We start from the raw sequence: 461,373 nt of genomic DNA, 5'->3' as shown, positions 1-461,373 counted from the left end.
TTTAGGAAAAACGAGTCCAGCTATTCCAGATAATGGAATTGCAGCACAAACAATTCGTGTAGACTGGCCAGATTTCTTATTCCCAATTTCAGGAGAAGTAACATCATTTAATGTTCGTGTACCAGGTCAAGCTACAGTACGTGTTACAGGAAGTAAAATGTCAGGAGCCGCAGGTGCAATTTCGAAAGCGAAAAAAGGAGATATAATTGGTGTATTCGATATTAAATATCGTACTAATTCTGGTCAAACAGGAGAAGCATCATCAATTGCAATTCAAGTACAATAAACAAAAAAATAAAATTTAGCATATGAAATATCTTTTGTTTGGTTTAATGAGTTTTTTCTCAACCCTTACAATGGCGCAAAATGTTCTTAATGCTGTTTCACCAGAACAGTTGAGAAAAGACCGCGAAAATAGAACAAGAGTTGATGAAGCTGGAGATACTGTAAGTACGGCACAAGATCCAATGAAATATGGCTTTATCGAGGATAAAGATGTCTTATGGTCGAAAGTTGTATGGGAAGTCATTGATTTGAACGAGCGTCTAAATCAACCTTATTATAGATCTGGTGATGAATTAGTACAGAATTCAAAATCATTGTATGATGTTTTAGTTGACGGAGTTCGTACTAAAAAAATTAAAGAAGTATACGATGATGAGTACTTTCAGACTAAAATGAGTTTTGATCAAATCATGGCTCGTAACGAAAAGAAAGATACTCAACAGTATTACTATGATATGATTGCAGCAGGTGAAAATCCTGACGAAGCAGCTATTTTCAATTACAAAGTAAAATCTGATGATATTAAAATGGTGAAAACGAAAGGTCTTTGGTACATTGATCGTCGTTTAGGAGAATTAAAATATCGTTTGTTAGGATTAGCGATCATGGGACCAGATGCACAATCTTTGGGAACTGAATTTGCAGACGGAACGTATGTCGATTTATTTTGGATTTGGTATCCAGATGCACGTAATGTTTTGGTAAATGCAACTGTTTTCAATCCAAGCAACTCTAATTCCGCGATTACTTATGATGAGATGTTAAATGCAAGACGATTTAGTTCTGTTATTTACAAAGCGCAAACCATGTATGGAACGAAGATGATTGAGGATTATATTCCAAATGATTCGAAGGGACAATTAGAAGAACATCATAAAATTAGAAATTCTATTATTCAGGCAGAAGCCGATATGTGGAATTATTAATAAAATGTTATAAAACTAAAGCTCCAATCTCAAGATTGGAGCTTTTTTTATTTAAAATAGTTTAATTCCTCTACAATATTTTTTTCCAGAATTTAGTTATTCCCTAAAACCTAAAACCTAAAACCTAAAACCTAAAACCTAAAACCTAAAACCTAAAACCTAAAACCTAAAACCTAAAACCTAAAACCTAAAATCTAAAATCTAAAATTTAATTCGCATCACCTTTTTCAATTCCATCTCCTATTTTTTCTTCAACTTCTATTTTTTCTTCTTGATCTAACTTCATTTCTCCTGAATCATCATCACTTCTTAAAACGACTTTTAAGCCAATTGGGAAATGATCTGAACCAATATTATCTTCTCTAATCATTTCAATTAATCGAAATTGAGAGCTCAAGAAATAGTGATCTAAAGGCCAACGTAAAAACCAATGATGCGCATGAAAAGTATTGAACATTCCACGACCTCTTCGAGGATCTAAAAGTTGAGATGTCTTCAAAAACAGGCGGGTTGTTCTACTCCACGCAACATCATTTAAATCACCAAATACGATACATGCTTTTCCGTATTCTTTGGCTTGTTTTCCGATCATTAAAATTTCAGCATCTCTTTCAGTACTTTCTTCATTTTCTTGTGGAACAGGTGGTGTAGGATGCAAACCATACAAACGTACAATCTGATTATTATACTCGATGTCAACAATAATTGAAGGGATTTCAGTGCTAATTAAATAATTAATCTCTTGGTTTTTAATGGGTAATTTCGAGTAGAATAATAAACCATAAGTATTGTCTAAAGGAACTTCTATCTTATACTCATAATCATTTGTAGCTTCACGTATTTGATTCATCCATTCATTATTCGTTTCCAGAAGAAACACAATATCGGGATTTCGTTTTTTGATTAATTGAACTAAATTCTGGTATTTTGTATTGTCTTGCAAAACATTGTAGACTAATAAATTTAAAGGTTTTTCATTCGGTTTTAATTCAACTTGATTGATCATTTTTTTTCCAAAAGGCGAATAGGGAAGAATGACCCAAAGCAAATAAATTGCTGAAAAAATAAGACATACGAACAAACTAATCGTAGTCGAATTTTTCTCTACAAAAATGAATAGAAATGAAGTGAGAATAACTAAAATAAGCTTTTGAAAACGTGGGTAATCAAAAACTCTTACCGACCAATGATTATGTTTGAAAAAAGGAATAATTACCGAAATAAGAATAAGGCAAGAAAGAAAAATAAAGAGTATTTGCATAATATGGATGTTTTTTGTATAACAAGATAATAAAAATAGAAACATTATCTACCTTTGTTCTTAAATTTTATCAATTGAACAAAGTAGAGTATATTATCGTAGGACAAGGTGTTGCAGGAAGTTGTATGGCGATGAAATTATTGCAAGAAAATAAATCTTTTGTAGTGATTGACAATCATTTTCATAAAGCATCGGCAATTGCAGCAGGAATATTCAATCCGGTTGTGCTAAAACGTTTTTCAATTGTTTGGAATGCGACAAATCAAATTAATCGTTTGCGCGAAGTTTTTGGTCAGTTTGAAGAATTATTGAACGAAAAATACATCTACAATTTTCCAGTTTATCGTGTTTTTAATGATGAACAAGAGAAAAAAACATGGCTAAAAAAAGCAACGACTCATCCAGATTTAGTTGATTATTTAGCGACAGACACAGAGCAATTGAATGATTTTTCAGCAATCAATAACCCTATAGGTTCGGGAGAAGTTTTGCACACTGGTCGAGTTGATTTGACTAATCTTTTGAATGATTTCAAAAATTATTTGATTGAACAAAATCAATATATTGATGAGGAATTTGACTTTGAATCCTTGATTATGCACGATAATCACACGAACTATAAAAAAATTGAAGCAAATAAGATTATTTTTGCCGAAGGTTACAATGTTTTAAATAATCCATATTTCAAAAATCTACCCGTTATTGGTGTGAAAGGAGAAGTGTTGAAAATAGAAACAAAAGCCACATTGCCTGAAGCTGTAGTAAAAGGAAAAGAATTTTTGATGCCTTTAGAAAATAATCAATATTTTGTTGGTGCAACTTACGATCGTGATCATGTCAATTACGAAAATACAGCAGAAGCCAAACAATATTTGGTGGATGGGGTTCAGAATTTTTTCAAGGAAGATTTTGAAGTTGTGGAACAGCACGCATCCATCCGACCAACAGTAGTCGATCGTCGCCCAATTATTGGTGCGCATCCAATATATCAGCAATTGATTTGTTTAAATGGAATGGGAACGCGTGGAACGATGCTGGCGCCAGTCATGGTCGATGAATTGTATGATTTTTTAGAGAACAATCAAACTATCGATAAAGAAGCCGATATTAAACGTTTTTATGATCGATTTTAAATTTTCTTCTGATGAACAACTTTAACATAAAAATATTCGTACTTCAACTCGTTGCAAGTATTTTGTTATTCTTAGGAATTCAACAATTTTATGTCTTGGCAGAATTAGATTTGATTGAATTAATTCATTCGATGGGAAAAGATAATTTTGCTTTTTTGGTACGTAAAAGTGATGAGTTTGGAATTAGTGAAAAGCTAAAACATTTGGCGATAATGAAATCGATTTTGAGTTTCGTAGGAATAGTTTTAGGTTATATTGTAGCATCTATTATTAACCATAAACGTAATTACGATTGGAAAATTTCAGTTGTAATTGTAGCAGTGTGTTTCTTGGTTTTTCAATTCAAATTAATACATCTTCCAATCAATTTTATTCAAACAAATAATTTGGCAATTGCCTATTTTGTGCCTGCTACAATTTCTGTTGTTATTAGTTTTCTGTTGTATTTTTTTAGTTATCGTATAAAACCTTAAACTTCATTGTATTCAACTAAAAAAAATATTGTATTTTTGCAAAATGTTATTAGTACAAAATTTAGGAGTTTATTTTGCGGGTAGATATTTATTCGAAAACGTTTCGTTCCGCATCAACAAAGGAAATCGTGTTGGTTTAGTAGGTAAAAATGGGGCTGGAAAATCGACGTTACTTAAAATTTTAGCCAAAAGTCAACAGGCTTCAGAAGGAGAAGTTGTCTACGAAGGAGACGTAACAATCGGGTATTTATCGCAAGATATTGATTTTGTACAAGGAAGAACTGTTTGGCAAGAAGCTGATTCTGCTTTCGAACAATTGGTTGAAATACAGAATCGTATTGATTTTGTCAACAAAGAATTAGCCGAAAGAACAGATTACGAATCGGATGAATACGGAAAGTTAATCGAAGATATTTCGCATTTAACAGAACGTTTTGGGCTTTTAGGTGGTTACACAAAAGACGCTGAAATTGAACAAATTTTAATTGGTTTAGGTTTCAAAAGTTCAGATTTTCATCGCTCAACAGAAGAGTTTTCTGGTGGATGGAGAATGCGCATTGAATTAGCAAAGCTATTGTTGCAAAAACATGATGTGATGCTTTTAGATGAGCCTACAAACCACTTGGATATCGATTCGATTATCTGGTTAGAAAACTTTTTAAAATCGTTTGCAGGCGCTGTTGTATTAGTATCTCACGATAAAATGTTTTTAGATAACGTAACCAACCGAACTATTGAAATTTCATTAGGTAAAATTTACGATTTTAATAAACCGTACTCTCAATATTTGGTGTTGCGTGAAGAAATGCGCGAAATGCAATTAGCAGCGCAGAAAAATCAAGCAAAAAAAATAGAAGAAACCGAAAAGTTAATTGAAAAGTTCCGTTATAAAGCTACAAAAGCTTCGATGGCACAATCGTTAATTAAAAAATTAGATAAAATAGATCGCATCGAAATTGAAAATGATGATGTAACCAAAATGAATATCCGATTTGTGGATGCAGTTCAACCAGGTAAAATTATTTTCGAATTAGATGATGTTGGTGTTGCGTTTGGAGATCATCAAGTTTTTGATCATGTATCATTTTATGTTAATCGTGGTGAAAAAGTAGCTTTTGTAGGACAAAACGGTCAAGGGAAAACAACTTTATCTCGTGCAATTATCAATGAACAACCTTATACAGGAAGAATTAAACATGGTCATAATGTTGAGATTGGTTATTTTGCTCAAAATCAAGCACATGTTCTAAATGATAAATTAACCGTTTTAGAAGAGGCAGAAAATTCTGCAACAGAAGAAACACGTAAACATGTTCGCGATTATTTAGGAGCTTTTATGTTTGGAGGCGAAGCGGTAGAGAAAAAAGTTTCGGTACTTTCGGGAGGCGAGCGAAATCGTTTGGCTTTATGTAAATTATTGTTGCGTCCATTTAATGTTTTAATCATGGATGAGCCGACGAATCACTTGGATATAGTATCGAAAGAATTATTGAAAAAAGCTTTACAAAAATATTCTGGAACATTGATTTTGGTTTCTCACGACCGCGAATTTTTAGAAGGGTTAGTAGACAAAGTGTTTGATTTCCGTAATGGTCAAGTCAAAGAATATCTTTCTGGAATTGATGATTATTTAGCGCAAATTAAAGCGGGTAATTTCCGTGAAGTCGAGAAAGGAAATTCTTTAGCTGCACCAAAAGAAGAAAAGCCAATTGAGGTTAAAATAGAGCAAGCTAAACGTGTTTTATCGTTTGAAGAAGAGAAGGAGCAGAAACGCCTAAAAAATAAATTGTCTCGTATAGAAACAGAGATATCAGATTTGGAAACGAAGATTGCGGATTTAGAAAATAAATTACACGCAGGTTCTCAAACCCAACAAGAATTGGATAAATATGCAAATTTGAAAAATGATTTAGATAAGAAAATGTTAGAATGGGAAGAAATATCTGAGCAAATTTTCTAAAATTATATCGTTCAAAAATATTATTTTATTAAAGTGCTGCAGTTTTGCAGCACTTTTTTTGTACATTCTATTTTAGAATAAGACAAAATGCATAAACAATCTTTTGCTGCAATTACATCAGAACAACCAAAAACATTAATTCTTGGCTCTTTACCTGGGGATTTATCGTTAGAAGTCAATCAATATTATGGGCATCCGCGTAATAGATTTTGGAAAATGATGTTTGAGATTTTCAAGACAGAATTTTCAGAAGATTATGAAACAAGAAATCAACTTATTTTACAAAATAAGTTAGCGCTTTGGGATGTTGCGCATTCTGCTGAACGAAAAGGAAGCATGGATGTGGATATGAGAAATGTTTCGCCAAATCAAATTGATGAATTTTTGAATGAACATCCTACAATCGAGAAAATAATTTTCAATGGAAAGAAAGCGTATCAATTATTTTGGAAATATTTTGAAAAAAAAACATTCATAGAGTATATTTCTGTGCCAAGTACAAGTCCTGCAAATGCCCAATTTTCTTACGAACGATTGATTGAAATCTGGAAAAAAGCAATTATTTAGGATAATCTTTTCATGTTCAAAATAATTAATCAAAGAAAAATAAAATTATTTTTTAGCTTAAAAATTTTATGATGAGAAACTTAGCTTTATATGTAAAATAATTATAAAAAAATGCTTCCTAAAAGTTTTGTAATTAAAAAAGCTGTTCTATATTTGCACTCACAATCGCGGGAATAGCTCAATTGGTAGAGCGTCAGCCTTCCAAGCTGAATGTTGCGAGTTCGAGTCTCGTTTCCCGCTCAACTTCTTTCTTAGAAGTGGATGCCTTGGTGGTGGAATTGGTAGACACGCAGGACTTAAAATCCTGTGTCCATTAGGACGTGCGGGTTCAAGTCCCGCCTGAGGTACTAAAAGCTCAAGAATTTATTTTCTTGGGCTTTTTTTGTGCTAATTTTTTTCAAGTATATCTTTAACTTCATCAAAATGATTTTCTCCATAAATAATAACAAGCTGCTTATTCTTGTTATTTTTTATTTGACTTACTAAATGTTCATTTCGTTTTTTTAAAATAAAGTCTTTCATAAAAATTTTTCTTGAAGTTTCATCTACTTTGGTACATGAATACGTTTCGTTTAAATTAGTATTGTAATCACAAGAATCTAATGTGATTTTCGGGTAAGATTTTTCATATGAGTCGACTAATTGTTTAATGGATAAATCAGCGCTTTTTGAATCATTTTCATTCATTCCAAATTCAGCATAACTAGGTTGGTCTATAAGATTATATTTGATGCAATAATCTGAATAAGGAGGGATTTTAGAATAGGGTAATAGGATGTCAATACCAGTTATTTTTCTGAATTTTAGGTAACTTTCTACGTTTTCATCTGAAACTATTTTATCGGATTTATGAAGAGAATTTCCTTCAAAAAGAAAATGATATCCTAAAGATTGTAAACTGTCAATTTTAGTTGTTACTTGTTGATAATAAACTTTAGTTCCGATATGTCGAATAGGTAAAAAATAAAGCGATTTTTCATTATAGTTTATTTTGTTTAATACTACCTTTTTATTTATATATCTATTTTTTAATAATTCTTCTTGATGATTTACAACGCAAGATGAAATTATAAGATAAATAATAATGATAAAATATTTATACATAATAAAAGTATCTTAATGTTGACTTTATGAATATATTACTTTTTAAAACAAAAAAACCACCTAAATAACTTTAGATGGTTTTTGAATTTATGTTAAGAACAATTTTATCCGTTCATCGAAATTAAAAATTCTTCGTTGCTACGAGTTGTTTTAATACGTTGATGCAAGAAATCCATCGCTTCAACAGGATTCATATCCGCCAACATATTTCTTAATACCCACATGCGTTGTTGAGTTTTATCGTCTAATAATAAATCATCTTTACGCGTAGAAGAACTTACTAAATCAATCGCAGGGAAAATACGTTTGTTCGAAATCTTACGATCCAATTGTAATTCCATGTTACCAGTTCCTTTAAATTCTTCGAAAATAACTTCATCCATTTTAGAACCTGTATCAATCAATGCAGTTGCAATAATTGTAAGAGAACCTCCATTCTCGATGTTACGAGCTGCTCCAAAGAAACGTTTTGGTTTGTGTAATGCATTGGCATCAACACCACCCGATAAAACTTTACCAGATGCAGGAGAAACCGTGTTGTAAGCACGAGCAAGACGCGTAATAGAATCTAAAAGTATTACGACATCATGTCCACATTCTACCATACGTTTTGCTTTTTCTAAAACAATGTTCGCAACTTTTACATGACGATTTGCTTCTTCATCAAACGTAGACGCAATAACCTCTCCGTTTACAGAACGTTTCATATCCGTTACCTCTTCTGGACGTTCATCGATTAATAAAACAATCAAATATACCTCTGGATGATTTTGAGCAATTCCGTTCGCAATATCTTTCAATAAGGTTGTTTTACCCGTTTTTGGTGGTGCCACAATCATCCCACGTTGACCTTTACCAATTGGTGTAAATAAATCAATTACGCGATTTGATAAAGATTTTGAATTACTAAGATTGAATTTCTCGTTAGGGAAAAGTGGAGTTAAATGCTCAAAAGCGATACGATCTCGTACATAATCTGGTGTTCGTCCGTTAATTTCTTTGATTTTAATTAAAGGAAAATATTTTTCACCTTCCTTTGGAGGGCGAACTTCTCCTGTAATTGTATCTCCCGTTTTTAATCCAAATAATCTAATTTGAGATTGAGAAACATAAACATCATCAGGAGATGATAAATAATTGAAATCTGACGAACGTAAAAAACCGTAATTGTTATCTGGTAAAATCTCTAAAACACCTTCTGTTTGGATAATTCCATCAAATTCATAATTCGCAGCGCGGTATTTATTTTTTTGATTTTGTTGGTTTGGGTGATTGTTTTGTTGAGATGGTTCGTTTTGATTACGTTGATCAGATGGATTGTTTCTCTTCTGATTGTTATTTTTTTTCAGGTCTTGGCTTTTGTTCGCTCGTTCCTGAAATTTATTAACACGAGGATTTTTCTCCTCATTTTTGTCTATTTCTTCTGAAGTATTATCCATCTTTTCGATTTTGACTTCTTCTTGAATAGTCTCTTTTTGATGAGTTTCTACTTCTGGATTTTGAACTCTTTTACGTTTCGGTTTCTTCTCTTCAACAAGAAGATTTTCGGTTTTCTCTTGTGCTTTTTCTTTTACAGCAGGTTTCGTTTCTGCTTTTGTTTTAACACTTTCCTCAACTTTTGGTTGAGTATTAATAAAAGCTAAGACAGTATCTAACAGCTCGCCTTTTTTTAATTTTTTATACCCATCGATTTTTAATTGCTCTGCAACTTGTTGTAAATCTGGTAATTTGAATGATTTTAATTTTTCGATATCAAACATAATCCTATAATGAAGGTATTAATGTGTTTATATTTTTTTTTATTCAATAAAGTAATTGGGAATCATAACAATAGAATTGTTACAAAGCGAATAAATTTGAGATTTATTAATGCAATAGTACGAATAATTATAAAAACTCAAAAAGTTTTTTTACATTTGTATTCGAAATTTAAGAAATGATTCAAAGAAAGCAAAGTATATATTTATTCTTAAGTGGAATAATTTCGAGTATATTCGCCATGAATTTTGATAAACTATTTGATATTCCATTACAATGGTTGCAAAATCCAGAGAAAGGAGATTACATTTTTTCATTAGCCTTTTTCTCATCAGCTTTAATTTCGTTTTTAACCATTATGTTTTTTAAAAAACGAAGCTTACAGATTAGCTTGGGATGGTTAAATATTATTTTGAATGTTTTATTAATTGGTTCTTTTGTTTACTGTCTATTAACATTACCTGGAGAAGGAAATTCTGAGAAAGGTATTTGGGCATTAGTTCCTTTAGCTTCGATTGTGCTTCTGTCAATTGCCAATCGTTTGATTAAGAAGGATGATGATCTTGTAAAATCAGTAGATAGATTCAGATAGACCAAAAACTTTTTATATTATGAGTGTCTAAAAGCAGTTTCAACGTGTTGAAACTGCTTTTTTCGTTTCTATTAATTACATTTTAATATAAAATAAAGAAGAATTTTACTTTTTTATTTTATTGACTGTTTAAAACAGGGGTGTCGAAGTGTTGTATTATATTAATTTTCGATTAACCCCTAAAAAATAGGGGGTAGTTTTATTTTGTGTTTATTTTTTATTTATTTTTGTACCATAAAACAACATAAATTATTTCTTTATGACATCATTTCGTTTTGAAGCTTTAAAAGCCGCAAGTAATCGTAAGCCGGTTAGCGTTCCTGATTTAGGTAAAAAATCAGATATTTTTGCAAGTAATGTATTTAATGACAAAGTAATGCGTCAGCATTTAACTTCGGAAGCATACAAAGCAGTACGTTCTGCAATGGATTATGGTACTAAAATTGACCGTAAAATGGCAGACTTTGTAGCTTTAGGTATGAAAGAATGGGCGATGAGTAAAGGAGTTACGCATTATACACATTGGTTTCAGCCTCTGACAGGAACTACAGCAGAAAAACATGATGCGTTTTTTGAAACCTCATTTGATGGAGCAGATCCAGTAGAAAAATTTAGTGGATCATTATTGGTTCAACAAGAGCCAGACGCATCTTCTTTTCCGAATGGAGGAATCAGAAATACCTTCGAAGCACGCGGGTATACAGCTTGGGATCCTACTTCTCCTGCATTTATTTTTGGAACAACATTGTGTATTCCTACCGTTTTTGTTTCGTATACAGGTGAAGCTTTAGATAATAAAGCCCCATTGTTAAGAGCACTTTTGTCTATAGATGAAGCGGCTACAGAGGTGGCGAAATTTTTTGATAAAAATGTAAAGAAAGTTACACCAACTTTGGGTTGGGAACAAGAATATTTCTTAATTGACGATGCTTTAGCAGCTTCTCGTCCTGATATTTTACAAACTGGTAGAACATTGTTAGGTCATGTTTCGGCTAAAGGACAGCAATTAGAGGATCATTACTTCGGATCGATTCCTGCTCGCGTGTTGAATTATATGCGCGATTTAGAGAACGAATGTATGTTGTTAGGAATTCCTGTCAAAACACGTCATAATGAAGTTGCTCCAAATCAATTTGAATTAGCGCCAATTTTTGAAGAAACAAATTTAGCGGTTGACCACAATTCATTATTAATGGATGTCATGCAAAAAGTAGCAGAGCGTCATCATTTTAAAGTGTTATTTCACGAAAAACCGTTCAAAGGTGTTAATGGATCTGGAAAACACAATAACTGGTCGTTGGCAACTGATACAGGAGTGAATTTATTAGCGCCAGGCAAAACGCCAAATAGTAATTTACAGTTCTTGACATTTTTTATTAATACAATAAAAGCGGTTTCAATTTATGAAGAATTATTACGTGCATCTATTGCATCAGCTTCTAATGATCATCGTTTAGGTGCAAATGAAGCGCCTCCTGCTATTATTTCAATTTTTATTGGTCAGCAATTGACAAAAGTATTGGAAGAATTAGAAGGTGTTTCGACAGGGAAGTTATCTCCAGAAGAAAAAACGGATCTAAAATTAAATGTCGTTGGGAAAATTCCAGATGTATTATTAGATAATACAGATCGTAATCGAACTTCTCCATTTGCATTTACAGGAAATAAATTTGAGTTTCGTGCGGTTGGTTCTACAGCAAACTGTGCAAACGCAATGACAACTTTGAATGCTATTGTTGCCAAACAATTGATGGATTTTAGAAAAGAAGTTGATACGTTGATTGAAAGCGGTTTGAAAAAAGATGAAGCAATTTTTAACGTTTTACGCGAATACATCAAAGAAACCAAACATATTCTTTTTGAAGGTGATGGATACAGTAAAGAATGGGAAGAAGAAGCGGTTCGTCGTGGATTATCAAATCATAAAACAACTCCAGCAGCTTTAAAAGCAAAAATTTCTCAAAAATCGTTGGATTTATTTGCGGAAGTAAATGTGATGAATCATACAGAAGTTGAGGCTCGTTACGAAATCGAATTAGAGGATTATATCAAGAAAATTCAGATAGAGGGACGTGTTTTAGGTGATATAGTAAGAAATCATATTATCCCAACTGTTTTTAAATATCAAAACTTGTTAATCAAAAATATTAAAGGATTCAAAGATATATTCGGAGACGACTATGAACAATATGCTGGAGAGCAATTAATTATTTTGAAGAAAATTTCGATGCACGTTAACGAATTAAATGCAAAATTACACTTGATGATGGATGCACGTAAGGAGGCAAATGTGGTGGAGTCTTTAGAAGAAAAAGCTCACGCTTATTGTGATAAAGTAAAACCTTATTATGACGAAATTCGTTACCATGCAGATAAGTTAGAGTTGATGGTGGATAACGAATATTGGGTTTTAACAAAATATAGAGAGTTATTGTTTACCCGATAATATTTTTAATGATATAATACAAAGCCGATGATTTTTCATCGGTTTTTTTGTTTAAACAAGTGATATATGTCATTTATTTTGAATTGTTATAAATTAAGCGTTTTGATAAGGCAATATTGTGTTTTATATTTTTTTTTCTATAAGTTTATAGTAACATTAATATTAATTAACACTTAAAATGAATTTTTTATGAAAAAAATTTTATGTTCTTTATTGACTTTATCGTCTCTTGCAACGCTATCAGCACAAATTTTTGAAGAAAATTTTGATGGGAATGGACCAGGTATTAGCGCATGGACAGTTATAGATAATGATAAGAATAAGCCTGCGTCTGCAGTGAATTTCATAACAAATGGATGGAATTCTATTGATCGACAAGGAAATAATGGAAATTATGGTGGACCTATGGGAAACTTTGCAGCAATGAGTACTTCATGGTACAGTCCAACAGGAACATCAGACGATTGGTTGATTTCACCAGTTATTGATCTTAAAGATGCTAAAGATCCTGTTTTAGAATGGAAAGCTAAAGCGCAAGACCCAGATTTTTCTGACGGTTATAAAGTCATGATTTCTACAGGAGGTAATGCAATAGCTGATTTTAAAACTGAAATATTAAGCGTGTCAGCTGAAGATAGTGATTGGAAAAAAAGAACTTTCAATTTAAAAGACTATGCAGGACAGCAAGTAAGAATAGCATTTGTTAATAACTCTACTGATATGTTTATGTTATTAATTGATGATATAAAGGTGACAGAATCTTCAGGAGGAGGTGATCCAGATCCAACAAGTGATGTTATTTGGTCAGATAATTTTGACGATGTAGATATTTCTGATTGGAAGTTATCAGATAAAGATGGAGACAAATTTAATTGGACAGCTGTTCAATCAACAGATGCATCAGGTAACCCTGTTGGCAGTCCATTAATTACTTCGGCATCTTATATTAATGATTATGGTCCTTTAACTCCAGATAACTGGATAACATCTCCAGAAATTGATTTAACAAATGTAGACGGTAAAGCAACTTTGAAATATGGAGTTTTTGCTTCTGATCCATTGTATAACAAAGAGAATTATGCCGTTTATATTTCTACAACTAACGATACTTCTAATGAATCAGATTTCAAACAGGTGTTTACCGAAAAAGACTTGCCTGGTACAGAAACTGAAAGATCAGTAGATTTAACAGAATTTGTAGGACAAAAAATCTATATTACATTCAGACACTTTAATGTATCAGATATGTACAGAATCAATATTGATAATGTATCCGTTGAAGGAAAATTGAAAACATTAGGAACATCAACTGTTAAATCAGATAAAGCTGTTAGTGTGTATCCAAATCCAGTTCAAGATTCATTCAAAGTAAACTTAGACTCAAATGCAGATAAATCTAAAGTAACTTTAGAATTATTTAATCTAAATGGAGCTAAAGTTAAAACATTTAAACACGCAGATTCATACGATATTTCATCTTTACCAAAAGGAGTTTATATTTTAGAAATTAATAATGGCACAAGCAAAGTTGTGAAAAAATTAGTTAAAAAATAATTTTTAACTAAGATTAGAATACAAAACCGATGATTTTTCATCGGTTTTTTTTATTCAAATTTTCTGAATCACTTGAGTTATTGTATCTTTGCAATCCAATAAAAGTATATGGCAGATTTAGGTCTATTAGATAAATTAAGAGCAATTAAACAACGATTTGATGAGGTGGCAGATTTGATCATCCAACCTGATATCGTGACAGATCAAGCTCGTTATGCAAAATTAAACAAAGAATATTCTGATTTAAGAGATTTCGTAGAGATTCAAAAAGTATACGAAGGATACTTAAATGCGATTGAAGAAGCAGACGAAATCATTAATGACGGTTCTGATGCAGAAATGGTTGAATTAGCTAAAATCGAAAAAGATGAAGCAATCAATGCAATTCCTGCAATGGAAGAAGAGATCAAAATGATGTTGATTCCAAAAGATCCAGAAGATGATAAAAACGTTATCGTTGAATTGCGTTCTGGTACAGGAGGAGATGAAGCAGCAATTTTCGTAGAAGACATTTACCGTATGTATTCGATGTATTTTAAAGAAAGAGGATGGAAACATGAAGTTTTGAATACTTCTGATGCATCTGGAAAAGGATACAAAGAGTTGGTGATGCAAGTGGAAGGGAATGCAGTTTATGGAACGATGAAATACGAATCAGGAGTTCATCGTGTACAACGTGTTCCAGAAACAGAATCTCAGGGACGTGTGCATACTTCGGCGATTACTGTTGCGGTTTTACCAGAAGCCGAAGAAGTGGATGTGGTGATTAATCCAGCAGATTTAGAATATCAAACAGCTCGTTCGTCTGGTGCGGGAGGACAAAATGTAAATAAGGTTGAAACGAAAGTTCAATTAACACACAAACCTTCAGGTATCGTAATTGTTTGTCAAGAAGCGCGTTCGCAACATAAAAACCGCGAGAAGGCATTGCAATTGTTACGTACAAAATTGTATGAAATAGAATTCGAGAAAAAACATTCAGAGCGTTCGGCTCAACGTAAATCTTTAGTGTCAACTGGAGACCGTTCGGCTAAAATTCGTACATACAACTATCCGCAGGGACGTGTAACGGATCACCGTATCAATAAGTCGATTTACAATTTGGATAACTTTATGAATGGAGATATTCAAGAAATGATTGATGCGTTGAAAGTGGCAGAAAATGCAGAAAAATTGAAAGGATCAGAAGAAGATTTCTAATATTCATCTGATTAATATAATAAACAAAAATCCATCTCAATGACTGAGATGGATTTTTGTTTATTATAAACCTATAGATACACCCATAAAAGGTTGAAATCCGCTAGAGAATATACTTTCATTTTCTTTGTATAATACGTTATACATAACACCTGCTTGAAATCTTACAGGTCCAGAAGATTGATAACCAGCACCTAACCATAAAGCAGATTCATCTAAATTTGTTTCGTAATTATAGTTATAACGTTCGTTATACTTTTGTTTCCCTGTGTAGTACATATAGTTGGCTCTAAGAAAAAGATTTTCGACTGGAAAAAAGTTAACATAAGGTCCAGCATTAAATAAATTCAATTTAGCATAATCGTCTTTTGCATATTGATAACCGGCTGTAGCACCAAGTTCTAAATTGTTAGCAATCATGTAACCAACACTTGGAGAAACATTGAAACCAAAATAACCATTATTACCAAAAGATAATCCAAGACCACCACCAAATCGCCAATTGTTATTAAATGGTTGGTTTTGATTTATTTGAGCATAAATAGTACTGCTTAGGGTTAAAGAAATGATAAATAAGAGTAACTTTTTCATAGAAATTTAATTAATATTTAACGTTTAAAAATGGCTATAATTGAAAAAACCACTATAAATTTGTCCTATCAAAAATAATAATTCTGTTTTTCAATAAACATCATTATTAATTTTAATTGTAACGAGTCGTTCATAGTTTTTTATTATAAAAGAATAGATATTAGGTTTAATAAATCTATAATTTATTGCTTTTCTGGTTTTATCTTTGCAGTAGTAAAGTTAATCAAAATAGACAATATAAAAATTTAAACAAATGAAATTATTATCGCCAGAAAAAAAACAAAAAATCGCTGATATTTTAATTAAATTATTAGCAGACGAGCATATTTTATATTTAAAAACAAGAAATGCACATTGGAATATTGAAGGTCCAGATTTTCAAACCATACATGTGTATTTTGAAACGTTATATAACGAGTTACAAATTGTCATAGACGATGTTGCGGAAAAAATACGTCAAAAAGATGTATACGCACCAGCAACAATGGCAGAGTATTTGCAGTTAGCTCATTTGTCAGAGGCAAGAAAAACAGAAAACAAAGATAGTTTAAGTTTTATTGCTGATTTGCTACACGACCACGAAGTGATTATAAACTTTTTGGCAGAAGCTGTAGTAGAAATTGATGAGTTCAACGATATTTCAACTTCGGATTTCTTAGTTGGTTTATTAGAACAACATCAAAAAACTGCTTGGATGCTTAGATCGCATCTTAAATAAAGTGAACATTATTTTACTTCATAAGTTTTTAGTGTTAATTCATATTAGTGTTAATTAGGTTGAGCCTTGGATTTTCCAAGGCTTCAGCTTTTTATAAAGGTTTATATTTTAACCCTTTACTTCTTTTACTTCTGCATCTAACGCATTTGTTTTTACAGAAGCTATTCCATTTTTAGCACCAGATTCTGTTTCGTAAGATTGGCTTGTTCCAATAATTTGTCCGTTCACAGCTTTCAAATTGAAATGCCATTTTCCAGAAGTTTCTTCTTTCAATTCAAATTTAGAATCATCTTGCGAATTTTTACGGACTGATTCGATTCCGTTTTCGCAACTTGCTTTTTGTTTGTACCCTTCGCTTGCCAAAATATTTTGTCCGTTTTTAGCTTTTAAACGAAAACGATATTCTCCTGCTTTGTCTTGATAAATTTCAAACATAATAAATAGATATCTAATGGTTTATGATGAATATAAATGTATAAAATTTATTTGATAGTTTGAATGATGAAAAATAGGTTCAATAAAAAAATCCTGAAATTAATTTTCAGGATTTCAAATTTTTATTCGATTCTCTTCAAATTGTCAACATTGTTTTTATGAACATATAGCGGTATGTGTTCGATTACAACGTCATTTTTCTCAAGTCCAAAAGATTTCGGTATGTTAAATTCTATTTTCTTTAAAATGTAATATATTTTTAAAGTAAAGAATTCTTTCATGCTTAGTTTGGTTTCAATTGAAGGGAATTTTTCAATTAATACAAATTTCATGTCAGGATCTTGATTGTATTTTTTTAGACAAGGATTCAAGTATTTTAATTCCAATTCTCCATTTGCATACATATCATTGATTACTTTTTTGATATATTGTTCTGTTTTGGGTTGAACTCTAAATCCAATATTAAACGTAATTCGATATATTTTTTGCTCAACAATTGGCAGAATTTTATAATTTAATGTATAAGGTTCGCTATCACGATTAATGTTGACAAACCAATATACATCTGCACGTTTTGGTCGCTTTGATAGGATAGATTGAATACTGTATTTTTCAATGTTTTTTGGATTGGTAGATTTGGTTAAATAAAACAAGAAAGTCGAATATTTGTTTATGGTTTTGTCTTCGCTTAATTCTGTTAATACATTGGCATATCGCTTTATTTTGACAAATTCGAGGTTGCGTGAATTGAGAATTTTACCATAAAAACTACAATACATAATCACGAAGAACAACCATCCCATTAACAGGGCTAAATAGCCACCATCTACAAATTTTACGACATTCGCGATAAAGAAAGAGCTTTCGATAGCGACAAAAATGGATAAAATAGCAACTATAAATAGTTTGTTGAATTTGGTGTAATAATTTAGATAATACGATAACAAAAAAGTAGTCATTAACATGGTAATGGTAATTGCAAGTCCATAAGCGGCTTCCATGTGAGAAGAGTCTCGGAAATATAAGACAATAAATACACAACCTGCCCACAATAAGAAGTTGATTGTAGGAATGTAAACCTGACTTTTGTGTTCGTTAGGTTGAATAATCAATGTTCTTGGCCAATAACCTAAGTTAATTGCTTCGTTGATCAAGGTAAATGAACCTGTGATTAAAGCTTGAGAAGCAATAATAGCTGCACCAGTAGCAATACAAATTCCAGGAATTAGAAACCATTCTGGCATCATTTCGTAAAAAGGATTTCGTCCGTCTAACATTGGATTATCTTGATGCATCAACCATGCTGCTTGACCTAAGTAATTTGTAACTAAACAGATTTTAACGTAAATCCAACTGATTCTGATGTTTTTTCGACCACAATGACCTAAATCTGAGTATAAGGCTTCTGCTCCAGTTGTACACAAGAAAACGGCTCCAAGTATCCAAAATCCATGAGGATAATTCATTAAAAGATTGTAAGCGTAGTAAGGATTTAAAGCCTTAATAATACTTGGATGATGTACGATGTGTAAAACTCCTAACCCCAAAAGCATCGTAAACCATAAAACCATAAATGGTCCAAATATTTTACCTACTTTATTTGTTCCAAATCGTTGGAAGAAAAATAACATCGAAAGGATAAAGATAACAATAGGAATAGTAGGGAGGTGTTCTAAACCATTTAGCATCCGAAGTCCTTCTACAGCGGAAGAGACGGAAACGGGTGGAGTGATTATACCGTCTGCAAGTAATGCAGAAGCGCCAATAATCGTTGGAATAATTAAGTTTTTACCTTTTTTCTTGATCAGCGAATACAACGAAAAAATTCCTCCTTCACCATCATTATCTGCTTTTAGTGTCAACCATACATATTTGATCGAAGTCTGAAAACATAAAGTCCAAAAAACACACGAAACGCCTCCGTAGACAATTGCTTCATCAATTACACGATTTTCTCCAATTATCGCTTTCATTACATATAAAGGACTTGTTCCAATGTCACCGTAAATGATTCCAAATGCGATTAATAGAGTTGCCGCTGTTACTTTATTCATTGTATGGTTTGATTCCATAAGCAATATTTTAAAATTTCTACGAATGTATGCTGTTGAAAAGAGATTTTACAATCTTATTTATTTATAATACAAAAGCTACTTTATATTTATTTTCGATTTTAATCATAGCGTATTTTTACACCAATTCTTTTCTTTTGGTTAATTATGAATAAATTTAAGTATTATTTATTCATAGTATTTATTTTTAAGGGATTATTTTAAACTAATATCTTGCTGAAAATTAATAAATTGTAATGAATTGTATTTAGATAAATTAATTTTTAAAACTTTGTTATGCTTGCATAATAAAAAAAGATTATATTTGTTAGACATACACTAAAATATGTTAAGAGAAGATTTAACGATAGATTATTTATTGCGTTCAACATGGCTTTCTGTACAAAAAATGTATAACGAGCAAGCAGGAGCTTACGATTCCACTATGGTGTATGCTTTTACATTATTATCAATAGATCCAAAGGGAGGTACGCCAAGTACATCTTTAGGGCCTAAAATGGGAATAGAGCCAACGAGCTTATCACGTACATTGAAAAACTTAGAAGCAAGAAAATTTATCGTCAGAAAACCAAATCCAGAAGATGGTCGAAGTGTTTTAATCACATTGACAGAGGAAGGTTTACGAATGAGAGACATTTCAAAACATTTTGTTTTGCAGTTTAATGAATCAATTAATAATCACATCGATCCAGAAAAAATGCAAATTTTCTTGGAAGTGATTTATAAGATTAACCAATTAATATCGGACAAAAAAATATTTAAAAACAATTATGAGAAGACACGTTAAACATGTAACTGTATTAGGATCAGGAGTAATGGGGTCTGGTATTGCATGTCATTTTGCAAATATCGGAGTCGAAGTCTTGATGTTAGATATGGTTCCTCGCGAGCTTACACCACAAGAGCAAGCGAAAGGACTTACTTTAGAGAGTAAAGTAGTTCGTAACAGAACTGCTCAAACTCATTTAGACGCTGCTTTAAAAAGCAATCCTTCACCAATTTATGACAAAGCATTTGCTTCTCGTATAACCGTAGGAAATTTTGATGATGATTTCGAGAAAATTAAAAACTCGGATTGGGTAATAGAAGTTGTGATCGAAAGATTGGATATTAAACAATCTATTTTCGAACGTGTCGACAACTTCCGAAAACCAGGAACTTTAGTGACGTCGAATACTTCTGGTATTCCAATTCATTTGATGGCGGAAGGTCGTTCGGAAGATTTTCAGAAACATTTCTGTGGAACGCACTTTTTTAATCCACCACGTTACTTAAAATTATTCGAAATTATTCCAACTCCTCAAACAGATCAATCTGTTATTGAGTTTTTCCAAAATTATGCATCTTTATTTTTAGGTAAAACACCTGTTTTATGTAAAGATACACCAGGTTTTATCGGGAATAGAGTGGGAGTTTACTCTATGGCAAAAGTGATGGAATTGGCGCAAGAAATCGGATTAACGATTGAAGAAGTTGATACGTTAACAGGTTCTATTTTGGGTCGTCCAAAAACGGGGACATTCAAATTGGGTGATTTGGTTGGTTTGGATACTGCATATAATGTAACAAAAGGTTTACAGCAAAATGCAGCAAACGATGAAATGATTCAAGGTCTGAAAGATTCAAAATTCTTGAATTTCTTAATCGAAAAAAAATTCTTAGGCGATAAAACCAAAAAAGGATTCTATTACAAAGAGATTGACAAAGACGGAAACACGAATCGTTTTGCGTTAAATCTTGATACGTTAGAATATCGTCCGATGGAACGTGCAAAAGTTACAGCTGTAGAAACTGCTAAAAATGCGGGTTCTATGCGTAATAAATTAGGTATTTTATTGAAAGACTCAGGAAAAGCAGGAGAATTAATCCGTAAACATTTTGCGTCATTATTTGCTTATGTTTCGCAACGTGTTCCAGAAATAACCGATGTTCTTTATCCAATAGATGATGCGTTAAAAACTGGTTACGCTTGGAAATATGGACCATTCGAAACATGGGATTTAGTAGGTTTACAAAGCGGAATTCAATTAGTAGAATCAGAAGGTTTCAAGGTTTCGGATTGGGTAAAAGAATTGGCAGAAACTGGAGCGGATTCTTTCTATAAAATTGAAAATGGAAAGAAATTATTCTATAATCAATCTTCAAAACAATTCGAATTAATTCCTGGTCAAGATGCATTTATCGTATTGGATAACATTAGAAAAACCAACGAAATTTGGTCAAACAAAGAATGTTCAATTCAAGATTTAGGTGATGGTATCATTAATATCGAATTCCGTTCTAAAATGAATTCTCTTGGAGGAGGAGTTTTACAAGGAATTAATAAAGGAATCGAGTTAGCTGAAAAAGATTATCGTGGAGTTGTGATTGGTAACCAAGGCGACAATTTCTCTGTTGGAGCTAATTTAGCAATGATTATGATGATGGCTGCTGAGCAAGATTGGTGGGAGTTGAACATGGCAATCAAAATGTTTCAAGATACCATGATGCGTGTTCGTTATTCATCTATTCCAGTCGTTGTTGCTCCTCATGGAATGACACTTGGTGGAGGTTGTGAAATGTCGATGCATGCCGATAAAATTGTAGCTGCTGCCGAAACTTACATTGGTTTGGTTGAGGTTGGAGTTGGTCTGATCCCAGGTGGTGGAGGTTCAAAAGAATTTGCGCGCCGTGCAACAGAATTTGCATTGAAAGATGATGTAAAAGTAAATCATTTGCGTGATAATTTCATGAATATCGCAACTGCTAAAGTAGCAACTTCAGCTTATGAAGCGAAGAATATGGGAATTATTCGTGAGCAAGATATTGTTGTGGTAAATGCAGAACGCCAAATTGCAGAAGCGAAGAAGCATGCAATTATTATGGCAGAAGCAGGTTACACACAACCAATTCAACGTAAAGTAGAAGTGTTAGGAAAAGAAGCGATGGGAATGTTCTATGTCGGAACAGATTCTATGGTTGCTGGACGTTTTGCTTCAGATCACGATCGTTTGATTGCAAATAAATTAGGATATGTAATGACAGGTGGTAACTTATCTGAATCGACTTATGTTTCAGAACAGTACTTGTTAGACTTAGAACGCGAAACTTTCTTATCACTTTGTGGCGAAAGAAAAACGTTAGAGCGTATCCAACATATGTTGAAAACAGGTAAACCTTTAAGAAACTAGTATTTTGATTTTTGTATTAAGTAAAATGTAAAAAGTATTAAGATGAATAACTATAAAGATTTACTTGTTTGGCAAAAATCAATTGATTATACAATTTATGTTTATTCAATTTTGAAATCTTTTCCTAAGGAAGAAATATATAGTTTGACATCACAAATAAAAAGAAGTTTAATATCAATTCCTTCGAATATAGCAGAAGGAGCTGGTAGAAATAGTAAAAAAGAATTTAATCAATTTTTATCTATTGCTTTAGCTTCGAGTTTTGAATTAGAAACTCAATTAATTATTGCATTAAAACTTAATTATATTGAAAATGATGAATGTTTGAAAGAATTGAATCATATACAAAATATGATAGCTAAGTTAAAAAAGTCACTTAATACATAATACAACAATACATAATACTTTTAATAAAATGAAACAAGCATATATAGTTACAGGATATAGAACAGCTGTAGGAAAAGCACCAAAAGGAACATTACGTTTTACGCGTCCAGATGAAATGGCTGCTACAGTAATTAAGCGTTTAATGCAAGATTATCCAACTTTAGATCCAGCACGTATCGATGATTTGATCGTAGGCTGTGCGATGCCCGAGGCAGAACAAGGATTGAATATGGCACGTCTTATCTCGTTAATGGGATTAGATACAGATAAAGTTCCAGGTGTTACAGTAAATCGTTATTGTGCATCAGGTTCGGAAGCAATTGCATTAGCAGCTGCTAAAATTAGAACAGGAATGGCAGAATGTATCATCGCAGGTGGTGCAGAATCGATGTCGTATATTCCGATGGGAGGTTACAAACCAATTCCAGAAACAGCTTTAGCAAAAGATCATCCAGATTATTATTGGGGAATGGGATTAACGGCTGAAGAAGTTGCGAAGGAATTTAAAGTTTCTCGCGAAGACCAAGATTTGTTTGCATTCAATTCGCATCAAAAAGCGTTAAAAGCAAATGCCGAAGGAAAATTTACTTCTCAAATCGTTCCAATAGGAGTTGAATACAACTTCTTAGATGATAAAGAAAAAGTTCAAACCAAGAAAATAGATTTCAAAGTGGACGAAGGTCCTCGCGCTGATACGTCTATTGAAGGTTTAGCAAAGTTACGCCCTGTATTTGCACAAGGAGGATCGGTTACTGCTGGTAACTCTTCGCAAATGTCAGACGGAGCTGCTTTCGTAATGGTAATGTCAGAAGATATGGTAAAAGAATTAGGTCTTGAGCCAGTTGCTCGTTTAATGGCGTATTCTACGGTTGGCTTAGCACCACGTATTATGGGAATGGGACCAATGTTCGCTATTCCGAAAGCGTTGGAACAAGCAGGTCTTAAACAAGAAGATATCCAATTAATTGAATTGAATGAAGCGTTCGCTTCGCAATCTGTTGCGATAATGCGCGAGTTGAATCTGAATCCTGATATTGTTAATGTAAATGGAGGTGCAATTGCTTTAGGGCATCCATTGGGATGTTCTGGAACAAAATTAACCGTTCAATTGTTACATGAAATGGAAGCGCGTAAAGCCAAATATGGAATGGTTACCATGTGTGTTGGAACAGGTCAAGGGGCAGCTTCAATTTTCGAATACCTAAAATAAAACACAGAATTGAGAGGTTAGATTATAGATTTCTGATTTATCTAACTTCTCATTTCTAAAATCTAATATCTAAAACAACAAAAAAATATGTCTACAAATCCAAATAGATTAATAGGAGGTCAATACTTAATTAAAGATGCCTCTTTTAACGACATCTTCACTTACGAAGATTTATCAGAAGAACAACAAATGATTTTGCAATCAGCAAAAGAATTTATCGATAAAGAAGTAGTTCCGAATAAACACAAAATCGAGAAAAAAGATTATGCGTTAATTGAAGAATTAATGCGTAAAATTGGTGAATTAGGATTATTAGGAATTTCTGTTCCAGAAGAATATGGCGGAATGGGAATGGGATTCGTTACAACAATGTTAGTTTGCGATTACATTTCTGGAGCGACAGGGTCTTTAGCAACAGCTTTCGGTGCACATACCGGAATTGGTACAATGCCAATCACTTTATACGGAACAGAAGAGCAAAAACAAAAATATTTACCAAAATTAGCAACAGGAGAATGGTTTGCTTCATATTGTTTAACTGAGCCAGAAGCAGGTTCTGATGCAAATTCGGGAAAAACAAAAGCTGTTCTTTCTGAAGATGGAAAAGAATACATCATCACAGGTCAAAAAATGTGGATTACAAATGCTGGTTTTGCAGATTTATTCATTGTTTTTGCACGTATCGATGAGGATAAAAACATCACTGCTTTCATCGTAGAAAAAGATAAAGCGGGTGCTGGTTTTTCTTTAGGAGAAGAAGAAGATAAATTAGGAATTGTATCTTCATCAACTCGTCAAGTTTTCTTTAATGAAGTTCGTGTTCCAGTTGAAAATCTTTTAGGAGAAAGAAACGGAGGATTTAAAATCGCAATGAATGCATTGAATGTTGGTCGTATCAAATTAGGAGCGGCATGTTTAGATGCTCAACGTCGTATTTTAGATTATTCTTTACAATATGCAGCAGAACGTAAACAGTTCAATACATCAATCAATACATTTGGAGCAATCAAAGAAAAATTAGCTGATATGGCTGTTTCTGCGTTTACTTCAGAAGCGGGTGCTTATCGCGCGGCAAAAGATGTAGAAGATGCAATCGAAGATAATATTGCGAAAGGAATGCCACATAACGAAGCCGAGCTAAAAGGTATCGAAGAATATGCAATTGAAGCTTCTATTTTGAAAGTTTGGATTTCTGATGCAGCTCAAGTTTCTGCCGATCAAGGAATTCAGATTTACGGAGGAATGGGGTATTCGAAAGAAATGCCAATGGAAGCAGCTTGGAGAGATGCGCGTATCTCAAGAATTTACGAAGGAACAAACGAAATCAATACCTTATTATGTATTTCGATGTTGGTGAAACGTGCATTCAAAGGAAAATTAGATTTAATGTCTCCAGCAATGAATGTGGCGAACGAATTAATGTCTATTCCATCGTTTGATGTTCCAGATTATTCAGAATTATTTGCACAAGAAAAAGAAATTATTTCTAATCTTAAGAAAGCTTTCTTTATGGTTGCAGGTTCTGCTTTACAAAAATTTGGAGCTGAATTAGAACAACACCAACAATTGATTATTGCTGCTTCGCGTATCATGCAAGAAATTTATATGGTAGAATCTGCGATGTTACGTGCAGAAAAAATTGCAAATACAAAAGGTGCTGACGCTGCGAAAAATGCAGAAAAATTAGTTCAATTACAGTTATTCAAATCTGTTGAGATTATCAAATCAGAAGCAACTCGCGGAATTATTTCTTTCACAGAAGGAGATGAGCAACGTATGATGTTATCAGGTTTAAGAAGGTTTACGCGTTACAACGAATATCCAAACATAGTGAACTTAAAAACTGAAATCGCAGATCTTTTAATCAAAGAAAATAAATACACGTTCTAATACTATTTTAAAGTTAAATTATCTAAAGCAGTCAATTTTGACTGCTTTTTTTATATTTAATAGCTTGAATATTAATTTGGTATATCGTTTGATGAATATAAGTCAAGTACTAGTCTTTATATAAGTTAGTTGAGTTTTCATGGTACTTAAGTTTTAGTAGAGAAAGGCCTCAGTTGTGTTCCAATTGAGGTTTTTTTTGGTTAAATAATAATGTTTATTCATTAAAAATAAATAAGTTAAGTGTGTTTTTATATCTAAAAAATTATTTCAGAAGAATGTTTCATAGTAACTTTAATAAAAATATTAATCCATAAAACCAAAGCTTATGTTAACTAACGCTATTATTCTTACGCTAACCATGTTTGTTACATTTTGTGTGATGTGTTTGGTGAAAATAGATGAATTAAGAAAGATGAAATAACCTAAAAAACTCCATTTGTAAAAGTGGAGTTTTCTTGTTTTATAACGTTATATTTACGTTATAAAACAATACAATGAAAAAGAAATTGGTGGTTTTAACGGGAGCAGGAATTAGTGCCGAAAGTGGATTATCTACTTTTAGAGATGCAAACGGATTGTGGGAAAATCACGATATTATGGAGGTTGCTTCTATTGATGGTTACCTTAGAAATCCGAAATTGGTTCAAGATTTTTACAATCAACGTCGCAAACAATTGTTCGAAGTTGAACCAAATGCAGCGCATTTTTTTCTAAAAGAGTTAGAACAGGATTTTGATGTTTCGATTATCACTCAGAATGTAGACGATTTGCATGAGAGAGCTGGTTCTTCTAAAGTGATTCATTTACATGGTGAGTTAAGAAAAGCACGTAGCGAAAAAAACGAAAAGTTGATTGTTGATTGGAATAACGAAATCAAACTTGGCGATTTAGCAGAAGACGGAAATCAGCTTCGTCCGCATATTGTGTGGTTTGGAGAAATGGTTCCTGAAATAGAAAATGCAATTGATGAGGTTTTGACAGCAGATATTTTGATGATTATTGGAACATCGATGCAAGTATATCCCGCTGCTTCGCTCAAAGATTATGCAAAACCAAATGTTCCAATTATTTATCTTGATCCTTCAGATTCTTATACCGATTCTTCAATTATTCATATCAAGAAAAAAGCAACAGAAAGCTTAGATGATTTAAAAACTATTTTGAATAAATTTTAGAATTTTACGTTTTAAATTGTTTAAAATCATAGTTCATGAAGTATATATTTTTACCTTATTTTGTTCTTTTAGCTTCTATAACGTTAAATGCACAAGAAGTTAACACTTATTACCAATCAATCGTAGATCAAGTGAAATATGATTCTGTTCAACAAAAATTACAAAAATTTCAAGATTTTGGGATTAAAACCGTAGGATCTTCGGCGCATGATTACACTTTCAGTTGGTTAAAGTCTTATTATGCAAAATATGGATATACTCAGATTGAGCAGCAATCGGTAAATGTTTTTGGAAATGTTGGGTATAATCTTATTGTAACAAAAATGGGTAAAAAATACCCTGACGAATTCATTATTATTGATGGACATTACGATACTTTAAATGGACCTGGAGCAAATGATAACGGCTCGGGTACTGTAACTTTATTGGAAATTGCTCGATTAATCAAAGATATCGATACTGATTATTCGATCAAGTTTATTCATTTTACAGGAGAAGAACGCGGTTTAATAGGAAGTCAGACATATGTCAATCAAATTGCAGTTCCTCAGAATTTATACATTAAAGCTGTTCTGAATATTGATGAGGTAGGAGGAGTGGCGAATAAAGTAAATTCGACAATTGTTTGTGAGCAAGATGAAAGTAATCCAACATCAAATAATGCAGCTTCTTCTGATTTGACTAATCAAATGGCGAATATTTTTCCCTTGTATACAACTCTAAAAACTGAAATTTCGAATGCTTATAGTTCCGATTATATGCCTTTTCAGGCAGTTGGTTATCCAATAACTGGACTTTTCGAAAAGAATGAAACACCTTATGCACATACTGCTCAAGATATAATAGCTAATTTAGATTTGAATTATTTGACAGAAGTAGCGAAAGGAGCTTTGGCGACTTTATTACATTTTTCTCAAGCACAAGAGAAGTTGACTACAACAGATCATACTATTTCAACTTTGCAAGTGTACCCAAATCCAGTAAAGAGTAACCTTCATTTTTCGCAGATTTTAAAGCAACCTACAATTTCTATATATAACGAAACAGGAATACAGGTCTATGAAAAGAAGTTTCAAACAACAGTTTCACAGATAAATTTAGAACATCTTACTTCTGGCGTTTATTTCGTTAAAATAAATTCGAATCAACATAGTTTTAAGATTTTAAAGAAATAAATTGTTACTCCTTATTTATGTAATAAATTGACTTTTTTAGTTGAATAGTTACTTTTTTTGTCTAAATGGTAATCAACCTTTCGATACACGAGCACCGAACAAACCATACGGAATGGATATACAATGGATACAGAATGCATATAGCGTGGATACACAACCGATACAGAAAAAATGCATTTTAGTGCATACAACCTCCATTTAGGTTAATGGATAACCAATTAGGTTCATTATTCGTCACTTCTAGTTAATTTGCTTGTCTAAGGGTTAATTTTACATCGTTGTTGTGCCCCATCAAGAAGAATACCGAATAAAAAATGAATATTCTAACCACAATAGAAACATAGGTTTTATTAAGTTTTACGTTCTACGCTTAACGTTTTACGGATTTTATCATTCTGAGTTTATTTCAGAATAGCATCAAATGATACTTATTTTAGAGGTTTGAATCGTCTTGGTCATTGTGCTGAATATCAAGTGGAAATACTGTTTTTGGTCATGTGTTCTTACGATTTAAATGATTCTCAAAGGTTATTTTGGTAATCTACTTCATTTTATATTTGTATTCAAAAAGTGATTTTGTGTTATTTCGAAGCCTTGAAAATTCCAGCCTCTCACAAATACATAATGCATTTTACTTAATACATTATAAATATTACATAGTACAACACTAAAATCTACTTTTTTAAATGAAATTTAAAGATTATCATTGCTCAAAAGACGAGTTTCAATCCATTGAAACTTTAAAAATGATATCCTTTTGTATTCCACTAAACATTTTTTTGTATAAAAAACAACTTGGCAATTATTACAACATCTGAACTACAAAAATCTTTTACATACATTCTACTGCCACTATGTTGCCTTTATCCTGCCTTTATGTTGGGAGTATCTAGCAAGTATCTGTAGATGAAAAAAAAATTGGCCCTTGCGTTATATATGTTGTTTATATTTAGTGAGTGTTTATTATCAACCTCACCTTACGGGTGTACAATCACCCTCAAAAATTATATTTTTAAGCTGTTATAAGCTCAATTCCTGCTTTATCTGCCTTATATTTTATTTTGGTCATCAGTTTATAATAACTCCAATTTCTCAGTACAAAATCTTCTTCTTTGGCCAGCTCTATCTTTTCTTCTTGATCCATTAAAATAAGTGTTCCTGCTTTATTATTTACACAAAAATCAATTAACTTTCTGCTGTAAACATGTAGTCGATGATGCACATAATTTTTTTCTACTTGACTCATTTTATCTAGCGCTTTTAGTTTCCTCGTTTTTCCTTTGCCCGATTTTGCATAAGTTGCCCCAATTTGTATTCGTTTACGGGACGCTTGTATCGCTAACCTTCGGTATAGAAACTCTTCTTTGGTTCCTATAGTAAGCCGAGATTTTCCTATTTTTACAACCAACGGATATTCTAAAGAGAGAGAAGCTTCTGCAATAATTTCGGGTTGTAATTGATGATTTTCTTTTTCGATCTCAACAACAGCTAACCAAAATATTTTACTTTTTTCTAACTTTATTTGTGATGTACAAAGTTTAATTTCTCCGCTTACCACTTGTTCCAATAACCTTTTATTACTTGTAAAATCTTTTCCCAAATAGGTTTTGAATGGAAGTTGAAACAACCGAAAACAAAAACATTTTTTCTCAGGATTGTAAGAGAAGCTACGTATACTTTCTGCTCCAAAAGGAAATGCCATATCTCGTTTGAAGTTTTTTAACGAAGCTTCTCCTTTCCAATATCTTTGAGAATCTTTGTTGTATGAACTGTGGAGTCTATTATTTAAACAAGATAATATATTGGTTGGAATTTCACCTTTAAAACGGTCTGATAGCACACGATAAGTGGTACTCATTTGCGAATTTTTTAATATACCCTCTGCATCTTTCTTCTCGTCCATTAATTTATATTTAACACCTTCAGAGAGGTACAAAAAATCTTTCATCATTTCTTGTAAATACAAATGAGAAACAATCAAATTAGCGGCTTTAAAACATCTGTTTTGCCATCTATAAAGCTTGTCTAATGCCTCTTTGCGTTCTTCTTGAGTTGGTAAATCGATAAGTATTTGTATTTTTCGAGTGAGTATTAAAGTAGATTTTTCCATGATCAATAGTTTAGGGATTGAACTTTGTTTTGTTGAGTGAATTTATAAGCGACTATAAATTCATTGTGTACCTCTTTTTGAGACAATTGTAATGCTGAAGCTATTGTTGAAAAAGATTGTTTATGCTTACATCGAAGTTTTAAAATCAACGATTGTGTTTCAGATATTTGATTTTCCTTCTCTGCTGTAGAGACTGTTTTGGTTTTAATAATTAATTTATCTTGGTGACTTAAAATCTTCTTAAGATCATCAATAGCATGTTTAATTTCGTTACTCGTTTCAGTGATTCCTCTTCCCATTGCTTTAGCAATCGCTTTGTATTGAAATCCATGTTTTAAACAGAGTTCAATCAAATGCTTTCTTTCAGCACTTAATAAGGGTAATACTTTTATAATTTGATCAAAATAGTGCTGTTGTGTTTCTTGTTCGTTTAGGTTTTGAATGTTATCTGCGGGATCATATCCAGCCAAATAACTTTGATAATTCTCATAACTTTCTAGTGAACTTACAGTTCTAAAAAACTTATTCTTCGGTTTAGCATAATGCGAATAGCAAGTGTATTTCATTACAAACCTTAAAAAGAAAAAGATATGATAAGGAGATTCCATCTTTTCGCGATATTCCCATAATTTTAGAAATGCATCTTGTACCAAGCATTCTACTACAAATTCATCCTCAATTATTTGTTTACCAAACCAAAAGATTCGTTTATTGTACCTGACATAAATACGTTCGAAGGCAGTAGAATTACCTTTTTTTAATAATTCAAATTCTTTTTCTAGCATAATAAAGGTGGTTTTATTTATGTTTTACGTGATACGTATGACGTTCTACGTTTTTACATAGTTTTTAAATTCAACATTAGTTTTAAAAGTCACTCTTTTTCCTGTACATCGCGCCAACTTTGTTTTTGGGAAAGGGTTTTTTGTTTTTTATTTCAAATTTGTTCTTTACTTTCATTTTTTTATTCATTACTTATCTATTTTTATTGTCGGTATTCATATGCCCTTCGGGGAAGCTCATCCAAAAAACGAAACAAAAAAAGATGCCGACAGTAGTCTCTCAATGATTCAACTAAATAAATTATTTCCATAAAGTTGATAACTCACTTCGTTCAAACACCTCAACTTTTTTATTCCAATAATTTAGAGTTGAATTGCATTTCGATTCTAAATCGTCGGATTTTTAACTCTTTTTTCAATACTCAAATCCTTTTTTAAAACTGGCACTGAGGCATTCGAAGTGCAGAACCGTATCCAATATGTCATTTCGGGGTATTGAGAAATCTTTCTATCACTTTTTTATTCATAGCATATCTATTTTAATTATAGGTATTCACATGCCCTTCGGGGAAGAGAGCAAAAAAGTAATCAAAAAACTCTTGGCCGTAAACCTCTCTACTCAAAATGTTTTCACTCCACTAAAGATTTAAAAAAAACTATGGGCTAAAATCTTTTTAACGTTGTACCCAAACATTTTCTTAACGTGAGAGTTTTAATGCCAGTTTCTTAATCCTTTTTTAATATTCAAATTCGTTATCACTTTTAACAACGGATTTTAGAGTCGACATACGATTTGCAGACGAGCTTCAATCCATTGAAACAAGCGTAAAAAAGATTAGTGAGCGTATGCGAAACATTTAATCTTTTTAGTGCGTGAAATGGTAATTGAACGTCGAAAATCGCGGTCTTGATTTTTTTTGTTCGTTTTTTCATCAAGGAAAAAACGAATGTAAAATACTTTCTATCACTTTTTTATTCATAGCATATCTATTTTAATTATCGGTATTCATATGCCCTACGGGGAAATGAGCAAAAAAGTAATCAAAAAACTCTTGTCTTTGATTTTCGACGCTCAAAATAAGTTTCAGCCATTGAATGTTTTAAATCATTTGCTACGCAAATAGTAAAACATTTTAACCATTTTCTTCAACTTTTTGACACTCGCCTCCAAATCATATGACATTTTTTTAATCCTTTTTCAAATACATCATACATTCTACTTTTTACATAGTACAACTCTAAAATCTCAATTCTCATATCTAACATCTAATCTGTACATCATACATTTAACTCATTACTTATAACTCATTACTTACAACTTAAATCAGGTAGTAGCCCCAATAAATTTGGAAAATGATATTAAAGGATTTACTTTTAATGTGCGAAAAAAAGAGTATAACCTAACTGTCAAAGTCTCATTACCGAGGCTCAGATAGAGAGCGAGTAAAGAAAGGGGAACCTTTTCTTTACGTTCCGTTAAATGTTATAAAACGGAGAATTGTTCTTTAAAAGAATGGAAAAAACGAACAGACTTTGTCTGGAGGTTTTTTACGGATGAATTGAAATTGTTTCGTTCTCATTTTGTGTTGGGTTTTATGGAACGATGTTTCTCGTGTATGAAGAAATACTTGCAAAAAAAGCAAGGAGCAGTCTCACACCTTAGATCCATGGGCGACCAAACCCGTCTTTAAAATCCGAGGATAATAAAGTTTCCACCTAAAGCTAACGTGAGAACCGCTCACATGCCATATACGAAAGTACAAAACTTTTGAGACATGGAGCAATTTCACGGTGTTCTCGATGGAAAATTGGTCGTTTTGGAATCGAGTCACATCGTTTAATTATGACTATCAAAAGTCTAATTATCAAATCGCTAATACAAATATAACAATATTTTTTAACACACCAATATATTGGTGTAAAATATTTTAATAAAATGATAAAATATTTTGAATTTGAAACTACTCAATTTGATTTTGAGTTAATCCAACATATTAAGAAACTAAGAATAAAGGAAAAGTTTTCACAAGAAACCCTTAGTCTTAAAATGGGTTTAGCGAAAAGTTTCATTGGTAATGTTGAAAATTATCGTGAAAAACATAAATATAGCACCCGTCACATCACTCTTTTAGCAAAAGCATTCGGGTACAAAAATATTGGTGAGTTATTAAACTTTCCAATTCCACAATACGACAGAATTAAAGTTACGGTAGAACAGACTTATAATGAGGCAGGCACTAAAGTATTGAAAAGTGAAGTGGTGAAGGTTGTTGAGATAAAATAATATGTTATATTTTACAAATTATCACAAAAAATCTAAAGGACTTGGTGTCGATTTTTTATCAATATCTGTAATATGCGTATAAATCATGGTAGTTCTAATGTCGTTATGACCTAATAATTCTTGAACTACACGTACATCAATTCCACTTTTTATAAGATGAGTAGCATATGAATGTCTTAAAGTATGTACGCTGCCTTTTGATAAAACGCCAGCTTTACTCATAGCGTTTTTTAAAATTAATTGGACACTTCTTTCGCTGTATTGATCGCCTTTTGCGCCTTCAAACAAAAAGTCTTTAGGTTGATAAACCTTATAGTATTCTCTCAATAATAGCAAAAGTTTATCTGGCAAAGCAACTATACGATCTTTGTTACCTTTACTTTGACGAATAAGAAGTAAATTACTTTCTGATTTTATATCTGCAATTTTTAAATTTATCAATTCGCTTAGTCGCAATCCACAGCTATAGATTATTGTAAGAATAGCTTTATGTTTTAAATTTTCTGTTGCATTTAATAAATTTCGTACTTCTTCTTGAGAAAAGAAAGTTGGTAATTTATTAACTTTTCGTTTTGGATAAAGATAATTTAATTCGATTTTCTGATTTTCAACTAATTCAAATACTTTTTTAATTGCCCCAACCAAAGAACGTTGATAGGAAACACTGATATTTTCTTGAGTTACTTTTGTATTGATAAACAATTCGATTTCTGAAATAGGAATTTCATCTAATCTATTGTATTTTTCCATCTGCTCTAAGAAAACTTGAGCGTAACCACAATACGATTTTATGGTATTGTTTGCATATCGTTGTAATTTTAATCGATTTTGCAACGTTTTTAGAATTGTTTCGCTATCCATACATTCATTATTACATTTTACATCAAATTACTTCGTGATACATGAATTTTGTTTTAGTAAGTGTCTAATTTACAAAAAAATAATTATATTTGTTTTTAATTTTACGAAATGCGGATATAGTTGATTTTTTACGAAACAAAAGCTAGATCAGTTTCGTGAAAAAACAATGTTATCGGCAATACGAAATAAAGTAGTTCAGAAAAAATATTATATTTGCAACATAAATAAAAAGTAAGCAGAAAATGTAAAAATTAATTTCTTAGACAATCTAACAATCAGCTCAAAAAATTGGGCTCCCACTTTTGTTAAACTCAAAAAGAAATTAATTATGCTTACGATTCAAAATTTATCCTATTCACATCCCAATAAAAATACGCTGTTTACTAATTTAAGTATGACAGTAAACCATTCCGATAAAATTGCATTAATTGGCAATAATGGTGTTGGAAAATCTACTTTACTCAAACTTATAGCCAAGGAATTAGAACCTGATGACGGACAAATTTCCTCCGAAACCAAACCCTATTATATTCCTCAAATTTTCGGTCAGTTTAATGATTTGACAATTGCCCAAGCCTTACAAGTTGAAACCAAACTCAATGCTTTACACGAAATTTTAAACGGAAGTGTAGATGAAAAGAATTATAGCCTTTTAAATGACGATTGGACGATAGAAGAAAAATGTCAAGAAGCCCTAAGCTATTGGGATATTTCTGATTTATCACTATCTCAAAAATTAAGCGAATTAAGTGGAGGACAAAAAACAAAAGTCTTTCTCGCAGGTATATTTATTCATCAACCATCATTTGTTTTATTAGATGAACCCAGTAATCATCTTGACAAATCCAGTAGAGACTTACTATACGATTTTATTCAAACCTCAAGAGCAACTTTTATAATCGTTAGCCACGACCGAGAGTTACTTCAGTTATTAAATCCTATTTGTGAGCTCAACAGAAATGAAATTAAAGTTTATGGCGGAAACTATGAATTTTATAAAGAGCAAAAAGAAATTGAACAAAACGCCTTAAGTCAAGATATTCAGAGCAAAGAAAAAGCACTTAGAAAGGCGAAAGAAAAGGAGCGAAAAACAATTGAACGACAACAAAAATTAGATGTTCGAGCAAAAAAGAATTTAGGAAAAGCTGGACTTCCCAAGATAGTATCAGATGCTTGGAAGAATAATGCTGAAAGAAGCTCAGCAAAAATTGCCGGAGTTCATTCAGATAAAATTAATGGTATAAAAGAAGAACTTCAAGATTTGAGGCTTTCCGTTTCTGATATAGAACAAATGAAATTTGAATTTGATTCTTCCAATCTTCATAAAGGTAAAAATCTGTTTATAGCAGAAAATATCAATTTCGCATATAGAACAGGAGGTTTATTATGGGAGAAACCTCTAAACATTCAAATTGTCAGCGGTGAACGAATTGCTATCAACGGAAAAAATGGAACAGGAAAAACCACACTTATCCAAATAATACTCGGAAAACTTAAACCAACGGAAGGAAAAATATTTATTGCTGAAAGTCATTCTGTTTATATTGACCAAGATTATTCTTTAATCAATAATCATTTACAGATTTATGAACAAGCTCAAGAATTTAATCAAACCGGCCTTCAGGAACACGAAGTAAAAATCAGATTAGACCGTTTTTTATTTTCAAAAGATGATTGGGATAAGCCTTGTCATACATTGAGTGGCGGAGAAAGAATGCGGTTAATGTTGTGTTGTTTAAACATTGCTAATCAATCTCCCGACATTATTATCTTAGATGAACCTACCAATAATTTAGACCTTCAAAACATCGAAATTTTAACCAATGCAATCAATGAATATGAAGGAACTTTAATTGTAATTTCCCACGATAAAACGTTCTTACAAGAAATAAATATTGAACGAACTATTGAATTAATGAAGTAAAGCCGATAACATCGGTTTTGCAAGAGAGCGGGTTATTGTTTCCGTTCAAAGATTTTCGTTATATTTAAAGTTCCGTCTTCGCTTGGAAGTCTTATGCTAAAATCCGCTCCCTCGCAAAGCCGCGGCCCGTTATCTGCAATGCTATGAAAACCGCACCGATAAATAAAATTTCAATTTTCATTTTATTATTAATTATTACATTTTTACAAATATCTTGTACTAAAAAGAGTGAAGATTTTATTGAATTTACTTACGGTTTAAGTATGGACCCTGAATTTCCTCGTGCTGGAATTAAAATTAAAAGTGATAATTATGTTTATTATTGTGAAGAAATAATAAATAAAGGTGATAAATACTACTTAAACAATCAAACAGGAAAATACAAATTCTACAAATCTGAAGAAAAAATCAAGTTTTCTAAATATAAAGAATTAGTAATTAAAAATTTCTCAGAAAAAATTCATAAAAATTATATTTCGATTGCAGATGCAACTTATGAACAAATAGATTTTAAATTAGATTCGAAAAAAATAAAACAAGGATTTTTTAATGTACAACTAAATCAAAATCAAAGAAATATTCAAAATGAAATCTGGAAATTGAAAAACAAACTAAAATTCAAATCAATTGATTCTATTTACTTTAATCAAGAAAGATTACAAGAAAAGTTACCCGAACCACCGCCATTAAATAAATAAAAAGCACTGCAGATAACATTGTATTTGCAAAAGGCGGGGTTGAATAGTTAATAGAAAAACCCGATGCATCTAGTCGCAACTTGCTTTTCATATTGTATTTTTTTGTAATTTAACAATCTGAAAAAGCAATTTGCTTTGTTCGGTGAAAATTGAACTTTCAGTTAAATTTAGCCCGCCCTTCGCAAATACTTTTTCCGTTATGGGCAACCTTAGACCAAAAAGCGATGAATAGAGCTTTAAAAGTACTTCTAATAATTTCTGGAATAATATTACTAATCTTTGGTGGATTTTTTTTATTCCTACATATTGTTTTTGACGGACTATTTACTGGTCCATCATACGACAAAAAAGACCTTATTGAGAATTATGAACAACGTACTACAGAAATTGCTGAAGCTAAAACTTATTTCAAATCAATTCTTCCTGAAGGAGCAAGTGTGACAATTGAATTTGATAACGATAAAGAGTTGGGGATTTTTCACGTAAAGGTTGACAGTGTTCATCAAAGTAATTGGGATTTAAAAATCGAATCAAAAAAAGTAGATTCCTTACTAACCGAACTAAAATGGACAAATAATGAGTTGAAAACTCTTAAAGAAAAATTAGATAAAGCAAACTGTATTTCAATTTCAGGAACTAATGACCCTATTGTTATAGGTTGGCAAAGAAGTGGAATGGGAATGTTTAGTTACGTCATTTTTGACCAAAATTTGAATGAAAATAAAATCAAAGATTATAATGACGGTTGTACATATATTTTCTACAAAGACAATGTAGTTTTGGAATATGGTGGTGGAGCAATTGGGATGCAATGTTTCCCCGAATTTTACCAAGAAAAAGAAAAGAATAAAAAAGGCAGCCCATAACAAGGGTTTTGCAAAATGGCGGGTTTCAGTCTAAATTGAAAGTTTGTGCATTTTAATCTGCAAAAGCCAATTTTATTGGCTTTTTTTCATAAATTAGCAAATAGAAATTGGCTTTTGTTACGTTCCGTCTAAATCGAAACTTTCGGCTTCGATTTTCCGCCACTTCGCAAAGCCCCGAACCGTTATGTGCCATTTTTGAATGACAATGCGAATAGATACAGACAAACAAATGAATTTACTTAGTGATAAGAACGTTGCAATAATTGGTGGTGGACCCGTTGGACTGACTATGGCAAAATTATTACAGCAAAACGGCATAGACGTTTCAGTTTACGAAAGAGACAACGACCGAGAGGCAAGAATTTTTGGTGGAACCCTTGACCTACACAAAGGTTCAGGTCAGGAAGCAATGAAAAAAGCGGGATTGTTACAAACTTATTATGACTTAGCCTTACCAATGGGTGTAAATATTGCTGATGAAAAAGGCAATATTTTATCCACAAAAAATGTAAAGCCCGAAAATCGATTTGACAATCCTGAAATAAACAGAAATGACTTAAGGGCTATCTTGTTGAATAGTTTAGAAAACGACACGGTTATTTGGGATAGAAAACTTGTTATGCTTGAACCTGGTAAGAAGAAGTGGACACTAACTTTTGAGAATAAACCGAGTGAAACAGCAGATTTGGTTATTCTTGCCAATGGCGGGATGTCCAAGGTAAGAAAATTTGTTACCGACACGGAAGTTGAAGAAACAGGTACTTTCAATATACAAGCCGATATTCATCAACCAGAGATAAACTGTCCTGGATTTTTTCAGCTATGCAATGGAAACCGGCTAATGGCATCTCACCAAGGTAATTTATTATTTGCTAACCCCAATAATAATGGTGCATTGCATTTTGGAATAAGTTTTAAAACACCTGATGAATGGAAAAACCAAACGCAGGTAGATTTTCAAAACAGAAATAGTGTCGTTGATTTTCTTCTGAAAGAATTTTCCGATTGGGACGAACGCTACAAAGAATTGATTCATACGACGTTGTCATTTGTAGGATTGGCTACACGGATATTTCCTTTAGAAAAGCCTTGGAAAAGCAAGCGCCCATTACCCATAACAATGATTGGGGATGCCGCACATTTGATGCCGCCTTTTGCAGGGCAGGGAGTAAATAGTGGGTTGGTGGATGCCTTGATATTGTCTGATAATCTAGCCGATGGAAAATTTAATAGCATTGAAGAGGCTGTTAAAAATTATGAACAGCAAATGTTTATCTATGGCAAAGAAGCACAAGAAGAATCAACTCAAAACGAAATTGAAATGTTTAAACCCGACTTTACGTTTCAGCAATTGTTAAATGTATAAAATGGAATAAAACGGCACATAACAAACAAATTGGCAATAGAGCCGGTGAAGTACTTCTATTGAACTTTTGTGCAATGTTGAAGATTAGTAATTCTATTCAACATTTGTGCTAAAAGTCGGCTCCATCGCCAATTTGCCAAACGTTATGTGCCATTTTTGAATGACAATGCGAATAGATACAGACAAACAAATGAATTTACTTAGTGATAAGAACGTTGCAATAATTGGTGGTGGACCCGTTGGACTGACTATGGCAAAATTATTACAGCAAAACGGCATAGACGTTTCAGTTTACGAAAGAGACAACGACCGAGAGGCAAGAATTTTTGGTGGAACCCTTGACCTACACAAAGGTTCAGGTCAGGAAGCAATGAAAAAAGCGGGATTGTTACAAACTTATTATGACTTAGCCTTACCAATGGGTGTAAATATTGCTGATGAAAAAGGCAATATTTTATCCACAAAAAATGTAAAGCCCGAAAATCGATTTGACAATCCTGAAATAAACAGAAATGACTTAAGGGCTATCTTGTTGAATAGTTTAGAAAACGACACGGTTATTTGGGATAGAAAACTTGTTATGCTTGAACCTGGTAAGAAGAAGTGGACACTAACTTTTGAGAATAAACCGAGTGAAACAGCAGATTTGGTTATTCTTGCCAATGGCGGGATGTCCAAGGTAAGAAAATTTGTTACCGACACGGAAGTTGAAGAAACAGGTACTTTCAATATACAAGCCGATATTCATCAACCAGAGATAAACTGTCCTGGATTTTTTCAGCTATGCAATGGAAACCGGCTAATGGCATCTCACCAAGGTAATTTATTATTTGCTAACCCCAATAATAATGGTGCATTGCATTTTGGAATAAGTTTTAAAACACCTGATGAATGGAAAAACCAAACGCAGGTAGATTTTCAAAACAGAAATAGTGTCGTTGATTTTCTTCTGAAAGAATTTTCCGATTGGGACGAACGCTACAAAGAATTGATTCATACGACGTTGTCATTTGTAGGATTGGCTACACGGATATTTCCTTTAGAAAAGCCTTGGAAAAGCAAGCGCCCATTACCCATAACAATGATTGGGGATGCCGCACATTTGATGCCGCCTTTTGCAGGGCAGGGAGTAAATAGTGGGTTGGTGGATGCCTTGATATTGTCTGATAATCTAGCCGATGGAAAATTTAATAGCATTGAAGAGGCTGTTAAAAATTATGAACAGCAAATGTTTATCTATGGCAAAGAAGCACAAGAAGAATCAACTCAAAACGAAATTGAAATGTTTAAACCCGACTTTACGTTTCAGCAATTGTTAAATGTATAAAATGGAATAAAACGGCACATAACAAACAAATTGGCAATAGAGCCGGTGAAGTACTTCTATTGAACTTTTGTGCAATGTTGAAGATTAGTAATTCTATTCAACATTTGTGCTAAAAGTCGGCTCCATCGCCAATTTGCCAAACGTTACCAGCAATTTTAAGACGACACAATGCAAGAAATGAACGCCTTTACGATTACAGTAAGTGTAATACTTTACGGACTGACATTACTATGCTTTTTTATACCTAAAAAAAAAGGACACCGCCAGACTGCATATATCACTGGCGGAATTTTAGGAGTAATTATAACTCTGACACTATTTGGAAATTTAGATTTCCTAGTAATTTTTATTTGGCCCATAATCATTATGTTCCAAATAATTTTCATTTCCTACTGGGCTTTTACCGCCTTTAACAGAAAGAAAACAGGACTGGTGATTGTGACAATTTTGACTATTGGATTTCTTTTACTAATAATGCAACCTTGGATTTCTGACTGGACATTCAGTAAAAAAGATGTGACCAAAATTCTCCGCTTCCACAATATTGAATTAAAAGACGATTTTAAAATCTTAAAGAACGAAGCAGGTGGTTTTAGAGACTACTACGAAACCTTTACGCTTAAATTATCGGATAATGATTTTAACCGTATTTCCCAGACAGTAAGGAACTCTAAAAACTACAAAGGGCATTTTACAGACTATTCTAACCTTCCGACAGCAGACTACAAAACTACCGACACAATAGACTTTGAAACAGACAATCATTTTGAGAGAGAGTATTGGACAAACACAAAAATGGAAAACGGTACGTATCATTTTCGTTTTCAGTTAGACAAACAAAACAAAGAATTAAGTTACATTGGAAGCGATGAATAAAAAAACTGCTGGTAACACGGGTTTTGCGTCAGGCGGGCTGACGTGCAAACTTGGAGCTTTGTGCTTCTATTCAAGTTCAGTGCTTATTGACAGTTTTGTGCTCCGAAACCCGCCCGAACGCAAAGCCCGAAAACGTTACCTGCCATTTTAAGCGACACACAAAATCAAATGAACGAACTGAAAAATTTAATTACACTCTTAACGCTAATCTTGACAATAACTTCTTGTCAAGAAACCCAAAAGAAGACAAGTTTTGAAAATGACAGTCGAACAAGAAGTGATTCGACTGAATTGCAACAGACGTTATTGGTTGACTATAAAAGCGACACATACAAGATTTATATAGGCGAGAGTTATAAGATAAGTGACAAAATAATCGATTGGCGTTGGGCTGCACTAAATGACCCTGACGATAAAATTGACTCTACAGGAATAGACGCTTTTTTGTTTTTAAGTGAACCACTTATAAAATACAATGATGGCGAATGGCTTCCTGCATTGCATATTGAAACTGACAAAAATTCAATTAAGAAGTTTAGTTGCTCAATACTTTTTGACTTGGCTGAAACGGAAAACGCTGAGATTAATTTTTTAAGACTGCTAAGCCAAGACATAAATCAATTACAAAATGATAGCCTAATAAAAGCACTGATAAACGATGGTATCTATAAAAAAGTAACACAGGACTTTATAGAAACTTTTGAGTTAACCAAAGGCAAAGAATTAGAATATGATAAATTTGAGTATACAGTTAAACAGAAGTAAAAAAACGGCAGGTAACACGGGTTTTGCGTCAGGCGGGTTGACGTGCAAACTTGGAGCTGAGTACCTCTAATAAACTTTAGTAATAAATTGAAACTTTGTGCCTCGTAATCCCGCCCGAACGCAAAGCCCGAAAACGTTAGCTGTTATATTAAAAAACCGAATCGTTAAATGAAACTAATCGAAAGAAAAGAAATATTTCAAAATTATAATAATATCACAAGTCTAATAAAAGGTTTTCAAAAAGCTTTTTTTGACGAAGAATATGATAATTTAGAAGATGAAATGTTTGACGCGCTTAATCTTGAACCTAAAAAAGCATCTAATTCTACTTTTAATTTGAGTATTAATCATAGTGTTTTGGACACTTTCCCCAAAAAACTTTCTGAAAGAATTAATTGTTTATTTGACTTCTTAAATGTTGAACAATTCATTATAATTTCACACCTAAAACTTGATTTATTTGGAAATACAGAGCACGATTATGATAAGGTAAAGAACTCATACGAACAACTAAAGAAAATAACCTTATCCGAAAGTTACAAAGAGGCAATTCTTGCTGATAAAAAAGATTTACCAGAACTAATTGACATATTATTTTGGTTGGAAAGATGTGACGGAAGTTTGCCTGAATATATATTTTGGTTTGACACAAATGAACGTTTTTGTTTCCATTTATGTCAATATGGAAAAGTTCATATCATAGATTTTACTAATGGCAATTTATTAAACAATGAGCAACTTGCCGAATTACAATTTGAAATTGTAGAAGATAGGTGTTATGACCAATTTACAGAAGAAAGCAGAATCGAAAATAGAAAACTTAAATTATAAATACAACAGCTAACACACGCTACAAGCAAGCTGGGCAATTGGTTTAATTTGAAAATAGTTTGTATTTGATACATTTGTTTTTAACCGAAAGATTACGCATCTTTAATCCCAGCCTGCGTGTAGCGCGGGGACGTTGTGTGTAATGCTTCAAAAAAAGCTGTAGATATAAACTGTTGAATAATAAAATTAAAATAGTAGGAAAAAATGTACTCGCCGTTTGGGGAGCAATATCATTAATTGGTATTATTACATTTTTAGGATATTTAACCTATTCACTAACTATCGGAAATAGATCTAAAGTAAATAAAGCTGAGAAATCAGACGTAAAATTTATATTAAATTGGTCTGGACTTGGTGATCAAAGAATTAAAAATGTAACAAATAGTTATCAATCAGGCCGTTCCTTTGGAGGTGATTATCTAGAAGCTTACGCAATTGAAATTACTAACGTTAATCTCGAAGAATTAAAAATTGAGAACGGTTTTTATAGATTAGACAGCTTACCACCTGTTTTGAATGATGCTGTAAAAATGGTAAATAATTTTCAGTATGAGATTCGTTGGTTTCCAGAATTAGATAAAATACAGAAAGATGAAATATACGTATATCCTTGGAGTATATATTGTAATGGAATTAAACCAATTGGTGCGGAATTAATATTTGTTGTACCGAATGATAAAAAAGTTTATTATATCGGAACTAAAAATTAAATGGCACTACACACAACATCGGTAACTGTTGCACAACTCCAATTTTTATAAAAATTTAAAATATTTGACCTCGTTTAAGCCTTTTTAAGCGAGGTTTGTTTTTAAAGAAATATGCTAAATTGTAATATTAGGTTTGCTTAAAACTCAACTTTTTTAAGTCGTGAAGGAGTATTTTTGTAAAAAGCTGTATTTCCCTTGTCTTAGGGAAACAACTTGGGCTAAAATACTCGGGATTTTGAAAATAAAGCGCAGGTATTTCTTCAAGTTGTAAGATAAACTTGACATCAAAACGTGTTTGTTGGCTTGAGCCATTCCTCTGCTGTTGATTCGTTTTAGGTTAAAAAAGTTAATCAACGTTCCTAAAACGGGTTCTACCGTAGCACTTCGTCGCTTTACTAACCTGCGGTGATATGCTTTGTTTTGGGTGAGTTTTTCGTGCATTTTATCGTACAAAGGTTTGTGAATACTTTCTTCCAATTTTTTAAACTTGGTTACTTTACCACAACATTGCGCTCTCAAAGGACAGTTACCACAATCTTTTTCCGAACTTCGGTAGCTCTTCTTTTCGTAGCCTTTGCTGTCTGTTAAAGTCCGTTTAAACGGTAAAAAAGCTTTATTTCCGCCTTCTTGAATACATTCGTAACGGTTTTCTTTTTTATTGAAAATAAAGCCTTCCCGTTCGGGTTTATATTGTCCAAAGTTGGGGATCCAAGCATCTAAGTTATGATCTTCACAATATTGCAAACTTGTACCGCTACTGTAGCCCGCATCAGCCAAAACCTCACCTATTTGAATCTCATTTTGTTTAAAATTTTCAATCGTTTGATCCATGATTTCTGCAAAAATAGCACTGTCTTTACTACCTGCTGTGCTGGCACAAGCGCCTGTAATCACATGGTGTTTATCATCAACTGCTAACTGTCCCGCATAATTTAATTGACGTGGTTTTCCTGGTTTGGTCGAGATTTTCGCATCAGGATCTGTTGGACTATAATGGGTATGATTGCTCAAAAATTTTGGACGAATATCTTCACCATCTTCATTTTTTTGAATCGTTTTGCGAGCAGCAGGCATTCCTTTAAACTCTTCTTTTTTCCAATTATGATGTTGTTCTACCAACTTCTTTCGAGTTGATGTTACAGTTCGATTAGGCTCACTGCATGCTTTGAATTCTGAATTTTCTTCCAACTCATTCACAAAAGCAGAAACATCGTTTAGAACCTCTTTTTCAACAAGAGAATCCATGCTAGCGTTCGCTTTGATAAACGCTGAATCTACCGCCTGACGTTTCCCAGAAACCATGCCTTTATTGACACATAAACTCAATATCAACTGAAACAATTGCAAGAAAACTTCTTCGCCAAATAATGCGCGAGTTCGGCTAATTGTCGAATGCCAAGGTAATTCTTCGTTCAGATCATAGCCTAAAAATAAACGAATACTCAAACTATCCGAACAAAAACGAATCAATGCTCTGTCGCTGTTGATATTATTCAAATAACCCACTAACAATATTTTAAAAAACACCACCGGATCGATGCTTTTTTGACCTTCTTTTCCATAATATTTTGAGGTCGCTGGATAAAGAAAATCAAATGATAATTCTCGCTGTATTATTCGATAGTAATTATCCAAAGGCACCAATCGATCCAAACTTAAATCGTAAAATAATTGTGGGGTAAATTCTTTTCGTCCTTGCATACTACAAGATCCGAATTTTTTTTTATTTTTGAGTTGTGCAACAAGCACATCGGCTTGGCAAAATGCGGGGTTAAGTGCAAAATTGAACTTCTCACCTTTTTACCCGCCAAAAGCTGTTTGCTTTTGTTTTTTTATTAAATTTACCAAAAGGCTCACAGCTTTGGCTACGTCTCGGACTGAATTGAACTTTCGCTCAATTCAAGCCCGTACTTCGCCAAGCCGCGGCCCGCTCGTTAGCAGAAACCTTGAACGAAACACCGTTAAAAAGACAATTGAAAAACAAAATAAAACGTTATTCCAAATATTACTAATTTAAAAAATCACACTTATGAAGAAAATTGTGAAGATTACATTAATTAGTTTCAGCCTAATTATTTTAATAATTGCTATCTTAATTTTTAGACCTGTTCCAATTGTTTCTGAAAACCAAACGATTTCTGAAAGTGGAATTGTAACAGAAATTTATAGTAATAAAGGAAACGATATTATTTTTGTATTGGAAAACACTAAACGTAGATTTTACATAAATAGAGGACTAGAAAGGGGATTAGAATTGAAAAATCTAAAAGAAAAATTAATCGGAAACTCAATCGTTGTGAAATACCCAAAATATTGGACGCCGCTTGACTGGAATAATAGTGTAATACATATTTCTAAAGTTGAATTTGACGAGGAAATAATATTTAACGAACTGAAAAAGTAAAAAAATTGTATACAACATCGGTTAGTAGGAACCTTGAAAATACATAATTAAAAAGACGATTGAAAAATTAAACGAGAAATAACACGTTATCACAAATATTACTAATTTAAAAACTTATTTAATTATGAAAAGAAAAATTTTAAACATTTTGACCGTATCTTCAATAATTACTACAATTTCACTTGTTATGGACGGAGACCCTGTTGAACCAAGTATGCTAATGAGATTCGTAGAATTCTTCTTAATGAGTGGAATTATTTTTCTACTTGTTTCATTTGTTTATTTTACTACTACATTTATCTTTAAAAATATTAAGAGAGTGTAATTCAAGTAATAAAAAGCCTTAAAAACATACAAACTTTTAAGGCTTTTTTATTCAGTTATGATGAATTTTTAATTTAAAAATCATGAAGATGTAATATTCAAATTGATTAAATTAATAATAAATGAAATAATAAAGGCTTCTGCTAACAAGGGTTTGGCGCAATGGCGGGTTAAGGATAAAATTGAAAGTTTCGGCTTTCTATTCCGCAAAAGCCAATTTTATTGGCTTTTATTTTTAAATTAGCAAATAGAAATTGGCTTTTGCTACGTTCCGTCTAAATCGAAACTTTTCGCTTCGATTTTCCGCCACTTCGCAAAGCCCGAAAACGTTGTACAACATTTTACCAAAACACTCTCCTAAATGAAAATCAACAAATTATATTTAATAATCTCAATCATAAATTGCACATTTGGTTTTGCTCAAAATTCGATAGGTTCAAAAATTAACACTAAAATTAATAATGATTTTATATCTAGTATAAAGTCTTTTGTAGGAAAACTAAATCCTGAAGAATATAAAGAAACCCGAAAAGAAATATTAAAAGAACTTAAAGTTGAAATACCTGAAGAAAAAGCGATTTTAATTCATTTTTATCAATATGGTGTAAACTGCTATGAATATGGTTTAAAAGAGAGGAATGCTTTGGGTGTTATCCAAAATACCATCAAGATATCATCAAAAATTTCAAAAGAAAATAACACAATTGATTTTTTTATATATACTTCCAATGCATTGCATAAAGAAAGAATTCAAGATAAAAATATTTTTATTTTAGATTCAGGATTTTTTGAGAAAAACATATTTACACTAAAGGAAAATTGCAGAGCATTTTTCATCTTAAAAACTAATGGAGAATTTATGAAATATTATGGCTCAGATTATTTCACGGAAGTAAGTAATTTTCTGAAAAAACAATAAAAACGTCGTACAACATCGCATTGGCAAAATGGCGGGTTAAGTGCAAAATTGAAATTCTCGCCTTTTTATCCGCCAAAAGCTGTTTGCTTTTGTTTTTTTATTAAATTTACCAAAAGCCACAGCTTTGGCTACGTTTCGGTCTGAATTGAACTTTCGCTCAATTCAAGCCCGCACTTCGCCAAGCCGCGGCCCGTTATGGGCAACCGTAGGACGACACGTAACAGAAAAACAAATGACAAACGAAATCAAACATAATTGCATTGACAAAGACGAATTACTGAATAACACCAAATTGAACATTGACAAATTTGGACTTCAAGTTATTATGGTTAGTTCGACAAGTTATTGCCCTTCGTTTGCTTACAGTATTGGTTTGACAGAGACATATAATCATCCAGAAATTATATGTTTCGGACTTTCTAATGACCTCGGACACGCAATCATAAACGACATTGCTGAATTGATTAAAAACGGAGAGAAATTTGAAGCAGAGAAAATTTCAACTGAAATATTTAAGGACAGTAGAGCAGCATTTTTAAAAGTTGACAAAAAAAACATTGACGATTATTTTGGTGCAGCCTTAAACTACTATAGCGACAAGAGTTTTGACGCTTTGCAAGTTGTTTGGACAGACCGCAATGACAAACTACCTTGGGAAGATAATTTTGAAGAAGAATTTTTATATAAACAACCACTTCTTGACAGAAACGCAGACTTTAAGTTTTACGAACCTAAAAACTTGACAACATTTACAACTCGACAGTGGCTAGACAAGAAGAAACCAATTTTACGTGTAGTTCACGACAATGACGGAGATTGGCAATTTTTGACAGGCGACCAATTACCCGAAGACATAAAGATAGTTGCATTGGAAGAACTTGTTAAACGTGACAACACACTAAACGAAGTGTTCGACCTTGAATATGGAGAAGTAGCTGAAAGAGATTTAATAGGCGGACAATGGACAAGAACTAAACTTGAATCTGATGACGAAGAATAGAACGGCAGCCCATAACAGGCGTTTGGCAAAAAAACGGGTTCAGTGCTTAAATGAAGTTTTGTGCTTCGTATCAAGTTCAGTGCTGGCAGACAGTTTTGTGCATCGAAATCCGCTTCTTCGCCAAGCGCCAAAACGTTATATGCAACCATATGCCAACATCGTCTACAATTGAAATGTTTAAAAATCAAGATTTAAGAACTGGTGGATTTTTTGAACTTTGCATTCAAGTTTCAGAAAGTTCAAAAAATGATATTGTTCAGAAATATTTTGATTTTTTTTGGAATCAACCAAATGTTGAAGGTCCATTTGATAATAACTTAAAGCCAATTAATAAAATAATTGATTACCGATTAGAAGGGATTTTAAATATTGAAAATGTAAAAATACCATTCATAAATTTTAATATAAAAGAAGAAAATCCAATTGAAACAGGATCTTATTGGTTTGACATCTCTTTCTACATTACAACTATTGAAAAACTATTTCAAATCGAACCGCAGAATTGGGACGAAAAAAGTAACTGTCCAAAAGAATTGTTAGAATATCTTTTACAGTTAATGAAAAAATTATACGAAATACATCCTTTTAAATTAGCTTTACTTGACTTTGAGATTTCAGGAGAATATCGTATTGAGGATTTGAAAAATTTAGACTTCGTAAATTGGTCTAATTCAATTTTATATATTGGAAAAGAAAACTTAGACAAAGTCAACGAAAAAAACTTAAAATATGTAAAAATATTGAATGAATAATATGGCTGCATATAACAAAGGTAACTGTTGCACAACTCCAATTATTATAAAAATTTAAAATATTTGACCTCGTTTAAGCCATTTTAAGCGAGGTTTGTTTTTAAAGAAATATGCTAAATTGTAATATTAGGGTAGCTTAAAAACGCACTTTTTTAAGTCGTGAAGGAGTAATTTTGTAAAAAGCTGTATTTCCCTTGTTTTAGGGAAACAACTTGGGCTAAAACACTCGGGGTTTTGAAAATAAAACGTAGATATTTCTTCAAGTTATAAGATAAACTTGACATCAAAACGTGTTTATTGGCTTGTGCCATTCCTCTGCTGTTGATTCGTTTTAGGTTAAAAAAGTTAATCAACGTTCCTAAAACGGGTTCTACCGTAGCACTTCGTCGTTTTACTAACCTGCGGTGATATGCTTTGTTTTGGGTGAGTTTTTCGTGCATTTTATCGTACAAAGGTTTGTGAATGCTTTCTTCCAATTTTTTAAACTTGGTTACTTTTCCACAACAACTCTCTCTCAAAGGGCATTTCCCACAATCTTTTTCCGAACTTCGGTAGCTCTTCTTTTCATAACCTTTGCTGTCTGTTAAAGTCCTTTTAAACGGTAAAAAAGCTTTATTTCCGCCTTCTTGAATACATTGGTAACGGTTTTCTTTTTTATTGAAAATAAAGCCTTCCCGTTCGGGTTTATATTGTCCAAAGTTGGGGATCCAAGCATCTAAGTTATGATCTTCACAATATTGCAAACTTGTACCGCTACTGTAGCCCGCATCAGCCAAAACTTCACCTATTTGAATCTCATTTTGTTTAAAATTTTCAATCGTTTGATCCATGATTTCTGCAAAAATAGCACTGTCTTTACTACCTGCTGTGCTGGCACAAGCGCCTGTAATCACATGGTGTTTATCATCAACTGCTAACTGTCCCGCATAATTTAATTGACGTGGTTTTCCTGGTTTGGTCGAGATTTTCGCTTCAGGATCTGTTGGACTATAATGGGTATGATTACTCAAAAATTTTGCACGAATATCTTCACCATCTTCATTTTTTTGAATCGTTTTGCGAGCAGCAGGCATTCCTTTAAACTCTTCTTTTTTCCAATTATGATGTTGTTCTACCAACTTCTTTCGAGTTGATGTTACAGTTCGATTAGGCTCACTGCATGCTTTGAATTCTGAATTTTCTTCCAATTCATTCACAAAAGCAGAAGCATCGTTTAGAACCTCTTTTTCAACAAGAGAATCCATGCTAGCGTTCGCTTTTATAAACGCTGAATCTACCGCTTGACGTTTCCCAGAAACCATGCCTTTATTGACACATAAACTCAATATCAACTGAAACAATTGCAAGAAAACTTCTTCGCCAAATAATGCGCGAGTTCGGCTAATTGTCGAATGCCAAGGTAATTCTTCGTTCAGATCATAACCTAAAAATAAACGAATACTCAAACTATCCGAACAAAAACGAATCAATGCTCTGTCGCTGTTGATATTATTCAAATAACCCACTAACAATATTTTAAAAAACACCACCGGATCAATACTTTCTTGACCTTCTTTTCCATAATATTTTGAGGTCGCTGGATAAAGAAAATCAAATGATAATTCTCGCTGTATTATTCGATAGTAATTATCCAAAGGCAACAATCGATCCAAACTTAAATCGTAAAATAATTGTGGGGTAAATTCTTTTCGTCCTTGCATACTACAAGATCCGAATTTTTTTTATTTTTGAGTTGTGCAACAAGCACATAGGTTTTGCAAAATGCGGGGTTTAAGTCTAAGTTGAAATATTTTAGATATTTATCCGCAAATTGGCTTTTCATATTGCTATTTTTTATTAATTTAACAATCTGAAAAAGCCATTTGCTTCGCTTCTGAATTCTTGAACTTTTCGTTCTTCGAATTCCCGCACTTCGCAAAGCCTTTTTCCGTTAGCGGCAATTATGAACCAAACCGTCAGAAATATAATTTTAATTAGCGGAATTATTCCAGCAACATTTTTGTTTCTCCTATCTATATTTTGGTTATTTCAATTTATAACAGATATATTTTATGATTGGGAAACATTCCTTTTAATTTTATGCTTTACATTCGGAATTCTTGGATATTTTGGATTATGGAGGAATTTAGTTTTATCCAAAAAACGAGTTAAATTAAATTCATATTTACTTGGATTTGGTATAATTGGATGTTTAACATTTATAATCTTTGAAGGTGGAGAAAGAGCAATAAAGTTGATAATTTCATTTGAAGAACCATTAGAAAATTTAATGTTGATTTGGCCACTTATTGTTTCTGTGATTGTTTTAATTTTAAACCTAAAAAACAAATGAAAAATAAATGGATACTGAGAATTTCTATTATTTTAAATATTTTTTTAATAGCACTTTTTCTATTGAATACGATGAACTCACCATCAAATGAAATTGGTAGACTTAAAAAAGATTTAAAAGTCGGCTTTTTTACAGGAGATAGTGCTTTTATTTTCTTACCAAAAGGACTTACTGTAAGAAACAAATCAGAAAGAGGGCTTTCCGCAATTGGACAATTTGAAAATAATAGATTTGAAATTGTTATAACAAGTGATGAAGATTTAGTTGAGTATAACTTACCGAAAGATAGTTTATTTACTTTTGGGAATTATTATTCTGCTGACATTGAAAAATATAAATCTAACAATAAAGAATAACTGCCGCTAACATCGGTAACTGTTGCACAACTCCAAATTTCGATTTCAGTTAGACAAAAAAAGCAAAGAATTGAGCTACATTGGAAGCGATGAATAAAAAAACTGCTTATAACATCTACTCATTTTCTGTGGTAAAAACGATGTTTTCGGGTCGGAAATCTACTATCTAGTTTCTCAAATCTAAAAATCTCAAAAAATATTTCCCGTCATAACAGTCAGTTAGGGATAGAAAGTAAAATAAATGTAAAATGCGTTTGGAAGTTCGGAAAAATGGGTTGTATATTTGCAATCCCAATACGAAAGACGAGTAGTATTGTAGTTGACATAAAGTAAAACAAACGACAAAACTTTTTTAAAATAAAATTTGGTAGTTAAGAAATAAGTTTTACCTTTGCAACCTCAAATCACGAGAGTGATTTTGCTGTGAAGTAAATTGACTTATTGAAATAAAAACTTTAAAATTTTTAAAATAAAATTTGGTAGTTAAGAAATAAGTTTTACCTTTGCAACCGCTTACAGAAACAGCGATGTTTTGTAAGTTATAAACTGAGAAGTTCATTTGAAATTATAATATATACAGAAGAAAAAATAAGCCGAATAATAACGAAGTCAATCCTTAAATAATGGAGCTTAAGGAAATTCGAAGTTGTAAAAACATAAGTCTTATAGACTAAACGAAATAATTTACAATGGAGAGTTTGATCCTGGCTCAGGATGAACGCTAGCGGGAGGCCTAACACATGCAAGCCGAGGGGTATAATTCTTTCGGGAATTAGAGACCGGCGCACGGGTGAGTAACGCGTATGCAACTTGCCCTACTGAAAAGGATAGCCCTTCGAAAGGAGGATTAATACTTTATAATAGATTTCATAGCATTATGGAGTTTTGAAAGATTTATCGCAGTAGGATAGGCATGCGTAAGATTAGATAGTTGGTGAGGTAACGGCTCACCAAGTCGACGATCTTTAGGGGGCCTGAGAGGGTGAACCCCCACACTGGTACTGAGACACGGACCAGACTCCTACGGGAGGCAGCAGTGAGGAATATTGGACAATGGGTGGAAGCCTGATCCAGCCATCCCGCGTGTAGGAAGACGGCCTTATGGGTTGTAAACTACTTTTATCTGGGGATAAACCTATCTACGAGTAGATAGCTGAAGGTACCAGAAGAATAAGCACCGGCTAACTCCGTGCCAGCAGCCGCGGTAATACGGAGGGTGCAAGCGTTATCCGGATTTATTGGGTTTAAAGGGTCCGTAGGCGGATTAATCAGTCAGTGGTGAAATCTCATAGCTTAACTATGAAACTGCCATTGATACTGTTAGTCTTGAGTAATGTTGAAGTTGCTGGAATGTGTAGTGTAGCGGTGAAATGCTTAGATATTACGCAGAACACCAATTGCGAAGGCAGGTGACTAAACATTAACTGACGCTGATGGACGAAAGCGTGGGGAGCGAACAGGATTAGATACCCTGGTAGTCCACGCCGTAAACGATGGATACTTGCTGTTGGATTTTCGGATTCAGTGGCTAAGCGAAAGTTATAAGTATCCCACCTGGGGAGTACGTTCGCAAGAATGAAACTCAAAGGAATTGACGGGGGCCCGCACAAGCGGTGGAGCATGTGGTTTAATTCGATGATACGCGAGGAACCTTACCAAGGCTTAAATGCATAATGACAGGACTAGAAATAGTTTTTTCTTCGGACAGAATGCAAGGTGCTGCATGGCTGTCGTCAGCTCGTGCCGTGAGGTGTTAGGTTAAGTCCTGCAACGAGCGCAACCCCTATCATTAGTTGCCAGCGTTTAAAGACGGGGACTCTAATGAGACTGCCGGTGCAAACCGCGAGGAAGGTGGGGACGACGTCAAGTCATCACGGCCCTTACGTCTTGGGCTACACACGTGCTACAATGGTAAGTACAGAGGGCAGCTACCTAGCGATAGGATGCGAATCTCGAAAACTTATCTCAGTTCGGATTGGAGTCTGCAACTCGACTCTATGAAGCTGGAATCGCTAGTAATCGCATATCAGCCATGATGCGGTGAATACGTTCCCGGGCCTTGTACACACCGCCCGTCAAGCCATGGAAGCTGGGGGTACCTGAAGTCGGTGACCGTAACAGGAGCTGCCTAGGGTAAAACTGGTAACTAGGGCTAAGTCGTAACAAGGTAGCCGTACCGGAAGGTGCGGCTGGAACATCTCATATTTAGAGAACGACGAATTTTCTTCTATTAATTAGAAGATTGATTTTGATTCGGCTTTTTATTCTGTATAAACTATAAATATAGACCACTCTTTAAGAGTATTAAAGAGTCTCATAGCTCAGCTGGTTAGAGCGCTACACTGATAATGTAGAGGTCGGCAGTTCGAGTCTGCCTGAGACTACTAAATAACATAAAGAGGGGGATTAGCTCAGCTGGCTAGAGCGCTTGCCTTGCACGCAAGAGGTCATCGGTTCGACTCCGATATTCTCCACGATTTTAATTTGAGAATTATTTAATTAGCTAATTAGCAAATTATCACATTTCCGAATTAACAGAAGAGTTCATTGACATTATTAGAAACAGATTATAATTTAATAATTATAATCGCATACAATCAAAAACAAACAGATTTAGAAATAAATACAAAAGTTTTAAAAAGGTATACAATTAATCAATAAAACGAGTAAGATTAACATAACCGCTCATAAATATGACGGTTAAATCGAGAAAAAAGTTACAAAGGGCGTACGGCGGATGCCTAGGCTTTGAGAGGCGATGAAGGACGTGATAAGCTGCGATAAGCTTCGGGGAGTGGCACATACACATTATATCCGAAGATTTCCGAATGGGACAACCCGGCATGTTGAAGACATGTCACTGCGTAAGCAGAGCGAACGTTGGGAACTGAAACATCTAAGTACCAATAGGAAAAGAAATCAATTGAGATTCCGTAAGTAGTGGCGAGCGAACGCGGATTAGCCCTAAAGACTTTATAAAGATAACAGAATAACCTGGAAAGGTTAACCGAAGAGGGTGATAGTCCCGTAAGTGAAATTTTTATAATGTTGATAACGAGTAAGGCGGAACACGAGAAATTCTGTCCGAATATGGGAGGACCATCTTCCAAGGCTAAATACTCCTCAAAGACCGATAGTGAACTAGTACTGTGAAGGAAAGGTGAAAAGCATTTCGAATAGAAAGTTGAAATAGAACCTGAAACCGTACGCCTACAAGCGGTCGGAGCACGCAAGTGTGACGGCGTGCCTTTTGCATAATGAGCCTACGAGTTAATGTTGCTGGCAAGGTTAAGGACTTCAGGTCCGGAGCCGTAGCGAAAGCGAGTCTGAATAGGGCGTTATAGTCAGTAGTATTAGACGCGAAACCTTGTGATCTACCCATGGGCAGGTTGAAGCTTTGGTAACACAAAGTGGAGGACCGAACCGGTTGACGTTGAAAAGTCTTCGGATGACCTGTGGGTAGGGGTGAAAGGCCAATCAAACTGGGAAATAGCTCGTACTCCCCGAAATGCATTTAGGTGCAGCGTATAGTTAAGTATATTAGAGGTAGAGCTACTGATTGGATGCGGGGGCTTCACCGCCTACCAATTCCTGACAAACTCCGAATGCTAATATATGTTTCTATGCAGTGAGGGCATGGGTGCTAAGGTCCATGTCCGAGAGGGAAAGAACCCAGACCATCAGCTAAGGTCCCCAAATATATGCTAAGTTGAGAAAACGCGGTTGGATTGCATTGACAGCTAGGATGTTAGCTTGGAAGCAGCTATTCATTTAACGAGTGCGTAACAGCTCACTAGTCGAGCGATCCGGCATGGATAATAATCGGGCATAAGCATATTACCGAAGCTATGGATTACATCTTTTAGATGTACTGGTAGGGGAGCATTCTAACGGCGCAGAAGTCACCTGGTAATGGGTGGTGGAGCTTTTAGAAAAGAAAATGTAGGCATGAGTAACGATAAAATAAGTGAGAAACTTATTCGCCGTAAGACTAAGGATTCCTCAGCTATGCTAATCAGCTGAGGGTTAGTCGGGACCTAACACGCACCCTTTGGGGGAAGTGGATGGCAAACGGGTTAATATTCCCGTACCTGCACTCAATAAAAGTGACGAATGATTGTAGGAGGTGCGTACTGACGGAATAGTACGTTGAACCTACGTAAAGTAGGGATAGTACACGAAGGTTTCGGCTGGAGTGATAATCCTCTGAAAATTGTTCCAAGAAATAGCGAGATGTGCAGCCCGTACCGTAAACCGACACAGGTGGTCGAGGAGAGTATCCTAAGGCGCTCGAGCGATTCATGGTTAAGGAATTAGGCAAAATAGACCTGTAACTTCGGGAGAAAGGTCGCTGTCAGCAATGACAGCCTCAGTAAAAAGGCCCAGGCGACTGTTTATCAAAAACACAGGACTCTGCAAAATAGAAATATGACGTATAGGGTCTGACACCTGCCCGGTGCTGGAAGGTTAAGGAAGGAGCTTAGAGGTAACTCGAAGGTTTTGACTGAAGCCCCAGTAAACGGCGGCCGTAACTATAACGGTCCTAAGGTAGCGAAATTCCTTGTCGGGTAAGTTCCGACCTGCACGAATGGTGTAACGATCTGGGCACTGTCTCAACCATGATCTCGGTGAAATTGTAGTATCGGTGAAGATGCCGGTTAATCGCAACGGGACGAAAAGACCCTGTGAACCTTTACTATAGCTTTGTATTGACTTCGGGTAAATAATGTGTAGGATAGGTGGGAGACTATGAATCAGTATCGCTAGGTATTGTGGAGTCATTGTTGAAATACCACCCTTTATTTACTTGGAGCCTAACTTCCTTTTAGGAAGGACAGTGCATGGTGGGTAGTTTGACTGGGGTGGTCGCCTCCAAAAGAGTAACGGAGGCTTTCAAAGGTACCCTCAGCACGCTTGGTAACCGTGCGTAGAGTGTAATGGCATAAGGGTGCTTGACTGTGAGACCAACAAGTCGATCAGGTGCGAAAGCAGGACATAGTGATCCGGTGGTTCCGTATGGAAGGGCCATCGCTCAAAGGATAAAAGGTACTCCGGGGATAACAGGCTAGTCTCCCCCAAGAGCTCACATCGACGGGGAGGTTCGGCACCTCGATGTCGGCTCGTCACATCCTGGGGCTGGAGAAGGTCCCAAGGGTTGGGCTGTTCGCCCATTAAAGTGGCACGCGAGCTGGGTTCAGAACGTCGTGAGACAGTTCGGTCTCTATCTGTTGTGATCGTTAGAAGTTTGAGCGGACTTGACTCTAGTACGAGAGGACCGTGTTGAACAAACCTCTGGTGTATCAGTTGTGCCGCCAGGTGCACCGCTGAGTAGCTACGTTTGGAAGAGATAAGCACTGAAAGCATATAAGTGCGAAACTCGCCGCAAGATTAGACTTCTTTAAAGGGTCGTTGTAGACTACAACGTTGATAGGCTATAGATGTAAAGGCAGCGATGTCATAGTCGAGTAGTACTAATTACCCATAGACTTTTTCTTAAAAGTACAACGAATCAAAGATAGTTGGTAGCGATACCAACAACAATAAAAAGATTAAATACTAAGATTGATTTAATCGTCATAGAGAAGGTTAGTTAATCTTATTTGGATTAAACATGTAATACCAGATTGTAAGAGTTTGTAAAATGTATTATGTAAAAAGTATTAAGTAATCACTTAATACAATAAAACATAAGACTTAATACAACATTTAATAATGTCAAGAAATATTAGGAACTAATACCTAATTAAAAATATTAGGGTGACTATAGCTGCAGGGCTCACCTCTTCCCATTCCGAACAGAGAAGTTAAGCCTGCCTGCGCCGATGGTACTGCTATTGCGGGAGAGTAGGTCGTCGCCAGTTTTTATCAAAAGCCTCAAGATTATTTCTTGAGGCTTTTTTGTGTTTAAATGTTTTGTAATTTTGCTAAACGATAAACGCTAAACGCTAAACGCTAAACGCTAAACGCTAAACGCTAAACGCGTTAGGGATAGTAGTGGAAATCCTTTTGTTTGACAAAGGATTTTGTTTTTAGGTACCTATGATACTCCAAACAAAAGATTGCAACGGATAGCCCGACCGAGCGTTAAGGAATTCATATAATTTTATAGGATGTTAGTTGGCGAGGGAACGCCCAGAAAGAAATTTATAGAATATTATCAAATATTATTTACTTTTAGTTTTTAAATAAGTTAGAGAAATGAAACCATTTAATGTACGTATATATGCGTTATTGGAACATAAGGGAAAAGTATTGGTGATTCATGAGCCTTTTCAGGAAAAGTTGATTTATAAGTTTCCTGGAGGTGGTTTGGAATTTGGTGAAGGAACGAAAGATTGTTTGAAACGCGAGTTTAAAGAAGAGCTAAATCTTGATGTAGAAATTGGTTCGCATATTTTTACACAAGATTTTTTTGTACTTAATGCTTTTGATCCTACTGAACAAGTTTTATTAATTTATTACAAAGCTACTGTTAGTGAAAAGTCATTGGCACAATTAAAAATTTTGGATGCTGATATCAACGAATTGTTGTGGATAGAGGTTAATGACTTGGATTCAAATCAATTTACACTTGACGCCGATAAAGTGGTTGTAGACTTGTATAAAAAAGAAAACTTCGAATCCTAAGACTCGAAGTTTATAATTTTTTGATCATCGAAATACTGAATAACAGCGTATTTCATTAACAAAGTTTGTTCGTTGGTTTTGAGTGGTGGTAAATCTTCCAATAACTCAAAATGTGGCCAACCATCTGGATCTTGTCCTTCGAAACGATAAAAACCGAAAGGCTCTAACACTCGACAAACGGCGATATGAAGTAAATTTAGTTTATCATCTTTTTTAAATCGTTTTTTTCCTTGTCCCAATTCTTGGACACCAATTAAAAAAAGTATTGTATCTAAATCTGGTCGTTCACCGTCCGTGAAATTTTGCATGAAGAATTCTTCAATCTGTTTCCACTTGTTATTATTTGATGATGATTCTTCTGTTAATTTTGAAATGTCCATTTAGAATTTACGTCCTTTATGACGCATATGTGGGTTTTGTAATTGCGAATTACTAACGTTGAAACGTTTCATTTGGGCGTTCATCATTTTGATTTGATCAGTAAACATTCCTTTCGAGTCGTTTTTCTTCGCTTCTTTTATATAACCTTCAGCTTCTTTCTTTTTACCTTTTGCCATTGCTGCACCAGCCAATGATAAGTTTGCCATTGCTCTGTCGTGGTCAAAAGATAAACCGTAGTTTAAGGCTTCTTTCATGTATTTTTCTGAAACGGCAACATTATCTTGCGCTTCAGTAATTCCCATCATGTAATGAAAATATCCCATTTGTTTTGGAATTAATTCTGTTGATGGATTCTTGATTCTTTGTAACCATTTTTTCGCTTTTGCCATATCCTCTTTGCGTAAAAACCAGAACGCTAACAAGATGTTTTCGTTTCTGAAATAAAATAAAATAGGAAATACAGAGACTAATAACGAAACAAATCCCCAACCATATTCGCGAGTGCTAAACAAAAAGATTGCTAAAGCGATTAATACAGCGGCGATTACTAATTTAATGTATTTGTTCATCGTTTATAAATATGATTTGATACTATCTGCAATTTCATTCATTTTCTCGGCAGATAATTGAAGTTTTGGATTTGAGAAATTGATATCTTGCATTGAATTTAGAGGAACCAAATGTACATGTACATGTGGTACCTCTAATCCAACAACTGCTACACCAACTCGTAGACAAGGTATAGCTTTTTCTACAGCTTGTGCAATTTCATACGAAAAGTCCATTAAACCTAAATAGGTTTCTTTGTCTAAATCGAAGATTTTATCAACTTCCTTTTTCGGGATTACCAATACATGTCCTTCTACCAAAGGGAAGGCGTCTAAAATAGCGATGTAACGATCGTTTTCAGCAATTTTGTATGATGGTATTTCTCCGTTTATAATTTTAGTGAAAATGCTTGCCATATGTTTTTAATTTTTGAAATCTTAGTCCAAAGATATTTCTAAAATTTCAAAATTTAAAGTCATTCCGTTAGGTAATGTAATTTCTGCAACATCACCAAGAGATTTTCCTAATAATCCTTTTGCAATTGGTGTGTTAACTGAGATGCGCATTTTAGCTAAATCAGCTTCAGATTCTGGTACCAAAGTGTACACTAATTCTTGTCCGTTAGCTGTATTTTTTATTTTAACTTTTGATAAGATAGAGACTTTTGAGTGGTCTAATTTAGATTCATCTATAACACGAGAAAAAGCAACAACTTCTTTTAATTTAGCTATTTGCATTTCTAACATTCCTTGTGCTTCTTTTGCAGCATCGTATTCTGCATTCTCAGATAAATCACCTTTATCACGTGCATCAGCAATTTGTTGCGAAATTTTTGGACGCTCAAAAGTTTCTAACTGATGAAGCTCTTCACGCAACTTTTCTAATCCTTCTTTCGTTACATATTGTATATTTGCCATAACAACAATGTTTAATTAATTTTTTATTAAATAGTGATATAAAATAAATAATCCTACACATATCGTAGATATGCGCAGGACTATTCTATTTTTCTATTACAAAGATAGTAAAAAATATATACCAATTTAAAAATGAAAGAGTTTATTAAAACGATTCTAAATAAAGTTTTATTTTTAGGTGCACTTCTACTAATTTTTCAATCATGTAATACAGATGATGGAACGGTAAGTTGTGTTCCTTTAACGACTGTAAATGTTGCCATCAACACAACATTACCATTGTATGCTAATCTTAATAATCCAGGTGGTTGGGTTTATGTAAATGGAACGATGGCAGGTACAAGAGGAATAATTGTAGTACGAACAGCCTCAGGTTATAAAGCGTATGATCGGAATGCCCCACATATATGCCCAACTGAAAAATCTACATTGTACGTAGAAGAGGATATTAAAATTGTTTGTAAAGAAGATGGTGCAGAATGGATGTTATTAACAGGACAACCTACTAAAGTTGCGAATCGTGCTCCACGTACATATCAAGTATATGCAACACAGAATGGTGTCATAACTATTACGAATTAAAGATTATTAATAATTGAATTATATTTACAAAAAAAATGGAATTATGATCTAATACTATGCGTGCATAAATAAATTAGATTATTTTTGGATTAAATTATTTTTAAAAAAAGATAATTTCGTTGTAAAGCTTATCCAAATCCATTATTTTTGGTAAATTAAATTATTATCAAATAAAACATAAACACAATGAGCATTATTTCGCATATTCATGCAAGACAAATTTTAGATTCTCGTGGTAATCCTACAGTAGAAGTTGACGTCATTACAGAATCAGGTATATTAGGACGTGCAGCAGTTCCGTCTGGAGCATCTACAGGAGAATATGAAGCGGTAGAATTACGTGACGGTGGAGATATTTACTTAGGAAAAGGAGTATTAAAAGCAGTTGAGAATGTAAATGACGTTATTGCTCCAGAATTAATTGGTTTCTCAGTTTTCGAACAAAATTTAATCGACCAAGTGATGATTGATTTAGACGGAACAGAAAACAAAGCGAAATTAGGTGCGAATGCGATTTTGGGTGTTTCATTAGCGGTTGCAAAAGCAGCAGCAGAAGAATTAGGTTTACCATTATTTAGATATATTGGAGGTGTTAATGCGAATACATTACCAGTTCCAATGATGAATATTGTAAATGGAGGTTCTCACTCTGATGCGCCAATCGCTTTTCAAGAGTTTATGATTATGCCAGTTCAGGCAGCATCTTTCTCGGACGCTTTGCGCAAAGGAACAGAAGTTTTTCATTCACTAAAGAAGATTTTACACGATAGAGGTTTATCTACAGCTGTAGGTGACGAAGGAGGTTTTGCTCCGACTTTTGAAGGAACAGAAGATGCTTTAGATACAGTAATTTTAGCGATAGAAAAAGCAGGTTATAAAGCAGGTGAAGAAATTATGATTGCATTAGATTGTGCATCATCAGAATTTTACCATGATGGAAAATACGATTATACAAAATTCGAAGGAGATAAAGGAGCTATTCGTACTTCTGCAGAGCAGGCAGCTTATTTAGCAGAATTAGCAGAAAAATATCCGATTATTTCGATTGAAGATGGTATGGATGAAAATGATTGGGAAGGTTGGAAAATTTTAACGGATAAAATTGGTGATCGTGTACAATTAGTTGGTGACGATTTGTTGGTGACAAATGTTAAGAAATTAGATCAAGCAATTGAAACAGAAACAGCAAATTCAATCTTAATCAAATTTAATCAAATTGGTACATTAACAGAAACAATTAAAGCTGTTCAAATGGCTCAAAATGCACGTTACACAGCAGTAATGTCTCACCGTTCTGGAGAAACTGAAGATGCTACAATTGCTGATTTAGCTGTTGCATTGAACACAGGACAAATTAAAACAGGTTCTGCATGTCGTTCTGATCGTATGGCAAAATATAACCAATTGTTACGTATCGAAGAAATTCTTGGTGAGACTGCTATCTTCCCAGGTCTTAAAGCTTTTAAAGTTAAGCGATAGAATTATTTTAGACTGATAATTATCAGTCCTGAATTAATAAATTATTAGTAAATTACGCAATAAATAATATAAACTATAAAATGTCAGATAAGGTAATATTAAATTACAATGGAAATGAGTTGGAACTTCCAGTTACAACAGGTTCAATGGACGAAAAATCTATTGACATTTCTAAGTTAAGAAGTGCTACTGGGTTAATCACAATGGATCCAGGATATAAAAATACAGGAGCATGTGAGTCTAAAATTACATTTTTAGATGGTGAAGAAGGGAAATTGATGTACCGTGGCTATCCTATTGAGCAATTAGCAGAGAAATCTTCTTTCGTAGAAGTAATGTATTTGTTAATCAAAGGAGAATTACCAACGCAAGCTGAATTAGATAAATTTGTAGCAGATATTAATGAGTATAACCATGTATCGGAAGATTTAATTAAAATCTTAGATGCATTCCCAAGTTCAGCTCATCCAATGGGAGTTTTAACTTCTTTGACAGCTGCATTATCAGCTTTCAATCCAAAAGTTGTTGATGTTACTTCTCCAGAAGATATGTACAAAGCTGCTGTAACTTTATTAGGGAAATTCCCAGTTTTAGCATCTTGGACACAAAGAAAAATCAAAGGTTTACCAGTAAATTACTCTAACGATAAATTATCTTATGTAGAAAACTTTTACCAATTGTTATTTAAAAAACCAGGTCAAGATTTAGAATTAGACCCAGTTATTGTTGATGCAATTGATAAATTATTAATCTTACACGCAGATCACGAGCAAAACTGTTCTACATCAAGTGTACGTTTAGTAGGATCTTCTCACGCAGGTTTATTCGCTTCAATCTCTGGTGGTATCTCAGCTTTATGGGGACCATTACACGGAGGTGCTAACCAAGCAGTATTAGAAATGTTAGAAGCAATCAAAAATGATGGTGGAGACGTAGATAAATACTTAGCGAAAGCAAAAGATAAAAACGATCCATTCCGTTTAATGGGATTCGGACACCGTGTTTATAAAAACTTTGACCCTCGTGCGAAAATCATCAAAGTTGCTGCTGACAACGTTTTAGAGAAATTAGGCATCAATGATCCTATTTTAGATATTGCGAAAAAATTAGAAAAAGCTGCTTTAGAAGACGAATACTTCAAAGCAAGAAACTTATATCCAAACGTAGATTTCTATTCAGGAATTATTTACAAAGCGTTAGATATCCCTACAGAAATGTTTACAGTAATGTTTGCTGTTGGACGCCTACCAGGATGGATTGCTCAATGGATGGAAATGCGCGAAACGAATCAACCAATTGGTCGTCCTCGTCAATTATACACAGGAGCTCCATTACGTGATTACGTTGATATTGAAAACAGATAAGAAATTTCTTATTTACTATATAATCCGAAAATCAAGATTTGATTTTCGGATTTTTTTTTAACAATAAATTCCCAAAGATTTTTTGTTTAAAACGCGTTAAAGCTTTATTTTTAAGTGATTTAAATTTTATTCCTATGAAATTTGAGAAAATACATAATAAAGGTCAAGCGCAAATATTCGAAAACAAATATCTGGAAATGTTGACAAAAGGTCATCCTGCAGTTATTTGGGGAATGTATATCCCATTACTTTCTTATTGTATTTATTATGGAATTTCGCGTTACGAATTATCTACACTAACAATTGTTTCTATTTTTTTTGGTGCGATGTTATTTTGGACATTGTTCGAATATTTTGCACATCGTTATCTTTTCCATTGGACAGCTGAACAAAAAAGTTTGAAACGAATTGTTTATATTTTTCATGGGAATCATCATCATTATCCGCGCGATAAACAACGTTTGTTTATGCCACCAGTTCCAAGTATTCTTTTGGCGTCAATCATTTTCTTGATTCAATATTTAATTTTAGGGAAATATACCTTTGCTTTCTTTCCTGGTTTTATGATTGGCTATTTATTGTATGCGTCTATGCATTATTTGATTCATGCTGTTGCGCCGCCTTTCAAGTTTATGAAACCTCTTTGGCGCAATCATCATTTGCATCATTATAAAAACGAAGAGTTAGGTTTTGGAGTGTCAAATACATTTTGGGATCGTATTTTTGGAACAATGTTCGATCTAAAAAATGAGAAAGAGGATAAAGAAAAAGTAAAAGAATTGATGTTTGAGAAGAAAAGTTAATATGAATAGTATCAAAACTATAATACTTCTATTGTTGTTTTCTAATTTGCTTTTTGCTCAAGAAATAAAAGAAGATTTTTCTGCTGAATTAGTGGTTTTAAATGATGAAAATTTAAAAGAAATAATTACGAATATAAATTTTGATGATTATTGTAAAAGAGAAGGGTATGTTTGGATTATAGATTTTAGAAATAAAAATTATATTGAATTGACAAGTTCAAAGAAAAGTAAATTGCTTCGACCTAATTCATCTATTTATGGAACTATATTGAATGATAATATTGTTTTTATTATTTCGAATGAAAATGATTTGATATCAATTAAAAAATTTGGATTTAAGATTGATTTGAATAAATTCAATTTTTATGATGTATCTACAGGACCAAATGTCTCTTCTTGGTATTTTAAAAAGGTAAATGAAAAAACAGAATTGGTGAAAGAAAGTATCTTTCCATGTGTTTATAATTAGATGTTTGAGAAGAAAAGTTAATTTTAGTATCTTCCGTCAAATTATCACACTCAGAAAAAATGAAAAAATATACTTTACTTGCAATTGGATTACTTGCATTCAATCAAGCAAATGCGCAATATTCAAAAGAAAATCAAAAGAAATATGTCGAAGAATTAGCTTCTGATGCTATGAAAGGTCGAAAATTTGGAACACCAGAAAATCGTTTGGCTGCTGAATTGATTGCAAAAAAGTTCAATGAAAATAATCTAAAACCATGTGTTGGTGATTCATATTTAATCGAATTTGAATATAAAGGGAATACGGGACAAAATGTTTGTGGAATCAAAGAAGGTAAATCGACTGATATTTATGCTGTAGGTGCACATTTTGATCATGTTGGAACAAGTGATAAAAGCGAAGATAAAATTTTTAATGGAGCAGATGATAATGCGAGTGGAACATCGGCTGTAATGGCGTTGTCTGATTATTTTAAGAATAAGAAAGTGAAGCAAACCATGATGTTTATGGCTTTTGATGCTGAAGAAATTGGATTAATTGGTTCTAAAATGTTGGTCGAAAATTCTGATTTCCAAAAATATTTACCGCAAATGAAAGTGATGTTGAATTTAGAAATGATTGGAACTGTTTCTGCTTTTGGCGAAGGTAAAGTGTATATGACAGGAAGTGATCGTTCGGATTTGATGGAGATTATGAATAAAAATTCTTGCAAAACTTTTAACGTAGAGCACGATCCTTATTTACAACAGCAATTGTTTTTCCGTTCAGATAATGTAAACTTTGTCAATCATAAGGTGGTTTCTCACGCACTTTCATCGGTCAATATGGAAAATCAAAATCATTATCATCAAGTTAATGATGAAATTTCGGTGATTAATTTTAAAAATCTTTCAACAATCACAAAAGGAATTGGACGTAGCTTAAATAAAATGATGAAGAATAATGAAGCACCAAAATATTTAAAATAAAATTTAATCCGTTCTACTTGAACGGATTTTTGTTTACCATATTTTGTAACAAGTAATCTAAAAAATCAACTAATATTGAAAATGATCTAAATGAGTAAATTAATCAATCCTTTAAGTTGTTGTATTCTTGCAATTTTGTTATTTTTAATTCTTTCGGTTAATTTCTTTCCAATCGAAGGATTAGAAAAATTATACAAATATAGAATTGTATTGATTGTGCTTTATGTTATGTTGCGATTATTAAAACATTTTGTATACAAAGAAAACATCAAAACAAAGGAATAGAATTGTAACAGGAAGCTTCGAATAATCCTATATTTTAATTAACATATTATTTTACAGATTTTTTACTGAAAGAGGAGAATAATTAAAAAAAAATATTATTTTTACTATACATAAGTAAATTAGGTATATGATAGATGTTCAATTTTATAAAGGAACCTTACAACCAATTATCTTAAAATTATTACAAGATAATGGTAAAATGTATGGTTACGAGATTATAAGTAAAATAAAAATCCTTTCTAATAATCAATTTGAAATCAAAGAAGGTGCTCTGTATCCTATTTTACATAAGCTCGAAACCCAAAATGTAATTGAAGTTGAAGCAGTAAAAATAAATGGAAGAATCCGTAAGTATTACAAATTAACCGAAATTGGACAAAAAGAAACTGTCAATCGATTAGCGTCACTGAATGAAACAATAGATCAAATACAGAATTTAATTAATCCTAAATTGTCTAATCTATGAGAAAATTAAATGAGATTGAAATTGAAAAATTATTTCAATTTACTAAGAATCATTATGTAGAATATTATGATTTACAGATTGAGTTAGTTGATCATTTGGCTTGTGGAATTGAAGAGCAATGGAATTTTGATGAAACAATTTCTTTTGAAGATGCTTTAAAAATTGAGTTTAAAAAATTTGGTGTATTTGGATTTTCAGATATTGTTGACAACAGGAAATTAGAACTTCAGAAGAAATATAAAAAACTGATTAATAGAGCAATTTTAGATCATCTAAAAAAGAAAGAATACATTGGATTGATTTTACTTTTTGCTCTTGTTTATATGCTTTTTACTTTGATTGATGAAAAAATTACTTTTGCTGTTGTAGTAATACTTTTTTATGGTTTTAGTATTTTTCAACTTATTCGATTGAATAGGGAATATAAACGTAAAACAAAAAAGTTGGGTATAAAATTAGTTTTGGTAGAAACGATTTATAAAAATTTTATATCTATTTCAGCTGCTTCGGGAATATTTAATTTAGGTATTCAGTTAATTCTTCATTTAAATGTTAATTTCTTTTATTTGAATTTAGGTGCAGCTATATTGTTACCCCTATTATTTTTAATTTTATATGTTTCGTGCTATTATTTACCTAAGCATTCCGAAGAAATATTAAAGGAATTGTATCCAGAATATCATTTAATAATAAATTAAAAAAAGCTCCTTTTGGAGCTTTTGGTTTATGTATGACTTTCGTCTTTTTGTAATAAAAATTTGTAGATTAATCCTCCAACAATTGCTCCTGCGATTGGAGCAACCCAAAATAGCCATAGTTGAGAAAGAGGTTCTCCTCCAACAAAAATAGCTTGTGATGTAGATCGGGCAGGATTTACAGATGTGTTAGTGATTGGAATAGAAATTAAGTGGATTAATGTTAAAGCTAAACCAATAGCGATTCCAGCAAATTTTCCGTTTGCAAATTTATCTGTTGCACCTAAAATTACAATTAAGAAGAAAGCTGTTAAGACAAATTCTGCTAAAAAAGCAGCTTGCAAGCTATAACCATGCGGAGAAAAAGCACCATATCCATTGGATGCAAAAGCACCTGCTTTTGTGTTGTCAATAGCAAAATCTGAGTTTCCGGATGCGATTAAGTATAAAACTCCTGCAGCGGCAATTGCGCCTAATACTTGCGAAATGATATAAGGAAGAAGTTGTTTTCCATCAAATCGTCCGCCAGCAAATAATCCGAATGATACCGCGGGATTAAAATGTCATCCTGAAATATGACCAACAGCATAAGCCATTGTCAAAACTGTCAAACCGAATGCAAGTGCGACTCCCATGTATCCAATTCCTAATTCTGGGATTCCTGCAGCAAAGATAGCACTACCACAACCTCCAAAGACTAACCAAAAAGTACCGAAAAACTCGGCAGCATAATTTTTCATAATGTTATATTAAAAGTTTAGTTGGAATGAATTTAGGAAAAATTTTAATAACAAACACTTTTTATTGCTTTTATTATGAAAACAAAAAAAAAAATCGCTCTGAGAAATCAGAGCGATTTAATATTTAGAAAAGTCTATTTTAAAATTTCTATTAGTCCATATAAGCCTCAATTGGGGCACATGTACAGATTAAGTTACGATCTCCGTATGCATCATCAATTCTTGATACTGAAGCGAAGAATTTACGCTCGCGAACCCATTCTGCTGGATATGCAGCTTTAGAACGAGAGTAAGGATATTCCCACTCGTCAGCAGTAATCAAATGAATAGGGTGAGGCGCATTGTGTAATACATTGTTGTCAACTGGATAATCTCCGTTTGCAATTTCGTCAATTTCTTGGCGAATAGAAATTAATGCATCACAAAAACGATCTAATTCTGCTTTGTTTTCAGATTCTGTTGGCTCTACCATCAATGTTCCCGCTACTGGGAAAGATACAGTAGGTGCGTGAAATCCGTAATCAATTAAACGTTTTGCAATATCAGTTACTTCGATACCTGCTTTTTTGAATGGACGACAATCTAAGATGAATTCGTGTGCTACGACATTATTTGCATTTGTATATAAAATATCAAAATGTTTTTCTAAACGCGTTTTCATGTAGTTGGCATTCAAGATAGCACCTTGTGTAGCTTTCAATAAACCTTCTGCACCTAACATTAAAATGTATGAATAAGAAATTGGTAAAATGAATGCAGAACCATAAGGAGCCGCAGCGAATGTATTTGTAGCTTCTTTTCCTCCAGTTTCGATTAATGGAGAAGAACCTAAGAAAGGAGCTAAGTGTGCTTTTACACAAATTGGTCCTACACCAGGTCCACCACCACCGTGAGGAATAGCGAATGTTTTGTGTAAGTTTAAGTGACAAACGTCTGCACCAATATTTCCCGGAGAAGTTAAACCAACTTGTGCATTCATGTTTGCACCGTCCATATAAACTTGTCCTCCGTAGGCGTGAATCATTTCAGTAACTTCTTCGATATTGCTATCAAAAGCACCGTAAGTTGATGGATAAGTAATCATCAAGGCAGCTAAGTTATCTTTGTGTTTTTCACATTTTTCTTTTAAATCAACTAAATCTGTTTCACCAGATTCTAAGTTTTTAACCACAACAACTTGCATTCCTGCCATTGCAGCGGATGCAGGGTTCGTTCCGTGAGCAGATTGCGGAATCAATGCCACATTTCTGTGTCCTTCTCCTTTTGCCTCAAAGTAAGAACGAATAACCATTAAACCTGAATATTCTCCTTGTGCACCAGAGTTTGGTTGTAAAGAAGTTGCATCAAAACCTGTGATTACAGCTAAATAATCTTCTAAGTTTTTGATTAATGTTTGGTAACCTTCTACTTGTTCTTTCGGTGTGAAAGGGTGTACATTCCCCATTCTTTCCCAAGACATGTGCAATAATTCTGTTGCAGCATTCAACTTCATTGTACAAGAACCTAATGCAATCATCGATTGATTAAGCGCTAAATCTTTACGCTCTAAACGTTTGATGTAACGCATTAATTCTGTTTCTGTATGATATAAATTGAAGTTTTCGTGTGTTAAGAAATCAGAAGTTCTGATTAAGTCTTGAGGTAAATAAGTGTCTTCAACTTCAAATTCAAAACCTTCTTCCGTATTTTTGATTGTTGCAAAAACACTTAAAATTTCGAAAATATCTTCTTCAGAAGTCATCTCATCAATTGTGATTGAAATTTTTCCGTTTTCGAATCCATTTACATTGATTTCTTCTTCAGCAAAAATTTTCACAATTTCGTCCGAGTTTTCAACCTCGATTTGAACGGTATCAAAAAATGCAGTATTTACTGTTTTAAATCCTAAATGTTGAACACCAGCATTTAAAATTCCAGCTTTTGTGTGAATTTCATTTGCGATATATTGTAACCCATCTTTTCCGTGGTAAACCGCATAAAAAGAAGCCATAACCGCTAACAATACTTGTGCTGTACAAATATTAGAAGTAGCTCTTTCGCGTTTGATATGTTGTTCACGTGTTTGTAAAGCCATACGAAGCGCATAGTTCCCTAAACGATCTTGAGAAACTCCAATAATACGTCCTGGAATTACACGTTTGTATTCTTCTGTACAAGATAAGAAAGCTGCGTGTGGTCCTCCGTATCCCATTGGAACACCAAAACGTTGAGAAGTACCAATTGCAATTTCAGCTCCCCATTCACCTGGAGGTGTTAATAATGTTAAAGCTAATAAATCTGTTGCTACGGCTACTTTTACGTTTACTGCGTTTGCTTTTTCTACAAATGATCTATAGTTATTGATTTGTCCTCCTTTTCCGATGTATTGAACAATCGCTCCGAAGAAATCTTCAGTTAATTCTGTCGTTTCAAAGTTTCCTACAACTAATTCAATTCCTAAACCATGTGCTTTCGTTTCTAAAACCGCTATAGATTGTGGAAATAAATTATCTGCTACAAAAAATTTGACAACGTTATTTTTCTTTTGATCACGAGAACGAGATTCAAATAACATGTGCATTGCTTCACCACATGCAGTTCCTTCGTCTAATAAAGAAGCATTTGCAATAGGTAAACCTGTTAAGTCAGAGATAACAGTTTGAAAGTTTAATAAAGCTTCTAAACGTCCTTGCGCAATTTCAGCTTGGTATGGTGTGTAAGCTGTGTACCATCCAGCATTTTCTAATACATTACGTTGAATAGGAGCTGGTAAAATTGTACCATAGTATCCATATCCAAGATAATTTTTTACTTTTTTATTTTTTGAAGCGATTTCAGCTAAATGATTAATAGCTTCAAATTCTGATAAAGCTTCTGGTAAATCCAAAGCATTTTTCAATCGAATATTCTGAGGAACTGTAGCCTCAATTAAAGAATCAATAGAATCTTTCCCAATTACAGAAAGCATTTCAGCTGCCTGCTGTGCATTGTTTCCAATATGTCTAATGGAAAAATCGTTTGTGTTCATTGTGTTTGCGCTATGTTTATTTTCGCGTAAAAATACATTTTTTTCTCTTAAAATAAAAGCAAAAAAGAATGATAATAATTAATCGAATGAATGAGTTAGAAAAATAGTTTTTATAAAATAATTAAGAATAAAAACGTTCTTTTTTTTAAAAATTAGTAATATTGGCAATAAAATTGAGACAGTTAATTCGATAGAATTGCTTAATTTTATTCTATGTTTAAAAAATCTATGCAAACAGACGATTTTATGGAACTTAATGAAAATATTTCTGAAGTCAAAAAAGAGAAAAAATTTCCTTTTCTAAAAAAATTGGAAATCATGATGGAAGATGCAAAATTGCAAGATGCGAAAAAATCTAAAATGAAACGTGTTCATAAAAAAGGAAATTCGCAAATCGCAAAAAAAATGGGTGAAGAAGCTGTAGAAATGGTGATCGCTTCGGAACAAGATAACGATGAAAACTTTTTAGAAGAATCGGCAGATGTTTTCTTTTATTACCTTATGGCGCTACATGCCCGTGGTTTTGAACTGAAAGATGTCTTGGAAATTCTGAAGAAAAGACACAAAAAATAATAAATACCAAATACTACTATGCAAAAAGGCGGGACGTCGATAAAATTAATTGTTGCAGCTGCAATTGTTATTTTCTCTGTGATTAAATATTTTTCTTCTTCTTCTATTAATGAATTAACAGGTGAAAAGCAGTATATATCATTGACCAAGGATGATGAAATTGCAATAGGAATAAATTCGGCTCCGCAAATGGCACAAGAATTCGGTGGATTATCTCAAAATTCACAATACCAAGAGCTCGTAAAACGAGTAGGAGCAAAAGTTGTCAATAATAGTGATGCTCATAAAACCAATTATCCTTTTCAGTTTTATGTGTTAGCTGATAATCGTACGGTAAATGCTTTTGCATTACCTGGTGGACCAATTTTTATTACCGAAGCGTTGTTGACACGTTTGCAAAGCGAAGATCAATTGGCTGGTGTTTTAGGCCACGAAGTTGGTCATGTTATTGCACGTCATAGTGCAGAACAAATGTCGAAGCAAGAACTTTCGCAAGGAATTGCAGGCGCAGCTGGAGTTGCAGCTGGAGATGTAAATTCGGCTTATTATGCACAAGTTGTAGCGAATATGGTAAATATGAAATATGGTCGTGATGATGAATTAGAGTCAGATGATTTGGGTGTACGATTTATGATTCAGGCAGGTTATAATCCTGAAGCATTAATTGGTGTGATGGATATTTTAGAAGAAGCATCAGGAGGAAGCCAAGTGCCAGAATTTCAAAGTACGCATCCATCGCCATCTAATCGTCGTGAAAAAATAAAAGCAGCTATTAATGAATATAGAAATCAGTGATGAAGTCGAAAATTCATTTTACTTTTATTGAAATTCTTTACTTGCTACAAATAATTTGTTGTTATATTTTTTATTGCTACACGATTGGTTTTGTTCAGAAAATTAATCATGATACTTACATAGAAGTTTCTTCGTACTTAATGAATCCAGGAGAATCTGATGATAATGTTATAGCTATGTTAGGTTGGTTGTCTCTTGTAGCTTTTATGATTAGTATCTGGCTTAAGAAAAAGATAATACTATTATTTTTCTATTTGACGTTTAGTTTGTTATTCTTTTTTTTAATTCAAATGGGAGAAATAGATTCAACAATTCTTTATGGGAATTATATTTTGTTATTAATAATGCTAATTTTAGGAATATTAACACTTTACCTTTTTTATTTGTTAGCTAAAAAGTTTTTAAACAAAAATTCAGATAATCAAAAAATATAATGAAAGTCCATTTTTCTTATCTTGAAGTTTTATATTTGATTCAATTAATCTGTTGTTTTTTATTTATTAAATACACAGATGGATTAGGGTATATGCAAGGAGATGAATTTTATTATACTACTCAATTACATTCTTCAGGAGGAGAAGATGAAGTTTCGATTTATAGTTTAGGATTTGTAACAGTCTTATTTTTTCTAATTAGTATTTTTTCAAAAAGAAAATATAGAGTGTTATCATTTTATTTATTGTTTGCCTATTTTTCACTGTTTTTAATACAAATGGGAGAAATAGATTCAACAATACTAAATAGAAACTTTGTTCTCTTGATAATTGTAATTATAAATCTTTTTTTGACTTTTTATTTTTGGGTAATTCTTTTTAAAAAGATTAAAAAATATTTGAATCAAGAAGTTTAAAAATTAATCAATAAACTTCGTTTTCAATTCTGGTGTAGGTAACCAACAACTTTCTTGTTTTCCAAACCAACGATAACGATTTTTTGCAATAAAACTATACACGATATCACGCAAAGGTTTTGGCACAATCATAAAAATAGTTAACCAAGAAGTTATTCCGTCCAAATGTTTAGCAATTTTTAGCGCAGCAGAAGATTTGGTATAAAATTTATCATCTTCGATAAAAACGACCGAATCAAATTGAGCGGTGTCCAAATCATTTTCTTTCAAGAAATTTTGTCCAAAATCTGATTGTAACGAAGCAAAACGAAATTGATTTCTTTTGTCATGTTCGATCACAAAATGAACCGATTGATTGCATAAATTGCAAATTCCATCAAACAAAATAATTTTCCTCGTTTTCATACAATAAATATACGCCAAAAGTAGCTAAACTCTAAAGGTTATTTTTAAATTAGCCAAAATTAACAATCAATCATGTTTAGCGAATACTTATTCCGAAAAGTTGATAATTCTCCACTTGTAATTTTCCGAATTATATTTGGTTTATTAATTGTTGCCGAATGTTGGGGAGCCATTTTTACAGGTTGGGTACAAAGTAATTTTGTAGAGCCACAATTGACATTTTCGTTCATCGGATTCGAATGGACAAACGTTTTCTTGGGCCATAATATGATTTATTTGTACGTGCTCATGGGAATTTTAGGATGGTGTATTGTATTTGGTTTTGCATACCGTTTTTCAATCATTTTATTTTCTATTTTATGGTCGTTAACGTATTTCATGCAAAAAACAAGTTATAACAATCATTATTATCTGTTTATGCTGGTTTCGTGGATGATGACAATAATCCCTGCGCATCATTTCTTTTCGATTGATAGTTTAATTTTTCCAAAGATAAAGCGATTAACCATGCGCAATTGGGTGTCAACATTGTTTATTATTCAATTATTGATTGTTTATACTTTTGCGGCTTTTGCTAAGATTTATCCCGATTGGTTTAATGGTGTTTTTTTACAAATGAAATTTCAAGAATATGGAGATTTATTGACATATAAATACAATTTAAACGAATTAGGAAATGCTGTAAGCAGTTTAGAATTTGCTCAAGTAATTGCTTGGTTGGGATTCTTTTTTGATTTATTGATAATTCCTGCAATGTTGATAAAAAGAACTCGTGGAATAGCTTTCAAATGTGCTTTATTTTTTCATATTTTTAATTCAGCCGTTTTTGGAATTGGAATATTTCCATTCTTTTCGTTAGCCATGTTGATTTTCTTTTACGATCCCATTAAAATTCAGGAAGTAGTTTTTCCTAAAAAATCGTTTATGATGGATCGTTCAGATGACGATAATTTATTAACAACTCGTCGCGTAATGTTCTCCTATTTGATGTTTTTCTATGTGATTTGGCAAGTTTATTTACCCATTCGTCATTATTTTATTCCAGGCAATGTTTTTTGGACAGAAGAAGGGCACCGTATGGCTTGGCGTATGATGTTACGAAATAAATTTGGAGAAGTAAGTGTCTTTGTTTCTAAACCTGATCCACTTAAAAAAGGTAAATTCCTTGAACGAGAAAAAGTAGATTTGACCAAATATTTGACGTTTAAACAAATTTCTAAAATGGCTGTTAGTCCAGATATGATGTGGCAATTTGCACGATTTGTAAAACAAGATTATGAAGAAAAAGGGATAAAAGATGTCAAAGTTTTTGTTGATGCAAAAGTAGCTGTTAATGGAAGTGAATATTATCAGTTTACAAATCTGAACTATAATTTAGCCTATACAACATGGAGTTATTTCGGGCATCAAAAATGGATACAACCAACACCAAAAGAATTGAATTTATCTTATTTTGAATAAATTTCGTAACTTTATACGACAACAATCAAAGAATACAATTATGAAATATACATTATTTGCAGTGGCTTTTTCAGCTTTATTGTTCTCGTGTGGAAACAAAGAAAACGCAGGAGTGAGTGCTTACAAGGGAATGGATAAGCAGAAACAGGAGCAAAAAGACTTGGATAGTATTGGGAAAGAGGCTCAACAAACTTTTGATGATTTTAAATTAGCTTTGTCAATGAAAGATACGACAACAACAAATTTTATGATTCAGCAAAAATTTCCAATTCCAAAATCTGAATTGAAAGAAGGTATTTGGGTAAGTGATATTGTGAATAATAATGATACGTTGAAAGGTGTTGTAAATAGCCAAGTACAATATATAAAAGAACTTAAAATGGGGGATACAATCATAATCGATCCTACTAAAATTGGTGATTGGATGTATTATAAAGCTGATAAAATGATTGGCGGTTTTACGATAAAATATTTGCGTAATAAAATGACTCCTGAACAGCGTGCTACATATGACGAACAATTTAAAGTGAAATTTGAAGATTAATTTCGTTTCAAAAAATAAGAAAATCAAAAGGCACTCTTTCGTTAGATTGCCTTTTATTTTTGAAATTATTTTTTTGTAGGATCAAATCCGTAAACAAATTCATTTAATAAACCTTCAGAACTTTCTAAATCAACAAAATCCATTAGTTCCTCAATATAAGTAGAAATAATAGTTTTGTCGTTGATACTTAAATCTATTTCATAAGGTTTTAATTCATTAATAGTCTTTTTTATTGCTAAAAGATAATGTTTTGTTTCAGCATTTTTACTGCTATCGATGAATTCAAAAGTAGAAGCCAATCGATTTAAACTTTTTTCAAAAATAGGTTCTAAGTTTTTAATAGACAATTCATTTTCTTGTGAATAGAACTTTTCTTTTTTAATGAAATCTTCAAACATTTTTTTTCTATTATTTTGAGCAATTAAAAGTAGCGAAAGTGAGAAGAAAAATAAGGTTAGTATAGATTTTAATCTCATAGTTAATCAATCAATGATAATTGAATTTTACGTTTTTCGGTGTCAATACCGATTACAGTAACCTCGATTTGTTGACTCAAATGTACTTTCGTGTTAACATCCGAAATAAATTCATTTGAAATTTTCGAAATATGAATCAAACCATTTTCTTTAATTCCTATATCTACAAAACAGCCAAAATTGGTGATATTATTGATAATTCCAGGAACTTTCATTCCCAATTGCAAATCTTCGAACTTCTTCAAACGTGGATCAAAACTAAAAACTTTAGCTGTAGAACGTGGATCTAAACCTGGTTTTTCCAATTCTTTTTTAATATCTTCTAAAGTCGGCAATCCTACTTTATCTGAAATATATTTTTTCAAATCAAGTTGATTGATTAATTCTTTGTTTTGAATTAAATCGTGTAATTCAACCTTCAAATCTTTCGCCATTTTTTCAACAATTGTATACGATTCAGGATGTACAGCGGAATTATCTAACGGATTTTTTGCATTCGGAATTCTTAAAAATGCAGAGGCTTGTAAAAAAGCTTTTTCACCTAAACGTGGAACTTTTAATAATTCTTTTCTCGAATTAAATGCACCATTTTCGCTTCGATATTCTACAATATTTTCGGCCATTTTTTCGCCAATTCCAGCAACATAATTTAGCAAATGTTTACTTGCCGTGTTCAGATTTACACCAACTTTGTTCACACAGAAAGAAACAACATCATCCAACTCATTTTTCAATAAAGTTTGATCGACATCATGTTGATACTGACCAACTCCAATCGATTTTGGCTCTATTTTCACCAATTCAGCCAAAGGATCTTGTAAACGACGACCTATAGAAATAGCACCACGTACAGTAACATCTTTATCAGGAAATTCGTCACGAGCAATTTTAGAAGCTGAATAAACAGAAGCTCCAGCTTCGTTTACGACAAAAACTTTCAAAGGACGATCGAATGCTATGTGTTGAACCAGGTTTTCGGTTTCACGGGAAGCTGTTCCATTTCCGATAGAAATCGCATCTACATTATATGCATTTACCAAAGATTTAAGCTTTTTGATTGCTTGTGCTTTTTCATTTTGAGGGGCATGTGGATAGATATTTTCATTATGTAATAAATCACCTTGCTCATCCAATACGACAACTTTACATCCCGATTTAAAACCAGGATCAATAGCTAAAATTCTTTTTTGACCTAAAGGCGGAGCCAAAAGTAATTGATTCAGATTTTTTGAAAAAACATTGATCGAAGTTTCATCTGCTTTTTGTTTCACCTCTTTCAAAACTTCATTCGAAATCGATGGAGCCAAAAGTCTTTTGTAAGCGTCTTTTATAGCTTCCTCAATTAACCAAGAAACTTCAGGTTGAATAGATTTTATCAAGGTATATTCAAGAAATTTGAACGCTTCTTTTTTATCAATGCTTACATTTACTTTTAAGAACCCTTCGTTCTCACCACGTAAAATTGCCAAAAGTCGATGCGAAGCAATTTTTTTAAGAGGTTCTTCGTATTCAAAATAATTTGAAAATTTTTGTGCTTCTTCCTCCTCAGTTTTAGATTTGACCAGTTTACTTTCGATCAGCGCAGTTTTTCTAAAAATATCTCTCAATCTATGGCGAACATACTCATTTTCGTTGATCCATTCTGCAATAATATCTTGAACGCCAGCAAAAGCATCTTCGATCGTTGTAACATCCTGATTCAAATATTTAGTAGCTAAACCATCTAAATCGGGTATGTTATTTTGCTTCATAATAATTTTCGCCAAAGGTTCTAATCCTTTTTCTTTTGCAATTGTGGCACGCGTTTTCTTTTTCTTTTTGTACGGAAGATATAAATCCTCTAACTGAACCAAATCAAAACTTTTCTGAATACGTAATTGTAATTCATTTGTCAATTGATTTTGATCCTCTAAAGTTTTTAAAATGAATTCTTTTCGAGCAACAATTTCTAGATACTGTGATTGTAATTTTTTGATAGTAGAAATTTGAACTTCATCTAAATTACCTGTCAACTCTTTTCTATATCTCGCAATAAAAGGTATAGTGTTATCATCGTTCAAGCAATTGATCGTATTGTTAATTGATTTTTCTGAAATAGACGTAATATGTTGATGAATGTATTGAATCAAATTCATGTTAAAAGTTTGGACTTGCAAATTAGCATTTTTAATAAACATAAAAAAACAGTAATTTTATTTATATAGGTCGTATTATTTTGGATATGCTATTTTGTAATTTATTGAAAAAGAGCCAAAATCAAAAGGAGTTTGTTTAAAATAAAAAATAAGTAAAAATATTTTTAAAAAAAAAGTTTTGGAAATTGTTAAATTATTTCTAAATTTGTAATCAGGTAGTAGAGAGTAAGATTGATTTTTTTTAATGTTAAATTTATACACACTTGTGTAAGTTTTTTTTAAAAATCAATTGGGTTTAAGCTGAGGAGCTTAAACCCGTTTTTTTTATAGTAAGTTTTATATCTTTGAGTCAAAATATTACTACAAATGGCGCGTTTAAAACTGATCTTACCTGAATCTTTTTTATTTTCAACAACAATAGCAGTACGTATAACAGATTTAAATTACGGAAATCATTTAGCAAATGATAAAGTGTTATCTATTTTACATGAAGCACGAATGCAGTTTTTTCAACATTATGGCTATTCAGAATTGGATTTTGCTGGTGTAAGTGTGATTATGGGAGATGTTGCGATTGAGTATAAAAATCAAGCATTTTATGGAGATCAATTATTGATTGAAATAAGTGTACAAGATTTTTCACGTGTAAGTTTTGATATTGCCTATAAAATATCAACAAAAGATAAACTCATTGCAAAAGCAAAAACAGGTATTGTCACTTTCGATTATAAGAATAATAAAGTGGTTGAAGTACCAGAAAAGATAAAAGATATTTTTCTAAACAGATAAACTTCAAAAAATAATTACGCTAATCGTTTAAGTCTTTGTAAATTTGCACCGAGTTATGAAGATTTTACCATATAAAAATTTATTTGTCGGAATCACCGACACATTGCAGAAAATTTTCTTCGAAGGAAAATATGCAGATAAAGAAGTTGAACGAACATTGAAATCGAATAAGCAATGGGGAGCGCGAGATCGTGCTTTTATTGCCGAAACTGTGTATGATTTGGTTCGTTGGAAACGTTTGGTTGAAGAGGCAATGAGTCGTCCACTTTCTCCTGATACAATTTGGGAGTTTGTTGGAACTTGGTTTGCTTTAGATCCAGAACAAACGTTACCGAAGTGGGAAGAATTTCAGAAAATCTATCCAAAAGAAGTTTTAAAAAGACACCATCAATCTTCTAAAAACATAGCAGTAGCAGAATCTTTTCCAGATTGGATGTTCGAGTTAGGTGAAAAGTCTTTAGGAAGCCGTTGGTTAGATGAAGTACGTGCAATGAACTCGCAAGCGCCGACAGTTTTACGTGTAAATTCATTAAAAACAGATCGTAAAACGTTGCAAAAAGCATTAAAAGAACGACAAATTAAAACGAAAGTTTTGTCGAAATACCAAGATGCTTTAGAATTAGAGGAGAAAACAAATATCTTCAGAACTGATGAATTTCAAAATGGTTGGTTCGAAGTTCAAGATGCTGGTTCTCAATTAATCGCTCCTTATTTGCGTGTGCAACCAGGAATGCGTGTTGTTGATGCGTGTGCTGGAGCTGGAGGAAAAACATTGCATTTAGCTGCTTTGATGGAAAACAAAGGGCAAATAATTGCAATGGATTTGTACGAATGGAAACTAAAAGAGTTGAAACGCCGTGCAAAACGTAACAATGTTCAGAACGTACAAACAAAGGTGATCGAAGCCAAAACAATCAAACGTATGGAAAATTCTGCTGATCGTTTGTTAATTGATGCGCCTTGTTCTGGAATGGGAGTGTTGAAACGTAATCCTGATGCGAAATGGAAATTAAGACCAGAATTTATTGATGAGATTACAGCTATACAAGAAAAAATCTTAGCAGATTATTCTAAAATAATTAAAGTTGGTGGGTTAATGGTTTATGCAACATGTTCTATCTTGCCACAAGAAAATGAACAACAAGTAGAAAAATTCTTAGCAAATCATCCAAATTATAAACTGATTTCGGATAAAATGCATTATCCTTCTGAAACAAATTACGATGGATTTTACATGGCTTTGATTGAAAGAATTTCTTAATTAAAGATTTATAAAATATTAAAAGACCGAGATTTTACACTGCCCCCAAAAAGTTAGACACTTTTGGGGGCATTTTTTATGACAAGAAAAGTAAAATATGGTGTAGCATTTAAGTTACGTTGTGTGAAAGAAGTTTTAGAAAAACATCGAACAATACGTTCAATTAGTAAAAAAGAAAATATACATGCTTCTTTATTAAAGAAATGGGTTTCTGATTATCATAATCAAGGAATTTCAGGTATAGAACCTAAAAAAAACCAAACGTATAGCGTTGAATTTAAGTTGAAAGTTATTAAGTCTATAACCAAACAGTTTCTTAGTTTGCGTGAAGCACGCTTGAAATTTAATATTCCAAGTGAATCGGTTATTATAAAATGGCAAAAAGATTTTGCTACCTTTGGAATAGACGGATTAAAACCCAAACCAAAAGGCCGTCCCAAGACTATGAGCACATCTAAGGGTAGACCTAAAAAATCGAAACAACCGTTAACAAGAGAAGAAGAACTATTGTTAGAGATTGAACGTTTACGTTGTGAAGTTGCACTCTTAAAAAAGTTCAATGCCTTAATTCAAGCCGAGGAAGAAAAACAAAAGAAACTTGGACGCAAGCCATAAATGAATTAAGGCCAGAATTTCATCTAAATTTACTTTTAGATTGTACACATATGGCTAGAAGCAGCTTTTACTATCATATTTCACGTAGTAAAACAGATAAATACGAGGAATTAAAACTTAAGATAAAATCCATTTATCATCAGCATAAAGGGCGATATGGCTATCGACGAATTACCGATGAATTAAGAAAATCAGGAACTATCATCAATCATAAAACTGTTCTTAAACTGATGAATAGCTTAGGATTAAAGAGTTTGATTCGAAGAAAAAAATACAAATCTTACAAAGGAGAACAAGGAAAGATTGCACCAAACATCTTGCAAAGAGCATTTAAGGCTGATAAACCCAACCAAAAATGGGTAACAGATGTTACCGAGTTTAAAGTAAAAGATAAAAAACTATATTTATCACCAATAATGGATCTGTACAATCAAGAAATTATCAGCTATGAGTTAAGCGAACGACCTGTTTTTAATCAAGTAACTCAAATGCTTAAAAAGGCATTTAAAATAACGAAAGACACCAAAGATTTGATATTACATTCCGATCAAGGATGGCAATATCAAATGAAACAATATCAGGCTTTATTAAATGAAAAAGGAATCATACAAAGTATGAGTAGAAAAGGAAATTGCTTAGATAATGCTATTATCGAGAATTTCTTCGGAATACTGAAATCGGAACTATTTTATTTACAAAAATTTAATTCTATTGAAGAGCTAAAAAAAGAAATAAAACAATACATTTACTATTACAATAACGATAGAATAAAATCGAACTTAAATAAAATGAGCCCGATACAATATCGAACTCATTTTTATAATTATTAATTTTTAATCTGTCCAAACTTTTGGGTGCAGTCTATTTTCTCGGTCTTTTTTATTTACTATTTTATCTTAAACCTCACTCGTCGATTTTCAAAATTTTTCCAATCAATACAATTCGTTGCAGGATTGCATTCTTTGTGTTTCAAATCAGAAAAACCTTTACCAAAAATTGTGAATCGATTTTTATTTAATCCTTTTTCAATCAAATAATTCAATACTGCATTCGCTCTTCGTTGAGATAAATCAAAATTGTATGATTCCGTTCCCACAGCATCGGTATGTCCTTCTATTACGAAATATAGCGTAGGATTTCGCTTCATTATTGATACAACTTGATTCAATTTTGGATAATCAATTGTTCTAATTTCAGCTTTATCAAAATCAAATTCGACCGTTTCCATCAAATAATTTGAAAAATCTTGTACATAATTTCCGATTTTTTCTTCGTTCAAATTTTCTTCTGGACAACCATTTCCAAAACGATTTCCTTTTACGAGCGGACATTCGTCTTCCAAATCCATCACGCCATCGCCATCTGTATCATAATCGTTGTTGAAATTTTCAAGATAATCTTTTTGTATCAATAAATTATATGGAGTCGAAATATTGAATTCAGTTCCAATTTTCTCAATTTCTTTTCTATATCGTCCATCTTTCTTACACATTTCGCCACAACGTTCCTCATCTTTAAAGAGATAATCAATTTTTTGCTTCGCCCAATAAAAGGTAATTGCTTCTGTAAATTCGCTTTGATTAGGCTGATTAATTTCAAATGTTTGAGTGAAATTTTGATTGGATTGATTTCCAATTAATTCCATTTTTTTTGGATATCGAAGATTGCAATCACGTGAAACAAAATTGACAGTATTTTGTGCCAAATAGGTATTGAAATTTTTAGGAAATGTTTCGCTGAGGTTGATTTGTGCTGATTGTACTTTTATATGATAAATAGAAGAATTGATAATAGCTTGATAAAATTGAGTAGTTTTTTGGTTAAATTCTTTCGGTTCGTTTACTGTAATTGGAAGAGTACCTGTCGCCAAACTAATAAAATTCATCGCTTTATAATCTAATTCTCGTCCAATTCCAAGTGTAATAAATTGCGTGTCTTTTGCATAATTTCGAAGCGAATTATAAACAGTTTCATTCAAATTCATTTTTCCATCCGAAATTATAGCTATAATTCGTTTATAATTTTTATCAAAAGGATTTTTCTGAATTTGATTGATGGCTTCATCCAATAATTTTTCACCATTCCCACTTAAAGAATTAATTTTTTGTAATGCAAAATTGATATTTTCTTTTGTTGTTAATTGCGATTTTTTGAAGATTAAATCATTTTTTGTCGAATAAATCAGTACATTAAATTTATCTGTTTCATTTAATTTAGGTAAAATTTGATTCATAAATTTTTTGATGGTTTCAATTGGTTGGTTCATCATCGAACCTGAAGCATCTAAGACAAATAAAAATTCGCGTGGTGTAGTAAAGTTTAAATTGTTTTTTCCTGGATCTATCGTTCCTAAAATATAATCACAACCATTTTTGGTAAAGGTTTCAATTCCTGTTTGTAATTCATTTTTTGTATACGAATAAAGAATGTTTGGAAGTTTAGTTCCAGTAAAATCAGTTGAATAATTTCCTTTGTCATCAAGATGGAATTTTAAATCGGAAGTGATTTTTGAAATGGGAAAATTTCCAGAAAGATTAATTTTTGAGTTAATGTGTTGAGGATAACCATTTAATTTATTATTCCAACGATTAATTTGTGTGAAAGATTCAGTTCTTTTGACGATAAATTCTGGAAAAGAAAGTTGATATTTTAAATTATTTTCTTCAACAATTTTCGAAACTTTTAGTTGAATTTTAATTGTTGCATTCGCAGGAATTTTTCCTAAATCTAATTGCAAAAATTGATTGTTTTTCTGTGTTTTAAAAACAGTTGATGCATCAATGTTTTTCAATTCTTTTCGAATATCTACGATCGATTTGGATTGAATTTCAAAAACATTTTCATTGACTATAGCTTTTAACTCATAAATATTTTGTGAAACTTGGTAAGGATAAATAAATTTGGCCGAAATTTCATCTTCAGATTTGTTTTGGAAATGATAAATACTACTTTGATTTCCTAATAAATGATGAAAACTGTAGTTGTTTTCGAGTTTAATTGCTTCAATTTTTTCAAAATCGTCGTCATTTTTTAGTTCTAAATAAGGAAAGATTTGTTGTGCACAACAAAATGTATTCAGAATTATAAAAAAAAGTAAAAAATGTATTTTTTTTGGGTTCAAGTTGATGCTTTTAAATATGTCAATGTAAAGATAATGAAACAATTGATGTGTTGTTTATTTACTTTATTGCTAATATTGATTTTGTATAAAAAATAAATAAAGCAGCTGTTAATTTTAATGGTTATATACAAGGAGTTGTTTCTTGAATTTAAAAAGATTGGTTTGAAAATTGCATTAGTCCGGATTTAACAAATAAGTTAATTAAATTTGCACTTTATTTTACATAAAAGATGAATTTTAATTTCAGAGAAGTTGAAAGAGTAGAAAGTATTTCTGCGAAAGATTTTCAGAAATATTACGTAAAACCTCAAAAACCAGTTGTAGTAGAGCGGATCACAGAGGATTGGCCTGCCTATGAAAAATGGAATTTTGAGTATATAAAACAAGTTGCGGGAGACAAAATTGTCCCTTTATATAATAACGATCCAGTTGATTATACGAAAAAAGTAAATGAACCTGTTGCGAAAATGAAAATGTCTGAATATGTAGATTTATTGCAAAGTAAACCTACCGATTTGCGTATTTTTTTATACAACCTAATGAGTCAAGTTCCACAATTGCAGCAAGATTATAAAATGCCCGATTTGGGATTGAATTTATTCAAATCGATGCCAATGTTATTTTTTGGAGGAGAAGGTTCAAATGTGTTTATGCATTATGATATCGATTTAGCGAATATTTTGCATTTTCATTTTGCAGGAGAAAAACGTTGTATAATTGTACCGCCAGAAGATACAAAATACATGTACAAAATACCTCATTCGGTTATTTGTAGAGAAGATATTGATTTTGATCATCCTGATTTTGAGAAATGGCCAGCGTTGAAAAAAATTAATCCAATGGTAGCCGATCTTAAACATGGAGAAATGCTATATATGCCTGAAGGTTGGTGGCATTACATGAAATATTTGACACCAGGATTTTCGATGAGTTTGCGTTCGTTGGCTCACAAACCAAAAAATTTATCAGAAGCGATTTATAATATTTTTTTGATGCGAACATACGATAATGTAATGCGTAAAATGAAAGGTCAGGCTTGGATTGATGAAAAGAATGAACGCGCAATCACAAAAACGAATAAATTAATTGCACGATAAAATAGTTTTATAGAAAATTTTTCTAAATCAAGGAATGTCTATTGAAAGATGTTCCTTTTTTTATTCTATTCACTTAAAATCGTATAAATCAATAAATAATTTATTTTAATTATACTAAATTTAGAAAGATATTTGCAGAATATTTTTCTGAATTTTAAGTAATATGATCACTAAAAAAGGAAATTTTTGGGCTTTATTCCCTTTAATCATTTTTATACTCGTCTATTTTTCGGCATCTACCTATTTGAACGATTTTTATACTGTTCCAGCTTTGGTCGTATTTATGTTAGCTTTGGTTATTGCGTTTGTTCAATTTCCTAAAGTTCCTTTTAAAAGCAAAGCCAAAGCGTTTTGTAATAATGCAGGTGAAGAAACGATCATGCTAATGATATTAATTTTTCTACTTGCAGGTGCTTTCGGAAGTTTAGGAGCAACAATTGGCGCAGTAGAATCGACAGTTAATTTATTTCTGAATTACCTTCCTTCATCCTTTATTGTAGCTGGATTCTTTATGTTATCATGCTTTATTTCGACTGCTTTAGGAACCTCAGTAGGAACAATTGTAACAGTGGCACCTATAGCGGTTCAAATGGATAAAATGATTCCAGGCTCTATGCCAATTTTGTTAGGAGCTGTCGTTGGAGGTGCAATGTTTGGTGATAATTTATCGTTTATTTCCGACACTACAATTGCTGCAACACGTACGCAAGAAGTAAGTATGAAATCTAAATTTAAAACAAATTTTCGAATAGTAGTTCCTGCAGCTATTGTTTCGATAATGATATATTTTTCAATTTCTCAACATTTTGATATTTCAAATTTCAAAGGAGAACAGTTAGATTTTGACTTGATTTTAGTTTTACCTTATTTGTTAGTTTTCGCTCTGGCAGTTTCTGGAGTTAATGTTATTTGGGCTTTAATCATAGGAATTATCTCGTTCATTGGAATTGGATTATTTTATTCTGGCATTCCAACTGTAACATTAATTTCTGCTATTAATGAGGGTTTCAAAGGTATGTTCGAATTATGTATCATCTGTTTAGTGATTGGCGGAATTGTTGGAATTATTCGTTTGAATGGTGGGTTAGATTTTATCATTTATCATTTAACGAAAAATATCAAAACAAAACGTCAAGCAGAAATGAGTATTGCATCACTTACAGCGTTAGCAAATGCTTGTTTAGCGAATAATACAATCACAATTTTAATTTGTGGTAAAATTGCCAAAGAAATTTCTGATCATCATAAGTTAGAAGGCAAACGCGTAGCGAGTATTTTGGATACAGTTTCGTGTTTTGTACAAGGAGTTTTACCTTATGGTGCACAAGTATTGGCAGCTGTTGCTGCGGCGAACGCTATTTCGAATGTTGCAAAAGTTTCTTCGATAGATGTTTTATCTAATTTATATTATCCATTTTTGACGGGAATTTGTACGCTTATTTTTATCTTATTTTTTCAACCAAAATCAATTAAAAAATAGATTGATGTAGGATATTCATTCGTCGGATATTATTTTATAACTTTGTAGACTGAAATTTTTTAAGATGAAAAGAGTTGTCGTAGGACTTTCTGGAGGAGTAGATTCAAGTGTTACAGCCTATTTGCTAAAAGAGCAAGGCTATGATGTGATCGGATTATTTATGCGTAATTGGAACGATGCATCAGTAACGTTGGAGGATGAATGCCCATGGATAGAAGATAGTGCAGACGCTTTGTTGGTAGCTAAAAAATTAGATATTCCTTTTCAGGTAATTGATATGTCTGATTCGTACAAAGAACGTATTGTAGATTATATGTTCAATGAATACGAGCAAGGAAGAACACCAAATCCAGATGTATTATGTAACAGAGAAATCAAGTTCGATTTGTTTTTGAAAACAGCTTTAGAACTTGGTGCGGATTATGTTGCAACTGGACATTATGCACGAAAAACATCTACAATTGATAAAAATGGGAACGAGATTTTTCAGTTATTAAAAGGAACTGATAACAACAAAGATCAATCTTATTTCTTGTGTCAATTGTCGCAAGAACAATTAAGCAAAGCATTATTTCCAATTGGAGATATAGAAAAACCAGAAGTAAGAAGAATAGCGCAAGAACAAGATTTGGTGACAGCTAATAAAAAAGATTCGCAAGGACTATGTTTTATTGGAAAAGTAAGTTTACCCGAGTTTTTGCAACAACAATTAAAACCAAAAGAAGGTGTAATTATAGAAATTGCGAAAGATTGGAACGGATATAAACGCGAAATCCCAACTTTTACAACGAAATACGAAGCATTAGAGTTCGAAGCTAAAGGATTTTCTTATAAACAAGAAGACGGAGAAATTGTAGGTAAGCATCAAGGTGCACATTATTTTACGCGTGGTCAACGAAAAGGATTAGGTGTAGGAGGAAAAGTAGAACCTTTGTTTATCATCGATACAGATGTTAAGACCAATGTGATTTATACAGGTCAAGGAGCAGATCATCCTGGATTATTGAAAAAAGCTTTATTTATAAAAGAAGAAGAAGTGCATTGGGTTCGCGAAGATTTAGCACTTAAAACGGACGAAACAATGGAAGTTATGGCGCGTATTCGTTACCGTCAACCTTTGCAAAAAGCTATTTTACATAAAGCTGAAAACGGAATGTATGTAGAATTTGAGCATCCTCAATCGGCAATTACAGAAGGTCAGTTTTGTGCTTGGTACAAGGAAGATGAACTTTTAGGTTCTGGTGTGATTAATAATTAGAATTTAAATTATTTTATATTTTCAAACGCTCAAGATTTACTTGAGCGTTTTTTGTATATCATAATTTTTGAAATATGGTTGTAAAGAAGGAATATTCTACTTAAAACCTTGTTAAACTTCAGGTTGATGATAATAAATCTATTGCGAAATAACGAAAAATGTAGTTATTTAGCATACCAATTTTTATCAAATGAAAAACGTATTTTATATCATGATGATTAGTTTTTTAACATCGTGTGCTGCAATTCATAATGTACCAACTTCACAAAATCCGAATAATTTTATTCAACCCAATACAACAAGTTCATTTGTTGATCAAAATGGTAATTTTTATCCAGATAATTGGTTGAAGTCCTATGGAAAACCACCAATGAATGCAAGTAGAAGGGATTATTCGCTAATGAAAATTGCAACAGAAAATAATTTTCAAAATCAATTAACGACTTACGAAGAATTACGTCTTAATAATATTGAAAAAAGAGTTAAGAATAAAAAACGTGTTATCATTTTTGTTCATGGAATTGACAATGATTATTTATTTAGTTTAAAAAATTATAACAAAGCCAAAACCTATATGAATCTTAATTCATCAACCGATGAGATAATCAATTTTTATTGGGATGGGTTGGTGAATGAGAGCCTTTTTGGAGCAGCAAAAGTATGGGTTAGTGCAACAACAAATAGTCAAATGGCAGGTGTTTTTGGGTTGCGTAGAATCTTGAATGTTATTCATAATAAAGACGTTTATTTGATTTCGCACAGTCGTGGAGCTTCAGTCGTGTTAAGTGCTTTGGTGAATCCTTCTTTGCGAGGAAGTGAGATAAAACGTGCTAAAAATGCACATCATGTTGATTTTACAAATGCCGAAATGTTGAAAGAAAATAACAACAAAATTTATAGTATCATGTTAGCCCCAGCAATTGGGAAGATTGATTTTACCACAGATGCAAATCAATACAAAACTTTTTCTACTCAACTGAAACGTATGCATATCACGATTAACAATACAGATTATGTGTTAGGAAAGGGTAAGACAGGTTTCATGTCTCGCAACTTGATTGCGACTGATTTTGGATTTAAGAAAGATTTGTTTGATGAACTCTCAAAAAATTATACGTTTTTAGAAGAAACGGATTTTACAGGTCAAGATTCGCATGAATTTAGAAAATATATCACCAATCCAAAATTTATTTCGATTCTGAAAGCGTTCAAATTAACAAAGTAAAACGAAAAGCGAAAGTCGAATTTCGCTTATTCATTTCGTAAATCAAAAATCTAACGTTGTCATTATTTTTTAAATTCAATCACCTCTAAATTTTCAATTTTACCATCATTCAATTCAAAACGCAACATTGTACGAACTTTCTGAAAACCATGCTTACCAACAGCACCAGGGTTCATATGAATTAACCCCAATTGTCTATCAGGCATAACTTTCAAAATATGAGAATGCCCACAAATAAATAATTTTGGAGGATTTGTATAAATTTCTTGACGAATAGCAGGATTATATTTGCCAGGATAACCACCAATATGGGTGATCCAAACATCGACACCTTCTAAGGTAAATCTATTGTTTAGAGGAAATTCTGCACGCGCTTTATTATCGTCAATGTTTCCATAAACAGCACGCAACGGTTTTATTTTTGCTAATTTGTCGGTAACAGAAATATCTCCGATATCCCCAGCATGCCAAATTTCGTCTGCTTGTTGCGCATATTCCAAAATTCTATCGTCGATATAAGAATGCGTGTCCGAAAGTAAAAGAATTTTCTTCAAAAGGTTGTATTTTTGTTGTTCAAATTTACAACAATTGCGATATTTTTTAGAATTAGCATACAACGGAAAAAATTATTTTGGTTATCAAATCCAACCCAATCAAATTTCGGTTCAAGAAGTAATCGAAGATAGATTGTCTAAAATCTTAAGAAAAGAAATTTCGATAGTTGGTGCAGGCCGTACAGATTCTGGTGTTCATGCCAAAAAGATGTTCATTCATTTTGATTATGACGAATTACTAAATAATGATTTAATCAAAAAATTAAATTCTTTTTTACCAAAAGATATAGCCGCTTATCGCTTATTTTTGATGGATGATGAAGCGCATGCTCGATTTGATGCGACTTCGCGTTCGTATAATTATTTTATTTCACCCTTCAAAGATCCTTTTGCGTTTGAAAGTGCATGGATTTTTAATCGTAAATTGGATGTGGAAAAAATGAACGATGCAGCAAAATTGTTAATTAAGCAAGGAGATTTCGGAAGTTTTGCTAAATTACATACCGATGTAAAAACCAATATTTGCGATGTAAGAGAAGCATTTTGGCGAACAAATGAAAGTAATCAGTTGGTTTTTAAGATTACTGCAGATCGTTTTTTGCGAAACATGGTACGTGCAATTGTTGGAACATTGGTTGAAGTTGGATTAGGAAAAATTTCTATCCAAGATTTTGAAGAAATTATTGAACAAAAACAACGTTCTTCAGCTGGTGCCTCGGCTCCTGCGCAAGGATTGTATTTGGTAGATGTTCAATATCCAAAAGAATTATTTAAAAATGAGTTCAAATAACGAGAATACATCGTTTGATTTTAATGGATTAAAACGTGTTTTACAAATTGGTGCACAAAGCAAATATTTATTTTGGTCCGTGGTTTTTGTAGCAGTTTTTAGTGCATGTTTTTCTGTTTATCGTCCGTATTTAACGGGAAATATTATTGATGATTACATTCAGACAAAAGATTTACCAGGTCTAAAAATGCAAATCGTAAAACTCGCTTTAGTGTTGGTTTTCGAAGGGATATTGTCATTTTTCATGGTTTATTTAGCAAATGTTGTTGCACAGCGTGTTATTCGTTTGTTACGCGTTCGTTTGTACAATCATCTGATCAAGTTTAAGCTTGGTTATTTCGATAAAACACCAAACGGTGTTTTGGTTACACGTTCAGTTTCAGATGTTGAAACAATTGCTGAGGTTTTCAATGATGGTATTTTGGTAATGTTGGGAGATGTGCTAAAGATCGTGTTCATTGTATTTGTAATGTATTGGATGAATTGGGTTTTGGCAACTGTGGTGATTATTATTCTTCCGTTAATGATGATTATTACACGTTTGTTTCAGAAAGCATTGAAAAATGTGTACCAAGAAGAACGTACGATTGTGGCGAAGTTGAATACATTTGTACAAGAGCGTTTGACAGGAATGAATATTATTCAGGTATTTAATCGTCAACAAGCAGAATACAATAAATTTGTTTCAATTAATAATGATTTAAAGAAAAATTATCTAAAAACAGTTTTCTATTTTTCACTTTTATTTCCTGTTGTCGATATTATTTCGGCTTTAGCAACCGGAAGTTTAATTTGGTTTGGAGGATTAAGAACAGCAGTTTATGGAGATGTTTCGGTTGGTGATTTAATTGCCTTTACACAATATGTAACCTTATTAACAGCGCCTATGCGTGCAATTGCAGAGCGTTTTAATACCATTCAACGTGGTTTAGTAGGAGCAGATCGTGTGTTCAAGATTTTGGATGATGATCAGACTTTACCGGATAATGGAAAAATTAAATTGGATCATGTGAAAGGAAAAATCGATTTCGAGAATGTTAAATTTTCTTACGTTCCGAATAATTTGGTGTTGAAAGGAATTTCTTTTTCTACAAATCCAGGAGAAAAAGTTGCAATTGTAGGTGCAACTGGAGCAGGAAAATCAACGATTATTAACTTGTTAAGTCGTTTTTATGATATTGATTCAGGCACAATAAAAATAGATGATGTTGATATTTATGAAATGGATTTACAGAATCTTCGTCATCATGTAGCGGTTGTTTTGCAAGATGTTTTTTTATTTAATACAACCATTTATGATAATATTGTTTTAGGGAACAAAGATATTTCGTTGGAGGAAGTACAGAATGCCGCAAAAATTATCGGGATAGATCATTTCATCATGTCATTGCCAAAAGGTTATTATAGTGAGGTAAGCGAGCGAGGTTCTACGCTTTCTGTTGGTCAACGTCAATTGATTTCGTTTTTGAGAGCGTATATTTATAACCCAGAAATTTTGGTGTTAGATGAAGCAACTTCTTCGATTGATACAGAATCAGAAGAGTTAATTCAGAAAGCGACCGATAAATTAACGCAAGGTAGAACGTCTATCATTATTGCGCACCGTTTAGCGACAATTCAGAATGCAGATAAGATTATTGTAATGGATAATGGAATGATTGTTGAACAAGGCACACACAGCGAATTGTTAGCAAAGCAAGGGTATTATGCTAATCTTTATGAAGTTCAATTTTCAAAAGAAAATTAAAAAATAATAAGAATAATTCGTTAGATTTGTTTAAATTGAACAATCAAACAATATTATAAACTTTTAAACTCTAATTAAAATGAAAAAATTATTTTTAGCCGCTGCAGTATTAGGTGTAGTTTCTTTATCTTCTTGTAAATCTGAAAAAGAAAAAGTAGCAGACAAAGTAGAAAATACGCAAGAAAATGTAGCAAATACAGTACAAGATCAAGTTGAAGCAGGTAAAGAAACGATGGATAAAGTTGCAGATGTAGCAAAAGATTTACCAACTTTCTCTGATCCAAAGGCTACTGAATGGGTTAATCAATTTAATCAATTGGCTGCAGACATGAAATTAGCCGCAACAGCTGGAGACCAAGCGAAATTAGCAGAATTATCAAAAAAGGCAATTGATTTGAAACAAGGTTTGAAAACAATAACACAAACATTGAAGCCAGAAGATGCAAAGAAATTACAAGATTGGACAGCTGAAATTCAAAAACAATTAAATAACTAATAGGTTGTTTTCAACTTTATAAGCTCGGATATATCCGAGCTTTTTTTATGATTTATGATATAGATTCATAATATAATAATCCATATCTTTATCACAAAAATTTATAGATATCAATTTTTAAATATGACATTAGTACAATTACAATATGTGCTGGCTGTTGCTGAGCATAAGAACTTTACAATTGCTGCTGATAAATCCTTTGTTACTCAACCAACGTTGAGCATGCAAATTCAGAAATTGGAAAAAGAGTTAAATATTGATATTTTCGATAGAACTTCGCATCCAATTAAGATTACACAAATTGGAGAAAAAATTGTTGCACAAGCCAAAACAATTTTAATGGAAGCTAATCGAATGAAACATCTTGTTAACGAAGAAAAAGGTTTGTTAGAAGGTGATTTTGTGATTGGAGTTATACCAACCGTTTTACCATCTTTGGTGCCATTGTTTTATAAAACTTTTCAAAAAAATAATCCGAAATCAAATTTGATTATCAAAGAATTGCAAACGGATAAAATTGTAAAAGGAATAAAAGACGGCTCATTAGATTTTGGAATTGTCGTTTCTCCATTATTCGAAGATCAACTGATAGAAAGACCTTTATATTATGAACCGTTGGTAGGTTATGTTCCAAATGGACATCGTTTAGCGGGCAAAGAAAAAATTAATGAAAATGATTTAGATACTTCAGATTTATTGATTTTACAAGAAGGTCATTGTTTTAGAAATAATGTATTGGCATTATGCGATACATCTAATATGAAAAACCGTCCGATAAAATTGGATTCAGGAAGTTTCGAAGCTTTGATAAAATTAGCAAACGATGGATATGGAATGACATTGTTACCAGCGTTGGTTGCGGATGATTTATCAGATGAATATAAAAAGTTTGTAAAGAATTTCGAATCTCCAGTTCCTACGCGAGAAGTTTCATTGATTTTTCATCAATCTCAACTGAGGGATTCTTTTGAAAAAGAATTAATCAATACAATTCAAGGTATATTGAGAGGGAAAATATTTTTAGAAAAAGACCAAAAAATGGATTCGAATATGGTTTCGTTACCTAAAAGATAGAGCAACTATTTATTTTAAGCATAAAAAAAGCGACTGATAATTACACTGCCCCCAAAAAGTTAGACACTTTTGGGGGCATTTTTTATGACAAGAAAAGTAAAATATGGTGTAGCATTTAAGTTACGTTGTGTGAAAGAAGTTTTAGAAAAACATCGAACAATACGTTCAATTAGTAAAAAAGAAAATATACATGCTTCTTTATTAAAGAAATGGGTTTCTGATTATCATAATCAAGGAATTTCAGGTATAGAACCTAAAAAAAACCAAACGTATAGCGTTGAATTTAAGTTGAAAGTTATTAAGTCTATAACCAAACAGTTTCTTAGTTTGCGTGAAGCACGCTTGAAATTTAATATTCCAAGTGAATCGGTTATTATAAAATGGCAAAAAGATTTTGCTACCTTTGGAATAGACGGATTAAACCCCAAACCAAAAGGCCGTCCCAAGACTATGAGCACATCTAAGGGTAGACCTAAAAAATCGAAACAACCGTTAACAAGAGAAGAAGAACTATTGTTAGAGATTGAACGTTTACGTTGTGAAGTTGCACTCTTAAAAAAGTTCAATGCCTTAATTCAAGCCGAGGAAGAAAAACAAAAGAAACTTGGACGCAAGCCATAAATGAATTAAGGCCAGAATTTCATCTAAATTTACTTTTAGATTGTACACATATGGCTAGAAGCAGCTTTTACTATCATATTTCACGTAGTAAAACAGATAAATACGAGGAATTAAAACTTAAGATAAAATCCATTTATCATCAGCATAAAGGGCGATATGGCTATCGACGAATTACCGATGAATTAAGAAAATCAGGAACTATCATCAATCATAAAACTGTTCTTAAACTGATGAATAGCTTAGGATTAAAGAGTTTGATTCGAAGAAAAAAATACAAATCTTACAAAGGAGAACAAGGAAAGATTGCACCAAACATCTTGCAAAGAGCATTTAAGGCTGATAAACCCAACCAAAAATGGGTAACAGATGTTACCGAGTTTAAAGTAAAAGATAAAAAACTATATTTATCACCAATAATGGATCTGTACAATCAAGAAATTATCAGCTATGAGTTAAGCGAACGACCTGTTTTTAATCAAGTAACTCAAATGCTTAAAAAGGCATTTAAAATAACGAAAGACACCAAAGATTTGATATTACATTCCGATCAAGGATGGCAATATCAAATGAAACAATATCAGGCTTTATTAAATGAAAAAGGAATCATACAAAGTATGAGTAGAAAAGGAAATTGCTTAGATAATGCTATTATCGAGAATTTCTTCGGAATACTGAAATCGGAACTATTTTATTTACAAAAATTTAATTCTATTGAAGAGCTAAAAAAAGAAATAAAACAATACATTTACTATTACAATAACGATAGAATAAAATCGAACTTAAATAAAATGAGCCCGATACAATATCGAACTCATTTTTATAATTATTAATTTTTAATCTGTCCAAACTTTTGGGTGCAGTCTAAATTCAAGTCGCTTTTTTAGTTTTTAAAACTTATTTTTAAGGGACAATTGTTGTAAATAAATAGGTTGCAAAAAGGGTTAATAAAACAATTCCTTGTTGAATATTTGTACGGCCCGAACTTAGAGATAAATAAACTGTAAACAGCGAAAGTACCAATAAGACAGAAGATTTAGCATCGATACCCAACGTAACTTCTAATCCTGTAAAATAACATACAATTGCAACAGCTGGTATCGTTAATCCGATTGAAGCTAAAGCAGAACCTAAAGCCAAATTAAGACTTGTTTGTAAGCGGTCTTGTTTCGCAGCTTTATACGCTGCTAAGCCTTCTGGTAATAAAATAACTCCAGCAATAATAATTCCGACCAACGATTTTGGAGCTCCAAATTCCATCACAATTGATTCGATGGTAGGCGATAGTTTCTTAGATAATAATACAACTGCAACAAGTGCAAATATTAATAAAACTAAACTAGAAATGGTTGTTAGTAGATTAGGTTTTTCAACATGTAATTCGGAAACAACGTTATCAGAATTATTTTGTGGAAGGAAATAATCTCTGTGTCGAATAGTTTGTACAGAAATAAATCCGCCATATAAAATAAGAGAAATAATTGCGACAAAAATTAATTGGGAAGACGAAAATTCACCGCCTTTTTCTGATGTCAAAAAGTTGGGTAAAACTAATGTTAAAATAGAAATAGCAACCAAAGTAATAAGGGCTGTCGAAACACCTTGTTTAATGAAGTTTTGCTCCCTAAAACGAACACCTCCTGCCAATAAACATATTCCGATTATTCCGGTTAAAATAATCATCACAGCTGCAAAAACAGTGTCTCGCGCCAGGACAGATGGAAATCCAGTCGGTTCTGACATCATCAATGAGACAATTAATGAAACCTCGATTACAGTGATGGCTAAGGCTAAAATTATGGTTCCGAAAGGTTCGCCTACTTTATGCGCTACAACTTCTGCATGATGTACAGCTGCTAAAACTGCAAAAATTAATATGATTCCTAAAACTGTAGAAAACCACACTTGTTCTTTAAATTGGTCGGCAAATCCTAACGAAAAGATTGCTATAATTGGACAGACAATTGTCCAATAAGGTAATGCTAAATTGAATTTTCTTGAAATAAAATTGTTTACATGCATTCAATAGATGGTTTTGGATTAGTTACAAAAATAATCAATAATATTGATAATTACTATGTGTGATTATCATAAATAGTAATAATTGTACATTATTTTTGTTAAATTAACCGTTTAACTAATGATTGTCATTAGGAGAGTATCAATAAAAAATTAAATTTGCACCATGTTAAATGTATCTGACGAAAAGTTAAAAAAATGGTTCGCTACTGCTTGTGTGTGGGAAACGGTAAGTTGTGCACTTTTGTTTTTAGTCGCAATGCCGATTAAATATCAATTTGATTATGTGCTGCCTATGCCATTTGCAGGAAGTTTCCATGGTTTCTGGTTTACAGTTTATCTGCTGTTACTTTTCAAAGTTAGAAAAATTTACAAATGGGATGATGAAGATTTTATCATTTACATAATGTATGCTTTTGTACCTTTTGCAACTTTAGCAGTACATAAAGTGATTAAAGAAGATAAAAACAATCAATAAAAAAGGCTTCATCGTGAAGCCTTTTCTATTTAATAATCATATATCTTTCGCCATTTAGCAATTGTATTTCTACTTATTTTATATTTTTCAGCAATATAGGTATTGGTGTAATTATTCTTTTTCTGAATATTTAATATTTTCTGAATAGAGTTTAAATCATACGATTTGTGTTTTTGATTATCAGTAGTTTCGTTAGTGTTTAATATCTCTGATAGTTTGATGACATCCAAAACATCCATTTCTTTTTTTAAAAGCTTTTTGGTTTGTTGAATTTTTTCTGGGAACTTTTTCTGAATAATCTCTTTATAAATTTTTTGGTAGTTTGGTTTTTGCATGATGAGTAAAATTTAATTTTGAGGTAGATATTTCTTTATCCAATTATGGATGGTATTTTTAGGTATATTGTATTCATTCGAAATTTCTTGAATCTTTTTGTTTTCAGTTGTGTATAAATCCAAAACAAAGTCAATAATCTCTTTTGTATAGACACTTTTTCGAAAGCTTGGTAATACAGAACTTGTGGAGGAAGTTGTTTTAGAAGAGTTTTTTGGAAGAGGAGAAAACAAAATAATATGTTGCGAATAGATTCTAAAAAAATCATACTCTAATAATTTTGACCATTTGAGCAAATCATCAGTTAAGATACTTTTACTCTTGAATTGTGCTTTTATTTCTTCTTCTGTATAAGTCTTAAAAAAAGCAATAATTCTTGATGTGTCAATGTCTAATTCGTTCACTCTTTTTTTAATCAAAGAGCCAATGTGTATATTTTTCATAAGGTAGTAAAATTCGGTAGGATAAATATTGTTTCTGTATGTTAAAAGAAGGTTTCGTTATATTGAATTTATTTTATAAATTTATGCGACTAAATTAAGTATAATGATTATTCAACCAAGAACAAGAGGTTTTATTTGCATTACAACTCATCCTGAGGGAACTGCAAAAAATGTTCACAATCAAATTGAGTACGTAAAATCAAAAAATATTTCAACTGAAGGACCAAAAAAAGTATTGGTAATTGGAGCTTCGACAGGTTTTGGACTGTCATCTCGTATTACGGCTGCTTTTGGTTATAATGCAGCAACAATAGGTGTTTTCTTCGAAAAACCAGCTGCACCAAGAAAACCTGGAACTGCAGGGTGGTACAATACAGCCGCTTTCGAGAAAGAAGCGCACGAAGCTGGTTTGTATGCAAAAAGTATCAACGGAGATGCTTTCTCAGATGAAATTAAACAACAAACGATTGATTTAATCAAAAAAGATTTAGGTCAAGTAGACTTAGTCGTGTACAGTTTAGCTTCGCCACGTCGTACACATCCTAAAACAGGTGTAGCTTATTCTTCAGTTTTAAAACCAATTGGTGAGCCATTTACAAATAAAACAGTTGATTTCCATACAGCAAGTGTAACGGATATTACAATCAATCCAATCGAATCGCAAGAAGAAATTGATAACACAATTGCAGTAATGGGAGGTGAGGACTGGAAATTTTGGATGGAAGATTTGAAAGCCGCAGGCGTTTTAGCCGAAGGTGTTAAAACAGTTGCTTATTCTTATATCGGACCAGAGTTGACACATAGAATTTACAAAGATGGATCTATTGGTATGGCTAAAAATGATTTAGAGAAAACTGTTCCAGTGATCAATGAATTATTAGCTGACTTGAATGGTATTTCGTACGTTTCTGTAAATAAAGCATTAGTTACTCAGTCCAGTTCCGCTATTCCAGTTGTGCCATTATATGTTTCATTATTGTACAAAGTGATGAAAGATAAAAATATTCACGAAGGAACAATCGAACAAATGCAACGTTTGTTTGCAGAGCGTTTATACACAGCGAACGGAGAAGTTCCTTTAGATGAAAATGGACGTATTCGTATTGACGACTTAGAAATGAGAGAAGATGTACAAAAAGAAGTGGATGATTTATGGAAAATTGTTACTTCTGAAAATATCAACGAAATTTCGGATATCAAAGGTTATCGTGATGAGTTTTTCCAATTATTTGGATTTAATTACGATCAAATCGATTACGAAGCAGATACGAACGAATTGGTAACTGTTCCAAGTATTTCATAAAATAATTTACAAAGATATAAAGCCTCAGAAATTAATTTCTGAGGCTTTTTTTATTGTTTTGTTTCCGAGAGTTAGTGGAAGATGATGGCTACAATAATAGACAGTTAATCTCTTATTTATTATCGAGAAGCGTTAATTCCAATATTATTTGTTGAATAAGAATACTTTTTTGTATTATTATGAATTAGGTTTTATTTTTTAATGAATTTTGTAGAAATCCTTTGTCCATTTTTAGTCGTAATAACTCCTAAATAAACACCTGGAGTAAGAAATTCTACTTGGTTAATTTTACGTGTAGAATTTAAAACATTTTTTCCATTAAAATCATAAACAGACAAAGACAGAAACTCAGGATTTATTACTTCTAATACTTGATTTACAACCGTTGTTGCTAAAGTAGCAGTTGCATTACTAAAAATCTCCGTTGTTCCTAAAATGCTTTCACCTTCAATGCTAAAAGTTATACCTGTAGCTTGATTTGTCCATTTATCGTTGGTAAATACTTTCGCCAAACTCGTTCCCGTTTTGTTGTTTGCTGGATAGAAATGCCAATCGGTCAAATTAGATGGATACGCTGCATCAATATATGCGCTAAAAACGATCCAATACTTACGATCTGCTTCTAATTTAATCGCATGATTACTCAAATCAATTTCAAAATCTTGGCTCATCCCTTGAGATACCAATTTTACTCCATCCATCGATTGTAAGGATTTGTAAATAACGTTTTGCGTTCCAGGTTCGGTTGTCAACTCTTCAGCTTCTATAATATAAAAGTCAGTTGACTTTAAAATTGAAGAAAGATTTTGCATAATTTGTACACCATGTAAAACCACTTTCGATAATGTAGCAGTTGAGGTTAAAATAAAGTCATCCGCTGCATGAATAGTTCGGGAAGATGAAGAAGCACTTATTGCACTTCCTTCAGATGCTTGTTCCTGTGTAAATAAAAGCGTCGTTTGCGCATTAATGAATTGGCAACTAAAAATTAGTCCGAATAAAATAGATAAGTAATTTTTTTTGTTCATATTGTATTAATTTCAGCTAATATAATCTTATTTATATTTGTACAAAATCAAAAATTAAGAATATCTGGCTAACTTTATTTGTACAATAAAGACTGATGTAAAATCATTAGCTTTTAAAGTAGAAATACTTCACAAAACTTTTAGGAATGGAGTCTCTTTGTTACATGTGAAACTTACATTCTCTTATCAATACTTTATGAACGAATTATACTCCCACTTACATCGAATAAACTACGCTATTACTCAGGTATAGATGTATTATAAATGCATTATAAAGGTAGTATAAAAGCGTTATAAAGGTAGTATAAAGGCGTTATAGAAGGAAGAATGTAAGTGTGAAAATTGAAAGAACTTTAGAAAAAATAGGAATATCTCTAATTTATTGATTTTCAGATATAAATATAGTGATATTATAGCCGAATTAAATAAATATTTTATCAAAATTAATTTACTAATTTAGTCTACGATGATGTGACGTATTTACAATTCTATATTTTCTAATGCTTGTAAACGGATAGGTAGAGTGGTTATTTTTAAGTAATCGATTGAAAATAAAATATTAATCCCGATGTCGCAGAGAGTGAGGGATTATTTCATATTCCCAAGAAAAGTGAAAGTGATTCTAAGAAAATATTTGATGCTTTGCATCTACAAATTTTCGTTTTCTTTTTGGTTTTTATGAAAATATAATTTTCAACAACTTCAGAAAAGCAAAAAACCCAACAGATTACTCTATTGGTCTTTATCAGCGGAGAGTGAGGGATTCGAACCTATTAAATATTAACATTACTCGAAATATTAAATACATTATATATCAATGTTTTAAACTTTAATTTATATGTTTGTATAACAAGAAAATGTATTAAATTATATAAATAATAGCAACAAAAATAGCAACATGAAATATTCGTTTAAGCTAAGAAATCCAAAAATTGATGAGCCTACACCGATTTATTTTACTGTTTTTTTAAGGATGAAAACAAATCATTAGTATATAGTACAAATAAAAAGATACATCCTATTGATTGGGATTTTGAAAATAAAACAACTAAAACGACCAAGCTTAAATATCATTCTACAGCATTTTGTCAAAATCTAAGAAAAGACTTGAATAAAATTAGTGACTTGTTTATTGAAATTGAATCAACGTATAATAGAATTGGAGAGAAATTAACGTCAGTTAATTTAAAAACTGAATTGGATAATAGTTTGTCTAGAAAAACTAATTTGAAAAAAGATTTTTTTTCTATTTATGATGAATTTTTGGAGTTTAAAAAGAATGATTTTACAGAAGATGGTGTTTCTAATTCAACTATAAAAAGATATGAATATTTCAAGAATAATCTAATGGAATTTCAAACTCAGAGTAATCGTAAAATTACTTTTGAATCAATTAATCAATCTTTTTATAATGATTTTTTAAAATTTTCTGTTGCTACTAAAAAACAATCAGCAAATACACTTCATCGAAATATAGGGCTATTCAAAACGTTTTTACATTGGTCAGTCAAAAATAAAAAATCAACTAATCTTGATTTTATAGAATTTGTTAAACCTAAAAAACAACCTACTACAGAAATTGCCTTAAACATTAATCAAGTTACTGAGATTTATAATTTTGATTTATCTAAAAACAAACGATTAGAACAAGTAAGAGATTTATTTTTAATAGGTTGTTTAACTGGTCAGAGGTTTTCTAACTATAGTAATTTCAGTAAAAAAGATGTCGTAGGAAATACTATTCTTGTTCCTGATTGTAAGAACAAAGAAAAATTACTATCTATACCATTGCTAAAAGTTACTAAGCAAATCTTAACAAAATATGATTATAATCTTCCTATAATCACAAATCAAAAATTCAATGAGTACATCAAAGAGGTTTTTGAATTGGCTGATTTTAAAATGAATACAAAACAAATTCGTCGTTTTGGAAAAGAAATAAATGAAGAAAATATACCATTTTATAAAAGAATTTCATCACATACAGCTCGTAGAAGCTTTATTACAATTATGCTAAATCAAGGAGTTCCAGCTAAAGTAATTATGTCTATTACAGGTCATACTTCATTATCAGTATTTATAGCATATTATAAACCAGATGATGATTTTAAAATAAAAAGCATGGAGAACGCATTTCAAAATTTAATATAGATGAAAAAATATAAAGTAGAATTGCCTAAAAAAAATATATTAGGAAGGTTAGCTCATCAATTTTTAGAAGTCAGAATTGCAGATGAAATATATTCTGTAATTAAAAATTCACTTAAAAGTGAACATCAAATTGAAAATAGCTTTAATGATATAGATTTGATTTCATATAAAACAAATCTATTAAATAACAATCCTTTTTTAAGGCAAATCGATTCTAATTTAGATGATGAAAATTATTTAGCTCATTATGATTTTTATCGTGATATAGCACTTAAAATGACACACCTTAGGAGTGAAAAAATATGGATCTTTAATATTTATGGAAAATTATTTACAGGATTAGCTTATATAAGACCAAATTTGAATGATTTAAAATCAGATATACAAAACCTTATTTTAATAAATAAAAAAATAAGACAATCTAAATTAGAAGATATTAAAAGAGAAATAAACTCTAACGATAAATTTATAAATATTAAATCAAAATATAAAAGTTTTGAAAGGTATTCAACACTTGAAGGTCTACCTAAATCAATATTATTAATTGAATATCTATTGATAAAAACTAACAAGATTGATGATTATATATTTGGAGATGCTGTTAAAACTGACAGAGGAGAAAAGTTTGAATATTTATATAATAATAAATATGAAAATGTTAGAAAGACAAGAAGTAATAACAATTTTGTAACTAAAAAAGATTTTGAAAATTTAATTAAAAATAAAGGGGTATTAGAAAAAGCTATTTTATTTGTTTATCAAAATCTTGAGAAAGAAAAAGAAAATATCAACAAAGAATTTCTTGAATATTTGTTAGAGCTGTATAATCTTGAATAATCTCACCAATACATTTTTTGCATTATTTACATGTTAGATTGTATCTATATGATAATCAGAATTTTTATGTTTATTTTTTATGCAGTAAAAATGCTTATAATGTACTCAAAATTGTAGTTGTTTTTATAAAATGTGTAAATATTAAGTTTTAATAATTTACGGTTTTACGTAAAATTATTTACCTTTATATCATTATATTTGATAATTCAATATAGTATAATGGCGGTCAATAAAAATGCATTAATTCGGTACAAAACATTAGATAAATGTTTTAGTAATCCATATCGCAAGTATTATATCAATGATTTGATAGAAGCTTGTAATGCCGTTTTAACAGCTCATTATGCCGTAGAAACTACTGTTTCTCGTCGTCAGCTTTTTATGGATATTGATTTTATGAGAAGTGACGCAGGTTATCAAGCTCCTATTGATTCTTTGAAAGATGGACGAAAAGTATATTATCGATATGAAGACCTTAATTTTTCGATTTTAAATAAACCATTAACTCAAGATGAGCAATTAGCTTTGGAAAATACGGTTGAATTATTATCACGTATCAAAGGAATTCCTGGTGTTAATGCATTAGAAAATCTTGAAACAAAATTAATTGATGTTCAAAATAATTCTTCAAAAATGAATATTATTTCTTTTGAAGAAAATGAATTCTTAGTTGGTTTAGAATTTTTAACTCCACTCTATAATTACATTAAAAACTCTCAGGTTTTAAGAATCACTTATCAATCGTATAAATCAGAGCAAGAACAAGAATTTATTATTTCACCTTATTATCTAAAGCAGTACAATAATCGTTGGTTTCTTTTTGGTTGGAATCATTATGCTAATTATATTCAAAACTTAGCATTGGATAGAATTATAGAAATTAAAATCTATGATGAAATCTATAAAAAATCTGAACTAGATTTTGATGAATATTTTGAGGATATAATTGGAGTAAGCAATGATTTATCAAAAGAAGTAGAAAAAGTAAAAATAGTGTTATCCGATAATATTATTCCTTACATCAAGTCAAAACCAATCCATGGTTCTCAGAAAATTATTGATAACAATTTGTATTTACAAGTGAAACTAAATTATGAGTTAGAATCTTTAATCCTTTCCTATGGCGAGAATATGAAAGTTTTAGAACCAATTGAATTGATTGATAAATTAAAAGAAAGAGTACAAAAAATGAAAGAGTTTTATTAGTGCAATTAGAGTGCACAGGTTGATTATAAGTTTGCATAGTCCAATACTAATAATCATCCTATGAGAGAGCTAAAATTATATACAGAAAATACAATTCTTGATTTTGGAAAATACAAAAGAAGTACTATTAAATATGTATTAGATTCTAATCCAGAATATTTGAAATGGTGTATAGAAAATGTAAGTTGGTTTATTATTGGAGAAGATTTGTTTGCACCAATTTTTAAGACTCATTATGAAATGGAATTATTGCATGCGATGTTAAATGAAACAAAGCAGCCTACTTTTGCAGAGGTAATCTCTGGATTTAAAAAGATCAACGATTCTAAATTTAAAGAATTAGAAATATTGAAAAATCAAAATTATGAAGATGATGATTATTTTGATGATGATTACTACGACGATTGGATAAATGACATGCAAGACAATTGGTTATCTTATGCAGCAGGTACTGATGATCCTGAAACAATGAATGATGTTTATTGGAACTTAGATTAACAATTATACATCATTATAAATTTTTAAAATATAAAAGAAAAAATGAAAAATTACATACAAGTAAATAATTTTAGAAAATATATTTCAACTCCTGAGATTGAGTTGAATGATTTAAACTTTTTTGTCGGAACAAATAGTTCTGGTAAATCGACAATCGTAAAATCATATTTATTGATTTATAATTTTCTTAAATCAGGAAAATTATTTGAAATTGATTTTTCTGATGCTCTTTATAAAGATTTAAATATTCAGGATTTCAAAAAGCAAATTTGCCAATTTTCTGACAATAATGATACTATGAAGTTTAATGTATCTTTAAATGATTTTAATTTTGAATTAGAACTTGGAGAGCATCAAAAATCAAATTTCGCAAAAGTTTTATTGTTTAAAATTACAGATTTAAAAAACAATATTGCTTATAAGTATCATTTTAAAAAAGGAAATTTAATGAATTTACCTATCGGATATGATTCTGAAAATAGTGAAATGATGTATGGAGATCAACTAACTGAAAATTTATTTACAGTTTCATTTATAAATAATCAAGATTATGTCGAGGATATATTAGATATGATCAAGAAAGATGAAATGATGAATACTAATGATGAATTTACTTTAGAACTATTAGCAAAAGAGTATGTTATATTATCAAATGGAGAAGAGTTTAGTGATTATTCAATTGATTTTATTCCATTAAATTACAATTTACCTAATAATTTAAATAATGCTATAAAAAGTACTTTAAAAGATTATGATGATTTATTAGGAAAAGAAATTAAATTCTTAATTGATGATTATATAGAAAAATACAATCCAACAAAAGAAGAAATTGTAGCTCATTATAGAATTAAATCTATTTTAAAATCCGAAAATTTTTATGATAAAATCTTTTTTACAGGGAATAGATTATTAGACTTTATAGAAGATAATAATTTGCTTTTTCTTCCTTTAGCGTTCAAAAAATATACTAATTTGAATTCAATAGTAGATAAGAGTAATGATTTAGCTCAATTAGTTCATAATTATTATTCAGCTGAAGATAAAAGTAAAAATTTAGCAACTGAATTTATAAATTATTGGATAGGAAAGGAACATTTTAATATCGGTAAATCTTTTGAAATTAACTTTTATGGTGGAGAAGCTTACGAAATTTTAATCATTGAAAATGAAGGTGTCAAAATACCTTTGACAGATAAAGGGACTGGAAATGTTCAAATTTTTAAAATCTTATTATTAATTGCAACTCAAATAAAGAGTTATGTTTTTAATCCCACAATTATTTTGGAAGAACCTGAATTGAATTTACATCCTTCTCTTCAATCTAAGTTGGCAGATTTGTTAATTTCAACTTATAATGATTCGAATAAATATCATCATTCAAAAGATTCAAAGTTTCAATTTATAGTAGAAACCCATTCTGAATATTTAATTCGTCGATTACAGGTATTATCAATTCAAAATAAATTGGATCGAAATAATTTAAGTATCACATATTTCCCAACAGAATTAAATCAAGATCCATATCAATTGAAGATAAATAAGGACGGTTCTTTAGACAAGAACTTTGGTTCTGGATTCTTTGATGAAGCTGGAAATCATATGCTTGAATTGATGAGATTTAATTTGACAAGTAAGAATTAATATGAACATTATTTTAAATTATCATCAACTTAATGAAATTTTTCTAAATAAAGATAAATATGAAGATTGGTTTTATATCTTAGATAAAGCTGAAGTTAAAATACATTTATATCTAGCAGATTTAGAGTTGGATGATTCAATTAAATCAAGGATATCAGATTTTAGTCTTTCGTTTAATAACGGAAGTAATATTACAATCTTCAATAATATAATAGATATTGATATTGAACCAAACTATGTGATATTAGATAAAAGAATAAGTGTAATAAATAGAGGTAATTTACTTGTAGATGATGCTGTTTTACAAAATCCCTTTAAATTAAATTATTTTAAAAACTTAATTAAAGGGAAAACTTCAAATAATTGGAAGGTATTATTTAATGAAAGAAACCTAGTGAGTAATTCATTGATTATTAACGATCCATATATCTTACATATAAATGATAATAAAAGAAATAGAAATAATGATAAAGCAAATAATCAACGTGATATAAATATTTTATATTTAATAGATTCAATATTACCAAAAGATTTAGATGTGCCTTATCATATACTGATAGTAACAGATAAGAATAAAGATTTGAAGGATTTTCAAATTAATACGTTCTATAAATATATTCCTGATTTAATTACTAAAATAGAAAGTTTAAGGTCTTATGAAATAAAGGTTGAAGTAGTTATAGATAAGGCTTTTCATAAAAGAAAATTATTTACCAATTTTTTAAATGTAACCACAGATAAAGGGTTTAAGATTTTTGATGATCAAGAAGATGAAGTGTTAGATAATAATGATTTGCTTATAGAAACTATGTATACACGTAATAATACAGATTCATCAGGAGATACCCAATATGATGAAATGAAAATTAGAATTTTAGAGTTAAAAGAATATTTGAAAAAATCTTTAAAGCTAAGTAATCTGAACTCTTTAAGCATACATGATAAAACATATTATTTCTCAAATTTTGAACAAACAGAAATAATTGAAATAAAGAATAGATTGTTTAATGCAATAATATAGAACAATGTTAAAAATAACCATCTAATTTGTTATGGATATATTGAATTACTTCGGCCATTTAGAATTAACGAACGATCAACATAAAGCGATAGAATTATTAAACAATTTTATTGTTAATGATGAGCACATATTCCTATTAAAAGGATATGCAGGAACTGGTAAGACAACTTTATTAGCAGGACTCATAAAATATTTAGATTCTATAGGGAAAGCTCATGAAGTAATGGCGCCTACGGGTCGAGCATCTAAAATATTAAGAAATAAAACAGGATATGGTAAAACAATTCATCGTTCAATTTATAAATTAGAATCAGTTGATGTTATTCAGAATAAAGAAGAGGAAACAAATGCTTTAATAGAAATAAAATATCCAATAAGATCTTTAGAAAATGATGGTAGTATCTTAATTATTGATGAATCTTCTATGATTTCATCAAGAGAATCAAAACAGGCTTTATTTAAGTTTGGAACAGATAATTTATTGAAAGATCTTTTGACATATGCTCAAATAATTGATAAAAAAACAAAAATAATTTTTGTTGGAGATCCAGCACAATTATTACCTGTAGGAGATAATAAATCTTGGGCATTTGATAGGTCACTATTCACAAGTAAGAATTTTTTAGTTAATGAATATGAATTAAAAGAAGTAAAGAGGCAAGATAAAAACTTAATTTTAGAAAACTCGAACATTATTCGTCAAGTTATAGATAACGAAAAAGTAACTGAATTAATTTTTAATTATGATAACTACTCTTTTAAAAAAATAGGTCAAAATGAAATTATAGAAAATTATTTAATAGAAAATCCAATCCCAGAATTAAACTCAAGTATAATCATTGCTTATTCTAATAATGCTTGTTATGAATACAATTATTTAATTCGGGAACAATATTTTCCTAATAACAAGACAATTTCTGAAGGTGATATTGTACAAATTGTTAGTAATGTATACTCTGGAGTGACAGAGATTTTTAATGGAGATTTCGCAAAAATACTTACTGTTTCTCAATCTACTGAAAGTATTTCAGCTCCTGTTTATACTGAAGTTAATGGAAAAAAAATTAAGAAAGTAATCACAGTCAATTTTAGAAATGTAATTATTAAATTAGATAATTATTCTGATGCTATTCCAGTAAAAATAGTAGATGATTTATTGCATTCTCGCAATAGAGACTTGACATATGAAGAAATAACAGCAATTTATCTAAACTTCGTGATCAAATTTAATGAACAACAGAATATTTTAAAAGAAAAAGGATTAGAGAGTTCTGAAGTAGGGTCTAAAGTTTTTAAAGATGAATTATTATCTGATCCATATGTAAATGCTGTTAGATGTAAATTTGGTTATGCTATTACTTGTCACAAAGCTCAAGGTGGGGAATGGGATAAAGTATTTATAGATTACACAGGACGTGTTAGCTTAAAGAAAGACCCCTTAAGATGGTGTTACACTGCTACAACAAGAGGTGTAAACAAAGTGTATGCTATCAATCCACCACATTTTACTAAGTTTAAAAAATTTGAAATAGGTAATATTACTAAAATTTCTAAAATACCAAAAGAAGCAATAATTTTTGAAAATATTATACAATCTCCTTTTCATTCTGAAAGTCAACATTTATGTAAAAGTAAAAAATATTGGGATATTCTTTCTTTATTAGAAGGAACTAATTATTCAATTAACAATGTTTTTTCTACTGATTATTTAGAAAGATATACAATAGAAAACAATGGAGATTTATTAATCCTAGAAGGGTATCATAATGGAAATGGTTATTTCGAAAAACCATTTAAACTAACTTCAGGAAATGATCAAAAACTTGTAGATATATTTAATCAACCTCCCAAATTAAATTATAAAATAAATTATCAGCCTTCTTCCTTAATATTTGAAGAGTTATACTCTTTTATTCAATCTATCTGCTTGGAATTGGAAATTTATATTTCAAATATTGTTGAAAGTATAGAAAATAATTATATAAACTATTACTTTATATCAGATAACTACTATTCAAATATTCAATTTTATTTTAATAAAGAAGGTAATCTGACGAAAGCTTTACCTAAAACAAATAATATAGAAAAAGACATAAAATTTTCTAACCTTTTAACTAAATTAAAAGAACTTTCTAATGAATAATAATCAACAAATAAAAGAATTAAGACAAGAAGGTAAATTACAAGAAGCCTTAGATTTAGCATTGATTAATTTAGGAAATGAACCTGAAAATATTTGGAATAAAAGAGCTATAGGTTGGGTTTATTATGATTTTTTAAAAGCACATTCTGAAAAAGGTGATTTTGAAGCTTTTATTACTGTAATTGACAATATTCTCAATTTAGAGTTAAACGATGAACAAATGCTAATCAATAATCTGATTTGGCCTATTAACAAAATGGCTTATCAGTTAGCTAATAGCAATCCGATTGATAATAATAAATCTGACATTCTATTTCAGAAAATTTATAGTTTGAATTTTGAAAAACCTTCACAAAATTTTTCAATACTAATAAAATCTTTGCATAAATTATTTAAAGATAATCCTAAATATATTTCGGTTATCGATTGGGTTGGGTTAGAGAATTTAAATGAACATGATTTTCAAGAAGAAGAATTCAATAACCGTAAAATAATGGCATTAGCTCAACAAGTTTTTATTAGTTATGCTAAGCATTTAGAGCAGGGAATATCATTAGATGCTTATGGAGGGCAAAAAGAATTTGATAGGGAAAAAATAAATTGGTTTTTACCAAAACTAGATCAAATAATTAATGACTATCCTCAATATGTATATCCACCATATTTTAAGGCCAAATTATTATTACGTATTGGAGGTGATAATATAATGGAGAGTTACTTACCTTTTGCAAGACAAAAAAGAAACGACTATTGGGTATGGCAATTAATGGCAGAAATCCATAAAAATAATTCTGAGATTGTTTTTAGTTCATATGCGAAAGCTTTAACACTAAAAACATCTGATGATTTTTTGGTTAAAATTAGACAAACATTTGCAGATCTATTAATTCAAAAAAATATGTTCTCAGAAGCAAAATATGAAATAGAAAATATTGTTTCGGTTAAAAATAAAGGTGGATTTAAAATCCCATTTCAAATAACTCAATGGCAGAATTCTGATTGGTACATTAACACTAATTCTACTAAAAATAATTTCAATCTTTACAAAGAGAATAGTAGTTTAGCAGAAGAATTATTATATCAAGATATTCCTGAAGAACTTGCTATAATTGATTATGTAAATCTTGAAAAAGGAATAATTTCTTTTACTATAAATAAAAATAAAAGAGGTTTTTTTAAATATAATGGAAATATTAAAGCTTTAAGGATCGGAGATAGTATAATGATTCGATTTAATGGTAAACCAAAAGAAAATTTTTATAAAATTTATTCTTTAAAGAAAAGTAATACAAAACATGATTTTTTAAAAGAAATTTCTGGAGTCGTTAAAATTATACCGGCTGGAATAGGATTTCTTGAAGATGTTTTTATTGAAAAGTCATTGCTAGAAAAAAAAGGTATTATAGATGGAGAGTCTATAAATGGAACTGCATTGTTATCTTTTAATAAAAAGAAAAACGATTGGGGTTGGAAAATGTTGAAAATTCATGATAACTAAACCAATCGTAAAATAATAAATTAATGAACAACACAATCGAACAAAACGTTCATATATATTCCCCAAGCTCTATTATAGGCATTTTTAATAATGCATTAAAAATAAAAGAAACAGTTTCCTTAGTCTTTTTAAAAGGAAAGTATGTATATGGTCAAGGAAAATCATATGCAGGTTATTATTATGATTTTGTTTATTCAGAAAGTTCGCCTGTAAGCATTGGAGTAAAAATATCGTCGTTGTTACGAACTAAAATTATAAATAACGAAGCTTACGTTTTAAGAGGTTTTATCGAAAAGAAAATTAAAAATTCTAGTATAGAATTAGTTTTTGTGGTGGATGAAATTATTCAACAAGAAGAAAAGACGATTTCTGAAGAAGATTTACAAAAATTTGAAATTCTTCAAAAGAAGTTGAATCAAGATTCTAAAGATTTAGAAACTTTTATTCGAGAAAAACTATCTAACAAAGAAACAATTAGAATAGCCAATATCTATGGTCATAATGCAATAGTACAACGTGATTTTTATGAAGGATTAGGTATTGCAGCAAATGAATTTCTGATTGATGACTATACGTGTAACATAACTTCGGCAACATCAATTTTTGATAAATTATCCGAATTAAAAATCAAAGATTACGATATTATTGGTATAGTACGAGGTGGTGGTGATAAACAAAGTTTTGATGCTTTTGATGATGTTAAACTGGCTAATTATTTTATTTCAATCAATTCTTTAATGATTACCGCTATTGGACATACAGTTGATGAAACTTTGCTTGATAAATTATCAGACAAAAGATTTAATCTTCCTTTGGATTACGGTGTGGGATTAAATAAAATTATCGAGAAATTAACGTTAGAAAAATCAAATTCAAGAGCCGCATTAATCAATGAAGTGAAATTAGATGTTACCAAACAATTTAACGAGCAAGTTAAAACTTTAGAAACTCAATTAAATAAAAGGAATTTAGAGTTTAAAGCGCTACAAGAATCTTCTCAAAAATCTGTAAAAGATTTGTCTGAGGAAATTCAAAAAATGAATAAATCTCGAACAGAAGAAATTGAAAAAACTAAAAAAGATTTAGCAGAAATCTATCAAAAGAATTCAACTATTTCAATTGAAAATGAAAAAAATAAAAACAAACTTGAGTTACAAAGATTAAATCAAGAAATTTCAAATCTTAAGAATGCTAAAAATGAAGGTACACCAATTTATGTTTATATAATTATATTGATTATTGGATTAATATTAGGAGCTGTTCTCTTTAAGTAATTTTTACCAATGCACTTCCCTTGCGCACTTCGCATTTAAGTTTGCTAAACAATCTTTAAAAATAGTTTGATATGAAAACAAAAAGAGAACATTTAGCAAACTTTCACATTGCGGGACTTACTTTTTACGAAGCTGCATTATGTTTCAAAAAACTAAAAGTCGGAACAGAATTACGTTTAGAATTAGAAACCGAAAATAAATTCGATGCCAGAGCTGTAGCCATTTATTACAACGATTACAAATTAGGTTTTGTACCTCGTTCAGAAAATAGAATATTCTATAAATTGCTTGTCATGGACTATAATAGTATCTTTGACGTGGTGATACAACAAGTAGATCCTACCGAACATCCCGAACAACAAATTCGTGTAGTTGTTCATCTTAAACAAAATAACATTCAAGAAAATTAAATCATGATAACAGGCGAAATCAAATCTCAAATCGATAAAATTTGGAACGACTTCTGGACAGGAGGAATTTCTAATCCATTAACGGTTATCGAACAATTTACCTACCTAATTTTCTTGAAACAATTAGACGACAGACAAATCCTAATTGAAAAAGAAATCGCAATGTTAGGGGCATCTCATAAAGAATTAATCTATTCTGATAAGCAAAAACCATTGCGTTGGAGTTTCTTTAAAGACAAAGAACCAGAAGAGATGATGGAGATTTTCACGGTAAAGAAACCTGAATTAGACAACATCACAGCATTCGATTTTATGAAAACCATTGGTGCCGATGGCGGTAAGTTTTCAGAATACATGAAAGGGGCAACTTTTATGATTGCAACGCCTAAATTATTGGATAAAGTCGTTCAACAAATCGATAAATTACCGCTCGATAAAAAAGATACCAAAGGAGATTTGTACGAATATATGTTGTCTAAAATTGCCGAAGCGGGTACAAATGGACAATTCCGTACACCTCGCCACATCATTCGTATGATGGTCGAATTAATGCAACCAACAAAAGAAGAAACGGTATGCGACCCTGCCATGGGAACTGCGGGTTTCTTAGTCAATGTAAGCCAATACATCCAAGAAAAACACAACGATTGGTTCCTAGACGAAGAGTTCCGTAACCACTACAACAGTAAGATGTTTAATGGAATTGAAATCGACCCGTCGATGATGCGTATCGCGATGATGAATTTACAATTACATGGCATTGATAATCCTGTAGCAATCGATGGAAGCGCTTTAGCCGAAAGCAATGCCATTGCCAACGAATATTCATTAATTTTAGCCAATCCACCATTCAAAGGAGCTTTAGATTATGATGAGGTAGAAAAAAGTTTGTTGCAAACAACCAAAACCAAGAAAACCGAATTGTTATTCTTGTCGCTTATTTTACGCATGCTAAAATTAGGCGGTCGTGCAGCAGTTATTGTTCCAGATGGCGTTTTGTTTGGGAGTTCTACCGCGCACAAAAACATCCGCAAAGAGTTGGTAGAAAAGCAATTGTTGCAAGGGGTAATCTCAATGCCGAGTGGTGTTTTCAAACCCTATGCAGGGGTTTCTACAGCGATATTAATCTTTACAAAGACCAACTCTGGAGGTACAGATAACGTTTGGTTTTATGATATGAAAGCCGATGGATATAGCTTAGACGACAAGCGCAATCTACTGATTTCTGAAGAAGCTTTAGCTCAAGTTTTCTCAGAACCCGAAAATATACTAGAAGAAGTTGCTGACAAATGCGATATCCCATCTATTCTAATGGATTGGCACAAACTACAAACATTAGATAAAAGTGCGGTTGCTGAGCTTGTCGAAGCACGCACTCAACAATCCTTCCTTGTCCAGAAAGCCGAAATTGTAGCCAACGATTACGACCTAAGCATTAACCGATACAAAGAAGTCGTTTACGAAGAAGTACACTACAATGCACCAAAAGACATTATCGAAGACATCAAAAAGTTAGACGCCCAACGCCAAGCTGCTATTGTAGAACTGGAAAAACTTTTAGCGTAATGGAGAAAGTATTATTAACAGATATTTGCAGACCAAAACAATGGAAGACGATTTCTACTTCACAATTAAAAGAGAATGGTTATCCAGTTTTTGGAGCAAACGGTATTATTGGCTTTTATGATGAATACACTCACGAAGAACCAACGTTATTAATTACTTGTCGTGGTGCTACTTGCGGAACTTTAAACATTTCATTACCTAAATCTTATGTAAATGGTAATGCAATGGCTTTAGATAACTTATCAAAAGATTATGATTTAAAATTTTTATACTATTATTTATCTCAAAGAGGATTTAATGATGTTATTTCAGGTTCTGCTCAACCGCAGATTACAAGAGAAAACTTATCAAAAGTAAAAGTATTAAAACCCGCATTAGAAATCCAAAAGCAAATTGTCGAAAAGCTGGACAAGGCACAAGAAATCATCCGTTACAACGAAGAAATCATCGCCAAATACGATGCCCTTACCCAATCGCTCTTCCTCGATATGTTTGGCGATCCCGTGAAAAATGAAAAAGGGTGGGAAATGGTTAATTTTGAAAATGTAATGAGTTTAAAAAGAGGATATGATTTACCTGTTCAAGATAGAATTAAAGATGGAAAAATACCAGTTTTTGGTTCTAACGGAATTTTAGATTATCACGATACTTATAAAACAGATAAACCTTGTTTAATAACAGGAAGATCTGGTACAATAGGATTAATTCATAAGTCTATAGAGCCTTGTTGGCCTTTAAATACTTCATTGTATTCTTACAAGACTAATGATAATAATATTATTTTCTTAGAATATTTATTAAGGTATTTTAAAATTGAAAGGTTTTCTCACGGTGCAGGTGTTCCAACTTTAGATAGAAAATTAGTTCATAAAGAAAATATTCCAAATATTCCACTTGAACTTCAAAACCAATTCGCAGAAAGGGTTTCGGCAATAGAAACACAAAAACAGTTGGCAGTACAAGCCTTGCAACAAAGCGAAAATTTATTCAACAGCTTATTGCAACAAGCATTTAAAAAGTAAAACAAATATGGTAAATCTTTCATCGATAGCCTACATTCAGCAAGAACAATTAAAAGCATTAATTCCTTTCCAAGAACTTAATGCATACCTAAAAACCAAGCAAAGAGGGTTATATTGGATTTGGACAGCTTATACGTTCGATGAATTGGCGGCGATGGAGTATCAACCCAATGTAGGTAGTCGTCATGTAAACATGGCATACCTCACAAATCAACGAAAAGATTTTCAAGGGATTTGTAAAGTCAAAGCCAAGAACTATCAAGTGATATACAACGGGATTGGAGGCTATAAAAACCAATTAAAGCCAAGTTTTGGTCTGAGGGAACGTATTCGGCAAGAATTTAACTGTAATAACCCAAGGACAGGCACGTTAAATATTATTAATACAAATTTAGACACCGACCAATTTGCCGTTTCATTTTTTAATTTCGATGATCCTAAGCATCACGAAGTCTTACCCTTCTTAAAAGAAGAAAACGCATATAACAAGTATGCCAGCGAAATAGAAAAATTATGGCGGTTACAATATGGCCATCCTATTTTGTGCAGACATTAAATAGATCATAGAAAAGCACAAAGAAATCCTTTGTGCTTTTTTGATATATTGCTAACTTACACTTTCTAATCAACAACACAATGAACTCTAATTTCACCTTTCTAAAACACGAATATCCTATATGGTACAAGGACATGCAAGAAGCAGAAAAATTTGCTTTCACTGCACCTCGCCATGCAGCGGTATTATGTCGTATCACTTTAGAAAATGCTATAACTTGGTTATTCGATAACGACGAAGAGTTAGATCGCCCATACGAAACACATCTCGCTGCTTTATTGTTCTCAGATTCTTTTAAAACGATCGTAAAACCATCAATGTTTCAAGAAATTGATGTGGTGCGTAAAATTGGAAACAATGGAGCTCATGGTAAAAAAGTAACTGGATACGAAGCGTTACAAGCTTTAAAAAATATGTTTCGTTTCTTATCATGGATTAGCAAGTACTACAGCGAAACAGATCCGATTATTCCTCCGTTCGATGAAAAAGTTATTCCTTACGGAAACGAACAAGATAAATCTCAAAAAGAAATTGAAAAATTACTTCAAGAGAACGAGGAAAAAAGACTAGCGCACGAAAGAGCCATTAAACGTGAACAGCAATTAGCCGAAGAAAACGAAAAACTTCGTGCTGAAATTGAAGCCAAAAATCAATTAATTGCTGCGCGTAAAGAGGAACGTATCGAACAATATCAGCAAACAGTTGATGTGCCCGAATTAACTTCTGAAAAAGAAACCAGAAAACAACTGATTGATTTAGCATTAAGGGAATCAGGTTGGAATAATTTTGTAAATGGACACGATGTTGAATATCCAATCCATAACATGCCTGTTTCAGCAAATCCATCAGGTAATGGTTTTATCGATTATGTATTATGGGACGATAATGGCAAACCATTAGCAGTGGTCGAAGCAAAAAGTACCTTAAACGATGCAGACAAAGGAAAATACCAAGCCTTTTTATATGCCAACGCTTTAGAAGAAAAATTTGGACAACGACCAATTATTTTTTACTGCAACGGATATAAAACCTATTTATGGGACGATACATTTTATATTCCAAGAAAAGTTTCAGGATTCTATACCAAAGAAGAATTACAGACTTTAATTCGTAGAAGAACGGAACGCAAGGATATTCGTAGCTTTCAAGTCAATAAAAATATAGTCGAACGTCCCTATCAAATGCAAGCCATACAACGTGTAGCCGAAGCTTTTGTAACTTCTAACGAAACTTCTTTGGTAGGTCGTAACCGTAAAGCATTATTGGTAATGGCAACAGGGAGTGGTAAAACACGTACATCCGCAGCCATAGTCGAAATGTTGACAAAATACAACTGGGCAAAACGTATTTTATTTTTAGCAGATCGTACAGCTTTAGTTAAACAAGCAAAAAATGCATTTAACGAGCATTTACCAAATTTATCAACGGCCAATTTAACGGAAGAAAACGACGTAAAAGATACGCGTGTTGTTTTTTCTACTTATCCAACGATGCTAAATCGTATTGATGAGGTAAAAAACGAAGGAGATAAATTATTCGGAATTGGTCATTTCGATGTCATTATTATTGATGAGGCTCACCGTTCGGTTTATCAAAAATACCAAGCAATTTTTGAGTACTTTGATGCATTGCTAATTGGATTAACTGCTACACCAAAAAAAGACATCGATAGAAATACGTATGATTTATTTGATATTGAAGACGATAACCCAACGTTTGCATACGAATTAGATGCAGCTGTAGAAGCAGGATATTTAGTGCCTGCAAAAGCCTATAAAGTGCCTGTGAAATTTCAACGAGAAGGGCTTAAATACCGCGAGTTATCAGAGAAAGATAAAAAACATTTCGAAGAAGTGTTCGGAATCAATACGGATGAAGATCTTTTAGAGGATGTGGAAATTCCAAGCAACAAAATCAATAGTTTTCTTTTCAATGCAAAGACGGTCGATTTAGTTTTAGAGCATTTAATGAACAATGGACTAAAAGTAGAATCGGGTGATAAATTAGGTAAAACAATCATCTTTGCGAAAAATCATAAACACGCTATGTTTATCGAAGAGCGTTTCAATAAAATGTATCCAGAATATGGAAACAAATTTTTACAAGTCATCGATAATCAAACGAAATACGCACAAGCTTTATTAGAAGATTTTTGTTACGACAAGGGTCCTGATAAAATGCCTCAAATTGCAGTTTCTGTAGACATGATGGATACAGGGGTCGATGCACCTAGAGTTCTAAATTTAGTGTTCTTTAAAGAAGTGAAATCCTACACTAAATTCTGGCAAATGGTGGGGCGTGGAACACGAAAATGTGCCAATGTATTTGGTCCAGGAAAAGACAAAGAATTCTTTTTAATTTTTGACATTTGTGGCAACTTCGAATTCTTTGAAGAATTTCCAGATGGGCATCAATCAACAACTGTAAAACCTTTACAGCAACGTTTATTTGAAGCACAAACAGAAGTTGTATTTACAATTCAAAGCAACACGAAAGCAACAGAAGAAGAAAAATCTTTTGCAGATGATTACATCAAACAATTGCATCAAAAAGTGGTCGCATTAGACGATAAACGTTTCGAAGTGCGTAAACATTTGGAAGCTGTATTAAAATACCGCGACATTAATAATTGGTACAGTTTAAACAATTCATCCATCTTAGAAATTCAAAATCATATTTCGCATTTAATTTCATACAACGAGGATAAGGATGAAATGGCTAAAAAGTTCGATTTATTAATTTATCAATTAGAATTAGCAATTTTAAATGGGGAAAAAAGACAGCAAAAATTAATTTCGAACATTGCTGAAATTGGAAAAGCCTTAGAAGGTAAATTAAATATTCCTTCAGTAAAACCAAGTGAAGCAACCATCAAAGCAGTTTCAACAGATCAATTTTGGGGCGCTATTTCATTGGCACGTATTGAAGCTTTACGTGCTGAATTACGCGATTTAATTCAATTCTTAAAAAACACAAATCAAGAAAAACCAGTGTACACATACTTGGAAGATTCTTTGGATAATAATAAAGTGGAAGAATATGATTTAATGGCGACATATACTTCTTTACAAAGCTATAAAGACCGTGTCGAGAATTTTATTCGTAAGAATAAGAATCATATTGTTATTGATAAATTATACAAAAATATTCCGATTACTCAGCAAGAATTAGAATTGTTAGAAAATTTCTTCCAACACGAACAATTTAAAGTAGAAGAAATAGAAAAGGAATACCAAACAGATTCATTAACCTTATTTGTTCGTAAAATATTAGGATTAGAAAGAACTGCTGTTGAACAACATTTCACAGATTTCATTCAAGCAGAAAATTTAAATTCTAATCAAATTATTTTTGTAGAAAAAATCATCGATTACCTAAATGTGAATGGGGTGCTAGACAAAAAAATGTTGACACAACCTCCATTTACAGATTATAGTGATTCTGGTATTTTTGGAGTGTTCGAGGATACGGCTAAAATTGGTAAAATCATACGATTAATTGATGAAGTTAACGAGAATGCACAACGTGTTTCTTAATATTAATTTCTTTTGAACAAAATACGATAAAAATCCTTCACAACACGTGGAGGATTTTTTTATAAAGTAAAAATAACTATGCAAATAGGTTGCATAAATGAGCTGTAAACTTGCAATAGAAATTAATTAATGTTTAAAACAAAATTCAAATAACGATGAAAAAGATTCTATCATTAGTTCTAGCTTTACTATCAATTAATATGTTGTATGCTCAAGAAAATATTGAACAATTAACGTATGAGAATACACAAGACATTAACTTCTTTAATACCATTAAAAATGGTACAGAAGTTAATCAATACATTACCAGTAGTAAAAATACTGTAAGTATTGGCGATACTTTAATTTTAGGTTCTCCTACGTCTGAAGAGATTAGAACAAAAACTGTAGCTGGTTCTTATGGCAATCAATTAAGAGGTGGTATAGGACAATCTAGAGGTGTTTCAAAAAAAACTTACGAATTTATACAAATGGGAAGACCTGCTGGTTTTGGTAAAATAATGGCAGCAATGAATGGTGATGCTCCTAGTATGGCTGACAATAGTTTTAAAAATACGAAGGTAATTGTTAAAGAGATAAAAACGTTTCACAGAGGGAGTAAAAATAAACCTTTATATGTAGTAATGGTACTAGGTGAAATAAATGGAAGAGCATTTGGTGTTAATAAATATTTGAGTGTCATGGATTCAGAATTAGCAATAGAGTCTGGTGAAATACTATTAAAGAATAGAAAAATGACTCGTGAAGAAGCTATCGAAAAACTTAAAGAAGCTAAAGAATTAATGGAAATTGAAATGATGACGAAAGAAGAATTTGATCAATTAAAAGAAGAGTTAACTCCTATTATTAAACAATAATAATTTATGACGAAACCTCAATTCTTATGTTGAGGTTTTTTATTAATCCCCTCGTATAATTTTCATTCCCCATTAAAGAAATTTGTATCGAAAAGTAAGGCGAAAACCCCATAAAACAGTTTCCTATAAATACTCATATCAACTTTTTACATATATTAACAAACAATAAAACTAACGCAATATGATACAAATGACACTTTACCAAAAAGCAGAAATAATGGACTTAATCAATATCGAAAAACAAAAAGTAAATCAAATCCAAGCAACAGATAAACAAATCGACCAAATGGTTTACGACTTATATGAACTAACCCCAGAAGAAATCCAAATTGTAGAAAATGCTTAACGAAAAGAATTGTTTATGGTGTAATTCACCACTTACTGAACATAGTAAAAAGAAGATAGCTCATACTATTCCTAAATCAATTGGTGGTAAAAGAAAATATGATTGTGAATGTGATTCTTGCAATGAATTATTTGGTAATCCAATAGATAATAAATACAATTCTTTAGAAAGTTCGTTTACTTCTGTAATTGGCTATATAAAGTATATTTTAAATAATGATTTAAACAAAAGTCATATTATTAAACCAAAAAGTCATTTTTATAGCGTAAAATTACTAAAAGATGGTAAGTTGAAATTAGATTTTAAAGATGTTTTAAAGAAGAGTACATTTTATTCTAATAGCTTTTTTAATTTTTTTAAGAAAGCTTTTTTCAAAATATTCATATCGGAATTTTATACTGCCTATCCCAAAATTTATAATAAACTTGATCTTGAATTTTATAAGAAATGTATTTTAAATGATAATTATGATATTCCATTATTTATGTGGAAAAAGGATTATATCTATCTAGTAGCTGACCAAAAAATTGAATTAGATGATATGAATCTAATTCACATAGAATATGATTATTTATTTGAAGATGATAATATACTTGAATTTGAATATTTAGGTTTAATATTTATAATGTTGAAAAAGGATATTTCCATTAATGATCTTCATAATTCTCTTTATATGAATATAAAGCATAAATCAACTAACGGTAATTTTTCATTTCAAAACGCAGAAATAATTGAATTAAAAAATTCTAAACAGATATTTGATAGATTCAAGGACTAAGTAGAGTTTAATATTATCAAATATTCTCCTCAAATTAAAAAGTATAGTATATATCATTTAAGAATTTTAAATTTCTAACTAAATCAAAATCTAATTCAGGCTTTTAATCACTATCATCGAACAACCAACCTCAATAGTTTAGATAGACTTTTAGATAAAATAATAAATGCGAGATTCCACAAGATTCTCGCATTTTTTAGTCCTAATTGTAAATCGTCAGCAAAAAGTGGACATCTAAGACCTAAAATTTAAGGTAGTGTTTTAAAAATCATTAACTTTAATTATGGCAACATCCAAAAAACCAACTCCAGAGAAATATGTAAAAGATATTCGTCAAAATACAAGACGAATATTTACAGCGGAACAAAAGATTTTAATTGTAATGGAAGCTTTACGAGCAGAAACTTCGATAGCTGAACTTTGTAGAAAATATAGTATTAGTCAATCTCAATTTTATAAGTGGAATAAAGAATTTCTAGAAGCTGGAAAAAAGCGATTGTCTGGAGATATTACTCGAGAAGCTACAAGTGACGATGTAAGTGAATTACGTAAAGAAAACCAGCGTTTAAAAGAGATTGTAGCTGATTTGGTTGTACGTTATGATATCGTAAAAAAAACCTTGAACTCGTTGGATTAAAAACAAAATTCAAGAAATATATGCGATTATCAGCAAGTGAAAAACACGAAATTATACAGATTGTAACTCGCTCTGAAATTGGAGTTAAACGTACTTTAGAGGAGTTCGGAATTGCACGGAGTACCTTCTATAAATGGTACTCAAATTATTTAGAAAATGGATTTGAAGGTTTAGAATCAAAAAATTATTCAACCCATCGAAAATGGAATAGTATACCTGATTCTCAGAAGGATTGTAAATCGTCAGCAAAAAGTGGACATCTAAGACCTAAAATTTAAGGTAGTGTTTTAAAAATCATTAACTTTAATTATGGCAACATCCAAAAAACCAACTCCAGAGAAATATGTAAAAGATATTCGTCAAAATACAAGACGAATATTTACAGCGGAACAAAAGATTTTAATTGTAATGGAAGCTTTACGAGCAGAAACTTCGATAGCTGAACTTTGTAGAAAATATAGTATTAGTCAATCTCAATTTTATAAGTGGAATAAAGAATTTCTAGAAGCTGGAAAAAAGCGATTGTCTGGAGATATTACTCGAGAAGCTACAAGTGACGATGTAAGTGAATTACGTAAAGAAAACCAGCGTTTAAAAGAGATTGTAGCTGATTTGGTTGTACGTTATGATATCGTAAAAAAAACCTTGAACTCGTTGGATTAAAAACAAAATTCAAGAAATATATGCGATTATCAGCAAGTGAAAAACACGAAATTATACAGATTGTAACTCGCTCTGAAATTGGAGTTAAACGTACTTTAGAGGAGTTCGGAATTGCACGGAGTACCTTCTATAAATGGTACTCAAATTATTTAGAAAATGGATTTGAAGGTTTAGAATCAAAAAATTATTCAACCCATCGAAAATGGAATAGTATACCTGATTCTCAGAAGGATTTAATTGTAGAATTAGCGTTGGATTATCCTGAATTATCTGCTAGAGAATTGGCTTTTAAAATGACCGATGAATTAGGAATTTATATTTCAGAATCGAGTGTTTATCGAATATTGAAGCAGAGAGATTTAATTCCATCACCTAATCATATTTTAATTTCAGCCGCAAACGAATTTAAAGATAAAACGAATTTTGTTCATCAAATGTGGCAGACTGATTTTACTTATTTTAAAATTATAGGATGGGGATGGTATTATTTGAGCACAATTTTAGACGATTACAGTCGATATATTATTCATTGGGAATTGTGTAGCTCCATGAAAGCTGAAGATGTGAAAAGAACTGTAAAAACAGCAATTGAAAAAGCGAAATTAAAGACGAAACAGAAACCAAAATTATTATCGGATAATGGACCTTGTTATGTGTCAAGTGAACTAAAAGATTACTTGAAAAATACGCAAAAAATGGAGCATGTTAGAGGTAAACCACTACACCCGCAAACACAAGGGAAAATCGAAAGGTATCATAGAACAATGAAAAATGTAGTGAAATTAGATCATTATTATCATCCTGATGAGCTGAAAGAAGCTCTAAATAAGTTTGTAGAAAATTATAACAATTCTAGGTATCATGAGGCTTTGAACAACCTTACACCTTCGGATGTTTATTTTGGTAGAGCAGATAAAATTTTGGAACAAAGAGCAATTATTAAACAACAAACAATTGCAAAAAGAAGGCAGTTGTATTTTCAAGAAAAAATAATAAATTTATAAACCAAACACTCTCTTAATTTTTAGAAAGAGGTGTCCAAATCATTTTGACAACGTACACTTTTGTTTTAAGATTTAGACGATCAAGTTTTTGATCAATTTTGGTAAGAAGATCTACCAAAGGTTCGAATGGATTGTTCATGTTAATATTTTTAAAATTCTACAATCACAATTTATGTTCGATTTTAGCTTTTTCTAATTTTTTAGATTCCAAACAAATTCCAAATTTTATTATGTTGTTAATCAGTAGTTTATTCTTTATAAAAAAAGAAATTTTTTATAGTATCAATATATTATAGAATATTTTGGAATTTTTATTATCCTTAAATAATAGATATTTTGCGAATTAGTTATTTAAATAAATAATATTTACTTGAATACTATATGTTTATAGAGGTAAATTGATTAACGAAGAAACAGTTAAAATATATAGCTTATTAATCTTTGAAATGATAAAAAGTTATAAGATTATTAGAATTAAAGAAGCGTAAGTGTGATATTAATAGTTGAAAATTCTAGCAACTTGGCTAGCAACCAAAAATAAAAAAGCCCTAAACATAAGTATTTAGGGCTTTATTAGCGGAGAGTGAGGGATTCGAACCCCCGGAGGTGTGACCCTCAACAGTTTTCAAGACTGCCGCATTCGACCACTCTGCCAACTCTCCTACACAGCGTTTACTGCTGTATTGCGAGTGCAAATATAGAACGCTTTTTCGTTTTTCCAAACTCTGAAAACAATTATTTTAAAATTATTTTTTAACAAAATGATTATCAATTGAATATTTTTGAGGTTTTTTATTGACTATGGCCTTTCAGACCTTAAATTTGCACTTTAGTTTAAATAATAGCCATGAATAATTCCGTTGAATATACATCAACTCAAAAAAATCGAATTCGTTTAGCCGTTTCGTTGTTCTTTTTTTCACAAGGTTTAGCTTTCTCATCTTGGGCAAGTCGAATACCAACGATTAAATCAGAATTAGGAATTTCAGAAGGTCAGTTAGGAACTTTATTGTTGTTGATGCCAATTGGTCAATTGTGTACAATGGCGCTTTCGGGCAAGTTAGTCGCAAAATGTGGAAGTAAAAACGTATTGCAAATTGTTGTTCTAATTTATCCAATGCTTCTTTGTTGTATTGGTTTAGCACAAGACTTTTATCAATTAGGAGCAGTTTTATTCTTTTTTGGTGTAGTTGGTAATATGTGCAACATTTCGGTGAATACACAAGGTGTTGAGGTCGAAAAAATATATGGTAAATCAATTATGTCGTCATTTCATGGTGCGTGGAGTATTGCTGGTTTTACTGGAGCTTTGATTGGTTTATTGATGATGAATTTACATGTCAATACATTTTATCATTTTGTACTTATTTATGGTTTAATTGTATTGAATTGGATGGTGAATAAGAGATATTTGGTTGATTCCATTCCGTCTCCAGCAAAGGAAAAGAAATCTATTTTCTCAAAACCTGATATAGTGCTGGTTCAATTAGGAATAATAGGTTTTCTAAGTATGGCGACAGAGGGTGCGATGTTTGATTGGAGTGGTGTTTATTTTCAAGATATTGTAAAAGCGCCTCAAAATTTAGTTGTCGTAGGCTATGCTTCTTTTATGGTGATGATGGCTACAGGTCGTTTTGTTGGTGATTATTTTATCAGTAAATATGGGAAGCAGCGTATTTTACAAATTAGCGGAATATTGATGTTTTCGGGCTTGATGCTTTCGGTATTTTTTCCTCAATTTATAGTGTGTACCATTGCTTTTATGATGGTGGGACTTGGTGTGGCATGTAATGTGCCAACGGTTTATAGTGTTGCCGGAAAAAATAAGAATGTTAATCCAGGAGTAGCTTTGGCAATGGTTTCGAGTATATCTTTTTTAGGATTTTTGATGGGCCCTCCACTTATTGGATACATTGCAGAGGTTTCAGATTTGAGATATTCTTATGCGCTATTTGCATGTTTCGGATTGATTATGGTTTTTATGGTTGGAAGAATGAAAATTTTTAAGGCATAATAACAGTTTTCCTTGAATATTTTTCTATTAAATAGGTTTTATGAACTTTTAAGTAAAAAATAATTCCAATAAAATAGCAAACAACATCAATTACATCACCGGTATAATTCGTAGAATATTTTGGCATAACAACTTCCATTAAAATTGATAAAACAATAGCTGTAATGATTAAATATGATGTTGGATAAATGTATAATTGTCCGTTATATTTTAGTTTCGAAATGATATAACAACCCAGATGAGTCATAGCAGGAACAGCAAAAATATCAGTTAAATAATGATTGATATAGTCGATTTCGATGGCATAAATACGTGTAATTTTCACGAAAATCCAACTTAATAAATAGAGACAAAAGTAGGGATCGAACAATTTCATCCTTATACCACAAGTAGAATAATCAAAACACAAAAAACACCCAAAATTGCAAGAAATATAAAAAACGCATCGTCTATTAATTTTTGTGTGGTACTTCGTTTATCTTTATTTTCCATTATTCAAACAAATTTTTACAAAATTATTTTATTCATTTAGAATAGCATAAGACGAATGTCATTGTAAAGTGTTTAAAATAGGATAAGGCTATTATTTAAAACAAATTTCTTAACTTTAATTGTGTGAATATTGTTAATTTCATCAATAAAACCGTCATTTCGAGTGGAATTCTGAAAGAATTTTGTATCGAGAAAAAGGTTTTTGAAGGTGAAATTCTATTCTCATACAATTTTTCTTTATTTTATTTCGAAATGTTATTCGAACTGACGAATTTTAATTCAAAATACATAACGGGTTAACTTTAATAAATTAAATAATTGATCATGAAAATACTTTTATTATTTCTTTTTCCAATTTGTCTTTTTGCACAAGTAGAAATACAAAATGATAATTTGAAGAATAAATTGATAATTCTATTTGCACAATCAATTGGCTATTTTGACTCAAAGTATAAACAAAATTTATCGCTTGAGAAGAATAATGAATTGATGCAAGATTATGTAAAACATCATAATAATCAACTGACAACGGTTTCTCCTCTAAATCCTATTGAAGAAAGAATTGAGTATAGATTTGATGATTCTATGACCATAACACAAAATTTAATTAGAAGTATTGTACATGAGATATTTTTAAGTAAACCATTGAAATTAGGGAAATAAAAAAGCCCAATCTTTTAATTGAGCTTTTAAAATACTATAAAAAATATATAAAAAATTCTGAACTTAGAATTTAATATCCTCTGTTGTAGCGATTAAATCTTGTAATGTTTCACGGCGACGAATTAAATAATCTTTGTCATCAATTAACAAGACTTCCGCTGGTTTGAAACGCGAATTATAGTTTGATGCCATCGAGAAACAATATGCTCCTGCATTGTGGAAACATAAAATATCACCTTCGCTAATTTCATTTATTTTACGATTCGATCCAAACGTATCTGTTTCACAAATGTACCCTACAACAGTGTAATAACGACTACGTCCTTCTGGGTTCGAAATATTTTCGATTTCATGATGAGCGCTGTAAAACATTGGACGAATTAAATGATTAAATCCTGTGTCTATTCCAGCAAAAACAGTAGACGTCGTTTGTTTTACAACATTTACAGATGCTAAGAAAGATCCTGCTTCAGAAACCATGTATTTTCCTGGTTCAAACATTAGTGTTAATGGTTTTCCATACGCTTTTTCAAATGCATTGAAACGTGCTGATAAACGTTCTCCTAAATATTCGATGTCTGTTTCATCTGCTCCTGGATAATAAGGAACTTTAAATCCTGATCCAAAATCGATGTAAGATAAGTTCTTGAATTCTGCAGCAACTTCAAATAAAATTTCTGCTCCTTGTAAGAAAACATCAATGTCCAAAATATCAGAACCTGTATGCATATGTACTCCGTCCAAATGTAAACCTGTATTTTCTACAACACGTTTGATATGTGGTAATTGATGAATAGAAATCCCGAATTTAGAATCGATGTGTCCTACCGAGATGTTCGCATTTCCGCCCGCCATAATATGCGGATTGATACGTACACAAACTGGATATTTAGGAAAATCTTGCCCAAATGTTTCTAAAACCGAAAGGTTATCAATGTTGATACGAACGCCTAATTCAATTGCTTTTTTGATCTCTGCATACGAAACGCCATTTGGCGTATAAATGATTTCTTTCGGTTTGAAACCCGCCATTAATCCTAATTCTACTTCTTGAATAGAAACTGTATCCAATCCTGAACCAAGTGATTTAAAATACTTTAAAATATTAAGATTTGTGTTCGCCTTACATGCATAATTTAACTTTAAACGTTTGACTGTAGAAAATGCATTGGTCATCTTATCATATTGCGATTTTATTTTGTTCGCATCATATACATATAAAGGTGCGCCATATTTTTGCACCAATTCTAATAGACGTTCTCTATTCAGTTCCATTTTGTTTAATTTTTTGTTTAAAGTTAAATTTCAGTTGCCAAAATTACGGAAATCAAATGGTTTTCTGACGATAATTCAGAATAAACTTGTTAAAAATCAATAAATTTGAATTTAATTTAAAAGATTAGTTTTTGTTTCGAATATTATTCGTTAATCTAAGTTTTAACCCTTCCACCATTCTTTGAAATAAAACACCGAATCGTTCAGATTTACTGTTTCACCGATCATCGGAGTTAAAATATCAACCTTATTCTGCTTGCCATATTCCACAACTTTTTCTAAAGGTTCGTCCCAAGCATGTTTTGCTAATGCAAATTTTGCAGCATGTACAGGAATTATGTGTTTCGCTTTTAGATCGGTAACAATAGCAGGAATATCCGTTGGTAATGCATGAATGTATTTCCACGCATCGTTGTATTGTCCATTTTCGAGAATCGCAAAATCAAATTGTCCATATTTTTCTCCTATTTCTTTGAAATGTGTGTCATAGCCACTGTCTCCACCTAAGAATAGTTTTTGCGTTGGGGTTTTCAAAACATAGGAAGTCCAAAGTGTAACGTTGCGTTTAAATTTTCGACCAGAAAAATGACGAGCAGGAGTAAAGGTTATTTCAAGATTATTCTTCAACTTTATAGTAGTATACCATTCTTCTTCGATTAATTGTTCTGGTAAATAATTCCATTTTTCGAAATGTGCACCAACACCTAATGGCAAAATTACTTTATCCACTTTATGTTGTAATTCTTTTACCGTTTCATAATCCAAATGATCGTAATGATCATGTGAAATCACTAAATAATCAATCTTCGGAAAATCCTTTGTATGGTAGGTATTTGCTCCTTTAAATGCTTTATTGAAAATTGGTAAAGGTGAACCATGTTCACTAAAAACAGGATCAATTAAGAAATTAATTCCATCTAATTGAATGTAATAAGACGAATGTCCCAACCAAATGAAGATATTTTCAGATGGATCAATTGATAAAATATCTGTTTGAATATGAGGAATTGAATCTTTTGGAGAAATATTCGAGTCTTTTTTACCGAAAATAAAATCCCACATCACTTTTTTAGCATCATAGCCTTCTGCAAAAGCAGGTGTGTGATTGAGGTTTTGAAACTGTCCATTTTTATAATGTTTAGATTGTTTCATTCGTTCCAAACGTTCTCCAGTAGCTTCTGCACCAAACGTATTCATTTGTAGAATGGCAAAAGTTAGTAGTGAAAATAAAATAATGAGAGAAAGAATGAAGTAAAACATTTGTTTAAAAACTTTTCGGTGATTGATTTTTTTCATTTGGTTCAAAAATATAAAATGTTTTCAAATTGATAAGTTGTAAAAGGTAATGTAACATTTGTAACTTTCAAATTAAATTACTTTTATCAATTTTGTAACCGATTAGAAAAGTATAACGAATGGAATTTATCTTACAACCTTGGCCATGGTACATTGGTGGCCCAATAATCGCAATCGTAATGTTATTGCTGATTTATTTTGGAAAAAGTTTTGGATTTTCATCTAATTTCAGAACCATTTGTTCTGCTTTTGGAGCTGGAAAATCATGTGATTTTTTCTCTTTTGATTGGAAAGCACAAAAATGGAATTTATTATTCTTGGTGGGTGCTGTAATTGGAGGTTATCTATCGGTACATTTTTTATCAGATAATCAAATTCCAGCAATTTCAGAAGCGACAATCGCACAATTAAACGAAATGGGTTTTGAAAGTGCAGGAAAAACATATTCTCCTACCGAAATATTCGAAACTATGTCGATTAAAAATATTGCCTTATTATTTGTAGGTGGATTATTAATTGGTTTCGGAACACGCTATGCAGGTGGTTGTACATCTGGACACGCAATTTCTGGTTTGAGTGATTTGCAATTACCTTCATTAATTGCTGTAATCGGATTTTTTATCGGTGGACTTTTAATGGTTCATGTATTGTTTCCTTTAATTTTTTAATTTCATGAGAAGTTTAGTTTATATCATATTAGGTATTATCTTTGGTGCAACCATGTATAAGGCAGAAACAGCCTCTTGGTTCAGAATTTTTGAAATGTTCAATTTTCAATCTTTCCATATGTACGGATTTATTGGTTCAGCATTGGTTGTCGGAACGATTGGAATTCAATTAATGAAAAAGAAAGAAGCAAAAGATATTAATGGTCAGAAAATTGTGATTCAACCCAAAGCAAAATCGATTGCACGTTATTTAATCGGAGGTATTTTCTTCGGTTTAGGTTGGGCATTAGTTGGAGCTTGCCCTGGTCCAATTTTTGTATTGTTAGGTGCTGGTGTTTATCCAATTTTAATTACAATTGCTGGTGCATTAATAGGTACTTTTGTTTACGGAAAAGTTAGAAATAAAATCCCACATTAAACATGATAAAAGAGAAAATAGAAGCAACTTACCCTTATCAATTTGAAGATGAATTGTTGGATGAAATTAATGAATTAGGTTCATTGATCGAGTTCAAAGCAAATGATGTCATGATCGATTTAAACCAATTTATCAAAGGAATGCCCATTCTTTTGAAAGGTGCTATTAAGATTATGCGCGAGGATTTTGATGAAGGTGAATTGTTGTTATATTTTCTTGAAAAAGGGGATACATGTGCCATGACAATGGCGTGTTGTTTGGGTGATAGACAAAGTAAAATTCGTGCTATTGCCGAAACAGATGGTGAATTGGTGATGATTCCGATTACTAAAATGGACGAATGGTTAGCGAAATATGCTTCTTGGCGTCGTTTTATTTTTGATAGTTATAACAATAGAATGGAAGAGATGTTGGTTGCGATTGACAATTTAGCATTTAATGACATGAACCAACGATTGAAAAAATATCTGTTGGATGTTGCAAGTATCAACAAAGGGAAAGTGATTGTGAAGACACATCAAGAAATAGCATACGAACTCAATACTTCTCGTGTGGTAATTTCTCGCCTTTTGAAAGCATTAGAAAAAGAAGGTTTCCTTCAATTAAATCGAAACGAAATAACGATTAATTAAGAAATCATTTTAATCATGCAAAAAAAGGAATCTCAATTTTGAGATTCCTTTTTTTATCTAAATGTATTATTTTACAAGATTAATTTAATGTTTTTTTAAAAATTTTGTAACAAATGTTACAATTTGTATTCTCATGCTTTTCTACCTTTGCCGCGTTATATAAATGACGATATGATTGCCCGTATAATTTATTTTGGATTATTGCTACTTACATTTTTTCCGTTTATAGAGTCGTCTGTGGCGCTTCTTTTAGGAATTGGTTATGGATTAATTTTTCAAAATGAATTTGGTGATTTTTCAAAAAAATATTCCAAAAAGTTATTAAATATAGCAATCATAGGTTTAGGGTTAGGTTTGAATCTTCACGAAGCAGTTTCGGTAAGTAAAGATGGGTTTATACTCACTTTTATTTCTATAATAAGTGTTTTTGTATTAGGATTTGTGTTTTATCGATTATTAAAAATCAATAAGAATACATCGTTGCTGATTACTTCGGGAACTGCTATTTGTGGAGGAAGCGCAATTGCGGCTATTTCTTCGGTTTTACAACCAAAAGCGAACCAAATTACGATTGCAATGGCAGTAGTTTTTGTGTTGAACGCAATAGCGCTGGTTATTTTTCCTACGATTGGACATTTATTTCATTTAACCCAATATCAATTTGGTTTGTGGTCAGCGATTGCTATTCATGATACAAGTTCTGTGGTTGGAGCAGCAAAACAGTACGGAGAGCAAGCGTTAGAGATTGCGACAACTGTAAAATTGAGCCGTACATTGTGGATTTTTCCATTGGCTTTGTTCATCGGTTATTTTAATAAAAAAGAAAATTCTACTTATAAATTTCCTTACTTTATTTTAGGTTTTGTCGCAACAATGCTAATTGCAACTTATTTTCCACAAGGCGAAAAAGTTTATCAAATCTTACAAGGCTTTTCGAAACAATTAATGGTAGTAGCGTTGTTTATGATTGGTTCGTTAATTAATTTACAATCAATCAAACAAGCTGGTTTCAAGACTTTGTCTTATGGAATTTTACTTTGGATATTCATCTCGATTTTATCTTTGGTATTGGTTCTGAAATTTTTCTAAACAACAGATAAGCATTCTTATTCATCTGTAACATTGGTTACTGTCCACTGTTTTTTAGTCACTTAACTTTGTATCAACAAAAGAAAAAAGGTTAAACCATAAAAATATACACATATGTTTTTTCAACACATTTTTGAGAAGTCTTTAGCACATTCAAGCTACATTGTAGGATGTCAAGTTGCTGGAGAAGCGATTGTAATTGATCCAAAAAGAGATATCGATACTTATATAAAAATAGCCGAAGAAAATAATCTTAAAATTACGCACATTGCGGAAACGCATATTCATGCAGATTATCTTTCAGGAAGTCAGGAATTGGCTTATGTGACAGGTGCTAAAATGTATTTGTCGGATGAAGGAGGTAAAGATTGGCAATACGATTTTGACCATGTTGGATTAAAAAATGGAGATAAAATAGAAGTCGGAAATTTAATCTTCGAAGTGATGCATACGCCAGGACATACGCCAGAAAGTATAAGTTTCTTGTTGACTGATACACCTGCAACAAAAGAACCTGTCATGATTTTTACAGGAGACTTTGTGTTTGTCGGAGATATTGGTCGTCCAGATTTGTTAGAAGAAGCGGCAGGTTTGGTTGGAACGAAAGAGGTTGGCGCAAAACAGATGTTCGAATCATTGAAAAAATTTCAAGCTTTACCCGATTATCTTCAAGTTTGGCCAGCGCATGGTGCAGGATCAGCTTGTGGAAAAGCATTGGGAGCTGTAGCAAGTTCAACAGTTGGATACGAAAAAATAAGAAACTGGGCATTACAATTTGATCAAAATGAAAAAGGTTTCATCGATTATCTATTAGCAGATCAACCAGAGGCACCAGCTTATTTTGCTATGATGAAAAAGTTGAACAAGACAAAACGTCCTTTATTAATAGAAGTTCCGAAATGGGCTAAGTTGACATATATTGAATTTGAGAAAGCAAAAGATTTTGGAATGAAAGTAATTGATGCAAGAATCAAAATAGATTTTTCGCAAATACATGTTCCAGGAACAATCAATATTCAAAACAATAAAACATTCAACACTTGGATGGGTTGGATGGTAAATTATCAAGAACCAATCGTGTTAGTTGTAGAAGAAAATGAGGTAGAGGACATGACGCGAAAACTAATGCGAATTGGTTTAGATAATGTGTACGGTTATATTACACCAGCAGAATTATTGAGCAATACAGAAGAAATGACTTCTTCAACTATTATTGATGCTGATGCGATGGAAAATTATATCGGGAATGATGAGGTTCAAATTTTAGATGTAAGAGGTGAAGCCGAATTTAAAGAAGGTTTTATAGAAGGAGCAAAACATATTTTCGTAGGTTATTTACCAAAACGATACCATGAATTGGATCCGAATAAAAAAGTAGTTTTACACTGTCAAGCAGGTGATAGAGCAACAATTGCACAGAGTTTTTTAGAATCAAAAGGTTTTGAAGTAGAAAATTATAGTGCAGGAATGGCAGATTGGAAATTGAATAAAAAACCATTAGTCAAATAATATGTTTTTCAAAAAAATTATTAAAATGTTGACATCAAACTCAAACGTAGAAAATTATCTACAAGAAGGCGCATTGCTATTGGATGTGCGTACAAACGCGGAGTTCTTGGCAGGACATCATGCAGATTCGGTTAATATTCCATTACAAGAATTAGAAAGCAGAATAGGCGAATTGTCGAGCAAGAAGATAGTAACGGTATGCAGAAGCGGAGCAAGAAGTGGGCAAGCTGCAGTTATACTAAAGAATAAAGGTTTTGATGCCATCAATGGCGGACCTTGGAACATGATTTAAGTACATAATTAAATTATATTGAATGGATTTATTAGACAGAATACAAGGAAATAATTTTTATCTAATTGATTTTTATGCAGATTGGTGTGCACCATGTCAATTGCAACTTCAATTTTTAGAAAACTTAAAAGGAAAACTTCCTGATTATGTCGAGATAATAAAAATTGATGTAGATAAAGACAAAATAAGTACGATTCAGTTTGATGCGATGTATCAAGTAAATGGCGTACCAACTTTAATGCTTTTTCATCAAGGAAAACTTCTTTGGAAGCATTATGGAGTTAAGTTTGAAGATGATTTACAAAAAATAGTAGAACAATTTTTGATCTAAAAAAAACAGTAATCGTGTCTGAATCTTTTAAAAGATAACGCGATTACTGTTATTTTTTTTTAAACAATATGTGTTAATTACTAATTTATTCCTTGTCTTATTTAGATAAAATAAAAAATATTAGATAAAAAGTGTGAATACAATAAAAACGTTAACATTTATTAAAAAAAAATCATACATGATTTGCATTAGTATGATTTATGTTATAGTTTTGAGTAAATGATATTACAAATAGGTAATATGAATTAACACTAATTATGATTTTAAGGCTTCTGTAAAAGAAGCCTTTTTTATTTTCATTAAAAATAAAGCAGATTAAGCAAATATTTAAACAACACAATTGGTTGTGCTGACTTACTTTTTTAAAGTTAATTACAGTAGTTGAGAAGTTTTTTTACAAAATTATTTTTGAAATTCGGTTGCTAATAATTCAACTATTTTCATGATGTTTTGATTTGTAAATAAAAGATAAGATTACATCAGGTAAAAAAACAGCTTTACTAAATTGTAAAGCTATTTTTATATTTTAAATATCATCTGTGTATAAATCGATAATTGGTCGAGGTTTTTTTCGTTTGATTTGCGTTAACCAATAAATGAAAATACCTATTCCATTTCCGAAAATAATCACGGTTATCCAAACTAAACGTTCGTCACTTTTAATCAAATTTGGATTTTTTAAGGCATGTACAATGAAGTAAACAAAAGAAATTACGCCAGTAAAAAAACTCATTAAAACTAAAAAGATGAAAATGATAAGATTTCCTAATAAAGCACTCAGAAGCGATTTCGAATTTCCCATATGTCCAAGTTGTGCATCGAGCGTATTAAACATCGAATAAAAAATTCCAAAATAACTCAGCAAGCCAAGTATAAATAAAGTGATTGGAACAATAGCCAAAGTGGCTTGTAGCTTTGGATTGTTTAAAAGAGACGTTAGATCTCTGTCAATTAGTAGATTCTTCATCATTTGAAAAATAATCTTTTATTTTTTTTGCTTTAGATTTCCCTATACAATCGGTTAACTCTAACAAAGATGCATTTTTTATTCGTTCAACCGATTTAAATTTTGTTAATAATTCTTTAATTGTTTGCGGACCGATTCCATTTATTTCTTCTAAAACCGAATTATAGGCATTTTTACTGCGACGATTTCGATGGCGAGTAATCCCAAATCGGTGCGATTCGTCTCGTACATGTTGCAGCACTTTTAAGGTTTCAGAATTTTTGTCCAAGTACAAAGGATAAGGATCGTCTGGATAATAAATTTCTTCCAAACGTTTTGCAATTCCAATGACAGATACTTTTCCACGTAAACCTAAACGGTCAATCGATTTTAAAGCCGAACTTAATTGTCCTTTTCCTCCATCAATCAAGATTAGCTGAGGCAATGGTTCACCTTCAGCCAAAACGCGTGTATAACGACGTTCTATTACTTCTTCCATTGTTGCAAAATCATTTGGACCTTCAACTGTTTTGACATTGAAAATTCGGTAATCTTTTTTGCTTGGCTTTGCATTTTTAAAGACAACACAAGCCGATACAGGATTTGTTCCTTGAATATTAGAGTTATCGAAACCTTCTATATGACGAGGTTCTGCAGGTAATCGCAAATCAACCTTCATTTGATTCATAATGCGATTTGTATGACGGTCTGGATCGATAATTTTGGTTTGTTTGAGCTGTTCCAAACGATAAATTCGCGTGTTTTTTAACGATAAATCAACAATGTGTTTTTTATCGCCAATTTTTGGAACTGTAATTTTTCGGAATGGAATTTCTAAACTTAATTCGAATGGAACATAAATTTCTTTCGAAGTAAGATTAAATCGTTCTGAGAAATCAATAATCGCGCGCTCCAATAAATCTTCATCCGTCTCATCCAATTTCTTTTTCCACTCTTCGGTATGCGATTGTATAATTGCACCATGATAAATTTTCATGAAATTGACATACGCATATTCCTCATCCGATGTAATCGAAAAAACATCAACATTGGTAATGGTAGGTGAAACAATTGTTGAACGTGCTTGGTAATTTTGTAAAGCTTCGATTTTCTCTTTGATCATTTGTGCTTTTTCAAATTTCAAATCCGATGCATATTTTGTCATTTGATTGATTAAATATTGCTTTGCTTCGTTAAATTCTCCTTTGATAATATTACGAATCGCCGAAATTTGCTCATTATAATCTTCTTCGGTTTGGTAATTTTCGCAAGGTCCAAGACAATTGCCAATATGGTATTCTAAACAAACTTTGAATTTATGGTTTTCGATGTTTTTTTCGCTCAAATCGTACGAACATGTTCTGATTTGATACAATTCTTTGATCAAACCTAATAAAACTTTCATGGTTTTGACATTAGAATATGGACCAAAATATTCAGAACCATCTTTGATTACATTTCGTGTCGAAAAAATACGTGGAAATCGTTCGTTTTTAATGCAAATCCATGGATAGGTTTTGTCATCTCTTAACAGAATATTGTAGCGTGGCTGATGTTCTTTGATCAGATTATTTTCCAATAACAACGCATCGTATTCGGAATTAACATTAATCGTTTCGATGTTATCAATATTACTCACCAAAACACGCAATCGTTTCGAATCGTGTTGTTTATTGAAATATGAATTCACACGACGTTTCAGGTTTTTCGCTTTACCAATGTATAACAAATCTCCTTTTTTGTTATAATATTGATAAACACCTGGCGTTTCGGGTAAACTCGCTAATTTTAATTTTACATTTTCATTCATCAAACTACCTCTACAACATTTATTTTTTGCTGTTCATCATCAATATAAATCAAGATTTTTGTTTGAATTTTATAGCCCAAATTGTTGAAAAATTCAGCATATCTATTCACTTGAAAATGATGATCTAAATCGGGTTGCCCAGTTTTATAATCAATAATTGAACAATTATTTTCAGCATCAATGACAACACGATCGGCTCTGAAAATTTGTCCATTTTCATCAATAAAATCGCGTTCATTTAAAACCGTTAAACCTTCAGCAAAATAGGGAACTAATTTAGCATCTTGTAAGAGATTTTGCAAGGTTTTTTGCAGATGTTCTACATTTTCAGCAGAAACAGTACCACGTTGTTTTTCACTTTCGATGATTTTTGGTAAATCATTTTGCGTTACAATTTGTGATAAAATAGTATGAATTGTATTTCCAAATTCTGTGAATTTTAACTTTTCTTGTGCTTTTTCTGAATTGGTGTTAATCACCAAACGTGTATTCCAATCCGAAGAATAAATTTTAAGTTCTGCCGAAGAGTTTTCAATAACTTTTGGTGTTGAAATACGTTCTGGTGTACCTTTCAAAATAACTTCATCTTCAGAAAAGCCTTTGCTGAAAACAAATTCGTGTAAATAGTTGGCAATATTTTTTGATTTCGAAGACTCTTTAGGCTTTTGCGCAATCATGTACAATTGTTCTTTTGCACGTGTTGTTGCAACATAAAGCGTATTAATTTCATCCAATTGAACCAAGTTTTCTTCTTCGTCAATTTTTGATTTTATCGCTTCGTTTTTGATGGTTTTTAATTCATTGTTAATCCCAACATAAAACGTTTCGAATGGATTATCTTCATCTTTTTGCAGTGGAATCCAAATTTTAGAATTCTTACTTTGCCAATCCAAAAATGGTAAAATAACAACTGGAAATTCCAAACCTTTAGACTTGTGAATCGTCATAATTTGAATTGCATCGACACCTTTTGGCGTTTTGATACTTGCTTTATCTTTGATCGTTGACCAAAATTCGAGAAACGAATTAAGATCTGATTCATTTTTTGATGAATAGTCTAAAATAACATCCAAAAAGCTCAAAATATAAGCAGGTGAACGTTCTTGTAAATGCAATGTACGAACAGCTTTTTCGGTGAAATCATACAACGAAAGGTTTTGATCCTGAATAAAATCTAAATCAATTCCAAGTGATTTGGTTAATTTCAAAAATTTCGGCAAACCTTCTTTCAACGCTTTTTCAACGGTGATGGTTAAATCATCTGTTCTGAATAATTCTAATTCGTACGCAACCATCAAAAAGCGTATTTTAGATTGTTCATCTTGTGGATTTGATGTTATTTTAAACAAATATTCGATTAATTGTATTTCAAATGAATTTTTTAACAATAAAGCTTCATTGGAAATGACAACTAAATTATTTTCGGTCAAATATTTTGCCAACAAAACGCCTTGCGCATTACTACGAACCAAAATTGCAATATCACTTAAAGAAAAACCATTTGCACGACAATCTTCAATCGTTTTCAGAACCAATTCTAAGTTTTTTTCTTTGAATAAGTCTTTTGATCGACCTTCTTGTTCGATAAAATTTATTTTCACAAAACCATCTTTTTGATGATTGGTGAATTGTTTATTACCGATTTCATACAAATACTGAAAACTTGGTAAATTAAGTTTAGGCGCTATAAACGAATACAATTCATTGTTAAATTGGATGATATTTTCGTGGCTTCGCCAGTTTTTTTCTAATTCTTCAACCTTGATATTTTCTTCTTCTTTTCGATCAATTAAATCTATCATTTGTGCTGGATTTCCTCCTCGCCAACGGTATATAGATTGTTTTGCATCACCAACCAACATAATCGTGTCAGATTGCGCACGCGCATTTTCCACCAACGGATTTAGATTGTTCCATTGTAAAGTTGAAGTATCTTGAAATTCATCAATAAAATAGTGATTGTAGCGCGAGCCAATTCGTTCGTAAATAAAATTAGCAGGTTGTTGTTGCAGATTTTTACTGATGATGGTATTGAATTCGTTTATCAATAAAACATTCGAATCTTTTTTGATCGAATCCAACGATTTTTCGACTTCATTAATCAACGAAATTGACGAAATGTTTTTTTGAATAGACGTTAATAAAAGTAAGTGATCATTAATATTTGCAGCTTTTTCGAACAAATCTTTAATCTGTGGAAAAATAGATTCGGCAGTTGCATCTTTTACTTTCGAAAGATAACCGCCTTCTAAAACATCTTTTGTGTTGGCATCGGTTGGTAAAATCAATCCAAAACCATCATAATTCTTTAATTTTTGGAAAAAAGCGGCAATACCACGACTTTTTCCAGGTAATTCGTTTACAGAAATTCCATTGTTTGCCAGCAACTCAAAAAACTCATTTCCGATTGTAATCAATCCATCTTTCAACGTTTTGATATCATCAAAAATAACCTTTCGGTAACGAATAAATTCGTCTAATGAAATATTTTTCAACTTTTCTAAATCTTGTAAATGACGATCGTTTGAAATATCAGAAGTGTCAGAAGAAAGGGTTTTACGGATATCCCATGATTTATTTTCGTCCATATTATCCAACGCAATTTTGATCATGGTTTGCGTTAATTTTTCGTCTTCTCCAATTTTTGAATAGAGTAAATCAACCGATTCGTTGATAATTTCTGTTGTATTCATTTCGACATCAAAATTCATCGATAAACCCAAATCTTGTGCAAAAGATTTCATCAATCGTAGATTAAATTTATCAATCGTAGAAATTGAAAATTTGGAGTAATTATGAAGAATGGCAATCAGAATATTATACGCTTTCGCCTTGATAATTTCTGGCTTCATGTTCAATTCAGAAGAAAGTTCAAGAATATAAGAATCTTCTTTTGGATTCGAACTTTTGGCAATTTCTTCCAATGTTTCGATGATACGCTCTTTCATTTCACCAGCAGCTTTGTTGGTAAACGTGATGGCTAATATATGTTCGAAATGATAATCGCTTTCGTTGGTTAATAACAACGAGAGAAATTCTTTAACTAATGTGTAGGTTTTACCTGCACCAGCTGATGCATTGTAAATTTTGAAATCGCCTGCTTGTAACAAATTCTGAATTTTTAGGAAAGTTAAACAATCTTCTCAAAAATAGAAAATCAGAATGCCAAAACATGACGTACTAAAAAAGGAAACTCAACTGAGTTTCCTTTTTTGTAAATGTTATAAATGCGATGAAATTTTGATTATTTCTTAATTTCTTTTTTTAGCTGTTTTTGCTTTTTTTCAATCTCCTTTAGCATTTGTTTAGTGTTTTTTTCTTGTAATACAAGTTCTTTCTTTTTTTCTTCAAGATATTTACTCATTTCTTTAGGATCTTCAGAATAAAATGTTTTTACAGTAAATGAACCTAATTTTTGTATTTCGGGATTTTTAGGATCAGTTTTTAGAGCTGTAATATCATAACCTCTTGCTTGCGATTCTTTTAATTGTTTTTCTATTTCCGTTTTATCAATTCCTTTATTTTTTGAAAAACTTACACTATAACCATTATCAATTCCTTTTGATTTTAATTGATTTTCTAAATAAACTTTATCAATCTCTGAACTAATAATTTTATGTTCAACACCATTTTTGTCGGTGTAAATAGAATAACCATTTTTCAGAGTAATATTATTTTTTACCGTTGGCATTTTAGCAGTTGTTACTTTTTTATCAATATTCGGAATATCTTTTTCAGAGTTAAAAATTCTGATAACACTTGAATCTTTTTTGAAAATTTCTATTAAACCTTCGCTCTTTTTTACAATTACTTTATTAATATCTTTTGGATCTATTTTTTGTAAAACTTTGCCATCTTTACCATATAGTGTTGTCGGTATTAATTCTTTTTTTCTAACATTATCTTTTATTTTTATCGAATCATTCAAGATGATATCTCCAGCATCGTTTAAAATAATTTTGTTTTGCGGATTACTTTTCAAAATATCTTTTAATTCTTCTTTGGTCATTGTTTTACCATCAGATAAATTTTTGATTAACGTAATAGTGTCATTCAGGTTTTTCGTTATTTTATTTTCTTCTTTTGTATCAAATATCAAATCCGCTTGCGATTGAACAGGTTTTTCCAATGCTTGTTCTACCTTTTTTGCTTTATTTTCTACTTCCTGAGCAAAAGATTTTTGAGAAAACAATACAAAAGCGCTTAGTATAAAAGGTAAAGAAGCAAAAGAAAGAATTTTAGCTTTTCGATTTGAGGTGTTTTTCGTCATCATAAGTAGGCGTTTTTTGGTTAGTATAAAATTGAAATTACTCGCCATCATTGATGGATTTTGAGTTGCAATGCAATCTAAAATTTGATGTTGATAAGTTTTTAAATCAGAGTTTCTTTTTAACACATATTCATCTGCCAAAAACTCATGATTTAGTTTGATCGATTTTTTGTAGAAATAAATAAAAGGATTGAACCAAAAAAGGATTTGAAAAATTTCTATCCATAATATATCAAAACTATGTTTCTGAATACAATGTGCTTTTTCGTGATCAATTAAATTTTGATGTAAATTCTCGAGTTGTTTTTTGGGAATAAAAATATAATTCCAAAAACTATAAGGTTGACTTGATTGTAAATCGAGAACATAAGTAATTTCGTGGTCTTTTATTTTTTCTTCTGTTTTAATTTTAAATAACAAGTTGTACAAATTGTAACTAAATCTGGCTAAAAATAAAACTGCAAATAGGATGTAAATTACATTTAAAATATCCCCAAAGTTAATTCCTTCTTCTTGTTGCAATACGTCAGGGTTTTGCATTAAAAAAGCTAATAGTTCAGGCGAAATATTTGTTTCGTTAGCTGTAATTGGTAAATCTATTTTATACAAAGGCGCTGTCAACGAGAAAACTAACGAGAATAAAAGATAAAATCGATTGATTTTATACATACTTTCGCGCTCCAATAAAAGTTTGTAAAATGAATACAAAAAACCAGAGCAAAGAATAAATTTTATGACATAAGCAACCATAAGCTATTTCTTTTTACGGTCTATTTCATTGTCGATGATATCACGTAATTTTTCTAATTCTTCAACAGACATATTGTTCGATTTAGCAAAAAATGAAGCAAATTGTGTTGCCGAATTATTAAAAAAGTTGGAAATCATTCCTTTTACTTCTTTCGAAAAATAATCATCTTTTTTCACCAAAGCATAGTATCGTCGCGAGTTTCCCATTTGCTCGTAATCAATATAACCTTTGTCGTGCATCCTTTTTAATAAGGTAGAAATTGTAGTATTCGCAGGTTTTGGATCGTCATAAGAATCGATAATATCTTTCGCAAAAACTTGTTTTCCGCTCCAGATAACTTCCATTACTTCCTCTTCTCTTCTTGATAATTTAACATTCATATCTACAACTGTATTTTTATTACTACAAATATAGAATTTAATTTAACAAGGCAAAATTGTTTTAGAATTGTTTAACGATTAAGCACAAAAAAAGGAGCAAAAAGCTCCTTCTAATTTTTTTAATTAAAGCAATTACATTTCCATTAACTTATATGCTACACCAACACTAAAGTATGTGTTTGTAATTTTGTAATTGTCGTTCATTACTTCTGGGAAATAATTGTTGATGTTTGACAAACCTTTCGTAAAACGAGCATTAATTTCTAGTTCATCACTTACTTTATAAGCAGCACCAAAATTTAATCCGAAATCAAATGTTTTGAAATTATCTACAAATTTTTCTTTTTCATTAATTTTTCCTTCTTCAGTTTTCTTTTTAGCAGAAACTAAGAAACCTAATTGTGGACCAAATTCAACATTTAATCCATCCATAATTTCATAACGTCCCATTAAAGGAATATTAATATTATGTGTAATTAATTTAGCTTTTGAGTTATCATTTGTTTTCAATCCAGCTCCTTGTTTAGAATATAATAACTCTGGTTGAAAACTAATTTGATCCGTTATCTTATAGTTGGCATAACCTCCCACATAAAAATCAGTTCTGAATTTAGTTTGATTTTGATATATTTGTCTTGAATCACCAGATAAAGTCGGGAAGTTAAGACCTCCTTTAACTCCTAAATCAATTTGCGCGTTTGCTGCACTTAATCCACCAAAAAGTGCTATTCCTAAGATTAGTTTTTTCATTTTTTTATTACTTAAGTCTGAGTTATATTATTTAATTCAAAAGTAAAGTTTTATTCATAGATAAAATTGAGCTGTTCTTCAAAAAAATAATAATGCTTTTTTATTTCACAATATCTATGCCTTTTTTGTTAAAAATTCATAAAATATTATGACTTAAATAATTTTCGCTAAATAATCCATAATAATTTTCGTTGCATTTGGAGAATTTTGAACAAAATCTCCTGCTTTTTTTCCACTTGCTTTTCTAAAATTTTCGTCATTCATCAAATGGTTCATTATTTTATTAAATTCGGTTTGATTTGAAATTGAAAAACCACCACCAACTGCTATCAAGTCAACAGCTTCCTGGAATTTTTTGTATTTAGGTCCAAATACAACAGGATTTCCATACGTTACAGCTTCTAATGTATTGTGAATTCCTGCTCCAAAACCACCGCCAATATAAGTGATATCTGCATATGCATACACTTTGGATAGTAGTCCAATTGTATTTAGAATAAAAACTTTTGAATCAATTAAATCTTGTTGCGAAGTTTTTTCTAAATCAGAAAATTTAACAGTTTTTTGATTGATTTTACTCAGAAAAGAATTGATCTCAGCATCATTCAAATTATGTGGTGCGAAAACAATTTTCCAATCATTCGTTAATTTTTGATTGATTAATTCAATAAATAATTCTTCATCTTTTGGCCACGAACTTCCAACAACAATGAATTTTGAATGTTGTTTGAAAGTTTCCATAAAATCCAAGTGGTTGTCTTGGTGAATAATTTGTTTAACACGGTCAAAACGCGTATCACCTGCAATTGTATTCTGTGTAATCTGAATAGAGTCTAATAAATTTTTAGACTTTTCGTTTTGCACAAAGAAATGATTAATTAAACTTAATTTTTTAGCAAACCAGTTATTTCCAGCTTTTTTGAAAAAGTTTTGACTCTCTCTAAAGATAGAGGAAACCACAATTGTTGGTATTTTGTGTTGATGTAAAGTCGAAATTAAATTGAACCAATATTCGTATTTCACCAAAATCAAAATTTCGGGATGCAAGACTTTTATTAGTTTTTCTGCATTCGATTTTGTGTCTAAAGGTAAATAGAAAATTAAGTCAGCTCCTTGATAATTTTTTCTAATTTCGTAACCTGAAGGCGAGAAAAAGGAAACAGCAATTTTATGTGTAGGATACTTTTCTTTTAAGGTTTCGATCACAGGTCGACCTTGTTCAAACTCGCCTAAAGAAGAACAATGTACCCACAAAACTTTATCTGTTTTAGATAGTTTAGAAGCAATTTTTCCCTCCCAATTATCACGACCATTTATCCAAAGTTTCGCTTTTTCGTTAAAATTCGAAGCCAATTTTAGCGCCATTCCGTACGCCTTGATTGATATATTATAAAATCCTTGCACAATCTTGCAAAGTTAGAAATTTAGAACGAGCTTTTTTTGTACATTTGTTGTAATAATATCGACTTTTTAAAGTTGTAGATGTTGAAAGATTCATTAAGTTATGAAAAAAATACAAATGGTTGACTTACAGAGTCAATATCAAAAAATAAAAGGTGACGTTGATGCAGCAATTATGAATGTTTTAGATTCGGCTGCTTTTATAAATGGACCAGAAGTAAAACAATTCGAAACTGAATTACAAGAATATCTTAACGTAAAACATGTTATTCCTTGTGGAAATGGGACAGATGCTTTACAAATCGCTTTGATGGCATTAGGATTGGAGCCAGGTGACGAGGTAATTACGGCAGATTTTACTTTTGCGGCAACGGTAGAAGTGATTGATTTATTAAAATTAAATTCTGTTTTAGTAGATGTCGATTATGATACATTTACAATTGATACAGAAAAATTGAAAGCTGCTATTACACCAAAAACTAAAGCAATTATTCCAGTTCATTTATTTGGGCAATGTGCTAATATGGATGAGATTATGGCAATTGCAAAAGAGCATAACTTATATGTTGTAGAAGATACAGCGCAAGCAATTGGTGCAGAATACAAAGGTCAAAAAGCTGGTACAATTGGTCATATTGGTTGTACATCTTTCTTCCCTTCTAAAAATTTAGGATGTTACGGAGATGGTGGAGCGATTTTTACGAATGATGATGATATTGCACATCGTTTACGTGGAATTGTAAATCACGGAATGTACAAGCGTTACTACCACGATGAAGTTGGGGTTAACTCACGTTTAGATTCAGTTCAAGCAGCAGTTTTACGCCGCAAACTACCATTCTTAGACGAGTATAATGCTGCACGTAACAAAGCAGCGGCTTATTATTCAGAAGCTTTTAAAGATATTGATGCGCTAATTACACCATCAAAAGGAGAAGATACAACACATGTTTTTCATCAATATACTTTACGTGTAACAAATGGTAAACGTAACGAATTGCAAGCTTTCTTAACAGAAAAAGAAATTCCAGCAATGATTTATTATCCTGTTCCATTACGTAAACAAAAAGCGTATGATAACGGTCATTACAATGATGCAGACTTCCCAAATACCAATAAATTGGTTGAAGAAGTGATGTCTTTACCGATGCATACAGAGTTAGAAGAAGAACAATTGGTTTATATTACTTCTGCTGTGCGTGAATTCTTTGGAAAATAATTTACATTAAAAAAATATGAAAAAGCTTCTGATTGGTTTCAGAAGCTTTTTTATTTGCTTAAATTTGGACTAACTAATTCAATGAAATTACATAAAATGAATAAAATATTAGTAACCGGTGGTTTAGGCTATATCGGTTCGCATACAGTTGTAGCACTACAAAATGCAGGTTATGAAGTGGTGATTATTGATGATTTATCAAACACGAATATTGATTTTTTAGATAGAATTACATCGATTACTTCTATAAAACCATCTTTTTATCAAATAGATTTAAAAGATCAAGAAAAAGTAAATGAATTTTTTAAGACTAATAAAATTGACGGAATTATCAATTTTGCAGCACATAAAGCGGTTGGTGAATCTGTTGAAAAACCGTTGATGTACTATCGTAATAACCTTTTAGGATTAATTAATCTTTTAGATGCAATGAAAGATTATAATGCAGATAATATCATTTTTAGTTCATCTTGTACCGTTTATGGACAGGCAGATCATATGCCAATTAATGAACAAACACCACTAAAGAAACCAGAATCTCCTTACGGGAAAACGAAACAAATGGGTGAAGAGATTTTAGAAGATTTCTCTACAGCTTTCGATAAAAATGTGATTTGTTTACGTTATTTCAATCCAGTAGGCGCCCATCCTACAGCGAAAATTGGTGAATTACCAAAAGGAATTCCAAATAATTTGATTCCATATGTTACGCAAACGGCGGCAGGAATTAGAGAAGCTTTATCTGTTTGGGGAGACGATTACCCAACGCGTGATGGAACAGCAATTAGAGATTATATTGATGTGAATGATTTAGCAGATGCGCACGTAAAAGCTGTAACTCGTTTGATTGAAAATAAAAATAAGGCGAAATTAGAGTTCTTTAATCTTGGAACAGGAACGGGTTCGACAGTTTTAGAAGTTGTTCATGCTTTTGAAGATGCAAATGATTTGAAATTGAATTATCAGATCAAAGAGCGTCGCGCGGGAGATATTATCGAAGCCTATGCAGATAATTCGTATGCAGAAAAAGAATTGGGATGGAAACCTGAAACTCAACTTGCAGATAGTATGCGTACAGCTTGGGAATGGCAAAAAAGTTTAGAACAATAAAAGAAAACGCTGTCAGGTTTAAAACCTTGACAGCGTTTTAATTGTTATAGAGTAGAAATTTAACTTTTGAAATTATTTTTTTACTTTTTTCAATACGTATAAATCTTTTAAATTTCCAGTAATTTCTTTTCCTTCTTGATCTAAAACTTTCAATCTATTTTCTTCAACTTTCAGGACCAAAGGGCTAATATTCGAGTTTAAGTGCAAAATATTTCCAGTAGCATCCCATTTATAAAAACCTTCATCTTGGTAAACCGTTTCTTTTCCTAAATATTCTTGTTCAATGAAAAAGTTACCGTCTTTTTTTATCTCAACAATATATTTTATTCCTTCGCAATCCGCACATGGTAAAGTACCTTCATATTTTCCATCCCAATCCAAAGAGTTTCTTGAATTATGTTCATCTTTAAATGTTTTTGTAGAGTTTTGAGCCACTTCAGCTTTTTTTTCTTCTTGTTGGATACCTTTTGATTGGCATGAGAATAAGATAAATGATGCAAAGATGCTCACTAATATAGATTTCTTCATAATTAATTTTATGATATGTTTAACAACAAATATGGTACCAAATTACGACTATATTTTTCTAACTTTCAATTAAAATTTAATAAAATGTTTCACGCAAAAAAAATACAAACACCTTTGGGAGAAATGCTTGCAATTAAGTCACAAAAAGGACTTTGTGTATTAGCATTTTTTGATGGGAAATCAACCGAAAAACAACTTAAAGAGATTGAAAAATTGGGTGAAATTGTAGAAAATAAGCACGATGAAGTTTTGTTAAATTTAGAAAAGGAGTTAGACGCTTATTTTGAAGGGAATTTGAACGAATTTAGCATTCCGCTTGATTTGATTGGAACTGATTTTCAGTTAAAGGTTTGGAACGAATTAATTAAAATTCCATTTGGAAAAACACGGTCATATAAGGAGCAATCGATGGCTTTGGGTAATTTGTTGGCGATACGTGCAGTTGCAAATGCAAACGCGAAAAATAAAATAGCAATTGTGGTGCCTTGTCATCGGGTTATTGGAACAAATGGATCTCTGACAGGATACGCAGGAGGTAATAAGCGCAAGAAATTTTTGTTAGAATTAGAATCAACACAATTGAATGTATTCTAAAAAAAAACTTCGAGAATTTTCTCTCGAAGCTTTTTTAATTTATTTTAGAATAATTATTCCATCGTTTTCAATTCGTTCAAGAAATCAACAATATCTTGACCAGAATAATCTGCCATTCCCATTGTGGTGTGTGCAATGTTTCCTTTTTTGTCTAAGATAATAGTTGTTGGTAACGAACCATTAAAAAATTCAGTCGGAATAGATGAGTTGGGATAAACCACTGGTAACGAAAGTTTTTTACGTTCCATGAATTTCGCTACTTTATCACGTTTTCCTTCTACTTCCACTGTTAAAATCACGATATCTTTATCCTCTTTTACTTTGTCATATAAAGTTTGAATAGAAGGCATTTCTGCAATACAAGGAGGGCACCAAGTAGCCCAAAAATTCATAAACACTACTTTTCCTTTCAGATCTTCCATGTTGACAGTTTTTCCATCCACATCTACCATTTCGAAAATATAATTTGCTTCGGTTTCTGGTTGAGAAGACTTTTCAACTTTTTCTAATTTTGGATCGAATAATCCTAATTTCATTAAACCTTGCTGCATCATTGCTTTAGCTTCTGGTACAAAAAGTAAGACCAAAGCCAACGCTCCTACGATAATAGTTGAGTAATTTCTTTTTAACATTGCTATAAATTTATTGTTTGTTCCCATTGTAATCCGCTTATATCGGTTAGTACTACTTTGTGAATTCTATTCTCTATTTCAAAATTTAAGTTTGCTTTCGCTCCCAAAGGTAACACTAAACTGTGTTTATGTGGTGTAACTTTTGCTACATAATAATTCGAAATTTGTTGTTGGTCTAAATTTGATAACTCTTTCATATCTAATGATTCAATGATTTTATTTTGGTCATTGTAAAAATCAATTTGGATTAAAAAAGAACCATATACATCAGCACCTTCTATTCGCATAACGTCAAATGAAACCTTATTTTGAAGTTGTTTTAAATTGGTTATTTCTACTTTTGGCTTGACCGATTTATTGTGTAAAGTTCCATAAACACCACCATGAAATACTTGATTTGTAAACAACGTAACGAATAATATGAAAAAACTAAATCCGATAAAATGAGGTGTATATTTTTTATAAGAAATAGAATTCCATTTATTTTCTTGTTCAACAAATTGATTTTTATTGAATAAATAATCCAAGGATATTTTACCAGAGCCCGCTTGCATTAGCGTGAATCCTCCTGCCAAACCTAATACGCCAATTTGCCATTCGTCCAAACAAGTTGTTCCAATCCATCCCGAACCTAACAAAATTCCCATTGCTAAGAAGAAAACACCGATACTCATGAAACGCGTTTTGTAACCAAGCATCAAACACAAGCCTACCACGCCTTCTATAATGGTGAAAATCCACATGTTCCACAATAAAGCTTCGGGATTTTCGACCAAATATTGAATAAGAGGTTTGATGAAAAGAGCGTTCGGTAAAAAATGATTAAATTTTTCGCCAATGTATCCAGTTGCTTCTGGATCAAGTTTGTTTTCTAAAATTAACCGCCTCCAAAAGGCAGAAAAGTACGTCCAACCAATGACTAAACGCAATGCCAATACAGCATTACCCATTGATAAAACAGATTTGTTTTGCATGATATGTTATATAAGTTACTTAAATCTACATTTTTGTTTTGTAGTCTAAAACCGTCAATTCGAGTGAAATTCATTTAGAATTTTGTATCGAGAATAAGGTTTTAGAAGATAAAATTCATCTTAATTATCGATACAATTTTTCTTCTTTTTATAGTTCGAAAAATCACTCGAATTGACGAATTCTAATTCAATAATGTACAAATAAGTATAGATTGTTGAATAATTATTGTTGAATTAATTGTGAAAATTACGACAACAACGAATATTTCAATTGCTTATACAATAAATAGAAAGGTATTTTTGGAGATTGTATTTTATTCGAATCAATATCTTCTACGATCAATGAAGATCGTGCGTATTGAATGAATTGTAAAGATATTTGCGGTAAATCAAAATGAGATAAATCAAGTTGTTTGCTTGATTTCTTAATTACTTCAAATTTAATGTTAACACAAGATGTTGTATTACTCTGAATTGTTTTACTTGGAGTTGATTTTGTTTGCTGAACATTTTCAACTTCTAAAATAGTATGAATAGAAGCTTTCATGCTACAAGGTGTAAGTAGCATGAAAATCGAAGAAATAATTAAAACAAGACTTCTAAAATTCATGAAACGAAACTAATCATAAAATTTGATTTAAAACGAATTTATAATTAAACTTTAAGAAATTATTAGAATTTCTATCTTTGTCTTGATGAAAGAAAAACCGTTATTTTTTGTATTGATTATTTTAACACTCTTACTTTTTGTGATCAGTTTAAGTGTTGGAAAAGTTCCGATTTCTTTCACCGAAATATTCAGTGTCATTTTTGGGCATTCAGACGAAATGTACCATAACCTTGTACTCAATTTTCGATTGCCAAAATCACTAACAGCTTTGTTGGTTGGTATTGCTTTGCCTATTTCAGGTTTTTTGATGCAAGAATTATTCAAAAATCCTTTAGCAGAACCTTCCGTATTGGGAATTACGTCAATGGCCAGTTTAGGTGTTGCGATTGTAATTTTTCTTTTTTCGATGATTGGATTAGATGAATTTTTAAACAATCCTTGGATTACAATTATAGCTTCATTCTTAGGTGCAATAGTTGCTTTGTTAATGGTTATTTCACTTTCTTTTCGCGTTAAATCATCTGCATCCTTAGTGATTATTGGTTTTATGATTGCTGGTTTAGCAGGCGCATTAATCGGAATGATGCAATATTTTGCACCTTCGGATAAGATAAAAACCTATTTAGTTTGGGGATTCGGTTCATTAAGTGGTTTATCTTGGGAACAATTAGGTGTTTTCGGATTATTTGTTCTAAGTGGAATTATCGTTTCCTTGTTTACTTTACGAGGAATTACAGCTTTGTTATTGGGCGAAAAATATGCACAGTCGTTGGGAATAAATATTAAAAAATTAAGATTAACAATTCTTATTTCAACCGCATTGTTAACAGCTTCAGCGACCGCATTTGCAGGGCCTATTAGCTTTATAGGATTAGCCGTTCCTCATATTTGTAGAACATTATTACGAACAGGCGATATGAAAATTTTATACCGATGGATTTTCGTGTCAGGTATATTTTTTATGTTACTTTTTTCAATCTTGACTGAAATTTTTCCATTTGGAACTTTACCTATTAATATTATTACCGCATTGTTCGGAGCACCAATTGTGATAAGTATTTTGTTGAATAATAAAAATGGAGTGCGATGAAAAGTGAGGTATTAAAATTGGAAAATCTTTCAGTTGGTTATAATGCAAAAAAAATTGTTTCAACGATTAATACTACGATCTTCACAAATGAATTGATTACGATTTTAGGGAAGAATGGAGCAGGGAAATCAACATTGATTAATACCATTTTAGGTTTTGAGAAAAGTCTTGAAGGTAAAATATATTTGGATAATAATTTATTGCAAAAATTATCTTCCCAAGAGATTGCACAACATATCGCTGTGGTTTTACCACGAATGGCAATTGTTCCAAAAATTAGAGTTTCTGAATTGGTAGCGATGGGACGTTTGCCTTATCATAAAGTTTTGAAGAAAGTTTCGAAAGAGGAACAATACTTAATTGATGAGGTGTTAGAACTGGTCGGAATTACCGATTTGGCTCATCTATTTGCGAATGAAATTAGCGAAGGCCAATTGCAATTGGTAATGATTGCGCGTGCTTTATGTCAAGATGCTAAATTGGTAATTTTAGATGAACCAACATCTAATTTAGATTTAGCCAATCGATATAAAATATTTAATTTATTAAATGAATTGAAAACTAAAATGGATAAATCGTTTTTGATGATTACCCATGAAGTAGATTTTGCCTTAGAAAATGCGGATAAAATTTGGTGGATAGAAAAGGGTAACCTTTCTGAAGGAATTCCAGAACAAATAGCATTTGAACATCATATTATTCAGAAATTATCCAACCATAATTTGATGTACGATAAAGCGAATAACCGTTTTTCGACTCCCACTAATTGCACAAAAGTTATAGGGATTAAAGGAAATTCTGAATTAGCTTTTTGGGTGAAAAATGCGTTGATTCGAAATGGAATTTCTGTCGAAAATACTGCCGAAAATCATATTGAAATAACAGAAAATAACATCATCTTTGAAGGACAAAAATTTGAATCGATAGAACAAATCGTAAAATTTGTACAACAGTATGAAAAATATAATCGTAACGGGAGCAAGTAGAGGAATTGGTTTTGAATTGGCAAAACAACATTTAGAATTAGGAAACCGTGTGTTGACAATTTCTCGAAATGTAGATAAATTAAAAGAATTAGAGGTTTACGCAAAAGAAAATCAATATTGGTTTATAGGAATTGATTTGACTAATTTTGATGAGATTTCACAAGTGAAAGAAGCGGTTAATTCTTGGGAGAAAGTAGATGTTTTATACAACAATGCAGGAATTTGTATTAATAAACCTTTTGAAGAAATAAAAGAAGAAGATTTATTAACTTCATGGCAAGTGAATTTTATGGCACCATATCGTTTGATACAAATTTTGATGCCAAAATTTGATACATCATCACATGTTGTAAATATTTCAACAATGGGAGCCGTACAAGGTTCTGTGAAATTTCCAGGATTATCAGTTTATTCATCTTCTAAATCGGCAACAGTTAATTTAACAGAATTGTTGGCAGAAGAATTAAAAGATCATGGTCCAAGAATTAATGCAGTCGCATTAGGAGCCGTACAAACTGAAATGTTAGAAGAAGCTTTCCCTGGATATATTGCGCCTTTACAACCAAATGAAATGGCCGAATATCTTGTTGATTTTGGATTGAATGGTTGGAAATATTTTAACGGAAAAATTCAACAAGCTTCGATTTCTACACCATAAGAATTTAATTTATATAATACCTTTCTAAAGTCGCTCTTGAGCGACTTTTTTAATGTTTCAATACTCGTTTTCTCAAAATATACATCAACGGAAAGCTGCGTATAATCCAAATTTTGAAAAAATATATCCAATTATACTTAAATTATTTTTGGAGCTATTTTCATGTCTCATAGGATAAAATCCTTAAAATTAAATCCTTATTTTTGTAATATGCATATTTTAATAGTAGAAGACGATCAAAGAATGTCAGCGTTAATTCGAAGAGGTTTAGAAGAGAACGGGTTTGAAACAACGGTAGTTTATGATGGAGAAATGGCACTAAAATTGGCTCTTCGTGAAGAGTATGATTTGGTTGTGTCAGATATTATTTTACCTAAATTAAGTGGATTAGATTTTTGTCAAGAATTAAAAAAGTTAAAACCTTTTCTTCCTATTATCATGTTAACAGCTCTAGGAACAACCGATGATAAAGTTGAAGGGTTTGATGCAGGTGCAGATGATTATATGGTAAAACCTTTTGAAATGAGGGAACTTATCGCAAGAATTGGCGTCTTGTCTAAAAGAAAGTACAATATGCAGACGTTATCTTTCATTTTGGAATATGATACATTAGAGATGAATCTCCATACAAAAATAGTGAAAAGAGAAGGGAAAGAAATTAATCTAACACCAAAAGAATTTCGTCTTTTACATTATATGCTCGAAAATAAAGAACGTGTGCTATCTAGAACTGAGATTGCGGAAAAAGTTTGGGATACACATTTTGATACAGGGACTAATTTTATTGATGTTTATATAAATTATTTAAGAAATAAAGTTGACAGGCATTTTGGGGCAAAACTAATTCATACCAAAACAGGTCAAGGATTTATATTTAAGAAAGATGAAAATTAGAATTAGACTGACACTTTTATTTACTTTGCTTACAGCAACTATTCTTTTTTTCTTTGCTTTTATAATTTATTATTCAGCAAAAAAAGACAGAGAAAAAGAATTTTTTGAATTGCTTAAAAAAGAAGCTATAACTAAATCAAATCTTTTTCTTAAAGCTAAAGTTTCATCCGATGTTTTGCATCATATCTATCAAAATAACAGACAAACTCTCAATGAAGTTGAAGTTGCAGTTTATGATCACAACAAAACATTAATTTACCACGATGCAGTAGAAATCGATTTTGTTAAAGAAACAGAAGCGTTATTCGATCAAGTACAGCAAAAAGGTTACATTAATTTCTACCAAGATAGGTGGCAAGTCGTCGGGATGAAATATACTGTAGATGGAATTGATTATTTTGTTACAGCTGCAGCTTTGGATGAATATGGTTACAGTAAAATTAACAATTTATTAAAAAATATTATCCTTATCTATACATTGTCTTTGCTGCTAATTTTATTGTCTGCTTTCTTTTTTACCAATAAAGCGATAAATCCAATCAAGGCGATAACGAGTAAAGCAAAACAAATTTCTGCTTCAAATTTAGATCTTAGAATTGAATTAAAATCAAAAGGAGATGAGTTAGCAGAATTAACAATTACAATCAATCAAATGTTACAACGATTAGAAAATTCTTTTGATTCTCAGAAAAGTTTTGTTTCTAATATAGCACATGAACTTCGTACGCCATTAGCAGCGATAATAACAGAATTAGAAATGGCTTTAGGGAAGAAGCATTCTAATGAAGAATATCAAGAGTTAATCCAATTTGCATTAAATGACACAAAAAGAATTGTTCGTTTATCCAACAGTTTACTTGATATGGCGAAAGCTAGTTACGATCCTTCAGAAATTAATTTTAAAAGAATTAGAATTGATGAAATACTTTTAGATTCGGTGGTTCAGGTTCAAAAAAATAATAAGGAATATAAAGTAGAATTAAATTTTATTCGAATTCCAAACGAAGAAAACGAGGTCGAAGTGAATGGAAATGAATATTTATTAAAAGTTGCTTTTACTAATTTAATAGAAAATGCATGTAAATATTCAATTAATTCCACTTGTGAGATTCAAATTGATTTTGATGAAACCGAAGTGAACATTGACTTTATTAATGAAGGTGAACGGATAAGACAAGAAGAATTAACCATGATTTTTCAACCATTTTATAGAAGTGCTCAACATAAAAATATTCAAGGTCAAGGAATAGGTTTGTATTTGGTGAAAAAAATTATTGATTTGCATTTTGGTCAATTAGCTGTATATACCATAGAAGAAAATAAAACTTTTTTTCGAGTAGTTTTGAAAAAAAACAACTAATAATAAATCATAAAAATAGGAAAAAGCCTGCGTTATTGCAGGCTTTTTTGTTCTAATAAAATTCTAATATTCTTCTAAAAGGTTTCTAACAGCAACTGTTTTCCATGTCATGTAGATTTGCAACAGAAAAAAAATAACAATGGAAACAGATTCCCAATTCGTCAAACAATAAACCAAAGATTCATTTATTACTGCTTTTAAGAGAATTGAAACTTTGGTTATCCTTAAAAAAATATAAAATGAATTTAATAAATTTTACAATGCAGTTAGGATTAGCTTTTCTATTAGGAGCTGCAATAGGTTTAGAGCGTGAATATCGTCAAAAAAGTGCTGGATTAAGAACAAATACCTTGGTATGTGTAGGTTCAGCAGCATTTATCTTAATGTCTTATGCCATTGGAGGAGATGCCGTAGGACGAATAGCTTCATATGTTATCAGTGGAATAGGTTTTTTAGGCGCTGGAGTCATTATGAAAGACGGAGTGAGTGTAAGAGGGTTGAATACTGCTGCAACGATTTGGTGCTCAGTAGCAATCGGGTTATTTGCTGGTTCAGGACTTTCTATACAAGCGGTTATACTTACTTGTATTATAATGTTAGCACATCTATTATTAAGACCGATTAGTAATCAGATTTACCGTTACTCTTTCAAAAATAAAAACCACAAGGATACCGAATATTTATTGGTAATAAAATGTAGAAATGATGTAGAAAATCATTTAAGAGTATTACTAATGCGTTCAATTGAGAATAATGAAAACCTTATGATGAAATCTCTTTCGAGTGATGATGATTTAATAAATGATTCTGTAATGATTTCAGCAGAGATATCAGCAAGATAGTCTTTTAGAAAAAATAGCAAGTCGATTAACCATTGAAAAAGATGTCCAAAAAATTCGTTGGGAAATTATCAGAAATGAAGTTTAGAAATAAAATAGATAGAATATATCTTATGAAAAAATCAAAAGTAACTCTTTTTTTGCTGCTTATTATTGGGAATGGTTTTGTTTTAACAAACAGTTGTAACAGTAAAATAGAACAATCAGAAACAGCAGATTATTACTGGGATAAAAATGAAATAATATTCAGTGATAATTCCACTATTATAACTCAATTAAAAATAGAAAAAGCACAACTTCAGTTGGTAGAGTCTGATTTGAATTCACCTGGAATTGTAAAAACAATTCCAGAACATTTTGCTCAAGTTGCTTCTCCATTTGCTGGACGAGTAGTTAAATCTTTCGTTTCATTGGGACAGCAAGTGAAAAAAGGAGCACCAATATTTGAAATTAAATCTGCAGATTTTTTTGTTGCACAACAAGAATATTTAGCAGCGCAACAAGAATTAAAACAAGCCGAAATAAATTTAAAGCGACAAAAAGATTTATTTGATCATGCTGTTGGTGTAAAAAGAGAATTAGAAGAAGCGCAAACAGATTTTAAAATAAAAAAAATAGCTGTAGATCAAGCTGCAGCATCTGTAAAGGTTTTTAATACTTCTTCTCAAATAGGAATGGGACAATCTTTAATGGTTCGATCGCCAATTTCTGGTCAGATTATAAAAAATGAACTAGTTACAGGACAATATTTAAAAGAAGATCATGAAGCTTTGGTAACAGTAGCAGACCTGTCAAAGGTATGGGTTTCTGCGCAAATAAAAGAGCATAATTTAGGTTTTCTAAAAGAATTAAAAAGAATTTCATTTACAGTTGAGGCCTTTCCCACAATTGTATTTGATGGAAAAATAATTCATATAGGACAAACTTTGAACGAAGAAAGCAGAAGTGTAGAAGTTTTAATTGAAACTGAAAATAATCAATTCCTTCTAAAGCCAGGTATGTATGTTAATGTCGTACTTAAAGGTTTTGGTAAAGAAGAAATTATTCTTCCTTCAAAAGCTGTTTTTCAGGACAAAGCAGATCAATATGTTTTTGTAAAAATTGATGAAAAGAAATACCATAAAACAAAAGTTGTGGCGATAGGTCATTCTGAAGATAATCATTTAGTTCGTGTTACAGATGGATTAAAAGCAGGAGATAAAGTGGTGGTTGATGGAGGAGTGTTTTTAATGGGGGTAAAATAAACGATTGAAATGAACAAATTAATCGAAATGGCAATTGCCAAGAAATGGCTAATGGTGACTTTGTTTTCATTGATAGCTGTATTTGGTTATTATTCTTGGAAGCAATTAGCAATAGAAGCTTATCCAGATATTGCAGATGTAACTTCTCAAATTGTTACGCAAGTTCCTGGATTAGCAGCTGAAGAGATAGAACAACAGATTACTATCCCGATAGAAAGGGAACTCAATGGTTTACCTGGTATGCATGTAATGCGTAGTAAAAGTACATTTGGTTTATCCATTATTACAATTGTATTTAAAGATGGAGTTGATGATTACTGGGCACGCATGAGAATACAAGAACGATTGAATGATATTGACTTACCTTATGGAGCGGAACCTGGATTAGATCCTTTAACGTCACCAATTGGAGAGGTCTATCGTTACATTATAGAAAGTGATACAAAAGACTTAAGAGAATTAACAGATTTACAACGTTTTGTCATTGTTCCTAGAATTAATCAGGTGTCAGGTGTAGCGGAAGTAACAAATTTTGGAGGGATTACAACGCAGTATCAAATAGAAATAGACCCTACTAAATTAACTCAATATAATATTTCACTCAATGATGTTGTCGAAACCATAGATCAAAATAATGTGAACGCTGGTGGAAGTACATTACCTCAAGGAGATATTGGCTACGTAATTAGAGGAATAGGTCTGGTGAAAGATTTGGATGATTTTGGAAAGATTGTTATTAAGACAGAAAATGGAGTACCTATTTTATTATCTGATATTGGACAATTAAAATACGGAAGTGTTGAGCGAAAAGGTGTTTTAGGGTATAGTGACAAAACGAGAAACTATTCAGATGGAATCGAGGGAATTGTATTGTTATTAAAAGGTGAAGATCCATCTACAGTATTAGCAGGTATTCATGAAGCTGTCAATGAACTTAATCATGATATTTTACCAAATGATGTAAAAATTCATGCCTTTTTAGACCGAACAGATTTGGTCGAGACAACACTTAATACTGTTTCTCATACTTTAATAGAAGGTATCTGTCTTGTAGTTATTGTATTAATCGTTTTTTTAGGAAGTTGGAGAGGCGCACTTTTAGTTGCAATCACGATTCCACTTTCATTGCTTATCGCATTTGTTTTCATGCATTTTACCTCTATTCCTGCAAATCTATTGTCTTTAGGAGCGATTGATTTTGGAATTATAGTAGACGGAGCAATTGTAATGATGGAAACCGTTTTGAAAAAAAGAGAGAAAAATCCTACAGAATATTTAAAAGAACATAGTATTTCTAAAGTCGCAAAACAAGTCGCAAAGCCTATATTCTTTGCGACTCTAATAATCATAACGGCTTATTTACCTCTATTTGCTTTTGAGAGAGTCGAACGAAAGCTTTTCACACCAATGGCTTTTACTGTAGGTTATGCCTTACTTGGTGCATTGTCAGTAGCTCTTTTGTTAATTCCAGGGTTAGCATATGTAATGTATAAAAAACCTCAAAAAATTTACCACAATAAATGGTTAGAGAAATTAACACAATCTTATTCATCTATTATCGAGAAAATTATAGTAAAACCAAAAAAAGTTATTTTACCACTTATTATAATTCTTGGTTGTGCAGTAGGTTTATCCATTTCTGTTGGAAAAGATTTTTTACCAACATTGGATGAAGGGTCGATTTGGCTACAAGTTGAATTACCTCCTGGTTTATCAGTAGAGAAATCAAAGGAAATGAGTGATGCATTGAGATCTCATACAATGCAATATGATGAGGTTACATATGTAATGGTACAAGCAGGCCGAAATGATGATGGAACAGACCCTTGGACTGCTTCTCATTTCGAAGTTTCGATTGGATTAAAACCTTATAAAGAATGGCCTAAAGGGAAAACTAAAAATGATTTGATTCGTGAATTGGAAAAAGAATATGCCGCTATGCCTGGATATACGGTAGGTTTTTCTCAACCAATGATAGATGGTGTAATGGATAAAATATCAGGTACACATAGCGAATTGGCAGTTAAAATTTATGGTAAAGAATTTACCGAAACACGTAAAATAGCTGAAAGTATGATGAAAGAATTGAAAAAGGTAAGAGGGGCGGTTGATGTTTCAATTGATCAAGAACCTCCATTACCTCAATTGCAGATTCATGCTAATCGAGATAAAATTGCTCAATATGGACTAAATGTGTCTGATGTTGCTGAATTAATTGAAGTTGCAATCGGAGGTAAAGCGATTTCTCAAATCTTTTTAGATGATAAAGTGTACGATTTTATTTGTCGGTACAAAGAAGATAGTCGAAATACACCAGAAAAAATAGGACAATTGAGTTTGACTAATATAGATGGTATAAAAATACCTTTAGCACAAGTGGCAGATATCAAGCTTAATACAGGAGAGAGTACGATTACGCGCGAAATGAATAAGCGACATTTAACAATAAAATTAAATTTAAGGGACCGCGATTTAGGTTCCTTTCTAAAGGAAGCTCATGATAAAATAGAACAAAATATAACTTATGATCATCGCTTATATCATCTCAAATGGAGTGGTCAATTCGAAAACCAAAACCGTGCATACAAAAGACTTTCAATCGTTATTCCAATTGCAATTCTAGTCATGTTCACTCTTTTATATGTTGCATTTGGAAACTTGAGACAAGCTTTGTTATTGATTGGAATCATTCCCTTAGCTGTATTTGGAGGTATGTTAGCATTAAATGTAAGAGGGATGACATTGAATGTTTCTTCTGCAGTTGGCTTCATTGCGCTATTTGGAGTAGCTATTCAAAATGGTGTGATAATGCTCTCTCAATTCAATCTATTAAAAAATCAGGGAATAGACCTTTTAGAAGCAGTTATTGAAGGAACAAAAAATCGTTTTCGACCTGTTTTAATGACAGCTACTGTGGCTATTTTAGGTTTATTTCCTGCCTCGTTATCAACAGGAATCGGATCGGATGTACAACGTCCATTAGCAACGGTAATAGTATATGGTTTATTATTTTCAACGGTTATTACACTTTTTGCACTTCCAGCATTATACTATATGATCGAAAAAAAATGGGGAAGAAATTCTTTGGATAAGTCTATAAATAAATAAGAAGGAGAAAAATGAAGAAATATTGGTTCATATTGGTTTGTGTTTTAATACTTCCAAATAGTTTATTAATGGCTCAACAAACTAATGGGTACGAACTAGCGTATAAGAAGTTTATCCAAACAGTCGAAACAAATAACATCTTATTGGCTTCAGAACGCTTTAATGTAGCTATAGCTGAATCGGAAATTATTAGTGCAAAAGCATTTGAGGATCCAGAACTTCAGTTTGCATATTTTGATAATGGAGAAACCAACAGAAAGATGGGAATAGGATATTCAGCAGAAGTTGGATGGTTAGTAGAATTAGGAGGAAAAAGAAAAGCTCGAATTAATTTGGCTAAAAGCGAATATGAATTGACGAAACTGATTCTTTTGGATTACTTTAAAAATTTAAAAGCTGATGCAACATTGGGTTTTTTACAAACAATCTATCAGAGAGAGTTATTGAATGTTAAAAAGAATTCTTATGAAATGGTGAATCAGCTTGCAAATTCGGATGAGATGAGGTTCAAGTTGGGGGATATTTCAGAAACTGACGCTAGACAAAGTCGATTAGAAGCTCAATCATTAAAAAATGAAGTCACTCAAGCAGAAACAGATTTAGCAGCATCATATATTCGATTGGCTATTTTTATGGGAGTTGATTCAGTAAATCAAATTACGACTGTTGGTGAATTGAGAACATTTTACCGAGATTTTGATTTGGATCATTTGGTTGAAATAGCAATAAATAATCGTACTGATCTGTCCGCAGCATTACAAAGTAAAGAGGTTAGTCAAAAGATGATAGCGTTAGCCAAAGCTAATCGTGCAATAGATTTGGGGTTGATGCTAGGTGTTGAACATTCAGGAGAAGTTCGCAATTTAGCTGCTGAAACCCCTCAGTTTACACAAATAAAAGGGGGAGTGAATATTCCTTTAAAATTTTCAAACAGATACAATAATGAATTGAAAATAGCTAAAATTCAGCTGAATCAAGCAGAATTAAATTATAAACAAATTGAGATAGAAATTAAAACTCAAGTAAAAGAAGCATATACATGGTACGAGGCATATAAAAAACAAATGAAACAATTTGATGATGAAATTGTAAACAATGCTAACTTAATAGTAGAAGCAAAAAAATACAGTTACAGTAGAGGGAATACTTCTTTATTGGAAGTATTAGATGCGCAACGCACATACAACGAAATACAAGTTCAATATTTAGAGATGTTATTTAATTGTGCATTAGGATTAATAGAACTTGAAAGAACAGTGGGGATGTGGGATATTGATTTTTAAAGGGAATTATTTAAAACTGCTAAATCTCATGTTTCAACACTCGTTTTCTAAAAATATACATCAATGGAAAGCTGCGTAAAAACATCCAAACGCCAAAAGAAATCCAAATACCATAAATGTTCAATCCGAAATAATCAGTGAGATAAAGAGTAGGTAAAAAGCCTAAAAAAGTAGCAAAAATCAAGTTGTTTCGAAGTAGTTTAGCATCTCCCATTCCTTTGAAAAAACCGTCAAAAATATAAGCAAGCGTATTAATAGGTTGCATCATTAAAACTATCCAAAAAACAGCATTGAAAATGTTGAGTACATTTGGATCTTGATTAAAAATTGCACCTATTTGATTATAAAAAACAAAACAAATTGCAATCAAAATACAAGCAATTAGAACAGAGTATTTGGAGATATCCTTGCTTAGAATCCAAAGTTTAGGATAATTTCGTTCGCCTTGCAATCGTCCTGCCATAGCATTTCCAGCTCCTGCATATCCATCAATAAAAAAGGAGAAAAATAACCAAATATTCATCAGAATACTTTGCGCAGCGATATAATCTTTTCCATAATCCGTAGCATAAGAGTTGGCAAGGAAAAAGGCGACATTAAGTGAGGCTGTGCGTAAGATAAAATTAAAACTAAGGTTGATATATTTTCTAAATAAAGGATGTAGCGATGTTCCAGGATTTAGGTTGAATGAGGTTTTTGTAAAATAGTAATAAAACGCCATGATAACCATAATAAATTGTGCAATAAGACTCGCGTAAGCAGCGCCTTTGATATGTAATGCAGGAATAAGTCCTTCAATACCAAAAATCAAAATATAATCTAAAAAAACATGGATTATCGCTGCTGTTAAACTACATTTCATTGCCCATAAAGTATTCTGTATTCCTCTAAAAGCGCCAAAAAGTGTTAATGAAATAAGTGTAAGAGGAAATCCAAAAGCTCTGATTTTATAGTATTCAACCGAAAATTGAAGAACTAAATCTGTGGCATTGTAAAGTTCGAAAAGATGTTGAGCAAAAAAGTAGGTTGGAATAAAAATCAATAAACTTAAAAAGATATTAAAATACAAGGCTTGAGGAACCAAGTTTTTGATAGTTTCTAATTTATTTGCACCAAGACTTTGAGAGACCAAAGATGAAATAGATGTTTTCGTTTGGGCAACGATCCAAATTATACCAGATAAAAAAGATCCAACTAAACCAGTTGCAGCAAGGGCTTCTACAGAATGTTCAGATACGTTACCAACCATTGCGATGTCGGTTAATGTAATCAACGATTCGGCAATTCCAGAAAAAATGGCTGGAATTGCAAGTTGATTGATTTGTTTGAACGTAATTCTATCCGAAACCAAATTCATACTAACGTATTATTGTTTTACACGTTTGTAAGGTGGTTTGTTTTTGATGAGTTGACTTAACATGAATAACGTAATTCCGACTAAAGAGAAATATCCCAAAAGCGGTAATCCTGGAATGTTGTATTCATTGTATTTGAACATGAAAATACAACCTAAATATCCAGCAAAAATTAAATAATAAATTACTTTTTTGAATGATCCGTAATTAAATTTTCCTCGAATAAATTCAATTAAATTGAAAAGAATTAGTACAAAATAAAATCCGAAAAAGATATAACGTAATGGGTTTATACGACGATCAGTCATTCTCACATTAATCATTAAATCATAATTGTAAATACCATTATAAATTAATAACAATAAGATAAAAATGATAATAAAACGAAGTGCTTTCATATAAGATATTGGATTAAAAAAAGCTGTTTTGGAACAGCTTTTAAAAAAAAATTATTTTTGAGGTTTAAAATCTAAAGATAGTGAATTTATGCAATATCGTAAACCCGTTTGTGTAGGACCGTCATCAAAAACATGGCCTAAATGACTTCCGCAATTTCCACAAAGAATTTCGGTTCTTATCATTCCATGCGAAGAATCTACACGTTCTACAATTTTTCCAGCTGCAATCTCTTTATCAAAACTTGGCCAACCACAATGTCCGTCAAATTTAGATTCGGAAGAAAATAATTCTTCGTTACAAGCGGCACAAGTGTAAATACCATTTTCGAAATGCATATTAAATTTTCCAGTAAATGGACGTTCTGTTCCTGCTTCTCTTAAAACGTAGTATTCTTCTGAAGTAAGTTCTTTTTTCCATTCTTCTTCCGTTTTATTTACTTTAAATTGAGGTTTCTCATTCATCGCAATCGTATTTTGTGGTTGTTCTACTTTTTGTTCATCTTTTTTGTGTTGCGAAGTACATGAAACGCTAAAGTTTACAAGTAACGCTACAACAATAAAAGAGGTATATTTTTTTAAGCAATCCATTGGTTATATTTTTCAAATGCTTGCCTGATTTCATCTTCAGTACAAATTACATCATAACGACAATGTCCAATTTTATTAATCAAACTAAAGTTGATTGAATTGTTTTGGTTTTTTTTGTCGTGTTTCATCCATTTCATCAAGTTAGGGAAAATCTTCATGTCAATTGTATTTAATGCATACATCGACGCAAAGCTTTCGCACACTTCTTCTAAATCAGCTTTAGAAATTAATTCTTGATCGTAACTAAGAAACGTCTCAATAATCATTCCGATTACGATTGCTTCTCCATGCAAAAGTGGAAAATCTGTTTCTAACGATTCACTTTCGATTGCATGACCAATGGTATGGCCAAAATTTAAAATCTTACGTTCACCTTTTTCAAAAGGATCATTGTTCACAACATTTTCTTTTATTTGGATAGAATCCATAATAAATGGCGCTAAAGATTCGGCGTTATGAGAAGGTAATTGAACTAAATTATCCCAATGATCACGATTTTTAATTAATCCATGTTTTAACATTTCGGCCAAGCCAGATTTTACCTGACGTTGTTCCAAAGTCAATAAAAAATTGGGATCAACCAATACCATTTCGGATTGATTAAATGTGCCGACCATATTTTTCATTCCTTCTATATCAATTCCATTTTTACCACCTGCAGAAGCATCTACTTGAGATAATAATGTTGTTGGAATGTTGATAAACTTGATACCACGTTTGAAGGTGGAAGCCATAAAACCTCCCATATCGGTTAAAACACCACCGCCAACATTTATAACCAATGAGTGACGATCTGCACCCAATTCGCTTAATGCTAACCAAAGATTATTTACGGTTTCGATGTTTTTATTTTCTTCTCCCGAATCAATTTCAAGGATTTCGTAAGCAGAAATGTTATCCAAATCAGCTAATAAGATTGGTAAACAATGCACATGTGTGTTTTCATCTACCAAAAAGAAGATAGAAGAAAAAGTGTTTTTTGCAAGGTAATCGTCTAATATATATGCGATTGAACCAAAATGAATCGGAGCTGATTTCAAAACGGAAAAATATTTTTTAAATGTGCCTAAAATTACGGCGACCTTTTTACATCAACCAAATATTTTAAATGATTTATTTTAGGCTGTTATATTGATAAAACTCTATTGAACGTATGAGCTTATAGAATAATTATTTTAAATTTGCACAAATTCTTAATTAATGAATATAATTCTTTTTGATGGTGAAGAATGGGAAAATCTTTTGCCTCTGACGTTTACTAAGCCAGTAGCGTCATTACGAATGGGAGTTTTAAGCTTTGCCGAACGTTGGGAGAAAATTCTAAATTCGTCCATTTCATATAAAACTCAACACTATTTAGAAGAAAAATTTTCGACACATTTACAATCAGAAAATATATTCATTAATCCTTCATTTTTTCCGACAAAAGAGTTAATACAAGCCATAAAAAATATAGAATTAAATACATCTATTGTTTTTGAAAATCAACTTGTAGCGGTGAGAACAACAGAAGCAGTACCAACGATTACGACCAAAATTATTGAGTTAGATCAAATTATTCATATCAAAAATTCGTGGGATTTATTTACTTATAATTTCCAAGCAATAGAATTTGATTATGATTTATTAACAGAAGGTAGAAAGTCACAACCAATTTCACAAACAAACCAAGTTTTACACGCTGAAAGAATTTTTCTTGAAGAAGGTGCAAAAGTAGAATTTTCGATTTTGAATGCGTCTGAAGGTCCAATTTATATTGGAAAGGATGCAGAAATTATGGAAGGTTCTATGATTAGAGGTGGATTAGCTTTGTGTGAACATGCAAAGATAAACATGGGTGCAAAGATTTATTCAGGTTGTACAATTGGTCCATTTTGTAAAGTGGGAGGAGAACTGAATAATGCAATCTTAATGGCTTATTCTAACAAAGGACACGATGGTTTTTTAGGAAATGCTGTAATTGGTGAATGGTGTAATTTGGGAGCGGATACAAACAATTCAAATCTTAAAAATAATTATGCAGAGGTGAAATTATGGAGTTACAAAGAGGCTCGATTTGTAAAAACTGGTTTACAATTTTGCGGATTGATTATGGGAGATTATGCAAAATCTGCAATTAATACACAATTTAATACTGGTACAGTTGTTGGTGTTTGTGCCAACGTTTTTCAATCTGGGTTTCCACCAAATATGATCAAACATTATAGTTGGGGAGGACAATCAGATGCACCAATATTTAGTTTTGAACGTGCTTGCGAGGCTGCAGAGAAGATGATGGAAAGAAGAAAAGTGGAATTTACTTCTACTGATGAGAAGATTTTAAAACATATTTTTAATTTAAATAATAACTAATTTAATAAAAAGTAAATAATTAGATTTTTAGTTAAAAATTGTTAGAAATTAATTTTACAAGTTAAATTTTTAACAATTAATTAAAAAATCCGTAATTTTGCTTTTTGTTAGAAAAGAATATTTGTGAAATGACTGGTAAATATAAAAACGTTTTAGAGTTAATTGGAGACACTCCATTAGTTCAGTTAAACAGAATTAACCAAGACATTCCAGGCGAAGTTTATGCAAAGTTAGAATGTTTCAATCCTGGACATTCAACAAAAGACAGAATAGCTTTACATATCATAGAAGAGGCTGAAAAAAAAGGTCTATTAAAACCTGGTGCTACTATTGTAGAAACAACTTCAGGTAACACTGGATTTGCAGTAGCGATGGTTGCTATCGTAAAAGGATACAAATGTATCTTAGCGGTATCGGATAAAACAAAAGCAGAAAAAATTTCATTTTTGAAAGCAATGGGTGCAAAAGTATTTTTATGCCCAGCGAATGTACCTGCTGATGATCCAAGATCATATTATGAAGTGGCAAAACGAATTGCTGCGGAAACACCAAATTCTCTTTATATAAATCAATATTTTAATCAAGGGAATACAGAAGCTCACTATTTAACAACAGGTCCTGAAATCTGGAATCAAACGGAAGGTAAAATTACTCACCTTATTGGATGTACAGGAACAGGAGGAACTTTGACAGGTAGTGCACGTTACATAAAAGAGCAAAATCCTGATGTAAAAGTCATTGGAGTTGATGCTTATGGATCAATCTTAAAAGGATATCACGAAACGGGTAAAATTGATCAAAATGATATCTATCCGTACAGAATCGAAGGAATGGGAAAAAATTTAGTACCAGGAGCTTTAGATTTTGAAATGGTTGATAAATTTATAAAAGTTACTGACGAAGAAGCTGCTTATCGTACAAGAGAAATTGCTTTGAAAGAAGGAATTATGGCAGGTTATACTTCAGGTGCTGCAACACAAGCGTTTAAACAACTGGCTGAAGCAGGAGAATTCGATGAGAATTCTTTGGTTGTAATTCTTTACCCAGACCACGGATCTCGTTACATGACAAAAGTCTTTAGCGAAGAATGGATGGCGGAAGAAGGTTTTACAAACAGCAGGCTTAATGGTTTAGAAGCTCGTGCAACTGTAGAACGAATTAAATAATACGTATATTTGTAAAAATTAAATAGTAAAGTAGGTTGTGTTTGTTCACTTTCTACTTTTTTTTCAATTAATCAAAAAATTAAACTATAATAAAATGGACATTTTTGAACGTTTAAAACAAAATCCTGGACCATTAGGTCAATTCGCTGATTACGGTGAAGGTTATTATGTTTTTCCTCAATTAAAAGGAGAAATTGGACCAGTAATGGAATTCCAAGGAAAAAAAGTAATTACTTGGTCAATCAATAACTACTTAGGCTTAGCTAATCACCCTGAAGTTCGTAAAGCTGATGCTGACGCTGCTGCAGAATATGGTATGGCTTACCCTATGGGAGCTCGTGCAATGTCTGGACAAACAGATTATCACGCACAATTAGAGCAAGAATTAGCTGATTTCGTTCAAAAAGAATCTGCTTATTTAATGAACTTTGGATACCAAGGAATGGTATCTACAATTGATGCTTTAGTTTCTAAAAATGATGTAATCGTTTATGATGCTGAATGTCATGCTTGTATTGTTGATGGTGTTCGTTTACATTTCGGAAAACGTTTTATTTTCCAACACAATAACATCGAAAGTTTCGAAAAAACAATTATTCGTGCACGTAAATTAGCTGACAAACAAGGCGGAGGTGTTTTAGTGATTACAGAAGGTGTTTTCGGAATGACAGGTAAACAAGGAATCTTGAAAGAAATTGCTGCTTTCAAAGATGAATATAAATTCCGTTTATTAGTAGATGATGCACACGGTTTTGGAACTTTAGGTAAAACTGGAGCTGGAGCTGGAGAAGAGCAAGGTTGTCAAGATGCAATTGACATCTATTTCTCTACTTTCGCAAAATCGATGGCTGGTTTCGGAGCTTTTATTGCTGGTAATAAAGATATTATTCGTATTTTAAAATACAACTTACGTTCTCAAATTTTTGCAAAATCATTGACAATGCCAATGGTAATCGGAGGTTTAAAACGTCTTGAGTTATTACGTAATCATCCAGAGCTTAAAGATAAGTTATGGCATAACGTTGAAAAAATTCAAAAAGGTTTACAAGAAAGAGGATTTGATATCGGAGGGTCTAACACTTGTGTTACACCAATCGTATTGAATGGTTCTCCTATCGAAGCAACTGTTTTAGCAAAAGAAATGCGCGAAGAGTACGGAATTTTTGTTTCTGTAGTTGTGTATCCAGTTATTCCAAAAGGAATGATTATCTTCCGTATTATCCCAACTGCTGCTCACGAAGATGAGCACATCGAATATACTTTAAATTCTTTCGCAGAAATTAAAGATAAATTAGCAGATGGTTACTACAAAAGAAAGGCTGAAGAATTGAATGTTGATTTCGTTCAATACTAAAAAAGAATTCATTCAGAAATTATATAACCCTAAACTTTTACAGTTTGGGGTTTTTTGTTTGTAAGTCTGTTCAAAAGTTAGCTTTAGAATCGCTTATAAGAATTTTTGATTTACTATATTTGTTACAATTTAATACACACAAACACACAACAATTTTAATTATGAAAATTCACAATTTTAGTGCAGGACCATGCATTTTACCACAAGTTGTTTTCGACAAAATGGCGCAAGCTTGTTTAGATTTCAATCATTCAGGAACATCTATCTTAGAAATTTCTCATCGTCGTAAAGATGCAGTTGAAGTAATCGATACAGCAAGAGCTTTGGTAAAAGAATTAATGAATGTTCCAGAATCGCATGATGTTTTATTTATGCAAGGAGGAGCTTCTTTGCAATTTCCTACAGTTGCTTATAATCTATTGAAAGAAGGAGGGAAAGCTGCTTATACGCAAACTGGGAAATGGGCTGAGAACGCTATTAAAGAAGCAAAACGTTTCGGTGAAATAGAAGTTATTGCATCTTCTAAAGATAAAAATTACAACTATATTCCAAAAGCATATTCTATTCCAACAGATGTGGATTATTTTCACTGTACATCAAACAACACGATTTTTGGAACACAAATAAAGGAGTTTCCAAATTCTCCGGTTCCTATGGTTTGTGATATGTCATCTGATATTTTGTCAAAACATGTAGATGTTTCAAAATTTGGTGTGATTTACGCTGGAGCTCAAAAAAATATGGGACCTGCAGGTTCTGCAGTTGCAATTGTTCAGAAAGATTTATTAGGTAAAACAGGACGTAATATTCCTGATTATTTAAATTACGAAACGCATATCAAAAAAGAATCATCGTTCAATACTTGGCCTGTAATTGCGATTTATGGAGTTATGTTAAACTTACAATGGTTAAAAGAACAAGGTGGAGTAGAGGCTATTGCAAAAGTAAATACTAAAAAAGCAGACGCCATGTACACAGAAATTGATCGTAATGGATTGTTTACAGGAACTGCTGCTACAGAAGATCGTTCGCAAATGAATGCAACTTTTGTTTTGAATAATGAAGATTTAAAAGCTGATTTTGATGCTTTATTAAAAGAAGCTGGAATTGTTTCACTTGCTGGTCACCGTGATGTAGGTGGATACCGTGCATCAATGTATAACGCTTTACCATTAGAATCAGTTCAAGTTTTGGTAGAAGTGATGAAACAATTTGAACAAAAATTTGGTTAATCATTAGACATTAGATGTTCGATATTAGTATTGAGAAATATTTTATCTAACATCTAAAATCTCACATCTTAATTCTATAATAATAAAATGAAAATATTAGCAAACGACGGAATTTCTAAAGCAGGACAAGAAGCTTTAGAAGCAAAAGGTTTCGAAGTCATAACAGCTCATGTAGCACAAGAACAATTAGAAAATTATATCAATCAAAATAACATCGAAGTACTTTTGGTACGCTCTGCAACAAAAGTTCGTCAACCATTAATCGATGCAACAAACCTTAAAATTATTGGTCGTGGAGGTGTTGGTATGGATAATATCGATGTTGAATATGCACGCAACAAAGGAATTCAAGTAATTAATACACCCGCATCTTCTTCGCAATCTGTAGCAGAGTTTGTAATTGCGCATTTATTTTCTATTGTTCGTAATTTACACAATGCAAACCGTAACATGCCTTTAGAGGGTGATTCTAATTTCAATGGATTGAAAAAAGCGTACGCAAAAGCAATCGAATTGAGAGGGAAAACAATGGGTGTAATTGGTTTTGGACGTATTGGAGTAGAAGTAATTCGTGAAGCAATCGGTTTAGGAATGAATATATTAGTGTATGATAAATTCCCTGCAACTCGCGATATCGAATTAGAGTTTTTTGATGGTCAAAAAGTGAATTTCTCCATTACTTCTGTCGATTTTGATGAAGTCATTACAAAAGCAGATTTTATCTCGTTGCATGTACCTGCTCAAGATGGATACATTTTAGGAGAAAAAGAATTTGCTAAAATGAAGGATGGTGTAATTGTGATTAATACTGCACGTGGTGGAGTTGTTGATGAGCGTGCGTTGGTTGATGCCATTGAAAATGGTAAAGTAGCTGGTGCTGCATTAGATGTTTTCGAGAAAGAACCAACACCTGAAATGGGATTATTGATGAACGAAGCATTATCGTTATCGCCACATATTGCAGGGTCTACAAATGAAGCTCAAGATCGAATTGGAACTGAATTAGCAGCGCAAATCGTAGAGATTTACGGAAAATAATTTTGTTTTTTTATTCTATTTAAAGTTAACTGAAATGCCACAATTTAAACCATTCAAAGGAATTCGTCCAACCGAGGAAACTTCTCAAGAATTTGTTACCCTTGCGGTGAATCAATATTCGAAAGAAGAAGTGGATTTTTATATCAATACAAGAGAAAACTCTTTTTTGCATATTATTCTACCAACTTGGGACGATTCTATTCAAGATCCGAAAGAAAAATTCAGAAAAGTTCGTCAGAACTTAGAAGAATTTATCGAGAAAAAAATACTGATTCAAGATAAATCATCTTATTACATTTATCAAGTGATTCAGGCAAATGGTCGCGAGACAAAAGGTCTTTTAGGACTTGTCAATATAGATGATTATAGAAACAATAAAATCAAAAGACACGAAGAAACGTTAGAACGTCGCGTGGAATTATTTGCGGAATATCTGAAAGAATCTCATTTTCATGCAGAACCTGTTTTGTTGACCTACAAACCTGCTCAACGAGTAGATTTGTTGATCGATACAGAGATGAAGCGTAAACCTATTCTGAAAATAGATGATCCTAATGGTTCGCAACATTTGTTGTGGAGGGTTGATAATCGATTGAATTTAAAACAAATGAAAGATTCAATCGAAAAGTTAGATGAATTATACATCGCTGATGGTCATCATCGTATGGAAAGTTCCGAGCGTTATACAAGATATGCAACAGAAACTTCTAAAGAAGAGGTTTATGGCGACGAAGCGTTTAATTATACATTAGCGCTTTTGGTTTCGAATGAAGAATTGATTATTAATGATTATAATCGTTTAATTAAAGATTTGAATGGATTATCTTCCGAAGAATTTATTCAACGTTTAGAAGAATATTATGAGATTATTCCAAAGAATGATGAATTAATTGTTCCGACCAAAAAACATCATTTGGTAATGTATTTAGATGGTCAATATTATAGTCTTTATGTCAAAAATAGTATATTGATGACAGAAGGTTTGAGTGAATTGGATACGTATATTTTTGAAGAAACTGTATTGAAACCGATTTTAAAAATTGAAGATACAAAGAAAGATAAACGTGTTCATTACGAATGTGGAACGCGTGACAAAGATGGAATAGAAGCTTTAAAAAATAAAGTAGATCATCACGATTATATCGCTGCATTTGCTTTTTACCCTGTCGATGTAAAAGATCTACAATTGATTTCGGATTTAGGACTTAAAATGCCTCCAAAAAGTACGTACATCGAACCAAAACCGTTGAGTGGTTTTGCAGTATTTGATTTGAAAGAATAATATAAAATGAGTATTCAAGATAATTTAAAAACAATTGAAACGACAATTCCTAATCATGTAACACTTGTTGCAGTTTCTAAAACAAAACCTGTTGAAGATTTGCAAGAAGCTTATGAAACTGGAATTAGAGATTTTGGTGAAAATAAAATTCAAGAAATGTGCGACAAGTACGAAGTTCTTCCTAAGGATATTCGTTGGCATATGATTGGACATGTACAAACCAATAAAGTGAAGTATATGGCGCCTTTTGTGCATTTGATTCACGGAGTTGATAGTCTAAAATTGTTGAAAGAAATTAATAAACAAGCAGAGAAAAACAATCGTATTATCGATGTTTTATTGCAACAATTTATTGCAGATGAAGAGACTAAATTTGGATTAGATGTGGAGGAGACTCGACAAATTATGCAAGAAGAAATTCAGCATTTGCCTCATGTTAGAGTAGTAGGTTTGATGGGAATGGCAACATTTACCGAAGATAAAAATCAGATCAGAAATGAATTCAAGACCTTAAAATCTAACTTTGATTTTTTGAAAAATAATTTTGAAAATATAACCATTTTATCCATGGGAATGTCAGGTGATTACCAAATTGCAATAGAGGAAGGTAGTACAATGGTTCGCATTGGAAGTTCGATTTTTGGACATCGAAATTATTCCATATAATGGACTAATTTTTTTTAAAATAACAAAACCCTAAAATGATAAGTTTTAGGGTTTTTGTATTTTTAGTTTTGATGAAAAAGTTTTTATATGTTAACCATTTCCTCCGCCTCCGCTTTGCTCTTGGTTAGATTTTGATCGTTCTATTTTGAATTGTTTTCCAAAGTTATAACTTATTCCAATTCGGTACGATCTGTAAGATTGGCTTACACCAGTATTTATAACATTATTAGAAATGCTTGTGTATGAACCATTTTTGTTTTCGAAAAGGTTAGAAATATTGGCAGAGATTTGCAATTTCTTTTGAAAAACCATTGCTCTTAACCCAATATTATGTCGCATGAAATCTCCAAATTTATCCAAGCCATCTGTACTTTTTGTGTAATACGAATACGAGTAATTTGCAAAAAGGGTTTTCTTTTTATTGAGATCTAAATTATTTGTAATTCTAAATTCACCATTCATACCATCTAATGTATAGTTCATTTCAGGAATTTTACTTGTGGTTTTGCGATAAAAAACATCTGCCGAAGCATTTATTTTCCACCATTTGTATGGTTTTACATTGATGTTTTCACTAAATCCAATACTATATGTTTTTCCGATGTTAAATGGTTTAGAAAGCGAAATTTTCGTTTCAGGATCATAGATAACGACTTGTTCAAAAAGATCAGTTGCATTTCTGTAATAGATACTCGATACAAATAAATCTTTATAGGCATGTTCTAATTCGAAATTATTAGAATTAGAAGGTGTTAGATTTGGATTTCCTTCATAGTAACTGTATTCGTTTTGTTTGGTTGTTCTCGGATTTAAATACCAAATAAATGGTCGATCTACACGGCGCGAATAGTTTAGGGTAAACGAATGATTTTCCGAAGATTGATACATCAAATAGGCAGTAGGGTATAAACCGTCATACTCTTTTTTGTAATTATATTGCGGATCATCCATTATACTTTTTGATTGTGCATGTTCGTAACGTAAACCAACTTTAGCTGTCCATTTTTCATTTAATTCTCGTTCGACTGAATAATAAAGTGCATACACATTTTCGTTATATTGATAGTTATTCGAGAAATTAACATCTTCTTGGAAATCTTCAATTGGATTTGATTTTGAGTAACGGTGATTATCTGCTTTATCTTTAGCCCAACGCAAACGTGTTCCATAATTCATTTTCCACGAATTAACAGGATGCTCCATATCAAGACTTACATTAAATCGATCAGATGAACTTTCTGATAAACTATAGTTGTTGTCGTATTTATTATCAATTGGATTCCAATCTGAATCAAATTCGTTGCTTATATTTTTGCTGTTGTTATCGTTTATATTGTTCGAATAATCGAAGTCAAATGTTAACTTTTTTCCTTCTTGTTTAAATTTTTTGATGATATGATAATTCAATCCAAGATACCCCCAATCCCAAGTCGTACCATCTCTGTTGGTTGTCATATATCGGTTTAAGGTATTATTTGTTAAATCAAAAATAGAAGTGATGGAATTCCCTTTGTTCATCCCATCTCCATCAGAATAGTCAAAGTTAAATCCTGTAATGAATAAATCGTTTAGTTGGTAGTCAATACCAATTCTTCCACCATAATACTGGTTCTCATTTTTATTTTTTCCGTTTGTCAACCATTTCTGATCAGGATAAATAGTCGAATTTTCACTTTCATTGTACCAATTTCCAACACCACTATAAACACTCGAGGTTAAGGTCCATTTTCCTTTTCGGTAATTGATATTCCCATTTAAGTTAAAACCTGGATATTTTTGCTGACTATAAGAACTTGAAATAGAGCCATTGAAACTTTCTTGTTTTGCATTTTTCAATACGATATTAATGATTCCACTATTTCCAGTTGCATCGTATTTTGAAGGTGGATTGGTGATAACTTCTATTTTATCGATATCTTCTGTTCGGATAGTTTTTAGATAATTGGCTAATTGTTCACTACTCATTTGCATCAAACGATCATTAATCATCACACTTACAGAACCTTTTCCAATGATAGAAATCGCATCTGTAGCTTCTTCAACTTTTATACGTGGTGCAAGTTTTAACGCATCTAAGGCATTTCCTCCTTTTGCGCCTTCGGCTAATTCTGGATTAAAAATGATTCGATCAACTTTCTTTTCAATTAATTTTTTTTGGCCAGTTACGACAGCCTCTGCTAACGATACATTCTCTGTTTTAGGAACTAAAATAATTCCTAAATCCGTATGATTCGTAATCGTGAGAGAGGATGAATGAAGTAAAATTCCAGCTTCTTCAATTCTATACGTATAAGTTCCTTCTTCTAAAATAACCGTAAAGTGCCCATTTTCGTCAGTAGAAATTTCATCTATAATTTTTTCGCCTTGAAAAATGATTACATCTGCTAACGCTATTGGAGCTTGATTGGTATATTGAAAAGTTCCTTTTATTTCTTGTTGAGCAAAAGTATGAACAGATGCAATACAAATAATTGGAAGAAAATATTTTTTCATTTATAGGGTTGTTTACAAATAAGACGCATCAATCATCAAAAAGTTACAAAACTATAAGTGAAAATATCTTAAATAATAATGAATTAAAGAATCAAAAACTCCCAATAAGGGGATTATTGGGAGTGAATAAACTTATTTAAGTTCTTTTTCTAATTGAATAGATTTTGGAAATAGAATGTTGTTTTCGATGTGAATATGAGTATGCAAATCATTCTCGAATTCTTCTAACATTGCATAGGTCACGCGATAAGTGTTACACGCATCTGCTGGTGGAGTGTAATGATTGGTAAGTTCTGCAATCTTTGCAAAACGATCACCTTCTGCGGTATGTTCATGTTCCATCATGTGAACTGGATTTTCAACTGTACCAAAATGAGGAACTTCTAATTCTATTCCTCTTTTCTTTGCATGAGTCATTTTTTTGATAAATGGAAAAAGAATTAATTCTTCTTTTTTTAAATGAGCACTCAAATCTTGAGCTGTTTGATTAAATAAAGCGTTTATTTCATAAAGTTCTGGATGTCTTTCACCATGAACTTTGCATAATTTGTCTAAGAAAGCGAGTAAAACAGGTATTTTTTCTTCCACATAAGCATGATGTATTTTTTCAACATATTCACTTAGCAAATCCAATGGCCACGATTTAAAATCAATTGAAGCTTCGGTTTGAGAAGGTAAATTTTCCAAATCATTATACACTTTGTTTACATCTGTAGTTTTATTTTCACAGGCTTCTTCGATGGTTCTTCCACCACGGCAACAAAAATCAATGCCATGTTTTTTGAAAATCGCCGCAGTTCTAAAATCTTCTGAGACCATTTCTCCGATTAAATCTGTTTTTATGTCCATAATAGAATACTTTTTTATCTTTTATTAAATTAAATTTTTTTTGAGCCTTTTAGCATTATTATTTTTTCTTTGCAATCATGACAAAAGCACACAAGTGTTCTTCGTATTTTTTGAAAACTTTCTTCATTTTTATTACTCTTTCTCTCACTTCTGTTTGAGTTGCAATATTTTTTATGATAGTTAAAAATCCTGAAAATCCTTCATCATCAATTAATCTTGAAGGTTCAAGCAGGCGCATTTCAGCTGTTTTAATTTCAATAATTTCGAAACCTTCTTCTTTTACAAGAATTTTCCATTCTTCAACTGTTAATGGTCTTGCATTTACATTCATCGTAATTGCAAGCTCTTTTTGAATGTTCTTTTTGATTTCATCTGAAATATTATTCTGTTTTAATGCTAATTCATGAATTGCATAGTATCCATCTTTTTTTAGAATACGATGAGCTTCTTTTATGATTTCACTTTTACGATGATTGGCATGCATCGTTAGCATAGCTTCTCCAAAAACTTTAGTTTGAGAACAGTCATCAAGTCTTGTGTCAGCAGCATTTCCTAATTGAAAAACAGCTTTTTGATTATCAAATTTTTGATTTAAATTCTCGAAAATTTTTTCGTCTAAATCAATTCCAATGTATGATGTTGGTTGTTTGTCAAGTACAATAGAAGTGGTATAACCAAGCCCAGGAGCAAATTCTACAATCGCATCATTTGTATTGATATCTAACAATTCAACCATTTCATTTGTCAACTTTTTTCCTCCAGGTCTTAGTACTTTTTTTCCTATTTTAGCAAGGAGCCAATGTCCAGACATTTTATCAATTGTATCATTTTTCATTTGAGTAAGTTTTTTATTTTCAATTCAAATAAAAAGACCTTTTTATCTTTTATTAAGGTAAATTTTATTCTAAATTTAATTTTAGAAATACTTCTTGCGAATCTAATTTCTCAACCAATTGGTTGATAGTAGTTGTTTCTAATAAATGCTTTAAAGTATTTCGTATTTCTTTGAATTGCTGATGCAAAGGACAAGGATTTTTTTCTGAACATCGTTTTAGTCCAAGTGCACAACCACTAAAAATTTTATCTCCATCAAAATGTCTAACAATTACAGCCAACGAATTTTTCATATCTTTTTCATCGAGATGAAAACCACCATTTGGTCCTTTTGTAGACTGTAAAAGATTTTTTCGAACCATTTCTTGCAAAATTTTTGCAATAAAATATTCAGGAGAATCAATTCCTTTCGCTACATCTTTTATTCCAACTCGATTTCCGTCTTTGGTTTGCTGTGCGATATAAATTACTGCTCTAATGGCGTATTCACAAGTTTTTGATAACATTTACAATTCTTTTACACTACAAATATACATCATTTCTTTAATAAAAGAGTAAAAGGTGTTTTATTAATTCTAATTATTTCCAAAATTCGTCTTCAAAATTATCAAATGGTTTTGTATGCGAGTTTTCTAATTTTTCACCTATTTGTTTCAAATCACTTTCATCAAGATTTTCTTGTAAGTAAGGAAACCATTCACGTTCCTCGAACCGAATATGATTTTTTAATAAATGAGCAAATTTTTCTACTATTGATTTCTCTGGATGTTGAGCAATCTTTTGTGCTAAAACCTTTAATTCTTGATGTTCGGTTTTAATTTGTTGGTTGTATGTATCGTTTGAATAGGGAAAAATAATCGTTTCTTCATGTTTAAAGTGCTCAGAAAGATGATTCTTCCAAAAATATTCAACATAAGATGCAATTCGTTCTAATGCAATATTTTTAAAGAAACCTTGTTCAATTTTCCAACTACAAAGCAATCCAAAATGATGATCCTTTGATAAAACGACAATGTGTTCACTTCTCTTCATAATTAACTGTTTTTGTGAATTAAAGTTATGACAATTTTTCAATAAAATACTTTTTAGTATTCTATTTTAAAATTTAGACGTATTTCAGATCTTTTTTAGGTTGACATAAATGGAAAAGTATTCAATAAAAAAATCATTCTAATTTCCTGCTATTGGACTACGGAAAACTCCGACAGCTAATTCAGTCCATATTAATAAACCAATGAGTAAAACCATTATGCAGAAAAAGATTTTATTTTGTAAACGGTTAGTTAGTTGTAGAATGTAGTTTATCGTTAATCCAATAACCGACAGTAAAATAAATGCAATAATAAAATCAAAATAAACTCCAGTTGACTTCATTTGTAAATTGCATAGCAATTAGTGGAATTGTTATTATTAGACTAATTATTCCAACAAATTAAAGATTGTTTATGATGCATTTTTGTATTCATAACTAACTATTTATTGAAATCACTTTGAAAAATAAAGTAAAAAAATAAAAATGAGATTCAAAAAAAAATAGTTTAATTGATAAATTGTGAACGATTGAGTTTGGATTTATTGAAAAATTAATTTAAATCAATATTTTTCTAAAAGCATTGTTTAAATTTGAGGTATGAAAGCAAGTTTTGAACCTTATATATTGAAATTCAAAAATCCGAGCGGGACTTCACGAGGGATTTTGACAGAGAAATTAACGTATCTTTTTACGATAGAAGAAGATGGGAAAGAATATGTTGGTGAATGTGGATTGTTTAAAGGATTGAGTTTTGATGATCGACCAGATTATGAAGAAAAATTGCAATGGGTTTGCGATCATATCGATTTAGGAATTGAGGAATTATGGAATCAATTACGAGATTGGCCTTCAATACAATTTGGAATAGAACAGGCTTTTCAAAGTCTTTCTACTAATCGATACAATGATGCTTATACAGATAAATTGAATCCAAATTTGTACGAGTCAGCATTTTCTTCAGGAGATCAAGGTATTCAGACAAATGGTTTGATTTGGATGGGGTCAATTGATTTTATGCGTGAACAAATCAAAGAAAAATTAGCGATTGGTTATAAATGTATTAAACTGAAAATTGGTGTTGATTGGAAAAATGAGCATGAAATTTTACAACAATTGCGTTCAGAATTTTCTGCAGAACAATTAGAATTACGTGTTGATGCAAATGGAGGATTTACGTTTGACGAAGCTAAGGTTGTGTTACAACAATTAGCTGACTTAAAAATTCATTCGATCGAGCAACCCATAAAAGCAGGGAATATTGAACAAATGACCGAATTATGTGCTACCACACCAACGCCAATTGCATTGGACGAAGAGTTAATAGGAATTGTTCAACAAGAGGATAAATTTAAATTGTTAGAAAAAATTAAACCCCAATATATTATTCTAAAACCAAGTTTAGTAGGAGGAATAAGAGGGGCTTTGGAATGGATAAATGCGGCCGATACCTACGAAATTCCATTTTGGATTACTTCTGCTTTGGAAAGTAATATCGGACTAAATGCTATTGCACAATGGACAGCAATTTTATATCCAGAGATGCCTCAAGGATTGGGAACAGGCGGTTTGTTTACCAATAACTTTCCAAGTCGATTAGAATTAAAAGGAGAATATTTATTTAGAAACAAATTATGATCAATAAATTATTAGTAGCAATAATCTCAGTTGTTGTGTTGATGAGTTGTCAAACAGCAAATAAAATGACTGATACAAACGCAATTCAAAAATATCAAACTGAATTAGCGTCATTTTATACAAATCCTAAAACAACTCCTTTGGTAGATGAGGAGAAAACAAATTTTAAAGGAATTACGTTTTTTCCGATTAATGAAAAGTACCGTGTAAAAGCGAATTTTACTCCAATTAAGGATGGAAAAGTTATTCCATTTCCAACTTCGGCGAAGAAAATCAAAAATTACAAAGAATACGGAACAATTACGTTTACGATTGACGATATGGAGCAAACGTTAACGATTTATCAATCTTATCCGATTATGGAGAAATACGAAGAAAGTTTGTTTTTGCCTTTTATGGACGAAACAAATGGCGTTACTTCTTACGGAGGAGGAAGATATTTAGATTTAAATACAAAAGATTTTGGCGGTAATTCAAACGAAGTAACAATTGATTTCAATCAAGCGTATAATCCATATTGCGCTTATAGTAAGCATTACAATTGTCCAATTCCACCGGCAAATAATGTGTTAGATGTGGAGATTAATGCAGGTGTAAGTTATCATAAATAAGATGTTGTATTTAGATTTTTCTACCCCTAATTTTAATGTCAATTCTATTCAACCAACCAATGAATTTGAGGAAACAGTCAAAGCATTTTTGGTTGAATGGTTTTCGGATTCTACAGTCATGGTTGCGCATACTTCTGGCTCAACAGGAACGCCAAAAGAAATTGTTTTAACCAAAGAAAACATGCGTAAAAGTGCGAATATGACAGGGAAATACTTGAATTTGAAAAAAGGGGATTCAGCCTTGTTGGTGATGCCTGTAACTTATATTGCGGGTAAATTAATGTTGGTTCGTGCAGTAGAAATTGGGTTAAAGTTGATTTGTATGCAACCTACTTCGAATATTTTGATGGAAGATATTTCAAAAGGAATTCAAAAAGAGTTGGATTCGATTGATTTTGTAGCATTAACGCCTATGCAAGTCGAAAAATCGTTGTCGTTTGTTTCAAAATGTAAGAAATTAATCATTGGGGGAGCAGCGCTTTCAGAGAAAGTTAAATTAGATTTGGCGGCTTTTGATAACGAAGTCTACGAAACCTATGCAATGACAGAAACGATTACACATATTGCTTTTAAACAAGTTCAGAACAAAAAATATCAAAATGTTTTTAATTTATTTGAAGCCTTTGATGAGGTGAAAATTTCACAAGATAATCGAGGTTGTTTAGTGATTGATACACCGTATGATGGTTTGCGAGTGGTGACAAATGATATTGTTGAAATCATCAATAAACGTCAATTTAATTGGATTGGGCGTGCAGATAATGTGATTAATTCGGGCGGAATAAAATTATTTCCTGAACAAATAGAAGATAAACTGAAACCTTTTATTCATTCAGCCTTTTATGTGACATCAAAAACGGATGAATTGTTAGGACAAAAATTAATTTTAATAGTGGAAGGCGAGGAGAGAAGTTTAGATTTTTCTTTGGTCGATTTGACGAAATACCAAGTTCCAAAAGAAATTATATTTATAGAAACTTTTCCGAGAACGGAAAGTGGGAAGATAAAACGACAACAGTTTTAAGTTTAAAAATCATCAAGTAATTGATGATTTTTTTTTGTATATTTTTAATTGCATTAATCCATATTATAAAGGAAAAAATATTTTTTTTAAAAGATGCAACATCTTCAAAAGTATTGCGTCATTATATTAAACACTAACAAGAATTGAACGTAGAAATTACTCCATATAATGACCAAAAATTAATTGAGCTGTGTATTGCAGGTCAGGAAATGGGGTATTCTAAATTGTACCAAAAATATGTAAAACAAGTGTACAATACGGTAATTAGGTTGGTTATAGATGAGGTAGAAGCAGAAGATTTGACTCAAGAAATTTTTATCTCTTTATTCGATGATATGAACAAGGTAAAAGATGTACAATTTTTAGGTGCTTGGTTGAAACGAGTTTCCATTAACAAATCAATTTCATATCTCAGGAAAAAGAAAATTCATGCTTCAGAAATAGAGGAAATACAGGTGGCGGATGAAAGTGAAGATGAGGTTTTTGAAAAAGAATTAAAAGAAGCTCAAATTTCAGAAATACAAACTGCAATTGAAGAACTGGACGTGGAAGTAAGAACAATTGTAAACTTATTTTTATTTGAGGATTTATCACATGAGGAGATTGGGAAACTATTGGGATTGAATAGTACAACGGTTAGAAGTAAGTATCATCGTGCAAAACTGAAAATTTTTCAGCGTATAAAAAAAGTCGTGTTATCATGAAAGATTCATTAAAAAAACATATTGAAAATAAGAGAGAAGATTTTGAAAACAAAATGCCTTCGGATATGTTGTGGGCGAAGATTAAAACTCAAATTCCGTTAGAAAATAGCGAAGTTGTAGTAAAAACAGAAATAGGGAAAAACAAGACTGTAAGTTATTGGTCAATAGCGGCTTCAGTTTTAGTTGTTTTTGGAATTAGTTTTTTCTTTTTTAATCAATCAAAAGTAGAAGTACCGAAAACGCTTGTAAAAACTTCTCAGAAGAAAGTTGTTGTTGAACAAATAAATAAAACTGAAGATAAGATTGAAATAGCAGATAAAATAAATTCTATTCCAGATTATTCAACAGAAAGTCAATTGACTAAATTAAAAGCGAAAGATAAAATTGATTCTTCATCTGAGAAAATAATCTCTAAACCTACAGAATCTACGAATAATGCTTTATTCAAACAATTACAAGATGAATTTTCGACCAGTAATCGTATAGATGCTTTGGCAAAATTAGCTCAAGTAGATGAATTAAATCAAAATGAATTGGAATTAATAAAAAGAGTTACGTTAAATGATCCCAACACAATTGTTCGTTTGAACTCGATAGAAGTTTTAGCAAATAAACTTCCCGAAAAATCGATCAATCAAGAAATGAAAGAGATTTTTATGTCGCAGGATGATCCAATGATTCAGATGGAATTAATCAATGTTTTGACAAAAGTGAATAATCATTCGTTGGATGCAGAATTGATCCAAAAATTACAAGAAATAATTCTTGATCCTCAGACAAAACCATTTGTGAAAGATGAAGCGTATGCTGTATTATTAAAAAAGTAAAGAACACTTAATAATGTAAAAAATGATAAAAAGAACAGTTTTTTTAGCAGTTACAACTTTGTGTATGTTAACTGCTCAAGCCCAAACAAAGAAGGAATCAAAGGATTTTAAATCTGAAGCTAACGTACAACAAACTTATAAGTTAGCTGTTAATAATGGGAAGTTGAAAATTAGCATTGGAAATGCAATAATCGAAGGTTATGATGGTAAAGAAGTTTTAATTTCTTCTAAAAGTCAATCAAAGAAAGAAGATGAAAGAGCAAAAGGTTTGCGACCAGTTTATGCAAGTGGATTGGAGGATAATACAGGTCTTGGAATTAATGTTGTACAAAACAATGGGATCGTAGAGATCAATCAGTTAAACAGAATATCTTCATCGGCTGTTACGATAAAAGTACCTAAAAATATGCTGATTTCGTACGATTATCAATCGATGTATGGTGGAGAAGTTGTTTTTAGAAATATTGAAAGTGAAATAGAAGCTTCGTCAAATTACAATTCTATTCAATTAGAAAATGTAACTGGCCCAGCAACTATAAATAGTGTATACGGTGAAATTGTAGCAAAATTTAATCAACAAGTAAAAGGTCCATTATCATTGGTTTCAATTTATGGAGCGGTAGATGTTTCAGTGCCCAAAACAGCAAAAGCAGATGTAAAACTATCTACATCTTTCGGAGAGATTTTGATGGCGCCAGAATTAGGTCTGAAAATAGAGAAGAAAACAACTTCTGATTCGAATTTATTTAATAGTCAACTAAATTCCAAATTGAATGGAGGAGGAACAAGTTTTAATTTTAGATCAGATTACGGAAAAATATACCTAAGAGCTTTATAAAAACAATCTTTACTTTAGCGATTGGTTTAATTGAATCGATTGGCCTTGCTCAAATCAAGTTTCATCAATCTTTCTTTTTCCAATTACGAAGCCTATAGCAAATTATTTACGTCAAACTTAGGCCAAGGGTACGCTCAAATATTCAATTTTACAACAATGTTTATTTGAGAAAGTAATAATTTACTAAATCCATTTATTTTATAACATTTTAACAAGGAAATCATTTTACAATTTATATTGTAAACAGCCTATTTTACGATTTTTCTTTAGACATTACAGTAATTGTAGTGTCTTTTTTTTGGTTAGCAGCACTTTGTTAACTCCATAAAATAGCTTAATTTTAGCACTACTAAAAAACTTATACCGTGGACTACAATAAACTTTTTAACGATATTTTTTTCTTGATTCTTGATGACGAGATGGATGAAAATCAATATCCAATTTGGAAAAGTTTTTCGTTTATTCACAATCCTATACAGCAATTGATTAAGGCACAAGATTTATTGAATCAGCTGTTGCACGAATTTCCAAAAGACAAAAAAGCACTTTTTTTAAAGGGCGTTGTTCAACGAAACTTGAACTTCAACGAAGAATCAATTTTATACCTTTTAGAAGCAAAGAAAGAAGATTATTACCTGTATGCTGCTAATTTTTATATTGCTGAATATTACATTCATAAATTAAAATTTGAAGAAGCGCAAAAGTATTTAAAAGAGATTGAAATTGTATATCCCTCGAACAAACGTTTTCTATTTTTATCGATTTTGGTAAGTTTGGAATTATTTGATTTTGAATCAGCTAAACGATATTTAAATATTCTTTATCAATTAATTGAAGACAAAAAAGTCTTAGAATTATTGAGTAAAAATCTTCAAATTACAGAAGAAATTGTTCTAAAAACGACGAATCGTTTGGTATTGAAAAATTTCAAATTAAGAAGTTTTAATTATAATCTTCAGCTTAAAACAAATTTGATTTCTTTTTACAAAAATTTCGCTGATATTGGTGTTAACTTTAATGGAATCAATTGTTTTATAATGGCATTGACCTTGAAACAAATTACATTATATCCAACGTTTCAACATTTCGAAATGTATACTGTACAAACGGTTTTAGATTATATTGATGTCGATAAGAAAGGTGTACAAATGCGTTTGGATGATATCAATTTTGAACAAGATTTTGTCAATAATTATCATGAATATTTAGAAGTTGAAATTTTACTGAAAGAAGATTGAAAAATCTCTATTTTTGCCAAAATATATATGATGGAGTTTGTTCAAAATAAAGAAGAAATTTTTGACAATGTTGAATTGTTTTTAGAAAGTTTGGAAATGGGAACTGAACAGGAAAAAGCCAAAGCAATTCAATTGATCAAAAAATCAAAAACATTTTTAGTAATCGATGCGGAAGAGGTAATGTTTTTTGCACCAAGTACTTTTATTGGTTTTAAAGACAATTCGATTTTAAATTTTTCTGGAAAATTGTTGGAACATGAAACAAATCCGGTATTAACCAAAATAATTGGTTCAACTCCAAAAATTGACAAAACGTTAGACGAATTATTTTTAGATTTCTGCGATGAAGTAGCAATCAATCGTAATGATGTAGGGCTTTCTCGAGATTATTGGATTGTAAAAGAGATATAACATAAAAAAGGCTTTTCAACAATTTTGAAAAGCCTTTTTTGTATAACAAAAACTAACCAATTAAATTCACTTCAAGTTTAGAGATTGGATTTATTCCAGCCAAAACTCCATCAATTTCGCATTTTAACAAACCACTTCCACCACCGTAATGATGTATTTGTTTTATGGTAGGAAAATAGGTGTTTATCCATTCTTCTACACCTTCTAACTCCGAAGCACCAATTGCACTACTATATAAAACAATTTGGACCTTGTTTACAGCGACAAACCATTTCAATTCCTCTTGCGTGCAGGTGCAAAATGCTTTCCATTTTTCATTGTTGTTAATTACGCGTTCTAATGTATCAACAATCTCCTTATTTTTTCCAAAAACAGCTATTTGCACTTGCATACCCGATTTATTTACCTTGCAAAGAAAGGATATAATAAAAAGTTACACATTGATTTAGGTCAAGAAATGAATTCGATCAAAAAAACCGTTTCTTTTTGAAACGGTTGCTTAGTTATTTTGATTTTCTAATTGTGCTAATCGTTCTGCAGCTAAATAAAATTCTGGGTTCAACTGTAAGGCTTTTTTGTATTGTTCAACAGCTTCATCTTGCTTTTCTAATTTCTCTAAAATTGCACCTTTGTTGTAAAACGATAAGAAATGATTTGGATTTAATTCGATTGATTGATTAAAATCGTTCAATGCATTGTCTAAATCATTTAATACAAAATAAGTATTTCCTCTGTTGTAAAACGATAAGAAATGTGGTTTCATTTCAATCACTTTTGAATAATCTTCAATGGCTTGATCAAATTGTTTTAATTGATCAAAACAAAATGCACGATTATGGTAACAAGATTCGTATTCTGGATTAATTTCTAAAGCTTTATTAAAACAAGCAATTGCATCGTCATATTTGTTTAAATTCATCAATACATAACCCTTTTGATGATAAGCTACAAAACTATTTGGATCAATTTCGATGACTTTATCAAAGTTTTCAGCTGCTTTTGTAGGATTATATTGATTAAAATTCGCCATACCTCTATAAAAATAGAAGTTAGGATTTTTATCATCTAATTCAATTGCTTTATCAAAATCCTTGATTGCATCTGTATTTTGTTTCATATAATACTGGCTCAATCCACGTCCGAAATATGAATTTGCCACTTCTATTTGGCGTTTAATCGATAATGTAAAATAATCAATCGCCTTTCTATACTGACCTTTGCGGAGATATTGACTCCCATCTTCATAAAAACTCATAGTTCAATATTACAACAATCTCTTTAAATTTTAAATAAAAATTTTCAGAAAAGTTTATCTTTACACAAAACAACACACATGAAAATAGAACATATAGGGATTGCCGTAAAAGATTTGGGATTATCGAATGATTTATTCGAGAAATTATTAGGAAAAGCACCTTATAAAGAAGAAGCAGTGGAGTCGGAAGGCGTACGTACATCTTTCTTCGAAGTAGGAGAATCGAAGATTGAATTGGTAGGTTCTGAAAAAAAAGACAGTGCAATTGAAAAATATTTAGAAAAAAATAGAGAAGGTATTCATCACATTGCTTTTGGAGTAGATAATATCGAAGTTGAAATCGAGCGTCTTAAAAATCAGGGATTTACTTTTATTAATGATCAACCGAAGTTAGGTGCAGATAATAAACGAATTGTATTTTTGCACCCTAAAACAACCAATGGTGTACTGGTAGAGCTTTGCGAAGATGTAAAATAATTTTGTTATTTAAAAAATATGCTTTAATATTGCACTCGAATTAAGCAGTAGACTATTTGCGAAAGTAGTTGTTATAATGGCTTAAATTCAGGTCCTATAACTCAGCTGGTTAGAGTAGCTGACTCATAATCAGCAAGTCGTTGGTTCGAGCCCAACTGGGACCACTTTATTGAAAATCAGACGTTTACAGTTGTGTAAGCGTCTTTTTTTTTGACTTCATTTTAATCTATAAGTACAACATTAGTACAACAAATTATCTGATTCAAAGATAGTTATAATTTTCATTTGATTGCATTTTTAGTATATTTATAGAAATAATTAAATACTAAATGATGAAAAATACTTTCTATTTATTACATAACTCAATACAATCAACAGAAATCAGATTACAATTCTTTAATAATATAATCATCACATTTAAGCATTTAATAAAAAATTATATTTATGTTTTAAGTTTTTCTTATCCTTTGATAATTTTTTATTCATTCTATACTAGTTTATCAAGTCTTATTAACATTTATACAGCAATAGCTCTTTCTTCAATTGTTGCTTTTGTTTTTATTATTTTAGTTTCAATTCCGAGCTATTATTTTATAAAAGGTGAAAATCTATTTGATTTTGAAAAAATTATTGAAGAATTAAAAAAGGTAAAACCTAGAAAAAAGAAGTATGAGAAGTTAGATGAAAATCAGGTGGAGAAATTAGATAATTTATTTGGAAAAGAGGCTAATAATTTTTTTAATACAGCTGAGTATAGTTTTGAAACTTTTAAAAGTTTAATAAATAATATTTTAGAAGATGATTTTGAAAATAAAATCTATTTGAATGAAGAAGTGAGTGTTAAAGAATTTGTGTCCTTTATTGATGAACTTATATTAATAACGAGGTTTGACTATGTAGATTTATGTAAAATTTTTCAGTTTTATAAGAAAGGTAAATATTTAGATTTAAATTATGGAACAGTGAAAGTTGAACTTTCAAATTTCAGAAAATTAACTAAAAAAATAATTAACCAATGATATAACTAGTTAATTTTTAAAAAGTTTTAGATTCATATCTTAATAATTTTCGGCATAATTCAAACAAATTTATTATGTCAGAAATTAAATTATTACAAGAGCTTCATGAGATGAAGACTCTTATTAAACAAAACTACATTAATGATAAACCGATTTTAACTTCTAAGGAATTGGAGTATTATCTTGGATTTTCATATTCAACAATTTCAAAACTTACTTCATGTAAATTAATACCATTTAGTAAGCCGACTAATGGTGCTCTTTTCTTTTCTAAAGAAAAAATACATGAATGGATAGATAAACATTCTATTCAGTCTGAAGATGACGCAGAGAAGCTATATCAATCATATAACAAAAAAAGAAAAAGCAGGTAACCCACTTACCTGCTTTAAAAAAAGAATTTTTTAATCAATAGATTAAAGCACAAATTTAATGCTTTTTTCTATTAAAAATGAATGTTATATGAATTTAGATATAGAAAATAAATTAATACCTATAAGAGAATCGGTATTGAAAATAAGATCATTTAATGATTGTATTAAAGACGGATCAAATCAACCAATACTTGAATATATAGTTGATAATTTGATAGAACCTGGTATTGGGCTTTTACTTGGTAAAAGTAATGTTGGTAAGTCTATTTGTGCAGTTCAAATTGGAAATAATATATCAAGTGGAACTAAAGTTTTTGAATTGCTATCTACTACGAAGAATAGAGTAATGATTATTGATTGTGAAATGACAGATCGGCAAATTGCAAATAGATATCAATATTCAGATGGGGACTTTTATCAATTTAGTAATGATTTCTATCGTTCAAAATTGAATGTAAATATTTTAGAGAAAAACTTTCTCCAAAAATTAATTGATAGTATCAAAGAATCAATTTTTAGTTATGATATTAAGTTTCTAATTATAGATAATCTAATGAGTATTATATATGATTTAAATAAACCTTCATTAGTTCTTGATTTTTTTGTTAATATTAAAAGATTACAAGAAGATACATTTATATCGATATTATTAATTGGACATCCAAGAAAAGGAATTGAATTATCGGAAAAAATGGATTTAGAAGATGTATATGGTAGCAGTTATATTGGAAACTTCTTAGACTATGCTATTGGGCTTCGAAAATCGAAATTGAACTCATCTGAAATACTTTTAAAGCTTCTCAAAACACGTATGGATGTAAATAATTTTAATGAAGATAACATCATAGTTTTAAGCTTAGGGAACAAAATGGGAATTCCAGTATTTGAGTTTAATAGATATGATACTGAAGTTAATCATCTAAAATCAAATTCATCTATTAATATGAATACTGATGAGAAAATGGTCTCAGAATTTGATATTATTAATAATTGTAAGCTTTTAAAACTACCAAATACGACTATAGCTCAAATTATTGGTGTAAATGAGAAAACGATTAGAAATCGGATTAAGCTAATGGAATTCAATGATATTCAGAATCCGAACAGTTCCGATTAAAGCTTTTTTAAAAATATAGTTAAAATTCACTAATACAGTGAAATATCCATTTGTTTTATATTTTCGGATTCGGAACTATCTTATTTTTTCATAAAATGAGAAAATTATACAATTTCCGAATCCGAATTCATTAAAATATCATATAAAGTACAGATAATAAGAGTTATATCTGTTTTAATTAAAATATTCTAATCGGATAAATTCGGAATTTATGTATAAAAATTATAAGTATGTTTTAGAAAAATACTCTGGCTCAAAATCTCGATTTAATTGTCCTAACTGTAAGCGTAAAGAGTTTACACGTTATAAAAATATTGAAACGAATGAATATTTGCCTTATGAGTATGGAATTTGTAATCGTATGATAAAATGTGGTTATAAAAAATATCCTTCACAAAAAATCAATTCAAATTTAGAAGAAATTAATCATATTCATTTAGAAATAATCGAGTATTTAGATAAAAAAATATTGTACGAGTTTGAGAATTCAAATTTGAAAAATCCACTTTATCTTTTTTTGAAATCATATTTTGAGGAAAGTAAAGTAGAAGTAGTTTTGGATTTGTATAAAGTGAAAACTGAAAAATTGAATGGAGATTATTTGACAATTTTTCCTCAATTGGATCTTGAATTTAATCTGAGAACAATAAAGAAAATGAAATATAATTTTCAAACAGGTAAACGAAGTAAGAATTTTTTTCAATGGTATAATCCTAATAAATCAAATCTTAAACAATGTCTTTTTGGTTTACATTTATTAAATCACCCTGAATTTAAAAAATTAAAAATTATAATCGTTGAATCAGAAAAGACTGCATTGTTAGGAATGTTATATTTTAAAAATAAGTATTTGTTTTTAGCAACAGGAGGATTGATGAATTTAACAAAAGATAAATTGAAGTCTTTAAAAAATCGCGAAATTATTTTGATGCCTGATTTATCACCAATTGATTCTAAAAATTCAGCATTTGAATATTGGAGAGCCAAATCTGAAAAAATTTCAAATGAATTAAACTGTTCTATTTCTATCTCAAATTTATTGGAAGAAAATGCTACAATTCAGCAAAAGAATTTACAACAAGATCTTGGCGATTTTATAATTGAAGAGTTAACTAAAAAATCTATTTAGTTTGAATGAATACATATTACGATATGTATTTAAATTTATAAAAGATATTATTTTGACGGTTACGCTTAACTCCTTCTCAAGAAGTTAAGAGCTCATTCGCAACTTTATGTCGTTATCACTTCCATAAAGTTTCTACTTCGCTCTGCGAGGCTATTACAAGAATAATTTAATAAAATAAAAAATGAAAACTTCAATCAACTTCAAATGCGTCAAAGATGATTCGGAAGTTCATAATTTTCGCAAAAAATCTTACGATTATATTCGAAAAGATCTAACTAAAAATAATGAATATTGGTTAGGTGAAAAAATTACTATTCGAAGAAATAAAATTGAACAATACTGTAAAGAAAAATCAGGAAGGAAGTTACAAAAGAATGCTATGCCTATTCGTGAAGCAGTTGTTGTAATTAAAGAAAAAACAACAATGCTAGATTTACAAAATTTAGCAAAACGATTAGAAATTGAATTAAAAATTAGAGTTTTTCAAATTGCAATTCATAAAGATGAAGGACATTTTGATAAAGATACTAAAGAATGGAAACCAAACTATCATGCCCATCTTGTAGCAGATTGGCAAGATATAGAGACAGGAAAAACTTTAAAACACAAATCTCTTGATTATGTAAAAATGCAAGATATTACTGCTGAAGTTTTAGGAATGGAACGAGGGGCTTTTGGTGGTAAAAATAGATTAGAAGCACTTGAGTTTAAAATTTCAAAAAAAGAAGAAGAATTAAATCAACTTCAAGAAAAAATTGATAATATAACTCAAGAATTACATGGTAAATCTTTAAATGATTTAAAAATAATGAAGAATGATTTATTAGGATTTAAACATAACGATAAAGAAAAAACTCTAGAAAATTATGAAAAAGTTATCAAGTCTTTAAACGTAAAATTAGATTCATTAAATCAAAATTTGAAGAAGAAAAATGAAGAAGTAATTAAATTAAAGGATAATCTTTCTTTTATAAATAATGAAAATTCAAATTTAAAAATTAAGAATGCTAAGATTTTAACAGATAAAGATTTTCATGCACAGGAGAAAAATGAGTATTTGAATTCAGTTTTGCAATTATTTATAAACGAAACGAAATATAATAAGTTAAGGGATCCATATAAGGACAGATCTTCTAATGGAATTTTAGTAAAAGAAGTTCAGCAAATCGCTTCTAAAATTATGGAGAAGAATCAAATTCCTCAAACCACAATTGATACTTTGTTTTCTAATGAAAAAGTAGTTTCAATTATTTCTCAAATACTTAAACCAAATAGTATTGATAATGAAAGTAATGAAAATCAGCAAAAGAGAAGACCTCGCTTTAAAAGGTAAATTATTAATAAACATATTAACTAAAATTTAGTTATTTTTACATCATTAAAATAATAATTACGTACGCGTAAGCTTTCGTCAATTGGTGTCAGAAAACTAGGAATCTTCTAAAACAACCAAATTTTCGTTAGGCTTACGCCCATGTCTATATATGGCGTGGGCTGAGTCTTTCTGGTTGTTTGGGTATCCTAGTACCTCTGTCACGAAATGTATTTAGTTCCACGCTACTTTATTTCTAAAAACAATCTAGACATGGAGAATCAATTAACACTACAAGAGAAAAAAAGTATTATTTCTCAATTTTTAAATATTTCCTTTTTTGGAAATATTAATCCACCAGAATTTAAACGATTAAATGAAGTTGAAGTAAAAGAGTTTTCTGATTCTTTTAAATCAGGTCTTCTTTATAGAACAGAAGATTTTAAACCATTTATTTTGAGTTCTATTTCAGCATATATTTCAAATTTGAATGAAACTGAAAGAATGAAATTGTATTTGATGATGATATCTACTGGAAATTTTACAGCAGATGCTTTTTTATTCAATGAAAATGATGCTAGTATCGAAGAAATACATATTGGAATTCTTGAAGCAATTGAGAAAAATCAAAATAATTTATTTGTTAATCTATTTTTTTCTCGAATTCTTACGATAAAAGGAGGAATTATAGCTTATAAAAAGCATTATGCAACAAAAGAATGGTATGATTCTGCGATTGAAAATCAATTGAAAGGGTATAATGAATTTTGCTTAACAGCTTAAAATAGGGACTAATGAAAGTAAAATTTATAATACTCATCTTATTCTATACGATTTTAAATTCTTTCTCTTTTGCTCAACAAAAATGTCCTGATTTAGAGAATGACATCAAAGTTCAAAAAGCTAAAAATGAAGAATTATCGAAAGAAAATCGTTACTACAAAGAAACTTTAGATTTATTGAAACCAATTCAGTCGGTTAAAGTAGATGGTTTGCAATTAGATATTACAAGTATTGTCGGTTCCAAAGCTGATAAGACCGTTACAGTAACTTTTATATACAAAAATATAGAAGCAGAAACACGAAGTTTTTTCCAATGTGAACAGGCTTATTTTATAGATCCACAAGGAAATCAGGCTCAGACGTATGAAGTTTTTGTGTCATTTAATAATGGAATTCGTGCAGAAAATATCAAACCAAACATCCCAACCAAAGCAACCATAATATTCAAAACAACCGAAACAACCTTTCCAATCATTCGACAATTAAAAATAATTGTTTATCCAAAAGAAGTAATGGCAAAACAAATTGAAGCAATCTTTGAAAACCTTGATGTTGTTTGGAAATAGGAAATGTATGAGCCGATTAAAAATATTAATCGGCTCATGTTTTATTTATACTAAATGTTATTTTAATGGAATTGTAAGGTGCCAAATTAAAGTCGACAAATCTAATTAAAAATTAATAGGGTGTTAAATTAATTATTTTTGGAAGTATAACTACCTCCTTTTTGCAATAGTTTGTTATTTTTTTAACTTGCTATAATTATAGTGAATTAACACTTGCTGAATAGATATTCACTTCTGCTGAAAATTTATAGATAAATACTAACTAAGAGTGATATTAGTTAAAAAAAAAGATTTCTATTAACGTATATTTGCTATCTAATTACTTATAATATGGAAATAAGAATTTTTTATTCTTGGCAATCTTCTACAAATAAAAATCTTAATAGATTTTTTATCAAAAAATGTGTAGATAAAGCAGTAAAAAGAATTGAGGATATTGAAATATATAAAAATTTTAAATTTATTGTTGAAGATTCAACACAAGGATTACCAGGGTCACCGAGTATTGCAGATAGTATTTATGATAGAATCAAAAAATCTCATATTTTCATAGGTGATTTATCTGTAATAAATAACAATTCGTTTTTTGAAAAACTTCTACTACGTTTTAATGTAAATAAACCATTACAGAATAGTAATGTGGCTATTGAACATGGTTACGCAATAAGTTCTATAGGGAAAAATAGAATTATTGGTGTTTTAAATTCTAATTACGGATCTCCTCATGATGATGCAAATAATATTGCTTTTGATATCAGACATATGAGATTTCCTATTGAATATAAATTATGTCAAAAAAAAGAAATTAATCTTATTGAAAAGGATTTCATAAATCAATTAAAAAAAGCAATAATATCATGTGCAGAAGATTTAATTCAATACCAATTAAATGAAAATAGGCCTTTTAAAACATGGAATGAATGGTTTGAAATTACAGAGACTTCTCAAAAATTTAGATCAAATCAATATATATCTAACTTCTCAAAAGATATTTTAGATAGGTTAAAACTTAACAATACTGTTAGAATTTTAGGATTATCAGGTATAGGAAAGTCGCGTATTTTATTAGAAATATTTAAACCTATAGATGCTAATCTGGAAAGTTATATTTTATCAAATAGAGTTCTATATTATGATTATTCAGAAAATGAATTTGATATTATTGATAAAATAAATTCATTACAAAAAAGAAAAGAGGATAAGATTATAATTTTGGATAATTGTGATAGAGAGATACATAAAAACTTATTACCATACTTTAAGAAAAGTGATAATAAATTAAAACTAATATCAATTGATTCAAATCTTGAAGAACAAGTAAAGTCAAGTTTGAATGATGTGATATATTATAATTTAGATCATAGTAAATTTGTTGATGTAGTAACTCAAATAGTAAAAGAAGATTTTAGTTTTTTAAGTCAGGCAGACTCTGATTTGATAATAGAATTTTCTCAGGGAAATATATTGATGGCTTCATTATTATCTGATAAAGTAAAGCATTCTAGCCAAATAGGTGAATTAGACGATGTAGACTTAGTAGCTAAATTATTAGGTATTGATAATACCGAATCAGAAACAAGAAGTATTTTACGTGCATGCTCTCTATTTAATTATTTAGGTTTTGATGATGAATATCAAAAGCAATTACAATATATAGCGACTAACAAGGATTTTACTTGTATAGATGTGAATCAAGAATCTGTAATTATAGATAAATTTAAGAGAGTTTGTAGCAGCTATTTAAAAAAACAAATTTTCGAAAAGAGAGGAAGATTTATAACTCTTAGACCAATGCCTTTAGCATTTTATCTAGCAAGTGAATGGTTAGAGCAATGTGATGTTGAAAAAATGCAACGTATAATTACTTATATAGAAAATATAAAAGAAGATAATCATAGATCTAGTTTAGTTGAATCATTTGCAAAGCAAATGAGATATATGAATTATAATGATAATGCCGTTAAAATTGTTGAAAGGTTAGTATCGATAGAAGGTTCTTTTCATAATGCGAAAGTTTTAAATACTGAATTGGGTTCACGCCTCTTTCGCTCTTTTGTTGAAGTGAATCCAGTAGCGACATCTAAAACTTTATGGTCAATATTTAATAATCTTACTTATGAAGAAATCTTGGTATTTGATAAAGGTCGTAGAAATTTAGTATGGTCTTTAGAAAAATTATCTTTTGATTCTAAATCTTTTAAATTGGCAACTAAGGTTTTATACTTGCTTGCAAATTCAGAGAATGAAAATATTTCTAATAATTCTACAGGGATTTTAATAAGTCTTTTTAAAATTTTATTACCTGGTACAGAAGCAAATCTCGAACAGAGATTTGAAATGTTAGAATGGATTTCACAAAGAAATGACATTAATAGTACAGATTTATTTATTAAATGTATAAACGCAGCATTTATGTCAAATGGATTTTATCGCATGATGGGGCCAGAACAGCAAGGAACTAAAATATTGAAAGATTATCATCCTAATTCAGAAGAAATTAAAACTTATAGATTAAAGATTCTCTCATTAATAGATAAAAGGATTAAAGTACAAAATAAAGATTCAGAATTTTATATTAATATTATTATAAGCTCTCTTAGATCTTTTTCAATATCGAGTCATTTTGAAATTATTTTAGAGTCTTTAGAAACAATTTTAGAAGAAAAAAAATGGAATAGTATAGAAATATTAAAAGTATTGAAACAGATAAAAAAATATGATAGTACATTATTGTCTTCATTTGAGTTGTCTAAAATAAATCAATACATAGAGAGATTATCAAAAATAGATTTTAAATCAAGATTAATTAATGCTCATAATTTATCTTATATCGAATTAGAAGATTATTCACATGAATCACAAATTAAATATTATGAAAAATTAGGAGAAGAATTCATATTTGAAGAATATGATTGGGATATTTATATTCCAATATTAGCTTCGATGAAGCCTAATTTTACAGGAATATTAGGTAAATCCATTTATGAAATAATTAAGTCCGATGAACAGAGAGTTGAAAAATTTATTAAAAGTTATCTTGAAAGCCTAGAAAAATTATCTTACTTGGATATGAATTTATCATTATTAAATGGTTTTATATCTAGTTTAGAGGATTGTAGGCTTGAAAATATTTATAAAGAGATTTATAGCAATGAGAAGATTAGAAATATTTTAACCTTTATAATCTCAAGCAATATAAATGGATATAAATATTTTTACTATTTAGAAAAATTATATTCATTTGATCCTAATTATTTAATAGACTTAAAACTAGATGTAGCACTCTCAAATTGTACAGACGAGGAGAGAATATTAGCATATAGATTATTTTTGAATTTAGATGATAAGTTTTTAAATCTTACAATAAACTCTATCTTTCATTTTAACTACGGAGATAATAATATTTCATTAGAACTTAAAGAATTTTTAGAAGGCATATTTCAGCATTATAATGAATTTATAGACTATTCAGAATTTAATATAGTTTACTTAATCAATAAAATTTTAAAACAAGAAAATAATTATGATTTTGCAATTTTAATCTATAGAAATATTGTATCAAAATTTAATTGGGAATTTAATACCTATAGTCATGATTTAAAATCAATTTTTAATGTTTTAATTTCTAAATATTTTAAATCTATATGGCCAATTCTTTCCGATGACTTGTTAGGTATTGAAGAAAATTATATCAAGTATTATAAGCTTAAAGATTTGATTGGTTTTGAAATGAGCTTTCAACATTCAAACGGAATTTTATTTCATGGTGATATTGAAGCAATATTTAAATGGGCAAGTGAAAAGGGGGATTTAGCTAAAGAAAGGATTATTTCATTCATACCATTATACAATAATGATAATATTACAGAATTAAGTGTCATAGCTACGAGGTGTTTAAATGAATTCGGTAATAATAAAAATGTATTAGATAATTTTAGTTCTAGGTTTAATAGTTACTCTTGGACAGGTTCTTTAGTTCCACTATATGAAAATAAAATACAAATTTTAAAAGGTTTATTAAATCATAAACATGATAATGTTTCACAATGGGCTGCTATCTATATAGATTATTATGAAAATCAAATAAAACTGGAAAAAAATAAAGACGAAGAATTGTATCTATAAATGAAAGAACATTATAATTTAAATAGGGAATTACAGGATGAATTAATAGGTGTAACTTTTGAGGAATATTTAAAATTTAAGGATGAAAATTTAAATGATGCAGCTAAAGAAATTTTACAATTTTTAGACGAAAATATATTAATAAATAATGAATATAGAGCTTTAGAAAATAGAATATTATATTTTTGGGATACTAAAGAAAATTTTTCAAAAGAAATTGACAACTTAAATTCATTATGGGAAGATTTCATAGGCTATATTAAAAATAATAATGAAACTAGGATATTTAAAGATGTTACTTATTTTTATTTGTATTTAGCTAACTTCACAAAATATATAGATATAACTAATAATAGAGATTATGTAGAATATATAACTGAAAAAGATACTCAGATATTGAGCATAATTATTTCTAAAATTAGAGATTTAGATTTAGAATTCGAAGATAAGCTAGATTTTTTATTGCATTATTGGGAATTTAAGAGGAATATGTATAAATATGTTTTTCCCTTTGGTTCCAATGAATTAGAAATGGCATTTTTAAAACAATTTTACAATAATAATAAATTATCATTCGACATTATTCAATCTGCTTTTCCTGGTCAATTTATTCGTTTTACGGATTTAACAAAATGGTTTTATATTCATTTGCCTAAAATTAAAGATTATGATTACTATTTGTTTCAAAGATCAATGCTTTTAGCTAGAATATCAATTTTTAGAAATTACGAGGAACAAGATTTAATTAGTGATGCTATTTATGAATATCATAAATTTAAAAGAGGGAACTCATTTTTGAAAAAACTGAATGATTATTTTACAGGATATGGAGAGAAGCCATTTAGAATAATTAAACTTTTTTTTATTCTACATTTCACGTTTGCAATTCTTAACTTGTCGCCATTAGTAGAATTATCTAATATAACTGATAAAGATTTAAGCTGCCTAGAAAAACTTATTAAAGTAATCTATTTTAACAATACTACATTTTTGACTATAGGATATGGTGATGTATATCCTTTAAATAGTTTAAGTTATTGTATTGTAATGATTCAGCAACTTGTTGGTTTCTTGACAACAGGTGCGTTTATATCGTTAGTTTTAAGAAAAATGTTTAGATTTTAACAAAAGCACAAATATGAATAATGGTTTATTTTTACCCTTAAGTAATTATTTAGTAATATTTCTTAATTATATAAATTTAGTTGAGTATTTCAAATCTTTATTGATAGGTATATTTAGTAATTCTGATAGACTTAAGGTATCAAGAATTGCCATAGATAGTTTTATAATATTAAAATTTCTATTCCTTATAATTTTAATGTATTTCGGTATTAATAATTGTTGGGTTTATGTTTTAGTTTGGTATTTGCTCTTCTCAAATATTTACACATATTTTTATTACCATATTTGGAAAGATGATTCTAATAATAATTTTCATGATACCCCTGAAAGAATACGAAGACGATTTATTAACTTAGGTTTTTCAATAGTATTTTCAAATTTATGTTTTGCATTTTTATATAGGTATCAATATTTTTACGAATTTAAATGGGATTATACTTCATCCTTAGATTCACAAGCTATTTGGTATAGTATAGCAAATTCATTAGCAGTAGGATATAAACCTGTTGAAGCTTTAGGCAAAATAGGTGCTGATATTAGTACTTTTCAATTGACTATTAGTTTTGTATTTCTTACGATGATTTTAAGTAATTCAATACCAAAATCTAATAATTAAAATTTTTAAATCAAATCCTCAAACTCTTCATCAATTTCATGATATTTAAAATCTTCTAAATAAGATTCAGTTGTTTTGATTTATTATTTTTAGATACTTGAACACTATTTCTCAAAATATAATGTAGCAAAGTATGACAAGTTGTATAAAAATTATTTTGTGTCAATTTTTAGTTTATTAAAAATCAGTTTTTTAACGACACTTTTTGACGTGTCAAGATATAAGTTTGTCAATATCTAAATAAATTATATGGACAGAGAAACATTTGCACGAAATTATTTTTCAGGATTATTCGCTAATTGGGTAGGTAAATTATCTAATGAATTTATTATCAAGATTGATATGAATCCTGATGATGAAAAATTAATAGAACTTCATGGAGAATTTGTTCATGAACTTAAAGACTTACTAGATAGATATTCTTTTGATGAAGGATATAAAGATGATTTGAACGATCTAATCAACAAAGTATCTCCAAATTAAATTTCCATGAGCCAATTATGCGGTGATTATTTTATTAATCACCGCTTTTTTTGCGGAGAATATTTGTATATTTACCGCATAACATCATAATTATGGCTTATTACATACATCAATACAAAGATTGGACAGCCTTTGAATGGGATAATGACGAATTGATTCAAGTTCTTGGAGAAGTTCGTAATCAACAAGGGAAACTTGTTGGGAAATTAGAAGTTTTAGGTTTCGATTTAAAGGAAGAAGCTAATTTAATGACCTTAACCGAAGATGTTATTAAAACTTCTGAAATAGAAGGTGAAATCTTAGATAAAGATCAAGTTCGTTCATCTATTGCGAGAAGATTAGGAATAGATATCCAAGGTTTAATTCCTTCGGATCGTAATGTGGATGGAGTTGTTGAGATGATGATTGATGCGACTAAAAATGCTTATGAATCCTTAACAGAAGATCGTCTATTTGGTTGGCATAATTTACTTTTTCCGACAGGTAGAAGTGGAATGTATAAAATTCAAGTAGGAAACTGGCGTAAAGATACAGAAGGTCCGATGCAAGTTATCTCTGGTGCATTAGGAAGAGAAAAAATACATTACGAAGCACCAAATTCAGATCGCGTTCCTTTGGAGATGAAACATTTTCTCGATTGGTTTAATCAAGAAAATGAAATGGATAGTGTTTTAAAATCTGCCGTAGCACATTTATGGTTTGTAACGATACACCCATTTGATGATGGAAATGGACGCATAGCACGTACAATAGCCGATTTGCAATTAACTCGTTCCGACGGAAGCAATCAACGTTTTTACAGTATGTCTTCTCAGATCCGAAAAAATAGAAATTCATATTACGAGATTTTAGAAGAAACACAGAAAGGTGATCAAGATATTACTAAATGGATGAAATGGTATTGTGAAAATTTATTGATCGCTATACAAGATGCGGATGTCGTTTTACAAAAAGTTTTAGTGAAACATAACTTCTGGCAATCGAATAAAGACGTTGCATTAAATGAGAGACAAATTAAAATATTGAACATGTTGCTTGATCATTTTGAAGGAAATCTGAATACAAAAAAATGGGCGCTAATCAATAAAGTTTCAGCTGATACAGCGTTAAGAGATATTACAGACTTGATTCATAAAAATATTCTTCAGAAAACCAATTCGGGAGGGAGAAGTACAAGTTATGAGCTAATAAATTAAACAAATTACAAAACAAATATTAACGTCTTATTTTGGCGTTTAAATGCATTAATTTTGTAATGTTTACAATAATGAATATACAAAAGATAATTTTTATCTTTAAAAAGAAATAAAGACAATGACAAATACAACCCAAAGAGCAGAACTACAAGCTAAAATCTGGAAAATTGCCAACGAAGTACGTGGTTCAGTAGATGGATGGGATTTCAAACACTTTGTGTTAGGAACTTTATTCTACCGTTTTATTAGTGAAAATTTTACCAATTACATCGAAGGTGGAGATGAAAGTGTGAACTATGCAAAATTAGCAGACGACATCATCACACCAGAAATCAAAGACGATGCTATTAGAACAAAAGGATATTTCATTTATCCAAGTCAATTGTTTGCGAATGTTGTCGATAACGCGAATACAAATTCAAACCTAAATACAGACTTAAAAGCAATATTCACAGATATTGAAAACTCAGCGAATGGGTACGAATCTGAACAAGACATCAAAGGATTATTTGCAGATTTTGATACAACAAGTACACGTTTAGGAAATACCGTAGAAGATAAAAACAAACGTTTAGCTGCAATTTTAAAAGGTGTGGCTGAATTAAACTTTGGTAGTTTCGAGGATAGTCAAATCGACTTATTTGGGGATGCGTACGAATTCTTAATTTCTAACTATGCAGCAAATGCAGGGAAATCGGGTGGTGAATTCTTTACGCCTCAAAACGTATCGAAACTGATTGCGCAATTAGCGATGCACAAACAAACTACGGTGAACAAAATCTACGATCCTGCAGCTGGTTCGGGTTCATTGTTATTACAAGCTAAAAAACATTTTGATAACCACATTATTGAGGATGGATTCTTTGGGCAAGAAATCAATCATACAACCTACAACTTAGCGCGTATGAATATGTTTTTGCACAATGTCAATTACGATAAATTCAACATCCAATTAGGAGATACATTAACCGATCCTCATTTTATCGACGATAAACCATTCGATGCCATTGTATCTAATCCACCTTATTCCATTCCATGGGTAGGTTCTGATGATCCAACATTAATTAACGACGACCGTTTTGCACCTGCTGGTGTTTTAGCACCAAAATCAAAATCAGATTTTGCCTTTGTGTTACATGCCTTAAATTACTTATCAGGCAAAGGACGTGCAGCCATTGTTTGTTTCCCTGGTATTTTTTACCGTAGTGGAGCAGAACAAAAAATTAGAAAATACTTAGTAAAAGAAAATTTTGTAGAAACAGTAATTAGTTTACCTGCAAATTTATTCTTCGGAACTTCTATTGGCGTAAATATCTTAGTTTTATCAAAACATAAATCTGAGTACAAAACACAATTTATCGATGCAACAGGTGAAGACTTCTACAAGAAAGTAACCAATAACAACATGTTAGAGGATGTGCACATCGAGAAGATTATGCAGTTGTTTGATGCGAAACAAAATGTAAAACATGTTGCAGTAACCATAGAGAATAAGATAATTGAAGAAAACGACTACAACCTTTCGGTAAGTTCGTATATAGAAGCAGTAGATACACGCGAAGTGATAGACATTAAAGTTCTAAATACAGAACTGGCAGAAACTGTGAACAATATTACAACGTTACGCACAGCAATTGATAACCTAATTAAAGAAATCGAAGGATGAGCAAATTAGACGAGTTATTAAGAGGGGTTGATGTAGAGTTTTTGCCTTTGGGGGAAATTGCTAATTTTTTAAATGGAAAAGGACATGAAAAAGCAATTTCTGATGATGGAAAATATATAGTTGTAAATTCTAAATTTGTATCAAGTGAAGGAAAAATAATTAAATACTCTGATGTTCAAATTGTACCATTGTACATTGATGATATTTTAATTGTAATGAGTGATTTACCAAATGGTAAAGCTTTAGCTAAAACATTTTTAGTAGAAGATAATAATAAATATACTTTAAATCAGCGTATAGGACGCTTATCTGTAAAAAATAAAAATGCTTTATTACCAAAGTATTTAAATTATATACTTAATAGGAGTTCTGAGTTATTAAAATTTAATAATGGTGTAGATCAAACGAATTTAAAAAAGAATCAAATTCTTGAAGTTTCTATCCCAATCCCTTGTCCTGATAATCCAGAAAAATCTCTTGAAATCCAACAAGAAATTGTTCGTGTTTTAGATGAATTAACAACGTTAACCAATCAATTAACAACCGAATTAGAAACGGAACGCCAAAATCGTAAAAAACAATTCGAGTTCTTCCGTGAGCAGTTGTTTAAAGAGATTAATCTTATAAAATTAGGAGATAATAGTGTTGGAGAATTTATAAGAGGTAGTGGTTTACAAAAAAAGGATTTTACTGAAAGTGGTGTTGGATGTATTCATTATGGTCAACTTTATACACATTACAAAACCTTTGCATTTGAAACTAAAACCTTTGTATCAGAAGAATTTGCAGAAAAAGCAAGGAAAGCTTCAACAGGTGATTTAATAATTGCTACAACAAGTGAAAATGATGATGATGTATGTAAAGCAGTAGCTTGGTTAGGTAATGAAGATATTGCTGTCAGTAGTGATGCATGTTTTTATAGACATAAATTTAATCCTAAGTATGTTGCATATTATTTTCAAACTGAACAATTTCAAAAACAGAAAAGAAAATATATTACAGGAACGAAGGTGAGAAGGGTAAATGCAAATGATTTAGCAAAAATATTAATTCCTAATCCATCATTAGAAGAACAAGAACGAATTGTAAAACTCTTAGATCAATTGGATGCTACACATACGGCGATTGAAGAAGAGATTACAAAAGAAATCAAGTTAAGAACTCAACAATACGAATATTACCGTGAAAAGTTATTAAGCTTTCCTCAAAACTAAACAATTCAACTAATTAAAAGCTACTTAGAATAACATAAGATGTACAAAACTATCGCAGAATCCAACAATTACATTGTATTAGACAAATACACAAAATTCTACGACTTAAACGAGGCTCCAATTGCCTATCAATCAGAAGCCGCCTTAGAAAAAGAATTCATTCAAGATTTAATTAATCTGGGATACGAGAATCCAACTCATCTAAAATCAACGGATACCATGTTAGCCAATGTGCGTACACAATTACAAGCATTGAATAATATGGCATTTACCGATAACGAATGGGCACGTTTTCTTGTAGAATATTTAGATAAACCAAGTGATAGTTTAGTGGATAAATCGCGTAAACTACACGATAACCACATCTACGATTTTGTATTTGATGATGGACACATTCAAAACATCTATTTAGTCGATAAAGAGAATATTACGCGTAATAAAGTACAGGTTATCTCACAAGTCGAACAAACAGGTTCACACGCCAATCGTTACGATGTAACAATTCTGGTCAACGGATTACCGATGATTCAAGTAGAACTAAAGAAACGTGGCGTAGCCATTCGTGAGGCATTCAATCAAGTACACCGTTATTCCAAAGAGAGCTTTAATTCAGACAATTCGCTATTCAAATACTTGCAATTGTTTGTCATTTCGAATGGAACAGATACACGTTATTTTGCCAATACCGTTACACGTAACAAAAACAGTTACGATTTCACGATGAATTGGGCAAAGGCTGATAATACCTTAATCAAAGATTTAAAGGATTTTACAGCAACATTTTTCCAAAAAAATACACTACTTAATGTCTTGCTAACCTATACGGTTTTAGACATCAAAGATACATTATTGGTGATGCGACCTTATCAAATTGCAGCAACCGAACGTATTTTATGGAAAATTAAAAGTGCTTACCAAACCAAAAAATGGTCATCCTTAGAAAGTGGAGGATACATTTGGCATACTACTGGTTCGGGAAAAACCTTAACCAGTTTCAAGGCTGCACGTTTAGCAACGAAATTAGATTTTATCGATAAAGTATTCTTTGTAGTGGATCGTAAGGATTTAGATTTTCAGACCATGAAAGAATACCAAAAATTTTCGCCTGATAGTGTCAACGGTTCAAACAGTACAGCGGGTTTAAAACGTAACATCGATAAAGACGACAACAAAATTATCGTAACAACCATTCAGAAGTTAAACAACTTAATGAAAGGCGATCAAGAGTTGGATATTTACAACAAACAAGTTGTTTTCATTTTTGATGAAGCCCACCGTTCACAATTTGGTGAAGCCCAAAAAAACCTAAAAAAGAAATTCAAAAAATACTACCAATTCGGATTTACAGGAACACCAATTTTCCCTCAAAATGCACTTGGTGCAGAAACCACTGCAAGTGTTTTTGGAACTGAATTGCATTCCTATGTCATTACAGATGCCATCAGAGATGAAAAGGTATTAAAATTCAAGGTGGATTATCATAATGTAAAACCTCAATTCAAAGGGGTTGAGACAGAAATAGATGAAAAGAAATTAAGTGGAGAAGATGCGAAAAAAGCATTCTTACATCCTGCGCGTATCAGCGAAATTTCGAAATACATCTTACAGAATTACCGCATCAAAACACACCGTACAAAAGGTGGAAACAATGGTTTCAATGCGATGTTTGCGGTGAGTAGCGTAGAAGCGGCTAAATTATATTACGAAGAATTAAACCGTCAGCAAATAGATAGTGAAAAACCGTTGAAGATTGCGACGATCTTTTCTTTTGCAGCGAACGAAGAACAATCAGCAATTGGAGAAATCATAGACGAATCATTCGAGCCTTCTGCATTAAACAGTACGGCGAAAGAATTCTTAACGAAAGCCATCAACGATTACAATAAAATGTTCAAAACAAGTTATGGTGTAGATAGCGATGAATTCCAGAATTATTACCGTGATCTTTCAGAACGAGTAAAGAATAAAGAAGTCGATTTATTAATCGTTGTCGGAATGTTTTTAACTGGATTTGACGCACCAAAATTAAATACCTTATTCGTTGATAAAAACTTACGTTACCATGGATTAATTCAAGCATTTTCTCGTACCAATCGTATTTTAGATGCAACGAAATCTTTTGGAAATATTGTCACGTTCCGCGATTTGGAACAAGCAACGATTGATGCGATTACCATATTCGGAAACAATAATACAAAGAATGTTGTTTTAGAGAAAAGCTACAAAGAATATTTAGAAGGTTTTACAGATATTTCAACCGGTGATGCACGAAGAGGATTCATTGAAGTGGTCAACGAATTAAATGAAAAATTTCCAAATCCAGATGCAATTGAAAAGGAGAAGGATAAAAAGGAGTTTACGAAATTATTTGGGGAATACTTACGCGTTGAAAATGTTTTACAAAACTATGATGAATTCACAAGTTTAAAAGCCTTACAAAGCATTGACCAAAACGATGCTACTGCTGTAGAAGAATTCAAAGAAATGTACCATGTTTCAGATGAAGATTTTTCGGTAATGCAAAAGATTGATTTATTACCACAACGCACAGAACAGGATTATCGTTCGACTTATAATGACATTCGTGATTGGTTAAGAAAGGAAAAAGAAGGTAAACAACCTGAAGATTCTGGGATTGATTGGGATGATGTGGTTTTTGAAGTAGATTTATTAAAATCACAAGAAATCAATTTAGATTACATCTTAGAATTAATCTTCGAGCACAACAAGAAAACAAAAGACAAAGCTGAATTAGTTGAAGAAATAAGTCGAGTAATTCGTGCAAGTATTGGGAATAGAGGAAAAGAATCTTTAGTTGTAGATTTTATCAATGAAACAGATTTAGATACTATTCCAGATAAAGCAACGGTTATTGATTCGTTCTTTAAGTATGCGCAAGTCAAACAAAAAGAAGAAGCTACCGAATTAATCGCAGAAGAAAACTTAAACGAAGAAGCTACAAAACGCTATATCGAATCTTCATTAAAACGTGAATACGCAAGTTCTAACGGTACAGAATTAAACGCCATTTTACCAAAAATGAGTCCGTTAAATCCACAATACCTAACAAAGAAACAAACCGTATTTCAACGAATAAGCGCTTTTATAGATAAGTTTAAAGGAGTTGGTGGAAGATTATAAAGAAGTCTATCTTTAAAAATAGTATTGATCCTCAACAGTGAAGTTGGGGATTTTTAATGTATTTATTTCTGAATGTACCCAACTTAAGTTAAAGAAATTGCATTTAATAAATAATTTGTTAAAAAAATCAAATAAAAAATAAATTTATTATTGTAAACTAGATATTGTTATTGATGTAAAACATTGTAAATAAAATAATTAACAACTTGTTGATAATCTTTTTTATTTTTAAGATGTTGAAATTTTTTATTGTAAAATCTTACGCTAATTTTGAAAAACACCTTAGGGAATTATTAAAAAAATGAAGACATAATATAAAAAAATAGAGGAGAATTTATGGCATAAAAAAACTCGGAGAAGTTTGGCGACATTACCGAGTTTAAAATTGTAACGTAATTCTTAATAATCGAACGATTAAAAAGAAGTCCGGATATCTTATACGGACAAATATATAAATAGAATTAAATTTTACATCATATTTGATGTTAATATTTCTTAAGATATAACTTCTTTTTTTCGATTACTACAAATCCATTCCCGATTTGCTTCACGTGGGATACTTTATTAAAAAATATTAACGAATAATAATTTTTAGCAATGGCTACTAATAGAACATCGGGTGATAATCGACGCCACGGAGCAGTAAGACAACGCTCACAAGTTTTTAACCCTAAAACAGAACAATGGGTTAAAAGAGATACAAATACAGGGAAATTTATGGATGTTAAACAGGATGGTACACCATTCAAAGGAGTAAGAAAAGAGAAGTAATATTATGAAAACATCAGAAACCTTTCAAGAGTTTATATCAAATATTAAAATTCCTCAAGATAAAGCAGATACTATTTCCTACAGATATGGTCGTATAACAAAATCTTTGAATGAATTTTATAGAGATATAGATTCCAAAACTGCAAATAGTCTGCAAGTAGGTTCTTACGGAAGATATACAGGTATCAAAGGCATATCGGATTTGGATATGTTATACATAATGCCCAATTCTAAGTGGGATGATTATAATAAAAAAGGAGGGCAATCAAAACTATTACAAGATACAAAAACTGCGATATCGAATACTTATTCCTCATCAGATATTAAAGTTGATAGATGTGTTGTAACTGTTAATTTTTCGGACGGTACTCATATTGACGTTCAACCTGTTTTTGAAATTGAAGATCAAGATTATAAATATCCTGATACTTATGGCAATGGCTCATGGAAAATTACAAAACCAAGAAAAGAAATGAGCGCAATGAAAGAATTCCAAGATTCTAAGAATAAAAATCTTAGACGATTATGTAAAATGGCAAGGTCTTGGAAAAATAAAAATGGTGTAGTAATGGGAGGTTTATTAATTGACACTCTTGCTTATAATTTTTTGAATTCGACAAATGATTATGACGAAACAAGTTTTGCTTATTACGATGAGATGTCTCGTGATTTTTTTAAATATTTATATGATCAACCAAAAGACCAGAAAGAATATGCAGCACTTGGAAGTAAGCAAAGAGTAAAAGTTAGAAAATCATTCAGAAGAAAAGCAAAAAAAGCTTATGATTTAGCCTGTGAAGCAATTGACACAACTTCAGAAAAAACTCAACATAATAAATGGAGAGATATTTATGGCAATGATTTTCCAAAATACAAAAATGAAGAAGCAGAAGCTAAAGCATTAAATTTATCATTTAATAATACAGAAGAATTTATAGAAGACCAATATCCAATTATTATTTCATATAATTTGGAGTTAGATTGTGAAATTAAACAAAATGGTTTCCGAGAAAAACTATTGGGTGATTTATTGCAACAAGGAATAAAATTGAGTATTAATAAATCACTGAACTTCTTTATTAAAAATAATACTGTTCCATATCCATTTGAAATTAAATGGAAAGTTACAAATAGAGGTAACGAAGCGATTAAAAAAAATTGTGTTAGAGGACAAATAGTTAGTGGTGATGAAACAAAATTTGAAACTACAAATTTTAGAGGAGAACATTTGGTAGAATGTTATATTATAAAAAATGGTATTGTTGTAGCTATTGCTTCTATTGATGTACCTATATCAAATTAATTATTATGAATAATGATAAATTAAAGAATTATATTGCAAAAACTGCTTATAATATAGGTTTCGGAGCAAAAAAGAATTTTGCTTCATTCGATATAGTGAATAATTTAAATGAGTATATTTCAATATTATCAATGATAATAGGCGTTTTAGCTTTAGTATTTGAAATTTTTAATGCTAAAATTATATCTGCTACATTGTTAATATTTGGTATTATTGGTCTTTACATAAATAAGTTTGATAAAGGAGTTGAAGAATATGAAAAATATGGTGTTTTATATTTAAAACTTTATAATCAATTACATTTATTGTATAATGAAGTTGATGCTTCTGATGATATATTAAGGAAAAAAATTCTTGAGAAAGTAAAACATATTGAAGAAGAGTTTTATAATAATAATATGTCTAAGCAAGTGTATTTTAGTGATTTACTAGCGCATTTTAAATTTTATTATCAATTTCAAACAGAATGGATCGTGAAGGAGCTAAACTTAACTTTTTGGAAAGATAAAATTCCTAATAGTTTAAAAGTTATTATAATTTTGTTTTTAATTATAGTATTAATAGTTGTATGTTTTTCTCAATTGTTTATGAAAAATATTTGTAACTGAGAGACGACCAAATCGCGAAAAAAAATATAAAAAACTCTCTCCAATCAATTTTCTAATAGATTGGAGAGTTTTTATTAATTCAAAAATAATGAATTGCAAATATATACTATTTTCTTTTAAACAGTTTTTTGGATACGGCCGTTTAATAAAAACTACCAGAAATATAACATTAACTAGATTGTTTCTAAAGTATACTATATGTCGTATATTTATTTTACAATGTTTATTTTTTTAGATTCTCAGATAGTTTATTTATCTTTTGATACAGTTTTCAGACTATTATATCAAATTCTCAAAAGCTTCGTCAATTTCATGATCCTTAAAATCTTCTAAGTAGGATTCTGTTGTTTTAATTGATTGGTGACCGAGAGCTTGTTTAATTTTAGAAACATGAACACCATTTTTTAATGAAATAGTAGCAAAAGTATGCCGAGCTGTATAGAAATTGATTTTAGTATCAATGTTCAATTCTTCAAAAATTAATTTAAGTTGTTTGTTGTAATAGCTTATAACACTGTGTTTCTGATTTTTGAGGGTACTGTTTTATTCCCAACAAACCTAGTCTAATTATGTAATTTATAAGTATAATGCTTTAGCCTTATTTTGTTGTTAAAAATCTGATTTTCATTTATTTTTAAATTTTTAAAGATGCTACCTTACCTAATAAATCATGAATTATACTTTTAATTTATGTATGTAAAATTATAGAATGGATTCGTAAAATTAGTATGTATATATATTTAAAGTAATTTTTACTTTTACATATTATTTACTAATTTGTGTTCCATGAAAATAAATTGAATAGCTAAATAATAAATTACAAAAAAAATAATAGTATGAATAAGCACAAAAAATACAAAATAATAAACTTCGAAAACTCTTATTGTTACGTTCAAGATATTTTAACAAATCAAATTTATAAATGCTTTAGTTTAGATGAACATCAAATTGGTGATATAGTATATTTATATAGTTCAAACATAAATATTCATACAGGGAATCCAATTTTTTATTATAGTATATTAAATAATTATGAAGTTGGAAAAGAATATGATTTTGAAATTTCTGATGAAGAAGATAATAAATTGTTAATTACGGATGAATTTAATAATCGTTTAAAAATCCCAATTTCTTTTAAGGAATATACTAATCAAGATTATATTACATTAAAAGTAGAGAAATTTGATTTAGAAAAAAATAAATTAGTTTTTGAGCAAAAAAATCTTCAATCTAATGTTTATGATCTTTCTGATTTTGAAAAAGGAAAAATTTACAAATTTAGAGTTGAAGCAATCACTGAATCAAAAAACGGTTTAAAATTTATTAACTCTATTTATAATAATAAAAAATATTCAATAGTAATTCCTTATCAAATTAAAGATATTAAATTAGGAGAGGATGTGGAAGTTTTTTTGTATCAAAATAAAAATGGAGAATCAAAATTAAATTTAACAAGAAAATTTATTGCTACGAAACTTTATGAATTTGGTAAAAAATATTCTTTTGTAATTGAGGATATTACGATCAGTTTTTATAACGGATTGGAAGTGTGTAAATTATTAGATACAAGAAATAATTTCAAACAAGATTATTATCCTTCGTATGATAAAACTTTTTCTGTTGAAAATCAAAATTTAAAAGTTGGTGATAATATAAATCTATATGTTACTAATGTCAATGATAAAGGCTCTTTATATCTGTCTTTAAAGGAGATAGTGAATTTTGATAGAACAAATTATATTATTGAAGATATTTTTGAGAAGTTAGGTATTTCAGAATATCTAAAGCCATACTTCTATGATTTAGTTGAATATATTGATGATGATGAGCAAAATAATTTTTTAGAACAATACCAAAGTGGAAATAATTTGTGGTTATTTTCATATTTCACATTATTAGATAAATTAATCTACTTGGAACTTGAAGATGGTGAATTTATTCAAGTTAAAACTATTCTAGATTTGTATACAAAACTAGAAAAATGGATGTTATTGTCAGGATATATTAACAATTTTAGTCCAGCTAAAAAAAATGATATTGTTAGAAAAGCAAAACAAAAAAATGAAAAATTGCTTGCATTAGAAAGCGCAGTTAACTTATACATTCAAAATGAAGAAGAATCATATATTCAGAACATAAATAGCCAATTAAAAAATACTCCCGTTTTATTTGATGATCAAAAAGCTACATTAATTGAATTATTTCGTATATCACATTTAATTAATACAGACGATTATGATTTAACAACTTTTAATGCTTTATATAATTTTATTTCTAGCGGAATGTATGATGAAGATGATAGCTTTAAAATTACGACTGCTTTAGAAGGGAAAATGATAAGTTTTAAAGACGATATTATTAATAGTATTAATAATGAAGAGGTAGAAAATAAAGAAAAGATAGTTTATTTCATTGAGCATTTGTACTTATATCAATTCTTTGTTATAAAAAATCAAGATTATGATAAAGCGACTTATAACACATTAAACTTATTGAAATTATGCGCATTATATGATAGTGATAAAGCAATTAAATATAATAATCTTATTATTGATGTTATTATAAAAAATCAGTATATTGAAGTTGAAACCTTGAATAATTCTATCCTTTTAGATTTGGATACACAAAATTGCCTACGTCTTTTAAGGGAACTTCCTTTTAAAAATCCATTTATCAATGCAGGGAAATCTGTTCGGCTTGAGAATCAAATTTGTTTAATACCGGGCAATCATTTTCATTCTTCAGCAACTAGGATTAATCAATTATTAACATTTGATAAATATAATTTAGCGATAGGATCAAATTTTGAAAAATTAAATATATCTCAAGATTTAACCGCTGAAGAATTGATTATTGAAGTGCTGAAAATTCATGATTTAAAGTATAATAAAGAAATACTTCAAGCAAATGATTTCGATACAAATACTATTTATAATGGTGTTATTAAAGCATTTGATCGTGATAATAAATTCGTTTATGTTAATTCTTTAATAAACGAAAAACCAATAGAATTTACTTTACATGTAAATTATTTTGATAGGTTAAATTGTCTTGAAAATATTTCTCTTTTTATAAAAAAAGGAGATCAAATTTCTTTTAATATTATCAAAAATGAGGATAAAAAAGTTTATTTAAAATTTAATGAAGAATTTAGTAAATATATTGATGAATTAATAGATCAAAACGATATTCATATTATTAAGATATTTAAAATAGATAACCAAGGAGCTATAGGTGTTTCTGAAAATGGAATTCTTGTTTTTTTAAATGATTTAAATTTAATTTTAAATAAATGTTATGAAGTTAAATTAATTGATTATAATGAACAAATCAATGCATTTATTGGTTATGATCACAAATTAACGAACCAGCAATTTGTTAATAATATAGAAAGTTTGTATAGAAAATTTCTTATAAGTTCAAAATTCATTCAAAAACCTGATGTATTTGATAATAATAAAATATTAGAAGTTCAATTAAGATTTTTGATGTCTGCAATAGAATCTACAATTTCAGATGATGATCAATTGAAAGAAACGATTCTGAAATTCTTATTCTTATACACGATTAGTAGTATTTTAAAAAGTAGTAAATCTTATTATTATAAACAAAAACTTAATAATATTTATAATATCTTACATATTACAAGTGAGAAGGAAAATGTAGAGTTAATCGAAATTGATGAATCAACTGTATCTAAATTTGAAAATCTTAAAACGGAGCGAATAGTTTATGATCTATTAAATTATTTTAATTCTGATAATATTGATATTCCTATAAACATTCATTCAGATAATAAATATTATAAAGCCAAAAAATTAATAGAATCATATAATTTAATTAAACAATATAATCAAAATCAAGATTTGTTCAAATTTTATCAACAATTAATCATTAGTGAATTATTGAATAATGAAAAAATCATTGATAAAAATTTACAAATAGAGGGATTGATAAAAATTGATGAAGAAATTAATCATCCATTTTTACGTAATAAAACAAACTTAGGTATCGAATCTAAACATCAAGAATTTAAATCATCATTCTTTTATTCTGCATCCGAAATTAAGCAAGTTGATGTTGTTTTAAGGACTATTAATGGTTTTTTAAATTCATTTGAGGGGGGGAAATTATTTATTGGTGTAAATGATGATGGTGATATTATTGGTCTTGAGAATGATCTGAATTATGAAAATAAGAAAAGAACGTTAGATCAATACCAAAATGAAATAGTTTCTGCAATTAATTATGGTTTTCCTAAAGAAATAGCAACTTCTTTTTTAGATTTTAAATTCCATAATTTGAATCAATTTGTTTATTTAGAAATTCAGATTAAACCTTATGACGCACCAATACATTATAAAAACGAATTTTGGTTAAGACAAGCTAATCGTACGACAATTCTAAAAGGAAATGATCTAACAGATTTTTTCAAAAGAAAAATGAATAGAAGTGTTTCTTTTAAAGAAGAAAAAGTATTAGAAGATAATATTATTTCCTATAATGATATTGATAATCTTCAGCCTATATATAATGAGGATTATTATAGTGAATTTAAAACCGAGGGACAAATACAAAATAATTTATTTACGAATGTTGAAGATGACTATTTAGTAACTTTATATATTTTTGAAGATAATACTTATTTAATATCTAAAGATGAGTTTAAACAAGATTATCTCTTTAAAATTAGAATTAATGAGGCAGATAAATTAAGTTATTTACTTATGTGTTATGATAATGCTTGTGTTAACAAAGTAGATATACGACAAATTATTAGTAAAAAATTAAATAGACGATATAGTAATGCAATGAGTGATTATGGTAAATTAATGGCAACATTCATTTCGAAAGATGCCGATCATATTTTGATAAAAACTACTTGTTTAAACAAAGAATATGTTAAGATTATTCATTCAAATAAAATTACGGCTCATAGAAGTTTAGGACTGAAAGGTAATCAAATTGTGCAAGAAGAAATAGATACAGTTAATAAGTATTTAATTTTAACGAGTGATTTAGCAAACTCCTATCTTGATTTTGTTAGAGAATCCAAACAAGGCTATGGTGCATATTTAAATTCAAATTATACTAATAAACTTCAAGGATTAAACATTTAAATTCATTATGTATTTATCCCCAACTCCAAAATTGGTTGGGGATAAATTCTATATCAACTTCTCAAAAGCTTCATCAATTTCATGATCTTTAAAATCTTCTAAATAAGATTCAGTAGTTTTAATTGATTGGTGACCGAGAGCTTGTTTGATTTTAGAAACTTGAACACCATTTCTTAAAGATAATGTAGCAAAAGTATGGCGAGCAGTATAGAAATTTATTTTTGTGTCAATTTTTAGATCTTCAAATATTAGTTTTAATTGTTTGTTATAATAGCTTCTAACACTGTGTTTCCGATTAAATAATTCTTCTTCATTATAATCAAGAATATCTTTCTTTAGTATTGGAAAAATGTAGTTAGTAGGATAGGGACGATATTCTTTATAGAATTTCAATATTTCGTTTGTAATATCATTTTCTGGAATTTTTACACGAATGTTTATGCCTGTTTTATTTCTTTTATATGAGAATTTACTATATTCTATTTCATCCCATCTTAACTCTGCTAAATCAGTAAAATTCATACCCCTTGCATAAAAACTAAACAAATATAAATATCGTGCATTAGTTGCTGAAGGAATCTTTTTAATATCAAAATCTATTAAATTTTGTAATTGCTCTTTTGTTAGTGCTTTTTTTATTTTTTGAGATTTAAGAGCAGATATTTTGTAATCTTTAAAAGGATATAATTCCTGTTTTGCAATTTTTGATTTTATTGCAATATTGAAAGTTGCACGTATATTTCTCATATATACTCCAATACCACCATCTTTACATCCTGTTTTTCTTAAAAATGTTTCATAATTTAATAAGAAGTTATAATCAATATCATCAAAAGAGTATTTATCAATATTACTTTTAAATTTTCTTAAAGAAATTAAAGTGTCATTATGAGAATCACTATAACTTATTTGTTTTGATTCATATAATTGTTTTATTCTTAATTCTAAAAAATCAACAAAATTATTATTATCAATGGAATTTTGACGATATAAATTATCAAATTCTATTAATGTAAATGTATTTTTATACTCTAGTAGTTCATCAAAAATTTTAGAAGCGTCATCCTCAATTCTACTTAATACTCTATTTGATTGAAGATAATTTGAATTTTTAGAATTGAATCTACCTTTTACTTCATTCCACTCTCTTAAATCACAAGAATATGGGATTTTATAGAATTTAGATTTTCTATCAATAGTAATTCTTAAATAGATTGGGAATTTACCATCAGCTAGCGCATTTTTTTTACAAACGATTTTAATACTTGATTTCATACATAAATTTTTATCGGTATAACATTCAGACAACATATTGTACTGTATTATCTATTTGAATGAAATCAAAAATAAATTTTATTGTTTTTAAAATATTGATTTTCAGCAGTTATGAATACGAATGAAACAATTTGAAAGTTTCATTACGCCCACTCATAATCAGCAAGTCCTTGGTTCGAGCCCAAGTGGGACCACAAAAGCACCTTTTTAAAGGTGCTTTTTTTATTTAATAATGCTGATTATTAATAATTTATCAATTTCACTACATTTTAAAATCACCATTTTTCACCATTGTTTTGATACCCGTTTGATACCCATTTTTATTTAATCGAATAAATTACATATTCAACTCATATCTCACAGAACGCCCCGCACCTTCAGTAATCAATACATTTTTTTCAACTAAATCTTGTAAATCACGTGTAGCAGTAGCTTTTGATGTTTTTGTTATCGAAATATATTTCTTTGCAGACATTCCACCTTCAAATCCTTCCGCACCTTGATCCAACATTTTTAGAATGACTTTTAGTTGACGCTCATTTAAAAGAGGTTTTGTTTGATCTAAAAACTTCGTTCTATTTTGCATTTTATCGCTTGAGGAATTTGTCGAAAAGATGATTTTCGCTGTTAATACCCATAAATTCAGCAGTTAATGCAAGACTTATCAATTCCAAATCCTTCAATTTTGGAGGTCGCCTTTGATAGGCTAGTTTTCATTTGATATTTTTCGCAAAACTTCCAAAATTCTTTTGTAATTTGTATTCAAGTTGTTCATTGTAAATGTTTTGCAACTAATTCAATTTACTGATTTTCAATCAAATGAACAACTTTTATCTTTTTAATTTATAATGCACAACGAATTAATTTAGTCAATCAAGACATTAATTTAGTTGAATATTTTAAAGATTTTTCAAAAGATGAAATTCAATCTGAAGAAGAAGCTATTTTTTATAGATTTCAAAAAAATTGTAAAGCATACACTGATATAATAAGAAAATTCTCTGAAAAAAATAACGAAAACTGGATTACTTTAGAAAATTTGCCTAAATCAACAATAAATGACAAAGAGTATAAATTAATAAAATCAGCTTCTGAATTATATTATTTTGATTATGAAGGAAATAAAACAATTGTAAAAATTGAAAATAATAATTGGATTGAATATTTTATTGATGAGTCTTTTTCTAAACTAAAATTACATTGGAAGAATAATTATGATTTTAATCTAGAATTTTTAGAAAGCAATAATTTAATAAAAAAATCATTAAGTAGAAAAGGAGAAATATATCAATATAGAAATTTAAGTAAAGAATATAATTATTACTGGATTGCTTATTACACAAAAGATCTTAGTACAATCGTAAAATTCAAATTATATTTTTAATAAAAAAACCTTCCATCACGGAAGGTTTTCTTATTATATCGAGTTTCTTAATCTCTCTTATAATTTACAACCGCTTCTATAAACGCTTGTGCATTTTCTACTGGAATATTCGGTAAAATTCCGTGGCCTAAATTGGCAATATATTTATAAGGACCAAAATCGTCAATCATTTCTTTTACCATTTGTTGAATAGTTTCTGGAGGAGATAACAAACGAGAAGGATCAAAGTTACCTTGTAACGTCTTTTTGAAACCAGTAAACTCGCGTGCTAATTGTGGTGTAATTGTCCAATCAACTCCCAAAGCAGAAGCTTTAGAATCGGCCATTTTCTCTAAAGCAAACCAACAACCTTTTGCAAAAACGGTTACAGGAACTACTTTAGAAACTTCGTTTACAATTTGCTCAATGTAATTCCAAGAAAATTCATCATAATCTTTTGGCGATAACATTCCACCCCAAGAATCAAAAATCTGAATCACATTTGCACCGTGTTCTACTTTTTTCAATAAATATTGAATTGTAGTTTGAGTAATTTTTTCTAATAATTGGTGTGCAGCAACTGGATTTTGAAAACAGAACCCTTTTGCTTTATCAAACGATTTAGACCCTTGTCCTTCTACTGCATAACACAACAATGTCCAAGGCGAACCTGCGAAACCGATTAAAGGAATATTATTATCCAATTCTTTTTTCGTCAAATCCATCGCTTTGTACACATATCCTAATTCTTCTTCAACATCAGGAATATATACTTTTTCTACATCTTGAGTCGTACGAATCGGATTCTCTAACCATGGACCAACTCCAGGTTTCATTTCGAAATTCATTCCCATTGCTTGTGGAACAACTAAAATATCCGAAAAGATAATTGCTGCATCCAACGGAAAACGACGAATTGGTTGAACAGTAATTTCTGCTGCTAATTCTGGCGTTTGACAACGTGTAAAGAAATCGTATTTATCTCTCAATTCTATAAACTCTGGTAAATAACGTCCAGCTTGACGCATCATCCATACTGGTGGACGTTCTACCTCTTCACCTCTCAATGCTTTTAAAAGCAAATCATTTTTTATCATTGATGTATTTTTTTATATTTTCGACAACCACTTCCACCAAAGGTGTTTGTGCAGTTATAATTTTATGATTTGGATAAACTTCTTTGATTGCAGAAGTTGTTGTATTTCCGACTGTAAAAATACGCGAACTTTCTGGAATATTATTGTGTTGATGAAATGCTTTGAATGATAACGGACTAAAAAAAGCATAGACTTCGAACAAATCATTCACTTGATAATTAATTTGTTCTGTTTGATAGGTTATAATCTGATTAACTTCGTGATTGACTTTTGACAATTCGTTTACCAACAAATCACGACGCGAAGAACCACATAAGAAATTCCATTTCGGAAGATAATTTCCTGAAATTAATTTCGGAGCTAAATCTTCTGCGTAATCTTCAACCAAAACAACTTCTCTGTTTTGCGTTTTCAGTTTTTCTGCCGTTTTTTTTCCTACAACAAAAAAATGACCATTCAACTCCAAATCTTGAATGGCATTTACAGTATTTTGACTCGTTACGATAAATTGATGAATTGAATCATCAATCTGCTTCAAAATTTCATTCGCCGAAGTCAATTCAATATCCAAAGTTGGCTTGCAAACCACCTCTACATCAGCTCCAAATTCTTTTTCAAGAAGCGAAGACGGAATTAACTTTGTAAATAAAACTTTTGTACGCACTATTTCGTTCCGATTTCTTTTTTAATTTGTTCAATCATTTTTCCTGCACCTTGTGCAATACATTCTTCAGCAAATTCGCGACCTTTCGTCAAATACTCATTTGCTTTAAATTGTCTTTCGATTGAAATCATTTCTTGTCCATCAATGGATAAAATTGCTCCTTTGAACGAATAATTTTCTTCATCGATTTTTTCAACTAATGCTCCAATTGGTGCTGTACAACCTCCTTCTAAAACATTTAAGAATTGACGTTCTACTGTCGCAAACAATTCACATTGAGGATTATTAATATCACTCAAATCAAAACCTTCTTTTGCTACAATTCCCAAAATTCCTTGCGATGGCGCAGCAATCATCCAATCAATCACTTTATAATGAAGACCTTTTGCAGCTAATTCATCTAAAATTTCTGAACGATCTAAACCTGCAAATGCAAACACTGCACCGTCCCAATCTTGATTATCTTGTAATTTTTGTAAACGTAATTGTACATTTCCACGTAAATCTACAATGGTATCATTAGGGTATTTATGATTCCAAAAGGCTTTACGGCGCAAAGAACCTGTTGCGATAATACGGTGTTCTTTCTTGAAAATATCTTCTGATTTGTACACTAAAATATCAGCAGAACTTGCACGTTCCGGATAAGCTATCAATTCTAATGTTTCAGGTAAAATAGTTGGCACATCTTTTAGAGAATGTACAGCAATATCTACTTGATCATTCAACAATGCAATGTCCAATGAACGTGTAAAAACGCCTGTTAATCCTAACGAATAAATGGGTTGTTTTAGGTTTGTATCACCTTCAGAAGTAATCGGAACGATTTCTGTTGGATGACCCTTCGCTTCTAAAATCGAAGCTACTTTATTGGCTTGCCAAAGTGCTAAAGGACTTTGACGTGTACCAATTTTTATTGTTTTCATGATGGTATTAAGCTTGTTTTAAATGAAACATTTTTTCGATTAACTGAATTGTTTCGTCTGCATTTTCTTTATTTTCGATCAAATAAGAGGCAAACTGATTGGTAATTTTTTGAATTACTTTTTCTGTTAAAATCGTTTCATTTTCGTCGATGTTTACATTATCTTTTTTCAAGTTATGTAAAGCAAAACTTTGAAAAAAGTCTAATCTATCTTTAAAAGATTGAATCGCAGGAACTAATTCTCTGGTTTCTAACCATTCGTAAAATTCTGTTGAGTGTTCTTCGATAATTGCCAAAGCTTCTGGAATAGAATTACGACGTTGCGCAATTGTATCATCTACCATTTTTGACAATCCATCTACATTTACTAACTGAATAGATTCGCGAGAAGCCAATGTATGAATTACATTTTCTGGAACTGACATATCAATAATTGTCATCTCTTTATCAAATGCAATCATTTCTTCGGTAATGGTATAACTACCTGCTCCTGTTGCTACAATTAAAATATCTGTGTTTTGTAATTCTTGTTTTAATTCGCTGTGATCTTTTACTGTAATATCATATTTCAGTCCAAGAACTTCCGCTTTTTCTTTTGTACGGTTGATTAATGTAATATTTGTGTTTGGATAATGTTTGACCAAATTCGCACATGTATTACGACCAATTTTACCAATTCCGTACAACAAAATATTTTTGTCTGTTAAATCTCCTTGGGTAGCTTGAATAAAATTCACTGCTGAATAAGCGACAGATGCAGAACCATTACTTAAAAAAGTTTCGTTTTTGACTTTTTTACTAATTTGGATTGCAGTATTCACTAAACGCTCTAAAAAAGCATTGGATGTGCCTTGTTTTTTGAAACGAGAAAACCAAATTTTGATTTGACCTATGATATCAAAATCACCTAAAATTTGACTTTCTAAACCTGACGATACGCGAAATAAATGATTAATCGCCTCTTCACCTTCTTTTACCATCATAAATTGACGGAAATCTACTGCATTACCTTCTGTGTATTTACAATATTGCTCAACGATTTGATCTTCACTTTCAGCAAAACCATAAAATTCAGTACGATTACAAGTTGATACAATAAAAAAGTTTTCTAAACCATTCGATTTAGAATCTTTTGTAAATGTTTCTACTTGTTCTGGAAAAAATGTAAATTTACCTCTTGTTACGGCATCTGCTTTTTCATAGCTGATTCCGATAACGTAAAATTTTTCTTCCGTTTTATTACCTCTAATTGTCATTTCTTCAAATACTGATACAAAAGTAGGTTCAAAAGCATTGCAAAAATAACTTTAAAAGGGAAAAGTAACGCTAAAAATTAAAGTTTCTTTTTTTAGAATAATTATAAATTAAAGTTTATATTTGTACGTAAACCTCTATAAAGAGCGCAATTGACAAATGTCACGTTTTTTATGTGATAAACCTCATTATTCGAAATGAAATTAAAAAATACCCATAAAAGTAAAATCAACGAGTATAAATTATCGACTGACGTATTTATCGCTCAAATAGACAACTTTACAGCGTCTACAGATACTATTTTGAAAGGAATAGACAAACGTTATATACAATTCTATTTTTGTACAAAAGGTTCGCTGACATTTAATTTTAATAATGGTATTTACAAAATCAATCTGCACGAAGGTAAAAGTTTTTTGTTCTATTATCCAACTTTAGATATTCCGTTATCATTAAATATCAATGCAGAGAGTAAAGTTTATATTGTTGTGTTATCTATTAAAAAATTGCATCAATTGTTTGCTGAATACCAAATTCAGAATAATTTGATTTCAACAATGACACAAGAAAAGTTTTACATTGAACGAGAAATTAGTCCTTCGATAAAGTTAGTGTTGAATCAGATTGAGCAAATGAAACTTTCGCCACAGTTTCAAAATTTATTTTTAATTGGAAAAATGTATGAATTGTTTACACTTTATTTCTCTGAAATAGAAAGTAAAAGCGAGCATTGTCCATTTCTGAATAATGAAAACGAAGGAAAAAGAATTAAAGAAATTAAAGATTATTTATTAGCTGATTTCAAAAATCCACCAACTATTAAACAGCTTTGTGAGAAATTTTCTATTTCTGAATATCATTTAAAAGAAGGTTTTAAGGAACTTTATGGTACAACCGTTTATGGTTATTTGTTGGATAAAAAATTAGAATATGCGTTGCATAAATTAGAAGAAAATCAATTAATGGTAAAAGATATCTCTTTTGAAATTGGTTATGAAAACCCATCTCATTTTATTTCAGCTTTTAAGAAAAAATATGGTTTAACACCTAAGCAATATATCAAGCAGTTTCAATAATAAACGTAGTAGAATTAAGTACTTCATCTTTTTTTAACTATTTATAAATACTTACTTTTGCTAAATATTTATAAATAATTATGAGAAAATATCTACTTCTTTTATTTCCTTTTACGCTTTTTGCGCAAATTCCTGCTTATTATGAAGGGATTTATTTTAAACAAAATGGAAAAATTGTAAAAGAAGATTTACATGATTTAATTGCTGCGACTCATCGCGCTGTAAATTATACACCTGGTGTTTGGAATATTTTGGATAAGTCTGATTTAGACTTAGATTCTGAAGGACGTGTTTTATTAATCTATGGTTTTACAGATGAATCATCAATTTATTCAGAACAACGTACACGAGATGTAAATAACAAAAATAACTCATCAGGAGGAAGTACAATTGGAAAATGGGAACGTGAACATGTGTTTCCAAAATCTTTGGCTTCTCCAAAGTTAGAAACAAGCTTTCCTGGAACAGGTACAGATGCACATAATTTACGCGCTGTTGATAGACAGTTAAATTCTAAACGAAGCAATAATCCTTTTCGTGAAAAATGGGTACAAGACGTGACAGGACAAGCCAATTTAATCAATAAAGCTTTTTATCCAGGTGATGAATGGACAGGTGATGTTGCACGTATTATTATGTATATGTATTTGCATTATGGTTTGGAAACAGATCCTCAAAATGTGGCTTATAATCCAATATCAAGCAATGAAGATGGTATGCCAAATATGTTCTTAAAATGGAATGTGGAAGATAAAGTTTCAGAATTTGAAAAAGTACGAAACGAAATTATTGGTGAGATGCAAGGTAGTCGTAACCCTTTTATCGACAATCCTTATTTAGCTACATTAATTTGGGGAGGAGAAAAAGCTGAAAATACTTGGTCTGAGTTATCTTCTAATGATTATGATTATGATTATCAACAAACACTTGTAGAAGTTTTTCCAAACCCAACAAATGATAGAATAAAAATAAAAGCTAATCATTTTGATTATGCGAATTTATATGATTTTAATGGCCGCTTAATTGGTATTGATTTAGGCTCTGAAGTAAGTCTAAAACAATTTCCTAAAGGAATGTACATTTTATCAATCCATCTAAAAGATGGAAAAATTGTTACCAAAAAAGTAATTAAAAAATAAATGTAACGTCCTGAAAAAATGATACAGGATTAGACCAATAAAATTTTATTTTAAACAGTACATATATTCGTATTTGTACTATTTTTCTTTTTGTACGATTTTGGTATTAAAACCCGTTGCGCATTTTAAACAATACTGACTTTTAGGTTATTGATATTTCGGTTAAAATATTCTTTGTTAATGAACTGTACAACGGTTAAAGTAGTTATTTTAGCCAATAATCTTGTTTAGAAGCCTTCAAAAGTTTTTGCATAATTGCGTCTAATCATAAACTGGTCACAGAGTTGTGAGAAAAGTGTTTCAATCCTTTTTCGCTGTTTTTTGAATAAATAAAACTGTGGCTTGTAGTCCTTTTGATTAACTCTTTTCGGAGTTTCGAGTTCTATATTGGCATATTTAAATAAATCAATCTGAATCTCAGACGACAAGTAGCCTTTGTCTCTAAGCAAGGTACAATCGGATAATTGTTCTCTGATATCTTTTAAATAATGGATGTGTGAACGGAAGCAGGACTTAAATCCACACTTTGAAAAACTCCATTTATCGAACAAACTGCATGAAGTTTGTAGCTATAAAAATGCATTTTCTGAGAAGCACAAAAGCCTCTGTTTGGATAGCAATAGTCGTTATCTTTACAGATTTTTGAAGTATTCTCCTCGAGAGTTTACATACTTCTACGGGCATAGTGTCAATAATGAAAAACTTCTCAAACTCATTAAAACTTCGGGCAATTTTCATTCGTAGATCATTTATTTTACTGCCCAATCTACGTTTGCGACGATTATAAACACTACGTTCTATTTTGCATTTTATCGCTTGAGGAATTTGTCGAAAAAGATGAATTTCGCTGTCAATACCCATAAATTCAGCAGTTAACGCAAGACTTATCAATTCCAAATCCTTCAATTTTGGAGGTCGTCTTTGATAGGCCAATAGGTTTTCATTTTGATATTTTTCGCAAAACTTCCAAAATTCTTTCGTAATTTGCATTCAAGTTGTTCATTATAAATGTTTTGCAGTTAATTCAATTTACTGATTTTCAATCAAATGAACAACTTTTATCTTTTTAATTCATAATGCACAACGGGTTTATAAAAGAAACCTTTTTAATTATAACGAATATAGGTGGATTGATGTATAAATAAAAACGATAAAATAAATTATAATCTCAAAAAAAAATCAGTTGTTTTTGTAAATAACTGATTTTTTTGTGCTTTACAATTACCAATATCGGAGTTATTATTTCTTATCACGGTAGGATCAATGAGTGTAACAGTTAAATGTAGTTAATTAATTTTTCGCTTTATAATTAATAACTATTTAATTTGCACTTGGTATAAGATAAATTGATTAGTTGATAAAACAATTTGATTTTTAATTGATAAGACAAATTATTATATTTATGATATTTACCAAAACAAAATAATAAACATAAAATATTAATCAATGGAAAATCAAGGAGGAGATATCTCAAAATGTCCATTTCATAATGGTCAAATGGATACAACGCCAGTTGGAGGATTGGGAACACAAAATAAAGATTGGTGGCCAAATCAATTAAATGTAAGTATTTTACGTCAACATTCAAATAAATCAAATCCATTAGGAGAAGATTTTGATTATGCGGAAGAATTTAAAAAATTAGATTTAGAAGCGATTAAGGCAGATCTTAAAACCTTGATGACAGATTCGCAAGATTGGTGGCCAGCAGATTTTGGTCATTATGGTCCATTTTTCATTCGTATGGCTTGGCACAGTGCAGGAACTTATCGTGTACAAGACGGTCGCGGTGGAGGTGGAGAAGGGCAACAACGATTTGCACCATTAAACTCATGGCCAGATAATGTGTCTTTGGATAAAGCGCGTCGTTTGATTTGGCCAATTAAACAAAAATATGGGAACAAGATTTCTTGGGCAGATTTAATCATCTTAGCAGGAAATGTAGCTTTAGAATCAATGGGATTCAAAACACTTGGTTTTGCAGGTGGACGTGCTGATGTTTGGGAGCCAAATATTGATGTATATTGGGGATCTGAAAAAATTTGGTTAGAAGAAAGTGGGGGAGCAAACAGCCGTTATAGCGGTGAACGTGATTTAGAGAATCCGTTGGCTGCAGTGCAAATGGGATTAATTTATGTGAACCCTGAAGGTCCAGATGGTAACCCAGATCCATTGGCTTCGGCAAGAGATATTCGTGATACGTTTGCACGTATGGCGATGAATGACGAAGAAACTTTAGCGTTGATTGCAGGTGGACATACTTTTGGTAAAACACATGGTGCAGCATCTGCTGATCACGTTGGTGATGATCCTGAGTCAGCTGGTCTTGAAATGCAAGGTTTAGGTTGGAAAAACTCTTATGGAACTGGAAATGCTGGGGATACAATTACATCTGGAATTGAAGTGACATGGACAAGTAAACCAACAGAATGGTCGAATTTATTCTTGAGTTATTTATTCGGTTTCGAATGGGAATTAACAAAATCTCCTGCAGGAGCACATCAATGGGTAGCAAAAGATGTAGGTGAAATTATTCCGCATGCGCACGATGCTTCGAAAAGATTAAGACCAACAATGTTGACATCTGATATCGCATTACGTGTTGATCCAATCTATGAAAAAATAGGTCGTCGTTTCTTAGAGCATCCTGAAGAATTTGAAGATGCTTTCCGTAAAGCATGGTTTAAATTAATTCACCGCGATATGGGACCAGTTTCTCGTTATTTAGGTGCAGATGTGCCAACAGAAACTTTCACTTGGCAAGATCCTATTCCAGCAGTAACACACGAATTGATAGATGAAAATGATTGTGAAAATTTAAAAGCACAAATTTTAGATCTTGGTTTAACAGTTTCAGAATTAGCTGGTACAGCTTGGGCTTCAGCTTCTACATTCCGAGGATCGGACAAGCGTGGAGGTGCGAATGGAGCACGAATTAGATTAGAGCCAATGAAAAATTGGGATGTGAACAACCCAATTCAATTAAATAAAGTATTGAAAGCATTAGAAGGTGTGCAAGCTTCGTTTAATGCAGTAAATTCATCGAAACAAGTATCTTTAGCAGATTTGATTGTTTTAGGTGGAAATGCAGCCATCGAAAAAGCAGCAAATGATGCTGGTAAAACAATTTCAGTTCCATTTGCAGCAGGTCGTGCAGATGCTTCACAAGAAGAAACAGATGTAGAGTCTATCGGTTGGTTAGAGCCAATTGCAGATGGTTTCCGTAATTACCGCAAAACGAAACGTCAAGGTGTTTCGACAGAAGAATTATTGATTGATAAAGCACACTTATTAACGTTAACAGCGCCAGAATTAACAGTTTTAATTGGTGGTTTACGTGCAATTAATATCAATTATGATGGTTCGAATCATGGTGTTTTAACAGATCGTCCTGGTCAATTAACAAATGATTTCTTTGTGAATTTATTGGATATGGGTACACAATGGAAAGCAAAAGATGAAACGAAAGAAGTTTATTTAGGTTCTGATCGTAAGACAGGTACACCAAAATGGACAGGAACTCGTGCTGATTTGGTATTCGGTTCTAATTCTGAACTGAGAGCTATTGCTGAGGTATATGCACAAGAAGATGCACAAGATAAATTTATGAAAGATTTTGTTGCCGCTTGGAATAAAGTGATGAATGCAGATCGTTTCGATTTGAAGTAATTAGTATAAATAATAAAAAAACGAGTATCATTTGATACTCGTTTTTTATTTTTGCTTTACGCTTAGAATGGATATCCAATCGCGATGTTCAAAATTAAGTTATCTTTTCGCCATGCTTTGTCTCCAAAATCAATTTTATCAAATGTCCATCGGTCATTTTTCTCATAATACGGAATACGAAGAGGAGTGGCTAAATCCAATCTTAGAATTAAAATACTAAAATCAAGTCGTAGTCCTAATCCTGCTCCTACAGCTATTTCGTTTATAAAATCTTTTGAAAATTTTGCACCTGGACGCGTTTCATCCTCGTTCATCAACCATATATTTCCTGCATCAACAAACAACGCTAAATTTAGAAAACTAAATAATTTCTGTCTAAATTCTGCATTTAATTCGAGTTTAATATCTCCCGATTGATCAAAAAAGAAATTCGCATTTTGATGGCGTGGATCATAACTTCCAGGACCTAATGTACGTGCTCTAAATGCGCGAATACTATTGCTTCCTCCTACAAAAAACTGTTTGGAATATGGAACAAATTCAGAATTACCGTAAGGATAAGCAATTCCTCCTATAAAGCGTGTGGCAATTGAGGATTTGTCCGAAAACTTGTGGTAAAAACGGAAGTCGTGTTCCATTTTTGCATATTGACTAAATGGAATTTTGAAGATTTCTTTTTCCTTGTCTTTTTTTACATTTGCACCAGTAATCAATCCTGTTAAATTTCCAGCCAAATCAACTAAACCACGGTAATAAAATGTACTTTTTCGTGGTAACATTGTGGTAGTATAGGTGTACGAATATTGTGGGCCAAAAATCAATTGTTTATCGACAACGCGTTTTAAACTTGGGTTAATAATATTTCCTATCGAATCGTAAATTTTGCTGTTGTATTCATCGGTTACTTTTTCCGGAAATAATAAAGTTGCACTAAACACTTTTAGGTTGTGTTCTTTCTGTGCATTTTCTTTCCAAATATATCCAAAAGACGTATTGAAATTATGTAAGGTGTATAATTTTGATCTGTTTTGATATTCATAACCCATTTCAATATTTGTTCGTGGAACAAACGCACTTGATGAATTGAATTTGAAGGGTGCTACAATTCTCGGAATCGAAAGTTGTGTATTAAAACCAGCTCTAAAAATGTTATTCGCATCTTTTTGACCACCTAATTGCATATCAAAAGCACCATACAAAGCCATTTTAAGTTGTTCTGCTCCTTTTAGTATGTTACGATGCGTCCAATTTAAGTTTAATTCGCCACCGCCATAATTCGCCGAATTTGTTCGACCTAAAACTTCTAAGCGCAACGATTGAAATTCGCGTGGTGTCAACGTATAATAAACATCAAATTTATTGTTGATGGAATCTGAAATAACGAAATCGTTTTTCACAAATTTAAAAACACCTAAATTAATTAATCGATTTAGGGTTAAATTATGATCAGCACGATTGTAGATATCACCAGTTTTGAAATACAAGGCACGATCGAAAACTTTTGGTTTAAAGTTCTTTTTCGAATCTACCATATAAAAACCATTTTGTTCATATTTTCCTAAAGAATCTGTAGGCATCGGCATTTGGTATATACCTTTTCTTGCTTGCCGAATATTGTAATCAGGAAAAACAATAACCTTATCAATCGTAAATTGTTTTTTAGCTTGTTCGGGAGTTTGGTTTTTTAGCTTTACAAAAAGCTCAACATCTTGTTTGTTTGTAACGGTACTATCTGCTTGTACAATAATATTATCAGGATGAAAATAATAAAAACCGTTCTCTTTTAAACGAGAATCTATACGTTCGCGTTCGGCTTTTATCACATCCAAATCAAATGGTTGCTTCTCTTTAAGTAAAGTTTTGGCTTCTGTTTTATTAATTTCTTTGTTCACAACTAATGTTGTGTCTTTTGGAAAATTAACCTGATTGATGTAATAGCGTTTGTGTGGTTGTAACACATAATTTACTACTGCTTTTTTGTCTTTGCTAATGGTATCTCCTTGCGCTTTTGCATTGAAATAGCCTTTGTTTTCGGCATAATTAACCAGGATTTTTTTATTAAAATCGATATCAACATCACTTAATAAAATAGGTTTTTGTCCTACCTTATATTTCAACCAATATTTTAATCCTTTTTGTTTCTTTGGTTCGCTCGTGATATTGTAAATGTATAATCGAGGACGTAATCCAAAAAAACTTGAATTAGGTTTGGGAATAATATTTTCTTCCAGATTATCTTTTAAAGCTACGCGATCACTTTTGCTTAATGAATCCCCTTTTATGGTTAATTTAGAACCTGTGTAAAGTGTTTCACCTTCTTTTAGAAAACGGGTGTTGCTACAAGAAGTAATACCAACTGTGGCAAATGAAATAGCAATACATTTGATAGATGTTATAATTGATTTTTTCATGGTTGAGATACGACTTTTTGTGTTTTTCTATTCGTTTTATTTTTTCTTCTTTTCTCGAAAATTTCTTTGAATTTATCGTAATCTAATGTGATAATAAAACCAACACCAGTTTCTACAATTTGTCCTTGTAAAGCAACTTGATATTCATCTTTTCGATAAGCTCTTAACATATATCGACCATCGCGTGATAAACTATAATCAATTGTGATATCTCCAGCAATGTTAGTCATGTTTTCGTTTTCTCTGGCGTCACCATCAAGCCCAAAATTACTTCCAACCGAAACTTTTAATCGGTCATTTAACAAGCGCTTACTTACCGCAACATTCAAGTCTGTTCGAGTGTTTTTGGTACCTGATGAGTAATCATCTTGTGTGTCTAATCCCAGATCAATGTCGACACCTTCGATTAAATCATCTGCCAAATTATTTAATTGTTGCGAAAGAATATTACTCACACTTTGTAACGCCATAGTTTCGGCAGAAACACTTGTTTTACTTTCAAACGGATTTTCTCCAATAAAGCGATTTAACAACAATAATGCAAAAACTTGTTTATTCATTTCTGCTTCATCATTTTTTAACTGATCCAATTTGGATTGTGTATTTTCGATAACGGCTGTTGCAATAGAGGGATTGTCTTTGTCCATCGAAATATTGAACTTAATCTCAGGCTTTAGTAATTCACCTTTTAAAATGAGTTCGCTATTAAACGGAATACGTTGTTTGTACATGTTCATTTCTGATGATGAATAACCCGAAATTTGTTGTTCGATCAAATCGATTGGTGCTGCTTTTGTTTTGTAAATTGCTGTAATATCAAGGTTTGCAGCAGTTGGCTCACCTGTCCATGTTATACTACTTCCTTTCTGAATGTCAAAACGGCGTTTTAATAAACTTACCGAAAGCTCATAAGCACCTTTTTCTACTTGATAGACGCCAACTAAAGTCATTTTACCAGAAGGATCCATTCCACCTGTCAACTCAGCTTCACCTTGTATTTCGACAAAATCTCCGTTTACTTTGTCAATGATAATCGATGTTTTAGCTTCTTTACTCACTTCAATATTCACGCTAACATCCAATCCTTTTATCTTAGAATCTGTAATTAGTTCAGCTGTTTTAATCGTTTCATTTAACGTGATTTGATCTTGATCAATGAATTCTACAATTCCTTCTCGTTCTTGTAAAGATGGTGAAGATTGAGGCAAAACAAATGTAAAATTAGTGTCATCTGTTACCTTTAAGTTTCCGTTTACTTTAGGAAGATCCATATCACCTTTTATTGTTAGGTTCGCATTAATAGCCAGTTTACCATACATCATGGCATCGTTAGTTTTTTCGGAATTGACAACATTAAAATCTCGTGCATTAGCAGTTAAATTAAAAGCAAAATCCCGATAGGTTTTAGTTAATATTTCGCCTCTTAATGTGAGAGAGTTTCCTTCGTTGTCATTAATTTTGAATCGGTTAAATTCTATTCCTTTGTTCGTAAAATCTATTGCGTCATCAATTTTTCGGAAATTACTACCTGTTTCAGCAATCGTTAAACCTACTTCATTAAATTTTAATTGTCCCAAAATACTTGGTTGATCTACCGTTCCAGTAATTTTTAAGTTTCCAGCCAAATAACCTTCGGTATCTTTGATTTGATTCATCGAAAATCCTTGAACGGTTTTCATTTCCAAACGGTTAATAGCTAAATTCAAATCAAACGCACTTGCTTCAGTGTTGTAATCGCCTAAAATCTTCAAATCATTGTGGTGTCCATTTAATGAAATGTCTGCATTAATCAAAGTTGGAGATGTATTATTGACCTTCGCTACAATCGTTCCAATAGGATTTCCAAATGCTTTTAAATCTGAAATAGTTAAATCAGAATTGAAGGTCATATTTGTATTCAAATCTCTAATTTGTGCTGTTCCATTGATGGTTCCTTTTGCTGCTAAGTCATCTTTTTTGATAATTTCGGTAATGGTTTCTATTTTGAAATCTTTAATCGAAATATCAAGCGGACTTGTACCTTTATCAGATGCTGATTGCAATAAAATCTCACTTCCATTATGCATTAGTTTGAAATTATTTGCAACAATGCCGTCTTTTTTTAATTGAATTAAATTTCCTTCTCCAACTTCCCATTGATCATAGTTTAAGACTAAACCAGTCGGATTTAAGCTGATTTCTGTAATGTCATCCAATGTTTTCAAATTTCCAGCAACCAAAAATTGAGTAATATCTTTATCATCTTTCGTTGAAATGCTGTAATTGATGGTATTATTCGCAATATCTCCATCAAGATTTATCTTGTTCAACTGAAAATTATCGCTTCTCAAATGATCAATATTCAATGCATAAACTAACGCATCATTTTGGTTCGAAATTTTGATAAAACCATTGTTAATCGTATTTGTACCATACGTTAAACTTGGTATTTTTCCATCGACATTAACTTGTTTCAAATCCGCATCATAGGCTGCATCTAATGTAATCGTTTCGAAATTTTTTAGATCAGGGACAAATCTTCGAACCAATTCATCGTCTTTTATTTTTGCATGTAAGGTAAAAAATTGATGAGGTTCTATTTTTTCATTTTCATCAGGTTGTTGAAATTGATAATATTGATTAATCGTTGAGGTAAGTGAACCAAAAATTTGTGTCAATTTATATTTACCTTTTAAGTCTACATCTGCAACCTGAGAAGTAAGTTTAAGTTGATTTGAATCGGCTGTTGAATTTGCGATTAAATTCACTTCTTGCAAAGGGAAAATATCTTTTGTGTTCGATAAAGCAAAGTTTTTGAGAGTCAATGATCCATTTAAATGATCAGGATTTAGGTTAGCAAAATTTGCAACTATTTCCCCAGCGATAATCATAGGTTCGTTATAAAAACCAAGTTTTTGAACATCTAATTGATTGATATTCCCATTTAATTTTACATCTGACAACTCTTTTTTGTAGAGACCAGAAGCAATTAAATTAAGGTTTGCATTTGGATCTTTTGATAAAACTTGTGCTTCAAAAACAGCTTCATTTATTTTTGCATCAAGGTTAATATTTTGATAGGTGTAATTGTTGTAATTCGCAGACGTAATAAATCCTGAAAGCTTCGTATTCATTTTTTCGGGATTAAAACTTGTGCCGATAGCATTCAATTTTGCAGTGACTTTCCCGATGTCTTTATTACTAATTAAAGTTCCGACATCTAAATGTTGGACTTCAGCTTTTACGTTATATTTTTCCGCATCTTTTTTCAACATATCCACAATGGCATCAATTTTTGCGTTTCCTAAGGTCGAGTTGATGGTTAATTGCGTATTGATAAGTTTCGTTGTTCCTTTCGCCTTTCCTTTTACAGAAAGTTTTGACGGAATTCTAATGTTGTTTGGAATAATGTTTTTAGGAACTAAATTGTAAATTGTTTTCGATGAAGTAGAAAAGTTTTTAATGTTCAAATCATAAAATAATTTCGTTGGATTCATTGCATTTTTCACTCTTCCCGAAGCCGAAACTTCTAAATCATCTAAACCAGAAACCTGTAAATTATTGATGAATAAATCATTTACTTTTCCTTTTACATTCGTGTTTACGTGTAAAATTGCATTTGGATAGTTGTCGAAAGGCGTCGTTTTTCTAAGCGTTGGAACAAGATTTAGAATATCTGCAAATCCAATTTTAGAATGTTTGATATTCGCATTAACCAATACATTTTCAGGATTAGATGTTAGTTGTTGAATGCTATTGTATTGAAGAATTACTTCGTCCCGAAGAATTGTTTTAGGTGTTTTTAAGTATAGATTTTTCAGATAAGCTTGTGTATTCGCATACAAGAAGTTTGTCGTTAATTTTTGTATATTTAGACCTTTTGATTCCTTTATTTCAGCACTTTTTACTTGTCCAGTAAACGTATTATTGTACATTTTGAAATTACGCAAATCAAGATTTAATGGAGAGAAATCTAAATGATTAAAATCCATTCCTTGCGCAGTTCTACGCTCTGCTGTATTGTTGTATTTTACGTTTACATTATCTAAAATTGTTTTATTCAAAACCAAGTTCATTGCTGATGAAGATGATGTTTGAGAAGATGTCGAATTAGTAGAAGAAAGGTATAAATTGGCTTCGATATCGGCGTCTTTTAATAAAATATTTTCGATGTCAAAGATTGAATTTTCGATATCAAGTTTATTGATTTTTGTTTCGAATTCATTCAAATTAATTTTTGCATACGTTTTCGAATTTTCGTCACCATAATTGACCTTGATATCATTCAGATTAATTTTATTTAACGCAATTTGAAGTGGATTTTGATTCGATTGTGGAGAAACTTTATCAATTTTATTCACTTGAATTTTCTCGACCATTTTTTGATTGAAGTCAACGAATAATCCATTTAGTAAAATGTCATCTACGGCGTAAGAATTCTGTTGTAAATCAAGTTTTTTAATACGAGTTTTGAAATCTTTGAATTTTACTTTCGCAAACGTTTGAGCATTATCATCGCCATAATCTACATCAAAATTGGTTAAATGAATGCCATTCAATTCAATTTTTATAGGTTTTTGATCGTTTAACGAATCGACTTTTTCTTCAACTTTTTGCGAAACTTCTTTTATAAGGTCTTGTTTCAATTTAAGCTTTAAACCATCTAAATTGATATCGTCAATTGCGTACGTATTTTGTTCGAGATCAAATTTTTTAACGCGTGTATCAAATGAATTTAGAAGAACTTTGATGTTGTTTGCAGATTGCAGATCGATAAACGAAACATTGAGATTGGCTAATTTTATTTTATCCAAGGAAATGATAAAAGGCTTGGAAGAACTTTCTTCTTTTTCATCTGTTGCAAAAGCATTAATAATGTAATCGAAATTGAAATTCCCGTCAGCTTTTCGAATAACATTTGCTTTTAAACCATCCAATTCAATTGATTTTATATCAGCTTTACTTTTCGTGAGTTGCCAAATATCCAAACCAACGTCAAATTTTTTGACAGACAACAAAGTATCAACGTCTTGACCTTGTAAAAATAGATTTTCCATTACAAGATTATTTGGAAAGTCGATATAAACGCGATCTAATTGAACTTTAGTCTGAATTTTTTCTTCAAGATAATTGACTAATTTATTTTTTACAAAATTTTGAACAGAAGGAAACTGTAAACTAAAAATAGCAATTGTTAGCAAAAAAATTATTGATAAAATTGCAAACGAGAAATATTTGAGTACTTTCTTTATATTGAATTTCAATTTGTTAGATTTTGTTCGTTTTTAGAAGGGATTAAGATACGAATTTCTACTTATGCAGGCATGAAAAATGTATTATATAAAAGGATTATTTAAAGATTTGGAATTTTATCTAGTATTTTAAAGATATTTTAAAATTCTAATAAATGTTTTTAATTTTCTATACAAAAAGCAAGAATCTTTTATTAAATTTGAGTCAAACAATTTCGCTATGAGAAGAATTTTTTTTGAAAAGGACAATAAAAAAGATTATTTGTTTGTTATTTTGGACCACGAAAGAGAATTGGATCAAATATATAAAGTTGATAATTTTACGGATGAATCAGGAAGAGAATATGTTTACAATTTGATTGACGAACGCAAAAGATTGAATGCTGAAAATTTGACTCAACATGTTACACCGTTAATCAATGGAAAGTACAAAAATTTCAACGTTGCAGGTGAAGTTGAAACTGCACAAGCTTGTATAGAAAGTATTATTGATAATAGAGAATTGAATAGGGAACAGGAGATTTTTGTCTATGTTCGTAATAAATAAGATAAAATGGCTTTGGAATTTTCAAAGCCATTTTTATTCTATTTCAACTTGATTGAAAATTAATTTTTGAACCACTTCATCTAATTCTTCTTTGTGTTTTGAAACAAAATCATTTGCAACATCTAACAATGTTTTGATATTAGCGTTTGAGACATTTCCCAAATCTAAAGAAGATTCAGGGATTTCTGGATTAAATCGATGATAATTTTGTTGATATTTTGGTTTGAGTAAGGCATACATGCTTTTCATTTCCAAATCAATCATATCAACACCAGTCGAAATGAAAATATCAACCAAAGGATCTACCCATTTCGACTTTGAAATTCCATTCAAATGCTCATGTTTGTATGATTTTGCACGAGATCCATTTCCGATTGAGATGATGTTAAACTCTTGTAAAGGAGCTGTACCGTCAAATTTCAACTCGTCTTTGAAATATTTATTAAAATTTATTTTTTGAGTTTCTATAAATCCTACAAAAGTTGGATTATTTGCAAAAACACCGCCATCAATACAACAAAATTCTTGATCGGCAAATGATTTAATTTTAGCTGGTTCAAAATAAGTTGGTGCAGCTGAAGAAGCTCGACAGACATCTTTTATATAAAAATTTCGGAAAGGAGAAATTCCGTCGATTGTATTAAATATTTTAGGTTTTTGATGTTCTGTATCATAGGAAACAATTGCACAAGGACGAATCAAATCCTTCAATTCAGTTTTTCCAAAAACAATTTCCAATTGTTCTTCCAATACAACTGTTGGTAAATTATCTTTAAGAACACTCAAAGGATTGTTCAAAATAGTCCAAAACGTTTTAGAGAAAATGTTTTTTCCTTCACCCAAATAGATGTTAAGCGCATCTGTGATAGAATGCTTTGCTTTTTTAGGATCTTTGTCAGAAGGCATTAATAATAAAGAAGCAATCAAAGCTCCTGTGCTTGTTCCTGCTATAAAATCAACATAATCACCAATTTTAGCATTTTTATCATGAATTTCTTTTAATTTATCTTCGATGTATTTTAAAATAACACACGAAATAATTCCCCTAATTCCTCCTCCGTCTAAAGATAATAGGATAATTTTTTTCTCTTTAAATTCCATTTTTAATGTTCTATTGCCTAAAGTTAAACTTTTCAATTTAAATGTTCTTAATAGTATTTATTTTTACATCTGAAAAATTTACTCGATTATGACCAAAAAACTATTTCCGACATTTGATATTTGTAATTTGAATACAGAAAAAAATAGCAATGATTTGTTTTCTGTAGATCGATTCAGAGGGTATGTGGACAGTAATCCGCATTTGCAAGAAGTGCATAGCCATAAATATTACCATTTGGTTTATTTTACAGAAGGGAGTGGTGAGCATTTAATCGATTTCGAAAAATTTGAAGCTAAATCTGGAACCATGTATTTTATGAAACCAGGACAAGTGCATCAATGGTATTTTAAAGAGAAATATGATGGATTTGTTGTTAATTTTTCGGACAATTTTTTTGATTGGATTGGAATTAATTCTTCTATTTTACAAAAGTTTCAATTTTTGCAATCTATTTTAGTAGAGGATCATGTTGTTGAAGTTTCGAAAGATTTACAACAAAAAATTTCAAATTATTTTGAGGAAATGATACATGAAAACTATCAAGATGATCAATTTTCTAATTTAAAAATTGGTTTTCATTTGATGAATTTGTTTATTGATATTGAACGAAGTTTGGAAGGTGTAAATGTAAAAGAAGATGATTATAAATCGGTGTTAATAAATAATTTTCAATCGCTTATTGAACAAAATTTTAAAAAGAAAAAATTACCAAAAGAATATGCCGAACTTTTATATATCACGCCGAATCATTTGAATGCGCTTTGTAAGGATGTTTTAGGAAATTCTGCAGGCGAACTAATTCGGAGTAGAGTGGTGCTTGAGGCCAAGCGTTTGCTTGTTAACAAAGAAATTTCGGTTACAGAGATTGCTTATTTACTCAACTTTCAAGATGCTTCTTATTTTGTCAAATTTTTTAAAAAATATACAGGTTTTACGCCAGAACAATTCAGAAAACAATATTATTTATAAGTAAATTGTATCAATTAAAAAGATGGTTATTTTAAGTGATTTTATCATCATGAACAAGTCAGTTTTTTTTTAAAAAAAATAGATGATTGTAAATAAATGATTTATATCAATACGTAAATATTACCATAAATACCATAAATATTGCCAAGCTTTAATTTACAGGTGGCGGTATCTTTGTATAGATATTTATAGTTAATATGAGTGATTTAAAACAAGATACAACGCAACTTGGTTTTGAGATTGAAAATGAACAATTTAGAACAGAGGTTGCAACAATGGATAGGAAAGGAACTCGAAAATGGGTTTATGCAAAAAAACCTTCAGGAAAGTACACTAATTATCGTTCAATCGTTTCTTCGATTTTGTTGATTTTATTAGTGGTTTTACCTTTTATAAAATTGCCAAATGGAAATCCTGTTTTTAAATTTGATGTTTTCAATACCAATTTTATTTTATTTGGTTATCCATTTTTTACAACAGATTTTTTCTTACTTGCATTCGGAATGATTGTAAGTGTTGTTTTCGTTATTTTATTTACGACAATTTACGGACGTTTGTTCTGTGGTTGGGTTTGTCCGCAAACCATTTTTATGGAAAGTGTTTTTCGTAGAATTGAATATTGGATTGAAGGAGATCGTAGTAAACAAATACGTTTGGATAAACAAGATTGGAACGAAGAAAAAATATTGAAAAGAGGTGGAAAATGGACTGTTTTTTACATAATTTCATTTTTCTTCTCGAACATACTGTTCTCTTATATTATTGGAATTGATGAACTGATAAAAATTTATTCAGAAGGTCCATCAGAACATGCAGGTAAATTTTTAGGATTATTTATTTTTAGTGTATTATTCTATTTTGTTTTCGCCTGGTTTCGCGAACAAGTTTGTACATTGGTTTGTCCTTATGGTAGATTACAAGGTGTCTTAATTGATAAAAAAACAATTCAAGTTTCGTATGATTTTCCAAGAGGAGAAAGCACAAACGGACGTTCAAAATTTAGAAAAGGAGAAGATCGAGTTGCAGCAGGAAAAGGTGATTGTATTGATTGTGGTCAATGTGTAGCAGTTTGTCCTACCGGAATTGATATTAGAAATGGTTCGCAATTAGAATGTGTAAACTGTACTGCTTGCATGGATGCGTGCGATACAATTATGACGAAAATTAATCTACCAACAGGTTTAATTCGTCACGCTTCCGAAGAAAATATAGAACAAGGAAAACCTTTTAAACTTTCAGCAAGATTGATTGCATTTACTTTTGTTTTAGTTGCAATGATTTCTGCAATGATTGCTTTTACGCTAAATAGAAGTGATGTCGAAGTTAAATTTTTACAAGTTCCTGGTAAAGATTATGTTGTAGAAGGTGATTATATCATTAATACAATGCAATATAGTTTGATGAATAAAACAAATAAAACCTATAAAATGGTTGTAAATGTAAATGGTTTCAAAGGAGGGAAAACAATTTTGTTAGTAGAGCCTAATCAATATATTGAAATTAATGAAGGAGAATTGAAACAAGGTTTAATAGATATTAAAATTCCTAAAAGTGAACTAAAATCATATAAAGTTCCAGTTATTTTAGAATTGAAGGATTTGCAAGGAAAAACCATCGATCATTACACGATTAGTTTTATGGCTCCATTTTAAATGATTAACAAACGTCTTACATTTTGTAAGACGTTTTTTTTGGAGATTATTTTTTTGTTAAAACTTCGTTTTTAAATTTTAAACCTTCCCAACCATTTTTTATAAATTGACGAATATTATTATGATCAGTTCCTTCAGGAGTTGCTAAAACAGCTTCATAATGTTCAGCAAATAATTTCAAAGTATCTTCTTTAGAAAGGTTATTTAAATTTGCAAAAGCAAATACTTTCGCACTACCTTGATTTTGGTCTATCGCATTTTCTTGATTTCCATTCACAAAAGCAGAAGCAGTGTAATTATAATTTTCTTCGATATAAGCAATAACATCAGCAAAATTCGCCTCGTTTTGATTTAATTTTTCTAAAATCATTTTATCTTTTTGTCAAAAGTAAGAACTTATTTCCAATACAATAAATCATTAACAATGTTAAATTATTTCATACTAAATATACTTAACTTATGTTTAACAACTTTCTGTAAAGTAATTGATTAGATTTATAGGTATTAACCAAATAAAACTATTTATATGTTCGAGAGAAGACAATTTAATTACGAAACTTCAAGCGTAGCGCTAAAGGAGTTAGCAGAAAAAGGATATCAAGAAGATTTTAATTTGTTAGAAAACGATTTGATTGATCATCCACACGATTTTAGAATTATTTATATCTATCGTTACGAAGGAAATTCGAATCCAGAAGATGAGTCAAGTGTTTATGGAATCGAAAAAATATCGACAGGAGAAAAAGGTGTGTTAGTTGCAGGTAATTTAGGATTTGTGCAAACAATTTTGGCATCTATACTTATCCAATTAGAAATAGAGGGTAGAAATCGAACTCTGAATAATTAAATTCAAAAACATGAATCGATTACTAATTATTACAATTAAAAGTTGAAAAAGCGTTACCAAGAAATTTGATAACGCTTTATTATATTTTCAATAATTTTAAAATCGAAAAATAAATTATTTGTCCTCTATTTTTAATAAGAGTTTATATTCAGAAAAACGGTGTTCACGAATCGGTCGTGTATAAGGTTCTGCTTTGAAATATAAAACCAAGCATGTTGAAATATTTTTATATTTTTCTACAAATTCGTACGAAACCAATTCACCATTATTTATTCGTTGTTTTATTTTGTTATGATAAGGATACATCTCTCATTTTTTTAAAGAAAATGATGATTAGAACTAATAATGATAACGCTTATTTTGCTTTTCTACACAATACTTTGAATGGAATCGAAAAAGCGCTATTGTATTTTGATTTTAAACGACGAATATCTCTCGAAGCTGATGCTCTTGTAAAATAATCACCAACTAAAACACGATAATCTGGTGAAAAGTATGCGGTTTGAGACGACAACTCAGGAAAAGAACGGGCAAATTCATTTCTTACTTTGTCAGCGTCCTTTCTATCTTTCGAATAATATATCTGAATTTTGAAACCATTTATTTGTGGTGTTCCAGCACATGGATCGTTGGAATGTACAATAGGTTTTTTCTCTGTGTTTTTTTTGATAGGTGCATTATGAACACAGACTGCGTCTTCTTTCGCTTTTAATACAGTATTTATTCTACTATCAATTTCCATGTTCAATGTACCGTTATTAATAATCTGAACAGTATCAATTTTATTTTGTGCAAAACCACAACTAGAAAAACTGATAAGAAATAAAAAGATAAATTTTTTCATAGGATGAATTAATATGTGCAAATATACTTTTTACAATTAAGTTATTAAATTTTATAGACTTTTATTTTCTTACTACGAATATTATTCCAAATTAACCTTTTTTTCACTTTAAAGGATGGATTAGATTCTTTTTATTGTCTTTTTTGAATAAAAAATATTAAAATTATTTTAAAGAAATTATGTTAAATAGATTTTTCATCAAATGAAAAGCTCTAATCTCAAATCAAATAGAGATTATTTTCATCATAATTTTTTCAATAATTAATTTAGAAACGTTTTAAATTAAGCTCAATGACAAAGTTCAGTATGTAAACTTTATGATTTTATTAAGTATTGAAGCTATTTTTGCTGATAGTTAAGTGTTCAAATAAAAACGAGTTAAAAGAAACAACGAACTGAGATTATTTAAGTAAATGAAGGCAAGATTTCTAAAAAGAATACGTTTATGGAGCTGCGCGATAATACTATCGACGTTCTCCTTAGCAAATGCCCAAGATGCAGGTAAAGGTTACGAGTTATTCGAAGCTAACTGTACAGCATGTCACCAAATTGATGGTGAGTTAATTGGGCCGGAATTACGTGATGTTGAGAAACGCGTACAAGAGCAAGCTGGACTTGGAAAAGAGTGGTTACACGCTTGGATTAAGGACAACAAAGCTTTGCGCGAATCTGGAGATGCGTATGCAAACAAAATTTATGCTGATTACAATAACACTGAGATGTTAGCTTTCCCTAACTTATCAGATGGTGATATTGATAATATTTTAGCATATACAGCAGATCCTGATGGAGGAGTGAAAGCTTTTGAGGAAGCTAAAGCTTTGAAAAAGAAGGAGGCTGCTGATAAAAAAGCTGCTGAAGCTGCACAAGGTGGAGGAGCAAGTACAGGGATTATCGCTGTAGGTTTTGTAGTTTTAGCTGCATTGTTATTGTGGATTTTAGTTCGCGTTAATGCATTGGTTAAAGCAACAGCTACAGAAGATTTAAATTCTAAAGATGAGCAAGCTGCTTTTTCTTTTGCTGACTTCTTCCAAAAATACCAAAAAGTTGGTGGTGTAGTAATTGCTGTATTAGCATTCTTTGCATTGTACAATGTGTATTGGGGATTAATGGGTGTAGGTGTTGACAAAGGTTACGAGCCGGAACAACCGATCTACTTCTCTCATAAAGTTCACGCAGGCGTGCAAGGGATTGATTGTCAGTATTGTCATAGTTCAGCGAAATACGGTAAAGTGTCTGGAATTCCTTCACCAAACGTATGTATGAACTGTCACAAAACAATCAAAGAATACAAAGGAGATTACTTCGAAGAAGAATTAATCACTTCTGGTAAATTCGCAGATGAAGACGCTGTTAAAAATTTCTACACAGGAGAAATCCAAAAAATGTATAAAGCGATTGGATGGAATCCAGAAACGAACAAATACGATGGTCCACAAAAACCAATCGAATGGGTACGTATCCACAATATGCCAGATTTCGTATTCTTTAGCCACGCACAACACGTTGTAGCTGGAGAAAAAGCGATTAAGAAAGCAATTAAGGATGGGACAATTCCAAATGCAAAAGAATTGAACATTGGATCAGGAGACCAAACTTGTTTCGCTTGTCACGGACGTGTTGATGAGATGAACGAAGTGAAAATGGCGAATGATTTCACAATGGGATGGTGTATCGAATGTCACAGAACTACTGAGGTAGATATGGACAACGAGTATAACAAAGAATATTACGCAGAACTACACGAAAAGTTAAAAAAACAGTACGGTGACGCAACTAAGATTACAGTTGATGCTATCGGAGGTTTAGAGTGTGGTAAATGTCATTATTAATATAAAAAAGAGAGGAGTATAAATGGCTTCGAAGAAAAATTACTGGAAAAGTTTTGAGGAGTTAACTGACAATACATTAAATGAAAAGTTAACTACCAATGAATTTGCAGAAGAAATTCCCGTAGACAATTTCTTAGGGAATGACAACGCCATGGAGAATAGTCAAACTTCACGACGTGACTTTTTGAAGATTTTAGGGTTCAGTACAGCTGCTGTTACATTAGCAGCCTGTGAAGCTCCAATCGTAAAATCTGTTCCTTACGTAGTGAAACCAGAAAATATTATGCCTGGTGTGCCTACATATTATGCATCTACAGTTTTTGATGGATACGATTATGCGAGTGTATTAGTACGTACAAGAGAAGGTCGTCCAATTAGAATTGATGCAAATAAAGGAGCGAAATATTTTGGTTCTACAAATGCTCGTGTTCAAGCATCTGTATTATCATTATATGATTCTGATAAAATAAAATCACCTTTAATTAACGGTGGTGAGAATTTCAAAGCAACATCTTGGAAAGATTTAGACGCTACTGTTTCTAAAGCATTAGCATCTGTAGGAGGAAAGAAAGTAGTTATTTTAACTCCGTCTTTACCTTCTCCAACAACTAAAAAGTTGATTGCAGAATTCGCAACAAAATATCCAACAACTCAACATGTAGTATATGATGCAATTTCTTATTCGAATGCATTAGATGCTGCACAAGAAGTATACGGAAAAAGAGAATTACCATTCTATGATCTTAAGAATGCTGAATTAGTTGTTTCTTTCAACGCAGATTTCTTAGGTGACTACAATGGTGGTGGAATGGAAGGTGATTATGGTGTAGCTCGTAAACCAGGAGCAAACATGATGCGTCACATCCAAGTAGAGTCTATTTTATCTTTAACAGGAGCAAATGCTGATACACGTTATCCTTTAAAACCAACTGATACTGAAAAAGTGTTAGCAGAAGTTTATCAAGGATTAACAGGTGGAGCTGCTTCATCTAAAGAAGCAAAAGCAATTGTTGCTGAGTTAAAAGAAAAAGGTTCTAAAGCAGTTGTAATGGCTGATGGTTCTAAAGAAGCGTATACTATTGCATTCGCAATTAACCAAGTTTTAGGATCAGCTGTAGTTTCAGATAAAGCTGTATTATTAAAAGAGTCTAACGATACTGTATTCAATCAATTCATTGCAGACGCTAAAGCTGGGCAAGTTGGAGTTTTATTAAACTTCCAAACGAATCCAATTTACAACGCGAAAAACGCAAAAGAAATTGAAGCAGCTTTCAAAAACATTGGACTTAAAGTTGGTTTAGTTGAAAAATTAGACGAAACTGCATCAGTAATGGACGTTATCGCTCCAGTTACTCACGGTTTAGAGTCTTGGAATGATTTCAGCCCAATAACAGGTGTGTACTCATTACAACAACCAACAATTCCACGTATTTTTGATTCTCGTCAATTCCAAGATTCATTAATTGCTTGGATGACAGGAGTAACTGAAGTGACTGAAGTAGAAGATCCAAATGATCCAATTATGGTGATGGCAGTTTCTGCAACAAGACAAAAAGTATCTCCATTTTACTTATACGTAAAACAAAATTGGGATTCAGCTATTTTACCAAAATTAGGTGTAGATTTCAACAAAGCATTATACAATGGTTATAATGAAGCGGCTGAAACTACGGCTTTTACTGCTAACACAGCTGCTGCTTCTGCTGCTTCTGCTAAATTAGCTGCAGGTAAAGCAACAGAATGGGAAATCCAATTCTATTCTAAAGCTGGATTAGGAGATGGTACTCAGGCTAATAATCCTTGGTTACAAGAATTACCAGATCCAATTACACGTAACTCTTGGGATAACTATTTAACAGTTAATCCAAATGATGCGGAGAAATTAGGAATCAAAATTCAAGATAACTACAACGTTACAAATGGAAGAATGCAATTTGACGGTGAGTATGTAAACTTAACTGTTAATGGAGTTGTTTTAGAAAACGTTCCAGTATTCATTCAGCCAGGTCAAGCTATCGGAACTGTAGGTTTAGCTTTCGGTTACGGTCGCACAAAAGCTGGTAAAGTTTCAAATAATGTAGGGGTTAATGCTTATACATTATATAACGGAACAGTTGGAGTTTCTAACGTTAAAATTGAAAAATCTTCTCGTACAGATAAACATGAGTTCGCTAATATGCAGCAACAACCAACATTGATGGGTCGTTACGAAATCGCAAGAGAAGTTTCTTTAGCTGATTTTATCAATACAGACCGTCAAGAATGGAATCCAGTTGCTAAAATGCCAACTTGGAGAGGAGATTCTCCTGTAGGTGAAGTTGACTTATGGGCAAGTTTTGATCGTTCAACAGGACCTCACTTCAATTTAACAATTGATATGAATGCTTGTACAGGATGTGGAGCGTGTGTAATTGCTTGTCAAGCAGAAAACAACGTACCAACTGTCGGTAAAGAGGAAATGCGTATGTCAAGAGATATGTACTGGTTAAGAATTGACCGTTACTACTCTGATGTAACATACAATGATCCAAACGGAAAATTAACTCAGAAAGTTGCGTTAGAATCTGATCCAGATAACGAACCACAACAATATACACGATTAATTAAGCCAGAGGCAGAAAATCCAGATGTGATTTTCCAACCATTAATGTGTCAACACTGTAACCACGCTCCTTGTGAGACTGTGTGTCCAGTAGGAGCAACATCTCATGGTCGTCAAGGTCAAAATATGATGGCTTATAACCGTTGTGTTGGTACTCGTTACTGTGCGAATAACTGTCCTTATAAAGTACGTCGTTTCAACTGGTTTAACTGGGCGAATAACGATAAATTCGACTTCCACATGAACAATGATTTAGGTCGTATGGTACTTAATCCAGATGTTGTTGTAAGAACACGAGGTGTAATTGAGAAATGTTCATTCTGTATCCAACAAACGCAAGCTGCAATCTTAAAAGCTAAGAAAGAAAACAGAGTAGTTAAAGACGAAGAGTTTATGGCTGCTGCTGCTTGTGCTGCTGCTTGTGGAACAGGAGCGATGAAATTTGGAGATATCAATGATGATAAATCAGAAGTAAGACAAGTATCGAAAGATAAACGTTCTTACGTTTTATTAGAAGAAATTGGTACAAAACCAAATGTTATCTATCAAGTAAAAGTTAGAAACAGAAAAGAACAAGCTTAATTAAATTAATAAAGAATTAATAAGGTAAACAAATATGTCACATTACGAATCACAGGTAAGAGAGCCCCTTATTTTAGGACATAAAACCTACCACGATATCACAGTAGACATTGCACGTCCAATTGAGACGCCTGCAAGTAAATTGTGGTGGCTATGTTTCGGTATTGCAATGGTAGCATTCATCTTTGGTGTTGGTGCAATTGCTTATACAGTTGGAACTGGTATTGGTGTTTGGGGATTGAATAGAACGATTAACTGGGGATGGGATATCACCAACTTTGTATGGTGGGTAGGTATTGGTCACGCTGGTACGTTAATCTCAGCCGTTTTATTATTATTCCGTCAAAAATGGAGAATGTCGGTTAACCGTTCTGCGGAAGCCATGACGATCTTCGCCGTTGTACAGGCAGCGTTATTCCCTGTAATCCACATGGGTCGTCCATGGTTAATGTATTGGGTTTTCCCAATTCCTAACCAATTTGGATCATTATGGCCTAACTTTAACTCACCATTGTTATGGGACGTATTCGCGATTTCTACGTATTTCTCTGTATCAACAGTTTTCTGGTTGATGGGATTAATTCCTGACTTCGCTATGATACGTGACCGTGCAACAAAACCATTCGCTAAGAAAATCTACGGAATCTTATCATTCGGATGGGGTGGTGGAGCAAAACACTGGCAACGTTTCGAAGAGTTATCTTTGGTATTAGCTGGTTTATGTACACCGTTAGTATTCTCGGTACACACGATTGTATCTTTTGACTTCGCAACATCGGTAATCAAAGGATGGCACTCAACAGTATATCCTCCTTATTTCGTTGCTGGAGCTATTTTCTCTGGTTTCGCGATGGTACAAACATTATTAAGTGTAATGCGTAAAGTTTTACACTATGAAGATTATATCACACGTAAACATATCGAGTACATGAATATTGTAATCGTTGTAACAGGTGGTATGGTTGCAGTAGCTTATTTAACTGAGTTATGGATCGCTTGGTATTCAGGATCTCGTTACGAAGACTTTACATATTTTTCTCCAGGAGCAGCAACAGGACCTTATTGGTGGGCATTCTGGGCGTTAATTATTTGTAACGTTTTAGTACCAGGGTTATTATGGATTCGTTCAATTAGAAGAAACTTCTTCTGGACATTCGTTATCTCTATCGTAGTTAACATTGGTATGTGGTTCGAGCGTTTTGATATTATCGTTATCAACTTATCTCGTGACTATTTACCATCAAGCTGGACAATGTTTATGCCTTCATGGGTAGACGTAGGTATCTTCTTAGGTACTATGGGATTCTTTTCTGTGTTATACTTATTGTACGCACGTACATTCCCAGTTATTTCACAATCTGAATTAAAAACTATTTTGAAATCATCAGGCGAAAGCTATAAAAAACATCATACTGAAGATGAGCATCACGAACACTAAAATCGTTTATGGTCTTTACGGAGACGATGATGATTTATTAAAAGCAGTAAAATCTATACGTAAACAAGGTATTACGATAGATGAAGTATATACACCTTTCCCTGTACACGGTTTAGATAAAGCCTTAGGTTTAAAGAAAACTCGTATTTCTGACCTTGCTTTCTTCTACGGTGCATTTGGAACAACATTAGCATCTTTGATGACATGGTTTATTATGAACCATGATTGGGCTCAAGATATCGGTGGTAAACCATCTTTCTCTTGGGGAGAAAATATGCCAGCGTTCGTTCCTATTATGTTCGAGTTGACAGTTTTCTGTGCAGCGCACTTTATGTCATTAACATATTTAGCGCGTAACAAAATGTACCCAGGTGCGAAAGCTAAAAACCCAGATCCACGTACAACAGATGATAAATTCTTAATCGAAATCAGAACTGCTGATGTTGAGAAAATCAAAAATGTATTTGTAGAAACTGGTGCTGAAGAAGTAACAGTAAAAGGTGATGTAGTCGTAGAACCAAGTGTTAACAATTTAGTACAAGAAGCATAATGAAAAAGATAGCATTACTTATAGGATTAGGAAGTATTATTATCACTTCTTGTTCTGATAAAAAACGTGACGCGAGTATCGTATATATGCCGGATATGTATTATTCGACAGCATATGATCCTTATGAAAAGGCAACTTACGGTTACCCTGAAGATAAAGAGAACTCTGAAGTTCCTGTAATGAATAAAAATCACAATATGTCTGCATTAGAATCTGTAGAAGGTGCTGTTGCAAGAACTGATGGTGATATTTTGCCATGGACTTTCAAAAACAATAATGCTGGTTATGCTCAATCAAAAAGTGTAACTGTTTCTCCATTAGATGCTGCAACCAAAACTGCGGATTTAGAAAGAGGAAAAGTGTTATATGGTCAAAACTGTGCAGTTTGTCACGGTGACGCAGGTGATGGACAAGGATCAATCGTAAAATCTAAAGCTTATTCTGGAGTTCCGACTTACGGAGAAAGAGAGATTACAGTAGGTTCTGTTTATCATGTAATTATGTATGGAAAAAATGCGATGGGTTCTTACGCATCTCAATTGACTCCTGCAGACCGTTGGAGAGTTGCTGAATATGTAATGAGTTTAAAAGGTGGTTCAACTGCTGCACCTGCTGCAGAAGCAACACCTGCAACTGAAGAAACAGCAACTAATAAATAATAAAATAAGTTAATTATTATGCAATATACATTTTCCCCAAGATTAAAAAATGCATCACTTATTCTAACAGTGATAGGTGTTGTGCTTTACGGGATAGGATTTTTCTTACATCAACAAGATGTTGCTAATTCAACTGAATATATTAACGGTTTGATTGAAGCTCACCCAACTCAATTTTTTGGTGAGTATATTTCAGATTCATTTGCATCGATGAACACAGATCATGATGCACATATGCACCATTTAGAGAATTTATTGAAAAATAGACCTTGGGCTGCTTTCTATGTACCTGCTTATTTAGCTTTTGGTATCGCAGCTTCAGCATTGTTTTTCTTATGTATTCAATTCGTAGCAAATGCAGGTTGGTCGATGGTAGTATCTCGTGTAATGGAAGCTGTAGCTTCTTTCTTACCAGTAGGTTCTGCTCTTTTAGCAATCATCGTATTAGGATCTTATTTTCACATGAATCATTTATTCCACTGGATGGATGCTGATTTAATAGATCCAGACAATGCTAAGTATGACATCTTTATGGCGAACAAAGCACAGCTTTGGTTAAGTCCTAACTTCTGGTTAGTTCGTTGTATTATTTACTTGGTAGTATTATCTTTAATGTTACCAGTTATTAAAAATGCAACTCGCAAATTAGATGAAACAAACGGAGACTTAAAAGTTTACGCTCAATTGTACAAAAAATCAGTTATTTATTTAGTGATTTTTGCACTTTGTTCTGCAGCTTTTGCATGGGATTTCGTGATGTCTTTAGATCCACACTGGTTCTCTTCTTTATTTATGTGGTACGGAATGGTTTCATACTTAGTTTCTGCGGTTTCTATTATGGCAATTATTTCAATCTACTTAAAAAGAAAGAATGCTTTACCATTATTCAATGATAACCACTTACATGATTTAACAAAATATATGTTCGGTTTCTCATTATTATGGTCTTACTTATGGTTCTGTCAGTTTATGTTACAATGGTATGCAAACATTCCTGAGGAAGCTCAATACTTCCAACAACGTATGGCGCAATATCCATTATACTACTGGATGTTAGTAATCAACTTAGTAGCTCCATTCTTGATTTTAATTTCATCAAGCATGAAACGTCGTTACCAAATCGTTTTCGTGATGGGATTTGTAATCATTATTGGACACTATTGGGATTTCTACAACCAAATTATGCCAGCAGCAGTTGGACCGTTCCACAATTTCGGATTAATGGAAATTGGATCGTTAGTTGGAATTGGAGGATTATTTACATTCGTAGTAATGAATGCAGTTTCTAAATTAAACTTAGAAGCAAAAGGTCACCCTTATTTCCACGAATCAAAAATTTATGAATATCCTTTCTAATCAGAAAGATGTTATAAAATCTAAAAAGCTCGATACATATGTATCGAGCTTTTTTATTTTATTAATAATGATTATTATTTAATTGTTCTACGTTTAATTTCTAAATTCACAATAAATTGATCTACATCATCACCCATAGATAAATTTCCTACAACGTATACCCCCTTATCACCACTCTGATTATTAATTATTCCATAAACAGAAGATTCATCATCAGGATCTGACATTCCTTCGTAACGGTAAATACATACAATATCAAAATGTTCAGGATTCTGCTTTAATTGTCCTTTTTCGATATTATAATCAATTGTAAAACCGTTTTCAGTTAACTCCGTTAAAGCTTCGTTAGTCGTTTTATAACGGTATTGAATTTTTTCTTTCATATTTTAATGGTTTATGAATTGATTCTCAAATACTATTCCATTAAATTTAATTAAATTTTATTAAATTATATTTTTGGTAAGGTTCTTGTCTTACTCTTCACATTATATATGAAAGTGATGATGAAATTAACAGTTTTAAAGAAAATTAATTTAGTTGCAATCTTTGCACTTGCGGCTTTATTTCTAACTTCTTGTGATGGTTCTACTACAATTTATGGTATTGAGCATACACATCATAAAAAGAAAAAGTATAAAAAGTATCCCAAATATGATGCAAGGTATGATAACCATAGAAATCTACCACCTGGACAACATAAAAAGATACATGGAGATAAGTCTGCGAAATATTATGCACCAGGTCAACAAAAAAAGCATAATAAATATTACAAAAAGAAAAATCATCATAAACATTACGATGATTAACAAAAAAAAGGATTGAATACATTCAATCCTTTTTTTTGTTTTAATATCTAAAAATCGGTTTAATCTACAACTTCCATTTGTACGTTCAGAATTCCTGCACTCGTAGAACCTATAGATGTAAACGCTGCTTTACTCAAATCTAATAATCTTGATTTTGTATGCGGTCCTCTGTCGTTTATCTTTACAACTACAGATTTACCATTATTTGTATTTGTTACTTTTACTTTTGTACCGAAAGGTAATGTTTTATGAGCAGCTGTGAAGTTATTTTTATTGTATAATTCGCCACTCGAAGTTTTTTTTCCGTGAAATTTGTCTGCATACCAAGAAACTATTCCGCTTACTTTATTTCCAGCTTTTTCCACTATTTCTGCAACAGTTGTGTTGTCTATTTTATTTAAATCTGCTACTTTATTAAGGAGAGTAGATTTTAAATTTTTTGTATAAACTGATACCGGCAATGGTAAAGGACTTACTGTTGAAAAATTTGATTCTTCCTTTGCTTGTGCAAACGGAATAATCATCAGCATTACTAATAATGTTAAAAAATTCTTTGTCATTCTTTAGTTTTTTCTGAATCTGTATCTAAAATAAGAATTATTGAATTTAATTAGACATGCATAGTATTTTTTATTGATTTTCAATTAATAAAACACTTCTAATTCATTATTATCAGCTGTATTACGAATAGTTGTTAACGTTAAGTTAAAAAAAATGACACTTATTAAAATTTTTAAGAAAAGCCTTTAATTAATCGTTAATTTATAGAGTATTAGGTTAATACGGAATATTTAACAAACGCGTGAATTAAATTACACGATTAAGATGTTGATTTAAGATATTTTTCAAACCAGTAAAATGCATAATCTGTTGAAGAATTTGGTTCGTTTCTTCAATTGATAAATCAGTGTTTTTGGTTTGTTGCATTAACTCTTTTATCACATTATCGATGTAAATAATCTTGAAACGTAATAAGACATCGAACAAATCTTTGTGTACAAACTCTTCTTTCTTTTTGATATTGATACCTTGTTTTACCGTCCAATTTTCACTTAAACTATGTTTTTCCATCATCATTTCAGAGGCAAGATTTACAATTTCGGGATTGCTTAATCGAGAAAAATAAGTTCCTGTTCGTAGTTCATCATTTTCTAAACCAGTTTTTACATCATCCAAAATCGATTGAAAAAGTGGATTACTCAAACTCAAATTGTTTTCTTCAAATTGGGTAATGATTTCTTGGTTAACCGTTGTTTTATATAGTTCGTTGTTTTCGTTCTTTAAATCAACTTCCAAATCACCAAATTGCATGATAAGCTTAATGATTTCATTCTCTACAGTTTGCTGTACATTGATAACTTCTTTTGTTGAAGGAACGATTGAAATGGCTGGTTTTTTTGTTCTCGACTGATCGGTGATATGAGAAGAAGAGGTCGATTTGTCATTAGAATTTTGTAATTGAGCCAATTCTTTGAACAAAACTTCTTCACGAATTTCCATTATTTTAGAAGTTTCCGCAATATAAACTTCTTGTTTAATAATATTTGGAATCAATGAAATTGATTTGACAATTTCACGAATTAATTCAGCTTTTTTGATTGGATCATTTTTCGCATCTTCTAATAAAACATTTGCTTTGAAACGAATAAAGTCTGTTGCATTTGATTTTATATAAGCTTCAATTTCTGTTGTCGAATGTTTCTTAGCAAAAGAATCCGGGTCTTCACCTTCTGGTAACAATAGAATTTTGACGTTCATTTCTTGTTCCAGAATCATATCTATTCCTCGGAAAGAAGCTTTAATACCAGCATTATCACCATCATACATCACGACGATGTTTTCTGTTAAACGCTTTATCAAACGAATTTGTTCATTTGTTAGCGCTGTTCCAGAACTTGCCACTACGTTTTGTATCCCTGCTTGATGTAAAGAAAGTACATCAGTATAACCTTCAACTAAAAAACATTGATCGGCTTTTGTAATATGTTGTTTTGCCTGAAATAAACCATAAAGTGTTTTACTTTTGTGGTAAATTTTATTTTCGGGAGAATTTAAATACTTTGCAGCTTTGGCATCATTACGTAGAATACGCCCTCCAAAACCTAAAGTTCTTCCAGAAAAACTGTAAATAGGAAACATGACACGTTCGCGAAATTTATCATATTTTTTATGATCTTCTTTAAACGTAGCTAAACCAGCTTCCTCAATTAATTCTTTTGAATATCCGTTTTTTAAAGCATGTTCTGCTAATGCATCCCATTGTTTTGGTGAATAACCGAGTTCAAATTTATCAATCGTTTCTTTTGTAAAACCGCGTTCCCGGAAATAGCTAAGACCAATTAAATTTCCTTCTTCGGAATTATGTAATTGATTCACAAAGAATTTCTTTGCAAAATCAGTCAAAATATATAAACTTTCTCGTTCTTTTTCTTCTTGCTGTTGCTCAAAATTATATTCTCCATCTTCTTCAATTTCGATGTTATAACGTTTTGCCAACCATCGCAAAGCTTCAGGATAGGTAAACTGTTCAACTTCCATTAAAAAAGTGACAACATTTCCTCCTCTACCTGATGAAAAATCTTTCCAAATTTGTTTAGCAGGTGATACGACAAAAGAAGGAGTTTTTTCATTGCCAAAAGGCGAAAGTCCTTTTAAACTGGAACCTGCACGTTTCAGAGTGACAAAATCACCAACAACTTCTTCTACACGAGCTGTTTCGAAGATTATATCTATTGTTCTTTGAGAAATCAAATTGAATTATTTTTGAGGGATGAAACCAGATTTATTTTTCAAAATTATAACTTTTTATTGATATCAATTCATCTTTCTTAAAAGCATTGTAGAAAAGATTTTTAACATATTTCAATTTTGGTATGGTATTCGTATAATACGAAGAAACTTGAAATTAAATTTTATGAAATCAACAATCTTAAAAATATCTTTTGCAGCAATTTTAGCAACAGGATTTTTAACATCTTGTTCTACGGTAAATAATATGGGTGGAAATACAGAAACGACTAACACAACTTCTATTTTAGGTAAATGGGAATTAAGTCATGTTAATTCTATGAAAGCAGCAACATTGGCAGAAGCATATCCAATGGGTGTTCCTTATCTTAATTTTGTTTCAACTAATATGTTAAATGCTTCTGACGGATGTAACACATTAAACGGAGGGGTTACAATTTCAGGAAATGAAATTACTTTCGGAAATATGATGTCTACGATGAAAGCATGTGAGAATGTAGAAGATTCAAATTTCAGTTCAAAATTAAACGGAAAGTTAAAATATTCAATTTCAGATAATAAATTATTATTAATTCAAGACGATATCGTTGTAATGACTTTTGTTCGTCCAGGGAATTTAGCAGGTTCTTGGGAATTAGAAGAATTTATTGGTAGAGATAGAAGTGCAAAATCTTTGGATGATCGTTTTCCAAATCAGAAACCAACTTTAACGTTCCAAAATAATAAAGTTTCTGGAAATGATGGATGTAATAATTTATCAGGTGCTTATTTAGCTGTTGGAAATTCACTTAAAGTGAAAAACATTGCGACAACACGTATGGCTTGTCAAGGTGTAGATGCTGATGCATTTGGAGAGCGTTTTAACAATGTAAACAAATATGAAATTCAAAACGGAAAATTAGTTTTGTTTGCAAACGATGTTAAAACAATGGTTTTCAAGAAAAAATAATTCGATTTAATTCATAAATCATTAAAGCTGTCATTTTTTGACAGCTTTTTTATTTTTATATTTGTAGACTTTTAAAAGTAGAGAAAGATGAAATTTCCACAAACACATAAATTAAAAGATATTGCATCTATTATAGATGCAAAATTTATTGGAAACGAAAATTTTCCAGTTGAAGGAATCAATGAAATTCACCGTGTAGAAGAGGGAGATATTGTATTTGTTGACCATCCTAAATATTACGATAAAGCATTACAATCTAATGCAACAATTGTTTTAATTAATAAAGAAGTTGATTGTCCAGAAGGAAAAGCTCTGCTGATTTCTGATGATCCATTTCGTGATTTTGTAAAGATTGGCCAATATTTTTTACCATTTCAACCATCAAATAAGCAAATTTCTGATTCAGCAGAAATAGGGGAGGGGACAATTATTCAACCAGGTGCTTTCATTGGAAACCATGTTAAAATTGGTAAAAATTGTGTGATTCATTCTAATGTTTCAATTAACGATCATGCGATTATCGGAGATAATGTTATTATTCGTTCAGGAACTGTTTTGGGTGCAGATGCTTTTTATTACAAAAATCGTGAAACGGGTTATGATCGTTTAAAATCTGTCGGAAATGTAATTATTGAAAATCATGTCGAAATTGGTGCAAACTGTACAATAGATAGAGGAGTATCTGCCTCAACAATTATTGGTGAAGGAACAATTATGGATAATCTAATTCAGATTGGTCACGATACGATTATTGGTAAAAAATGTTTGATTGCTTCTCAGGTAGGAATTGCAGGATGCGTAAATGTAGAAGACGAAGTTTCTATTTGGGGACAAGTTGGGATCACGAGTGGTGTAACTATAGGTACAAAAGCAGTCTTATTAGCACAAGCAGGTGTAAGTAAATCTTTGGAAGGAGGGAAAACTTATTTCGGAACTCCGGCAGAAGAAGCAAGAGGATTGTATAAAAAGATAGCAGCCACAGAGATAATGGTACGCGATTATAGAAAAAAATAATTTTTTTATGATTATATTTTTCAAGCCGAGCACCTGCTCGGCTTTTTTATGATAAATATCTTATAGATTTTTGTCTTGTTTCGATAATTAGATAGTGTATTTTTTACATCGAATATTTTTTAAAATCCAAAACTCCTTTTATATTTGTGTAAATTAAAAATCACAATGTCTGTATTAGTAAACAAAGATTCAAAAATAATCGTTCAAGGGTTCACAGGAAAAGAAGGAACTTTTCATGCTGAGCAAATGATTGAATATGGAACAAACGTAGTAGGAGGCGTAACTCCAGGTAAAGGTGGACAAACACATTTAGGTTTACCAATTTTTAACACAGTGAAAGATGCTGTTGTTGAGGCTGGAGCTGACGTTTCTATTATTTTCGTTCCACCAGCATTCGCAGCTGATGCTGTTATGGAAGCTGCAGAAGCAGGTATCAAAGTAATTATCTGTATTACAGAAGGTATTCCTGTAGAAGATATGGTAAAAGTACAAGCGTACGTTGACCAAAGAGATGTAACATTAATTGGACCGAACTGTCCAGGTGTTATTACATCAGGTGAAGCGAAAGTTGGTATTATGCCAGGATTTATTTTCAAACCAGGTAAAGTTGGTATCGTTTCTAAATCAGGAACTTTAACGTACGAAGCTGCTGACCAAGTTGTAAAAGCTGGTTACGGAATTTCTACAGCAATCGGAATTGGTGGAGATCCAATTATTGGAACAACTACTAAAGAAGCGGTTGAATTATTTATGAATGACCCAGAAACGGAGTGTATCGTAATGATTGGTGAAATTGGTGGTCAATTAGAAGCTGAAGCTGCTCGTTGGATTAAAGCGAATGGTACAAAACCAGTTGTAGGATTTATTGCAGGACAAACTGCACCAAAAGGGCGTACAATGGGACATGCCGGAGCTATCGTAGGTGGAGCTGATGATACAGCGCAAGCTAAAATGGCGATTATGACAGAATGTGGAATTCATGTGGTGTCTTCTCCTGCTGATATCGGAGCTAAAGTTGCTGAAGTTTTAGGATAAGAAAAATTCTTTCTAAATATAAAAGGAACTCAATTTGAGTTCCTTTTTTTTTATAACTTTTATTCAAACCAATATTTACTCATTTCCTCTAAGAAAATTGGATCATTAATAGGAAAAATATCGTCAATAATAGAATTAATTCCACAACTTGGACAAATTGCAGTTTCATCTTTTCCATCTATTTCTTCAATAAATTCTTTGATTTCAGTAGTAGATAAAATTTCTTTACAACAAAAACATGCGCAACTATTAGTATTCAATATTTTTGATTTATTGAATATAGACGCTTTGTGAGCTTGTTTCAAAAATTCAATAGAATACTTCATAAAATTTACAAAAACTCATCTTCATCATCAAAATCATCCTCTGTTTCGTCGTCATCAGGAGAATAATCTTCGATAAAAACCTTGAATAATCTTGGGCAAATAACTTGAAGATTGGTTAAATTCTCGTCATCCCAATCAAAGTCTGGTTTTGGAAATTCTTCAGTAAAGAATTTCATACATTCTTGATCAATAAAATCAAAAAAATCATTTTCGAATTTACAATAGAAAACATTATTTGCAATTAAGTGAAAAGTTTCGAATTCGAACAAATCATCTTCATTGAAACCTTCTTCAAAAAAATCTGCCAAATAATCTGGATTTAAAATCGCTTTTTCAAACAATTCTTTTCCTTGAGAAATAATCCAATTTTTGAAATAATAAAAATGTTCAGGATTTGTACCGTCATTCATAATACAAGACGCACACCAAACCTCTGGTAAATGCAATGTGTAAGCAAAAAAATCTAATCGAAGTTGAAAACCAATAATATCTTCGGCAGTTAGAACATCTAATTCTTGCATCAAAGCTAATTCTTGATCTTGCAGATTATTGGAATCGATCAACGAATTTTCTATAATTTGCCAAAACAGATCTTCTTCGAGCATACGAGAAACTCGTTCTGGTGGTAGAGTTGACGAATTAAACAAATCATCTAAAAAATCCATAATTTTACATTTTAGTTTTTAATTTGCTAAAAATTATCTAAGGTTTTATTCCTTAAACGTTTAATTTATAAAACATTTTAGCTAAATCTTTTTTTAATTTATAAATAATAAATGATGAAACCTATCAATTTTTAAATTATTTGTAATTTTAGCGGTAATTATTTGATTTTGTTTAAACTAAAAAGTCTAATTCTTGAAGGAATTAGACTTTTTGTATGTTTTTTTTATATCTCTACTCAATGATATGTGGCACAAATCGACTTTTGTCAGTTGTAATAAACTGATTACTTTCTCGAACTGTAATTCCACATGATTCTTGTCCGATTACCCAACTTCCGATAATGGTATAACCTGTTTCTTCGTGATGCAAATCTGTTAAAGCTTGGTAGACAAAACCTTCTTCGCCATATTCGCCCGAAGTTTGTTCAGCAATATGACCATTTTTTACAACTTCTACGTTTGCACCTTCACGCGATAGCAATGGCTTTTTGACATAATCTTCCATTTCTTTTGGAGAGCCAAAATATGCTTCTAGCAACAAAGGGTGATTGGGATATAATTCCCATAAAATAGGCAAAATAGCTTTGTTCGAAAGAATCATTTTCCAAGCTGGTTCTATCCAATTGGCATTTATTTCATCATTTTTGATGTTGTAAGCAAACAATTCATTTACCAGCCATTCCCACGGATAAAGCTTGAATATATCGGTAATTTCTTCCTCTTCCAAATCTACAAAATTGACATTATTCCAACCGATTTCGTCAACATAAATTAATTTAGTATTAATTCCGGCTTGTATCGCGCAATCTCTTATATATTCGATATTTGTCAAATCTTCTAAGGATTCTCTTACGCAAGAAAAATGCAAAGTTTGACCTTTTAAATAAGGTTTTAACATTTTCCACGTTTCAATTAATTTATCGTGAACAGAATTGAATTGATCTTTTGTTTCGCCGAAATAATTTTCCATCCAAAGCCATTGTACCACACCACATTCGAACAATGAAGTTGGTGTATCTGCATTGAATTCTAATAATTTAAGTTGACCATTTTTATAGGCAAAATCGAAACGACCATAAATACTTGGTACATCATTTTCCCAAGTATCAATTAAATAAGGTTGAATAAATTTTGGAATTTTAAATTCGTCTAACCGATTATTTTGAATGACATGTTCTACCGCATTTAAGCACATTTCCCATAATTCGTTTGTCGCTTCAAAAAATTGATCCGCTTCTTTTTCTGTTATCGAATAATAATAATCTTCGACCCAATAAGTTTGTTTATTGTCGTCTGTATGAAATCCAAAGCCGATATTTTCTAACCTTTCTTGCCAGTTTTCGTCAGCTTTTATTTTTTTTAATTGCATAAAATTAGTTTAAGATGAAGCTGAACGAGAGGATGCAGATTTCCCAAATCCACCACGAACAGTTTGACTTTTGTATGCTTTCGCTTTTGCAGCGTTTGTTCCGACATTTGATTGTTGATGTAAACCTGGGCTTGCATAACCCATTCCACCACCAGCTAAACTACGGAATGCCATAAACCAAAGCAGAGAACTTCCCATTCCACCATGATGCGAACCGCCAGATTGGGCTGCGTAATTAGAGGAAACATCACTATATGGCGCAGTAGAATCTGCTCGCATATAAACTTTTTGCGCATTATTGGTTACTGCAGGCTCTTCACGATTCATACACGAACTAAGAACCGAAGAAATTAATACCAATGTTACTACTTTACTCGCTCTTTTTTCTCTTTTATTCATCATTATTTATTGTATGGTTACGTAAATAGGGATTTTTGTCGAATCTGTAGGGGTATATTGTTTATGTGTAATCAATGTATCTACTTTTTCGGCAATCATCATATCATTAGCCCAAATTTTTTGTTTGGTAATATGTAAAACAGAATCACCTTTAGTTTCTGTTGTTAAGACAACTTCGCGTGCCGATTTTTTATTTAATTGTTCTAAATTTTGATTTTCGTTTTGATTGGATTGACAAGCAATAAATGTTGTCAAAATAAGTGTTATAAAAAGTATTTTTTTCATCTAAGTTATTTTGTTGTTATAATTAATAAATCACCATTAAATTGTTTTCCAAATGCCTGGTTATTCATTTTATTTTGAGGAACAATATTTATAGATTTTATTGCGTTAGGATCAATTTTTATAAAATTTTTGAGACTGTCGGAAATAGATCTACCATCAATAATAATTAAATCAATTTTCTTTTTATCCCAACCTCTTCGATTGTCGATATTAATATCACTTAATTTAAATAATTCATTGATTTTCTTTAGTGTAATATTTAATTTTTTAGATTTTTTATTAATTCTAATATTTTCAATATTGTCTCTATCTAAATAATTTTTTTCGAAATCAGTTATTTCATTGTTAATAAATATACTGTATTCTTTAGAGTATTTCTTAAGTATTTTGTCTCTGTTATAGTGTATATTATTTGTTTTACAACTAAAAATTAATATTATAAAAATAAAAGGGAAAATTAATTTCATATTTTTAATTATACTTTCAAATATACAAATAAGAGATTAATTGGAATTATTTCACAAAAAAAGCACAATCCGAAATTTCCGAATTATGCTTTTGAATAAGTATAGTCTTATTATTTCTAATGATTTAATACTAATAATTCTTCTTTTTTCATAGAACCTGTTTGTTTCAATCTTGTGTGCCAAGAGAACGCTTCTTCTAAGATATGTGGTGTTTGACCACCTCTTTCTGCACAAGCTCTTTCGAAATAAGATAATAATTCAGCTTTATAATCTGGGTGAACACAGTTGTTGATGATTTCGATTGCTCTTTCGCGAGGAGCTAAACCTCTTAAATCAGCTAAACCTTGTTCTGTTACAATAATATCAACATCGTGTTCTGTATGGTCTGTATGTGAAACCATCGGAACAACAGAAGAAATATTTCCACCTTTTGCAGTAGAAGCAGTAACAAAGATTGAGATAAATGCATTACGAGCAAAATCTCCAGAACCACCGATTCCGTTCATCATGTGAGTACCAGAAACGTGAGTAGAGTTTACGTTACCGTAAATATCACACTCTAAAGATGTATTGATCCCGATAATTCCTAAACGACGAATCACTTCGCAAGAGTTAGAAATAGATTGTGGACGTAAAAGGATTTTTCCTTTGTAGTTGTCAATATTTCCAATTACACGATCGTAACATTCTTGAGAAACTGTCATTGAAGATGCTGAAGCAAACTTCATTTTTCCAGAATCGATTAAATCAAATGTAGAATCTTGTAAAACTTCTGAATACATAACTAAATCTTCGAAGTCGGAATGCTCTAATCCACCTAATACAGCATTTGCAACTTTTCCAATACCACATTGTAATGGCATCAAAGATTTTGTTAAGCGTCCTTCTTTAACTTCATTTTCGAAGAATTTCACAATATTTTGTGCAATTGCCGCAGTCGCTTCGTCAGCTGGTTGAATATCTCCAGGAGCATCTTGAATGTCGTGGAATACAATTCCAACAATTTTAGAAGGATCTACTTTTATTGTTTCACGTCCAATTTTAGAATCACAAGAAGTGATGTTAATTGGGGTACGTTTTCCATATTCTTCTACACTATAGATGTCGTGAATACCTCTGATATTTGTAGGGATAGCTGTATTAATCTCGATGATTAATTTATCAGCATTTTCTGCAATTTCTGCATTATTACCGATAGAAGTTGTAGGAACTAAAGAACCATCTTCTAAAATTTCGGCAACTTCTAAAACACCTAAATCAATCTTAAATTGACCATCTAAAATATGTTCAGCTGATTCTCCTAAGTGTTGATCTATAAATAATACATTTCCTGCATTAATATTTTTACGCATTACAGTGTCAACTTGGAATGGTAAACGTTTTTTTAACGCTCCACTTTCTACCAAAGCAGCGTCCGTTCCATGGCCTAATGATGCACCAGTAACTAAAGTGATTTTTAAATTTTCAGATTTGGCACGCTCCGCAACAGCTTTTAATACAACTTTTGTATCACCTCCTCTTGTAAAACCACTTGAACCTACAGTCATTCCATCTTCAAAAAATTTGGCAGACTCCTCTGCTGTCATTACCTTTGATTGTAAGTCAGTTAATTTTATTCTTTCCAACATAATGCAACTTATTTTCTAATACTTTTCAATAATTGTACCCTTCTCAGTAGAGGGAATTACAAATATTATATAATTTAATAAAAAGTTAATATCAATAATAGTCAAATAATTATTCATTTCAGACACTTTTATTTGTGTACTTGATACATTATATCAAATAAATTATTATATTAGTTCACAGATTAAAAAACTATGAATATACACTTAGATAATAAATTCGAAACACGATACTACCTAACCGAAATTGATAAACTACCGACCTCTATTTTCTGTTATCACAAGGAAATTTCGGAGGCATACGTTGTAGAGCACAAACATAATAAAGCGCAATTTCTTTATTGTGAGGGAGGTATAGTGTATGTCAAAATAGGAAAAGATACTTTTTATTTACCTGCAAGACACTATATGTGGATACCGCCTCATGTTGAACACAGTATACACCCAAATACACCAGATGTAATCATGAGAAATTTATATTTTCCTATAAATGAAAGCGATAATTCGTTTTATAAGAAAGTAGGAATTTATCCAACTGATGGTTTACTTTTAGAACTTTTATTGTTCTCTAATCAATGGAAAGGTGACATAGTGCCTGAAAACAGAAGCGAATATGTAATAGCACAAGCATTTAAAGAAATTTTACCTAAAGTAAGTAAAAGCAGTTTACGATTAGCTTTACCACTTCCACATGATGAACGTCTGAAAAAAATTGTACAATTCTTAGATGATAATATGGATTCTTCGATCACAATGAAAAAAATTACAGCAGAGTTTGGGTTTTCAGAACGATCATTGTCACGTTTATTTCAAAAAGATTTGAATATGACATTTGTGCAGTACTTTACTATTCTAAGAATGTTACGTGCTTTACAGTTATTGATTGACAATACATATTCTATCAGCGAAATATCAACTATGGTAGGATACAATAGTTTACCGACGTTTAGTAATACTTTTCAAAAAGTGATTGGTGTACGCCCTACAGATTACTCAAAAAAGAAAGATATATTATAATAAGATATGAAAATTTATCAAGTAAGTGGATTAGGTGCAAATGCAAATGCATTTAGAAATCTGCGCTTGGAACAAGATTTTGAGCAAGTTTATATTCCTTGGTTAGACCCAGAGAAAGACGAAACTTTGGCTCATTATGCTGAACGATTATTAGATAAAATAAATCCCACAGAAGAATTTCTTTTGATGGGATTATCTTTTGGAGGAATAATTGTACAAGAAATGAATCGTTTTATTGATCCCGCGCATACATTTTTAATTTCTACAGTTAAGAATAGAACAGAGATTCCTAAATTATTTCGATTTTCTGCATTGATCAATGCGCATAAAATAATTCCCATGAGTTTTTTAACTTCAGATCGAACATTTTCTTATATGATGATGAGAAAGTTGTATTATACAGATCGTGAAAAAGATAATATAGATGATATTTTTGAGTTTAAAAATGCGGATTATTTAAAATGGTCGATTCATAAGATTGTTAATTGGGAACACTCTGCTGCTTATCACGAAAAAAATGTAACGCACATTCATGGAACAAAAGATATCGTTTTTCCGATTGAATACATCAAAGACGCTATACAAATAGATGGCGGAACGCATATTATGGTGATGCAAAAACCAAAACAAGTAAGTGAAGAAATCAATAAAGTTTTGACTACATTATAAAAAGAAAAGCTTGAACATTTGTTCAAGCTTTTGTATATATTATAATTCTTTTTCTGTTTGATCTTTTTCTTCAAAATAACTTCTTTCTAAAGCTAAATTTTCGGAATTGATTACATCAAATTCACCAATCTTCGTTCGTCTTAACGCAGTTAAATATCCTCCCGAATTTAAAGCTTTTCCAAAATCATAAGCCAACGAACGTATATACGTTCCCTTGCTGCAATTCACTTCAAAATCAACAAAAGGTAAATTTATTTTTGTTATTTTGAAATCGAGAATATTAACTTTACGTGCTTTTCGTTCGATTTCTTGACCATCACGTGCCAATTCGTACAAACGTTTTCCGTCCACTTTAATTGCCGAATGCATTGGTGGAAATTGTTCAATTTCTCCTATAAACTGCTTCGTTGTTTCGTGAATAATTTCTTCTGTGATATGTTCTGTAGGGAAAATTTCGTTTTCTTCTGATTCTAAATCATAAGTTGGAGTAGTTACGCCTAATTTGATTGTTCCTGTATACGTTTTTTCTTGTGCCTGAAATTCGTCAATGCGTTTTGTCCATTTACCTGTACAAACCAATAAAAGACCAGTGGCTTTAGGGTCTAAAGTTCCGGCATGACCAACTTTTATTTTCTTTAAATTATAAGCTTTTCTGATGTTCCAACGAATTTTATTGACTACATCAAAAGAAGTCCAATCAAGTGGTTTGTCAATCAAAAAAACGTGACCTTCTTGTATTTTTTCTACGTTCATTTTAGTTGTGCTGAATCATTGTAGTTTCTACTGAAGCGGCATTGTCTTTTTCAACTTGAGATGGAGTAGTGTTCCAGAAATAAATCAATAAAATAATTCCGATAATTATTCTGTACCAACCCCAAAACTTGAAACCATATTTTGTTAAAACAGCAATAAATGTTTTTACAGCGATCAAGGCAACGATAAATGCAACCACATTTCCAATGATAAATAAAGTAATATGATGTTGATCTTGTAAAATCATTTCGTAACCTTTCATTGGTGTTGGACCTTCTTTTCCCCAAGTTTTTACAAAAACAGAATAAACTGTAACTGCTAACATCGTAGGAACAGCCAAAAAGAATGAAAATTCGGCAGCAGCTTTACGTGATAATCCTTGTGTCATCCCTCCAATAATAGAGGCAGCAGAACGAGAAGTTCCTGGCATCATGGCTAAACATTGCCAAAAACCGATAATAATAGCTTGTTTTAAAGAAATGTCTTTTTCATCATCAATTCTTGGATTTTTGAACCATTTGTCTACAAATAATAAGATGATACCTCCAAAAACCAACATTCCAGAAATATAGAATTGTTCTTTTAAAACAGCTTCGATTTTATCATCAAATAATTTTCCTAAAATTAACGCAGGTACTACAGCTAATGCTAATTTGATGTAAAAGTTGAAATTAAAATTTTTGAAGTCAAAGAATTTTTTCCAATACAACACAACGATTGATAAAATTGCTCCAAATTGTATTGATACTTGAAACATACTTAAGAAATCACTTGGTTTCATACCCATCAACGCAGCGGTAAATCCCATGTGCGCTGTAGAAGAAATTGGTAAATATTCGGTAAGACCTTCTATAATAGCAATGATAATTGCTTGTAAAGTATTCATTATTTTTCTTTATTCGGATTGATTAAAATGGCATAAATTTCAACGATAAAACCTGCAACAACTAAAAATGGAGCTAATCTAATTCTTCGGAAAGAATAGATTTCGTCGTTCCAATAATTAGCATCCCAAGTTCCATCAGGTCTTGTGTTGGCATCGTGTCCTGTCATTAATAAAAAGCCAAGACCAATTAGTGCAACACCAATTGCCATGAAAATGTAATTTCTTTTTCCGAATAAAAAAGTAAAACCAGCAGTATTTGTAACTGCTGATTTTTTTGTTGTATCGATAGAATTTGATTTCATTAATAAAGTTGATCAGTTTTTAATCTTAAATAACGCCATGCAGCAAACAATGTACTAAATACCGCAATTACAACACCAATTCCAATAAGAATAATGATTAATGGTGTAAAGTTAGGGTTCCAAATAACCAAACCTACTTTTGTTGCTAAAATGTACCACAAGAAACCTAAACCAATAACGGCAATAAATGCTGCTAAGAAACCTAAAATAGCTGCTTCTATTAAGAACGGTTTTACAATAAAACGTCTACGAGCACCTACTAATTGCATTGTTTTAATGCTAAAACGTTTCGCATAAATTTTCAGGCGGATAGAATTGTTGATTAATACAACTACAATTATCAAGAAGATAACAGCAAATATCATAATCCAAAACGTAATGTTGTTGATACTATGATAAATCGTTACCATTGCTTCTTTATCACTCTTTACTTCATCTATGATTTGATTTTTTGCTAAAACTTTGTTGATCGAGTCAATTTGTTCGACAGATTCTATCATTGCAGGGTTTAACGTAATTTGAACCGAAGCAGGGAAAATACTTTCTTCGAAGAAATCACTACCATCTGTACCTAAATCTTTTTTTGCAATTTTTGCAGCCTCTTCTTTGCTAATATATTGTGTAGCTTCAACAAAAGGGTATTTAATTTTTAACGAATCGATATAAGATTTTTGTAAATCGAGTTCCTTATCTTTTAATTTCGGATCTTCGACATCTTTAAAATATGCCTCGATTTTTAACTCTCTTTTTAGATGTTCTGCGTAACTTTGTGCATTAATGACAATTAAGCCGAAAATACCTAATAGAAATAAAACAAGCGAAATACTAATCACAACAGTAATGTTAGAAGAGCGCAGTCTTTTTTTCTCAAATTTATCGTTCGTTTTTGACATTTGGGTTAATTTTGGGGCTAAGATAAAAAAAACTTATTTCGCAAGAAAGATATTCCGTATATATTCTACGGTAAGTTGGTTAAAGAAAACTTAAAATTTAGAATTTTTGAAAGTAAAAGCTAAAAAACATTTAGGTCAGCATTTTTTGAATGACGAAAATATAGCACGAGATATTGCTGAAGGATTGACTTGGCAAGGATATGATCGTGTGTTGGAGATTGGACCAGGAATGGGAGTGTTGACAAAATATATTTTACAAGCAAAGAAAAATATAGAGGTTGTAGAGATTGATAATGAATCTGTTGAATATTTAAAAGAATATTATCAACCATTTTATCCAGGATTTAAAATTCATTCTGAGGATTTTTTGAAAATGGATTTCTCATCAAAATTTGATGAACAAATTGCTATTTTAGGAAATTTTCCGTATAATATCTCTTCGCAAATTATTTTTAAAGCGCTAGAAGAGCGTCACACAGTTCCCGAAGTTTGTGGAATGTTTCAGAAAGAAGTTGCCGAACGTATTGCCTCTAAAAAAGGTACAAAAGATTATGGTATACTTTCAGTGTTAGCGCAAGCGTACTATCATTGCGATTATTTGTTTACTGTGCCAGAACACGTTTTTACACCACCACCAAAAGTGAAATCAGGTGTTATTATAATGAAGCGTTACAGAACAGAAATAGAAGGAGTTGAACAAAAACGATTTTTTCAAGTAGTGAAAGCTGGTTTTGGACAAAGAAGAAAAACGCTTCGTAATTCGTTGAAAGCTTTAGGAATTCCTGAAGATTTAAACGATCACGAATTTATGAGTATGCGCGCAGAACAATTATCTGTCGAAGATTTTATTGAATTAACGAAAAGAATGAAATAGATTATGGAGGTGAAAATTACAAAAGATTTTATTGAACTTTTAACAGAAAGAATCAATCAACAAAATGCAAAAGAGGTAAAGGAGATGTTGCAAGATTTGCACCCCGCCGATATTGCCGAATTGTTTGATGAACTTTCGACCAAGGAACAGTCTTTTGTAATTGATTTGCTCGATAACGAAATTTCTGCTGATATTCTTCTTGAGTTAGAAGAGGATGATCGACGTAAATTTCTGAAAACACTTACTGCAAAAGAGATTGCAGAAGATGTGATTAATGAGATGGATACCGATGATGCTGTTGATGTGATTAACGAGCTTTCGGACGAAAAGAAAGATGAGGTAATTGCGCAGTTAGAAGACCAAGAGCACGCCCGTGAAATTGTTGATTTATTACGATATGACGAAGACACTGCCGGAGGTTTGATGGGTAAAGAGTTGATCAAAGTGAATAAAGATTGGTCGGTGATTACAGCTGTTAAACAAATGCGTAAACAAGCAGAGGATTTTGAAGAAGTTTTTTCGATTTATGTGGTCGATGAAGATGATAAATTACTTGGGACATTAAGTTTGAAACGTTTGTTAACAACTTCTGCAAATTCTAAAGTAGCCGATGTTTACAACGAAAAAATACAATATGTAAAAACCTATACAACTGACTTGGAAGTTGCCAAAGTGATTGAGAAATATGATTTGTACGAAGTTCCCGTTGTAGATGAATTGATGCGTTTGGTTGGAGTGATTACGGTAGATGATGTGATTGATGTAATTCGTGAAGAAGCTGAAGAAAATTATCAATTGGCAGCAGGGATTACGCAAAATGTAGATTCGGACGATAGTATTTTGAAGTTAACACGAGCTCGTTTACCTTGGCTTTTATTGGCTTTGGTAGGTAGTTTTATTGCAGTAAATGTATCTCAAAGTTTTAGTGATGCAATGGATTTGTATCCTCAACTATTCTTTTTTACACCACTTGTTGCTGCCATGGCAGGAAATGTTGGCGTGCAATCTTCCGCAATTATTGTTCAAGGGTTGGCTAACAGTAATATTTCTGGTTCTATTTGGAAAAGACTCGGAAAAGAAATGTTATTGGCCTTGTTAAACAGTACTTTGTTAGCGCTTGTATTATTAGTCGCAACACATTTTTTAATGAGCACGAGCTATGAAATTTCTTCTACAATAGTATTGGCCTTAGTAATTGTTATGATTTTAGCAAGTTTAATTGGGACATTTATTCCTATTACGTTGCATAAATATGGCGTAGATCCAGCAATTGCAACAGGTCCGTTTATTACAACAAGTAATGATATCTTTGGGCTGTTAATTTATTTTTCGATTGCAAAAATGATTTTAGGATTTTAAACGATAACAAAATGAATACATTGAAAATTATTGGAATTTCAGTTCAGACTTCAAATAATAATCACCAAGCGATTGAAGATTTAGGAAAATTATGGCAGCAATTTTTTACGGATAGTATTATCGAAAAGATTCCTAATAAAATCAATGCTAATATTTATTCCATTTATACAGATTACGAAAGTGATTTTAAAGGAAAATATACAACAATTATTGGTTGTGAAGTTTCTTCTTTAGATGAAATTCCAGAAGGAATGGTTGGAAGAGAATTTCAACCTCAAACGTTTAAGAAATATATCGCCAAAGGAGAATTGCATGAAGCTGTAGCGAAAACTTGGAATGATATCTGGAATGATGACGCAAATCTAAATCGTACGTATATATACGACTACGAATTATACACCGAAAAAGCACAAAACCCTGCTGATGCCGAAATTGAGATTTATATAGGAGTGAAAGCTTGATATTTTTAGTATAAAGCTATAGAAATTAGAGAAAAAGTTTTCTAACTTCTATAGCTTTAATCTTTGAAGTTATTTCCTCAACAAAATCTTAAATTCAGTTCCAGTTTCTTTAGAGGATTTGGCAACAAATATTTTTCCTTTGTGATAATCTTCTATAATTCGTTTTGCTAACGATAAACCCAATCCCCATCCACGTTTTTTGGTTGTAAATCCAGGCTCGAAAATCTTTCTTTGTAATTTTGTTGGAATGCCAGATCCAGTATCAGCAATAGTAATTTCCACAAATTTATTGGTTGTCGTAATGGTAATATCCAATACGCCTTTATTTTGCATGGCATCAGCTGCATTTTTCATCAAATTTTCGATTACCCAACTGTATAAGGAAGCATTGAGGTTGATCTTAAACTCTTTCACATCTGTTCTGAAATTAATTTCGATACCTTTTGATATACGTTGTGAAATATAATCAACCGTTTGTTTAGAGGTCGAGATTAAATCGATTGGTTTCAACTCAGAAGTCGAACCTATTTTAGAAAAACGTTCAGCAATATGTTTTAGACGATCAACATCTTTTTCAATTTCCACAACGGATATCTGATCAATATCTTCTAATTTTAAAAGTTCGACCCAACCCATCAGAGAAGAAAGTGGTGTTCCAATTTGATGCGCAGTTTCCTTTGCCATTCCAGCCCATAAATAACTTTTTTCGGTTTCGCGAATAGTTTTGAAATACCAATACGAAAAACCAAAAAAGATTAAAATCAATAAAATAATGATAAGTGGATAGTATTGTAATTGACTTAAAAGTTTGGAGTTTTTAAAGTAAACAAAATTTTTAGAACCAATTAATTCGATTTCAATAGTTTGGTTAATTGATTTCATTTTTTGTACATACCTCTCTAATTTTACAGAATCTTTTACAATTGATTCATCAATGTTTTTAGTATCTACAATAATTCCTTTTTCATCTACAAGTGCAACCGGAATAGACTTATTGTCTTTTATTAATTTAAATAAAAAATCTTGCGTTTTAGAATCTAAAAATTCTGATGAGCTAATTAACTCTAATGATCGCGCATAATTCTCTACACGATTATGTTCTTCAAGTTTTAATTCTTCTACAATTTTGTTACTTGACCAAATGGTAATGGAAAAAATAACAATTATTATAAAGAAGCCAATCCAACGTTTGTTTATTTTTTTTGTTAGAAAATTTCTCATCTAAATGTAAAATCTTTCTTAAATTTATATCAAATGTAATCATTATTTGATTATAATATATTTTTATGGCGTAATAAGATAAATATGATGAAAGTAATTTTTTTTAAAGCCTTAAATAGTTTATTTTTGTAGCTAAATCTCATAGAGAGTAAAATTTATGGATCGTTTTTCGTTTTTAAATGCCGCTCATTTAGAGTTTATAGGCGACTTATATGATCAATACGTCCAATATCCGGATAGTATTGAACCAAGTTGGAAAGCTTTTTTCCAAGGGTATGACTTTGCAAATGCAACATATGATGGAGAGCCATTATTTGCACCAGCACCTAACAAAGGTAATCAAACAACGCAAGCAAGGGTGAATCCTGCCGTTGTTTCTCAAGTTCCAGACAATGTACAAAAGGAGTTTAAAGTGATCAACTTAATTGATGCTTATCGTACTCGTGGACATTTGTTTACAAAAACTAACCCTGTTAGAGCGCGTAGAACTTTTGAGCCTTCATTAGATATCAAAAACTTCGGTTTGACTGATGCTGATTTAGGGTTAACATTCAACGCTGGTGAAATTTTGGGAATCGGTGGGCCAATCACTTTACGTGAAATCATTGGACACTTAGAAAACATGTACTGCGAATCTATCGGAATCGAGTATATGTATGTTAGAGAACCTCAAAGAATTAATTGGATTCAGAATTGGTTAAACCAAAACTTGAATCAACCAAAATTATCGAAAGAGGAGAAAGAGCGTGTATTAGAAAAGTTGAATGAAGCTACTGCTTTTGAGAACTTTATGCACACTAAATATGTTGGACAAAAGCGTTTCTCAGTAGAAGGAAATGAATCATTGATTCCTGCTTTGGATACATTGATTAATCGTTCTGCAGATCACGGTGTACAAGAGGTTATCGTAGGGATGGCTCACCGTGGACGTTTGAATGTTTTGGCTAACATTTTTGGAAAATCATATTCTCAAATCTTCTCAGAATTCGAAGGAAAAGCGTTTGATACAGATTTGATGGCTGGTGATGTTAAATATCACATGGGATCATCTAATCAAATCAAAGCATTGAATGGAAAAGAAATCAAAATCAATTTAGCACCAAATCCATCTCACTTAGAGACTGTAGATGCAGTTGTTGAGGGTATTACACGTGCAAAAGCTGAGGAAGATTATAAAGATGATTATTCTAAAATTATTCCAATCTTAATTCATGGTGATGCTGCTGTAGCTGGACAAGGAATCGTTTACGAAGTTGTTCAAATGGCAGGATTAGACGGATATAAAACAGGTGGTACAGTACACGTTGTTGTAAATAACCAAATCGGATTTACAACAAATTATTTAGATGCCCGTACATCTACTTATTGTACAGATGTTGCGAAAGTAACATTATCTCCTGTAATGCATGTAAATTCTGATGATGTAGAGGCGGTAGTTCATGCTTTCCGTTTTGCAGCAGATTATCGTGCACAATTCGGTTCTGATGTATTCATCGATTTATTAGGATACCGTAAATATGGACATAACGAAGGTGATGAACCAAAATTCACTCAACCTAAATTATATAATGTAATCTCTAAACACCCAAATCCTCGTGAAATTTACAAGGAACAATTATTAAAAGAGGGTGTAATTGGAGAAGAAATTGTAAAACAAAAAGAAGCTGAATTTAAAGCGTTATTAGAAAAAAACTTCGAAGCTTCTAAAGAAATCGAACGTAACCATATCTTCCCTTTTATGCCAGAAGAGTGGGAAGGATTTGAAATTGCTGATGATGCAAAAGTTTTTGAACAAGCAAATACTGCTTACGACGAAGCAAAATTAAAAGAAATTGCAAAAGCTGTTTCTACAGTTCCAGAAGGTAAAAAATTAATCAAAAAAGTTTCTCGTTTAATTGAAGGACGAGGAAAAATGATTGAGGAAGATAAAATTGACTGGGGATTAGGAGAAGCTTTAGCTTTCGGTTCTATCTTAACAGACGGACGTAATGTACGTGTTTCTGGAGAAGATGTAGAGCGTGGAACATTCTCTCACCGTCATGCGGTTGTAAAAACTGAAGACACAGAAGAAGAAATTATTTTATTAAACCATATTAATGATGAGCAAGGTCAATTAAGAATCTATAATTCATTATTATCTGAGTATGCAGTTTTAGGTTTTGATTATGGATATGCAATGGCTAATCCAAAAGCATTAACAATTTGGGAAGCTCAGTTTGGAGATTTCGTGAATGGAGCACAAATTGTAATCGATCAATACATTTCTGCAGCTGAAGATAAATGGAAATTACAAAACGGTTTAGTGATGTTATTGCCTCATGGATATGAAGGACAAGGAGCAGAGCACTCTTCAGCACGTTTAGAGCGTTTCTTACAAATGTGTGCTGGTAACAATATGTTTGTTGCAAACATCACAACTCCAGCGAACTTCTTCCATGCATTAAGAAGACAAGTCGTTACTGATTACCGTAAACCATTGGTTGTCATGTCTCCAAAATCTTTATTACGTCATCCGTCAGCTGTATCATCATTAGCAGATTTCACAAATGGAGGTTTCCAAGAAATCATCGAAGATGTAACAGTAGATGCTAAGAAAGTGAAAAAAGTAGTTTTCTGTTCAGGTAAAATCTACTATGACTTAGACAAAAAACGCCAAGAATTAGGAGATAAAGAAACTGCAATTATTCGTTTAGAACAATTATATCCATTAAACGAAGAAAAAGTAGATACTATCATCTCTAAATTTGGTGATGCTAGATTGGTTTGGGCACAAGAAGAGCCAGAAAACATGGGAGCTTGGATGTATATCTTACGTAAATTAAGAAAATATCCATTCGACGTAGTTTCACCAGCAGAAAGTGCAGCAACAGCACCAGGTTCAAGCAAACGTTGGGCTGCAATTTACGAAGAGGTAATTAATAAAGTATTCAATTAAAAAATAAAGCTAATAGATATGTTAGAAATGAAAGTCCCATCACCAGGGGAATCAATAACAGAAGTAGAAATCGCTACGTGGTTAGTAAAAGACGGTGATTACGTAGAAAAAGACCAAGCAATTGCAGAGGTTGATTCAGATAAAGCAACATTAGAATTACCAGCAGAAGAAAGTGGAATTATCACTTTGAAAGCTGAAGAAGGTGATGTTGTAGAAGTAGGACAAGTTGTTTGTCTTATTGATACATCAGCTGCTAAACCAGCAGGAGGAAGCGCTGAAGCTCCTAAAGCTGAAGTAAAAGAAGAAGTGAAAGCTGCTCCAGCTCCAGTTGCAACACCAGCACCTGCTGCTCCAGCTACAACATATGCTACTGGAACTCCATCTCCAGCTGCTAAAAAAGTTTTAGATGAGAAAGGTATTGACGCTTCTCAAGTAAAAGGATCAGGACGTGACGGTCGTATCACTCAAGATGACGCAGTTCGTTTTACTCCAGCAATGGGAACTTCTACTCAAGGAACACGTGCTCAATCAGAGAAAAAATTATCATCATTACGTCGTAAAATTGCACAACGTTTAGTTTCTGTTAAAAATGAAACTGCAATGTTAACAACATTCAACGAAGTTGATATGTCAGCAATTTTTGCTTTACGTAATCAATATAAAGACGAATTCAAAGCGAAACATGGTGTTGGTTTAGGATTTATGTCATTCTTTACAAAAGCAGTTACTCGCGCATTAGAGATGTACCCAGATGTAAACTCTATGATCGACGGTGACTACCAAGTTAAATTTGATTTTGCAGACGTTTCTGTTGCAGTATCAGGACCAAAAGGTTTGATGGTACCAGTAGTTCGTAATGCAGAAAACTTAACTTTCCGTGGTGTTGAGCAATCTATCAAAGATTTAGCAATCAAAGTACGTGACGGAAAAATTTCAGTTGATGAAATGACAGGAGGTACATTTACAATCACAAATGGTGGTGTATTTGGATCAATGATGTCTACTCCAATTATCAACCCACCTCAATCTGGTATCTTAGGAATGCACAATATTGTTGAGCGTCCAGTTGTTAAAAACGGACAAATTGTTATTGCTCCAATGATGTATGTTGCTTTATCTTATGACCACCGTATTATTGACGGACGCGAATCTGTTGGATTCTTAGTTGCAGTTAAAGAAGCGGTAGAAGATCCATTAAATGTATTAATGGGAGGTGATGCTAAAAGAGCTTTAGAATTGTAATACAAGAACATTCTAACAATCCATAAATTGAAAGCCATTCGTAAGAATGGCTTTTTTGGTTTATGATATTTTCTAATTAATATTATTGTATTCTGTTTTTTAATAAATGAATTTCAAGAATTTCTTCTTTTTAAACAGAGTAAATTTTTTAAATAATTAATTGATAATCAATAAATTATTCTTTAATTTTTAGGAAAATAAATCTATTTGATTTTCCTTCTATCCATCTGTTGATAAAATAGTTTAATTTTAAAGTATTGAATTAACACTTTAATAATTATGAAGAAAATTTACTTATCAGCATTTACTTTATTAATGCTTTTAAATTCGAACGCACAGGTTTATGATGTAGGGACATGGGCTCAAGTTACTGATATCTCAAATAATGGTGTAGCTGTTGGGAATGCTGCTGGTGTTTTACATTTTAAATGGACAAAAGAAGATGGTCCTTCTGTAATTGGAGAATTATCTGGAAGTGATGATTATATTTCAGGTAATACAACTATTTCTGCTGATGGGACTTTGGTGTCGGGAACTATGACAAATCCTGATACAGGAAATGATGAATTGGCGCTTTATAATATTTCTAACAATAAATGGGAATTTATAGGAGGGAAGGATACTTCTGCATGGGGTATGTCAAGTAATGGTGAAACTTTAGTTGGATTAAAATTTTTAACAGCTTCACAAGCATTACCTATTGTTTGGAATAGAAAAGATGGAATAAAACAATTGCCGTCAACTTTCTCAGGTAAAAGCGCAAGAGCTAATTCTGTTAACAACGACGGAACAATGGTTGTTGGTTGGCAAGATGATGAAAATGGTTTTCGTAAAGGTGTGTATTGGAAAAATGGAGTACAAACTCATATAAAAGATTTACAAGGAAATGAAGTAGGGGAAGCATTGTCTGTTTCTGCTGATGGTAATATAATTGTTGGATTTAATGATCCAGAAGGATATATCTATAATGTTACAACAGGTGTTTATACAATGGTAGAACATCCAGATCCAGAATATGTATCATCTATAATTGCGGTTTCAGATGATGGTAATGTTGCTGTTGGATATTCAAGATTATGGTATGCAACAAATACGGACGGAGAAGGTTTTATCTGGTTTAAAGATAAAGGTATGGTTAAAATTGAAGACTATGTAAAAGAAGCTGGATTTGATGACAAAAGCTTCACTTTTGTATTACCAACAGGAATTTCTCCTAATGGACAATATATAGGAGGAATTGGAATTAATTGGGATGAAATGGATTTGAAAGGTTTTGTCATAAAATTGAAAGATAATTTAACTGTAACAGAAAACGTTATAGAGAAAAATATCACAACGATTTCGCCAAATCCTGTCATTGATGAAATGACAATAAACTCAAAAGAGAAAATTAATACAATAGAAATTTATAATTTAGTAGGTCAACAAGTTTGGAAATCAACTAAAGTTACAACTAATAAAATTGATTTAAATTTCTTAAATAAAGGAGTTTATATGATTAAAATTAATACAGATTCTACTAACGAATCAATTAAGTTTATCAAAAAGTAATTCATTCAGATTAACACAAAAAAAAGTCGCTCAATAGTTGAATATGAGCGACTTTTTAAATTTTATTAAAAAAAATAAGTAAGTCCTAATGTTAAGAAAGAAGAACGATTCGTTCCATTGTCCCAACCTCCTGATACATAATCGTACGTATCAATTAATCCGTATTGATAGCGTAAATTGATTTCATATTTTCTATCAATAGAATAACCACCCCCAATATTAAAAGCCAAATCAAACGATTTTGGGATATTATTTTCACTTTCTGGTTCTCCTACATCAAATTTTTCTGATACTTTGAAACCTAATTGTGGTCCTCCTTCAACAAAGAAATCTTTTCCTTGATCATCAAAATAGTATTTATACATAATTGGAATATTGATATAGTTCAAGAACGCTTTATATTTATCGCCCCCTTCTTTATATAATGAATATTCTCCTTGAGTAGTATATAAAACTTCGGCTTGTAAATAGTGGTTTTCATTTCGTGTTGTTAATTGATATTTCGCTACACCTCCAGCTAAAAATCCAACTCTCTCTTTAGAAACTCCATGAACAATAGTTGTATTACTAAGTCCTACACCACCTTTTACTCCATATTCCATTTGAGCAAAAGACAAAGTAGATAAACTTAATAAGATTAAGCTTAATAGATTGGTTTTTAAATTTTTCATAAGTTATTGTATATTTTTTAACAAAATTAAAGTTTTTTTTAATACAATTTTCATTCCACAAAAAAGCTCTTCTTTGGAAGAGCTAATATGATAAAATAGTTTAAAATTATTGTTTTGGTTGTGGTGGAAATTTAGCTAATATTTCTTCAATAGCTTTCGGTATTCTTTCCGCTTTTGCACTAATATTACTCAAGTTCAGATCAGATCCTACACCTTGCCATACCAATACATTTCGTTTGTCATCTACAATGTCAAGAACAATTGTGCCTGCTTGGTAAGATGAAACGCTATTTCCATAATAACCGGCGTAGTATCCGTAAGGACCATACCCCCAATTGTTATTGTTTACAGAAATTTGTTCTTTTGAACTTGTTAATAAATTAACTACCAAATCGGCATCAGTATTTACTTTTGTAAAACCTTTTGCTGCCATTTGTGCATCAATTGCGGCAATTAATCTGTTTTTATCTAAATCGTTCACCTTCAGCTTATCCAAGCCTTTTTGATGGAAAGAATAAGTTTTATACGTTGCGAAATTTGCTGATCTATCATAATCTGTACTTACCTGAACTGTACTACAGCTCGTTACAAATAAAGACAACAAAATTATAAAAGTAAAATGTATAATTTTCATGACCTTAATTTTTAATTAAAACTACAATTATTATTCCTAAATGTAAAGTTAAATTAAAAAAAAGAAGCTCAAAACAATTGAACTTCTTTTTAACTAATATTTACAAAATTTATTAGGCTAATTCTAACTCGTTAATTTTTACTTCAACAATACCATTGTGATTGATTCTTACTAAATCTACAAGTTGTGTTTGATTGACTAATTCAAGATTAAAATCCGTCTGAACTTTTACATAATTTTCTGTAAATCCGAACATTTTTCCATCTTTGTTGTCATGTTCCCAAAGCACTTTTTGAGTTGATCCTAATTGAGATTGGTAAAAAGCTTGGCGTTTTTTCTCCGATAGTATACGCAACATTTTATTGCGACGTTTACGCTCTCCTTGATCTACAACACCATCATATTCGATAGCTTCTGTATTATCTCTTTCAGAATAAGTAAATACATGTAAATAGCTAATAGGTAATTCGTTCAAGAAATTATAGGTATCCATAAATAATTCTTCAGTTTCACCAGGAAAACCAACAATTACATCTACGCCAATACAAGCATTTGGCATTACTTCTCGAATCTTCGTTACACGATCTAAATAAAGATTTGATAAATAACGACGTTTCATTTTTTTCAAAATTTCATCATTACCTGATTGCAATGGGATATGAAAATGTGGAACAAATCGATTGCTTTTAGATACAAAATCAATTGTTTCATTTTTCAATAAATTTGGTTCAATAGATGAAATTCTAATGCGTTCGATTGCTTCAACTTGATCCAATTCTTGCACCAATTCTAAGAAAGTATGTTCGTGTTTTTTATTTCCGAATTCACCTTTCCCATAATCACCAATATTTACACCAGTCAATACAATTTCTTTGATTCCTTTTTGTGCAATTTCATTCGCATTTTTGATCACATTTTCTACAGTATCTGAACGTGAAATTCCACGTGCCAAAGGAATCGTACAATAGGTACATTTATAATCGCAACCATCTTGTACTTTCAAGAATGCACGTGTACGGTCACCAATTGAGTATGAACCAACGTAAAAATCGGCCTCTTCAATTTCACAAGAATGTACAATCGTTTCTTCTTTTTTATTGATATCGTCTAAATATTCAGCAATATTGAATTTTTCTGCAGCTCCTAAAACCAAATCAACACCTTCCATTTCCGCAATTTCTTGCGGTTTCAATTGCGCATAACAACCTACAATGACAACAAAACCTTCTGGATTTGCTTTCATTGCATTTTTCACAATCGTTCTGCACTCTTTGTCTGCATTTGCGGTTACCGAACATGTGTTTATTACGTACACATTCGCAGAATCTGTAAACTCAACTTTCTGATAACCATTATCTTTCAAGTTTCTCGCGATCGTCGAAGTTTCAGAAAAATTAAGCTTACATCCCAATGTATGAAATGCAACTGTTTTAGTTTGATTATTCATAGCTGCAAATTTAAGAAATTATCCATAGTTTTGAAACATAAAAAAATCACCTTTTTATGATGACTAAATACTTTATCTACATTATGTTATTCGTTTCAGTATTTTCGTGTTCCAAGAAAATAGAAATCGATGAAAACAAAGTATTTAAGCTTAATCGTTACGATAATATTTCTTCTTTAGATCCGATTAATGCACGCACACAAGCCAATAACTGGGCATGTAACTTGATATACAATAGTTTGGTAAAGATTGATAACCAATTGGAAATTCAACCAGATATTGCGAAATCTTGGTCGATTTCTGAAGATGGTAAATCTTATGTTTTTCATTTACGTAACGATGTTTACTTCCACAAGCACGAAGTGTTTGGTAAAGATTCTACAAGAATTGTGACAGCCTCAGACTTCGAATATAGTTTTAATCGATTAAAAGATCCTAAAGTTGGAGGTTCTGGTGGTTGGATAATGAATAATATTGATTCGTATAAAGCAATTAATGATACAGTTTTCGAGATTAAATTGAAAGAAGCGTATCCTGCTTTTCTTGGTTTAATATCGATGAAGTATGCTTCTGTTGTTCCAAAAGAAATGTTTAGAAATGGAAACGAAGATTTCATCAAACATCCTATCGGAACAGGTCCTTTTCAGTTTAAAATTTGGGAAGATAACGTGAAAATGGTATTTAGAAAAAATCCAATTTATTTTGAATTTGATGAAAAAGGGCAACGTTTACCATATTTAGAAGCGGTTAATTTATCTTTTTTACCAGAGAAAAATTCTGAATTTTTAGAATTAATCAAAGGTAATTTAGATATGATGGCAGATTTGGACCCGTCTTATAAAGATGAAATTCTGAATCCAATAGGTGATTTGAATCCAAAATATGCGCATCTATTAACAATTCAAAAAGTTCCTTATTTAAGTACAGTTTATTTGTGTTTTTATCTGGATGCACCAAATGCAGTTGATTTGAAATTGCGTCAAGCCTTAAATTATGGAGTGAACAAAGATAAAATCATAAAATACATGATGAAAGGTCAAGCCTTTGAAGCTGATGGAGGTTTCATACCAAAAGGTTTACCTGGATATTCTGCTGAAAGCGGTTATGTATATAATCCTGAAAAAGCGCGTAAATTAATCAATGGTTATAAAAAAACAACAGGCAAGATAGAGCCTATAGAGTTGACAACTGTGCAAGAATACGTAGATGTTTGTGAATATATTGCTGCAGAAATGGCTAAACTAGGTTTACCAATAAAAGTAAATGTAGTACCTGGACCTACTATGCGCGATGGAAAATCGACAGGGAAATTTACACTTTTTAGAGCAAATTGGGGTGCAGATTATCCAGATGCCGAAAACTTTTTGTCCTTATATTATTCGAAAAATTTCGCACCAGAAGGACCAAATTATTCACATTACAAAAATGTAGAATTCGACAAATTGTATGAAGAAGCTTTTTTAATCAATAATCCAGAGGAACGTGCAAAAAAATATCAAAAAATGGATGCATTGATGATGCAAAATGCACCAATTCTACCATTATTCTATGATCAGACAACGTTGTTTTTGAATAAAAAAGTGAAGAATTTTTCAATGGGACCAATCAAATTATTAGATTTAACACGAGTATACAAAGAATAATTCGTTTAACTTTTCATAGAAAGATTGAATATCTTTTAATAAAAATTGAATAATATTTCATTTTATTTCACGACATTCGATAATTGTTAGCTTATTTGAAATAAGCAATTTTCTCTAACGTTTGAAATCAATATTTTAAAACAAATTATTTCAGAATTTAAGCGATAAAACCGAGTTTTTTTAGATATATTTGACAGCAAATTTTTAATCAAAATCATTTAAATTTTTACTTATGAAAGTAAGACAACTTTTCGTAGTAGGATCTATCATTACTCTTGTTGCAATTGGAGTAATCTCTTATTTTTGGCCAGGAATTCTTTGGTCTTTAATAATTATTCTTCCTTTAATTGCTTTAGGAATTGCTGACATTACGCAAACAAAACATGCTATTAGAAGAAACTTTCCTATTGTAGGACATGGCCGTTATTTATTGGAAAGTATTCGTCCAGAAATCATGCAATATTTTGTAGAAACGGATACAGAAGGAAAACCGATCGACCGTTTGATGCGTAGTATGGTTTATCGTCGTGCAAAAAATGTAATTGATACGGTGCCTTTCGGAACGCAATTAGATGTTTACGAACCAGGATATGAATGGTTAAACCATTCGATGTATGCAGGTAAAATTAAACATGCAGATGATCCACGTGTTAAAGTTGGAGGAAGTGAATGTAAGCAGCCTTATTTAGCAAGTTTATTGAACATTTCTGCCATGTCTTTCGGATCATTAAGTGAAAATGCTGTGTTAGCAATGAACAAAGGTGCAAAATTAGGAAACTTTGCTCACAATACAGGTGAAGGAGGAATTTCTCCTTATCACTTACAACCAGGTGGAGATTTAATTTGGCAAATTGGTACAGGATATTTTGGATGTCGTGCAAAAGATGGAGGATTTGACCCTGATAAATATGTAGAGCGCGCAAGTTTACCAAATGTAAAAATGATTGAATTGAAAATTTCTCAAGGTGCTAAACCAGGGCACGGAGGAATTTTACCAGCAAATAAAAATACACCAGAAATTGCAGCAATTCGTGCTGTAGAACCTTATACGACTGTAGATTCACCTCCATCTCACTCGGCTTTCTCTGATGCTGAAGGGATGTTACATTTCATCAAACAATTGAGAGATTTATCTGGAGGAAAACCAGTTGGTTTCAAATTATGTATTGGGATCAAACGTGAATTTATCGAGATTTGTGAAGCAATGATCAAAACAGGTATTAAGCCAGATTATATCGCAATTGATGGTGGAGAAGGAGGAACAGGAGCTGCGCCTGTAGAGTTTTCTAACTCTTTGGGTATGCCATTATTAGATGGTTTAGCTTTTGCGGTTGATACATTACGTGGTTATGGTCTTAAAAAAGATATTCGTGTGGTCGCTTCAGGAAAAATAATTTCTTCTTTCCATATTGCACGCGCTATGGCGATTGGTGCTGATTTGGTTTATTCTGCTCGTGCCATGATGATGGCTGTAGGTTGTATTCAAGCGTTACAATGTAACACAAATACTTGTCCTGTTGGTGTGGCAACACAAGATCGTGAATTGATGAAGGGATTAGATGTAGAAGATAAAGCAACGCGTATGTATAATTTCCACAAGAAAACAATGCATATTTTATCTGAATTAATTTCTGCAACAGGTGTTAAATCGCATAGAGATTTTAACCGTTCTCATGTTAATTTACGTATCGACAATACACGTATTATGTCTTATGACCAATTATACCCAATTGTAGAAGAAGGTGCATATGTTGGCATGTCTGTAGAAGAAGTTTTACAAGAAATTAGAGTTCGTACAATGAGCAAGGTGAATTAATCAAACTCAAAAAAATATTTTTAAAGCTCAATTTCGATTGAGCTTTTTTTGTAATTAGTATTTTTTTATATTTATGATGATGAATTGTTATAAGTACAAATACAACGGTAAAGAACTACAAGACGAATTAAACCTAAACTTATACGACTACGGCGCACGTAATTACGATCCAGCTATTGGGCGTTGGTTCAACATAGATCCATTAGCGGAAAAAATGCGTCGCCACTCGCCTTACAACTACGCTTTTAATAATCCTGTTTTCTTCATAGATCCCGATGGGATGGCTCCTGAGGATATTAGAATAAGAGATGTAGATGGTAATTTATTAGCTACATATTATACAAATTCAGTAGAAATAGATTATTATTTACAAAATGTGGATGCTCCTAATGATTTGAATATAAATATAAACAATGAATTAGATAAGCAGAATTCGGAAAGTTTTGATGTTGATGTAATAGGTGTTAATATTGGTGCCGAATTTACAGTAGGAATGGGAGCTAGTGCAGGTGTTCAATTTGCAGTATTTCTTGATGGAGAAAATAAGGGAGAATATAGTTTTTTTGCAAATGCAACTGCTAATATAGGTCTATCAGCTGGAGTTGGTGTTAGTGCTTTTGCAGGTGATTTTATCGGAAGTAAAGGTGATTCTAATATGAATTTTTCAGATTTTGAAGGAAATACTCAGTCATACAATATTGGAATAGGAGTTATTTCAGGACAATATTTTTGGGGAAATAACCTAAATGATAATCAACCTGAATTATACCCTGGAATGGGAAAAGTATATACTGAAAACTATGAGCAAACATGGAGGGGGTATAGTTTTGGTGGAGCTTATGGTCCTCCTCAGTTAAAAGGTGGAGCCAGTGTAAGTTTTGGAGTTACTAAAAAATTATAAAATATGAATAAGTATATATTACCATTAATTGTTGTGATCATTGTTATTTCTTTTATTTATTTTTTTCAAAATTCCTTAAATGAAAGGACTGAAATAAAGAAAGTAAATAATCTAATTGAAAGATTTGAATTAAAAGTCGCTTATAAAAATGAAAATAGAGTGTATTCTTTATTTCTTGTAGAAAGTAATACTAAAATTGACGATTATTTATTAAAACTAAACTCAGAAGAAGCATTTAAAAAACCTGTTTTAAACCAATATGGTATTATAAAAATAATAATACCTACAAACGAATTATATAAAACCGTTAATATTGGTGATACTATTATTAAATTAGAAAACTCTAACAAATGTTATGTGAAAAGTAATGGAAAATTAATAAAATTAGATTGTTTAAAAGATTTTCAAAATATTCAAAATTTAAATTGGTAGGTAGTGTTCCAAATGTGTTGTTATTACACAACGCATTAATTCACAATAAAACAAAAGGCAAATGTTTGTTTGCTTTTTGTTATTTTATAAAGTTTTAGTAAAAGCTTAAATTCTTTAATGAAGGTAGCATTATTCTCATTAATAAATCGATTTACAAAGTGAGTAAAGTTAAAAAAGATGACAGACGTTTCTCAAAATTTATTAAACAATGAACTTAAATTTAGTGACTTAATTTCAACAGAATTCCTTATGACAGAGTCATTAAAAATAGGTACTGGATATATTGGGAATGGTTTAGGGAAATTAGGTGAAGGAAAAAGTGTTTTAGGAGATAAAGCATCTCCTCTGATTAATGAAGGTTTACAATCTTTTCATAATAAACTACAATCTCAAATGATAACTGAAAATTCTAAAAAATAAAATGAATAAGAAAAAAGTATTAACAGTAATTTCTTTATTATTAATTTTCATATTAATATTAATCTCAATAGGTAAATACAATTCTTTAAAAGCTTCAAAGGTGTACAGGAATTCATCTTTTACAATTGGAATTATAAAAGATATAGAAGGTTCAACGAGAAGTAATGTCTATTATTATGAGTATATAATAAACAACATTAAATATAATGGTAGTTCAGCAACTTATAAACAAAAGAAAGAAAAAAACAGTAATGTTTTAATAATGTTTAATAAGAATAGAATATCAGAATCTTTTCTGTTTGAAAACACAATTATCCCTGAAGAATATTTAAATAAAGATACTATTTGGACAACTCCTCCTAATTTTATAGATTCAGAAGACTTAAATTTTTTGAATGATTAGGGGAATTATTACAACCCAATATTCACAATAACACAAAAGGCAAATGTTTGTTTGCTTTTTGTTATTTTATAAAGTTTTAGTAAAGGCTTAAATTCTTTAATGAAGATAGCATTATTCTCATTAATAAATCGATTTACAAAGTGAGTAAAGTTAAAAAAGATGACAGACGAATTCGATAGAAAAATTTTTCCAAAATTCAATAAATCCTATAACTTTGCTTTTGTAATTTAAGGTAAAAATATGTTCAAATTTATACGTAAAGTTATACTTTATCTTTTTGTAATACATCTTGTTTACATCGTTGTTTTAAAATGGATTAACCCTCCTTTTACCATCACACAAGTTCAACAAGGAATAGAACAAGGAAAATTTAAGCGCGATTATATTTCGTACAACGAAATGGGACGTAATATTAAATTAGCAGTAATTGGTTCTGAAGATCAAAAATTTCCTGTTCACAATGGATTTGATATGGACGGAATACAAAAAGCAATCGAAAAAAACAAAGAAGGAAAAAAACTTCGTGGAGGTTCTACGATTTCTCAACAAGTTGCAAAGAATGTTTTCTTGTGGCAAGGTCGTTCTTGGTTGAGAAAAGGATTGGAAGTGTATTTTACATTTATGATTGAAAAAATTTGGGGTAAACAGCGTATTTTAGAAATGTATTTGAATACTTCTGAAATGGGAATTGGTGTTTTTGGAGTTGAAGCTGCATCAGAATATTATTTTAATAAACCTGCGAAAGATTTAACGAAGAACGAAGCAGCTCGTATTGCAGCAGCTTTACCATTGCCACGAAAATATAATGTCAATCCGCCTTCGTCTTTTATCAGTAGACGCGCCAGTCATATCGAGCGTCAGATGCGAAATATACAAGGAAGTGCTGATTTAGAAAAAGTTTTAGGAGAATAATAAAAAAGAGAAGTTAATTAACTTCTCTTTTTTGTTTCCAATAAATTTTAACAGCAGAAATTTTTTCTAATTCTTAGTGATTTTAAAGAATTTAAATTATTTCGTCAAAAGCTCTTTTAAAATCAACGGTTTGTCAGTAGTGATATAATCTACTTTCAAATCAATCATTTCTTGCATGACTTTGGGTTGGTTAACTGTCCAAACATTCACCAATAATCCCAATGCTTGTGCTTCTTTTACCCAATTCGGATTTTTCTGAAAAACCTTGTAATTGTAATCAATTCCATTCCAACCTTTTTCTTTTATTTCTTTAGGAGATAAATCACCATTTAGGTAAGAAACATGATGTTCAGGCGCTAAACGTTTAAATTCATCACAAATATTTTGACTAAAAGAAATGATTTCAATTTGGTCTTCAATTTGATGTGTTTTGATCAATTCAACTGCTTTTTTTACAGCACGATTTTCATTTTCTTTGGATGAATGAGGTTTTAATTCGAAAATTAATTTAACATTTTTATTCTTTTTTCCTTGTTCAATATATTCTTCCAAAGTTGGCATATTTTCGTTGTTAGCCAATTTCAACGTTTTTAAAACAGTAGAGTTTGTCGTCTCAATTGTATAGCCTTGGTAATGATCATCGTGATTTACCATCAAAACATCATCAGCACTAATCAACACGTCAAATTCAGAACCGTAAACATTAATTTCTTGTGCAGATTTTAAAGATTGAATTGAATTTTTTGCATTGTTTTCAGTATCCCAATAACCACGATGAGCGATTATTTTTTGCGCATTTGCCATATTTGCGAACATAAAGGTTGTTAAGGCAGTAAATATAATTTTTTTCATGATGAATTATTTCTCTCAACAAAAATATTTCGATAAATTGATTTTAAAGTTAGGATCATATTAAGTTAAAATTAAACTTTCAAAATCTATCGAAAAGCAGAAAAAATGAAGCGAATAAAATTGGGATTCAACCGAAATTCGCTTAATTTTGCACAAAGACAAACACAATGACGCAAGGAATTATTATTTTAGATTTTGGCTCGCAATACAATCAATTAATCGCGCGCCGAATTCGAGAATTTGGAGTTTACACAGAAATTATTCCCTACAACACTTCAATCGAAGAAATCAAAAAACACAATCCAAAAGGAATTATTTTATCAGGAGGTCCTTCTTCAGTTTTTGGAGATGAAGCTGCTTTGGTAGAAAAAGAATTATTCGAATTAGGCGTTCCTGTATTAGGAATTTGCTATGGAATGCAATTGATTTCTCACTTATTAGGAGGTGAAGTTAAAAAAGGAGAAAAAGGAGAATATGGAAAGTCTGAATTAACTGTTTTAGCTCAAAACAGCTTATTTACAGGAGTTCCAGAACAATCTACAGTTTGGATGAGCCACTTTGACGAAGTCATAAATGCGCCAATTGGATTTACAGTTTCAGGAAAATCAAACATCGATATAGCAGCAATTGCTAATGAAGAACGTCAGATCTTTGCGGTACAATTTCACCCAGAAGTTACACATTCAGAATATGGTTCAACAATGTTAGAAAACTTTGTTTTCAATATTTGTCAGGCTGAAAAGAATTGGGTTTTAAAAGATTTTATCGAAACAGAAATTGCTCGTATAAAAGAAGTAGTTGGTGATAAAAAAGTGATTTTAGGTCTTTCGGGAGGAGTAGATTCTTCTGTAGCTGCGGTTTTAATTCATCGTGCAATTGGTGATCAATTAACTTGTATTTTTGTTGATACAGGTTTATTACGTAAGGATGAAGGGAAAAAAGTAATGGAAAATTATGGAAAACACTTCAACATGAACATCAAAATGGTAGATGCTGCGGATCGCTTTTTATCTAACTTGAAAGGAATTGAAGAACCAGAAGCCAAACGTAAATCGATTGGACACGATTTTATTGCCGTTTTTGATGAAGAATCGAAGAAATTTGATGATGCTTCTTTCTTAGCGCAAGGAACTATCTATCCTGATGTAATCGAATCACAATCTGTAAAAGGTCCTTCTGCAACGATTAAATCACACCACAATGTAGGTGGTTTACCAGAAGATATGAAACTTCAATTATTAGAACCATTACGCGAATTATTTAAAGATGAGGTGCGTAAAGTTGGAGTAGAATTAGGTATTCCTCGCGAATTAGTTTACCGTCATCCTTTCCCAGGACCAGGTTTAGGTATCCGTGTTTTAGGTGAAGTAGATGAAGAGAAAGTACGTATTTTACAAGAAGCTGATCAAATTTTTATTGATGAGCTTTATGCACATAATTTATACGACGAAGTTTCTCAAGCTTTCGTTGTATTATTGCCTGTGAAATCGGTTGGTGTAATGGGAGATGAGCGTACGTACGAATATACAGCAGTTGTTCGTTCAGCTAATACAATCGATTTTATGACAGCAACATGGTCAAAATTACCTTACGAATTCTTAGAAATCGTTTCGAATAGAATCATCAACGAGGTGAAAGGAATTAACCGTGTAGCCTACGATATCAGTTCAAAACCACCAGCAACTATTGAGTGGGAATAAACGAATTATTATATAAAGTCAGCCATAGTGCTGACTTTTTTGTACACTATAAAAACTAATATTAAAATGGAACTTTTAAAAGAAAGAATTCTGAAGGATGGAAAAAGTTTCGAAGGTGGAATTTTAAAAGTAGATAGTTTTATCAATCATCAAATGGATCCTATTTTGATGAAAGCTATCGCTTCAGAATTTGTTCAACGTTTCTCTGATCTTAAAATTAACAAGATTATTACCATCGAAGCAAGTGGTATAGCACCTTCTATATTGGTTGGTTTAGCACTAGAATTACCTGTTGTTTTTGTGAAAAAATCCAAACCAAAAACAATGCAAGATTTTTATTCTACGCAAGTTTACTCTTTTACAAAAGACAGAACGTACGATGTATGTGTAAGTAATCAATATTTAAATGAAGACGATAATGTAATTTTTATCGATGATTTTTTAGCAAATGGAAATGCAGCATTAGGTGTAAAAGATTTAATCAAACAATCTGGAGCAAATCTTTTGGGAATGGGATTTATCATTGAAAAATCTTTTCAAGAAGGACGAAATCGATTAATAGATCAAGGAATTCGTGTTGAATCGTTGGTTAGAATTGATTGGTTAGGAGAAAACTCGATTGAATTTGTTGAAGAAAAAATGTAAAAGAAAGCAATTTTAAGTACTTATTTATTCGAAAATAGAATCTAAAAAATGAATGTTTTCAATAATTTTCAAAAAAGAAAAAAAAATAACATTTTTTTAAAATTCATTTTCAATGGATTATCAAAACAATCGTCTGTTTTAGCTAAAAACATGTAAAATTAGTTTTGGAGAATTAAAAAACCTTTCTATATTTGCACAGCAATTAAGACATAGACCCATGGTGTAACGGTAGCACATCGGTTTTTGGTGCCGCTAGTTGGGGTTCGAATCCCTGTGGGTCTACTAAATGTCTTAAATCTCAATAAAAAATTGTTGAGATTTTTTTATCTAATAAAAGTTGCGAAAATTGAAATAAAATGTAGTCAGACCCATGGTGTAACGGTAGCACATCGGTTTTTGGTGCCGCTAGTTGGGGTTCGAATCCCTGTGGGTCTACAATTTTTTCAATTTTATATAATAATCATGGACAGACCCATGGTGTAACGGTAGCACATCGGTTTTTGGTGCCGCTAGTTGGGGTTCGAATCCCTGTGGGTCTACAAATGAGTTTCAATATTTTTATATGTTGTTAATTGCCAGTTGATTAACATATAAATAAAATGGAACGAAACATAAAAATACAAGAACGATTTGATTCTATTGGAACGGATTTGGCACGAAAAAAAATCCGTCCAATGAATTATCGTTTTAAACTTCACAATCACATCAGAAAGACTGATGGAAAAGTTAAATTGAACTTATTCGTCACACATTCTGGAAAATCAGAAACAATTTCTATTGCTAACATTCTTATCAATCCTACTAAATGGAATAAGAAAAAACAGCGGCTTAATTCTCGTACATCGGAAGATGCTGGAATAAATAAGGCATTAGATCAAATTGAGGAAAAAGTATTGCAGATTAAAAATAAATATGCAGGACATAATGAAACTTTGACAGCTAAAAAATTTGTTGAAGAATATGTTAACTTTAATGCAAATTTTGATTTTCTTATTTTTATGGATGTACAAATTCAGCGGGAAAAAGATATGCTGAAAAAATCCACATATACCTATTATTACAATGTTCTGCAAAAATTAAAACGCTGGAGAAAAGTTATTTATTTCAAAGATGTAAATGATGTTTTCTTTGAAGATTATACGCGCTATTGTAAATCTTTAGGAAATCATACCAATACTATTTCAAGGAATATTCGTGGAATTAAAAAGTATTTAAAGAAAGCTACTAAAAAAGGTATTAAAATAAATATCGATTTAGAAGATGTAAAAACTAAACGTTTGAAAAGTACTCGAAGTGATTTAAGTATTTCGGAAGTTAGATTTTTATTGAACGAATATTATAAAAATAAGCTTCCTTATCCAGCACAACAAAGTTTAGGTTTATTTTTATTCAGTTGCTTTACAGGCTTGAGATGGTCCGAATTGAACGAATTTAATTTGAATAAAATCTATAAAAAATATATTGTTATTTTTCAAGAAAAAACAGAGAATCCATTGCGAATACCATTGACTGTTGAAGCCGAAGATTTAGCACGATCTATTAATTGGGATAGAAAAATTGCTTATCAAAGTTGGTTGAAGTATTTGAAAGAAGCTGCTAAAATATTAGAATTTAATAAAAGAATTTCTTTTCATATAGGGCGACATACTTTTGCGACAAATTATATGCGAACAAATGGTAATGTAATGCGATTGATGCTTTTATTAGGTCATAAAGAAATTTCAACAACTCAAATTTATGTACATATGACGAATATGGAAAATGATGATCATATACATAAATTATCAAATTTATATTCAGTAGGAAGTGGGCAATAAGCCCACTTTTTTATCTCAGGATTAATGATTCAACATTGATTTCTTCTACACCATTTTCGATATCCCGTTGTATTTTTTTGATGAAATGATAATTACCATAACAATATTTTTCACGCTTAATATCAAATGGATTAAGGTACCTGGTTCTTGTTTGAAAATCCCAATTGTATTCCACCGTTTGAATTCTGAATCTTAACCAGGTTTTATAAAATTCTTCTGTAATTGCTGGCGTTAGGAAATCAATCATTTCTAATGTTTGATTATTCGTAGAATCATTACTTCTAATTGCAGCATAAATATTACTATCATCATCTTTGTAAATAAAACTTGACATTTGATTATTACGCATAATTAATGGTAATGGAGTTACATCTATATCAATTGTTGTCGTATTATCATTTACAATGAAATTTTCGGTGTAATAACCATCTTGTGTAACAAATGTCTGGAGTAATGGATAGGTTTCATCGTCAGAATTTTTGAATTTAATTAAGAAAGTATCTCCCAAATTGGTTGTTCGTTCAATTTCATCAACTTCGGTAAAAGTCCAATCGTCAGGATCTTTTTTTGAGCGTAAATATTTCTCTTTTAAATTCATTGTGACTACACCGTCATTTCTAACAGTAAAATCTACATTGAACCAATTGATTGTCGTTGTAATAAAAGCACCTTGCGTTGTATCTGGTAAAGCATTTTTTAAATCAATAACATTTGAATCTACTGAATAATTGATTACTTCACCATTTTCATCGTAAATCTCAATAGGTGTAATTTTTATTTCTGTTTTCTCCGAATCGCGTTGATAATCATACGCTAATATTCTTAGTTTAGAACCTTCTTTTTTTGTCTTAAAAACAAAATCTACATTATAACTATTACGACCAGATTTTGACCAAATCAATTGATCGTCTAAATAAATAAATGCACTTGTATGATGATGTTTTCGCCCCCAGTTATGAATTATACCATTTAACCTAAATTGCCCAAAAAAATTGATTTCTTGTTCTGCATCCCATCTTCCGTATTGCCAACCTTTTCCCAACCGATGTCGAAAACCTTCACGAATGTAACTTTCAATCCCTACATTCCAATCAATAGTTTCAGGTCGATCTTTTAACTCGAATTTTTTCCCTGTGATTAAAATTAATTTTTGAAGTTTTTCGAGGTTGTAAATATCACCTTCTAATCGATAGCCAGCTTGTTGTATAATTTCTTCTAAAACAAAAAGCCAATATAAGTAAGGGCGAATAATCGTTCGGTTATATACAATATTATTTACATCGTCAATTTCATTTTCAACCCATGAACCGTCTAATCTTAAATTGGTTGACCCTGAAAAGTTAGCAAAATTAATATCAGATGATTTGTATTGGTCCGAATGAATCAATGGAAAATAATATTTTGCTTCTGGATAAAATTTAGCATTGATTTCTGTTGCATGATTTCTAATGTTATCAACTGTAATTGTATCAAATTTTAGATCGCTGAGTTTTTTATCCCAGTTAGGAAAATTTTCTTGACCATAGAAAATAGAAAACGAAAAGAAATTATTATCCAATGACAATATTTCGAATCGTGCTGGGAATATATCATTGTTCAAATTTACAATTACATCATATCTAACTTGATATTCTTCTGCATTGTTTGATTTATATTTCAAAAAAAATGGATGAATATCGTAAGGTAATTTTTCTGGTAACGTGTAGGCCGAAACAAGATTAGACGTAAACCAGTTATTTTCTTCTGTAAATTGAATTTTACGATTGGTTAAATCAATAAAAAAATCACCTTCAACTTCTGTAACTCTTATCATAACTTTCTGGATTAATATGAAATTCTATATCATAGCCAAACAACTCGTTTTCGCTATCGTACAACTCTAATTTTTCTGTTTTTGGAATTATTTCGGTGATTTCTTCACCTTGAATAAACCAACATTTTGGCGATGCTAATATTTCGTTTATCACCTCGATGTCATCATGTGTAATTAATCCTGTATTTACCGTTAGAGTATTGGAACGTGTTGCAGCAACATTTTTTAATTTTCCTTTTGCTGGAGAATAAGTTGTGTAATCCATAGCAATTGGAAAAGTATATTCGCCTGTTGCTTCAAAAATTTTCAATAATCCCCAATAATCAATGAAAGCAATAAAATTAGATTGATTTTGTTCAGGAAAAATTTGGTATCGAACCACTTGATTTCCTAATTGAAATTCGACCATGTCACCAACTTCACAATTGAGAGTATGAAAATCAACATACAAACTGAAAATAGAAAGCTTTGCATTCTGAATGATTGGAATTGGTAGATTTTGAACAACTGAATTGATATAAATTTTAATTGCATCTGTTTTGTGATACAAATAATTTAACACCGTTTTTCCATTTTTTGTTGCACGTAAAGTTTTGTTGATGTGATTTCCTAAAAAACCTATATTTTGATTTGTCAATGTTTTTGGTCGATGCCCTTTCATAAAAATTTGCGTTGGAATATCATACCAAAAAACATCTTCTTTTGTAGTATAATTTTTCTCCGTAATTTTTAAATCAACACGTGCAAAATCATACATACGTTTTTTCTGAAATCTTGATTTTGTAACTTCTAAATCAGAAATCTGATCCTCATATAATAGAAAATAATCATGGATATATTGCCCTAAATCAAATGTCGTTTTATTGTTATTAAAATAGAAATTCAAAGATTCTTCAATCGTAATTACCTTTCCTTTGTTATTGAAAATAGTTGCTTTTAAAAGAATGTTGATATAATTATTTTCATCTCTTTTATAGGCTGAAAATGTTAACGATTCGTTATCTAATGAGAAATGAATATCTTTGTTGTAATTAGAATTCCAATAACTGTACAACTCAAAATCAACATTAATCGTTACTTCTTTTGATGTATCACTAAATTTGATTTGCCCGGTATAATTACCAACAGAAATCGTACTATCTGAAATGGATCTTACTTGATATGTTTTTACATTATTTTGTTCTGTGACTAATTGTAATTCTATCCATTCTGGTTTTGAAATTGTCGTTGGATTTGGTGTATAAACGACAAACTTTTGCCAATCACTTTTTTGTTCAGATTCTAAATGTGAAAATTCTAAGTGATTAGTACTAATTTCTAAATCGTTGGTATTTGTTTGAAGAACATTTAGTACAAATGTTGCTAAATTTAGATTTACTTTCTGAAACGAAATTGAAGCTACATTTAATCCATATTCCAATTGATTGGAATCTGCTGCTGAAAATACCAACTGTCTATTTCCTGCAGGAAATGTTTTTGGTAATTTTTCACCATTTACCTCTATGTATGCTGGTCCATTCACCACATAATCTGTATCACTTACAATTGCTACAGTACTTTTTGTTGATGAATTGTTTTGGCGAACGTAGTGAATAGCATCTGATTCCTTATTAATTGAGAAATTATAGGAAGTTGGTAAAGCTACAGATAACGATAAGTTTATTTGTTGAGTTTGAACAATTGTCCAAGGTTCAGCATCTTTTTGTCTTGAAATTGAAACATAAAAAAGACCTGTGTAATATCCATTTGGAACATTAGTTAAATCTTTTATTTTAATCGTTACATTATCAGCCCAACCGCTTCCTCCACCATTTTCAATCGTTTTTTCACCATCAATTTCAAATAAATCAAAACCATATTGATTGGTTGAACATTCTAACGAAATTCTATAATTATAGAAATCTTGCTCTAATGCCGATTGTGAAGTTGCTACACTTACAGTTTTACTTGTAGGTACATTATTTGCTTGATGAAAACTGAGATTAGAAGGTGTAATGTTGATGTAATATGTTACTTCGCCACCGTCAATTATAATTGCCATTACATTTTAGTTTTTGAAATGAATTGTTGGTATTTTTTATTTCCATCGCTCATTTTTTGTTGAAAACGCATATCGTTCACCAAATGAGCTTGTATTCCATTGGTTTTTAAATCACTTAACAATTCAAAATTTGCAGACAATAACGCAATGATTTCAGGATTTTGCATTGACGCAATATCAGGCATTGTTCCACCTTCATATCCTGGTGATTTGATTCCATTTACTTCATTTAACACTGCTGTTTTTAAAGCTGGTGAAAATCCTTTCCATTGTGGTCCCGAAATAATCATCTCAGGGAAAAACTGACCTTGTTCGCCAGCCAAGAAATGAGTAGGTTTTGAAACTAAGCCAGACTTTGCTACACCACCTTTTTTGGCTCTGAAATTCTTACCATCTTGTTCGCGTTGAATATTGATGTAACCATCTTCAAAACCTTTTGATGGTAATGGCTGTTTTAAAATCATACCAACTTGTATCGCTCCCAAAGCACCAACGATACCAGCTAAAACCCAGTTTGGCAAAGCTTCTGTTACTGCTGCTGCTGTATTCATAATCGCAGAAACTAATGCCATTTGTTTTTCGCGTTTTGCTTGCTTATATTCTATTTCAGCTTTTCTCTTATTGTATGCATCATCTAATTTCTGAACTTCTGCATTATAAGTTGCTTGTGAAATATAACCTTGATCTAATTGTTTTTGTAAGGAATCTTTTCGTTTGTTGTTGTTTTCTTCAAATTTTTGTAATGATTTATTTTCAGATGCAGCAACCATTTGAGCATATTGCGAATACATATTAACCATTAAGCCAATTACATTTGCGACATCTTCAAATTTTAATTTACCTTCGTCAAGGTTATCAAATAACGTTTGCCAATCATTGGCATTCATTCCAAAAATATCTGTAGTTCCTCCAGAAGCTTTTTGTAAACCTTCACTTTTATCACCGTTCGGATTTTCTTTATCTGTTTGTTCGCCTTTCAGTTGATTTTTTGCAATGATTAATTCATTGATTTTATTTTTTAAATCTTCAACTTGTTGCGAAATAACTTCTTGTTGTTCTGGAGTAAGTAAATTGAAATCAATACCTTTTTCTGTACTTCCTTGTGAAATTGCTTGTAATTGACTTAATTGTTCTTCTAAGAATTTTTGTTGTGCCGCTAATGTTTCAGCTTCATATTGTTTATCTAAGGCTGTTTTTGCATCTTGCCACGTTTTAATATTCTTTAATTCTTTGTCGTTTAGCGAACGTTTTAAAATTTCTTTGGCATCTTCTACAGATGATATAGTCGCTAATTCAGCTGTTTGTAAACGCTTTTGTTCTGTTATTTTGTCATTAGAAGATTTGATTAAAAGATCTATTTCAGAAAGTTGATAATCTCTACCAATTTTTAACAACTCTTCAGAATATTTTAATTGTTGTTGAGTTAATAAATTATTGATTTCTTCATTTTTAATCAAATACGTCTGCTTCATAGTTTCGATACTTTTAACCAATTCTGTATCGCCTTTTTTAGTTGCAGCAGCTTTTTGATTATCTAATGTTTTTAAAGTTTCTTCATCGATTAATTGTTTACGTAAATCATCTATTTTACGTTGATGTTCAACGCTAAGAATTGCTCGCTCACGTTCAAATTTATCTTCAATACTTGCCAAATCTAAATCTTCATATTCACGTTGAATTTTTAAGATTTCTTCTTGATTTTTTATAGTATCTTTTTTTAATTCTTCGAAATATTTATCACGAATTGCTTTTTCTTTTTCACGTGATTTTTCTGCATCATTTCTTGCTTTTTCAGCGTCTCGTTCTCTTTTTTTGCGAGCTTTTTCAGCTTCTTTTTCTGCTTTTTTATCCGTAGGAAGATTGAAATCTGTTGTTGGTGAAGTTGTTGTTGCAGAATCATCTATTCCGATTAATGAATTTAGAATATCATTATCTGCTTTTTGTTTTGCTAATTCTTGTTTATATTCTTTAGAATTTTTATTGAGTTTTTTTAATAAACTTGATGATTTAGATAACCTTTTTCGTACAGTTTCAATTTGTTTTTCTTGATCAGAATTCAATACATTAATTTGATTCGTAACTTGTTGATTACTTTTCTTCGCTTCATCTATTTCTGATTGAATTACTTTTTGATTTCGTCCAACATCAAATCCAAAGAATTTTCCATCAGAACCGTAACCAGAACCAGTGTCCTTTGTATTTTTCTTTTCAGTTTCTAAAGCTGTGATTTTTGTATTGTTTTTTAGTTGAGTAGTATATAACTCAGCTTTATAAGCCACAATAGCCTTTGCCTTTGCTAAATCATCAATATGTTTGATGTAACTTTTTATTAAAGAAATTCCTTCTTTTGTCGTCGCATTTTCTAAGGTTAATGTATCTAAATAACCATTGGTAATTTTCTTTAATAATTCTAATGCACGCTGTTTTTGTTCTATAGAAGCATTTTCGTCTTTTAAAACTGAAAGTAAATTTTGAATTCTATTTTTTTGTTCTGATGTTGATTCTGCAATATCATTTTGGATTCTTACAGAAGCGTTCATGACATCATTAGCTTCTTCTGTATTATTTTTTAATAAAACATAAGCTGTTGCTAATGCCATTACTAAAGCTGTAACAGCACCAATTGGAGATAAACCTAATGTTGCATTTAATAATCTTAATTGGACAATTGCAGCTTTAATATTACCTGTTAACAACATTTTGGCTATTGCCAAACCTTCCGTTCTAATGATTGCGATTGCTGCTAACGCATTTTGAATTTTTAATTGTAAATTATATAATGCAGTACCAGATTGTGCCCTTGCTGTCCAAATTGCATATAATTTTAGTGCAGCGTTATATGATACTAATCCTACTGTAAGAATTAATAATAATTTTGTTAGTAAAATAATATTATTACGCCATGCTGTGGTTTTATGATCTGTATCTTCTACAGCACCAATAAATTTTGCAAACCAAGTTACACAAGTTGTTAACCAAGAAACTAAGGTATCAGAAGTAAACCAGTTTTGAACTTTATTTTTTATTTTATCTAAAACTGCTGCAAGATTGTTGTTTTTTATAGTGAACTCATCTGTTAAAGATGTCGCTTCTTGTATCGCTATATTAGATGTTAATTGACGTGCTTTTAGAATATCCAAATTAGAAGCTAAAGCAGATAATGCAGCAACTCCACGCGTACCTCCAGCATCTAATTCGTCCATTTTTTGTGTCATGGCTTGCAATCCAGCTTCTGAACCATTTAATCCTTCTAAGAATTTAATCATGGCTGCATTAGAATCAGTATTCAATAATTTATTGAAATCTTGCAGTGACATTTTAGCAATCTTTGCATATTCTGTCGGATCATGAAACATATCCAACAAGACTTTATTCATTGCTGTTGAAGAAACTTCGGCAGATTGTCCAATTTCATCAAATGTTGCAGCATAGCCGATATTATCTGAGGCAGATATTTTTGCTTGACTGGCTACACCAGCCATTCTATTCATATAATCTACTAAGAAAGAAGCTTGATTGGCTCCAGATGCAGAAACTTCATTGATTGCAGAACCTAATGCTTCCATCGATCCTTCGAAGTTCTTACCCGTTTCAGTTGCTACACGATAGGTTGTGACTAATTTACCAACATCTCGAATTTGTGTTTCATTTAAATCATCACCTAATGCTACTTTTAATTTATCGGCAACAACCATAAAACCTTGAATGTCTTTTATCCCTTCTTTACCAAGACGTCCAGCTTCTTCGGCTAATTTTAACAACTCTACACGAGATGTTCGTGTATCTAAGGTGTTTATATGTTTATTTAATTTTTGAATCTCTGCAGCAGTTAAACCAGTTGTTTTCATTACATCTGCTTCTGCATCAGAAATTTTTCCAGAAAAATCAATCCATTGTTGTAAGGAATAAGTCAATCCTGTAATTGTTGCAGCAATAGAAAGTATATGCGTTTGATAGCGTTGTAGCCAACCTGATGCAGAACTAAATGTTAATCTTTGTTGATCACCTAAAGCATTCATTTTAGACAATTGCGCATTTACTTCTGCTAATTGTTCTTTTAAGCGATTTCGATCTGTCGAGTTCAACATTTTACTTAAAGCGAATTGCAATTCTTTTGCACGTGCTTTAAGCTGTTGTGTTGTCATTTCATTGACCTTTAAAGTTGATGTTAATTGCGAAATTTTATTTCGATTAACATCAAGCTCTTTGTTGTATTTATTAAGTTGAGATTGTAAATTTTTATAGTCTTCGGATTCTTTTTGTTTGGCTGTACGATATTTCTTCATTTCAGACTGAACACTTTTTATCGAAGTGCTTAATTCATTGTTGCGCTTTTCTAAATTGTGAATTTCTTTTTGCGCTTCATTTCCATTTACCGATATATTAAGACGAATATCTTCTTCATGAATTTTATTTGCCATGTTGCAGTTTTACTGCAAAATCGGTGAGAAATAGGAGGTAAGTGCTGACGCAAAAAGATGGTTTAAAATGAATATATTTACAAAAAATACTTTATGAAAAAAGAAAATATATCATTAGCATTATTAAAAATTTTAGAACCATATACAGATTTGAATGGTAAACTATTTACTATTGACAAAAATACGTCTGATCGTTTTGTTTTAACAGTTAAGGATATATTGAATGATTCTAATTTTTATTTTGCTACATCAGATTTAAAAAATGAAGGAAATGGGAAGTTAGTTGCCACAATTTCATTCACTCCTGGTTACGAGCATTCTGTAGCGCCAATTAGTATGAATATTCTTCAAGAACATTTATCTAAATATTTTGAAAAATGGGTCAAAATGATTCAGGATTATTATGAAGTCAAATCAGTTTTTGATGATCCATTTTTATCTGCTTTTCAAGAAGAATTTGAAGAGGAATTTCAACTTTCAACTTATAGTGATACTAAACCTTTTACGACAAAACAAATATTACAATTAGATTTTTATTTAGAAAAACTTAGTGAAAATGTTCAGAAAATTAGAACTGATAATAATGTAGAAGACATAGATATTATAGAAGATGATATTCAAGATGTTCGTAATAATTTATCAATCAAAACACAAATGTGGATTCTACAAAAAATATTTTTTATTTATGCACAATTAGCTAAACAAGGACCTGCAGTAATAAAAGAATTTATGGATGAAGCTAAAAAAAGTATGATTAAAGAAATTATATCAAAAGGGATTAATCTTATTTCTAATTCTATTTAATTCTATGATTTCATCGAATGATACAGATAAAATTTTTTCATTATTAAAATGGATTGAACCACGATCTAGTGAAAATATTCAGATATGGATAAAAGATCGTGATGTTATGTCAAACTTCGTCTATAAAATTGAAAAATATGGAAAGATTAAAATGATTTTCTTTCAAGTTGAAAACTTATCAGAAGCGAATTTTAAGAAAATATATAAAAAACGAAAAGAACTTTTACATCTTGATTTTACTCTTAAAAATAAAGGAGATAAATGGCTTTTTATTTGGGAGGCTAAAGATGTAAAATAAGTTTATTTACTTCATATTTAACGAAATCCATTGTTTCTTGTATATCTGTAATTCCAATTGGACAATATTCAATATTTCGTTTGTTAAATCGTTCAATTTCTGAAGGTATAAATAACTTTTCTCTTTCTTCTTTTCTCCATGAAATCCAAGATTTCCATTCTTCTATTTCATTACAAAATGGATTGTGTGCCATGAAAAGTAAATCTGGAATAGTAGAAATAAAGTAATCTGCTAAATCGGATTTCTCATAAGGTGTAAAATACTCATCTTCATAATAAAGTACAATATCAGTTTCAAATCTCTTATTAAAGTCAATTAAATTCAATGAAACGATTCTAATATTAGTTTCCTCTTCATCGTCGTAATAGGTTGATTCTGCTTTTATGATGTTAGTGGTTTTCATTTTTAAAACATTTACAACTGATTAGTTATTTTAATACCTGTAAATTTAAGAAAGAATTTATTTATTATATTTGTTAAATATACATTTTCAAAAAGGGAAATATAAAAAGTTCGATTCTTTTTGTATATCAAATGCAGTTCGATTCTGCTCGTTTATTGAGATTTGGTAAGAGAAAGTTGGTTCGATTCCAACCATTGACTTGATGGTTCAAGGAATAATCTTATTACCCTTTCATATTTATTATGAAAGGGTTTTATTTATAAGTTTATAACTAATTTTTACAATAAAAAATCCACTCCTTATAAAAAGAAGTGGATTTAAAAACCAATCAAAATACTATATGAAAAAAATTACTTTCTGGTTTCTTCAATCAAATACTTAGTTGCTCCAGCATCGAAGTATCGAAGCGTAATTGTCGCATTTTCTAAGGAAGTCCAAGATGTACCATTTTTCAATGTTACTACTGTCCCAGTTCCTCCATTTGCTAATGTATATGGATCATCTCCACCGCCACCAATTAACGTCACACGATCATTGTGTTTTAAATTGTTTAAGGCAGTAAATGAAATTTCAGCTGTAGTATCGGCAGATGGTAATTGAACAATTTTACCAACTTCACCATCTACTGTAACAGTATTTGATGCTACTTTTACAGGATCAGCAAACGTTAAGTTTCCTTCGTAATATCCAGGGAATTGAGATGTTTTACCGTCTCCTTGAAAAGTTACTGTAAAGAAAGTACCGTCGTTATTTCCTGTGAAACTTGGAACTAATTGCATTGGTACGCAAGATGTTCCTTCTACCTTATAACCAGGGCGACCGCAATTTCCAATTAAAATAACACAATCTACACCAGTCCATTTTTCGAAGAATTCTAAAGCTTCAATTTCATCACCTGGATGTTGTGCCACGAATTTTGGTTCACGTGAAAATGCATCAGGTTCTCCAGTTGATTCCCATGAACCGTCTGCTTTTGCTGCTGTATGGTAAAATGTATGCATTTTAGCGTTTGCCTTCAATACATAATCTCCAATCATACGGATATTGTTTTCGTCACGATCTGGATATTTTAAAATATCTTCTGTCGCAATTAAGATGATTTCTTTTTTGAAATTAGAAGGACCACCTGGTGATTTACCTTCTGGTTTATTTAAGTTTGGACGCATTGTCAATATTTTTTGTTTGATTAAACGTTAAGAAAAGTAACTGCCTTAGCAGTTACTTATATGATTTTAGGTAGTTACTTGTTTTGAAACTTCGTACCAAGCACCTTCAACAAATGCTAATGTGATAAAGTCATCAGCTGTTTTTAGCACAACATTTGCTGCAATAGCAATTTGTTCGTTTTTAGAAACAGTCAATTCTGCTGTATCATTTCCGTAAATGGTAATTTGTTTACCTTCTACACCGTTGATGATTTGTCCTAATGCTTTAGCTTCGGCACCATCAAATACAAATTCTGTTGCATTGGCTGCATCAATTGCAGTATTGTCAAATGTTACTTTGTCCGAAATTGTTGGTGCAGATTCTGTACGCTTCAATTCCTTCAATTTACCATCAGCTTGGACGATTAATGTTAATGTACCGCCTGATTTTAAACTGAAATCAGAAGTTAATTCGATATCAGCACCATCAAGAACTTTTGCATCTACACCTAATCCTGTGTTACCTGTAATTTTGATAATTTGTCCTGGTTGAACATCTGTAATTTCAGAAATATCCGTTTTGAACTCTTTATCAATTTTAGCGTGTGTGTAGTACATTTTAAGAACACCAGATTCGTTGTCGTACGCAGGGAAAGAAACATCTTGACCAAAGATTGGCATGTCGTTCGTAAAGACTACTTGATCTGCATATTTGTTTGCATGTGCTTTCGAAAGTTTTATTCCGATGTATTGTAAACGAATACCAATTTTGTAATCTGCAAACGCCCAAGTATCACGTTTGTCATGACCAATTGTAAATTGATTTGCTTCTTCTGGTAAGTAGCTTAACTGATCAATATTCTTTGATAAAGTTAAGTACATAAAGTCAGAATTTACCATATCTGGAACCGCTTGCAATTTGATATTTGGTCTATCTTTTACATGCTCAATTGTTGATTTGAAGATGCCACGATCTTTCTCGTAAACTACAACTTGCGAACTTCCCAATGCTTGTTGATAAGCTAATTTCCATTTCGCCGCCATTCCGATTTCTAAACCTTGAAGTTTGATGTATTCTTCTGGAACTAACGAGATTAATCTATCAACATAATCGACAATATTCTCTACTGTTGGAGCACCTAATGCAAATGCACGTAAGATTTTTCGCGTATGCAACGCTCTGTACAATTGAATTAATAATCCATCTTGTGCATTCACTGCATTACCGATTCTATTATCTGGTGTAGGAACATAAATACCATTGATTTGTGCATTTCTATCCTCTAACATGCGTTGTTTGATAGCTTCTGAAAGAATCCAACCGATGAACGACATTTTCCAAGGATGAGAACCACTCATGTTATGAATGTTTGCTAACCATGTATTTTCTAAGGTTTGAAGCTTTGTTCCTGAAAATTCTAAATCGATTTTCTTAGCGAAAACTTGACCAACTTCAACTGAAATTTTGAAGCCACCTTTTGCACCCCACGTGTTAGAACGCGCTTGTGTTACTTCGCCAAATGTAATAGATGCTGTTGTGATACGATCTTTAACACCTGGTGTAGAACTCCATTCTGCAGGTAAACCTTCGAATTCGTTAAAGAAAGTAACTAAAACGGTTGGATTTTGACGAACAAAATGTTCTAAATCGCCTTGTAATACTGGAATGTTATCTTTGTTCCATTCCGTTGCTGATGCTGAACCACTTAATGCACGTTGATTCCATGGACGATTTTCGACAGCTTGCCATTCGAAATTCTGACCAAATAAATGAGTTGCTGTATGGCGTGGTAATGCTTTCGCTCCATAAGGTGCTAAATTAACAGCATGTTGATAAATTGCTTCTGGAGAATCTCCGATAGGTTGTGATGACATTTGTGCATTTTCTGTTTGTAAACGTCTGATAGTTGCTGTTGCTTGTGCTTCGATTGGTGTATCGGTTGCTTCTGCATTTTCAGCACCTTCGTCCGTTGCATTAATATCTGCATTGATTTCTGCTAAAACTGCTGCTAATTCTGTCGCCGCTTGTGTTGCTTGTTCAGAATTTTTAAGTTCAGCATTCATTTTCTCGAATAAGATTGCCGATTGTTCAGCACCTAATTCTTGTTCGATTTTCTCGCGTTGATCTTGCGACAAAACGATTTCGTTATCTTTTACTTCTATTTTCTCAACGGCTAAAGTTTTCTTTAACCATTCGTAAGAAGATTTCATTTTGATCCAATTAAATTTCATGGGAATAAAGGATTTGATTATTAATTATTATATTTTGTTTCGAAAAGCACATCAATCATTTCGATAGCGTCTTGCATTGTTCCAATGCTATCGATTAAACCATATTTTTTGGCATCGTCTGCGTTGAATGTTCGTCCGTTTAGAATTCCTTCTACTGACTGATCTAAATTTGGTCGAGAAGCTTTTACAGCGTTCTGAAATTGAATTGCCAACGGATTTAGATATTCTTCTTTGATTAGTTTGTAATCTCCGTTCAATGCTTCTAAAATTGCTTTGTTCTTGTAATCGGATTCGTCTGCATAGACTTCGTGTTCTTCGATTCCTGCTAATTCTAATGCTTTTGCATAATTGTAGAAATTCGCCACAACGCCGATAGAACCAAAGCGTGCACTAATGTTATTTGATGCCATTTTATGATCTGCCACAACATCTGTTGCCCATTCACCCAAAGACAATGCTTGATCGCATAAAGCAACAACTGGCTTTTTCTTTTTGGCTGCAAACTCAATAAAAGGATTGATTGCCGCTACAGCTCCACCAGGTGTATTTGTTTTTAGGATTATTCCTTTTACAGAATCGTCGTTGTTGTATTTGTTAAGGCGATTTGCGATACTTTCAGCACCATAATTGTAACATGTATCGTATAACGTTACTGGACCAATTAATTCAACAACCGCATAGGTAGAATTTTGCTTGTTGTTTTCTTTGGTAATTTGTTCGCCATATTCGTTGGCTAAGTAGCTAATAGCTTCTGGTTTTTCTCCAAACGTTTTAGCATTGAATTGTCCTTCTAAAAATTGAGAAGCTATTTTTGAGTAATATTTTGCGCTATGTAAATCGAATGCCCAAAGGCCGTTTTGTAATTCGAATAATACCTTCATTTTGTAGTATTTGAAGGCAATTTAATTTCATTATATTTGAAGATTACTGACGCATTAATCGATATGAATAAAAAGAAAAAAAAGATAATACCCACAAATTATCATGAGAAGAAATCTGTAGAAGAACTTAGTAGATCATTAAAAGATAAATTATATATAATAGATGAATTATATGCTTTTAAAAACAGTAAAATATTTTTACAAAATATTCAAGCAAAAGATTTTTCATATAATACCGGCGATGCAATTCAAACAACTAATAATAGCCTAACTGCTTATTTTATCATAAACTTATATAAATTAACTTCAGAATCTAATATTGATAAAAATTCTATAAAATCATTAATTAAGGATTTTGAAGAAAATATTTTTTATAGCTATTTAATAAAAGATCCAGACATTAATTTTTTAAAAGAGAGGTATGCTTTGATTGATGATGGTGTGAAGAAAAAAATAAAATTACAACGACATAAACTTTATGCGCATTTTGATGAAGCAAAGGAAAGAATAAAATTAAAAGATATTGATGTTAGTATTCCATGGCAATATTTATGGGATATTTTAGATGTAATTTCAGATATAGTTTATCATTGTTGTGAATGTTTTTATGTAGAATTAAAAGAAAAAGATGGACGTTTTGAAAATAGATATTATAATATAGAAAAAGATAGAAAATATTATGAAGGTAAAAATAATTATTTTTCAATTTTATGTTTAAAATCTATCTTATATGATGAAATGGAGAGTTTAATTAAGAGTAATGATAAAGATATTGATTATGCGAATGAGTTAAAAAAATTACAAGATGAGTATTCAAAATATCTCCCAAAATTGCCTTTCTAAATAGTAAAAAAGCACTCTTAAAAAAGAGTGCTTTTGTTTTAAAGTTTCATTTTGATAGAAATTCTATCATAACGTTGTTTATTTTCTAAGTTTTTTTATCAAGTAAATTATCAAAAGTACTAAAGCTAATAAAACAGCTAAAACAATTATAGCTCCAATAACAAGCACTATAATTTCTTTGTATCCTAAATCTCCCATAATAATTACCAATTATCTAACGTTGTTAATTCTAAAAATTTCTCTAATCTATTAATTATTTTCCAATTTCTTCATTTCTTCAATGACTGTATCTGTGTAACCAAATGATATTTCTTTGATGATGTTATTTAGGTGTCCAAAGATTATTTTGTTGTAAATAGGATAATTTTTCTTTTTGACAATTCCATTCTTGGATTTTCGCGTTTTCATATCTACAAATCGGTGCAATTTTACCAATGAGATTGTTGCACGAAAATCGGATACTTCTAATGATAAATTATTGAAGTTGGGATTTTTAAAATCATTTTCATTTATTAATTCACGTTGCATTTTCAGAATAGAATTTCCTTCTGTTGACAATACACGTTTTATAAATCGTTTTTTGAGAACATGATCTGCGTTATCTCGACGCTTTTCGATAAGATTCATCGATTAGAAATTAAAGGACCAACTCCAACCAAAACAATCGCTAACGCCTTTTACTGGATCAATTTCGAAGGATGATACATCTAACTTTCTGAACATTTCGCAATTAGAATCATCATCATCAAAATGTTGGAAAAAGTATTCTAAGATATTATTCAAGGTTTCTTGCGTTCGCTTGTAAATGAACATATCTTCCTGGTTGTTTTTTGGCAACTTAGGATCACGTTTTTCCAAAACTAAAAACTGCATCAAGTTCCGGAACTGAATATTATCTACAGAATCAGATTTTTTACTATCCATAGAAGGAATCATAATCACTAACAAATGATTATCTGTTACTTTGTGAGATTGTAAGTTTGCCACAACTTCTGATTCGTCTTGTGTCATTTTAAAGGAATTTACACCCAAATTTGCGTGCTGAATTTCGATTCCTAATTCGAATAATCGTCCAATATTTATCATGATGAAGATTGTTGTTTTTGTTGATCTTGTAAATCAATAGCCTTTTTCGTTACATCGTACATGCGAACTAATACATCCCATAAGTTAGAATTTCGTACATGTTCGTAATTACCAAATACACCAGATTCTGCCATCATGTAGGCAGTGGCTTTTATTCCAATACCTGGACGTGGCGATTCGTAAGAATTTAGTTCATTATCAAAGATGATAGATAAGTCAATTTCTTGACCCGAAATGAATACGGATGCAGAATTTAGATAATTCATAAATGCTGTAACATGAAGGAAGAATCCGTACACAATTCCGATATCAATGTGTTTGAATTTCTCTACACGTTTTAATGAAGTTTCTTTGTTGTACTTTTCGTTTTTTGGCAAGAAAAATATTGCCAAAACTTTGTACATATTATCTTCGTCTGGGTATTGAAAATGGTCTAATATAATTTCGACTGCATCTTCCCATTGTCCGTATGTATTTTTGATGAAACCATCTAAAGGAGCATGATAATTCGTCACCCAATATCTGAAATTTGTGATTTTACGTTCACCCAAATGATTGATTAATTGAACGGAATTTGTTTCGCGATCAATTTCAAAAAATGATTCGACAAATTGTGATAAATAAGCAATGTTATTCCAATGGTCCAAATCTTCTGCAGCCGTTCTGATTTTCTTGGTAGGTTTTACGTTTAAAATTGCATAAACAGCGTTAGATAAGAATTGATTCCAATCTATCTGTTTGGTATGAAACGCATAAGCTAATCGACAAATTTCAATGTATTCGCGCGAATTACATTCGTTTAAATTCTCCGGAAAATAAACTTTTTTCTCGTGACCAAAATATATTTCTTTCATCTTAAATATCAATTATTTTATCATTTTCATTCATGCCAAAATCGTAATCGACACACTCATTTGTTTTGATTGGTTTTGGTTTTAAAAGGCTTTCGATTTTAGAAAGTTCTATTTTATAATCTTTTTCAAAAGTAACTTTCAGCACTCCAAATTGATTGGTTTCAGGTACTTTTTTTGCTTGTGAAGTTTGATTTTCAGCCACAAAATTTTGTAAAATTCCTTCTGGGAAAATAGTTGCTGAAAGTCGAGTAGAAGCCCATGATAAAGCATAATAGGCACATGCAGCTTTTACATGATACAGAACTGTTTTATTTGGTACTGGTTTGTTCGTTTTTAAGGCTTCGAAATATTCGGACCATTTAGAACTTGTGAATCTTGGAATGATTTCTTCTTGAATGCATTTTTTAATCCCAGGAATTAATTTGATTAGTAAGTATCGAGATTCAATTTCGAAATATTCGTTGAATTCTTCTGTAGTTCTGAATAATGGATAAAATGTTTTTTTATATTCTTCTGAATTTTTCCATTTAATTTCATTTTCAATGATAGGATTCTTTTCGTCTAAGACTTCAATCAAATTATCTAAGGCTTTGTAATATCGTTTTTCTAATTGTTTGTTGTCACGATCTATCATCCATTCGAATGCTTGCTTTTCATGTTCTGAAACTCGCATTCTACGACCTGAATTGGTATGCGCAACATCATTATTGATAACATAATTACGATAAGCATCGACAGCAATAGGATAGGCAACTGCTGTGACTAATTCTTCCTGTTCATCAACTTCTTTGAATTCGAAAATGTTATCGTATAATTTCTGACCAATTAATTTGATGATATTCTTAGTTGCTGCATTGGCATCTAAAATTATATTTTCGAACGTAATATCTGAATCAATATAAGGTAGATATTGTTTTAATTCCTCGCTATTGTTGAATAGTAATTTCATAAGATTATTTATTAATCATTCGTTCTGATGGAGTGATGTCTTGTTGACGTTTTACGCCAACGTGATAAAATCCTAAGCGTAAATCTGTACCAGGGAAATTGGCACGAATAGCTTCGTTGTATGCTTTTAATGTAATCATTTCAGGAATTGTAACGTTCGTGTTCAAATGCGTTTGGTGCGCGTATAATTGTTCACTTCCTGAATCTGATTTACCAGTTTGTGAAATGTTTCCTAAAGCAGAATGAATTCCAATTCCAGAACCAACTGCATAATCGGCACGTTGAGAAACTGCAATTTGTGCTTCGATAAAATCTTTTACATTCTGATCAATGGCTTTTATTTCCCATCCAAATTCTTTTAAATCAGTGCCATTATCATCGTATAGTTTAATGGTATGCCACATTTTTCCAGAATTGTCGGCACCAGATAGAACTGTTGTAATTTGTTGAAATAACTTTCTGCGATATTCTTGCAACATCGAATCTTTATACTCGATACCTTTTACATCGCAATAATCTTTTAACTTTTTTTCTTTGTCATCCCAATACTTCTGTGGTGATTGAACATGAAACTTTAAGTTGATCGAGTTCTTTGTGAATGCTTGTAAGATAAGTGGTGTAGCAGTAGATGTCTTTAACCATTCTAACGAACCAAAGATATCTGGAACTGTATAAATATCAATTCCGAATGTATATTCGTTGGAATAAACAATACTATTTTTAGATGCAAAAGGATTTTTTCGATTGTAAAGATTATATACTTTGGCTGTAGAATCGTTGTGATATTGATTGGCAAATGATTCTGAAACGACACAATGTGTGGGTTCTTTTTCACCAGCTAAATACCGTGTTGTTAATAAACCTTTGCGTGCTTTATTGATTGGAATGTGATCAATAGATGTAATAAATGAATTACCGAACAAACTACCTTTATTCAATTCATACTTTGATACACACGCTTCCATGTGGTTGTAATCAGTTGCTAACTTATTGATTTCAGTATTTGCGTCTATATGATCTAACCAATGATTGATCTCTTTGTCTGTTGCCCATTCTCTGATTAGTTCGTTACCATCAAATACTTCACGATACAATCGTGGACCTTGTCCCCATAAAAGATTCTTCTTCTTTGACAGTAAACCAGGTGCGATGTAATTGTTTTGAATAATATCACGAATAACAGTTGGTAGATTATTTCCATCGCCATATTGATAGATGTAATAATCTTCTAATTGAAGTAATGAGTTATTCCATTCCAAAGAATCTTTGGTGCGAACATCCTTCGCAGATTCACCACGAGGATCATTCATAGTAGAGAATGTTACCGCACCCATGTCATTGTACATCAACAATGCATCTTCGTGTTCTAATGTTTGTATCATAAGTAAACGTTTGCTTCGTTGAACTTCATTAACAATGAACGATGGAACTGTCTATTCTCATTGGTATCTAAATCTTTGTAAGCAACTAAAAACTTTGCTTTTTTAGATTGATCATTTCGATAGCCTTTGTTTAACGTTGCACGTTGGATAACTTTTCTTTCACCTTTCAACGTTATGAATTCAATACTGAATTCTATTTCATGATCAGTGAACTGTTTCATCCTACGTATAGCAGTCATGTAATGAATGTTCATAATCAAATATCGCATGGTATTGACACAAGATTATTGACACAAGTTTATATCAGTATGATTGAAATTTATTTTAAACCCTCTGATATAAAGGGTTTCAGAGTATTTGTATTATTAATTTAATGTGATTTTTTATATTTTTTAAGAAAAAAGTAAAATTTTAGAATTTCGAAAATCGTTAATCCCTCTGATAGTAAGGTATACAGACGAGTTGTCATATTTCTCATTTTTTTTGAGCCTTTCAACGTCGAAATCAAGGACTGAGCGGGTCGGTGTGCTTGTCCTCAGTCAACTTTTTTATTTTTTTGAAAAATCGAAATTTGATTGATTTTGAATTGATTAGCTTTTTTAGGTTTTATTTGAAGTGTATTTTTTAAAGTTTTTCATATCAAAAGTAAGTTGTTTAGACTTATTCTAAGTAATTTAAGTGAATTATTTAGCCACAAAAAAAAACCTCCAAATACTGGCATATTTGAAGGTTAAAATTTAGTAAGATTTTAATCCGCTAAAATTAAAATTCTATGCTGTAAAGATACAATTTTTATATGATTTCTGTATCAATAAATGTTGTAGAAGTGCTAATTCTTGAACTTGCAGTTGATCTCCAATCTCGGCGCATAATCCAATATTTAAAAGCATCTGAAAAGTTGGTTGAATACATCGGTCTAAGATGCATTGCTAATTTTTCAGATGTTTTATTTTTATGGATTTTTGTTTTTCCTTTTACATCTTTTTTGGTGATGACTTTCGTAATCTCCAATGATGATTTTAACTCTTTGTTGAACTTACGATATATACGCAATGTTGGAATTCCTGCAATACCTTCGTTCAACCATTTTGTCATAAAATAATATTCTTCGTCCTGGTAGATGGTCGCTTGATTTTTTGACATCAAATTCACTTTCCATTTTTGACCAATTTTTGAAGAATATTCTTCAATGGAAGTTTTAACATCTGTTGCCCAATCTCTATTGACTTGTTCGTATTGATTTCCTGAACGATCATAATACAAGTTTAAGATACGTTTTTCGTGTCCATCATAGAAATCTACAAATTTAGCCGCTATTTGTGCTGTACTTTCTGGTGGAAGGGTAAAGAAATTTCTTAATGCATAAATGTAATTTTTATTTTCTTGACCTGTTACCATACTGATCATATCTCCAAAATCCATTCCTGCAGATATAGGTTGTTTTTTGTCGTAATATGGTTTTTTGATATGTTTTGCTAAGGGATTGAATTCTTCTTTCAAGGTATAATTTGAAAGGAAATCTTCGCGTAAACCATCGTCAAAAAAATGGTGTGGACCCAAATAAGCGTAAAACATTGCGCCTTGTGGAATCGTTGGTTTTAAAGATAGAATAGAGGTTTTAAATTCTTCTATACCTAATGTTTTCAACGAATCTTCGAAGTAACCTAAGGTTAAGATTTGTAAATTGGCCAAAGATGATCCAATTGCAAAGTAGGTAGAATCTTTACGCGCACGTCTCCATGCAATAGTATATTTTACAATTCTTTTTTGGATACGTTGAACGGCTAAATCATCACGATTTTTGTATGCTTTGAATAATTTCTTTTTATCTTCATTAATCAGATGTGATAAATTCAAAATTAATTTTATTTGCTCCACATCCATATTTTCTTCCTGTTGCATAATCCAATCATATTCTTTGTGCATTGGATTTGGCATATCGGTTGTGAATGAATGTCCTCGATAATAAACAGAATCACCGAAATTGGTATATTCTCCACGAATTGCAGGGAATAACTTTGCGATTTTCTTATCATCAAAATACTTTACTTCGTCACCAAATAGATGTTGGTAGGAATTACCTGCCGCAGAAGATGGTTGAGCCAAAGAAACGATTTTGAAAAAGCAGCCATTGTAAATCGACATTGTATGCTGAAAGTCTTTTGGAGACTTGTATGGTTTTTCGAAATGTGCTGGTGGCCTTTCGTCCAACACATAATGCACACCTTCTACCCAACCTTTACGGTTCCAACCTTCTATTAAGGCATCACGAACATTACCAATTGCATTTTCATAAGTATCAGCTACCCATGCAAAATAAGCACGTGCCATATCTTCCGAAATACGAATAGAACGTTCAGCTAATATATCAGAGGATTTGGCTGTGGCACGTCCTGAAATTATATCAAGATTTTTTGGAGCGATTAAATCAATTCGCATTTTTAGCCACGATGCAAATCGACCTTCCACTAACGGATCATCAATCAGATTTGCGAACGTCCTCATGTTTATTTGGGAATAGTTTTAAAGGTTTTAACATTGCTTCTTCGTAAGCCAGTTCTTTTTCTTTTTCGGTAATACCTTCTAAAGAATCGATAAATTGGCGTACTTTTTCGTTATCCTGAATAGTATCTAATCCTAATTGTTTTGGATCATAGGAATAAATAGCAAACATTCTTCCTGCGGCTTCTGGATTAAGCTGTGGTGGATCGGCTTTATCTAATTCACGAATTTTGGCAACTTCTATCCATAGTTTAGTTGCAGCCACAAAATCTTTCGTGTCTTTTGCTGCCATAATCGCTGCATTGATTCCACGTTCCATTTTATCAGCAATAATATTTCGCCATGCCGATTTGGAAATTTCATTTTCGCAATAGAAAAATTCTAACGCTTGGTTATAATATTTTTTGGCTAAATAGCGCGATAAACCTTCGGCAGTAATTAAATGTTGAACGATATGATCTTCGCTACCATATTGCTCAATGCGCAAATGCATTGCTCGAATTTTGTCTAATAATTCGAGATGATTTAAAATAGGTTGTTTATGTGCTGGAATGATATCATCTGGACCATACTTGCAATCGATGAAATCATAAATATCTTCTAATGTTATATTTTCTGTTTTCATCCAAAAAAGTGTTTTCTTATTTCGTCAACTCTACGAGATTCTTTGCTTTTTTCGAACTGAAAATTTGCTGATGTATCGCCTTTTGCTGCTTTTTCTATCATCGCATTGTTGATAGAATATTCTACAGCCATTCGACCACGGTTTATGCAGTCGTAGACGCGTGTTCCTTTTGTATTTGCTAAGGTGATAAAGATATCTTCGTTAACATCTAATAATTGCGCAATACGACGCAATGAGAATTGTGCACCTGCTAATTTTTCAAGTTGTTCATATTGTTCCTCGGATAGGAAAAGCGGATTTTCGTGGAATGGCGTTGACATTTTCTTTTGGTTTTAGGTTTTCGAATGCTTCTCGGAGTTGTTGGACTAATTTTGGAAATTCCTCTCTCAACATCATTTGTTTGACATCTTCTGGATAGGGTAATTGTGAAGAATGACTAAAATCTTCGATGGCTGAAATAGCGTTATGTAAATCAGTTAGATTTTGCATTACTTATTTTCTTCAAAAGACTTTTCTAAGTAATAAATTAATCCCTTTAATGAATTTTCACCAGTGGCTTGTTTAGTACCAATTTCTTCAAATTCATCTGGATTTTGTAGATAATCATTTAACCAAACATCCCAAGCATCTGTAATTTGTTTTTTGTTGTAAACTTCATTATTAACAGATATAAAAATGTCTTTGTTTAATGTTTTCAAGTCATTAATAACTTCTGGAATAATATCCTTAAGTGCTTCAACAGAAATTTCTGTTGGCATTAAAGGATTTTGGAGATTAGCATTTATATTTTCTAATCTATCTATAATTGATTGAATGTTTTTCATGTTAATTAAGAATTAGATAATTATGAAATAACTTTTGGATAGTATTTTTTGGAATAGAATTTTTAATTTCTTCTACATAGTTTTTTACAACAGATTTAGGTTCTATAGCTGATTTAGGAATTTGAACCATTGGCTTATGATGTAATAAATCTATAGGGAGGATTAATCTATTCTTCGTACGAGCAATTATCAATGGATTGTTTATTTTTAGAATTTGCTCTATTGCTAACTGAGTAATACCTAATAAATCTTTTTGCCTTTGTCGACTATAATAAACCTTCGTTATTTGTTTATTGTTTAAACTAAAATTTTTAATAATTGATGCAGTCAATGGCGAAATTTCAAATACTTTATTCATGATAATTGGTTTTTAAAAACCAACTTTTTTGAGGTGATCGCCAAAGTTGGAAATGAGTAAAAAAAGATATTTAAACAGGCAGGATTTAATTATTTGCTTTTTCTAAAGACTTGATTACAAGATTTCGTTCCAGTTCCAACGCTTCTATTTTAGCTTTTAGGTCGGTTACTTTTTCTGTATCCTTTTTCTTTTCTGCTTTTGTTAAGGCAGATTTAGCCACACGAATTTGACCTTTCAACGTTTCGATGCGTTGCGCCTTTTGTTCGGCAGTCATATTCTCAATTGCTTTTTTTAGGTTGTGCGTAGCAAAGATTTCGTGGTTCCCAAGAATTTTTCCTGTTTCTTGATAATATTTCAATTCTTCATATATCAATGAGTTTAACATATCAGCATCGGCAACACTTTGCGCAATTTCAGCACGTTGTTCTTCTGGCGTATTTGGATCGTCTAACGCACCACGACCAGCTACCATTTTATGATAGGCTGTAATTTTATCATTGACCAAAATTTTAAATTCTTCTGGACAATCTTCTGAATTTAGGAAAGGAAATTCTTGACGAATTGGAACTTCGTTATTTTGAGTTTCTTTATTAATATTTTCGTTCAACTCTGAATCTTCAACTAAATGTCTTGTACGATTTTGACAACCATTTTCGTCACAATAATTCATATTGCATTTTTCTTCTGGAGTTTCGCAAAATCCCCAAGGTTTGCGAATAGAATTATCATTGAATTTGTGTTGTACAACTTCTAAATCAGAAATTTTATAAACTTTTTTTACTTCGTAAATCAATTTAGAAAACTGATGTTCAGTAAAACCAATGCGATTAAAATTAGATTCGAAGTTGCGATCCTTTGATGGATTTTTTTTGTAGAAATCAAACAGTTGGTTGAATTTCTCTGGGTGATCCAAAGTTGGATGTTTGATAATATTTAGAATCTCCGTTTTCATACGTTTTTGATTTAAATTTCCGATGAAAACAGCGATTAGAAGCTGACACAAAAAAACCGCTGATTATTCAGCGGCTTCGTTAGATTTTACTTGATCTAATAACCCAATGCAATAAAAGACTGCCATTTGTATATCGGCACGCTGATTTTCGTCCGTAGCAGAATCACTGCCATTCCAGTCCATGAAAAGCGTTAATAAATTACGGTAGATAAAGTCTTTATCTTCTTTCGTAAGATCATTTAGCGGTTTGCTTTGTTGTTTGGCGTCAAGTAACATGTATGTTGAGTTTAAATATCGTAAATCTACTTTGTAATTGCGACAATTGATGTCGTTAATAGATTTGATAACTTATTTAAATTGAAACTATTTATTACTTTTTGAAAAGTATTTTTTGATTTTATTGAATACATTTTGTATCCATGTCCAATGCCCAGTGAAAGCTAAAACAGCGCAAACTATGGTGATACCTAATAAACAAATGATATAAATCGATTGTGGACCAAATGAAAATCGTTCTTTTAAAACTGTTTTGTAATTGATAACCGATTTATACGTTATATCAGATTTGTATGTAATGTTTGAAATGTAACGATTAATCGTTTGGGTTCGTTTTTCTTCTGATTGTTTTGAATCGTTTTGACCTCCAGTTACAGTTGCACCAGAAATAACGAGTTTTTCTGTTTGTCCGTTTTTTGTTTGTTCGATTATCAACGGAATGATTTGACCATTTTGATCAAACAATGGTTTGTAATCAAAATTGAACCAATTCGAATAATCTTTTCTTTCGATGAAAGAATTTTCAATCGTTGATTGTTCCTGATCTACAGACAAATTTGTTTGTTCCGAAATTTCGGAATGGATTTTTTCATGTCCTTTTTCTTTGTCCGTTTTTCGAATGGAGCAACTTAAAATATTTAATCCTATTCCGATACAAATTAGAATTTTTGCTGTTTTTGTTCTGTGCATATTAAAGTGATTTTATTACATTAAATAATGTTTTTGCATATCGATTGATATCTCTGAATTTCTCAGATTCAACTGTGTTACTGCCGAAAAACGATTCGATGATAACAGCTGGAGCTTTTGGTAAGTACGTAAACCAATAGCCACGATCGTTTTTATTTACCAAAGGTTTTGCACCTTGATCTCCACGTAGTCGTGTATTGAATTCTATCATAACTGCTAATGATATTTCTTGAGCAATGACTAATCCTTTTTTGGAAGCGAAATAATAGCAACACTCAGTTCCATTAGCAATTGGAGAAGCTGCATTGAAATGTAATTCGAAAACAGCATCATACTTCTTTTGATTCAGTTTATATGCTAATCCTTTCTGACGCTGGTAATAATCTTGTACGGTATGCGTGTATAAATCAAACATTTCTGGACACAATGCTTGTATTGCTTGTGCAACTTCCAGATTAAAATCGAACTCAGAAATTTGCAAGTTTTCTGAATATGCGCCTTTGTCTTTTGTTGATGTATGACCAACTACTAATGCATATTTTTTCATTCTTCTTTTTTATTTTGGAATTTTTTTAAATCGAGATTGTTGTAAAAAGCATCAACTTTTTCTAACCATTTTTTGGGAGGGAATTTCCCGTTGGACACAATTGCCATGTTATTCCATGCAGAAGTTGCAGGATAAATAAAGACAACCAATCGTGTAACAATTTTTAGCATTTGTTCGATGAGTGAAACATCTTGCAGAATAAAATGAAATGATTCGAACAAAAAAACGCCTCCGACTACTAAAGATATTTTGAGTGTTAGTCCTGCTGCGTTTTCCCGCCAACTGAAAGTTTTGGTAAAAAATAAATGTTTGATTGATCCAAAGAACCAATCTGTTAAAATAGCACCACAAACAATTGTGATATAAGTTGAATTTTCGATGGTCCAAATGGATAATTTGTCGAAAATGTAAACGATTGGTGCGGTAATAATTGCTAATATAGATGATGACAGTAACCGCTCTTTGATGGTGCCATCTGCAATTGTGACGATTTGTAGGAGTATAAAAGATAAAATCGTTTTCATGAAAAAAGATATTTGAGTAAATGTTTAATACTCAAATATCTTTTATGTAGAGTAGGGAAGTGCTGACACTATTTTACATAAAAAAAACAACTCCGAAGAGTGGAATTAAAAAAAACATTACATTTACTCAACTAACTGAAGGTGTAAAATGAAAGATGAAATAAAATCTTTAACTGGACTAAGAGGCATTGCGGCATTTTATGTTATGATTTACCACTATTTTCATACTTATTTAATAAATTTTTATGAAAAAGAACCTAATATATTAATATACTATTTAAGAAATTTTATAAGTCAAGGATATTTAGCAGTTGACTTATTCTTTATGCTTTCTTCTTATGTCTTGTGCTTAAGATACGCGAATGAATTTTCGGAGAAAGTGAATTTCGTGAATTATAAATATTATATGTTCAAGAGATTTAAGAGAATATACCCTCTTTATATTTTCTCATTATTGTTTATAATATGCATATTTAACAACTTTAATATTTATGATTTTATAATTGATATAACATTTCTACAAGCTTATTTTGACACAATAATTAGAGGAGTAAACGTTCCTTCATGGTCCTTGTCGATAGAATGGAGTATCTACTTAATACTTCCATTTCTCATATATTATTGGAACAAAATTAAGTTAAAGTATCATTTTGTATTCGCTTTAATTTCACTTGTATTATTATACCAATGTCAATACTTAGATAAATATGTTATTGATTATAAAAACTGGAGTTTCTATATTTTAGAAGCTAATGAAAAAATTAATATACATATAGGTCCATTAGCTTTGTTTAGAGCTATCGTTGCATATTATTTTGGATTTTTAATTTTTAAATCAATTAATAAAAGTAACATTTTGTTATTTACATCGTCGACTATTTTAATTCTTATTGAACTTATCTTTAATGTCAACGATATATTGATTATCATTCCTTTAGCAATATTTATCCATGGATTAATTTTTAATAAAACATTAATAAGTAGATTATTATCATCAAAAATTTTGAATTATTTAGGTCAAATTTCATTCTCTTTATATTTATTTCATATCATAATTTTAAATACTATTTTTAAATATAATTTTTTAAACATTCCAGAAAATTCATTCAAAATATTCTTATTATCAATTATAATTTCGTTAGTATTCTCATGTATTACTTATGAATTAATAGAGAAAAAATTAACTCAATTTTTATTCAAAAAATAAGCCTACTATTATGCAGGCTTATTTATTATTAAGGTATATAATTAAAATGAGTATCTAAGTAAGCAAAACGCTGCTGCATATAATTCATTATACGAGGAATTGAATTAAGTGTCGGTCTTGCGTTCCATCTTGCAACTTCTTTTTGAATCCTCTCTAAACCGTATTTTGTTTCTTGATTTTTCAATAAAATATAAAGATTTTCTAATGTAAGTATTCCGTTTTCTCTTAAGTATTTATAACGAATATCTAAATCAGTTCCTAATGCTATTCTAACTTTCTGCCAGAATTGTAAAGAGCCACTTGGAATATTCTGATGATTAAACACATTTGCAGTTGGGCTAAAGAATGCGGTTCCATTGAATTGCATTCCAAAAATTGAATCTAAATCATAAGGCATGAATGCAAATACATTGCTATCCCAGCTCGTTAATAAATAGTTCTTTGCCACGCCATCAAAATTGTAAATTGATTGAGAAAAGATGTAATAATCTACTATATTTCTTCGCATATAATAAGAATCAATATTGGCAGTGATATTAGATTGTGCAGAACCATTAAAAGTTAATAATCTGTTTATTTTTGCCATTATTTCAGCGTCTGGAATTTCTCCACCCTCTTCATATCCACTCACTTTAGGGCTTCTTAATTCCCATTGTGTAGGTACAAATGACGTTAAATTTTGCTGACCTACTGAATCACCTAATTGAATATGATTTTTATTTGTGTTATCAATATTATAGTTAGGTCTTTTCTTACCAATATTAAAGTTTCCTAAACCATAATAAACTCCGTTAATGTACATTTCACAAGCAAATCCTTTAACGTGTCCTAATGCTTTAGAATCGAACCTACTCGAATCAATTGCAGTATTAGCAGAGTTATAAGCTATATCTGTTTCGCGCTTTGGAAAACCTTTTCTTGATAATACAATCTGTTCCCATAATTCATTTCCTACAATATTATGAGAGTGAGTAATATCAACATAGTCAGCCTTATAAACAAATTCGTCGTGAGCAATTAAATTCCCGATTTCTAACTTAAATGAATCACTTCTATTTTCATCGTTAAATAGCGATAAAGTCCAATTCTTTTTAGGATAACCTGCTGAACTTGTACCTTGCACCCCTAATTTTGCGTACTTTCTAAACGAATTACCTTGAAAGTCATTATACTTAAATACTCCGTTAATTTTCGTTCCTTTAGCTGTTGGTAAATTTTCGTTTGTATCGAAATCAATTCTTAATATACTTCTCGGCTCTGGTATTGTCGCTGAACTTGACTTAGTTAATACCGATAAATCATTCAACGATTCATCTAAATCGTCAGGAGTAAGATATACTTTTTTACTTCCAAAAACTTCATTAACCTTCCATAATTGACAATCTGTATAATCACTGTGTATGTTGATATCTAAAGTTGTTCCCTCTTCTGTAACTTCAAAATAAATATGTGAGTAACTATTAGAATCAATATTTATTCTTTCGGCATCAGAACTCGCTTTTGGTGCTATATCTTTAATAGTAGCTCCATTCACTTTTAAAGCTGCCGCAGTAAAATATCCACTTTGAAAAACTTGTAATTCGTAATATCCGATTGGTAGTGGCACATTATTGACATCGTAGAATTTACTAATACCAGGTCCGTTTGTTGTTGTTGGAGGTACTTCAAAACTTACTCTTTCACTTCTTTCGTAATCAATCTTTGGCTCTTCGTTTGCCAAAAGATATTCAAATCCTTTATCCCATTCAACATAATATTTTTCAGTCGTCGCACTTTGGACAATTTCCTCAACTCTACAATCGAGTTTATCCATTTTTGCGAAAAATATCAAATTACCACTCTTTATAGGTGTGTAGTTTATAATAGTATAATCAGTCGGGTTAGTCGTTACAACAGGAGATACATATAGTTCCCCACCTCCAGTATATTGCATTACAGCAGTATTTTGAGCTGTTGATTGCCAAACTTTAAGTCTGTAATTCCTTCCTTCAATTAAAGGATATACTTGTCGATAAAAGCCGTTCGTAGTTGTTTGCCCCGTATGTGATAAAAGAATGAATTGTTCTTCGCCATCTTCAGTTTTTATGTTGTTAACAAATTTAGATACCTTTTTATTCGAAATCGCATTCTCGCTATTCTCATCAAATTCTTGGTCTACATCGGGTGACATTTTAAATTCTTCCCACTTAGTTGATGATTTACTTGGATAATCTTTATTTCCGTCTACTTTTGAAATCCAAAATTTATTATCTACGAAAACTTTTGAGTTTACCTCATAACCGTCCTTATCTGCGAAAGAATGTTTAAATTCAACAAAAGAATTCCTCTGAACATATCTCTCAACTTTATCTCCGTTAACCGCTCTAGTGGTTTGACCAGCTGTTACATTTCCATTAGGTTCAATCCTACCTTCTAACGAAGTTGTTCTATTCTCAATGTTAGTAACTTTATTTTGTATAGAAGTATCATCGTATACAGGTATTTCTATCGTTACTAAATCAAAGGTAGAATTGTAAAAAAAAATTAAACCTAAATTGTTAGCAGGAATAGTTTTGTTTCCAAAATTTGGATATTTTCCTGGTCCAACTAAAAAAACAGCTTGCGAAATTCCTTCTGGAAAAGTAGATGATGGAATTACTTTTTCAGGATAAATTCCTCCAGATGAAGTAAGGATTTGTTTTTGTTGTAAAGATAAATTTTCAGCATGGTTTTGTAGTACTTCAACTAAGCCATTCATTTCTTCTGCAGATTGTTGTGATCCAAATGTTTTTGGCAACCATACTGGGTAGTTAATTTCCATATTTTTATTTGAAAATTAAGGCGTTGTACCTAAAAAAAAACTGACGCAATTAAGCGTCAGATGTCCATTTGTGTTGAAAACGTTTTAGTTTGGCTGGTGATTTTTTGTAACGCATATACATACGTTCAATAGATTCTAAAGTATGTCCGTGTTCTTCGAGATCATAATCGTGCATGTACTGACGAATACCTTCTTTTATTTTTCCGTTTTTCTCAAATCCACGTAAATAGGAATTGAGTGATGTTCGGAAAATATCTTCTAACATGTGGTTGAGATCATCTATAAATGGTTCTGGTAATTTCAAGAAATGATTTCTACCATCTATGTATTGATACACGCTTGCTGTATATTGTTTACTTGCCAAATCTTGTACTTCGAAAACCATGTTGTAAAAACGTTTTGTTTCTGGACGTTCGGCTTTTTCGCACATGGAACGAATATAACGTCCAAGGCTTGATTTGAGATCAATTTTAACTCCTTTTACTTTTTTACCTGCAATTGTGTATTCTTTACCTTCGAAAAAATCGTAAAGAACTGGTATTAGTTCTGGGCGAATAGTTGTTTGGATTAATGTACTCATGCGATAAGTTTTTAAGTATAGATAAATGGATAAGTGAACGTGTAACCTGTATTCACAACATTTTTGATCGATGCTGGAATGATAGATCGCGAAACAAATTTGGCTTCTGTAAAATTGAGATCAGATGAAAAACTTAGTTTTGGCTTTCGATTTTGTTTGACATCATTTCTGCCTATGATAATTTCTGAACCATCGGATAATAAAAGACCGATAAGTTTTACTTTTTTTAGAAATTCTGATTCTAAGGCGTGTTCGTCTGTATTGGAACGGTAACTGAATTTTATACTTTGTGTATATACGCCACCAGAACGTGTTTCTTCATAGTCTTGGTTGAAAGATAATGATGCTCTGTTGTGTTTTTTTTCTGTTGGAGTAGAGGCGATTAATGATTTGTAAAATCCTTTTTTGGTAGTTGAGTTTTTATCTGTATCAACTAATATAGAAGCTATTTTGTTGTCTGTATATAAATTGACTTTACAAACTACTCTAAGATGTCTATTTTGCTGATTCATAAAAGGAAAGGATTTATACAAATATAAACAAAAAATAGACACTAATCTTAATAATGTCTATTTTTTGTTTATGAATAATTATAAAAAACCGCCTTTTGATTCTATATTGATTCCAACCTTATTTTGAATATTAAAAACTTCAATCGCTATATTTCCAATTATATTAAGTTTTTCGGCAAATTTCATCATTTCCATATAGGTAAATTGATTTTCTTTTATATAGTCAATAATAAATTTCATGTATAAATCTATTGGAGGAATGCCTATCATTAAATAATAATTGAATCTTTCATTAATTTTTTCTAAACTCCAATTTGAAGATTTTTTATTGAAAATTAAAATCAAATTATACGTTTCTAAATTTTGTTGAAAGTCTTTTTCATTTGACAAAACTTTAATATTTAAATATTGCTGTTTTAATAGTTTTCGTGTTTTTATTGAATCAATGATTGTTTGAATTATTTTTTTCATAGACTATAGTTTTATATTATACTCTTTTGCGGTTCTATTAACAACTGCATCAAACTTATTTTCTACTTCTTGTATAAATGTTGTCGATTGCAACAATGGTTGTTCAAATGCCATTTGTGTGTGTTGTTCTAATAATTTACGTAGTTGTGTTGCTTCTTCCGTATCTACTCTGGCCAAATCCATTTCGTATAGCATTGCATTTGCTAATATTGTCATTTTGATCAGAAACTTATTTTTTTCTTTTTTTGTCATGGTTTATTTGTTTTATTTACTTTTGTTGCGTCAATCGGGTAGTTATGCAAGATCTAAAGACAATTGCATAATCGGTTTTTGTGGTCTGAAATATTCGCCTGTTTTAAAATCATATTGAAACCAATTGTTTGAAAACTTATCCCAAAAAGTTTTTTCATTAATAAGCATAACCCGACCACCACAATCATTGCATTTTGTATATGATTTTGGAATATTATGCCAAACGGCTTCGCACCCAGGATCTGGACAAACTTTAACAAGACCTCGCATAACAGCACCTACCAAAAAGGCGGGGCTTTGTGCTTCTTCTGGTAATTGTATCCAAAATCTTTTGTAAGCATTTATTATTGCAGCTTCTTTTTTCATTACTTATTATTTAAAGTTTTTTGATAATCTTGTAAAGTCTTCGGTTTTTGTTGATGCACAAAATCTCTGTAATATTTAGATCTTAAATCTGTATTTTCATTTCGCAGAGTTTCTATCCATTCTTGATACGTTTCATTACGTTCTTCTAAAAATTTAATTTTATCACTCTGAGATTTGATCACATCCATTCTCATTTTATTATCGCTGATAAATAAGATTAATAATAATCCTAAAATCACTATTATATATATTAGTATTACTGGTACATTCATTATTTCTCTATTAAAAATTCTTTTATTTTATGGAATGCTACTTTTCTAAGGAAAGCGTGCATATCCTTTCGTTCTTGGGTGACTGATGTCAATTCGATGACATAACCATAGATGAAACTTGTTACTTCCGATACTTCGTCAATAGATGTGTAATCGTCAATAATCAAAATTACTCTGGCTTGTTCTACTAATGTTAACATGCGATGTCAGTTTGCGGTTCTTCTTTTTCTAAACCGAGATCGCCATATAAAATTTCGTGGTCCACTGATTCGAACACATAAATTAAATTGGCTTCTAAATATTTTCGGAATAATTCCATATCCAATTTTTTGTTCATCAGGATAGGACCATCGTAACAATCAAACTCTTTTAGGTAGATGAAAAACGGAAAGTTTTCGCGTATCACCATCTTTCTCATGTTGTTATAATCAATAGATTCCTGTTTGAAATCCTTTGATTGTGCTAATCTTAAATTAATTGTAGCTCTTTTCATGTCTATTTTTTGTGAAAATGTCTAAAAATTGTTTCTATTAACTGAAAAAATAAAATCGTTTTCCAACAATCCTACAAATCTGATTTACAATATGTTAATTGCTTAATTAGTTGTTTTTGTGTTGGAAAGCGTTGGAAAACAAAAACAATTTCCAACGTATTCCAACAAATCCACAGCTTTTCCAACACTATTTTTATATTTAATTTATTTAATATCAATATCTTACTCTCTGTTGGAAATGTTGGAAAAAAAATGTGTCATTTGAGAAATTATTGACGCAATTTTTTATTCTAATTTCTTTGTTAGAATGGTAAATCATCTTCTACTTCTTTATTTGTTGTGTCAGAATTCGCCGAAACTTCTTTATTACTTACAAATAAGTCTGGGGTAACAGGGGTTGGCATCGCTTTCGAACGTTCTTGTATATCCACAGCATAGGAAATTGTATTTCTATCTTCTGGTTTCAGCTTATCCATATCAAAACTCAATGCAGATGTATTGGCACCTTCTGAGAAACGAACCGAATCGTGTGCACCGATAAATGCATTATCTTCTTTCATTGCTTTGCGTAATTCTGATTTTTTTGGTGCAGTTTGATCAAATGTGCGGTACCAATCTTGTTGAATTCTTCCGTATACAAATGAGAAGTTGAAATAAATCGTAGAACCGTCTAATTTGAAATCTAAACCATGCTTTAAATATGCTGGCGTTGACATGCGTAAACATGATGCGAACAATTGCCAGAATTTCTGAATTACAGATTCGTTTTCTATTCTTCTGCGTTGTGCTGTAACCATATCGTCAAAATGAGATAACATTTCGTCGCGTGTAAAAGGGAAATGTATTTCGTTGTGGAAAATCTCGTACATGGCAGCAATAACAGCATGATTTGTTGCTATACGTTCTGGTAATCCTTTGAATGATTTTCTTTTGGCTAATGTTGATTTATATTCTCTGAATTCACGTGTAAAACGTTCTTCAACCAAATGACGTTTCAAGATGATGTCGACCATGAAATGTGATACACCTTTTTTGATCATATCGTCTAACTTGTTGAAGTTTTGTTTGGCTTGTTCGTCAAAGCTATTGACTACCATTTCTTCCCAAAGCATACGAATAATAAGCGGTTCTTCCGTTGGACAATCATTTGATGTTACTAATGGAGCCGATAGAATTGGAACTTCGTCAGAAGAAACGCGCGAATCTAATGTTCCGAATTTATATCCGTTCAAATCCCAAAGTCCTTTCAACATTTCGTTTGTTTCCAGATCACCATTACGATATTCTGATAAGTGGGTAATAACATTCGCAAATTGAGCGAACTCACGAATTTGTGCTTTACCTGTAGATTTTTTAGATGAAAGGGAAATTACAGATTGAATGTCACCAAAAAATGAACGTAAACCTTGTGATAATTGATCCTTTCCTGATGAACCAGGACCGAATAAAAATAACAAAGGAAATGCGCTGATTTCTGATTTCACAATATCATGGAAAGCCGCTGCGAATAAAAATAGAATTCCTGTAATGGCATGATCGCGGTGAACTTTTCGTAATTGTGCTAAATATTCGCCCAAAGTAAAATCTCCCGATTTCACGATAAAACGTTTTTGTGAAATGTAACGCGTAGGATTATTTTTATAAATTCCATTCGCTGATGGAACATAGAATGTTGTATCGTTGAAATGGAACACGCCATTATCGTCCATTTTAACGCGTCCAGTTCCTGGAATAGTTACTTCGTTATTCCAAACAAAAAAACCTTCTGGATTCCAACCCAAAACATCTACAGCACGCCCCGTACCCATAGAATCGAAAAGGAAATCCTTCAAGTTTTCTAAATGATTTGTACGACCTTTAAAACGGTAGTTTCCTTGGTTTTCAATCGTTTTGGTAAATACACCTGTGTTCTGCATAGCATCTGCAGGCGCATCGAAAATACGTTCTACACCTTTTTTGTTGCGAATACGAAATAGTTTCTTTGGATATTTATCATCATTCATGTGTTGAATGATTTCAATTTCGAAATTAGAAATCGATTTGAACGTATCTAATTCGTCATTGCGTTCGACTAACATCCAAATTTCATTTTCGTGTTGAAAGAAATTGTATTCGCGAATCATTGATTTGTATTTCGAAATGTCAACATCTTGCAACTTTACTGGTAAATCGTACTCAGAAAGATTGATGTTTTTGCGTTCTATTTTCTCAGAATCTAAATCTTTGATGATTTCTTTTAGAACTGTTTTCGAAAGTTTAGAAGCTTTCTGTAACATTTCTGAATAGATTTCACGAAAGGTTTTATCTTCGATAGTAGAAAGAACACGCGAACATTTTTTAACGCCTTCTGCTTTTTCGATTGGTGTATCGCCTTTTATCCAATTTTCCATTAAGAATGAAAAACCATTTTGGATATAGTCGTTATCACGTAAATGTTGATCTAACTTTTCATCTTTATTTAAAACAGTTTTGCTAATAAAATCATCAGGATCTAATTTGTTCGGAAGTAAACAAACTTCGACATTAAATCCTTGTGCAAACAATTTTGGTACATTTCGAAGAATAGCATTTGTTCCAGCTTCATCGCCATCGAAACAAACAATTGCTTTGTGTGCAAATCGTTTTACTTTCTTGATTTGACCTTCTGCCAATTCTTTTCCGTAAGGAGAAACAGTATTTGGAATTCCATTTTCTTGCCATGCAATTACATCATTATAGCCCTCTACAAACCAAACGGTATTGGTTTTTGCAATAGATTTTAAAGCAAAATTAAGTCCGTATAGTTGAGAACTTTTGTTGTAGAATTCCGTGTTCGCAGGATTCATCCATTTTGTTTCGTCACCATCTTTTAAGGAACGTGATGCAAAACCAATCATTTCGCCACGTTCGTCTAAAATAGGGTAGGTAAGACGTTCCCAAATTTTATCGTTGTTCTTTTCGTTGATTAAATTTAGTTCACGTCCTGGCCCTACTAAACCTTTAGGAGAAAGTAAATTGTATAAAAATTTTCCACCTGGTGCATAACCAATTCCCCAATGCTGAATTTGTTCTTCTGTATAACCACGTTTAGCGATTTCTAACCACGCAGGATGATCTTTTGGTAATAAATGTAATTGTTCTACGAATTGTTTTTGAGTAGCTTTTAGAATAGGACGCAAATCGTCCATTTTCTTTTTCTTTTCTTCGTATTGCTGAGCCGATGCAGAATCTTCGTATTGCACGTCCATTACATAGAATTTCGCCAATTCGCGTATAGCTTCTGGATAAGTGAAATTGTTTTTCTGCATTAAATACGTAAATACATTTCCACTGATATCGGCAGATTTATCAAAGAACATTTGTTTGGTTGGCGAAACAATACAAGAAGGTGTCTTTTCTTTTTTGAATGGAGATAAACATGTCCAGTTAGCACCTTGTTTACTCATTTTATTATCACGTGAAAATACTTCTACAATATCAGTTTTAGAAAGTAAATCGTTGATAAATTCTTCTTTGATTAGTGACATAGTTTTAGCGGATTTTAAAGAAATAAATAAGAATGATAATTAATAGGATTGCTGACAATCCTATTAATTTAAAAGTTCGGTAATCGTTGTTGTCGTAGTTGTGCATGGTGATTGATTTACAGGTAACCAAAAGCAATTGCAGCCAATTCTCCGATTGTAGTTAAATCAGCATTTTCATAATAAGATAAATCATCTTCATCTGTTAAATTATCTTCATCAACTTCTAAAGTATCAGGATAACATCTACCAATTTTGTCATCTAAATCATTCCATTTTTTATTAATATTTAATAAATATTGAATTTTATCTTTTAATTCACCTATCTCCCATGTTAAACCTTGTTGTCGTATATGCTCTAAATCTTTTTGAGCTTCATCTTTCTCAGTTTCGTAATTGTACGTTTTAAAGAATACAATTTTATTTTCTGTATTTAATCCTAATACGTATGTATCATGTGGTTTGTTTTTTGTTGTCATTTTTTTTGTTTTAGAGTTTAATAAAATTCTATTTCTCTTAATTCAACAGGTCTACATGCAGATTCGTTCTCATCTAAAAATTCAATATTCAAATTATACATTTGAGAATATAAATTAGATTTGATATTAGTGTCGTTGTAGTTTTTGTCCCAATTAGAATAATTTTCTTCTAAATAGTCTGGCCAATTTCCTACTAACCATCCCTTATCATCTATCCATTCCGAAAAAGCATTGTATAATTCTTCACCCCATGCTTGTTCAATTTGTTTTGTAGTCATTTTTTTATTGTTTTTGAATTGTTATTAAAATGGTAAATCGTCTTCTGCAGGAATATCACTTGAATTGGCTTCTAATGGTTTTACTTTTGGTTCTGAACGTTTGAAGTTTCCTAAATAAAATCGTTCTTCTTTCGTAGCATCTTTTAAATTAGCTTGAATAGAACCGATGTTATTGTATTGATCTTGTTCATCATTTAACCAAATGTTTACATTTAAATAAATTTTCCCATTTGAAGCTTTGGTAAATGCTTTATTTCCTTTTTTTGCTTCTTCTATAAGTTTTGAGAAGTCTATACTTCCGTAAAATGATTGTGGCATTTTTCTATTGTTTTTAATTATTTAGGTACTCCGTACGCAATTATTTTTTTCTTATTATCCATTGCGAATAATGGATAGAGATACGAGCGTTTTTGACGTGCATATTTTTCAGCTTGTTTAACATCGAAGAATATCTTAGTTCTACCGTCTTTAGCTCTATCAGTTACTTCTTTGTCATTCTCTGTGAAGAATCTCATTACTGTCTATTATTTGGGTTTTTGTTAATATTTTGTTTAGGTTTAGTCAAAAAAATATCGCTCCAAATATGTTTTATTTGAAAAGTTTGACCACATTTTCTGCAACGGTAAACTTCATAGTCGATATCATGTGCTATAATGTCAAATATTGGCATTTTGTCTTTCAAAAACAGATTTATAATTTTCAATAGGAATCCAAAGAAAATAATCTTCAACTTTAAATATATTTACAAGATGAAATGTAACTTCTTTTGGTATTTCTAAATCTCTACTAACTAGATAAATTCTTTGAATTGTTTCTAATTCTCTTAAATTGTAAATACTTATTAATGATTGTTCAACTTTAATAATTTCATCAAAAGAATAATTAACGTTGTATTTAATTATAGATGGATTAGAAATAGAACCTTTAATTTTTTTTGGTTTAAATGAATCTTTATCAAAATTATATTTTGGTAAATAAATATTTAAAGATTCCATTATAAATGTTAGTTGAGTTTTACCAAATTCTCCAGTAATTAATATTGGTTTTTTCATTTTTTAAAATTCTTGATTATTAAAAATTTCTACCCATTTCATTAACCAAGCATCTATAGCTTGAAATTGTGCATTTGTTTTCATGAAGCCTTTTTTTGTTTTAAATCATTATGAACTGGATGAACACGATCAACTATTTCACCCATTATTAATTCTTTAGAATTTTCAAGAAATTCAAATCTTTCTAAAACTTTACGTGTAGATTGCTCCACGTTAAATTTCTGTGTTCTTTGTAGAATTTCTAACACATTCCATGCGCTTGAAAGTTCTTGTGTTGTGATTTTTTCTAAACTCATTTTTGTTGAATTTTTCGTTAAACTTCTTTTTTATATGTTGTTAATTGCCTCTTAATTGGTGTGTATAATATTGTATTGAAAAGCGAAAATTGTCAATTCTTGTTTGGTCGAAATTTCAAGCTTTTCATATAATACACGTTTCTTTAGGTGAAGAGTTCCCAAAGCTATATTTAGTTCCATTGCAATGACATCGTTCGTCATGTCGGTAACTAATAGCTTTATCAATTGAACTTCATCTATGGTAATAGGTTGATGATGTACTTTGATGTTTTTACAAACTAATCCAGCAGATTTGCAATTTGTTCTTAATGGACATTCCCAATATTCACCTTTTTGTACTCGACCAGATGCAGTGATGTCTGCATTAAAGTCTAAGCCACCGTATCTGCATTTTGTAAATTGTTCTACTTGCATTTGTTCATTGTTTGGATGCCAGTCCATAAGTGCCAAATGAGCGTCAATGTCTTTATGCATTTCATCTTTCAACATTTTGTATATAGTTGAATCTATTTTTGAGAATGGTAACATTTTACCATTTTGAATAAATGTTAGAGTTTCACCTGTTGTGAAAAACTCTATTTCGGAATTGATCATTCCTGGATAAAAATTTTGTTTAATCATAGCGGATTGTCTAAATATTGTTTTTATGTCTAAATAACGGTTAAGTAAAGACAAAAAAATTATTCAGCTTCTAACAGCTGTTTATTCTTCTTGTATAATGTTTGATTTTCTTTTGCCAGTTTGATCAAACATTCTAACATTTTATTGTCTGTCGTTTCTCCAGTTTTTACACGCCATACTTTTTGTTTGTTTGCATCCGTATATTTTATCTTCATTCGTTTGCAAACTTCCTTTCGGTATCTTGTTGGTAAAAACCGAAATAATTCGTCTAATTGTTCTTTATGCAAATACATAATATTAATGTCTATTTTTTGTTTAGATTTGTATTGTTTTGTTATGTTTTGTTATACAAATGTAGACAATTATTTACATTGTAAAACAAAATGTAAAAATATATTTACAATTAAGAATCAATCTAAATAATTTTATGAATGTTTTTAAAGAAAAATTAGAATACCAAAGGCTAAAAAATGGTATTAGTAAAGAAGAGTTGGCAGATAAAGTAGGTATAACTCGCCAAACGTTGTACAACTATTTAGCTGGACGAAATCCGAACTGGGAATTTTTACAAAATATTCAAAATGTATTTGAAGATATATCTATGGATTATTGGATAAATGATTCTATATCGATGTATGATGATCATGTAAAATTTTCGAATAAGGCAAATGTTGTAAATGAAAATATTGATAATTATACTCAGGAAGTTAAATTTTCTATCATCAACAGAAAACTCGATACAATTTTAAGAATTATAACTGACCAAAAGGTCGATAAATAAAGGTTTGTAGCTTATTATTTTCGTTCTTTTATCGTTAAAATTCATATCATAATAAACAATTTTTTGACCGAATTTAATAAATATAAATATTTTAAGAACATAAATAAAAAAAAGGGACTTTTCCGTTCCTATTTCGTATTTAAACAACATAAATTTAGTATTAATTGAGGCTATTTCCTGTCCAGTAGAATTGCTACATCTTTTTGTAAATGCATATTTTGTAACGAATTTGGAACGAAAAATTTGTAAATTACTTATAGTTAATTAATTATAATGTAATTAAAAATCCCTGTGGGTCTACTGATTTAAGCTTCAATATACGTATTGAAGCTTTTTTTATGGATAAAATTTACTATATTTATAATAATTGATTTATAAATGACTTTAGAAAACATAATTTTAGAAGCTAAAAAAGGAAAACGAAACGCTCAGAATGCTGTGATTGAGGTTTTGTGGAACAAAGTTTATTATTATGTTTATAATAAGATTAGAAACGAGGAAGAAGCAGAAGACATCGCGATAGAAACGTTTACTAAGGTTTTCAGTAAATTGAAATTATATAACGAAGATTTTGACTTTACGACTTGGGTGATTTCTATTGCTCATAATACGATGATTGATCATATTAGAAAATCTCCTAAACTTAATATTTCAATTGATGATGAAACGAATCTACTCGAGATTTTAGAAGATCATCCATCTCCTGAAGAACATCTGATACAGAAACAAGATAATGATACGCTAATAAAGGCCATTGCAAAGTTGAGAGAACCGTATCAGAAAATTATCGAATTGAGATACATCGAAGATAAAACCTATAAAGAGATTGCGGAGGAACTTAATTTAACCTTACCAAATGTTAAAGTTCGATTATTAAGAGCCAAACAATTGTTAACAGAGGTGATGCAAAATAATATTTAGTACATTTATTCGTTGAAAAGTTGTTGAAGTAAAATAGAAAAGAATATAGAAATGAAGAAGTATATATACCTTACAACAATCCTAATGATAAGTTTGTTTTTAACATCTTGTGGAAGTAGCAAAGTAACTTCTTACAAAAAAACAGGAGCTAAAAAAGTATATTCTTCAACTAAAAAATCAGAAACTTCAGAAGTTTTTCGTTCTGTAAATGCAGATGATAGCGCTCCTCGTGACATTAATAAAATTCTAAAAACAGCCAAGTCCTATTTAGGTACACCTTATAAATATGGAGGAATTACTCGATCTGGTTTCGATTGTTCGGGATTAGTTTATGTAAGTTTTAAGGAAATGAAATTAGAATTACCGCGTCGTTCGAGTGATCAAGCTGAGTATGGAAAAGAAATTAACATTAAAAATGTTAAAATAGGTGATTTGATTTTCTTTAATACTTCTGGAAATTCTATTTCTCATGTGGGTATCGTAGAGCGTATTAATAACGATGGAGCAATCTATTTTGTACATTCTTCGACTTCAAAAGGTGTTATTATCTCTTCCCTTGATGAAAATTATTGGAAAACAAGATTTGTAAAAGCGGTTAGACTTTTATAACTTGAAGTGTGTTTAATAAAAAAAATATATCATTAACATTTTTTGGATTTCTATTTTTTAGTTTATCCATAGTTGTGAATGCACAAGATGACAGTATTAAAATTGATACCGTTAGGATAGAAAATAAATCTCATTCTAAATTCAGAAAACTTTACGAAACATTATTGTTCAAGAAAAAACCAACAAGATTTCCTATTCAATACAATAATGCTGCTGAGAACGAAAAGTATCAAGGGAAGGTAATTCGAAACATATATTACAAGACACAAGATCCTTTTGGTTACTCTTTACAAGATACGACTAGAGTACCTACAAAATGGATAGAAAGAGCTGGAAATACATTACACGGGAAAACAAAACACTTTGTGTTGCGCCAAAACATGTTAGTTAAACCAGGCGAACGTTATGATTCATTAAAAGTAGCAGAGTCAGAACGTCTAATTCGTGCAAATCGTTCTATTCGTCGTGTCGAAATCAAAGAAGAAGCTGTTGGAACAGATTCGGTTGATTTATACGTTAATTCGATAGATTCGTGGAGTATGTTTATTACAGGTTCCGTTTCAAGTTCAAAAGCAGGATTAAGAGTTCGTGAACGAAATTTTCTGGGGTTAGGACATGTATTTGATAATCGTTATCGTCACAATTATAAAACAGGAAATTCGCTTTATCAATTCAATTATACAGTGCCTAATATTGCACAAACTCGAATTATTGGTAATGTACGTTATTTTAAGAATGAAGATGATCATTATTCCAAATCGGTGAGTTTTGTACGTCCTTTTTATTCTCCTTTGGCGCATTATGCAGGAGGAGTTTCTGTGGGACAAATTTATTTTAAAGATTCGTTAGATTTTGATAAACCAGTTTTAGAAAACAATCCATTTAAGTATAATTTTCAAGATTATTGGTTAGCGAGGGCTTTTCGAATAGATGATGGTCATTCCGAAAATATCACTAACCTTATTGTTTCTGGTCGATTTTATGATCGTAATTATACGGAAACGCCTACAGAAGAAAATGATCCGGTTCATTTTTTTTCTGATCAAACCAATTATTTAGTAGGTTTAGGAATTTCATCTAAACGATACATCAAAACAAAATATATTTTTAATTATGATATCGAAGAAGATATTGCAATTGGTAAAACTTTAGGAATAATAGGCGGAATTCAGAATATTCGCCAAACAAATCGTTATTATTTAGGAGGGAAAGCTTCTGCGGGAGGTTTCTTGAATACCGGATTCTGGGGTTTTGGTGTTGAATTTGGAGGCTTTTTTAACAAAGGAAAATTTGAACAAAAAACCTTGTCAGTGGAAATGCAATATATGGCAAGATTAATCAATTGGGGAGATTGGAAATTCAGGAACTTCGTAAAGGCGAATTATTTATTGGGACATAATCGGATGGATTCACCCGCAGATCAACTCTCTCTTCATGAACATGATTATCTTGGAATGGCTGGTTTTAAATCGGATAGAGATTTAACGGGGCAACAAAAATTGATGATAGAATATCAATTACAATCGTATTTACCATACGAATTTTTAGGATTTCGTATTTCACCTTATTTCAATGCTATGTTTGCAGCGATAGGGGATAGCAAAAAATTTATTTTGAATAATAACCCGATTTATTCGCGTTTTAGTATAGGTGTAATGTTGACAAATGATTATTTTGTATTTAACAATATTCGATTTTCATTGTCGTATTATCCGTCAATTCCAGGACAAGGTAATAACTTAATCAAAACTAATTTATTAGATAATAGAGATTATCAAATGATGGATTTTGACTTCTCAAAACCTAATTATATTCGTTGGAATAGATGGGATTAAAATACAAATAGCTTGAAGAAATCTTCAAGCTATTTGTATTGAATAGTTGTGTTTTTTATTTCACTTGTCTTGATACTATCCACGAAACTAAACTTCCTAAACCTAATACCGTTATAATAACAGCAATAAAGTTTTCTACAGAAAATAGAAAAGGAAAAGGAACGGTTGCGGATGCCATTACCAATCCAAAATTAATTTGTAACAATCCAATTACCGAAGCAATTAATAAACCTGTTGTCATCGCAATAAAAGTGATGATAAATCCAGTTTGAAAGAAGATATTACGAATGTTTTTTCGTGATAGACCAAAACTATACATGGTTTGTATTTCTTTCTTTTTATCTAAAATCAAGATGATAATTGTTCCTGCCAAATTAAAACACGCAATGATAATGACTAAAGTAAAAATCAGGTAACTAATCAAGTTTTCCATATTCATCACTTTCAAGAAAGCTGAATCTAAATCTTGTCTGGTTTCAATTTTATAATTATCGCCTAATGTTTTTTGAAGTTGATTCTTCACTTCATTAAACGACTTTTTGCCAGTTGTTTTAACTTCAATCGAATAACATTGATCTTGATTCAAAAGTAATAATTCTTGCGCTAATCCAAGTGTTGTAAAAATATGTTTATCATATTGTTCATTCAACATAAAGACACCAACACTATACGCATCTTTACTCGTAAAAGCGTCACTTTCTTGTTTGATTAAACCAGTTCCTGCCTTTGGCATCATCAAATCTGCTGGCGTTATCGGATCGATATAAAGTTGCAAACGTTCTGCAATTCCATTCGAAACAATAAAATTATCCGCTCGTGTATAATCTAAATATTGTCCACCATAAATTACCGTATCCAAACGGGTAACTTTGGTAAAGTTTTCGTCTACACCTTTCAAGTAGGCAATATCTTGCTTTCCTTTGTAATTAATGTAGACTTTTTCTTCGATGATTTTCGAAAAAGCTTTAACCTCTTTTTGTTGTTTCAATTGATCCACAACAAAAGTTAAACTGTCTAATACTTTTCCTTTCGAAGGAGAGATTTTAATTTCAGGATTTACATTGCTATAATATTTTAAATTCATTTTTTCTAAACCCGAAAAAACGGATAAAATGATAAACAAAGCAGCTGTAGCAACCAAAATAGCACCAACAGCAATCGATGTAATAATGTTTACAGCATTTGTATTCGTTTTCGAAAAAATGTAGCGTTTTGCAATGTAAAGCGAAATGTTTCTCATTATAAGATCGGATTATTTCCTTCTCCTCTTAACGCTTTGTCGATTTTATCCATTTCGTCTAACGAATTGTCTAAAATAAAAATTAATTCAGGTGTAATACGCATTTGTTTAGAAGCACTTTTTGATAAAATTCCTCTAAAAAACGGTGTATTTACTTTTATTTCCTTGAAAATTTCATCTTTTTGAGTGTTAGGGAAAATACTAACATAGATTTTAGAAACGCCTAAATCTGGTGTTACTTTTACTTCTGTAACACTAATCAAATTTCCTGGGAATTCCTTTACAGCCCATTTTCTAAAAGCTTCTGCTAATTCTTCTTGAAATAATTTACTTACTTTTTGTTGTCTATTGCTATCCAATTCTATTCGTTTTTATAAGACTGTAAAATTACTGCATTTTTTTGTGATTAAAAACATTGATGAATTGAATTAAGTTCTTTGTAAATTTGTTTTAATGAAAAAAGATATCGAAACTTCAGAAGATGTTGCTTTATTGGTAAATACGTTTTACGATAAAGTGCAAAAAGATGATGTCATTGGTTACTTTTTTTCGGAAGTTGCACAAGTAAATTGGGACGAACATTTACCGCATATGATTCAGTTTTGGGAAACTGTTTTGTTGGGAAAAGCAACTTTTGAAGGTTGGCCAATGCGAACACATTTGGTTTTGAGTCAGAAAGAAAAATTAAAACCACATCATTTCGAACGTTGGATGGAATTGTGGTTTGGAATAATTGACGAAAATTTTGAAGGAGAGATTGCAAATGAAGCTAAAAATAGAGCGAAAATAATGCGCGATTTGATTCTTTTCAAAATTGACCAAATGGAACAAAAACAAGGTTTTATTCAATAAAAAAATGCAACTCTTAAAAGTTGCATTTTTTTATGTTTGATCATGCTGATCGAAAAACTATTTTGCAATCATGATTAATTTCTTGTTCACAAATTCTAAAATTCCAGCTTTAGAAAGTTCACGTCCATATCCCGAATGTTTTACTCCTCCAAAAGGTAAATCTGGGCTTGAAGAAACTTGTTTGTTTACGTAAACCATTCCCGAATCTATTCTACGAGCGATTTTCTCCGCATTCGGAACATCTTCTGTATAAATAGAAGCACCTAATCCGTAAGGCGTATCATTAGCAATTTTGATTGCTTCTTCTACATCCTTAACTTTCCAAATACAAATCACAGGTCCAAAAACTTCTTCGTCATAGGCCTTCATTCCAGGTTTTAAATCTGTTAAAATTGTTGGTTGTAAAAAGAAGCCATCACGATCAATACGTTTTCCTCCAGCAAGAATTGTTGCACCTTTATTTGCTGAATCATTGATCTGCTCCAATAATTTTTCTAAGGCATTTTCTGAACTGACAGGACCCATATTAGTATCTGCTTGTGTCGGATCGCCAACTTTCATTCCATTTACATGAGCTGTAATTCGTTTTAAATATTCGTCGTAAATACCTTCTTGTACAATAATTCGTTTCGAAGAAGTACACGCTTGTCCAGCATTACGCAAACGTCCATTAATTGTTCCGTTCATTACTTTTTCGATATCGGCATCATCTAAAACAATCATTGGATCAGAACCACCAAGTTCTAAAACTAAAGGTTTTACATTTTTACCTGCAATACTTGCAACTTCTGCACCTGCTGCTTCTGAACCAGTTAAAGAAACACCAACTATTTTTGGGTTATTGATAATTACATCTGTATCTTTTCCTGACATCAATAAGTTTTTGTACAAACCTTTTGGTGCACCAGCTGCTATAAACATTTCTTCGAATGCAATTCCACATTGCGGAATATTAGAAGCTGTTTTCAAAACAACCGTGTTACCAGCCATGATATGTGGACTTGCAAAACGTGCTATTTGAGAAAAAGGAAAATTCCAAGGCATAACACCTAACAAAACACCAATAGGTTCTGAAACCACATAGGCGTCACCTTTTTCTGTTTGTAAAGGAACATTTGCTAAAAATTCTTCTGCATTATCTGCATAATAATCGATAATATTTGCGCTATACTCAATTTCGATTTCACTTTCATGCAATGGTTTACCCATTTCAGTTGTAATTAAAGCTGCTAATCGTGATTTTTGTTTACGCATTTCGTTTGCAACACGTTTCATTACAGCTTTTCGATCTTCAAAAGATTCGAATCGCCATGTTTGATATAATTCGTTTGCGTCGTCTATATATTGATTGATTTCTTCGCTTGTGTAGGCTTGAAATTCTTTTTCGATTTTACCTGTAGCAGGATTTAGTGTTCTGATTGAACTTGCCATTTCACTCTTTATTTAATCTATACAAAGTTGTAGCAATTCTCGTTCCTAACAAAACTTTTAGGATAAATAAAACTGATAGTTTATCGAATAAAATGTAATTGAGTTGATAGCAAGGAATGATGAATAAGTATTTTTTAGTTTATTGAAAATAGAATATTTCAAAAGTATTTCAAGATTTCAAATACTAAGATGGTCACCATAAGCTTGAAAGAATTGTTAATTGTAATTAATATAAACAAAAAAAGCTGAAAATGATTTCAGCTTAAGATATATCTTATTTAAATTGATTTTATGTATTAAAATGGTAAATTATCGTCGTCATTGTTCATTGAGCTGGTAAACTCACTTCCAAAATCTCCAAAGGCATCTGAAGGATCAATAGCAGATAAATTCATAGCACTTCCCATTTCTTGCGAACCATCATTCATTGAACTTTGAATTTCGAAATCGCTACCATAAGAAGTTTCTAAATCAGTAAATTTAGCTTGTTCATTAATGAAGCGTAAACGTACATTTTCTAACGCACCATTACGGTGTTTCGCAATGATAAATTCAGCTTGTCCAGCACAAGGTTCACTCTCGTCATCCCAATATTCGAGTTTATAATATTCGGGACGATAAATAAACGAAACGATATCGGCATCTTGTTCAATCGCTCCAGATTCACGTAAATCTGAAAGTAAAGGTCGTTTACTTCCTCCACGTGTTTCTACCGAACGCGATAATTGCGAAAGTGCAATAACAGGAATACTTAATTCTTTTGCAATCGCTTTTAATGAGCGCGAAATCATCGAAATTTCTTGTTCACGATTTCCGTTTGCTTTTCCACCTGCCGTCATTAATTGCAAGTAGTCAATTAAAATCATTTTTACGCCATGCTGAGAAACCAAACGACGTGCTTTTGCTCTTAAATCGAAAATCGAAAGGGCGGGAGTATCATCGATATATAAAGGTGCATTTTCAAGACCCTTTACTTTTGTATATAATTGTTTCCACTCGTGGTCAGCCAATTTTGCTTTACGCAATTTTTCACCTGAAATCCCTGTTTCACCTGAAATCATACGTGTAATCAACTGAACAGAAGACATCTCTAAAGAGAAAACAGCAACTGGAATATTTTTATCAACCGTCATATTTTTCGCCATCGAAAGGATAAAGGCAGTCTTACCCATACCTGGACGAGCGGCTAAAATAATCAAATCGGATTCTTGCCAACCGGATGTAATTTTATCAATTTCTGTAAATCCAGAAGATAAACCAGACATTCCTTCTTTTGTAGACTGAGCCTTAATTTTATCAATTGCTTCAGTTACCAAATCTTTGGCTTCTGAATAACTACGTTTGATACCACCTTCTGTAATTTCGAATAATTTCGATTCTGAATAATCTAATAAATCAAACACGTCAGCAGTGTCATCGTACGATTTTTCAATGACTTGATTCGAAATTTCAATTAAACGACGAAGAATATATTTTTCTTGAATGACACGAGCATAATACTCCACGTGTGCAGAAGAAGAAACTTTTTGCGTTAATTGAATCAAATAATAATCACCTCCAATACGATCTAATTTGCCATCTTTTTTCAATTCATTCGAAACCGTTAACAAATCAATTGGTTCAGAATCGTTAAATAATTTTTGAATGACAGCATAAATCGCTTGATGCTCGGGACGATAAAAAACTTGAGGTGTAAGGATGTCAATTACTTCATCCAAACCTTTTTTATCAATCATCATCGCACCAAGTACAGCTTGCTCTAAATCAACAGCTTGTGGAGGAAGTTTACCTTTCTCTAAACCAATGATATTTCGCTTGTTAGCTGGTATTTCAGGATTATAATTTGCTTGTTCCATAAGAGGTTCAAAATTAAAGAAAAAAACGAGATATAACTAATTTTATATCTCGTTTTAAATTCGTATATTCTACAATACGTAGTATTGTAAAATGTATTATCCTGAAAATTCTCCGAACTTGATAAAACGCTCTTGACGTTGCGTTTGTAATTCTTTTGGAGATAATTTTTTCAATTCATTGTACGTTTCCAAAACTTTGTTTTTAAGATTTGTATACGCAACTTCTGGCTTGTAATGAGCACCACCAAGAGGTTCTTGTATGATGTCTTCAATTAATCCTAATTCTAACATATCAGGACCAGTTAATTTCATTTGAGAAGCAGCTTGTTCTTTGTAATCCCAACTTCTCCACAAAATAGTCGAACAGTTTTCTGGTGAAATTACAGAGTACCACGTGTTTTCCATCATGAAAACTTTATTTCCTACACCAATTCCTAAAGCTCCACCAGAAGCTCCTTCACCAATTACAACTGTAATTACAGGAACAGTAAGTTTTAACATTTCGTAGATGTTTTTAGCAATTGCCTCTCCTTGTCCACGTTCTTCAGCTTCTAAACCTGGATATGCACCTGGAGTATCGACTAAAGTAAGAACAGGAATATTAAACTTTTCTGCTAATTTCATTAAACGTAATGCTTTGCGGTAACCATCTGGATTAGACATCCCGAAACGACGATATTGTCTTTCTTTGGTGTTTTTACCTTTTTGTTGACCAATAATCATGAAAGTTTGACCATTGATTTTTCCCATACCACCAACCATAGCTTTATCATCAGCAAATGTTCTGTCTCCGTGAATTTCGATAAATGTATTATCTGTAATCGCGTAAGCGTAGTCTAAAGTATAAGGGCGAGAAGGATGACGAGACAATTGTACACGTTGCCATGGTGTTAAATTACCATAGATTTCCTTCTTTTTATTTTCAATTGCAATCTCAATTTCAACGCAAGCTTGTTTGATGTTAACACCGCTTCCTTCTCCGACGATTTGACAGCTTAATAACTGTTCTTCTAAATCTTTGATAGGTTGTTCAAATTCTAAATATTCCATACAAAAGTGTTTGTTCAGTTCAACAAATATAGAAAAGGTTTTTTAGCCAATTATAAATAAATGTAGAATGTTTTTGATATTTTTTACAATTCCTTCAATTTCAAAAGATAAAAGCGTCCACTTATCTAGTAGACGCTTTTATCTTTTGAAATTGAATTTTACATTTTTTCGATAATCATGGCTGAAGCTCCACCGCCACCATTACAGATAGCTGCTCCACCAATTTTACCTCCATTTTGTTCTAAAACGTTTAATAAGGTAACTAAAATACGAGATCCAGAGTTTCCAAGTGGATGACCAATAGAAACAGCACCTCCATTTACATTGACTTTAGAAGCGTCTAAGTTTAAAATTTTAGTATTAGCGATTCCAACGACTGAAAAAGCTTCGTTAAATTCCCAAAAATCAACATCAGTTGCAGACATATTTGCTTTTTTCAATAACTTCTCAACCGCTTTCGCTGGTGCAGTCGTAAATTTTGAAGGTTCTTGAGAAGCGTCAGCGTAAGCAATTACTTTAGCTAAAGGTTTTATTCCTAATTCATTTGCTTTATCTAAAGACATTAAAACTAAAGCAGAAGCTCCATCATTTATCGTTGACGCATTAGCCGCAGTTACAGTACCTTCTTTAGAAAAAACAGCGCGTAAACCTGGAACTTTATCAAAGTTTACATTTTTATATTCTTCATCTTCTTTAAAAATAACTGGTTCTCCTTTACGTTGAGGAATTTCTACAGGAACAACTTCATTATCAAATTTACCCGCAGCCCAAGCTGCAGCCGATTTTTTATAAGAATTAATGGCAAATTCGTCTTGTTCTTCACGAGAAATATTAAATTCAGTTGCACAAGTATCTCCAAAAAGCCCCATCATTTCTTTGCTATAATAATCTTGTAGCCCATCATTTACAATACCATCTAATAAAACGGTATTTCCGTATTTATTACCTGTTCTTGCATTTGGTGAATAAAAAGGAACCATCGACATGTTTTCCATTCCTCCAGCGACAACAATCTCTGCGTCACCCAAACGAATTGCTTGTGTTGCAAACATAACAGCTTTCATTCCTGAAGCACATACTTTATTTACGGTTGTTGCAGGAATTGTATTTGGTAAACCAGCTTTTATCATAGCTTGTTTAGCAGGAGCTTGTCCTTCTCCAGCTTGCAAAACATTCCCCATGTATACTTCATCAACCAAAGAACCATCTAGGTTAATTTTATTTAAAGCGCCTTTAATCGCTGTTGCACCTAAATCTGTAGCAGGAACATTTGATAAACTTCCTAAAAAAGATCCCATTGCTGTGCGAACAGCTGAAACTATTACGACTTCTTTCATTTAATTGTGATTTGTTGTTTTTATTATAATAACTTATATAATGCAAGATATAAAAATTATAGTAGTATTAATTTGATTTACTCTTTAAAGATTTTCTAAATTTGTTAACGAGTTACTATAGATAGTTGTTGTTTTTTATTAAAATGATAATTGAGTTTGTGTTGAATGTTTTTTTTAAAGAATATGAATCAAATGATGATGAAAAAAATAATACTTTTTGGATTGATTTCTTGTTTTACAGTTGCGATAGCTAAAGCTCAATCGTTTGATCAAAATTATTTTAAAACAGTTTTAGATTCACTTACTTCAAAATCTTTTGCTGGACGTGGTTATGTAGAAGATGGAATGAGGAATGCGGGTATTTATATACAAAACGAATTTCAAAAAAATGGACTAAAATCATTTTCTTCGGATTATCATCAAACTTTCACTTTTCCGATTAATGTAATTAAAGATGCAAAGTTGAAAATAAATGGAAAAGAGTTAAAATATGGGATTGATTTTATTGTGAAACCAAGCTCTAAGTCAATATCTAAAGTTGATTTACCCTTTTATATATTTGATACAGTTGCATATATCGCATCTTTTCAATCTAAAGAAAAGACAAGAAGTTTTATTATAAAGGATAATCAAAATCAAAAAGAGAAACACATTATTTTGCCTCCATTACAAACAAAAGTTGATTCTATTCAGCAATATTACAAGCAATGGGCGAATATTTATGAAAAAGATAACAACCAACATCGGGCTATTTTTAGATTTACTTCGGATAAACTAACTGCAAGTCTAAGTCAAAGAAGATCTTCGGTTTCAGAATTTATTATTTCGGATAATTACTTTACAAAAAACTTAAAAATAAACGATTTTTTTATTGAATCAGAATTGAATAATTTTTTCGAAGCAAATAATATAATTGGGTATATAGAAGGAAAGAACAACGATAGTGTAGTTGTAATTGCTGCGCACTATGATCATTTAGGAAAAGTTGGGTCTACAATTTTTCCAGGAGCAAGTGATAATGCAAGTGGAACTGCAATGATGATGACGTTAATGAAGTATTATTCGCAACATCAACCCAAATATAAAACCGTTTTTATGGCTTTTGCAGGCGAAGAAGCTGGTATTTTAGGTGCAGATTATTATGTTAATCATCCATTATTTTCTTTGAACCGAATCAAGTTTTTAATTAATTTGGATATTATGGGAGCTGGCGAACAGGGGGTTCAAGTGGTGAATGGTAAGATATTTTTGAAGGAGTTTCAACAATTAGTAAAAATAAATTCCAAAAATAATTATCTTAGAGAAATAAAAACAAGAGGAGAGGCATGTAATTCTGATCATTGTCCGTTTTATATGAAAGGTGTTCCGTCTTTTTTTATTTATACATTAGGAGGAAAAGGTTTTTATCATGATCCTTATGATACACCCGAAAATTTAGATTTAAGTTATTCTGAAAAGGTATACAACTTACTGAGAGATTTTATAAAACAGCTATAAAAAAATAATCCGTTCTATAAGAACGGATTACTAACCAACCTAAACTACTATAAAAAACTCTAAAAAGTAAAAAAGAGTGCGAGTAATTTCAAACTTCATAAATCAATTTCGTTATACTCGTTGTTACTCTTTGTCTTACTATCTATGAATAAATTATTTGACAGTGCAAATGTCTAACTTTTATGTCTTATTTGGAAAAATTGTAAAAGATTTTATTTATAATTATTATAGAAAATATTTATAATAATCGTTTATTGTCGGATATTAATCTTTATATTAATTCATTAAAAAATAAACAATAATAGTTAATATGTAATTACGTGAAAACATACTTTAACACCTTTTTAACTATTTATTTTCAAAAAGATGATGAAATGATAAGATTTGCAATCTTTTCAACTAAATTTGATTTTGAATCGTAAAGACTTCATAAATTTAAACAAATTTTAAACCAAAAACGCCAAAATGAGACTTTTTTTATTGGTTTTTTCCTTACATATTGTGTTATTTGTTGATGCGCAAAATGTTAACCCAAATCAAATTCGAGCAAAAGTATACGATACTATTTCAAAAGATATCCAAAAAAAAAGTTTAGAATTTCCGAACAAAAAAATTGTGGTAGATCCTACAATTAATAAGTTTGAAGATTATAAAATGGACGAATTTGGATTGAAATGGGATTCGGTAAAATATGTACAAGACACTTCAATTTGTTCTAAGTTAACAACCTATAAATGTGTTTCAAAATTTGAGATTGATAATTATTCGATTTCCAATGTTTACAAAGATGAAGCAGATGCTCTATATTCTGATTTTTATGGAATTTATTCACCAATTGATTCGTGGTACAAATTGATTTATTATGCGGCTGTTAATCACTTCTAAAAAGATAGAAAATTTCAATTTAATATCTTAATTCCAGTTCGAAATGTGCAAATGAAAAATAAAATGATGAAGGAAAAAATGTTCTTTTATAATGTTTTATTTGATGAGCAATTTAAGATTCTAAAATTTGAAAAATTATTCTTAAAACATTAAAATTCAAGAAAAAAAAATTGTAAATTAGCTGTACTTTAATTTTCTATTTCATGTTAAATGTTAGTGCTTATATAGACGAACTTTTACAGCTTTCAAAAGGTAGTTTACGAATTTGCCGAATGAATTGGTGGCTTTTGAAATATGAAGATGAATTTGAAAAAGCGATTGACGAAACAAGTTGTAAAAAGTGGCAAAGATGGTTTTACAATGGCGAACATCCTTATCCATGTGTTTGTCCGAAAAGAGAAAAGTTATGTGCTTTTATAGATTTGTATCGTGAATTAGATCGATTAACACAAGTACAACGATTAGAGAATTTTTTTCAAGATTATTTTCAGAAGTTTGAATTAATTAAAGACTCTACAGAGTTATTGAAAAATTGGATGAATGAGATTAGACCGACGATTTCTTCTATTTATTTGTTGTTGGATAAAAATGACAATTTAAAAATTAGATTTTACAATTCTGATCCAATTTTAGAAGTGAATATCAATAAAAGTGATTATAAATACACCTTGTTGTGTTTGGATATATTTAACTACAATATGTACGTAAAAGGTATGTAAAAAGAAAGAGAGTTGAAAAAATCAACTCTCTTTTTTTTGAAATAATAGATTAAATATGGTTTATTTAATTAAACCAATTTCTTTTAAACGCTGAGTTAAAAAATCTCCAGCAGTAATATCTTCAAATTGTTTTGGATTTTCCTCTGTTATACAATTATCTAAAACAGATAAATCCATATCAGAAACTGGATGCATAAAGAAAGGTATAGAAAAACGAGATGTTCCCCATAGTTCTTTCTCAGGATTCACCACTTGATGAATAGTAGATTTTAATCTGTTGTTTGTATGACGAGATAACATATCACCAACATTAATAACTAATTCGTCGTCAGCGGCAATTGCGTCAACCCAAGTTCCGTCGTGACGTTGAACTTGTAATCCACGACCTTGAGCGCCCATTAATAACGTAATCAAGTTGATGTCACCGTGAGCACCTGCACGAACAGCATCCTTAGGTTCTTCTGTGATAGGAGGATAGTGAATTGCTCTTAGAATAGAATTTCCGTTTTTTACTTTATCATCAAAATAAAACTCATCTAAATCTAAGAATAAGGCCAAAGCACGCAATACGTAAACTCCAGTTTTTTCTAATTGTAGGTATGTTTCTTCTCCATAAGTATTAAAACCAGGAACTTCATTTACCTTCACGTTTTCTGGATAATTGTATTTCGCTTTATCTTCTTCAGTTAAATACTGTCCAAAATGCCAAAATTCTTTCAAATCACCAACAGTTCTACCTTTAGCATGTTCGTTTCCGAAAGCCGTATAACCACGTTGACCACCAATGCCTTCTACGATATAACTTTGTTTAGTTTCTGTAGGTAAAGCGTAAAATTCGCGAACGCTTTTATATAAATTTTCAACTAATTCGTCAGATAAAAAATGTCCTTTCAAAGCAACGAATCCTATTTCTTCATATGCTTGACCAATTTCGTTGACAAATTTTTGTTTTCTTGCAGGATCATCAGATAAAAAGTCTGCTAAATTAACCGATGGAATTCCGTTTTGTGACATTTATATTTTCTTTTATAAAATTTCTTTTGCAAATGTAGGACAAAGATTTGTTTTGTGAATAATATTGTTAATAACTTTTTTGTGTAAGTATTGTATTGATGGGGAATTAGATAATTATTCGTTTTTTATTTTATTAAACAATTGTAAATCAGTTATTATAAAGACTATTGGTGTGATTTTATTTCTTTAAGAATATATCAATTATATATATCGTGTTTTAAATTGTAATAAATATAATTGATTACATTGGTTTGATGTTTTGATTATTTTATTTAAATATAAAATACAATGAAACTACTATTTATACTATTGCTATTTAGCTCTGTTTTATTTGGACAAGAAATAGAAAAGCTGTAATGTTAATTTACCCTGGATGTGAAAAATATGAGAAGAAAGGTGTACAGAAATTAGCAGACTGCTTTAGTAAATATTTTAATAAACAACTATTGTTTGAAGTAGAACAGGTTTTAAAAAGTAATGATTTAACAATTAATGAAATAAATGTTAATACAAAGGTTAAATTCAAAATAAGTAAAGAAGGCGAGTTTCAAGATTTAGAAATAATTGGAACTGATTCAGAGAAGTTTCTTCTTACAAAGCTTTTGTAAATTATGTTGTAAAATTGAAAAAAGATAATAAGAAAATAATTCCTGCTGTTACTGAAAAAGGAGAAGCAGCAAGCTTGAATTTTAATATACCATTTAAAATTATTAATTAATATGTGTTTTTTTTATTTTAATTATTGCTTAATCTTATTTAAACCTAAACTTAATTTCATCACGAGTAGATATCATTAGTATATTTGCAAAAATAATTATGATGAAAGATCAATTTTTCCAATATATACAAGATCTTCAAAAGAAGATTATTGCTCAGTTAGAAGCAGTAGATGGTAAAGCAAAATTTATAAAAGACGAATGGCATCGCGAAGAAGGAGGTGGAGGTCTTTCTTGTGTTTTAACTGACGGTGCTGTTTTTGAGAAAGCTGGTGTTAATATCTCGAAAGTTTATGGTGAATTACCAGAAACAATGCAAAAAGCGCTAAATGTTTCATCAGGTAAATTTTTTGCTTGTGGATTGAGTTTGGTTATTCATCCAACAAGTCCACATATTCCAACAACACATGCTAATTGGAGATATTTCGAAATGTATGATCAAGATGGAAATGTTGTAGATCAATGGTTTGGCGGAGGTCAAGATTTGACACCTTATTATTTAGATGAAAATGATGTTATTCATTGGCATTCGGTTTGTAAAAAAAGTTGTGATGCACATAATGATTCATTTTATCCTAAATATAAACAAGAATGTGATAAATACTTTTGGAATACGCATCGCGAAGAAGCAAGAGGAGTGGGTGGTTTGTTTTTTGATTACTTAAAACCAACCGAAGAAATGCCTGTTGAAAAATGGTATGATTTTGTGACGGAAGTCGGAAATTCTTTTTTAGAAGCTTATTTGCCAATTGTTGAAAAACATAAGTATGACGAATATACTGCCGCTCAAAAAGAGTGGCAAGAAATAAGGAGAGGTCGTTATGTTGAATTTAATTTAATTCATGACAGAGGTACTTTGTTTGGCTTAAAAACAAATGGTAGAATTGAATCTATTTTAATGAGTTTACCGAAACACGTACAATGGCATTATAATCATCAGCCTGAAACAGATTCACCAGAAGCTAAATTACTTGATGTATTAATGCATCCAAAGGAATGGATTTAATCTTTTAGACTATACAAAGCCTGAACAAATTTGTTCAGGCTTTTCATTTAATCTTCTCTTGAGCCGTCATCAGCCATTCGGACCATTTTTGGTGTAAATATCGCCACAACATCAACTAAATCTTGTTGAGCAGCCATTACTTCGTGAATATCTTTGTATGCCATTGGAGCTTCGTCTTTTCCACCGCCAATTAATGTAATTCCAAAATCGTTTAAATAATCATTTATCTTGTGTTGAGACAATGATTTTATCGCTTGTGTTCTGCTCATTTGTCGACCAGCTCCATGCGAAGCCGAATGAATCGAATTTTCTTCACCTTTTCCTCGAACCAAAAATCCTGGTGCAGTCATCGAACCTGGAATAATTCCCATCACATCTTTAGCAGCTGGTGTAGCACCTTTTCGATGCACAATTACTTCTTCATCATTGTGAATTTCTTTCCAAGCAAAATTATGATGATTTTCTACTTTCGCTAAAACTTCAGCACCAATTGATTTTGCGATTTTTTGATGAATAATTTCGTGACAAGCCGAAGCATATTCACCCGCTAAATTCATCGCAATCCAGTATTCTTGACCTTCTGCAGAATCCAAATCCAAATAAGCTAAATTTTGTGCTTTATACGGAAGTTTACAAATTTCTTTAGCGATTTTAGTGTAATATCCAGCAATAGTAGCACCGAAACCTCTCGATCCAGAATGTGTCAATAAAGCTAAATACGAACCTTTTTTGATGTTTAATTTCTCATCATCTTCTTTGAAATCGATCAAACCAAATTCTACAAAGTGGTTTCCACCACCAGAAGAACCTAATTGCGACCACGCTTTGTCTTTTAAATTCTGAATAAATGAATTCGTTTCAAATTTTGTGTCATCCAAAACCTGATGTTCTGCTTTGTATTGACCATGAAATCCATGGCCTGCACCAAATTTTGTGTTTTTTATCAATGTTTCTTTTAACGAATCGTGATGTTCAAAATAATGAGAAGCTGGTAAATCATAAATCGATAAAGCCATTCTACAACCAATATCAACACCGACACCATAAGGAATAATCGCATTTTTTGTCGCTAAAACACCACCAATTGGTAAACCGTATCCTTGATGCGCATCTGGCATAATTGCACCAGCAATTGTCACAGGAAGTTTCATCGCAACTTTCATTTGTTCTAAAGCACCGTCTTCAATATTTTCTGCACCATAAATATTGAAATCGTTAGGATTTTCTTTCAATTCAATTAAGTTTTCATCTTGTTTTGGCGAATGAATTCCATCAATAAAACCTTTTGCCAATGTTTTAAAAACTTTATCTTCTAAGAAGTCTTGTGGCGAAGATAAAACTTGCACATATTTATTAAGCATTTCTGCTTTTGTGTAACCATTTCTTTTTTTTGTTGATTTTTAAGGCGATTCCTAATATTTCATTTTCAGGATAACCCAAGGCAATCAAATCATTTCCGTTAATTGGTTTATTATCTATTTTTTGTGACATTTTAATCTAAATTTAAACGTTTTTTTTATGTTTCGAATACTATTTCGAGAACATAGTTTTTAATTCATTTAATACATTTGATCCACCAGAAATTGAGATTTCTCCAACTTTATCAGCTATTTTTTCAATGTATTCCATTTCTTTTAATTTCCATAAAGTTTCATTTTCTTCCATCAATTTTGCTGTGTTTAACAAGCTTCTTGTCGAAGCAGTTTCTTCACGGCGTGTAATCGAATTGGCTTGTGCTGTTTTTTCGGCAATCAAAACGCGGTTCATAATTTCTCTTATTTCTCCTGGAAGAATAATATCTTTCATCCCTGCGTTGATTAATTTTAGACCAATTTTTTCAAATTGAGTTTGATATTTTTGAATAATATAATTCGTTACCGAATTTTTATCCGACATCAAATCGTCAAAATTCATATTGCCAATAAATTCTCTCAATCCCAATTGAATCGCTTGATAAATCATTTTCTCGAAATCTTTGTTCGATTGAAAAGCGTTTATCAAATCTGTGATTTGGTAGTCTACCATAAAATTGATTCGTAATTGTGCTTTATCTTTTGTCAAAATTTCTTGTCCAGAAATTTCAATTGTTTGCGGACGCATATCATAAGAAACCATCGAAATTTTGACTTCGTTGTTATAAAATTTATACTCACCAGCTTTAAAAACCGAGTCAAATTCATTGTCTTTAAACAAAATTCCTTCATGATAAGTTGGAATTGAAATAATACGAATCGCACCAGCTTTTCTTAAAATATCAATTTCTCTTTTTGTTAAATTCTTAATTTCGTCAGTAGAATTCAAATCAAATTTTACAGCTTTTAATTGAGTTGAATTTTTCCAAATCATTACATTTTTATTGTAAAACGAATTGTATGATTGATTGTTTTTGTAAATAATCAACACTTCGTTATGTAAAACTTCGATAAAATCTACCATCGATTTCAATGTTTCATTTTCTAAAAATATTGCATGGTATTTTTCATCAATTATTTCGTTAATGTTTAATTTTTCGATGTTTTTATTAAAGAAAATCCAATAGTTTCCTTTTGTATAAATTTTTTCTACTTCGTTATTTTTGATATAGATTCCAATTTCTTGGTTGTTAATTGGTAATTTTTTCATTATATAATTTTTTATAGGTTTTTACTATTTTATATTTCTCCTTTATCGAAGAATCTTTTTCTAAATTTTTTAATTAAAAAAGCTAAATCATTTTCCTGTTTTAAAACGGAATTTGAAGTTTGAGCAGCTTGTTTTGATGTCTTGTTTTTAAATATTTCCTCCAATCATTTTGACTTGATGTCTTATCTAAACTTTTGAAATCAATCATCAACTAAAGTTTCAAATTCAGGTTTTAAAGAAGTTTTTGATCTTATTTCAAATTCATTTCTAGGAAATATATTCTCTATTCGAAAAGAAAACTTTTTAGCTTTTGTTTCCAATGGTACCCTTTCGGGCGATAAACAGATTAAAGTCTGTGTGAATTGCTCTACCCACTGAGCTATTTCAGTTTCCTGAAAGTAGGAATCGAACCTACGACCCATCCGCTGGAGATTTTAATTATTCAGAATAGAAGTGATGAAACAATTTCTACTACAATGCTATACTGAAACATTTGTCAAGGAATAATTAAAATCGTTTGGTTTTTAAACCTTTGACAAAGTTGGAGTAGAAGTGTGCAAGTGAATTGCGCAATAAAATATTTTTTCGAAATAATTTGTAAACGATGATTAACAGAGGGTTTTATATTAAAAATATTTTGAATAAAATTTGAAATAAAAATTTCTGCGCAAATAGATTGCGTACTTTGATTTGAAATTTGTAGTATTGAACAAAGAAATCAACCATGGCAACCAATAAAATTGCATTAATACGTTATCAAACGATCGATAAATGTCTTCAAAATCATTTCAGAAAATGGACATTAGAAGATTTGATAGAAAAAGTTTCGGAAGCTTTGTATGAATACGAAGGAATAACTTCTGGCGTTTCGAAACGGACAATTCAAAGCGACATTCAGGTGATGCGAAGTGATAAATTGGGTTATCATGCGCCAATTGTTGTTCGAGAAAAAAAGTTTTATGAATATGAAGATCATAATTATTCGATTCATAATTCGCCTGTTTCGTCTGCAGATTTAGATAAAATGAAAGAAGTGATTTCGGTGATGAAACAATTGAATGGTTTTAATTATTTTGATGATATGAATGAGATTATTACGCGCCTCGAAAATAATTTATCCAAGCAAACTCATCAACAACCAAATTATATTCAGTTCGAAGAAAATCCTTTATTAAAAGGTTTAGAACATTTGAATCGGTTGTATCAAGCAATTGTCAAGAAACAACCTTTGTTGATTTCGTATCAATCGTTCAAAGCAAAAAGTCAAGAACCAAAACAACAAGTTTATTATCCGTATTTGTTGAAAGAATATCGCAATCGTTGGTTTTTATTGGCTAAATCGAGAAAAGACATGAAGTTGTATACTTTGGCTTTGGATAGGATTGTTGAGTTTTATGAATTGGCCAATGAGCCGTTTATTGATGAGTTAGAAATTGATTTTGATACGTATTATAATAATGCGATTGGTGTGACAAAAAACGTGAAAGAAAGGGAGCAACGAGTTATTTTTCGGGTTAATAAAAAATTGGCGCCTTATGTCGTAACAAAACCTATTCATGCATCGCAAAAAACATTGGAGATTACAGATGAAGGAACGTTGTTTTCGATAGAAGTGGTGCATAATTTTGAGTTAGAACGAGAACTTTTAGGCTTTGGTGAAGAAATTGAAATTCTTGCACCAAGGTTAGTGAAAAAAAGAATAAAAACTCGATTAGATAAAGCGTATAATCAATACAAAAAATAAAAGCTGTCTCAGATAAGACAGCTTTTTATATGTAATAACGTGTAAAATTAATCGCCCATCAATCCTCCAACTAAAGAGTTGACAAAAGCTAAAACAATTCCGAATAATAAGGCGTACCAGAATCCATCAACATGAAAACTATCTCCCATAATTGCGCTCGCTAATAATATAATTACAGCCGTAATTACAAATGAGAATAATCCTAATGTTAAGATTGTTATAGGTAAGCTAATAAATTGTAGCAAAGGTTTTATAAAAGCATTTAAAAGACCTATAACAATTGCAACAATTATTGCAGATCCGTATCCTTTGATACTTACTCCAGGTAAAATGTTAGCAAGTCCAAAGACAACTAATGCTGATACCAAAAGATTAATAATAAAGCCCATAATTTATTTTTTTTAGATTAATATGTTGGTTTAAAATCAAAAGTTTTGCCAAATCGTTAAAAAAATTAATAAAAAATAAAAAAAGCTCAGAACGTGCTGAGCTTTAGTGTTATTGTATTGAAAAAAAATATTATAATTTTTCGAAAAGATATTTCATGTTAACTTCTTTATCAATAATTTGTGCTAAATCATCAACAGAAACACGTTTTTGTTCCATTGTATCACGGAAACGTAATGTAACAGAATTATCGTTTAATGAATCATGATCAACAGTGATACAGAAAGGTGTACCAATTGCATCCATACGACGGTAACGTTTTCCAATAGAATCTTTTTCTTCGTAAATTACATTGTAATCTAAACGTAATTTTTTCACGATTTGTTCTGCAAATTCTGGTAAACCATCTTTCTTAACTAATGGTAAAATAGCCGCTTTGATTGGTGCTAAAGCTGGTGGTAAAGCTAAAACTGTACGTTCTGATCCATCTTCTAATATTTCTTCTTTTAAAGAGTTTGAGAAAACTGCTAAGAACATACGATCCAAACCAACAGAAGTTTCTACAACATAAGGTGTGTACGATTCATTTGTTTCGTTATCGAAATATTGAATTTTTTTACCTGAATGTTGTTCGTGCGCTTTCAAATCGAAATCTGTACGCGAGTGAATTCCTTCTAATTCTTTGAATCCGAATGGGAATTTGAACTCAATATCAGCAGCAGCGTTTGCGTAATGCGCTAATTTCTCGTGGTCGTGGAAACGGTAATTATCATTTCCTAATCCTAAAGTTTGGTGCCATTTTAAGCGAGTTTCTTTCCATTTTTCGTACCAATCTAATTCTGTTCCTGGTTTTACGAAAAATTGCATTTCCATTTGTTCAAACTCACGTTGACGGAATATAAACTGACGCGCAACAATCTCATTACGGAAAGCTTTACCAATTTGAGCAATTCCGAAAGGTAATTTCATACGTCCAGATTTTTGTACGTTCAAGTAATTTAAGAAAATACCTTGAGCTGTTTCTGGGCGTAAATATAAATCCATTGCTTGATCTGCTGTAGCTCCTAATTTTGTACCGAACATCAAGTTGAATTGACGAACTTCTGTCCAATTTTTAGAACCTGTTACAGGATCAGCAATTTCTAATTCTTCAATCAAAGCTTTTACATCGTCCAAATCTTCGTTTTCCAAAGATTTACCCATGCGTGCTAAAATAGTGTTGATTTGATTTTGGTATTCTACAACACGAGGATTTGTCGCAACAAATTGATCTTTATCAAAAGCATCACCGAAACGTTTTGCAGCTTTAGCCACTTCTTTTTCGATTTTACCTTCGATTTTAGCACAATGATCTTCAATCAAAACATCGGCACGGTAACGTTTTTTAGAGTCTTTGTTATCAATCAAAGGATCATTAAACGCATCAACGTGACCTGAAGCTTTCCAAGTAGTAGGGTGCATAAAAATAGCAGAATCAATGCCGACAATGTTTTCGTGCATTTGTACCATTGCTTTCCACCAATATTGTTTGATGTTATTTTTTAGCTCAGCTCCGTTTTGACCATAATCGTAAACGGCTGATAATCCATCATAAATCTCACTCGATTGAAAAATGAAACCATATTCTTTCGCATGAGAAACTACTTTCTTGAAAATATCTTCTGACATAATTAATTGTGTGTTCTTATTTAAAGTGCAATTTTAGTGAATTTTGATGAGTTTTTAGGTATGAATTGATAAAATCAAATAGAGAAAGGTTATTATTAAGAAATTTATGTAAGAAAAGTTGTATGGTTAAGAAGGAAATTCTATAAATAAATCAGAAAATGATATAAATTTTCTATTCTCTGTATTTCAAAATTTTGTTTATTTTTGTTCGACATGAAAATGCAACATTACATAAAATACGTTTTGTCAATAATTTTGATTTTTTCAAATCTTAGTTATGCATTTTCTATGCATTATTGTCAAGGAGAGATGGAGCAAGTGAAGTTGAATCATCTTGATAATAATTCGTGCGAGATGGAAATGACAACTTCATGTTGTCCTCCGAAATCAGAATCAAATCACTGTGAGATTCCACAAGGAGAAACAGAAGAAGATGATGATTGTTGCAAGGATATTTCATATTCGGATAAATTTGTAGAAAAACAAACAGTTAAAATTCAGAAGCTTTTTCCGATAAGTTTTATTGCTTCAGAAATTCTTCAAATTAAAATTTCGTTTCAGAATGAAGAGGTTAACAATCAGTCAAGTTTTCTTGATTTTTATGTTGCATCAAATGCGCCTCCATATTATATACTCAATTCTCAATTAACATTTTACGAAGGCTAATAACCGTTTTATTTCGATTAAAAACTAATCAGAAAGCAATACGTTATTACTTGAATATTAAAGTACTTGATTAAATCAAAAATCAGCAAGTACATAATAATAAATAGGCATTTAGCCTTAAATCGTAAAAATGAAAAAAATATTCACTTCAGTATTAATACTAAGTGCTGCGTTAACTTACGCACAATCTACTTTAAAAGGAAAAATAACAGATCAAAATCAGCAAGCAATTGTTGGAGCAGAAGTATTCTGGGAATCGACAGATATAGCTGTACTCACAGATGAAAATGGAAATTTTGAGATCGAGAATTATCAACCAACATCAGTTTTAGGAGTTTTTTATGAGAATGAAACAACTACTTTCAAAGAGTTAAAAGACGAGTTTATAACTATTACAATCAATGTAAAAAATCATTTTGGCGATACGTCTTTAAATGAAGTTGTGTTACGAGATACAAGTAGTTCACTTAAAAAATCGAAGTTTGCAACCAATATGACGACAATGTCAAGCAAAGAATTGTTGAAAGCCGCTTGTTGTAATTTGGCTGAATCTTTTGAAACAAATCCTTCCATTGATGTCAATTTTTCGGATGCGGTAACAGGAAATAAACAAATCAAAATGTTGGGATTAACATCACCGTATATTTTGATTGCGGAAGAAAATATTCCGAATGTTCGTGGAGCATCACAAGCTTTCGGACTTGGATTTACACCTGGAACTTGGGTAGAAAGTATTCAGGTTACAAAAGGTGCGGGAACGGTGATTAATGGGTACGAAAGTATTTCTGGGCAGATTAATACAGAATTAATAAAACCTGCTGACAATATTCCATTGTTTGTCAATTTGTATGGTTCATCAGATTCTCGTTTCGAAGGGAATGTACATTTAAATAAAAAACTAAATGATAAATGGAGTTCTTCATTGTTTTTGCATGGAAACGCACGTTTATCTAAAAATGATATGAACGATGATGGATTTTTAGACAATCCACTTGGTCATCAAGTAAATGTGATGAATCGTTGGCAATATCAAAACTTAGAAAAAGGTTGGGTTGGATTCTTTTCTGCACGATATCTGAATGATCAAAAGCAAGCTGGACAGTTAGATTTTGATAAAAAACGCGACAAGTTGACAACTAATTATTGGGGATCAGAAATCAATACAAATCGTGTTGATGTTTCATCAAAAATAGGATATGTTTTTCCAGAAATGCCTTATCAAAGTATGGGATTACAAACAGCGTTTAGTTACCATAAACAAGATTCTTATTTTGGACTGAATCAATATGATATCGAACAACAGAGCTTTTATGCTAATTATATTTTTAGTTCGATTATTAGCAATACAAAAAATAAATTCTCTACAGGAGCGAGTTTTACGTACGATAAGTTCAAAGAATTTGTAGCGCTTCCGACAGATGCGAATTATGATCGAATTGATAATTCAGCAGGAGCATTCTTCGAATATACCTTTGATAATATGAAGAATTTCAATATGATTGCAGGGCTTCGTGCAGATTATCACAATCGAATGGGTTTCTTTTTGACGCCACGTTTGCATACACGCTATACACCTGCAAAAGGAACAACCATAAAAGCTTCTGTTGGTCGAGGAAAACGCATGAATAATATTTTTGCAGAAAATCAAAATTTGTTTGCTTCATCAAGACAATTTAATATTATTGGAGATGGAGGAGAGATCTATGGTTTAGATCCAGAAATAGCTTGGAATTATGGTTTTTCTGTAACGCAAGAGTTTAAATTATTTGGAAAAAACGCAGATATTACAGCAGATTTTTATCGAACAGATTTCGAAAATCAAATTGTAACCGATATTGATTATTCAGCTCGTCAGGTTCGTTTTTATAATTTAGAAGGCGATTCGTATGCAAATTCTTTTCAGTTTGATTTTAATTATAATCCATTTACACATTTCAAAATAAGAGCATCATACAAATATTATGATATCGCAACGGATTATGAAAAAGGTAAATTAGGACGTCCTTTGCAAGCAAAACATCGTTTCTTTACGAATTTAGAATATGAAACGCATGAAAAAAATGGAAAAAAATGGCGTTTTGATATTACTTATAATTGGATAGGAAAACAACGTTTACCAAATGCATTGGACAATTTGCCAGAAAATCAATTGAACGAGTATTCGAATCCATTCGGAACAATGAATTTTCAGATTACAAGAGTTTTTTCAAAACGATTTGAAGTGTATGTAGGAGGGGAAAATGTAACAAATTATCAACAAAAACGTGTCATTTTAGGAGCTGATAATCCTTTTGGTTCAAATTTCGATAGTTCGATAGTTTATGCACCAGTTTTTGGACAAATGTATTATGCTGGATTAAGATTTAGTTTAAAATAAAAATCATATAAAAATGAAAAAATTATTAACTTTTGCTTTAGTTGCGACTTTAGGAATTAGCGCACAAGCACAAAATAAAAATGCAAAACATGAATTGCATGTGAAAGGAAATTGTGGTCAATGTAAAGAACGTATAGAGAAAGCGGCTTATGCAGTGAAAGGTGTTAAAATAGCCACTTGGGACGAAGATACACATAACTTGCATATTGTTCTGAATGAGACAAAAAATAAGGTTGATGCGGTAGAAAATGCAGTAGTTGCAGTTGGGCATGATACGAATGAGAAACGTGCAGATGATAAGGTTTACGAAAATTTACACTCTTGTTGTTTGTACGAACGCGAGGAGGCTGAAGGAGAGCATTACACCGAAGCTAATCCTAAAAAAGATGAGGATCATTCAAAACATCAACATTAATTTTATTTTTATGGAATATGAAAAAAAGACATCAGTTTTGATGTCTTTTTTTTGTTTTCAGCAATTAAGTTAATTTCTTAATGTTTAATTAATATTAACACTTTATCTTTGCAGTCCTTCTCTTTTTTTAAGAGATTTTAACAATAAAATCACAACAAGTCATGATCGGACAGATTGTAGAAATACCATACGAATCGTTAGTTTATCAGAAAGAAAAGTCTGTTTTTTTATCGAAAGAGGAAGAACTTTTTTGGAGAGTTGAACAAAGGCGATATTCACTTTTTGATGGATTTATTGTTGGTGAACATAATGGAGTAGAAGGATTTGAAATTGGTCAACGAAAAGGTTTGAATGTAAGTGGAAAAAAATTGCCTGTCTATGTGATTGGAATTGATGAACATGAAAATAGGCTTTTTGTAGGTCAAGGAAAAGATCATCCCGGATTATTTTGTGATGTATTCCTTTTTACTGATCAAAATATTAATTGGTTAACGCAATCAATTGACGAAGAAGAAATAGATGTTGAAGTTACTTCATCTATTTTGAGAGAAAAGAAAGAAGCAAAGTTTTATCAATTTGGTGAGAAATATTTTTTGGAATTTAATATTCAAATTCCATTAATCTTGAAAAATTATACAATAGAACTTTCTTGTAACAAAACAAACTTTATAAAATTAAATAAATAATTACTTTAAAAATGAAATTGAAATTTACTTTTTTATCATTTGCTTTAGCATTATTTGCACAAGCACAAAAAGCTCCAGCATATTATTCGAGCGTCAATTTTGATAAGACGAAGAATGAAATGAAAGGAGATCTTGCAAAATTGATTTCTGATACTCATAAAAAAGTCATTTCGTATAGTGAACTTAAAACATTGTTAGGAAAAAGTGATGTTGATCCAGAAAATCCTTCAAATTTACTTTTGATATATGGTTCTCAATCTTCAGGGACACATCAAAGAAGTCGATCTAAAAGTGGATCTTGGAATAGAGAGCATGTTTATGCAAAATCTAAGGGTACTCCAAATTTAGGAACTTCAGGACCTGGAGCAGATGGTCATCATTTGCGCCCTGCAGATGTTTCATTAAATAGTACAAGAGGTAGTTTGTTTTTTGATGATGGAGCAGGAGCAACAGCAATGAAAACTAATCGTGGGGGTTGGTACCCTGGAGACGAATGGAAAGGAGATGTGGCACGTATTTTAATGTATATGTATGTGAGATATGACAAAAGAACATTGCCACTTAATATCACATTCGGACCAAGTACATATTCTTCAGATTTTCCCGATATTTTATTAAAATGGAATGTAGAAGATCCTATTTCTCAATTTGAAATTCAAAGAAATAATATTGTTGCAGATACTCAAGGAAATAGAAACCCTTTTATTGACAATCCTTATTTGGCGACTGTTATTTGGGGTGGACCTGACGCGCAAAATACTTGGCCAGAATCTTTCGGAGGAGAAGGCGGTGGTGAGCCAGATACAGAAAAACCTACGGTTCCTACAAATTTAGCGTCTACAAATGTAACTTCTTCAAGTGTATCTTTAACTTGGACAGCTTCTACAGATAATGTTGGTGTTAATCGTTATGATGTTTACATGAACGACGAATACAAATCAACAGTTAACTACAGCAATGCTACAATTTCTGGTTTAAAAGCTTCTACTACTTATTCTTTTTATGTTGTTGCAAAAGATTATGCAGGAAATAAATCTGAAAACAGTGCAACATTAGAAGTAACAACGAAAGAAACTAACACTGGAGGAGGTTCTGGAGAAGGAACAACATGTGGAACAGAAGATTTTGAAAACATTCCATCAACAGGAAGTACACCTCCTGCATCATCTTATACAGATAGAGCTTGGTCAAATAAAGGAATTGTGTGGAGTGCTACTAATGCAAGAACAGACAAACAAATTTATATTAATGGAGATAACAATAAAGCAATTTGTATAAGAAAAGGAACTTTAACATCTTCTACAATTCATGGTGGAATTGGATCTTTATCCGTTAAAACGTATTTACCATTTTCAGATTCTCAAGGGGTTTATATTTTAAAAATTAATGGTGAAGTGAAAGGGCAAATCCCTTATTCTAAAACAGCTAAAACGACTACAATTGAAAATATCAATGTTGAAGGAGATGTTGTCATCGAATTGGTTGATGAAACGACAAACAACCGTGTTTCTTTTGATGATTTATCATGGACTTGTTACGAAAAATTAACAACGGATGATGTGAATACGAATTCAACTAAATTAGTTATTTATCCAAATCCTGTAAAGAATCACGAATTTATTATCAATGGAATTGAGAAGAACGAAACTGTTCAGATTTATAATCTTAATGGGCAATTAGTTCAAACTATTCAACAGGTAAATAATAATTCAAAAGTTAGATTGAATAAATTACCTAAAGGAATTTACATCGTGAAAACAAAAAATCAATCCAATAAAATTATTGTCAATTAGTAATAATTGTTTTTGAATTAAAAGAAAATCCATCTCAAATGAGATGGATTTTTTTATTTAATCTGTTTGTCCCGTCCTGAAATAGCGATACAAAAAAGAAATCGTTATTATGAAAGAAAGAAGCAATTATGTCAAACGTACTCAGCGCGATTACAGTATGGCATCCAAGCCCGAAGTACAGTTATGAGTTGGCTCAGAAAATTTGGTACCTTTGATTGGGAGAACCAAACACCCTCGAATATGCCAAAGTCACCAGAACAAAAGATCATGGAGCTTGAAGCCCAAGTAAAGCTTTTGCAAAAGCAGAAGGCTTTCCTTGAGAAACAGGCTTATGTGGCTGATAAAAAAGCCATTATTTTCGACATGATGATTAACCTTGCCGAAGAGGAATATCAAATTGATATACGAAAAAATTCACCACCCGAACTATCGAATCTTTCCGAAGGGAACAAAAAGAAACCATAAGTTTCTCCTGTGAATTGTTCGGGGTTGACCGACAGGTTTATTATCGTCATTTGAAACGAAGAGCAAAGCGGCAACAAAATGCACAGCAGGTTGTGGATTGGGTAGCAGAGCTGCGAATGATTCATCCAAAAATGGGTGGAAAGAAACTGTATTTTCTTTTGAAAGAGAAACTTGAAAATTTAAGAATTGGCAGAGACAAATTCTTTGACTTCTTAAGGGCTAACCATTTGTTAATCATCCCCAAAAAAAGTTATCACAAAACTACCAATTCGTATCATCGTTTTAAAAAACATAAAAATTTGATTAAAGATTATCAATACAAAAAGCCTAATAATGTTTGGGTATCAGACATAACTTACTTGGGGAACAGAGAAAACCCAGCCTATTTAAGCTTGATAACCGATGCTTATTCTAAGAAAATCGTAGGCTTTGATGTGTCGGATTCTTTGGCTACAGCATCTTGTTTAAATGCTCTAAAAATGGCATTGAAAAAAGAAAACCCGAAGAGTCTTATTCATCACTCAGACAGAGGTTTACAATATTGTTCCGATGATTATCAAAAGCTATTGAAAAAGCATAAAATCCGTTGTAGTATGACACAAGAATCAGATCCTTATGAGAATGCCATAGCCGAAAGAATCAATGGAATTTTAAAACAGGAATATGATATTGATAAATTTAATGTAGATTTGAATACAAGAAAGATTTTGGTCAAACAAACCGTAGAGATTTATAATGAGTTCAGACCGCATTTGTCAAACTATTATTTAACGCCGATGCAAATGCACCAGCAACAAGATTTAATACCAAAATCGTACAAAAAGAAAAACAGTACAAATACGAATATATGTACTGTTTAAAATAAAATTTTATTGGTCTAATCCTGTATCATTTTTTCAGGACGTTACAGTTTTAATAAAATTAGTTTTTAATTAATTTTTTTGTAACTGTTCCTTGATCAGTTTTGAATTTCAAAATATAAACACCTTTAGGTAAGTTGTTTGTTTCAACACTTCCTTTTTGTCCATCGAATTTAACAGTTTTTGTTGAAACCACTTTACCGGTCATATCTACGATATCTACTTTGATGTCATTTTTGATTGATTTATCCATTATGTAAACCATATCTTTTGCAGGATTTGGATACATTTGTAATGATGATTCTTTTAAGTCACTTGTAGATAAATCACAATTTAATACATCTGCAGGAGGCATGTCAAACGCTTCTGTACCGTCAATTCTACTGAATACACTCCCTTGACTTGCACTATATCCTAAACCACGATTAGCAAAAGCTTCCCATATTTCACATTTGTTAGCGCCTTCGTATAGTTGTTCATCAGCCATAAGGATAGCATCACGACCGTCTACAAAACCTGGAGAACATGTTTGTAATTTAAGACCTGTCATGACTAATTGTAAAGCCATGTTGTTACCTGCTTTACCATTATATAGATCAGGAGAGAAGCCATATTTGTCGATTAATTTCCAATTCATATCCCAAATCATAGATGCCCAAACATATCCTGTTCTATGTGGTGAATCGTTATTGCCATATGATTTTAAGAAGCTGTATTTTGCAGGGTTAACCGTCATATCAGTTGAATATGGAGTAGGACGAATTCCGTTTCCATCAACAGATTGACTGGTAGCAAATGTTCCAATACCTCTTTTAGTTGAGCCAGTATCACCTGGTAATTGCGTTAACATTAAGGCAAAGAAATCAGACCAACCTTCACCCATTTGTTCAAGATTACCTAAACAGTTAGAATTTGTTATTGGGCCAGTTAAACGGTTAGAAACACCGTGTCCGTATTCGTGTGCAATGATACCATTATCAAAACTTCCGTCAGCGTAAGGAATGTCTTTGTGTTGTAGACTTGCATTAACAGTTGTTCCGTTTATTAGTTCATTTTTTATTTTGTCTCCATTAATTCTTGTCAATCCAACAACAGGAATTGTAATAGAAGAATCGTTTCCTGTGATTGTAAAGTTTCCTCCAATATTATTGATTATGATAAGTGCTTTTGCACCTGCATTTTGTGCATTTTTAGCTTTTGTAACATAATTACAACTTCCTCCTTTGTAGACAACAGCAATTTTGTCAGCAATTTCAGCAGTATTTGTTATGGTGCCACAACCATCAAATTCGTTTCCTTCTGTTTCGCTTTTACGTAATAAAGCTAAGTCTTTAGTTAGGGCTGTAGTAGGTAATTCAGCACCAAACGGCGAAAAGAAAACACTATATTTTCCTGCAATTGTTGAAGGAGAATTGATTGTTAAAGGATCTGTATCTGCATTTGCTGGAGGATTCCACAAATACATTGCCATACGAGGTGATCTACCATCAGCAGGTGTGGCAAATGTTGCATTGTTTAAAATACCTTCATTAAATCGTGTTTGAGCTAATGCTACTACATCATCATTTCCTGTTGCTCCTTTTCCATAATTATCTTTTTGGAAATTTCCGTTTACTTCAGTAAAACCATAGTTGTAAAGAATGTCATGCATCATATTATTCATATAGAATAAATTAGTTGTAGCTGCTTGCCAGTTTTTAAAAGGATTTAAACTGAAATCTACAGGGAAATCAAAATTTAAAGATTCTCCTGCATCTGCGTAATCATTGTTGTTAATTGTAACTGTATTTGCTATAGAATTGAACGTATTATATGCAGTTGAATTATGATCTCGTACAGCTCGTACATTATTCCCTTCGGTTCTTGTTTTGATTGTTCCATCCGCTACATTATGCCAACCATTTGGAGATGCAGTGGTGTTAGATATAGATAAATTAACAATTGAACGATTACCTCTGTTAGGCGCTTCTATTGGTAATTTGTAGATATTATACTGAGCAGATGCTACATTATTACCATCGTCATATAACCAATCCCAATCCGCTTTATTAAAGTGTGCTAAATTTTCGTTATGAAAGGCTCCATGATCAAAACTACAGCTTAACGTTGTATTGTGTTTATCTATGATTGTGCCATTTTTAGCATCAACAACAACATGTATGACATCGTTCTGTTTTTCGTTAAATAATCGATAAGATAATGTATAACTTAAAATAGCTTCTTTCTGATCATTGATAAAATAAACCAATTCAGAAGTGTCATCTTTTGTAAAATGAACACCAAATTCATCTGAAGAATCGTTCGTGATAAGTTTTAAACCTTCTGATTGTGCAATGTTCTGAAGTATTTGTTGAGATGTAAGTGTTGGAGTAACAGCTGCAGATTTTAACTCAGAATTAAAATTTTCAGAGGTTAAAGCAGAAACAACTTGATTGTTTTTTACTAAATAAGTTGTGTAACTGTTGTAAACAGGAATTCCTTGGAAAGTTCGTTGAGTAAATACTCTTTGAGTTTGATCTTTTTCGTCATTAATCGTTTGTACAAATTTGTACTCGACATTGTTACCCGATCTCTGTAGTTGGTAATTATCAATTAATTGTTCAGCATTCTGAGCTTGAGCAGTCATTGATAACAAAAACGCAGAGAAGATAAGAGTAAAATTTTTCTTCATTTGTATAGTGTTATTAATTTAAATAAAGTTATATTATTTTTTTAATTAATGACTAATTAATACGACAAATAAATAAAAATGATGTTATTAAATAAATAATTAGATAAAAAAAGCATCCAAATTTTGTTTGGATGCTTTATAAAACTCAGTATTTATTAATTACTGAAACATATCTTTTACACGTTCAAAAAATGATTTCTCATTCTTAGAAGGTTCTGGTGAGAAATGATCGTCATCTCTCATTTTTTCAAAATACGCTTCTTGATCCTTTGATAAATGAGTTGGTGTCCAAATGTTAACATGAACAAATAAATCACCTTTTCCATAACCGTTAAGATCAGGTAAACCTTGACCTTTTAGGCGTAATACTTTACCAGATTGAGTTCCTTTATCAATTTTGATTTTTACCTTTCCATTAACTGTTGGAATTTCTTTTGAAGCTCCTAAAACAGCATCAGGAATAGAAACATACAAATCAAAATGTAGGTTGTTTCCATCACGCTTTAATGTGTCGTGTTCTTCTTCTTCGATAACAACTAATAAATCCCCAGGTACACCATCAAAAGGCGCATCGTTACCTTTTCCACGAACTTGCAATTGAATTCCTTCTCTAGCTCCTGCTGGGATTTTCAGGTCAATTGTTTCCTCAACTTTGATTAAACCTTGATTATTTGCTCCTGAAGGAATTTTATCCGCAACTTTTCCAACACCTTGACAAGTAGAACAAGTTGTAGCAGTCTGCATTTGTCCTAAAAATGTGTTCGTAACGCGAACCTGTTGTCCCGAACCACCACAAGATGGACATGTTTTAGATGTAACACCTTCAGCTTGTTTGAAACGTTTAACTTTTACTTTTTTCTCGCAACCGTTTACCATTTCTTCTAAGTTCAATTTTACGCGAATACGCAAATCAGAACCTTTCATTCGACGTGGACCTCGAGATTGACCTCCAAATCCGCCTCCGAATCCACCACCTCCAAAGATATCGCCGAAATGAGAGAAAATATCTTCCATGTTCATTCCGCCTCCGCCGAATCCTCCGCCAGCAGCTCCGCCCATTCCAGCATGTCCGAATTGGTCGTAACGTGCACGTTTTTGGTCGTCACTTAAAATTTCGTAAGCTTCTGCAGCTTCTTTAAATTTTTCTTCTGCCTCTTTGTCACCAGGATTTTTGTCAGGGTGAAATTTGATGGCAAGTTTACGATAAGCTTTTTTGATAACATCAGCATTTGCCGATTTATCTACGCCTAATATTTCGTAATAATCTCTTTTTGATGACATGTTCTTAATCTAAATTACAATCCAACAACAACTTTTGCGTAGCGAACTACCACATCATTTAATAAATAACCCGTTTCTACAATATCTACAATTTTACCTTTCAACTCTTCTGTTGGAGCAGGTATTTGTGTGATAGCTTCATGTAAATCAGTATTAAAATCGTCTCCAGCTTTGGTTTCCATTTCTTTTAAACCTTTTCCGCGTAACGTTTCGATTAATTTATTATTGATTAATTCAACACCTTGATGTAAGCTGTCGTCTCCAGATTTTTCAATTTGAGTTAATGCGCGACCGAAATCATCTAAAACAGGTAACAAAGATGTAATCACTTCTTTATTTGCTGTTTTGAAAATATCCATACGCTCACGCGATGTACGTTTTTTGTAATTATCAAACTCAGCAAATAAACGCAAATATTGGTCTTTCTCCTTTGCTAATTGTTCTTTAATAATTTCTAATTCTGACTTTCCAGAAGTTTCTTCTTGTGGCTGTTCTACAGTGTTTTCCGTTTCTTGAACGTTCTCTTGAATGTTTTCGTTCTCTAATTCTTCGTGTATATTTTGGTCAGACATATTCTTATTCGTTTTTTTGTTTCTGATAGAATCAAATAGTTTGCCAATGCCCATAGTGTGTCGTTTTGTCAGATTTTAAGTAAAAAAAGAAGCACTTCTGTCTTTAGAAGTGCTTCGGTAAATGTATGAAGTTTTTTTTGAATTGAATTTTGATATTATTTTTAATAATGTCTTTTTCCTGTATAATATATATGATAATTCTTTGGGATTATTTTTAAACCCAGTTTTTTATCATTTTTTCTAATTTCAGAAAGTTGCGCATTTTTATTATATATGATAAATAAACTATCGTTATCAATTAGAATAATATCTAAAATATCAAGATGACGACAATTTCGTGTTTTTTATGTTCAATTTTATTAGTGATATCTATATAATTAGGATAAACTGTAGTAAGTCCACTTTTTATATACCATTCTATCTTGTAATTTTCACTCTCAATAGTTTTAAGTATTAAAGTTTTATCTTCATTAAGATTACTACATCCGAAGAATAAACTGAAAATGGTAATAATAAGGGATTTAGGTTTCAATAAATATATTTTTAAAACTTAAAATTAATTTTTCCATTAAAGAAACGTCCTGTCAAATAATTTGGCATTGTATAAACTCGGTTAGAGTTTACATCACGAATCCATGAATTACTGATTTCATTTTTAATATCAAACACATTGAAAACATCCACACCAATCGATATTTCTTTGAAATTACTCCAAAATGTTCCGCTTGATGGTTTTAAGTCTTTTTGATTGATAATTTCTTTTACAAAACCAATGTCCACGCGTTTGTAATCTGTCAACGTTGTTTGGTATTGGTAAGGATCAGCAAATTGAGGTGCTCCGTTCGGTAAACCAGATGCATAAATCAAATTAACATTTACCTTGAAAGATGGTAAAAACTCCATGTAATCTTGGAAAAACGCCGATAATTTGAATCGAGGATCTGTTGGTAACGGAATATTTCCTTTGTCATCAATGTTTTGATAAGCGCGTGCGTACGATGCCGAGAACCAAGAATCGATTCCTGGAACAAACTGTCCAAATAAACGCATATCAACTCCGTAAGCATAACCTTTTGAGTTATTGTCTGCCGTATAACGAATTCTTACATTGTCTACATAATACGGATTCAGGTCGTTTAAGATTTTATAATAAACCTCAGATGTTAACTTGAACGGACGATCCATCCACTTGAATTCGTAATCGTTTCCAAGAATAAAATGTATAGATTGTTGTGATTTTACTTTGTCATTTAAACTTCCATCTAAACGACGAATTTCGCGATAGAAGGGAGGTTGATAATAAATACCTGTCGAAAAACGGAACAACATATCTTTTTCCCAATTTGGTTTAATCGCAATTTGTGCGCGAGGTGAAACCGTTGTTTCTTCGTTAAAATCCCAATAAGCTGCTCGAACACCAGCATTGAACAATACTTTTGCATCGTTCCACATGAATTTGCTCGTGTATTGTGCGTAACCAGAAAAACGATTGGTTTTTAAATTATTTTTTGAATTAACATAATAACTTAAATTTAATCCTTGATTAGGGTTCGGATTCACAACATATCCCGTCGAATCTATTGCTTGCCATTCACCTAATAAATCGCGAATGTCTTCTTGTTGAAATTTTGCTCCCCATTCAATATTATTGTTTCCATTGATTTTATACTTTCCCTTGTGTTGAATTCCCGCCACCAATGCATCAAAATTATTTCGTGCATGGTCAATTTGAGAACCAACATCATTGGTTGAGGTTGCTTTACCATCGGCATCAACTTCTGAAATAAAATAAGAACCTTGAATATCAAAATATTCTCTTTCTTTCGAATGGTATGCAAAAACATCTAAACCTAAGTCTAATTTAGAATTCGGTTGATAGGTAAACGATAAACTTCCCGTTTCAGTTGCAAATTTGTCGTCTTCTTTTCCGTTGTAATAAACGGTTAATAACAATGGATTATCTACAGCATTGATATATGTTTCACGTTTTATCGGAAACATTTCGTAGCGAGAACGTGACATGGTTCCTAAAAATGCAACATTCCATTTGTCATTTAATTTATAATTGATATTTGCTTGTACATCGTAATATTCAGGGTTGAAATTGGTGTCACCTTTTAAGGTGTTTAAAATTAAATTTCTATTCTGATAGCGTGCACCAACAATAGCCGAAAGTTTTTTGTCTTTAGAAGCTCTACCTAATGTCAAACTTCCACCCATTAAACTTGCTTCTAATTGTCCTTCAAATTTTTTAGGACGTTTGTAAGTTACATCTAAAACGGATGACATTTTGTCGCCGTATTTAGCTTCCCATCCACCAGCGGAAAAGTTGATGAATTCTGTCATTGACGGATTTACAAAGCCTAAACCTTCTTGTTCACCAGCGCGAATAAGTTGAGGTTTGTACACTTCTATTCCGTTAACGTAAATTAAATTTTCGTCATAATTTCCTCCGCGAACCATGTACTGCGAACTCAATTCGGTGTTCGAGTTAACGAATGGCAAGGTTTTTAATAAATCAGCAACTCCACCTGTCAAACTTGGTCCTTGTTGCATTTGTGCTGCACTTAAAACGGTGCTTTGCAAAGGTTTGTTTGTATTGGATTGAAATGAAATTGTTGCTTCGCCCAATTGAATCGCATTAGTTTCATCGGGTACTAATTGAACAAATATTTCTTTTCTATTTTTATCCTTTAACGTAAAAGTTTGTGCAAACGAATGATAACCATTGTTGTTGAATGTTACTGTAATCGATTCATTTGACGGAATATCAATTTTGAAATTACCATTTTGATCCGTAAAAAATGATTGATCATTTACGATAATTTCGGCATCGCTTATCGGTATTCTATTTTCGTCGACAACTTTACCATTAATTTGTGCTGTTTGCGCAAATAAAATTCCACCCAAAAGTGATAAACTTATGGTACTAAGAAATCTTTTTGAATGTTGTAGAGTACGTTGCTGTGTTGTTTTTTTCATCTTTCACGTTTAATTCTAATTGATGGTCGCCAACCGAAATCTGTTCTTTATTCAAATTAATTGTTAATCGTTTAATTTTATGATCATATTCGGCTAAAACCCATTTTCCATCTATATAAGCCTTGTAGTCTTTTATTCCAGATTGTGTATCATTTATTGTAAACCGAATAATACCATTTGATTGAGTAAATTGACTACCTGATTTGATATTTAACGGAGTAATTGTCGGTTTAGTATTATCGATTAAAATAGAAAAAACACCAAAATCTTTTGGATTTGCAACCAGCTTTCCATTTTTAAGTGTTGTTGTTAAATAATCTTTTTTCCAAACGCCTCTTTTTTGATACTCACGAACAATGACAGCTTTGTCTAATTGTGCAGTAGGAATCTCAGCTGTAGGTTCTATTGCAAGCGTATAAGTTTGATGAATTGGCATATAATAATCGCCAACCCAATGTTTCCCATTCGAGAATTTGTAGCTTAAATCAAAATCTTCGTAGAAGATATTTTTTGGAAAAAAGATTTCGATTCCTTGATTTTTGAAATGATTTTCTTTGTTCCATAACATTGGATTTGTTTCAGGAGTTTTTACACTTTCTACAAACGATTTTCCATTGACTAAAAACGATTGCGAAGATAAATTTCCGGCATAATCAGAAACATCAATTTTTACTTTATACGATTTTCCATCTTCAAGTTCTAAAATTCCGTTATTCTTCAAATTAGAATACATTCGCACAGGATTTCCATCTTTCACAAATCCTTGATACACCCAACTATTATTTTTCTGAATATCGGAATAGTCACACGTGCTATTTATAGCTCGGGCTTCATCAAACGAAAAACGGTTTGAGGTAAAGGTGTAAATCGGTTCATCATTTACATAAATATTGATTTGATGTACACCGTTGTTGTTTTCTGCGCCATTGTGCTTGTCGTAAGCTTTTATACCAAATCCAATCGTTCCTGAAGCTGAAATAGATCCACCATTTGCTACAGCGATACGATTATTTTTTTGATTCACTTCACCATTAATTGGGTAAGCGTATAGTCCTAAAATAGAAGGTTTTTTTGTGTCTGGAATATCAAAACCAAAATAAAAGGGGTTGATTGGTTCTTCCGTCTTTGTATCACGAATTTCGAAGTGTAAATGCGGACCGCCAGAACTACCAGAGTTTCCTGAAAGAGCAATCAAATCTCCTGCTTTTACAGGAATTTCATTTGTTTTTGGATGTAATTCAATTTTAAAGGTTTCTTTCGCATATTGTTGTTTACGCACATAAGCTTGTAATTCTGGTGTAAATTCTCTCAAATGTGCATAAACAGAAGTGTATCCATTTGGATGATCGATATAAAGTGCATTTCCGTAGCCTGTTGGCGAAACATTGATACGAGAAATATAACCGTCTCCAATTGCGTTTACTTTTAAACCTTCTCGTTGTTGTGTTTTTATATCAAGTCCAGCATGAAAATGATTGCTACGAAGCTCTCCGAAATTACCTGATAAATAATTGGTGATTTCTAATGGATTCTGAAATATATTTTTGGGATAACTGTCTGCCTTCGGTTGTTCTGCTCGTTGTCCAAAAACAGTAGAACATAGTAATAGGTTTAGTAAAATTGGTTTAATCACGTTCATTTTTTCTATTCAATAATTAACAAATTAGTTAAATGTAAACTAATTCTTCTACAAACATCATTAATCTTTAGAATTTTTAAAAATTATTTAGAGATAATTTTTTCTAAAATTAAGTTTTAAATGTTGTAAATTGTAAAAGTGAATAGGATTAATTAAAAAAATAAGTATGATTTGTATTATTTGTTTTTCCGTTATTAGAAGTTTACTGTAAGTGTGGATAAAAACAGATAGATAAAGCAGAATAAGAGAGTAAATATCTATTTGTCAAATGAATAAAAAAAAACTGATAATATTTAGGTTTTTGTATTGATTAGATGTAAAAAAATACTATTTTTGCAATAGAAGCTAGGATAATAGAAATTCTCAGGAGATGGAAAAAATGGTAAAATTTAATGAACTTGAAAACAAGGTTTTAAGTGTTTTAGGCCAACTTGGGAATTATAAAGATATATTGAAAGACGCAGAAAACTCGATTCAAGAATTGGAAAAATTACAAAATGAAATCAATTCTTTGAAAGAGGATAATGCCAGATTAAAAAATAAATTGAGAGATTCGCAAGCGAATAACTTAAATTTAAATGAAGAAGTAAAACGATTAAAAGTCGTTAATGCAATGAGCGGAAATCAGGAGTATAAACAAATGATGAAGCAAAGAATGAACAAGTTAATCAAAGAAGTCGATACGTGCATCGCTCAAATTAAAACTAATAATTAATAAAAAAGAATGTCAACTCAACGAATTGAGATAAAAATTGCTTCACGTCATTATCCCATGACGATTAATTCTGATGAAGAAGAAATGTTACTTTCTTGTGCAGAAGAAATAAATAGTATTTTGAAACAATTTGAACAAAAGTACGCTGTTTCTGACAAACAAGACGCACTTGCAATGGTGACAATTCAATTAGCTTTACGCGAAGCAAAACTGAAAAAGCAAGTGAAAGATAATGAAGAAATGACAACAGAGCGCATTTCGAAGTTATTAGAATTGATTGATCAGTCAATCGTAAAATAAAAAGAGAAGTTCTGACAGTTATAAAACTGTCCAATAAACAATATTCCTACATTAGTTCTAGCTATTTTGGTTAACTCAACACTAGTTTTGTTACCGAGTGAACACCGTTCGGAAAGCGGGCCGCAACCTTTATAGGTTCATTTATTTGACAGCGGATACTTGACTAACGGACTAACTCAAATCCTGTTTACAGGAGTTAACTCAAAACATACTTTACTAATGTAGGTTTTTTTATATATAAACATTACATAAACTATGGAACCAATGACAATAATTATTGCAATTGTTACATTAATCATAGGTGCGGCGGTAGGATATTTCTTATCAAAAAAATCAGTTGATAAGCAAAATCAAGAACTGATTGATGAAGCTACTCGCAAAGCACAAAATTTGATTAGTGATGCTGAAAAAGATGGAGAAGCGATTAAAAAAGAGAAAATTTTTCAAGCAAAAGAAAAATTTTTAGAATTAAAATCTAAACACGAAGAAGTTGTTAATCAACGCGAAAGAAAAGTAGCTGATGCTGAGCTTAAAGTAAAAGAACGTGAAGAGAGAATCAAAACGGACTTAGCAGATATTCAGAAACAAAAAGATCAGATTAAATCTGAGAAAGGAAATATACAATCACGCACTGAAAAGCTTAACATTAAGCAAAAGGAAGTGGATACTATGCACAAAAAACAAGTAGAAATCCTTGAAAAAATATCAAATTATTCTGCTGATGAAGCTCGTGCTGAATTGATTGAAGTTTTGAAAGATGAAGCGAGAACAAAAGCTCAAGCGCATATTCAAGAAATTATGGAAGATGCTGAGTTAGATGCTAAAAATCAGGCACGTAAGATTGTTATTTCTTCTATTCAACGTATCGGAACGGAACAAGCAATAGAAAATGCAGTGTCTGTATTTAATATCGAATCTGACGAAATCAAAGGACGTATTATTGGTCGTGAAGGTCGTAACATTCGTGCAATAGAAGCTGCAACAGGAGTTGAGGTAATTGTAGACGATACACCAGAAGCGATTATCCTTTCTTGTTTTGATCCTGTTCGACGTGAAATAGCTCGTTTATCTTTGCACCGTTTAGTAACCGATGGTCGTATTCATCCAGCTCGTATCGAAGAAGTTGTTGCAAAAACAACTAAACAAATTGAGGATGAAATCATCGAAGTTGGTAAGAAAACGATCCTTGATTTAGGAATTCATGGTTTACATAAAGATTTGGTTCGTATCGTTGGGCGCATGAAATATCGTTCTTCTTACGGTCAAAACTTGTTACAACACTCTCGTGAGGTTGCAAATTTAGCAGGAACGTTAGCTGCAGAATTAGGGTTAAATCCTAAATTAGCGAAACGTGCAGGTTTGTTACATGATATTGGTAAAGTACCGGAGCAAGAATCAGAATTGCCACACGCTATTTTGGGGATGCAATGGGCAGAGAAATATGGTGAACATCCAGATGTAATTAATGCGATTGGAGCACACCACGACGAAATTGAAATGACATCATTGCTTTCGCCAATTGTACAAGTTGCGGATAGTATCTCTGGAGCTCGTCCAGGTGCGCGTCGTCAAGTTGTAGAGTCGTACATGCAACGTTTAAAAGATTTAGAAGCGACTGCACTTAATTTTGACGGAGTTGAAAAAGCATATGCTATACAAGCCGGGCGTGAATTGCGTGTAATTGTAGAAAGTGATAAAGTTGATGATACAAAAGCAGCTGAATTATCTTTCTTAATTTCAGATAAAATTCAAAACGAAATGACTTATCCAGGTCAAGTTCGTGTAACTGTAATTCGTGAAACTCGTGCAGTGAATATTGCCAGATAAAATTTAGAATTTATTTATATTCTTTTAGGCAAGTCTACATCAAGGCTTGCCTATTTTTTTGCTGAATTATAGAAAAATAATTAGCAATTTAGTTGTAGTTTCGATAAAAATTATTAAATTATAACGAATAAAAATACAAAATCAACTAATTATAAATCAATTAATTAACAACTTGTTGATAACCTTTTTAATTTTTAAGATTCCAAAATTTTTAATTGTAAAATCTTATCTTAATTTTGAAAGAATCGATGAATGATTGAAACGAAAATGTAACCCCATTGAGGTTCAAATTTCTAAAAAAAATAAAACAACCAACTTTATTTTTTTTCATGAAAAAAAATCGTTTTTATTAAAGTTTATTAATCTAAAAAGTCTAAAAAAAACTATGTCTATTTTTGATAAAAGGATAAACTATAAACCGTTTGAATATCCTGAAATTTTAACCTTTACAGAAGCAATCCAAAAAGCATATTGGGTACATGGAGAAGTAGATTTTACTTCGGATATACAAGATTATCACGCCAACTTAGATGATGTGAAACGTGAAATTCACAAACGTTCTATTTTATCTATTGCACAAGTTGAGGTAACTGTAAAAGGTTTTTGGGGAGATTTATACCATTATTTTCCAAAACCAGAATTAAATGGGTTAGGCGCTACTTTTGCAGAATGTGAATTCAGACATAGTGAAGCATATTCTCGTATTTTGGAAGTAAATGGATATTTGGATGAGTTTAATGTTGCATTACAAAATCCTATTTTCAAAAGTTATAATACGTTCGTTAGTGAAATCATGCGCGACGAAAGTAAATCAATTGTAGAGAAATTATTATTCTTTGCATTGGTTATAGAAGATAGCTCGCTATTTTCGAAATTTGCAAATATCTTAGCGTTTACACGTTTTGATGGTTTAATGAAAAATACAGCAAATATTATTGCTTGGACATCTACAGATGAGCAAATTCATGCAAATGCTGGTATTTATTTGATTAATAAAATTCGTGAAGAAGGTTTATTGCCAGAAGAATTAGATCAAAACTGGGTAGAAACTGCAGTTCGTGGTTATATTGATCAAGAAGAAATGATGTTAGATTGGATTTTCGAAAATGGAGAATTCGGTTACTACTCAAAAGCAGATTTATTAAACTATATGAAATATCGTATAGACGAAGCAATTATGAAAATAGGGTATAATAAAATATATCATATTTCGCAAGAGCAATACAAACCAATGGCTTGGTTCGAAGAAGAAGTTTTTGCAAGTAGTTTAGACGATTTCTTTGCAAAACGACCTGTAGATTATACAAAACACGATAAGAGTATTTCGGCAGCCGATTTATTTTAACGACCGAAATGATTCATTAAAACACAGCTATAAATAAAATTATTTATATAATATTACATCACAATAAATTCTAAAACTATGGATAATCCGATACCACACGACGACATTCAAAACATTTTTTTTGACGGAGAAGCACCAAAATTATGGTGGAAAAACTCTGAATCTGAACAAATTTTGAATAGAGGTTATTTGTTGAAAGGCGAAACAGTTGAAGGAGCAATAGATCGTATTACAGCAGCAGCTGCAAAGCGTTTATATAAACCTGAACTTCAAGAGTCTTTTAAAGAAATGATTGAAAGAGGTTGGATGAGTTTATCATCGCCAATTTGGGCAAATATGGGAACGGAACGTGGTTTACCAATTTCTTGTTTCAATGTTCATATTCCAGATAGTATCGAAGGTATTACGCATAAATTAGGTGAAGTAATCATGCAAACAAAGATCGGTGGTGGAACTTCTGGGTATTTCGGAGAATTACGCGAGCGGGGTGCAGCAATCACAGATAACGGAAAGAGTAGTGGTGCAGTTTCATTTATGGAATTGTTCAATTCTGCAATGAACGTTGTTTCGCAAGGTTCTACACGTCGTGGTGCATTTGCAGCTTATTTGGATATCGATCATGATGATATTGAAGAATTCTTAAAAATTAAATCGATAGGGAGTCCTATTCAGAATTTATTTTATGGTGTTTGTGTGCCAGATTATTGGATGCAAGAAATGATTGATGGAGATGTTGAAAAACGTCAAATCTGGGCGAAAGTTTTAGAATCTCGTCAAGAAAAAGGATTACCTTATCTTTTCTTTACAGATAACGTTAATAAAAATAAACCGCAGGTTTACAAAGATTTAGGAATGTCAATTAATGCGTCTAATCTTTGCTCAGAAATTATGTTGCCTTCTTCTGTGGACGAATCATTTATTTGCTGTTTATCTTCTATGAACTTAGAGTTATACGACGAATGGAAAGATACAGAAGCGGTTCGTTTAGCCATCTTTTTCTTAGATGCTGTATTGCAAGAATTCATCGAAAAAACAGAAGGAAATTACTATTTAGCTTCAGCGAATCGATTTGCAAAACGTCACAGAGCTTTAGGTTTAGGTGTGTTAGGATGGCATTCTTATTTACAACGCAATATGATTCCTTTCGAAGGAATGGAGGCAAAATTGCGTACTACAGAAATATTCAAACATATACAATCAAAAGCTGATAAAGCTTCAGAAGAATTAGCACGTATTTATGGAGAACCAGAAGTATTGAAAGGTTATGGACGTCGTAATACAACGACATGTGCAATTGCACCAACAACCTCTTCTTCTGCAATTTTAGGACAAACATCTCCAGGAATTGAACCGTTTGCGTCTAATTATTACAAAGCTGGTTTATCGAAAGGGAACTTTATGCGTAAAAATAAATATTTAACAAAATTATTACGCGAAAAAGGAATCGATAACGAAGATATTTGGCGTGAAATCATGCTAAATGGAGGTTCGGTACAGCATTTAGATCAATTGACAAAAGAGGAAAAAGATGTATTCAAAACATTCAAAGAAATTTCTCAATTAGAAATTGTTCAGCAAGCAGCAATTCGTCAAAAATACATCGATCAATCGCAATCCTTAAATCTTAACATTCCGCCAGATTTACCTGTAAAAGAAGTCAACCGTTTAATGATTGAAGCTTGGCAATTAGGCGTAAAAACATTGTATTATCAACGCTCTCAATCTGTTTCAAAAGAATTAGTAGCCAACTTAGTTTCTTGTTCTTCTTGCGAGGCTTAATAAATAAAATAGTAAAATAGAATACATAAATCCGCTCAAAGAGCGGATTTTTTTAGTTTATTTAATCAAAAAGTTGAGTTAAAATGAAATTTTATGAGGATTGATTTATTTTATTATCGTAATATTACGATACGAAATTAATCTATGGGAACTACAAAATCAGAAATATTTACAGACGAACAAAATAGATTAGCACTCATGTTCAAAGTATTTGGAAATCCGGCACGTATTGCTATTTTACAATACATTATCAATCAGAAAGCGTGTATTTGCAATGATTTGGTTGATGAATTAGGCTTGGCACAAGCAACGATTTCTCAGCATTTAAAGGAGCTTAAAACACTTGGAATTATTCAAGGTACTATCGAAGGAAAGTCTGTTTGCTATTGTATCGATGAAAAAGTTTGGAATGATGTTCAAAACGATTTGATTGCATTTTTCAAACAAGATGTTCACATTAAACAATGCTGTTAATACTTTTTTTATATTAATTATCATCGTAATATTGCGATAATGGTAAAAGTAAATGAATATTAATCATAACAAGTCAAATTATAAATAATAAGCTATGACACTTGAACAAATTAAAGAAATTCTACCAACATTAGAGAATGTTGAATTTCAATTAGAAAATGGGACTTTTGTTCCCGAACACTTTCACGTAACAGAAGTTGGTCAAATTACAAAAAACTTTATCGATTGTGGCGGAACCATTCGCAACGAAAAAGTAGTTAACTTTCAGTTATGGAATGCAGATGATTACGAACATCGTCTAAAACCAGGTAAACTGTTAAACATTATCAAACTATCCGAGGAAAAAATTGGGATCGAAGATGCTGAAATTGAAGTAGAGTATCAAGCCGAAACGATTGGAAAATTTGATTTAGATTTTAACGGAAAATCTTTTGTTTTAAAAAACAAAACAACGGCATGTTTAGCCGAAGATGCGTGTGGAATTCCTAGCCAAAAACAAAAAGTGAATTTATCGGAACTAAACAATACTTGTTGTACACCTAATTCGGGTTGTTGCTAAGAATGTAAACCATTACTCATGTTTCCATTGTTAAAAAAGAATATAATAAAAATTCAAGTATTTGATGCAATATCTACTGAAAGAAAGGCTGTTTTACAGCCTTTGGTGGATTATATACAGCAAAAATTGGAGGAAAGCGAAATAATAAATCTCAATTTCATTTGCACCCACAATTCGCGTAGAAGTCATTTTGCACAAATTTGGGCTCAAGTTGCAGCCGCACATTTTAATATATCCAATGTAAATTGTTATTCGGGTGGTACAGAAGAAACGGCTTTATTTCCAAAAATCGCAGAAACATTAAGTCGGCAAGGTTTTCAAATTCTAAAAATAGCGGAAAGTAACAATCCAATTTATGCTATTAAGTTTGGCGAAAATGCGGTGCCTATTATTGGTTTTTCTAAAAAGTATGATAGTCCTTACAATCCAGTTTCAAAATTTGCAGCCATTCTGACTTGTTCACAAGCAGACGAAGGATGCCCTTTTATAGCAGGTGCAGAAAGAAGAATTCCGATAACTTTTGAAGATCCTAACATTGCAGATAACACTCCAGAACAAGATAAAGTTTACACAGAACGAAGTTGGCAAATCGCCACAGAAATGTTTTATGTCTTTTCAAAAATCAATAAATAAAAATGCAACCAAAATTAAAATTCTTAGACCGATACCTTACTCTCTGGATATTCCTTGCAATGGCATTAGGAATTGGTTTAGGCGTTATTTTTCCGAATAGTTCAAATTTTACCAATGCTTTATCCGTAGGGACAACAAATATTCCGTTAGCAATTGGACTTATTTTAATGATGTATCCGCCTTTAGCAAAAGTCGATTATTCTTTGCTTCCAACTGCATTTAAGGACAAAAAAGTGATGGGGATATCCTTGTTACTCAATTGGATTATTGGGCCCATCTTGATGTTTGTTTTGGCAATTATTTTCTTACAAAACGAACCTGATTATATGATTGGTTTAATTCTGATAGGATTAGCAAGATGTATCGCAATGGTTATTGTTTGGAGTGATCTGGCCAAAGCAAATAGAGAATACACAGCGATGTTAGTAGCATTAAACTCTATTTTTCAAGTATTATCGTACAGCTTTTTCGTATGGCTTTTTATCAATGTGTTACCAAACAAATTAGGATTAGCCACCTTTAATGTCAGCGTTTCTATGAAAGACGTTACAGAAAGTGTTGTCATATATTTAGGAATTCCATTTTTAGCAGGCTTTTTAAGTCGCTATTTTTTAATGAAATTTAAAGGTAAAGAATGGTATCATCACAAATTTATTCCTGCTATTTCTCCAATAACATTATATGCATTATTATTTACAATTGTATTAATGTTTAGTTTAAAAGGAGATCAAATTTTAGAATTACCAATGGATGTTTTAAAAATTGCAATACCTTTAATTATCTACTTTGTATTGATGTTTTTTGTGAGTTTCTTTCTTAATAAATCTGTAAAGATTCCTTATGATAAAAACGCATCTATCGCATTTACAGCCACTGGTAATAATTTCGAGTTAGCTATTGCTGTTTCTATTGCTGTTTTTGGACTTCATTCTCCTCAAGCATTTGTTGGTGTTATTGGTCCTTTGGTAGAAGTTCCTGTTTTGATTCTATTGGTAAAAGCAAGTTTATGGTTGAAAAAGAAATATTATCCATAAAAAAAGACACGAAATTTAATTTCGTGTCTTTTAAGTTTTATCCGTGAATTGCTTCTTTATTTCCATAAGATTGAATCAATTTTCCTTCGAAATCCAACCATTCTTTCCAACGTTTATCTACATCAACATCGGTTGATAATTTTCGTGCAAAATTTAAGAAAGTGGTATAATGATTAGCTTCCGAAACCATCAAATCGTAATAAAATGTAGCTAATTCTTCGTCGTTAATATTTTGAGATAATACTCTAAAACGTTCACAACTTCTGGCTTCAATCATCGCTGCAAATAACAAACGATCGACAAATGCCATGTTACGAGAACCATCTTTTTTACAAAATTTCATCAATTGTCCTACATAATCATCTTTTCGTTCGCGACCTAATGTATAACCACGACGTTCGATAATTTCTACAACCATTTTAAAATGTTGCATTTCTTCGATTGCAATATCAGACATTTCTTGAATAAATTCATCATGTTCAGAATTGTACGCAATCATGGTAATCGCATTTGTGGCTGCTTTTTGCTCGCACCACGCATGATCCGTTAAGATTTCTTCTAAATTTCTTTCCGCAATATCAGCCCAACGTGGGTCTGTTAAAAGTTTTAATCCAAGCATTTTCGAAAAATTGAACTACAAAAATACAAATTATAATTAGGATAAAAGAACCGAAACTTTTAACCAAAATAATTAGATTGAGTTAAAATAATCAGTTGATTAAACGATTTTTTTCTCAATCATTTCGATCATTACATCAGAAGCATGTTTAAAAGTAGGTGCTTGTTCTGTCAAACTTGCAGCATTTTTTTTGTTTACTTTAAAGATGATGTCTTTTTCAGTGGTGAACAATAATGCATTCGTGAATGGATTTTTGATGTATGAGCTCAAAATTAAAAACGTTTGTTCGATGCTGTGATATTGTTCCACTTCTTCCGTTTTGTAACGAAACGTAAAAGCAAAATTATACGTATTGTCTTCCAAAAGATGTAATCGCACAAAAATGTTCTTCAAATCAGTGTCTCCAATGGTTTTGGCCATCGTAAGTTTAGCAAAAGTTCCTTGGTTGATACTTGATTTCACCTCTTCGTAAAATTCTGTAAATACAGCTTGATAAGACATTTTTTATATAATTTTTTGAAGGACAAATTTACATTAAAATATATCAAATCGTTGACGGATTAATTAATATTCCAAATCAGCATCAGAAAGCTTAATTTTGTTGGATGAAAAAACTTTTAATCATTGGTCAAGTTTGGCCAGAGCCAACTTCTTCTGCGGCTGGAACTCGAATGATTCAGTTAATAGATTGTTTTCTAAAAACAGAAGTTGAAATTACATTTGCTTGCGCTGCTTCAAAATCAGATTTTAGTTTTGATTTGATTTCGAAAGGAATTAAAGAAGTTGAAATACAATTAAATGATGAAAGTTTTGATGATTTTGTGCGAGAACTTTCTCCAGAAATTGTTGTCTTTGATCGCTTTATGATCGAGGAGCAATATGGTTGGCGTGTCGCTAAAGAATGTCCAAATGCTTTGAAAATATTGGATACAGAAGATCTACATTTTCTTCGAAATGCGAGACAGGAAGCAATTAAAAAAGGTGTTGAATTTACATCTGAATTATTATTTTCCGATTTAGCAAAGCGAGAAATAGCTTCAATTTTACGTTGTGATCTATCCTTGATTATATCAAAAAAAGAGCTTGAGATTCTTCAAAATCAATTTAAAATTGATCATACTGTATTGTACTATCTTCCATTTTTAGAAGAAGAAATTACTGAGTCAAAAGTTAGTTTGTGGAAGAATTTTGAGCAGAGAACAAATTTTATGTTCATCGGAAATTTTATTCACGAACCGAATTATAATTGTGTGCAAACCTTAAAAAAAGAGATTTGGCCTATATTAAGAAAGAAACTTCCAAAAGCCGAATTGCACATTTACGGCGCTTATGTGTCGCAAAAAGTTTTGCAATTGCATAATCCGAAAGAACGATTTTTTATAAAAGGACGTGCAGAAAATGCGCAAGATACAATGTCTACTTACAAAGTTTTGTTAGCGCCGATTAATTTTGGAGCAGGTGTAAAGGGGAAATTTGTGGATGCAATGCAAACGGGAACACCTTCTGTTACGACAACAATTGGAGCAGAAGCAATGAAAGGAGATTTTGCTTGGAATGGTTATGTGGTAGATGATGTAGAATCTTTTGTGGAAAAAGCAACGTTGCTTTACACGAATGAAAATGAATGGACAACTGCACAACAAAATGGAAAGCTAATTCTGAACGAAAATTACAATAAGAATAAGTTTGAAGCTGATTTTTCAAATAAAATCAAATCTATAGAAGCTAATCTAATCTCGCATCGAAATCAGAATTTTATGGGACAGATTTTACAACATCACAACAATCAAAGTACAAAATACATGTCGCTTTGGATAGAACAGAAAAATAAAAATAGTTTGAAATAAATTAAAGAAGTTTCAAGAATAATTATTGACATCTGATTGATAATCATTGTTAATTTTTAATGAAAATATTTAACAAATAAATTAAACAAAATATTGTTGATTTAGATTTGATTTTACTAATTAAAATGTTTAATTTTGCAATTCACTTTTAAAGGTGATTTAGTTTTTAAAGTTTACAACATTTGTATAGCTCATAATAAGGTTGAGCGTCTCTACGGCAGACCATAAATACTTGCCACTACAAATGAATTTTTTTTCTATAAAATGAGTCTTGAACCACTCAATGTAGAAAATAGTTTGTTTGTTGATGTAGATGATACAAATGGTTTAAACAAAATAAACCAAATAGTACAGCAAACAATACAATGAACCAAAGACTTTTCATTCAGAAGAAATCGAATTTTGACGTTATCAGTCAGAAGACTACAATAGAACTTAGAAACCTTGTACCTAATATTGTGTGCAAGGTTTTTGTTATTTATGATCTTTTTAATATACAAGAAAGCCAGTTGCAAGAGGTTCAAAACAAAGTGTTTGTCGATCCTGTGACAGATGTTGTTTTCAAGTATGTGGAAGATGCAATTATTGAAAACATTCCTCACACTAAAAACTATTTTGCAACCGAATTTTTACCGGGTCAATACAATCAACGTGATGATTCTTCGGAACAATGTTTGGTTTTGATGAATGTTGATAATGTAACCGTAAAATCTGGTTTATTATATGTGTTCAACGAAGATTTGTCTGCGGAGGATTTGAAGAAAGTAAAAGATTACTTAATCAATCCAATAGAATCGCGTGAGAAAGATCTTTCTAAAATGGAAATACCTGCGAATCCAGAAGCAACTGAAGTTCCAATTATAGAAGGTTTTATTTCTGCTGACGAAAATAAATTACAAGATATTTACAACCAGTTTGGATTATCATTAGAGATGGATGATTTAGTTTTTATTCGAGACTATTTCAAATCTATTGATCGTAATCCAACTGAAACTGAATTAAAAGTTTTAGATACTTATTGGTCTGATCATTGTCGTCATACCACTTTCGAGACAGAAATTATAGATGTTGAATTTAATTCTAAATTTAACGAAACGCTACAAAAAACATTCAATTATTACCAACAAGTTCGTCAAGAATTGGGAACAACTAAACCAATTCGTTTGATGGATTTAGCAACTGTTATGGGGAAATATCTTTCTCGTACAGGAGTGGTTAAAAATATTGATGTTTCAGAAGAAATCAATGCATGTTCTATCGTTGTACCAATTGATGTAGATGGTGTTGAGGAAGAATGGTTATTACAATTTAAAAACGAAACACATAATCACCCAACAGAAGTTGAGCCTTTTGGAGGAGCTTCTACATGTGTTGGAGGTGCAATTCGCGACCCTTTGAGTGGACGTTCTTACGTTTTCCAAGCCATGCGTATTACAGGAGCTGCAAATCCTTTAGAAAAAATTGAAGATACGTTACCAGGTAAATTACCACAACGTAAAATCTCGAAAGAAGCAGCAAATGGATATAGTTCGTATGGAAACCAAATTGGTTTAGCGACAACTTTTGTGAAAGAAATTTATGACGAAGGATACAAAGCAAAACGTATGGAAGTTGGTTTTGTAGCTGGAGCTGTAAAAAAAGAATATGTTCGTCGTGAAGAACCAGTTGCTGGTGACCGAATTATTTTATTAGGTGGAGCAACAGGGCGTGATGGAGTAGGTGGAGCTTCAGGTTCATCTAAAACACATGATGGTTTAAAATTAGACGATTTATCGGCAGAAGTTCAAAAAGGAAATGCAATCGTTGAGCGTAAAATTCAACGTTTATTCCGTAATCCAGAAGTTTTAGTATTAATCAAAAAATGTAACGATTTCGGAGCAGGAGGTGTTTCTGTTGCAATTGGTGAAATTGCACGCGGAATTAATGTTGACTTAGATTTAGTTCCATTAAAATATGCTGGATTAAACGGAACAGAATTAGCGATTTCTGAATCTCAGGAACGTATGGCTGTTGCGGTAGAAGCAAAAGATGTAGAAACATTTATTGCATTAGCAAAAGAAGAAAACCTTGATGCAACTTGTGTTGCGGAGGTAACGGGAGATGATAAAATGACTTTAGTTTGGAAAGGAACTAAGATTGTTGAATTGGACCGTCAATTTTTAGATACAAACGGTGTTCGTAAACAAGCTAAAATAGAAGTTACGGACGAAGAATATACAAATCCTTTTGAGAATAAAGCATTCAGTAAAGAAGCTTTTATTGCTATGATGCAAGAGTTAAATCACGCATCGCAAAAAGGTATGGTAGAAATGTTTGACAATAATGTTGGACGTTCTACTATTTTGAATGCTTTTGGTGGAAAAACAATGGATACACCAGAAGATGTTTCAGTACAAAAATTTCCGACAGATGGATTTACAAATGCAGTTTCAATTGCTTCATTTGGTTACAATCCGATTGTTTCTCGTTGGTCAAATTATCACGGAGCCTATTTTGCGGTAATTGATTCGATGACGAAAATTGTTGCAGCAGGAGGAAATTACGCTGATATCCGTTTAACTTTTCAAGAGTATTTTGAGAAATTACGTGACGAAGCTACGCGTTGGGGAAAACCATTTGCAGCTTTGTTAGGAACGATAGAAGCACAAAAACAATTTGGAATTCCTGCAATTGGAGGTAAAGATTCGATGTCTGGATCTTACCAAGATATTGATGTGCCACCAACATTGATTTCGTTTGCAGTAGCACCTTCTAAGGCTGAAAAAATTGTACAAGGAACGTTAGCTGAAAAGAATTCTAAACTTTCAGTTTTTATTCCAACTTTAACAGCTGAATATTTAATTGACGAAACGAATACCAAATCTATTTTTGATTTTATCGGAACAATTAATGCTGATGTAAAATCAATGATGACGGTTAAATTTGGTGGAATTGCAGAAACTGTAGCGAATATGGCTTTTGGCAATGAAATCGGATTTGAAATTAACACTGATTTAGATTTAGCAAAATATTACCCAGCATCAATTGTTATAGAACATTCAGAAGAATTAAACATTCCTGCTGAAATTGCTCAAAATTATCATGTTTTAGGTCAGACAAATGATTCAGCTTCATTCCAGTTTAATGGAGAAGAAATTAACTTGAAAGAGTTGAAACAACAGTGGAAAGAAACATTCAATTCATTGTTTCCATATAAATCATCTTCTGAAACGCTTGTAGAAGAAAAAGATTTGAAAGCTGAACAAATTTGTTTTGCTTTCGCTGATCATAAAGTAGAAAATCCGAAAGTTTTTATTCCAATTTTTCCAGGAACAAATTCAGAATATGATTCAGCAAAAGCGTTTCGTAGAGAAGGAGCGATTGTTTCGACTTTACCTTTCCGTAATTTAACACAACAAGATGTTGAAGAATCGGTAGATGTTTTTGTGAAAGAAATTAATCAAGCCAATATTTTCTTTATACCAGGAGGTTTCTCAGCTGCTGATGAGCCAGACGGATCAGGGAAATTTATAGCAACGGTTTTACGTAATGAGAAAATAAAAAATGCAATTCACAATCTATTAGAGCGCGATGGATTGGTTTTAGGAATTTGTAATGGTTTTCAAGCATTGATAAAATCGGGATTATTGCCTTATGGTAAAATTCAAGATTTGGAAGAAAATACGCCAACATTAACGTTTAACGAAATTGGTCGACATATCACACAATTGGCAAAAATTAGAGTAAATAAATCGCATTCACCTTGGTTAAAAGGAATGGAAGGTCAAGAATATTGGATTCCGTTTTCACATGGAGAAGGTCGTTTTGTTGCCAATGAGGAGGAGTTAGAAAAGTTAATTGACAAAGGACAAATCGCTACTCAGTTTGTAGATTTGGAAGGAAAATTAGCTGGACAAATGCCTTATAATCCAAATGGATCTACGTTTGCGGTAGAAGGAATTGTATCGCCTTGTGGAAAAGTGTATGGACGTATGGGACATCCAGAGCGTTACGAAGAAGGATTATTCAAAAATATTCCAGGAAATGGATACATGAATATCTTTAAAAATGCGGTAGCGTATTTTAAAGGATAGAATATAGATAGGAGATCTTAGAAATTAGATGAAGAATATCTAAATACTAATATCTAACATCTAATACTAAAAGAAAAAAACAAACAACAAACAAATATCAATTTCGATCCTGAACCAATCGAAATTATTCCGAAATTTAACCCTGAACAAGTTAAATTTCAAACAGACAAACAAACACGAAGTGGACTTTTTCATTTCAAACAAAACAAAAAAAACAAAAACGTTTTAACAACAAACAACGATGAGCTTAACAAAAAAAGACTTCATTTACGAAGGGAAAGCAAAACAAGTTTACTCAACAGAGGAAGCAGACAAAGTAATTGTTTATTACAAAGATGACGCAACAGCATTTAATGCTCAAAAGCGTGGAACTGTTGAGGATAAAGGCGAAATGAATAACAAAATTTCGACTTTAATTTTCAACTATTTGATAGAGAAAGGAGTGAAAACTCACTTTATTGAGCAGTTGAATGATCGTGAGCAATTGGTAAAAAAAGTATCTATTATCCCAATTGAAATGGTTGTTCGCAACTATGTTGCTGGGTCTATGGCTCAACGTTTAGGATTAGAGGAAGGAGGAAAATCTCCTGTTACAATCTTCGATATCTGTTACAAAAAAGATGAATTAGGAGATCCATTAATCAACGATCATCACGCGGTTTTATTAGGAGCTGCTACGTATGATGAGTTGAAAGAAATGTACGCTCAAACTGATGTAATCAACGAAGCTTTGAAAGAATTATTCTTGAAAGCAGGATTAATTTTAGCAGATTTCAAAATCGAATTTGGTAAAGATGTTGATGGTAACATTATTTTAGCAGACGAAATTTCTCCTGATACATGTCGTTTGTGGGATGTAGAAACAGGTAAGAAATTAGACAAAGATCGTTTTCGTCGTGATTTAGGTGATGTTTCAGAAGCTTATCACGAAGTTTATAATCGTTTATTAGAAGTTTTAAAATAATCATTTTTTCATTCAAAATGATTGATAAAAAATTACATAAAAGCCAGTTGAAAGCTGAGTATTTAACAAATTTCTATGAACGAAATTTACTTAAAAAATATGCAGCTGATACGGTGGATAGCGTGAACGAAGAATGTGGTATTTTTGGCGTTTATTCTCCCAACAATATCAACACCTATTCTATCGCACAGTTTGGTTTATTCGCACTTCAGCACCGTGGACAAGAGGGGTGTGGAGTTTCTTTTTTGAAAGATGGAAATATCAAAACGGTTAAAAGATCAGGATTGGTGTTGGATGTTTTCAAGTTGATCGAAGCAGAAATTGATGATTACCAAGGAAACGCAGCAATTGGACATACACGTTATACAACAGCTGGTGGTGGAAGTCGCCGTAATATTCAGCCACTGTACACATACAATATCTATGGAAAACCTCACTTTTCGCTTGCTCACAACGGAAATTTAATTGAAGTTGATGAATTAAGAGCAGAGTTAGAAGCTGAAGGTCTACCATTTTTAGCCACTTCGGACACTGAGGTTTTATTACGTTCTATCCAAAAATATTCGCATTTAGATCTTGTAGAAGCCATTCAGAAAGGAACAGAGAAAGTAAAAGGAGCTTATTCGGTTTTATTATTAACGAATAATCAAATGGCAGCTTTCCGAGATCCTAACGGAATTCGACCATTGTGTTTAGGTAAATTAGATGATGCTTATATAGTTTGTTCTGAGACATGTGCTTTAGATGCTGTTGGAGCTGAATTTATTCGTGATGTAGAACCTGGAGAATTGATTGTAATCAATGAAGAGGGATTGAAATCATATTCATTAAAGCAACCAAAACATCGTAATATTTGTGCATTTGAGTACATTTATTTCGCACGTCCTGACTCGAATATGGAAGGAAAAGAAATCTATGATTTACGTGTAGAATCTGGGCGGAAATTATACGAACAATCTCCAATTGATGCAGATATTGTGATTGGTGTTCCAGATTCTGGAATTCCCTCTGCGATTGGATATTCAGAAGCATCAGGCATTCCTTATGAGCCAATTTTGATTAAGAATCGATATATGTCGCGTTCGTTTATCGTTCCTTCGCAAGAAATGCGCGAACGAGTGGTCAACTTAAAATTGAATCCAATTAAAGAAAAAATCAAAGGAAAACGATTGGTTGTTTTAGATGATTCGATTGTACGTGGAACGACTTCAAAACTTTTAATCAAAATCTTAAAAGAAGCTGGAGCAAAAGAAATTCATTTCCGTTCTGCTTCGCCTCCAATTATTGCTCCTTGTTATTTAGGAATTGATATGCCTTCTAAAGCAGATTTAATTTCGGGAAACAAATCAATTAAAGAGGTTGAAGAATATTTGAATGTAGATTCGTTGGATTTCTTAACAGTTGATAATCTAATTGATTTATTAGGAAGTAAAGAACATTGTTTTGGATGTTTTACAGAAAAATATCCGGTAAATTATACAAATGAAGAGTGTAAAGAGGTTAATCCTTTGCATATCGATTAATTATAATTGTAAAAAGTCAAAAATAAAATGTACTTAATACTTGTTACATTTTACACTAATACAGCAAAAAAATGAGCAATACATATAAACAAGCCGGAGTAGATAAGGAAGAAGGTTATCAAACGGTATCGAAAATTAAAGATGCAGTTGCAGCAACACACAATTCAAACGTGTTGAATGGAATTGGAAGTTTTGGAGCTTTTTACCAATTAGGAGGATATAAAAATCCTGTTTTGGTGTCAGGAACTGATGGTGTAGGAACTAAACTACGCGTAGCTTTAGATTCTAAAGTTTACGATACAGTTGGTATTGATTGTTTCGCAATGTGTGCAAATGATATTTTGTGTCATGGGGCTAAACCATTATTTTTCTTAGATTATTTAGCTTGTGGAAAATTAGATTCTGATATCGCAGCAGAAATTGTAGGTGGAATTGCACAAGCGTGTAAGGAAACAGGAACAGCATTAATTGGTGGAGAAACAGCAGAAATGCCAGGAATGTACCAAGTTGGTGACTATGATGTTGCAGGATTTTGTGTTGGAGTAGTAGAGCGCGACGAAATTATTGATGGTTCTAAAATAAAAGCTGGACAAGCTATTATCGCTTTACCATCAAGTGGTTTTCATTCGAATGGATTCTCATTGGTTCGCAGAATTTTCCCAGATTTTAACGAAGAATTTGAAGGTAAACCTTTGTTCGAAACATTATTAGTTCCAACAAAATTATATCAAAACGATATTTTTAAAATCAAAGATGCAGGTATCGAAATGTCTGGAATTGCTCATATTACAGGAGGTGGATTAATCGAGAATGTTCCTCGTATTATAAATGACGGATTGACTGCTGTAATAGAAAAAGCAAAAATAAATGTACCAACAGTAATGCAAGAATTAGCGAAACGCGGAAATATTGCAGAAGACGAAATGTTTGGAACATTTAATATGGGTGTCGGAATGGTTGTCATCGTTGACCAAACTGACGCTGAAAAAGTATTGAATATTATTGATGGAAGTGCTATTATTGGAGAAATTCAAGAAGGTGCGGACAAAATTATATTGAAATAGTAGATTAAATAGTTTAAAAAGCCGGATAAGTTAGTTCTTATCCGGTTTTTTATTTTATTTATTTTTTATTAAAATTGATCCTTGTATTTTCTTTCCATTTTCTAAATCAATAATGTACCAATACGTATCTGTTGGTAGATTTCTTAATTGATATTTTCCATCCCATTTTATTGGTTGATTATCTTTTGTAGCTTCAAATATAGTTCTACCGAATCGATTGAAAATTTTTACATTAATCAAATCATTAATATATGATAAATCCCAAATATCATTTTTCCCATCACCATTTGGAGTCAGAATACTTGGTAAGTCTTTATATAAATAGATTTTTCTAATTTCAATACAATCATTTGAAGATTTGAAATAAAAAGTATGTTCTCCTTGTTCTAATGTGAAAGAAGTACTTGGTGAATAATTTATTCCATCTAAGCCTATTTGTGTGTAAAGATCATTTAGAATAGTAAAATGTACTTGTTTTCCGTCGTACTTATACTCGATGTTACGATTATCGTAATTTATAATTTCGAACTCTTTTGTAACAGAACAATAACCATTTGTAACAGTAACTTTATATTTTCCAGGATTTGTAAATGAAGCAGATTGACCTATTTGTCCATCACTCCAAATTATTTCGTCGTAGGTTTCATTTAACGTAATTGTATAGGTTTCATTTTTACATTTGAAATAGTTATCAAGAATATCTAATGTTGGATAAATACTTTCTTCTAAAGGTATTTTTACAAATGTTTTACATGCATTCGTAGAAATAGAAGTTGCATAAATTTCAATTTTATTTGTACGATTAATGTATGTTGAACTTAAAATATTAACATTATTCTGAGCATCTTGTAAAGTTTCGTAATAAAGAACAGAGTTAGGGTTAATATTTCCTAATAATTGGGCTATTTCTCCAGATTTAGTTGATAAACTATATCCAGCAAAAGAATTATCCTCTTTACAAATTTGAAAAGGATTAGAAGTAAGTAGAGTGTAGGTGTTAAGTTGAATTTTAACAGGAGTCCTTAAAACACTTTCACAATTATTGATTGTTTGAGAAGCATAATATGTCTTATTATCTTCTAAAAAAGTTGTGTTATCAAGCTTTGAAGTTGAGGTTTCAGAATCATACCAATTAATATTTTCTCCCTCAATTTGAATTGAATTTAATGTTGGTAAAGTTACAACACAAAAAGATTGAATATTTTCAGCAATTGGTGCTTTTGTATCTTGAATATTAATATTTAATTCTAATTTATTACTTTCGCATTTAGAAGTTTCCGTTTGGGTTACATAATATATACCTGTTGTTATTTTATCATTAGGATTAATATTTTCTTTACTTGAATTATAAAATTTAAGATTATCTCCATCTATTGAAATATCGTTGAATGTTTTATTTTCGTTGATACAAAAGTTTAAATCTTGTTTTAATATTGGTAAATCACTTTTTGAAGAAGTTTTTAATAAAAAACTCGTTTCGCTAACGCAATTGATATTCTCATTAAAATATCCTTTCACAATTATTTTTTCTTGAAATGGATTTTTATTCTGATATGTTTTAGAAATAAAATTATTTATCTCATTACCATTTGTATCATAATATATTAAAGTATAATTAGTTTGATTATTTGTTAAAAGTTTAGGTATATCACTTGTATCAAAAGTTCCTATACCTTCTCCAGCATTATTTTCACAAACAATAATATCATGTAATACTTCAAGTTTTAGAGGGGATTGAATGTTAACCTCATTTGTAAATTCTCTAGTTTCTCCCTTACATGTTACGGTTGTCTTAACTATGTATTTTCCTAGTTTAGTATATGTATGTACTGGATTTTTATCAGTAGAAGAATTACCATCTCCAAAATCCCATTTAACAGATTCAAAATCACCTTCTATTGTAAATTTAGTTTCTTCTCCAAAGCAAGAATTGTCAATGTTTATAGAAATATTATTTGGTTTGTTGTTCAGATTATATTTGTAAATGAAATAATCTCGATTTAGATTACCACTTTTATTAGGGATATGAATTCCATTAACTTGAAAATTTAATGATTGAAACTCCCCACTAATTAAAATATTATCTTTATCAATAACTCTAATAAATTTTCCATATTCTCGACTCAAATGAATTTCTTGAGAACCTTTATTAGTATATAATAAAGGTGTTAAGTCAAAATTTTCAGGGTTAATTTTAAATGAAATGATATTTGTATCATAATTAATTTGATCTTCAGAAGTTGTGTATTCGTATTCTTTAGATATTTTAGGTTTTATAACATTACCATTAATATTTATTTCTTTATTAAAATTTGTAATTATGTATGAGTGATCATCTTTTTCGGTATAATCAAAATAATAATTCATAGGATTCAAATCTTGATTTCCATAATATCTCGTTCCGTTTGGAATGAAGTCTATTTTTTTGTAGTTAATAACTTCTCCATTGTTAGGATTAATCCCTATTAAAACATTTCGATTAGAATAATTACTATCATTGTATATGATAGTTTCATTTCCAATGTTAGTATTACGAGTATTCTGTGCAAAAATGATTATTTTATTAAACTTAGTTGAATAAAACATTCTGTCAGGTGAGAAAATTTCTATATTATTTTCACGGTCTGCTTCACTAATTTTTTTTGAGTAGATTAAATCTAGTTGTTTATTATACTTTTCAATAACAATATTTGAATTATTATTTCTTAATAAATACAAATTCTCATCATTATCTATTACAGCATCATTATAAGTTACACCACCATTTCCTCTAGATATAATTTTAGTGTTTTGATAGTTACCATCTAAATCAAATTCGCTTATAAAGAAGTTTCTATTTGTATGATTGTCTGTATTTCTAAAGTCATAAATAATATTGTCGTTGAAAATTAATACATTAGTGAAATAGCCAATAATATAAAGTTTATTGTTAAGAACTTCATAATCTACTAAATATGCATTCCAAAATCCTGATAAAGGATGGTCAGAACCATTTCTGTTAGCAAAAATAATTTCCCATAACTGTTTTCCTGTTTGATCAAATTTTGTTATATTTTTACCTTCATAGGCATGGACAAAATTGTATTCAAAAACATATAAATTATTATTTTTATCCGCTCTAATAGTTCTAGGATGAAGTTCTGTATATGGAAATGTAGCATTATACATTTTTTCCCAAATTAAATTACAATTATTATCATAATATTTGAGAGAGCTATAATTATCTGTAGTTATCGAAGCAAAACCATTATTAGTTACTTCTAAAGCTTTTATATAGTCATCTCCAAAACCTCCATATGTTTTTATACACTCAAAGCATTGGGCTTTTATTTGAAAAGATAAAGATATTAACAACAAGAAAAAAATAGTATAAAAGTATTTCATTAATTAGGTTTATAGTGTAAAAGTTATTAGAATATAAATATAAGGCAAAATTAAACATATTCTTTATAAGATTCCTATCTTTGTATTTCATTCAAAAAACTCCAAATTCACTCATAAGTTATGCAACAATCAAAGGCTTTGGCAATTCTAAAATCTGGTCGAAATGTATTTTTAACAGGTTCTGCAGGTGCCGGAAAAACTTATGTGTTAAATCAATATATTACTTATCTTAAACAACATGGTGTTCCAGTTGCTATAACGGCTTCTACAGGAATTGCAGCTACGCATATGAATGGTCAAACGATACATTCGTGGGCAGGAATTGGGATAAAAGATTATGTTTCGGATCGATATTTAGCTTCACTTCGTGATAAAAAATATTTTCGCGATAAAATGGACAAAGTAAAAGTCTTGATTATAGATGAAATCTCAATGTTACATAGAAATCAGTTAGATGCAGTAGATTATGTATTGAAATTTTTTAAACAAAACGACGAACCTTTTGGAGGTGTACAAGTCATTTTTTCGGGAGATTTTTTCCAGTTACCTCCAATTGGCGAAGAGTGGGAAGAATCGAAGGATAAATTCTGTTTTATGTCAGATGCTTGGGTGCAATCTAAAGTACATATTTGTTATTTAACAGAACAATATCGTCAAACAAATAATGCGTTGAATGATATTTTGAATGAAATTCGTTCGGGACATATTACACAAAAAACGGTTGATTTATTAGAATCTCGGATCGAATATTTTCCTGATGAAATCGATTCGCAAACGCGTTTGTATACCCACAATATGGATGTTGATCGAATTAATAAAGGTCAATTGATTAGTATCGATTCTTCTTCAAAAGTATTTGAAGCTAAAGTGGCAGGAAATCCTGCTTTAGTCGAGGTGTTGAAAAAATCAGTTTTAGCAGACGAAGTTTTAGAGCTTAAAATTGGTGCAAAAGTAATGTTTGTTCGTAATAATTTTGAAGTTGGTTTTGTAAACGGAACACTTGGAAATGTATCCGGATATACAGAAAAAGATGAACCAATCATCAAAACATTGGATGGAGAATTTTATATAGCAAAGCCTGAAACATGGGCTATTGAAGACGAAAGTGGAAAAGCATTGGCTTCATTTACTCAGGTTCCGTTAAGATTAGCTTGGGCAATTACCATTCACAAATCGCAAGGAATGACATTAGATTCGGCTTTTATTGATTTATCAAAAGCTTTTGAGAAAGGTCAAGGATATGTGGCATTATCTCGTTTACGCGATCTAAATTCGTTGATGTTGCACGGACTTAATCAAACAGCATTAGAAATTGACTCGTTAGCCATGAAGGCTGACAGACGTTTTCAGGTTTTATCGAATGAAATTGATTCGTTTTTAGATGAAAAAGAATTACAAAATTCTTGGGCAGCTTTTATTCGATATTCAGGCGGAACATTAGATAAAAAGCAAATTGCAAAAAATATCGAAAAAAATAAGACCAAAGAAAAAGGTCAAAAGAAATCAACATACGAAATCACGTTAGAATATGTAAAAGAAGGTTTATCGTTAGATCAAATTGCTGAAAAAAGAGGTTTAACGTCATCCGCAATTGTTGATCATATTGGTAAAATAAAAGAAATCGAACCAGATTTGGATTACTCAAAATTCAAACCTTCTGACAAAATTTTAGATAAAGTTAGAATGGCGTACAGTGAAATCGAATTTGAAGAAAATAAAATTTTAAAACCTATTTATGACTATTACAATGGCGAAATAGGGTACGAAGATATCAAGAAAGCATTACTTTTTATTGATTAAATATGATGATGTCAGTTTAAAAAGGATAAATAACTGACAGAATTGGTCATATTACCCAAAGGAATAATTATTGCTAAATAGATAGCAATAAAAAATGAACGCTTTTTGTATAGAAAGCATCCATAATTTTAAATTTATGACAATAGAAAACAACCACGTAGTAGCTGTTAACTACTCATTGCATACCATCGAAGCGAATGGTGAAAAAGTATTTGTAGAACAATCAAATGCAAAAGAACCTTTGGCTTTTTTAGTTGGAGCTGGGATGATGATTCCAAAATTTGAAGAAGAATTAAAAGGATTATCAGCAGGTGATAAAAAATCTTTTGTAATTTCTCCAGAAGAAGGGTATGGACAAAGAGTAGAAGAAGCTGTTGCTCAGTTACCTTTAGATATGTTCAAAGAGTCTGGATTACCACCAGTTGGTGCTTTATTACCATTAACAGATGATGCAGGAAATCAATTCCGTGCAACTGTTACTGAAGTTACTGAAGAAGCAGTAATTGCAGATTTAAATCCTCCAATGGCAGGAAAGACTTTAGAATTTGAAGTAGAAATTTTAAACGTTCGTCCAGCAACAGAAGAAGAATTGTCTCATGGACATGCTCACGGAGTAGACGGATCAGCAACTCACTAAAAAATATTTCAAAGGCTATTTCAATATGAAGTAGCCTTTTTTATATCTATTTGTATCGTAAATATCATTATAATATAGATTAAAATCAAGTTATATTTTACAACTTCCTTCAACTAAAATCTTATCTTTGCAAAACAAACAAGATTACTTACAAACAAACATGAAAATAGCTGTATTTGTTTCCGGAGGCGGAACAAATCTTCAAAATATTATTGATGCAGTTGAAGACGGAACCTTACCAAATGTCGAGATTTCGATGGTGATGGCAGACCGCGACTGTTATGCAATTGAACGATCGTTGGATAAAAATATCCGAACGTATGTTTTAGACCGAAAAACTTTTTCGGAAGATGCCGAACATAACTTAGAAGGAGAAGATATTGATCTAATTGTTTTGGCAGGTTTTTTAACCATTTTATCTTCAGAATTTACAGAGAAATGGGGTGCTAAAATGATAAATATACATCCGGCATTGTTACCAAAATTTGGAGGTAAAGGAATGTATGGCGCAAAAGTTCACAAAGCAGTTTTAGAAGCTGGTGAAAAAACTTCGGGAGCAACAGTGCATTATGTAACGGCTGGAGTAGACGAAGGGCAAATCATATGTCAAGGAACTTTTGAAATCGAAGAAAATGATGAAATAGCAGATTTGCAACGAAAAGTGGCTGAAGTAGAAAGTGAAATCTACATCAAAGCAATTAAGCAAATTAGTGAAGCATAAATAGAAAAATACCTCAATGTGTTCTGCATTGAGGTATTTTATTTTTCCCGAAATAATAAACAAACAATAAACTTTAAAAACTAAAACAAAATGCAAAAACAGGCGCTAATCAGTGTTTCGGACAAGTCGAACTTGTTAGAATTTGCAAAATTCTTGGTTGAGCAAGATTACAAAATTTTATCAACAGGAGGAACGTACAAACATTTACAAGACAATGGAATCGAAGTGACAGAAGTAAAAGATGTGACAGGTTTTCCAGAAATTTTAGATGGTCGTGTAAAGTCTTTGCATCCTGCTATTCACGGAGGTATAATGGCTCGTCGTTCAGATGAAAATCATATGGCAACAATTGCAGAGCACGGAATTAATCCAATTGATATCGTAATTGTAAACTTATATCCATTCTTCGAGAAGATGAACACAGGTCTTTCCGAAGCAGAAATGATCGAATTTATTGACATAGGAGGACCATCTATGTTGCGATCATCAGCAAAGAATTTCTATGACGTAACAGTTGTAACAGATGTAAACGATTATGAAGTGGTGATGAATGAGATTCGTGAGAATGGTTCTACTTCTGTAGAAACACGTAAATTATGTGCTGGTAAAGTGTTCAACTTAACTTCTGCTTATGATGCAGCGATTTCTACGTACATTTTAGGTGAAGACTTTCCTCAATTTTTAGAGTCTTCTTATGAAAAGGTAATGGATTTACGTTATGGTGAAAACCCACATCAAAAAGCAGCCTATTACGTTGATAAAACGAAAAATGGGGCAATGAAAGATTTCGAATATTTACAAGGAAAAGAACTTTCTTTCAATAATATTCGTGATATGGATTTAGCTTACAAAGTGGTTTCAGAATTTGAAGAAACAACATGTTGCGCCGTTAAGCACTCAACGCCTTGTGGTGTAGCAATCGGAGAGAATCTGTTAGAAGCTTACGAAAAAGCATACGAATGTGATCCAATGTCAATTTTTGGTGGAATCATCGCTTTTAACAAAGAAGTTGATGGTAAAACTGCGGTTGAATTAAACAAAATTTTCTTAGAAATAGTTATCGCACCTTCATTTACAGAAGAGGCTTTAGAGATTTTCAAACAAAAGAAAAATGTACGCATCATCAAAGTTAAAAATCCAGTTTCGGATAAAGTAACTTACGTAAAAGTTGATGGAGGTTTAATTGTTCAATCGACAGATAACCAATTTTCAACAGATCTTAAAGTGGTAACAGATGTGCAACCTACAGATCGTCAAATGACAGATTTAGTTTTTGCTCAAAAAATTGTAAAATGGGTAAAATCGAATGCAATTGTTGTTGCAACGAATGGTCAAGCTTACGGTATTGGAGGTGGTCAAACGAATCGTATTTGGGCGGCTCAGCAAGCAATTTCTCGTGCGAAAGAAAAAGTGGAAGAAGATTTAGTTTTAGCTTCTGATGCCTTTTTCCCTTTCCGTGATGTAGCTGATTTTGCTGCTGAAAACGGAATCAAAGCGATTATTCAACCAGGTGGATCAATCAAAGATCAAGAGTCAATTGATGCTTGTAATGAGAAAAACATCCCAATGGTATTTACAGGAATGAGACATTTTATGCATTAATTGATAATCAGTTAATGTACTAATTTGAAAATTCGTCAATTCGAGTGTTTTCGTAGAAAATGTATCGAGAATAGAATTTTCGTTTATTATTATTCACTTTTCATTTAAAAATAAAACAAATGAACACAAAAATATTAATCATCGGTTCTGGTGGTCGCGAGCACGCAATTGGGTGGAAATTTGCTGAGGATTTCAAACGAAAAGGACAAGAATTAGAATTGTTCTTTATTCCAGGAAACGCAGGTACGGCGCAAATAGGTACGAATGTTTCAGTTTCTTCGATTGAAGAGATGAAGGATTTTGCAAAGGAAAATCAAATCGATTTAACTTTTGTAGGTCCAGAAGCAGAATTATCGGAAGGAATTGTTGATATTTTTCAGAAAGAAAATTTAAATGTTTTTGGACCACATAAAGATGCCGCTCAATTAGAAGCTTCTAAAGCTTTTGCGAAAGATTTTATGGATCAATATGGTGTGAAAACTGCGAAATATAAAAATTTTCAAGGACCAATGTTGGCGATTGATTATTTAAAAGAACAAGAATATCCAATTGTTGTAAAAGCTTCTGGTCTAGCTGCAGGAAAAGGTGTTATTATCTGTCAAGATTTCGATGAAGCTAAACAAGCTGTCTTAGATATTATGGAAGATAAAACCTTTGGAGATGCAGGAAATGAAGTGGTAATCGAAGAATATTTAGAAGGTTTTGAAGCGTCTATTTTATCTTTTTTCAATGGAAAGAAAATCGTTCCGTTTGTATCAGCAAAAGACCACAAAAAAATTGGTGAAGGAGAAACTGGTTTAAACACTGGTGGAATGGGCGTTATTGCTCCAAATCCATTGTTTACGGACGAGCATTTCAAAATGTTCGAAGAAGAAATTATGGAACCAACTAAATGTGGTTTGATCAAAGAAGGATTAGAGTTCGCCGGAGTAATTTTCTTTGGATTGATGATTACAACAAAAGGTGTTTATTTGTTAGAATATAACCTAAGAATGGGCGATCCAGAAACGCAAACAACTTTACCTTTATTAGAAAATGATTTATTTGATGTGGTTAACAAAGCAATTAAAGGTGAAGACTTTGACTTGAATTTCAAAAATCAACATGCATGTTGTGTAGTGATGGTTTCGGGCGGATACCCAGGGAATTATGACAAAGGTTTTGAGATTCGTGGTTTACAAAATGTAACTTGTCCTAATTTTATTGCAGGAGCCAAGTTGTCAGAAGATCAAATTGTGACTTCTGGCGGACGTGTAATTAATGTTGTTGGTTTAGGAGATACGTTAGAACAAGCACGAGAAACAGCTTATGAAAACATCAAGAAAGTACATTTTGATTACGAATATTACCGAAATGATATTGGAGTAATTCAATAAAAAATACAGTTTATATGATTAAAAAATGCGTTTCATTTGAAACGCATTTTTAGTTTATTCTGAAAATTCGACGTGATAAACATCGCTTTTATTTCGATTTATTTTTCGGTATTCAAACCCTCCAGCTTGAGGGATAATTTCGACAAGATCAAACGATCGACAACTTTTTGGTAAACCATTAAAGATTAAAGTAAAATTTAAAGAAGATTTTTCTTCGATATATGTCCAATTTGGATACATTGTAATTCCGTCTGCAAAAACCAATTGACAACGTTTTCCTGATTGATTATCAATTATAAAAGTAGATGGCCAAATCCGAGCTGCATTTGCATATTCGTCAGCATTCATACAACAATGTATAATGACTTGACTTTCTTCTTCTATATTTGTTAAAAGTTCAGTATCAATAAAAATTTTCTCTTCAAGAATAGTTGCACTCATTATTTTGCAATTTTTTTGATGTACAATTCTTCTACTTTTTTTCGTGCCCAATCTGTTTTTCGAAGAAATTTTAAAGAAGATTTTAAACTCGGATTATCATTAAAACATTTGATGTTTATTTGATTACCTAAACCTTCCCATCCACCATAATAAATGATTAATTCTTCGATAATATCGTCTAATCGTTTTCCGTGTAATGGATTATTTTTTTGACTTTCCATTTTGCAAAATTACGAAAAATGTTTTTGTTGAATTTAAGATAAAATAATCTTTCTAAAACTCGTACTTTTCTTCCAATTGTTTTGCTAAAAGAAGAATATCATTTACGCGAGCTAATTGTTCGATCCAATGAGAAGGTATAGTTTCTATTCCATAAAAAATTCCGGCTATTCCGCCAGCAATACATGCAGTTGTATCGGTGTCATGTCCTAAATTAACAGCTTTTAAAACACAGTTTTTATACGAATCGGTATGTAATAAACACCAAATAGAAGCTTCTAAACTATCAATCACATAACCCGTTGAATTTATATCATCTTCTTTTAGATCAATTAGTTTTCCACTTAAAATTCGATCAAAGTATGTAAGCTCTTTTTTATAGATTTCATTTTCTTCTAAAAATAATTTCAACCAAAAATTAGTATTCAAATATGCTTCTTCCAAATTTTCAGCATCCAAAGTGTTCAATGCAAATTCAATATAATAAACACAAGCTAAAATAGAACGATTGTGTGCATGCGTAATAGACGAAACTTCTTTTACAATTTCGAAACGTTCTTCAATCGATAAATCTTTTGTAAAAACAGCCAAAGGTAAAATGCGCATCAACGAACCATTTCCATTGTCACCTTCCTCTTTAGAACCAGCTTCACTTGGATGTTTTACTACTCGTAGGCGATTAATCGCTTTTCTTGTCGTAATTCCAACATCAAAAACTTCACCGTCAGCAGTCCAGTAACCTTCGTGCATCCACATCTGAAATTTTTCTGCAATATCGTTAACATTGTATCCATTACAAAGTGATTCGGCCAAACAAAACATCAACGAGCTGTCATCGGAAAAAGTTCCGGGAGGCATATTGTAAGTTCCATAACCTATCATATCTGTTATTGGATTTTGCTGTAAATCTTGCCTACTTTTAAACTCAACTGGCACTCCTAATGCATCAGCAACGGCTGATCCAATTAATATATTTTTCGAAAAATATCTACTATTCATTTCTACTATTTTATGAATTGAAAATACTTGTTTTTTTTGAATATATCCAAATTATTTTTAAAATATTATGAATTAATCATAATAAATTTATCTATTTCGGATAAAACATTAAAAAAGTTATAATAGACATCAAAGTATGAGTCGACTTGTCAGTTTTGTTAAAATTGGAACTGATTTTGATTGATTTAAATCACAAAACTTATAAATTACTATGGCTTTTATAGATTATTATACAACATTAGGTTTGCAAAAAAACGCATCACAAGATGAGATAAAAAAAGCGTATCGGAAATTGGCGCGTAAGTATCACCCTGATCTTAATCCCAATAATGAAGAAGCTGCACATAAATTTAAAGAATTAAACGAAGCAAACGAAGTGCTGAGCGATCCAGAAAAACGTAAAAAATACGATAAGTATGGGGAAAATTGGCAACATGGAGAAGAATATGAAAAAGCTCGTCAACAACATCAACAATATCAATATAGTAATAGAGATTTTGATGGAGCTGAAGGATTCGATGATTTTGATGGTTATTCAGATTTTTTTAGTTCGATGTTTGGACGCGAAGGTAGAAGCCGTTCAACAGGTTATAAAGGACAAGATGTAAATGCCAGTTTGACATTGAATTTGACAGATACGTTGACTTCTCACAAACAAACTTTCGCTGTAAATGGTAAAAATATTCGAATTACAATTCCTGCAGGTGTAGAAGATGGACAAACAATTAAGATAAAAGGTCATGGCGGGAAAGGCTATAACAATGGTCCGAATGGAGATTTGTATATCACATTTCATATTCAAAATAATACACAGTTTGAAGTGAATGGTGCGGATTTATCGACAACCGTTGAGGTGGATATGTACGACGCAATACTGGGAGGAGAAGTGATGATTGATACACTTTCTGGAAAAGTAAAAGTGCCAATTAAAGAAGGAACAGAAAATAATAAAAAGGTAAAATTGAAAGGAAAAGGTTTGCCAATTTATAAGAAAGAGAATCAGTTTGGAGATTTGTATGTGACATTTTCTGTCAAAATTCCGACGCAATTATCGGTCGAAGAGAAAGAATTATTCGAGAAATTACGTTCAATTAAAAAAGTATAAAACCATGAAAAACATCACAATATCAGTTGTTCAATATTGTCAATATCATCAGATTGAACCTCAATTTTTAATTGATTTATACAAGAATGATTTAGTCGTTTTACACGAACGTAACCAAGAATATTTTATCGAAGAAAATGATTTGAAATTAATCGAACGATTTATTCAATTTCATTATGATTTAGGCGTTAATTTAGAAGGTTTAGAAGTGATTCATCATTTGTTGAAACAAATAGAAACATTACAAAAACAATTAAAATAATCGAAATCAAAAACAACCTTTGCAGATAAATGCAAAGGTTGTCTTATTTTTGCATAAATATTTTTGTATGGATACTCCCGAAAAAAAGAGTAAATTAAAAAAATTACATTCGCGCAATCGTCATTTAGCGCCCTATAATTTTGAGAAACTATGTGCTATTCATCCAGCACTTTCTAAATATATCAAACCAAATAAAGAGAACGAACCAACGATTAATTTTTCGGACAGAGAAGCAGTAAAAGCGTTAAACAAAGCTTTGTTAAAAACGTATTACGATATTGATTATTGGGAATTACCAAAAGATAACTTATGTCCACCTATCCCAGGTCGTGCAGATTATATTCATTATATCGCAGATATTTTGGGCGAAGGTTTTGATGGAGTAATTCCACGCGGAAAAGACGTAAGAGTTTTAGATATTGGAGTTGGTGCGAATTGTATTTATCCGATTATTGGAAATCACGAATATGATTGGAATTTTGTAGGAGCAGAATTGGATTATGCATCTTTCAAAAATGCGGAAGAAATCGTGAAGAAAAATACACGATTACGCAATAAAGTAGAGATAAGAATGCAATTTAATCCAAATAATATTTTTAAGAATATTATAAAACAAGGTGAAAAATTCGACATTACGATTTGTAATCCGCCATTTTTTAGATCAAATCAAGAAGTGATGGAACAAACCATGCGTAAATTGAAAAATTTAGGTCAAAAATCGGATCAAAAACCTATTCAAAACTTTGGTGGAAATAATTCAGAACTTTGGTGTAGAGGTGGAGAGCGTTTATTTATCACTAAAATGATTAAAGAAAGTACAGATTTCAAACATCAAGTAAAATGGTTTACAACTTTAGTTTCTAAGAAAGAGAATGTTCGAATTTTAGAAGGAATTTTGAAACGTGAAAAAGTAAGAGATTACAGAATTGTAAATATGCAACAAGGAAATAAAGTTTCTCGTTTGTTGGTTTGGAGATTTTAAACCATTTATTTAAAATTATTCCAAATTTTTTAAATAAATAGTTTAGGATTAATAATTTTTTACCTTGGGAAAATAAAATTAATCAAAAATGAAATCGAATAAAATTGTAGCTTCTTTGGGAACAGCAGCTTTGATGTTTAGTATTTTTTCTTTTACAACTTCTCGTCAAATTGATACAGGAAAAGCAATTGCAACTTCTGAATGGAAAAATTTAAAAGTTTTACCACAAAATATTTCTGAAGATAGTTTGAAAGGTTTGATGCGTGGATATAATGATGCCTTAGGCGTAAAATGTAATTTTTGCCATGCGGCGAATCCTGAAACAGGAAAGTTAGATTTTTCGAGCGATGCAAAAAAAGAGAAAGAATTTGCTCGTCATATGATTGTAATGACACGCGAAATAAACGCTAAAAATTTCAACTGGGAAAATGCAAATAATCCTGAAATGATTAATGTTGTAACATGTATCATGTGTCACAGAGGAAACGAAAGTCCTACAAAATCATTGAAAGAAACAGCTGAAGTAAAAAGTGTAACGGAAGTTACGAAGCCTCTAAAAGATGCTGTAAAGAAATAAGCATAACTAAAACAATAAAAAAATCTCCATTTTCAGAATGGAGATTTTTTGTTTTATAATTTATTTAATTACTTTTTTCTGTTCGATTCGAAAGCAAAGACCATATAATTGTTGTTAATAAAACTCCACCAATTATTGATAATGAAACAGTCGATTCGAAATGATAGAAAGGCATAATGATCATTTTAATTCCAATGAAAGTTAAAATTACAGCCAAACCATAGTGTAATTTATTGAATTTATCCATCGAGTTTGCTAACAAGAAATACAACGAACGCAATCCTAAAATAGCAAAAATATTAGATGAATAAAGAATAAAAGGATCGTCTGGAGCAACAGCAAAAATCGCAGGAATACTATCTACAGCAAATACTAAATCTGTTACTTCAATCACCATCAATGCAACGAAAAGAGGCGTCGCCATTTTGATTCCGTTTTGTACACTGAAGAATTTATCTCCATCAAAATTAGGTGTTACTTTAAAAAATTTGTGCACCAATTTTACTCCAAGGTTTTGTGATAAATCTTGATTTTCATCTTCATCACTTGATTTCCAAGATTTGATTCCCGCTACAATTAGGAAGAATCCGAAAAGAGTTAAAACTACATTTGGACGGAAAAATTCTTTTGCAGCAAAATTAGCGTGCGTTGCTTCATCACCTAAATTAAAGTGCCAATCTCCAATAGAAAAAGAAGGTAAATAAGTCATTTTGATTAATTCAACTCCAGCAAAAATAAAGATTGCACGGAATAATAATGCACCTAAAATTCCCCAAAAGAGAACTTTATGTTGATATTCCTTTGGAATTTTAAAGAACCCGAAAACTAAAATAAAAACAAATAGATTGTCGACGGATAACGCTTTTTCAATCCAATAAGCCGCCTGAAATTGGGAGAATTTGTTGAGAGCAAACGCGTGCCCATCAGCTTCCTTGAAAACAAAATAAATTACTCCACTAAAAATCATTGCTAAGGAAATCCAAACAATCGTCCAGATAAGTGCTTCTTTATTCGAAACAACATGTGCGTTTTTGTTAAAAACACCTAAATCTAAAAGTAGCATAATAATTACAGCTACTCCAAAAACAGTTACTAGTCCAGGATGATTTAACATACTATCCTGTACAACACTGAAAATACTCATATAATTTTATTTAATTTCACAATTTACTATAAATTTACCAATCCTAATCGGTAAGCCTTTAAAAAAAAAGTTTTTATCAAAGGGAAAAAACATACAAAATTAATTTATTCTAGCATGAAAAAAGTTATAACATACGTATTCTTAACAATTATTTTACCTATCGCGACAAAAGCGCAACAAATTTCTCCATTATTTAAGGATTCCATTCAAATGAAATGGGTTGATGAAAAATACAGTACCATGACATTAGAAGAGAAAGTTGGACAATTATTTATTGTAGCTGCGTATACAAATAGAGATGCTGCGCATGAGATTGAGATTCAAAAATTAATCGAAGAAGAACATATCGGAGGTTTGATTTTTATGCAAGATCAAGCTGTTCATCAAATCGAGTTAACCAATAAATTTCAATCCATTTCAAAAACGCCTTTGTTAATAGGAATGGATGCAGAATGGGGATTAGCAATGCGTTTGAAAAGTGTAGAACGTTTTCCTTGGAATATGACACTTGGAGCATTACGAGATAATAATTTGGTGTATCAAGTAGGGAAACAAATCGGTTTGCAAGCGAATAGAATGGGTGTACAATTTAATTTTTCACCTTCGGTTGATGTCAATGTCAATTCGAATAATCCAGTGATTGGAAATCGTTCGTTTGGCTCTAATCCCGATCGTGTAGCAGAAAAAGGAATTGCTTATATGAACGGAATGCGTACACAAAATGTTTTATCGTCTGCAAAACATTTTCCAGGACATGGAAATACCGACCAAGATTCGCACAAAGTTTTACCATTGATACCGGATAATAAAACTGATTTAGAAAAATACCATATTGCACCTTTCAAGAAAATGATTGAAGCTGGTGTACAATCAATCATGATAGCACATCTTAATGTTCCAGCTTTGGAGCCAGATGCTACTATTCCTTCAACCTTATCCAAACGAATTATTACAGATTATTTGAAAGGTGAATTACAGTTTAAAGGAATTGTGATTACAGACGCGTTGAATATGGATGGTGTAGCAAAAAGATTTCCTGCAGGCGATGTAGATTATAGAGCTTTTGTGGCTGGAAATGATATTTTACTGTTTTCTCAAAATGTACATATCGGGAAACAAAAAATTATCGATGCAATTAACAATGGAGAAATTTCTGAAGCACGTTTAGAAGAAAGTGTGAAGAAAATTTTAATGGCCAAATACATCACAGGTTTAAACGAGATAAAACCATTAAATCCAGCAAATGTTTTAGAAGATTTAAACTCGCCTGAAAATTTAGCTTTAACAACAAAAATTTTCGAGAAAGCTTCAACTGTGGTTAAAAATCAACACAAGGTTTTACCAATCAAAAAAATAAATCAAAAAATAGCGTTTGTCCCATTGGAACAAACTGATTATGATCAATTTTTGACACATTTACAAAAATATACAAATGTTGAGTTAGTAAAAATTTCAAATCCAAATCAAATCAATTTACTAAATGATTATGATGTTGTTATTGCTGGGGCATTTTTGTCAAATGAAACAGTTTACAAACCTTATAAATTGTCTGCAAATTCGAAAGCTATATTGAATGCATTGCCAAAAGACAAAAAGAAAATCTTTTCATTGTTTACAAGTCCTTATGGATTGAAAGATCTTGATTTATCAAATTTAGATGCCGTTACGGTTCATTATCAAAATACGAAAGATGCGCAAGCAGCAGCAGCACAAATTATTTTTGGAGCAATTGATGCTGACGGAACTTTTCCTGTAGATATCAATCAAAATTTGAAGGAAGGTCAAGGAATTGTAACAAAACATATCAATCGTTTAGGGTTTACAGCGCCTGAAAATGTAAGTTTAGGAAAAAAAAACTCTCAGAAATAGATAGACTTGCCGAAGAAGCAATAGCAAATCGTTACACGCCTGGAATGCAAATTTTAGTTGCGAAAGATGGAAAAGTCGTGTACGACAAAAGCTTTGGAACACAAGATAAAAATTCTTCAAAAAAAGTGAAGTGGACAGATTTGTATGATGTTGCTTCTGTAACAAAGGTGACGGCAACGTTGCCTTTGTTGATGTTGGGGGTCGGCGAAGGTAAATTAAACCTTGATCAAACAGTTGGTGAAATTGATACCGATGCTAAGAATACGAACAAATCTTCTTTAAAAGTTCGTGAAGTTTTGGCACATCAAGCTGGTCTTAAACCTTGGATTGGCTTTTACAACGAAACGGTTAATGTGAAAAATGCGCGTCTTTATTTGGATTTCTATTCACGTAAACAAGATGAGGAGCATCAAATAAAAGTAACGGATAATATTTATATCATCAATTCGATAAAAGATACGATTTATGAAGATATTTATAAATCACAACTTGGTCGTAAGTCTTATGAATACTCAGATTTAGGCTATTATATTTTTAAGAAGAAATTAGAAAAAGATTTTGGAAAAGATCTAAATCAATTAACGCAAGAAAAATTTTACCAAAATCTTGGAATGTACCGTACCACTTTTAATCCGAAAGAAAAATTTAGTTTAGAAGATATCATTCCAACTGAATACGATAAAACCTACAGAAATCAATTGGTGCATGGTTTTGTACACGATCAAGGTGCAGCGATGATTGGCGGAATTGCTGGTCATGCGGGGTTATTTTCTAACTCGATTGATTTGGCAAAGTTGATGCAACTCTATTTGAATGGTGGCGAATATGGTGATGAGGTTTATTTGAAACCAGAAGTGGTTGCAGAATTTACCAAACAACAATTCAAAGGAAATCATCGAGGTGCAGGCTTTGACAAAATGCAAACGGTTTCTACAAAAGGTCCATCAGCCGAAAGTTTTGGTCATACAGGTTTTACAGGAACTATGGTCTGGGCGGATCCTAAATACAATATTGTTTATATTTTTCTATCAAATAGAGTGAATCAAACTATTGAACCAAATTATTTATCGATAAAAAAAGTGAGAGAAAATATCCGACAAGTAATATATGACGCAATTTTGCCTTAAATTTGTCTAAATAAAAATCGCGAATGAAAATAGGAATTGTATGCTATCCAACCTACGGAGGTAGTGGAATTGTAGCAACAGAACTCGGAATGGATTTAGCGGAGAAAGGGCATGAAGTACATTTTTTTAGTACAAATGTACCTGCAAGATTAAACATTAAATTACCAAATATATACTTTCATCGTATTCATGTTGAGACTTATCCATTGTTTCAATATCAACCCTATGATTTGGCGTTGAGTACAATTTTATATGATAAAGTGTTACATTACGAATTAGATTTGGTGCATGTACATTACGCCATTCCGCATGCGTATGCCGCATATTTTACAAAACAAATGTTGGCAAGAAAAGGGTATCATTTACCAATCGTGACAACTTTGCATGGAACAGACATTACATTAGTTGGGAAACATCCTGTGTATAAAACGGCTGTTGAATTTTCAATTAATGAATCGGATGTAGTTACATCGGTTTCCGAAAGTTTAAAACAAGAAACTTTATGTGCATTTGATATTACAAATGAGATAGAAGTTGTACCAAATTTTATCGATAACGATCAATATTTACCAGAAAAATGCGTCTGTTGTCGTGATAATTTTGCGCTACCAAAGGAGAAAGTTATTTTACATACCTCTAACTTACGAAAAGTAAAACGTATACAAGATGTGATCAGTACATTTAATTTGATTCAAAAACAAATCCCATCCAAATTAATCATTGCTGGAGAAGGACCAGAATGGGAAATGGCAGATCAAATGATTCAAGATTTAGGGATTCAAGATAAAGTAAAAAGTCTTGGAATGGTAAGTGATTTGAACGATGTATTGAAAGCGGCAGATTTATTCCTTTTACCTTCTGAACAAGAAAGTTTTGGTTTGGCAGCGTTAGAAGCAATGGCAGCAAGTGTACCTGTAATATCATCAAATGCAGGAGGAATTCCAGAAGTTAATATAGACGGTGTAACTGGTTTTGTTTGTCCAGTCGGCGATGTAGAAATGATGGCTCAAAAAGCAATCTATATTTTAGAGGACGAAAAGCGTTTGGCAGAATTTAGTCATCAGGCAAAAGAACAAGCTATACGATTTGATAAAACGAATATTCTTCCACAATATGAAGAATTATATCGCAAAGTAATCGCAAAATCTAAAATCGGGTAAATCCCGATTTTTTTATTTCACTGGATTTTCTTCCTCCCATTTATTCCATGACGTTTTATCACCTTTTAACCATAAGATATATTGTTTTATTATTAAGCCAGAAATTACATCGTTTCCAAACATTTGTTTTCCAGTATTTCTATCATTAAAATATTTCGATAATCTAGAACCACCATTAATTCCCCACTTGTTTCTTATCCACATACCCAAACCACCCATGTGAGAATTAAACATAAAAGTATCTGTTGATTCTTTCAGTTCTTTTTTAGCTTCGAAATCTAATATTTTATCTAATTCTGTTAATGATTCATATAAATTTTTTGGAATGTATATATTATCAATTTTTTCTAAAGTAAGTCTTTTTTCACTTTCAATTCTTCTTTTTTCTTTATCTTTTATTGTTTCTAATTCAGCAATTTTATCATCATAATTTCTGTAGCCACCAAAGAAATTTGTGATATATATTTTGTCAACTTCTTTTGGAATAAAATCAGTTTCAAAAGTTGAATTTAAAAGATAGTTTTCAATTTGTTGTTTATTAAAGATAGAATCTGTTTTTAAATTTTGGATTTCAAATTTTCCATTTCGGTTTAGATATCCGCTTAAATCTATTCTATGTAGTTTGTATTTATTATAAGTTGAATCCTCAAGCGGAATAAATTTTAAGTTAGATAGTTTACTAATACTTTCTGATATTTTTTCATTAGTAAGAGAGTTTTTGACATCTATTATATATTTATATGGGTATTCATAACTTGTAATTTTGCTTTTAATAGTTTCAATATTTTTTATAGTAGTGTAAATAGAGTCAAAATCAATGTTAGATTTGATTATTTCTCCTTTGTCTAAATCAAAAAGTGTAACTTGTTTTCTGTTATCTATAAGGTAAATAGTATCATTTTTATTGAAGATGAAATTTTTAGTTAAAAAAACATCTTTCTCTGATAAAGATCTATTGTACTCTTTGTAGGTAGAGGTATAGTTTTCGAACAAATTTCTATTTTCGGTTTCATAAAATAGTCTGCATTTCTCTTTGTTTTTATCACAATTGGTAAACTCTTCAGAGGAATAAGTTTTAGCTATTTTTCCATCAATATAATAAGTCACATTTCTTTCCTCTATATTTTGGCTGTTTATATAATTTGTAAAATAGATTATTTTTCTCCCATCATTACTTATTGCAAGAAAGAAAGGAAAATTTTCATCTAAATCAAATGATCTATTTAGTTTATAATATACCTTATTTTGTCTCAAACTATCACGTTCTCGATTAAAAAATATAATTGATTCACCTTTTAAATTAGGTATAAAATCATCATATGAAATAGATTTTAACTTATATATTCCATTAGAAGAGTAGGTTTCTGAAATTGGTGAAAAGCCAGACCATTGAGAAAAAATGGTAGTATAACCTAAAATAAATAGTATGAAGAATATGTAATATTTTATCATTGATTTTAATTGTGTAATTGATTTTAAAACTATGAATAAAATTTATCTTTTGTGAAAATAACTATTTATTCTCATTCAAAACCTTTATTGAAAAACTGACAATATATTTTATTGGCATAACGTTTGACTTATTTATACTCACTTTTCTAAACGCTTTAATCAAGAACTATTATGTGGTTTTTCGGATTATAAGAAAAGTCAACGTCAGTTAAAAATAGTTTTACTGACACTTTGAACGTACAAAAAAATTATGAACATAGACAATTTGTCATTAGCACAAGTAATGGAAGAAGAAATAGAATTAATTCCTTTGATGAGTAAAGACGAAGAAAGTAAGCTAAATAAGCAAGATATTTCTTCGGTATTGCCTATTTTATCGTTAAGAAACACTGTCTTATTTCCTGGTGTTGTTGCGCCAATTACAGCAGGTAGAGATAAATCTATACAGCTTTTAACACAAGCTTACAAAGAAGATCGCATTATTGGAGTGCTTTCGCAGAAAGAAATTGCTGTGGAAGATCCTACACAAGACGATTTATATACAGTAGGAACTGTAGCGAAAATTATGCGAATGATAAAATTACCAGATGGAAACATCACGGTGATATTACAAGGAATGAAACGCTTTAGAGTGAAAGAGTTTGTTACAGACGATCCTTATTTTAAAGCTGAAGTAGAGACTTTGAATGAAAAAGTTCCGACTTCTCGAAACAAAGAATACCCAATAATTATTGAGTCAATTCGTGATTTAGCTTTTCAGATTGTAGAAGAAAATCCAATGTTACCTTCTGAAGCTGCAGGTGCGATAAAAAGTATTGAAAGTAATACATTTTTAATCAATTTTGTGGCGTCTAACTTAACATTGAGTTTAGATGAAAAACAATTGTTGTTAGAAATTTCTGATATGAAACTTCGCGCAATGGAAGTGATGCGTTTTATGAATGTTGAACTTCAGAAATTGGAGTTGAAAAATACCATTCAAAATAAAGTTCGAAAAGAATTAGATCAACAACAAAAAGAATATTTCTTAAATCAACAAATCAAGTCGATTCAAGAAGAATTAGGAGGAAACACGACGGAAGAAGAAATCAATGACATGCGCAAACGAGCTCTAAAAAAGAGTTGGAGCGAAGATGTAGCAAACCATTTTGATAAAGAAATTAATCGTCTTTCTCGCCTTAATCCACAAATGCCAGAACATAATATTCAGCGTAATTACCTTGAATTTATGTTGGATTTACCATGGAATACGTTGACAAAAGATAACTTTGATATTAAACATGCGAAGAAAATCTTAGATCACGATCATTATGGGTTAGAAGATGTAAAAGAGCGTATTTTAGAACATCTTGCCGTATTGAAATTGAAAGGAGATATGCGTTCGCCAATTCTTTGTTTATATGGACCTCCAGGTGTTGGTAAAACTTCGTTAGGACGTTCTATTTCTGATGCGATTGGTCGTAAATATGTACGAATGTCGTTGGGTGGTTTGCATGATGAATCGGAGATTCGCGGACATCGCAAAACATATATCGGAGCTATGCCAGGACGTATTTTGCAATCGATCAAAAAATCTGAATCATCTAATCCTGTTTTTGTATTAGATGAGATTGATAAAATGACGGCAAGTGCACATGGAGATCCTTCGTCAGCAATGTTAGAGGTTTTAGATCCAGAACAAAACTCGAATTTTTATGATAATTTCTTAGAAATTGGTTACGATTTATCTAAAGTGTTTTTCATCGCGACAGCAAATAATGTTGGAGATATTCCAAGTCCTTTACGTGATCGTATGGAGATGATTAATATCGCAGGTTACACCATCGAAGAGAAAACAGAAATTGTAAAACGTCACCTTTTACCAAAACAATTGTTAGATCATGGTTTGAAAGAGAAAGATGTTGTTTTAGGAAAAAAAGAAATCGAATATTTAATCACCGGTTATACACGCGAATCTGGAGTTCGTAAATTGAATCAGAAAGTTGCTAAATTGGTTCGTTCAGCTGCAAAACACATTGCGTTGGAAGAAGAATTTGATGCTAAATATTCAATCGAAGATATTTCTAAAATTTTAGGACCTTCTATCATGCCAGATCAATATGAAAATAATGAAGTTCCTGGAGTTGTCGTAGGTTTAGCTTGGACAAGTGTTGGTGGAGATATTTTATTTATCGAATCAATTTTATCGAAAGCGAAAAATGGTGGACTTTCTATTACAGGTAATTTAGGAACTGTGATGAAGGAATCTGCAACAATTGCATTAGAATATATCAAATCGCATGCAGATGAATTAGGTATTAAACCAGAAGTTTTCGAAAATTATAAAGTGCATATTCACGTTCCAGAAGGAGCAACGCCAAAAGATGGACCATCTGCCGGAATTACGATGTTGACTTCTTTAGTTTCATCTTTTACACAACGAAAAGTGAAAGCGAAATTAGCAATGACAGGTGAGATTACACTTCGTGGAAAGGTGTTACCAGTTGGTGGAATTAAAGAAAAAATTTTAGCGGCAAAACGTGCAAATATCAAAGAAATTATTTTGTGCGAAGACAACCGAAAAGATATTGAAGAAATTAAAGCGGAATACGTAAAAGGAATGACTTTCCATTTCGTCAAAGAAATGAAAGAAGTTTTGGATATTGCTTTAACGAATCAAAAAGTAAAAGGAGCAAAGGTTTTTGATTAATCTGAAATCTTCTCAAAACTAAAAAAGGAACTCAATTAGAGTTCCTTTTTTTCGTATATAAATAGTAATTTACCTTATCTTATAAGCAATTCCCCAAAAAACTGGCATATTAAACGGTCCGCTATATTTCCCGTAACCAGGAATAACCAAAGGATCAATTCCTTGATCTTTTTTTCCTCCTATATACGCTGCAGGGTGCAAAGATAATTCACCATAAAAGTTCTTAAAAATCTCTACACGTCCACCAACAACAGCTTCTATCCAATAACTACTTACATTTGCTTTAGGCAAACTTCCGGTATCAATAATTTCATTTGATTGCAGATCACGAATCGCATAGCTGTTAATTGTTTGCGAATAATGTGAATAAGCAATACGTCCACCAATGTAAATTCCGTTCGATTGATTGTCGACATCTTGTGTCACAAACCAATTTGCACCAACTTTCGCAAAAATTCCATCAACATCTACATCCCAATTGATTTCGTTGAAATTATTTTTCTCAAAACCAGCTTCTATAACTGCGTGCCATTTATTGTTAATTTGGTATGAAGCAAAAGCGCTAACACCTTTTTTATCGCTAAAAGCTGCTACAATAGGATTAAAAACATCTACACCAATAAAAATATCATGGTTCTTTTTCTTTGGAATAGAATCCGTGACTGTTACTTTTTTTGAGTCAGTTTTATTTATTTGCGCAAAAGCAAAATTAGTTGCGCTCGTCAGCAAAAAGCTTAATAATAGTTGTCGAACCATCTTTTATTTCAGTATTTACAGTTTCTATTCCTTTAATCCAATTTCCAGCGCTACTTTCACTTTTGGTTACCAATTTTACATTAACTCCTTGAAAAGTTAATCCAAAACCGCATGCTTTAGACGTATAAGCATTTCCAATTGTATCGTAAGTTAAAACCAAACGATCTCGTTTTGCTTTAATTGTTTCAATAACTTGCCCCGTAATAGGATCTTTAACTTCTCTATCTTTTCCTTGCGCAACAGTATAATAAATTTCTTTTTGCTTATTCTGACGAATTGGCGTAGCAAAACTCGATTTCATATTGACAGAACCTTGATCAATTAATAGAGTGTCTTTGCTTGTTCCTGTAGGAATAGAATCTTTTAAAACATAGGCCCAATAGAAAATTGTATCTTCTAATTTTGTTGTTTTATCAATGTTGTAATACATGTCTACAACCATACGTGGCACTTCGCCTTCATCTGTACAAATATCATCATCTTCGCAACTATAGATAACAAAACTTGTTAAAATAGAGAGGATTGAAATGGTTAAAATAGATTGAAACTTTTTCATTTTAAAGAATTGAATTTTAAATTCGTTCTAAAAGTACAATATTTTCTACATGATGTGTTTGTGGAAACATATCAACTGGCTGAACTTTAACAATTTTATATTGATCTTTCATCAATTCTAAATCTCTTGCTTGTGTTGCAGAGTTACAAGAAACATAAACAATACGTTTTGGATTCATGAATAAAATATTTTCAACCACTTTTTTATGCATTCCATCACGAGGAGGATCAGTAATCAAAACATCTGGAATTCCATGTTCGTTGATGAAATCTTGATTTAAGACATCTTTCATATCACCACAATAGAAATCACAATTTTCAATACCATTGAATTTAGCTGCTGCTTTCGCCGCATCAATTGCTTCTTGAACTGATTCTACACCCACTACTTTTTTTGCATTTTTCGAAACGAATTGTGCAATTGTTCCTGTTCCTGTATATAAATCGTACACTAATTCGTTTCCTGTTAAACCAGCAAAATCACGTGTTAATTTGTATAATTCGTATGCTTGTTCTGGATTTGTTTGATAAAAAGATTTCGGACCAATTTTGAAATTTAAATCTTCCATCTTTTCCATAATATGATCCTCACCAGCAAAAACTTCGATGTCTAAATCATAAACAGAATCGTTTTGCTTTGGATTAATCGCATACAATAAAGAGGTAATTTCTGGAAATTTATCTTTTAAGTTTTGTAAGAAAGCTTCACGATTTTCTTTTTCTTCGCGGAAAAATTGAACTAAAACCATGACTTGCCCATTTTGAGAAGTTCTGATCATCAGCGTTCTCAATAAACCTTCTTGATTTTTTAGATCGAAGAAATCTAAGTTATGTTCTAATGCAAAACGTTTTGCTTCGACACGAATCGCATTCGAAGGATCACGTTGTAAATGACATTTCGTAACATCTAAAACTTTAGACCAAGCTCCTGGAATATGGAATCCAAGCACATCTCGGTCGTCAAATTCTTTTCCTGATTGAATTTCTTCTAACGTTAACCAACGAGCATTAGAAAACGTAAACTCTAATTTATTGCGGTAAAAATAGTGTTCTTTAGATCCTAAAATCGGAACAATTTCTGCTTCTAAATCTTTGAAACCTCCAATACGAACTAAATTGTTAACCACTTCGTCGTGTTTAAATTTAAGTTGGGCATCATAGCTCATATCTTGCCATTTACATCCACCACAAACACCGAAATGCTCGCATTCTGGTTGAATACGATAAGGAGATTTTGTATGAATTTCGATTGCTTGTCCTTCTAAATAGCTGCTTTTTTTCTTCAAAACGTGTACATCTACAACATCTCCAGGAATTGCACCTTTTATCAGAACAGTTTTACCTTCCTCTGTTTTACCAACCGATACACCTTTTGCACCAGCACGTAAAACTTCTATATTATTTAATATGATTTTTTGCTTTGCTTTTCTTGACATTTTGCAAAGGTAAGGAAGTCCTCGAAATATTCAATTTTTTATCTTTTATGTAATGAAAAATTAAGGTTTTATGATTAATCTACAGCCCAGCTCATGTTAATATATCCAATGATTCAAAAATAAACATAATACGGATAGAGAAATCTATCCGTTTTTTCTTTAGCTTTATTGAGTAATTGAAATGGTTTGAGAAAAGGTTTATTTTTTATTTTTTTACTACTTATTTTTTCATGTCAATCTTCTGATAATAAATTTGATGAACAAAATGAAGTTTCGCAGAATAAAGCGTATGATAAGGCTCGGGAGTTTTACGAAAAAGAAGAGAATGATAGCGCGTATGTTTATTTCAATAAGGCTTATTCAGAATTTATAAAACAGAACAATAAACATCAGGCTTCAAAATGTTTGATTAATTTGGGGTATATAAGTTATAAAAAGGGAGATTGGTTTGGAAGTCAGGAATTAAATATAGAAGCTATCAAATTATTAAATCCTCAAATCAAAGAGGAGGCTGAAACTTTATCGAGTGCTTATAATAGTTTAGGGCAAAGTACACATGAATTAAAAAACTATAAAGAAGCGATAAATTATTTCCAAAATTCAATAGATTTCACAAAAGATGAGAACGTTTTTATTGTCAATCAAAATAATATTGCCAATAGTTATCGTTACAATAATCAATTTGATGAAGCTATAAAGATTTATAAAGATTTGTTGGATGAGAAACAGATTCATGATAGCCCAAAAGAATATGCACGTGTTTTAGATAATTTAGCGTACACAAAATGGTTGCAAAATAAAAACCGGGTTGTAGAAAATGAGCTAAACAAAGCATTAGATATTCGAATAAAAGAAAATGATTTGTGGGGACAAAATGCTAGTTATGCACATTTGACAGATTATTTCTCCAATAAAGATGTTAAAAAAGCATTGGATTTTGCTTATAAGAGAAAAACAATTGTATTTGAGAATAAGAGCGTAGAGGATCAATTAGAAGTTTATCAGCAATTGATTTTACTTGAGAATCCAACGAATTCTAAAAAATATTTTGAAGCCTATCAAAAACTCAATGATAGCATTCAATTAGAACGGAATAAAGCGAAGAATCAATTTGCATTGATTCGTTTTGATTCAGAAAAAAATAAAGCAAATTTTTTAGAAGCTGAAGCCGAAAACGAAAAGAAAAAGAATAAAATTTTAAGCTTATATATTGTTGTTATTTTGTTGTTGTTGCTTTTGTGTTTCGCATATTTTTGGCACAAAAGAAGAAAACAAAAATTAGAACAAGAAAAAGTTTTAGAGGTAAAGAAAACAGAGTTAAAATATTCAAAAAAAGTACATGACAAGGTGGCAAACGGAATTTACCATGTGATGTCTGATATAGAAAATAAATCGGAATTTAATCGAGATGAAATTTTAGATAAATTAGAAGAAGTTTATGAAATATCACGGGATATTTCGTATGATAAAAAGGATGAAGCGCAACATGAAAATTTTGCAGCTAAATTATCACAATTAATAGGTTCTTTTGATTCGGATAAGGCTAAAATATATTTGATCGGAAACGAAAATGAGCTTTGGTCAATTATTTCTCACCAAGCTAAAGCAGAGATTTTTTTGGTCATACAAGAGTTATTGACGAATATGAAAAAACATAGTCAAGCTTCGCGAGTTGTCTTGAATTTCAAACAAGAAAATCAACAATTTTATATGAATTATTCGGATAACGGAATTGGAATTTCGGAGTTAAATCCTAAAAATGGTTTACAAAATACGGTTTCACGTATTTCTAGTTTAAAAGGAGATGTTATTTTTGACACAGAAAATGGTTTGAAAATCATTATCAAGTTTCCTATTTAACAACCTAATTTTTAAAAAATATGTTTAAAAAAGTATTGATTGCAGAAGATTTTGAAAGTTTTAATATTTCGATTCAAAAAGTTTTGAAGGATTTGAATGTAGATAATCCGGATTATGCTTTTTATTGTGATGATGCTTTTCTGAAAATTAAGAAAGCTTTGCATAATGAGCAACCTTATGATTTATTGATTTCTGATTTATCATTTGAAGAAGATCATCGCGAACAAACTTTGAAAGGAGGAAAGGATTTGATTGAAGCTGTAAAAGCTATTCAACCTCATTTAAAAATTATTGTTTTTTCGGTAGAGAAAAAAGCTGATATGGTTGATAATCTTTTTAAAGAGTATGATATTGATGGATTTGTTGCAAAAGGAAGGGAAGATTCGAAAGAGTTAAAGAAAGCCATTCAAGCTGTTTTTGAGGGTGAAAAACATTTAGAGTTAGGTATGAAAAGAAGCATCAAACAAAAAAACACATTTGAAATTACCTCGTATGATGTTACGTTGGTTTCCTTGCTATCAAAAGGCGTTTTGTTAAAAGATATACCTAATTTTTTAGTAGATAGAAATATCAAACCTTCAAGTAAAAGTAGTGTAGAAAAAAGATTGGGATCGCTAAAAGAATCTCTGCAATTGACAAGTAATCATCAGTTGGTTGCTTTTTTCAAAGATTTGGGAAGTATATAAGATAAATAAAGCGTCAACATTGTACACTGCCCCCAAAAAGTTAGACACTTTTGGGGGCATTTTTTATGACAAGAAAAGTAAAATATAGTGTAGCATTTAAGTTACGTTGTGTGAAAGAAGTTTTAGAAAAACATCGAACAATACGTTCAATTAGTAAAAAAGAAAATATACATGCTTCTTTATTAAAGAAATGGGTTTCTGATTATCATAATCAAGGAATTTCAGGTATAGAACCTAAAAAAAACCAAACGTATAGCGTTGAATTTAAGTTGAAAGTTATTAAGTCTATAACCAAACAGTTTCTTAGTTTACGAGAAGCCAGAGTTAAATTTAATATTCCAAGTGAATCGGTTATTATAAAATGGCAAAAAGATTTTGCTACCTTTGGAATAGACGGATTAAAACCCAAACCAAAAGGCCGTCCCAAGACTATGAGCACATCTAAGGGTAGACCTAAAAAATCGAAACAACCGTTAACAAGAGAAGAAGAACTATTGTTAGAGATTGAACGTTTACGTTGTGAAGTTGCACTCTTAAAAAAGTTCAATGCCTTAATTCAAGCCGAGGAAGAAAAACAAAAGAAACTTGGACGCAAGCCATAAATGAATTAAGGCCAGAATTTCATCTAAATTTACTTTTAGATTGTACACATATGGCTAGAAGCAGCTTTTACTATCATATTTCACGTAGTAAAACAGATAAATACGAGGAATTAAAACTTAAGATAAAATCCATTTATCATCAGCATAAAGGGCGATATGGCTATCGACGAATTACCGATGAATTAAGAAAATCAGGAACTATCATCAATCATAAAACTGTTCTTAAACTGATGAATAGCTTAGGATTAAAGAGTTTGATTCGAAGAAAAAAATACAAATCTTACAAAGGAGAACAAGGAAAGATTGCACCAAACATCTTGCAAAGAGCATTTAAGGCTGATAAACCCAACCAAAAATGGGTAACAGATGTTACCGAGTTTAAAGTAAAAGATAAAAAACTATATTTATCACCAATAATGGATCTGTACAATCAAGAAATTATCAGCTATGAGTTAAGCGAACGACCTGTTTTTAATCAAGTAACTCAAATGCTTAAAAAGGCATTTAAAATAACGAAAGACACTAAAGATTTGATATTACATTCCGATCAAGGATGGCAATATCAGATGAAACAATATCAAGCTTTATTAAATAAAAAAGGAATCGTACAAAGTATGAGTAGAAAAGGAAATTGTTTGGATAATGCTATTATCGAAAATTTCTTTGGAATACTGAAATCGGAACTATTTTATTTACAAAAATTTAATTCTATTGATGAGTTGAAAAAAGAAATAAAACAATACATTTACTATTACAATAACGAGAGGATAAAATCGAACTTAAATAAAATGAGCCCGATACAATATCGAACTCATTTTTATAATTATTAATTTTTAATCTGTCCAAACTTTTGGGTGCAGTCTATTGTTGACGCTTTTTATTATTCTGCTAAAAGTTTTTTGATATCTTCTTTTAAATACTCAATTTCAGGATGATGTTCACCTGAAAGGGAAGTCTCTTTACCTTCAGGATCTTTGTAATTTAATCCCGAATAAAACAACATAGGAACGCCTGATTTATTGTATCGACTTCTTATATTTCCTTGTTTATCAACTAAAGCGAGCTTTCCGCTGTGATTTAATCCTTCTGCAGTTGTCTCATCTTTTCCAACATAAATATTAAATTTATCTGAAAGTTGTTCAATCACTTCACGATTTGCTGTCAAATAATGCCAATTCGGTGATTTTACTCCTATTTGTTTTGAATATTCTAACAAACGAGCAGGCGTATCTCGTTTCGGATCAATTGTAACGGAAATAAAGCCAAGATTTGGATTGTTAATTTCATCTTCTATCGAACGTAAATTATGACTCATCACAGGGCAAATCGTAGGACAGCTTGTAAAGAAAAACTCCACAACGTATACTTTTCCTAACATATCCCGATCAGTAATTGTTTGATTATGTTGATTAGTCATCGAAAATGTAGGAACTTTCATCACATTATATAACTTATCTTTTGGTTTATTTTTTAACCAAAAAATAGATCCAATAACGCCTAAAATAATAAGTACAACAGCGATTAATTGTTTATTCATGAATATGTTTTTCAAGATTTTTTAGAAACTCATCTTTACACATTGTCGAACAAAAACCGTAGGTTTTTCCTTCATAATTAGCAGTATCACTTAAATGATCAGCAGTTTTCATCCCGCAAATAGGATCAAATTCATTTACAACAGCAACATCTAATTTCTTTGCTGCTTTCATTTCTTCGTGTGAAACATGTTTTACTTCAAAATCATCTTGTTTTGGTTGTTCTTTGCTACAAGCTGTAAATGTTATTGCTAAAATTGTAAGTGTAAATATATTTTTTAAATTACTCATTTTTAATTGTTTAGTTAATTTTAATTAATTGTTGTCTAAATTTATAGTTCAAATAGATTTTAAAAAATTAAATAATTGGCGGATGAAAAACTAAACGAATAATATAATCAGAATTAATGTCTTGGTAAAAATCAATATGTGATTTATGTTCTTGATAAAAATATGTTTTGGATGATAATAATTGTTGTTGAGGTATAAGCGCATCAAGAACTTTGATCGAATTTTTGACAAAATGATTTTCCGGTAGATTCTTTTCACTTTTAGAAACTTCATCCTTCAGATAGCAAAATCCATTACAAAGTAATTCTGGTTCTTCGCGATTTTCACATAGTTCAGTTGCAATTTTATCATAATTTAAAACATAATCTATCACAGGCATTAAAGGACGAAATGCAATAGAAAATATTAATGATATGAAAAATAGGATACGCAAAAAACTAATTTTATACAAATTTAACCAAATTGGCTGAGGTTGAACATGATAAATTTTATGATTTGAATGGAAAGATTTATCATATTCTTCACTTTTATATTGCTCAAAATTTCTATCTTAAAAAAGATTTTTACAATCTATATTATTTATGAAAAAAAGTAAGATTTCTGATTTTACAACAACCGAAGAGTTAATGCATTTTTTGGTCGAAAATCAAGAAGAAAATACATTATATAAAAATGTTTTGAAGAAATTTGAATATGAAACTGAATTGCTAAAATTACAATCCGAATTAGTCAATTTTCAAAATTGGATTTCAACAGAAAACAAAAAAGTAGCCATTATTTTCGAAGGTAGAGATGCTTCAGGTAAAGGAGGAACAATACGTCGTTTTAGAGAACATCTTAACCCACGATCTATGCGTGTTGTTGCATTAAACAAACCAACAGAAGTAGAGCAAAGTCAATGGTATTTTACGCGTTACATTAAAGAATTGCCAAATGCAGGAGAAATTGTTTTTTTTGATAGAAGTTGGTACAATAGAGCGGTTGTAGAGCCTGTGATGGGGTTTTGTACAGAAAAACAATATGAACAATTTATGGTTCAAGTTTCAGAATTTGAACATATGCTATACGAATCGGGTACACACATTATCAAATTGTGGTTTTCGATTACAAAAGAGGAACAGCAAGCACGCTTTGATTCTCGTTTAAATAATCCACTTAAAAAGTGGAAATATAGCCCTGTTGATGCGAAAGGGCAAGAATTATGGAACGATTTTTCGACTTACATCAATCAAATGTTTTCTCGAACACATAATTCGTTTTCACCATGGATTATTGTAAATGCAAATAATAAAAATTTGGCTCGATTAGAAACGATTCGTTATGTTCTATCTTTGTTTAATTACAAGGGGAAAGATGAGTCGAAAGCTGATTTGATGGTCGATCCAAATGTGATTGAACGTTATTATCGAATGGTAAAAGAAATGAATCATTAATTTTATATGTTGATAAAATGGAATTAAAACCGAAGGATTTAAAATTAATCGAAACAAAAAAAGGACTTGTTGGATTATTGCAGTCAGATCATGACCAATTAAATTTTGCAAAAGCATTGCGTACCGTAAAATATGAAAAACGAATCGAAGAGTTACAAGAGGAATTGATTAAACTTCAAACTTGGGTGGCAAATCACAAGAAAAAAGTGGTGATTGTTTTCGAAGGTAGAGATGCAGCAGGAAAAGGTGGTGCTATACGTCGAATTGTGGAACATCTAAATCCTCGAGAACATCGTATTGTCGCTTTACCAAAACCGAATGAAGTTGAAAGTGGACAATGGTATTTTCAGCGTTATGTTCGTCAATTACCACGCGAAGGAGAAATTGTTTTTTATGATAGAAGTTGGTATAATAGAGCTGTAGTAGAGCCAGTTAACGGGTTTTGTACACAAGATGAATACGCAACTTTTATGAATGAAGTAAATGATGTGGAGAAAATGTGGATTAATTCTGGGATTTATCTAATCAAGATTTATTTTTCCATTACAAAAGAACAACAAATGAAACGTTTTAACGATATTGTTAACTCTCCTATTAAGCGTTGGAAGTATAGTTCTGTTGATCAAAAAGCACAAGATTTGTTCGAAGTTTATTCTGAATATAAAGATAAAATGTTTGAATTAACCCATACAAAAATAGCACCTTGGAAAATAATTGATGCCAATAAAAAATATAAAGCAAGGGTTGAAGCAATGGAATATATTTTGTCTAAAATACCTTATGATGATAAAAATAAACGCATTTTGAAACATCAAAATTTAGAAGTTGAAATGTAGTCTTTAAACCTAATACTATGGCAGAATTTGATTTAAGTGATTTAGAGAAAATAAATAATAAACAAGAAATCATTGATTTTTTAGTTGAACATGATATCATTAAAGAAAAGAAATTCAAAGAACAATTAGCTTACGAAAAAGAGTTAAAGCAACTTCAAGAAAAACTATTGAAAATACAAACCAAAGTTATTCAAGAAGATAAACGAGTTTTAATTATTTTCGAAGGTCGAGATGCAGCAGGAAAAGGTGGTACAATTTCTCGTATTACCGAATTTCTAAATCCTAAAAAATATCGTGTAGAAGCTTTACCAAAACCGACAGAAATAGAAGTGGGACAATGGTACTTTCAGCGATACTTTAAAGAATTGCCAAATGCAGGAGAAATTGTTTTTTTTGATCGTTCGTGGTACAATCGAGCGGTAGTTGAGCCAGTTTTCGGATTTTGTACAGAAGAACAATACAATCGATTCTTGAAACAAGTAAGTGAAATAGAACAACTTTTACAAGAAGACGGAATTATTTTGATTAAAATTTTTCTTTCTATTTCGAAAGATGAGCAAGCAGAACGTTTGCAGGAACGAAAAGAAAATGAGATGAAACAATGGAAGTTAGGAGCATTGGATCAAAAAGCACAAGAGTTATGGGAGGTTTATACCAATTATATTGATAAAATGTTTCAAGAAACTGGAACAAAAGATTCGCCTTGGATAGAAATTGAGACAGATGACAAAAAATCGGCACGAATTGTTGCGATGAAATCTATAATTGCGCAATTAAACAATCAAGTTTATACACACGAATTAATAAAATATCACAAATAAAATTAAGAGAATCATTTGTATAATCAAGATTTTTGATTAATTTTGCACCCACATTGTTCAACCTCTGACGAAGGACGTTTAAGTTGCTCAATTTAAATAAATTGAAATTATTAAAATGGAAAATTTAGTAAAATACGTACAAGAGAAATACGTAGCTAAAAAAGAGTTCCCAGCTTTCGCAGCAGGTGATACTATTACAGTTTATCAAGAAATTACAGAGGGTGGAAAAACTCGTGTTCAGTTCTTTAAAGGGGTTGTTATCCAAAGAAGAGGACAAGGAACTACAGAAACTTTCACTATCCGTAAAATGTCTGGAGATGTAGGTGTAGAGCGTATCTTCCCAGTAAACATGCCAGCATTACAAAAAATTGAAGTGAACAAAAGAGGTAAAGTTCGTAGAGCTCGTATCTTCTACTTCAGAGCATTACGTGGTAAAAAAGCTCGTATCAAAGACGCTTCTTACTAATAAGTACTTTTTTAGAAGAAATAAAATCCGTTCGATTATTCGATCGGATTTTTTTATTGGTTAATTTTTAATATTATAAAAACGGTGACTTTTCTTGATTGCCCATTTTTCTTTAAAATGAATCCATTTGATTTGAAATATTTTGCGCATGATTTTATCAGTGTAACGCATAATAAAAACATGATAAACGGTATTCAAGACTTGAAAAAATTCATTCGGAAAAGCACGCAATGACATCGAAAAACCAGCTTCCAAATAACGGTTATAATGCCAATAACCACGCGGAATAAATAAAGCATCGCCGTGATTCATTACAAAATCAAATCCTTTGGCGTGTTTCATGGCTGGAAATTTTTCATAATCAGGGTGATCGTAATCTATTTCGTAAATCGTATGAACCGAAAGGGGAACTTTGTACAATGCTTTTGATTGTTGAGGTTCGAATAATAAAATGCGTTTGTCGCCTTGAAATTGAAAATGAATAAAATCCGTCATGTCTACATCATAATGCATCAAAACTTTTGCCTCACTTCCGCCGAAGAATAAAGTAGGTAATCGTTCAAAATATTTTAACCCAAGGTCTGGATAAGTAAAATTGTTAAGTAATTCAGGAATTTTATCTTTAATAATAAAAAAGAAAATTCTTAAGTCAGAAGGTTGCTTTTTTATTAAATCAACATATTCGTTAAATTTCATGTGTGTGGCAGGTGTATCCGAACTTTTTGTTGCATCAGCGGGTTTACTATCGTACAAAGGAACAATTTGTTCACCAGCTTTTTCTTTGATATAATCAAGATTCCATTTATCAAAATCCTTCCAATCTTTAGCGTAACCTTTTAATAACAAAGGTTTTCTTTTTTTGAGATAATTTTTTATAAATTCTTCTTTCGATATCGATTCTACCGTATCAATTGTCTGAAATTGCATGTATTTGTAGTATTGGATTACTCAAAAATAGAGAAACTAATTGAATTTGAAATAAAAAAAATCGACAGATTGTCGACTTCATTATTATTCTTTTTCGTTTACCATTCGGATCAAATAGGCCATATTTCGAATCACACTACTGTGTTTTTTGACAAAAGGATTCTCTTTATTCCAAACATATCCAGCTAAAACGGCACAAATTTTTTCTTTAACATCAGGATTTTCGGGTTGATAAAAAAATAGTTCTTGCAAATTCCCAGTATACCATTCCTGAACATAAGTGGTAAAAACATCAATGCCTTCTTTCATGTAATCTTCATACTCAGTTTGCCAATCAACTATTTCGTTGTTTATTTCTTTAATGGCTAATTTCGCAGCTTTCAAACCACTTTCTGTGGCAAAACAAACTCCTGAAGAGAAAACAGGGTCTAAAAATTCGGTACTATTTCCTGTTAGAACGTAACCATCTCCATACATTTTTGTAACAGCTGCCGAATAATTTTTCAACCATTTAGGTTCAAACTCAAACGGTAAATCACCAAATCGATTGACATAAAAATCAGACTTTTTAATTGCATTTTGTAAAGCCTCAACAGTACTTTGATTGGTTGATAATTGATTGATATAATCTGTTGGGCCAACAATTCCAACACTCGTTTTACCGTTTGAAAATGGAATCACCCATAACCAAACTTTTGTTTCGATGATATCAAAAGAGATCTGCGTTCCTTCTTGTCCTTGAGGTCGACGTGCATCATCTATATGTGTAAAAATAGCCGAATGAGGATTTAATTTTGAGGGGCTATCCATGTTTAATAATCGGGGTAAAACACGACCATATCCACTTGCGTCAATTAAAAATTTAGCGTTAATTTGATAAGTTTCACCGTTTTGTTTTTTTACAGTTGTGATTGATCTTTTCTGTTCAAATTGTACATCAATAACTTCTTCATTAAAACGTAAATCAGCACCTTTGTCAATAATTGCATTCGCAAGAGTCATGTCAAAATCAGCACGAGGAACTTGCCAGGTCCAATCTTGACCTTTACCAAATTTTTTACTGAAGTCGAAAACACAAATTTGTTCATCACGAATAAATCTTGCTCCAGCTTTTACTTCAAAATTTTGTTGATCCAAATAAGGCAATAAACCCGCTTCTTCGAAATGATCCATTGAACGAGGAATTAAACTTTCGCCAACAACAATTCGTGGAAATTGCGTTTTTTCTAACACAATTACATTGACGTTGTGCTTTTTCAAATAGGCTGCAGCAACAGATCCCGAAGGACCTGCACCGATGATTAAAACATCTGTATTTTCAATCATGATTTTTTGTATAGTTTTTTAATTATTTTTGCAATTGATTGAGGAAACAAGTAACCAAAAATCGCTAAATATTTTACCTAATCAATAACATGACAAAATTAACAATTGACACTATAGAAAACATACTTTTTGCAAATAAAAAATTAGTGCTGGATAAATCAACACTTAAGCGAGTGGAGAATAGTTTTAATTTTCTGAAAGAGTTTTCAACAAATAAAATAATTTATGGCGTAAATACAGGTTTTGGTCCAATGGCTCAATATCGTATTGAGGAAGAAGATACAATTCAACTTCAATATAATTTAATCAGAAGCCACTGTACAGGAATAGGAGAACCATTGACGTTAGATCAAACAAAAGCAGCAATTATTGCGCGTTTAAATACGTTGTCTCTTGGTTTTTCAGGAATTCATCCATCGGTCTTGTTGTTGATGCAAGAGTTGGTGAATCGTGATATTTTACCGGTTATTTATCAACATGGTAGCGTAGGAGCCAGTGGAGATTTAGTTCAGTTAGCACATTTAGCATTAGCTTTAATCGGTGAAGGGGAAGTATTTTATAAAGGAGAAATCAAATCAACGAAAGAAGTTTTTGAGATTGAAAATCTTCAGCCAATAGAAGTTCATATTCGCGAAGGTTTGTCTATTATGAATGGGACTTCGGTTATGACAGGTATCGGAATGGTAAATTTGATTAAAGTAGATCAATTGATTAATCTTTCGATTACGTTGAGTTCGATGATGAATGAGATTGTTCAATCTTTTGATGACCATTATTCAAAACCATTAAATGAAGCTAAACAACATATAGGACAGCGAGTTGTTGCGAATAAAATGACCGACTTTTTGAATGATAGTCAATTGGTTAAAAAACGAGAAAATGAATTGTACCAAGAACGTAAAGAGAAAATTTTCCAAGAAAAAGTACAAGAATATTATTCGTTACGTTGTGTTCCGCAAATTTTAGGTCCAATTTACGATACATGGAATGCTGCAAAAGAAGTAATAGAAAACGAGATTAATTCGGCAAGTGACAATCCAATTATTGATGTAGAAAATCAAACGGTTCATCACGGAGGTAATTTTCATGGCGATTATGTTTCGTTAGAGTTAGATAAATTGAAATTAGCTGTCACGCGTTTATCGATGCTTAGTGAGCGTCAATTAAATTATTTAGTGAATCCAAAAATTAATGATATTCTACCACCTTTTGTGAATTTAGGAACACTTGGTTTTAACTTTGGTTTACAAGCAGCGCAGTTTACAGCTACGTCTACAACGGCAGAAAATCAAACACTTTCTACGTCGATGTATGTGCATAGTATTCCAAATAATAACGATAATCAAGATATTGTGAGCATGGGAACGAATGCCGCTACAATTTGTGCAAAAGTGATTGATAATACGTTTGAGGTATTGACAGTTCAAAGTTTAGCTGTAACACAAGCGATAGAATGTCTACAAATACAAGATAAATTGTCATCAAAAGGGAAAGCATTTTATGATTCAATTCGTAAAATTGTTCCTGCATTTAAGGAAGATGAGGTGATTTATCCTTATCTTAAGGAAGTTAAAAATTATTTACTAAATAATAAAGTAAAATAAAGCATGAAATGTGCAATAGTAACAGGTGGTTCGCGTGGAATAGGAAAAGCAATTTGTTTAAAAATTGCCGAAGACCATGAGTATCATCTTTTAATCAATTATAATTCGAATGAAGCTGCTGCGTTAGAGACTTTAAGAGAAGTGGAAAGGTTAGGAGGTTCAGGTGAAATTTTGAAATTTGATGTAGCTGATACTAATCAAACCCAACAAGTTTTGACAGATTGGTCAGAAAAAAATTCAGATGCAATTGTAGAAGTAATTGTTAACAATGCTGGAATAACAAAAGACAATTTGTTTATGTGGATTTCGCAAGATGATTGGTCGAATGTGATTAATACAAGTTTAAATGGTTTTTATAACGTGACGCATTTCTTTATCAATCCATTGTTAAGAAATAGATTTGGTCGAATTGTGAATATTGTTTCTGTTTCTGGATTGAAAGGAACGCCAGGACAAACGAATTATTCAGCAGCGAAAGCAGCAGTTATTGGTGCTACAAAAGCCTTAGCACAGGAAATTGCCAAACGCAATGTGACAGTAAATGCTGTTGCGCCAGGTTTTATCGAAACCGATATGACAGATGAATTGGATCAAAAGGAATTAAAAAAAATAATTCCAGCCAATCGTTTTGGAAAAGCCGAAGAAGTAGCTGATTTGGTAAGTTTCTTGGTTTCTAAAAAATCGAGTTATATTACAGGTGAAGTAATCAATATAAATGGAGGAATTTATTCTTAGCTAAAATGAGTCAAAGAGTCGTAATAACAGGAATGGGAATTTATTCTTGTTTAGGAACATCATTAGAAGAAGTAACCGAATCTTTGCGTCAAGGAAAATCAGGGATTATTTTTGATGAAGAACGTAAAGAATTTGGATTCAAATCCGCATTAACAGGAATGGTTCCTCATGCTGATTTGAAACCTTTTTTAAATCGTCGTCAACGAATTACAGTTGGCCAAGAAACAGAGTTTGCGTATATGGCAACTTTAGAAGCCTTGAAGAATGCTGGTTTGACGGAAGAGTATGTGAAATCAAATGAAGTTGGCATTATTTACGGAAACGATAGCGTTTCGAAAGCAATTATTGATGCTATTGATATTGTTCGGGAGAAAAAAGACACAGAATTAATAGGTTCTGGTGCTATTTTTAAATCAATGAATTCTACTGTAACCATGAATCTTGCAACAATTTTCGAATTGACAGGAATTAACATGACCATTAGTGCTGCTTGTGCAAGCGGTTCTCATTCTGTTGGTTTGGGTTTTATGATGATCAAAGATGGTTTGCAAGACATGATTATATGCGGTGGAGCGCAAGAAATAAATAAATATGCTATGGCAAGCTTTGATGGGTTAGGTGTTTTTTCAGCCAATGAAAAGCATCCAGAAAAAGCATGCCGTCCTTTTGATAAAAATCGTGATGGATTAGTACCAAGTGGAGGAGGGGCAACGTTGATTTTAGAGAGTTATGAATCGGCTATAAAACGTGGTGCTCCAATTATAGCTGAGGTTTTGGGTTATGGTTTTTCATCAAATGGGGGGCATATTTCTACACCTAATGTAGATGGGCCTGCGATAGCAATGAATAGAGCGTTAAAACAAGCAAATCTATCGGCTGATGAAATTCAATATATCAATGCTCATGCGACTTCTACACCAGTTGGTGATGCGAATGAAGCAAAAGCAATCGATCAAGTTTTTGGGAAAACGAGACCTTATGTTAGTTCGACAAAATCGATGACAGGACATGAATGTTGGATGGCGGGAGCAAGTGAAATTATATATTCTAACTTAATGATGATGAATAATTTTATTGCGCCTAATATTAATTTCGAAGATGCAGATGAAGATTCAGCTAAATTAAACATTGTTAAAGAAACCTTAAATAAAGAATTTGATGTATATTTGTCAAATTCTTTTGGATTCGGTGGAACGAATTCTGCCCTTGTAATTAAAAAAATTAATTCCTAAAAAATGGTGAAAAGTCAAATCGCTGAAAAATTAAACGCTATCTTAATTGATGAATTTGAAGTTGATCCTTCTGTGATTTCAGAAGAAAAAAATATCAAAGAATCATTAGATTTAGATAGTTTAGACTATGTCGATTTAGTGGTAATCATTGAATCTAATTTTGGTGTTAAATTAGTAAAAGAAGATTTTCAAAGTATGATTACTTTTGAAGACTTTTATACAATTGTAGAACAAAAGTTAGAGAACAAATAACAAATATGAAACAATGGGATGGTCGTTCTAAAGGAACGGTCCTTGGTTACAAAATATTTGTCAATGTGATGAAAAAGCTCGGAATTAAGGCTGCTTACTCAGTCTTAATTTTTGTAGCTTTTTATTATTTTATAACAGCTGTCGATAGCAATAAATCAATCTACAATTACTTTCGTTATCGTCTAAAATTTTCCATTTTCAAATCAATTTTAAGCGTTTATAAAAGTTATTATACGTTTGGTCAAACATTAATTGATAAAACAGCAATTAATGCAGGTTTACGTAATAAATTTACGTACGAATTTGATGGGATTGAATTGTTGAAAAATTTGTTAGATCAAAAACAAGGAGGAATTTTAATCAGCGCACATGTTGGAAATTTCGAAGTTGCAGAACATTTTTTTGCTGACATCGATTTAGATTGTCAAATAAATTTGGTAACGACAGATTTAGAACGAAACGTCATCAAAGAATATTTGGAAAGTATTTCCATGAAACCTTCGGTGAAATTTATCTTAATTCAAGAGGATTTATCACATATTTTCGAAATTAACAATGCGCTTAGCCGAAATGAATTGATTTGTTTTACAGGTGATCGTTATTTCGAAGGAAATAAGACCATGTCAGAAGTTCTTCTTGGCAAAGAAGCTAATTTCCCTGCAGGACCATTTTCTATTGCTTCTCGATTGAAAGTGCCCGTTGCTTTCGTGTATGTCATGAAAGAAAAAAATCTACATTATCATCTATATGCTCGTCAAGCGAATTTCAAACATCGTGATGCAAACGCTCTATTGAAGGAGTTTTGTACGAATTTAGAAATCATTCTAAAAAAATATCCTTATCAATGGTTCAATTATTTCGATTTTTGGAAGTAAATTACACAACATTATGAATTTTCAAACCACTAAAAAAAATAATCTTTTACAAAATGACAAACATATTAGTTGTCTATTATTCGCAGTCAGGACAATTGAAAGAGATTGTAAAGCAAACAACTTATGATTTAAATAAAAGCCAAGATATTAGTTTAACGACCTATAACATAAAAATGGAGGAGGAGTTTCCTTTTCCGTGGGATTTTTATTCTTTTTTTAATGCTTTTCCTGACAGCTTTCTTCAAAAAAAGAAGAACATTAAACCAATTCCATCCGAAATCTTACATCAAAAATATGATTTGATTTTATTGTATTATCAAGTTTGGTTTTTATCACCTTCCATTCCAATTAACTCTTTTTTAAGAGATTCGCAATCGCAAAAACTTTTAGAACATACTAAAATAATTACGATTAGTGGCTCGCGAAATATGTGGTTTTTAGCACAGGAAAAAATCAAGGTAATTTTGAAAGAACAAAAAGCGAAATTGGTCGGAAATATTGCGTTAGTAGATCATACACCAAATTTAATAAGTGCAATGACGATTGTAAATTGGATGTTTTCAGGAGTTAAAAAACGAATGTTTAATTTGTTGCCTTTGCCAGGAATTAATGAAAAAACAATACAAGAAAGTAGAAGATTTGGTGAAATTATTCTAAATTCAATCCAAAATAATAGTTATTCAGATTTACAAGAAAAATTAGTACAAGCTCATGCTGTTGAGGTAAAACCTTTTTTGGTTTCTGTAGATAAAAAGGGAAACCGAATGTTTAAAGTTTGGTCAAAAATGATTGATTCTAAGCAAGGTAAACAGCGAGAAAAGTTCTTAAAATTCTTTTATTATTATTTAATTGTGGCTATTTGGATAATATCTCCGATAGTAAATTTGTTATATATTATATTTTATCCGTTTAATTATTTTAAATACAAAAAACAGGTAAAATATTATCAAGGAATAAAATAATATGCAACACGTATATATCACCAAAACTTCTAAGTTTTTGCCAAATCAACCAGTTTCAAACGAAGAAATGGAAGATTTTTTAGGAAAGATTAATCAAATTCCGTCAAAAGCAAGAAGAATTGTTTTAAGAAATAATGGAATCAAAACACGTTATTATGCACTTGATGAATCAGGGAATATAACGCATTCTAATGCTGAATTGACAATGAAAGCAATCGTCAATTTGTTGGATGATCGATTTACACAAAACGATATTGAGGTATTGTCTTGTGGAACTTCTACACCCGATTTGCTATTACCTTCTCATGCAGCAATGGTACATGGTTTATTGCAAAATAATGTTTCAGTCGAATTAAATTCTTCTTCTGGTGTTTGTAATTCGGGAATGAATGCGTTAAAATTTGGATATCTTTCAGTGAAATCGGGTAATTCTAAAAATGCAATTTGTTCTGGATCGGAACGAGTTTCGACATGGATGAAAGCAGAAAAATTTGAACATGAAGTTGAAAATTTGAAAGAATTAGAAGAACAACCTATTATCGCGTTCAAAAAAGACTTTTTACGTTGGATGTTGTCTGATGGTGCAGGTGCTTTTTTATTAGAAAATACACCAAATGAAGATACTATTTCACTAAAAATAGAGTGGATGGAATCTTATTCTTACGCACACGAATTAGAAACCTGTATGTATGCAGGTGGTGATAAATTACCAAGTGGAGAAATGAAACCTTGGAGCGATTATTCTTCGGAAGATTGGCTAAAAAAATCGGTTTTTTCATTGAAACAAGATGTCAAAGTTTTAAACGACAATATTTTAATCAAAGGTGTGGAAAGCATGAAAGCTGCAATGGATAAACATCAATTATCATCAGATCAGATCGATTATTTATTGCCACATGTATCTTCTAATTATTTTGTTCAAGGATTATATGATGAATTTTGTAAGAAAGGTATCACAATTCCGCTTGAAAAATGGTTTATGAATTTGAGTAAAGTTGGAAATGTTGGCTCGGCTTCTATTTTTTTAATGCTTGATGAACTTTTTCAGAAAGGAAATCTTATAAAAGGAAATCGTATCATGCTTTGTGTACCAGAAAGTGGACGTTTTTCTTATTCGTATGCCTATTTAACTGTCGTGTAAATGAGTGCAATACAATTACCTAATCACTCGATAGAGTTTATCAAATTATTGATTCCACAACGCGAACCAATGATAATGGTTGATGCTATTTTTGATTTTGAAGAAGGAAAAGTAGTTGGTGGTTTATCGGTACAAAATGATTCAATTTTTGTGAGTAATAATGAATTAAAAGAACCAGGAGTGTTAGAACATATGGCGCAAACAGTAGCGTTGTATACAGGATATCAATTTTATATTCGAAATGAATCAGCACCAACAGGATATATCGGGTCGATGAAGTCAATACAGATTAATCGTTTGCCTAAAGTTAATGAAAATTTAGTAACAACAGCCGTTATTTTACACGAAGTGATGGGGGTGACTTTGGTATCAATCGAAACAAAGATTGAAGAAGAGGTAATTGCAAAAGGAGAGATGAAAACAGTGATTGCAGAAACATAATTTATGAAAGTAAATCAACAAATTGATATTCAACAATACCTTCCACATCGTGAGCCAATGCTTTTTGTGGATACGATTTCTTGGTTAGAAAAAACGTATGTTGAAGCATTATTTACGATAAAACCAACTCAACTATTTATTCAGAACGAATATTTTACTGAAGTCGGTTTGCTCGAAAATATGGCGCAAGTTTGCTCAACGATTATAGGTCAAAATTATTTTGTCAATTTTGCTGATCTTCATAAAGGGGATGTAACTGGTTTTATTAGTACGATAAAACGAGCTGAAATCTTGAAATTACCAAAAATTAATCAAACAATAACAACAAAATCAACATTGTTAGAAGTTTATGATTATGATGAATTTACAATTAGTTTAATGCAGGCAATAGTTGTACTTGACGAAGAGATTATTGCAACAGCTACGATGAATTTGATGCTTCAAAACCATAAAAAATGAAACAATCAGAAGTACCACAAGATAAAGGACATTTAAAAGATTTTAATGAAGTATATTACGCGATTGATGATCAAGGCGAGTTTTCTCAAACGTTGAGTACGGGTTGGGAAGCGAAGAATCTTGTTCAGTCCGAAACATTAAAAATATTAGATGAGCGTACAGAGCAAGCAAGACAACAAGTGATTGAAGGAAAAGCAAGTCCAATATTATATTTCATGGAATTGAAACGTATGGATTGGGATATCCTTTCTAATTATGTTGGAATTTGGAAATTTTTTGTCAAACGACATTCAAAGCCAACTGTTTTCGCAAAACTAAAAGAATCAACACTAAAAAAATATGCCGAAGCTTTTGAAATTTCGGTTGATGAATTAAAAAACTTTAATGGAAACCCTAACTGATTTTAAACATTTTCAATCTGCACATTGCGAGAACGGTGTTGCTTCTAATTTGTTAAAAAATAAAGGAATTGATATTTCAGAACCAATGATTTTTGGAATTGGTTCGGGACTATTCTTTGTCTTCTTGCCATTTCTTAAAGTGAATCATGCGCCTGCTATTAGTTATCGTCCAATGCCTGGAATGATCTTTAATCGTGCAGCAAAAAATCTTGGAATAAAGGTTAAACGTCATAAATTTCGTTCTACAAAGTCTGCTCAAACCTTTTTAGATCAACAACTATTAGCTAATCGTCCATGTGGTTTGCAGGTTGGTGTATACAATTTAACTTATTTTCCCGAAGAATATAAATTCCATTTCAATGGACATAATTTGGTTGTTTTTGGTAAACAAGATCAAACTTATTTAATTAGTGATCCTGTGATGCAAGAAACAACAAAATTGACAGAAAATGAATTAGAAAAAGTTCGTTTTTCGAAAGGAGTTTTAGCTCCAAAAGGCCATTTGTATTATCCTGAATATATTCCAGAACATATAGATTATCAGAAAGCGATTACAAAAGGAATAAAAAAAACGTGTCGCGAAATGTTAGCGCCAGTACCAATTGTTGGTGTTAAAGGTATACGAATGGTTGCAAAAAGAATTAAAAAAATGCCAAAGAAAATTGGAAATGCAAAAACCAATTATTTCTTGGCTCAAATGATTCGTATGCAAGAAGAAATCGGAACTGGTGGTGGAGGTTTTCGTTATATTTATGCGGCTTTTTTACAAGAGGCTGCACAAAAAATAAACCAACCACATCTGAATGATTTTGCCTTAGAAATTTCTGAAATAGGCGATAAATGGCGCGATTTTGCTTTAAATGCTTCAAGAGTATATAAAAAAAGAAACAATGCCCAAGATATTTATGATGTAATTTCTGATCAATTGTTGGAATTAGCAGATTTAGAAGAGTCGTTTTTTAAGCGTTTAAGAAAAGCAATTTAGAGATGATTGAGATTGAAAAATTATATAAAAAATATAAAAATTCGGATGTTTTTGCGTTAGAAGACTTCTCATTAACGATAAAACAAAACGAAATTCATGGTGTTCTTGGTCCAAATGGAGCAGGGAAAACAACATTGATGTCGATACTTTCAGGTTTGATTAAACCCACTTCTGGGAATATTGTGATTCAGAATTTTAATCAGAAAAATGATTTAAAAAAGATTCAAAATATTATTGGAATTGTTCCACAAGAATATGCATTGTATCCAACGTTGACAGCACGAGAAAATTTAGAATTTTTCGGAAAGATTTATAAAGTTCCTTCAAAAGAATTGCATGAAAAGATTTTGCTTTTGACAGAAAAAGTTGGAATGAGTAAATTTTTGGATAGAAAAATTGAATCTTTTTCGGGTGGAATGAAACGCCGTATTAATTTATTGGCAGGCATTCTTCACCAACCAGAAATTCTATTTTTAGATGAGCCAACTGTTGGTGTTGATATTCAGTCCAAAATTGCGTTATTGGATTATTTACAAGAACTTCATCAGCAAGGAATGTCGATCGTTTATACATCGCATCATATGGCAGAAGCGGAAGATTTTTGTACGCAGGTTACTATTATGAATCAAGGAAAATCGATTATAACTGCCCAACCAAAACAATTGATTCAACAAGTAAATGCGTATAATCTTGAAGAAGCATTTGTTCATCTAACTAAATTGTCATGATATGTTGAAACAACTTTTAGCATGTATTAAAAAAGAAATTTTATTGCTGATTCGCGATATTGGTGGGTTGGTGATTCTTTTTATAATGCCTTTGATTTTGGTTGTAACGGTAACTAAAATTCAGAAAAGTACCTACGATTCGTTTGCAGAAGCAACTATTCCAGTACTATTTATTGATCATGATCAGGATAGTATTTCTGCTGTGGTTAAAAAATATATTTCTCAATCGGGCAATTTGAAAATTGTTTCAGAATTAAATGGAAAAAAATTAACAGAAGATGAACTAAAATCAGAGGTGTTCAAAGGGAAATATCAAGTCGGAATTGTTATACCTGAACGATTATCAAAAGATTTGGATTATAAAATCAATCAAAATGTTGAGCAAATTTTAAATGAATTTGCTTTCGATAGTACGGAAGTTAAATACAATCAACAGGTTAGTCCAAAAACGATTAAACTTTATTTTGATCCAGCAACTTCCTTGGCATTTAAGGACAATGTTTCGAATGTATTGGATCAATTAATAACGGACACCGAAAATAAAAGTATTTATAAGGCATTTCAACAAGAAATGGGGTCTGAAGATTTGAGTTTTCAAAATGAAAAATTCATTCATTTTCAAGAAATTGTTCCCGAAGATTCAAAATCAATTTTAAAACCAAACGTGACACAACATAATGTTCCTGCTTGGACATTATTTGCTATATTTTTTATCGTTGTTCCTTTATCTATCAATATTGTAAAAGAAAAAAGTTTAGGAACACACGTACGATTATTAACTAGTCCGATGCCTTATTCAGTTCAAATTATTGGTAAAACAATCACTTATTTAGCCATAAGTTTATTTCAGTTTACAATGATTTTAGGTGTAGCTAAATTCGTTTTTCCATTGATTGATTTACCAAGTTTTAAAACAGATGGTATTTTATTTTCTATTTATGGACTGACTGTTTTTGCGTCTTTAGCCGCAATTGGTTTGGGACTTTTAATTGGAACAATAGCCAAAACACAAGAACAATCTGCTCCATTTGGAGCAACTTTAGTCGTTATTTTAGCAGCGATAGGAGGAGTATGGATTCCTGTTTTTGCAATGTCAGATTTTATGCAACATTTCGCAAAAATCTCACCGATGAATTGGGCGCTAGATGGCTATTATAGTCTTATTCTACGAAATCAGTCATTCATAGAGATTGTACCGAATATTATTTTGTTAATTTTGTTCTATATTATTACCTTGTTTGCCGCATTATATTATGATAGATTCAAAAGAGAAGATTAAAACCTTAGTACATCATTCTAATTTCGCTGTTCGATTTAATGAAACCGACCCGTTGGGAATCGTGTGGCATGGGAATTATATTACATATTTTGAAGATGGAAGAGAAGCTTTTGGCCGTCATTTTGGAATTAGTTACTTGGATATTCAAAAAAGTGGCTTTGTAACGCCGATTATCAAATCAGTTTGCGAGCATAAGTTTCCGTTGAAATATGGAGATAAATGTAGAATAGAAACCACTTTTGTAGATACTTTGGCTGCAAAGATGATTTATAAATTCAAGATTTTTAATCAAGATGAAAAATTAGTTTGTATTGGTGAAACAATTCAAGTATTTTTAGACAACGAAGGAGAATTAATGTTAACATTTCCAGCATTCTTTGAACAATGGAAGAAAAAAGTAGGATTATTGTAATGGAGAAAATTTACATCAATCGTGCGAATATTTTAACGCCTTTCGGTAATACAATTGAAACGAACTGGAATCAATTGTTGGAGGGAAATTCTGCCGTCACTAAAGTTGAATCATTTGGTCATTTAAAACATTTTTATGCAGGAAAAATTAATGAAGAAATTTTCTGTAATTTAAAAGATCAAGTAATTGATAATAAAAAATATACTCGATTAGAATTAATTGGGATTATAGCTCTTCAATCTATTGTTGCGCAAGCGGAAATAAGTTCTCGAACGGGTTTTGTTTTATCCACAACGAAAGGAAATATTAATCATCTTTCACATTCTATAAACGAAGCATCTATTCCAAATTTCGCTAAAAAAATCGCTGATTATTTTGAATTCAAATCAGAACCAATAATCGTATCAAATGCATGTGTATCTGGTGTTTTGGCGGTAAATGTAGCAAAACGTTTCATTGAAATGGATACTTTTGACAATGTATATGTTTTGGCTTTAGATGAATTAACAGATTTTGTTTTAACAGGTTTCAATTCATTTCAAGCAATGGATTTCGAGTTGTGCAAACCTTTTGATCAGGCTCGAAAAGGTGTTAATTTAGGCGAAGCAGCAGCTTGTATTTATCTTTCGAAGAATAAAGAAAAAAATAGTTTTCAAATTTTGGGAGAAGCTTCTATTAATGATGCAAATCACATTTCGGGACCATCACGAACAGGTGAAGGTTTGGTTTTGAGTATCGAGTCGGCGATGAAAGAAGCAAATGTTTCATCAAATGAAATAGATTATATTTCAGCTCATGGAACGGCGACTTTGTATAACGATGAAATGGAATCAATTGCTTTTAATCGTTTGCAAATGAGTAAAACCCCGACCAATAGTCTAAAAGCTTTTTACGGACATACATTGGGTGCGTCTGGATTGTTAGAATTGGTGATTTCGATGAAACAAGCAGAAGAAAATATTATATTGAAAAGTAATAATTTCAAAGAAGTAGGAACTTCAGTTTCTCAAAATATTTTAAAGGAAAATCTTCAAAAAGAAATCAATGTTATTCTAAAAACTTCTTCTGGATTTGGCGGAAGTAATGCTGTAATCATACTTAAAAAAGTTCAAGATGAATAAAGTTGAAATTAAAAAAGAACAAGTTTGGTTGAATGACGAACTTTATTTCGAAGATTCTTCAGGAGATTTTGGGTTATTTTCTAAAAATTTATTTAAATCGTTAGAAATAGATTATCCAAAATTCTATAAAATGGATAATCAAAGTAAATTGGCTTTTTTAGCTGCTGAGATCATTCTAAAAGACGAGAATACATTGAATGAAAATCAAGAAATAGCGTTGGTTTTTGCCAATAGAAATTCAAGTTTAGATTCAGATTTGAAACATCAAAAAAGTATTCAATCGACTGATGAAATTTTTCCAAGTCCAGCTGTATTTGTTTACACATTAGCAAATATTTGTTTAGGAGAAGTCAGTATTCGTCATCATTTGAAAACTGAAAATGCTTTTTTTATTTCATCGAATTTTGATGAAGATCTACTTAAGAAATATGCGAATTTTTTGATTAATAAGAATAAAACAAAAAAAGTTGTGTTGGCTTGGGTTGATTATTTACAAGAAGATTACGAAACAAAAATGTACTTAATAGATTAAAATAATATTAGTTAGAATAAAAACATTATGGAAAATTTAATAAACGATTTAAAAGTGAAAATTATCGAAATTTTAAATCTTGAAGATGTTTCGGTAGAAGAGATTAAAAATGATGACCCTCTATTTGGAGACGGTTTGGGGTTAGATTCTATTGATGCATTAGAATTGATTGTTTTATTGGATAAGGAATATGGAATTAAAATTACTGATCCAAAAGAAGGAAAAACAATCTTTCAATCGGTTAAAATCATGGCTGATTATATCGAAAAAAATAGAACAAAATAATGACAAAAAAAGTTGCTATAACTGGAATAGGAATTATCTCGGCAATTGGTAAGAATGTCGAAGAAAATTTTGATTCATTAATTCATCAAAAACATGGTTTATCGCGCCTTAAAAACGTTGAATCTATTCATCAAAATGAAATTTTTGTGGGTGAAATAAAATTATCTAATGATGAGTTAGCAACTTTTTTAAATTTATCTTCGGACAACAACTTTTCCAGAACAGCAATGCTAGGGCTTGTAGCTGTAAAAGAAGCTTTAAAAAAAGCTAAGATAGAAGATGTAAATGAAGTAAGAACGGGGTTGATTTCCTCTACGAGTGTAGGAGGAATGGATCGAACTGAAAATTATTTTTTAGATTTTGAAAATTTACTTGATCAACAAAAGTATATTATGAGTCATGATGCAGGAGCAACAACGAATCAAATTGCAAACGAGATTGGTTTAAAAGGTTTTGTTTCGACGATTAGTACTGCATGTTCTTCAGCTGCAAATGCGATTATGTATGGTGCTCGTTTGATTAATTCAGGGAAATTGGATCGTGTGATTGTAGGTGGGACTGACGCTTTGTCTAAATTTACAATCAATGGATTTAAAAGTTTAATGATTTTAAGCGACGAGTTTAATCAACCTTTTGATAAAAATCGTAAAGGTTTAAACCTTGGAGAAGCCGCAGCTTATTTGGTTTTAGAATCAGATGAATTAGCTCAAAAATCAAACAAAAAAATCTTTGGTTATTTGATCGGTTCAGGTAATGCCAATGATGCATTTCATCAAACTGCATCTTCTGAAAATGGAGAAGGAGCGTATTTAGCGATGAAAAAAGCATTTGAAACCGCGAATATTCAACCAAAGAATATCGATTATATCAATGTTCATGGTACAGCTACAAACAACAATGATATAACAGAAGGTAGAGCTTTGAAAAGAATCTTTGGAGAAGATGTACCTATTTTTAGTTCAACTAAACCATATACGGGTCATACATTAGCTGCTGCAGCGAGTGTAGAAGCGGTTTTTAGTTTGTTAAGTTTACAACATAGTATCGTTTACCCTAACCTTAATTTTCAATCTCCGATTGAAGAATTGAATATCTTTCCTTCGACAGAAGTTAAGAACAAAGATATTCAATGTGTATTATCAAACTCGTTTGGTTTTGGAGGGAATTGTTCAACTTTAATCTTTTCTAAATCATGAAAGAAGTAGTGGTAAATGGATTAGGTTTCGTAAATGCTCAATTTACAAATGAAATCACAAATGATTTTTTGTTATTAGAAACTTCAATAACGAAAGCGAAATCTCCTTTGTTAAAAGATATTATTTCTTCTGCGATGAGTCGTCGAATGGCTTCTGGAGTTAAAATGGGAATTTATTCTTCTTTAAAAGCATTGAATGATGGAGGAATTGAACATCCAGAAGCGATAATCACTGGAACAGCTTTAGGTTGTTTGGTGGATTCTGAAAAGTTTTTGACGAATATTATTCAAAACAAAGAGGAGTTTTTGACGCCAACTGCTTTTATTCAATCTACACATAATACGGTTGGTTCTCAAATTGCTTTACATCTTGGGTGCAACGCTTACAATTTTACCTATACAAATGGTTTTAATTCCTTTGAGAATGCGTTATTAGATGGTTTTTTACAAGTAGAAAAGGAAGGGATTAATAATGCGTTAATTGGTGGAATTGATGAAATAGGTGTTCGTACTTATGAATTATTGCAATTAGTTGGTGAGATTAAAAATGAGTTTAACCAAGGAGTTAAATACAGTGAAGGTGCACACTTTTGTGTTTTATCTAATCAAAAAAGTGAAAGTTCTTATGCGAAAGTAATAGATGTTCATCTCTTGAATAATTATGAAGATGTAAATGCTGAAATTTTAAAGTTTATTCAATTGAATAATATTGATTTATCCGATATTGATGCGATAATTTCAGGAGATCAAACTTTGCGAATTAATGAGAAGGAATTGATTGAGATATTTGAATACAAAGATTTTATTGGTGAATTTGGAACGTCATCGGCTTTTGGATTTATTTTAGGCTGCAAATTATTACGTCATCAAAGTTTACCTTATCAATTTAAAACCAATAAAATAGTGGCTAAAAGTTATCGAAATGTACTTTTGGTCAATGGTCGGAATGGAAAAGATTTGAGTTTAGTATTGCTTCAATCGATATGAAATTTAAAGTTGCCACCATCTTTTTTATAACTACACTAATTTGTATTTCAATTGGTTGTTTTGCAAAAAGTTTGTCTTTTTTTTATTTGTTTATACCTTTTTTTATTTGGTCGTTATTGACAATTTTTGGTGCTTTTGAAATTCGATTTAATTACTTTTTGAAAGCGTTTCATTCAGCAGGGAAAACCACAGATCGAATAATTTCGTTAACTTTTGATGATGGACCAACAGAATTTACACCAAGAATTCTTGAAATTTTAAAAAAAAATAATGCTAAAGCAACATTTTTTTGTATCGGAAAACAAATCAATCAATCTCCAGAAAATCTTCAAAAAATACATCAATTAGGGCATTTAATAGGAAATCATACTTATCATCATTCGCCTAAAAATGGCTTTTATTCAACTGATAAAATTATACAAGAAATTCTGACTACTAATCAAATTATTGAACAAATTATATCGGTTAAAACAAAGATTTTTAGACCGCCTTTTGGCGTGACAAATCCACATATTGCAAGAGCTTTGCGCAGAACCAAACATCACGTAATAGGTTGGGATGTTCGATCTTTGGATACAGTTATTGATGATGAAAAAAGATTGTTTGATCGAATTACACGACAAATTAAACCAGGTTCAATCGTTTTATTGCATGACACTTCGGATAAAACAGCGAATGTGTTAGCACAATTATTTGTATTTTTACAAAAGGAAAATTATAAAGTAGTTCCTTTAGACGAACTCTTGAAAATTGATGTATATGAAAACTAAAATCTTCATTTTATTTGCATTTTTTCACTTGACAATTTTTGCGCAAGAAAGTAAAATGAGTAATGCTGAAATTGAGAATTTCAAAAAAGATATTGTAACTGATTCTAAAAGAATAAAGACGTTAACGGCTGATTTTACACAATATAAAGTGATGAGTTTTTTAGAAAATCCAATTGTTTCGAAAGGTAAATTGTATCTGCAAAATCCAAGTTCGATGCGTTGGAATTATACGCAACCTATTGATTATAATGTCATTTTTAACCACAATAAAATTTACATTAACGACGAAGGAAAAAAATCGAGTGTTGATTTACAAGGGAATAAAAAGTTTGAAAAACTAAATCAATTGATTGTTGGAAGTGTAAGTGGTAATTTGTTCAATACCAATGATTTTGTTATTACGTATGTTAAAACGGATAAAGCTCGAATAGCAAAATTGCAACCGAAAATAAAAGATGTGATGAAATACATCAAAGAAATTCAGTTGACGTTTTATTCCGGACAATCGACGGTGACAGAAGTGAAATTGATTGAGCCTTCAGACGATTACACCAAAATCTTATTTACGAACAAATCTTTAAATAAAGCAATCAATGCGTCTGTTTTTACTCCTTAGTATTTTGTTTTTAACGTCTTGTGGAACGACATATAAAATAGCCGATATACAAGATAAACAAAAGGTTGAAAAGGAATTTCTTAATCCTTATTTTAGTCAAATTAACAAAGAATACAGTTACCGTTTTAAGATTACGTTTATGAAAAATGAAATGAAAGGTAATTTTGTAGTAAAAAAGCTCGGTTATGATTCGCATCGAGTAGTAATGATGTCTGATTTTGGAAATACATTATTTGATTTATCTATTTCGGAATATAATTACAACTTGAATTATGCCATGCCAGATTTGAATAAAAAAGTAGTTGTGAAAACACTTGCAAATGATTTACAAATGCTTTTTAAAAACGATTTCAAAGTAGATGAATCTATTAAAACAGCAGATTTTGTTGTTTTAAAATCGAAAGAAGTAAGTTTAGTATTCGATGAAAATGAATCAAATTATTTTCAAGAATTAATTCATCTAAAGAACAATAAAATAAAGACATTCAATTGTTTTACGACTAATCAAACAGATTATCCAGAAAAGATTTTAATCAAACACAATCACTTTAACTTAAGTATCGAATTGTCAAAAGTAAATACACAATTAGAGGAAGATTAAACAAACTTAAATTACAATATTTTTTAGATTATATTTGTAAATCAAAACAGTTACAAATGCTTATTCCTAATCTATATACCATCAAAAATTCGGAGAAAATAGATGATGTAAATTTTAAAGTCCAAATTGAACTGAATCCAAATCATGAAGTTTTTGAAGGTCATTTTCCAAATAATCCAATTACTCCAGGCGTTTGCATGATGCAAATTATAAAAGAAATAACAGAAGGTTTTGTTGCTAAAAATCTGTTTTTGTCTAAAGTTTCGAATGTCAAATTTATGGCAACCATAAATCCATTTGTGAATCCAATTTTGGAATTAAATTTGAATGTTGTTTGCGAAAATGATGAAGTAAAAGTTAAAAATACTTCTTTTTTTGAAGCAACAAATGCCTTAAAATTTAGTGCAATTTATAAAGTTTTGGATTAATGAAAATCATATTATCGTTATTATTTTCGGTTTTATTCTTTTTTGGATTAACATTATCCGAATTAAGGACGGATTTTGAAAACGCTTCGAAATCATCTAAAAATGTGACTATTTTATACAATAAATTAAATAATTATTCTGGTGAAAATCAGACAATTATTGCGTACAAAGGAGCTTCTAAAATATTAAAAGCAAGAACGATAAAAGATAAGGAAATAAAAAAACAATTTTTTACAGAAGGCGCTACTTTGATTAATAATTCGATCAAAAAGGATTCAAAAGATGTGGAAAATCGTCTGATTCGATTAATCATTCAAGAAAATATTCCAAAGTTTATTAAATACAATCAAAATATTCAAGAAGATAAAACATTTATTATCGATAATTATAAATCGGCACCTAAAGAAGTTCAAGCATTGATTAAGTCATACGCCAAAAATTACAATACTTTTACAATACAACAGCAGAAAACATTTCATTAAGCGCATGGATTTTTCGAATATTCGACATAAAATAGATGAACTAAAAGTTTGTGTACTTATACCGACTTACAACAATCATAAAACGTTGAAACGTGTGATTGATGGAGTTTTGGACTACACCAATCAGATTATTATTGTTAATGATGGTTCTACAGACGCTACAGATGCTATTTTAAACGAATACGAAAGTCAATTTGTTGTGGTTAAAATAGCACAAAACAAAGGGAAAGGAAATGCTTTGCGAGTTGGTTTTAAGGAAGCCGTAAATAATGGGTATCACTATGCTTTGACAATCGATTCTGATGGGCAACATTTTCCACATGATATTCCAAATTTTATAGAAGAATTAGAACAACGCAATAAACCAGTTTTAATTATCGGAAGTCGCCAAATGGAACAAGATGGGATTCCGAAAAAAAGTAGTTTTGGCAATAAATTTTCTAATTTTTGGTTTTGGTTCGAAACAGGAATTAAATTGAATGACACTCAATCTGGTTATCGTTTGTATCCATTAAAATTTATTCCAAAAAGATTTTGGACAACTAAATTTGAATTTGAAATTGAGGTGATTGTACGTACAGCTTGGAAAGGAATTGAAGTAATTAACATTCCGATTGACATTTTGTACGATCCAAATGAACGCGTTTCACATTTCCGTCCATTCAAAGATTTTACACGAATTAGCATCTTGAATACATTTCTCGTATTCTTGACTATTTTCTACATTAAACCTCGAAATTTTCTGTTCAGTTTCAAAAAAAAAACTTACGAACATTCATTAAAGAAGATATTTTAGGAAGTAACGATAACAATAAAGTAAAAGCGCTATCAATTTCTTTGGGTGTTTTTCTTGGTATTGCTCCTTTTTGGGGTTTTCAAACCTTTTTATCTATTTTTTTAGCCTCTATGTTTCGGTTGAATAAAGTGATCAGTTTCTTCTGTTCTAACATTAGTATTCCGCCAATGATCCCAATCATCATCTACCTATCTTTAGTTACTGGAGGGTTCATTTTACAAGATAATTTTCATTTAGATTTAAGTTTGGTTTCGTTCGAAACGATTAAGAAAAATTTACTTCGATATGTAATTGGGAGCTTAGTTTTAGCAACATTCTGTAGTGTTGTAAGTGGAATTTCAAGTTATTTTTTATTAACTTATTTCAGTCAAAAGACCATTAAGAATGCATAAATATTTCTACACTATATTTTTACATATCAAAGGGAATAAATGGTTGAGCAGTTTACTTTTTATTCTTTTTTTGGCGTGTTGTTTATTTTTTGCGAATCGATTAAAATTTGAGGAAGATATAACGCGAATTATTCCAAAAGATGAGAAGAATGATGCCATTACAAAAGTTATTTCTCAATTAAAATTCACAGATAAAGTTGCTGTTATTATCGAAAAAGAAAAGGCTGGAACATTAGATGATATGACTGCTCAAGCAACAGATTTTTTGGATAGTATTCAACCGCTCAAAGAGTATTACAATGATGTTCAAGGTCAATATGATTTAGATAATTTTGCTTCGACATTTGATTTTGTACATCAGAATTTACCGCTTTTTTTAGAGAAAGAAGATTATGATAAGTTAACTCTAAAACTGACGAAAGATTCTATTGAATCGATTGTTGAACAGAATTACAAAAGTCTAATTACACCAACGGGAATAGTTTCAAAAGAATTTATGTTGAAAGACCCTCTTGGTTTAACTTTTGTTGCGTTAAATCGGTTGAAAGATAAAAATTTAACGAGCGATTTTGAGGTGTATAAAGGGTTTATTGTTACGAAAGATCATTCGAAATTATTGCTCTTTATCAATCCAACATTTTCTGGAAGTGAAACAGAACATAATACTGATTTTGTCAATCGATTAGAGGAAATAAAACAGCATTTAAATCCAAAATATAGCGGGAAATCAACATTAAGTTTTTTTGGTTCAAGTTTTATTGCTGTTGCAAATGCCAAGCAAATCAAGCAAGATATTATCACAACTGTATTGATATCGATGACGACATTAATGGTAATTTTGATGGTGTTTTATCGTAAGCTTTACATTCCAATTATCATTTTTATACCTTCTGTTTTTGGTTTTTTCTTTGCCTTGGCAATGTTGTATTTCATTCAAGGTACAATTTCTGCAATTTCATTAAGTATTGGTGCGGTTTTACTCGGAATAACGATTGATTATTCGTTGCATATCATGACGCATTACAAACACAATAGCGATTCTAAAATACTTTTTAAAGAGATTACCAAACCGCTAATCATGAGCTGTACAACAACAGCGATTGCTTTTTTGTGTTTACTTTTTGTGAAATCAGATGTGTTAAAAGATTTAGGAATTTTTGCTGGAATAACGGTTATTGTTTCTGGTGTTTTTTCATTGTTGATTATTCCACATTTGTATCACCCAAAGCAAAATTCGGTCGAAAATAATTCTACCATTATAGAGAAGTTAGCATTATTCTCATTTCATCATAATAAATTTTTGATTGTAGCTTGTATACTGCTGATTATTGTAAGTTGTTTTACGTTCAGTAAAGTTAAATTTGATAAGGATTTATCAAAATTGAATTACATTCCAACAGATCAAAAAATTGCTGAACAAAAATTAGAAACGTCTTCTAATACCATTTCAAAATCATTGTATGTCGTTAATTATGGAACGGATATAAATGAAGTTTTAACTAAAAATAGCGCGTTAACAACTCAACTATCAAAAGCAGTCAATGCAGATGAAATATTAAGTTTTAATTCGATTCAATCATTGGTTTTACCAGCTGCTGAACAAGTAGAAAAAATAAAGAATTGGAATAATTTCTGGTCTGCTGAAAAGATAAATTTTGTAAAGAATGAGTTTGTCAACGAAGGAAAAAAATATGGTTTTAAACAAAGTATTTACGATCAATTTTTCTCGATTTTTGATAAATCCTATCAACCATTAAAATTAGAGGATTATCGCGCGTTCAATCCATCACTTTTTGAAGAATTTGTTTCCGAAAAAAATGGATTTTATACCATCTCAACTTTAGTCAAATTAAAGGAAGAGAATAGAGAGAAATTTGTGAATCAATTTCATCATAACGAAACAATTGTAATTGACCGAAAGTTACTAAACGAAAACTTTTTAGGTAATTTAGTCAATGACTTTAATAATTTAGTTAATTATTCGTTTTTAGCTGTTTTATTGATTTTATGGTATTTTTTCCGACGTATTGAGTTGGTTATTATTAGTGCGATTCCTATCGCGTTATCAGGTTTGGTTACTGCAGGTTTAATGGGACTTTTTGATATCAAATTTAATATTTTTAGCAGTATTGTTTGCACGTTGGTTTTTGGTCATGGAGTTGATTTTAGTATTTTTATGACAAGTGCTTTACAAAAAGAATACACGATTGGTAAAGATGAAATGCCGACTTACCGAACATCAATTTTATTAGCCGTTATTACGACAGTTTTAGCGATTGGTGCGCTTATCTTTGCAAAACACCCTGCTCTAAAATCTATTGCGTCAGTTTCGTTGGTTGGAGTGCTTGCAGCATTGGTGATTACATTTATTTTTTATCCAATTTTATTTCGATTTTTTATAGCCAATCGTTCCAAAAAAGGAAAAAGTCCGATGACTTTATGGTTGGCAATTCAGAGTGGAATTTTCTTTTTATATTTTGGATTATTTGGAACGTTGACTTCTTTAATACTTCGTTTTTTGATGCTTATTTTACCAATTTTGAAAGAGAAAAAGTACCAACTTTTTGGATGGGGAATGGCAACTTTTATGAAATCTGTATTGATGTTGAAACCAACGGTTGTTAAACGAATAATCAATCCTAATCATGAAAATTTTAAGAAGCAGTCGATTATTATTGCCAATCATACTTCTTTCTTAGATACGTTAGCTATTGGAATGTGTACACCTAAAATTGTTTTTTTAGTAAACGATTGGGTGTATAAATCGCCAATTTTTGGACGTGCAGTTAAAATGGCTGGTTTTTATCCAGTTTCTAATGGTGTTGAAGATAATATTGAAGCAATCAAAAATCGTATTGGTCATGATTTTTCGTTGATGATTTTCCCTGAAGGAACGCGTTCTTTTACAAATAATATCAACCGTTTTCATAAAGGAGCATTTTATTTAGCAGAGAAATTGAAATTAGATATTTTACCAATGTATATTCATGGAAATTCAGAGATTATTCCAAAAGGCGACTTCTTAATTTCGGATGGACATATCTATTCAATAATTGGAGATAGAATTGCTTGGAATGATGAAACTTATGGATTAAATTATTCTGAACGTACAAAAAAAATCAGTAGAGCTTATAAAGCAAAATTTCAAGAAATTCGAAATAGATATGAAGATGAAAATTACTGGAAACAAAAATTGTTTTTAAGTTTTTTGTATAAAGAATTTGAAGTTGTACATGCAGTAAAACAAGATTTTAAACAGTATAAATCGGTTTATCATCAATTGAATGATGTATTTGGTTCGAACGAAAAAATCGTTCATTTTGCTAATGACTATGGACAGATTGATTTCTTATTGTTAATGCAGCAAGCAAGTCGTAAAATTATTTCGTTTATAAAAAGTGAAGATAAAAGATCAATTGCTGCGACAAATTACATTACAAAAATCCGCTCATTAGAATATTCACCAAACTTCAGCGTTAATGAAGAATATACAACTCTTTTGATTTCGACAGAAATTGAAGAAATTAACCAAGAAACAATCAATCAATTTAATAAAATTGTTGTTCTAAAAAATAGAAACATCAATCAATCATTATTTACTGAATTTATTCAACAAACAGAAACAAATGAATACATCGTTTACACAAAATAAATCGAAACCTCATTACGATATTGTCGTGATAGGAAGCGGTTTGGGTGGACTTGTTTCTGCTCTTATTTTGGCAAAGGAAGGAAAGAAAGTGGTGGTGCTTGAAAAGAATAATCAGTTTGGTGGAAATTTGCAAACTTTTGTTCGGAATAAAACAATTTTTGATACGGGTGTTCATTATATTGGAGGTTTAGCCAAAGGTGAAAACTTATATAATTATTTCAAATATCTAAATATAGCCGACAAGCTAAAGTTGAAGCAATTGAACAAAGATGGTTTTGATATGATTTCTTTTGATGATGATAAAAACGTCTATCCAATAGCACAAACTTATCAAAATTTTGTCGATCAATTGTCTGTCTTTTTTCCAGAAGAACGCGAAAATTTAATCGAATACAGTAGAAAGTTAGAAGAGATTTGTGCTGCTTTTCCGATGTATAATTTAGCCACTGCTGCGTTTGCTGACGATGAAGATTTCTTGGCAATTAATGCCAAAGATTACATTGATTCTGTGTTTACAAACGAGCGATTGAAAGCCGTTTTAGTGGGGAATAATTTTTTATATGTGGGACAAGCAAAAAAGACACCTTTATACATTCATGCGCTTTCTGTTAACTCTTATATACATTCGGCTTGGCGTTGTGTAAATGGTGGAAGCCAAATTTCAACTCTTTTGATTAAGGAGTTGAAAAAGTATGGAGGAGAAATTTATAAATACCAAGAAATACAAGCCTTTGTTCAAGATGAAAATGAAGAGGTAATAGCTTGTGAAACGAAGGAAGGAAAGCGTTTTTATGGAGATTTATTCATTTCGAATATAGATATCAAGAAAACGATCGATATGTTGGGAGAACGCAAGTTTGGAAAACCATTTTCTAAACGTGTTAAAAGTTTAGAAGTCACACCTTCCGTGTTTTCTGTTTATTTCGTTTTTAAGCCTAAAAGTTTTCCATATATCAACCATAATATCTATCATTTTAATTCGATAAACGATGTATGGGACAGTTATGAAAAGTCAATTGACAATTGGCCGAATACTTATATTGCAACATTTAGTTTAGATCAAAAAAATGAAGCATATTCGGAAAGTATGACGGTTATGACCTATATGACGTTTGATGAAGTGCAACAATGGGAAGAAACATATAATGTTGATACCAATGATAATTATGGAAATAGAGGAGAAGATTATGAAGCATTTAAACGGTATAAAACAGAACTGATTATTAAAAAATTAGAAAACAAATTTCCTGATATTCGCGAAAAGATTTTAGCGATTCATACATCGACACCGCTTTCCTATCGAGATTTTATTGGATCAGAAAAAGGTAATATGTATGGTTTTTTGAAAGATAGTCATCATCCGATGAAAACATTTATATCACCGAGATCAAAAGTGAAAAATATTTATTTTACAGGTCAAAATGTACGAGTTCATGGTGTTTTAGGCGTTACAATTGGTGCTTTTCTGACGTGTTGCGAAATTCTTGGATCCGAATATTTAATGAATAAAGTTCATCGGGAAATCAATCAAAAAGCTTATGAGTAAATACTTCTACATTTTAACTTTTATTCTGTTTACACTTTCTTCTTGTGGCATCCAAAAAAGTATGGCTGACCGTCCTGATTTATCTGCTTATCATTCTCAAAATTATATTCGTAACGAAGTAAATGATTCTTTATTTTATATAGAAAATAATTTCTTAAAAAAGAATAAGTCTCAAAATTGGGAGTTATATGTTTCTGGTGATGCATTAGAAATAGGTCAGAAAACAGGGGTTTTAACAAAGGAATTATATGCATTTCAAGAAGAATCATTTATGAATCTGATTACCGATTTTATTCCTTCCGAAAAGCGTCGAAAATTTTTGTTTAAAGTTCTAAAATACTATAACCGAGATTTACATCAATATATCAAAAACGAATATAAAGCACAGATTTATGGTCTTTCCGAATTTTCTTCAAATCGATATGATTCGTTGATGGATAAATACAATCGAAATCTTTTTTTGCATGGCGCACATGATATAGGGCATGCTATGCACGATTTGATGCTGGTTGGATGTTCTTCTTTAGCAGTTTGGGACAATAAATCGGAAGATGGAGGATTATTAATCGGTCGAAATTTCGATTTTTATGCAAACGACGATTTTGCTAAAAATAAAATAGTGTCGTTTATTCGACCTACATCTGGCTTTCCATATATGTCGGTTACTTGGGGTGGAATGATAGGTGTGTCGTCTGGAATGAATTTAGAAGGTTTGACAGTGACGATTAATGCAGGAAAATCTTCGATTCCGCTGAAAGCAAAAACTCCAATTTCTCTTGTTGCATTAGAAATATTGCAGTACGCATCTACTATTGATGAAGCGATCGAGATTGCGAAGAACAAAAAAGTGTTTGTGTCCGAAAGTTTAATGATTGGAAGTAGTAAAGATCATCGGGCAGTTTTGATTGAAATTTCGCCTAAAAAATTTGGTGTTTATGAAGTACAAAATCAACCTTATTTGGCGTGTACAAATCATTTTCAGAGTATAGAATATCAAGATGATAAACGAAATAATAAGCAAAAAACAGAAAGTCATTCCGTTTATCGTTTCGAAAAAATTGATGAACAGTTAACCATTCAAAATCAGTTAAATCCTCAAAAAATGGTTGATTTATTACGAGATACAAATGGGTTAAAAAACAGTAAAATTGGTTTTGGAAATGAAAAAGCGTTGAATCAGTTATTAGCGCATCATGCAGTTGTTTTTCAGCCAGATAAACGATTGGTTTGGGTTTCGTCAAATCCATATCAATTGGGTGAATTTACAGCTTATGATTTGAATAAAATTTTTAATGATTCAATTTCAAATTTTAAATTAAATGTGGATAGTTTAGAAATTGAAAAAGATCAATTTTTAACGACAAAAGCGTACCAAGATTACGAAGCGTATCGCGTTCAACAGAAGTTAATTGCGCAATTGATTAAAGATAAAAAAGAAATAGATAATGATTATTTAAATCGTTACATTCAGAATAATCCAAATTTTTGGAAAGTGTATGCGCAAGTTGGTGATTATTTTTTTCAACAAAAAGACTATCAACAAGCGAGTAATTATTATAAATTAGCATTAACAAAGGAAATCACTACGATTCCGGATCGATTAATAACAGAGAAAAAGCTATCAAAATGCACACGCAAAATAGCCAACAAAAATCAATAGAAAAGCTTTCGGTAGAAGAAATAAAAGCGTTTCAAAATCAAAAATTACAAGATCAAATTGCCTATTTAGCAAAGCATTCTAAGTTTTATCAAGATTTATTTGAACAAAATAAGATTGATTGGAAAAGAATCAAATCAACGGAAGATCTAAAATTGATTCCCGTAACAACCAAAAATGATTTACAACAACGAAATTTTGACTTTTTGTGTGTTCCGTTACCTGAAATTATAGATTATTCGACGACTTCCGGAACTTTAGGCGATCCTGTAACGTTTGGATTAACGAACCAAGATTTGGAACGATTGGCTGATAATGAATTGAATTCCTTTCAACGAATTGGCGTTCAAAAAGGTGATGTTGTACAAATGATGACGACAATTGATCGTCGTTTTATGGCTGGATTGGCTTATTTTCTTGGTTTGCGAAAGTTAGGAGCAGGTGTTGTTCGTGTAGGAGCGGGGGTTCCTCAATTGCAATGGGATTCTATTCTAAAATATCAACCGAAATTTTTGGTGGCAGTTCCTTCTTTTTTGTTGAAAATGATTGATTATGCTGAAAAAAATAACATCGATTTCAATACATCTTCTGTAAAAGCAGTTTTGTGTATAGGCGAAGCTTTGCGAGATAGGGATTTGAAACCGTCTTTGTTAGCGCAAAAAATTACTTCGAAATGGAATATTCAGCTCTTTTCAACGTATGCTTCGACAGAAATGAGTACCGCTTTTACGGAATGTGAAATAGGAGTAGGAGGTCATCATCAACCAGATTTGATTATTACAGAGATTTTAGATGAAGAAAATAATGAAGTTGAAAATGGTGAATTAGGTGAATTAACGATTACTACTTTGGGTGTTGAAGGAATGCCTTTGTTGCGTTTCAAAACGGGAGATTTAGTACGAAAACATTCCGAAAAATGTAAATGCGGAAGCCATACCTATCGATTAGGTCCAGTTGAAGGAAGAAAACAACACATGATAAAGTACAAGGGAACAACGTTGTATCCACCTGCTTTACAGGATGTATTGTCGCATTTTGATGAAATAAAACTACATTTAATAGAAATTTATTCGAATGAGTTAGGAACAGATGAAATTTTGATTCGATTAGTTTCGATAGATGAAACGGATGATTTTTTAGCCAAAATAAAAGATCGTTTTAGAGCAAAAATGCGTGTAACTCCCTCGATTAAATTTGAAAATTTTGAAACTTTGCAAACAGTCATTTTTAAACCAGAAAGTCGAAAGCCAATCACATTTATTGATTATAGAGAAAATAGTTAATTCAAAAAAAAATCCACTCATTGGAGTGGATTTAATATGTTTAAGAAAATCTTATTTCATATAAGCATCAGAATTTCTTGCAGGGCTTTTAACCTCTGGCCATTCTTGTTGCTTTCCATCTCTACCAACAGGTAAAACACGACGATCACGATTAACTAATTCATTTTCCTTGTCCGCCATCATTGTTAATGTAGCAGCTAATATTGCATTATTCTGAATTTCTTCGAAAACAATTTTGTCATAAGTATCCTTGTTTGTGTGCCAAGTATATGTACCATAACCCCAATTAAGAGAACTTAACATAAATCCTGGTACGCCTGCAGCAACAAATGAAGCATGATCTGATCCACCTCCACTTGGAGAACCAGGAAAATCTGTTTTAATTTCATTACGAACAAAAGAAGGTGTCGCAGCTAACCAACGCGTCATATATTCGTAAGATTTTTCGAAACCTGAACCATTGATGTTAACTACTCGCCCAGTCCCATTATCTAAGTTGAACACAGCTTGTGTATTTTTTACAATTTCTGGATGATCTTCTACGAAAGCACGAGAACCGTTCAATCCTTGTTCTTCACTTCCCCATAAACAAACTAAAATGGTACGTTTGTTATTTGGATATAATTTTTTAATTGTACGAATAGCTTCCATCATCGCGATTGTTCCTGTTCCATTATCAGTCGCACCTTGTGCACCATCCCAAGAATCAAAGTGAGCCGATAAAATAATATATTCGTTTGGTTTTTCTTTACCTTTTATTTCTCCTACAATATTAAATGTTTTTGCAACTCCATTATGTTTAGATTGCGCATTAACAGTTAATTTTGGAGCAGTTCCATTTTCAGCTAAACGATATAGCATTCCATAATCTTCATTCGAAATATCTAACATTGGAATCGTTTTCGTTTTTGCACCAAAAATTCTGTTTGCACCCATAATTCCAGTCCAATATGAAATGGCAACTGCAGCAGCTCCATTTTTCTCCAGAACTTCTGGAAGTGTATTGTTGTTAAAACCTGTTACTTTAATAGAATTACTCCAAGCTTCAGCTTCAGCTTTTCTATTTTCAGTTACTTTTTTGTATAATGCTTCAGACCCAAATTCTTTGTATTGATAGTCAGAACGTCCATACGATTGGTTTTGAGACATTAAAACAATTTTACCTTTTACACTTGGTAACCAAGCGTCAAATTCCGCTTTCGTTTTGAAAACTGGCATCGCAATAACTTCAGCAGTTACAGCTTTTTTAGTTGCTGGTGACCATGCTAATTGAGTTGCTTCGATTGATTTTGCTCTCGGATAAGTCATATCAACGTGAGTTAAACCACGTTCCCAAGCTTTCCATGTTCCGTAATCTTCGCGACGAGCTTCAACTCCCCATGATTTTAAGGTTTTAATTGCCCAATCTCCGGCTTGATCCATTTGTGGTGTTCCAACTAATCGAGGTCCAATTCCGTCTAATAATTCATGCGAAATTTTTTTCAATTGCGAATTATTTTGGATTTCTGTTACAAAGCTTTGTACTGTTGGATCCAATTTTTCTTGCGCTTGTGCATGTACTGCAACAGAAGATAAAACTAATGCAGAGTAAGTTAATGTGTTAATCAATTTCATAATTAATCTGATTTCGTGTGATAAATTTTACAAATTAGGTCTAAAATATAATATTTTGTTAAATAAAAAAAGACTTCAGAAGATGTCTTTACTTTATTTATGTTTTTTTGAAAATATAATATTGTTTTTTATTAATTTATCATTCCGAAAAAAAATCCCCAACTTCGAAAAATTGAGGATTGATGAATTAACTAACTAAAATTAAATTTATACTATGAAATTTGTATACTACGTTTTTCTTTTGGCAATGCTTCTTCTTTTTTAGGTAAAACTAATTTTAAAATTCCGTTCACATAAGAAGCTTCAATTTTATCTTCATTAACCGTTTCTGGTAAAGTAAATGCTCTTTTAAAGTTGGTGAAATTAAATTCTCTTCTCGAAAATTTTTCTTCCTTTACTTCTTTTGTTTGATTGATTTCTGAAGAAATAGTCAAAACATTTTCATCTACCTCAATTGCAAAATCTTCTTTTGTAAGACCTGGCGCAGCTAATAAAATCTCAAAACTATCTTCGTTTTCTTTGATGTTGACTGCCGGAAATTGATTGTTCGAATTTACGTATGTTTCAAATTTTGGAAGCATCGCATTATCAAATCCAAAAGGGAAATAATTTGTTCTGTTTTTTCTAACTGTATTCATGTTTTGTATGTTTAAATTTTTGATTTCATTATTCATGCTAAATACTTTTCAAATTATATGCAAAATGATTTAATAAGACAAAATGACTTGTTTTTGAAAAATATCACTGTCAAAAAGTCTGAAAATTAGATTTAGTGCATAAAAAATCCTGAAAAATTGACTTTTCAGGATTTGAATTTATTTTAGAATAATTTAAAAATCTATTTTATTTAAATATATCATCCAAAACTTTTGCTAAACGAATTCCTCCTTTTAATAATTGATCTTCTATGATAAATTTGTTATCAAAATGGTAACGGTATCCTAATTTATCGTCCATTTTTACACCTGCGTAAATATTGTTTGCAAGAATGTAAGAACCATAAATCCAGTCTGCATAAGTGCCTTCTTTCATTTGAATTTGACGCTCTTTTGAAGCAATATCTAACAAATTTGAATATTCTGTGTACGAATAGTTTTCGTAATCAACTAATTTAGAATCCCAAACCGTGTGGATATTTACTTTATCACGGAACCATTCTACTTTGATTCGATTTCCTCCCAAATCATCTGGACGCCCCACATGAAGTGGTTGATGCGCATCCCCAAGAATGTGAATTAAAAAGTATAAATTATGTTGTTTTTCCTCAATCGTAAGATTTTGATTGTTTTTTAATTCGTTGATTAAAAACAACCCTTTTTTGTACATATTTTCATCCGACGTTTGCTCTAAAGCAACATCAAATTGTTGACGATTTAAATTTCCAGGAATGTTGACATAGTGATAAGAATCTGCATGTTTCCAAGTAGTATCAGATTTAATAAAATCTGGCCAGTTCGCCCAATACGCTAACTTTTGAGGGCCAATGATTTTAGTAATTTCTTTACGAGTTTTCTTGCTAATATGTTGTTCTGCGATTTGAGAAACTACTCGGTGACCTGTTAATCCCCAAGCTAAAGCACTTTCTGAAGCTAAAAAAGCACCTAAAAGCATTATGCTTCCTATTATTTTTTTCATTGTGTGAGCTCGAATTTTTGCAAAGATAAGGAAAGTTAAGCAAGTTGAAATGTGATTTTTAATTGCAAATAAAGTGATAGAGGTTTTTATTGAATAGAATAAAAACATTTAAATTTTTATTCTAAAAAAATTAATTAGAAAAGAATGTAAAAAAACTTAAAAAAAATATTTTTATATCAATCCTTGATAAATAGACCGATTGTTGTAGTTTTTATATATAATACTAAAAATAATTCAGTACTTTGTTTTGCATAATACTAAAACTTTTATATATATTTGTATAACAAAATAAAACAAGCCGTTCTTATGAATATAGAGAAAACAAAAGTTCAGATGCGAAAAGGTGTACTGGAATATTGTATTCTCAGCATTATTAAAAAAGGTGATGCTTATGCATCTGATATCATAGACGAATTGAAAAAAGCAGAGATGATTGTTGTTGAAGGAACATTATATCCGCTTTTAACAAGATTAAAAAATGATGACCTTTTACAATATCGTTGGGAAGAATCAACCTCAGGACCACCTCGCAAATATTATGCACTTACAGAGTTAGGTGAAGAATTTTTAAAAGAATTAGCTGCTACTTGGGATCAGTTAATCGAAGCCGTGAATAAAGTAACCACAGAAACGCACAAAAATGGATAAGACAGTATCAATAAGTATAGGAGGATTTTCTTTCGTGTTAGACGAAATCGCCTATAATAAATTAAAAACCTATTTACAGGATGTAAAAACTTCGTTGAGAGGAACAGAAGGTATTGAAGATATTATTGAAGATGTAGAAATCCGTATTGCTGAATTGTTTCGCGAACGATTAAAATTTAGAGAAGTCGTGAACGAGGATGATATTAATTTTGTGATTGCAACGATGGGGCATCCAGATCAATATAAAGTAGAGGATGAAGAGGGTGAAACGACGTCATCAACAAATTCTTCTTACACTTCATCATCAAATAACCAATCGTATGGAGGACAACAAACAGGAGCAAAACGTTTGTACCGTGACCCAGATGATACAATTGTAACAGGATTATCTGCTGGTTTGGCACATTATATGGGCGTAGATCCTTGGTTTGTACGAGCAATTTGGTTGGTTTTACTTGTGTTAGGAGTTGCAACTCTTGGTGTTTCGTTTTGGTTGGTTGTTTTTTGTTATTTTATCTTATTAATTTTTGTTCCAAAAGCAAAAACTACATCAGAAAAATTGCAAATGTATGGACAACCAGCAAACATAGATACCTTAAAAAAAAACGTAGAACAAGCCAGTGAAACGGTTGTTAGCGGAGGTAAAGAATTAAGTAATAAATTAGGTGGAGTCTTTGGTGTTTTTGGTCGACTATTACTTTGGTTTATTGGATTTATTATACTGAGCTCGGGAATTGGACTTATTGTTGCTGGATTCTTCTTCTTTTTCACAACGTGGACAGAAATGCCTACAGAATTATTTGGCTACATAGTTGAGGAAGAATGGATGAGCATGGCTGCAAAGATTTTTGGTGGAATCTTAATGGTAATTCCAGGTGTTTTATTGACAATTTTAGGCGTAAAATGTTTTTGGAATCGTGTAACAGTGAGCAAAGCCGTTATTTTTGGATCAATCGCTCTTTGGTTCGTTGCCTTATTTGCTATCATCGGAATTTCGGTAAGTACCGCAAGTAAATTCAGAAATTCTGTTGAAATGACTGAAGATAAAGTACTAAATATTCCTTCAGACACGCTTCAAATAGAATTTACGAATAGAGAAGAAGGGAATTATAGATACAGTGGTTTCAATGATTTAGAGCAATTAATTGATGAAGAAGGTAATTTAGTTATTCCAATTTACAAAACTTTTGACATCGAAGAGAGCAGTGACAATAATGTACATTTAGAAATTCGCTATTCATCGAAAGGAGGAAGTAAAGAGGAAGCAAAACGTAATTTAGAATCAATTAAATACAATTATCAATTAGAAGGAAACAAATTGAATTTAGATAAATTTGTTAAAATTCCAAAAAACGGTAAATTCAGAGAACAAACAGTTGATATTAAAATTTATGTACCGAAAAATAAAGTATTATTTGTCAGAAAATCAAATTCGGTAAATATCAGATCTGGACAATACGATACCGATTATTTTAACGATGTAAATAATAATTATTTTGCATTTAATGGAAAAAAAATCGTATGTTTGAATTGTCAAAAGGATACAGATTCTGAAGATGATAACTTCGAAGGAGATGTAAACATACATGTAAATGACGGAAACGATTCGGCAAAAGTTAGAATCGATAAAAATGGTATTCGTGTTGAAAGTAATGAAGGATCTGTAGGATTAAATTTACCAAGAACCGAAAACAAAAAAGAAAAATCAAACCAAGAAATAAACTACAAAGATGATACAGATTCTATTAACATTAATTACAGAAATCATTCAAATAATCGTTGATTTCTTTGCATAGACCAAAGAAGAATTTTAATTTATACTATACAAAAAAGAGACATTTCAAACGAAATGTCTCTTTTTATTTTCGTCACATTTACAAATATCCGTTTTGAGTTTTGTATGTTTGTATAGGTTTAATGTACCATATTTATGAAAAAAATTTTAGGTAAATTATTGTATTCGTTAGGAGGTTGGAAATTAGACAATCATCTGGATTTATCAAAGGTAGATAAATGCGTTTTGGTTTGTGCGCCACATACTTCTAATTGGGATTTTTACTATACGATTTTAGCTTTTTGGCAAATGGGAATTCCAATGAAAATGTTTATCAAAGATGCTTGGACAAAGCCTTGGTATGGTTATTTTATCAAACAAATGGGAGGAATCGGAATCGATCGTTCACAACGACATAATATGGTTGATTTTGCATCAGATATTTTAAAAAAAGCAGATAAATTATACTTAATCAATACGCCAGAAGGAACGCGTTCACGTGCAGAAAAGTGGAAAAATGGTTTCTTTTATATTGCGCAGAAAGCTGATGTTCCGATTGTTTTAGCATATTGTGACTTTAAGAAAAAGCGAGCTGGAATTTCAAAAATTGTAGAAACAGAAAATAAATCTTTGAATGATGTGATGGATGAAATTCAAGATTTTTACAAAGATGTAACAGCAAAACATCCCGAACTTTATAATCCAAAAATACATTAGATGATGAATGAACAAGATAGTTTAAGAAAATTTCAAGCTATGTCAAAAAACACATTACTTGAAACATTAGATATTGAATTTACAGCAGTTGGAGAAGATTTTTTAGCTGGAAAAATGCCTGTTACACCGAAAGTTCATCAACCTTTTGGATTATTGCATGGTGGCGCATCAATTGTTTTAGCTGAAACTTTAGGAAGTACCTTATCCAATATAATTTTAGCATCTGATGATTACGTTGCTGTAGGGCAACATGTTGATGCAAATCATCTTCGACCAAAGAAAGAGGGGACAATTTTTGGACATGCAACAGTCGTAAAAAGAGGTCGTACATCGCATTTGATTAAGATTGAAATCAAAGATGAAAACGATAAATTAATTTGTTATACTCATTTAACTAACGCCATTATTTCAAAAAAACATGTTTAAAAAATTTCAAGAGAAACTTGAAAGATTAATTCAGAATCAAAAACCGTTTATACTTTTCAGAAAACCAAATACGACACAAGTCGAGTTATGGGAGAATAAAGCTATTGTAACAGATAATCAATTTATTTGCAATAGCTTCGATAATTCAAAATTAATTGAATTTAATGATGATGAGGTTCAAGTAATACCAATTGATCAATTACCAAATTTTGAACTTTCTTTACCAGAATCTGATCAAAATGAAGCGATTTCGTACGAAAATTACATTAATTTAATTCAAAAAACTGTTCAAGAGTTACACAGTGAGTCGGCAACAAAAAAAATTGTAATTAGTCGAATCAATTCACTTGCAAAAACAGCAGTTAATTTAGCCGAAACATTCAAAAACTTACACCAACATTATCCAAATGCCTATCTATATTTGCGTTATGATGTTAAAGAAGGATGTTGGATTGGTGCGTCTCCAGAGCTCTTATTGAAAGAAA

422 protein-coding genes, 9 tRNA genes, 3 rRNA genes, 6 pseudogenes and 1 riboswitch (2 of these 441 running past the window's edge) are annotated in these 461,373 nt (G+C 31.3%); of the genes and pseudogenes, 276 read left to right on the top strand and 164 right to left on the bottom strand.

The genetic code is table 11. The annotated features are described in order from the left end of the window. A protein-coding gene (gene porM / locus NZD85_RS06520; protein ID WP_260544356.1) for a type IX secretion system motor protein PorM/GldM crosses the window boundary here: on the top strand, positions 1 to 286 show its 3' portion. 1,280 nt of this gene lie to the left of the window's left edge; only the last 286 of its 1,566 coding nucleotides appear in the window; its start codon lies beyond the left edge, outside the window; the stop codon is at positions 284 to 286. A 22-nt stretch (positions 287 to 308) separates the two neighbouring features. Then, positions 309 to 1,211 carry a type IX secretion system ring subunit PorN/GldN gene (gene porN, locus NZD85_RS06515; RefSeq protein ID WP_225532497.1) on the top strand — a complete coding sequence of 301 codons (903 nt, stop codon included), beginning with the start codon at positions 309 to 311 and terminating at the stop codon, positions 1,209 to 1,211. Between the two features lie 208 nt (positions 1,212 to 1,419). Here porN and NZD85_RS06510 read toward each other — a convergent pair whose 3' ends face one another. Continuing rightward, a complete protein-coding gene (locus tag NZD85_RS06510) occupies positions 1,420 to 2,217 on the bottom strand; it encodes an endonuclease/exonuclease/phosphatase family protein (RefSeq protein ID WP_225532496.1) in 798 nt (265 codons plus the stop codon). Positions 2,218 to 2,546: 329 nt separating this feature from the next. Here NZD85_RS06510 and NZD85_RS06505 point away from each other — a divergent pair, with 329 nt between their 5' ends. The 6 genes from NZD85_RS06505 (at position 2,547) to NZD85_RS06480 (ending at position 6,952) form a co-directional block, all read left to right on the top strand. Beyond that, complete coding sequence (locus tag NZD85_RS06505) at positions 2,547 to 3,605, top strand: NAD(P)/FAD-dependent oxidoreductase (RefSeq protein WP_260544350.1); 1,059 nt, start codon at positions 2,547 to 2,549, stop codon at positions 3,603 to 3,605. An 11-nt stretch (positions 3,606 to 3,616) separates the two neighbouring features. Then, on the top strand, positions 3,617 to 4,078 hold the full coding sequence (locus NZD85_RS06500; protein WP_171623185.1) for a hypothetical protein: 462 nt from the start codon (positions 3,617 to 3,619) through the stop codon (positions 4,076 to 4,078). 43 nt (positions 4,079 to 4,121) lie between these two features. Continuing rightward, positions 4,122 to 6,038 (top strand): ABC-F family ATP-binding cassette domain-containing protein, encoded by a 1,917-nt coding sequence (locus NZD85_RS06495; RefSeq protein ID WP_260544348.1) that lies wholly within the window; start codon positions 4,122 to 4,124, stop codon positions 6,036 to 6,038. Positions 6,039 to 6,125: 87 nt separating this feature from the next. Beyond that, entirely contained in the window at positions 6,126 to 6,605 is a 480-nt protein-coding gene (locus tag NZD85_RS06490) for a DNA-deoxyinosine glycosylase (RefSeq protein WP_260544347.1), read from the top strand. Between the two features lie 167 nt (positions 6,606 to 6,772). Next, positions 6,773 to 6,845 (top strand) — tRNA-Gly (locus NZD85_RS06485). Between the two features lie 23 nt (positions 6,846 to 6,868). After that, positions 6,869 to 6,952, top strand: a tRNA-Leu gene (locus tag NZD85_RS06480). Between the two features lie 40 nt (positions 6,953 to 6,992). Here NZD85_RS06480 and NZD85_RS06475 read toward each other — a convergent pair. Beyond that, positions 6,993 to 7,709: a hypothetical protein gene (locus tag NZD85_RS06475; RefSeq protein ID WP_260544346.1), complete on the bottom strand. Its 717-nt coding sequence runs from the start codon at positions 7,707 to 7,709 to the stop codon at positions 6,993 to 6,995. A 104-nt stretch (positions 7,710 to 7,813) separates the two neighbouring features. After that, on the bottom strand, positions 7,814 to 9,469 hold the full coding sequence (gene rho, locus NZD85_RS06470; RefSeq protein ID WP_260544344.1) for a transcription termination factor Rho: 1,656 nt from the start codon (positions 9,467 to 9,469) through the stop codon (positions 7,814 to 7,816). 176 nt (positions 9,470 to 9,645) lie between these two features. On the opposite strand from rho, the gene NZD85_RS06465 reads away from it, so the two are divergent. The 4 genes from NZD85_RS06465 (at position 9,646) to prfA (ending at position 15,259) form a co-directional block, all read left to right on the top strand. Beyond that, positions 9,646 to 10,059, top strand: coding sequence for a DUF4293 domain-containing protein (locus NZD85_RS06465; protein ID WP_171623190.1), 414 nt, complete (start codon positions 9,646 to 9,648; stop codon positions 10,057 to 10,059). A 259-nt stretch (positions 10,060 to 10,318) separates the two neighbouring features. Further along, positions 10,319 to 12,505, top strand: a complete 2,187-nt coding sequence (locus tag NZD85_RS06460) for a glutamine synthetase III family protein (protein ID WP_171623191.1) — start codon at positions 10,319 to 10,321, stop codon at positions 12,503 to 12,505. 189 nt (positions 12,506 to 12,694) lie between these two features. Further along, positions 12,695 to 14,059 (top strand): T9SS-dependent choice-of-anchor J family protein, encoded by a 1,365-nt coding sequence (locus tag NZD85_RS06455; protein ID WP_260544340.1) that lies wholly within the window; start codon positions 12,695 to 12,697, stop codon positions 14,057 to 14,059. A 108-nt stretch (positions 14,060 to 14,167) separates the two neighbouring features. Continuing rightward, the gene (prfA, locus tag NZD85_RS06450) at positions 14,168 to 15,259 is read left to right on the top strand and encodes a peptide chain release factor 1 (RefSeq protein ID WP_171623193.1); all 1,092 of its coding nucleotides are present in this window, start codon (positions 14,168 to 14,170) and stop codon (positions 15,257 to 15,259) included. A gap of 63 nt (positions 15,260 to 15,322) precedes the next feature. Here the strand turns inward: prfA and NZD85_RS06445 are convergent, their stop codons facing one another. Continuing rightward, on the bottom strand, positions 15,323 to 15,850 hold the full coding sequence (locus NZD85_RS06445; RefSeq protein ID WP_171623194.1) for a hypothetical protein: 528 nt from the start codon (positions 15,848 to 15,850) through the stop codon (positions 15,323 to 15,325). A 253-nt stretch (positions 15,851 to 16,103) separates the two neighbouring features. Here NZD85_RS06445 and NZD85_RS06440 point away from each other — a divergent pair, with 253 nt between their 5' ends. Continuing rightward, positions 16,104 to 16,568, top strand: a complete 465-nt coding sequence (locus NZD85_RS06440; protein WP_171623195.1) for a Dps family protein — start codon at positions 16,104 to 16,106, stop codon at positions 16,566 to 16,568. Positions 16,569 to 16,676: 108 nt separating this feature from the next. On the opposite strand, the gene NZD85_RS06435 is transcribed toward NZD85_RS06440, so the two are convergent. Both NZD85_RS06435 and NZD85_RS06430 read right to left on the bottom strand, forming a co-directional pair. Further along, positions 16,677 to 17,003, bottom strand: coding sequence for a YegP family protein (locus NZD85_RS06435; protein ID WP_260544336.1), 327 nt, complete (start codon positions 17,001 to 17,003; stop codon positions 16,677 to 16,679). Between the two features lie 122 nt (positions 17,004 to 17,125). Continuing rightward, on the bottom strand, positions 17,126 to 19,075 hold the full coding sequence (locus NZD85_RS06430) for a KUP/HAK/KT family potassium transporter (RefSeq protein ID WP_260544334.1): 1,950 nt from the start codon (positions 19,073 to 19,075) through the stop codon (positions 17,126 to 17,128). A 325-nt stretch (positions 19,076 to 19,400) separates the two neighbouring features. Between NZD85_RS06430 and NZD85_RS06425 the strand changes: the two genes are divergently transcribed. The 7 genes from NZD85_RS06425 to NZD85_RS06395 all read left to right on the top strand — a co-directional run bounded on the left by NZD85_RS06425 (position 19,401) and on the right by NZD85_RS06395 (position 28,082). Beyond that, entirely contained in the window at positions 19,401 to 19,862 is a 462-nt protein-coding gene (locus NZD85_RS06425) for a MarR family winged helix-turn-helix transcriptional regulator (RefSeq protein ID WP_171623198.1), read from the top strand. Continuing rightward, complete coding sequence (locus tag NZD85_RS06420) at positions 19,846 to 22,245, top strand: 3-hydroxyacyl-CoA dehydrogenase/enoyl-CoA hydratase family protein (RefSeq protein ID WP_260544330.1); 2,400 nt, start codon at positions 19,846 to 19,848, stop codon at positions 22,243 to 22,245. The genes NZD85_RS06425 and NZD85_RS06420 overlap by 17 nt, the downstream gene beginning before the upstream one ends. A gap of 42 nt (positions 22,246 to 22,287) precedes the next feature. After that, positions 22,288 to 22,632: a four helix bundle protein gene (locus tag NZD85_RS06415; RefSeq protein WP_171623200.1), complete on the top strand. Its 345-nt coding sequence runs from the start codon at positions 22,288 to 22,290 to the stop codon at positions 22,630 to 22,632. A 28-nt stretch (positions 22,633 to 22,660) separates the two neighbouring features. Then, complete coding sequence (locus NZD85_RS06410) at positions 22,661 to 23,842, top strand: acetyl-CoA C-acyltransferase (protein WP_171623201.1); 1,182 nt, start codon at positions 22,661 to 22,663, stop codon at positions 23,840 to 23,842. 87 nt (positions 23,843 to 23,929) lie between these two features. Next, positions 23,930 to 25,732 carry an acyl-CoA dehydrogenase family protein gene (locus tag NZD85_RS06405; RefSeq protein WP_260544323.1) on the top strand — a complete coding sequence of 601 codons (1,803 nt, stop codon included), beginning with the start codon at positions 23,930 to 23,932 and terminating at the stop codon, positions 25,730 to 25,732. A gap of 494 nt (positions 25,733 to 26,226) precedes the next feature. Next, entirely contained in the window at positions 26,227 to 26,907 is a 681-nt protein-coding gene (locus tag NZD85_RS06400) for an SIR2 family NAD-dependent protein deacylase (RefSeq protein WP_260544321.1), read from the top strand. Positions 26,908 to 26,942: 35 nt separating this feature from the next. Continuing rightward, positions 26,943 to 28,082 carry a M28 family peptidase gene (locus NZD85_RS06395; protein WP_260544319.1) on the top strand — a complete coding sequence of 380 codons (1,140 nt, stop codon included), beginning with the start codon at positions 26,943 to 26,945 and terminating at the stop codon, positions 28,080 to 28,082. A gap of 1,012 nt (positions 28,083 to 29,094) precedes the next feature. On the opposite strand, the gene NZD85_RS06390 is transcribed toward NZD85_RS06395, so the two are convergent. Both NZD85_RS06390 and NZD85_RS06385 read right to left on the bottom strand, forming a co-directional pair. Further along, positions 29,095 to 30,192: a hypothetical protein gene (locus NZD85_RS06390; RefSeq protein WP_125350260.1), complete on the bottom strand. Its 1,098-nt coding sequence runs from the start codon at positions 30,190 to 30,192 to the stop codon at positions 29,095 to 29,097. Between the two features lie 2 nt (positions 30,193 to 30,194). Beyond that, positions 30,195 to 30,977: an RNA polymerase sigma factor gene (locus tag NZD85_RS06385; RefSeq protein WP_260544316.1), complete on the bottom strand. Its 783-nt coding sequence runs from the start codon at positions 30,975 to 30,977 to the stop codon at positions 30,195 to 30,197. A gap of 1,933 nt (positions 30,978 to 32,910) precedes the next feature. On the opposite strand from NZD85_RS06385, the gene NZD85_RS06380 reads away from it, so the two are divergent. Further along, positions 32,911 to 33,258: a helix-turn-helix domain-containing protein gene (locus tag NZD85_RS06380; protein ID WP_260544314.1), complete on the top strand. Its 348-nt coding sequence runs from the start codon at positions 32,911 to 32,913 to the stop codon at positions 33,256 to 33,258. 21 nt (positions 33,259 to 33,279) lie between these two features. Here the strand turns inward: NZD85_RS06380 and NZD85_RS06375 are convergent, their stop codons facing one another. Beyond that, positions 33,280 to 34,119 (bottom strand): tyrosine-type recombinase/integrase, encoded by an 840-nt coding sequence (locus tag NZD85_RS06375; protein ID WP_221854646.1) that lies wholly within the window; start codon positions 34,117 to 34,119, stop codon positions 33,280 to 33,282. A 328-nt stretch (positions 34,120 to 34,447) separates the two neighbouring features. Here NZD85_RS06375 and abc-f point away from each other — a divergent pair, with 328 nt between their 5' ends. The 9 genes from abc-f (at position 34,448) to NZD85_RS06330 (ending at position 43,482) form a co-directional block, all read left to right on the top strand. After that, positions 34,448 to 36,043: a ribosomal protection-like ABC-F family protein gene (gene abc-f / locus NZD85_RS06370; RefSeq protein ID WP_090410526.1), complete on the top strand. Its 1,596-nt coding sequence runs from the start codon at positions 34,448 to 34,450 to the stop codon at positions 36,041 to 36,043. Between the two features lie 143 nt (positions 36,044 to 36,186). Continuing rightward, positions 36,187 to 36,741, top strand: coding sequence for a hypothetical protein (locus NZD85_RS06365; RefSeq protein ID WP_260544312.1), 555 nt, complete (start codon positions 36,187 to 36,189; stop codon positions 36,739 to 36,741). Between the two features lie 224 nt (positions 36,742 to 36,965). Next, entirely contained in the window at positions 36,966 to 37,607 is a 642-nt protein-coding gene (locus NZD85_RS06360; protein ID WP_260544310.1) for a hypothetical protein, read from the top strand. 199 nt (positions 37,608 to 37,806) lie between these two features. Then, on the top strand, positions 37,807 to 38,973 hold the full coding sequence (locus NZD85_RS06355; RefSeq protein WP_008651082.1) for a tetracycline-inactivating monooxygenase Tet(X2): 1,167 nt from the start codon (positions 37,807 to 37,809) through the stop codon (positions 38,971 to 38,973). Between the two features lie 160 nt (positions 38,974 to 39,133). Then, complete coding sequence (locus NZD85_RS06350) at positions 39,134 to 40,300, top strand: tetracycline-inactivating monooxygenase Tet(X2) (protein WP_008651082.1); 1,167 nt, start codon at positions 39,134 to 39,136, stop codon at positions 40,298 to 40,300. 168 nt (positions 40,301 to 40,468) lie between these two features. After that, positions 40,469 to 41,176: a hypothetical protein gene (locus tag NZD85_RS06345; protein WP_260544308.1), complete on the top strand. Its 708-nt coding sequence runs from the start codon at positions 40,469 to 40,471 to the stop codon at positions 41,174 to 41,176. Between the two features lie 168 nt (positions 41,177 to 41,344). Continuing rightward, positions 41,345 to 41,941: a hypothetical protein gene (locus NZD85_RS06340; protein WP_260544306.1), complete on the top strand. Its 597-nt coding sequence runs from the start codon at positions 41,345 to 41,347 to the stop codon at positions 41,939 to 41,941. A gap of 168 nt (positions 41,942 to 42,109) precedes the next feature. Further along, entirely contained in the window at positions 42,110 to 42,772 is a 663-nt protein-coding gene (locus tag NZD85_RS06335) for a hypothetical protein (protein ID WP_260544304.1), read from the top strand. 173 nt (positions 42,773 to 42,945) lie between these two features. Further along, positions 42,946 to 43,482, top strand: coding sequence for a hypothetical protein (locus NZD85_RS06330; protein ID WP_260544302.1), 537 nt, complete (start codon positions 42,946 to 42,948; stop codon positions 43,480 to 43,482). Between the two features lie 153 nt (positions 43,483 to 43,635). Here the strand turns inward: NZD85_RS06330 and NZD85_RS06325 are convergent, their stop codons facing one another. After that, positions 43,636 to 45,183: an IS1182 family transposase gene (locus NZD85_RS06325; RefSeq protein ID WP_260544300.1), complete on the bottom strand. Its 1,548-nt coding sequence runs from the start codon at positions 45,181 to 45,183 to the stop codon at positions 43,636 to 43,638. A gap of 328 nt (positions 45,184 to 45,511) precedes the next feature. Here NZD85_RS06325 and NZD85_RS06320 point away from each other — a divergent pair, with 328 nt between their 5' ends. The 4 genes from NZD85_RS06320 (at position 45,512) to NZD85_RS06305 (ending at position 48,881) form a co-directional block, all read left to right on the top strand. Beyond that, positions 45,512 to 45,886 (top strand): hypothetical protein, encoded by a 375-nt coding sequence (locus tag NZD85_RS06320; RefSeq protein WP_260544298.1) that lies wholly within the window; start codon positions 45,512 to 45,514, stop codon positions 45,884 to 45,886. A gap of 685 nt (positions 45,887 to 46,571) precedes the next feature. Continuing rightward, positions 46,572 to 47,129: a hypothetical protein gene (locus tag NZD85_RS06315; protein ID WP_260541397.1), complete on the top strand. Its 558-nt coding sequence runs from the start codon at positions 46,572 to 46,574 to the stop codon at positions 47,127 to 47,129. Between the two features lie 232 nt (positions 47,130 to 47,361). Further along, positions 47,362 to 48,129: a DUF4262 domain-containing protein gene (locus tag NZD85_RS06310; RefSeq protein ID WP_221857086.1), complete on the top strand. Its 768-nt coding sequence runs from the start codon at positions 47,362 to 47,364 to the stop codon at positions 48,127 to 48,129. Positions 48,130 to 48,302: 173 nt separating this feature from the next. Continuing rightward, positions 48,303 to 48,881 carry a hypothetical protein gene (locus NZD85_RS06305; RefSeq protein ID WP_165131138.1) on the top strand — a complete coding sequence of 193 codons (579 nt, stop codon included), beginning with the start codon at positions 48,303 to 48,305 and terminating at the stop codon, positions 48,879 to 48,881. A 152-nt stretch (positions 48,882 to 49,033) separates the two neighbouring features. Here the strand turns inward: NZD85_RS06305 and NZD85_RS06300 are convergent, their stop codons facing one another. Continuing rightward, positions 49,034 to 50,581, bottom strand: a complete 1,548-nt coding sequence (locus tag NZD85_RS06300; protein ID WP_260544289.1) for an IS1182 family transposase — start codon at positions 50,579 to 50,581, stop codon at positions 49,034 to 49,036. A 628-nt stretch (positions 50,582 to 51,209) separates the two neighbouring features. Here NZD85_RS06300 and NZD85_RS06295 point away from each other — a divergent pair. From NZD85_RS06295 to NZD85_RS06265, 7 genes are all read left to right on the top strand, one after another. Continuing rightward, entirely contained in the window at positions 51,210 to 51,569 is a 360-nt protein-coding gene (locus tag NZD85_RS06295; RefSeq protein WP_260544287.1) for a hypothetical protein, read from the top strand. 686 nt (positions 51,570 to 52,255) lie between these two features. Further along, positions 52,256 to 53,774, top strand: a 16S ribosomal RNA gene (locus NZD85_RS06290). 105 nt (positions 53,775 to 53,879) lie between these two features. Continuing rightward, positions 53,880 to 53,953 (top strand) — tRNA-Ile (locus NZD85_RS06285). 16 nt (positions 53,954 to 53,969) lie between these two features. After that, positions 53,970 to 54,043, top strand: a tRNA-Ala gene (locus NZD85_RS06280). Positions 54,044 to 54,279: 236 nt separating this feature from the next. Further along, positions 54,280 to 57,064: ribosomal RNA gene (locus tag NZD85_RS06275) — 23S ribosomal RNA — on the top strand. Positions 57,065 to 57,322: 258 nt separating this feature from the next. After that, a 5S ribosomal RNA gene (gene rrf, locus NZD85_RS06270) occupies positions 57,323 to 57,430 on the top strand. The 16S, 23S and 5S rRNA genes sit together here with 2 tRNA genes alongside, the layout of an rRNA operon. 337 nt (positions 57,431 to 57,767) lie before the next feature. Continuing rightward, positions 57,768 to 58,196, top strand: coding sequence for an NUDIX domain-containing protein (locus NZD85_RS06265; RefSeq protein ID WP_260544285.1), 429 nt, complete (start codon positions 57,768 to 57,770; stop codon positions 58,194 to 58,196). Here NZD85_RS06265 and NZD85_RS06260 read toward each other — a convergent pair. Genes NZD85_RS06260 through greA form a run of 4 tightly spaced genes read right to left on the bottom strand, consistent with a single transcriptional unit; the run spans position 58,193 to position 60,043 of the window. Next, positions 58,193 to 58,576: a hypothetical protein gene (locus NZD85_RS06260; protein ID WP_171623964.1), complete on the bottom strand. Its 384-nt coding sequence runs from the start codon at positions 58,574 to 58,576 to the stop codon at positions 58,193 to 58,195. The two genes, NZD85_RS06265 and NZD85_RS06260, sit on opposite strands and share 4 nt — an antisense overlap. Further along, positions 58,577 to 59,146 carry a tetratricopeptide repeat protein gene (locus NZD85_RS06255; protein WP_188319678.1) on the bottom strand — a complete coding sequence of 190 codons (570 nt, stop codon included), beginning with the start codon at positions 59,144 to 59,146 and terminating at the stop codon, positions 58,577 to 58,579. Between the two features lie 3 nt (positions 59,147 to 59,149). Further along, positions 59,150 to 59,542: an HIT family protein gene (locus NZD85_RS06250; protein ID WP_260544281.1), complete on the bottom strand. Its 393-nt coding sequence runs from the start codon at positions 59,540 to 59,542 to the stop codon at positions 59,150 to 59,152. Between the two features lie 21 nt (positions 59,543 to 59,563). Further along, positions 59,564 to 60,043 carry a transcription elongation factor GreA gene (gene greA / locus NZD85_RS06245; RefSeq protein ID WP_171623961.1) on the bottom strand — a complete coding sequence of 160 codons (480 nt, stop codon included), beginning with the start codon at positions 60,041 to 60,043 and terminating at the stop codon, positions 59,564 to 59,566. A 132-nt stretch (positions 60,044 to 60,175) separates the two neighbouring features. Here greA and NZD85_RS06240 point away from each other — a divergent pair, with 132 nt between their 5' ends. The 9 genes from NZD85_RS06240 (at position 60,176) to NZD85_RS06200 (ending at position 67,157) form a co-directional block, all read left to right on the top strand. Further along, complete coding sequence (locus NZD85_RS06240; RefSeq protein ID WP_225542651.1) at positions 60,176 to 60,625, top strand: hypothetical protein; 450 nt, start codon at positions 60,176 to 60,178, stop codon at positions 60,623 to 60,625. Between the two features lie 186 nt (positions 60,626 to 60,811). Next, the gene (gene eno / locus NZD85_RS06235; protein WP_260544277.1) at positions 60,812 to 62,104 is read left to right on the top strand and encodes a phosphopyruvate hydratase; all 1,293 of its coding nucleotides are present in this window, start codon (positions 60,812 to 60,814) and stop codon (positions 62,102 to 62,104) included. Positions 62,105 to 62,184: 80 nt separating this feature from the next. Then, on the top strand, positions 62,185 to 63,468 hold the full coding sequence (locus NZD85_RS06230; RefSeq protein WP_171623958.1) for a citrate synthase: 1,284 nt from the start codon (positions 62,185 to 62,187) through the stop codon (positions 63,466 to 63,468). A 134-nt stretch (positions 63,469 to 63,602) separates the two neighbouring features. Next, the gene (locus NZD85_RS06225; RefSeq protein WP_260544274.1) at positions 63,603 to 64,271 is read left to right on the top strand and encodes a sterol desaturase family protein; all 669 of its coding nucleotides are present in this window, start codon (positions 63,603 to 63,605) and stop codon (positions 64,269 to 64,271) included. Position 64,272: 1 nt separating this feature from the next. Beyond that, on the top strand, positions 64,273 to 64,740 hold the full coding sequence (locus tag NZD85_RS06220; protein WP_260544272.1) for a hypothetical protein: 468 nt from the start codon (positions 64,273 to 64,275) through the stop codon (positions 64,738 to 64,740). Between the two features lie 59 nt (positions 64,741 to 64,799). Further along, a complete protein-coding gene (locus tag NZD85_RS06215; RefSeq protein WP_260544270.1) occupies positions 64,800 to 65,708 on the top strand; it encodes a M28 family metallopeptidase in 909 nt (302 codons plus the stop codon). A 90-nt stretch (positions 65,709 to 65,798) separates the two neighbouring features. Then, positions 65,799 to 65,993, top strand: a complete 195-nt coding sequence (locus tag NZD85_RS06210) for a hypothetical protein (RefSeq protein ID WP_171623955.1) — start codon at positions 65,799 to 65,801, stop codon at positions 65,991 to 65,993. A gap of 127 nt (positions 65,994 to 66,120) precedes the next feature. Continuing rightward, positions 66,121 to 66,459 carry a PadR family transcriptional regulator gene (locus tag NZD85_RS06205; protein WP_171623954.1) on the top strand — a complete coding sequence of 113 codons (339 nt, stop codon included), beginning with the start codon at positions 66,121 to 66,123 and terminating at the stop codon, positions 66,457 to 66,459. Further along, complete coding sequence (locus tag NZD85_RS06200; protein ID WP_171623953.1) at positions 66,456 to 67,157, top strand: hypothetical protein; 702 nt, start codon at positions 66,456 to 66,458, stop codon at positions 67,155 to 67,157. Before NZD85_RS06205 ends, NZD85_RS06200 begins: the two co-directional genes overlap by 4 nt. 26 nt (positions 67,158 to 67,183) lie before the next feature. Here the strand turns inward: NZD85_RS06200 and aqpZ are convergent. Continuing rightward, positions 67,184 to 67,894, bottom strand: a pseudogene (gene aqpZ, locus NZD85_RS06195) (aquaporin Z). A 151-nt stretch (positions 67,895 to 68,045) separates the two neighbouring features. After that, positions 68,046 to 70,901 carry an aminomethyl-transferring glycine dehydrogenase gene (gene gcvP, locus NZD85_RS06190; RefSeq protein WP_260544266.1) on the bottom strand — a complete coding sequence of 952 codons (2,856 nt, stop codon included), beginning with the start codon at positions 70,899 to 70,901 and terminating at the stop codon, positions 68,046 to 68,048. 228 nt (positions 70,902 to 71,129) lie between these two features. On the opposite strand from gcvP, the gene hisE reads away from it, so the two are divergent. The 4 genes from hisE (at position 71,130) to NZD85_RS06170 (ending at position 73,119) form a co-directional block, all read left to right on the top strand. After that, positions 71,130 to 71,474: a phosphoribosyl-ATP diphosphatase gene (hisE, locus tag NZD85_RS06185; RefSeq protein WP_171623834.1), complete on the top strand. Its 345-nt coding sequence runs from the start codon at positions 71,130 to 71,132 to the stop codon at positions 71,472 to 71,474. Positions 71,475 to 71,492: 18 nt separating this feature from the next. Further along, positions 71,493 to 72,269, top strand: coding sequence for a M48 family metalloprotease (locus NZD85_RS06180; RefSeq protein WP_260544263.1), 777 nt, complete (start codon positions 71,493 to 71,495; stop codon positions 72,267 to 72,269). Positions 72,270 to 72,409: 140 nt separating this feature from the next. Then, on the top strand, positions 72,410 to 72,703 hold the full coding sequence (locus tag NZD85_RS06175) for a hypothetical protein (RefSeq protein WP_260544261.1): 294 nt from the start codon (positions 72,410 to 72,412) through the stop codon (positions 72,701 to 72,703). Further along, entirely contained in the window at positions 72,703 to 73,119 is a 417-nt protein-coding gene (locus NZD85_RS06170; RefSeq protein ID WP_260544259.1) for a hypothetical protein, read from the top strand. The genes NZD85_RS06175 and NZD85_RS06170 overlap by 1 nt, the downstream gene beginning before the upstream one ends. 3 nt (positions 73,120 to 73,122) lie before the next feature. On the opposite strand, the gene NZD85_RS06165 is transcribed toward NZD85_RS06170, so the two are convergent. After that, positions 73,123 to 73,524, bottom strand: coding sequence for a thiol-disulfide oxidoreductase DCC family protein (locus NZD85_RS06165; RefSeq protein ID WP_260544257.1), 402 nt, complete (start codon positions 73,522 to 73,524; stop codon positions 73,123 to 73,125). Positions 73,525 to 73,596: 72 nt separating this feature from the next. Between NZD85_RS06165 and NZD85_RS06160 the strand changes: the two genes are divergently transcribed. Then, the gene (locus NZD85_RS06160; RefSeq protein WP_260544255.1) at positions 73,597 to 74,985 is read left to right on the top strand and encodes an HTTM domain-containing protein; all 1,389 of its coding nucleotides are present in this window, start codon (positions 73,597 to 73,599) and stop codon (positions 74,983 to 74,985) included. Positions 74,986 to 75,025: 40 nt separating this feature from the next. Then, a complete protein-coding gene (locus tag NZD85_RS06155; RefSeq protein ID WP_171623830.1) occupies positions 75,026 to 75,529 on the top strand; it encodes a DUF2314 domain-containing protein in 504 nt (167 codons plus the stop codon). A 65-nt stretch (positions 75,530 to 75,594) separates the two neighbouring features. Here the strand turns inward: NZD85_RS06155 and NZD85_RS06150 are convergent, their stop codons facing one another. Then, entirely contained in the window at positions 75,595 to 75,927 is a 333-nt protein-coding gene (locus NZD85_RS06150; protein ID WP_260544252.1) for a DUF4844 domain-containing protein, read from the bottom strand. Between the two features lie 80 nt (positions 75,928 to 76,007). Continuing rightward, positions 76,008 to 78,140: a Tex family protein gene (locus NZD85_RS06145; protein WP_260544250.1), complete on the bottom strand. Its 2,133-nt coding sequence runs from the start codon at positions 78,138 to 78,140 to the stop codon at positions 76,008 to 76,010. A gap of 366 nt (positions 78,141 to 78,506) precedes the next feature. Here NZD85_RS06145 and NZD85_RS06140 point away from each other — a divergent pair, with 366 nt between their 5' ends. The 3 genes from NZD85_RS06140 (at position 78,507) to NZD85_RS14795 (ending at position 81,635) form a co-directional block, all read left to right on the top strand. After that, a complete protein-coding gene (locus NZD85_RS06140; protein ID WP_171623827.1) occupies positions 78,507 to 78,929 on the top strand; it encodes an acyl-CoA thioesterase in 423 nt (140 codons plus the stop codon). A gap of 55 nt (positions 78,930 to 78,984) precedes the next feature. Further along, on the top strand, positions 78,985 to 80,190 hold the full coding sequence (locus NZD85_RS06135) for an RsmB/NOP family class I SAM-dependent RNA methyltransferase (protein WP_260544248.1): 1,206 nt from the start codon (positions 78,985 to 78,987) through the stop codon (positions 80,188 to 80,190). A 78-nt stretch (positions 80,191 to 80,268) separates the two neighbouring features. Continuing rightward, positions 80,269 to 81,635, top strand: a protein-coding gene (locus NZD85_RS14795; protein ID WP_396127063.1) for an IS3 family transposase whose coding sequence is annotated in 2 segments (ribosomal slippage) — positions 80,269 to 80,728 and positions 80,728 to 81,635 — 1,368 coding nt in all. Because the reading frame shifts where the segments join, the coding sequence is not laid out codon by codon here. Positions 81,636 to 81,691: 56 nt separating this feature from the next. Here NZD85_RS14795 and NZD85_RS06120 read toward each other — a convergent pair. Next, positions 81,692 to 83,926 (bottom strand): OmpA family protein, encoded by a 2,235-nt coding sequence (locus NZD85_RS06120; protein WP_260544246.1) that lies wholly within the window; start codon positions 83,924 to 83,926, stop codon positions 81,692 to 81,694. Between the two features lie 230 nt (positions 83,927 to 84,156). On the opposite strand from NZD85_RS06120, the gene NZD85_RS06115 reads away from it, so the two are divergent. From NZD85_RS06115 to NZD85_RS06100, 4 genes are all read left to right on the top strand, one after another. Beyond that, on the top strand, positions 84,157 to 85,023 hold the full coding sequence (locus tag NZD85_RS06115; RefSeq protein ID WP_171623824.1) for a cupin-like domain-containing protein: 867 nt from the start codon (positions 84,157 to 84,159) through the stop codon (positions 85,021 to 85,023). Positions 85,024 to 85,186: 163 nt separating this feature from the next. Further along, complete coding sequence (locus NZD85_RS06110) at positions 85,187 to 86,503, top strand: Na+/H+ antiporter NhaC family protein (protein ID WP_260544243.1); 1,317 nt, start codon at positions 85,187 to 85,189, stop codon at positions 86,501 to 86,503. A gap of 64 nt (positions 86,504 to 86,567) precedes the next feature. Continuing rightward, positions 86,568 to 87,761: a tRNA 2-thiouridine(34) synthase MnmA gene (gene mnmA / locus NZD85_RS06105; protein WP_260544241.1), complete on the top strand. Its 1,194-nt coding sequence runs from the start codon at positions 86,568 to 86,570 to the stop codon at positions 87,759 to 87,761. 190 nt (positions 87,762 to 87,951) lie between these two features. Continuing rightward, on the top strand, positions 87,952 to 88,986 hold the full coding sequence (locus NZD85_RS06100) for an alpha/beta hydrolase (RefSeq protein WP_188319689.1): 1,035 nt from the start codon (positions 87,952 to 87,954) through the stop codon (positions 88,984 to 88,986). Positions 88,987 to 89,048: 62 nt separating this feature from the next. On the opposite strand, the gene NZD85_RS06095 is transcribed toward NZD85_RS06100, so the two are convergent. After that, positions 89,049 to 89,540, bottom strand: a complete 492-nt coding sequence (locus tag NZD85_RS06095; protein ID WP_260544238.1) for a metallophosphoesterase family protein — start codon at positions 89,538 to 89,540, stop codon at positions 89,049 to 89,051. Between the two features lie 34 nt (positions 89,541 to 89,574). Between NZD85_RS06095 and truA the strand changes: the two genes are divergently transcribed. From truA to NZD85_RS14790, 5 genes are all read left to right on the top strand, one after another. After that, entirely contained in the window at positions 89,575 to 90,330 is a 756-nt protein-coding gene (gene truA / locus NZD85_RS06090; protein WP_171623819.1) for a tRNA pseudouridine(38-40) synthase TruA, read from the top strand. Continuing rightward, a complete protein-coding gene (locus NZD85_RS06085; RefSeq protein ID WP_260393897.1) occupies positions 90,317 to 92,077 on the top strand; it encodes an ABC transporter ATP-binding protein in 1,761 nt (586 codons plus the stop codon). The genes truA and NZD85_RS06085 overlap by 14 nt, the downstream gene beginning before the upstream one ends. A gap of 79 nt (positions 92,078 to 92,156) precedes the next feature. Continuing rightward, complete coding sequence (locus tag NZD85_RS06080) at positions 92,157 to 92,573, top strand: hypothetical protein (protein ID WP_260544234.1); 417 nt, start codon at positions 92,157 to 92,159, stop codon at positions 92,571 to 92,573. Positions 92,574 to 92,696: 123 nt separating this feature from the next. Next, complete coding sequence (locus NZD85_RS06075; RefSeq protein WP_171623816.1) at positions 92,697 to 93,647, top strand: LysR substrate-binding domain-containing protein; 951 nt, start codon at positions 92,697 to 92,699, stop codon at positions 93,645 to 93,647. An 84-nt stretch (positions 93,648 to 93,731) separates the two neighbouring features. Beyond that, positions 93,732 to 95,098, top strand: a protein-coding gene (locus tag NZD85_RS14790; protein WP_396127090.1) for an IS3 family transposase whose coding sequence is annotated in 2 segments (ribosomal slippage) — positions 93,732 to 94,191 and positions 94,191 to 95,098 — 1,368 coding nt in all. Because the reading frame shifts where the segments join, the coding sequence is not laid out codon by codon here. A 70-nt stretch (positions 95,099 to 95,168) separates the two neighbouring features. Here NZD85_RS14790 and NZD85_RS06060 read toward each other — a convergent pair. Next, the gene (locus NZD85_RS06060) at positions 95,169 to 96,287 is read right to left on the bottom strand and encodes a calcium:proton antiporter (protein WP_260544228.1); all 1,119 of its coding nucleotides are present in this window, start codon (positions 96,285 to 96,287) and stop codon (positions 95,169 to 95,171) included. 163 nt (positions 96,288 to 96,450) lie between these two features. Between NZD85_RS06060 and NZD85_RS06055 the strand changes: the two genes are divergently transcribed. Next, positions 96,451 to 96,762: a DUF3817 domain-containing protein gene (locus NZD85_RS06055; RefSeq protein WP_225539044.1), complete on the top strand. Its 312-nt coding sequence runs from the start codon at positions 96,451 to 96,453 to the stop codon at positions 96,760 to 96,762. A gap of 29 nt (positions 96,763 to 96,791) precedes the next feature. On the opposite strand, the gene NZD85_RS06050 is transcribed toward NZD85_RS06055, so the two are convergent. Next, positions 96,792 to 97,097 (bottom strand): helix-turn-helix domain-containing protein, encoded by a 306-nt coding sequence (locus NZD85_RS06050; RefSeq protein ID WP_225539045.1) that lies wholly within the window; start codon positions 97,095 to 97,097, stop codon positions 96,792 to 96,794. A gap of 12 nt (positions 97,098 to 97,109) precedes the next feature. Then, entirely contained in the window at positions 97,110 to 97,538 is a 429-nt protein-coding gene (locus NZD85_RS06045) for a transposase (RefSeq protein ID WP_225539046.1), read from the bottom strand. Between the two features lie 103 nt (positions 97,539 to 97,641). Between NZD85_RS06045 and fabV the strand changes: the two genes are divergently transcribed. Then, a complete protein-coding gene (fabV, locus tag NZD85_RS06040; RefSeq protein WP_188319694.1) occupies positions 97,642 to 98,841 on the top strand; it encodes an enoyl-ACP reductase FabV in 1,200 nt (399 codons plus the stop codon). A gap of 191 nt (positions 98,842 to 99,032) precedes the next feature. Here the strand turns inward: fabV and NZD85_RS06035 are convergent, their stop codons facing one another. Continuing rightward, positions 99,033 to 99,869 carry a T9SS type A sorting domain-containing protein gene (locus tag NZD85_RS06035; protein ID WP_171622868.1) on the bottom strand — a complete coding sequence of 279 codons (837 nt, stop codon included), beginning with the start codon at positions 99,867 to 99,869 and terminating at the stop codon, positions 99,033 to 99,035. Between the two features lie 1,107 nt (positions 99,870 to 100,976). Here NZD85_RS06035 and NZD85_RS06030 point away from each other — a divergent pair. The 20 genes from NZD85_RS06030 to NZD85_RS05935 all read left to right on the top strand — a co-directional run bounded on the left by NZD85_RS06030 (position 100,977) and on the right by NZD85_RS05935 (position 123,513). After that, the gene (locus tag NZD85_RS06030; RefSeq protein ID WP_260544221.1) at positions 100,977 to 102,020 is read left to right on the top strand and encodes a tyrosine-type recombinase/integrase; all 1,044 of its coding nucleotides are present in this window, start codon (positions 100,977 to 100,979) and stop codon (positions 102,018 to 102,020) included. Continuing rightward, positions 102,021 to 102,857, top strand: a complete 837-nt coding sequence (locus tag NZD85_RS06025) for a hypothetical protein (RefSeq protein WP_260544219.1) — start codon at positions 102,021 to 102,023, stop codon at positions 102,855 to 102,857. A gap of 219 nt (positions 102,858 to 103,076) precedes the next feature. After that, complete coding sequence (locus NZD85_RS06020) at positions 103,077 to 104,063, top strand: helix-turn-helix transcriptional regulator (protein ID WP_260544217.1); 987 nt, start codon at positions 103,077 to 103,079, stop codon at positions 104,061 to 104,063. A 60-nt stretch (positions 104,064 to 104,123) separates the two neighbouring features. Then, a complete protein-coding gene (locus NZD85_RS06015) occupies positions 104,124 to 104,561 on the top strand; it encodes an exodeoxyribonuclease X C-terminal domain-containing protein (RefSeq protein ID WP_260544215.1) in 438 nt (145 codons plus the stop codon). A gap of 42 nt (positions 104,562 to 104,603) precedes the next feature. Beyond that, complete coding sequence (locus NZD85_RS06010; protein ID WP_260544213.1) at positions 104,604 to 106,202, top strand: AAA family ATPase; 1,599 nt, start codon at positions 104,604 to 104,606, stop codon at positions 106,200 to 106,202. 1 nt (position 106,203) lies between these two features. Beyond that, the gene (locus tag NZD85_RS06005) at positions 106,204 to 107,223 is read left to right on the top strand and encodes a hypothetical protein (RefSeq protein WP_260544211.1); all 1,020 of its coding nucleotides are present in this window, start codon (positions 106,204 to 106,206) and stop codon (positions 107,221 to 107,223) included. 31 nt (positions 107,224 to 107,254) lie between these two features. Next, positions 107,255 to 109,366, top strand: a complete 2,112-nt coding sequence (locus NZD85_RS06000; RefSeq protein WP_260544210.1) for an ATP-dependent DNA helicase — start codon at positions 107,255 to 107,257, stop codon at positions 109,364 to 109,366. Further along, positions 109,359 to 110,864: a DUF7017 domain-containing protein gene (locus NZD85_RS05995; protein ID WP_260544209.1), complete on the top strand. Its 1,506-nt coding sequence runs from the start codon at positions 109,359 to 109,361 to the stop codon at positions 110,862 to 110,864. Before NZD85_RS06000 ends, NZD85_RS05995 begins: the two co-directional genes overlap by 8 nt. A 23-nt stretch (positions 110,865 to 110,887) precedes the next feature. After that, on the top strand, positions 110,888 to 112,138 hold the full coding sequence (locus tag NZD85_RS05990; RefSeq protein WP_260544208.1) for an exodeoxyribonuclease VII large subunit: 1,251 nt from the start codon (positions 110,888 to 110,890) through the stop codon (positions 112,136 to 112,138). Between the two features lie 71 nt (positions 112,139 to 112,209). Continuing rightward, positions 112,210 to 112,548, top strand: a complete 339-nt coding sequence (locus NZD85_RS05985; RefSeq protein WP_260544206.1) for an HIRAN domain-containing protein — start codon at positions 112,210 to 112,212, stop codon at positions 112,546 to 112,548. 3 nt (positions 112,549 to 112,551) lie between these two features. Continuing rightward, on the top strand, positions 112,552 to 114,114 hold the full coding sequence (locus tag NZD85_RS05980) for a class I SAM-dependent DNA methyltransferase (RefSeq protein WP_260544204.1): 1,563 nt from the start codon (positions 112,552 to 112,554) through the stop codon (positions 114,112 to 114,114). Then, entirely contained in the window at positions 114,114 to 115,136 is a 1,023-nt protein-coding gene (locus tag NZD85_RS05975) for a restriction endonuclease subunit S (RefSeq protein WP_260544202.1), read from the top strand. Before NZD85_RS05980 ends, NZD85_RS05975 begins: the two co-directional genes overlap by 1 nt. 7 nt (positions 115,137 to 115,143) lie before the next feature. After that, the gene (locus tag NZD85_RS05970) at positions 115,144 to 115,692 is read left to right on the top strand and encodes a hypothetical protein (protein ID WP_260544200.1); all 549 of its coding nucleotides are present in this window, start codon (positions 115,144 to 115,146) and stop codon (positions 115,690 to 115,692) included. A gap of 80 nt (positions 115,693 to 115,772) precedes the next feature. Further along, entirely contained in the window at positions 115,773 to 119,228 is a 3,456-nt protein-coding gene (locus NZD85_RS05965) for a DEAD/DEAH box helicase family protein (protein ID WP_260544197.1), read from the top strand. A gap of 155 nt (positions 119,229 to 119,383) precedes the next feature. Next, positions 119,384 to 120,085 carry a hypothetical protein gene (locus NZD85_RS05960; protein ID WP_260544195.1) on the top strand — a complete coding sequence of 234 codons (702 nt, stop codon included), beginning with the start codon at positions 119,384 to 119,386 and terminating at the stop codon, positions 120,083 to 120,085. A 181-nt stretch (positions 120,086 to 120,266) separates the two neighbouring features. Continuing rightward, the gene (locus NZD85_RS05955; protein WP_260544192.1) at positions 120,267 to 120,431 is read left to right on the top strand and encodes a hypothetical protein; all 165 of its coding nucleotides are present in this window, start codon (positions 120,267 to 120,269) and stop codon (positions 120,429 to 120,431) included. After that, positions 120,424 to 121,209, top strand: a complete 786-nt coding sequence (locus NZD85_RS05950; protein WP_260544191.1) for an HNH endonuclease — start codon at positions 120,424 to 120,426, stop codon at positions 121,207 to 121,209. The genes NZD85_RS05955 and NZD85_RS05950 overlap by 8 nt, the downstream gene beginning before the upstream one ends. A gap of 283 nt (positions 121,210 to 121,492) precedes the next feature. Next, positions 121,493 to 121,846: a transposase gene (locus NZD85_RS05945; RefSeq protein WP_225540762.1), complete on the top strand. Its 354-nt coding sequence runs from the start codon at positions 121,493 to 121,495 to the stop codon at positions 121,844 to 121,846. Between the two features lie 20 nt (positions 121,847 to 121,866). Continuing rightward, a complete protein-coding gene (locus tag NZD85_RS05940) occupies positions 121,867 to 122,124 on the top strand; it encodes a helix-turn-helix domain-containing protein (protein ID WP_260544183.1) in 258 nt (85 codons plus the stop codon). A gap of 31 nt (positions 122,125 to 122,155) precedes the next feature. Continuing rightward, a protein-coding gene (locus NZD85_RS05935; protein WP_396127089.1) for an IS3 family transposase occupies positions 122,156 to 123,513 on the top strand; the annotation gives its coding sequence in 2 pieces (ribosomal slippage) (positions 122,156 to 122,491 and positions 122,494 to 123,513; 1,356 coding nt in all). Positions 123,514 to 123,526: 13 nt separating this feature from the next. Here NZD85_RS05935 and NZD85_RS05930 read toward each other — a convergent pair. Further along, entirely contained in the window at positions 123,527 to 123,652 is a 126-nt protein-coding gene (locus NZD85_RS05930) for a hypothetical protein (RefSeq protein WP_260544181.1), read from the bottom strand. 438 nt (positions 123,653 to 124,090) lie between these two features. Then, positions 124,091 to 124,175 (bottom strand) — tRNA-Ser (locus NZD85_RS05925). Positions 124,176 to 124,360: 185 nt separating this feature from the next. Between NZD85_RS05925 and NZD85_RS05920 the strand changes: the two genes are divergently transcribed. Then, entirely contained in the window at positions 124,361 to 125,527 is a 1,167-nt protein-coding gene (locus NZD85_RS05920) for an MFS transporter (RefSeq protein WP_260544179.1), read from the top strand. Here the strand turns inward: NZD85_RS05920 and NZD85_RS05915 are convergent. Beyond that, positions 125,517 to 125,852 (bottom strand): hypothetical protein, encoded by a 336-nt coding sequence (locus NZD85_RS05915; protein ID WP_188319699.1) that lies wholly within the window; start codon positions 125,850 to 125,852, stop codon positions 125,517 to 125,519. The genes NZD85_RS05920 and NZD85_RS05915 overlap by 11 nt on opposite strands. Positions 125,853 to 126,343: 491 nt before the next feature. Between NZD85_RS05915 and NZD85_RS05910 the strand changes: the two genes are divergently transcribed. Beyond that, entirely contained in the window at positions 126,344 to 126,682 is a 339-nt protein-coding gene (locus NZD85_RS05910) for a hypothetical protein (RefSeq protein ID WP_260544177.1), read from the top strand. Positions 126,683 to 126,745: 63 nt separating this feature from the next. Here NZD85_RS05910 and lysA read toward each other — a convergent pair whose 3' ends face one another. Both lysA and NZD85_RS05900 read right to left on the bottom strand, forming a co-directional pair. After that, positions 126,746 to 127,957, bottom strand: a complete 1,212-nt coding sequence (gene lysA / locus NZD85_RS05905) for a diaminopimelate decarboxylase (RefSeq protein ID WP_260544175.1) — start codon at positions 127,955 to 127,957, stop codon at positions 126,746 to 126,748. 162 nt (positions 127,958 to 128,119) lie between these two features. Beyond that, complete coding sequence (locus tag NZD85_RS05900; RefSeq protein WP_260544173.1) at positions 128,120 to 129,253, bottom strand: MBL fold metallo-hydrolase; 1,134 nt, start codon at positions 129,251 to 129,253, stop codon at positions 128,120 to 128,122. 119 nt (positions 129,254 to 129,372) lie between these two features. On the opposite strand from NZD85_RS05900, the gene NZD85_RS05895 reads away from it, so the two are divergent. The 7 genes from NZD85_RS05895 to NZD85_RS05865 all read left to right on the top strand — a co-directional run bounded on the left by NZD85_RS05895 (position 129,373) and on the right by NZD85_RS05865 (position 134,192). Further along, positions 129,373 to 129,921 (top strand): YeeE/YedE family protein, encoded by a 549-nt coding sequence (locus NZD85_RS05895; protein WP_260544170.1) that lies wholly within the window; start codon positions 129,373 to 129,375, stop codon positions 129,919 to 129,921. A 4-nt stretch (positions 129,922 to 129,925) separates the two neighbouring features. After that, positions 129,926 to 130,339, top strand: a complete 414-nt coding sequence (locus tag NZD85_RS05890) for a YeeE/YedE family protein (RefSeq protein ID WP_171622874.1) — start codon at positions 129,926 to 129,928, stop codon at positions 130,337 to 130,339. Between the two features lie 2 nt (positions 130,340 to 130,341). Next, positions 130,342 to 130,971, top strand: a complete 630-nt coding sequence (locus tag NZD85_RS05885) for a Crp/Fnr family transcriptional regulator (RefSeq protein WP_171622875.1) — start codon at positions 130,342 to 130,344, stop codon at positions 130,969 to 130,971. Between the two features lie 171 nt (positions 130,972 to 131,142). Beyond that, positions 131,143 to 132,060 carry a YeiH family protein gene (locus tag NZD85_RS05880; protein WP_260544163.1) on the top strand — a complete coding sequence of 306 codons (918 nt, stop codon included), beginning with the start codon at positions 131,143 to 131,145 and terminating at the stop codon, positions 132,058 to 132,060. Between the two features lie 114 nt (positions 132,061 to 132,174). After that, positions 132,175 to 133,569, top strand: a complete 1,395-nt coding sequence (locus tag NZD85_RS05875) for an MBL fold metallo-hydrolase (protein WP_260544160.1) — start codon at positions 132,175 to 132,177, stop codon at positions 133,567 to 133,569. Positions 133,570 to 133,594: 25 nt separating this feature from the next. Continuing rightward, positions 133,595 to 133,861 (top strand): rhodanese-like domain-containing protein, encoded by a 267-nt coding sequence (locus NZD85_RS05870; RefSeq protein WP_225539054.1) that lies wholly within the window; start codon positions 133,595 to 133,597, stop codon positions 133,859 to 133,861. A 22-nt stretch (positions 133,862 to 133,883) separates the two neighbouring features. Further along, the gene (locus tag NZD85_RS05865; RefSeq protein WP_260544155.1) at positions 133,884 to 134,192 is read left to right on the top strand and encodes a thioredoxin family protein; all 309 of its coding nucleotides are present in this window, start codon (positions 133,884 to 133,886) and stop codon (positions 134,190 to 134,192) included. A 526-nt stretch (positions 134,193 to 134,718) separates the two neighbouring features. On the opposite strand, the gene NZD85_RS05860 is transcribed toward NZD85_RS05865, so the two are convergent. From NZD85_RS05860 to NZD85_RS05830, 7 genes are all read right to left on the bottom strand, one after another. Beyond that, positions 134,719 to 135,159 carry a hypothetical protein gene (locus NZD85_RS05860; RefSeq protein ID WP_225532452.1) on the bottom strand — a complete coding sequence of 147 codons (441 nt, stop codon included), beginning with the start codon at positions 135,157 to 135,159 and terminating at the stop codon, positions 134,719 to 134,721. Beyond that, entirely contained in the window at positions 135,140 to 136,948 is a 1,809-nt protein-coding gene (gene uvrC, locus NZD85_RS05855) for an excinuclease ABC subunit UvrC (protein WP_260544152.1), read from the bottom strand. The genes NZD85_RS05860 and uvrC overlap by 20 nt, the downstream gene beginning before the upstream one ends. After that, positions 136,948 to 140,058, bottom strand: coding sequence for a UvrD-helicase domain-containing protein (locus NZD85_RS05850; protein ID WP_260544150.1), 3,111 nt, complete (start codon positions 140,056 to 140,058; stop codon positions 136,948 to 136,950). Before NZD85_RS05850 ends, uvrC begins: the two co-directional genes overlap by 1 nt. A gap of 134 nt (positions 140,059 to 140,192) precedes the next feature. Then, positions 140,193 to 141,887: a M56 family metallopeptidase gene (locus NZD85_RS05845; RefSeq protein WP_260544147.1), complete on the bottom strand. Its 1,695-nt coding sequence runs from the start codon at positions 141,885 to 141,887 to the stop codon at positions 140,193 to 140,195. Between the two features lie 84 nt (positions 141,888 to 141,971). Continuing rightward, complete coding sequence (locus NZD85_RS05840) at positions 141,972 to 142,349, bottom strand: BlaI/MecI/CopY family transcriptional regulator (RefSeq protein ID WP_171622883.1); 378 nt, start codon at positions 142,347 to 142,349, stop codon at positions 141,972 to 141,974. Positions 142,350 to 142,481: 132 nt separating this feature from the next. Beyond that, complete coding sequence (locus tag NZD85_RS05835; protein WP_171622884.1) at positions 142,482 to 143,099, bottom strand: porin family protein; 618 nt, start codon at positions 143,097 to 143,099, stop codon at positions 142,482 to 142,484. 153 nt (positions 143,100 to 143,252) lie between these two features. Beyond that, positions 143,253 to 144,464, bottom strand: coding sequence for a 3-deoxy-D-manno-octulosonic acid transferase (locus NZD85_RS05830; RefSeq protein ID WP_260544143.1), 1,212 nt, complete (start codon positions 144,462 to 144,464; stop codon positions 143,253 to 143,255). A gap of 139 nt (positions 144,465 to 144,603) precedes the next feature. Between NZD85_RS05830 and NZD85_RS05825 the strand changes: the two genes are divergently transcribed. Beyond that, positions 144,604 to 145,719, top strand: coding sequence for a DegT/DnrJ/EryC1/StrS family aminotransferase (locus NZD85_RS05825; RefSeq protein WP_260544140.1), 1,116 nt, complete (start codon positions 144,604 to 144,606; stop codon positions 145,717 to 145,719). 96 nt (positions 145,720 to 145,815) lie between these two features. Next, positions 145,816 to 146,829, top strand: a complete 1,014-nt coding sequence (gene galE, locus NZD85_RS05820; protein ID WP_260544138.1) for a UDP-glucose 4-epimerase GalE — start codon at positions 145,816 to 145,818, stop codon at positions 146,827 to 146,829. Between the two features lie 72 nt (positions 146,830 to 146,901). On the opposite strand, the gene NZD85_RS05815 is transcribed toward galE, so the two are convergent. Beyond that, the gene (locus NZD85_RS05815) at positions 146,902 to 147,357 is read right to left on the bottom strand and encodes a copper resistance protein NlpE (RefSeq protein WP_260544134.1); all 456 of its coding nucleotides are present in this window, start codon (positions 147,355 to 147,357) and stop codon (positions 146,902 to 146,904) included. A gap of 84 nt (positions 147,358 to 147,441) precedes the next feature. Here NZD85_RS05815 and NZD85_RS05810 point away from each other — a divergent pair, with 84 nt between their 5' ends. Further along, positions 147,442 to 147,951 (top strand): methylated-DNA--[protein]-cysteine S-methyltransferase, encoded by a 510-nt coding sequence (locus NZD85_RS05810; RefSeq protein WP_260544132.1) that lies wholly within the window; start codon positions 147,442 to 147,444, stop codon positions 147,949 to 147,951. Positions 147,952 to 148,004: 53 nt separating this feature from the next. Here NZD85_RS05810 and NZD85_RS05805 read toward each other — a convergent pair whose 3' ends face one another. The 3 genes from NZD85_RS05805 to NZD85_RS05795 all read right to left on the bottom strand — a co-directional run bounded on the left by NZD85_RS05805 (position 148,005) and on the right by NZD85_RS05795 (position 150,104). After that, positions 148,005 to 148,583, bottom strand: coding sequence for a TlpA family protein disulfide reductase (locus NZD85_RS05805; RefSeq protein WP_260544129.1), 579 nt, complete (start codon positions 148,581 to 148,583; stop codon positions 148,005 to 148,007). Positions 148,584 to 148,585: 2 nt separating this feature from the next. Next, positions 148,586 to 149,557, bottom strand: a complete 972-nt coding sequence (locus NZD85_RS05800; protein ID WP_260544127.1) for a TQO small subunit DoxD — start codon at positions 149,555 to 149,557, stop codon at positions 148,586 to 148,588. A 247-nt stretch (positions 149,558 to 149,804) separates the two neighbouring features. Beyond that, positions 149,805 to 150,104: a hypothetical protein gene (locus NZD85_RS05795; protein ID WP_225539065.1), complete on the bottom strand. Its 300-nt coding sequence runs from the start codon at positions 150,102 to 150,104 to the stop codon at positions 149,805 to 149,807. A 148-nt stretch (positions 150,105 to 150,252) separates the two neighbouring features. Between NZD85_RS05795 and NZD85_RS05790 the strand changes: the two genes are divergently transcribed. From NZD85_RS05790 to NZD85_RS05750, 9 genes are all read left to right on the top strand, one after another. Beyond that, positions 150,253 to 151,257, top strand: coding sequence for a FecCD family ABC transporter permease (locus NZD85_RS05790; protein ID WP_171622892.1), 1,005 nt, complete (start codon positions 150,253 to 150,255; stop codon positions 151,255 to 151,257). After that, positions 151,254 to 152,243: an ABC transporter ATP-binding protein gene (locus tag NZD85_RS05785; protein WP_225539067.1), complete on the top strand. Its 990-nt coding sequence runs from the start codon at positions 151,254 to 151,256 to the stop codon at positions 152,241 to 152,243. Before NZD85_RS05790 ends, NZD85_RS05785 begins: the two co-directional genes overlap by 4 nt. Further along, positions 152,212 to 152,901, top strand: a complete 690-nt coding sequence (locus NZD85_RS05780) for an SDR family NAD(P)-dependent oxidoreductase (RefSeq protein WP_260544122.1) — start codon at positions 152,212 to 152,214, stop codon at positions 152,899 to 152,901. Before NZD85_RS05785 ends, NZD85_RS05780 begins: the two co-directional genes overlap by 32 nt. 210 nt (positions 152,902 to 153,111) lie before the next feature. Next, the gene (locus NZD85_RS05775) at positions 153,112 to 153,795 is read left to right on the top strand and encodes a response regulator transcription factor (protein WP_171622927.1); all 684 of its coding nucleotides are present in this window, start codon (positions 153,112 to 153,114) and stop codon (positions 153,793 to 153,795) included. After that, the gene (locus NZD85_RS05770; protein ID WP_225542136.1) at positions 153,785 to 155,155 is read left to right on the top strand and encodes a HAMP domain-containing sensor histidine kinase; all 1,371 of its coding nucleotides are present in this window, start codon (positions 153,785 to 153,787) and stop codon (positions 155,153 to 155,155) included. The genes NZD85_RS05775 and NZD85_RS05770 overlap by 11 nt, the downstream gene beginning before the upstream one ends. Positions 155,156 to 155,394: 239 nt before the next feature. Then, positions 155,395 to 155,997, top strand: coding sequence for an MgtC/SapB family protein (locus NZD85_RS05765; RefSeq protein ID WP_260544118.1), 603 nt, complete (start codon positions 155,395 to 155,397; stop codon positions 155,995 to 155,997). A gap of 110 nt (positions 155,998 to 156,107) precedes the next feature. Continuing rightward, the gene (locus NZD85_RS05760; RefSeq protein ID WP_225542134.1) at positions 156,108 to 157,238 is read left to right on the top strand and encodes an efflux RND transporter periplasmic adaptor subunit; all 1,131 of its coding nucleotides are present in this window, start codon (positions 156,108 to 156,110) and stop codon (positions 157,236 to 157,238) included. A 9-nt stretch (positions 157,239 to 157,247) separates the two neighbouring features. Beyond that, positions 157,248 to 160,346, top strand: coding sequence for an efflux RND transporter permease subunit (locus tag NZD85_RS05755; RefSeq protein WP_171622898.1), 3,099 nt, complete (start codon positions 157,248 to 157,250; stop codon positions 160,344 to 160,346). 11 nt (positions 160,347 to 160,357) lie between these two features. Further along, entirely contained in the window at positions 160,358 to 161,629 is a 1,272-nt protein-coding gene (locus NZD85_RS05750) for a TolC family protein (protein WP_260544115.1), read from the top strand. A 19-nt stretch (positions 161,630 to 161,648) separates the two neighbouring features. On the opposite strand, the gene NZD85_RS05745 is transcribed toward NZD85_RS05750, so the two are convergent. Genes NZD85_RS05745 through aroB form a run of 4 tightly spaced genes read right to left on the bottom strand, consistent with a single transcriptional unit; the run spans position 161,649 to position 165,010 of the window. After that, a complete protein-coding gene (locus NZD85_RS05745; RefSeq protein WP_260544113.1) occupies positions 161,649 to 162,986 on the bottom strand; it encodes an MATE family efflux transporter in 1,338 nt (445 codons plus the stop codon). 9 nt (positions 162,987 to 162,995) lie between these two features. After that, entirely contained in the window at positions 162,996 to 163,382 is a 387-nt protein-coding gene (locus NZD85_RS05740) for a hypothetical protein (RefSeq protein ID WP_260544110.1), read from the bottom strand. 51 nt (positions 163,383 to 163,433) lie between these two features. Further along, on the bottom strand, positions 163,434 to 163,970 hold the full coding sequence (gene msrB, locus NZD85_RS05735; RefSeq protein ID WP_317619463.1) for a peptide-methionine (R)-S-oxide reductase MsrB: 537 nt from the start codon (positions 163,968 to 163,970) through the stop codon (positions 163,434 to 163,436). Beyond that, on the bottom strand, positions 163,958 to 165,010 hold the full coding sequence (aroB, locus tag NZD85_RS05730) for a 3-dehydroquinate synthase (RefSeq protein WP_260544107.1): 1,053 nt from the start codon (positions 165,008 to 165,010) through the stop codon (positions 163,958 to 163,960). The genes msrB and aroB overlap by 13 nt, the downstream gene beginning before the upstream one ends. A gap of 160 nt (positions 165,011 to 165,170) precedes the next feature. Between aroB and NZD85_RS05725 the strand changes: the two genes are divergently transcribed. From NZD85_RS05725 to NZD85_RS05695, 7 genes are all read left to right on the top strand, one after another. Further along, complete coding sequence (locus tag NZD85_RS05725; RefSeq protein WP_260544105.1) at positions 165,171 to 166,322, top strand: GlmU family protein; 1,152 nt, start codon at positions 165,171 to 165,173, stop codon at positions 166,320 to 166,322. Between the two features lie 128 nt (positions 166,323 to 166,450). Then, positions 166,451 to 167,488: a PLP-dependent cysteine synthase family protein gene (locus NZD85_RS05720; protein WP_260544102.1), complete on the top strand. Its 1,038-nt coding sequence runs from the start codon at positions 166,451 to 166,453 to the stop codon at positions 167,486 to 167,488. Between the two features lie 94 nt (positions 167,489 to 167,582). After that, on the top strand, positions 167,583 to 168,842 hold the full coding sequence (locus NZD85_RS05715) for an aminotransferase class I/II-fold pyridoxal phosphate-dependent enzyme (protein ID WP_171622906.1): 1,260 nt from the start codon (positions 167,583 to 167,585) through the stop codon (positions 168,840 to 168,842). A 161-nt stretch (positions 168,843 to 169,003) separates the two neighbouring features. Further along, positions 169,004 to 170,074, top strand: a complete 1,071-nt coding sequence (serC, locus tag NZD85_RS05710) for a 3-phosphoserine/phosphohydroxythreonine transaminase (protein ID WP_171622907.1) — start codon at positions 169,004 to 169,006, stop codon at positions 170,072 to 170,074. Positions 170,075 to 170,161: 87 nt separating this feature from the next. Beyond that, positions 170,162 to 171,112, top strand: coding sequence for a D-2-hydroxyacid dehydrogenase (locus NZD85_RS05705; protein ID WP_188319710.1), 951 nt, complete (start codon positions 170,162 to 170,164; stop codon positions 171,110 to 171,112). Between the two features lie 34 nt (positions 171,113 to 171,146). Further along, on the top strand, positions 171,147 to 172,394 hold the full coding sequence (locus NZD85_RS05700) for a DUF1015 domain-containing protein (RefSeq protein ID WP_260544098.1): 1,248 nt from the start codon (positions 171,147 to 171,149) through the stop codon (positions 172,392 to 172,394). A gap of 6 nt (positions 172,395 to 172,400) precedes the next feature. Next, positions 172,401 to 173,060 (top strand): YggS family pyridoxal phosphate-dependent enzyme, encoded by a 660-nt coding sequence (locus NZD85_RS05695; RefSeq protein WP_260544096.1) that lies wholly within the window; start codon positions 172,401 to 172,403, stop codon positions 173,058 to 173,060. A gap of 90 nt (positions 173,061 to 173,150) precedes the next feature. On the opposite strand, the gene NZD85_RS05690 is transcribed toward NZD85_RS05695, so the two are convergent. From NZD85_RS05690 to NZD85_RS05670, 5 genes are all read right to left on the bottom strand, one after another. After that, positions 173,151 to 175,553 carry an outer membrane beta-barrel family protein gene (locus NZD85_RS05690; protein WP_260544094.1) on the bottom strand — a complete coding sequence of 801 codons (2,403 nt, stop codon included), beginning with the start codon at positions 175,551 to 175,553 and terminating at the stop codon, positions 173,151 to 173,153. Between the two features lie 132 nt (positions 175,554 to 175,685). Next, positions 175,686 to 176,402 (bottom strand): iron-sulfur cluster repair di-iron protein, encoded by a 717-nt coding sequence (gene ric / locus NZD85_RS05685; RefSeq protein WP_188319713.1) that lies wholly within the window; start codon positions 176,400 to 176,402, stop codon positions 175,686 to 175,688. A 58-nt stretch (positions 176,403 to 176,460) separates the two neighbouring features. Continuing rightward, positions 176,461 to 177,237 carry a class I SAM-dependent methyltransferase gene (locus NZD85_RS05680; RefSeq protein WP_260544091.1) on the bottom strand — a complete coding sequence of 259 codons (777 nt, stop codon included), beginning with the start codon at positions 177,235 to 177,237 and terminating at the stop codon, positions 176,461 to 176,463. A 64-nt stretch (positions 177,238 to 177,301) separates the two neighbouring features. Next, positions 177,302 to 177,742 (bottom strand): RrF2 family transcriptional regulator, encoded by a 441-nt coding sequence (locus tag NZD85_RS05675; RefSeq protein ID WP_225542125.1) that lies wholly within the window; start codon positions 177,740 to 177,742, stop codon positions 177,302 to 177,304. Positions 177,743 to 177,815: 73 nt separating this feature from the next. Continuing rightward, on the bottom strand, positions 177,816 to 178,268 hold the full coding sequence (locus NZD85_RS05670) for a hemerythrin domain-containing protein (protein WP_260544088.1): 453 nt from the start codon (positions 178,266 to 178,268) through the stop codon (positions 177,816 to 177,818). 598 nt (positions 178,269 to 178,866) lie between these two features. On the opposite strand from NZD85_RS05670, the gene NZD85_RS05665 reads away from it, so the two are divergent. The 8 genes from NZD85_RS05665 to NZD85_RS05630 all read left to right on the top strand — a co-directional run bounded on the left by NZD85_RS05665 (position 178,867) and on the right by NZD85_RS05630 (position 185,557). Further along, entirely contained in the window at positions 178,867 to 179,904 is a 1,038-nt protein-coding gene (locus tag NZD85_RS05665) for an o-succinylbenzoate synthase (RefSeq protein WP_260544086.1), read from the top strand. Continuing rightward, positions 179,901 to 180,515 carry a DUF1684 domain-containing protein gene (locus NZD85_RS05660; protein ID WP_225539080.1) on the top strand — a complete coding sequence of 205 codons (615 nt, stop codon included), beginning with the start codon at positions 179,901 to 179,903 and terminating at the stop codon, positions 180,513 to 180,515. The genes NZD85_RS05665 and NZD85_RS05660 overlap by 4 nt, the downstream gene beginning before the upstream one ends. 1 nt (position 180,516) lies before the next feature. Next, positions 180,517 to 181,539 carry an AMP-binding protein gene (locus NZD85_RS05655; protein WP_260544083.1) on the top strand — a complete coding sequence of 341 codons (1,023 nt, stop codon included), beginning with the start codon at positions 180,517 to 180,519 and terminating at the stop codon, positions 181,537 to 181,539. A gap of 143 nt (positions 181,540 to 181,682) precedes the next feature. Next, positions 181,683 to 182,243 (top strand): RNA polymerase sigma factor, encoded by a 561-nt coding sequence (locus NZD85_RS05650; RefSeq protein ID WP_260544081.1) that lies wholly within the window; start codon positions 181,683 to 181,685, stop codon positions 182,241 to 182,243. Continuing rightward, positions 182,240 to 183,070, top strand: coding sequence for a HEAT repeat domain-containing protein (locus NZD85_RS05645; protein WP_260544079.1), 831 nt, complete (start codon positions 182,240 to 182,242; stop codon positions 183,068 to 183,070). Before NZD85_RS05650 ends, NZD85_RS05645 begins: the two co-directional genes overlap by 4 nt. A 22-nt stretch (positions 183,071 to 183,092) precedes the next feature. Beyond that, the gene (locus NZD85_RS05640) at positions 183,093 to 183,908 is read left to right on the top strand and encodes a DUF4097 domain-containing protein (protein ID WP_260544077.1); all 816 of its coding nucleotides are present in this window, start codon (positions 183,093 to 183,095) and stop codon (positions 183,906 to 183,908) included. A 365-nt stretch (positions 183,909 to 184,273) separates the two neighbouring features. Beyond that, positions 184,274 to 185,146 (top strand): tetratricopeptide repeat protein, encoded by an 873-nt coding sequence (locus NZD85_RS05635; RefSeq protein ID WP_260544075.1) that lies wholly within the window; start codon positions 184,274 to 184,276, stop codon positions 185,144 to 185,146. Positions 185,147 to 185,173: 27 nt separating this feature from the next. After that, entirely contained in the window at positions 185,174 to 185,557 is a 384-nt protein-coding gene (locus tag NZD85_RS05630) for a hypothetical protein (RefSeq protein ID WP_260544072.1), read from the top strand. Positions 185,558 to 185,609: 52 nt separating this feature from the next. On the opposite strand, the gene NZD85_RS05625 is transcribed toward NZD85_RS05630, so the two are convergent. Both NZD85_RS05625 and NZD85_RS05620 read right to left on the bottom strand, forming a co-directional pair. Further along, the gene (locus tag NZD85_RS05625; RefSeq protein ID WP_260544070.1) at positions 185,610 to 185,948 is read right to left on the bottom strand and encodes a hypothetical protein; all 339 of its coding nucleotides are present in this window, start codon (positions 185,946 to 185,948) and stop codon (positions 185,610 to 185,612) included. 108 nt (positions 185,949 to 186,056) lie between these two features. Continuing rightward, positions 186,057 to 186,812 carry a tetratricopeptide repeat protein gene (locus NZD85_RS05620; protein WP_171622922.1) on the bottom strand — a complete coding sequence of 252 codons (756 nt, stop codon included), beginning with the start codon at positions 186,810 to 186,812 and terminating at the stop codon, positions 186,057 to 186,059. A gap of 78 nt (positions 186,813 to 186,890) precedes the next feature. Between NZD85_RS05620 and mce the strand changes: the two genes are divergently transcribed. The 20 genes from mce to NZD85_RS05520 all read left to right on the top strand — a co-directional run bounded on the left by mce (position 186,891) and on the right by NZD85_RS05520 (position 209,837). Then, complete coding sequence (gene mce, locus NZD85_RS05615) at positions 186,891 to 187,289, top strand: methylmalonyl-CoA epimerase (RefSeq protein ID WP_225542119.1); 399 nt, start codon at positions 186,891 to 186,893, stop codon at positions 187,287 to 187,289. Between the two features lie 90 nt (positions 187,290 to 187,379). Beyond that, positions 187,380 to 187,453: transfer RNA gene (locus NZD85_RS05610), tRNA-Ile, on the top strand. A 168-nt stretch (positions 187,454 to 187,621) separates the two neighbouring features. Continuing rightward, on the top strand, positions 187,622 to 188,308 hold the full coding sequence (locus NZD85_RS05605) for a hypothetical protein (protein ID WP_260544067.1): 687 nt from the start codon (positions 187,622 to 187,624) through the stop codon (positions 188,306 to 188,308). Positions 188,309 to 188,382: 74 nt separating this feature from the next. Continuing rightward, positions 188,383 to 188,682, top strand: coding sequence for a helix-turn-helix transcriptional regulator (locus tag NZD85_RS05600; RefSeq protein WP_260544066.1), 300 nt, complete (start codon positions 188,383 to 188,385; stop codon positions 188,680 to 188,682). Positions 188,683 to 188,770: 88 nt separating this feature from the next. Continuing rightward, positions 188,771 to 189,799 carry an AAA family ATPase gene (locus NZD85_RS05595; protein ID WP_260544065.1) on the top strand — a complete coding sequence of 343 codons (1,029 nt, stop codon included), beginning with the start codon at positions 188,771 to 188,773 and terminating at the stop codon, positions 189,797 to 189,799. Positions 189,800 to 190,010: 211 nt separating this feature from the next. After that, on the top strand, positions 190,011 to 190,928 hold the full coding sequence (locus NZD85_RS05590; protein ID WP_260544064.1) for a DUF6371 domain-containing protein: 918 nt from the start codon (positions 190,011 to 190,013) through the stop codon (positions 190,926 to 190,928). A gap of 181 nt (positions 190,929 to 191,109) precedes the next feature. Then, the gene (locus NZD85_RS05585) at positions 191,110 to 192,261 is read left to right on the top strand and encodes a coiled-coil domain-containing protein (protein ID WP_260544063.1); all 1,152 of its coding nucleotides are present in this window, start codon (positions 191,110 to 191,112) and stop codon (positions 192,259 to 192,261) included. 252 nt (positions 192,262 to 192,513) lie between these two features. Continuing rightward, positions 192,514 to 193,023, top strand: coding sequence for a hypothetical protein (locus NZD85_RS05580; protein WP_260544061.1), 510 nt, complete (start codon positions 192,514 to 192,516; stop codon positions 193,021 to 193,023). 11 nt (positions 193,024 to 193,034) lie between these two features. Then, a complete protein-coding gene (locus NZD85_RS05575; protein ID WP_260544060.1) occupies positions 193,035 to 193,589 on the top strand; it encodes a hypothetical protein in 555 nt (184 codons plus the stop codon). Between the two features lie 330 nt (positions 193,590 to 193,919). Continuing rightward, on the top strand, positions 193,920 to 197,714 hold the full coding sequence (locus NZD85_RS05570; RefSeq protein ID WP_260544059.1) for a hypothetical protein: 3,795 nt from the start codon (positions 193,920 to 193,922) through the stop codon (positions 197,712 to 197,714). Then, entirely contained in the window at positions 197,715 to 198,839 is a 1,125-nt protein-coding gene (locus tag NZD85_RS05565) for a potassium channel family protein (protein WP_260544058.1), read from the top strand. It begins immediately after the preceding gene. A 13-nt stretch (positions 198,840 to 198,852) separates the two neighbouring features. After that, positions 198,853 to 199,455 (top strand): hypothetical protein, encoded by a 603-nt coding sequence (locus NZD85_RS05560; protein WP_260544056.1) that lies wholly within the window; start codon positions 198,853 to 198,855, stop codon positions 199,453 to 199,455. A 249-nt stretch (positions 199,456 to 199,704) separates the two neighbouring features. Next, a complete protein-coding gene (locus NZD85_RS05555) occupies positions 199,705 to 199,938 on the top strand; it encodes a hypothetical protein (protein WP_072929995.1) in 234 nt (77 codons plus the stop codon). A gap of 92 nt (positions 199,939 to 200,030) precedes the next feature. After that, the gene (locus tag NZD85_RS05550) at positions 200,031 to 201,134 is read left to right on the top strand and encodes a Fic family protein (RefSeq protein WP_260544052.1); all 1,104 of its coding nucleotides are present in this window, start codon (positions 200,031 to 200,033) and stop codon (positions 201,132 to 201,134) included. A 118-nt stretch (positions 201,135 to 201,252) separates the two neighbouring features. Continuing rightward, positions 201,253 to 202,800: a type I restriction-modification system subunit M gene (locus tag NZD85_RS05545; protein ID WP_260544050.1), complete on the top strand. Its 1,548-nt coding sequence runs from the start codon at positions 201,253 to 201,255 to the stop codon at positions 202,798 to 202,800. Continuing rightward, positions 202,797 to 204,014 (top strand): restriction endonuclease subunit S, encoded by a 1,218-nt coding sequence (locus tag NZD85_RS05540; protein ID WP_260544048.1) that lies wholly within the window; start codon positions 202,797 to 202,799, stop codon positions 204,012 to 204,014. The genes NZD85_RS05545 and NZD85_RS05540 overlap by 4 nt, the downstream gene beginning before the upstream one ends. Before the next feature lie 39 nt (positions 204,015 to 204,053). Further along, positions 204,054 to 207,155 carry a type I restriction endonuclease subunit R gene (locus tag NZD85_RS05535; protein ID WP_260544046.1) on the top strand — a complete coding sequence of 1,034 codons (3,102 nt, stop codon included), beginning with the start codon at positions 204,054 to 204,056 and terminating at the stop codon, positions 207,153 to 207,155. A gap of 597 nt (positions 207,156 to 207,752) precedes the next feature. Further along, positions 207,753 to 207,926, top strand: a complete 174-nt coding sequence (locus NZD85_RS05530) for a hypothetical protein (protein WP_260544045.1) — start codon at positions 207,753 to 207,755, stop codon at positions 207,924 to 207,926. A 4-nt stretch (positions 207,927 to 207,930) separates the two neighbouring features. Continuing rightward, a complete protein-coding gene (locus NZD85_RS05525; RefSeq protein ID WP_260544042.1) occupies positions 207,931 to 209,229 on the top strand; it encodes an SMODS domain-containing nucleotidyltransferase in 1,299 nt (432 codons plus the stop codon). Positions 209,230 to 209,234: 5 nt separating this feature from the next. Continuing rightward, positions 209,235 to 209,837, top strand: coding sequence for an SLATT domain-containing protein (locus NZD85_RS05520; protein WP_260544039.1), 603 nt, complete (start codon positions 209,235 to 209,237; stop codon positions 209,835 to 209,837). Between the two features lie 279 nt (positions 209,838 to 210,116). Here NZD85_RS05520 and NZD85_RS05515 read toward each other — a convergent pair whose 3' ends face one another. Continuing rightward, positions 210,117 to 210,347, bottom strand: a complete 231-nt coding sequence (locus tag NZD85_RS05515) for a tyrosine-type recombinase/integrase (RefSeq protein ID WP_260544553.1) — start codon at positions 210,345 to 210,347, stop codon at positions 210,117 to 210,119. 326 nt (positions 210,348 to 210,673) lie between these two features. Here NZD85_RS05515 and NZD85_RS05510 point away from each other — a divergent pair, with 326 nt between their 5' ends. Continuing rightward, positions 210,674 to 214,957, top strand: a complete 4,284-nt coding sequence (locus NZD85_RS05510; RefSeq protein ID WP_260544036.1) for an AlbA family DNA-binding domain-containing protein — start codon at positions 210,674 to 210,676, stop codon at positions 214,955 to 214,957. A 48-nt stretch (positions 214,958 to 215,005) separates the two neighbouring features. On the opposite strand, the gene NZD85_RS05505 is transcribed toward NZD85_RS05510, so the two are convergent. The 3 genes and pseudogenes from NZD85_RS05505 to NZD85_RS14845 form a co-directional block, all read right to left on the bottom strand. Further along, positions 215,006 to 216,232, bottom strand: a complete 1,227-nt coding sequence (locus NZD85_RS05505) for a site-specific integrase (protein ID WP_260544034.1) — start codon at positions 216,230 to 216,232, stop codon at positions 215,006 to 215,008. Positions 216,233 to 216,569: 337 nt separating this feature from the next. Beyond that, positions 216,570 to 216,818 carry a Fic family protein gene (locus NZD85_RS05500; protein ID WP_260544031.1) on the bottom strand — a complete coding sequence of 83 codons (249 nt, stop codon included), beginning with the start codon at positions 216,816 to 216,818 and terminating at the stop codon, positions 216,570 to 216,572. Further along, a pseudogene (locus NZD85_RS14845) lies at positions 216,800 to 217,007 on the bottom strand (IS982 family transposase); the annotation flags it as partial. The pseudogene NZD85_RS14845 and the gene NZD85_RS05500, both read right to left, overlap by 19 nt. A 264-nt stretch (positions 217,008 to 217,271) precedes the next feature. Between NZD85_RS14845 and NZD85_RS05495 the strand changes: the two are divergent. Continuing rightward, on the top strand, positions 217,272 to 217,616 hold the full coding sequence (locus tag NZD85_RS05495) for a hypothetical protein (RefSeq protein WP_260544029.1): 345 nt from the start codon (positions 217,272 to 217,274) through the stop codon (positions 217,614 to 217,616). A gap of 47 nt (positions 217,617 to 217,663) precedes the next feature. Here NZD85_RS05495 and hemE read toward each other — a convergent pair whose 3' ends face one another. From hemE to hemA, 4 genes are read right to left on the bottom strand one after another with little or no spacing between them, the layout of a single operon-like run. Then, on the bottom strand, positions 217,664 to 218,692 hold the full coding sequence (hemE, locus tag NZD85_RS05490; RefSeq protein ID WP_171622430.1) for a uroporphyrinogen decarboxylase: 1,029 nt from the start codon (positions 218,690 to 218,692) through the stop codon (positions 217,664 to 217,666). Beyond that, positions 218,679 to 219,356: a uroporphyrinogen-III synthase gene (locus tag NZD85_RS05485; RefSeq protein WP_260544027.1), complete on the bottom strand. Its 678-nt coding sequence runs from the start codon at positions 219,354 to 219,356 to the stop codon at positions 218,679 to 218,681. Before NZD85_RS05485 ends, hemE begins: the two co-directional genes overlap by 14 nt. Beyond that, positions 219,356 to 220,282 (bottom strand): hydroxymethylbilane synthase, encoded by a 927-nt coding sequence (hemC, locus tag NZD85_RS05480; protein WP_260544025.1) that lies wholly within the window; start codon positions 220,280 to 220,282, stop codon positions 219,356 to 219,358. The genes NZD85_RS05485 and hemC overlap by 1 nt, the downstream gene beginning before the upstream one ends. A 7-nt stretch (positions 220,283 to 220,289) precedes the next feature. Beyond that, positions 220,290 to 221,537 (bottom strand): glutamyl-tRNA reductase, encoded by a 1,248-nt coding sequence (hemA, locus tag NZD85_RS05475; RefSeq protein WP_171622433.1) that lies wholly within the window; start codon positions 221,535 to 221,537, stop codon positions 220,290 to 220,292. Between the two features lie 195 nt (positions 221,538 to 221,732). Here hemA and NZD85_RS05470 point away from each other — a divergent pair, with 195 nt between their 5' ends. Further along, entirely contained in the window at positions 221,733 to 222,611 is an 879-nt protein-coding gene (locus NZD85_RS05470) for a helix-turn-helix domain-containing protein (protein WP_225542871.1), read from the top strand. Between the two features lie 80 nt (positions 222,612 to 222,691). Next, positions 222,692 to 223,750: an endonuclease I family protein gene (locus NZD85_RS05465; RefSeq protein ID WP_260544022.1), complete on the top strand. Its 1,059-nt coding sequence runs from the start codon at positions 222,692 to 222,694 to the stop codon at positions 223,748 to 223,750. A 125-nt stretch (positions 223,751 to 223,875) separates the two neighbouring features. Here NZD85_RS05465 and NZD85_RS05460 read toward each other — a convergent pair. Further along, a pseudogene (locus NZD85_RS05460) lies at positions 223,876 to 224,753 on the bottom strand (IS982 family transposase). A 443-nt stretch (positions 224,754 to 225,196) separates the two neighbouring features. On the opposite strand from NZD85_RS05460, the gene katG reads away from it, so the two are divergent. After that, on the top strand, positions 225,197 to 227,419 hold the full coding sequence (gene katG, locus NZD85_RS05455) for a catalase/peroxidase HPI (protein WP_286483371.1): 2,223 nt from the start codon (positions 225,197 to 225,199) through the stop codon (positions 227,417 to 227,419). A 62-nt stretch (positions 227,420 to 227,481) separates the two neighbouring features. Here the strand turns inward: katG and tamL are convergent, their stop codons facing one another. Continuing rightward, positions 227,482 to 229,830, bottom strand: a complete 2,349-nt coding sequence (gene tamL / locus NZD85_RS05450) for a translocation and assembly module lipoprotein TamL (protein ID WP_260544021.1) — start codon at positions 229,828 to 229,830, stop codon at positions 227,482 to 227,484. Beyond that, on the bottom strand, positions 229,827 to 235,061 hold the full coding sequence (locus NZD85_RS05445; protein ID WP_449757795.1) for a translocation/assembly module TamB domain-containing protein: 5,235 nt from the start codon (positions 235,059 to 235,061) through the stop codon (positions 229,827 to 229,829). The genes tamL and NZD85_RS05445 overlap by 4 nt, the downstream gene beginning before the upstream one ends. A gap of 220 nt (positions 235,062 to 235,281) precedes the next feature. On the opposite strand from NZD85_RS05445, the gene NZD85_RS05440 reads away from it, so the two are divergent. Continuing rightward, a complete protein-coding gene (locus tag NZD85_RS05440) occupies positions 235,282 to 235,608 on the top strand; it encodes a hypothetical protein (protein WP_171623734.1) in 327 nt (108 codons plus the stop codon). Between the two features lie 33 nt (positions 235,609 to 235,641). Here the strand turns inward: NZD85_RS05440 and NZD85_RS05435 are convergent, their stop codons facing one another. Then, complete coding sequence (locus NZD85_RS05435; protein ID WP_260544017.1) at positions 235,642 to 236,709, bottom strand: patatin-like phospholipase family protein; 1,068 nt, start codon at positions 236,707 to 236,709, stop codon at positions 235,642 to 235,644. An 88-nt stretch (positions 236,710 to 236,797) separates the two neighbouring features. On the opposite strand from NZD85_RS05435, the gene NZD85_RS05430 reads away from it, so the two are divergent. Together NZD85_RS05430 and ccoG are read left to right on the top strand one after the other, a co-directional pair. Further along, positions 236,798 to 237,679, top strand: coding sequence for an AraC family transcriptional regulator (locus NZD85_RS05430; protein WP_260544015.1), 882 nt, complete (start codon positions 236,798 to 236,800; stop codon positions 237,677 to 237,679). A gap of 197 nt (positions 237,680 to 237,876) precedes the next feature. Further along, entirely contained in the window at positions 237,877 to 239,331 is a 1,455-nt protein-coding gene (ccoG, locus tag NZD85_RS05425; protein ID WP_260544013.1) for a cytochrome c oxidase accessory protein CcoG, read from the top strand. A gap of 46 nt (positions 239,332 to 239,377) precedes the next feature. Here ccoG and NZD85_RS05420 read toward each other — a convergent pair whose 3' ends face one another. Beyond that, complete coding sequence (locus NZD85_RS05420; RefSeq protein WP_225539353.1) at positions 239,378 to 239,701, bottom strand: HopJ type III effector protein; 324 nt, start codon at positions 239,699 to 239,701, stop codon at positions 239,378 to 239,380. Between the two features lie 156 nt (positions 239,702 to 239,857). On the opposite strand from NZD85_RS05420, the gene NZD85_RS05415 reads away from it, so the two are divergent. Continuing rightward, positions 239,858 to 240,178, top strand: coding sequence for a hypothetical protein (locus tag NZD85_RS05415; RefSeq protein WP_225539352.1), 321 nt, complete (start codon positions 239,858 to 239,860; stop codon positions 240,176 to 240,178). Between the two features lie 114 nt (positions 240,179 to 240,292). Here the strand turns inward: NZD85_RS05415 and NZD85_RS05410 are convergent, their stop codons facing one another. Continuing rightward, the gene (locus tag NZD85_RS05410; RefSeq protein ID WP_225539351.1) at positions 240,293 to 240,484 is read right to left on the bottom strand and encodes a hypothetical protein; all 192 of its coding nucleotides are present in this window, start codon (positions 240,482 to 240,484) and stop codon (positions 240,293 to 240,295) included. A gap of 49 nt (positions 240,485 to 240,533) precedes the next feature. After that, the gene (locus NZD85_RS05405; RefSeq protein ID WP_260544010.1) at positions 240,534 to 241,022 is read right to left on the bottom strand and encodes an SPOR domain-containing protein; all 489 of its coding nucleotides are present in this window, start codon (positions 241,020 to 241,022) and stop codon (positions 240,534 to 240,536) included. 413 nt (positions 241,023 to 241,435) lie between these two features. On the opposite strand from NZD85_RS05405, the gene NZD85_RS05400 reads away from it, so the two are divergent. Genes NZD85_RS05400 through NZD85_RS05375 form a run of 6 tightly spaced genes read left to right on the top strand, consistent with a single transcriptional unit; the run spans position 241,436 to position 250,041 of the window. Then, complete coding sequence (locus NZD85_RS05400; protein ID WP_171622624.1) at positions 241,436 to 242,854, top strand: c-type cytochrome; 1,419 nt, start codon at positions 241,436 to 241,438, stop codon at positions 242,852 to 242,854. 22 nt (positions 242,855 to 242,876) lie between these two features. Beyond that, entirely contained in the window at positions 242,877 to 246,038 is a 3,162-nt protein-coding gene (locus tag NZD85_RS05395) for a TAT-variant-translocated molybdopterin oxidoreductase (RefSeq protein ID WP_225539349.1), read from the top strand. 34 nt (positions 246,039 to 246,072) lie between these two features. Next, the gene (nrfD, locus tag NZD85_RS05390) at positions 246,073 to 247,476 is read left to right on the top strand and encodes an NrfD/PsrC family molybdoenzyme membrane anchor subunit (protein ID WP_171622626.1); all 1,404 of its coding nucleotides are present in this window, start codon (positions 246,073 to 246,075) and stop codon (positions 247,474 to 247,476) included. Next, complete coding sequence (locus NZD85_RS05385; RefSeq protein ID WP_221411950.1) at positions 247,457 to 248,026, top strand: DUF3341 domain-containing protein; 570 nt, start codon at positions 247,457 to 247,459, stop codon at positions 248,024 to 248,026. The genes nrfD and NZD85_RS05385 overlap by 20 nt, the downstream gene beginning before the upstream one ends. Then, positions 248,026 to 248,685 carry a c-type cytochrome gene (locus tag NZD85_RS05380; RefSeq protein WP_260544007.1) on the top strand — a complete coding sequence of 220 codons (660 nt, stop codon included), beginning with the start codon at positions 248,026 to 248,028 and terminating at the stop codon, positions 248,683 to 248,685. Before NZD85_RS05385 ends, NZD85_RS05380 begins: the two co-directional genes overlap by 1 nt. A gap of 18 nt (positions 248,686 to 248,703) precedes the next feature. After that, complete coding sequence (locus NZD85_RS05375; protein ID WP_260544004.1) at positions 248,704 to 250,041, top strand: hypothetical protein; 1,338 nt, start codon at positions 248,704 to 248,706, stop codon at positions 250,039 to 250,041. A gap of 74 nt (positions 250,042 to 250,115) precedes the next feature. Here the strand turns inward: NZD85_RS05375 and NZD85_RS05370 are convergent, their stop codons facing one another. Continuing rightward, complete coding sequence (locus tag NZD85_RS05370) at positions 250,116 to 250,424, bottom strand: hypothetical protein (protein ID WP_225542011.1); 309 nt, start codon at positions 250,422 to 250,424, stop codon at positions 250,116 to 250,118. Positions 250,425 to 250,541: 117 nt separating this feature from the next. Between NZD85_RS05370 and NZD85_RS05365 the strand changes: the two genes are divergently transcribed. Continuing rightward, positions 250,542 to 250,847 carry a hypothetical protein gene (locus tag NZD85_RS05365; RefSeq protein ID WP_394368351.1) on the top strand — a complete coding sequence of 102 codons (306 nt, stop codon included), beginning with the start codon at positions 250,542 to 250,544 and terminating at the stop codon, positions 250,845 to 250,847. A gap of 59 nt (positions 250,848 to 250,906) precedes the next feature. Here the strand turns inward: NZD85_RS05365 and NZD85_RS05360 are convergent, their stop codons facing one another. After that, positions 250,907 to 251,407 carry a septal ring lytic transglycosylase RlpA family protein gene (locus tag NZD85_RS05360; RefSeq protein ID WP_260544001.1) on the bottom strand — a complete coding sequence of 167 codons (501 nt, stop codon included), beginning with the start codon at positions 251,405 to 251,407 and terminating at the stop codon, positions 250,907 to 250,909. A 247-nt stretch (positions 251,408 to 251,654) separates the two neighbouring features. Further along, complete coding sequence (gene dnaG, locus NZD85_RS05355; RefSeq protein ID WP_260543999.1) at positions 251,655 to 253,598, bottom strand: DNA primase; 1,944 nt, start codon at positions 253,596 to 253,598, stop codon at positions 251,655 to 251,657. A 163-nt stretch (positions 253,599 to 253,761) separates the two neighbouring features. On the opposite strand from dnaG (NZD85_RS05355), the gene NZD85_RS05350 reads away from it, so the two are divergent. The 3 genes from NZD85_RS05350 to sucD all read left to right on the top strand — a co-directional run bounded on the left by NZD85_RS05350 (position 253,762) and on the right by sucD (position 256,593). After that, complete coding sequence (locus NZD85_RS05350) at positions 253,762 to 254,544, top strand: META domain-containing protein (RefSeq protein WP_260543997.1); 783 nt, start codon at positions 253,762 to 253,764, stop codon at positions 254,542 to 254,544. Between the two features lie 87 nt (positions 254,545 to 254,631). Then, positions 254,632 to 255,558 carry a UDP-3-O-(3-hydroxymyristoyl)glucosamine N-acyltransferase gene (locus NZD85_RS05345; protein ID WP_171622632.1) on the top strand — a complete coding sequence of 309 codons (927 nt, stop codon included), beginning with the start codon at positions 254,632 to 254,634 and terminating at the stop codon, positions 255,556 to 255,558. 165 nt (positions 255,559 to 255,723) lie between these two features. Next, the gene (gene sucD / locus NZD85_RS05340; protein ID WP_171622633.1) at positions 255,724 to 256,593 is read left to right on the top strand and encodes a succinate--CoA ligase subunit alpha; all 870 of its coding nucleotides are present in this window, start codon (positions 255,724 to 255,726) and stop codon (positions 256,591 to 256,593) included. Between the two features lie 59 nt (positions 256,594 to 256,652). Here sucD and NZD85_RS05335 read toward each other — a convergent pair whose 3' ends face one another. From NZD85_RS05335 to NZD85_RS05305, 7 genes are all read right to left on the bottom strand, one after another. Continuing rightward, entirely contained in the window at positions 256,653 to 256,919 is a 267-nt protein-coding gene (locus NZD85_RS05335; RefSeq protein WP_260543993.1) for a cytoplasmic protein, read from the bottom strand. A gap of 5 nt (positions 256,920 to 256,924) precedes the next feature. Then, on the bottom strand, positions 256,925 to 257,584 hold the full coding sequence (locus tag NZD85_RS05330; protein ID WP_260543991.1) for a DUF4240 domain-containing protein: 660 nt from the start codon (positions 257,582 to 257,584) through the stop codon (positions 256,925 to 256,927). Between the two features lie 232 nt (positions 257,585 to 257,816). Continuing rightward, complete coding sequence (locus NZD85_RS05325) at positions 257,817 to 258,953, bottom strand: glutathionylspermidine synthase family protein (RefSeq protein WP_260543989.1); 1,137 nt, start codon at positions 258,951 to 258,953, stop codon at positions 257,817 to 257,819. A gap of 9 nt (positions 258,954 to 258,962) precedes the next feature. After that, a complete protein-coding gene (locus NZD85_RS05320) occupies positions 258,963 to 259,355 on the bottom strand; it encodes a hypothetical protein (RefSeq protein WP_260543987.1) in 393 nt (130 codons plus the stop codon). Between the two features lie 3 nt (positions 259,356 to 259,358). Continuing rightward, positions 259,359 to 259,637 (bottom strand): hypothetical protein, encoded by a 279-nt coding sequence (locus tag NZD85_RS05315; RefSeq protein ID WP_260543985.1) that lies wholly within the window; start codon positions 259,635 to 259,637, stop codon positions 259,359 to 259,361. 5 nt (positions 259,638 to 259,642) lie between these two features. Then, on the bottom strand, positions 259,643 to 260,104 hold the full coding sequence (locus NZD85_RS05310; RefSeq protein WP_260543983.1) for a hypothetical protein: 462 nt from the start codon (positions 260,102 to 260,104) through the stop codon (positions 259,643 to 259,645). 116 nt (positions 260,105 to 260,220) lie between these two features. Continuing rightward, entirely contained in the window at positions 260,221 to 261,732 is a 1,512-nt protein-coding gene (locus NZD85_RS05305) for a succinate CoA transferase (RefSeq protein WP_260543981.1), read from the bottom strand. Between the two features lie 192 nt (positions 261,733 to 261,924). Here NZD85_RS05305 and NZD85_RS05300 point away from each other — a divergent pair, with 192 nt between their 5' ends. Together NZD85_RS05300 and NZD85_RS05295 are read left to right on the top strand one after the other, a co-directional pair. Next, positions 261,925 to 262,746: an AraC family transcriptional regulator gene (locus NZD85_RS05300; RefSeq protein WP_225539341.1), complete on the top strand. Its 822-nt coding sequence runs from the start codon at positions 261,925 to 261,927 to the stop codon at positions 262,744 to 262,746. A 6-nt stretch (positions 262,747 to 262,752) separates the two neighbouring features. Further along, the gene (locus NZD85_RS05295; protein WP_171622641.1) at positions 262,753 to 263,415 is read left to right on the top strand and encodes an alpha/beta fold hydrolase; all 663 of its coding nucleotides are present in this window, start codon (positions 262,753 to 262,755) and stop codon (positions 263,413 to 263,415) included. A 39-nt stretch (positions 263,416 to 263,454) separates the two neighbouring features. On the opposite strand, the gene truB is transcribed toward NZD85_RS05295, so the two are convergent. Genes truB through NZD85_RS05275 form a run of 4 tightly spaced genes read right to left on the bottom strand, consistent with a single transcriptional unit; the run spans position 263,455 to position 266,249 of the window. Then, positions 263,455 to 264,168 (bottom strand): tRNA pseudouridine(55) synthase TruB, encoded by a 714-nt coding sequence (gene truB, locus NZD85_RS05290; protein WP_260543978.1) that lies wholly within the window; start codon positions 264,166 to 264,168, stop codon positions 263,455 to 263,457. A gap of 1 nt (position 264,169) precedes the next feature. Beyond that, positions 264,170 to 265,054, bottom strand: coding sequence for an undecaprenyl-diphosphate phosphatase (locus NZD85_RS05285; RefSeq protein ID WP_260543976.1), 885 nt, complete (start codon positions 265,052 to 265,054; stop codon positions 264,170 to 264,172). Further along, the gene (locus tag NZD85_RS05280) at positions 265,054 to 265,356 is read right to left on the bottom strand and encodes a DUF3098 domain-containing protein (RefSeq protein WP_225542020.1); all 303 of its coding nucleotides are present in this window, start codon (positions 265,354 to 265,356) and stop codon (positions 265,054 to 265,056) included. Before NZD85_RS05280 ends, NZD85_RS05285 begins: the two co-directional genes overlap by 1 nt. Further along, positions 265,356 to 266,249, bottom strand: coding sequence for a cell division protein FtsX (locus NZD85_RS05275; RefSeq protein ID WP_260543974.1), 894 nt, complete (start codon positions 266,247 to 266,249; stop codon positions 265,356 to 265,358). Before NZD85_RS05275 ends, NZD85_RS05280 begins: the two co-directional genes overlap by 1 nt. A gap of 106 nt (positions 266,250 to 266,355) precedes the next feature. On the opposite strand from NZD85_RS05275, the gene rsmA reads away from it, so the two are divergent. From rsmA to NZD85_RS05260, 3 genes are read left to right on the top strand one after another with little or no spacing between them, the layout of a single operon-like run. Further along, complete coding sequence (gene rsmA, locus NZD85_RS05270) at positions 266,356 to 267,123, top strand: 16S rRNA (adenine(1518)-N(6)/adenine(1519)-N(6))-dimethyltransferase RsmA (RefSeq protein ID WP_171622646.1); 768 nt, start codon at positions 266,356 to 266,358, stop codon at positions 267,121 to 267,123. A 3-nt stretch (positions 267,124 to 267,126) separates the two neighbouring features. Continuing rightward, entirely contained in the window at positions 267,127 to 268,482 is a 1,356-nt protein-coding gene (mgtE, locus tag NZD85_RS05265) for a magnesium transporter (protein WP_225539339.1), read from the top strand. Positions 268,483 to 268,502: 20 nt separating this feature from the next. Next, complete coding sequence (locus NZD85_RS05260; protein WP_260544551.1) at positions 268,503 to 268,943, top strand: GyrI-like domain-containing protein; 441 nt, start codon at positions 268,503 to 268,505, stop codon at positions 268,941 to 268,943. A 69-nt stretch (positions 268,944 to 269,012) separates the two neighbouring features. Here the strand turns inward: NZD85_RS05260 and NZD85_RS05255 are convergent, their stop codons facing one another. Then, a complete protein-coding gene (locus tag NZD85_RS05255; RefSeq protein ID WP_260543970.1) occupies positions 269,013 to 270,164 on the bottom strand; it encodes a sensor histidine kinase in 1,152 nt (383 codons plus the stop codon). Positions 270,165 to 270,321: 157 nt separating this feature from the next. On the opposite strand from NZD85_RS05255, the gene NZD85_RS05250 reads away from it, so the two are divergent. The 3 genes from NZD85_RS05250 to NZD85_RS05240 all read left to right on the top strand — a co-directional run bounded on the left by NZD85_RS05250 (position 270,322) and on the right by NZD85_RS05240 (position 275,892). Next, positions 270,322 to 273,099: a 2-oxoglutarate dehydrogenase E1 component gene (locus NZD85_RS05250; RefSeq protein ID WP_260543967.1), complete on the top strand. Its 2,778-nt coding sequence runs from the start codon at positions 270,322 to 270,324 to the stop codon at positions 273,097 to 273,099. Positions 273,100 to 273,117: 18 nt separating this feature from the next. After that, on the top strand, positions 273,118 to 274,341 hold the full coding sequence (gene odhB, locus NZD85_RS05245; protein WP_188319783.1) for a 2-oxoglutarate dehydrogenase complex dihydrolipoyllysine-residue succinyltransferase: 1,224 nt from the start codon (positions 273,118 to 273,120) through the stop codon (positions 274,339 to 274,341). 279 nt (positions 274,342 to 274,620) lie between these two features. Then, entirely contained in the window at positions 274,621 to 275,892 is a 1,272-nt protein-coding gene (locus NZD85_RS05240) for a T9SS type A sorting domain-containing protein (RefSeq protein ID WP_260543965.1), read from the top strand. 65 nt (positions 275,893 to 275,957) lie between these two features. Here the strand turns inward: NZD85_RS05240 and NZD85_RS05235 are convergent, their stop codons facing one another. The 3 genes from NZD85_RS05235 to mtaB all read right to left on the bottom strand — a co-directional run bounded on the left by NZD85_RS05235 (position 275,958) and on the right by mtaB (position 278,644). Then, positions 275,958 to 276,563, bottom strand: coding sequence for a porin family protein (locus NZD85_RS05235; RefSeq protein ID WP_260543963.1), 606 nt, complete (start codon positions 276,561 to 276,563; stop codon positions 275,958 to 275,960). Between the two features lie 106 nt (positions 276,564 to 276,669). Next, complete coding sequence (locus tag NZD85_RS05230) at positions 276,670 to 277,197, bottom strand: DUF4136 domain-containing protein (RefSeq protein WP_260543962.1); 528 nt, start codon at positions 277,195 to 277,197, stop codon at positions 276,670 to 276,672. A gap of 112 nt (positions 277,198 to 277,309) precedes the next feature. Beyond that, a complete protein-coding gene (mtaB, locus tag NZD85_RS05225) occupies positions 277,310 to 278,644 on the bottom strand; it encodes a tRNA (N(6)-L-threonylcarbamoyladenosine(37)-C(2))-methylthiotransferase MtaB (protein WP_225539335.1) in 1,335 nt (444 codons plus the stop codon). A gap of 56 nt (positions 278,645 to 278,700) precedes the next feature. On the opposite strand from mtaB, the gene NZD85_RS05220 reads away from it, so the two are divergent. The 7 genes and pseudogenes from NZD85_RS05220 to mtgA all read left to right on the top strand — a co-directional run bounded on the left by NZD85_RS05220 (position 278,701) and on the right by mtgA (position 285,171). Then, positions 278,701 to 280,287: an ABC transporter substrate-binding protein gene (locus NZD85_RS05220; RefSeq protein WP_260543961.1), complete on the top strand. Its 1,587-nt coding sequence runs from the start codon at positions 278,701 to 278,703 to the stop codon at positions 280,285 to 280,287. A 232-nt stretch (positions 280,288 to 280,519) separates the two neighbouring features. Beyond that, on the top strand, positions 280,520 to 282,103 hold the full coding sequence (locus tag NZD85_RS05215; protein WP_171622656.1) for an FMN-binding glutamate synthase family protein: 1,584 nt from the start codon (positions 280,520 to 280,522) through the stop codon (positions 282,101 to 282,103). An 88-nt stretch (positions 282,104 to 282,191) separates the two neighbouring features. Beyond that, positions 282,192 to 282,386 (top strand): annotated as a pseudogene (locus tag NZD85_RS05210) (RHS repeat domain-containing protein); the annotation flags it as partial. Positions 282,387 to 283,007: 621 nt separating this feature from the next. Beyond that, positions 283,008 to 283,436, top strand: coding sequence for a hypothetical protein (locus tag NZD85_RS05205; RefSeq protein ID WP_260543958.1), 429 nt, complete (start codon positions 283,008 to 283,010; stop codon positions 283,434 to 283,436). Between the two features lie 249 nt (positions 283,437 to 283,685). Beyond that, positions 283,686 to 283,856 (top strand): hypothetical protein, encoded by a 171-nt coding sequence (locus tag NZD85_RS05200; protein ID WP_260543955.1) that lies wholly within the window; start codon positions 283,686 to 283,688, stop codon positions 283,854 to 283,856. A gap of 1 nt (position 283,857) precedes the next feature. Beyond that, positions 283,858 to 284,259, top strand: a complete 402-nt coding sequence (locus NZD85_RS05195; RefSeq protein ID WP_260543953.1) for a hypothetical protein — start codon at positions 283,858 to 283,860, stop codon at positions 284,257 to 284,259. 240 nt (positions 284,260 to 284,499) lie between these two features. Continuing rightward, on the top strand, positions 284,500 to 285,171 hold the full coding sequence (mtgA, locus tag NZD85_RS05190; RefSeq protein ID WP_188319788.1) for a monofunctional biosynthetic peptidoglycan transglycosylase: 672 nt from the start codon (positions 284,500 to 284,502) through the stop codon (positions 285,169 to 285,171). 96 nt (positions 285,172 to 285,267) lie between these two features. On the opposite strand, the gene NZD85_RS05185 is transcribed toward mtgA, so the two are convergent. After that, positions 285,268 to 286,023 carry a glycerophosphodiester phosphodiesterase family protein gene (locus tag NZD85_RS05185; protein WP_260543951.1) on the bottom strand — a complete coding sequence of 252 codons (756 nt, stop codon included), beginning with the start codon at positions 286,021 to 286,023 and terminating at the stop codon, positions 285,268 to 285,270. 167 nt (positions 286,024 to 286,190) lie between these two features. Here NZD85_RS05185 and guaA point away from each other — a divergent pair, with 167 nt between their 5' ends. The 6 genes from guaA to NZD85_RS05155 all read left to right on the top strand — a co-directional run bounded on the left by guaA (position 286,191) and on the right by NZD85_RS05155 (position 290,185). Continuing rightward, the gene (gene guaA / locus NZD85_RS05180; RefSeq protein WP_188319790.1) at positions 286,191 to 287,723 is read left to right on the top strand and encodes a glutamine-hydrolyzing GMP synthase; all 1,533 of its coding nucleotides are present in this window, start codon (positions 286,191 to 286,193) and stop codon (positions 287,721 to 287,723) included. Positions 287,724 to 287,789: 66 nt separating this feature from the next. Continuing rightward, entirely contained in the window at positions 287,790 to 288,368 is a 579-nt protein-coding gene (gene xpt / locus NZD85_RS05175) for a xanthine phosphoribosyltransferase (protein WP_260543950.1), read from the top strand. Positions 288,369 to 288,579: 211 nt separating this feature from the next. Then, a tRNA-Gln gene (locus NZD85_RS05170) sits at positions 288,580 to 288,650 on the top strand. An 82-nt stretch (positions 288,651 to 288,732) separates the two neighbouring features. Next, positions 288,733 to 288,803, top strand: a tRNA-Gln gene (locus NZD85_RS05165). A 33-nt stretch (positions 288,804 to 288,836) separates the two neighbouring features. Then, positions 288,837 to 288,907: transfer RNA gene (locus NZD85_RS05160), tRNA-Gln, on the top strand. 60 nt (positions 288,908 to 288,967) lie between these two features. After that, a complete protein-coding gene (locus NZD85_RS05155) occupies positions 288,968 to 290,185 on the top strand; it encodes a site-specific integrase (protein ID WP_260543949.1) in 1,218 nt (405 codons plus the stop codon). A 10-nt stretch (positions 290,186 to 290,195) separates the two neighbouring features. On the opposite strand, the gene NZD85_RS05150 is transcribed toward NZD85_RS05155, so the two are convergent. The 3 genes from NZD85_RS05150 to NZD85_RS05140 are packed head-to-tail and all read right to left on the bottom strand — an operon-like array spanning position 290,196 to position 298,460. After that, on the bottom strand, positions 290,196 to 291,998 hold the full coding sequence (locus NZD85_RS05150; protein ID WP_260543948.1) for a hypothetical protein: 1,803 nt from the start codon (positions 291,996 to 291,998) through the stop codon (positions 290,196 to 290,198). Then, entirely contained in the window at positions 291,976 to 294,039 is a 2,064-nt protein-coding gene (locus NZD85_RS05145; RefSeq protein ID WP_260543946.1) for a hypothetical protein, read from the bottom strand. The genes NZD85_RS05150 and NZD85_RS05145 overlap by 23 nt, the downstream gene beginning before the upstream one ends. After that, positions 294,039 to 298,460: a phage tail tape measure protein gene (locus NZD85_RS05140; protein ID WP_260543944.1), complete on the bottom strand. Its 4,422-nt coding sequence runs from the start codon at positions 298,458 to 298,460 to the stop codon at positions 294,039 to 294,041. The genes NZD85_RS05145 and NZD85_RS05140 overlap by 1 nt, the downstream gene beginning before the upstream one ends. Before the next feature lie 93 nt (positions 298,461 to 298,553). Between NZD85_RS05140 and NZD85_RS05135 the strand changes: the two genes are divergently transcribed. Both NZD85_RS05135 and NZD85_RS05130 read left to right on the top strand, forming a co-directional pair. Further along, positions 298,554 to 299,264, top strand: coding sequence for a hypothetical protein (locus tag NZD85_RS05135; protein ID WP_260543942.1), 711 nt, complete (start codon positions 298,554 to 298,556; stop codon positions 299,262 to 299,264). A 4-nt stretch (positions 299,265 to 299,268) separates the two neighbouring features. Then, entirely contained in the window at positions 299,269 to 299,562 is a 294-nt protein-coding gene (locus tag NZD85_RS05130) for a hypothetical protein (protein WP_260543940.1), read from the top strand. Here the strand turns inward: NZD85_RS05130 and NZD85_RS05125 are convergent. The 4 genes from NZD85_RS05125 to NZD85_RS05110 form a co-directional block, all read right to left on the bottom strand. Then, positions 299,546 to 299,965, bottom strand: coding sequence for a hypothetical protein (locus NZD85_RS05125; protein ID WP_260543937.1), 420 nt, complete (start codon positions 299,963 to 299,965; stop codon positions 299,546 to 299,548). The genes NZD85_RS05130 and NZD85_RS05125 overlap by 17 nt on opposite strands. Before the next feature lie 350 nt (positions 299,966 to 300,315). Next, positions 300,316 to 301,131, bottom strand: a complete 816-nt coding sequence (locus NZD85_RS05120) for a hypothetical protein (RefSeq protein ID WP_260543936.1) — start codon at positions 301,129 to 301,131, stop codon at positions 300,316 to 300,318. 66 nt (positions 301,132 to 301,197) lie between these two features. After that, positions 301,198 to 303,342, bottom strand: a complete 2,145-nt coding sequence (locus NZD85_RS05115) for a hypothetical protein (protein ID WP_260543934.1) — start codon at positions 303,340 to 303,342, stop codon at positions 301,198 to 301,200. Between the two features lie 20 nt (positions 303,343 to 303,362). After that, a complete protein-coding gene (locus tag NZD85_RS05110; protein WP_260543932.1) occupies positions 303,363 to 304,223 on the bottom strand; it encodes a S49 family peptidase in 861 nt (286 codons plus the stop codon). A 63-nt stretch (positions 304,224 to 304,286) separates the two neighbouring features. Between NZD85_RS05110 and NZD85_RS05105 the strand changes: the two genes are divergently transcribed. Further along, positions 304,287 to 305,066 (top strand): AbiU2 domain-containing protein, encoded by a 780-nt coding sequence (locus NZD85_RS05105; RefSeq protein WP_260543930.1) that lies wholly within the window; start codon positions 304,287 to 304,289, stop codon positions 305,064 to 305,066. 249 nt (positions 305,067 to 305,315) lie between these two features. Here the strand turns inward: NZD85_RS05105 and NZD85_RS05100 are convergent, their stop codons facing one another. The 17 genes from NZD85_RS05100 to NZD85_RS05020 all read right to left on the bottom strand — a co-directional run bounded on the left by NZD85_RS05100 (position 305,316) and on the right by NZD85_RS05020 (position 316,634). Then, a complete protein-coding gene (locus tag NZD85_RS05100; protein WP_260543928.1) occupies positions 305,316 to 305,693 on the bottom strand; it encodes a hypothetical protein in 378 nt (125 codons plus the stop codon). A 3-nt stretch (positions 305,694 to 305,696) separates the two neighbouring features. Continuing rightward, positions 305,697 to 306,152 (bottom strand): hypothetical protein, encoded by a 456-nt coding sequence (locus NZD85_RS05095; protein WP_260543926.1) that lies wholly within the window; start codon positions 306,150 to 306,152, stop codon positions 305,697 to 305,699. After that, complete coding sequence (locus tag NZD85_RS05090) at positions 306,149 to 307,006, bottom strand: hypothetical protein (RefSeq protein WP_260543924.1); 858 nt, start codon at positions 307,004 to 307,006, stop codon at positions 306,149 to 306,151. Before NZD85_RS05090 ends, NZD85_RS05095 begins: the two co-directional genes overlap by 4 nt. Position 307,007: 1 nt before the next feature. Then, the gene (locus NZD85_RS05085; RefSeq protein ID WP_260543922.1) at positions 307,008 to 307,955 is read right to left on the bottom strand and encodes a DUF6712 family protein; all 948 of its coding nucleotides are present in this window, start codon (positions 307,953 to 307,955) and stop codon (positions 307,008 to 307,010) included. 4 nt (positions 307,956 to 307,959) lie between these two features. After that, complete coding sequence (locus NZD85_RS05080) at positions 307,960 to 309,336, bottom strand: hypothetical protein (protein ID WP_260543920.1); 1,377 nt, start codon at positions 309,334 to 309,336, stop codon at positions 307,960 to 307,962. Continuing rightward, positions 309,333 to 309,557: a hypothetical protein gene (locus tag NZD85_RS05075; RefSeq protein ID WP_221854931.1), complete on the bottom strand. Its 225-nt coding sequence runs from the start codon at positions 309,555 to 309,557 to the stop codon at positions 309,333 to 309,335. Before NZD85_RS05075 ends, NZD85_RS05080 begins: the two co-directional genes overlap by 4 nt. A gap of 571 nt (positions 309,558 to 310,128) precedes the next feature. Further along, positions 310,129 to 311,841, bottom strand: coding sequence for a hypothetical protein (locus tag NZD85_RS05070; RefSeq protein WP_260543918.1), 1,713 nt, complete (start codon positions 311,839 to 311,841; stop codon positions 310,129 to 310,131). Next, on the bottom strand, positions 311,816 to 312,463 hold the full coding sequence (locus tag NZD85_RS05065) for a hypothetical protein (protein WP_260543916.1): 648 nt from the start codon (positions 312,461 to 312,463) through the stop codon (positions 311,816 to 311,818). Before NZD85_RS05065 ends, NZD85_RS05070 begins: the two co-directional genes overlap by 26 nt. Next, a complete protein-coding gene (locus tag NZD85_RS05060; RefSeq protein ID WP_260543914.1) occupies positions 312,460 to 312,783 on the bottom strand; it encodes a hypothetical protein in 324 nt (107 codons plus the stop codon). The genes NZD85_RS05065 and NZD85_RS05060 overlap by 4 nt, the downstream gene beginning before the upstream one ends. Continuing rightward, entirely contained in the window at positions 312,731 to 312,952 is a 222-nt protein-coding gene (locus NZD85_RS05055) for a hypothetical protein (RefSeq protein ID WP_260543912.1), read from the bottom strand. Before NZD85_RS05055 ends, NZD85_RS05060 begins: the two co-directional genes overlap by 53 nt. Continuing rightward, positions 312,952 to 313,287: a hypothetical protein gene (locus NZD85_RS05050; RefSeq protein ID WP_260543910.1), complete on the bottom strand. Its 336-nt coding sequence runs from the start codon at positions 313,285 to 313,287 to the stop codon at positions 312,952 to 312,954. Before NZD85_RS05050 ends, NZD85_RS05055 begins: the two co-directional genes overlap by 1 nt. A gap of 1 nt (position 313,288) precedes the next feature. Further along, complete coding sequence (locus NZD85_RS05045; protein WP_260543907.1) at positions 313,289 to 313,645, bottom strand: hypothetical protein; 357 nt, start codon at positions 313,643 to 313,645, stop codon at positions 313,289 to 313,291. An 85-nt stretch (positions 313,646 to 313,730) separates the two neighbouring features. Beyond that, a complete protein-coding gene (locus NZD85_RS05040; RefSeq protein WP_260543905.1) occupies positions 313,731 to 314,597 on the bottom strand; it encodes a hypothetical protein in 867 nt (288 codons plus the stop codon). A 63-nt stretch (positions 314,598 to 314,660) separates the two neighbouring features. Beyond that, positions 314,661 to 314,873 carry a hypothetical protein gene (locus tag NZD85_RS05035; RefSeq protein WP_225542056.1) on the bottom strand — a complete coding sequence of 71 codons (213 nt, stop codon included), beginning with the start codon at positions 314,871 to 314,873 and terminating at the stop codon, positions 314,661 to 314,663. Positions 314,874 to 314,960: 87 nt separating this feature from the next. Continuing rightward, positions 314,961 to 315,563 carry a hypothetical protein gene (locus tag NZD85_RS05030; RefSeq protein WP_260543902.1) on the bottom strand — a complete coding sequence of 201 codons (603 nt, stop codon included), beginning with the start codon at positions 315,561 to 315,563 and terminating at the stop codon, positions 314,961 to 314,963. A 1-nt stretch (position 315,564) separates the two neighbouring features. Beyond that, positions 315,565 to 316,110 (bottom strand): N-acetylmuramoyl-L-alanine amidase, encoded by a 546-nt coding sequence (locus NZD85_RS05025; RefSeq protein ID WP_260543900.1) that lies wholly within the window; start codon positions 316,108 to 316,110, stop codon positions 315,565 to 315,567. Continuing rightward, complete coding sequence (locus NZD85_RS05020; protein WP_260543898.1) at positions 316,107 to 316,634, bottom strand: hypothetical protein; 528 nt, start codon at positions 316,632 to 316,634, stop codon at positions 316,107 to 316,109. The genes NZD85_RS05025 and NZD85_RS05020 overlap by 4 nt, the downstream gene beginning before the upstream one ends. A 148-nt stretch (positions 316,635 to 316,782) precedes the next feature. Between NZD85_RS05020 and NZD85_RS14785 the strand changes: the two genes are divergently transcribed. Further along, positions 316,783 to 317,841 carry an acyltransferase family protein gene (locus NZD85_RS14785; protein ID WP_396127088.1) on the top strand — a complete coding sequence of 353 codons (1,059 nt, stop codon included), beginning with the start codon at positions 316,783 to 316,785 and terminating at the stop codon, positions 317,839 to 317,841. Between the two features lie 28 nt (positions 317,842 to 317,869). On the opposite strand, the gene NZD85_RS05015 is transcribed toward NZD85_RS14785, so the two are convergent. The 18 genes from NZD85_RS05015 to NZD85_RS04930 form a co-directional block, all read right to left on the bottom strand. Continuing rightward, complete coding sequence (locus tag NZD85_RS05015) at positions 317,870 to 320,641, bottom strand: CotH kinase family protein (RefSeq protein ID WP_260543896.1); 2,772 nt, start codon at positions 320,639 to 320,641, stop codon at positions 317,870 to 317,872. 49 nt (positions 320,642 to 320,690) lie between these two features. Next, positions 320,691 to 321,221: a hypothetical protein gene (locus NZD85_RS05010; protein WP_260543894.1), complete on the bottom strand. Its 531-nt coding sequence runs from the start codon at positions 321,219 to 321,221 to the stop codon at positions 320,691 to 320,693. Between the two features lie 11 nt (positions 321,222 to 321,232). Then, the gene (locus tag NZD85_RS05005; protein ID WP_260543892.1) at positions 321,233 to 321,733 is read right to left on the bottom strand and encodes a hypothetical protein; all 501 of its coding nucleotides are present in this window, start codon (positions 321,731 to 321,733) and stop codon (positions 321,233 to 321,235) included. Between the two features lie 78 nt (positions 321,734 to 321,811). After that, complete coding sequence (locus NZD85_RS05000; RefSeq protein ID WP_260543890.1) at positions 321,812 to 322,204, bottom strand: hypothetical protein; 393 nt, start codon at positions 322,202 to 322,204, stop codon at positions 321,812 to 321,814. 3 nt (positions 322,205 to 322,207) lie between these two features. Then, complete coding sequence (locus NZD85_RS04995) at positions 322,208 to 322,420, bottom strand: hypothetical protein (protein ID WP_260543888.1); 213 nt, start codon at positions 322,418 to 322,420, stop codon at positions 322,208 to 322,210. 78 nt (positions 322,421 to 322,498) lie between these two features. Beyond that, complete coding sequence (locus NZD85_RS04990) at positions 322,499 to 322,822, bottom strand: hypothetical protein (protein WP_260543886.1); 324 nt, start codon at positions 322,820 to 322,822, stop codon at positions 322,499 to 322,501. After that, on the bottom strand, positions 322,822 to 323,061 hold the full coding sequence (locus NZD85_RS04985) for a hypothetical protein (protein ID WP_260543884.1): 240 nt from the start codon (positions 323,059 to 323,061) through the stop codon (positions 322,822 to 322,824). The genes NZD85_RS04990 and NZD85_RS04985 overlap by 1 nt, the downstream gene beginning before the upstream one ends. 32 nt (positions 323,062 to 323,093) lie before the next feature. Next, positions 323,094 to 323,294: a hypothetical protein gene (locus NZD85_RS04980; RefSeq protein ID WP_260543882.1), complete on the bottom strand. Its 201-nt coding sequence runs from the start codon at positions 323,292 to 323,294 to the stop codon at positions 323,094 to 323,096. Next, the gene (locus NZD85_RS04975; protein ID WP_260543880.1) at positions 323,288 to 323,587 is read right to left on the bottom strand and encodes a hypothetical protein; all 300 of its coding nucleotides are present in this window, start codon (positions 323,585 to 323,587) and stop codon (positions 323,288 to 323,290) included. Before NZD85_RS04975 ends, NZD85_RS04980 begins: the two co-directional genes overlap by 7 nt. A 302-nt stretch (positions 323,588 to 323,889) precedes the next feature. Next, on the bottom strand, positions 323,890 to 327,093 hold the full coding sequence (dnaG, locus tag NZD85_RS04970; RefSeq protein ID WP_260543878.1) for a DNA primase: 3,204 nt from the start codon (positions 327,091 to 327,093) through the stop codon (positions 323,890 to 323,892). A 116-nt stretch (positions 327,094 to 327,209) separates the two neighbouring features. After that, positions 327,210 to 327,569, bottom strand: a complete 360-nt coding sequence (locus NZD85_RS04965) for a hypothetical protein (RefSeq protein ID WP_260543876.1) — start codon at positions 327,567 to 327,569, stop codon at positions 327,210 to 327,212. A 17-nt stretch (positions 327,570 to 327,586) separates the two neighbouring features. Next, on the bottom strand, positions 327,587 to 327,847 hold the full coding sequence (locus NZD85_RS04960) for a hypothetical protein (RefSeq protein WP_260543874.1): 261 nt from the start codon (positions 327,845 to 327,847) through the stop codon (positions 327,587 to 327,589). A gap of 24 nt (positions 327,848 to 327,871) precedes the next feature. Continuing rightward, positions 327,872 to 328,165, bottom strand: a complete 294-nt coding sequence (locus tag NZD85_RS04955) for a hypothetical protein (RefSeq protein ID WP_260543871.1) — start codon at positions 328,163 to 328,165, stop codon at positions 327,872 to 327,874. Positions 328,166 to 328,182: 17 nt separating this feature from the next. Continuing rightward, a complete protein-coding gene (locus tag NZD85_RS04950) occupies positions 328,183 to 328,362 on the bottom strand; it encodes a hypothetical protein (RefSeq protein ID WP_260543869.1) in 180 nt (59 codons plus the stop codon). A gap of 141 nt (positions 328,363 to 328,503) precedes the next feature. Continuing rightward, positions 328,504 to 328,899 carry a hypothetical protein gene (locus NZD85_RS04945; RefSeq protein ID WP_260543867.1) on the bottom strand — a complete coding sequence of 132 codons (396 nt, stop codon included), beginning with the start codon at positions 328,897 to 328,899 and terminating at the stop codon, positions 328,504 to 328,506. An 80-nt stretch (positions 328,900 to 328,979) separates the two neighbouring features. Beyond that, positions 328,980 to 329,195 carry a hypothetical protein gene (locus NZD85_RS04940; RefSeq protein ID WP_260543865.1) on the bottom strand — a complete coding sequence of 72 codons (216 nt, stop codon included), beginning with the start codon at positions 329,193 to 329,195 and terminating at the stop codon, positions 328,980 to 328,982. A 51-nt stretch (positions 329,196 to 329,246) separates the two neighbouring features. Further along, complete coding sequence (locus NZD85_RS04935; protein ID WP_260543862.1) at positions 329,247 to 329,816, bottom strand: helix-turn-helix transcriptional regulator; 570 nt, start codon at positions 329,814 to 329,816, stop codon at positions 329,247 to 329,249. Positions 329,817 to 329,875: 59 nt separating this feature from the next. Continuing rightward, the gene (locus NZD85_RS04930) at positions 329,876 to 330,109 is read right to left on the bottom strand and encodes a hypothetical protein (protein WP_221855985.1); all 234 of its coding nucleotides are present in this window, start codon (positions 330,107 to 330,109) and stop codon (positions 329,876 to 329,878) included. A 134-nt stretch (positions 330,110 to 330,243) separates the two neighbouring features. On the opposite strand from NZD85_RS04930, the gene NZD85_RS04925 reads away from it, so the two are divergent. The 4 genes from NZD85_RS04925 to NZD85_RS04910 all read left to right on the top strand — a co-directional run bounded on the left by NZD85_RS04925 (position 330,244) and on the right by NZD85_RS04910 (position 333,962). After that, complete coding sequence (locus NZD85_RS04925) at positions 330,244 to 330,597, top strand: helix-turn-helix domain-containing protein (protein WP_221855983.1); 354 nt, start codon at positions 330,244 to 330,246, stop codon at positions 330,595 to 330,597. Positions 330,598 to 330,975: 378 nt separating this feature from the next. Continuing rightward, a complete protein-coding gene (locus tag NZD85_RS04920) occupies positions 330,976 to 331,518 on the top strand; it encodes an RNA polymerase sigma factor (RefSeq protein WP_188319792.1) in 543 nt (180 codons plus the stop codon). A gap of 51 nt (positions 331,519 to 331,569) precedes the next feature. Continuing rightward, positions 331,570 to 332,127 (top strand): C40 family peptidase, encoded by a 558-nt coding sequence (locus tag NZD85_RS04915; protein ID WP_260543859.1) that lies wholly within the window; start codon positions 331,570 to 331,572, stop codon positions 332,125 to 332,127. Positions 332,128 to 332,135: 8 nt separating this feature from the next. Beyond that, complete coding sequence (locus tag NZD85_RS04910) at positions 332,136 to 333,962, top strand: BamA/TamA family outer membrane protein (RefSeq protein WP_260543856.1); 1,827 nt, start codon at positions 332,136 to 332,138, stop codon at positions 333,960 to 333,962. A 55-nt stretch (positions 333,963 to 334,017) separates the two neighbouring features. Here the strand turns inward: NZD85_RS04910 and NZD85_RS04905 are convergent, their stop codons facing one another. Beyond that, the gene (locus NZD85_RS04905; RefSeq protein WP_260543854.1) at positions 334,018 to 335,202 is read right to left on the bottom strand and encodes an ABC transporter permease; all 1,185 of its coding nucleotides are present in this window, start codon (positions 335,200 to 335,202) and stop codon (positions 334,018 to 334,020) included. After that, positions 335,202 to 335,561: a 30S ribosome-binding factor RbfA gene (gene rbfA, locus NZD85_RS04900; RefSeq protein WP_188319794.1), complete on the bottom strand. Its 360-nt coding sequence runs from the start codon at positions 335,559 to 335,561 to the stop codon at positions 335,202 to 335,204. Before rbfA ends, NZD85_RS04905 begins: the two co-directional genes overlap by 1 nt. Positions 335,562 to 335,655: 94 nt before the next feature. Here rbfA and NZD85_RS04895 point away from each other — a divergent pair, with 94 nt between their 5' ends. Further along, positions 335,656 to 336,054 carry a group III truncated hemoglobin gene (locus NZD85_RS04895; protein ID WP_188319795.1) on the top strand — a complete coding sequence of 133 codons (399 nt, stop codon included), beginning with the start codon at positions 335,656 to 335,658 and terminating at the stop codon, positions 336,052 to 336,054. 57 nt (positions 336,055 to 336,111) lie between these two features. Here NZD85_RS04895 and NZD85_RS04890 read toward each other — a convergent pair whose 3' ends face one another. The 4 genes from NZD85_RS04890 to NZD85_RS04875 form a co-directional block, all read right to left on the bottom strand. After that, positions 336,112 to 337,485 (bottom strand): NAD-dependent succinate-semialdehyde dehydrogenase, encoded by a 1,374-nt coding sequence (locus tag NZD85_RS04890; RefSeq protein WP_260543850.1) that lies wholly within the window; start codon positions 337,483 to 337,485, stop codon positions 336,112 to 336,114. 296 nt (positions 337,486 to 337,781) lie between these two features. After that, positions 337,782 to 339,341, bottom strand: a complete 1,560-nt coding sequence (gene dnaB, locus NZD85_RS04885) for a replicative DNA helicase (protein WP_260543848.1) — start codon at positions 339,339 to 339,341, stop codon at positions 337,782 to 337,784. Positions 339,342 to 339,437: 96 nt separating this feature from the next. Further along, a complete protein-coding gene (locus NZD85_RS04880) occupies positions 339,438 to 340,391 on the bottom strand; it encodes an acetyl-CoA carboxylase carboxyltransferase subunit alpha (protein WP_260543846.1) in 954 nt (317 codons plus the stop codon). A gap of 158 nt (positions 340,392 to 340,549) precedes the next feature. Beyond that, a complete protein-coding gene (locus NZD85_RS04875) occupies positions 340,550 to 341,728 on the bottom strand; it encodes a thiolase family protein (RefSeq protein ID WP_225541646.1) in 1,179 nt (392 codons plus the stop codon). Positions 341,729 to 341,926: 198 nt separating this feature from the next. Between NZD85_RS04875 and NZD85_RS04870 the strand changes: the two genes are divergently transcribed. From NZD85_RS04870 to NZD85_RS04860, 3 genes are all read left to right on the top strand, one after another. Continuing rightward, complete coding sequence (locus tag NZD85_RS04870) at positions 341,927 to 343,225, top strand: M28 family metallopeptidase (protein WP_260543844.1); 1,299 nt, start codon at positions 341,927 to 341,929, stop codon at positions 343,223 to 343,225. Positions 343,226 to 343,690: 465 nt separating this feature from the next. Then, positions 343,691 to 344,110: a hypothetical protein gene (locus tag NZD85_RS04865; RefSeq protein ID WP_260543841.1), complete on the top strand. Its 420-nt coding sequence runs from the start codon at positions 343,691 to 343,693 to the stop codon at positions 344,108 to 344,110. A gap of 272 nt (positions 344,111 to 344,382) precedes the next feature. Next, positions 344,383 to 344,829, top strand: a complete 447-nt coding sequence (locus tag NZD85_RS04860; RefSeq protein WP_171622676.1) for a hypothetical protein — start codon at positions 344,383 to 344,385, stop codon at positions 344,827 to 344,829. Between the two features lie 60 nt (positions 344,830 to 344,889). Here the strand turns inward: NZD85_RS04860 and NZD85_RS04855 are convergent, their stop codons facing one another. Continuing rightward, a complete protein-coding gene (locus NZD85_RS04855) occupies positions 344,890 to 345,843 on the bottom strand; it encodes an isopenicillin N synthase family dioxygenase (RefSeq protein WP_171622677.1) in 954 nt (317 codons plus the stop codon). 356 nt (positions 345,844 to 346,199) lie between these two features. Here NZD85_RS04855 and NZD85_RS04850 point away from each other — a divergent pair, with 356 nt between their 5' ends. Beyond that, entirely contained in the window at positions 346,200 to 346,451 is a 252-nt protein-coding gene (locus NZD85_RS04850) for a hypothetical protein (RefSeq protein ID WP_171622678.1), read from the top strand. Positions 346,452 to 346,662: 211 nt separating this feature from the next. Next, positions 346,663 to 347,565, top strand: coding sequence for an oxygen-dependent coproporphyrinogen oxidase (hemF, locus tag NZD85_RS04845; RefSeq protein ID WP_171622679.1), 903 nt, complete (start codon positions 346,663 to 346,665; stop codon positions 347,563 to 347,565). A 47-nt stretch (positions 347,566 to 347,612) separates the two neighbouring features. On the opposite strand, the pseudogene NZD85_RS04840 reads toward hemF, so the two are convergent. Continuing rightward, positions 347,613 to 349,056 (bottom strand): annotated as a pseudogene (locus tag NZD85_RS04840) (RtcB family protein). 39 nt (positions 349,057 to 349,095) lie between these two features. Then, positions 349,096 to 350,187 (bottom strand): slipin family protein, encoded by a 1,092-nt coding sequence (locus NZD85_RS04835; RefSeq protein ID WP_260543839.1) that lies wholly within the window; start codon positions 350,185 to 350,187, stop codon positions 349,096 to 349,098. A 724-nt stretch (positions 350,188 to 350,911) separates the two neighbouring features. Here NZD85_RS04835 and NZD85_RS04830 point away from each other — a divergent pair. Then, positions 350,912 to 351,931, top strand: coding sequence for a helix-turn-helix transcriptional regulator (locus tag NZD85_RS04830; protein ID WP_260543837.1), 1,020 nt, complete (start codon positions 350,912 to 350,914; stop codon positions 351,929 to 351,931). Positions 351,932 to 351,978: 47 nt separating this feature from the next. On the opposite strand, the gene NZD85_RS04825 is transcribed toward NZD85_RS04830, so the two are convergent. Next, entirely contained in the window at positions 351,979 to 352,320 is a 342-nt protein-coding gene (locus NZD85_RS04825; protein ID WP_260543835.1) for a phage holin family protein, read from the bottom strand. A gap of 130 nt (positions 352,321 to 352,450) precedes the next feature. Further along, complete coding sequence (locus NZD85_RS04820) at positions 352,451 to 353,986, bottom strand: glycine--tRNA ligase (RefSeq protein ID WP_225541654.1); 1,536 nt, start codon at positions 353,984 to 353,986, stop codon at positions 352,451 to 352,453. Between the two features lie 219 nt (positions 353,987 to 354,205). Here NZD85_RS04820 and NZD85_RS04815 point away from each other — a divergent pair, with 219 nt between their 5' ends. From NZD85_RS04815 to NZD85_RS04785, 7 genes are all read left to right on the top strand, one after another. Continuing rightward, positions 354,206 to 354,652, top strand: a complete 447-nt coding sequence (locus NZD85_RS04815) for an HYC_CC_PP family protein (RefSeq protein WP_260543832.1) — start codon at positions 354,206 to 354,208, stop codon at positions 354,650 to 354,652. A gap of 130 nt (positions 354,653 to 354,782) precedes the next feature. Next, positions 354,783 to 357,029 (top strand): TonB-dependent receptor, encoded by a 2,247-nt coding sequence (locus NZD85_RS04810; protein WP_260543830.1) that lies wholly within the window; start codon positions 354,783 to 354,785, stop codon positions 357,027 to 357,029. 13 nt (positions 357,030 to 357,042) lie between these two features. Further along, positions 357,043 to 357,444, top strand: a complete 402-nt coding sequence (locus NZD85_RS04805) for a heavy-metal-associated domain-containing protein (protein WP_260543828.1) — start codon at positions 357,043 to 357,045, stop codon at positions 357,442 to 357,444. A 161-nt stretch (positions 357,445 to 357,605) separates the two neighbouring features. Further along, positions 357,606 to 358,130 carry a tRNA methyl transferase PRC-barrel domain-containing protein gene (locus NZD85_RS04800; RefSeq protein ID WP_260543825.1) on the top strand — a complete coding sequence of 175 codons (525 nt, stop codon included), beginning with the start codon at positions 357,606 to 357,608 and terminating at the stop codon, positions 358,128 to 358,130. 11 nt (positions 358,131 to 358,141) lie between these two features. Further along, positions 358,142 to 359,923 carry an endonuclease gene (locus tag NZD85_RS04795; protein ID WP_260543823.1) on the top strand — a complete coding sequence of 594 codons (1,782 nt, stop codon included), beginning with the start codon at positions 358,142 to 358,144 and terminating at the stop codon, positions 359,921 to 359,923. A gap of 183 nt (positions 359,924 to 360,106) precedes the next feature. Continuing rightward, a complete protein-coding gene (locus NZD85_RS04790; RefSeq protein ID WP_210766897.1) occupies positions 360,107 to 360,388 on the top strand; it encodes a hypothetical protein in 282 nt (93 codons plus the stop codon). Between the two features lie 14 nt (positions 360,389 to 360,402). Further along, a complete protein-coding gene (locus tag NZD85_RS04785) occupies positions 360,403 to 361,248 on the top strand; it encodes an IS3 family transposase (protein WP_260543821.1) in 846 nt (281 codons plus the stop codon). Between the two features lie 61 nt (positions 361,249 to 361,309). Here the strand turns inward: NZD85_RS04785 and NZD85_RS04780 are convergent, their stop codons facing one another. The 5 genes from NZD85_RS04780 to NZD85_RS04760 form a co-directional block, all read right to left on the bottom strand. Further along, positions 361,310 to 363,919, bottom strand: a complete 2,610-nt coding sequence (locus NZD85_RS04780) for a M36 family metallopeptidase (RefSeq protein ID WP_260543819.1) — start codon at positions 363,917 to 363,919, stop codon at positions 361,310 to 361,312. A gap of 159 nt (positions 363,920 to 364,078) precedes the next feature. After that, the gene (gene dnaJ, locus NZD85_RS04775) at positions 364,079 to 365,200 is read right to left on the bottom strand and encodes a molecular chaperone DnaJ (RefSeq protein WP_225539307.1); all 1,122 of its coding nucleotides are present in this window, start codon (positions 365,198 to 365,200) and stop codon (positions 364,079 to 364,081) included. 14 nt (positions 365,201 to 365,214) lie between these two features. Then, positions 365,215 to 365,826, bottom strand: coding sequence for a nucleotide exchange factor GrpE (locus NZD85_RS04770; RefSeq protein ID WP_260543815.1), 612 nt, complete (start codon positions 365,824 to 365,826; stop codon positions 365,215 to 365,217). Positions 365,827 to 366,315: 489 nt separating this feature from the next. Beyond that, on the bottom strand, positions 366,316 to 368,754 hold the full coding sequence (locus NZD85_RS04765; RefSeq protein ID WP_260543813.1) for a TonB-dependent receptor: 2,439 nt from the start codon (positions 368,752 to 368,754) through the stop codon (positions 366,316 to 366,318). Continuing rightward, positions 368,702 to 370,393, bottom strand: coding sequence for a M23 family metallopeptidase (locus NZD85_RS04760; protein ID WP_260543811.1), 1,692 nt, complete (start codon positions 370,391 to 370,393; stop codon positions 368,702 to 368,704). The genes NZD85_RS04765 and NZD85_RS04760 overlap by 53 nt, the downstream gene beginning before the upstream one ends. Positions 370,394 to 370,763: 370 nt before the next feature. Here NZD85_RS04760 and NZD85_RS04755 point away from each other — a divergent pair, with 370 nt between their 5' ends. From NZD85_RS04755 to arsB, 9 genes are all read left to right on the top strand, one after another. Continuing rightward, positions 370,764 to 371,108, top strand: coding sequence for a hypothetical protein (locus NZD85_RS04755; protein WP_171622016.1), 345 nt, complete (start codon positions 370,764 to 370,766; stop codon positions 371,106 to 371,108). Positions 371,109 to 371,117: 9 nt separating this feature from the next. Next, a complete protein-coding gene (locus NZD85_RS04750) occupies positions 371,118 to 371,408 on the top strand; it encodes a cell division protein ZapA (protein ID WP_171622015.1) in 291 nt (96 codons plus the stop codon). 255 nt (positions 371,409 to 371,663) lie between these two features. Further along, complete coding sequence (rny, locus tag NZD85_RS04745) at positions 371,664 to 373,235, top strand: ribonuclease Y (RefSeq protein ID WP_171622014.1); 1,572 nt, start codon at positions 371,664 to 371,666, stop codon at positions 373,233 to 373,235. 385 nt (positions 373,236 to 373,620) lie between these two features. Beyond that, positions 373,621 to 374,580, top strand: coding sequence for a ribonucleotide-diphosphate reductase subunit beta (locus tag NZD85_RS04740; RefSeq protein ID WP_260543808.1), 960 nt, complete (start codon positions 373,621 to 373,623; stop codon positions 374,578 to 374,580). A gap of 78 nt (positions 374,581 to 374,658) precedes the next feature. Continuing rightward, complete coding sequence (locus NZD85_RS04735) at positions 374,659 to 376,359, top strand: ribonucleoside-diphosphate reductase subunit alpha (RefSeq protein WP_260543806.1); 1,701 nt, start codon at positions 374,659 to 374,661, stop codon at positions 376,357 to 376,359. 144 nt (positions 376,360 to 376,503) lie between these two features. Next, a complete protein-coding gene (locus tag NZD85_RS04730) occupies positions 376,504 to 376,833 on the top strand; it encodes an ArsR/SmtB family transcription factor (RefSeq protein WP_171622011.1) in 330 nt (109 codons plus the stop codon). 94 nt (positions 376,834 to 376,927) lie between these two features. Further along, positions 376,928 to 377,392, top strand: a complete 465-nt coding sequence (locus NZD85_RS04725) for a DUF6428 family protein (protein ID WP_188319814.1) — start codon at positions 376,928 to 376,930, stop codon at positions 377,390 to 377,392. Between the two features lie 18 nt (positions 377,393 to 377,410). Beyond that, positions 377,411 to 378,025: a low molecular weight phosphatase family protein gene (locus NZD85_RS04720; protein WP_260543803.1), complete on the top strand. Its 615-nt coding sequence runs from the start codon at positions 377,411 to 377,413 to the stop codon at positions 378,023 to 378,025. A gap of 2 nt (positions 378,026 to 378,027) precedes the next feature. After that, positions 378,028 to 379,059, top strand: a complete 1,032-nt coding sequence (arsB, locus tag NZD85_RS04715; protein ID WP_260543801.1) for an ACR3 family arsenite efflux transporter — start codon at positions 378,028 to 378,030, stop codon at positions 379,057 to 379,059. A gap of 37 nt (positions 379,060 to 379,096) precedes the next feature. Here the strand turns inward: arsB and miaE are convergent, their stop codons facing one another. After that, positions 379,097 to 379,678 carry a tRNA-(ms[2]io[6]A)-hydroxylase gene (gene miaE, locus NZD85_RS04710; RefSeq protein ID WP_171622006.1) on the bottom strand — a complete coding sequence of 194 codons (582 nt, stop codon included), beginning with the start codon at positions 379,676 to 379,678 and terminating at the stop codon, positions 379,097 to 379,099. A gap of 99 nt (positions 379,679 to 379,777) precedes the next feature. Continuing rightward, a complete protein-coding gene (locus tag NZD85_RS04705) occupies positions 379,778 to 380,179 on the bottom strand; it encodes a hypothetical protein (protein ID WP_225539303.1) in 402 nt (133 codons plus the stop codon). 104 nt (positions 380,180 to 380,283) lie between these two features. On the opposite strand from NZD85_RS04705, the gene NZD85_RS04700 reads away from it, so the two are divergent. The 5 genes from NZD85_RS04700 (at position 380,284) to purM (ending at position 389,149) form a co-directional block, all read left to right on the top strand. Then, on the top strand, positions 380,284 to 381,525 hold the full coding sequence (locus NZD85_RS04700) for a glycosyltransferase (RefSeq protein WP_171622004.1): 1,242 nt from the start codon (positions 380,284 to 380,286) through the stop codon (positions 381,523 to 381,525). Between the two features lie 162 nt (positions 381,526 to 381,687). Next, positions 381,688 to 381,786, top strand: a riboswitch (purine riboswitch). A 104-nt stretch (positions 381,787 to 381,890) separates the two neighbouring features. Continuing rightward, positions 381,891 to 385,598 (top strand): phosphoribosylformylglycinamidine synthase, encoded by a 3,708-nt coding sequence (locus NZD85_RS04695; protein ID WP_260543796.1) that lies wholly within the window; start codon positions 381,891 to 381,893, stop codon positions 385,596 to 385,598. A 241-nt stretch (positions 385,599 to 385,839) separates the two neighbouring features. Continuing rightward, on the top strand, positions 385,840 to 386,562 hold the full coding sequence (gene purC / locus NZD85_RS04690; RefSeq protein WP_171622002.1) for a phosphoribosylaminoimidazolesuccinocarboxamide synthase: 723 nt from the start codon (positions 385,840 to 385,842) through the stop codon (positions 386,560 to 386,562). 17 nt (positions 386,563 to 386,579) lie between these two features. Continuing rightward, positions 386,580 to 388,085 (top strand): amidophosphoribosyltransferase, encoded by a 1,506-nt coding sequence (gene purF, locus NZD85_RS04685; RefSeq protein WP_171622001.1) that lies wholly within the window; start codon positions 386,580 to 386,582, stop codon positions 388,083 to 388,085. A gap of 71 nt (positions 388,086 to 388,156) precedes the next feature. Continuing rightward, on the top strand, positions 388,157 to 389,149 hold the full coding sequence (gene purM, locus NZD85_RS04680) for a phosphoribosylformylglycinamidine cyclo-ligase (protein WP_225539301.1): 993 nt from the start codon (positions 388,157 to 388,159) through the stop codon (positions 389,147 to 389,149). A gap of 54 nt (positions 389,150 to 389,203) precedes the next feature. On the opposite strand, the gene NZD85_RS14680 is transcribed toward purM, so the two are convergent. After that, entirely contained in the window at positions 389,204 to 392,533 is a 3,330-nt protein-coding gene (locus NZD85_RS14680) for a T9SS type B sorting domain-containing protein (RefSeq protein ID WP_317619462.1), read from the bottom strand. 120 nt (positions 392,534 to 392,653) lie between these two features. Here NZD85_RS14680 and NZD85_RS04665 point away from each other — a divergent pair, with 120 nt between their 5' ends. The 5 genes from NZD85_RS04665 to purD all read left to right on the top strand — a co-directional run bounded on the left by NZD85_RS04665 (position 392,654) and on the right by purD (position 398,669). Next, on the top strand, positions 392,654 to 394,333 hold the full coding sequence (locus tag NZD85_RS04665) for an AAA family ATPase (protein ID WP_260543787.1): 1,680 nt from the start codon (positions 392,654 to 392,656) through the stop codon (positions 394,331 to 394,333). 136 nt (positions 394,334 to 394,469) lie between these two features. Further along, positions 394,470 to 394,970, top strand: coding sequence for an FKBP-type peptidyl-prolyl cis-trans isomerase (locus tag NZD85_RS04660; RefSeq protein WP_171621997.1), 501 nt, complete (start codon positions 394,470 to 394,472; stop codon positions 394,968 to 394,970). A 160-nt stretch (positions 394,971 to 395,130) separates the two neighbouring features. After that, entirely contained in the window at positions 395,131 to 395,691 is a 561-nt protein-coding gene (gene purN / locus NZD85_RS04655) for a phosphoribosylglycinamide formyltransferase (protein WP_225541714.1), read from the top strand. A 90-nt stretch (positions 395,692 to 395,781) separates the two neighbouring features. Then, positions 395,782 to 397,293: a bifunctional phosphoribosylaminoimidazolecarboxamide formyltransferase/IMP cyclohydrolase gene (purH, locus tag NZD85_RS04650; RefSeq protein WP_260543782.1), complete on the top strand. Its 1,512-nt coding sequence runs from the start codon at positions 395,782 to 395,784 to the stop codon at positions 397,291 to 397,293. A gap of 119 nt (positions 397,294 to 397,412) precedes the next feature. Further along, positions 397,413 to 398,669, top strand: a complete 1,257-nt coding sequence (gene purD / locus NZD85_RS04645) for a phosphoribosylamine--glycine ligase (protein ID WP_260543780.1) — start codon at positions 397,413 to 397,415, stop codon at positions 398,667 to 398,669. A 54-nt stretch (positions 398,670 to 398,723) separates the two neighbouring features. Here purD and NZD85_RS04640 read toward each other — a convergent pair whose 3' ends face one another. Genes NZD85_RS04640 through NZD85_RS04630 form a run of 3 tightly spaced genes read right to left on the bottom strand, consistent with a single transcriptional unit; the run spans position 398,724 to position 400,328 of the window. After that, positions 398,724 to 399,110, bottom strand: coding sequence for a hypothetical protein (locus NZD85_RS04640; RefSeq protein ID WP_171621993.1), 387 nt, complete (start codon positions 399,108 to 399,110; stop codon positions 398,724 to 398,726). Then, positions 399,110 to 399,331 carry a VF530 family protein gene (locus tag NZD85_RS04635; RefSeq protein ID WP_171621992.1) on the bottom strand — a complete coding sequence of 74 codons (222 nt, stop codon included), beginning with the start codon at positions 399,329 to 399,331 and terminating at the stop codon, positions 399,110 to 399,112. Before NZD85_RS04635 ends, NZD85_RS04640 begins: the two co-directional genes overlap by 1 nt. Before the next feature lie 52 nt (positions 399,332 to 399,383). After that, on the bottom strand, positions 399,384 to 400,328 hold the full coding sequence (locus tag NZD85_RS04630; protein WP_260543777.1) for an ADP-ribosylglycohydrolase family protein: 945 nt from the start codon (positions 400,326 to 400,328) through the stop codon (positions 399,384 to 399,386). A 211-nt stretch (positions 400,329 to 400,539) separates the two neighbouring features. Between NZD85_RS04630 and NZD85_RS04625 the strand changes: the two genes are divergently transcribed. The 4 genes from NZD85_RS04625 to NZD85_RS04610 all read left to right on the top strand — a co-directional run bounded on the left by NZD85_RS04625 (position 400,540) and on the right by NZD85_RS04610 (position 403,254). Then, a complete protein-coding gene (locus NZD85_RS04625; RefSeq protein WP_260543775.1) occupies positions 400,540 to 401,433 on the top strand; it encodes a DnaJ C-terminal domain-containing protein in 894 nt (297 codons plus the stop codon). 4 nt (positions 401,434 to 401,437) lie between these two features. Beyond that, positions 401,438 to 401,695 (top strand): chaperone modulator CbpM, encoded by a 258-nt coding sequence (locus NZD85_RS04620; protein WP_171621988.1) that lies wholly within the window; start codon positions 401,438 to 401,440, stop codon positions 401,693 to 401,695. 67 nt (positions 401,696 to 401,762) lie between these two features. Beyond that, on the top strand, positions 401,763 to 402,677 hold the full coding sequence (gene rlmF / locus NZD85_RS04615; protein ID WP_260543772.1) for a 23S rRNA (adenine(1618)-N(6))-methyltransferase RlmF: 915 nt from the start codon (positions 401,763 to 401,765) through the stop codon (positions 402,675 to 402,677). An 88-nt stretch (positions 402,678 to 402,765) separates the two neighbouring features. After that, positions 402,766 to 403,254 carry a c-type cytochrome gene (locus NZD85_RS04610; RefSeq protein ID WP_260543770.1) on the top strand — a complete coding sequence of 163 codons (489 nt, stop codon included), beginning with the start codon at positions 402,766 to 402,768 and terminating at the stop codon, positions 403,252 to 403,254. Between the two features lie 64 nt (positions 403,255 to 403,318). Here NZD85_RS04610 and NZD85_RS04605 read toward each other — a convergent pair whose 3' ends face one another. After that, the gene (locus NZD85_RS04605) at positions 403,319 to 404,398 is read right to left on the bottom strand and encodes a TerC family protein (RefSeq protein ID WP_171623054.1); all 1,080 of its coding nucleotides are present in this window, start codon (positions 404,396 to 404,398) and stop codon (positions 403,319 to 403,321) included. A gap of 114 nt (positions 404,399 to 404,512) precedes the next feature. Between NZD85_RS04605 and NZD85_RS04600 the strand changes: the two genes are divergently transcribed. The 3 genes from NZD85_RS04600 to bshA are packed head-to-tail and all read left to right on the top strand — an operon-like array spanning position 404,513 to position 408,554. Continuing rightward, a complete protein-coding gene (locus NZD85_RS04600; protein ID WP_260543768.1) occupies positions 404,513 to 406,267 on the top strand; it encodes a glycoside hydrolase family 3 protein in 1,755 nt (584 codons plus the stop codon). A gap of 44 nt (positions 406,268 to 406,311) precedes the next feature. After that, positions 406,312 to 407,394 (top strand): serine hydrolase domain-containing protein, encoded by a 1,083-nt coding sequence (locus NZD85_RS04595; protein ID WP_260543766.1) that lies wholly within the window; start codon positions 406,312 to 406,314, stop codon positions 407,392 to 407,394. Between the two features lie 23 nt (positions 407,395 to 407,417). After that, on the top strand, positions 407,418 to 408,554 hold the full coding sequence (gene bshA, locus NZD85_RS04590) for an N-acetyl-alpha-D-glucosaminyl L-malate synthase BshA (protein ID WP_260543756.1): 1,137 nt from the start codon (positions 407,418 to 407,420) through the stop codon (positions 408,552 to 408,554). Between the two features lie 12 nt (positions 408,555 to 408,566). Here bshA and NZD85_RS04585 read toward each other — a convergent pair whose 3' ends face one another. Beyond that, positions 408,567 to 410,006 (bottom strand): DUF6794 domain-containing protein, encoded by a 1,440-nt coding sequence (locus NZD85_RS04585; protein ID WP_260543742.1) that lies wholly within the window; start codon positions 410,004 to 410,006, stop codon positions 408,567 to 408,569. 250 nt (positions 410,007 to 410,256) lie between these two features. Here NZD85_RS04585 and lon point away from each other — a divergent pair, with 250 nt between their 5' ends. Continuing rightward, positions 410,257 to 412,695, top strand: a complete 2,439-nt coding sequence (gene lon, locus NZD85_RS04580; RefSeq protein WP_260543739.1) for an endopeptidase La — start codon at positions 410,257 to 410,259, stop codon at positions 412,693 to 412,695. A 69-nt stretch (positions 412,696 to 412,764) separates the two neighbouring features. Here the strand turns inward: lon and NZD85_RS04575 are convergent, their stop codons facing one another. The 3 genes from NZD85_RS04575 to rlmD are packed head-to-tail and all read right to left on the bottom strand — an operon-like array spanning position 412,765 to position 415,442. After that, positions 412,765 to 413,451: a DUF6048 family protein gene (locus NZD85_RS04575; RefSeq protein WP_260543726.1), complete on the bottom strand. Its 687-nt coding sequence runs from the start codon at positions 413,449 to 413,451 to the stop codon at positions 412,765 to 412,767. Then, the gene (locus NZD85_RS04570) at positions 413,405 to 414,007 is read right to left on the bottom strand and encodes a DUF6452 family protein (RefSeq protein ID WP_260543724.1); all 603 of its coding nucleotides are present in this window, start codon (positions 414,005 to 414,007) and stop codon (positions 413,405 to 413,407) included. Before NZD85_RS04570 ends, NZD85_RS04575 begins: the two co-directional genes overlap by 47 nt. Positions 414,008 to 414,023: 16 nt before the next feature. Next, positions 414,024 to 415,442 (bottom strand): 23S rRNA (uracil(1939)-C(5))-methyltransferase RlmD, encoded by a 1,419-nt coding sequence (gene rlmD / locus NZD85_RS04565; RefSeq protein ID WP_225539288.1) that lies wholly within the window; start codon positions 415,440 to 415,442, stop codon positions 414,024 to 414,026. Between the two features lie 186 nt (positions 415,443 to 415,628). Between rlmD and NZD85_RS04560 the strand changes: the two genes are divergently transcribed. From NZD85_RS04560 to NZD85_RS04550, 3 genes are all read left to right on the top strand, one after another. Further along, complete coding sequence (locus NZD85_RS04560) at positions 415,629 to 417,302, top strand: tetratricopeptide repeat-containing sensor histidine kinase (protein ID WP_260543721.1); 1,674 nt, start codon at positions 415,629 to 415,631, stop codon at positions 417,300 to 417,302. A 20-nt stretch (positions 417,303 to 417,322) separates the two neighbouring features. Then, positions 417,323 to 417,988, top strand: coding sequence for a response regulator (locus NZD85_RS04555; protein WP_260543718.1), 666 nt, complete (start codon positions 417,323 to 417,325; stop codon positions 417,986 to 417,988). A 65-nt stretch (positions 417,989 to 418,053) separates the two neighbouring features. Then, a protein-coding gene (locus NZD85_RS04550; protein WP_260543715.1) for an IS3 family transposase occupies positions 418,054 to 419,420 on the top strand; the annotation gives its coding sequence in 2 pieces (ribosomal slippage) (positions 418,054 to 418,513 and positions 418,513 to 419,420; 1,368 coding nt in all). Positions 419,421 to 419,470: 50 nt separating this feature from the next. On the opposite strand, the gene NZD85_RS04545 is transcribed toward NZD85_RS04550, so the two are convergent. From NZD85_RS04545 to NZD85_RS04535, 3 genes are all read right to left on the bottom strand, one after another. Continuing rightward, complete coding sequence (locus tag NZD85_RS04545; protein ID WP_260543713.1) at positions 419,471 to 420,127, bottom strand: SCO family protein; 657 nt, start codon at positions 420,125 to 420,127, stop codon at positions 419,471 to 419,473. After that, positions 420,120 to 420,416 carry a YHS domain-containing protein gene (locus tag NZD85_RS04540; RefSeq protein WP_260543710.1) on the bottom strand — a complete coding sequence of 99 codons (297 nt, stop codon included), beginning with the start codon at positions 420,414 to 420,416 and terminating at the stop codon, positions 420,120 to 420,122. Before NZD85_RS04540 ends, NZD85_RS04545 begins: the two co-directional genes overlap by 8 nt. Positions 420,417 to 420,483: 67 nt before the next feature. Further along, positions 420,484 to 420,795 (bottom strand): hypothetical protein, encoded by a 312-nt coding sequence (locus tag NZD85_RS04535; RefSeq protein WP_260543709.1) that lies wholly within the window; start codon positions 420,793 to 420,795, stop codon positions 420,484 to 420,486. A gap of 247 nt (positions 420,796 to 421,042) precedes the next feature. Between NZD85_RS04535 and ppk2 (NZD85_RS04530) the strand changes: the two genes are divergently transcribed. The 4 genes from ppk2 (NZD85_RS04530) (at position 421,043) to rplS (ending at position 423,972) form a co-directional block, all read left to right on the top strand. Continuing rightward, on the top strand, positions 421,043 to 421,849 hold the full coding sequence (gene ppk2, locus NZD85_RS04530) for a polyphosphate kinase 2 (RefSeq protein ID WP_394368362.1): 807 nt from the start codon (positions 421,043 to 421,045) through the stop codon (positions 421,847 to 421,849). A gap of 17 nt (positions 421,850 to 421,866) precedes the next feature. Beyond that, on the top strand, positions 421,867 to 422,685 hold the full coding sequence (ppk2, locus tag NZD85_RS04525) for a polyphosphate kinase 2 (RefSeq protein ID WP_260543708.1): 819 nt from the start codon (positions 421,867 to 421,869) through the stop codon (positions 422,683 to 422,685). Positions 422,686 to 422,702: 17 nt separating this feature from the next. Next, positions 422,703 to 423,506, top strand: coding sequence for a polyphosphate kinase 2 (ppk2, locus tag NZD85_RS04520; RefSeq protein ID WP_260543706.1), 804 nt, complete (start codon positions 422,703 to 422,705; stop codon positions 423,504 to 423,506). Between the two features lie 115 nt (positions 423,507 to 423,621). Continuing rightward, positions 423,622 to 423,972, top strand: coding sequence for a 50S ribosomal protein L19 (gene rplS / locus NZD85_RS04515; RefSeq protein ID WP_171623070.1), 351 nt, complete (start codon positions 423,622 to 423,624; stop codon positions 423,970 to 423,972). A 60-nt stretch (positions 423,973 to 424,032) separates the two neighbouring features. On the opposite strand, the gene NZD85_RS04510 is transcribed toward rplS, so the two are convergent. Continuing rightward, positions 424,033 to 424,899 (bottom strand): cupin-like domain-containing protein, encoded by an 867-nt coding sequence (locus NZD85_RS04510; protein ID WP_260543701.1) that lies wholly within the window; start codon positions 424,897 to 424,899, stop codon positions 424,033 to 424,035. 84 nt (positions 424,900 to 424,983) lie between these two features. Then, positions 424,984 to 426,228 (bottom strand): NAD(P)/FAD-dependent oxidoreductase, encoded by a 1,245-nt coding sequence (locus NZD85_RS04505; protein WP_260544549.1) that lies wholly within the window; start codon positions 426,226 to 426,228, stop codon positions 424,984 to 424,986. An 86-nt stretch (positions 426,229 to 426,314) separates the two neighbouring features. Here NZD85_RS04505 and NZD85_RS04500 point away from each other — a divergent pair, with 86 nt between their 5' ends. The 29 genes and pseudogenes from NZD85_RS04500 to NZD85_RS04360 all read left to right on the top strand — a co-directional run bounded on the left by NZD85_RS04500 (position 426,315) and on the right by NZD85_RS04360 (position 454,074). Next, positions 426,315 to 427,829, top strand: a complete 1,515-nt coding sequence (locus NZD85_RS04500; RefSeq protein ID WP_260543700.1) for an HAL/PAL/TAL family ammonia-lyase — start codon at positions 426,315 to 426,317, stop codon at positions 427,827 to 427,829. A 3-nt stretch (positions 427,830 to 427,832) separates the two neighbouring features. Beyond that, the gene (gene fabG, locus NZD85_RS04495; RefSeq protein ID WP_225539280.1) at positions 427,833 to 428,564 is read left to right on the top strand and encodes a 3-oxoacyl-ACP reductase FabG; all 732 of its coding nucleotides are present in this window, start codon (positions 427,833 to 427,835) and stop codon (positions 428,562 to 428,564) included. 5 nt (positions 428,565 to 428,569) lie between these two features. Continuing rightward, positions 428,570 to 429,796, top strand: coding sequence for a beta-ketoacyl-[acyl-carrier-protein] synthase family protein (locus tag NZD85_RS04490; RefSeq protein WP_171623074.1), 1,227 nt, complete (start codon positions 428,570 to 428,572; stop codon positions 429,794 to 429,796). A gap of 3 nt (positions 429,797 to 429,799) precedes the next feature. Further along, positions 429,800 to 430,048: a phosphopantetheine-binding protein gene (locus NZD85_RS04485; RefSeq protein ID WP_171623075.1), complete on the top strand. Its 249-nt coding sequence runs from the start codon at positions 429,800 to 429,802 to the stop codon at positions 430,046 to 430,048. Between the two features lie 5 nt (positions 430,049 to 430,053). After that, entirely contained in the window at positions 430,054 to 430,923 is an 870-nt protein-coding gene (locus NZD85_RS04480) for an LpxL/LpxP family acyltransferase (RefSeq protein WP_225539279.1), read from the top strand. A 53-nt stretch (positions 430,924 to 430,976) separates the two neighbouring features. Further along, positions 430,977 to 431,885, top strand: coding sequence for a dialkylrecorsinol condensing enzyme DarA (locus NZD85_RS04475; RefSeq protein ID WP_260543697.1), 909 nt, complete (start codon positions 430,977 to 430,979; stop codon positions 431,883 to 431,885). 1 nt (position 431,886) lies between these two features. Beyond that, the gene (locus tag NZD85_RS04470) at positions 431,887 to 433,026 is read left to right on the top strand and encodes a beta-ketoacyl-ACP synthase III (protein WP_260543695.1); all 1,140 of its coding nucleotides are present in this window, start codon (positions 431,887 to 431,889) and stop codon (positions 433,024 to 433,026) included. Continuing rightward, positions 433,027 to 433,467, top strand: coding sequence for a hypothetical protein (locus tag NZD85_RS04465; protein ID WP_260543694.1), 441 nt, complete (start codon positions 433,027 to 433,029; stop codon positions 433,465 to 433,467). It begins immediately after the preceding gene. A 3-nt stretch (positions 433,468 to 433,470) separates the two neighbouring features. Next, entirely contained in the window at positions 433,471 to 433,926 is a 456-nt protein-coding gene (locus NZD85_RS04460) for a hypothetical protein (protein ID WP_171623080.1), read from the top strand. Further along, positions 433,923 to 434,327, top strand: coding sequence for a hypothetical protein (locus tag NZD85_RS04455; RefSeq protein ID WP_260543693.1), 405 nt, complete (start codon positions 433,923 to 433,925; stop codon positions 434,325 to 434,327). Before NZD85_RS04460 ends, NZD85_RS04455 begins: the two co-directional genes overlap by 4 nt. Then, positions 434,311 to 435,312, top strand: a complete 1,002-nt coding sequence (locus tag NZD85_RS04450; RefSeq protein WP_171623082.1) for a BtrH N-terminal domain-containing protein — start codon at positions 434,311 to 434,313, stop codon at positions 435,310 to 435,312. The genes NZD85_RS04455 and NZD85_RS04450 overlap by 17 nt, the downstream gene beginning before the upstream one ends. A 2-nt stretch (positions 435,313 to 435,314) precedes the next feature. Next, complete coding sequence (locus NZD85_RS04445) at positions 435,315 to 436,040, top strand: ABC transporter ATP-binding protein (protein ID WP_260543689.1); 726 nt, start codon at positions 435,315 to 435,317, stop codon at positions 436,038 to 436,040. 1 nt (position 436,041) lies between these two features. Next, the gene (locus NZD85_RS04440) at positions 436,042 to 437,319 is read left to right on the top strand and encodes an ABC transporter permease (protein WP_260543688.1); all 1,278 of its coding nucleotides are present in this window, start codon (positions 436,042 to 436,044) and stop codon (positions 437,317 to 437,319) included. After that, positions 437,294 to 437,731 (top strand): acyl-CoA thioesterase, encoded by a 438-nt coding sequence (locus NZD85_RS04435; RefSeq protein WP_171623085.1) that lies wholly within the window; start codon positions 437,294 to 437,296, stop codon positions 437,729 to 437,731. Before NZD85_RS04440 ends, NZD85_RS04435 begins: the two co-directional genes overlap by 26 nt. Further along, entirely contained in the window at positions 437,704 to 438,852 is a 1,149-nt protein-coding gene (locus tag NZD85_RS04430) for a beta-ketoacyl synthase N-terminal-like domain-containing protein (protein WP_260543687.1), read from the top strand. The genes NZD85_RS04435 and NZD85_RS04430 overlap by 28 nt, the downstream gene beginning before the upstream one ends. Beyond that, the gene (locus NZD85_RS04425) at positions 438,845 to 439,384 is read left to right on the top strand and encodes a 3-oxoacyl-ACP synthase (RefSeq protein WP_260543686.1); all 540 of its coding nucleotides are present in this window, start codon (positions 438,845 to 438,847) and stop codon (positions 439,382 to 439,384) included. The genes NZD85_RS04430 and NZD85_RS04425 overlap by 8 nt, the downstream gene beginning before the upstream one ends. Positions 439,385 to 439,411: 27 nt before the next feature. After that, complete coding sequence (locus tag NZD85_RS04420; RefSeq protein WP_171623088.1) at positions 439,412 to 439,669, top strand: phosphopantetheine-binding protein; 258 nt, start codon at positions 439,412 to 439,414, stop codon at positions 439,667 to 439,669. Further along, positions 439,669 to 440,865 (top strand): beta-ketoacyl-[acyl-carrier-protein] synthase family protein, encoded by a 1,197-nt coding sequence (locus NZD85_RS04415; RefSeq protein ID WP_260543684.1) that lies wholly within the window; start codon positions 439,669 to 439,671, stop codon positions 440,863 to 440,865. The genes NZD85_RS04420 and NZD85_RS04415 overlap by 1 nt, the downstream gene beginning before the upstream one ends. After that, positions 440,862 to 441,851 (top strand): beta-ketoacyl-[acyl-carrier-protein] synthase family protein, encoded by a 990-nt coding sequence (locus tag NZD85_RS04410; protein WP_188319846.1) that lies wholly within the window; start codon positions 440,862 to 440,864, stop codon positions 441,849 to 441,851. Before NZD85_RS04415 ends, NZD85_RS04410 begins: the two co-directional genes overlap by 4 nt. A gap of 71 nt (positions 441,852 to 441,922) precedes the next feature. Continuing rightward, positions 441,923 to 442,621, top strand: a complete 699-nt coding sequence (locus NZD85_RS04405) for a polysaccharide deacetylase family protein (protein ID WP_260543683.1) — start codon at positions 441,923 to 441,925, stop codon at positions 442,619 to 442,621. After that, positions 442,611 to 443,237 (top strand): outer membrane lipoprotein carrier protein LolA, encoded by a 627-nt coding sequence (locus NZD85_RS04400; protein ID WP_317619461.1) that lies wholly within the window; start codon positions 442,611 to 442,613, stop codon positions 443,235 to 443,237. The genes NZD85_RS04405 and NZD85_RS04400 overlap by 11 nt, the downstream gene beginning before the upstream one ends. Continuing rightward, positions 443,215 to 443,838 (top strand): hypothetical protein, encoded by a 624-nt coding sequence (locus tag NZD85_RS04395; protein ID WP_260543682.1) that lies wholly within the window; start codon positions 443,215 to 443,217, stop codon positions 443,836 to 443,838. The genes NZD85_RS04400 and NZD85_RS04395 overlap by 23 nt, the downstream gene beginning before the upstream one ends. Positions 443,839 to 443,894: 56 nt before the next feature. Beyond that, on the top strand, positions 443,895 to 444,266 hold the full coding sequence (locus NZD85_RS04390) for a 3-hydroxyacyl-ACP dehydratase (protein WP_225539270.1): 372 nt from the start codon (positions 443,895 to 443,897) through the stop codon (positions 444,264 to 444,266). Beyond that, positions 444,266 to 444,748, top strand: coding sequence for a hypothetical protein (locus tag NZD85_RS04385; protein WP_260543679.1), 483 nt, complete (start codon positions 444,266 to 444,268; stop codon positions 444,746 to 444,748). The genes NZD85_RS04390 and NZD85_RS04385 overlap by 1 nt, the downstream gene beginning before the upstream one ends. 4 nt (positions 444,749 to 444,752) lie before the next feature. Then, positions 444,753 to 445,936, top strand: a pseudogene (locus tag NZD85_RS04380) (DUF2062 domain-containing protein). Beyond that, positions 445,929 to 449,588: an MMPL family transporter gene (locus tag NZD85_RS04375; protein WP_260543677.1), complete on the top strand. Its 3,660-nt coding sequence runs from the start codon at positions 445,929 to 445,931 to the stop codon at positions 449,586 to 449,588. The pseudogene NZD85_RS04380 and the gene NZD85_RS04375 overlap by 8 nt, the downstream one beginning before the upstream one ends. After that, entirely contained in the window at positions 449,563 to 451,134 is a 1,572-nt protein-coding gene (locus tag NZD85_RS04370; RefSeq protein ID WP_260543674.1) for a phytoene desaturase family protein, read from the top strand. Before NZD85_RS04375 ends, NZD85_RS04370 begins: the two co-directional genes overlap by 26 nt. Continuing rightward, positions 451,127 to 452,794 (top strand): C45 family peptidase, encoded by a 1,668-nt coding sequence (locus tag NZD85_RS04365; protein ID WP_260543671.1) that lies wholly within the window; start codon positions 451,127 to 451,129, stop codon positions 452,792 to 452,794. Before NZD85_RS04370 ends, NZD85_RS04365 begins: the two co-directional genes overlap by 8 nt. Continuing rightward, on the top strand, positions 452,761 to 454,074 hold the full coding sequence (locus NZD85_RS04360; protein WP_260543670.1) for a phenylacetate--CoA ligase family protein: 1,314 nt from the start codon (positions 452,761 to 452,763) through the stop codon (positions 454,072 to 454,074). The genes NZD85_RS04365 and NZD85_RS04360 overlap by 34 nt, the downstream gene beginning before the upstream one ends. Positions 454,075 to 454,125: 51 nt before the next feature. On the opposite strand, the gene NZD85_RS04355 is transcribed toward NZD85_RS04360, so the two are convergent. The 3 genes from NZD85_RS04355 to NZD85_RS04345 all read right to left on the bottom strand — a co-directional run bounded on the left by NZD85_RS04355 (position 454,126) and on the right by NZD85_RS04345 (position 457,323). Continuing rightward, a complete protein-coding gene (locus NZD85_RS04355; protein WP_171623101.1) occupies positions 454,126 to 455,688 on the bottom strand; it encodes a M20/M25/M40 family metallo-hydrolase in 1,563 nt (520 codons plus the stop codon). Positions 455,689 to 455,900: 212 nt separating this feature from the next. Beyond that, positions 455,901 to 456,326, bottom strand: a complete 426-nt coding sequence (locus NZD85_RS04350) for an Hsp20/alpha crystallin family protein (protein ID WP_225539263.1) — start codon at positions 456,324 to 456,326, stop codon at positions 455,901 to 455,903. 205 nt (positions 456,327 to 456,531) lie between these two features. Beyond that, positions 456,532 to 457,323, bottom strand: a complete 792-nt coding sequence (locus tag NZD85_RS04345) for a S1/P1 nuclease (RefSeq protein WP_188319849.1) — start codon at positions 457,321 to 457,323, stop codon at positions 456,532 to 456,534. A gap of 306 nt (positions 457,324 to 457,629) precedes the next feature. On the opposite strand from NZD85_RS04345, the gene NZD85_RS04340 reads away from it, so the two are divergent. The 5 genes from NZD85_RS04340 to NZD85_RS04320 form a co-directional block, all read left to right on the top strand. Continuing rightward, positions 457,630 to 457,971 carry a PadR family transcriptional regulator gene (locus NZD85_RS04340; protein WP_171623104.1) on the top strand — a complete coding sequence of 114 codons (342 nt, stop codon included), beginning with the start codon at positions 457,630 to 457,632 and terminating at the stop codon, positions 457,969 to 457,971. Continuing rightward, complete coding sequence (locus NZD85_RS04335; protein WP_260543667.1) at positions 457,964 to 459,754, top strand: PspC domain-containing protein; 1,791 nt, start codon at positions 457,964 to 457,966, stop codon at positions 459,752 to 459,754. The genes NZD85_RS04340 and NZD85_RS04335 overlap by 8 nt, the downstream gene beginning before the upstream one ends. A 147-nt stretch (positions 459,755 to 459,901) precedes the next feature. Continuing rightward, on the top strand, positions 459,902 to 460,462 hold the full coding sequence (locus NZD85_RS04330) for a 1-acyl-sn-glycerol-3-phosphate acyltransferase (protein ID WP_171623106.1): 561 nt from the start codon (positions 459,902 to 459,904) through the stop codon (positions 460,460 to 460,462). Continuing rightward, on the top strand, positions 460,463 to 460,888 hold the full coding sequence (locus NZD85_RS04325; protein ID WP_225542814.1) for a PaaI family thioesterase: 426 nt from the start codon (positions 460,463 to 460,465) through the stop codon (positions 460,886 to 460,888). After that, on the top strand, positions 460,881 to 461,373 hold the start of the coding sequence (locus tag NZD85_RS04320) for an isochorismate synthase (protein WP_260543666.1). 530 nt of this gene lie beyond the right edge of the window; 493 of the gene's 1,023 nt are visible here — the first part of the coding sequence; the start codon lies at positions 460,881 to 460,883; its stop codon lies beyond the right edge, outside the window. Before NZD85_RS04325 ends, NZD85_RS04320 begins: the two co-directional genes overlap by 8 nt.

This window comes from Empedobacter stercoris, from assembly GCF_025244765.1.
Taxonomy (GTDB): Bacteria; Bacteroidota; Bacteroidia; order Flavobacteriales; family Weeksellaceae; genus Empedobacter; species Empedobacter stercoris.
Note: the sequence above shows the minus strand (reverse complement) of the source record. Positions and strands in the feature narration are given on the sequence as shown.

Bases quoted from the DNA above. Each gene is read 5' to 3' on its own strand.
- porN (WP_225532497.1), top strand. From the start codon at position 309: ATGAAATATCTTTTGTTTGGTTTAATGAGTTTTTTCTCAACCCTTACA.
- NZD85_RS06510 (WP_225532496.1), bottom strand. From the start codon at position 2,217: ATGATCAATCAAGTTGAATTAAAACCGAATGAAAAACCTTTAAATTTA.
- NZD85_RS06500 (WP_171623185.1), top strand. From the start codon at position 3,617: ATGAACAACTTTAACATAAAAATATTCGTACTTCAACTCGTTGCAAGT.
- NZD85_RS06495 (WP_260544348.1), top strand. From the start codon at position 4,122: ATGTTATTAGTACAAAATTTAGGAGTTTATTTTGCGGGTAGATATTTA.
- NZD85_RS06490 (WP_260544347.1), top strand. From the start codon at position 6,126: ATGCATAAACAATCTTTTGCTGCAATTACATCAGAACAACCAAAAACA.
- NZD85_RS06475 (WP_260544346.1), bottom strand. From the start codon at position 7,709: ATGTATAAATATTTTATCATTATTATTTATCTTATAATTTCATCTTGC.
- rho (WP_260544344.1), bottom strand. From the start codon at position 9,469: ATGTTTGATATCGAAAAATTAAAATCATTCAAATTACCAGATTTACAA.
- NZD85_RS06465 (WP_171623190.1), top strand. From the start codon at position 9,646: ATGATTCAAAGAAAGCAAAGTATATATTTATTCTTAAGTGGAATAATT.
- NZD85_RS06460 (WP_171623191.1), top strand. From the start codon at position 10,319: ATGACATCATTTCGTTTTGAAGCTTTAAAAGCCGCAAGTAATCGTAAG.
- NZD85_RS06455 (WP_260544340.1), top strand. From the start codon at position 12,695: ATGAAAAAAATTTTATGTTCTTTATTGACTTTATCGTCTCTTGCAACG.
- prfA (WP_171623193.1), top strand. From the start codon at position 14,168: ATGGCAGATTTAGGTCTATTAGATAAATTAAGAGCAATTAAACAACGA.
- NZD85_RS06445 (WP_171623194.1), bottom strand. From the start codon at position 15,850: ATGAAAAAGTTACTCTTATTTATCATTTCTTTAACCCTAAGCAGTACT.
- NZD85_RS06440 (WP_171623195.1), top strand. From the start codon at position 16,104: ATGAAATTATTATCGCCAGAAAAAAAACAAAAAATCGCTGATATTTTA.
- NZD85_RS06435 (WP_260544336.1), bottom strand. From the start codon at position 17,003: ATGTTTGAAATTTATCAAGACAAAGCAGGAGAATATCGTTTTCGTTTA.
- NZD85_RS06430 (WP_260544334.1), bottom strand. From the start codon at position 19,075: ATGGAATCAAACCATACAATGAATAAAGTAACAGCGGCAACTCTATTA.
- NZD85_RS06425 (WP_171623198.1), top strand. From the start codon at position 19,401: ATGTTAAGAGAAGATTTAACGATAGATTATTTATTGCGTTCAACATGG.
- NZD85_RS06420 (WP_260544330.1), top strand. From the start codon at position 19,846: ATGAGAAGACACGTTAAACATGTAACTGTATTAGGATCAGGAGTAATG.
- NZD85_RS06415 (WP_171623200.1), top strand. From the start codon at position 22,288: ATGAATAACTATAAAGATTTACTTGTTTGGCAAAAATCAATTGATTAT.
- NZD85_RS06410 (WP_171623201.1), top strand. From the start codon at position 22,661: ATGAAACAAGCATATATAGTTACAGGATATAGAACAGCTGTAGGAAAA.
- NZD85_RS06405 (WP_260544323.1), top strand. From the start codon at position 23,930: ATGTCTACAAATCCAAATAGATTAATAGGAGGTCAATACTTAATTAAA.
- NZD85_RS06400 (WP_260544321.1), top strand. From the start codon at position 26,227: ATGAAAAAGAAATTGGTGGTTTTAACGGGAGCAGGAATTAGTGCCGAA.
- NZD85_RS06395 (WP_260544319.1), top strand. From the start codon at position 26,943: ATGAAGTATATATTTTTACCTTATTTTGTTCTTTTAGCTTCTATAACG.
- NZD85_RS06390 (WP_125350260.1), bottom strand. From the start codon at position 30,192: ATGGAAAAATCTACTTTAATACTCACTCGAAAAATACAAATACTTATC.
- NZD85_RS06385 (WP_260544316.1), bottom strand. From the start codon at position 30,977: ATGCTAGAAAAAGAATTTGAATTATTAAAAAAAGGTAATTCTACTGCC.
- NZD85_RS06380 (WP_260544314.1), top strand. From the start codon at position 32,911: ATGATAAAATATTTTGAATTTGAAACTACTCAATTTGATTTTGAGTTA.
- NZD85_RS06375 (WP_221854646.1), bottom strand. From the start codon at position 34,119: ATGGATAGCGAAACAATTCTAAAAACGTTGCAAAATCGATTAAAATTA.
- abc-f (WP_090410526.1), top strand. From the start codon at position 34,448: ATGCTTACGATTCAAAATTTATCCTATTCACATCCCAATAAAAATACG.
- NZD85_RS06365 (WP_260544312.1), top strand. From the start codon at position 36,187: ATGAAAACCGCACCGATAAATAAAATTTCAATTTTCATTTTATTATTA.
- NZD85_RS06360 (WP_260544310.1), top strand. From the start codon at position 36,966: ATGAATAGAGCTTTAAAAGTACTTCTAATAATTTCTGGAATAATATTA.
- NZD85_RS06355 (WP_008651082.1), top strand. From the start codon at position 37,807: ATGACAATGCGAATAGATACAGACAAACAAATGAATTTACTTAGTGAT.
- NZD85_RS06350 (WP_008651082.1), top strand. From the start codon at position 39,134: ATGACAATGCGAATAGATACAGACAAACAAATGAATTTACTTAGTGAT.
- NZD85_RS06345 (WP_260544308.1), top strand. From the start codon at position 40,469: ATGCAAGAAATGAACGCCTTTACGATTACAGTAAGTGTAATACTTTAC.
- NZD85_RS06340 (WP_260544306.1), top strand. From the start codon at position 41,345: ATGAACGAACTGAAAAATTTAATTACACTCTTAACGCTAATCTTGACA.
- NZD85_RS06335 (WP_260544304.1), top strand. From the start codon at position 42,110: ATGAAACTAATCGAAAGAAAAGAAATATTTCAAAATTATAATAATATC.
- NZD85_RS06325 (WP_260544300.1), bottom strand. From the start codon at position 45,183: ATGCAAGGACGAAAAGAATTTACCCCACAATTATTTTACGATTTAAGT.
- NZD85_RS06320 (WP_260544298.1), top strand. From the start codon at position 45,512: ATGAAGAAAATTGTGAAGATTACATTAATTAGTTTCAGCCTAATTATT.
- NZD85_RS06315 (WP_260541397.1), top strand. From the start codon at position 46,572: ATGAAAATCAACAAATTATATTTAATAATCTCAATCATAAATTGCACA.
- NZD85_RS06310 (WP_221857086.1), top strand. From the start codon at position 47,362: ATGACAAACGAAATCAAACATAATTGCATTGACAAAGACGAATTACTG.
- NZD85_RS06305 (WP_165131138.1), top strand. From the start codon at position 48,303: ATGTTTAAAAATCAAGATTTAAGAACTGGTGGATTTTTTGAACTTTGC.
- NZD85_RS06300 (WP_260544289.1), bottom strand. From the start codon at position 50,581: ATGCAAGGACGAAAAGAATTTACCCCACAATTATTTTACGATTTAAGT.
- NZD85_RS06295 (WP_260544287.1), top strand. From the start codon at position 51,210: ATGAAAAATAAATGGATACTGAGAATTTCTATTATTTTAAATATTTTT.
- NZD85_RS06265 (WP_260544285.1), top strand. From the start codon at position 57,768: ATGAAACCATTTAATGTACGTATATATGCGTTATTGGAACATAAGGGA.
- NZD85_RS06260 (WP_171623964.1), bottom strand. From the start codon at position 58,576: ATGGACATTTCAAAATTAACAGAAGAATCATCATCAAATAATAACAAG.
- NZD85_RS06255 (WP_188319678.1), bottom strand. From the start codon at position 59,146: ATGAACAAATACATTAAATTAGTAATCGCCGCTGTATTAATCGCTTTA.
- NZD85_RS06250 (WP_260544281.1), bottom strand. From the start codon at position 59,542: ATGGCAAGCATTTTCACTAAAATTATAAACGGAGAAATACCATCATAC.
- greA (WP_171623961.1), bottom strand. From the start codon at position 60,043: ATGGCAAATATACAATATGTAACGAAAGAAGGATTAGAAAAGTTGCGT.
- NZD85_RS06240 (WP_225542651.1), top strand. From the start codon at position 60,176: ATGAAAGAGTTTATTAAAACGATTCTAAATAAAGTTTTATTTTTAGGT.
- eno (WP_260544277.1), top strand. From the start codon at position 60,812: ATGAGCATTATTTCGCATATTCATGCAAGACAAATTTTAGATTCTCGT.
- NZD85_RS06230 (WP_171623958.1), top strand. From the start codon at position 62,185: ATGTCAGATAAGGTAATATTAAATTACAATGGAAATGAGTTGGAACTT.
- NZD85_RS06225 (WP_260544274.1), top strand. From the start codon at position 63,603: ATGAAATTTGAGAAAATACATAATAAAGGTCAAGCGCAAATATTCGAA.
- NZD85_RS06220 (WP_260544272.1), top strand. From the start codon at position 64,273: ATGAATAGTATCAAAACTATAATACTTCTATTGTTGTTTTCTAATTTG.
- NZD85_RS06215 (WP_260544270.1), top strand. From the start codon at position 64,800: ATGAAAAAATATACTTTACTTGCAATTGGATTACTTGCATTCAATCAA.
- NZD85_RS06210 (WP_171623955.1), top strand. From the start codon at position 65,799: ATGAGTAAATTAATCAATCCTTTAAGTTGTTGTATTCTTGCAATTTTG.
- NZD85_RS06205 (WP_171623954.1), top strand. From the start codon at position 66,121: ATGATAGATGTTCAATTTTATAAAGGAACCTTACAACCAATTATCTTA.
- NZD85_RS06200 (WP_171623953.1), top strand. From the start codon at position 66,456: ATGAGAAAATTAAATGAGATTGAAATTGAAAAATTATTTCAATTTACT.
- gcvP (WP_260544266.1), bottom strand. From the start codon at position 70,901: ATGAACACAAACGATTTTTCCATTAGACATATTGGAAACAATGCACAG.
- hisE (WP_171623834.1), top strand. From the start codon at position 71,130: ATGCAAACAGACGATTTTATGGAACTTAATGAAAATATTTCTGAAGTC.
- NZD85_RS06180 (WP_260544263.1), top strand. From the start codon at position 71,493: ATGCAAAAAGGCGGGACGTCGATAAAATTAATTGTTGCAGCTGCAATT.
- NZD85_RS06175 (WP_260544261.1), top strand. From the start codon at position 72,410: ATGAATCCAGGAGAATCTGATGATAATGTTATAGCTATGTTAGGTTGG.
- NZD85_RS06170 (WP_260544259.1), top strand. From the start codon at position 72,703: ATGAAAGTCCATTTTTCTTATCTTGAAGTTTTATATTTGATTCAATTA.
- NZD85_RS06165 (WP_260544257.1), bottom strand. From the start codon at position 73,524: ATGAAAACGAGGAAAATTATTTTGTTTGATGGAATTTGCAATTTATGC.
- NZD85_RS06160 (WP_260544255.1), top strand. From the start codon at position 73,597: ATGTTTAGCGAATACTTATTCCGAAAAGTTGATAATTCTCCACTTGTA.
- NZD85_RS06155 (WP_171623830.1), top strand. From the start codon at position 75,026: ATGAAATATACATTATTTGCAGTGGCTTTTTCAGCTTTATTGTTCTCG.
- NZD85_RS06150 (WP_260544252.1), bottom strand. From the start codon at position 75,927: ATGTTTGAAGATTTCATTAAAAAAGAAAAGTTCTATTCACAAGAAAAT.
- NZD85_RS06145 (WP_260544250.1), bottom strand. From the start codon at position 78,140: ATGAATTTGATTCAATACATTCATCAACATATTACGTCTATTTCAGAA.
- NZD85_RS06140 (WP_171623827.1), top strand. From the start codon at position 78,507: ATGGCGCGTTTAAAACTGATCTTACCTGAATCTTTTTTATTTTCAACA.
- NZD85_RS06135 (WP_260544248.1), top strand. From the start codon at position 78,985: ATGAAGATTTTACCATATAAAAATTTATTTGTCGGAATCACCGACACA.
- NZD85_RS06115 (WP_171623824.1), top strand. From the start codon at position 84,157: ATGAATTTTAATTTCAGAGAAGTTGAAAGAGTAGAAAGTATTTCTGCG.
- NZD85_RS06110 (WP_260544243.1), top strand. From the start codon at position 85,187: ATGATCACTAAAAAAGGAAATTTTTGGGCTTTATTCCCTTTAATCATT.
- mnmA (WP_260544241.1), top strand. From the start codon at position 86,568: ATGAAAAGAGTTGTCGTAGGACTTTCTGGAGGAGTAGATTCAAGTGTT.
- NZD85_RS06100 (WP_188319689.1), top strand. From the start codon at position 87,952: ATGAAAAACGTATTTTATATCATGATGATTAGTTTTTTAACATCGTGT.
- NZD85_RS06085 (WP_260393897.1), top strand. From the start codon at position 90,317: ATGAGTTCAAATAACGAGAATACATCGTTTGATTTTAATGGATTAAAA.
- NZD85_RS06080 (WP_260544234.1), top strand. From the start codon at position 92,157: ATGAAAAAATTATTTTTAGCCGCTGCAGTATTAGGTGTAGTTTCTTTA.
- NZD85_RS06075 (WP_171623816.1), top strand. From the start codon at position 92,697: ATGACATTAGTACAATTACAATATGTGCTGGCTGTTGCTGAGCATAAG.
- NZD85_RS06060 (WP_260544228.1), bottom strand. From the start codon at position 96,287: ATGCATGTAAACAATTTTATTTCAAGAAAATTCAATTTAGCATTACCT.
- NZD85_RS06055 (WP_225539044.1), top strand. From the start codon at position 96,451: ATGTTAAATGTATCTGACGAAAAGTTAAAAAAATGGTTCGCTACTGCT.
- NZD85_RS06050 (WP_225539045.1), bottom strand. From the start codon at position 97,097: ATGCAAAAACCAAACTACCAAAAAATTTATAAAGAGATTATTCAGAAA.
- NZD85_RS06045 (WP_225539046.1), bottom strand. From the start codon at position 97,538: ATGAAAAATATACACATTGGCTCTTTGATTAAAAAAAGAGTGAACGAA.
- fabV (WP_188319694.1), top strand. From the start codon at position 97,642: ATGATTATTCAACCAAGAACAAGAGGTTTTATTTGCATTACAACTCAT.
- NZD85_RS06035 (WP_171622868.1), bottom strand. From the start codon at position 99,869: ATGAACAAAAAAAATTACTTATCTATTTTATTCGGACTAATTTTTAGT.
- NZD85_RS06025 (WP_260544219.1), top strand. From the start codon at position 102,021: ATGAAAAAATATAAAGTAGAATTGCCTAAAAAAAATATATTAGGAAGG.
- NZD85_RS06020 (WP_260544217.1), top strand. From the start codon at position 103,077: ATGGCGGTCAATAAAAATGCATTAATTCGGTACAAAACATTAGATAAA.
- NZD85_RS06015 (WP_260544215.1), top strand. From the start codon at position 104,124: ATGAGAGAGCTAAAATTATATACAGAAAATACAATTCTTGATTTTGGA.
- NZD85_RS06010 (WP_260544213.1), top strand. From the start codon at position 104,604: ATGAAAAATTACATACAAGTAAATAATTTTAGAAAATATATTTCAACT.
- NZD85_RS06005 (WP_260544211.1), top strand. From the start codon at position 106,204: ATGAACATTATTTTAAATTATCATCAACTTAATGAAATTTTTCTAAAT.
- NZD85_RS06000 (WP_260544210.1), top strand. From the start codon at position 107,255: ATGGATATATTGAATTACTTCGGCCATTTAGAATTAACGAACGATCAA.
- NZD85_RS05995 (WP_260544209.1), top strand. From the start codon at position 109,359: ATGAATAATAATCAACAAATAAAAGAATTAAGACAAGAAGGTAAATTA.
- NZD85_RS05990 (WP_260544208.1), top strand. From the start codon at position 110,888: ATGAACAACACAATCGAACAAAACGTTCATATATATTCCCCAAGCTCT.
- NZD85_RS05985 (WP_260544206.1), top strand. From the start codon at position 112,210: ATGAAAACAAAAAGAGAACATTTAGCAAACTTTCACATTGCGGGACTT.
- NZD85_RS05980 (WP_260544204.1), top strand. From the start codon at position 112,552: ATGATAACAGGCGAAATCAAATCTCAAATCGATAAAATTTGGAACGAC.
- NZD85_RS05975 (WP_260544202.1), top strand. From the start codon at position 114,114: ATGGAGAAAGTATTATTAACAGATATTTGCAGACCAAAACAATGGAAG.
- NZD85_RS05970 (WP_260544200.1), top strand. From the start codon at position 115,144: ATGGTAAATCTTTCATCGATAGCCTACATTCAGCAAGAACAATTAAAA.
- NZD85_RS05965 (WP_260544197.1), top strand. From the start codon at position 115,773: ATGAACTCTAATTTCACCTTTCTAAAACACGAATATCCTATATGGTAC.
- NZD85_RS05960 (WP_260544195.1), top strand. From the start codon at position 119,384: ATGAAAAAGATTCTATCATTAGTTCTAGCTTTACTATCAATTAATATG.
- NZD85_RS05955 (WP_260544192.1), top strand. From the start codon at position 120,267: ATGATACAAATGACACTTTACCAAAAAGCAGAAATAATGGACTTAATC.
- NZD85_RS05950 (WP_260544191.1), top strand. From the start codon at position 120,424: ATGCTTAACGAAAAGAATTGTTTATGGTGTAATTCACCACTTACTGAA.
- NZD85_RS05945 (WP_225540762.1), top strand. From the start codon at position 121,493: ATGGCAACATCCAAAAAACCAACTCCAGAGAAATATGTAAAAGATATT.
- NZD85_RS05940 (WP_260544183.1), top strand. From the start codon at position 121,867: ATGCGATTATCAGCAAGTGAAAAACACGAAATTATACAGATTGTAACT.
- NZD85_RS05930 (WP_260544181.1), bottom strand. From the start codon at position 123,652: ATGAACAATCCATTCGAACCTTTGGTAGATCTTCTTACCAAAATTGAT.
- NZD85_RS05920 (WP_260544179.1), top strand. From the start codon at position 124,361: ATGAATAATTCCGTTGAATATACATCAACTCAAAAAAATCGAATTCGT.
- NZD85_RS05910 (WP_260544177.1), top strand. From the start codon at position 126,344: ATGAAAATACTTTTATTATTTCTTTTTCCAATTTGTCTTTTTGCACAA.
- lysA (WP_260544175.1), bottom strand. From the start codon at position 127,957: ATGGAACTGAATAGAGAACGTCTATTAGAATTGGTGCAAAAATATGGC.
- NZD85_RS05900 (WP_260544173.1), bottom strand. From the start codon at position 129,253: ATGAAAAAAATCAATCACCGAAAAGTTTTTAAACAAATGTTTTACTTC.
- NZD85_RS05895 (WP_260544170.1), top strand. From the start codon at position 129,373: ATGGAATTTATCTTACAACCTTGGCCATGGTACATTGGTGGCCCAATA.
- NZD85_RS05890 (WP_171622874.1), top strand. From the start codon at position 129,926: ATGAGAAGTTTAGTTTATATCATATTAGGTATTATCTTTGGTGCAACC.
- NZD85_RS05885 (WP_171622875.1), top strand. From the start codon at position 130,342: ATGATAAAAGAGAAAATAGAAGCAACTTACCCTTATCAATTTGAAGAT.
- NZD85_RS05880 (WP_260544163.1), top strand. From the start codon at position 131,143: ATGATTGCCCGTATAATTTATTTTGGATTATTGCTACTTACATTTTTT.
- NZD85_RS05875 (WP_260544160.1), top strand. From the start codon at position 132,175: ATGTTTTTTCAACACATTTTTGAGAAGTCTTTAGCACATTCAAGCTAC.
- NZD85_RS05870 (WP_225539054.1), top strand. From the start codon at position 133,595: ATGTTGACATCAAACTCAAACGTAGAAAATTATCTACAAGAAGGCGCA.
- NZD85_RS05865 (WP_260544155.1), top strand. From the start codon at position 133,884: ATGGATTTATTAGACAGAATACAAGGAAATAATTTTTATCTAATTGAT.
- NZD85_RS05860 (WP_225532452.1), bottom strand. From the start codon at position 135,159: ATGAAGAATCTACTAATTGACAGAGATCTAACGTCTCTTTTAAACAAT.
- uvrC (WP_260544152.1), bottom strand. From the start codon at position 136,948: ATGAATGAAAATGTAAAATTAAAATTAGCGAGTTTACCCGAAACGCCA.
- NZD85_RS05845 (WP_260544147.1), bottom strand. From the start codon at position 141,887: ATGTATAAAATCAATCGATTTTATCTTTTATTCTCGTTAGTTTTCTCG.
- NZD85_RS05840 (WP_171622883.1), bottom strand. From the start codon at position 142,349: ATGAATGTTAAATTATCAAGAAGAGAAGAGGAAGTAATGGAAGTTATC.
- NZD85_RS05835 (WP_171622884.1), bottom strand. From the start codon at position 143,099: ATGAAAAAACTAATCTTAGGAATAGCACTTTTTGGTGGATTAAGTGCA.
- NZD85_RS05830 (WP_260544143.1), bottom strand. From the start codon at position 144,464: ATGGCGCTAAAATTGGCTTCGAATTTTAACGAAAAAGCGAAACTTTGG.
- NZD85_RS05825 (WP_260544140.1), top strand. From the start codon at position 144,604: ATGAAAAAAATACAAATGGTTGACTTACAGAGTCAATATCAAAAAATA.
- galE (WP_260544138.1), top strand. From the start codon at position 145,816: ATGAATAAAATATTAGTAACCGGTGGTTTAGGCTATATCGGTTCGCAT.
- NZD85_RS05815 (WP_260544134.1), bottom strand. From the start codon at position 147,357: ATGAAGAAATCTATATTAGTGAGCATCTTTGCATCATTTATCTTATTC.
- NZD85_RS05810 (WP_260544132.1), top strand. From the start codon at position 147,442: ATGTTTCACGCAAAAAAAATACAAACACCTTTGGGAGAAATGCTTGCA.
- NZD85_RS05805 (WP_260544129.1), bottom strand. From the start codon at position 148,583: ATGTTAAAAAGAAATTACTCAACTATTATCGTAGGAGCGTTGGCTTTG.
- NZD85_RS05800 (WP_260544127.1), bottom strand. From the start codon at position 149,557: ATGCAAAACAAATCTGTTTTATCAATGGGTAATGCTGTATTGGCATTG.
- NZD85_RS05795 (WP_225539065.1), bottom strand. From the start codon at position 150,104: ATGAAAGCTTCTATTCATACTATTTTAGAAGTTGAAAATGTTCAGCAA.
- NZD85_RS05790 (WP_171622892.1), top strand. From the start codon at position 150,253: ATGAAAGAAAAACCGTTATTTTTTGTATTGATTATTTTAACACTCTTA.
- NZD85_RS05785 (WP_225539067.1), top strand. From the start codon at position 151,254: ATGAAAAGTGAGGTATTAAAATTGGAAAATCTTTCAGTTGGTTATAAT.
- NZD85_RS05780 (WP_260544122.1), top strand. From the start codon at position 152,212: ATGAAAAATATAATCGTAACGGGAGCAAGTAGAGGAATTGGTTTTGAA.
- NZD85_RS05775 (WP_171622927.1), top strand. From the start codon at position 153,112: ATGCATATTTTAATAGTAGAAGACGATCAAAGAATGTCAGCGTTAATT.
- NZD85_RS05770 (WP_225542136.1), top strand. From the start codon at position 153,785: ATGAAAATTAGAATTAGACTGACACTTTTATTTACTTTGCTTACAGCA.
- NZD85_RS05765 (WP_260544118.1), top strand. From the start codon at position 155,395: ATGAATTTAATAAATTTTACAATGCAGTTAGGATTAGCTTTTCTATTA.
- NZD85_RS05760 (WP_225542134.1), top strand. From the start codon at position 156,108: ATGAAAAAATCAAAAGTAACTCTTTTTTTGCTGCTTATTATTGGGAAT.
- NZD85_RS05755 (WP_171622898.1), top strand. From the start codon at position 157,248: ATGAACAAATTAATCGAAATGGCAATTGCCAAGAAATGGCTAATGGTG.
- NZD85_RS05750 (WP_260544115.1), top strand. From the start codon at position 160,358: ATGAAGAAATATTGGTTCATATTGGTTTGTGTTTTAATACTTCCAAAT.
- NZD85_RS05745 (WP_260544113.1), bottom strand. From the start codon at position 162,986: ATGAATTTGGTTTCGGATAGAATTACGTTCAAACAAATCAATCAACTT.
- NZD85_RS05740 (WP_260544110.1), bottom strand. From the start codon at position 163,382: ATGAAAGCACTTCGTTTTATTATCATTTTTATCTTATTGTTATTAATT.
- msrB (WP_317619463.1), bottom strand. From the start codon at position 163,970: ATGGATTGCTTAAAAAAATATACCTCTTTTATTGTTGTAGCGTTACTT.
- NZD85_RS05725 (WP_260544105.1), top strand. From the start codon at position 165,171: ATGAATATAATTCTTTTTGATGGTGAAGAATGGGAAAATCTTTTGCCT.
- NZD85_RS05720 (WP_260544102.1), top strand. From the start codon at position 166,451: ATGACTGGTAAATATAAAAACGTTTTAGAGTTAATTGGAGACACTCCA.
- NZD85_RS05715 (WP_171622906.1), top strand. From the start codon at position 167,583: ATGGACATTTTTGAACGTTTAAAACAAAATCCTGGACCATTAGGTCAA.
- serC (WP_171622907.1), top strand. From the start codon at position 169,004: ATGAAAATTCACAATTTTAGTGCAGGACCATGCATTTTACCACAAGTT.
- NZD85_RS05705 (WP_188319710.1), top strand. From the start codon at position 170,162: ATGAAAATATTAGCAAACGACGGAATTTCTAAAGCAGGACAAGAAGCT.
- NZD85_RS05700 (WP_260544098.1), top strand. From the start codon at position 171,147: ATGCCACAATTTAAACCATTCAAAGGAATTCGTCCAACCGAGGAAACT.
- NZD85_RS05695 (WP_260544096.1), top strand. From the start codon at position 172,401: ATGAGTATTCAAGATAATTTAAAAACAATTGAAACGACAATTCCTAAT.
- NZD85_RS05690 (WP_260544094.1), bottom strand. From the start codon at position 175,553: ATGAAAAAATATTTTCTTCCAATTATTTGTATTGCATCTGTTCATACT.
- ric (WP_188319713.1), bottom strand. From the start codon at position 176,402: ATGGACATAAAAACAGATTTAATCGGAGAAATGGTCTCAGAAGATTTT.
- NZD85_RS05680 (WP_260544091.1), bottom strand. From the start codon at position 177,237: ATGAAAAATGATACAATTGATAAAATGTCTGGACATTGGCTCCTTGCT.
- NZD85_RS05675 (WP_225542125.1), bottom strand. From the start codon at position 177,742: ATGTTATCAAAAACTTGTGAATACGCCATTAGAGCAGTAATTTATATC.
- NZD85_RS05670 (WP_260544088.1), bottom strand. From the start codon at position 178,268: ATGAAGAGAAGTGAACACATTGTCGTTTTATCAAAGGATCATCATTTT.
- NZD85_RS05665 (WP_260544086.1), top strand. From the start codon at position 178,867: ATGAAAGCAAGTTTTGAACCTTATATATTGAAATTCAAAAATCCGAGC.
- NZD85_RS05660 (WP_225539080.1), top strand. From the start codon at position 179,901: ATGATCAATAAATTATTAGTAGCAATAATCTCAGTTGTTGTGTTGATG.
- NZD85_RS05655 (WP_260544083.1), top strand. From the start codon at position 180,517: ATGTTGTATTTAGATTTTTCTACCCCTAATTTTAATGTCAATTCTATT.
- NZD85_RS05645 (WP_260544079.1), top strand. From the start codon at position 182,240: ATGAAAGATTCATTAAAAAAACATATTGAAAATAAGAGAGAAGATTTT.
- NZD85_RS05640 (WP_260544077.1), top strand. From the start codon at position 183,093: ATGATAAAAAGAACAGTTTTTTTAGCAGTTACAACTTTGTGTATGTTA.
- NZD85_RS05630 (WP_260544072.1), top strand. From the start codon at position 185,174: ATGATGGAGTTTGTTCAAAATAAAGAAGAAATTTTTGACAATGTTGAA.
- NZD85_RS05625 (WP_260544070.1), bottom strand. From the start codon at position 185,948: ATGCAAGTGCAAATAGCTGTTTTTGGAAAAAATAAGGAGATTGTTGAT.
- NZD85_RS05620 (WP_171622922.1), bottom strand. From the start codon at position 186,812: ATGAGTTTTTATGAAGATGGGAGTCAATATCTCCGCAAAGGTCAGTAT.
- mce (WP_225542119.1), top strand. From the start codon at position 186,891: ATGAAAATAGAACATATAGGGATTGCCGTAAAAGATTTGGGATTATCG.
- NZD85_RS05605 (WP_260544067.1), top strand. From the start codon at position 187,622: ATGAAAAATACTTTCTATTTATTACATAACTCAATACAATCAACAGAA.
- NZD85_RS05600 (WP_260544066.1), top strand. From the start codon at position 188,383: ATGTCAGAAATTAAATTATTACAAGAGCTTCATGAGATGAAGACTCTT.
- NZD85_RS05595 (WP_260544065.1), top strand. From the start codon at position 188,771: ATGAATTTAGATATAGAAAATAAATTAATACCTATAAGAGAATCGGTA.
- NZD85_RS05590 (WP_260544064.1), top strand. From the start codon at position 190,011: ATGTATAAAAATTATAAGTATGTTTTAGAAAAATACTCTGGCTCAAAA.
- NZD85_RS05585 (WP_260544063.1), top strand. From the start codon at position 191,110: ATGAAAACTTCAATCAACTTCAAATGCGTCAAAGATGATTCGGAAGTT.
- NZD85_RS05580 (WP_260544061.1), top strand. From the start codon at position 192,514: ATGGAGAATCAATTAACACTACAAGAGAAAAAAAGTATTATTTCTCAA.
- NZD85_RS05575 (WP_260544060.1), top strand. From the start codon at position 193,035: ATGAAAGTAAAATTTATAATACTCATCTTATTCTATACGATTTTAAAT.
- NZD85_RS05570 (WP_260544059.1), top strand. From the start codon at position 193,920: ATGGAAATAAGAATTTTTTATTCTTGGCAATCTTCTACAAATAAAAAT.
- NZD85_RS05565 (WP_260544058.1), top strand. From the start codon at position 197,715: ATGAAAGAACATTATAATTTAAATAGGGAATTACAGGATGAATTAATA.
- NZD85_RS05560 (WP_260544056.1), top strand. From the start codon at position 198,853: ATGAATAATGGTTTATTTTTACCCTTAAGTAATTATTTAGTAATATTT.
- NZD85_RS05555 (WP_072929995.1), top strand. From the start codon at position 199,705: ATGGACAGAGAAACATTTGCACGAAATTATTTTTCAGGATTATTCGCT.
- NZD85_RS05550 (WP_260544052.1), top strand. From the start codon at position 200,031: ATGGCTTATTACATACATCAATACAAAGATTGGACAGCCTTTGAATGG.
- NZD85_RS05545 (WP_260544050.1), top strand. From the start codon at position 201,253: ATGACAAATACAACCCAAAGAGCAGAACTACAAGCTAAAATCTGGAAA.
- NZD85_RS05540 (WP_260544048.1), top strand. From the start codon at position 202,797: ATGAGCAAATTAGACGAGTTATTAAGAGGGGTTGATGTAGAGTTTTTG.
- NZD85_RS05535 (WP_260544046.1), top strand. From the start codon at position 204,054: ATGTACAAAACTATCGCAGAATCCAACAATTACATTGTATTAGACAAA.
- NZD85_RS05530 (WP_260544045.1), top strand. From the start codon at position 207,753: ATGGCTACTAATAGAACATCGGGTGATAATCGACGCCACGGAGCAGTA.
- NZD85_RS05525 (WP_260544042.1), top strand. From the start codon at position 207,931: ATGAAAACATCAGAAACCTTTCAAGAGTTTATATCAAATATTAAAATT.
- NZD85_RS05520 (WP_260544039.1), top strand. From the start codon at position 209,235: ATGAATAATGATAAATTAAAGAATTATATTGCAAAAACTGCTTATAAT.
- NZD85_RS05510 (WP_260544036.1), top strand. From the start codon at position 210,674: ATGAATAAGCACAAAAAATACAAAATAATAAACTTCGAAAACTCTTAT.
- NZD85_RS05505 (WP_260544034.1), bottom strand. From the start codon at position 216,232: ATGAAATCAAGTATTAAAATCGTTTGTAAAAAAAATGCGCTAGCTGAT.
- NZD85_RS05500 (WP_260544031.1), bottom strand. From the start codon at position 216,818: ATGCAAAATAGAACGAAGTTTTTAGATCAAACAAAACCTCTTTTAAAT.
- hemE (WP_171622430.1), bottom strand. From the start codon at position 218,692: ATGATAAAAAATGATTTGCTTTTAAAAGCATTGAGAGGTGAAGAGGTA.
- hemC (WP_260544025.1), bottom strand. From the start codon at position 220,282: ATGAAAACAATAAAAATTGGTACACGTCAAAGTCCTTTAGCACTTTGG.
- hemA (WP_171622433.1), bottom strand. From the start codon at position 221,537: ATGACAATTAGAGGTAATAAAACGGAAGAAAAATTTTACGTTATCGGA.
- NZD85_RS05470 (WP_225542871.1), top strand. From the start codon at position 221,733: ATGAAATTAAAAAATACCCATAAAAGTAAAATCAACGAGTATAAATTA.
- NZD85_RS05465 (WP_260544022.1), top strand. From the start codon at position 222,692: ATGAGAAAATATCTACTTCTTTTATTTCCTTTTACGCTTTTTGCGCAA.
- katG (WP_286483371.1), top strand. From the start codon at position 225,197: ATGGAAAATCAAGGAGGAGATATCTCAAAATGTCCATTTCATAATGGT.
- tamL (WP_260544021.1), bottom strand. From the start codon at position 229,830: ATGAAAAAATCAATTATAACATCTATCAAATGTATTGCTATTTCATTT.
- NZD85_RS05440 (WP_171623734.1), top strand. From the start codon at position 235,282: ATGAGAAGAATTTTTTTTGAAAAGGACAATAAAAAAGATTATTTGTTT.
- NZD85_RS05435 (WP_260544017.1), bottom strand. From the start codon at position 236,709: ATGGAATTTAAAGAGAAAAAAATTATCCTATTATCTTTAGACGGAGGA.
- NZD85_RS05430 (WP_260544015.1), top strand. From the start codon at position 236,798: ATGACCAAAAAACTATTTCCGACATTTGATATTTGTAATTTGAATACA.
- ccoG (WP_260544013.1), top strand. From the start codon at position 237,877: ATGAGTGATTTAAAACAAGATACAACGCAACTTGGTTTTGAGATTGAA.
- NZD85_RS05420 (WP_225539353.1), bottom strand. From the start codon at position 239,701: ATGATTTTAGAAAAATTAAATCAAAACGAGGCGAATTTTGCTGATGTT.
- NZD85_RS05415 (WP_225539352.1), top strand. From the start codon at position 239,858: ATGTTCGAGAGAAGACAATTTAATTACGAAACTTCAAGCGTAGCGCTA.
- NZD85_RS05410 (WP_225539351.1), bottom strand. From the start codon at position 240,484: ATGTATCCTTATCATAACAAAATAAAACAACGAATAAATAATGGTGAA.
- NZD85_RS05405 (WP_260544010.1), bottom strand. From the start codon at position 241,022: ATGAAAAAATTTATCTTTTTATTTCTTATCAGTTTTTCTAGTTGTGGT.
- NZD85_RS05400 (WP_171622624.1), top strand. From the start codon at position 241,436: ATGAAGGCAAGATTTCTAAAAAGAATACGTTTATGGAGCTGCGCGATA.
- NZD85_RS05395 (WP_225539349.1), top strand. From the start codon at position 242,877: ATGGCTTCGAAGAAAAATTACTGGAAAAGTTTTGAGGAGTTAACTGAC.
- nrfD (WP_171622626.1), top strand. From the start codon at position 246,073: ATGTCACATTACGAATCACAGGTAAGAGAGCCCCTTATTTTAGGACAT.
- NZD85_RS05385 (WP_221411950.1), top strand. From the start codon at position 247,457: ATGAGCATCACGAACACTAAAATCGTTTATGGTCTTTACGGAGACGAT.
- NZD85_RS05380 (WP_260544007.1), top strand. From the start codon at position 248,026: ATGAAAAAGATAGCATTACTTATAGGATTAGGAAGTATTATTATCACT.
- NZD85_RS05375 (WP_260544004.1), top strand. From the start codon at position 248,704: ATGCAATATACATTTTCCCCAAGATTAAAAAATGCATCACTTATTCTA.
- NZD85_RS05370 (WP_225542011.1), bottom strand. From the start codon at position 250,424: ATGAAAGAAAAAATTCAATACCGTTATAAAACGACTAACGAAGCTTTA.
- NZD85_RS05365 (WP_394368351.1), top strand. From the start codon at position 250,542: ATGATGAAATTAACAGTTTTAAAGAAAATTAATTTAGTTGCAATCTTT.
- NZD85_RS05360 (WP_260544001.1), bottom strand. From the start codon at position 251,407: ATGACAAAGAATTTTTTAACATTATTAGTAATGCTGATGATTATTCCG.
- NZD85_RS05350 (WP_260543997.1), top strand. From the start codon at position 253,762: ATGAAATCAACAATCTTAAAAATATCTTTTGCAGCAATTTTAGCAACA.
- NZD85_RS05345 (WP_171622632.1), top strand. From the start codon at position 254,632: ATGAAATTTCCACAAACACATAAATTAAAAGATATTGCATCTATTATA.
- sucD (WP_171622633.1), top strand. From the start codon at position 255,724: ATGTCTGTATTAGTAAACAAAGATTCAAAAATAATCGTTCAAGGGTTC.
- NZD85_RS05335 (WP_260543993.1), bottom strand. From the start codon at position 256,919: ATGAAGTATTCTATTGAATTTTTGAAACAAGCTCACAAAGCGTCTATA.
- NZD85_RS05330 (WP_260543991.1), bottom strand. From the start codon at position 257,584: ATGGATTTTTTAGATGATTTGTTTAATTCGTCAACTCTACCACCAGAA.
- NZD85_RS05325 (WP_260543989.1), bottom strand. From the start codon at position 258,953: ATGCAATTAAAAAAAATAAAAGCTGACGAAAACTGGCAAGAAAGGTTA.
- NZD85_RS05320 (WP_260543987.1), bottom strand. From the start codon at position 259,355: ATGATGAATAAAAGAGAAAAAAGAGCGAGTAAAGTAGTAACATTGGTA.
- NZD85_RS05315 (WP_260543985.1), bottom strand. From the start codon at position 259,637: ATGAAAAAAATACTTTTTATAACACTTATTTTGACAACATTTATTGCT.
- NZD85_RS05310 (WP_260543983.1), bottom strand. From the start codon at position 260,104: ATGAAATTAATTTTCCCTTTTATTTTTATAATATTAATTTTTAGTTGT.
- NZD85_RS05305 (WP_260543981.1), bottom strand. From the start codon at position 261,732: ATGTTGGAAAGAATAAAATTAACTGACTTACAATCAAAGGTAATGACA.
- NZD85_RS05300 (WP_225539341.1), top strand. From the start codon at position 261,925: ATGAATATACACTTAGATAATAAATTCGAAACACGATACTACCTAACC.
- NZD85_RS05295 (WP_171622641.1), top strand. From the start codon at position 262,753: ATGAAAATTTATCAAGTAAGTGGATTAGGTGCAAATGCAAATGCATTT.
- truB (WP_260543978.1), bottom strand. From the start codon at position 264,168: ATGAACGTAGAAAAAATACAAGAAGGTCACGTTTTTTTGATTGACAAA.
- NZD85_RS05285 (WP_260543976.1), bottom strand. From the start codon at position 265,054: ATGAATACTTTACAAGCAATTATCATTGCTATTATAGAAGGTCTTACC.
- NZD85_RS05280 (WP_225542020.1), bottom strand. From the start codon at position 265,356: ATGAAATCAAATTCTATCGATACAACAAAAAAATCAGCAGTTACAAAT.
- NZD85_RS05275 (WP_260543974.1), bottom strand. From the start codon at position 266,249: ATGTCAAAAACGAACGATAAATTTGAGAAAAAAAGACTGCGCTCTTCT.
- mgtE (WP_225539339.1), top strand. From the start codon at position 267,127: ATGGAGGTGAAAATTACAAAAGATTTTATTGAACTTTTAACAGAAAGA.
- NZD85_RS05255 (WP_260543970.1), bottom strand. From the start codon at position 270,164: ATGAGAAATTTTCTAACAAAAAAAATAAACAAACGTTGGATTGGCTTC.
- NZD85_RS05250 (WP_260543967.1), top strand. From the start codon at position 270,322: ATGGATCGTTTTTCGTTTTTAAATGCCGCTCATTTAGAGTTTATAGGC.
- odhB (WP_188319783.1), top strand. From the start codon at position 273,118: ATGTTAGAAATGAAAGTCCCATCACCAGGGGAATCAATAACAGAAGTA.
- NZD85_RS05240 (WP_260543965.1), top strand. From the start codon at position 274,621: ATGAAGAAAATTTACTTATCAGCATTTACTTTATTAATGCTTTTAAAT.
- NZD85_RS05235 (WP_260543963.1), bottom strand. From the start codon at position 276,563: ATGAAAAATTTAAAAACCAATCTATTAAGCTTAATCTTATTAAGTTTA.
- NZD85_RS05230 (WP_260543962.1), bottom strand. From the start codon at position 277,197: ATGAAAATTATACATTTTACTTTTATAATTTTGTTGTCTTTATTTGTA.
- mtaB (WP_225539335.1), bottom strand. From the start codon at position 278,644: ATGAATAATCAAACTAAAACAGTTGCATTTCATACATTGGGATGTAAG.
- NZD85_RS05220 (WP_260543961.1), top strand. From the start codon at position 278,701: ATGATGACTAAATACTTTATCTACATTATGTTATTCGTTTCAGTATTT.
- NZD85_RS05215 (WP_171622656.1), top strand. From the start codon at position 280,520: ATGAAAGTAAGACAACTTTTCGTAGTAGGATCTATCATTACTCTTGTT.
- NZD85_RS05205 (WP_260543958.1), top strand. From the start codon at position 283,008: ATGAATAAGTATATATTACCATTAATTGTTGTGATCATTGTTATTTCT.
- NZD85_RS05200 (WP_260543955.1), top strand. From the start codon at position 283,686: ATGACAGAGTCATTAAAAATAGGTACTGGATATATTGGGAATGGTTTA.
- NZD85_RS05195 (WP_260543953.1), top strand. From the start codon at position 283,858: ATGAATAAGAAAAAAGTATTAACAGTAATTTCTTTATTATTAATTTTC.
- mtgA (WP_188319788.1), top strand. From the start codon at position 284,500: ATGTTCAAATTTATACGTAAAGTTATACTTTATCTTTTTGTAATACAT.
- NZD85_RS05185 (WP_260543951.1), bottom strand. From the start codon at position 286,023: ATGAAAAAAATTATATTTACTGCCTTAACAACCTTTATGTTCGCAAAT.
- guaA (WP_188319790.1), top strand. From the start codon at position 286,191: ATGACGCAAGGAATTATTATTTTAGATTTTGGCTCGCAATACAATCAA.
- xpt (WP_260543950.1), top strand. From the start codon at position 287,790: ATGGAACTTTTAAAAGAAAGAATTCTGAAGGATGGAAAAAGTTTCGAA.
- NZD85_RS05155 (WP_260543949.1), top strand. From the start codon at position 288,968: ATGGAACGAAACATAAAAATACAAGAACGATTTGATTCTATTGGAACG.
- NZD85_RS05150 (WP_260543948.1), bottom strand. From the start codon at position 291,998: ATGATAAGAGTTACAGAAGTTGAAGGTGATTTTTTTATTGATTTAACC.
- NZD85_RS05145 (WP_260543946.1), bottom strand. From the start codon at position 294,039: ATGGCAATTATAATTGACGGTGGCGAAGTAACATATTACATCAACATT.
- NZD85_RS05140 (WP_260543944.1), bottom strand. From the start codon at position 298,460: ATGGCAAATAAAATTCATGAAGAAGATATTCGTCTTAATATATCGGTA.
- NZD85_RS05135 (WP_260543942.1), top strand. From the start codon at position 298,554: ATGAAAAAAGAAAATATATCATTAGCATTATTAAAAATTTTAGAACCA.
- NZD85_RS05130 (WP_260543940.1), top strand. From the start codon at position 299,269: ATGATTTCATCGAATGATACAGATAAAATTTTTTCATTATTAAAATGG.
- NZD85_RS05125 (WP_260543937.1), bottom strand. From the start codon at position 299,965: ATGAAAACCACTAACATCATAAAAGCAGAATCAACCTATTACGACGAT.
- NZD85_RS05120 (WP_260543936.1), bottom strand. From the start codon at position 301,131: ATGCGTCCAAACTTAAATAAACCAGAAGGTAAATCACCAGGTGGTCCT.
- NZD85_RS05115 (WP_260543934.1), bottom strand. From the start codon at position 303,342: ATGAAATTTAATTGGATCAAAATGAAATCTTCTTACGAATGGTTAAAG.
- NZD85_RS05110 (WP_260543932.1), bottom strand. From the start codon at position 304,223: ATGAAGGTATTATTCGAATTACAAAACGGCCTTTGGGCATTCGATTTA.
- NZD85_RS05105 (WP_260543930.1), top strand. From the start codon at position 304,287: ATGAATAAAAAGAAAAAAAAGATAATACCCACAAATTATCATGAGAAG.
- NZD85_RS05100 (WP_260543928.1), bottom strand. From the start codon at position 305,693: ATGAATCTTATCGAAAAGCGTCGAGATAACGCAGATCATGTTCTCAAA.
- NZD85_RS05095 (WP_260543926.1), bottom strand. From the start codon at position 306,152: ATGATAAATATTGGACGATTATTCGAATTAGGAATCGAAATTCAGCAC.
- NZD85_RS05090 (WP_260543924.1), bottom strand. From the start codon at position 307,006: ATGAAAGAAATATATTTTGGTCACGAGAAAAAAGTTTATTTTCCGGAG.
- NZD85_RS05085 (WP_260543922.1), bottom strand. From the start codon at position 307,955: ATGAAATTACTATTCAACAATAGCGAGGAATTAAAACAATATCTACCT.
- NZD85_RS05080 (WP_260543920.1), bottom strand. From the start codon at position 309,336: ATGATACAAACATTAGAACACGAAGATGCATTGTTGATGTACAATGAC.
- NZD85_RS05075 (WP_221854931.1), bottom strand. From the start codon at position 309,557: ATGAAACAGTTCACTGATCATGAAATAGAATTCAGTATTGAATTCATA.
- NZD85_RS05070 (WP_260543918.1), bottom strand. From the start codon at position 311,841: ATGAGGACGTTCGCAAATCTGATTGATGATCCGTTAGTGGAAGGTCGA.
- NZD85_RS05065 (WP_260543916.1), bottom strand. From the start codon at position 312,463: ATGAAAACAGAAAATATAACATTAGAAGATATTTATGATTTCATCGAT.
- NZD85_RS05060 (WP_260543914.1), bottom strand. From the start codon at position 312,783: ATGTCAACGCCATTCCACGAAAATCCGCTTTTCCTATCCGAGGAACAA.
- NZD85_RS05055 (WP_260543912.1), bottom strand. From the start codon at position 312,952: ATGCAAAATCTAACTGATTTACATAACGCTATTTCAGCCATCGAAGAT.
- NZD85_RS05050 (WP_260543910.1), bottom strand. From the start codon at position 313,287: ATGAAAAACATTCAATCAATTATAGATAGATTAGAAAATATAAATGCT.
- NZD85_RS05045 (WP_260543907.1), bottom strand. From the start codon at position 313,645: ATGAATAAAGTATTTGAAATTTCGCCATTGACTGCATCAATTATTAAA.
- NZD85_RS05040 (WP_260543905.1), bottom strand. From the start codon at position 314,597: ATGAAAACGGAGATTCTAAATATTATCAAACATCCAACTTTGGATCAC.
- NZD85_RS05035 (WP_225542056.1), bottom strand. From the start codon at position 314,873: ATGTTACTTGACGCCAAACAACAAAGCAAACCGCTAAATGATCTTACG.
- NZD85_RS05030 (WP_260543902.1), bottom strand. From the start codon at position 315,563: ATGCACAGAACAAAAACAGCAAAAATTCTAATTTGTATCGGAATAGGA.
- NZD85_RS05025 (WP_260543900.1), bottom strand. From the start codon at position 316,110: ATGAAAAAATATGCATTAGTAGTTGGTCATACATCAACAAAAGACAAA.
- NZD85_RS05020 (WP_260543898.1), bottom strand. From the start codon at position 316,634: ATGAAAACGATTTTATCTTTTATACTCCTACAAATCGTCACAATTGCA.
- NZD85_RS14785 (WP_396127088.1), top strand. From the start codon at position 316,783: ATGAAAGATGAAATAAAATCTTTAACTGGACTAAGAGGCATTGCGGCA.
- NZD85_RS05015 (WP_260543896.1), bottom strand. From the start codon at position 320,641: ATGGAAATTAACTACCCAGTATGGTTGCCAAAAACATTTGGATCACAA.
- NZD85_RS05010 (WP_260543894.1), bottom strand. From the start codon at position 321,221: ATGAGTACATTAATCCAAACAACTATTCGCCCAGAACTAATACCAGTT.
- NZD85_RS05005 (WP_260543892.1), bottom strand. From the start codon at position 321,733: ATGAATCAGCAAAATAGACATCTTAGAGTAGTTTGTAAAGTCAATTTA.
- NZD85_RS05000 (WP_260543890.1), bottom strand. From the start codon at position 322,204: ATGAAAAAAATAATTCAAACAATCATTGATTCAATAAAAACACGAAAA.
- NZD85_RS04995 (WP_260543888.1), bottom strand. From the start codon at position 322,420: ATGACAATATTAGCAAATGCAATGCTATACGAAATGGATTTGGCCAGA.
- NZD85_RS04990 (WP_260543886.1), bottom strand. From the start codon at position 322,822: ATGAAAAAAGAAGCTGCAATAATAAATGCTTACAAAAGATTTTGGATA.
- NZD85_RS04980 (WP_260543882.1), bottom strand. From the start codon at position 323,294: ATGTTAACATTAGTAGAACAAGCCAGAGTAATTTTGATTATTGACGAT.
- NZD85_RS04975 (WP_260543880.1), bottom strand. From the start codon at position 323,587: ATGAAAAGAGCTACAATTAATTTAAGATTAGCACAATCAAAGGATTTC.
- dnaG (WP_260543878.1), bottom strand. From the start codon at position 327,093: ATGTCACTAATCAAAGAAGAATTTATCAACGATTTACTTTCTAAAACT.
- NZD85_RS04965 (WP_260543876.1), bottom strand. From the start codon at position 327,569: ATGACAACAAAAAACAAACCACATGATACATACGTATTAGGATTAAAT.
- NZD85_RS04960 (WP_260543874.1), bottom strand. From the start codon at position 327,847: ATGACTACAAAACAAATTGAACAAGCATGGGGTGAAGAATTATACAAT.
- NZD85_RS04955 (WP_260543871.1), bottom strand. From the start codon at position 328,165: ATGCCACAATCATTTTACGGAAGTATAGACTTCTCAAAACTTATAGAA.
- NZD85_RS04950 (WP_260543869.1), bottom strand. From the start codon at position 328,362: ATGAGATTCTTCACAGAGAATGACAAAGAAGTAACTGATAGAGCTAAA.
- NZD85_RS04945 (WP_260543867.1), bottom strand. From the start codon at position 328,899: ATGAAAAAACCAATATTAATTACTGGAGAATTTGGTAAAACTCAACTA.
- NZD85_RS04940 (WP_260543865.1), bottom strand. From the start codon at position 329,195: ATGAGTTTAGAAAAAATCACAACACAAGAACTTTCAAGCGCATGGAAT.
- NZD85_RS04935 (WP_260543862.1), bottom strand. From the start codon at position 329,816: ATGATTAAACAAAATTTTTATCCAGGAATGATCAATTCCGAAATAGAG.
- NZD85_RS04930 (WP_221855985.1), bottom strand. From the start codon at position 330,109: ATGTATTTGCATAAAGAACAATTAGACGAATTATTTCGGTTTTTACCA.
- NZD85_RS04925 (WP_221855983.1), top strand. From the start codon at position 330,244: ATGAATGTTTTTAAAGAAAAATTAGAATACCAAAGGCTAAAAAATGGT.
- NZD85_RS04920 (WP_188319792.1), top strand. From the start codon at position 330,976: ATGACTTTAGAAAACATAATTTTAGAAGCTAAAAAAGGAAAACGAAAC.
- NZD85_RS04915 (WP_260543859.1), top strand. From the start codon at position 331,570: ATGAAGAAGTATATATACCTTACAACAATCCTAATGATAAGTTTGTTT.
- NZD85_RS04905 (WP_260543854.1), bottom strand. From the start codon at position 335,202: ATGAGAAACATTTCGCTTTACATTGCAAAACGCTACATTTTTTCGAAA.
- NZD85_RS04895 (WP_188319795.1), top strand. From the start codon at position 335,656: ATGAAAAAAGATATCGAAACTTCAGAAGATGTTGCTTTATTGGTAAAT.
- NZD85_RS04890 (WP_260543850.1), bottom strand. From the start codon at position 337,485: ATGGCAAGTTCAATCAGAACACTAAATCCTGCTACAGGTAAAATCGAA.
- dnaB (WP_260543848.1), bottom strand. From the start codon at position 339,341: ATGGAACAAGCAAATTATAATCCTGAAATACCAGCTAACAAGCGAAAT.
- NZD85_RS04880 (WP_260543846.1), bottom strand. From the start codon at position 340,391: ATGGAATATTTAGAATTTGAACAACCTATCAAAGATTTAGAAGAACAG.
- NZD85_RS04875 (WP_225541646.1), bottom strand. From the start codon at position 341,728: ATGAAAGAAGTCGTAATAGTTTCAGCTGTTCGCACAGCAATGGGATCT.
- NZD85_RS04870 (WP_260543844.1), top strand. From the start codon at position 341,927: ATGAAAAAAATAATACTTTTTGGATTGATTTCTTGTTTTACAGTTGCG.
- NZD85_RS04865 (WP_260543841.1), top strand. From the start codon at position 343,691: ATGAGACTTTTTTTATTGGTTTTTTCCTTACATATTGTGTTATTTGTT.
- NZD85_RS04860 (WP_171622676.1), top strand. From the start codon at position 344,383: ATGAATTGGTGGCTTTTGAAATATGAAGATGAATTTGAAAAAGCGATT.
- NZD85_RS04855 (WP_171622677.1), bottom strand. From the start codon at position 345,843: ATGTCACAAAACGGAATTCCATCGGTTAATTTAGCAGACTTTTTATCT.
- NZD85_RS04850 (WP_171622678.1), top strand. From the start codon at position 346,200: ATGTTAATTTACCCTGGATGTGAAAAATATGAGAAGAAAGGTGTACAG.
- hemF (WP_171622679.1), top strand. From the start codon at position 346,663: ATGAAAGATCAATTTTTCCAATATATACAAGATCTTCAAAAGAAGATT.
- NZD85_RS04835 (WP_260543839.1), bottom strand. From the start codon at position 350,187: ATGAAAAAATTACCAATTAACAACCAAGAAATTGGAATCTATATCAAA.
- NZD85_RS04830 (WP_260543837.1), top strand. From the start codon at position 350,912: ATGGCAACCAATAAAATTGCATTAATACGTTATCAAACGATCGATAAA.
- NZD85_RS04825 (WP_260543835.1), bottom strand. From the start codon at position 352,320: ATGGGCTTTATTATTAATCTTTTGGTATCAGCATTAGTTGTCTTTGGA.
- NZD85_RS04820 (WP_225541654.1), bottom strand. From the start codon at position 353,986: ATGTCAGAAGATATTTTCAAGAAAGTAGTTTCTCATGCGAAAGAATAT.
- NZD85_RS04815 (WP_260543832.1), top strand. From the start codon at position 354,206: ATGCAACATTACATAAAATACGTTTTGTCAATAATTTTGATTTTTTCA.
- NZD85_RS04810 (WP_260543830.1), top strand. From the start codon at position 354,783: ATGAAAAAAATATTCACTTCAGTATTAATACTAAGTGCTGCGTTAACT.
- NZD85_RS04805 (WP_260543828.1), top strand. From the start codon at position 357,043: ATGAAAAAATTATTAACTTTTGCTTTAGTTGCGACTTTAGGAATTAGC.
- NZD85_RS04800 (WP_260543825.1), top strand. From the start codon at position 357,606: ATGATCGGACAGATTGTAGAAATACCATACGAATCGTTAGTTTATCAG.
- NZD85_RS04795 (WP_260543823.1), top strand. From the start codon at position 358,142: ATGAAATTGAAATTTACTTTTTTATCATTTGCTTTAGCATTATTTGCA.
- NZD85_RS04790 (WP_210766897.1), top strand. From the start codon at position 360,107: ATGAGTTGGCTCAGAAAATTTGGTACCTTTGATTGGGAGAACCAAACA.
- NZD85_RS04780 (WP_260543819.1), bottom strand. From the start codon at position 363,919: ATGAAGAAAAATTTTACTCTTATCTTCTCTGCGTTTTTGTTATCAATG.
- dnaJ (WP_225539307.1), bottom strand. From the start codon at position 365,200: ATGTCATCAAAAAGAGATTATTACGAAATATTAGGCGTAGATAAATCG.
- NZD85_RS04770 (WP_260543815.1), bottom strand. From the start codon at position 365,826: ATGGGCATTGGCAAACTATTTGATTCTATCAGAAACAAAAAAACGAAT.
- NZD85_RS04765 (WP_260543813.1), bottom strand. From the start codon at position 368,754: ATGAAAAAAACAACACAGCAACGTACTCTACAACATTCAAAAAGATTT.
- NZD85_RS04760 (WP_260543811.1), bottom strand. From the start codon at position 370,393: ATGAACGTGATTAAACCAATTTTACTAAACCTATTACTATGTTCTACT.
- NZD85_RS04755 (WP_171622016.1), top strand. From the start codon at position 370,764: ATGGAAAAAATGGTAAAATTTAATGAACTTGAAAACAAGGTTTTAAGT.
- NZD85_RS04750 (WP_171622015.1), top strand. From the start codon at position 371,118: ATGTCAACTCAACGAATTGAGATAAAAATTGCTTCACGTCATTATCCC.
- rny (WP_171622014.1), top strand. From the start codon at position 371,664: ATGGAACCAATGACAATAATTATTGCAATTGTTACATTAATCATAGGT.
- NZD85_RS04740 (WP_260543808.1), top strand. From the start codon at position 373,621: ATGTCTATTTTTGATAAAAGGATAAACTATAAACCGTTTGAATATCCT.
- NZD85_RS04735 (WP_260543806.1), top strand. From the start codon at position 374,659: ATGGATAATCCGATACCACACGACGACATTCAAAACATTTTTTTTGAC.
- NZD85_RS04730 (WP_171622011.1), top strand. From the start codon at position 376,504: ATGGGAACTACAAAATCAGAAATATTTACAGACGAACAAAATAGATTA.
- NZD85_RS04725 (WP_188319814.1), top strand. From the start codon at position 376,928: ATGACACTTGAACAAATTAAAGAAATTCTACCAACATTAGAGAATGTT.
- NZD85_RS04720 (WP_260543803.1), top strand. From the start codon at position 377,411: ATGTTTCCATTGTTAAAAAAGAATATAATAAAAATTCAAGTATTTGAT.
- arsB (WP_260543801.1), top strand. From the start codon at position 378,028: ATGCAACCAAAATTAAAATTCTTAGACCGATACCTTACTCTCTGGATA.
- miaE (WP_171622006.1), bottom strand. From the start codon at position 379,678: ATGCTTGGATTAAAACTTTTAACAGACCCACGTTGGGCTGATATTGCG.
- NZD85_RS04705 (WP_225539303.1), bottom strand. From the start codon at position 380,179: ATGTCTTATCAAGCTGTATTTACAGAATTTTACGAAGAGGTGAAATCA.
- NZD85_RS04700 (WP_171622004.1), top strand. From the start codon at position 380,284: ATGAAAAAACTTTTAATCATTGGTCAAGTTTGGCCAGAGCCAACTTCT.
- NZD85_RS04695 (WP_260543796.1), top strand. From the start codon at position 381,891: ATGAACCAAAGACTTTTCATTCAGAAGAAATCGAATTTTGACGTTATC.
- purC (WP_171622002.1), top strand. From the start codon at position 385,840: ATGAGCTTAACAAAAAAAGACTTCATTTACGAAGGGAAAGCAAAACAA.
- purF (WP_171622001.1), top strand. From the start codon at position 386,580: ATGATTGATAAAAAATTACATAAAAGCCAGTTGAAAGCTGAGTATTTA.
- purM (WP_225539301.1), top strand. From the start codon at position 388,157: ATGAGCAATACATATAAACAAGCCGGAGTAGATAAGGAAGAAGGTTAT.
- NZD85_RS14680 (WP_317619462.1), bottom strand. From the start codon at position 392,533: ATGAAATACTTTTATACTATTTTTTTCTTGTTGTTAATATCTTTATCT.
- NZD85_RS04665 (WP_260543787.1), top strand. From the start codon at position 392,654: ATGCAACAATCAAAGGCTTTGGCAATTCTAAAATCTGGTCGAAATGTA.
- NZD85_RS04660 (WP_171621997.1), top strand. From the start codon at position 394,470: ATGACAATAGAAAACAACCACGTAGTAGCTGTTAACTACTCATTGCAT.
- purN (WP_225541714.1), top strand. From the start codon at position 395,131: ATGAAAATAGCTGTATTTGTTTCCGGAGGCGGAACAAATCTTCAAAAT.
- purH (WP_260543782.1), top strand. From the start codon at position 395,782: ATGCAAAAACAGGCGCTAATCAGTGTTTCGGACAAGTCGAACTTGTTA.
- purD (WP_260543780.1), top strand. From the start codon at position 397,413: ATGAACACAAAAATATTAATCATCGGTTCTGGTGGTCGCGAGCACGCA.
- NZD85_RS04640 (WP_171621993.1), bottom strand. From the start codon at position 399,110: ATGAGTGCAACTATTCTTGAAGAGAAAATTTTTATTGATACTGAACTT.
- NZD85_RS04635 (WP_171621992.1), bottom strand. From the start codon at position 399,331: ATGGAAAGTCAAAAAAATAATCCATTACACGGAAAACGATTAGACGAT.
- NZD85_RS04630 (WP_260543777.1), bottom strand. From the start codon at position 400,328: ATGAATAGTAGATATTTTTCGAAAAATATATTAATTGGATCAGCCGTT.
- NZD85_RS04625 (WP_260543775.1), top strand. From the start codon at position 400,540: ATGGCTTTTATAGATTATTATACAACATTAGGTTTGCAAAAAAACGCA.
- NZD85_RS04620 (WP_171621988.1), top strand. From the start codon at position 401,438: ATGAAAAACATCACAATATCAGTTGTTCAATATTGTCAATATCATCAG.
- rlmF (WP_260543772.1), top strand. From the start codon at position 401,763: ATGGATACTCCCGAAAAAAAGAGTAAATTAAAAAAATTACATTCGCGC.
- NZD85_RS04610 (WP_260543770.1), top strand. From the start codon at position 402,766: ATGAAATCGAATAAAATTGTAGCTTCTTTGGGAACAGCAGCTTTGATG.
- NZD85_RS04605 (WP_171623054.1), bottom strand. From the start codon at position 404,398: ATGAGTATTTTCAGTGTTGTACAGGATAGTATGTTAAATCATCCTGGA.
- NZD85_RS04600 (WP_260543768.1), top strand. From the start codon at position 404,513: ATGAAAAAAGTTATAACATACGTATTCTTAACAATTATTTTACCTATC.
- NZD85_RS04595 (WP_260543766.1), top strand. From the start codon at position 406,312: ATGCAAATTTTAGTTGCGAAAGATGGAAAAGTCGTGTACGACAAAAGC.
- bshA (WP_260543756.1), top strand. From the start codon at position 407,418: ATGAAAATAGGAATTGTATGCTATCCAACCTACGGAGGTAGTGGAATT.
- NZD85_RS04585 (WP_260543742.1), bottom strand. From the start codon at position 410,006: ATGATAAAATATTACATATTCTTCATACTATTTATTTTAGGTTATACT.
- lon (WP_260543739.1), top strand. From the start codon at position 410,257: ATGAACATAGACAATTTGTCATTAGCACAAGTAATGGAAGAAGAAATA.
- NZD85_RS04575 (WP_260543726.1), bottom strand. From the start codon at position 413,451: ATGGTTCGACAACTATTATTAAGCTTTTTGCTGACGAGCGCAACTAAT.
- NZD85_RS04570 (WP_260543724.1), bottom strand. From the start codon at position 414,007: ATGAAAAAGTTTCAATCTATTTTAACCATTTCAATCCTCTCTATTTTA.
- rlmD (WP_225539288.1), bottom strand. From the start codon at position 415,442: ATGTCAAGAAAAGCAAAGCAAAAAATCATATTAAATAATATAGAAGTT.
- NZD85_RS04555 (WP_260543718.1), top strand. From the start codon at position 417,323: ATGTTTAAAAAAGTATTGATTGCAGAAGATTTTGAAAGTTTTAATATT.
- NZD85_RS04545 (WP_260543713.1), bottom strand. From the start codon at position 420,127: ATGAATAAACAATTAATCGCTGTTGTACTTATTATTTTAGGCGTTATT.
- NZD85_RS04540 (WP_260543710.1), bottom strand. From the start codon at position 420,416: ATGAGTAATTTAAAAAATATATTTACACTTACAATTTTAGCAATAACA.
- NZD85_RS04535 (WP_260543709.1), bottom strand. From the start codon at position 420,795: ATGCCTGTGATAGATTATGTTTTAAATTATGATAAAATTGCAACTGAA.
- ppk2 (WP_394368362.1), top strand. From the start codon at position 421,043: ATGCATTTTTTGGTCGAAAATCAAGAAGAAAATACATTATATAAAAAT.
- ppk2 (WP_260543708.1), top strand. From the start codon at position 421,867: ATGGAATTAAAACCGAAGGATTTAAAATTAATCGAAACAAAAAAAGGA.
- ppk2 (WP_260543706.1), top strand. From the start codon at position 422,703: ATGGCAGAATTTGATTTAAGTGATTTAGAGAAAATAAATAATAAACAA.
- rplS (WP_171623070.1), top strand. From the start codon at position 423,622: ATGGAAAATTTAGTAAAATACGTACAAGAGAAATACGTAGCTAAAAAA.
- NZD85_RS04510 (WP_260543701.1), bottom strand. From the start codon at position 424,899: ATGCAATTTCAGACAATTGATACGGTAGAATCGATATCGAAAGAAGAA.
- NZD85_RS04500 (WP_260543700.1), top strand. From the start codon at position 426,315: ATGACAAAATTAACAATTGACACTATAGAAAACATACTTTTTGCAAAT.
- fabG (WP_225539280.1), top strand. From the start codon at position 427,833: ATGAAATGTGCAATAGTAACAGGTGGTTCGCGTGGAATAGGAAAAGCA.
- NZD85_RS04490 (WP_171623074.1), top strand. From the start codon at position 428,570: ATGAGTCAAAGAGTCGTAATAACAGGAATGGGAATTTATTCTTGTTTA.
- NZD85_RS04485 (WP_171623075.1), top strand. From the start codon at position 429,800: ATGGTGAAAAGTCAAATCGCTGAAAAATTAAACGCTATCTTAATTGAT.
- NZD85_RS04480 (WP_225539279.1), top strand. From the start codon at position 430,054: ATGAAACAATGGGATGGTCGTTCTAAAGGAACGGTCCTTGGTTACAAA.
- NZD85_RS04475 (WP_260543697.1), top strand. From the start codon at position 430,977: ATGACAAACATATTAGTTGTCTATTATTCGCAGTCAGGACAATTGAAA.
- NZD85_RS04470 (WP_260543695.1), top strand. From the start codon at position 431,887: ATGCAACACGTATATATCACCAAAACTTCTAAGTTTTTGCCAAATCAA.
- NZD85_RS04465 (WP_260543694.1), top strand. From the start codon at position 433,027: ATGAGTGCAATACAATTACCTAATCACTCGATAGAGTTTATCAAATTA.
- NZD85_RS04460 (WP_171623080.1), top strand. From the start codon at position 433,471: ATGAAAGTAAATCAACAAATTGATATTCAACAATACCTTCCACATCGT.
- NZD85_RS04455 (WP_260543693.1), top strand. From the start codon at position 433,923: ATGAAACAATCAGAAGTACCACAAGATAAAGGACATTTAAAAGATTTT.
- NZD85_RS04450 (WP_171623082.1), top strand. From the start codon at position 434,311: ATGGAAACCCTAACTGATTTTAAACATTTTCAATCTGCACATTGCGAG.
- NZD85_RS04445 (WP_260543689.1), top strand. From the start codon at position 435,315: ATGATTGAGATTGAAAAATTATATAAAAAATATAAAAATTCGGATGTT.
- NZD85_RS04440 (WP_260543688.1), top strand. From the start codon at position 436,042: ATGTTGAAACAACTTTTAGCATGTATTAAAAAAGAAATTTTATTGCTG.
- NZD85_RS04435 (WP_171623085.1), top strand. From the start codon at position 437,294: ATGATAGATTCAAAAGAGAAGATTAAAACCTTAGTACATCATTCTAAT.
- NZD85_RS04430 (WP_260543687.1), top strand. From the start codon at position 437,704: ATGGAAGAAAAAAGTAGGATTATTGTAATGGAGAAAATTTACATCAAT.
- NZD85_RS04425 (WP_260543686.1), top strand. From the start codon at position 438,845: ATGAATAAAGTTGAAATTAAAAAAGAACAAGTTTGGTTGAATGACGAA.
- NZD85_RS04420 (WP_171623088.1), top strand. From the start codon at position 439,412: ATGGAAAATTTAATAAACGATTTAAAAGTGAAAATTATCGAAATTTTA.
- NZD85_RS04415 (WP_260543684.1), top strand. From the start codon at position 439,669: ATGACAAAAAAAGTTGCTATAACTGGAATAGGAATTATCTCGGCAATT.
- NZD85_RS04410 (WP_188319846.1), top strand. From the start codon at position 440,862: ATGAAAGAAGTAGTGGTAAATGGATTAGGTTTCGTAAATGCTCAATTT.
- NZD85_RS04400 (WP_317619461.1), top strand. From the start codon at position 442,611: ATGAAAACTAAAATCTTCATTTTATTTGCATTTTTTCACTTGACAATT.
- NZD85_RS04395 (WP_260543682.1), top strand. From the start codon at position 443,215: ATGCGTCTGTTTTTACTCCTTAGTATTTTGTTTTTAACGTCTTGTGGA.
- NZD85_RS04390 (WP_225539270.1), top strand. From the start codon at position 443,895: ATGCTTATTCCTAATCTATATACCATCAAAAATTCGGAGAAAATAGAT.
- NZD85_RS04385 (WP_260543679.1), top strand. From the start codon at position 444,266: ATGAAAATCATATTATCGTTATTATTTTCGGTTTTATTCTTTTTTGGA.
- NZD85_RS04375 (WP_260543677.1), top strand. From the start codon at position 445,929: ATGCATAAATATTTCTACACTATATTTTTACATATCAAAGGGAATAAA.
- NZD85_RS04370 (WP_260543674.1), top strand. From the start codon at position 449,563: ATGAATACATCGTTTACACAAAATAAATCGAAACCTCATTACGATATT.
- NZD85_RS04365 (WP_260543671.1), top strand. From the start codon at position 451,127: ATGAGTAAATACTTCTACATTTTAACTTTTATTCTGTTTACACTTTCT.
- NZD85_RS04360 (WP_260543670.1), top strand. From the start codon at position 452,761: ATGCACACGCAAAATAGCCAACAAAAATCAATAGAAAAGCTTTCGGTA.
- NZD85_RS04355 (WP_171623101.1), bottom strand. From the start codon at position 455,688: ATGAAATTGATTAACACATTAACTTACTCTGCATTAGTTTTATCTTCT.
- NZD85_RS04350 (WP_225539263.1), bottom strand. From the start codon at position 456,326: ATGAATACAGTTAGAAAAAACAGAACAAATTATTTCCCTTTTGGATTT.
- NZD85_RS04345 (WP_188319849.1), bottom strand. From the start codon at position 457,323: ATGAAAAAAATAATAGGAAGCATAATGCTTTTAGGTGCTTTTTTAGCT.
- NZD85_RS04340 (WP_171623104.1), top strand. From the start codon at position 457,630: ATGAATATAGAGAAAACAAAAGTTCAGATGCGAAAAGGTGTACTGGAA.
- NZD85_RS04335 (WP_260543667.1), top strand. From the start codon at position 457,964: ATGGATAAGACAGTATCAATAAGTATAGGAGGATTTTCTTTCGTGTTA.
- NZD85_RS04330 (WP_171623106.1), top strand. From the start codon at position 459,902: ATGAAAAAAATTTTAGGTAAATTATTGTATTCGTTAGGAGGTTGGAAA.
- NZD85_RS04325 (WP_225542814.1), top strand. From the start codon at position 460,463: ATGATGAATGAACAAGATAGTTTAAGAAAATTTCAAGCTATGTCAAAA.